Origin of the sequence: Allofrancisella inopinata (assembly GCF_012222965.1) — a bacterium.
Lineage (GTDB): Bacteria > Pseudomonadota > Gammaproteobacteria > Francisellales > Francisellaceae > Francisella > Francisella inopinata.
This window is the reverse complement of sequence record NZ_CP038241.1, coordinates 922,742-1,384,114: the sequence shown is the minus strand read 5'-3', so window position 1 is coordinate 1,384,114 and position 461,373 is coordinate 922,742. Positions and strand designations below refer to the sequence as shown.

The window sequence follows — 461,373 nt, the reverse complement described above, 5'->3', positions numbered from 1 at the left end:
TGCTCATCCTAATTGGAATATGGGAAAAAAAATTTCAGTTGATTCTTCAACTATGGTTAACAAAGCTTTGGAAGTGATAGAAGCATATTGGCTTTTTCGTGTTCCAGCTGATAGAATTAGCGTTTTAATTCATCCTCAAAGTGTTATTCACTCGATGGTTAAATATGTAGATGGTAGTTTTCTGGCTCAATTGGGTGTTCCTGATATGAAAACTCCCATTGCAAATGCTTTGTATTATCCAGCTAGAGGGTATGCCAATGTTGCAGAGTTGGATTTTACAAAAATAAAGCTGACATTTAGAAAAGCATGCTTTAGTAGGTTTGAAGCTTTAAAATTAGTGTTTGAAAATTTAAAAAATAAAGATTACGCAGCAAATATAGTATTTAATGCTGCTAATGAAAAATTGGTAGAAGCATTTTTAGATGGTAAAATTAAATATTTAGATATTATAAAAATCAATAAAAAAATATTAAAAAAATTAAAGTTTGAGAATCCTAAACAAATAGAAGAAGTTTTTGAGATTGATAAAAAAGCTCGATGTTTAGTTGATTCTATTTTGAGGTAGAATTAAGTGTTTTTTTTAAGAAAGAAGTTTGTATTAACCTCTATTCTTATGGGTATTGCGTGTGCTGGCTGGGCAGAAACAGGTAGCTTTATACTAGACAAAGTATCTATAGTTGGTTTAGAAGGATTACAGAGTGATGTAGTTAAAAGCCGTATAGGTTTTAAGAGGGGTAGTTATATCACACCAGAAGATACAAACCAAATTATTAATAATCTCTATGGTACAGGTTTTTTTAATAGTGTAGACCTATATCGTAAGGGTAGCAACCTTTTTGTAAACGTAAAAGAAAGACCAGTTATTGCAGATTTTAGTTTCAGTGGTAATAAAAAAATCAAAAAAGAGGATCTTGAAAAAGTTTTTACTGACGCTGGGGTGTATGTAGGTAATATCTATAATCCTAATACAATGTTTTTAATTAAACAATCATTGCTTTCTCAGTATTCAATGATGGGATTATATGGTGCCAAAATTGATGAAAACATCAGAAAACTACCGAACAACAGAATAAACATTAATTTAACAATTAAAGAGGGAAAGCCTGCAACAATTGGAGACATAAATTTTGTCGGTAATAAAAATTTTGACGATAGTGATCTAAAAAGTGGCTTAGCTTTTCAAACACCATCTATTTGGAATTTGTGGGGTTTTTTAGCTCAGTTTGATAGTTACTCTCCTAACGGTATGGAGAAATCAGTTCAAGATGTGACAAATTATTATCTTGATAGAGGTTTTCTTGATTTTAAGGTTACTTCTAAACAAGCCTCTATGTCAAAAGATCGTGAACATTCTTATATAACTCTTGGTATCCAGGAGGGTGAAGTTTATAAGGTTGGTGATATATCTCTAGATGGTAAATTTATAATACCTAAATCAGAAGTTGAATCCTTGATTCAGCTAAAAGAAGGTGAAATTTTTTCAAAAAAGAAGCTTGTAGATACTGTAGAGTCAATAAAAACTTTATTAGGAAGTAAGGGTTATGCTTTCGCAACAGTCAACCCTATTCCAGATGTTGATAAGGAAAATCGAGTAGTTTCTTTTAAATTTATTGTGGATGCAGGTAAAAAAGTTTATGTAAATAGGGTAAATTTCTTTGGTAATAATGTCACAAATGATTACGTATTTCGTAGGCAGCTTCAATATTATGAACAATCCACTTATGATAAAGAGGCTATAGATAAGTCACAAAGAAGGCTTGATCAGTTACCTTACGTTAGTTCTGCTGACATGCAACTTGTTCCTGTAGAAGGCTCTGATGATTTGGTAGATATAAACTACAATATTAAGGAGCGTAACGCTAACTCAATAAGTGGTAGCTTAGGTTATTCAGATTTATATGGTTTTATGATAGGCGGTAGGCTTAATATGCCTAACGTGTTTGGTACAGGTAATACTTTTAATATTAATGCTCAGCTTTCCATACCGTTCCAACAATTAGATATAAGTTATATTGATCCTTTTTTTACTACTTCAGGGATCAGCCAAAGTGTTTCAGCATATGTTAACCGCTCAAACTTTGCTAAAACAGACGCCATAGCTGCATACCAATTAGATACGCTCGGTGCTAGGTTGATGTATGGTTTGCCTATATCAACATTTAGTAATGTATCTTGGGGATTGACATTTGCTAACAACACCCTTAAGCAGTCAGAAGGTTATAAATCTTCTATAGTTGAATGGTTTATTCAGCAGCAAGGAGGTAGAAATGTATTTAATGAGCCTGCTATAACAGGTGGTTGGAGCTATAATAACTCTAATAAATATATGTTCCCAACTCAGGGAGGGTCATTTAATTTAAATGGCTCAATAAATATACCTGGAATAAGTAATATTAATTCTTATAAAGTTGAAGTTGGGGGGACTTATAATATTGCTGTACCAAATACAGATTTATCAGCGCTCTCAATTAGGGCAGGAGTGCAGTATGGTGGAGGTTATGGAAAAACTAAAGAACTACCTTTTTATGAGAACTTCTATGGAGGTGGTTGGGGATCAGTGCGTGGTTTCTTACAAGGTTCATTAGGCCCTAGAGATCTTAACTTAATAGACCCTAATAATCCTCAGCCAGGTAATTCAATTGGTGGTAACCTTAATATATATAACAACTGGGATTTATTGTTTCCAGTACCTTTTATTAAGGATAGTTCTAATATGAGAATTGGTGCGTTTTTAGATATAGGTAACACATACATAACATACGATCTAAATGGAGTGTTATCTCCAACTCCACCTAGCCCTACATCGCCATCTTTGGGTAACCTTAAATATTCAGTTGGAGTTGAATTTAGATGGGCTTCACCAATGGGGCCACTAGCAGTATCTTTTGCTCAACCATTTAATGTTCAAAAGGGTGATGTTACTCAGGTATTCCAGTTTTCACTTGGACAAAATTTCTAAAAATCAAAGGAGAAAAATATGAAAAAAATAATTAAGAAAACTTTAATTATGTTGATGCTTTTTACAGTGGCTACTACTATCTCGTATGCGGATACTAAAATAGCTATAGTTAATCCGGTAGAGATATTTAATGACACGGACCTTGGTTCAGTAAGTGTTAAAAAATTAGAAAATGACCTTAAACCAGAGGCTTCAAAGCTACAGCAACAACAAAATGACATTATGGCAAAGGTTAAAGAATTACAGCAAAAATCTACTACTATGACAAAAGCTGAGTTAGAAAAACAACAACAGCAAATACAACAAGAACAACAAACTTTTGCAGAAAAAGCTAGAGTTTTACAACAAAAAGAATACTCAAGAAAAGATGAATTATCTAAAAAGTTCCAAGCTGCATTTGATAAATCAGTGGAGACAATAGCAAAACAGAAAGGTTATAATGTTATACTAACTACTCAGGCTCTTGCTTACGTAAATGGTGTTGATGACATATCTGGCGATGTTGTAGTCATGATGAACAAGAACTCTTAGAAAAACCAAAAACTTTAATTGGTGGGTAAAATAATGTATAGCTTAAATTTATTAGCAGAAAAATTAGATGGTGTGATTAAGGGTGATAGTAGTATTGAAATAACTAAAATAGCTACTTTATCTCAAGCAAAAGAGGGAGATATATCCTTTTGCACTAATCCTAAGTACTTAAAAGATTTATCTAATACAAAAGCTTCTGCTGTTTTAATTACAGAAGAAGCTTTAGATTACTGTAATACGAACGCTATTGTATTATCTAACCCATATATGGCATTAGCGAAAGTAATGGAGATTTTTGATAAATCTCCAAAACCTAGTGGTAAGATACATAGTAAGGCTGTTATAGCAGCTAGTGCGGTTATCGGGGATAATGTAACTATTGAAGCAAATGCAGTTATCGGTGAAAATGTTGTTTTAGGCGATAATGTTGTAATAGGTGCTTGCGCTACTGTTGAGGACGGAACGAAAATAGGGAATTCCACAATTATTAAGAGTAATGTATCTATAGCACATGATGTTATTATCGGGGCAAAATGTATTATTCACCAGAATGCAGTTATAGGCTGTGACGGGTTTGGAAATGCACGTGACGATGATGGTTCGTGGACTAAAATACCGCAGCTAGGTAGAGTAGTTATTGAAGATGATGTTGAGATTGGTGCTAATACTACGGTTGATAGAGGTGCTATTGATGACACTATCATTAAAAAAGGGGCACGTATTGATAATTTAGTACAGATAGCTCATAATGTGGTTATCGGCGAAAACACAGCTTTGGCAGGTGTGACAGCAGTAGCAGGTAGTACTAAGATAGGTAGTAACTGTCTTATAGGCGGCCAATCTGCTATTACTGGTCATATTAGTATTTGCGATAATGCTGTAATAGGGGGCGCCTCTAATGTAGGTAAATCCGTGACAAAACCGGGTATGTATTACGCCGCTTTTGAAGCAAAACCAAGAATCGAATGGGGTAGGTTTGTAGCTAGATTATCAAAAATAGATAAATTAATAGCTAGAGTTAAAGATTTAGAAAATAAATTAATTAAGTAAGTAATGAGGATTTGTAATGAGTCAATTTGATGAAAATAATAAGCAAATAGATGTGATGGGAATTAGGAAGATTTTGCCACATAGGTATCCTTTTGCTCTTTTAGATAAAATTGTTGACTGGAATATTGAAGAAAGAAGTATAATAGCTCAGAAAAACGTTACAATTAATGAAGATTTTTTTAATGGACATTTTCCTGAATTCCCAGTAATGCCAGGAGTTTTAATTGTTGAAGCGATGGCTCAAGCTACAGCTATATTAGGTGAACTAATGGCTGAGACACTATTTGCACATGTAGTTGCTAAAGCTGGTGGTGGTAGAAGAACTTTTATGCTTGCAGGTATAGATAAGGTTAGAGTAAAAAGGCCAGTTGTCCCTGGTGATGTACTGATTATTGAATCACGAATGGTTAAACAAAAGAATATTATATGTACAGCTGAGTCTGTAGCAAAAGTTGATGGACAAATTGTTTGTTCAGCAGAATTAATGGCAGCTTATAAGGATTATTAATAGTGATACATAGCCTAGCGGTAGTTCACGAAAGTGCTAAGATAGCAGATAGTGCTATAATTGGTCCATTTTGTGTTGTTGGTGAAAATGTAGTTATTGGTGAAGGCACTGAGCTTAAAAGCCATGTTACTATAGGTGATAATGCAGTTATTGGTAAAAATAATCGTATTTTTCAGTATGCATCTATTGGAGATGATCCTATTGATTATACTTATAAAAAAGGAGATTTTTCTCAAGTTGTTATAGGTGACAATAATATTATTAGAGAATGTGCGACGATACATGGTGGTACGCTAAAGGAATCTGGAATAACTTCGATCGGCAATAATAATCTAATTATGTGTTATGTGCATATTGGTCATGACTGTAAGATAGGAAATAACATTAACCTAGTAAATGGTGTTGGTCTAGCTGGTCATGTTCATATCGAGGATTATGCTATTTTGAGCTCTAACACTGGGGTCCACCAGTTCTGTACTGTAGGTAAGCATGCATTTATCGCTCATGCTGCATTAATAGGCAAAGACGTGCCACCATATCTAATGGTGACAGCAGTTACTGCTGGCGCGTCTCCTTGCGGTATAAATTCTGAAGGGCTTAAAAGACGGGGTTTTACAGCAGAACAGATAAAGAAGATAAAAGATGTTTATAAAATACTTTATCGTCGTGGTTTAATGATAAATGAAGCCTTTGAAATTATAAAAAATATGGCTACAGAAGAGCCTGTTTTAGAGCCTTTTGTTGAGCTGATGAGTACTTCTAGAAGAGGTATATTAAGATAATGCGAATAGGTATAGTAGCTGGTGAACTATCAGGAGATCAGTTAGGTGGTACTTTAGTTGCAAAGCTTAAAGAAAGGTATCCTGACGCTATTATAGAGGGTATAGGTGGTCCAAAGATGGAGGCTTCTGGCTTTAAAAGTCTTTATCCTATGGACGCTCTTTCTTTAATAGGTTTTTTGGAAATAATTTCAAAAGGTTGGCGGATTTTAAATATACGCAGGAAAGTTATTAACTACTTCAAGCAGAATAAACCAGATATTTTTATAGGAATAGATGCTCCAGATTTTAATCTTACTGTTGAAAGAAAACTTAGAGCAGCTGGTATAAAAACTATACATTATGTGAGTCCTAAAATATGGGTATGGCGTGAGTATAGAATCAAAAAAATTAGAAAAGCTACAGATAAAATATTGGCAATATTGCCTTTTGAAGTTGATTATTATAAAAAAAGACATGATTTTGAAGCAATATTTGTTGGCCATCCTTTGGCAAAAAATATCCCAATAAACATAGATAGAGCTAGCTATAGAAAAGAGTTGGGTTTAGGAGATACAAGTTTACCAATATTGTCAGTTTTACCTGGCAGTAGGAGTAATGAGGTATCTAGACTTTTACCTCTATTTCTTGAAGCTTTACAGAAACTAGTTGACTCAGGATATAAGTTTCAAGCCGTGATGCCTTTAGCAAAACCATCTTTACAGTCAATTTTTGACCAGTATAAAGAGCAAATACAAAAGCTAAACATAAAAGTGTTCAATGCTAAATCACATGACATTTTAAAAGCGTCTGACTATAGTTTACTAGCTTCTGGTACAGCTACTCTAGAGGCTATGTTATGCAAATTACCAATGGTGGTTGGATACAAAGTCTCAGCATTATCGGCTTTTTTAGGAAGATTGTTGATAGGTAATCATAGCTTTTGGGCTTTTCCCAATATTTTACATAAAAGTGAAATAATAAAAGAGTTAATACAAGAAGACTGTACAGTAGATAATTTATATCAAGAATTAAGAAGACTATTTGATGATAAGCAAAGAAATGACTATATAATGCAGGAGTTTACAAGTATTCATGAAAACATGATAGTAGATACTGATCAAAAAATAGTTGATATATTAGACTCTATAATTGTTCAAAAATCTTAATTTTTATAGCCTTTATATATATAATATTAGTTTAATAAAAGATAGTGGTGTGGGTGGTTATATGTCGTTGATTTTAGTTTTGGTTTTAATTTTAGTTGTATTAATAATTATTGATCTTTTTCGTAAAAGTTTGCGTTTAAAACAAAAACTGACACTAGAAAATATAGAGAGAACAAGTAGTGAACTTTTAACAAGCCAACTAAAAAATGATTTTTCTGAAGAAGTTGTAGAGATACAGCTTGAGTACCCTTTATTAAGAGATGGGTATCTTTTACTGTACTTTGAAAGCATAGAACCTATTGAAATAAAAAATTTAGCTATGCAGTTGAAACACCATGATCTTAGGTATACTGATGAGAAAGTTTTTCAAAAAATTAATTATAGAGATGTTATATTTAGTATATTGCCAGATAATGATAAGCAAGAGTTTGAAAGCACTAATAATGGTAGTATAAATGGCATAATAGCAGTTATGAATTTTAGAAAGCTTTCAGCTTTAGGATATGATGTAAAAACATGTTATGAATTATTGATGGATATTTTAGAAACTCTAAACAAATCCTATCATGGCACTTTAATGAATGAGCATAGAGTCAGATTAACAAAGAAAGATAAGCAAAAATTTCTTGAAGCAATTGTCTAAAAAGCAACTACTTTATACTTTACAGTTAATACACTTAAAAGTAGTATGTTATTGTCTCAGGCTGACCATACAGTCTCTTAAATAGCTTGTATAAAATTATTTAAGCAAATATTATTTTTATACCTAGTAGTGGGCTATGTCACAAACTTGTATGGGCTATTAAAAATTCCTAAGTCTTATTAAAAACCCCTTATATAAACCATATATTTAAGTGATATATTTGAGTTCAGCATAAGAGAGGGACTGTTGCAAACTAAAATTATATGTTTCTAACTGTGTTAAAAATATTTTCAAAATGCTCATTTACTACGTGTAAACTGCGCTTTTTCGAATATTTTTGCCTTGTTACCACCCATCTAATTCCAGCTTGCAACAGCCCCAGAGAGTCTGGTTGGTATTAAGTTTTTAATTATTACAACCGACAAGCTCGTTTAATTTTTTACATCTTAATTTTGTTAAGTTGTTTAAGTGTATTAAAAAGGAGAAATTATAATGAATGAAATATTAGCCCAACAAATAGTCACCTCAATAAGGCAATCTGTCCCTTACTCAAGTAATCTTCCTATTTTTCAGCAGAATAAAAAGCTTCGTGGTTTATTAAAATTATCATTAGCCGCTCCAACTAGTAATGATGAAGAAATTTCTTGTGAAAGGATTGCTTTATCATCTTTAATTGGGAAAATAGGAGATTGTACAGAGCAATCTAAGATCTGTTACGTTGCTTTAAAGTTTTTGAATACAAAAATAGAGTCATTAAGAGGTTATACTGTATGTATAGTAAGATTAAATATAAATACTCACCATTTTGTAATTCTTTATAGAACTTCTGATAGAGAGAGAATTAATAGTTATATAAACCAAAAACTTACTCCCACTTTTGAGGACTTTCTTACTTATATAAGAACATCTAACCTTGATGTTTGGCTACTAGATACATACCTTAATTTAGGAACAAAAATCAAGTTTAATACGTACACTGAAATATATAAAGTACGTAAAAGCCTTCATCAACAAGATGATATGATAATAGAAGAATTTCGTCAAAAAATGTATATGGGTTTAACATATGACTGTATTGAAGATCTAGGAAGTGATATAGTTGCAGACACTAAGTATAAAAGTTCTTATAACAAGCTTTTTAGTAAGTTATGTAATAAAATTTATTGTGCTTATTCTTCAGAAGAAATAGGGCCTTTTAATTACAGTGAATTTAATTACAGTGAATACTATAAAACAACATTTTATGAAAATGAGAATAGAATGGCGACTCAAGCTATGTATGAGGAGATTAACTGTAAATCGACTTTTCTTGATCAGTCAAACATCATACCAACCTCTCTTATAATTGATTTTTTAAAGAAATTGAAAAGTAAAACGAGTACTTGGTCGAATCTTACTTCTAATTTTTCGAAAAAAGACTATTTTAATGAACTTTTGGAATCGTTGAATGAAATTAGTTCCGATTATTTACCATTTGCTATAGCTCATTCGATTCTAGCATATATAATTGCTATATGTTTAGTTAAAAGAAGTAGAAATACTGAGAGATTTAATTTTCAGGTAGGTGAAGAAACCAAAACTGGTAACGGAGCGTTAGAGCTCCTTCAAAAACCAAAATTTGCTGATTTAAGGAGGCTTATCGTTAAGAATAATAATTATATAAGTTATAATGATTTAAGAAATTTTGTTATCTTTAATATTGAAGGTGCTGACATCAAAGAAGATAGAACATTAAATGTTAATGAGTTTTTTAGTGCGTATAATCAGAACACCCCATCATATAAAGCGCCTAATTGGTTTAAGTTGGAATAGTCTAGAATCATATAATATTTTTTATAAAACTAAGAAAAAAATTTTTGTCAGCTTGAGTTATTTTAATTAAATTTTTTTGATATTTAAATATATGTTAGGTAATGATGGTGGGCCCAGTAGGACTCGAACCTACGACCTACGGATTATGAGTCCGGCGCTCTAACCAACTGAGCTATAGGCCCAAACATAGCGACAATTATATTTTAAAGCTTATTGTTAGTCAATACGTATTTCTCATTTTTTCACAATTAAAATGCAAGTTAAAGGACTATTTGTATATTTTTGAAGAAGAACCAACAATTAAAGGATCTGGAGGTATAGCAACCTCTAGTGACTTATTGTCATAATCAATAGCATTAAGAATGTATCTAATAGCATTTAATCGTGCTCTTTTTTTGTCATCTGACTTTACTATGACCCATGGCGCATATGGTTTGTCAGTATACATAAACATTCTTTCCTTAGCTTCTGTATAGTCATCCCATTTATCTAAAGATGCTTTATCAATTGGACTAAGTTTCCATTGCTTTAGAGGATGTGCTTCTCTAGCAATAAACCTATTCTTCTGCTCTTGTTGACTCACGGAGAACCAAAATTTAATAATAATAGTGCCGCTATCAACTAACATTTTCTCAAGCATAGGAACTTGTTCTAAAAAAGAGAAATATTCTCTTTCTGTACAAAAACCCATAACCCTTTCTACGCCAGCACGATTGTACCATGATCTATCAAATAGAATTATCTCACCTCCAGATGGCAGATATTTGATGTATCTTTGGAAATACCATTGGTTTCGCTCTTTCTCCGTAGGCTTTTCAAGAGCTACAACTTTAGCACCGCGCGGATTTAGATGTTCCATAACTCTTTTAATAGTTCCACCTTTGCCTGCAGCATCTCTGCCCTCGAAAATAATTAAAACTTTTTTGTTGTTTTCTTTTACCCACCTTTGGAGTTTTAGTAGTTCTATTTGTAAATGGTATTTTTGCTTTTCGTAAATTTTACGAGGTATTTTGTGCTTATATGGAAAAATATTCTCCAGAAAAAGCTTCTGGCGTTCTGTTTGGCTTAAAACTTCCATACTGAAATCTTTCTAATAAACAACTGTTTGAATATCTTAACATAAACCGTTTATTTTTAGTAAAGCTAGTTAACCTTTGGGGTTTTAAAGTTTAACTTAAGGCTAAAAGCTATATAAAAAATGCTAAAAATAATTATTATAGCAATTAGTGAATTTGGTGTCTTTATTGGGTACATTAGTACAGCAATAAAAGTTGCTATAGAGGCAAGCATAGTAAATAAAAACGTAAACGTTTTGACTGCTTTACTATCACTAATATACTCTGTTCTTGATAAATAAATATATTTTATAGGCACAAAAGAGAAAATTGCTAGAATTAATATAGTTATTTCATTAAGCCACTGTGATGACTGAAAACATAGCATATATATAACTATGACATTCCAATAACTAGGAAACCCGACAAAGAAGCAATCTTTAGTTTTAGCATTGGGTTGGCAAAATTGATATGATGAAGAGATGGTTATGAGGACTATAGCAACTAGTAACCATTCATGACTTACAATGTTTGAAACATATATCCAAACACATGGCACTATAGAGTAAGTACTAAAGTCAATTATGTTGTCTAAAAGTCCGCCATCTAAAGGAGCAAGTTTTTTTATATCAACAAGGCGTGCAAAGCTTCCATCAACAGAATCAATGAATACGGAAGCTATGATACTGAATAAAGATAGTCTCATATTATAATAATATAAATCTGCATCTCCTAAAACATTTGCTTTCGCCGCTTCTATTGAGAATATAATTGCAAATATTCCAAACACAGCACCTAGTGAAGTAAAAAGATGTACTAACCAAGCGTATATTTTTTGTAAATTTTGCATCGATTTAAGTTTGGCTCTGATAAATTTTTGAAATTTTAACAGAAATGACTAATAGTTTCTATCTATAACTAGGTTTATAAGTTTTTCTATATTGTAACAATTTATATTTTTAGCTTTAAGCTGGCTTATTAGAGAAGCCAGCAAAGTCTTTTTTTCATCTAAATAGTTTATAGCCTCTTCTAAACCCAATAACGAAACATAGGTTGATTTATTAGCATCTATATCTTTTGCAGGAGTTTTTCCTAATTCTTTAGTGGTTTTTGTTACATCAAGGATGTCATCTTTGATTTGAAAACATAGTCCTATAAGTAAAGATAAATCATTAAGTATATGTTCTGTAGAACCTTCTACATTCGTTGAGAGGTAGTATGGTAACAAAATGCTAGCGCTAAACATTTTTGCTGTTTTATGGATATGGACGCATTCTAACTGATCTAGGGTTAGGAGTTTATTTTCACCTTCTATATCAAGTTGTTGACCAGCTACCATGCCACCTAAGCCACAAAATTGTGCTAACTGGGAATTTATTTTTTTTAAGGTAAATAAATCTTTAACATTAACTGTTTGGATTATTTGGAAAGCTAAAGCTTGTAAAGCGTCTCCAGCTAGAATTGCAGTGGCTTCATTAAACTTGATGTGGCATGTTGGTTTACCTCTACGAACCGTGTCATTATCCATAGCAGGTAGGTCATCATGGATTAGAGAGTATGTATGTATAGCTTCGACGGCAAAAGCTAATTTATGACAGTCTTGAGTATTGACATTAAAAGCTTCTCCAATTGCATAAACAAATTGAGCACGTATTCTTTTGCCTCCAGCTAAGAAGCTATATTTTATTGCTTCAAGCAGGGTTTTAGAGCTACATGTAAGATTGGCAAATGTTTCTAGAATAAATTTATCAAAATCTTCTAGTTTATCTTTTTCTTTCATAAAAATTTGGTTATTAGATTGTATTGCTTTTCTAAAACATTACTATGAGCTTTAAAAGTGTAGTAAGAATTTTTTGACATAGTGTTTAAAATTTGGTTATTATCAAAAAGTTCAATTACTTTATTAGCAAGTTCGTCAGGGCTATTAATAATAATCAAAGCATCGTTTTTAATCAAATCTTTTGATATTTGACTAAAATTAAAAAGACTACTACCGCTAATAATAGGCTTTGCTAAGGCTGCTGGCTCAAGTAGATTATGTCCACCTGTGTTGTTTAAACTACCTCCAACGAATGTAATATCAGAAACATAATAAAGGTGCATAAGTTCCCCCATGGTATCTCCAAGGTAAACTTGAGTTTGCTTTTGTATAGAGTCTTTTGATACGCTTCTTTTTTGACATGAAAGTTTATGTTTAGCTATAAGTTTTTCAACTTTTGAAAATCTTTCTTTATGTCTTGGCACTATTATAAGTAAACATTCTGGTTTTAGTTTTAAAATCTCTAAATGGGCTTTAAGTATGATCTCTTCTTCACCTTGATGAGTGCTACCTGCAACCCAAATTGGACGATTAGCTATACTTTCCTTTAAACCCATCATGTCTTTTTGTAGACTCTCTGGGGTTATTAGATTATATTTAAGATTACCAGTTATAGTAAGTTTTTCTTTAGGGACACCCAGAGAGATAAAGCGTTTTGCATCTTTTTCAGTTTGGGCATTAATATGAGAGAGCTTACTAAATAAAAATTCTTTGCCAAATGGAATTTTTGTGTAGTTACGCATAGACCTTTTAGACAGTCTAGCGTTTGTTATGACTACAGGTATATTTTCATCAAAACACTTGTGTAGGATGTTTGGCCATATTTCTGTTTCGATGATTATAAAAAATTTAGGGTTAAGTTTTGCAAAGAAGCTATTTATAAAAGGCTGTACATCATACGGTATATACATATGGTATACATTATCGCAATTACCATATAATTGTTTTACTACATCACTACCAGTAGGGGTAGTAGTTGTAATGACAAATTTTTCATTAGGATATTCTAGAATTAGTTTTCTTACTAGAGGTTCTGCAGATAATGTTTCGCCAACAGAAACAGAATGTATCCAAATACAATTATTTAGTCGAGTTTTTGTTACAGCAAATCTTTCAGCCCAACGTTGCCTATAATGAACGTTTTTGAAACTTCGTTTTAGTTTTTTGAGATATAGAATAGGAATATAGACTATAAATAAGCTAGAATATACATAAGCTAAAAATCTGTATGTAATTTTTTTTAAGTAGTCCAACTTAATCTTACCGGCGTAATAATTTATTTACTCTTTTAAGGATTATAGCATATATTTTTTTTCAATGAGGTTAGAAATTATTAAGTGTTATTACCATCTTTAAAATTATTTAGAAGATTATTCAAAGCTTTTGCTCTATGACTACAGAGGTTTTTTTCTTGTATAGTTATTTGAGCTAGAGTTTTATTTAATTGTGGTAATAAAAAAACAGGGTCGTATCCAAATCCATAATTTCCTATAGGTTGATTAATGATTTTACCATGTAATGTGCCTGATGCGATAACTGGAGTAGGATCATTTTCATGTTTTAAATAGGCAATAGTACATACAAATCTTGCGTCAGTGTTATTTGATTTTCTTAACCTTTCTAGTAATTTTTCAATATTTGCTAAATCATTACCATGCGGACCGGCATATCTAGCAGAATATATCCCAGGTTCACCATTAAGTGTGAAAACCTCTAAACCAGAATCATCAGCGATCGCTGGGAGCCCGGTATGTTTACAGCAATTGCGAGCTTTAAGTATAGCGTTTTCAATAAAGCTTAATCCTGTCTCTTCAATTTCTGGTACGTTAAACTCAGATTGGGGTAATACATTTATGTTTAATTTTGAAAAACTTTCTTTGAACTCTTTTATTTTTCCTTTATTGTTTGACGCAAGTACTATTTCTTTCATAGTTTTTATAAAAATAACTTATATGCATAAGTGATATATTAGCAATATTTATATGAAATGTTATCATCTTATTTAATACAAAATGTTTGAGGAATTAATTTATGAATACTAAGATATGTTTTCTTGGTGGTGGTAATATGGCTAAAGCGATGATTTCTGGTTTAGTTAAAAGCAGTCTTAATCCGACAAACATAACTGTCATTGACAGAAATCTTGATAAGCTTAAGGTTTTATCTAATAAATATGGGGTAGAAGTATCAAAGCCATTAAGTGATGCTGTAGCTGAAAGTGATATTATCGTTTTAGCTATTAAGCCACAGCAAATGGGTGAGCTTATTAAAAGTATTAAAGAATATGTAAGTGATACCCATCTAATAATTAGCGTTGCTGCAGGTATTCAGATAAGTGTTTATACTAAACTGTTTGGTAAAAAGGTTGCTTTGGCAAGAGTAATACCTAATACACCAAGTAGCCTAGGCTATGGCGCTACAGGTATATACTTTAATGAAAACGTCGACACTAAGCAAAAAAATATAGTGATAAATGTAATGTCAACTATGGGTATAACAGTTGTAGTAGACAATGAAGATAAGATAGATGTTGTAGCAGCATGTGCTAGCTCTGCTCCAGCTTATTATTTGCAATTTATGGAGCATATGGTTAAAGCTGCTGTTAAAAATGGTTTGGCGGAAGACCAGGCGAGTATGCTAGTTATACAAAGCTGTTTAGGGGCTGCACAGATGGCATTAAATAGTGGTGATAGTATAGAAACATTGAGAAAAAATGTAACATCTAAGAAAGGTATTACAGCAGAAGCTTTAAAGGTTTTTGAAGATTTTGGTTTGGAGGCTATAGTAGATAAGGCGATTAAAGCTAACATAAGAAGGTCGCAAGAATTAACAAAAGAGTTTGGCGAAGCTTTATGAAAAAGTATTTTGTTGTTTTGAAGGCTTAAATTTAATTGTGGATATATTTTGGAATAGAGGGTTTCGAATAATATTAATTTATAGTAACATAATGTAAAGGTGGTAATTTAAAATGAATGTTTACTTTATGTATCTTGTAATGTATACTTTCACAGAAAAATATGCCAATTTGATTTTATTAAGTTTTTAAATAGGAGTAGAGGGAGATTCATGAGATTATTATTAGCAGAAGATGATTTAAACTTGGGGGAAGGCTTGCTGGAAGCTTTACAGAAAGAAGGTTTTAATGTGAACTTGGTTTCTGATGGCGAGGCTGCTCAGACTTTTATAGAATCTGGTTTATACGATATAACTATCCTGGATATTGGTTTACCAATTAAAACTGGTCTAGAAGTTCTAAAAAGCGTAAGAAGTAGAGGTATTAAAACGCCTATACTTTTACTTACAGCTAGAGATGGTTTAGAAGATAGAGTTAAAGGCTTAGATTTTGGGGCTGATGATTATATGACTAAACCTTTTGAACTTAAAGAGTTAGTCGCTAGAGTTAAAGCTATCTCCCGTAGGATAGATGTTAGATCTGGCAAAAGTGTTAACGAAGAAATCATGTTTGGTGATTATAGTTTTAACCCTAGTTCTGAGACAGTTACAAAGGATGGTGTAATTATTCCAGTTTCTAAGAAAGAATTAGCATTGCTATCTATATTGGTGCAAAACGCTGGTCGAGTTGTTCCAAAAACACAACTTTTAGAAGAAGTTTACTCAACTGATAAAGAGATGGATACTAACACTTTAGAAGTGCATATGCACAATCTGAGAAAGAAAATTAATATCTCTAATTTTATCCAAACAATAAGAGGCGTTGGTTATTTTGTACAAAAGGACAAAGTAATTAAATAACTTTTATGGAATATTTCTTAAGTCTAGGGTTTACTTTTTGGTTACTATTTTTGACTTTTGCAAGCGGTATTATTTATTTAATAGATTATCTTTTTTTTCAAAAAAATAGATTAGCTTCCTATAGAGAGCAACTTAAAGCTCTTAATAAAAAGCAAAAACGCCAATTTTATAAAGATCATGGTTTAAAAGCTCCTTTTATAGCAGATCAAGCTAGATCTTTATTTAGCGTGTTTTTTGTGGTTTTTATATTAAGAACATTTTTGGTGGGAAATTTTCTAATTCCTACAGCATCCATGACTCCTACGTTACCTGTAGGAGACTTTATCTTTGTAGACAAGACAGCATATGGTATTAGAGCACCATTTACTAATAAAATACTGGTCAATACAGGTTACCCTAAAAGAGGTGATATCGTGGTTTTTCACTTTCCAGTTAACCCTAATGTGGATTATGTAAAACGAGTTGTGGGCTTGCCTGGAGATATTATATCTTATAAAAATAAGACTTTAACCATAAATGGTAAACAGCTTGACTATACTGATTGTGATAAAAGTGTTATGAATTATAATAATAAATCGTTGTCAGATAATAGTGGGGATATCGTTTGTCTGGAGCATCTAGGAGATGTTACTCATGAGGTAGATTGGATAAAATCAGTTAAATCTCAAGACTTTGAAAGTTTGAAAGTTCCAGAAGGTCATTATTTTGTTATGGGAGATAATAGAGATAATAGTCAGGACAGTCGATATTGGGGATTTGTGCCAGAACAAGATTTAGTTGGTAAAGCTAAGCTTGTTTGGATGAGTTGGGATAATGTTGATAAAAAAATCCGTTGGAATGAAATTGGAAAGGTTTTTTAGGTAGATGATTCCAGATTACTCCAGACTTTACCGAATACTAGGCTATTCTTTTAAAGATCATACAATTTTAACTAGAGCATTAACACATAGAAGTAAAGCCAAAAAAAATTACGAGCGTTTAGAATTTTTAGGTGATTCAATATTAGGTTTTATTATAGCAGAGTCGTTATATCAGAAATTTCCCAAATTCACTGAAGGTGAGCTTTCCCAAATTCGCTCAAAACTTGTTAAGGGCGTTACATTATCAAAATTAGCTTTAGATTATAAAATAGATGAATTTGTGATATTGGGAGGTAGTGAGACAGGTTCACAAAAACGAGAGAAAATCTTAGAAGATGTTTTTGAAGCTGTAATCGGTGCAATTTATTTAGATAGTGATTTTGCTAATGTCAAAAAGATTATACTTAGTTGGTACGCTGACATTTTTTCTAAATTAGATGTAGATATTGTGAAGGTTAAAGATAATAAGTCCAGGCTACAAGAGATATTGCTACAAAATTCCATGAGCCTTCCAACATATAACATTATAGCTATTTCCGGTAAAGATCATGAACAAATATTTGAAGTTGCTGCAATTGTAAAAGAATTAGGTTTTGAGACTAAGGCACAAGATACCTCTAGGAAAAAAGCCGAGCAAAGAGCAGCTAAAGAAATGATAAAGTTGCTAGAAAGTCAGGGTTTACATGAAAAAAAATAAGCTAAATTTAAATGGTATAATAGTAATAAATAAAGCTAAAGGTATTAGTTCAAATAAAATTCTACAGCAATTAAAATATTTATATAACGCTAAAAAGGCTGGCCACACTGGCACATTAGACCCTATGGCAACAGGTGTTTTGCCAATATGTTTTGGTAGAGCAACCAAGATAGCTCAATATTTACTTGATGCTGACAAAGAGTATATGGCAACAATTAAGCTTGGTGTACAAACCACTACTGGTGATGCAGAAGGTGAGATAGTTACAATTTTGAATGTTCCTACACTATCAAATACACTTATAGAAAACATATTTGATAAATTTCGAGGCCAAATTAATCAGACTCCACCAATATATTCAGCTTTGAAATATAATGGGCAACCACTCTATAAGCTGGCGAGAGAGGGTAAACAAGTTGAAATAAGGCCACGAAAAATAACCATATATGAACTTAAATTGCTAAATAGTAAAGATGATACACTAGAGATTAAGGTTAGATGCTCTAAAGGAACATATATCCGTAGTTTAGCTATGGATATAGGTACGGAACTTGGTTGTGGAGGTCATTTAATAGCATTACAACGGACTCAAAGTGGTCCATTTTCTCTAGATAAAGCATACGAAATTGATGATTTGAAAGATTTAAGTTTTGAAGAAAAACTTGATACTATAGAACACATAGAAAGTGTATTTAAAGACAAACCAATATACACTTTAGATATAAATCAAAAGCATGATTTATACAACAAAGGTATCCTAATAACTCAAGCAGATATCAATGGAGTTTTTAGAATATATGATGAGAATAAATTTATTGCAGTAGCTGAATTTGATAAAGGTAATTTAGTTAGCAAAAAATTTTTTGAGCAGGAAAAATTAATAAGTGAGTAAGTACAGTATAAATAATGATCCTAATAGGGATCTAGAAGCACAAAAGTATGAAAACCCCATAGCGAGTCGCCAGATGATATTGTGCTATATCAAGGATATGCAGCTGCCAGTAAGCGTAGAAAATATCGCTTTGGCTTTAGAGATTAACAAAAAATCTTCATTTGAAGGGTTGGTTAATAGACTAGGAGCTATGGTTAGAGACGGTCAATTAGTTAAAGATAAATCATATTATAGCCTTCCGGAAATGAAAAATGTTTATGTAACATCAAAAGTTTCAGTTGATAGAGATGGTAGATTAGAAATATTTAGCCATACATTAAATACTAAAGTTAGTATTCTTTCATCCCAAGCAAAAATGTTAATGGTAGGTGATGAAGTTACAGCTAGGGTATTAGGAATAAATAAAAAAGGTAAAATTGAAGCAGAGATAAAATCAGTAGTTTCAAGAGGCCAAAAAACCATAACAGGTTATTATTATAAAATTTTTGATGGACACTTTCTCAAGCCAATAAGTAAGAATATAACTAGTGATATAGTCTTACTACCTCCTAGGCAAAAGATTGAACAAGATTCACTAATAGAAGCTGAAATAATAGTTCAACCAAGTATTAATAGTGTTGCAGTTGCTAAGTTCAAGCAAGAAGTTGAAGCTATATCTCCAGTTAAACAAGCTATGATGGTAGCTACTAAAAAATTTGATTTAATAGAGCAATGGAGTAAAAAAACTCTTGAATACTTAGATACTCTTTCAGATGATATAGTAACTAAAGAAAGAGTAGACCTGCGAAAGTTTAATTTTGTTACTATTGATGGTGAAGATGCAAAAGATTTTGATGATGCCGTGTTTGCTAGTAGAACTAAAGCTGAAGGTTGGAAACTATATGTTGCAATAGCAGATGTTTCAAATTATGTTCAGAAAGATTCTGCTTTAGATTTAGATGCTAAACGCCGTTCAACCTCAGTTTATTTTCCTGGATATGTAATACCTATGCTTCCAGAAAAATTATCAAATGGTTTATGTTCTTTACAGCCAAATGTTGATAGGTATTCTTTAGTTTGTGAGATGAATATAAGTAGCACTGGTAAGTTAACTAGGTATAAGTTTTATTCAGCTGTTATAAATTCTAAAGCACGTTTAACTTATACTGAAGTAGCAAAACTATTAGATAAGAAACAAAACTCTATAGTAGAAAATACCCCAGAGTTAGTGCCTGATATATTTGTTTTATATGATTTGTATAAAGTCTTGCATACTGCCAGAGATCAAAGAGGAGCTATAGATTTTGATACTGTAGAAACTCAAATCATCCTTGATGAGCATAACCATATACAATCAATAATACCAAGACAACGTAATGATGCACATAAGCTAATAGAAGAATGCATGTTAGTAGCAAATGTTGCAGCAGCTAAGTTTGTAATAAAGCATAAAAAAACTTCTCCGTTTAGAGTGCATAGTGAGCCTAAAGAAGATAAGATGGATGCTTTAAAAAAATATCTATCTCGTCATGGTATCCATCTATCTTATGGTAAAGATGGTAAAGTGACACCAAAAGCCTTGGCACAAATGTTAGAAAGTATTAAAAGTCGCCCTGATTATGAAGATATTCAAATGATGACTTTGCGTAGCATGAATCAAGCTATTTATAGTATCGATAATGTTGGACATTTTGGTCTTGCTTATGATGAATATACTCATTTCACTTCACCTATCCGTAGATACCCTGATTTAGTGGTTCATAGGATTATTAAATCTATTATTAATGAATATAACCATGGCGGTTGTGACTATAAATCTAGCGAGTTAGCTAATATTTGTGATAACGCCTCTTTCCAAGAGAGAAATGCAGATGGAGCCTCTAAACAAGTAGAAGATTGGTTAAAATGTTACTTTATGCAAGACTATATCGGACATATTTTAGAAGCAAAAATTATCCATATAAATGGTTTAGGTTTATTTGCTGAGCTTAAAGATATGTTTATAGAAGGTCTGATTCATGTTTCAACAATCCCTGGTGATTATTATATCTTTGATGAAACTAAAGATATTTTGATTGGCAGAAGAAATCATAAAGTTTTTAAAATAGGTCAAGATGTAACAATAAGAGTAGTAAGAGCAGATTTGGAAAGCATTCATATAGACTTTGAATTATATACTCCAGACCAATCAGCAAAAGATTATGACAGTCCTAAAAAATATGGTAAAAAGAAAAAGAAGTCTAAAAAAAGAAAACCAAAATACAATAAGAGAAAAAAGAAAGCTAAACAGCCCTTAGTTGAATAGTTTGTTTTTTAAATTTACATTAAAAAAATTGCGAACAATATTTTTAAAAAATGGTAAATTAGTTGCAATCTATATCACTAGACTCTATTAGTTAGAAAAACCCTTTAAGCTATTATTTTACTTTATTTTCAAAAATTCTTTTAACTTTTTATAGCATGGTCTAGAATTAAGTTATACCAACTATGGAGAAAGGTTATGTTTGAAGAAGAGTATTTATCAGAGAAGCTGCAAAAATTTACACTAGTAGATTTAGCTCTAGTCAAAATAGTGTATCTTTTAGTAGGATTGCTTGTAGCAACTAGTTATTTTGCACTTAATGCAATTAGCTGGGTTTTTTATTTAGTAATGTTCTTAATTGCTGTAATGCCACTTATATTACATTTATTTTCATTTGAAGGTTCTTATTTAGAAAAAGCAAAACAATATCTAAAAACAAATAAGCCAGCATATCAAGTATTATTATTTTTTACCCAATTCTTCTTTGGGTGTATGCTAGTAACTTTAATACCAGTCTTAAGTTTAGTGCCGTGGTATATTTATCTGCTATTAATAATAGTATTTGCAATAAAGCCAATGCGTTCAAATATGTTTTGGTAATATTCATTAGTTATCTATCATTTTCAATTATTATAAGTAACTAGCCCACTATCAGAAGTTTTAACAATGCAATATTACTTAGATGTTTTAAATGCTAGATTTGGATTTATTTTTTGAGAAATATCATGTTACTATCTACGCAAGGTGAATCTAGCTTTATTACTAAATACAGGCTTGATATGGGTGTAAATAGGAATGTGGTTTTTATCTGGGGGACTTAATGAAAAAAGTTGAAGCGGTAGGTGTTGCTATTGGTAACGCTGGTAGAAGGGTGGGTTGTGGTAGAGCACCGTATGTTTTTTTAAACGCTATAAAAGATAGAAGGTTAGATTCTCAGGTAATTAATTATATCGGTGGTCGTACAGAAGTTAAAACAATGGCAAAATACTTTACGAAAGTTGCTGAAGTAATATCACAAAAGCTTAATGAAGGTGTCTTTCCGTTAGCTTTAGGAGGCGATCATTCTTGTGCAATAGCAACCTGGAGTGGAGTATACGATCACTTGAAAAAGTGTGGTAATGAACTAGGGTTGATATGGGTTGATGCTCATATGGATAGTCATAGACCAGATACCTCAGAAACTGGTAATATTCACGGTATGCCAGTTGCACATTTGTTAGGTTATGGTTATCAAGAATTTAAAAATATTTTGAATAAGCAACCAAAGTTAAAACCAGAAAATATAGTTTTTTTTGGTATAAGATCATATGAGCCAGCAGAAGAGGAATTTTTAAACTCATTAGGTGTTAAGATTTATTACCAAAAAGATTTAAATAACCAAAATTTTGAGCAGCTTTTTTTAAGTGAATTTGATCGCCTAGCAAAAGCTACAAATGGAAATGTGGGAATTAGCTTTGACTTGGATGGATTAGACCCAGTTAAGATGGATGCTGTAGGAACTCCTGTGGAAAATGGTATACAACCTGAAGTCTTTTACGAAACTCTTGCTAAGCTAGATTACAGTCAATTAATTTGTTTTGAAGTGGCCGAATATAACCCTATGTTAGATAAGACGGGACTTTCTTTGGAATATCTGGAGAAAATTTTAAGGCTTGTGGAGGGTAGGATCAAAAATCTAAAAGTGTAATAAGACATAATAACTTTGAGTTCCGTTTTTTATAATTATATAATTACCGCACCAACTCTTTATTAGTGTTTTATTTTAGATAATGACTCATAACAATATTCTTCTAATGACAGATAGCTATAAGCATTCCCATCCTTTTCAATATCCAAAAGATACTAGCTACTTGCACTTTTATCTAGAAAGTAGAGGTACTAATAATACTGATTTAGGTCATCAAACTAAATTCTTTGGGTTGCAATATTATATTAAGAAATATTTGTCTCAACCAATCACTGAGAATATGCTTGATGAAGCTGAAAGCGTTTTGAAAGTTCATGGACTACCATTTCAAAGACACGGGTTTGAAAAAATAATCAAAAAATATAATGGCTTTTTACCTGTACGTATTAGAGCTGTTAAAGAAGGAAGTGTAGTTCCAGTACATAATGTTTTAATGACTATAGAAAGCACAGATGATGAGCTTTTTTGGTTACCTGGATTTTTAGAAACTTTATTGTTAAAAGTTTGGTATCCAACTACTGTTGCTACTATTAGCTTTAATATAAAAAATCTTATAAAGAAATATTTGTTAGAAACGGCAGACAGCTTAGATAAGCTTGGATTTATGCTACATGATTTTGGTTATAGGGGAGTTTCATCAGAAGAATCTGCGGGTATTGGGTCAGCAGCACATTTAACTAACTTTTTAGGTACAGATACACTAGCGGCGTTGCCATTTTGTAAACAGTACTATTATGAGAATATAGCAGGGTTTTCAATACCAGCAAGTGAACATTCAACCATGACTAGTTGGGGTGAGGGTGACCAGTGTGAATACCATGCTTTTGAAAATATGATAGAGCAGTTTGGAGATAGTAGTATGCTATACGCTTGCGTTTCAGACAGTTGGGATTTTAAACAAGCAATAAAAAGCTGGGTAGATTTAAAAGATAAAGTAAAAGCTAAAAAAGCAAACCTTGTAATACGCCCTGATTCAGGTGATGCAGTTAAAAATATTATTTATGCTTTAGAAGAGCTAGAAAAAGGCTATGGTAGCACTGTTAACTCCAAAGGTTATAAAGTAATAAATAAGGTAAGCCTAATACAGGGAGATGGAGTTAATATCAAATTGATAGAGGAGGTATTAAGCTCAATGAAAGAAAAAGGATATTCAGCTGAAAATATTGCTTTTGGCATGGGTGGAGCTTTGTTACAAGGTAATTTTGAGTCATCTGTAAATCGTGATAGTTTTAAATTTGCAATAAAATGTTCAGCTATAAAGCGTGGAGATAAAGTTATTGGAGTACTAAAAAATCCTAGTACAGATCCTGCTAAAAAATCAAAAAAAGGTAGGTTAGACCTTATTAAAAATACTGATGGAAAGTATGAGACTATACACCTTGATGAAAATTATCAACTTGGGCAGTATCATCCTGATAGTCAGCTACTAACTTATTATGAAAATGGTCGTATTACTCTTGAACAAACCTTAGCTGAAATACGTGTACAAGATAAATTTTAAACATTTGTTAGTATTTTGGTAACGATAAACCTAAAAAATGTTTAAATTACTTAACTCCTAATGAGATATATTTTGGAATCAGTATAAATATTGAGACTACAATCTAGCATTATAGAGACTGTTGCACGCTGGAATTAGATGGGTGGTAACAAGACTTCGCTAATAATCATGACGTTGTGAAACTTTACAGACACAAAATATTTCTAAGTTTACATTAAAAATAATTTTACTGCTTGTATTTTTATTTAACTTTATGTATAAATAATTTATAACTAATAAGATTAGTGGAAGAGTTTAATGTACTTTCACCCACATGAGAATAATAATGATATAACTATAGAGCATTATGAAAATAAGATATTAACAAATTTGCCAGATAAAGATGCGAGCGTGCTTTGTGAGTTGGTGTATGAGAGCTCCGTGTTAGAAATTATAGCTGGTTCCGGTGATACTTCTTTAGCTGATTCAATTTATCAAATACCGACAAAATTAATTCCAAAGATTGAAACTTATTTATCCCCAGACGTAAAAGATGCCTTAGAACAATACCCTCATCATTACTATCCAGTATTAGCAAAATATAAGTTAGTAGCTACAAGTTTAGATTTTGTATCAAAGACCCAATCAAGTTTTTTTGGCACAGCACCAAGTTATTATGCAATTGTAGTGGCTAATGTTAATGACAAAGAGAATAAAGGTATTTACGTTATTAATAGAGGTACTGATAAAGGTTGGGATTATTGGTCTGATCTGAAAATGGGTCGCGGTAAATTAATACCAAGTGCTGAAATCATCCCGCATATGATAGCAGGTATAAATTTTACACAAGAAGTATTAGCTAAATACCAAGTAAGAAGTATCGGTTTTAGTGGTCATAGTTTAGGTGGCTCAATAGCACAAATCCAAAGTATAAGATTTTTTGATTATAAAAAAGGCTTAAGCTTAGCGCCTACTAAGTGTTTTGAGCCTTTTGGAACTAAGTCAGAGGTTGATCCAAGTTTTGGTTTTAGGTTTAAAAATAAATATTATTATTCTGATATTAACTTTTGGAAGGGTTTTCGTTCTCAAGTATGTAATGTGGGTATAGATTGGAAATGTAATAGTTGGCAAGAACTAAGTGATAGATTAATCCAAAAGTATCAAAGAAATGCTAAACTTATAGCAAACAATATTAAGAATTTTATAAGGCAAGGCGATATAATAGCTGAGTTGTCAGCGCAAATAGGTGATTCAATAAAATTAACAACAAACATTAATAATAATTACTATAACTATATACCGCAGCAAACTAGTGGATTAATAGCTGTACCACAGTTTTTATTTGAGTTGTTAAGAAGATTAACTATACATAAGATAAGTTGGTATAGGTATAATGCATATGCTGAGAATGGTGACTTAATTCCTAATCGGATCGATAAGAAAAATGTAAAAATATTTAAGTTTTCAGCAAGTTATAAAGATATACAAAGTTTTAGAGAGGCATTTGAGGATGATAACTAAGATTTCAAAAAAGTTTTTTATTTTAACTTTGTTGTTAAGTATTATGTTGCTCACATCATGTGCTAAATCATTATGGCTAGGTAGTAAGCTCAGCGATAAAGCAACAAAACAGCAACAAGAACAAGTTAAGCAAGAAGTTATGGAACTTCTTGAGAAAGAATATAATCAGCCATTTAAATTATTAAATTATAAGTATGAATATAAAAGACATTATGATTTAGGTGGTAATTGCCACTATTGTGATGTTGTGAAATATGGTACATATTATTTCAAAGTACAAGCTCTAGACAATCCAATTATTGTTATGGATTTTAGAATTGATGATATTAATAAATCATCAACCAGTGAATTGATAGAGGGTTTTAAAAAGGACCTGTTAGCTAACCTGTATTGTGGAATAGGAGTAGCTGATTATTATATAAAAGTTAGAAAAGAAAAAATTGTAGTAGACCATGAAAACTTAGAAAAAGCAGAAAAGTATTGCCAATCTAGAAATCAACAGGAGCAATATACTTTTTTCAAAAAAACATATGAAAAAGCAAAATAATATGCTTTAGTGATCTTAGTTTATGAGTCCTAGTAGTGTGAATTCAAATGATAAAATTTTTGTGTAAAAATAACTTAAACTTAGCGCCTAATGTGCTTAATGAGTTGCTTTTAGAATCAACCTAAACATTGAGAGGAACAATTTAGCAAACATTAAACTTAAATAGCCCCTCTCTTCATAGTCTCAAAGAACTCTTCATTTGTTAGTGTGCCTTTCATTTTTTCAGTTAAGAATTCCATAGCTTGAACATCTTCCATCCCGCCAAGAATCTTACGTAAAATCCAAAGTTTCTGTAATTCTTCTGGAGTAGTAAGTAGCTCTTCTCTACGCGTACCAGACCTATCAAAACTAATTGCAGGGTACACACGGCGCTCAGCAATCTTACGATCAAGGTGTAGCTCCATGTTACCAGTACCTTTGAACTCCTCGAAAATAACCTCGTCCATTTTAGAGCCTGTTTCTACAAGGGCTGTAGCAATGATTGTTAGGCTACCACCTTCAGCAGTGTTCCTAGCAGCCCCAAAGAACCTTTTTGGTTTTTGTAAAGCATTTGCTTCAACACCACCAGATAGCACACGGCCAGATGCTGGTGATACAGTGTTATAAGCTCGTGCAAGCCTTGTAATAGAGTCTAGTAGGATTACAACATCTTGTTTATGCTCAACTAGTCTTTTAGCTTTTTCTATCACAATTTCAGCTAATTGAACGTGGCGTGCAGCAGGTTCATCGAAAGTACTAGCTACAACTTCACCACGTACTGAACGTTGCATTTCAGTTACTTCTTCAGGACGTTCATCAATTAAAAGCATAATTAAGTTACATTCAGGATGGTTTTTAGCAATTGAGGTTGCGATATTTTGCATCATAATTGTTTTACCAGTTTTAGGTGGTGCTACAATCAAACCACGTTGACCTTTACCAAATGGGGCTGCTAAATCTATAACTCTGGCTGTGAGATCTTCACTAGAACCGTTGCCGATCTCCATGGTTAGCCTTTCTTTAGCATACTCTGGCGTTAAGTTTTCAAAAAGAATCTTTTTTCTAGCAAGCTCAGGAGAATCAAAATTAACGCTATCGATGTGTTTAACAGCAAAGTATTTTTCGCTATCACGAGGAGGGCGAATTTTACCAACAATACTATCACCAGTGCGTAGGTTTAGTTTTCTAATAAAAGCAGGTGATACATAAATATCATCTGGACTAGCAAAGTATGAGCTATCAGAAGATCTTAAAAAACCATAACCGTCTTGTAAAACTTCAAGAATACCTTCACCATAAATATCCTCGCCATTATCAGCATGGTATTTTAAGATAGAGAAAATAAGTTCTTGTTTTCTTGCACGTAGTGATTCAAGATCTAAGCTTTGAGCTATATCCATTAGCTCGTTTACAGATTTATACTTTAATTCATTTAAATTCATTCGTGATTCTCTGTTTGTATATATTGTAAATAATAATAGGTTGAACGAAGCTATGACTTATAGATACTTATCTAAGATTGATACAAGTTGACTTTTTTGTACTACACCAACTTTAGTTTCTTTGTGTCCACCATCTTTAAAAACCATAAGAGTAGGAACACCACGAACGGCAAATTTTGTTGCAGTTTCTTCATTATCATCAATATTTATCTTACAAACTTTGATTTTATCACCGTAGTGTTCAACTACTTGATCAAGTATAGGAGACAGCATTTTGCATGGCCCACACCAAGGAGCCCAAAAATCTAATAAAACTGGGATATTGCTGTTTAACACTTCATCTTGAAATTGGCTGTCTGTTATATTGATGCATTTTGACATAATTTTGTTTTTCCTTTATTTTAATACATTGATTTTATAAAAAGCTGATTTTTGTAGGATTACTTTAAACTAGTTATGAATTTGTTTTTTATATAAAGACTAGTCTAGTTGTTAAATTTATAATGTTCATTATAAACAAAAAAACTCTTCAAACAAATTTTTTTAGCTATTTTGCTGATATTTTTTTATAATGAGTAATAGTAACAAAAGTAGGTTTTAAAAATGTCTAAGATAGTGGCTACCATAGATTTAGGTTCAAATAGTTTTCACATGCTTATAAGTGAGATCAAAACTAATGGTGAGGTAGTTACACTCTCTAAACAAAAACAAAAGGTACAACTAAGAGCAGGATTAAATAATAATCTTACAATAAGTAAAGAGGCGCAAGACCGTGCTATTGAATGTCTAGAGTTTTTCGCAAAGGAAATAAAAGCTTATAATGTAGAGTACATTAGGGCTGTAGGAACTTATACTCTAAGGAAAGCCAAGAATAACATTAAAGGATTTAAAAAAAGGCTTGATAAGGCATTAGGCACAAAAATAAAAATTATTTCAGGTGCAGAAGAGGCAAGATTAGTTTATGTTGGTGCTAGAGATAACCAAGATATCCGCCAGAAGACTTTAGTTATAGACATCGGAGGTGGCTCAACTGAGCTTGTAATTGGTAGAGGTAATAAAATACTCATAGCGCGTAGCTTGGATATGGGTTGTGTGGGGATGCAGAAAGATTTTTTTGGCAATGATAAGTTGGATTTTAGTAATTTTTACGCAACAGTTGCTAGAGCTAAAAAGATATTAGGACCGATTATTCTTAAATATAAAAAAGTGGGTTGGGATGTGGTATTAGGATCTTCTGGAACAATTACATCAGTAACGAATATTTGCCAGCAAATGACAGGGTCATCAGCTATTACTAAAGACTTTCTGAACAATTTGATCACCATGATGATGGATAAAAAGGAAGTTGAAAATATCAGCTTTGAAGGTTTGCGTGAAGACAGAGAAAGTGTATTAGCTGGTGGTGTGGCTATTCTATATGCGATATTTGATTGTTTGGGAGTTTCTCAAATGAATTTATCAAATGGTGCAGTACGAGAAGGTATGCTTTATGAGTTAGTTAAGAGTAAGTATAAGATTGTTATAAACTAAATTGAAAATAGTAAGTAAATTATAATGAAAAATTGTCATTCCCACGAAAGTGGGAATCTTTTAAATCATAGCCAATAGTAAAGAGATTCCGGTACAAGCCCGGGATTGTAAGTTAAATTCTTAGTATAATGTTTACTAAGGAGTTAAATCAGAGCTGTTTAATAGTTTTGATTATAACCCAAGCGACCGTCCCGGAATAGATTTAAACAATCGTCGTCATCAAGGTACTTGGGTTATCTCCTTAATACGTTTGGATAGTTGCTTGGTTTTAACGACCGTTTACAATCGCAAACATTTATAAACATACTAAGGAGATACTTGAAATGTATCATAATTTTATCGGTATTGATATATCAAAGAATGATTTTGTAGTAGCAATTCATGCTAAGAAAAAGACTTTTAAATATCTTAATAACTTAACTGGTTTTGATGAGCTTTTATCAGATCATCCTATACTCAAGGATAATTCTTTTGTAGTTCTTGAAACTACTGGAGGCTATGAAAAAGCTTTACTTGAGTATTTAATAGCTAAGAATATAGTTGTTCACAGAGCTAATACTAGAGTAGTTAAACATTTTATTCGTTCTACAGGTCAATTAGGTAAATCAGATAATATTGATGCTATTGGACTAGCTAAATATGGGTATGAAAGACACCGTGATCTAGAATGTTATCAACCTAATGATGATAAAATGCAGAAGCTTATAAAATATATTCTTAGAAAACAAGATATTAAAAAACAGTTAGTAGCTGAAAAAAATAGATATCAAGCACCAGACCAAAAATGTACAAAAGACTCTCACCAAAGAATGATAGGATTCTATAAACAAGAGATTATGATTATAGAAAGTTATATAAATAAGTTAGTCGATGATTGCCAATACTTAGTAAAAGCTAGAGATCTATTAGTTAAAGAGGTTACTGGTTTAGGAAATGCTACAGCCACATCTTTACTTGCTTTGATGCCTGAGTTAGGAAACTTAAACCGTAAACAAATAGCTTCTTTAGCAGGAGTAGCTCCATATCCGTATGAAAGTGGTAAGAAGGTTGGTTATAGAAAGACTTATGGTGGTAGAGCTGATTTAAAACCTATATTATTTATGTCAGCATTAACTGCTGCTAGAAGTAATGGTAAGCTTGGAATATTTTATAGAGATCTTGTTGAAAGGGGTAAAAAGAAGATGGTAGCACTTGTAGCTGTTATGAGAAAAATTATAGTCATTGCTAATGCTAAAATTAGAGATCTAAAAAGAGATTTGAAGGTCTTATAAAGAAATTAGCAACATAGTTGATGACACAACATTTTAGATTCATTACATGTTTTTATAGGGCTTAAAATATGAAACACATTCCACTAGCTGCTAGATTGCGACCACAAAATATTGATGAAGTAGCTGGGCAAGAGCATTTACTTACTGAAAATGGTGTTTTAACCAAGATATTTAGTAAAGCTGATAGTGTTTGTTCTCTAATCTTATGCGGCAAAACAGGTGTTGGTAAAACTACTGTTGCAAGGATTATAGCTAAATCAAAAGACTTGGAATTTTTTGAATTATCAGCTGTAGACTCAGGAGTGAAAGAGGTTAAAAAAATAATAGCTGATAACGAGCATTTAGATAGTTTTGTTTTATTCTTAGATGAAATTCATCGCTTTAATAAATCTCAACAAGATTTGCTTTTGCCGTATGTGGAGTCAGGAAAAATAATTTTAATAGGAGCTACTACTGAGAATCCAACTTATTACTTAAATGATGCTTTAATCTCCCGAGTGTTTATACTACGATTAAAAAGACTAGATCAATTAGGTACGCAAAACTTAATTCAAAGGGCACTAAAACAAGATGCTATACTTTCAAAATATAATATTTCTTTAGAAAACGATCTTACTGGCGCGATATATAATTATAGCGAAGGCGATTGTCGTAAGATTCTAAACTTAATAGAAAGGATGTTTTTGATTAGTGAGCATTCAGATACTATTGTTTTCAACAAAGAGTTGTTTGATAAGGCTATTGGTGAAACAACTAGAGATTTTCACCGTGATGGTAAAGAATTTTACGAGCAATTATCAGCTTTTCATAAGTCTATAAGAGGAACAGACCCAGATGCAGCTATATTTTGGTTAGGATTGATGTTAGAAAATGGAGTAGATCCTTTAGTTATAGCTAGAAGAATGCTTTGTATATCTTCTGAAGATATTGGTAATGCTGATCCACAAGCTTTAAGAGTCGCGCTAGATGCTTGGAACGCTTATGAGAAACTAGGTATGCCTGAAGGTGGGTTAGTTTTATCTCAAGCAGCTATATACCTAGCAGTAGCACCTAAAAGTAATGCTTGCTATAAGGCATATAAGAAAGCTCTAGAGGTAATTAAGAGTAAAGGAAATATAGATGTTCCTCAACATCTTAAAAATTATAAAGACAGCAAATACTTATACCCTCATGATTACCCAAACTCGTATGTGAAGCAACAATATTTACCTGTAGATATAGATCAGCATTTTTATACACCTACAGCAAATGGTTTTGAAAGTAAGATTAAAACAAAGCTTGATAGTATAAATAAAATAAGGCTCAATTAATCTATTAAAAAATTGAATTTATGTGTTATAATCTTTGGAATTGAAAATATCTCTACATAAATATACTTGGTTTCTCAACAACTATGGCTATAGAAAATTTACTACACCCTACTAATATTAAGATAAATGACTACGGTAAAAATGCAACTAAATTCTCTTTTGAAGCGTTAGATAGAGGTGCTGGTTATACTCTCGGTTTTGCCTTAAAGCAGACTATGCTTTACTCTATTGGCGGGGCGTGTATTACTAGTATCAAAATTAACGATGGTAAAGTTACTTCTTTGGAAGATATAATTCCATGTGAAGAAACTGTTGCTGATATTATCCTAAATGTTAAAGCTCTTGCTGTAACATTAGCTGATAATGTAGATACAGGAACTATTATTTTTGATTTATCAGGTTCTGCTGAAGAGATTTTTTCTCAAGAAGCTAAATTAACTGAAGGTTTGACTATAAATGAAGATGTGTTTATTTGTAGCTACATAGGTGGTAAAAAACTTAAAATAGAAGCTAAAGTTGAAAAGGGCGTTGGCTATAGACCAGCATTAGAAAGTTTCAAAGATGGTGAATTTTTGCTAGATGCTACTTTTTCACCAGTCACTTTTTGTGAGTTTGAAGTTAAAAACGCCCGCGTTGGCAGACGTACAGATCTTGATAGTTTAGGTTTTGATATTAAAACTAATGGTAATATAACTTCTCAAGATGCTTTAAGACTAGCAGCTGCTAAGATTCAAAGCCAATTAGTTAATGTGGTTAATGTTGATGAAATAAACCAAGGTGTTTTTGTAGAAGACCCTACTAAAAATATTGATCCTTTATTGTTAAAGCACGTTGAAGAGTTGAATCTAACAGCAAGATCCTCAAACTGTTTAAAAGCAGTAAATATTAGATATATAGGTGAACTTGTACAAAAAACAGAAACAGAGTTACTAAAAGCACCAAATTTTGGTAAAAAATCTTTAAATGAAATCAAAGATAAATTGGTAGAATTGGATTTATCTTTAGGTACTATCATAAATAATTGGCCAGAAGGTTTATAATAGTTTATAATAAAACAACCATTCATTGCCGGAGTGGTGAAATTGGTAGACGCGCCGGATTCAAAATCCGGTTCTGGCAACAGAGTGCCGGTTCGAGTCCGGCCTCCGGCACCATCTTATATCTCTAACATTTCTCGACACTAATTGAGCTACGTCAAAAATTTATATTTAAAGTAGTATATCTAAAACGTTATTAAAATTAAAAAATAACTAGTTGTATAAGCTTCATAACACCAGTTATAAAAGGATCCATAATATAAAATAAAAGATTTGAGCCAGCAAAAGGGATGATAATTAGTACCAATAGGATAATAAACCCATAGCGTTGGTAGCTATTATATTTATAGGCTGCGTTAGGTGATAAAAATGCTGAAATAACTTTACTACCATCTAATGGTGGAATTGGTAGCAAGTTTAACACCATTAAAACTACATTTATCATCACACCATATAAAGCCATGCTCTGAAAATAAGGATGTAAAGTTACGTATTTGGCAACTAAAGCCCAGAGTGAAGCCATTAGAAAATTTGTCATAGGACCAGCTAGAGCAACTAAAGCCATATCTGAACGAGGATTTTTAAGCTTACTGTAATCAACAGGTACAGGTTTTGCCCAACCAAAGATAAAAGGAAAGCCAGCAGTAAGTGATGATAATAACATAAGCCCAGGAACTAGAATTGTGCCTATTGGATCTATATGAGGTACAGGATTAAGCGTTACACGACCAAGCATATAAGCTGTATTATCTCCACGTAATTTTGCTACAAGCCCATGAGCAGCTTCATGCATAGTTATAGCAAATATTAGAGGAATACCAGCCATTAAGATAGTTAAAAGTAGTTGATTTATATCCATGATTAATAATTATTTTTTAAATGTTAAAAGAATTATAGTACTTGTTAGGGTAAATATGAAGCTGTAAGATATTTAAAGAAACATAAGTAGGGACAATCTTATTGATGCAACCATTAGATATAAAGGAAATGCCTTTAACCGGTCGCCATATTATAGAAGCTAGTGCTGGTACTGGTAAAACTTATAATATTACAGAACTATACGTTCGCTTATTATTGGAGAAAAACCTTTTACCTAAGAATATCCTTGTGATGACATTTACGAAAGATGCTACTCAAGAAATTATTGGTAGAGTAGAAAGTAAAATTAGAGAAAAGTTAACAACTTATGATAATAATCCTTCAGAGCGTAAGCACCTAAAAAAAGCACTTTTAGAAATAGATGAAGCCGCTATTTTTACTATTCATGGATTTTGTAAAAAAGTGCTTAGTGAGCAAGCTTTTGCAAGTGGTATGGACATGGATGTGTCTATGGAAGTTGATACATCCGAGCTATTATTAGAAGCCACAAGGGAATATTTTCGTAAATATATCAATTCTAATGAAGAAAAGTTTAATCTGCTTAGGTCTACAAATTGGCACACTCCTGAAAGTTTTATAAATGGATCTGGTCAAAACTCTAAAGGTTTCAGGGAGGTTATACTTTCTAGTAATGAAATTGAAGCTTTATCTTTTGAGGTTGTTGAAAAACAATTATATGAAGAGAGATTAAAAGTTTTTAAAGGAGTTTCTATTCATAGTGATTTTATATTTGAGAGATTAGTAAATAACCACAGTAAGAAGAATGAAAGAGAACAAGAATGGAACATTATAAAAGAATGGTGTTTAAGTTATAAATTAACTAGTGTTCCTAAAGAGCTTTCGTCTTTCATACATGGTAATCGTTATAGAGGTTTAAAAGAAGAGTTTGAACCAATTTTTTGTGGTTTAAAGGTACTTAAAGATAAATATACTAGAGAAATCAAGGATATTGACGCTTACAAGCAGGTTTTCAAAGCATATGTTTTGGCAAAACAAATGTGTTTAGATATTAGAGAAAGTTTTAAAAAACTTAAAGCTAAAAATGCTGTGTTAGACTTTGATGATTTGATTATAAAGTTACGAGATGCTCTAAGAACTTCGCAAGAGTTAGCATTATTTTTACAAAAAGAATACCCTGTAGCACTAATTGATGAATTTCAAGATACTGATAATGAGCAATATGAAATATTAGATACTATTTATCCCCTTGAAAATGAAAGAGTACTTTTAGTGATGATAGGTGATCCTAAACAGGCTATTTATAGATTTAGAGGTGGAGATATCTACACCTATCTAAAAGCTAAGCAAAGTGCAAAATACATTTGGACAATGGACACAAACAGGCGTTCTACTACTCAGATGGTAGCAGCTTATAATAGATTATTTTATAAGAGTGATATTTTACCAACATCTAAAGATTATAAAGAAGATGTTTTTAGTCAAGGTATTGGTTATCAAGTAATCAAAGCTGTTAAAACTTCAAGTGATAGATGTTTTGACGATAACTTAGCAGCAATTAACTATTTTCTTTATGACCCAAAGCTTGAGGATGCTGAAAAAAAACTAACGATAGATAATTTAAGATTACAACTTGCTAAGTGGACAGCAAGTGAGATAGTTAAATTATTAAAAACTCAAAAAGTCCAAGAGCAAGATATAGCCATATTGGTACAAAACTTAAATCAAGCTAAACTTATTACAGAAAACTTAAAGGAAGTTGGTCTTAGTTCGGTATATTTAAGTGAAAGAAGTAATATTTATGCTACTGATGAGGCTTATCAATTATACGCTTTACTAAAAGGTCTTAACAATTATCAGGACCAAAAACTTCTAAAGCAAGCTTTGGCTACGGCATTTTTTGGTAAAACGGCAGATGATTTTATAGATTATAGAAACCTTGATACAAGTTTGAAATGGCAACAAACGATTCAAAGAGTCAGACAGTTAAGACAAATATGGTTTACTCAAGGTGTTATGGCTTTAATTATGGAGCTTTTGCATAATGATTTCATTAATCGAGAGTTTAAAAAGGAGAGAGTGCTCACAAATATTTTACATTTAGCAGAATTAGTAAAGATTGCTGAAAATAAATATAAATCTAAAGATCAGCTTATTAACTGGCTAGAAAGACAGATAAATAATCAAAGTTCATCAAGTCAAACTGAGCTTAGGTTAGAAAGTGATGAAAAGCTAATAAAAATAGTTACTATTCATGGCTCTAAAGGCCTTGAATATCCTGTAGTTTTTGTACCATTTGCTAGTGATGCTAAACTAGAAAAAAATTCTCCTATAAATAAAATTAGTATGCTTGAGAAAACTTACTATCAGATTGGTGAAGCCCAGTTAGTCACGGAAAACATTCGATTACAAGTCTTAGAAGAGGCTATGAGGCTTTTATATGTAGCAGTTACTAGAGCAGTTGATAGATGCTATATTGGAGTTGCTAATTTTAATAAGTCACAATATAGTCCATTAGCATTATTTTTGGAGTATACAGAAACCGCTGGCTGGAAAGATAAGATTCAAAAAGTGACGAATAATCCAAATAATTATAGTGAGTTAATAACCTTTGATGAGATCGATTTTATTGAATATAAATCTAGAAATAGCTCTATAGATTTAGATGAGCTTGTAGCAAAAAGATTTACAAAAAAGGTTGAAAAAGATTGGCAGTTAATGTCATTTTCAAGTATTACTAGATCAATACATACCCAATATGAACAGCCTTTAGATTTTAAAATTGATGAAGCAAAGGAAGATGATAAAGGTACTAATACTAGTTTAGAACTAAGATTTAGAGCGACCAAAGGAGCTGATACAGGTAATTTACTACATAATGTACTTGAGTTAAGTGACTTTAGTAAGCCTTTAGATGATCAGATAATAAAAGAACAAATGATGACTTATAGGGTCATAGAGGAAGCTGATTTTGTCCATTTAAAGGCTTGGATAGAAGAGATTGTACAAGCTGATATTCCAAACTTATATAAAAGAGATAATTATTTCAAGTTACAAAATTTAACTATGGAAAGAACCTTAAGAGAGGCTGAGTTTTATTTGCCTGTAACGAATGTATCACTATTTAAAAAAGATATTTACCAAGTTTTAGCTAAGTATAGAAATTCAAATAGTTTAGAGTGTGATTACCAAAGATTATTTGGGATGTTACATGGCTTTATAGATCTTATATTTGAGTATGAAGGTCGTTTTTATGTGGCTGATTATAAAACTAATTACCTAGGTGATAAAATAAGTGACTATAATCAAGAAGCTATGAAAATAAAAAATCAGCAAAGCATGTATGATTTACAATATTTAATATATGGTGTAGCACTACACCGCTTTTTACGACAAAATCTAGAAAATTATGATTTTGATAAAAACTTTGGTGGAGTGTATTATTTTTATTTAAGAGGTTTCAAAGATGGATACGGTGTTTATAGTGTTATTTTAGAAAAGCAAATTGTTTTAACCTTAGACAGTTTGTTTGGGGAGAATAATGGTTTATAAAAGTTTAAAAGACTGTCAAAGCTATTTATCAGACATACAGGCTATAGATTATTTTCTTGCAAAAGAAATTTCTGATTTTTTAAACAATGATGACGCTGATATTTTTCATCTTTTAATCGCTTTAAGCGAAAGTTATAGACAAGGTCATAGCTGTTTAGATTTGGCTGAGATAGCAGATCAAACTTTATGGTCTGAGCCTCAACAAGATACCTTCAAAGTTGGTTATAAATTTGAAAGCTTGGCTAAGTTACAGCAAAAAATTGAAAGCTTGAATCTTGCTAGTAAAGAATATCCAATAGTTTATAAATTTGATTGCTTATATTTTAGAAGGCTATGGTTATATGAAAAAGAAATTGCAGAAGTTGTATCCAGTAAATTAAAACTAGACCTTAAAAATTTAGATTTTGAAAAAGCTAAAAAAATATTAAAAGAGTTATTTGATAAGTCTGAGGCTATTAACTACCAAAAGGTAGCAGTAGCAAATACCCTTGTTAGAGGTTTTAGTATTATCTCTGGAGGCCCTGGTACAGGTAAAACTACTACTATTATGAAACTTCTAAGTGTTTTAGAATATATAAATTTAAATTCTAAGTTAAACGTTCGAATACTAGCTCCAACAGGCAAGGCAACTAATAGACTGATAGAATCATTAGAACTAGATCAACTTAATGTCAAAACTGATATAGAAATTATGACGGTACATCGGTTTTTGGGTGTGCGAAATAATTCTTTTAAACTTAAATACCATAAAAACAATCTAGCTGATTGCGATGCTTTGATTATAGATGAGGCATCTATGCTTGATATAGGCTTGTTTGTGAAAATTCTTCAAGCGATTAAGCCTAATTGCAAACTTATATTGGTTGGAGACGTTAATCAACTACCTGCAGTAGAAGTTGGTAATTTATTAGTAGAATTCACTAAAATAAAAGGTGTTAGAGATAATCTTAATGAGACTAAGAAAGTTATTAGCCAACTAACTGGCTACTGTGATTTTGAGTTGATTAATGAGTGTATCATATATTTACAAAAAAATTACCGTTCAAACAAAGCAATATCCGAATTTGCTAACAGTATAATTAATGAAAATTATCAAAATTTGTATCCCAGAAGTAATATTTATGGTTCAATAAACTTCTATTCACTTAGTAAGCTAGACATTGTTTTATCTGATTTTGTTCATAAATATTATATCAAACTTTCGAAACTTCAAGACGTTAAAAAATCTTTTGAAATTTTAAAATCTTTCAGGATATTGTTGGCTAATAAAAATACTCAGATAGGAGTAGATAACTTTAATAAGAAAATAGTAAAACTTTTAGGTAAAAAAGGTGCTGATTATTATGATGGTAAGCCGATTATGATAACAGAAAATAATTATACTCTAGGCGTTTTTAACGGAGATATTGGTTTGGTTTATAATCAAGAGGTTTATTTTGAAAATTCAAGTACTGATTTTAAAAAAATAAATATATCTCTGCTACCAAAGCACGAAATAGCATACGCGATGACAATACATAAAACTCAAGGTTCTGAGTTTGATGAAGTAATGCTAGTTTTGCCTCAAAAAGCAAATAAAATTCTTTCAAATAAGCTAGTTTATACTGGCGTAACTAGAGCTAAGCTAACTGTTACTATAGTTTCAGATAAAGAAATATGGGAATATGCTACCACAAACAATCCAAGCAGGTTTTCTAATATCTCTAAATTAATAGATTTAAATATGCTCAAAAAATAATGTAAAATATTGAGTATATATAAGTTATGTGTTATAAATAAACATATGTGAGAGGCTTTTTGTTAAGTACCTACTCAAAATTGAATAAACTATGAGGAGATGTATCATGAAAAAAATTACATTAATCGTTCTAATATCTAGCATATTAGCTTCATGTGTATCAACATACCAGCCGTTACCTACTGATAACAAACCTACTGAGCAACAAACAGCTAAGTAGAGGAGAGTATTTATGAAAAAAATCGCAATAATTATTTTATGTTCTATAGTCTTAACCTCATGTGTAACAAGTAATCAATGTCCAACTAAAACTGATTCAAATGGTGCAAAATACCTAGATAAAAATGACTGTATACAAAAAACTTACTTAGCTGGACTTATTCCTATTGGCTAGAGTTCACCTAAATAAAATTTTTTAATTACTCTTTCCAATTATTTCAAAAACGTGCTAAAACTTTTTATTACCTAAAAATTATCTATTTAATTTTGCCGTTTAAAAATAACCTAAATAACAATTTGTTTTTTATTAACGTAAAGTATCTTAGCTTGACTAATATAGGTAAAAAACCTTTGTAATTTAAAGGCTTGGGCTGCAGTTTAGGTTTACAGACATATAAAGCTACTTATAAGTTAGGATAAACCAATCTGGTCAGCTGTGGCATAATTTTTGTTAACTTGAAAGTTAAATAATTTTTCCCTTAAAATTAAACTCTAAAATTTGCTGTATAAAAAGTTGTAGCCATTTCTTGATAGCTTGTAATATCAAAGTGAGGGCTCACACTATACTACTCTATAATATCGATATTTATAATGGGTTGTAACAGTAATAAAACCTAAGTTTAAGGGGGACTTATTTATGGCAAATCAATACACAGGTAATTTTGAACTAATAATTCAGGATAGGTTTAATTGTTCAGCTGAAGAGGTGTTATTAAAATGTCAAAGACAAGGACTTAGTTACCAAGATGCTGAAAAAGTACTTGGATTTAAACATGTAACTATTAGAAAATGGGCAAAAAGGTTTGGTATTAAATTGCCTGCTAGGTTTAGAACTCAAGAGAATCAGTTCAGAGAAAACCAAAATGAAGAAGCTTATATTAATGAATGTAGGTCAAAAAGAGTAAGTAATTCAAATATCTTTAGCCGTTGTTGGGTTAACGTAAAACTTTATTCAGTAATAAAGGCTAAGTTTTGATTAACATGAATAGGGGTATTGTTGTTTTTAAGTGTGAAGGTCATATTATCGTTTGGCAATAATAGTATGATGGTTGAACCAAAATTAAACCATCCTAGGATATCTCCCTTTTTAAACTCAAGATTATATTTGCTATCGTTATAAAACCAAGTTTGTATTTCACTGTAGTAATTAGGAGCTATCTTACCATGCCAAATAGTTTCAATTCCAGCGACTAATAATGCCCCAACAAATATTACAGCAACTTCTCCAATTTTTGTATCAAAGTAGCAAATTAATCTTTCATTTTTAGCGAAAATATTATCTACTTTCTCAGTAGTAAGTTTATTAACCGAAAATAATTTGCCAGGTATATAAACCATTTTAGTGAGTTTTCCATCAATAGGCATATGCACACGATGATAGTCACGAGGCGATAAATATATAGTTGCAAATTTAGTAAAGTGAGTTTTAGAACTATTTGCGATTAGCTTATCAAGAGAAAATAATTTTCCTTTAGCTTGTATGAGTGTTCTATTATCTATTTGTCCAAACTGGCTTAGTACACCCTCAGCCGGGGAGCTGATTACTTTAGGATCATCTTCTAGTGGTCTAAAGCCATCTGCCAATTCTCTGGTAAAAAAGTCATTAAAAGAATTATATTTGCTAATTTCAGAGTATTTTGCTTCCGCTAAGTTTATCTTAAATTTTTTAACAGCAGCATTTATTAGGAAATTTTTTATAAACTTGTTTTTTGAGTTAGCTAATTTGCTTACCAGGCGTGATACAAAACCATGAGGTAGAATATACTGTATAAATATAAATAAAAAATCTTGCATAACCTTCCTATGTTGTCTATATCCTAAGCTTTTTATTATATTTAAGTATAGCACTGTGTTATAATATTTAGCTAACAAATTTTGTTAAGTTAATTAGTGTTAAACAATGAAAAAAATAGCCAAAATAGTAGTTTTGGTAAGTTTTGTTACTTTACTACAAGCTTGCTCGATGAATCAGGTTGAGAACGATTTTTCTTACGAAAGTTTATCAGATACTGTTGAAGGTTCTCCATTTAGAAATAGAAAGCTTGATTACGCCCGAGCAGAAGTAGTTGAAAACCCATCTTTAAAAATACCCACTGGCTTAAACGGTGAACTAATAGATCCTAAGTTTACCTTACCAGATGGTGATAATACTTTTGCCAAGTCTCAAGTAGAAGAAGCAGAAAAAGGAATGCTGCCCCCAAATTACAATGATAAATTTGATATGAATAAGATAGTAGCTGATCAAATATCTAAAATATCTATAAGTGTGGTTTATGATGATAAAGGAGCGCTTAAGCTAGTATTTCGTGAACCGTTGCTAGTAACTATTAATTTGTTAGAAAGCTATTTTAAAAACTATTCAGACCGTTATGAAATTTTATTGTTAGAAGATAAGGTATTAACTGGACATATCATAACAGTTAAAGATAATACAAAAAATTTAGTTTTTGTTATAAAAATACGCAAAATAGATGATTTATCAAGTCTAGTAACTGTACCGGCGGTATTTAATGCTGATGGTAAAACTTTGGCAGATAACTATATAGATCAGGAAGTTGGATTATTAAATCAAATTCGTAAAGCCTTGGACGGACAAGTACTAAAAAGTCAGGATAATATCAATTTAGCAAAAGCTGCCCAAGCTAGTGTTACTTCAAGTTCATTAAAGCCTTCAAGTTTATCAGACACATCTAATAGTAAGTCTGGTTTAGGTGGTTTGGCAGGAGCAATAAGCTCTATAGGTTTTGGATCGTATGATAGAACTATTCAAAAAAGTAAACAACAAGATACAGATAGTAATATTGAAACCCAAGATAACTACACTAATATAACAGCACCGTCTGGTAGTCAGGTATATAATAGCGATGTTACACCACAAGTTTTAAGCACATAGGCAAAAAAATGTATGATGTATCAGTGTTTATAGGGCGTTTTCAACCTTTTCACAAGGGGCATTTGCATAATATTCTAAAGGCTTTAACTCTTAGTAAAAGAATAATTATAAACATAGGAAGTTCTTATTGCGCTTCTAATATAAAAAACCCGTTTTCTTTTGAGCAAAGAAAGCAGATGATAGAAGCTGATTTAGATATTTTAGGTATAGATCTAAGTTTGGTAGAGATAGAACCTTTGGCTGATTATTACTACCAAGAGCAAAAATGGGAAGATGATTTACGTGCTAATGTAAATAAACATACCGAATTTAATGATAGCATAGTAGTAGTAGGACATGAAAAGGATGCATCAAGTTACTATCTAAAAAGCTTCAGTGAGTGGGACTATTTATCCGTTGATAATTATAAGAAGTTCAATGCAACAACTTTTAGAAAGCAGTATTATAAAGGCACCATCTTAGCAGAATACATGTGTTGTGAAGATCCAACAGCTGGTACCTACAAAATGCTACAGGAATTTATGCTTACCGATCAGTACCATCTTTTAAAAGAAGAGAATCAGCTAGTAGTAGACTATAAAACTAAGTGGGCATTTGCACCACATAAACCAATATTTGTAACTGTAGATGCTTTAGTTGTGGTAAATAATCATGTTTTACTTATTCAAAGAAAGCAAGCTCCAGGTAAAAATTTATGGGCATTGCCAGGTGGATTCTTGGATCATGGGGAATTTATCGCACAAGCAATAGTTAGAGAGCTATATGAAGAGACAAATATAGATATATCTACAGAACAGCTGGCTTTAGCTAATAGAGGCAATTTTGTTTTTGATTATCCATCACGTTCTATAAGAGGACAAACTATTACACACGTTGGTTTATTTGTATTAGATGGTTATAATAGTCTACCAAATATAGCGCCAGCAGATGATGCTAAAGGTGCAAAATGGATTGATATAAAGTCTATAGTAGAAAACATGTATGATAAAATGTTTGATGATCATTACCAGATAATCACTATTTTGTTAGAACAATGTGGCAAAGTATTATAAGGAGATTTTTATGAGCTTATCAGTAGTGATCTTAGCAGCAGGCAAAGGATCTAGAATGAATTCAAATAAACCTAAAGTTTTACAGACTTTAGCTTCTAAACCATTGATAAAACATGTTATTGAGTCAGTGGAGAAATTAAATCCTACTAATATTGTAGTAGTAAATGGACATCTAAAAGAGCAACTTGAGCAAACACTTTCCAATAGAAACATTACTTTTGTACATCAGGCTGAGCAGTTAGGTACAGGTCATGCCGTGTTACAAGCCTTGCCGTATCTGCAGGAGCAAAAAGTACTTATACTTTACGGGGATGTACCACTTATTTCAACTGAGGTTTTAGATAACTTAGTAAGTACTACCCATAATCATGATTTAGGAGTTTTGACAGCATTTGTTGATAATCCCTCTGGGTTGGGACGTATAGTAAGGGATAAATTTGGAGCTGTAACTGGTATAGTCGAAGAAAAAGATGCTAATGATGTCCAGCGTCAAATAAAAGAGATTAATACAGGCATATACTGTGTTCATAAAAACTTATTGCAAAAATGGTTACCTAAGCTACAAGCAAATAATGTCCAAGGAGAATATTATTTAACAGATATAGTTACGTTTGCAAAAAATGACTCAGTTTCTATAAATGTAACTCATCCGATAGAAGAGTTCGAAATCTTAGGTGTCAACGATAGAGCCCAATTAGCAAATTTAGAAAGAGTATGGCAGAGAAATGTAGCAGAAAAAATTATGGCACAAGGTGTGAGTATTGCTGACCCAAATAGATTTGATGTTAGAGGTAATCTAGAAGTTGGTAAAGACTGTTGGATAGATATAAATGTAATAATTAAAGGAAATGTAAAATTAGGCAATAATGTTGTTATTGGTGCAAACTGCATACTTAAAAATTGTACTATTGAAGATAATGTTAAGATAAAGGCAAATAGCATGATAGATGGTTCTATTGTTAGAAATGGTGCTATAGTTGGACCTTTTGCACGAGTGCGTCCTGAGTGTGATATTAAAGAAGAAGCAGTTATTGGTAATTTTGTTGAGGCTAAAAAAGTCACTCTTGGTAAGGGGTCAAAAGCTTCACATCTTACGTATCTTGGAGATAGTGAGATAGGGCAAAATTGCAATATTGGTGCAGGGGTAATTACTTGTAACTATGATGGAGCAAATAAACATAAAACAATAATAGGGGATTATGTTTTCGTAGGTTCAGATTCACAACTTATAGCACCTGTCAATATTGGTCAAGGAGCTACAATAGGGGCAGGATCAACGATAGCTAAAGATGTACCTGCTGATAATTTAGCTATTTCACGAGCTAGACAGCGTCATATAGATACATGGGAAAGGCCTGTTAAAAAAGTTACTAAGTAAGACAAATAAGAAATCATAAGGTATATTAATTTATGTGTGGGATAGTCGGAGCAAACTCAACGAGAAATGTAACAAATATTTTGATTGAAGGGCTTAAAAAGCTAGAATATCGTGGTTATGACTCAGCAGGGCTTGCTGTAATAAGTGATAAAATAGAAGTGTGTAAAGAAGTCGGTAAAGTTGTAGAGCTTGAAAAATCTGTTCATGCATTAGATGACTTTAAGGGTAATATAGGTATTGCTCATACTCGATGGGCGACTCATGGTAAGCCATCTAAAGCTAACTCTCATCCTCACGCATCAAATAATTTTTGTATAGTTCATAATGGTGTAATAGAGAATTTCTCAGAATTGAAAAAGTCTCTAATTGCTGAAGGTTACGCCTTTAAATCAGATACTGATACAGAAGTGGTAGCACACTTACTAGATAGAGAGTGGAGTGATGATAAGACGATAATAGAAAACATAAAACATACTGTTTCAATGTTAAAAGGGGCTTATGCTCTAGCTATAATCTCACAGAAATTCTTTGATAAAATTGTAGCAGTTCGTTCAGGGTCTCCATTGGTTATAGGTGTTGGGATTGAGGAGAATTTTATTTCATCAGATGCTTTGTCATTGCTTCCAGTTACAAATAAATTTTCTTACCTTGATGAGGGCGATATTGCGATAATTTCCCAGGATAATATAGAGGTGTTTGATAGTCAAGGGGCGCCTAAAAACCTTGAAGTAGAAGAGTATAATTACTCTTCTATGAGTACCTCAAAGGATGGTTATAAGCATTATATGCTTAAAGAAATATATGAGCAGCCAGAGGCAATATCAAATACGATTACATCAAGTCTTAGTGAGGATGGTGAAATTTATTTAGAACATTTCAATAAACAGACACAAGAGCTGTTTGAGAAAACACAGCATATCTGTATAGTTGCTTGTGGTACCAGTTACAATGCTGGTTTAACAGCAAAATATTGGATAGAGAAATACGCTAAAATTCCATGTAGTGTAGAGATTGCTAGTGAGCTTAGATATCGAGATAATGTTGTAGTAGATGGATCTTTGTTTGTGAGTATTTCTCAATCTGGGGAGACAGCTGACACTTTAGAGTCACTAAGAAAAAGTAAAAAACAAAATTACATAGGGAGTATGTGTATATGTAATGTGCCAAATAGCTCTCTTGTGCGTGAGTCAGATGTTGTTTTTATGACTAAAGCAGGAGTGGAAATTGGTGTAGCATCTACAAAAGCTTTTACTACACAACTGGTGGCTTTAGCTTTATTTACATTAGTTATGGCAAAACTAAAAGGAAAACTTTCAGATACCGAACTATCGCGTTATACACAAGAGTTAAAAAACATTAGAGCTTTAGCTTTAGGAGCCCTTAAGCTAGATGCTGAAATTGATGGAATAAGTAAGTATTTTTCTGATAAGGAACATACGATATTTTTAGGTAGAGGATTGTATTTTCCAATAGCTATAGAAGGAGCACTTAAACTAAAAGAAATATCTTATATACATGCGGAAGCTTACCCATCAGGAGAGTTAAAGCATGGTCCTTTAGCTTTAGTGGATAAAAATATGCCAATTGTGGCAGTAGTGCCTAATGATGAGTTATTGGATAAAACTTTATCTAACCTCCAAGAAGTTCATGCTAGAGGAGGCAAGCTTGTTCTTTTCGTTGACAAAGCAATAAAAGATAAAGTTAGCTTTAATAATAGTATAGTGTTAGAGCTAGATGCAGGTAGTGAATTTAGTGCTCCGATCGTGTTTACTATACCATTACAGCTTCTTTCATATCATGTAGCTATAATCAAGGGTACAGATGTTGACCAACCTAGAAACTTAGCTAAATCTGTGACTGTTGAATAGTTTTAGTTTTCAACAGTTCTAGGCATGAAGGGTTAAAACTTTGGCCATTATGTAAGAACAAATAAATTTGGTAACTATTATTATATTGGTTTTTTTATTCTGCAACGGTTTTCTTCTGTCCTGGGTTACTTATTGTTACTTTACCAGTCATGCTTGTATAAATACAATAAGAACAACTATTAGCTCTAACAACAGGCAAACCTTTAACTTGAGATTTTTGAGCTAACTGTAACCAAGGTGAAACAATAGGTATACAAGGCTGTGGCATACCTGTTGCCATCACAACTGGGTGCATAGGGTTTTTGCATGTACCAAATGATGGGATATTAAGGTAAGGAATAAAGTTAATAGGTAATGTGGGAGCCAATTTTTCTATAAAAACACCTGTAGGGAGTACATTCAAAGGCATTTCAGAAGACCCAAAAGAACATTTAACTTTAGCACCAGAAACTACGTATAATTCTTTTGACCCAGAAGTAGTACTACGATTTTTACCAAGTAAACCAATCACACACGCAGGCATAGCAACTGAAGAAACCATTAAGTTAGGTATATCTAACGTAGGTATATCTAATGTAGGCGTATCTAATGTAGGTGAAGCTAATGACAAATCCATAACACTTGTATTAAGAGAGAGTAAATTAACAGCTAGCTTAGCTGTACCAAATTGGCTATCTATGGATGGTATAGGCGTATCCAATTGATTTAACCAGTCTGAAAGTTTGGGTGATAAGTTAGGACATGAACCAAAATCATTAAGTAGTGAAGCTAATTTAAATTTTGAGTCTAAAAGTAAGTCTGGCAAATCTAAAGATGGTAAATCTAAGGTTGGTTGATCTAAAACAGGTAAATCATAAGGAAGTTCTGGTAATAAATCTTGTATGTCTGGAATTAGAAACGATGGTAGAGCTGGTGTCACTCCTAAGTCTAAATTCATATTTGGATAATCTAAGTCACAAAAAGAATTGTGAATGTCCTCACTTAAGGCGTCCATTTGATTTAACACATTAGCATTTATATCTATATCATTTACATCAATATTCTGTAGATTTTGAGTATCGAGTAGTTGCTGCAAATCAGAAACTTTACTATTTAAATCGATTAACTCTTCTCCTAATGGGTTGATTTCAGAAAGTTGATTTATGTTATCTAAGCTTGAAGAAAATTCTTCAAAACTTGTATCAATAGTTGCTATTTCAAGCTGGAATTCTGGTTTTTCAAAATCAGAACAGCAATTTGCAGTACTTAAAAAATCTAATTTTTGATTGATATTGTTTAGACTAGTTAAAGATGTAAGAGAATTTTGTAATAAATCAGGATTGATGCTATTGGTTTGGTTAAGTAATAAACTATTATTTATTTTTAGATTCTTAACATCTGTAACTTGGGAGTTTAATGTATTAATTAAAGTACTTACTTTGTCAACATTAACCTCGTCATTAATGTTACCTTTAAAATTATTTTTAAAATTTGATATAGTATAGTAAGCTTCTACATTTTTATCTGCATATCCTTGTATATTAGGGTTATTTTTTATCTGTTCAAAATGCTGTAAGGAAGTAAGTATACTATTTTTTATTTTTTCTACATCAGGGATAGCTGAGTTTTTGGCTAAATAAGAGCCTAGTTTATTAATTTCAATGTTGTATGAGGTAGCCGGCTGAAACAATTCGTTGTCTAGAAAAATGTGAGGTGCGGTAATATTAAATAATGCGTTTGAATTATTAACTATATTTTGTAATATGGCAATTCCAGGAGCTACAACATCGACACTATGAGCTTGGATGGCTCTACCTAAAGCTTTATAATTAATTTTATATAACTCTTCTTTGGATATTTGTTGAAAATCTATCTCGTTAAATATTCCTTTTAGCTCTATATTGGGAGAACGGTTTAAGTTTTCATCTGCTAACGTTAGTAACTTGTGTAGATCTGTCTCTATAGATCCCATTAAGCCATCAGTATATTCATCATCTAAAAAAGTAAGTTTCTGGTCAGATAATTTTTGGTAGATATCCTCCAGGTTATCCATTGGAATTTTGCTAAGAAAATTATCATACTCAACGAAAGTTTTTTCTTTTTCCAGTATTTTATTTAAATCAATAGTTTTAGCAACCTCTGAAGGTAACTTATTATAAACTTCTTCAAGTTTAGCTATAGTAGCTTTAGACTTATTAATGTCAAACATAAAATAATCCTGTATTAAATTGTTATAGAATAAAAATTACTTGTAACGTTGGTGAAAACTAGCCTGTATTTACTTTAGGTGATTTTATATCAACATTCTTACTAGCTTTAATTTCGGTTTTTTTCGAGTTAATTGCAAAGCTATCACAGTCTATTTCAAACGTAGATGCCTTGCATATAATTTTATTTTTTTCTATTTTAATGCTAGATTCGCCATTATGGAGGGTAATGTATTCTTCTTCTGAATCGATACAAACCTTTAATTCTTTATTTTCTAAAGTTAATTTCTTTGACTTAAAATCCAAAGTTATCTTTTGAGTGTGGCTGTGTGCTTCTCCAGAAATTTCAATTCTATCTTTATCTGCGTCAATTGTATGGTTAAAAGTATCTGACATAGGTTACATCCTCATATGGGTTATTAAATGTACTGTGTAACAAAGAAAGTTACTATCAACACTATGAATGAAGAAAACGCAAAAATATTCTTTGGTACTTTTGCCCAGAGCAGATTTTTTTTTGTATCTTGATTAAAAGCAAACTTTGTTACCTTTATTGTTGGTTTTATGTAAAAAGCCAACTGCCTAATATACATTAACCTTTTAGGGTTATTAAGATCATAACGTCCTCTATATCCATGCTCTAATAAAAAATAGTAAATTAGGTATATAAAGTCTAAATTTTTCTTTCTTTGCAAAATAGAATCAACATATTCGTAAAATACATCACCAGCATTAGCAACATTAAATAACTCAACTTGCATTGGTTTATAATTAAAGTTATGTTCAATAGCTTTCAAGCTTAATAATTCGTCGCAATAAGCTACAGTAGCAAAAATTATTAAATGGCAAAAGCTATTATCAGTAGTATCATTTTCCGATAAGAATATTGATTCTAATTTGTTGATTTTTGATAATATAGTATTTCTACATATATCAAACGTACCTTGTGTTTCTGGCACAAAATCATCAACCGCATTAATAATGTTAAAAAAACAAGTCTTCCACATAATTTTCTTCCTTTTGTTTATTTAAGGTTATTTTATTATTGTCTAGGGTGAATTTATAAAATTTATCAATAGGATCTTTTATATAATAGTTCCAATTATTTACTTTGGTACCAGCATCTTGTAGCATGAAAAATATACTAAAGTCACCTCTTTGGTCTTTAAGTGTAATATTTTTCTTAACACCTGGTGTTACTAAATATGATAGATATAAAGAAGCATCTTCGAGAATTTGGTTTTGTAGCTTGTCAGGAGTAATTTTTTTGAAGTCAGCAATATTATCGTTTTTATTGATAAGAACAAAAAAAGGAGCTCCTTTATTTACTTTTTTATTTGTTGCAATTTCCACTGTAATGTCTTTTGCACACGAACATAACAAAATTATTGTTAACAATAGTAGGCATTTTTTCTTAAAAATCATATTATTCTCTCCAAATATTTACCACCATCCAAATAGCAATTCTGTAATTTACTATTAATGCTACATTGTAATGGTCCATAGTCTATTAAGCACATTAAATTATTAAACTTTAATCCAGAAAATTGGGACATTTCAATTAATTTCTCTTTTAACAACTTTATATCATTTTTATAGTCATCCTCTTGGTCTTTCAAATAAAAAGTAATTACTCCACAAACATACAAATTAGGCTCTATATCCATAGCTAGGCGGACATTTTCTATAATGCTTGCTTTGGTTAGTAAAGAAGTCTTATTAAGGGTTGCTTTTTCGTAATTGATATCAACAGATACTAATATTTTAGGAAATAGTTGAATAATTTGATGTTCTATCAAGCTTAATAAGTTTTTCTTATAATCTAGAGAAGAAAAAAATAGTGATGAATCTAAATAATACTTATTAAGATCTGTTAAACACGGATACATGTAGTAATTAAAACATTCAAACCACATAGTCCAAAGCTTTTTTTCAAACTCCTTGTCATGACTAGCTATATATTCGATATTGTTATATAAATCATACATATCTGTAGTTTGGTGGATAAAAAATGACGCATTTATATAAACTATTATTTCATTATCTAACAACTCTACTTTACAGATTATGTATTTGCTAGTAACCATATCCCAATTTATCTTATAATCCAAGCGATAGTCAGGATAAGTTTCTTGCAAAAATTTTATACAACTACGGTAGCTAAGTGGTATCTCTTTTATTTCCATTCTAAAAGCCCACCTCTAATTTAGTATCTAAATATGGTACATTATGACTAATAAAAAGCTTAAGCTGATGTATATAAAATATTATCCACTTTTGTATAACCGCGTCATCAGTTATAAAATTCAATACTATTTCCTTTCCTTTTATTTCAACTTTATTTAATAAGTAGTTTATTTTAATGTAGGCAAATTTGTCAAAAAATGCCAATAAGTGTTTCCACATATCAACCGTCCACTTAGTTAGCTCGGAGATACTCAGTAATGAGATAAGAGCCCGTATTTTTATTTCATCCACGCTAGTAGAATGATTGTAAATAGAGCTAATAGCATTAATTTTATAGCGATTAATGTTATGCCCGTACCATCTTAAATTTGTGTCTGTTGCATACAAAGAATCATCTAGGTTATAATCGATATACATTGAGCCTGTTATATTAGTGTTAAAATATTCCTCTATCTGGTTAAACTCAACTCCAATCTGGTTATCGTTATACACAATACGATATGCACTGGGGTTTATTAAATAATTATTTGAGTATAAACCTCGTAACTCACAAGCTTGATACTTTAACTCAGAGTCAGTTTTTAGCCAATATATATCATCATTACCATCTAGCTTAAAAGGTTCAATATTAACTACAGCTTGGTTCATCATAGGAATTAAATTAGTATGAAAACATTTTGTTAATTCATATTCAGGAATACTTAGTGTATTAAACTTTAGTTCTAAGTCTAATTTCTCAAAAGATATTTCTTTTATTGCGCTAAAATCAATACTAACTATAAATTGGAGCCTAGGATCATAGATATTATTTTTAATAGCCATGTTCACTTTTTGTTTATAGGGGTGACCAAGTTCTAAATTAACTTCCAGGCAAGATTCAACTGAACCACTGTAGTATGTTAGCTTGGCTTTTTCCTTTAGATTATTAAATATTTGCAGGCTCCGCTTAATATTACTAGTATCTGAGTGAATCCAAAAAACTAAGCGCTGGTTAGCTAAAGTGAATGTTTTATCATTATTACTAAAAGTTAGGTTTATAGAGTTATCAGAAAGTTTTCGAACCCGGTGGACACCAAATGGCATCAAGCTAGTATCTAACATAGAAAACAAAGAACCCTGACAGTTGGGACGATTAACCTGAAGCTCTTGGTAAAGGTCAATATATTCAGAATCGTTATTATATTCGATATCTGTAATCTTAAGAAAGATCCCCTTAGGGCAGGGTGTTAGTAAACTACTATATTTGTTTTGTATCTTAGAAGCATATATTTGGTGTGCATATTTAACAAAGTTTGCGTTAGCATTCTCTTTCCATTCTGATAGTTTTGTTAATATACTATTTGCAACTTTATCAACTTCAATATTATTATTCATATGTTTTTCTATTTCCTTTTTTACAAAAATACTGGTTCCTATTTTATTGATTAAACATGAAACTATTTAAAGGAATATAAAAGCTGACATTTCCTTCTTTAAATTTCCACGTAAATACATCATTATTGTTTGAAGCTTGCTTTAGTAGTTTAAAACAAGACCAACTCCCAGAGTTTGTTTTAAAATTTAACATGTTATTGTTTGTATCTACTATCTCAATACTACATACACCTGTTTCCCACCAGTTGATTTTAAACGTTTTCTTTATATTATTTATTCCCATATTATAGATATCTTCATTGTCATAAGAAAATAAGCCAATATAAGCTAGAGGTTTTGCTGGGTTTATATCTAGACTATTTACGACCAATCCATTAACAGAGGTAACTGTTAAGCTTAAAGGTTTTATAACACCTGATTTATCCCATAATGTATTTTTGATTTCTTCTAGTGCTAAAAGTTGGTTTTTATTGCTTGGATACAAATAGCTAATAATATCCTCATTTAATGCAAACTGAGTTTTCAATAAGTGGGTTTCTCCATCATAAGCGCCGCCTTTAGCTAATACTTCTGTCAGATATGTTGTCGTTGCTTCGTCAGTTGAGTTCACATTGAAAGGAAATTTAGAGTAAACATGGTTGTATATAGGAGATATATGTATCGTCCAGTATTCATTTATGTATAAAGATATAAGTGAATTAGCCACCTCTCGAAGCTGTTTAATCGGCAACCTGACTATCGTAGATATTTTAGGATCTATATTAAGACTAGAAATGTATTTATCAAATTTTATGTCAATTTCTTTTTCTAATTCATCACGTTTTTCTATATATGATTTAGGATCTGAGAAAAGTTTAGATAACATATCGCCCATTTGTTCCAAGATCCCTTTATATTTATTTAAAGTTTTTTCAAAGGCGTTCAAACTAATTATATAAGAGCTTATAGTTTTATTATTCTTAGCAAAGAAGGATAAATTATTATTTACTTCTTCAAGCAAATTGTTTAAAAGCTGTGTTTTAGCTAAACTATATAATTTATCTATACTTTCCTTATTTGATGAAGAAGCTATATCCAGTTGGTCTCTTATACGATTTAAGTTGTAAACTAAATACTTTAACTCATATGCACTTTTTGATCTAACAAAAAAAGCTTCTAGAGTTTCCTTAAACTTGTTACCTTCGTAAAGTTGTATTGTATCTGTGTAATCGTTATAAAAAGGAAGAATCACGTTTAAGTAGTACCTTTTAGAATACATCTTTGAAGGGTCATTATAGGGCACTATATCAAGTGTACCTAAGTTATCCATAGCTATTAAAATTTGTTCTATCAAGTATTCTTTATCTTCTTCACCCAAAAATTTAGTCTGGTTCGCAAATTCTTTTAATATGTAATTAAATGTATATAGATCTTGTGAATTATGTAACTCTTGTAACAGTATCATCGAGTTTAAGATAGCTAACTTGTTACTCAAGGCTATTATCTGTTGAGAAGTTAAAACAAGGTTAGAATTTAGCAATAATGTTTTTGCAAAACTTCTAATATCTTTTTTTACCAGAGAATCGTTGACCACGTAGTTACTACCTAAAATATTTAAAAATAGTAATTCTGATATATCTGTATATAGTTTACTTACAACTGCATCATTGGTCTGGGCAATATTAGTTATACTTTTTTCAGCTTCATCAAGTATTTGAGCTTTATTTAAAGCTATTTTATTACTATTAATCATGTCAACACTTAATAAGAGACCTTGGCCAGTTTTTACTCCGAATCTTTCGTTTAAAATATTAGAAGATATTATAACTGACAAAGGAAGATCTGTTAGGTCTGCCCAAAAATTACTACTTATAGGAATATTCTTACTTAAGAAAGATAATGTTCTATAATCCTTAATACTTGCTAATGCTAGCATATTGATAGCAGAAACTTTTGTATACTCTTGTTGTTTAAAGAAATTCTCATAAAGACTATTATCAAAAATTTCGTCGTAATCTTTTTGATGATTTCTGAAATAAAGGGTCGGTTTTGCAGCTACAGAGAAACTCTCATTGAGAATATGAAAATATAAATCAGAAGTAAATTTATTCAATTTTAAACTGCGAGTTTCAAAACCATACTGTATCTTGTTTTTAAGCTCTTGTTTCTCTAACTGATAAGCCATAGGTAAGGATATTGCTATCCCTAAACTTAGAGCCGTTAACCCACCATACTTAATAATTTTAGAAGTCATATAAATTTCATCAAGATTATTATTTGATTCTACAAACCTGTTAATATTTTCTTGTTCAATCAAATAAAAACCTTTAATTTTAGGCGCTGTTTTTTCCTCAAGACCAGAGTATAATTTTTGTAAATAAGGAGTAACTTTTGTACAGCTCATTAAGAATTTGTATAATTCTGTAATTTCTTGGGTATTAGATCCTTCATCCATTACCAAAGTCTTTAACTGATCTTGAGTTAGCAGCGATTCTGCCCATCCTTCATCCGGTAAAAATTTTTGCCAAAATGGAAAGCTAGAAAGACCTTTTTGTAATTTATCCCAAGCTACTGCACCAGGAATTTTTTTACTATATGTTAGAGCTATTTGTAAAGAAATTTTATTCCTAAAGAGATTAGCTAAAATAGTTAATACTCGTACAATATTATTAATTTTTTTCTCGTTTATACTAGTATCACTAAGATGTTTAGATAAATTAACTTCATATATGATACTATTTAACACACCTTTTGAAAAAAACTTAAAAAATGCTTTAATCTTTTTTATATCAAGATTATTACCTAAAAACTGGTCAGGGTTCATTGATAGTACAATATTATTTGATATCAAGGTGAGTTCAAACCCTCTCTCAGAGGTTATAGCTTCAGTTACAATAACCTTTTTTTTAAGCCTAAAAGAACTAAATACTCTATACTTTATAGGTAGTGTTCTTCGAAATTCTGAATATATAGCGGTTAATTCATTCACTTTAAATATATATAATATAAGTTTTCTATATTTACCTAGGGTGTATTTTTTAAATACTTTCATTAACCAAATTCTTACTAATTTATAACTAACGATAATTATTATTGCTAGAGTAATCAAACAGAGTAGCGCTTTCATATTATCCTCTTTACTTATTTTTTTCTGTGCTAGAAACAGTTATATTAAAACTTTTAGCGTCAAAATTTAGGTTCGTTTTGATTTTGTTGTTTTTTGATTCGATAGAAAATTTAGATTTATCTTTTTCTTCATAGGATAAATGTTCCATTTTCGTATAACTTTTATCATCCATACCCATAAATATAGTATTTTTGCTTTCTTTATCGGTGGTTTCAAAGTTTTTATTTTCTGTCATAGGCATCCAAACTACACTCTCTATATTTGAGTGTTCTTGGAATATGTTAAGTCTAACAGGGGTTTTATTTTTCAGTGGCATAAATCCATAACCGTTACTAAAAGAAAACGGCACAGAAATTTTGCGTTGTTTTTCTTTTGTCCCTGGACTTAGGTTTTCAGGTATAGATACTAGATAATATAAGCTTGTTACCGTTAATGGAGACATTGTATTCATACCAAAACTTTTTACTAAAGAATCATTGACCTTACTTCCTTTAATTTCATCTTTACTTTCTACGCCTAAAAAATAATCTAATTTCTTATCGCCATCAGCACCAAAAATTTCGCCGTAACTTTTTATTGCTGGATTTTCCTTTTTAAATACGGGATAGTATCTAGAGATATCTTTTTTATTTTGTGCTTCTACGTTTATAGAAAAGTCGCCTTTTAGCTGAAAGTAATCTTTATGAAGGTTTTTATCATCTTTACCTAAACTCTTATTATGATTTTCGATATAAACGTTTTTATTTTTTATCTGCAAATTAACATATTTAAGATGTGTTATCGTGATAAAGTAATCAGGGTACTGATATTCATCTATAACTTTGATTTCATCTTTACTGCCATCTTTTAAACTTAAGGTGTTCATGGGCAAAAAATTAATTTCTGCTAGATGAGACTTGAAATAAAGTTCATACGACTTCCCATTTTTTGAATCCAGCTCAATGTTTTTCTCATATTTTTTGACAAATGCATCAAAATCTTTTCCATTTCCATACTGGTAACTTTCTTGAGCTTTTATTGGAGAATCTTTTGTTTTTTCTAATTTTAACTCTTTCGAATTTGTAGATTGGTTATTTTTATCCCAAAAAGAATTATTGATAGTGTAACAAGCTAGATTGCTAGAATTTTTATTAAAATAGATATTATCAATATAAAATCTATCTATCTCGTAAGCATCTTTATTATCAAAATCTTGTTTAAACTCATCTAGGCTTTTAACCTTGTATTCTTCGTTGTCCTCATTGTTATAAACATAATACGGCTGTAAATGATAATATTGGAAAGTGTTCATCATATATTTATAAAATGACCATTGACAACTTTTATCACAATTTACTGCTAACCATGGCCTGTTTTCTTTTATTTCAGGTGGCAGTTGGCCTTCAAGTTTTAGTTCAAAAATCTTAGAAAAATCTTTTAATGTATCTTTAAAAATTTGCTGATAGCTTTTTTGAAAAAAAATTTTTTGTATATAATGGTTATTAAGAAAAGCTTTGATAGAATCTGTGAATTTTACAGAGATTTCTAAATAACTTGAATTTGCTTCGAATTTTTCAACTAGTTGACAGTGACCACGTTTTGAGGTGTCAATATAACCCAGTATTTGCCATTGGAATTTTTCATCTATTTCGTATTTATTATCTTTTATTATTTCCTGATAATATTTAAGCTTAATAGCAAAAAAATCTTCCTCTATAAGCTTATCCCATAAAGGTTCTTTACTTCTGTTATATGGTAACTGGAACGTTATTTCACCACGAAAACCATACATGTCAAAACTGATATCAAAAGATTTTATATCTGAAGCAATTATCTTTTTCTCGCTATCATTATCTATAGATCTATCATCTTGTAGACTGAATATAGAGGCTTCTAAATATTTAGGTATTGCTGTACTCATATATGCCTTTAAAAGTTAAAAATCATCGTTATTAAAATCATCATCATCATGCTGGCTCATACCACGATTGTAGCGGTGTTCAGCATTATCTAACCTATCGTGTTCATCCTCTGGATAACTACTAGTAGTATTTTCTTTCATCATAATATTTATATATTGCTCGAAGTCTAAATTAGAGAAACTTATTCTATCTACCTCATATAGATTATCTAATAAACTCCAAAGGTAATGGTTTTGTAGAGTGGATGTTTCTACAATTTTTTCAAAACCTTTTAATTTAGAATTTAAATAAGAATTAAAGAAGTTAGGGAAGTATACCAAAGGATCAAATTTTTCTATTTTAGACTGTATTTTTTTCTGTAATATAGCAGCAGGAAGGAAATTATTGTTAATAATGAAATTATCAAATTGTTTAATTTCATTTAAAAGCTTATTCCATTCATAGCTACCTTGAAGTTCATTTTGAACATCTGAGTTTGTCAAATTTACTAATTGATCAGTAGTTAAAGTTGGTTTGACTTGAACATCGCGTTGTTGATTTTGGTTACTAGAGATGTCTATATCATTAAGATCATCATTTAGTTGTTTTGTTTTTATTTCCTGCCACTTTTGCATAAACTTATTCAATAAGGCAAAATGTTCTTCCTCATCTAACTCTAATTTACTAGTCTGATCAATAAATACTTTTATTGCAGCTATTATAGACGCTTTATCTTCGGGTAAAAAAGTTTCTTTAGATTTTAGAAAATCTGCATGCATGCACAACATGTTATATAGCCATTTTGTAGCAGACTTACAATATCTCGGTTTTATTTTTTTTTGGTCGATGAGTTCTGTTAAAAATAAATAAATTTGGTACAGTTCTTCTAAGATTAAACTGTATTCATTAACATCTTGACTATTAAACCACATACAAAAAACTAGATAACAAATTACCTTTGCATCTATACAGCCTTTATTTATGATATTTATACATATATCTTGCGCAGCTAAATAGTCCTCTTCATTGATACAAATATATGCTTGTTCAAACTCATCTGGTAGAGCAATATAGGCTACTTCTTCAGCCTCACTGGCTTTTGATAATAAGTTTAATATGTTTATAGTTAATTCTTTTCTAATCATACGCTATATATACCCTATCAAAAGTATTATTTTTTTCTTGAAAGCTTTTTATGCATATTAACTTGTCATGGAGTATTGCATTCCACCTATCTCCATAAGGCTTTATAAGTAAAGTTTTCTTTGCTTCAGGGAATATTTTTTGTGAAATGTTGTCTTCAACACTATCTACTTCAACACCGTTTATAGAGTTTATAACAATATCTCTAATTTCAGAAGGCGCGAAAACTTTCATTAGAGAGAGGTCTAAGGAATCTAGATTTTGGCTACTTTCAATGACTATATATTTATTATTAGATTCAAAGAAGTTAGCTGGCAAAATTTTACTTCTATATATACCTTCTCTATATTCAAGAGGACAAATTTTATGCTCTATTAGATTAAGTTTCCTTATTTGAAATTCTAATTCTTTAAGAGCTTCAAGTGTATTATAAATATCTAAACCGTTAGGAATAAACAAGTTAGGGTTTTGCCCTTTAAGAATAAATGCTATCGAAGATAACCCTTGAATATGTTTTATTATATCTTTAAATAAAATAGGGGGTTGATCTTCTATATTAATACTAGACTTAAGCCAATTATCTACCTCTGAAAGCTTTAGATATAAATGAGCATAGCGCCAAAAATTATTAGTTTTGGAAACCTCTATATTAATAAAAGAATTAATTTCATTAATACAAACGCTCATACGGGTTAATATCTCTTTACTGTACATGTATGGTAAAGCTATAAGCCTAGGGAAAAAACCTGGTTTTACTTCCCACTTATGTGTATCCTCAGCAAACTCCAGGTCCATTATTTTAAACGAAAATTTAGCCTCGTTATCGAATGATTCTGAAAAATAGATGCTTAAATGTTCTAATTTAATATTGGTACCATTAACTTTTACATTTTCAATAATTTTTTCTGTGCTAATGTTTAAATGTAGTGATACGTGATTATTGTTACTTTTTTTTATTAGATTATATTTTTCTACTTTAGCGTTATGTCCTAGTACTACCGGCTTAAACTCAGGAAGTACCAGGATAAGGCTTTTTAAATCCACGATATTATAAATGAATTGTTCCATATCTAAAGCTATATCAAACAACCCATCACTATAATTAAGAAGTTTTAAAGAAATGTCAGTGTTTAAACCTAACACTCCATCTTGTTGACAAGAGAAATGTTCAGGTGATAAATACTGACCTACTTGCCAGTGTATTAATGACATGTTATTTACCTGCTGTTGGATCACCCATTTCTATAACTTGAAGAGAGTTTTTTTCATTTGTTGCTGGGATACTCATCTGAGTGATACCTTTTATAAGTCCATGGTGAATATGAAGAATTTGTAACCCAGGGTGGGAGCCACTATGAACTTCATAGGCATCAGCTGGTACTGATATCTCAAGTTCGGTCTTTACTTCAAACACACTTAACCATATAGTTTTATCTTTATCTTTAAATGCTATTTGCTCTTTATTTAATTTTCCTGGCTTTAGTTTAACAATTAAAGAGTCCGAATTACCTTGTTTTTTTTCAATCTTAGTTTTTGATGATAAGCATATTTTAAAATCATAAACTTCACCAGGATTAGACCTTGCATGAAACCCTAAGATAGCACCGCTAATAGCTGTTGTTGTACCATCATCTTTTTTTCTATCATATACACCTGCTATATTTTCTATAGTTACTTTTTCGCTGCCAGATTTTACTTCAAGTCCTCCTTTTTCAATCAATAGTAAAGGGGCTTCAGTTTTAATAAACATCTCACTTTCTGCACACCCAAAATAATGGTCTATTTCTAAACCTCTTCTATCGTATTTTACACATTCTGTAGGTCTCATTTTTTTTCCTCTAAAGTTTTATTTAGTTAATTACATTTTTACGAGTCTAAACGCGTATCTATTTTCATTGTTACGTCCATACCTTCAAATTTGATATGTGGTAAAATTTCAATATGACACTTGTAGTGACCCGCCATACCTCTATTCTTTTCTACTCCTACACCCACGTTTTTAAAAGGGTAGTAAGATTTAGTTAAAGAATTGGGGTTTGGTGCTGTGGTTACATACTGATTTAACCATGATGTTATAGCGTTGCTAACCACGGTTTCATCAGCTTCTGACCCTATAACATCCCTTGTCATACATTTAACATAGTGTGCTATTTTTGACATAGAGAATGTATAAGGTAACTTGGTTACCATTTGGCTATTTTCTGAATCATTATCATTTTCAAACTCTTCTGCCAACTTAAGTGATTGAGCACTAAAAAAGCAAGCATTAGCAGTCTTTTTCTCATAAACCAAAGGTATAAATCCTGCTTTAGCTAAACCATACTCTTTATGATCTGGAATCAAATAATTAGTAGGTAAAACATAAGCATTAGCATCATGACTGTTATAGTTATATATAGGTAGACCTTCTACTAATCCACCACTAGTAGGCCCACAAATAGATTGGCACCACCCAGTTACTGTAAATGATCTATATAAGTTCTTAGCGAATAAAACAGCTGCGTTACCCCATAGACAGCTTTCATAAGGTTTAGAAATATCTACACTTTCTTTAAAGTTAGAGATGACTCCTTTACCCACTGGGTTTGTATCCGGATGGTATGGGGCTCTTAGCATAAAATTAGGTAGTGTCAGGCCAATGTAACCTGCTGACTTAGTCTTTCTAAAAGCGTTCCATCTGCCAAAGCGTGGATGAGCCATCATACTATCTATATCTTTTATTTCAGAAAGAGAGCTATAATCTTTACCACCAAAGAAATTAGGAGAGATTGCAGCTATAAAAGGAGCATGGGAAGCCTCAGCTATTTTACCCATGGTCATAAGCCATTCAATATCCTCTTGAGTCTTATCGAACTCGTAAAGACCTATTATAGAACCAAAAGGCTCTCCACCATATTGGTCATACTCGTGAACATATGTTTTTTGGAAAAGATCACTACTTAATATATCAGCTGCGTTCATTTCAAAATCTTCAGCTAATTCTTCTTTATCCACATCTAGAATAGCTAACTTAGTTTTATTATTATCTATAGAACTTGCTAATTCATAAACACTGCGCCAACTTTCTTCTAACTTTCTGAAAGTATCATCTTGTAAGACTTCCTGGACTTGAGAGCATATAACGTTATCTATTTTATCCATTAACTCTTGAGCAGATACCTTATTTATAGAGTCTTTTGAATTAGATAGCAAAAAAGCTAATGCCGATAGCATTCTGCCTTCATAATTTGTTGGTTCAATAGTATCAATGCTTCCGTAATTGACTATTTCAAAATTTTCTTTAGGCTCCAAATTTGCCGCTTGCAAAATATCACTACAAGATGCTAGTTTCTCTTTTATTTCACTCATATAATATTTACACCTCTTTGTTTTCTGGAGAATTTTCTATACGATAGCCACTATTATCGTCTAGCTTTAACTGTTGTATTAAGCTTTCTAGGGATTCTGGGCTAGCTGATAAATTATTCACTAGATTTCTAAATTTTCTGTTGTTATCAATTAGGGAAATATATTCTTTTAGAAGTTCTTTTACTTTCAGTAATTTTGAAAGTTCAGGTATGTTTTGAGCTATACTGTTTGGGTTAAAAGATTTCATAGACTTTAGAGGGATCTTTACATTTAGTACACCACTAGCAGGTTCGACATGATTTTCAACATTAATATCAAGTTGTATACCCATTTCTTGCATAACAGAATCTAGATTATTACTTTCTATTTCATATACTTTACGATTTGCTAGCTCTAGAGATTTCTCTTTTGAAGAGCCTTGAGAAAAATCCCCAATAACTAATTGCTTAAGTGGCAACTCTTTAGCCTGCTTTGTACCACTAACGTCCATATCATACGTGATATTGACACGAGATTTAGGTATAGTTTCATTAACTGACATGATTTATATTACACTCCTTTTGGTTTGCTTAAACTGATAGCTAAATTAAAGCTAACTTTATAATTATATAATTCTATACTCATTTACATTTTTGTTCAAGCATGTTTTGTAATTAATTATAATTTTTAATTATTTTCAATAAAAAGCTTTGAAGATTAAGTCTTGGTTTAAATATTAAGTGGTGGAATTAGTTGGAAAGGGTTGTTGATTTAAAGATGGTTATAGGAGATGTTTATGGCTGGCCTTTTATGACAAGATTTGAATAATAAAGATAAGGGTGATCATAAGGAATTATTACTACACAAAAATCCTATCAGTCCAAAAAATTGTATAATTAAGCTAACTTTATATAAAACTAATACACTTTGTCATCTTGGACTCATTTGACGGATCTCAATAAAATTAATGCTTATCGTAAAATCAACCATGTTACTAACTTTTTAGGGGATTTGTGTTTCTAATCTTAGAGCTCTAACTTTAGCTTGCAGCAGCTCTTGGTAATGAGGACATTAATCATATTAAACAACATGGTAAAAAAAACAGGTTACAATGAGTTGAAAAGATTAGAGTAGCTATAGACCTAACATCTTCTAGCTTGCATGAAGAGATTGATTTTTAGATTATACTACCAAACATATAAGTAGTGGAGGTGATTTCTATAATTTAATAACTAAAAGCTTTTCTAGTAGCGATTCTAGCTCTTTTAATAGCTAAGCGCTTAGCTATTTTTCTTTTCTCTGTTGGTTTGGTGTAGTGTTGTCTGTCGCGTAGCTCTTGCTTTATACCCGCTTTTTCACAAGCACGTTTAAAGTTTCTTAGACTTATATCAAATGGCTTACGTTCATCTACTCTAATACTAGGCATTATAGCACCTCAATATTTATAGCTTCAGGACCCTTCCTACCTTCTTGTGTTTCAAAAGCAACTTGTTGACCCTCAGAAAGAGTTGAGCCATTTAGTTTAGTAATATGTACAAAAACGTCTTTACTTCCGTTTTCAGGAGTTATAAATCCAAAACCTTTTTGTTCATTAAAAAATTTAACTGTACCTTGTAATTTATTGTTCATTTTATTCTCTTTAATTTTTATTGGTTTATTATATCCAGATATTAAATCTGACTAGTTGTATGGACGAAGTAATAATAATTTCAGGTTCAAACAAAAACTAAAATCACACATGAAAAATCAAATTAATGATGTTTCTTTTATCCTTACAAAGACGATGATATTATAAAATTGCTATAAAAGATAGTAAGAATAGTGTTTTTTCTTTGTTTATAATGTTTTTTTACGTATCACACACGTCACATTGTTATTTAAAAAACAATCTCTTGTTAAATTTACTACCTATAAAGAATTTCTCATATTTGTATACTCTTACTTTAGTAGGATGGAGGCTATAGGTATGGAGATGATAAATTTTGTAACTAATCGAGTTAGTTTATAATAACAATTAATAGGTGGTCAGATTGTATAGATGATTTAGTATCCGTTAGATTGCTGACTGGGGTTTAAAATAGTAATTAACATAGGAAGGAAAATGAATATTTTATTGGCAACATTTAAGGAAAGAAAAATATGTGTTATAGAGGGGTATATTTTTTATCTGTCAAGTGGTAAAAATTCTGCTAAAGCTGGGTTTACTAATACTTGGGTTCCGATAAGAGGTTTAGAGGAATCAGGGATTGGTTCGTTTGTCAAACCATATGTTCCTAGACGAAGTTCTTCTAATAGCGAAATAATTAAATTAGTGATGGGTGATGATTTTTTTGGTTATTATGAGAATAAAATAGGAGCTGAGTATGAAGATTTTCCTGATGAGTTATTAAAAGAACAGTTTTGTAGGCTAGGAAATATAAAAACAGCTTGTATTTCACTTAAAATCGGAGGAGGTTTTTGGAACTATAAGGATTTCTCAGAGTGTTCTTCAAGTACAGCTGAGATTATAAGAGCATACCTAGAGACTTCAAAATACTATGATTTAAATGACTTAGGCTATAATTTTGTTAATACTGGGAAGATATTTAAATCATATAAAGAAGCTCTTGATTGGCTTATAGTTGAACAGAATGCAATATTCTACGGTAATAAATTTCCTTCGTCCGAGGAGATTTTAGAGAATGAAAAAAAACAAAAGCAAGGATTTATAAATACGAGACGAGATAACTTTTATAATGAGGAATTTTATAATGAGGATAATGAAAAAAAACAAAAGCAAGGATTTATAAATACACGACGAGGTAACTTTTATAACGAGGGTGATTATAACGATGAATGCCTAACCCCAACATTTCCGGGGCTAAATGAACAGTGGTATAAAGAACAGCAAACACGGACAAAAGCAGCTACAAAAATTCAATCTATATATAGAGGGCAAGCTACTAGAAGCGCTATGCAAATGGAAAAAATGCGTATTTCTAAAGGGGTAAAAGCTATAGAAAAATCTGACGCTAAATTTTATTTAAATAAGCAAAAAGGAGGAATAACTGTAGGTAGAGAACATAATGCTAAACTCCATCCTATTTGTGTTTATTGTAAAGGAGCTGGTTTTATTGGACAAAATATTAAATGCACTTGCTGTAATGGATCTGGATATATATAAGTGTTAACTTAAGAATTCTAAAGCTCTGTAAAAGTAAAACTAGATATACTATAATGTAGCTAATTTATTTCCAGATAAAAATTGTATGTTAATCTATCTTTTTAAATGGCTTAGTCAGTATTTCTCGGCTTTTGACGTATTTAGTAGTTATGTTTCTGTGAGAATACTTATGATTACTATTACATCATTACTTATAACTTTATTACTCGGCTCTCCCATGATACGTTGGCTTCAAAAAATGCAAATTGGCCAAGTAGTTCGTGATGAAGGTCCAGAAAGTCATTTTTCTAAAAAAAATACCCCTACAATGGGCGGTGTCTTAATCTTATCGTCTATAGTTATATCGTCACTACTATGGGGGGATCTAAGTAGTATCTATCTTTGGATTTTAATTTTTGTAGTTTTATTTTTTGGAGCTATTGGATTTTTCGATGATTTTTTGAAACTTGTACTTAAGCACCCGAAGGGGCTGAGAGCAAAACATAAGTTTGCTTTACAATCTGTTTTCTCTATTATCTTAGCGATAGTTTTATTTGTTCTATTAGAAAAAAATGGTCAAATGAATTTATCTATACCATTTTCTAAAGACTTATACATCCCTATGGGAATAGTGCTTTTTACTGTATTAACTTTTTTTATTATAAACGGTAGTAGTAATGCTGTTAACCTAACAGATGGTTTAGATGGGTTAGCAATTTTGCCAGTTGTGCTTGTTGCTGCTGGGTTAGGAATATACGCGTATATTGAAACTAATTATAATTTATCAAGCTATTTGTTATTTAACTACCTTGGTAAACAAGGTCTGGCAGAAGTGACTGTATTTTGCGCGGCTATTTGTGGTTCTGGCTTGGCCTTTTTATGGTTTAATTCTCATCCAGCGGAAGTGTTTATGGGAGATGTTGGGTCACTCACGCTAGGAGCTGTACTTGGTGTAATAGCTATTATGATTCGTCAAGAGTTAATATTCTTTATCATGGGGTTATTATTTGTAGTAGAGGCTATTTCAGTAATCCTTCAAGTAGGATCATATAAGCTGAGAAATGGCAAAAGAATTTTTAAAATGGCTCCAATCCACCACCATTTTGAACTAAAAGGCTGGCCAGAAACAAAAGTAGTAGTACGCTTTTGGATAATTTCAGTGGTATTATTTCTAATAGGCTTGATCGCTATTAAGGTTAGATAGTGTCTGACTTTTATTTTAATGGATATAAAATCAATAAAATTTTACTAGTGGGGTTTGGTACTACTGGAAAAGCTATATATGATTTTTTGCAACAGTTTAATAACTTAAAGATAGATATTTCCCATAGTGATCAAGAGTTTCTAAATTATGATTTGGACAGTTATGATCTAATAGCATTAAGCCCTGGCATCCCAACGAATAAACACCCATATAACCCGCTTAAGGACTATAAGGATAAATTAACTAACGATATAGATATCTTCTATAAACAAATACAACATACAGATGTAAAAACTATAGCAATTACTGGCTCTAATGGTAAAAGTACAATAGTAACACTACTTAACTATGTCTTAAACCAATTAGGTCATAAAAGTATCCTTACTGGTAATATTGGTATATCGCCACTTTCTAAGTTAGCAGATGAGTTTGATTTTTGTGTAATAGAATTGTCAAGCTTTCAAATTGATTTATTACAAAAAGCAAATTTCACAATCGGGTGCGTGATTAATATTTCCCCAGATCATCTAGATAGATACAAAGATTTAGCCGAGTACACTCAATCGAAGCTAAATTTAGCGAATTTTAGCAAAGATTTTATTATGTATGATATTGAGGGTAAAGGCTTAAAGTATACTGGAAAATATACTTTAGTAGATAATAATATCTACAACGGCTCTTCAAAACTACTGAATATAACACAAACAAAATTGTATGGTCTACATAATTTAGAAAATATAGTAGTGGCGCTCAACATCCTAGAAAAACTAAGTGTAGATACCAATAAATCTATTGAGATAATAAAAACTTTTAATGGTCTTGATCACCGCTGTAAATTTGTCGATAAGATTAATCATGTTAGCTATATTAATGACTCTAAGGGAACAAATGTTGGTGCTACAATAGCAGCACTAAAGAGTATTACAGTTAGTAAAAATATTATTCTCCTATTGGGTGGTATCGCTAAGGGAGGTGATTTTACCTTGATGGAAGAGGTTTTACGAAAATTTGTGAAATTTGTAGTCATATACGGTAGGGATAAACATTATATTAAACAGCAAATTAGTAACTACTGTGAGTATCAGCTTTGTGATAACATGAAAGATGCTTTTGTTCTAGCACAACAAAAGTCTCAAAGTGGTGATATAGTATTGTTATCCCCAGCATGTGCTAGTTTTGATGAGTTTAGTGGTTATGCTGAACGTGGCAAAGTATTTGAAAAATTAGTTCTACAATTGAAACAGTAATTAGGAAATTAACTTAATGCTCTATAGATTAAAGCTTTTATTAACAAAACAGAACGCAAAGAGAGAAAGAGTCAGAGCAAAACTTGAGATAGATATTTCCTTAGTTTTTATAATGCTAGGGTTACTTGCATTTGGGTGGATTATGGTAACTTCTGCATCAATGGTTGTTGCATTAGATGATTATAATAATCCCTTTTTCTATTCGATCCGACAAGGTTTCTTTGCTATTGTGTCGATATTTTTATTTTTATTAGCTTTACTCGTTCCGACAAAAAATTATGAGAAAAATTTTAACGCTTTCTTTTTTATAATGCTTATAGTGCTAGTAGCTGTATTAGTGCCTGGAGTTGGTAAAAGCGTTAATGGAGCAAGACGCTGGATTCCTTTGGTAATTATTAATATTCAAGTTGCAGAATTAGCTAAACTTTTAGCAATAATATTTTTCTCTGGGTATGTTGCTACAAACCTTGAGAAAATGAGGAATTTTAAAGAAGGTATCTTAGTACCTATAACTCTATTAGGTTGTATAGCGATGCTCTTACTCATGCAACCTGATTTTGGTTCAACAGTGGTTATATCAATTTGTGTTTTAGGAATGCTTTTTGTTGCAGGTAGTAAAGTACGATGGTATGGTTTACTTTTAGCAGCTATGGTAATTATGGCTGCTATGTTAGTGATTATCTCACCTTATCGTATGCATAGAATCACAGGTTTTTTAGATCCTTGGGAAAATGCCAACGGCTCAGGTTATCAGTTAGTTCAAGCACTTATTGGATTTGGTAGAGGAAGTTGGTTTGGTGATGGGCTAGGAAATGGTGTTCAAAAGCAGTTTTTTTTACCAGAAGCTCATACAGACTTTATTACATCAGTTATAGCTGAAGAGATAGGCATAGTTGGTTTAATGATATTATTGGTGGTGTATTTGTTTATAGTTTTAAAAGCTATTAACATTGCTAAATTAGCATTTGAATTAAAGAGATATTATCAAGCATTTTTAGCATATGGTATAGGCTTTTGGATGGGGTTTCAGGTATTTGTAAATGTGGGAGTTAATACAGGAATATTGCCCACAAAAGGCTTAACATTACCGTTTATAAGTTATGGTGGTAGTAGCTTATTGATTATGTGTTACACAATAGGTATTTTGCTTAGAATTGACTTTGAAAACAAGCTTTTAGCAGATACTATCAACCCAAAGTATGTTTATAAAAAAAGTAAAGTCTAGTTCTTATTGGTTTGAGTATATATGATATTGCTTATTAAAATAATTACGGCAATCTGAACTATTAAGCAATAAAAGTGGGAAATTAGAAGCAAGGTGTCTTGAGATTTGATTATGATAATTAACATCTGTGCATCCTAATATTTTTAAATTTTTTAATTTTGGAATAAGATTTGTTATTTCATGATCGATAAAACCACTCTCTATATTATATTTACAATGTGAAATATTTAGTGACTTTAAATGTTTTAGGTTTATAGCTATAACGTTGAGCCTTTGGTCGTTAATGTAACAACTTGAAAGATCTAGTACTCTTAAATATTTTAAATTAGTAGAGATATCTTTTATTGCTTGGTTTCCAATGTTACAAGTTGAAAGATTTAGTTCGGTTATGGTGCTCTTCTCAGCTTCACCTTTAAGATTTTCTAAAATTCCTTTACCTGATAAGCTGTTATAATCTAATATTATAGATTGACTAATGCTTCCATCATTACTATCTTCTTTATCTGTACGCATTACTTAATAACATTTCCTTAGTTATGTTTTATCTCATAACAGTTTATTCATAATTTAAAAATAATTAAAATTTTTAATAAATATAAATAAAACTAAAAATAAATTTAAAAACTTAAGCATATACCACCATTTAACTTGAAAATAATTTTTTTTAATTTAAAATATATTAATAATTTTTATAAAAATAAATTTGCTGATTACAATAAGGAGGGCTGTGTTATGAATAAAAAATTAATAGGAGCGATGGCTATTATGCTGGCATTAGCTTCATTGTTAAATAGCTGCACACAGGAGGAGCACAGTGAGCAGCAGATATTAACAGATTGTCAAGGTATAATTTGCAGTATAGAATTAGATAATGTTGACCTGCTTAGATATACAAATGTAGTAGGCAAATCTGTGGATAAGGTACTAAAGCAAGAGGCTGTATCTGAGCCAGAATATAACATAACTTGGGTTATGTCAGATGGTCAGTTTGCTACAGACCAACAGTTAAGTGATAATGATTTAGCAACATGTAATGGTGATTGTACATATGACTCTAATCCAACCAGCTGGATATTTAATTCAGTAGGTTCACATCAGATTGGTATTTCTGGGACACTAACAAATCCAGATGGTTCTATTGAAAAAATTGATTTAGTAAAAACAGTAAATATTAATTATGGTAAAGCTAAAATAGAATCTGAGGTTATGGGGGGCTCTGTATTAGACTATAAATTTATAGCTAATATAACAGATACAGGTATCCCAGATGATGCAACCTTTACTTGGAAAGTAGATGGTACTGAAATCGGTACAGGTCAAGAGATAGATTATCTTTTTCCAAACGTAAATACAGCCTATAATGTAACTTTGGAGGTTTCTGTAAATGGAGAAGTAGTAACGACATCTACAAAAAATATAACTACTGGTACAGTTGTAGCACCACGATTAAGTAGTTCTCGATTTGGATTTTTAGATTATTCCTTATCGGTAGATTTAGCAGGTACTGGGATAACTGATGCTTGGACACTACAGTGGAGTTCAAATCCATCATCGGCAGCATTTTCTGCACCTACATCAGCTTATACAAATGTAACATTTGATAATTATAATACAACTTATACTGTAACATTAACAGCTACACCGCCAGGTGGTTCTGGAGCTGTAGCAGCTGCTATTCCTATCAATACAGGAGACGCTTTCGTACCAACAATGACTATGGTAGGCGGTAATTATTCTCAGATAGCACCAAGTGGAGTCGGTGAGGTTACAGGTATTACTTGGGTAAATACTGGAAGTGCAATTACTTTTACGTGTCCAAGTGGTTATGGGATTTTAGCTTCAATCCTTTCTCCAACTCCGGGTAATAAGGTAGAGGATAGTTATCCTGGTCGGGATGCGGCATTTTTTCTAAGACAAGATGGCGGAGTATATATTGATGATTTTCATGATATGGACTGGTTAGGATACACTAATAGTTATAGTGAGAGTGGAACGTCAACTCCTATAACTGGTGTCACATGTAACGAAGTGTTTGAAACTTAATACAGTCTAGAATTTAAGGAATAGGAATAAAAGAATGATATTTACTATTCTACTTACATTTTTTAGTTCCTTATAAATTTTTTGTTCGTCAAAATATAATAAACTACTTCTGGAACTCTCTTTCAACATACATGGACTCGCTTGATTAATCAATACTTTTTTGAATTTAGATAACCATTTTTTCTTCCTTTTTTTATTTCATTAATAAATTTATTTAAAAAGTATAATCACTGACATACATCTGGCATCTTAAGTGCCTTAATTAAATTTGTTGCCTAAAATAACTTATCAGTCTTAAGTATTCTAAACGATACATGTTGAAACAAAGTTTTATCCTAGGCAAGTTTTACACTTTTAAATAATCATTTTACTTATGTGATTAAGCGACTTGATTTAAATTGTAATCAATATCATACTTTGTCTTATTTGCTAATATGGACCAGGCAACTCTTGCATTTTTATTTGCAACCGCAATTAGGGTTTTACAATAGCCTGATCTTCTTAATTTCTCTTGTATCCATAAACTTTTTGTAGAGTTAGCAACAACAGATCTTGCCCCATGAATCAATAATGTTCTTAAATAAGTATTACCTCTTTTACTTATACCGAGCAATTTTGTTTTTTGGCCACTCGAGCTTTGTCTAGGGATTAAGCCTAGAAAAGCAGCAAAATGTCTACCATTTCTAAAGTTCTTAGGATCACCTAATATCGCAGTAATAGCTGTGCCAGATAATTCACCAATTCCTTCAATATCTAATAACCTTTGACATGGCTCTTGGGATTTAGCTAGCTGCTTAACTTTAACATTATATAATTCTACTTTTTTACCCAAATATAAAAACTCATCATATAAATCTCGTACGAAATCTTTTGTTAAAGCTGTTAGCTGACTATTTGTATCTGCTAGTATTTCAAGTATAGCTTTACTTAAACAACAATGGCCTTGATTTATAGCAATACCATACTCTAATAATAAACATCTTATGTAGAGATTGGTTATCTTGTTGATCAATACTCTTAGCATCAACGTATCTCATACTTGGTCTACTAGCTGCCTCTGCTATAGCTTGTGCATCATTAGCGTCATTTTTATTTGTTTTCACAAATGGTTTTACGTATTGTGGGGATATTAATTTGACAGTGTGACCGATTTTAGTAAATTCTCTATACCAATAATTTGAGCCACTACATGATTCCATAACAATTGTGCATTTTGGGATATTAGCGATTGTTTGAAGCAAACTATCTCTTTTTATGCGTCTTTTATAAACACATTTACCAAACTTATCGTTGCCGTGTAATTGGAAAATATTTTTTGCAATATCTATAGCTAATATTGTAATATTCATTATAGACTCCTGTGGACTGTTTAGGTTTGTTATTTAAGTATAACAACTTGCTCTTTGAAGCATCACTGCTCCAGCAAGCGAGTCCATTTAATCAGTTCCATTTTATAACTTTGAGACTACAATTTAAGAAATTACAATATAACTTTCTAAATCGAATAAAACAATAAAGCCAAAGGACTAAAGGCTATAGCTTCCTTAAAAGGATTATTAACTTTTTTGAGATGTTTTTTGAGCATTGTGTAGTGAATTTTATTTATCTTTTCTAGAGGTTTATATTTTTTATCTAGTTTAACTGGTTTGTAATTATTTAACCATTGTAGAGCAATTTGATCAAATTCGGTTTTAGATATATTAGGTATTATCCTTTCATCAAAAATTATATGATTATAAAAATGTTTAGGTATACAAAAAATATGTCTAATTATTTCATTATTAGCATTTAATTGTTTTATATCATCAATATTTACATCATTAAAATCATTTAAAAAAAGAGCTTTAAGAGTTTCTATACCTAAGAAATTATTGTAAATATGAGAATAAAAGTCCCTCTCAGTTTTGCTGCTATTTTCTAGCGAATAGCTGATATCTACTATTAAGTGTTTATACAAAGTGTTTTTATCAAAGATTTCAGCTAATTTTTTTAATTGTGGTGAAAATATGGTTTTATCATTTTTTAAGCTATTTATTTCTTTTAGCCACCAGTTCATTTTTTCATTAGCAACTTCAATATTATTATATAGCTCTGTACAAGATATAATTTGCGATTTTATTTGATCCAATAAGTAAAGTTTTTCTTTTTTATCATCACTAAGTTTACGATAAGCAAAATATACAACGCTTCCGTAGTTAGGTAGTTTATCGGTTGGATAATGAAAATAGTTATATTGCATTTTACACCTTTTCAAAAGCTACTATATAGTTAACATCAGTATTCTTACCTAATTTAAAAGAGTTAGTAATAGGATTATAATGAATGCCAATTATTTCTAAAGGTTTAAAACCATATTTTTCCGCTACTTTTATTAGCTCATATGGTTTTATAAATTTGCTGTATTGGTGAGTGCCTTTAGGAACCATTTTTAAAATATGTTCAGCAGCTACTATTGATAGTAGATAAGATTTGAGATTTCTATTTAACGTTGAAGCAAAAAATAAACTTCCTTGCCTTGCAAGTTTGGATATTGAGGCTACCACACTCTCAGGATCTGGAACGTGTTCTAACATTTCCATACATGTAATAAGGTCAAACTGATCCTTTGTAACTGCAGCAAACTCTTCTATAGTCGAGTTTATATAGTTTATGTCCAGATTATTACTTTTAGCATGCCCTTTGGCCACATTTATGGCTTCACCTGAGGCATCTAGACCATAAACTTTATTGTTTTTTGTGACAAGTGATTCTGTAAGAATCCCACCACCACAGCCTATATCAAAAACTTTTTTATTATCAAGAGTAGTATGTTGTTTTATAAATTCTAAACGTAAAGGATTAACTTGGTGTAAGGTCTTTAGCTCACCATTTGGATCCCACCAACCGTTTGCTAAGCGTGAAAATTTATCCACTTCATTGTTATCTAAGTTATTCATGACCACTAAAGCTATAGATTTTTTTAAAATACTTGAACCAATGATATCAAAGATCAGCTGTTAAGAAAATTTTTATTAGAGTTTTGGGACTTAATTTACTATAATTGGTAGGTTGTGTTTTTACTAACTATAAAAAGAGATAAGCTTAATGAAGTTGACAAATTTTATACTATTGCTTTCAGCAGTTGGAATAACAGTCAGTGGTTGTTCTAATATGAAAACTACAAAGGATAAGCGAGACCCTTTTGAAAACTATAACAGAGGCATGTATTCTTTTAATGATAAAGCTTATGATGCTCTCACTCCAGTTGCGAAAGGCTATGATTATGTGATGCCAGATTCTGTACAAACAGGAATTTTTAATATGTTTCAGAACCTACTTGAACCTGCAAGAGTAGTCAATGATATGTTTCAGGGACAGTTAAGCTATGCTGGTGATGATAGTATTAGGTTTTTAACAAATACAACTTTTGGGATTTTAGGTTTCTTTGATGTAGCAGATGACTGGTTTGGTAAGCAGATGAGATACCATCAAAGCTTTGCTGTAACCTTACATAAGTGGGGTGCCTATGATGAGAATGAAGCATCTCCTTATGTTGTTTGGCCACTTTTGGGTCCAGGCACTTTAGAGGATGTAGCAAATGGTGTGGATGCTCTGTTTAATCCTCTTACATATGTATTTTTCTTCGCACCCATTGGTCCGGCAGCTTCGTATATAGTAAGCTGGGGTATCTATGGGACGTATCAAATTAACCAAGGGGTGGCTTACTTACCAGCATATTCTAATTTAAAAGAAGTTTCAATAGACCCTTATATAGCTATGCGTAATGCGTATTTACAAAACTATGACTATGGCATGGCAAAGATTCTTAAACAAGAACTAAAAGCAGATAGTGATGCTCTAGAGACAGATAAGGCTGTACTTGGGGTTTTAGGCTATGAAGGTACTGATGTGGAGTCACAAATGGCATCAAGTGGGAATGTGTCTATAAATAAATCTGTAGAACCGCCTATGATGCTTAAGAGTAAGTTAGATAAGATAAATGAAGCTTCTCAGGTTGATGAGGCTTTTGATCAGAGTTACTCTAATGATAGCAAAGTTATTGACTTGGCTAACTTAGATGGTGACACTAAAGCAAATGATATTGATGAGTCTAAAGCAAATGATATTGATGAGTCTAAAGATATAGGTATCCAGCTTCGTAATGCAAAAGCTGAGCTACCTGGTAATGCTGATGATCCACAAACCCTAATCCAAACAATAAAAGAGCAAGACTAAGACGGTTGTCGTCTAGTGTATCCACCAGGCACTGTTTCAACAAGAGATTTCATTTCTAGTTCAAATAGTAATTCACTAATTTTATGGTAAGGTAAACAAGTGTTGTTAATGATTTGATCAATAGTGGTTAGACTGTTATTGATACTATTAAGAACCGCTTTTTGCTCATCATTAATTTCTATAGTATCCAACGTATTAATAATTCTAGGGCTATTATTGATATTTAGTTCTTCTAGGATGTCAGAAGCATTACTAACTAATTTTGCTCCTTGTTTTATTAGTTCATTACAACCACTACTTGAGGTATTAAAAATGCTTCCAGGAATTGCAAATACTTCTTTATTTTGCTCAAGTGCTAGCTCAGCAGTAATTAAAGAGCCACTTTTTTGTGCTGCTTCAACTACCAAAACACCTTTAGACAAAGCGCTAATTATTCTATTTCTCTGTGGAAAATTGTGTCTAAGAGGCTCTACTCCAAGGTTAAATTCGGAAATAATAAGACCTTGGTTAGATAAAATATTTTGGTATAAGGTGGTATTAGATTTAGGATAAATAACATCAATACCTGTGCCTATAACTGCTATGGTTTTAAGATTATTCTCCAAAGCGTACTGGTGTGCCAGAGTGTCAATACCATAGGCTAAGCCACTGGTTATAGTTATATTGTGATAAGCTAGTTCACTAATAATTTTCTGTGTAACATTTTTTCCATAACTAGTGTGATTACGAGCCCCGACAATAGCTAGTTGGTAAGTATCAAGTAAATCAACGTTACCCAAACAATATAATATTATAGGCAGATTAGAAATTTGCTTTAGTTCACAAGGATATTTTTTATCAAAATATGTTATCAGTGAGTTGCTTGATTTGCTTAGCCACTTATTAACTTTGTCCAAATATGGTAAATATTTTTTCTCTACTAAGTAATCTAAAGTTTCTTTACGAAGAGATAATTGTTTTTGATAGTGTGAAGGGCTATTTACCAAATCATCCAAATCAATATTGCTACTAATAGCTGCATTAAAGCGACTATTACTAAAGTAAGGAGATATAGCTAGTATTAGACAATTTTTTGTTGTAGTTTTCATTACAAAACTGTAGTAGCCATAGAGTTTTTTGTGATCTCTTGGAGAGAATTTACTATCAAAACAAGGGCATAATGGTCCGATTGACGATATGCAAAGCCATGACCAATGTACTTTGGAGGCACTGGATAGCCATCAGCTCTTGATTCTGGTTCATAAAGTATCATTTCAGCACCAAGTTTTAGACCATCAGTGGCTCCTTTGTTGATTAAGATACTATTGTAGCTAAACGAGAATGTACCCGTATTCATAATATCTTGCATTACATTAGCAGTTATTTTACTGTCCATTTTAAAGCTCTCTGCTGGTAGTGGATTGGAAAAAACGATGTCGTTTGGAATTACGTAGTCACCTACAGAAGCTTCCTGTTTAAGATCGGTGATAGTAAGAGCAGTTATACCTTTATAGGTATAGTTGTATTGAGCTGACCCTATTTTATACACTTTTTTATCAGGGTTATACGCGTTTATAGGTTTTGGTTCAGAGATGATACTAAAGTTTTTATTGTCTTCTCTAGTAGGATACTGTTTATTTGCAAAGATTTTGAAATTAATACCCAAAACAGGTCTTTTCTCACGACTGTCATATATCTTAGCCATTTCATCTACTTGATTATCGTTAAGTAGATAAATGTTTGAGAAAAATTTTGTATAATTACTAATTTTAACGTGTTTGATACGGTCATTAATGTTGTCAACTTGATCTACAAGTTTACTCTTAAGGGTTATCTCTACTCTTTGATTTATTTCTCTATTGGCATTAGAGTCATTAGGGGCTATAGGATCTTGGTATCCTAAAGCTTGGATTTCGATACCATCAGGCTTTATACCTTTGTTTATTAGGTATTCTCTGACGCTAGAAGCTCTATCTTTAGAAAGGCGAAGGTCGTGTTTTGTCAGCAGGTCATTATGTTTTATTAGTTTAGAGTCTATTTTTCCAGCGTACCCTTTGATTACAAAGTTAGTATCACCAGTTAGTTTTAGGTACGCATATAATTTATTAAGAGTTTCTTTAGCTTGGTCGTTTAAAGTAAAGCTATCTGCACTAAATTTAATATTTGTCTCTATGAAGTCAGGTCCTTTTACTCTTTTTAGGCATATGAAGGATTGTTGAGATTGAAGTAAGTCTGGAGTACATGAGTCAAGAGTGGGATAAGTTATAGGTTTTTGATCTTTATCCATAGAAGCGCAGCTTATTAGGAGTGTTGATAGAAGTGCTATAGATAAAATGTGTATATAGTTTTTCATACTGATAAAACTTAAAATTATTTCTTAACTAATAATTCTACTATAAACGTTCGCCTTAAAATAGTCTTTATAAAAATTGTTGAATAAAACAGTGAAAGTTTATTGTGTACTATATATCCCGTCATCAACTATGTTACTGACAGTATGAAGTAAGAATGATAAAGAGATGGTCATACATGTGAAGGTAGGTATTGTAAGTTTAAACCTTTGTCATAATATTCACTTAAATATTAGAATTAAAGTTCTTAATTATATTTTTTTCACTTATAAAAGCTTTAAGTGCTATTGGGTTAGAGAGAAATTTAAACCTGTATCTAGTAGAATTTGAGCTATAAATAGTGATATCTCCATAATCTAAAAGTCTACCAAAAAGGCTTTGAGACAGTTTTACACTTTCAATCTGATTAAACCTTAAATTTAAAAATTTAGCATGTAGAAAACCAACTCTTCCTACAATCCTCTCATTAGTTATAGCAAGCTCAGTAGATGTTTTGATAACATAAGGGTATAAAATGTAGCAAAGAGCTATAAAATACATCATTCCTGCAGTTCTTGGTTCTGCTGTACCTGCCAAAATGAAAAATAAAGCCATGATAGCTGGGATAAGGAAAAGCCAATTGCTAACTTCGGCATTGTATTCTAAAATTTCATGCTTTTCTAAATGCTGTTCTATGTATTTATTCATTACCTTTCCCCTTTTTTATAATTACTGTATTTTAAGAAAACTAAAGGTGTGTGATATAAGATAATATTAAGAGTAGAGAAAGAAGTCAGTGTTGTCAAACTATGTGACACCAGTATTTTGTACTATAACACTTATTTTGGAGTCCGGTGGTTTCTATCAGCATAAACTTAATTTATATATCAATAAGATGACTAAACTACATAAATATGGTATCTTGTTGAAAAAAGTTTTAATGTGGTTTTTGTAATGAAAGTAACTACAGATTGTTTTGTTAAAATGCATTTTAAATTTAGACTAAAAGATGGCTCTATAGCTGAAGATACAGAAAATTATAATCGTGCTTTTGTTTTTCAAATGGGGCAAGGATGTTTTACTGAAAAGGTTGAAAATGAGCTTATAGGAGCAGAAGTAGGTACTAGTAAAAGGGTGGTTTTAATGCCAGAAGAAGCATTCGGTGAGAAGCATCCAGCGAGTATTTACTCAGTTCCAAAAACTAGGTTTCCTAAAAGTATAGAGTTAGAGGAGGGGCTTATAGTTTCTTTTAGCCAAAAGGATGGTACAAAGTTGCCAGGTCTGATAACTGAAATTGGCGATGATGATGTGACGGTTGATTTTAACCATCCACTATCTGGCCAGATAATAGTGTTTGAGGCAAAAATCCTTGGTATTGCAAAAAATGAGGAAGATCTAAATGAAGATACTGTTGGCTAATCCTCGTGGTTTTTGTGCTGGTGTAAGTAGAGCAGTAGAAACCGTAGAGAAAGTTTTAGAAGTAGAAAAATCACCAGTATACGTACGACATGAGGTAGTACATAATAAAGTTGTCGTAGACTCGCTTAAGAAAAAAGGAGTTATTTTTGTTAAAGAGATAGATGAAGTTCCAGATAATTCAGTGTGTATATTTAGTGCTCATGGTGTTTCACTTAAAGTTGAGCAAGCAGCAGCTACAAAAAATCTAATATTGTATGATGCAACTTGCCCACTTGTTACAAAAGTTCATAGAGGAGTTAGGTCAGCTAGCAATAATGATGCTGAATGTATACTAGTTGGTCACAAGGGGCATCCGGAGGTTCAAGGAACTATGGGACAATATCGTAGCAAAAAAGGAGCGATATACTTGGTTGAGAGTGAGAGCGATGTTGCCAAACTAGAGGTTAAAGACCCAAATAACTTATATTATGCTACACAAACAACTTTATCTGTAGATGAAACAAAAAATATTATAGAAGCTTTAAACAAAAAATTCCCTAACATCAAAGGTCCTAAAAAAGAGGATATTTGCTATGCTACTCAAAATAGACAAGCAGCAATTAAAGCAATGTTAGGATATATAGATATACTTGTTGTGGTTGGCTCTCATAATAGTTCAAACTCAAACAGATTACGAGAGCTTGCTAAATTAGAGGGTGTTGATTCCTATTTAGTTGATAATCCTTTAGATATAGATAGATCATGGTTTAATAACAAAAACACTTGTGGAGTCAGTGCTGGAGCGTCAGCACCAGAGTATCTGGTACAGGAAATAGTAGCTAAAATATCAGATATTTGTGATAAAGATGTTGATGTTGAAGACTTTGAAGGCATAAAAGAGGAAGTTTATTTTCCATTACCTAGATTGTTAAAACAAAAATTTACTAAGGTATAGATTATGCAAAGATCTATCAGAGGTGCTACAACTATAAACAAAGACACAAAAGAAGATGTACTGGTTGCTACCAAAGAGTTGCTTGAAAAAATGCTTGAAGATAATGTTGTAGCACATAAGGATATAGTAAATATTATATTTACAGTAACATCTGACATAAGTTCAGAATTTCCTGCTGTAGCTGCAAGGGAGTTAGGCTTAGTAGATGTACCATTATTAGATTGTCAACAAATGAAAGTTAAAGATGCTTTAGATCTTTGTATCAGGATAATGTTGACTTATAATACTAACAAAGATCAAAAAGAAATTAGCCACATATATTTACATGGTGCTAAAATCTTAAGACCAGATTTGACGAAGAAATAAGAGGTTATACTTATGTGGTTATTAGAAAATATCGATATGAAAAAATCAAAGTACATACTACCTAGCTTATTTACTAGTGCTAGTTTGTTATTTGCCTTTTTAGCAATCATTGCAGCTTTCCAAGGCAAATTTATATCAAGTGCTGGTTATATGCTTTTGTCGGGATTTGCAGATGCTTTTGATGGGAGGATTGCACGTTATACACAAACTCAAACAGCGTTTGGCGCAGCATTGGATAGCCTAGCTGATGTTGTTTCTTTTGGAGCGACTCCAGCATTAGTGATATATTTTTGGAGTTTGCATAATATTGGTCCTTTAGGTGCGGCGATTTCATTTTTGTATTTGTTGGCGGTAGCTCTTAGGTTGGCTAAGTTTGATACCCAGCAAGAGCCAAAAGAGCTTACAGAAGAAGGCTTAATAGAAAAGAGGCTATATTTTTATGGTATGCCATGTCCAGCTGGGGCTGTTACTATTTCTGGACTTATCTGGCTAGGCCAAGAAACATTTGTAGGTGACTACGCTTTTGTTACAGTGTTATTAACTTCATTTACAGCTTTGTACTTAGCTTTTATGATGATAAGTGATATTAAGTTTAGAAGCTTTAAGGATAGTGATGGCAAAGGTAATATCAGTAAATTATATGTAATCTGTTTTATACTTATAATCTTGATGTTGTTTACTATGCCTGAGAAACTCCTTTATTTAATAATGATAGGTTATGCACTCTCAGGACCAGTTTCTCACTATAAATATAAGAAAAAAACAGAAAATGATTACCTAAATGAATCTTCAAATGTAGATGGTAAAAAAATAATTGATGCAGAATCTTAGTATCTTACTGTAAAGTCTGAATCATCCATAGGATTTCCTTGCTCACTTTCTATTTCAGCAGCTACACCACCTGGTTGTTGTAAGGGTCCTGCTTCGTTAGAGTACATATCTCTTTGAGTAGGTGGAGGTGAAGCATAGCCAAATGAGTCGCCTTGAGAGTTTGAGCATGATATTAAAGCAAAGCTTGCTAAACAAAATATAAGAGATTTATTGGATTTTTTTATATTTAACATTTTTTAATACAATAATTTTTGTTGGGTAACTAAAATAATAGCAGAATTATTTATTAATATTAAACTATAATTTGATAAGTAAATTAAAGTATTTATAATTTATATCAGTTTACGTATAATGTTGTTAGCATTTATAAAAATTATAAACATAAAGTTTTTAGGGTAAATTTATGCAAGATAACTCGTTATCATTGATTCAGTTAATATGGCACGCAAATTTTATTGTACAATTGATAATGTTAGCTTTGGTGGCTATGTCTGTTTATTCATGGGCTATAATGTTAGAAGTTAACAGTCGTGTAAAGAAGTATAAACACGAACAAGCCAGGTTTGATAAGCTTTTTTGGGCAGGGCACCATATTCAAAAGCTATATGAATATTACTTACAACATAAAGAAAACATTTTTGGTAAATCTATAATTTTTTGTTCTGCTTTGAGAGAGTATAATAACCTTAAAGATACTGGGGTTTTAAAAGGAGAAACAATTTTAGAAGGCATGGAAAGAACTGTAAGTATAGCTATATCTCAAGAAGCTAAAGAGTTAGAAAAAAAACTTCCAGCTTTAGGAACTATGGCTGCTGTGGCTCCATATATAGGATTAGTTGGAACAGTCTGGGGGATTATGTCGTCTTTTAATACTTTAGGCGGTATGGAGCAGGCTACTATATCAGTAGTGGCTCCGCATATTGCTGAGGCCTTGATAGCTACAGCACTGGGCTTATTTGTCGCAATTCCTGCTGTTATTGGTCATAGTAGACTTTCAAATCAAGTTGATGACATTTTGTCTACTTATGAATCATTCCAAGATGATTTATGTATCTTATTGTTGAAAGAAGCACATAATAATAATTTGGTTAAAGAGCAGCACCAACACTGCGGTCAAGAGAGCTACTAAAGGCTTTTATTATGAAAAGAAGAAATAAAAAGTTCTTTAGAAAAAAAAGACCAATGATAGACATCAACGTAGTTCCATATATAGATGTTATGTTGGTACTATTGGTTATTTTTATGATTACTACACCTATTTTAACTCAAGGGGTTAAAGTAGACTTGCCTAAGACTAAGTCAGAAAAAATTCCCTCTACAGATAGTAAGCCAATAGTTGTAACTGTAAATAATCAAGGAGCGTATTTTGTTAATCAGGGGGTTAGTAACCCTAAAGCGCCATTAAAATCTAGAGAGCTTGCGAGCGTGGTAATTAATTTATCTAAACAAAATCCAGGAAAGCCTGTGTATGTAAGAGGTGATAGTAATGCAAACTATGGTCAGGTAGTAAAAGCTATGGCTCTTATTCAAAAAGCTGGAGTTGATAAAGTGGGGTTAGTCACAGAAGATGGCAAATCTTAATTATCGTAAAATTTTAGAATACTTTAGAAAACAGATAGATAACAATCCTTTTTTAATTAAGGCAGTAATTATACATATAGTTATAGTAGTGATGTTATATGTATTATCTTATATAAGTTTGCTTAAATTTGATTCTACTGTGAGATTACAAGCACAGAGTGTAGAGGCTTCTAAGCAGATGCAAGTTATACAAGCTACTTCTATAACAAGTGGTGAACTTAACAATCAGATTCAAACATACGAACAACAGCAGCAAAAGCTACGTAAAATTAGAGAAGCTGTAGATAAAGCTAGAGAGCAAGCAATTATAAAAGCCAAAGAAGAAGCCAAACGTAAGGCGCGTGAAGAAAGATTAGCAAAAGCTAAAGCTGAAGCTGAAAAGCTTAGATTAGAGCAAGAGAAAAAAGCCCAAATTGAAGCCCAAAAGAAGATTAAAGAAGAAGCTAAACGTAAAGCTGAAGCTGAAAAACTTAGGCTAGAGCAAGAGAAAAAAGCTAAGCTTGAAGTTCAAGAAAAAGCAAAAAAAGCAGCTAAAGAAGAAGCCAAACGTAAAGCCCGTGAAGAGAGACTGGCAAAAGCTAAAACACAGGCAGAAGCTGCAGCAAAAGAGAAAGAAGAACAAACGCAAGCACAATTAGCGGTAGGTAGCTATGTTTCTGAATACAAAGATAGAATCGGTGCAAATTGGATTAAAGATCCATGTAGAGGCATTGATAATTTGCCAGATGCTATTATTAGAAATGGTCAATTTATTAAACTAACTGGAGCATCAGGTGATTACAGATGTGACCGATCAATGATTGATGCTATTAAGAACACTACACCCCCAGAGGTTTCAAACAGCAGAGCTAAGCAAATAATACAGAGTGAAAATCTAAAATTAAGGTTTAGTTACTAGAATTAAAAATAAGGGTTATGAGCACTATGAGAAAAATAATTGTAATTTTTTTGATATTAACTTCATTAATATCTAATTTATATGCTGATTTAGTCGCAGAAGTTACAACTGGAGTAATCCAAAAACCTCTAGTGTCACTGATCAGTAATAATGTAATAGACCAGTTTCCTCAAGATGTGAACTCAGTTGTATTATCAGATTTTAACCATAATGGCAAGCTAAAAGGTAATGCCAGTATACAGTATGAAATAAAAGATAAACATGAAATTCCTTGGAAAAATATTAATGCTGATTATGTTGTATTTACTAAGTATACAAAAAATTCTTATAATAACTACACTGTAGAAGTACAGATTCTTAAAAGAAATAACACAAGTTACATACAGTCTGTAACTTATAGCAATATAAACGTTTCTTTGATGAGAACTTTAGCTCATAAGATTTCAAATTATGTATATCAAAAGATTACTGGAGAACAAGGATTCTTTTTAACTAAGTTGGCATATGTTAAGGTAACAAACCCTTATGCAAGATATGGTAGAGTTTATGAACTTATTATTTCTGATTATGATGGTTATAATAAACATACTGTACTAAAACAAACCGATAACCCTATAGCAACACCATCTTGGTCAAATGATGGTAAGTTTATAATATACTCTAGTTATAGCGGTGGTAGCATGGGTGTATATAGACTTGAGATTGGAACTGGTAAGGTTACAAAAGTGACTAATTATAAAGGAATAAATAGCTCTCCAGCATATTCACCAGATGACAGTAAGATTGTTCTAGCGTTATCAAAAGGTTACTCAGAGCAGACGAACATATATATATTGAATTTAGTAACAAAAGCTTTAAAGCAATTAACTATAAATGGTATAAATACTGCACCTAAGTTTTCGCCAAATGGTAAGAGTGTAATATTTACATCAGATAGGGGTACAAGACCAAACCTATATATTGCGCCTGTTGATTCTAAATATCCGCAGTCTTCTATATTAAGTAGTAAGATATATCAAGCTTATGAGCCTAACTATACTCCAGATGGTAAAAATATAGTGTTTATGTATCAACAAGCTAGATCAACAGGTACCCAAATAGCCGGCTTTAATTTAGCTAGTGGTGATATTACTACACTTACTAATGGTAAAGCAGATGCCTCACCAACAGTTTCCCCATTCGGTGATATGATAGCTTATATTACTACTAATTCAAAAGGACATAACTCTTTGGATATGGTATCATTAGACGGAGAAAACCAATTTAGTGTTGAAAGTATTGGAGATACACAAACTCTTGTTCAGTCTCCGAGTTGGTCACCTAAAAATTTTTAAGGCTAATAAATGAAAATGAGAGTGTTTTTATTATTTACATTTGTTTTACTTGGCGGGTGTGCTTGGTATCAAGGACCAGAATTGATGCCAAATGCAAATGCTGACCTAAGTGGTTCTGAGCTTACTGAAACTGATGGGCCAGGCTTTATTAGCACCCTTGAATCTGCAGATAACCACGGTGGTGAATATGTAGATGATAGTGGGAATTATAATGTTACAAATTTTGATAATGTTACTTAAATATGGGAGTATAACTAATGAGAGATAAAATTTTAGGATTAGCAGCTATAAGCTCAGTTTTATTATTAGCTAGCTGTTCTAGTACTAGACCAGATAATAGCAGTCTTATAAAAGATAAGTATGCTGGCGTTGATAGCTCACAGGCTTTAGAAATGTCTTCACAGATATTTGGTTCTGAGAATATGAGTTCAGAGCAGGTAGAAAAGATGAAGCAAGAGTTGATGGAAATTAATTGTAGATCAGTATATTTTGGCTTTGATAGTTATGATATAACAGACGATGCAAAAGCATGTTTAGACAAAACAGCAGATTATTTAGTTGCTCACCCAGACCAGCCGCTTAAATTATCTGGTAACACTGACCCTAGAGGAAGCGAGAAGTACAACTTTAATCTTGGTCAAAAGCGTGCTGATGCTGTATATAAGTATTTGTTGTCAAGAAATGTAAATCAAGATCAAATGTGTGTAGTAAGTTATGGTAAATTAAAACCAGCTGCTGAGCCAACTCAGTTTTATGATGAATTCTGTACAGGTGGGTTAAACGATGCATGTATGTATAAAGCATCTGAAAAGGCTTATTACTTAGATAGAAGAACAGACCTTGATTTTGGGGTTAAATGTGATGAATCTGACTCTTCTCAACCAATAGCTCAAATGTAATTTAATCTTCAACTATTTTTTTCTATCAAATTGATCTAAAATAACCCTCATAATTTTTTTATTTAAATAAGTAGTATGATTAAAATTCCTAAAATTGGTTTTGTAAGTCTTGGGTGCCCTAAAAATTTAGTAGATTCTGAGCGTATAATAACTAAATTAAAAGCTGAAGGTTATGATTTGGTTGAAAGCTATGAAATGGCCGACATGGTTATAGTTAACACTTGTGGTTTCCTAAATTCAGCTATAGATGAGTCTCTAGAGGTAATTGGTGAAGCAATTGCTGAGAATGGTAAAGTTTTAGTAACAGGTTGTTTGGGTAATAAGGCTGAACTTATCAAAGAAAAACATCCAGAAGTTTTAAGTATTACGGGTCCACAAGATTATGAGAATCTGATTGAAGCTGTGCATACTCATGCACCTATTTTCGCTAATGACTTTGTATCTTTAGTGCCTCCACAAGGGATAAAATTGACTCCAAGACACTATTCATACCTAAAAATATCAGAAGGATGTAACAATACTTGTACTTTTTGTATTATCCCAGATATACGTGGTAAGCTAAAAAGCCGTTCTATCGATAATATAATGAAAGAAGCTGAGAAGCTTAAAAATGCTGGAGTTAAAGAGTTACTTGTGATATCCCAAGATACTTCTGCGTATGGTGTGGATATCAAATATAAATCTGGTATTTGGAGGGATAAAGAGTATCAAAGTAATATTTTAGATCTCGCTACAGCTTTAGGTGATTTAGATATGTGGACAAGATTACATTATGTTTACCCATATCCGCATGTTGATAAAATAGTGCCTTTGATGGCTCAAGGGAAAATACTACCTTATTTGGATGTACCACTACAACATTCATCACCAGAAGTTTTAAAGAGAATGAAGCGACCAGCACATACACAGAAAACTTTAGACAGAATAAATAAATGGCGTGATGTTTGCCCAGATATAACTATTCGTAGTACATTTATAGTTGGTTTTCCAGGTGAGACAGAAGAAGATTTTGAGCATTTATTAGATTTTGCAGAAAAGGCACAACTTGATAGAGTAGGTTGTTTTAAATATTCAGAAGTTGAAGGAGCTAAGGCAAATAGTTTTGACAATCTTATTTCCGAAGAAGTTAAACAACAACGTTTAGATGAGTTTATGGGTTTACAAGCTCAAATAAGTGCTAATAAGCTACAAAGTTTCGTAGGTACAGAACAGCAGATAATTATAGATTCTATTAATAAAGATGAAAATTACGCTATTGGAAGAACTAAATATGACGCTCCAGAAGTTGATGGTCAGGTAATCGTTGGCGATGCAATTGAGAGAGGTTTAAAAGTAGGTGAGTTTGCTACTGTTGAAATTACAGAGTCAACAGAGTATGATCTAATAGGGGATTAGGGTCCTGTTGCAACCTAAAATTATATGTCTTTAACTGTATCAAAAATGCTCTCAAAATGCTTTGTTTAGGCTGGCAAAGAGATGTTACCTCAATATTATTATTTTGCTTCTGCAAGTTTTTTATTAATTTTATTAAGTATAATAGTTGCATTAGCCTTGCTATCATCTTTAATATAAATAGCTGATTGATCTTTATTATCTTTAGCTGATTGGACTACAATATTAATAGAGTCACCACTAGGAGAAACAGCTTTAATTTCAGATTTTTTCTGATCAACTGTTTGCTCTGTAGTGGTATAGTTATTTTCTTTTAATACTTCTTGAACAGCCAAAAAGACAGTATCTCTACTTTTTGCATATGCGTTATAAGCATCTGGGTTTTCCATCCACTCATATGCTAAAGCTCCAACTGCAACACTGGCTAAAACTAAACCTGTGACAGCAACAGCTTCAGCTGTACATGATGTAAGTGCTACAGAAGCTGCTAATAGTGTAGTTATCGTAAGTAATTTTTTCTTCATCATAATTTTTCCTCACTATATATTGTTTATATAAATTAAAAGTTTAATAGATTCATTATAGCAAGCTGTTGTTATATTCTAAACTATTTTTATTTATTTATATTGACAATAATGTCTAAATTAGAATATATTGTTTAAATAGTTGTTTTGAGTATGAAGAAATGCGTGTTGAATTAAGATCTTATAGTGATATTGCACAAGCGATAAGTAAGCTTCTTTATCCTTTTGCTGAGGTTGTTATTCATGACCTAAGTAAAAATAGAATAGAAGCAATATTTAATTCTATATCTAGAAGAGAAGTCGGTGATCCATCATATTTAGATCATATAGATTTTAAAGCTTATGACAAATTATTATCTGTAATTGGCCCTTATGAGAAGCTAAATTATGATGGACGGAAGATGAAATGTATTATTACTGTTATTCGAGATGATAAAGATATTGTAGTAGGGGCATTATGTATAAATTTAGATGTTTCTGTTTTTGATAAGTATCAAGCTTTAATAAATATGTTTTTGCCAGAGGGTGGTAATCAAATAGCAAAAGGTGAACAAAATCTATTTAAGGATACTTTATATGAAAAGGTAAATGGTTTTGTACAAAAATATTGTATAGATAAAAACTTGTTGTTAGATAATTTAAATCGTGCACAAAAAAAAGATTTAATTTTAGAGCTTAAAAATCAAGGAGCGTTAGATGGTAAAAATGCTAGTTATTATATTGCTAGGGCATTAGGTATTAGTCGAGCAACGGTTTACAACTATCTCAAATAAAACTTTAAAGGTAAAAAAATGTTGATTATATTAGGAGCTGTAGTGGGTTTTGTGGCTAGTTTTATATCTACACTGCTTGGTGGCGGAGCTGGATTGATAGCAACACCAGCTTTTTATTATATTATTGTTCATATATATGGTCCAAGTTCTGCAATGCAAATAGCATTGGCTACGTGTTGCGGGATGTCTATATGCTTGAGTTTGATAGCTACTTATAAGCATCAACGTAAAGGAAATATTCAGTTTGGGGAGCTAAGATATTATTTAATAGCTTTGGCCATAGGTGCTGTGATAGGAGGATTAATTGTTAAGCATATAGATACGAGCTTATTAAAGCATATTTTTTCTGTGATACTTGTATTAAGTGGTATCTGGATGATTTTACATAATGATAGTAAAGTTGTGAAACTACCATCAAAAATTGCCTACCCAATCTGTGGGGTGTGTGGTGTATTAAGTATACTTGCTACTTCCACAACCTTTGTAACTATGTTTTTTATAAAGATAGGTGTGGATATAAAAAAAGCCATCTCGATTGCAAGCGTGTGTGTAGTTATTAGCTCAAGCATCGCTACTGTTACGTTGGTGTATGGAGTTAATGTCGATGTGCCTGATACCTTTGGTTATTTAAGTATACCTTTGCTTTTATCGGCTATTCCATTTTCTGTAGTTGGTAGTTTATTAGCAGTTAAATACTTAGGGATAATATCTCCAGGGTTATTAAAAGTGCTATTTATTGCATTGATGTTTATATCTGCGGTAGTTATGGCTCTATAAAGGTTTGAAAATAAAAAATTTTATTGTATACTTTGTATTTCTTTGGAGAGGTGTCCGAGTGGTTGAAGGAGCACGCCTGGAAAGCGTGTATAGCTTAACAGCTATCGAGAGTTCGAATCTCTTCCTCTCCGCCAGTGTAGAACTGGAATAACTTATGGTGTGATATTTATGTCACAGCATTTAAATATTTTTTCTCATAAGAATTTTATTACACTTTTATGGATAAAAACAGGTTAGTGTATTTAGTAGTGAAAAAAATTAAAGAAGTGATTAATAGATAGAAGCCTATGATTTCTTTAGAAACTGAGACCAAATATTATAATATAACTATACTGAGAGACCTTTTTAATGATTTGCTAGTCGTATGCGATTATGGTTCAAAGCTTACTAAATTCTCTCATAGAAAAAGTATACATGTAGCTTCTATAGCTGAGGCTAATTCGATTATTAATAAAATTGTAAATATAAGAATAAAACACGGGTATAGTGTAATATGAATCTATACCACTTCCAACACATATTATTACTTTCTAACTTTGTATTTCATACCTAGTCATAAACTCCTTTGTGATAAATGCACCAATTTATATTGGAATTGGTATTAGATATTAATTTTCAATACTTTTTAAAAATCGCAAAAAGGTAAACATACCAATAGTGGCAATAAGTTAAGATTATCTATAGAAACTTGTCCATCTTGCCTGTTCCTATCCATCTAATTTCAGCTTGCAACAGCCTCCTTACATATGGTAATTTTGGTAGCTAAGTATGATATTTAAATTAAATCATTATAGTTTTGGTTGTGAGTGGGAGATTAAGTCATTAATATTATAACTAGCTATATCTTTGTGCTTTGCAAGCTGCTCTTCTAAAAGGGCAAAATCTGCATCAGCATAGGTACATAAATCACCTTTTTCATTGTAAATATCAACTTTTGCCCATACTGTGGTACGACCTTTACGGATAATAGTAGTTTTAAAGATATGTGTTGCTTTGCTATATGTGGGTTTTAGATACTTTATATTTAGGTTACGTGTCATACAAAATGATTTACTAACTTCTAACACGTGTTTACCAAGGATATCATCACATAGTAATGCTATCACGCCACCGTGAATAACATTATCCCAACCTACATGGTGAGGTAAGCACTTAAACTTAGTATAAAAGTGCTCTCCAATATGGTATAAGGGTAGTTGAATCCCAATAGGGTTTTTATCTATTGAGCTAAAGCAGGTATAATCCCACGGGAATTCTATAGGTTTATAATCATCTAAATTTATCATCTGTTTTCTCTAATTATTTTCTAAAATATATTAATGTAGTGACAGATCATTGATCTGTCATTTATTTCTATTTTAATTATTAGACAGCACAGTGTGCTGTCACTACACTACACACACATGAAATTTTGAAATATCTAACAAGCTTCAATAATACCTGCAGCCCCCATACCTGTACCAATACACATTGTAATCATAGCATATTTTTTGCCAGTACGACGTAAACCGTGAAGGGCTTTTACAGTTAAAATAGTGCCAGTTGCACCAAGAGGATGCCCAAGAGCGATAGCACCACCACAGGGGTTAACTTTCTCTTGCTCAAGTTTTAAATCATTGATCACAGCTATTGATTGTGCAGCAAAAGCTTCGTTTAGTTCAATCCAGTCTATATCTTGGATTGTTAAACCAGTTTGCTTAAGTACCTTAGGGATAGCTTTAATTGGTCCAATCCCCATAATACGTGGATCAACTCCTGCTACGGCAAATCCTAAGAATTTACCTAGAGGTTTTAGGTTGTGTCCTTTGAGATATTTCTCGCTAACTAAAACTACTGCAGCAGAACCATCAGATACTTGCGAGCTATTTCCAGCTGTTACAGAACCACCTGCTGCAAAAGCTGGTTTTAATTTAGCTAGAGCTTCAAGTGAGGTATCTTTACGGGCACCTTCATCTACGGATATAGTTTCTTTCTGGTTTATGATTTCGCTAGTTTCTTCATTTGGTTTACGATGATCTACATCTATCGGTAAAATCTCATCTTTAAAATAACCATTTTCGATAGCATAGATTGCTTTTTGGTGACTTTGAAGGGCAAAAGCATCTTGTTCTTGGCGAGAAACGTTCCAATCTTTAGCGACATTCTCAGCAGTAATTCCCATACCATATGCAATACCTACATTCTCATCTTTGGCAAAAATTTCTTTACTAAAAGACATTTTATTACCACCAAATGGAATCATACTCATGCTTTCTATACCAGCACCAATAGCAACATCCATATTGCCTTGAGCAATTTCGTTAGCTGCAATAGCAATAGATTGTAAGCCAGAGCTGCAATAGCGGTTAATTGTAAAAGCAGGGACTGTATCAGGTAACCCTGCTAAAAGTGAAGAAATTCTAGCAACATTTAGCCCTTGCTCAGCTTCAGGCATAGCACAACCAACCACTATATCGCCGATATCTTTAGGATTAATACCAGATTCAGCAACAGTTTTTTGTAGAACATCAGCTAATAATTCATCAGGGCGTTTTTTTGCAAAACCACCTTTTTTGCCTTTTGTAACAGCAGAGCGTTTTGCAGCAACTATATATACATTTTCACTCATGCGAGTACTCCTTAAAGTTAGTTTCTTAATGGCTTACCAGTTTCTAACATGTGTTGCATGCGTGCAGCACTTTTTTCTGAAGAAGCTAACTCAATAAAGTTAATTAACTCTCTTTCTAATAACCAGTCTTCTGAAACCATAGTATCTTTTTCAATTTCTCCACCACACATTGCATCAGCAAGGTTTACAGCAATTTTACAATCATGTTCAGAGATTTGATTACCATCACGCATATTTACAAGTAAAGCCTTAATTGTAGCAACCCCCGTTTCACCAAAGACTTTAATTTTTTGTTTTAAAGGAGGTTGGTAGCCAACAAATGCCATTAATTGAGCTTTTTTGATAGCTACTGATAGAATTTCTTTAGTATTCATTACCACCATATCATCTTCGCGTAAAAAGCCCATTTCTTTAGCTTCACAGGCACTTTTAGCAACTTGTGCCATAGCCAAATTTTTATAGCGTCGTTCGAAATCTTTCCACGGGTCTTGAGCTTGGCTAGCACGTTGCGCCATTTCTTTTGACCCGCCCCAGCCAGGGATAATTCCAACACCAGCTTCAACTAGCCCGATATAGCTTTCATATGCAGCAACAGCAGCATCACTATGTAAAATAGTTTCACACCCGCCACCAAATGCAAAACCTTTAACTGCAGTAACAACTGGAATTTTACTATAACGTAATTTTTGTGTGATTATTTGATGACCTTTACGAATGATTGCTTCTATAGCTTCTTTACCATTCATCATAAATTTCATGCCAAACTCTTCTAGGTTTGCTCCAACGGAAAAAACATCTTGTTCTTGCCAGATAACCATTGCTTGACATTTTTCTTCAGCAATATCGATTGCTTGAGATATCCCATCAAGAACATCATCACCAATTGCACACATTTTACTTTTGAATGATAAAATACCAACTCCTTTGTAGTCAGTAATTTGCCATAATTTGACACCCTCATTTTCAAATAAGCTTTCAATATCAAGTGTGCTATGCTCACCAACAACCATCTCTGGAAATAATTGGCGTTGATATACAGGTAATTTATCACGCAGCACTAACTCATTATCAGTAAAGCTAAATTCTTTATTATCGGCGTAAACTCCAGTTTCTAGTTTATCGACCCACCTTGGTAATGGTTGATTAGATAAAGTTTTACCAGCAGATATTTCTTCTTTTAACCAGCCACTAACTTTTTGCCATCCAGCTAGCTGCCAAATTTCAAATATCCCTTGTTTCCATCCAAAGCCCCAACGGATAGCAAAATCCATATCTTTGGGATAGTTGCATATATCACCAACCAGGACAGCAGCATAGTGAAACATTTCTCTAAAACATGCCCATACAAATTGAGCTTGAGTGTTTTTACTGTTTCTTAATGCTTCTAGCTTTTTACCCCAATCTTTTTCTGCAAGGATTTCAGATACTTCCTTATCGGCTTTTTTCTCAGAAGTTCGATACTGTTGTGTTTCTAAATCTAGGACTTTTATACCGTCATTTTCTTTGATATATAGACCTTTTTTGGTTTTTTGTCCTAGTGAGCCCTTATCAATCAGTGATTTGATCCAACTAGGAGTTTGGTATAGCTGTTCCCAACCATCTTCTAAGTTGTCTTTCATAGTTTCAATAACATGCGAAAGTACATCTAGTCCTACTAAGTCTGCTGTACGGTAAGTAGCACTTTTTGCACGACCTAGCTTCTTACCAGTTAGGTCATCTACAACTTCAAGAGGGATATTCATTTTTTCTGTGTAATGACATGTTACTAGCATTGAAAATACGCCTAAACGGTTAGCTATAAAGTTAGGTGTATCTTTAGCACGAATTATGTTTTTACCAAGTTTTGTTGTTAAAAATGTTTCTAATTTATCTAATACATCTGTATTTGTATTAGAATGAGGAATTAATTCTACTAAAGGCATGTATCTAGGAGGATTAAAGAAATGCACTCCACAGAAATTTACTTTTATATTTTCTGGAAGAAAGTTTGCTAAGGTGGTAATGCTTAGCCCAGAAGTGTTACTTGCTAAAACAGTATCATGGCTAATATGAGCAGCAATTTTGTCATATAAACTTTCTTTAATATCTAAACGCTCTGCAACAGCTTCGATTATTAAATCACAGCCTTCTAAAAGAGACAGATTATCATCGTAGTTTGCTGGGGTTATATATTTAATAGAGTCTTCTGAGCCAAAAGGAGCTGGATTAAGCTTAGTTAGTTTTTGCAATGCTTCATTGACTATAGAATTTGGCTCATCATCTTTTGATTTTAAATCAAATAACACTACTGGAAATCTAGCATTAGCAAAATGGGCTGCAATTTGTGAGCCCATAACACCAGCTCCAAGTACAGCAATTTTGTCAATAGCTTTACGTTGAGACTCTCTAGAGACAGGCTCTGGTTTTACTGTAGTAGTTGGTTCAGAACTACCTTCTTGAATTGAGGCATCTTCTTCGGGTAAATATTCAGAGCCAAAAACTTTTAGATACTCACGCATAGCATTTTCTTTACTCATTCCTTTAACTGAATTCCATGCCATCCATTTTGCACGTTCTACCATCCTAAACGCAGATGGAGCTTTGCTTTGGATGTCTCCTTCAGTTGCTTGTTTGTAAAAAGCATAGAGTTTTAGCTTTTGATTGTTATCTGGTTTAAAATCAATAGTCGCGTCACGCACTGCTTGAACTATTTCATTGAATTTTTGCTCTAAATTTGACATATTCTTCTCCTTGTTAGGAAATCATAATTAAATTAACTATAATTAATTTACCATAAAACTACTATGTCATTCCATAGCTTGACCATGGAATCCAATTGCTAACATTTTCCACTTATTTAGGAGATTCCGGATCAGGGTCCGGAATGACCAGTTCTTGTCTATGTGTTTTATGACCATACTTTGATATAAATCCCGCATTTTCAAGTATTTTATGTATAACTACGTGGTTGCCTTTATTTATCTTCAGTTCCTACTTTTTCTTTCTGCCATTCAGGATGTGCGTTTTTAGGTCCTAAAACATAATCGTCAAACTCATCGGTTTGGATGACGTTATTAACCTTAGCTAACATTTCTTTAATTTTATTTAACTCATCAGAAGTGATAATTTTTTGCGCATAAGCCTCTTCAGTCACTGCTGTCCAAGTTATTTTTGGTAATTTATCCGCTTTGATAGCTTGGATAACCTTATGTTTAATAGGTATAGTCTCTAGTATTGTTAGATAAGCATTTTCAACTCTGCCAGTTGGATCTTGATCATCATTCGGGATATAACATCTAGTTTTCATCCAGTTACGTGTTGCACTATTTGTAGAAAGTTCTTTACAGATTTCAGCTTCAAGTTTATCAGAAGGCTTTTTGAATTTTTTACCATATGGAAATACAAAAAATTTCATTTTTAAAGCTAAAATCTTAATAGGAAAATTTCTAAATAAATCCAACATAGCTTGTTGTGCTTGGTACAAACAATATTGTAAACTCCAATGGACAAAAGCGTCATCACTTTCAGGTTCACCTGTATCTTTGTAAAATTTTAATACAGCACAAGCCATATAGAAATAACTCATTATGTCGCCTAGACGCGCGGATAATCTTTCTTTTCTTTTTAATCCGCCACCTAATACAATAAGTGATAAATCATTAATATATGCATACGCTGTACTCATGTGGGTAATATACTTGTAATAGTGTTTAAACTTACTTTGATATCCTGTAGCAGTAATTCCTCCTGTTAAACCATACCAAAGAGTTCTAGAGCTATTACCAAGCGTATAACAAATATGCTTTTTCATAAGGCTACTAAACTCTTTTTGTCCAATCTCTTTATCTGAATTCATCAAGCTTCCAGCTTCAGCACGTATGTATGGGTGACAACGCATAGCTCCTTGACCAAAAATCATTAAGTTACGTGTCATGATATTTGCACCCTCAACAGTAATGCCTATTGGTGTTGCCATATATGGAATAGCTAGATAGTTATTTTTACCCATAATAATCGCTCGTCCACCATGAATATCCATAGCGTTATTAATGGTTGTACGACCCATTTCAGTTAAATGATATTTAGCAATAGCCGAGGCAACTGATGGTGAGATACCAGCATCAACAGCAGATACGGTAAATTCGCGCGTTGCATTTGCCAAATATGCCAGACCACCAATCTCAGCTAATTTCTCTTGGACACCATCAAAGTGTGCAATAGGCACTTTAAATTGCTCTCTTACGTTACTATATGCGGATGTGATTATGGCCGACATAAGTGTGTTAGCTGCACCACACGCAGGTAAAGAAATTGATCTGCCAATAGATAAACATTCCACTAGCATTCGCCAACCTTCACCAGCCATTTTCTGCCCACCAATAATCCAGTCTATAGGAATAAAAGCTTCTTTAGCTTTGATATAACCATTCATAAAAGCTTGACCTAATGGGAATCCACGCTTACCAATTTCTAATCCTTGGTGATCATGGGGTAATAGCGCGCAAGTGATACCTTCTTCACCAACACCGTCTAATAAACCTTCAGGGTCTTGTAATTGAAATGCTAAGCCAACTAAAGTTGCAACAGGTGCTAATGTGATATAACGTTTATTAATATTTTCTAGTCTAATACCTAGGACTTTTTTTCCATCATGTTTACCATAGCAAACAACTCCTTTATCAGGTAGAGATGTTGCATCAGAACCAGCAGTTGGTCCTGTTAGAGCAAAGCAAGGGATTTCTTGACCAGCAGCTAAACGAGGTAAGTAATATTTTTTTTGTGCATCTGTACCGTAATGATGCAGAAGCTCTCCAGGACCTAGAGAATTAGGTACCATGACAGTGATTGCTGCAGTAACACTTTTTGTCGCAATTCTCATTACTATTTCTGAATGTGCTGCTGCTGAAAAGCCTTTGCCTCCGTACTCTTTGCTAGTAACTAGACCAAAAAAACCTTTTTCTCTTATAAATTTCCAAGTTTCTTTTGTTAGATCTTTATCTACATAATTGATTTTCCAGTCATCTAACATATCACAGAGTTGTGTGGTTTCATTTTCTAAGAAAGATTTTTCTTCTTCTGATAAGCTGAATTTCTGTAAGTTATGGAGTTTCTCAAAATCAGGTTTACCTTGAAAAATATCCTGTTCAAACCAGCTATCACCAGCATTTAATGCAGTTTGCTCAGTTTTAGAAATTGTAGGCATTGATTTTCTAGCCTTTTTGTACATTATATTAAATATACTATTTAACATCTTTTAACTCCTTAAACAAAACTTTAAAAACCTTCTACTGATACTTCCGAGCTTCTTCCTGTAACAATTTAATATCTATTTTTCCAACAGGATTCTTAGGAAGTTCATCCTTAAAAATGATTTTTCTGGGTAGTTTATAATGTGCAAGCTTAGTAGTACAGTAAGAGATAATTTCTTTTTCTGTTAATTTTTGGTGCGGTTTTAGTACTACAAATGCCAAGGGCATTTCACCAGTCTCTACCGAAGGTATACCTACAACAGCAGCATCTTGTATTTCCTGTTTATCAATAAGAGCTAACTCAATTTCTTTAGGGAAAACATTAAATCCTGAAACAATAATCATATGTTTTATCCTTCCTGAGATAACCAAGCGTCCTACTTCATCAATGTATCCCATATCTCCGGTCTTTAACCAGCCATCATCAGTAAAGTGCTCTTTGTTGATTTCTGGCAAACTCCAAAATCCAGGAGATTTTTGAGGCCCTGTAACCCAGATTTCACCAGTTTCTCCCTGAGGAAGTTCATTACCTTTTTCATCATATATTCTGATATCTGTATTTGGTAGGTGATATCCAACTGTACCATTAAACTCAGAATCTTCGAGTGAGTTTACAGTGACAACAGGTGACATTTCAGATAAGCCATAGCCTTCTTTGATATTCACACCTGTAACTTTTTTCCATTCATCTGCTACTGCTTTGACGGTTGACATCCCACCACTTATAGAAAGCTTGAAATTAGGGAAGTTACTTTTTCTAAACTTTTTATTATTTAGTAACGCAACATAAAGGGTGTTAACCCCAAAAATAGTTGAGAAGTTGCTTTTTCTCATTTGGTTTACTAGACCATTAATATCTCTTGGATTTGGGATTAGAATCTGTAGGGCACCAGAAAAATAGAAAAGGAATAAATTAGCTGTGAGACTAAAAATATGATAAATAGGTAGGGCAGTTAATACAGTTTGTTCACTAAGTTTAATATTAAAGCCTTCTGTCCATGCTTTGATTTGATATATATTAGCAACGATATTCTTATGTAAAAGAATAGTTCCTTTGGGTGTACCTGTTGTACCACTAGAGTATTGTAAGGCTACCATATCATCGGGAGCCACTTCTATTTTAGAGTAGTCAGGTTTATAATCTGCTTTTATGGCATTAGAGAACGAGTCAAACTTATCTTTTGAGTATTTATCTTTCATACCTTTAATATATTTAGCTACAAAAGAAATTATTTGTTTTCTTGGGGTTGAATATAGATCTGCGATATGTGTAACCATCATATGCTTAAGGTCTTCACATTCAGCAGCAATTGCTTGCACAGTATGTGCTAACGATGAAAGTACAATAACTCCTTTTGCTTTTGAATCCTTAAGAATTCCCTTGACTTCTTTACTTGTATAAAGCGGGTTGATGTTTACGAAAACGCAGCCTAATTTTATTAATGCAAAAATAATAATAGGAAACTGTAGTAAATTTGGTAACATAATGGCGATATGTTGACCTTTTTTTACTTCCCATTTATGTTGTAAGTATCCTGCAAACATATCAGAATATTCATCAACTTGTTTAAAGCTTAGTTTTTGACCTTGGCATATAAAAGCTTCACGAGAAGAGAAGTTTTCAACTACTATTTTAAGCATATCACTTAAAGTGATCTCAGGGATTTTGATATGGCTTGGAACTTCTTTAGGGTAATTCTTATAATTTGACTTAGATATCATAAAACTCCTATCTTTTTTAACAAGTAAATGATCATTTTTTATATCGTTGAGCTTAATCTTTGCAGAGCAGCTCTAACTACATATTAAAGTATTGAATAATGTTTGTCATTAAAATGTTTGTATACTTTTAGATGCTTCATAAACCTGAGAATTATTCTTTATAAGTTTTATTTTCGTGTAAAGGGATTGGTTTCGCTATTTAGTTGCTAATGAAAAAGCCAATTCTATTTATATTCATCTTGATGTTTTAAGTAGTAATTTCTTGGACTATGAAAGCTCGTTTGATTTCTACTATCACAAAATTTTTCTGTCTGCTTAGTATATGGTTGCAATACCTTCGTTTTATTTGCTATAGACTGTCGATAATATGCTGGAAAAGCAGCACAATAAACGCTTTTTAATTGCCTCTTTTTAAAATCCTCTATCAATTCATTAGTTGATGATTTATTAATATCATCAATTCTAAAATCCATAACTATAATTGGGTTGTCTGGAGCTTGTACTTTAAAGTAGTATGAACCATATTGGGAAAAATCAAAAGACCCAGGGCGGTTATGAGTTTGGTATTTATATTCAAAACTTTCTAATTTAAATGGTTGCTTATATTCTTTCTCAAGAAGTTGCATAACTTCTTGTTTAACTTGCTGCTGTTGTTCTTTAGTTGCTTTTGGACTTATGCTTCTTTGTGAATATCCAATAATTGGTGCTGACATTAATGCAACAGATGAACAACCAGACAAAAAAATAGCTAAATATAATGGTGTTATTGTCTTAAGCAGTCTTATCATACTAAACCTCTATTTGGTTACTAAAAACATCAGTATTAAAACATACTTTATACTTAGCCTTTTGCTCTAAATTATCGCTTGATTTTAAAATATCTGAGTTAAGTTTATTAATTTGTGTTTCTACTAAACTACCATCTGGTCGATATTCTTGATAACGATAGTTAGCTATCTCATGAAGATCCTTAAAATCCTTATAACTACCAGCACTCTCTATCAACACTTTTTTACCAATATTTTCTGCAAGGTTAGCAACAATATCTCCGTTTCTAGCAAAAGATGTAAAACCAATATCTGACTTAAAGCTTGTATAATTAATTATTAACTTATCTGCTATACCCTGCCAACTACTACAATTACTAGCTGCTAACTTACACTGCCATGACTTAAAAGCTTTGATTGGATTTAAAGTCAAATAGTAAAGTGCACCGTCCTCATTATTATATTTTATAAATGGGTCTGCTTCATTCTTAATACCAAAGGGTTCAAATCCTTTTGATGGTGATAGCCTAATCCCTCTCAATCTCTTATCTATAAAGTATACTGCTTGCATTTGTGCTATTGAGCCACCCAGGCTATGTCCTGCAAAGCCTATATGCTTAACATTATAGCTTTTAAGGAGGTATTTAACAAATTCTATACCTGATTTTGTATGGTTTGAAACTATTGTAACAGGTAAGGTTTTACCTAAAATAGCCATATCTCTAATATCTGTTTTAAGGAAGTTATGATATATACCATCAAAACTATTTAATCTTGTACCTCTGTTTATTACATATATACCTTTATTTTGCTTATCTCCAGCAGCTGCTACTGCAATACCATAGTAACCAACATCGTTACCTAATTGGCTACTTGTAGTTACTAACTTATATTTTGCTAATACCGGATAGTAATGATGAGAGTATAATTCTAAGGCATCTTGAGTATCTTTTGATAAATTAAGTTCTTTATCCTCTCTAACCTTACGTTTGTTGTCATAAAAAATATTAGCAAGTGAGAAATCTTTCAAATCTGGTGAGTTAAGGGCAAAATCTAAAGCTCTACTTTCATAAACCAATTCACAAAGCACGCTCGCATCTTTATCTGGTAAGCTTGTTAATATTTTATTTTCATAATGATCTATAGTCATACCATTATTATTCTCATGTGGGTGAAAGCTCATTAAACACCGCCAACACATTCATTAGTTTAAATTATTTATACTTAAAATTAAATAAAAATACAAGAAATATTTTTAATTTATTTGCTCTAGTTATTTTATATTTAAGTTTCTCCGAAATTATTGAATGAACGTAACTGTTAAGTTATAAGCTAATGAACTAATTTTATTAAGCTTTGTGAAACTATTATAATACCACTTCCAACACATATTATTACTTTCTAACTTTGTATTTGATACCTAATTTAATCCTTTAATATTTGCCAATAGCCACTGCTATTGGCTGCACATCAAAAACTTAAATTAGTCATAAACTCCTTTGTGATAAAGGCACCAATTTATGTTGGAATTGGTATAAGGTTGTAGTTTGCAACAACCGTGCTATTGTACTTAATATGAGGTTCTCTTAGATCAAAGATTATATTTGGAATTTTCCACCTGCGCGGTAATTATGTAAGGGTTTTATGATCGATTGGCCTATATAATTATTAGATAGCAAAGACTTTAGAAGCATTGTTTATGTTAAAATAACTCTAAGAAAGGGTTTAAAACCAAATAGTGAATATATATGCAATTTGCATTTTTAAACAGTAATAAGTATGCGGCAATTAATGCTATGAAAGCTACATTAGGTGTAGTGATAGCTTATTTAGTAGGTTTCTACTTAGGTGATTTTTTTGAAGTTAAACAAATGTATTTATGGATGGTAATAACTGTATTAGTAGTCATGTCGACTCAGCCAAACTTAGGAGGTGCTTTGGATAAAGCACTTATGAGGTTTTTAGGTACTGTAGCTGGTGCGATAATAGCTATGATAATAACGGTATTTCTCGCTAATAAGTCTTTGCAAATAATTATGATTTTACCCTTTTTGATGTTATCTGTATATTTTGCAGGAGCTTCATCAAAATATAGTTATGCTGGTACTCTTGCTGGTATAACAATAATAATTATTATTCTAAACGCTCGTCCAAGTGTTGAAATTGCAATCCAAAGAGCAGAGGAGATATCCCTAGGGATAGCTATAGCTTTGATGGTTAACCGTTTTGTTTTCCCTATAAGAGCTGAAACAAGAATAAAACAAAGCTATGTGAAAACTGTTTCACAAATTAGAGACTTTTTTGAAATTTTATTTATAGAGCGTAATCAGTCCCATCAAAAACTTAGAGAAAGTATTTTTCTTGAATTTACAAAACAGTTATCTTTATTAAAAGAGCTTAAGTATGAAGGCTCTGCAAAAAGGGTTAGAGAATATGAGAAAATGGGCCTATATATACGCAGAATTTATAGATATATGATAGTTATGTATGAATATATTGAAGCTTCACTAGATCCTACACTAGTGGCTAAACTAGACCAAGAATCAGTATTTATAGAATTTAAAGACTATATTATGAAATCTTTATCAGATATTGTATATGATATTAAAAAACACAAAAGGATAAGTTATAAAGAACTATTAAAATTTGAAAAGCACATACAGCCATTAATAAAAGATGTAGAATTATTGAATGAAACAGATGCAAATTTTACCTTCTGTATCAAGATGTTTCTTAGCTCGGTGAAAAAGCTAGCAATTGAGCATAACTATATTTTGCAGATGTCTAAGCATTGATATCTTTACTATTTTTAAGTAGTATTTACTCGATTTTTCTTTTTTCTAAAAAAATATAATAGAGAGTCTTTTATGAACTTACATTCAAAAAACGTAGTAATAGTAATACTTATCACTACGATTATAGTTGATATAATGGGTATAGGTCTAGTTTTCCCTATTATGCCTTCATTATTTTTTGATAATACTTGTATTACATTTGGTGACCCTAGTGGTAATTTTCAAAACTGGTATTATTCAATAGCGTTAGCGTGTTGGCCTTTGGGTCTAATGATAGGTTGTCCCGTTATTGGTGAATTATCTGACAAGTATGGGAGAAAAATTATCTTGATGGTAGCTCTTTTTGTAACTTGCTTGTCATATGCGTTATCTGCTTATGCTATTTATTCACATAACTATATTTTGTTTATAGCTAGTAGATTTATTAGTGGTTTGGCAGGTGGAGCATTTGAAATAGCTCAAGCTGCTGTTATAGATATTTCTACTGAAGAAGAAAAATCTAAAAACCTTGGATTTATAGCGATGGCAGGCTCTTTAGGTTTTGTAATAGGGCCGGTGATTACAAGCTTAGTTTCGACCCTAAATATAAGTCATACTTTGCCATTTTTTTTCGCTGGTGTTTTATCTTTTATAAATATGTTATTTATATATATAGCGATGCAGCGAGATTTACCAAAAAACCCTGGTTTAGTTATAGAACTTGGTACTATTTATACGACTATATCTTTTTTGCTTTCAGATAAGCGTATAAGAGCTATCGGAGTAGTTTATCTTTTGGTGCAATGTGGTTGGGGATTTTATGGTCAAGGGGTAGCATTATTTTTAACACAAGCTTATAGTTATAGCGTATCAAAAGTCGGTATATTTTATGCTGTAATAGGTTTAGCAACAGCAATTGCAAGCTTAACCTTACAACCTAAAGTTTTTGCTAAGTTTTCTAACAACAATGCTTTTATATTAGCTGCTGTAGTATGCGGAGCATCTCTTATAAGTGTAGGCTTATTTCTAGGGGTAGAAAAATTACAGTGGTTAATAGGAATTATCTCATCAATGGCACAGCTAATTTGTTATACTGCATTATTGTCAATTATATCTTTTGCTGTTTCTGATAAAGAGCAAGGCAAAGCCATGGGTGCAGCGGGAGCTGGTTTTGGTCTAGCTTGGTTTTTAAATGATATTATGATGGGACATTTGGCGTCAGTTTCACCAACCTCACCTATTTCTTTTGGCGGAGGAATGTATTTTGTTGCTATTATAATATTTATATTAGCTACCAAAGTTTTGTATGAAAAGGTAAAATAGCTATCTACAACTTTATTATAACAAGTACACAAATGCAGTTAGTTTCGCTTAAAAATATTAGTTTAAATTTTGGTACACAGATAGTTCTTGACAATGTTAATCTAGAAATCACAAAAGGCCAAAGAATATGTCTTATTGGACGTAACGGCACAGGTAAATCGTCGTTGCTCAAAATTATTGAGAATAAAATTCAGCCTGATGGCGGGGAGGTTATTATTCACAATAATGCTGTAGTTTCAAGTATGATCCAGGAGGTTCCTGCAAGTATCCAAGGAAGTATAGCAGATGTTATATTATCTAGCTTAGATGAGGTTGGGGAGAAGCTCATAGCATATCAGCAAACTTTAGCTAACAATCCTAATTCACCAAAGTTGGAGAAGTTACATAAATATGTAGATGAAAATCATGCTTGGAATTACTTAAATGATGTGGAGATTTTAGCATCCAAGTTAAAGCTAGACCCTAAAGCTATATTTAAAGATCTTTCTGGTGGGATGAAAAGAAGAGTTATATTAGCTAGAGCTTTAATTAAAAAACCAGACCTACTATTATTAGATGAGCCAACAAACCACTTAGATATAGACTCGATAAAATGGTTAGAGGAATTTCTAGCTAATTTTAATGGAGCTATACTATTTATTACACATGATAGAAAGTTTTTAAATAATGTTGCTAAAAGTATAGTTGAGCTAGATAGAGGCCGTCTTTTTTCTTTTGAGGGGAACTATATTAAATTTTTGGAAAAAAAAGAGCATATTTTACATGCTGAAGAAAAAGCTAATAGTGAATTTGATAAAAAATTAGCTCAAGAAGAAGCGTGGATACGTCAAGGTATAAAAGCTCGTCGTACAAGAAATGAGGGTAGAGTAAGAGCTTTAGAACAAATGCGTAAGGAGCTAAGCCAACGTAAACACAAAGTTGGTAAGGTTGATATTGGCACATCTCATGTTAAAACTTCATCAAAAAAGATAATACAAGCTGATAATATAGGCTTTAAATACCATTCTGAATATTTATTTAAAAATTTTTCTACAGAAATTCATCGTGGTGATAAAATAGCAATCCTTGGGCAAAATGGTTGTGGTAAAAGTACGCTTTTAAACTGCTTGTTAGGAACTTTACCACCAACTGAGGGTATTATTTCTCATGCGGATAATTTAAAAGTTGCTTATTTTGATCAGCTAAGAGACCAGCTAGACGAGAAACTAAGTATAGTAGATAATGTAAAAGAAGGATCTGATTTTATCAACATTGGAGGTAAAGAGGTCCATATTATTACATATTTACAAAAGTTTTTATTTACCCCTGATAGGTTGCATGCACCAATAACACATCTATCAGGAGGTGAGAAAAACCGTCTTTTATTAGCCAAAATATTGTCAAAGCCTAGTAATGTTATTGTGCTAGATGAGCCAACAAATGATTTAGATATTGAAACTTTGGAGATATTGGAAGAATTACTTATAAACTACCAAGGTACAATACTTTTAGTAAGTCATGATCGAGAGTTTATAAACAATGTTGCTACTAGCACAATAGTTTTTGAGAACGGTAAGCTTAAGGAGTATGTTGGTGGGTATGATGATTGGTTATCTCAATGTAAAACCACCATCAATAAAACAAATAATAATCAGGCAAAAGATAATAAAGACGCTAATCTTTCAAATAAACTTAGTTACGAGCAGAGAAAGCTTTTACGTAACTTGCCTACCCAAATAGAAAAACTAGAAGCTAATATTTCAGAGATAGAAAGCCAAATGGGTGAAATGGAGTTTTATCAAAAAAGCCAGTCTGAAATCAAAGAAATACAACAAAGACTTGATAAGCTCAATACTGAGTTAGAACAAAAGTATACTCTTTGGGAAGAGCTTTTAGAGTTAGAAAAGTGTTAAGTATGAACGAGTATAAATATTGTATAGGCCTAATGTCAGGCACATCTTTGGACGGTATAGATGTAGCTTTATGTAAAGTTAAAGGTTATGGTTTAGATACAAAGATTAAACTAGTTACGTTTGAAACTTATAATTACTCTAATGATGTTTTACAAGATATAAAGAAAGCTCTCGACTTAAGCACTAGTAATGCTCAATTGTTATGTAGTTTGAATTTTAAGCTTGGCAGAGAGTATGCAGACGCTACTAAAGCATTGTTAAAAAAAGCTAATGTGGCTCTAGAACAAATTAAATTTATAGCAAGCCATGGGCAGACAATTTATCATCAAGCAAAAGATGAAGCTGGTTTTGTTAAGTCTTCTTTGCAATTAGGTGACGCTGCTACTATAGCTTATGAATGTAAAACTACAGTTGTTTCAAATTTTAGAGCAGCAGATATCGCAGCAGGTGGTGGTGGTGCACCATTGGTACCATATGTGGATTATCTACTATATCGTGATAAAAATAAATCAAGAGCTTTACACAATATTGGCGGGATTGCTAATACGACAGTTATCCCAAAAGGAGCCAGTATTGATCAAATAATAGCATTTGATACAGGTGCTGGTAACATGATGATTAATAGGGCGATGGAGACGCTATTTGCTAAGGATTATGATAAAGATGGCAATGTAGCATCAAAAGGAAAGGTTATAGTAAAAATGTTAGAAGAACTTTTGGCGAATCCATACCTAAACCAACAACCTCCTAAATCAACAGGCAGAGAGCTTTTTGGAATTAGTTATACAGATAAGATTATAAAAAAATATAATAATGAGCAACCAGAAGATATTGTGCATACATTAACTATATTTACAGCTGAAAGTATAGCTAGATCATACCAAAATTTTGTATTTGATAAATATGATTTAGATGAAATTATTTTCACAGGTGGAGGAGCCTACAATAAGTTTTTAATTACGCAAATTAAAAAAATACTTAATCAGACAACTATACTGACTTTTGAGGATATTGGGGAAAATAGTGACGCAAAAGAGGCTATAGCTTTTGCTGTGCTTGGTAATGAAACTCTCCATAGACAATATAATAATGTTCCAGCTGCTACAGGAGCTAACCAAAAAGTTATACTAGGGCAAGTAAACTATTTTTAAAAACTAATTTGTCAAAGAAACGTCCGTAATATGTTAAAATCTTAAGAATAATAGAGAATTTTAAATTTAATTTTTAATATGAAAGTAGTCGAAATAAAACATCCAATGGTTAGACATAAGTTAGGACTTATGCGAGTTAAAGATATTAGTACCCAAGAGTTTAGGCGCTTGACAAAAGAAGTTGCTAGTTTATTGACACATGAAGTAACGGCAAGTTTTGAATTAGAAGAAATAGAGATTATTAGTTGGGAAGGTAGAAAAATTACAGTTGAGCAAATTAAAGGTAAAAAATTAACAGTAGTACCTATTTTACGAGCAGGTTTAGGTATGTTAGATGGCGTGTTTGAGCATATACCAGCAGCTAAAGTAAGTATGGTGGGTATGTACCGTGATGAAAAAACAGCTAAACCAGTACCATATTTTGCAAAGCTTTGCGATAAGTTAGATGAAAGAATTGCACTAATAGTTGATCCTATGTTAGCAACCGGTGGTTCGATGATAGAAACCGTCTCATTACTTAAAAAAGCAGGTTCTAAAGATATTAAAATCATTACACTTGTAGCAGCCCCAGAAGGCATAGCAGCATTAAAAAAAGCCCATCCAGATGTTGAGTTATATACAGCAGCTATAGACAGCCATTTGAACGAGGAAAAATATATCATCCCCGGCTTAGGAGATGCAGGAGATAAAATTTTTGGTACAAGATAGGTTTTTTCCTATAGCCCTTTCCTAAGGATGAGTCAGTATTCAAATTTTATTTTGGCTGTAGAAAATTTGATAAAAATTCATCTATGGCTTATTTATTTATAAAATTTGGAAAGAGCCTAAGTGAGCTACAGTTATTCTATACCTTCAGCTGCAATAGTCTCTTTGAGCCATTGTTTATGATGCCTTTCATCTTTTAAGCCTTTTTCCAGCACTTCAATACTATCTGACCATTTGTCCTGGCGGTCTAACATTCTTTCATAAGCAGTATTAGTATCTTCTTCATTTGTAATCATTGCTTGAAGTATGCTTATATCATCACCTGTTATATTAGAAATAACTACCTTACCTTTAGTTAGCCATTGTTTCATACTAGGGCCTGTTACTCTTTCATGATCATGAAGAAGTAAAATTTCGTTTAGATCGCGTACATGTTTTTCATGGTCCTCTTTGAAACGCTGTAATTGTTTCTTATAGTTTATATTCTCTAGTCTGTTAATAGCAGCTTCATAAGCTTCTATTGCATCGAAATCTAATTCTGCCAATTCAGTAAGCGCTTTAGCAAAATTTGATTGTGTACCAACTAAAGTAGCCATAATATTTCCCCTTTTTACTTTTACTTTAAACTAGTAAGCCTAATTCTAGCAAATAAACATTCATGACTAATAATTTTATACAGCAAATCTTCTTTAGTGTGTCTTCTTTAATGTTATTATGGATACATAGTTAATTATTTTTAACTAATAGTATTAAAATTTTAAAAACTATTTTAAAATAATTTAACTTGTTTTAAAATATGGTTGCAAAACAAATAAAGGAGCAGTCCAGTGGGAAAGTTTAGAAAAGCAGTATATATATCGTTTAGTGGTGAGACTCGTTATATACATCAAAATGAAAAATCATTTTTCTATCAAAAAGATAGATCAGTTGATCGAACTTATGAAGTAAATATGCATACACAAGATTATAAGCGCCGTCAACTTTTTAATACAAAAATTCCATTTGTAAGAATAAATTTTCCGTTTATAGAAAAAGGTTATAGATTTGAAGAGGAAAAATATAATCTCGACAAAGTTAAAAGTAATAACCAGATTGCAAGAGAGATGATTGGTGTTCACTTATCACAATTAGAACCTAATTCTATAATTTATGTAGAAGGCCATGGAAATAAAGAAGACAATTTTCTTACCCAGGAGATAAAGGTGCCAAAAAAAGGTTTGGGACAAGCATATGTTGAATATAAAGAATTAGCTGACATTCTAGAGAGCACAATACCAGTACACGCACGCCATCATTTACAAATAAGATTATACGTCTGTAACGCAACTTTGTTTGCTAAGAACTTAATGAGTGAATTACATGAAAAAGGCTTTAAATCATGTTCAGTAGTAGCATATAATGAAACTCTTTTAACAGGATTTAATCTTACTAAACCATCAAAAAATGTATTTAATTTAGGAGTAGCTATGGGAGAAAGTAGACGTAAGTATGTCCTTCAAAGAAATTGGCAGATCCTTCGAAAAAGACTTCCTGATAATAAAATAGCTTACCATAACTATGGTGGTGAACTTGGCGAACAACCATATCGTGAGTTTAAAAAGCAATATATGAGTGATAACGAGCGAATTAAATATGGATTTGAAGGATTAAGTTCAGCTCAAGAAGAAGTGATTTTGCTTCAGAACACATTATTTCAATCTGTCGCCCCCTATATAGATAACTATGAGAAGTCTTTTTATCATGGTGTTAAACATAGGCATGGAAGTAATGGACACAAAAGAATTAGGTGTTTTTGTGAGCGCATTAATTCAATATCAACAGAATCTATTGTAGAAAATAAGATAACGCCAGAAATTGTTATTGAAAAAATATTCACTGAAATAAAGTCGTTTGCTAATAAAACAGGGGATTATAGCCGTTATTCAGGAAATATTAATATTAATGATAGTTCAGGTATGACTTTCATCCTGAAAGGACTTAATGAATTTTGCAAGTTACACAGAAATATTGTATCAGAAAAATTAAAGCTATACTTGTGTAATATTATTAAACCTAATAACTTTAAAAAGCGACTTGAGTATGAATTTGGGCAACCTTCTTTTGTTTTCTTAGATTTACAAGACAAAGCTAATCGCCAGTATTATTTGAATAACATCCAAAATCTTGATTTATAGCAATTTTTATGGGATATATTATAAGTTTTTTGTTCCTTAGAGAGGTCTTTATAGTTTGAATAAGTGATCTAGCCTTGTTCTCTGTATTGCTTTAACAGTGTCTTAGAGTTTGTATTGCTTTTCTGAGAGGAAGAATTTTCCTCTTGGGCCTTTTGTATATTAGCTTGCATAAGCTGTAAATTTTTCGCGTATATAGTAGTAAAAGATAAAAAGGCTAAGAATGTAAAACCTATAATTTTTTTCATAATGTATTTTTTTTTCTTGTTTTCTTATTATTATACCTTGAATCTAATCTATGTACCATATAACTTTTTCCAAAAAATATTTATGGTAAAAATATTTTTAATTTAATCACTAAAAAGAAACTAAGGTTACAATTATAGTTATTGCTCAATTGTTTAGGTGATTTAAAAAAGAGCCAAATAGTATAAAATGTTAGCCAATGAAATTTTAAATACGAATATTTAAATTAGCTTATGACACCAAGAACGTTTTTTTATACAGATTATGATAGTTTAGCTTTTGCTGAGTTAAAATCAACTATAGATAAGCTTGCTGATTATCTTAGCCAACAAAGCTATTTATATCACACATTAGACAAACCGATAATAACAGATAGTGATTATGATAAACTTTTTCAGCTTTTACAAAATTTAGTCGCTAAACATCCCGAATTAACCCCAGTAAATTCAGTTTTAGATAAAGTAGGCGGAAAAGTTTTAGAAGGCTTTGAGACTGTTAAGCATAAGAAAAAAATGCTTTCACTATCTAACGTATTTAGCTTGGAAGAACTTAAAAGTTTTTATGAAAAACTCGATTTTTCAAATGTTGAATTAGAGTGTGAGCCAAAAATGGATGGGCTTGCCATAAGCATTTTTTATAAAAATGGTAGATTTGATTATGCTGTAACTAGAGGTGATGGAGTTCAAGGTGAAAAGGTTTCAGAAAATGTTAAGACTATCCGAAACGTGCCCTTACGATTAAATACGAATAGTCCACCTAAGGAGCTAGAAGTAAGAGGAGAAATTATTTTAGATAAAGCTAGTTTTTTAGCACTTAATAACTATATGCAAGAGCAAGGTCAAAAGAGCTTTGCAAACCCTCGTAATGCAGCTGCTGGAAGTATACGTATGTTGGATTCTAAAATTGTAGCTAAGCGTCCATTGAAATTATATTGTTATGGAGTAGGATATTATTCTAAAGACTTTGAACACCCTCCCACTCAATATCAGCTTATGAACTACCTTAAAAGCTTAGGTTTTACTATAAGTAATTATATGAGTTTAGCAACTGATTTTAATGCTATTGAAGAATATTATCACCAAATGAGCCATAGTAGAGCAGATTTGGATTATGACATTGATGGTTTAGTTTTTAAAGTTAATGATATTAAGCTACAAGACGCTATTGGTTATGTTTCAAGAGCACCAAAGTGGGCTGTAGCATATAAGTTTCCTGCCGAAGAAGTAGAATCAGAAGTTATTAATATTGAGTTTCAAGTAGGCAGAACAGGTGCTATAACACCTGTAGCTAGACTTAAGCCTGTTGCAGTTGGTGGAGTTATAGTCTCAAACGCTACATTACATAACATCCATGAGATAAGGCGAAAAGATATCCGTGTGGGTGATAGAGTAATCGTACGCAGAGCTGGAGATGTAATACCAGAAGTCGTTAGAAGTCTACCAAAGTATCGTAAAACGTCAGTTAAGCTTATAGAAATGCCAAGCAACTGCCCAGTTTGTAACTCACCGGTTGAGAATGTCAATGATCAAGCAATATATCGTTGTACAGGGGCTTGGCATTGTCAGGCTCAAACTACTGAACGCCTAAAACATTTTGTTTCTCGTAAGGCTATGGATATTGATAAAATTGGAGCTAAACTTATTGAACAATTAGTTAGAGATGCTTTGATTAAATATCCAGCAGATATCTATAAGCTTACTTTTGAGCAGTTGGCTAACCTTGAGAGGATGGGAGCAAAATCCTCTCAAAATGTTTTAGATTCAATTGCTAAAAGTAAAAACCCTAGCTTAGCGAGGTTTATTTTTTCTATAGGGATTAAAGACATTGGAGAAGTATCATCAGAATCGCTAGCAAATTATTTTGGTTGTTTAGAAAAGTTTCGTCAAGCTAATTTTGATGAGCTAATATCTATAAATGATATCGGTGAAATTATGGCTAATAATGTAATTTCTTTCTGGCAAGACCCTTTGAATATAAGGATAGTGGAAGATTTACTAAACGTTGGTATAGAAATATCTAATCCAAGAAAGATAGAAAAAGTTACTAACAGTAATTTTGATAATAAAACAATAGTTATCACAGGTACGTTTGAAGATTATAGCCGTACAGACTTAACGCAACTACTGAAATCTATGGGAGCTAAAGTTACCTCAAGTGTTTCTAAAAAAACGGATATGGTTATCTGTGGTGACAATGCAGGTAGCAAATTTACAAAAGCACAAGAGCTAGGTGTTAATGTAGTTACAGAAGATAAATTAAAAGGGTTGTTAAGTTGAGTATTAGTCAGTGCTTAAGAAAAGGAGATGTGTTATTTATAGTAGATGGTTATGAAAAAAATATTTCTAACTTATCTGTTGGCTACGGAGATTATAGTTATTACCATTGTAGCTTATATATTGGTGACAGTAGAATTATAGAGTCAGTAAAAACTGTAGGAGTCATAATCGCTGATTTAGCTAAGTACTCTAATAATAAAATATTAGTTGGACGCACAGCCCAAAAAGATGATTTTCTTAATAATGTTATCAAGTATGCACACAAGTTAATTGGTTGTCAGTATAATGATTTATTTTTACCAAACCAATCAGGAAAGTTTTATTGTTCTGAGCTTATCCATGAAGTATTTGCCTTAGCTAATAAAAATATTTTTTTTAAAATGCATACCCTCAACTACATTTCACCAGGTGATTTAGAAGTTTGTAAATATTGGTCAGATTTTTATAGCCAATATGGTTTGAAAGTTCCACAAGGAGAAATTGGATCTCACCCAAACAACTTATCTTTAGATGAAAAGTTTAAGTATAGATTTTGGAACTGTTGAAAACTAAAATTATACAACGCTAATTGCGTTAAAAATATTCTCAAAGTGCTCATTTACTACATGTAAACTGCGCTTTTTCAAATATTTTTGCCTTATTATTATTTGCCTAATTTCAGCTTTCAACAGTTCCATTTTGGCTATAAAGCTAAGACGTATGGTTTTTTTAAAAAACCTTTAAAAAAGAAAGATAATAATAAGAGAGATTATGGCAATGTCAGTTTACTTGTTATTTAATATAATGTCCTTGAAGGCTTTTGTATAGTACTTATTTAAGTTTTCTGTGTTAAATCTATTATCGTTTAATAATTTATAATAAAGATTTTTAGCTAAAGGACGAGGACCTTTATATAAAACCTCATTGATTTTATTGTTATTTTCTTGAAATGCAGGTTCAAGTAGGCTGATATGAGCAAGAGTAGGCTGTTTTAGAAAATTTATTGCTTGAATTAAATAATGAGATAATTCGTCTTCGACATTTTCTATTTTAAAAGTATTAATTTTAAAGGACTCTACTTTTTTATCATTGATATATAAATATTCTCCAGTTATTTTTTCATTATAGATGTGGTTGTACAATATACACTTTAGATAAAGTTGTAACTTATCTTTTGGTTTTAAGCTAGAAACCTTATATAAGGTTAAAGTATTATCACTAGATAATTTAATATTAGAATATATTTTTATATTTTGTATATTTGCTTCTAAAGCTAAGCTTTGTAGATTTAAGTGGTCAATTTTATCGTAAAAACTACTTACTAAGTCTAGGTTCTGGTGCAATAATTCATCAGTAAGTGGTGATTGAGGCAACCTACCAGAAAATCTAAGGTGTTTGACACTTAAATCAATATCTTTGTGATTTTCATGACAATTTAAAAAATGTTCTTTTATTTTATAAGTTTGTAAAGCATCTATTTCAAAAGGTTCTGTATCTGAAAGTCCTGGTTCATTTTCTTGTAGAGTTAAGTCTAGAGTATATTGTGAATAAGCTTTGAAAGGATCATCAAAGATGTTAACTATTTCTTGTAAACTAAATTTAGTAGGCAACTCTATATTTATATTTTGTTGGGAATTAAAATTTTGTTTTTCTGCTTTTATAAGCTTTAACCACTTATCATCGTAGCTTTGATAGTTTTTGCTATAGCATTTTGGACTAAAAGGATGTAAAGGGTATTTTTTAAGGTTATATTTAAGCTCCCAGTTATAGTGGGTTTCTAAATAACTTATAAACTCTTTGATTATAAGGCTTGGTTCTTGTTCAGAATTATTTTTGTAACTATTTCCTTGAAAGCTTAGGTACAACACTGATCTAGCAGAAATTATTGTTTCTAAGAAGAGATATTTATCATCATCACGTTTGGTTCTGTCACCTTTTTGAGCTGAAAAATGGTTTGTCAGATCAAAGCTAATTTTTGTATCTTTACGGGGATAAGTTGTACTATTAAGCCCAAGCATAGCAATTACTTTAAACGGTATACTTCTCATAGGAGTCATTGAACAGAAGGTGATTTTACCACGTAAGAAATGGTTATTTATAATAGGCTCAGAAAGAGCTGTGGTTAAAATATTTCGAATAATGGCTAGATCAATTAGCCCTGTAAAGTTAGCTTGGTGGGTATGTTGTACAATTTTTGCAATATTTTGTTTAATAATATTTGCTATGTATTCATCAGCGTCGTCTATATTAAATAAAGTATCAAGTATTTTTAATAAGAATTCTTGCCAGTCATGAGCTGAGCGTTTTTGTTTAAGTTCTTCAGAAAATGATTGGAGAAGTTCAATAAGTTCATATAGTTTTCCAAGTTCTTGTATATCGTTTGTTTGGATATTTGGTAGAGTTTGCAATGAATCTTCTATAATCATAGGTTCATCAGCTAAGCAAAAGCCTAACAATAGTCGTTTAAGTCCCCAATTCCAACTAAAAGTTTGATTATTTAATCCTCTATATATACAGGCCTCAGTTAACCAGTATTTAATAGTTTCAAGTTGGTCAAGTGTAATGTCAAATTTTCGTTGTAAAGCTGGTACAGATAAATAATCTATAATTTTGGTAACTTCAAAGTTACTATCAGGAAGCTTAAGAATCTCAATAAAACTAGCCGCTAAACTTTCTGAATCTATAATGGTTCTATCAGCTATTGAACAAGGGAGTTTGTTAGGCGAATCACTAGGAGATTTAGTAAAAACTGATTCTATATAAGGAGCATAATCCTCAATATTTGGACACATTACTAAAACATCTTGTGGTTGTAGGGTAGAGTCTTGTTCAAAAAGCTCTAGAAGGTTATCATGTAAAACTTGTATTTCTCTAAGTGGGCTATGACAAGAATTTATTATTATAGAGTTATCAATACTATTCGTATACTTTTCAGTATTTAATTCAAGTATATTTCGTTGGATATTTGTTAGTAGAGAACTAGCTTCAGAAGGAGTTATTTTTATATCCTCACATACATGCTCAAAACTAGTGAATTCTTGCTGGTTTTGTTCTAAAAGTTGGTTGAAAAAATCTTTTCCTTGTTGCCCGAAGCTAGCTAATAAAGGTTGTATTGTAAAATCTTCTTCGGTATTAAGCCAACTAGCTACTTTAGCTTTTTTTAAATCGTACCAATATTCACTACAAGGGTTTAAATACAGAAGATGTATATTTGTGTACTTTGCCACTTCTAGCAGAAATTCTAAATTATTAGGTGAAATTGCACTAACTCCAAAGATGTAAATATCTTTAGGTAAAGTTTCAGAACTAAGTTTTCCTATGCCTTGTTTTTGTATTTGAATAGGTGTTTTAGGGTTTTCGCTTATAAGAAGCTGCCAAAGTTTAGCTTGCCATAGTTCATCCTCAGAAGGTGAGGTGCTAATAAATTGAAGATTTTGCCATTTTTCTAACCAAGCAGGACGATACTTTATATATTTGCTAAAAACATTAGCTATTTGTGCGCTTAATTGATATTTTCTTTGGCTACTATCCTTGTAGTAGTTTTTTAGTTTGTCAACGCCAATGTCATCTAGTAATTTGAATATACGCCAGCTAAGAACTTCTTTAGAATAAGCTTTCTTATGAGATTGATTGTTAGTTATTTCGTAACTAGTGTTAATTATAAAACTATTCACCATATCAAATTTTGTGTTCATGGAAATGCTGTTTTGCTTAGCAAGTTCCATGCTTAACCAGTGTTGCATGCCACGGCTACCAACTAGTATATAAGTTGGCTTAAAAATTTTGTTTTTATTAATCTGCAGTAATTTAGAAAATATCTTTACTAGATATTCAAGTTTATTAGAAGGATAGGTGTACAAAGCCATAATACTTTTTATAAAAAGAAATTACTTAAGATATTAGCAAAAGCTAGTTTGAGTATAAATATTAGTAGATAAAAAGAAAGCAATTTTTCTGCTGGTGTGCTAGTTATTTCCAATTAGCTCAATTTTTTTGTTGATGGTATAGCTTGTTTGCTATAATTATTTTAAATTATGATATTTATATTTAAAGAAAATGATTATCGATTCACATTGTCATCTTAACTATTTAAAGCTTCAAGACATTGATTTAGAGCAAGTTATAAAAAATGCAAAAAGTGTTGGAGTTGAGAAAATTATATCAATTGCAGTAGCATGGCATGAAATAGACGAAATCCAACAAATAGCAGAAAACTTTGAAAGCGTGTATTTTTCTGTGGGAGTGCATCCAAGTGAATTAGACACTTATCAGCCAAATGTAGATGAACTAATTATTAAATCTAACCATCCTAAATGTGTAGCTATGGGAGAGACTGGTTTAGACTATTATTACAATAATCAAGACACTAGAGCTAGACAAATTGAAAAGTTTGTAAATCATATCCAAGCAGCGATAGAAGTTGCTAAACCAGTAATTATCCACACAAGAGCAGCTAAGCAAGATACTTTAGATATTCTAAAATCAGAAAGTATAGAAAAGTGTGGAGGGATTCTACATTGCTTTACAGAAGATTATGATATGGCAAAAAAAGCTGTAGATATGGGTATGTATATTTCATTTTCTGGGATTTTGACTTTTAAAAACGCCAAGGATATCCAAGAAACAGCTAAAAAACTACCATTAGATAGAATCCTTATTGAGACAGATGCTCCTTATTTAACACCAGTACCATTTAGAGGTAAGCCAAATTATCCAGAGTATGTAAAGTACGTGGCAGAATTTTTAGCTTGCTTAAGAGGAGAGAGTCTTAATAAACTTTTCCAACAAACATATAAAAATACGTGTGAAGTTTTTAAGTTGTAGATAAATATGGAAGATAATTTATTTGATGTAATTCCTAACTTTTCTAAAGATGAAAAGTTTATCGATTTATTAAACGCTAAAAACATTAAAATTGAAAAGATAATTTCATATGGTCAAGTAACTTCTACAGATACACCTTATATTCAACAACATGATGAATGGGTGCTAGTATTAAAAGGTAATGCAAAGCTTAAATTAGAAGATAAAGAGTATACGTTAAAGCAAGGAGAGTATCTGTTTATTCCTAAAAATAGCAAGCATTGGGTAACTTATACAGATGATCCAACTATTTGGCTTGCTATCCATATTAAGGAGTAAGTATGCAAGAGTTTTTAGCAGATCACTTTTTCTTGTTATGTATATTTATAGTTTCAATGGGTTTTTTAGCAAGCTTTATAGATGCTATAGCTGGTGGAGGTGGACTCATAAGTATTCCTGCTTTGAGTATGGTTGGTTTACCTATTACAGTTACACTTGGCACTAATAAGCTACAAGCTAGCATTGGTACAGCAATGGCTACTTTCAAATACTATAAAAGTGGGCTTATAGACTTCAAAACTGTTATTAGGGGATTAATAGCTGGATTTATAGGAGCATGTTTCGGTACCATGATGGCACTAGTTATTAACAATGAGTTTATGAGCTATATTGTACCAGTGCTTTTGGTTGTAGTTTTCTTGTTTAGTATTTTTAATAAAAACTTAGGGGTGAATGTTGGTAAAAAAAGGATGTCAGAAGTAGCATTTTTTACTATTTTTGGCTTTTTACTAAGTGCTTATGACGGTTTTTTTGGCCCCGGGACGGGTAACTTTTGGATTATCGCTATAGTTTATTTTTTAGGGTATACATTTTTACAAGCCTCAGGATACGCTAAAGTACTTAATTTAAAAAGTAATTTATTCTCACTAGTTATATTTACAATATCTGGTCATGTAAATATATTTTATGGTTTGATGATGGCTTTGGGAAGTTTTTTTGGTGGCTGGACAGGCTCAAAAATGGTTATATTAAGAGGGTCAAATTTAGTCAGACCAATATTTATAATAGTTGTTGGTGTTATGATATTTACATCTATTTTTAGCAAAATTAGTTGACTAGACTAAAAAATACTTTGATATAAGTCCCGCATTTTTAAGTATTTTATGTATAACATATACTGAAATGGTATAATTTGCTTAATATTTATCAAATAATGCGACTTGGATTATATGTCAAAAGAAAAAGCCCTTGAAATAATAAATCTGAGCAAAGTTTACAAGAGCGGATTAAAAGCAGTTGATGAAATTAGCTTTAACGTCGAAAAAGGAGATTTTTTTGCTTTGTTAGGTCCAAATGGGGCAGGTAAATCTACTACTTTAGGGATGATATCTTCACTTGTAAATAAAACGTCTGGAAAAATTAAAATATTTGGCTATGACATAGATACTAATTTTAATCAGGCTCGTAAGCACTTAGGTTTTATGGCACAAGAGATTAACTTAAATATCTTTGAGACACCTATTAGTATTTTAATAACTCAAGCCGGATTTTTTGGCATTTCAAAAAAACAAGCTAAGCCATATGCGGAAGAATTACTAAAAAAAGTAGATTTATACGATAAACGTAATACACAAGTGAGATTTTTATCTGGAGGGATGAAAAGAAGGCTTATGGTTATTAGAGCTTTAATTCATAAGCCTAAACTACTGATATTAGATGAACCGACAGCAGGTGTTGATGTTGAGCTTAGGAATTCCCTTTGGGAAATGATTTCGCAGTTTCATAAAGAAGGTTTAACTGTGATTTTAACTACACATTACTTAGAAGAGGCTGAGTCTATGTGTAACCATATTGCTTTGATTCATAAAGGAAAACTACATATAAACACAGATATGAAAACCTTTCTAAAATCAGCGGATAAACATACGTATATTTTTGATTTAAAGTCTAAATGTAGTGATGATATACAGCTTGAATCTGGAACAGCTAAACCAATAGATGATTACACTTTAGAGGTGGAGGTAAGCAGGGGGGCTATTTTAAATAATATTTTCTCTGAGTTGAGTACAAAATATAATTTAGAAGTTTTAGATGTTAGAACAAAATCAGCTAAACTAGAACAGCTATTTATAGACGTAGCAAGAAATAAGTAGGTGGGTAAAATGAGCATTCGAGATTATTGGATAATGTATGTAACAATTTTTAATCGTGAGAGCAAAAGGATTTTTAGAATTTGGCCACAAACTCTTTTACCGTCCGTGATAACAATTGTTTTATATTTTTTGATATTTGGTAAAGTTGTAGGAGCACGTATAGGTGATATGCATGATGGTATTACTTATATGCAATACATTACCCCTGGTTTAATAATAATGGCTGTGATCCAGAACTCTTATGGCAATGTGGTTAGCTCATTCTTTGGTATACGTTTTAGCAGAGCTATAGAGGAGCTTTTAGTTTCTCCAGTTAACAATCATATAATTGTACTAGGGTATATTTCTGGAGGAATATTTAGAGGATTTTTAGTTGGAGTTTTTGTAAGTATAGCGGCTTTTATTTTAGGTGGTTTTACTACCGTTCATAGCTTTATTTTAGTGTTGGCTGGTTTTATATTTTGTGGAGCATTATTTTCTCTGGGCGGATTACTAAATGCTATATTTTCACAAAAGTTTGATGACACTACTATTTTCCCAACATTTGTACTTACTCCTCTTATTTACTTAGGTGGTGTTTTTTACGATATAAACAATTTATCAGGATTTTGGCACTTTTTATCAGCATGTAATCCACTATTTTATATAGTTGATTTTGTTAGATATGGCTTTATAGGTATTTCTACGGTAAATCCATATATAGCATTTTCTGCAATAGTGTTTTTTACTTTTGTTTTATATTATCTATCTTGGTATTTGTTAAATAAAGGTATTCGTTTGAAGCCTTAAATTATGGGAGTGTTGCAAACTAAAATTATATGTTTCTAACTGTGTTAAAAACATTCTCAAAATGCTCATTTACTACATGTAAACTGCGCTTTTTCGAATATTTTTGCCTTGTTACCACCCATCTAATTCCGGCTTGCAGCAGTCCCATTATTTAGCTTATTTTTTGATTAGCTATAAGAGTATTTTTTGGGGTTTGGTCTATTATGAAGAATCTATCTTTTTTAACCCTAGATTTGAATGAATCTAAGGATTTATTGCGAATTACGGTAAAGGATAATATATCTGTAGAATTCCATTTTATATAGAAATCATCAGTCGAAATTATATGATTGTTAGCTCCAGAATGCGGAAAATTTAAGACAGGAGCGAGTTGCCCTCCATCCCCTATAGTCCAAGTTGTTTGGTTTGTGTAAAATGGTATTTCATAGAAATAATCAAAGTTATAAATTTCTATTTTTTCATTATATGACGATTGTATACTATTTATTTTTTCTGCAAAGACTTTTACATTTTTTCTTGAGATATATTCGCCAGCAGCAAACCCTAAATTTGCTAATACTATACTACCAATAGAAAATAGGATTATAAGTTTTTTTATATTTTGTTTTTTTAATGCTTTGAAACTTAAGTATGCAATAGCTAAACATACTATACTGGTTAAACCTAAATATCCTACTTGCTGATATAGAAAAGGTCGTGATAGTGGTAAGAATATAATGATTAAACCTGTAATAGCCAGGAAAACAAAAAGTACTATTGAAGATAGAAAGGTAAATTTGTCTAGTCTATCTAAAACGTTAGTGCTTAAGGTCCTTAATAAATGTATACCTATTAATATAGAAAAAGGCATTATGAGGTTTGTAAAATAAAGAGGCATAAAAGATTTTGATGTTAAAAAAAATAACAATATGAATCCGCCCCAGATTAAAAGAAAATATTCTTTTTTATATAGTTTTCTATTTTTAAAGAACTTTCTTGAGAATAGGTCCTTAAATATTTTTATTAATAAGCCAAACCAAGGAAAGAAGCTAATAGTAAATATAAAAAGACAGATAATTATTGAGACTTCGCGGTTTTGTTCATTTGTAGCAAACCTTAATATTTGTTCTACAACTATATAGTAGTAAGCAAACCCAGGATATTGCGAATTTACAGCTAAAATCCATGGAACAGAAATTAAAATACTAATTAGGATTCCTATATATAGTCTATAGTCAAAAAGTCTCTTAAAATCAAGCATCACTATATTATATAAGTAAATTATAGCTATTGGAAAAACTATACCAATTAAGCCTTTAGACATTACAGCTAGACCAGAGAATGAAAAAGTCATAAATAGCCATAAACTACTTTTTTTATAGTTCGATTCATACTTTAAGCTCAGCATGTATGAAAGTATACTCATATTTAAAAACACACTAACAGCTAGATCCATACTTAAGTATCTACCAGAAAAAAGTGTTAGTAAGCTAGTAGTAAATATTACTATAGAGAGGATAGCTAATTTTCTGTTTTGGAAAATAGTTTTAATAGTAAAATATGAAAATATTAAACAACAACAAACAAGTAAAGGATTACCAAGCCTTACGGCCCAAGTGTTCTCGCCAAATATGCTAACAAATAAAGCCGTAAACCAATAGACTAATGGTGGTTTATGAAAAAATATTATACCATTGATGTATGGAACTATATAGTTATGGTTAGTGTACATTTCTCTGGCGACCTCTGCGTATCGTGATTCATCTGGTGAGTAAAGAGCAGGTAAGCCATATAGACAAAAAGCGAAGAGTGTAAGCCCTATTATAAAAATTATGTCAAAGAAAGTCTTTTTATTCATAATTGATTACTTTAAGTTTTGTTAAATAGATAAATTATTTGAAGTGGATTATTTCAATTTCATGATTTATCGTCAAAATACACTTTTCTAACTATATATAAAGGTCGTTGTTTTGTTTCTATAAATATCCTACCTATATAGCTTCCAAGCATGCCTATACCAATCATTTGTAGACCACTAAAAAATAGTATAAAAGTAACTAACGATGGATAACCTGGTACGCTTATACCAAAAATCAACGATTTTAATATGATGAAAGAGCCATATATAAAGCTCATGAATGCAATAAATACACCTAAATAAGACCATATTTCTAGAGGTGCTTTACTAAAGCTAGTAATTCCATCTATAGAAAATTTGAATAGTTTCCAATAATTCCATTTAGTTTGCCCAGCAGCACGTCCTTCCCTAGTATGGTAGACAAGCTTTTCATGAAAGCCTATCCAACTAAGTAAACCTTTATTAAAACGTACTTTTTCTTTAAGCTCTAAGAAAGCATTAATAGCTGCTCTGTTTAATAATCGATAATCACCAGCATTTGGCGTTAGTTTAGTTTCACTTATTCTATTCATTAACTTATAAAAAAGCCCCGCAGAACCTTTTTTTGCAGCAGTATCTGTATCTCGATTTTCTCTGACAGCTGTAACAACTTCATAGCCTTTTAACCAATAGTCTACCATTTCTAATATTAATTCAGGTGGGTCTTGTAGGTCAGCGTCTATAGAGATAGCAGCATCTCCGCTACAGTTCGCAAAACCTGCATAAAGGGCTGATTCTTTGCCAAAGTTACGTGATAAGTCTATGACTTTTACCTCGTTATGATTTTTTTGTTTCTCTAAAAGTAGCTCTAGTGTGCTATCTGTACTACCATCATTGACAAATATTAATTCATATTTGGTTGGTAATTGCTCAGCTATAGGTATAAGCCTTGAAAAAAGTTGCTCTAAACCTTCTGACTCATCTTTGACAGGTATTATTATACTAGTTAGTAAATTTTTCTTATCCATTATAAGTACTTGATTTATATTTGTAGCTAATACTTTAGCTTGTATCTTTCTAAAAATCCATAAAAGTTTAGTTGATAAAAGCCCTTTTTGTTATAATCTTAATAGTAGTTTTTAAAGATACTTAAAGATGTCATTTGTATATAAAAAAATAGCTATTATTGGAAAGCATCATAAAAAAGAGGTTGGTGAAACGATACAGGGATTATGCTCTCAACTAAATGATTTGGGTTTAGATGTGATAATCGAGCGTGAATCTAGTCATAACCTAGCTCTAAAAGACACCCCAAAAATGTGCCTGAAAGATATAGCTTTAAACTGTGATGTTGCCATAATAATAGGTGGGGATGGAAATTTTCTACAAGTATCTAGAGTCTTGGCATTATATAGCAATATACCAGTTATAGGCGTTAACAAGGGGAAGCTTGGGTTTTTAACAACTATTACGTCTGATAGTAGAGGTTTACAAGGTGATCTAATAGATATTTTAAAAGGCAAAAGTACACTTTCTAAGATGGCTATGTTAAAGTGTCGAGTCGATAATGTTGAGGCTCCATTAGAAGCTTCAATAGCCTTAAACGAAATAGCTATAACAGCTAGTAGAGGTCGAATGTTTGGGTTGAAAGTTTTTATTGATGGTGGCTATGCTTTTGACCAAAGAGGGGATGGGTTAATAGTAGCTACACCAACAGGTTCTACAGCCCATGCAATGTCAGCAGGTGGACCAATACTTAATCCTAATCAAAACAGTATGGTTTTAGTACCAGTATGTTCACATTCATTAAATAGCAGACCACTAGTAATTTCAGATGATAGTATTATAGATATTTATATAACTGATTATAATGATCCTGAACCTGTACTAAGTATAGATGGGCGTCATGATATTATTTTAAAGTCTGAGCAAAAGGTTACTATTAGAAAAGCTAGTAAAAAGGTTTCAGTGCTTCATACAGAAAACTATAATTATTATGATACTTTACGTGAAAAACTCGGTTGGGGTAAGGTGTTGTTTTAGATGTAAAAGCTTAGACTTAAGTGAGTCTAAGCTTTTTTAGTTATCTGAAATTAAAACTTTTTATAGAAAGGTTTTTCTGCATATCTTTAGCATCTTTGTTTGGATATGCTGTATAGTTTTCTCTAGCTAAATGTAGCTTACTAATATCAAAATCTTCAATAAGCATCTGCTCATAATTAAACTTACCTTTAGCGATTTCTCCCGTGGGAAATTCTTTTTGCTGAGGGCTCGTAAATAGTATTTGAGCAACACCATCAGCATTTTCTAGATTGTTTTTATCAAGGTTAGAAACCATGCCAACAGCTACGCCGTAAGAGTAGTTTTGTATGGATAACATTTTTATAGCTGTTTGAATACGGTTTAAACCATAAATATCATCTGTATATGATGGCACAATTATAATGTCTGGTTCAATTTGACTCAGAGCTAAAGAAATATTAGCAAATTCGCTAGTGTAACAAATTAAAATAGCGACTCGTCCAAATTTTGTATTTAGTACTAATATATCGTTACCACTACCAGTATAACCAACTTTTCGCTCACTCGGCGTTAGGTATATTTTATCTTGTTCTATGACGTAACCACTAGGCAAACCAACCAAAGCTGTATTGTAAAGTTTTTGATCTTTTTGCTTAACAGTAGATCCAGCTACGATATATACATCTAGCTTTCTAGATAGGTCTGAGACAAAATCTTTAATTTGGACATAAAACTTTGATAGTTTGACCAAACTATCTTTGCTCCAAGGCTCGTTGTAAATAAGATTTAGCATATCGTCTTCGGGGAAAACTATAATATTAGCTCCTTGCTTTTTAGCTTTGGTTGCATAGTTAGTTATACTTTGCTTTAGCTCTTCAAATGATTGTTGTTTTGCGGTAAGTTGTATTGCTGCAATTTTAGCATTATTAGCTAATACTATTTGTATACAAAATACTAAGATTAAAATTGTTATGATTCTTTTCACATCTACCTACCTTTTTTAGATTTTGAGAAAACATTTTTATATGAATAATAGACATACAGTATTTAATTGTAAACTAAATGTTTTTAGCTCTAATTGCAAACTCAATATCTTGTCTATAAGATACGGAACTCTATTTATCTATATCAACAGTTTAACCAGTGTTATAATTAAAGCATAAGAATTTTTACTGAGAAATTAATTTGATTACTTTAGGAAACTATCATAATTTAAGAGTTATAGATGTTCATGAGTATATATTACATCTTGATGCTGTAGAATTAGGCGTTGCAACTTTACTTAAAAAAGAGTTAGAAAATGATTTGAGTGTAGGAGATACTATAAATGTACTTTTATACGAAAATTCTAAGTCTGAGCTTATGGCTACTACAAAAAAAGTAGCTGTTGTTGGTGAAATTGCTTTTTTACCAGTCAAATCAATTATTAATATAGGAGCGTTTCTAGATTGGGGTTTAGAAAAAGATTTGCTTGTACCTTTAGCTGAGCAACATAGACCTTTTGAGGTTGGGAAATCATATTTAGTATATATCTACCGTGATAAAGTAAATGGTAAGCTTATAGCTTCTTCTAAGATAAACAAATTTATATCAGATTTTGATGATGGTGATTTTAAGCTTAATCAAGAGGTTAACCTGATTATAGGGAACTCAACTGATATCGGTTATAAAGCAATCATAAATAATACTCATTGGGGTATACTATACAAAAATGAGGTATTTCAAAGGTTAAGCTTTGGACAGTCTACGAAGGGCTATATTAAATCTATCCGGAAAGATGGTCGAATAGATTTAAATTTGCAACAATTAGTATATAAAGACCTTGCTAAAAATGCTCAAAAAATATACGACTATTTAGTTTCTAAAGGCGGTTTTGTAGCATTTCATGATAAGTTAGACCCTGCTCTTATAAAAAAAGAATTTGGTATTAGTAAATCATCATTTAAAAAAGCTATAGGTAGCTTATTTAAGAGTAAAAAAATCCTGATAAAAGCAGATGGAATTTATTTGTCTTCATAAGCTAAAAAAGTTCTACTAAAATTATTATTATAAAAGTTGTAATAAAAATAGCAGAAACAAGTTCTATTTTTTTTATGGCTCTGAAAAACGTTTCTCTTAATTTACTATTGCCAAAAAATATAGCTACTGTACAAAACCAAAGCGCGGTAGTTAAAGTTATACATAACCAGACAGCTATTTTTTCAAAGCTTGTTAGCTCATCAACTAAGCTTAGCATAGAGCTGAAAAATACAACCACTTTAGCATTAGCAAGATTGGTAAAAGCTCCATTTAAAAAGAACTTGAAAGCTGGACGCTTTTCAAGTTGATATAAGTTTTTTATGTATTGCTCAGCATTGGAGTTTTGTGGACTTTTTGTAAAAACGTTTTTATAGAGATTAAAAGCTAAATAAGCGAGATACGCTACACCAACAAGTATGATAAATTTAAATAAAATAGGTTCTTTGTAGAGTAAAAATGAGCCAAACCAGTATACAAAGAAAGTATTTAGGAATATTCCAGAAGCTACTCCCAAGGCAGTATAAATACCATATTTTTGCCCAAATTTGATAGAGTTGCTAATAGTTACAAAAAAATCTGGACCTGGTAGAATAAGGCAACTTATTTGTAAAGCTATAATAGTTAAGAATATTAGCATTGTTAGACTCTTATTTTTAATTTACTTAATATAGAATAGTATTAACAAAATTGTTATAAATCTAGAAAAATGTTTGATAAACATAAAGAAAATTTGCGTCAAATAAAAAGCTATGTTCAAAGAGCGGGGAGAGTCACAAAAAAACAGCAGTTAGCATTAGAAATATATTCTGAAAAATACTTGATAGAATATAGAAAAGAACAAAAGTTAAACTTTGCTAATATTTTTAATAACCATCATCCAGTGATTTTGGAAATAGGTTTTGGTATGGGGACTTCTCTTGTACAAATGGCATTAGAAAATCCAGATAAAAATTACCTTGGAATTGAAGTCCATAAGGCAGGTGTGGGTAATATTTTATATGAGATAGAACATAAAGGTATTTCAAATTTACAAGTTATAAGCTACGATGCTTTAGTGGTATTACAAGATATGATTGAAGATAATTCTTTAAAAGCAATTCAGATATATTTTCCTGATCCATGGCATAAGAAAAAGCATAATAAACGTAGGTTAGTCAATCAATCTAACCTTAACCTTTTCGCTAGAAAATTAGATAAAGGTGGAGTGTTGCATTTTGCTAGTGATTGGTTACCTTATGCTGAAGATGTTTTAGGGTTGCTAGAAAACCACGGTCAGTACAAAAACTTATATTCTGGTTTTGCTCCTAGACCAGACTGGCGTCCTTTGACAAAGTTTGAAAAAAGAGGACAAAGCCTAGAACATCCCATATCAGATATACTTTTTGAAAGGGTTTGAAATAAATAAAGATTGAATAATATAAATAATTTATAATAAAAAAGTCATGCTGAATTCAATATAAATATTGGACTTATTGAGATCCTGAAACAAGTTCAGGATGACTAATATATTAAAGGAAAAATAGTGAAAGTAGCCAGATATAAAAAAGGCTTTATAAAAGCAAGTGAATATAACAGTAAATTACATTTTGATAATATTTATTGTCCTGATTGTGGTGTTGCTAAAGTTAAATTAGTACGTAAAGCTAATCAAGAATCATATTTTGAATTTATTACAGAAGATAATCGCCATGATGAGCTATGTCCTAGAATAAGTAAGCCCATTGATGACAATAAAATCAAAGAGCTTATAGCTAGTGATTCAAAAAAGGATATGAGTAAGGTTAATTTTATAGTTAATAAAAACCTTGAACGTTGCATAAATTTACTTACTAAAATAGAGAATGATGGTAGATTAAATCACGAAGATGCTTTAAGTCTGATGCCGAAGAAAAAGCAACAAATGGCAGAAAAACGTATTAGAGAGTATTCTAAACAAGATATTTATACTATAAATACTTTTGAGTTAGCAGATATAGATTTGGAAAAAGTAAAAGGTAAATATGCTGTGTTATACGGAGTGGCGGGAATTACCTCTTCAAATATAGGTGAAAGCTTAAAGCTGTTATTTAAGATAAATGAAGGTTCTAGGTTTTCAGTATTTATCGCACCAAACCAAACTAAATATTTAAATTTTGATAAAAGTATTAGAGCTAAATTTGCTATTTTTGGTAAATTGAAAGTAGTAGATAAATTTATAAATGTCGAGATACGTTCAACTAGAGATTTAGTTATAAGGGGCTAAGTTTTGTATGAATATAAAAATTAGGCATGAGCAACTTGCAGATCAAGAGCTTATATATAAGCTTATTTCTAACTGTTTTGAAAGTGGTGATGAGGAAAAACTAGTTAGATTATTACACACAGACCACCAAAGTTTGATATCTTTAGTTGCAGAATTGGATAACCAGATTATCGGACAGATAATCCTTTCAAAAATGTCACAAGATGTTGTTCCGAACATAAATATATATGGACTAGCTCCAATGTGTGTGTCTCCAAATTACCAAAATTTAGGAATTGGGGCAAAGCTAGTTGAACAAGTTATACAAGAAGCAAAAAAGTGTAACATTGATGCTATATTTGTTCTAGGACATCCAAACTATTACCCGCGATTTGGTTTTAAACCTGCTACAGAATACAACATACAATGTGAATATGATGTTCCAGCAGATGTATTTATGGTTCTTGATTTGTCTGGTAAATTAAAGAAGTTACATGGCAAAACAGTTTACTATGCCGAAGAATTTAAAGAAATATTCTAAATTTACTGAAAAATAATAGTTAATTTTACTCTTTTGAGATAGGGTGTATTGTCATCCATAGCTAAAATACTAAAAAGTAGTATGTCATTCTGTCAGGCTTGAACACGTCAAAAGAGGATAATAACTATGAAAACAATATATCGTGCTAGTATTTTCACTTTCAATAAAAATACGACTCTCCAATCAATATTAAGCTATAAGGTTGATAGTTTATTTGTAAACGCTAATGTTTTTTTATTTTTAAGAGATGGGGCAATTGTAGTTGAAAATGGCATAATAACTGAAGTCGATGATTTTTATAAAGTTCAACTACATACTTCTGAAAGTGATAAATTGGTAGATTATTCAGGCAAAATAATAATGCCAGGTTTTATTGACACTCATATGCATACAACACAGACGAAAGCTGTAGGAGCTTATGGTGAGAAATTGCTAGAATGGCTAGATAATTATATTTTTCCAAGCGAGGCTAGTTTTAATAGTAACTCATTGGCTTATAAAGAATCTGATATGCTGTTTAAAGAGTTGTTTAAACATGGGACAACTACTGTTTGCGGTTATGCTCCATGTGCTTACGATGGTACTGATATAGCATTTGAGTTAGCGTATAGTTATAACATGAGAGTTATACTTGGTAACACTATTATGACTAATGGTAATAAAGATTTGATTACAGATCCTAAGACAAGTATGAAAATTTCAGAAAAGCTTTGTGAAAAGTGGCATAATAAAAGACGCTTAAGCTATGCTTTGACACCAAGGTTTGCTTTAAGTTGTACTGGTGAGACCCTCAATCTTTGTAAAGAGTTTTTACAAACATACAAAGACATCTACATACAAACGCATCTAAGTGAAAACTTAAATGAAATAAAAGATACTTTAGCTACGTATCCAGATGCTAGTGACTATCTAAATGTTTATGAAAAGTATTCATTAATAACAGATAAAACAATTTTAGGCCATTGTCTACATTTATCAGGTAGTGAGTGGGATAGAATTCAGAAGCAAGGAGCGATAATAGCTAATTGTCCAACAAGTAATAATTATCTTGGAAATGGTCATTTTGACTATAAAACAGCAATTAAAAAAAATATTAAACTTACACTAGCTACTGATTGGGCTGCGGGTAACACTTTAAGCTTACTTCGAGTAATGGATGATGCTTATAAGGCTGCTTTATTTAATTCATATAAACTTGAGACGTTAGTACTTCTATTTTGTAGCACACTAGGTAGTGCAAAAGCTCTTGGCTTAGATGACAAAATTGGTAGCTTAGAAAAGAATAAAGAAGCTGATTTTATTGTTTTAGACCCTCAAAAGAATTCTTTACTTAGTTATAGACTCGAATATACCTACAACATTCAAGATCACTTATTTTCAATTATTTCATTAGGGGACGATCGTTTGATCGATGCTACTTATATCTATGGTAGACAAGTTTACTAATAATGGGGCTGTTGCAAACTAAAATTATATGTTTCTAACTGTGTTAAAATATTCTCAAAATGCTCATTTACTACGTGTAAACTGCGCTTTTTCGAATATTTTTGCCTTGTTACCACCCATCTAATTCCAGCTTGCAACAGCCCCTTAATTGAGCTATTATATTGTTGATTTCTAAATTAGTATTTGCTAATATAACCACATGTTTAGTAATTGGAGCTTGAAATGGATTTAGTACAAATGCAAAAAAATGCTAGTAAAGCTGCTGATATGCTCAAAGCAATTTCTCATAAATCAAGGTTACTTATTTTATGCTTACTTACAAAAGGTGAGATGTCTGTAGGTGAATTAGCTAAATATTCTGATTTAAGTCAATCAGCTTTTTCACAACATTTATCAGTACTTAGAAAAAAAGGCTTAGTTAAAGTAAGAAAAGAAGCACAAGTTTGTTTTTATAGTATAAAAGACAAAAGTGTAGCAAGAATATTAGAAGCTTTGCATTCAGTTTACTGTGAAGAGAAGTAAAAAAATTTAATACAAATATTAGAGTTACCTAAATTAGAAAAAACTAAAAGGAGAAAAAGATGCATAAAGTAGAAAAAATATCAGTAAGAGAATTTTTGGATTTACAAAAAAAAGAAAAGGTCAAACTAATAGATATTCGAACACCTCATGAGCATAAAAGAGAATGTATTGATTGTGCTGAAAACATTATGATTGATGATATTTATGATGCTGACATTAAGTCTGATGAAGTCGTAGTATTCCATTGCCAGTCTGGCAACAGAACTAACCAAGCAGCAGATAAAGTTTCTGGACTTAAAGCAAAGAAAGTTTACCTTTTAGATGGTGGTATAAACTCATGGAAACAACATAAGCAACCAACTCAAAAAAATGTAAAAGAGCCTTTCCCAATTATGCGTCAAGTGCAAATAGTGGTTGGTTTTATGGTGCTATTAGGAGTTGTACTATCGTTTACAGTGTCACAATATTTTGCAATTTTAAGCGGTTTTTTTGGGGCTGGCCTTTTGTTTGCAGGTTTGTCTGGTACTTGTGCTTTAGCAAATATTTTACAGCTGCTACCGTACAATAAGAAAGTTAAATAGGAGAGAAGGTATGATTTTTAGACAATTATTTGATATAGATACTTTTACGTATACTTACCTTATTGCATCAGGAGAAGGTAGAGAAGCTATTATAATAGATCCAGTTGATACGCAGTTAAGTAAGTATCATAAACTTTTTGATGAATTAGATCTTAAACTAGTTGCCGCAATTGATACACATGTACATGCTGATCATATTACAGCACTTGGTTTACTAAGAGAATCAACAGCTTGCAAATCAGTAATGGGTGCACATACAAAGGCAGAGTGTGTTTCTGTGAAGATAAGAGAGGGTGAAACTGTAGACTTTGATGGTATGAAGCTAAAAGCTATATACACTCCAGGTCACACAGATGACTCTTATAGTTTTATTCTTGGAGATAAACTTTTTACAGGTGACACTCTATTTGTAAGAGGTACTGGTAGAACAGATTTTCAACAAGGAGACTCTTTTGCTCAATACGATAGCATAAAGAACAAACTTTTCAAGCTTCCAGATGAAACTATAGTTTATCCTGGGCATGATTATAATGGCTTTACATCTAGTACTATTGGTGAGGAGAAGAGGTTTAATCCGAGGTTACAAGTTAAATCAGCACAAGAGTATGCAGAGCTTATGGCAAATTTAAATCTACCAAACCCTAAATATATGGATGTTGCTGTTCCAGCTAATTTAAAATGTGGGTTGGTGAAATAAATGATTTCATTAATAATCTTTGGGCTTATTTGTGGCATAGCTCTTGGTTTAACAGGTGGAGGAGGTTCTATACTAGCAGTGCCTCTTTTGGCTTACGGTGTGGGGTTAGATTTTCATAGCGCTGTAACCATATCATTATTAGTTGTTGGGTTTACAGCTGTTTTCGGGCTGGTTATAAATTTAAAAAATCATGACTTAAATTATTTAGCGGCATTCATCATGATAGTTACAGGTGTAATGTTTGCACCTGTGGGTAGTTACCTTTCTCAAGTCTTAACTGATCAAACTCTAATGCTTAGTTTCTCTATACTTATGGTAGTTATAGGTATTTGGAGCTTAGTAAAATCAAAAATTATCTCTGATACATACTCTATATGTAAGAGTATAGGTATTAAGTGTATTATGGCATTACTTTTAAGTGGAGCTATTGTTGGGATTTTAACAGGATTTTTTGGAGTTGGGGGAGGATTTTTAATTGTTCCAGCTTTGATGTTTATAACAGGTATGCCAATTAAGAGAGCTATTAATACATCGTTACTTGTTATTTTTGTAGTTTCAATATCAGGGTTTATTTCGCACTATGATTTAGATAGTATGAACTGGTACGTAGCAATACTATTTATAGCTGGTAGCGTTACTGGTATGCTTTTGGCAACTAAGTTTAAGAAAAAACTAAATGATAAAATTTTACAAAAAATATTTGCTATTATGCTGATTGTATTAGGTTTAGTGATTTATTTTATAAAATAGTTGAGCTTTTCCATTTAAGTGTGAGATTCACGATATAGTTTTAACCTTTCGAGTAAGTTTTTAGTTGGCTGATTTGTTAAGCCCTTTTTTTAAGTGAAGAAGAATTAGCTATACATACACTTTATTTACTGTTTTATATAAATCATAGAAACCAGGATCAATTTTTGCTGTTTTAGAGTTTGTCATTCCCCAGAACTGTACTCCTGCATAACCTTCTTTATTTAAAATATTAGTTACTTCTATTAATCTATCTGTGTCAGCTGCTTTACTCTCACCAGTTGCTTCTTCTATAGCAAAACCTTCCTCTAATGTTCTTTTATAGTTAAACAACGCAGTTATTTTATTTTTATCTAGATAATTAAATTGTTCGTAGATATTGTTCATCTGCTTGGTAGGTTCAGAAGGATCTTTTTTTGAGGCCGTAATTCCTTGTCCTAACATAAACGTAACATCATCTATAATATCCTGGTTATTATCAATAAAGAGCTTTAAACCTTGATTAAAACCTTTTGCCCAATATCCACCTCTGACGTATTGAGGCAATATAATAGACGTTTCTATTCCGTATATTGATTTTACTTTTTGTAAGGCAAGAGCTATCCCTTTATAATGATCACTCACCTTACGCATTTTAGTTATGAATTTCTAATTTCATATAACTCCTTAAGAGCAATAGCGTTAGATCTAACTAATAGCTTATATTTCAGAGCGAAGTGGTTTAGTGAAGTTTTTATCTTAAGCATTTCTAGTTTACAAAAAGCTACTAATGAGCAAAAAATATGATTTCTTTGAGTTTTCTCAACTTTAGTTGGTGAGGCTGATAAAGAAGTATTTTGCTTAATTGATTTATGATAAACCTCTATTTGCCATCTTTTTTGATAGTCATGGTATAACTGATTAGAATCTATTTCTAAATCATTTGTTACAAGATATAAAATTCCTTTTGTACCGTTCTCGTTTATGAAAATCTTTTTTGTTAAAAGCACAGGGAAATTCATATCTTTAAGCCATATCTTTAAAGATTCTCCATCAGCAATATCAAGTTCAGAGAGCTTAATAAAATCCTTACTCTTTCTAGCATAATCACTCAAGGCAACAACTCTATTTGACTTCATACCAAGTATAAATTTCTTCGATAATCTATGATGTATGAAATTCATATTATCTTTAGAGCAAAACCAGCTATCTGCCAAAATATATTTAAACTTAACATGATTAATAACTGCTCGATTTATCATGTTTTGAAACATTTGGTTTTTAGTAACTTTAGATCTTCTTTTATACCGCTTATCTTTTTCATCATAATATCGCTCATCCTTTTTCACTATCTCATAGTCTATAGGAATAGATAAGTTTGATGTACTAAGCATACATGAGACTATATTAATACCCTTTACATGAACACTTTTAGCATGAGAGTGATGCCAACAGACTATATCATTTTCATCTGTGCTTGGCTTTTCACTAATTGTATCATCCAAACAAAGAACATCGTATTCGCTGTTATGTTTTCTAACTAAAGGCTTTATATATTTCCAAAATTCTAAGCTTGTTAAATCTGACTTGTTTAAAAACCTTGTTATTTTGTCATGTGATACTTCTTGATCTAATATATCTGATAATTTTGTGGCTGTAGCATACTTAGTTTGGCTTATAAGATAGTCTGTGTATATATCTAGTAAATCCTTGTCCATTTCTTAAAAAACAGAATTTTTTCCTATGTCCAGTATTCTAAATATCTTTTTAAAACTTACAATCTTTTACGTAAGGTGAGTGATCAGTAGTATATTCACCTTTTCTAAACTTTTCACTTTCTATATCCAAGGCTATTCGTTGAATATGCACCCCATTGTTATTTAAATATTCTATAGTGTCATTAATAAGGTTAGTAAATTCTGAAGCAGTACAAACATTAGGGTCTATTGGATCAACAACTCTACCGCCAGTCTGACCTCCAAATACAAGACCTATAATATTTCCTTCTCTTTGGTATTCTTTTAAAATATCAACGGTTGTTTTATGCTTACCGTCAATCCATATATCCCTTTCTATAGGATTTTCATTACCAGTCCCTCCAACATTACCATCAAGGTTCTTAAAAGAACAAATCGTTTTACCTTGTGAGTCTTTATTGTTCCCATTTAGGAATAACATTCCAAAATTAATGTTTGGAATATCATTTCTTATACTTTTTAAACAGTCTAAATCATGAGCTGGGCATGATGTAGTTATATAAGCTATCTCTGAACTTGTTTTATTTCCAGCTCCTATTGCGAAACCTGCAAATAGTAGCATGAATATTAATAATAATTTTTTCATGTTTTTTATTCCTTAATGTAAAACGTTTTTTTAAACGCGATAATAGTACAAGTCAAGGAAAACTTTTTATATACTCTAATTTTGATAAGGTGAAAGACTTTTTGATAAATAACTGATTCTAAGCGTAGTGAAAAAGCACAGTTTACATGTAGTAAATGAGCATTTTGAGAAGATTTTAACACAATTAATAGAAGATTTTTGCCAAGATTCATTTCAAGTATCCATTTTTTTATATAGTATAATATACGCTTGTTTTCTTAGTCTTATTTCTTGACTCTCGTTTAAGATGTCTACTTGTTCATCACTAATCTTATAAAAGCTAGGGTAGTTTTTAAGTGAAACTAAATAGTAATGTCCTTCTGTAAGATCGCTTCCTTCATGAACGATATAGGCTAATAATTTATATGGTTTTCCGTTAATAGATAAATTCATATCTACTTCAACATCGCTTGTATCTTTTGAGTAAGTTTTATTACTATTCCACTTAAACCTTTTCAATCTTATAATAAAAAAATTAGGGGAGTTAATAATTCTAGTAGAGTGTTTTCCTGGAGACTTGCAGTCGCCTTCTTCTGCTAGTGTATAAGTATATTTTTGTCCATACTTGCCAGTCAGGCAGCTAGAACAAATCAGCTGATCAGGGCTTGTTTGTAGGCTTTGTTGGAACGCTAATAATTGTAATATTTGAGTGGATTTCAAGTTATTTTTAACAAAGTCTAGGTCATAGATATAAACTTCATCATCTGTTATTCTATTTTCTTCTATATCTTTATGTTTTGTACAATCAAGTTTCTTTGTTATAGTAAACTTTATATTAAAATACTCTAGACAAATATTTCTATACTTAGAGCTTCTCATAATTGAATTTAAAAAATCACAAGCATCCTGTTGTGAATAATTTTTATTTAACAATTGGCCGTCAGGTTGCCAAAAATCTGATACTAAAAGATCTAACCTATCTCTTGAAGCAAAAGATGGAAACTCGAAAATATTGTTAGGAGGTTCATTTATATGATCTAATAGTTGTAAAGATGAGTTTATGTAACAAGTATTTCCAACGTTTCGTAACCCTACGAAAAGTCTACTATTTGTATTAAAGTGAGAATGATAATTATTAAATGAAACTTGAAGTGGATTGTGCCTATGAATAGTTTGTGAATTACTAGCATTAAAAGTATCTGAAGGTTGATGGCGTTTTAGATGTAATGTGTTATATTCAATGGGGGGACTTTCCAAATAAATGTGTAAATTCTTAATTAACCTGCTAGATTATATCTAGCAAAATATTAAGGATAGAAACGATGTCTAAGAATAAGAAGTCAGAAGATATTTACTCAGTTATTGCAGATCAAATAATAGATTCAGGTGTTGATGTTAATCAAATGTTTGAGAAAGATGGTTTGCTAAAGCAACTAACAAAACGATTATTAGAAAAAGCACTAGATACAGAAATGAATAGTCATCTTGGCTACTCAAAGCATCAACGCAGTAACTCTTCAAATGCTAGAAATGGCTATAGTAATAAAAGTTTATCTACGGATACTGGTAATATAGATATATCAATTCCTAGAGATAGAGATAGTAACTTTGAGCCTCAAATAGTTCCCAAAAGAGTAACAAAGATAAATGGATTAGACCAAAAAATAATATCTTTGTATGCTAAAGGTATGAGTACTACAGATATCCAACAACAGTTATTTGAGTTATATGATACAAAGATAAGTACAAGCTTTATAAGTGATGTTACAGAAGCTATTATTGATGATGTTAAAGCATGGCAAAATAGACCTTTAGAGTCAGTTTATCCAATAGTGTTTTTTGACTGTATAGTCGTTAAAGTTAGAGAAGACAAGCATATTATTAATAAAGCTGTGTATGTGGCTCTTGGCATATCGTTAACTGGTCATAAGGATGTATTAGGTCTTTGGATCAGTCAAAATGAAGGTGCTAAATATTGGCTAGGAGTATTTACTGAATTAAAGAATAGAGGCTTACAGGATATATTTATAGCATGTACTGATAATTTAAAAGGTATGTCTGATGCTATACAAGCTATATACCCTGAGACAAAGCATCAGCTTTGTATGGTTCATCAAATTCGTAATAGTCTTAAGTATGTGCCATATAAAGACAAAAAAGAGGTAGCTAGAGAGTTAAAGAAAATATATGATGCTGATACCATTGAAATAGCTCAATCTGAACTTGATAACTTTGCAAATAAGTATGACGCTAAATATCCTTTAATTTCAAAATCATGGACAAATAACTGGGATAATTTAACCGTATTCTTGCAATACCCACCAAAAATTCGTAAAGTTATTTATACTACTAATGCGATAGAATCGCTTAATAGTCAGTTTAGGAAAGTTATTAAAAATAAAAAGCTGTTTCCTAAGGATGACTCTGTTTTCAAATCTTTGTACTTGGCTATAGATTATTTGACTAAAAAATGGTCTATGCCTGTCAGATATTGGAATGAGGCTATGCCTTATTTCGCTATTGAGTTTGAGGATAGAATCCAGAGATTCATGTAACTGAATTTACACAGTTAAGTGGAAAGGCTCTCAATGGGACTTTCTTGGAATTTTCTTTTTCCTAGGATATTTTTTTGATCATTTATTTTGAACCTCATTTTTGACTGTTTAATCTGCGATACATATTTGTCTCCCCAATATCTACTAACTTTTGAATTTTTATCGAGAGTATGTAAATATACTTCTTTAGTTTCTATACTACTATTAAGCCTAGATAATCTACCTACCATTTGAACAGCATTTCTTTCTTTTTTTGGTAACTTTCTGGCAAAGATTATAAAACCTATCTGGTTATTGTCATATCCTCTAGTTAACATTTTAACTGCTATAATTAGAGTATTGGCATTTTTTTCTTCCTTTGTATCTTTAATCTGTGCTAATTTTTTATCTAAATCTTCAACAGCATTATTAATCATTATAATATTTCTATTTTGGTCTACTTTCTTTTCTTGTAAAAAACGTAATATCTCTATAGAAGCACTAACATTTTTCGTATAAATTATCCCTTTTTTTGTTAAATTATTTTGATCATTAATGGTTTCTAGTATCATTTTTTCATACAGTTGATTGTCTGTTAAGTCTTTACTTGATGTTTTAAATTCATTAATTTTGATGTTAGATACTACTCTATGCTTGTTAATAAGATCTTTGATTTTTGCTTCGTAAGTGTATTTACTCATTCCTTCATATTTATATGGTGTAGCTGATAGCAGTATAGATTTGGTTTTATGATCTAATAATAAATTATTATGTTCAGTTGGTTTCTTGGGATTAAACATTACATCACATTCGTCAAAAATTCTTAACGTATTTACAACGTATTCTTTATTTTTATTCCTTTTACAAAAAATTAGAAATGACTCATAGCAGAAAATATATATCAATTGTTTATTTTGAGCATGTTTTTCTTCAAAAAAATTATCATTTAAAAATGTCTCAGATATGGCATTATCCTCGCTCATTATCTTTAAAAGGTTAGTTTTTATTCCAAAATCATTACAATATGCATGGAAATTATCAAAAATTTGGCTTGTTAATGCAACAGAGGAAGTTATTACAAAAACATCTTTATTTTTAGAATATTCTTTGATAGCTAAAAAGAATTCTATAATAGTTTTACCTGCTCCTGTTGGTAATTTAAGTATGTCTATACGATTTGTACTTTGATCCACAGCGCTTATTGCTTCTTTCTGGTAATCCCTCATTTTTTGTTTTATTAATTGCAATTTATTACTGTTTTGCTGAGGAGATGACGTATTTAATTGGTTACTTATATTATTTAGTTTATTAAATTTTGCTAAAATAAAATCTAAGTTTGTATAATAATCGTGGTTACTCAGTGCCTCTTCTATAGTTTTTTTCATTAGTATTATAATGTTATTATTAAGTAAATCAGCTTTTGAAAATGGTCCTGACTTATTAATTACTTTATCTTTCCAGCTTAATGCCCTTTTATAGTTGAGACTCTTAATTACAGAATTTTTTATAGTTTTATTTTCTCTTTTGTAACCAGCATCTTTCTTATTAAGTATCAATCTATAATCTAGAAAATTATCTTTATTTTGGTACATTTGTTGATAAATTAGCATTAAAGCAAAATGTGTATAATAATCTTCTAAAGGCAAGTCTTTATCTTCATCTCTAGGAAGTAGTATTTCTATATTAGAATTATATTCTTGAGTTATATAATCAAATATAGATTTTGTTTTAAAGAATAATAGTTTAGACGGATACATTAAGGATTTACCATAAATATTGTTCATTCCTACAACAAATTGCTTATCACATTGTTTATATAAGAACCCATATAAACTTTCCCATGAATTTACCTCTTTTGATTTATTAACCATTACAGAATTTATATTATCATCTAACATTATGAAATGTTGAAGCTCATTTTTGTAAGCGAAATTCCAAACAGCTAATCTTCTTTCTCTAATACTCTCTCCATCACAATATAAAAACGCTTCATCGCAAACATTCCTAATTTTTTCTTTTTCGTCTTTAGTAATTACTAATAAAACTGAAATGTTATCGTCATTTAATTGAGGGAAAAAGCCATCAGTAACTCTACCTAACAATACAAAAATATATCTTTTCTTATTTGGTGGTAGATTATTAGTAAGCTTAATATTATTTTCTTTAACCCGAAGACATTTAATAGCAGAATAGTTAGAAGGGTCTATATTACTTTTAATATTTTGATTAACAAAAGAATCTGAACTACCATCCATATATTTACTTGAAACTGGAGGAAAGTAATATGGTTGTTGTAATATTTTATTAATAACTTTTTTTTGGATATTTAAATTCGATTCTTCAGCTTTTTCAGGATGCATCCTCGCGATATGATTTTTTAAATAAGCTTTTTGGGATATCTCTTTACTACAGTGAGGACATGAAAAATTTTTTTTTGTTAAACCTCGTTTTGCAGCTTCTTCAGGGTGAAAATTTGTGATATGACGCTTTAAAGAATTATTATCTGCGAATGAGTTATCTTTACTTTTACAGTAAGGGACAGGACATATAAATTTTTTTTTTGTTAAACCTTGTTTTGCAGCTTCTTCAGGATGTTGACTTGTGATATGATTTTTTAAATAAGTTTTTTGTGTTAGCTCTTTACCACATTGAGGACATGAAAAATTTTTTTTTGTTAGACCTCGTTTTGCAGCTTCTTCAGGATGTTGACTTATGATATGACGCTTTAAAGCCTGATTAGTCGCGTACTCTTTCTTTTCACAGCCAAGGGCAAGACATGTAAAAGTTTTTTTCATTTTTTGGTTCCATCATAAGTTTAACCAGGCTACATGGATAAAAAACCTCAAATCATAAAGTTGTAATTGTACATTTTGATGTTTTTTATTTTCTCCTGATACTGGTATACATTCAACTGACACTGAAAATATATTCTCCAAAGTGTCTAATTTAAATTTATCTGTTAAATATAATTATTATACAGCACAAAATAAACTTTCTTTTAGATTTTTTTTGTACTTATTAATTAATTATTTTAATAAAAAATTTGACTTTATAGAAAAATATAATAATTTTTGTTAAATATAAACGCCACGATTTTTATATAATTACTATATGGATAAAATTGAATTGATTAGTCTTGGTAAGTTGTGATTTGTTATTATAATGTAATCTGGCGTTTATCTGGTCACCATTAGTGGTACAGGTTTACTTAGCTAGTCTTCAACCAACCAGTGATACTGAGTCTTTTAACTTCTGACAAAATAGTCTTAACTTCGTGTTCTATTTTTTTACTATTGAATATCACTATCTTTCCACAAGCTGGATAAACGTTTAAACCTCCATCTGGAAGATATAATTTAAGCTCGCCACCATAAGATTCTTGCCAAGTATCATTTAAATAACACACTATAGATATAGTGCGACGATCATCATTTTGAAACGTATCAATATGCCTTTTATAAAAAGCACCTTTTGGGTAAATTGCGTAGTGAAATTCTTTCGTGACTATGCCAGCAAAGCAAGTTTTATTTATTTTTATTTATATATTCTATAAAGCTATTTACTTTTTGAAAAAATGATTGAGCATGTTTTGTTTCATCTAGCCAGTAAATAAAATCGCTGCGGATAGATCTTTTAACTGTCTCGTTTAGCTTATTACCTATTGCTGATTTTCTAAAACAATCCTCTTGGTGGAGTTGAGCCAATTCAGCTGTTAACAGAGAAGCCTCACTTTTAGAAAGCCAATTATCTATGACACAATAACCTTCGTTAAAAAAGTCTGTAATAATTTTTTCAAAAAGAGGATTTATAGGTAGTAAATTAGACATGAGCATGCCCAATAAAGAGTTAGTAAGCGAAGTATATACTAAATTTGGGAATTAGTTATCTAACTTTATTATAAAATCATCTAAATACTCATCCACATCTAGTTCATATTCTGAAATAGCAAAATGTTTAGCGGATTTTTTTTGTTTATGCATCTGTTCGGTTGAGCCAGTATTTAGATGGTGCCATTCTGGTAGATCTTTGCCTTCTAAAAGTAATTTATAGCTGCAAGTGTTTGGTAACCACTTATAAGCATGGTTTTTTAGTTGTTTATAGGTTAGGTTTATACATTCAGGTACTAGACGTTTTCTTTTTTCATACATACTACATTGACACTTTGATATATCTAAAAGCTTACAGCTAACCTTAGTATAGTAAACCTCGTCAGAGTCATGATCTTGTAGTTTATTCAAACAACATAATCCACATCTATCACATACAGATTCCCACTGCTCATTAGTCATATCTTTTAGTTTAATTTCTTGCCACCATTTATGCATATTTTATTTTTGTTAGGTATAATAGTTATTTGCAAAAGCCATGATATCTCAAATCATTTAAAAAAACACTAAAGGTCACCATGAAAACTACAGCAAGAGCTAGAAATAATGCTCGTTTATATACTGTGCAAGCTTTATATCAAAAAAAGGTTGCAGATAATACATTCGATGAATTAAAAGTCCAATACTACACTGATAATGCCGAAAGACATCAGACAGATTGGGATCTTTTCTATAGGCTTATAGATTCAGTCCAGTCAAATGAAGGAATTATACAAGAGCATATAAAACAAAATTCCAAAGACGGTATAGATTCAATAAACTATGTTGATTTGGCTGTATTGCAATCTGCTGTTGCAGAACTTATAGAGTGTTTGGAAAACCCATATCAGGTAATTATTAAAGAATACGTTGAGATAGCTTATAGTATGGGTACAGAAGAGGGATATAAGTTTGTTAATGCTATGTTACAGAAGTTAGCTAAAACTATTAGAGGTGAAGAGTAAAGTTGTCTTGGGAAGCTAAGAAATTAAATTTTTCCCTATGTTGAATCTGATTGTTTTTATTTAATTCAGCAATAAGTACAGTTTCTTCATACTCATTCTGAGCTAGTATTTTACCATTATAATCGATAATCATACTATCTCCAGCATAACTAAAACTTGGATCCTTACCAACTCTGTTACAAGCTACCACATATGCTTGGTTTTCTATGGCACGGGCTTTAAGTAAGGCTTGCCAATGTTCACGTCGTGATTCAGGCCAGCAAGCTACATTTAGCAAAATATCATATTCATTATTATTACAGTTAAAAACTGGAAAACGCAAGTCAAAGCAAACTGTAAGAAGTATCTGAAAACCTTTATATTGGATGATTTTTCGCTGATTTCCTTTAGTGTATTTTTTGTCTTCACCAGCATGTATAAAAAGATGATTCTTATCATATGTATATACTTCTTTTTCAGATGTTACAAAATATAACCTGTTAGCGATTTTATTATCTGTAAATGTTGCTGCACTTCCAACGATAGCAGAGTTTCTATTTTTTACTTGATTATACATCCAGTTAACGACACCTTCTTGGAAACTAGCTTCATTAATTGGGTCCATAATAAAACCAGTATTAAACATCTCTGGTAGGACAATTAGATCAATTTCTCGGTCTAGAGTAGCTATTTTTTGCTCTAGCTTTGTATAGTTTAAATCTTTATTACCCCAAATTATATCACTTTGTATTATTGCAACTTTTAGTTTATTCATACTTTATTATTTCCCTACGTGATGTAGTTGTTTTTAGATTTTTGAGAGGATTTTTGCTCCTTTTATAATAGCGTTGTCTTTTTTAGCAAAGCATAATCTAAGTAAACCATTTCTAGGTTTTTCAAAAAGTGATGATACTGGTATTAGCCCAACCCCATATTCCGTAATAAGTCTTGTAGCAAACTCATCGTCATTTTCATTACTGATATTGGTATAATCCAACATCTGAAAAGGCGAGCCATGCCATTCTAAAAGCTTAAGGCGAGAACCTTTTAAATGCTGGCGTAACAAAGAGTTTTGTTTTTTATAAAGTTTATGAAGGTTTTGGTGGTATTCAGGGTGTTCCAAAATTCCTTCAGCTAACGCTAGTTGCATAGGGTGGACTGCTGAAAAAGTCGAAAATTGTTTTACAGCTAAGATATTTTTTATAATTTCACTAGGGGCTATTGCAATTCCTAAACGCCATCCTGTTAGATTATAAGTTTTACCAAGAGATTGTAGCACTATAAGTTTATCTCTAAATTCAGCGATTTCTAAAGCACTAGTAAAAACTTCACCAGCGTAAATATGCTCATAAACCTCATCAGCTATAACTAAGATATTCTTATCTTTAATGATTTTAGCAAACTCTAAATATTCTTCTTTTGAGATAACACTTCCCATAGGATTATGAGGAGAGTTAAGGATAATAATTTTAGTTTTATCGGTAATTGCATTTGCTAGAGCTTGTAAATCAATTTCGCCATTGGACATTAGGCTTAATCTTATTGGTTTGCCTTGGTTGAGTTTCGTTAACCCAACGTAAGCATCAAATACAGGATCAAACATTATCACTTCATCGCCTTTTTCTACATAAGCTGTAATAGCTGCAAATAGCCCCTCTATAGCCCCAACTGTAATAGCGACATTATCGATGCTTATATTTACGTCATAGCAATTTTTAGTTTTTTGAACTATAGCTTTGCGTAATGCTAATGCACCTGGGATTGGTGAATATTGGTTTTTACCTTGTTGCATGTAAAAGTTTGTACGGTCAATTAACCATTCTGGAGTATCAAAATCAGGTGCTCCTTGGGTGAAACTAATCGCATTATACTCAGCTGCCATTACAGCAAATTTTCCATATACAGAAGGTGATGTGTCAATGTATGATTTTGGCTGAATCATAATTAGTAAAAATAGGGTTAGGTCTATTAGAAGTATACTGGTATTTTAAGTTTGGTCAAATAGTAGTAGAACTTTAGACTTTTAAGATTTCTTTTAATTGCTCAATAGTGATTTCTTGTTTTTCTTGAGTTTTACGATTTTTATATTCAATTAAACCTTGCTCGAGAAGTCTATCGCCAATTATTACATGGTGAGAGCAACCAATCAAATCAGCGTCAGCAAACATTACCCCTGGGCGATTACCGCGATCATCTAAGAGTACATCGACCCCATTGGTGATTAGGTCTTGATAAAGTTTGTCAGCTACTTCTTTTACATTTTTTGACTTGTTGTAATTGATTGGCAATATGGCTACTTGAAACGGTGCAATAGCTTCTGGCCATATAATTCCATTATCATCATGTGATTGTTCTATTGCTGCAGCCATAACACGGGATACACCAAAACCATAGCAACCCATCAGCATAGGCTTAGATTTACCATCTTGCCCAATAATATTAGCATTCATCGGTTTAGAATAAACATTCTCAAGCTCAAAAATATGACCAACTTCTATACCATTAGTTAATTCTAAAATACCTTTACCATCTGGTGAGATATCGCCAGCAACTACATTTCTAATATCAGCAACCTGATAGTTTGTTACATCTCTATCCCAATTTACATTTATAAGATGATAATCATCCTCATTAGCACCACAACATAGATCTGTAACTGCTACAGCGCTATAATCAGCAATTATTGGAATAGGGCAATCATGTATACCAAGTGAGCCAGGATTAGCATTAAAAATTGAAAAAATCTCTTCCTTTGTGGCTAAAGTATACGGTGCTGCTATTTGCTCTAGTTTATTTATTTTAGTTTCGTTAAGCTCATGATCACCACGTATTACTAGCGCAAAAAAATTATTTTCAGCATCTTTGATAACCATGGTTTTCACGGTTTGTTTAATATTAAAATCAATCTTGTTACAAAGGCTTTCAATAGTCTTGATATTTGGAGTATGAATTTTTTCTATATGGTTTTTAGAAACTTCTTTTTTACTAAAATCTGGCTTTGCATAAGTCGCTAGCTCAATATTTGCTGCATAATCACTACTATTACTGTAGCAAATAATATCTTCACCAGCGTTTGCTAGAACTTGAAACTCATGACTATTATTACCACCTATAGCACCTGTATCTGCTTTTACAGGACGATATTCTAAACCGATTTTGTCCAAAATATTACAGTAAGTTTGGTACATTTGTTGGTAAGTAGTATGTAAGCATTGGCTGTTTTCATGAAAAGAGTAAGCATCTTTCATAATAAATTCACGAGCACGCATCACACCAAAACGAGGACGAATTTCATCTCTGAACTTCGTTTGGATTTGATATAGGTTTAAAGGTAACTGCTTATAACTTTTGATAGTATCTCTAGCCATATCTACAATAGGCTCCTCATGGGTTGGACCATAACAGAAATCTCTATCATGCCTATCTTTTAGTTTTAGAAGCTCAGGACCAAATTTACTCCAGCGATGAGTTTCTTGTAAAAGCTCAGAAGGCAGAATACTTGGTAATAGTAATTCACTAGCTCCTGATTTATTCATTTCTTGGCGGACAATATCTTGGATTTTTTGTAGTACTTTTAGCCCAACTGGTAGCCAAGTATATATTCCAGAAGCTAGTTTTTTGATTAAGCCAGCTTTTAGCATGTATTGGTGACTAATAAGGACAGCTTCTTTAGGTAGCTCTTTTGTAGTAGCAATGAGAGTTTGAGATGCTTTCATACACTTTGAATTTTTGAAAATAAAAGTAAGTAAATTATAACAAAAAACAACTATAAAACATAAGGAAAAAAGACTTATGATAGATGCAAGTCAGGAGATATGAGAATTGAGGGGAAACTTACATCTATCAAGAGTCAGTATAAAATTAAACCTTATTTAAGTTAAGTGTGTAAGTGTAATAAATCAAGGTTTAATTTATTTAATTAATTATACATATAAAAATTTGTAAATCAATATTTAAAAAAATAAAATTTATATTTTTTTACACCTGCATTGTCATAAATTTAGTTCAAATCTAAAATTGTATCCTCAAAGCCCTAAAAATAGTTAAAGAAACTATTTGAAGCTTGGAATTAGACAGATGGTAACAGGACAACAATATTTTCAAAAAGCAAAGTTTACATAGAAACCTATAATTTTAGTTTGCAGCAGTCCTATAATACCAATTCCAACACATATTAGTACTTTCTAACTTTGTATTTCATACCTAATTTAATTCTTTAATATTTGCCAATAGCTACTGCTATTGTCTGCACATCAAAAACTTAAATTAGTCATAAACTCCTTTGTGATAAATGCACCAATTTATGTTGGAATTGGTATAAAAGAGAGTTCCAATTGTGTTTATTAGGTTTGTGAAATTTAAATAAATCAATAAATCAAAAGGAACTAAAATTAGATATAGATGTTTAACTTTACTTGGAGAAAATTTAGGGTCATCTGGCATTCATAGCTTAAAAAAAGGAGGAGATAAATATAAAGACCAGAAGACTCTAAATGTAAACTTGTTTATAAGAAAGTGAAATTTCTGGCTCCCCGAGACGGACTTGAACCGCCGACCAATTGATTAACAGTCAACTGCTCTACCGACTGAGCTATCGGGGAACAACATGGAGTATTCTATAGCCATTTACTTGTACTGTCAATATATATTTTATTTTTTTAAACATTTTTATTTTTTGGGTACCTCTCTATAACCGTAGTGAACTCTTTTCATAATACTTTACCAACTATAGTATCATATTCAAAATGATATAAAGCTTCTCTATCATTAGCTGCTTTATGTCTTTGTGATATACTGACTCTATCCTTTATTTTACCTGGGTTTGAAGATCATGCTTTTTGGTAATTATAGCGCCTACCTTTGTAAAATAATAAGTTCTTAAGCTTATGGCTTTGTATAAAGTTATATACTGCTTTAAAACACGTCTTAGCTATATCCTCATGCACAAATTAATTCTGGTGATATTTTCTTTTTAAGTAAAGCTATTATAAGTTTTTTAACTTCATCAGTGAGTTTACAGTTATTTGATTTTCTACGACTACAATACAACTTATGTGCTATTTCTGGTGAATAACTTTTACTTGGCTTATTTCTTCTTAGATTGTATTCTCAATCTTTATTTTGTTCATTAAAACCTAATAAACTATATTTGGAACTCTCTTCCAACTAGTTTCAAACTTTTAGAATATAATCAAGCCTTTAAAAATAATTTAACACACATATTTTCAACTACTTTAAATTTATTAAGTTTAATAAAAATATTGAAAAAATATTAAAAGTAAAGTATTTTATTTATTATATAAATAATAAATATTTTAACAATAAGTAAAATTTATTTTCGATAAAACAATATAAACAACAAGGATAACTAATATGAAAAAAGCTCTTTTATACGTTGTAACCACCTTAATGATGTCCTCTTCATTATTTGCTTCGGTTAGCATTTATGATGGTAATAGTTTAATTTGGTCTCAATTACCTAGTGGAAATTCGATTTCTGCTGTTTCTCAAATGTCAGCAAATTGGCAAGATGATAGTAATCTACAGATAGTCGTGGGTTTAAAAAATAGTGCAGTTGAATATTATGATGGTTTAAAATGGACTGAGTTACATAATGATGGTTGGGTCCTCCCAGTGGAGCAAATGTCAGTGAGTTGGCAAGGTGATGGTAAACCACAGATAGTTGTAGGTTTAGGTACTAGGCCAGACAATATGTTTACTAGTAAAGATGGTGGAGCAATTGAATATTATAATGGTTCAAAGTGGACAGAGTTACATGATAATGGTTGGAAATCTCCAGTTATTCAAATGTCAGTGAGTTGGCAAGGTGATGGTAAGCCGCAGATAGTTGTAGGTTTAGGCAATGGGGCGGTTGAATATTATAATGGCTCAAAGTGGATTGAGTTACATGATAATGGTTGGAAATCTCCAGTTATTCAAATGTCAGTGAGTTGGCAAGGTGATGGTAAGCCGCAGATAGTTGTAGGTTTAGGTAATGGAGCAGTTGAGTATTACAATGGTTTATTTTGGTCTGAGTTACATGATAATGGTTGGAAATCTCCAGTTACTCAAATGTCAGTGAGTTGGCAAGGGGTTAATAGTGGTAATATTGGGACTGGTAAGCATCAAAGGATAATTGATATTAGTGAGCCGCTACAGCCAATTGAGGTTGTTAATCCAAAGATAGTTGTAGGTTTAGATAATGGAGCAGTTGAATATTATAATGGTTCATTTTGGTCTGAGTTACATGATAATGGTAGGAAATCTCCAGTTAAGCAAATGTTAGTAAATTGGCAAGGTGTTAATAGTTTTGATATTGAAACTGGTAATAATCAAAGGATAATTGATATTAGTGAGCCGCTACAGCCAATTGAGGTTGTTAATCCAAAGATAGTTGTAGGTTTAGGTAATGGAACAGTTAAATATTATAATGGTTCATGGTGGACTGAGTTTGACAATACTGGTTCATCAGTTATACAAATGTCAGTGAATTGGCCAGAGGACAATAATCTACATCATCTAGCTATAGTTGTTGGTTTATATAGCGGAGCAGTTAAACGTTTGGAACAATTTTATTGGAATACGTTACGTGATTCTATCGATCAGCGTCATTTAACCCAAATGTTAGTAAATTGGCAAAATGGTGCAATAAAGAAGATAGTTGCATCTGATTCAGCTAATAAAAAAGCAGTTTTATAATGGAGTAGTTAAACACTATAGAGGTTCAAACTAGATTGAGTTACGTAACTGGAGTTACGGACTTTTAAATTTAAGCAGTCATTTTGAGTATTTTTTTCATTTTTATAATTTCCCTATGACTCGCTTGATTGGCGGCGATTAACATTTTCCTTTTCAACGCATAGTGATTTTTATTTGAAGCAAGTTTTAGTTTTTCAAGTTCAATAAATGCACCTATAGATAAACCTATATGGTTAAGCTGAGTAGTAATTACAGATGTAGGTGATTTAGCAAGACTAGCGTTTTGTTTTATACTTCGATGATAAACTTCTATATTCCATCTTTTTTGATAGATATCTTCTATGTGGTTACTCTCTAGGTTTAGATCATTAGTAATTAAATAAATCTCACCTGTTGAATTGTCCCCGTTTTTGAAGACTTGGCGAGTAACCACAAGACTATATTTTATATCTTTTAAATAAATTTTCATAGCCTCATTTTCTAGCAATCCTAATTCATCTAACCTACAGTAGTTACCAGCAAGAGCATTAGCTTTACTCTTAGCAACTAAACGATTATTTGCTATACCTATTACATACGAGAGTTTATGTTTGTTAAAGAATTTCAAATTAGTTTTAGAAGCAAAATATCTATCAGCTACTATATAATCAAAACTAGAGAAATTCTTAATAATTTTCAATATCAGTTTTCTTGCCAGTTCATTAATTGTGTAGCGTGCTTTACGCTTTAAGCGCTCCATACCTGCTTTATCTTTTTCTACTACAAAGTTTTCCTTAGTTTGTACTTCAAAGCCTACAGGAATATTAGCATCTCCAACGTGGATTAAAGCACTAATAAGATTGATGCCTTTAACTGCTCTACCTACAGAATGATCATAAAACCAGTTTACTACCTCATTGACCATACTATCAGATTTAGGACTTATTGTATTGTCTATAGATAATATCTTTGGCTTATCTTTGTAGGCGTTTAAAATACTTTTACCTTTTAACCAGACATATTTACTTTCATAACTACCAACTTTTAACATCCGAGAAAAACTATCATGCTTTACTAGTTCATCTAACATACTTGAACACATTGTCGCACTTGCTTGGGAGTTTTGACATAATAAATATTCAGTATATAGATTGGCTAATTCACGTTGTTTCATTTTTAGAACATAACATAGTTGATGTAATTATAAATTAACACATAGAAAACTTTTTCGCTTTAACTTTTTCCCAAAAGTCCGTAACTCCAGTTACGTAAGCCAATTTCTTCTAATTTTAGAGGCAAGTTTCTAAGCCAAATGTTAGTAGAGTGGAAACCAGAGGGTATAGAGAGAATGCTTGCGGTGAAACTTAAATCTCTTAGGGTATTATTCCCCGCCCCTTGGCGCGTATAATGGTATGCATGAGTAGATATATAAAAATTAATAGAAGTAACAGAGTTTAACCAAGGCTATCTACAACTGTACCGTGTGCGGAGCTTAGCAAATTTAGAAAGTTTATAAGCCCTGCTATTTATGGTAATATGACACTATTATAAATATTAAGGTTTTAAAAAACCACTCATACAAATGCAAAATCAAGTTATTCAAAGACAAAAAGATTTAGTTGAAGAATTATCTTTTTTTGAAGACTGGGAAGATAAATACGACTATATAATATCTTTAGGTAAGCAATTACCACCTTTTCCAGAAGACAAAAAAGTAGCACAAAACCTTGTTAAAGGATGCCAGTCACAAGTTTGGTTTGAGAGTAATATAGAAAATGGCAAGTTACACCTCATAGCTACAAGTGATGCTTTGATAGTATCAGGTTTAATAGGGCTGCTCCTTAGGGTTTATAATGATTCAAAACCTAGTGATATATTACAATCAACCACAGACTTTATAAAAGAAATAGGCTTTGGTAGTAATTTGAGCGCTACTAGAGTAAATGGACTAAAGTCTATGCTAGACTATATATATTCACAGGCATTTAAACACCAGTAAATGGATATACTGATTGCTCGTCCCTATGATGATGCCAAGCAACTTGCTGAATTATTTAAGTCTAGTGGTTTATCAGTTGGTATATTGCCATCTATAAAAATAGTGCATAAAAAAATAAATTTTAAAATTGAAAATTTCACTGACTTTGTATTTACAAGTAAATATGCGGTAGAAAGCTTATTTAGTCAGTATTTGCCATCTAATTTTATGAATAAGTCTATATATAGTGTTGGTGCTACAACAGCAAATCATCTAGCACACTTTAATCTTAATGCAAAGTATCCAAAAGAATATAATTCTAAAGAGCTGTTTAAACTCATTTCAAAGCAGGGTTTATCTGATAGGAAGTTTGCTATTTTTTCAGGTGTTGATGGTAATGAGTATTTAGAAAAGGAAATAAATAAACACACGACTTGCCAAAAGTTTGAAATTTATCAACGCGCTTTTGAGAGTAAAGAAACTTTATATACTAAATATTTAAGGCTGTGGGGAGACAAACAGCCTAGGTTCATAATAACAACAAGTATAGATGTATTTAAATCTTTAAATGCAATTTTTGAAAAAATACCTATACCGAAAGATAGTATAGTTACCATAACAAGCACAAAAATGTTAAAATTTGTTAATTCACAAGGGTTCAGTAATACGTTAAAACTTGAAAAATTAAGTAATTATTGTATTTATGTAAAAATACTACAACATATAGAGGCTAATGATTATGTCAGTAGAGAAAAGTAATCAAAATAGTGATCCAAAAGAGAATAAAAAAACAGTGTCAAATATTACGTCAAATACAATGATATCAAAGCTTAGTTTAGTGGGGTCTTTGATTGCTATAGGTCTAACTGGATATATGCTTGTTAATTCAACTATAGAATCTAAAAAATCCCAGCAAATAGACCAATTTTACGAAAAACTACAATCACAAGTTGACCAGTTAAAAGCTACACAAGCTGGCCAAATAAAATCTATAGAGCAAGAAGGCTTTCTAGCACAGGCTCAGCAAAGTAGTTTAAGAGCTGTTCAAGGTCAGTTAGAAGCGTTAAATAACCAAATTGCTACTCCAACTAAAGATATATATATGCAAATGAGTGTTATTAATATCCAATCAGCTATTGATTATTTGACCTTGGCAAAAGATGTAGCTTTATTTAATGGAAATACAGCTAAAGCTAAAGAGTTGGTAAGTATCGCTTTTAGTAAGATAGAAGCAAGTAAGGTTGCTAATTTAAGTGCAAACGATATGCAAAATATTAAAAAAGCTTTGGATCAATATGATTCTAGGAGTGATATCGTTAATGTTTTTATTAATATACAACAACAATTAGACAAACTTATTTATATAACACCGGAAAATTTAGACCAAACTAAAATTGATACTACAAAATCTAACAAGTATTTAAGTTTTTTAAGCTCAATTATCGAGATACAAGATATTCCAAAAAACCAAAAATTAGTATCGACTAACGAAGCTAAACATGTGGTGGCAAGTAATCTTTATAATGCTTTAATAGCTTTACAAAATGCTGTGTATGCTAATGATCAAGCTATTATAGATAAAACTAAAGCAAACTTGCTAGAAATTTTGCAACAAAGATTTATTCAAAACCAGGTTGCTAAAAATTTAGAGAAAACTATTACAAATTTAAATGCTCAAGATAGACAAAATTTGACTGATAGTTTAGAGAATACTGTTGAAGCTTTGGTTAAACAACAAAACCAGCTTTTAGCAGGTAAACAAAGTAGTTTAGTAGAGTATAAGCAAAAGGAAGTAGAAGATGATAAAAATTTTTAAGCTTATATTTGTAGTTGCTGCAGCTACACTGATAGGTATTTGGGCGACTAAATACCATGGGTTTGTAATGCTTGTTTTAGCAGATAAGTCTCTAAAAATAAATTTAGTTGCTTTTATTTTTATACTTGCAATTATACTTTTTCTTACTATTTTTGGCTATAGGTTCTTTAGATTATTGCTTAGCTTGCCTTATCTTATATTTAGTTGGTTTATAGGTTTGTTTGTGATTAATAAGAGGGAAAAATTTGCTGATCTTATGGCAGATATTTTATTAGAACATGACGAGCTTATATCTAAATTAGGTTTAACCAAGCTTATTAAATTTACGCCTAAATATTTACAAGATTATGTGATGTTTAAAAAGCTAAGTATTTTCGTTAAAAAAAATGATATAAAAGCCCTCGAGCTTGCAGTTAAGCAGCTTGATAACCACAGTTTTGTCTACAAGTTTTTTGAAGCATATTTACAGTATTTAATAAATAAAATTTCAGACGCTCAAGCTAGCGTGAAAGAACTTTTAACTGCTCGTAATAGTAAATTTTTACCAAATATGGTTAATTTGGCAGCAAAAACAGCTTTAGCTAATAGTGATAAAGATTTTGCATTATATATCTTAGAGAAATACAATCCTTATTTAGAAACGCAAAATGAAGAAGCTTTAATAATATTGGCATTAAAAGAAGCAAAAGATGCTAGTCAATTGACAAATATATACAACAAGTGTGATGCTACTGCAATGCTAAGTAGGGTATATGTTGAGCAACTTTTAAAATTTAACGACACTTCTACAGCTCAGAGATTTATGAAAAAGCAATTGGGCAAAGTAGAGATTGATTCAAAGATGCTTTATATGTACGTTAATGCTTTTAATATAGAAATTCCTAAGCTATATTCAAGAGTTTGCAATGAAACTAATAAAAATTATGATAGCGTCCTTACTTTGTTAAGTTTAGCTATGATAAAGTCAGATACTCAAAGTTTCAAGATGATTTACCAATATATTGAGACCAATATTAAAGCATTTTTATCACAGTATGAGCTAGAAAAATACCAGCATATACTATGTAGATTTTATATAAAAAATGGTAGTGTAGCTGGAATTGATTTATCGGAAGCTAGACTTGTTTATAGTAAATATTAGGGAAATCTATGTTAATCAAAAGATGGTTTCTAAATAATAGTCTACGGAATTATCAATATTTGTTGTATGACCAACAAAATGCTATAGTAATTGATCCTTTAAAGTCAGATATTTTTAGGGATTTCATTATTGGTAAACAACTTAGCCTAAAAGCAATCTTGGTAACTCATAAACATGGTGATCATATTGCAGGTGTCAAAAAACTTAAGCAAGACTATCCAACTGCTAAAATATATGCTTATACAAATAATGATTTGTTTGAGCCAGATGTTTATGTCAAGGATGATGAGCGTATAGATTTTGGGTTTACTAAGTTTAGGGTATTATATACGCCAGGACACATATCCGACCATGTGAGTTTTTTATTTGACGGAGAAAAAGCTCTTTTTTGTGGTGATACGTTATTTAATGCAGGGGTTGGTGGTGTACACGCTCAAACAGCAGATGTTAATCAGTTGTATGATTCTATTGTAAAAATAACCAATTTAAATAGTAATATAAAATTATATCCAGCTCATGATTATTGGAAAAATAATTTAGACTTTGCACTAAGTATTCTTCCAGATGATAAATATTTTAATTACTATAGAAATCATGTTGCAGAGTTAGAAGCAGAAGATAAACCAATTGTGGACTTGGCAGAAGAGAGTAAGCTTAATATCTTTATTAGGTCTATAAGTGATAAAGCGCTTTTAAAAGCACTACCAGAGTATAAATTAGGTAAAGAGATGTTTGTGAAGTTAAGAGAATTCAAAAATCATTTTTAGGCCTGTTCCGTAGTTTCTTTAGGTTTGCTATCGTTATCTTCTTTTGGCTCAATTTTTGTTTTACTGATCTCTCTAGTGAAGCCACCGTTTAAACCAATCCTTTGGAGTTTAATAATATCTGGTGCCATAGCTCTAGTACTGTCATAAGGCCCAATGTACATCCTGATCCAATTTCCTACATGCTCGAATTTAGGTTCAAGACCAGCTTCTTTTATTCTCTTAACGTAATAAGTAGTTTCATTCATGTTTCTAAATGAAGCAATTTGATATACATAGGTGTATTTGTATTGAGCTCTTTGTGCTTGAGGTTTAGCATCTACAATAACACTCTCATTTTTTAGATTATCGTAAAATGTAAAAACCATTTTGTTATCGTTGTCTTTCGAGTCAGTTTTTTGCTTACTATCTGTTTGCTTGCTGGAGCTTTTTTCCATATTAGATATATTGTTAGTCTCAATCTGAACTTTTTCTTGAGCTTTCTGCTTTTTTAAGTGTTTGTTTATAATCTTAGATGCAACAGCAATACTTAGTAAACCAACAATAAACAGGATAATAATTTTTTTTCTTCTTGTGTTAGAAGTAATAGGTTTTTGCGTTTGCTCTGAAGAGTCTTTTGGTTTTTTGGGAATATTTAGTCTAGAGAGATCTTTCATAAGCTATAAAATTTTATCAAACTAACTTTGCGTTTAAGCTATTAATGTTATACTAAAAATGATTATAATTAATAGTTGCATAAAAATATATAGAGTTTTGTATGAGTTTTAAGAAAAATGATAAGCTTATAGTTTGTGGATTTAGTGATGATTGTCCGAAAGCATTTAGAGATAAGATAATAGCAATGGGTGTGATAGAAGGCCAACAAATGAAAGTTATAAATAAATCGATCCTGGGTGGCCCTATAGCTTTTGAAACAAGTTGTGGTACATTCTCATTGCGAAAAAAAGATTTAGAATTTTTGAAGTTGGAAAAACTAAGTTAAAAAAACAAAAAAAGGAAAAGTATGAAGTTAAAGAAAATATTTTTATTAACATCAGTTTGTATAATAACGTTAGGCGCAGTTGGTTTGTATGCAACAGATGTTAATAATGGTACACAAATTCAGTATTCTAGCAGTGAATATAAAAATATCGAAAAAATAGTAATAGATAATATAGATTCATTATTTCCATACCAAACCCAAATAACAGTAGGCGATATTAAGCGTGGAAGTGATGGTCAGATTATAATAGAAGATGTCTTAGTTATTAGCGGGGATAAAAACCCAAATCTTTCTATCAATGAAATAATCACAAAGGATATAGATTTTGGGAAAAATGTAACGCATGATTATGTTATAAAAGTTAAAGGACTTAGTATAACTAATTTGGCTACTTCAGTTGCAAATAGTAATGTTGTTAGCGCTCAGACAGATCCAAAAAACCTGGCAGAAAATAAAGGTCTATTTAGTGTTATAATGAATAATCTTGGTCAGAGCATATATGATCTAGAAATGGTTTATAATAACTACGAGAAAACTTTAGATCTTAAACTTGATTCTACAAATAATAAGGAAGAATTTATACAAAGTGAGGTTGAGCTAGATGACATCGATTTGTCAAATATAGTTGTAGATTCAGATTTCTTAGCTAGCGTAGAGGATGCTGTGCAACAGGCAAGCTTAAAAGAGCTTGAGTTTGATATGAATCTCTCAGAGCTTATAAGAGCAGTTTCAGTTCAATATCTAGGTAAAGATCATGAGAAAAAAGTAACCTTTGAAACTAAAGGAGCTTTGTCAGAGAAAAAAGGACAATTTAGTTTGAATGTAAATGGTAAGTTAGATTCAAGTAACTATATAAATTTTGGTTTGGTTATAGATGGTATTAATCTAGCAGATATTAAGTTAAAAGATTTCGCTACAAATTACGAACATCTATTAGAAAATGCTTATATTACCTCAATAAATGATAACACCAAAATAGCTTTGAAGTTTGACAGTAATTTATTTGACAAAAATTCACCTTTTCAAGCTATTTTTAAAACCTTAGGAAGAAAGAGTATTTATTTAGATGTAGCTTCTAAGAAAAACTATAGTACTGGCTTAACTTATAATTCAAGCTTAAATTTAGTAAGTAAAGATTTGGCTGAGTTAAACACTAGCTACCAAGGAATAGTAAACGGTAAGCTTAACATATTGCCATATATAGGGGCATCTGGTTCTCAGGACATGAATAGCCTTTATAAATGTAAGAGTCAGCTGTGCATTTCTAATATAGATGTTAGTTTTGCTAATCATGGATTACTAGAAATACTTGCTAGATACACCAATAAAGATCCTAATACCACGCCTCAGCAAATATTAGCTTCTTATGGTGCTTTGTTACAGCTTATGGCGTCTCAACAGAAAGATGTATTTTCGCAGAAAGTATTATCATCTCTTGCTATGTTCTTACAGAATCCACAAAGTATTACTATGCATGCAAAAGCAAATAAGCCATTGAACCAAAATGTATTATTAGTAAGTTTGACAGAAGATCTAGAAAACATAAGTAGTAATAATTCGGTGAAAAATGGAAAAGTAAATTTAAGTAATAACACTAATTTAAAAATTCTTGATAATATTCAAAACCTATTTAAGATTAGTTTTGAGGTTAATAAGTAAGTGTAAGTAATATTTTCTTTTAATTAAAGACCATACGGTATTGACAATGTTTCAAAATAAGGTAATATATGACTTTATAAAGCGGGAATAGCTCAGTGGTAGAGCACAACCTTGCCAAGGTTGGGGTCGCGAGTTCGAGCCTCGTTTCCCGCTCCACACTCTTCTTTGTATGTGTGGTCGAGTAGCAAAATGGTTATGCAGAGGCCTGCAAAGCCTTGGACGCCGGTTCGATTCCGGCCTCGACCTCCAAACATTGCCCGGGTGGTGAAATTGGTAGACACAAGGGACTTAAAATCCCTCGGAGCTTAACCTCCGTGCCGGTTCGAGTCCGGCCCCGGGCACCATGTACTGTATTAAGTCTAATAGGGTAAGCAAACAATCTCTCTAAATAAACAAACGGGTGAATCCTTGACTATCTATTGGATTAAAGCTATTTAAATTAGAACTATTTCTATAACTAGTGGGCTATAATTGTATACTAATATAGTCATTGTATTTTTTTTAACTGAAATTCAGCATCTAGTCCTTCATATTTAATGGGACCTGGTGGAAAAACATCAAAATATTTATTATTATCATCACAACTGTCCGTGTAACATAAAGCTACTCTTTTGCCACTTACCTTAAAAAATAAGTAGCTATATCCAATCGCAGGGTCAAAAACATCTATCTCTGCTTCTTTTTCTTGGGTTGTTTTGTTTAATATTGAAAACTGAACTTCCTCATCAGTAAAAAGTGTATTACATTGCACTACAAGGTGAATGTTATCTGAGTCACCAGTTCTGCAATTTCCACTTCCTCCATGAGGCTGAAATGCCTTACCTATATAATACTGTTGCTGTAATACAGGAGATAAGTATACCACATATGCTACTGTTGCATTACATAAGTAAGGAACTAAAATTAAAGGCAATACTAATAGAATTTTTTTAAACATAATGAAGATACCAATTGTTGATACATTTTAATATAAAAATAATCTGTTAAAAAAGTATAAACAAGGGTTTTATAGCAAACTGGTTGTATAGTTATAATATTTAGACCAATTTCATAAAAGAAATATTTTAGAACGTTTTTGGAAGTATAAGATAAATCCTAGCTTTAAATCATAGATCCAAAGCTAGTTAAGCTTAGTTATAAGCTACATCTTTAACACCATCAACCCAAGTCCAGTTTTGATAAGAGTCTGAATTTAGGATCCAAGTCATAACACCACCGTACTGATTGTATTGTTTAAGATTTCCATCTGTTATATCTTTAGTGATATCAGCAGGGTTATACAAACCTACACCAGAGCATTTTGCCGTTGCCAAACATGAGCCTACTTGATATTCTGATTCAGAAACTGAAGGATCTTTAAAATCAGGAACACCAAGGACTATTTTTGTTTCTTTTGGTACATAGAAAGCATCTTCTGTGATACCAGGCATTTTATCACGAGTTTCTGGACTTAGTAAATTAAAAGTCATACTTAAGAAACCAACATCATATCCTTTTTTACCACCAAAGTTTGCACCACCATATTGATTATATGTTTGTATAAACACAGCATCAAATTGAGCATCGTCCATGAATTGTTGAGTATACATGGCTTCAGCAAAACTTGCACTACCACTTGCCCATTGGCCAGTACCGTACCATCCGTTAATTTGGGGTGCAGCAGTTAAAAATGGCATTTTACCTGTTATAGACATATATTCAGCTTTCATAGCGTTAATATACGCTATAAAGTTATCCTCTTTTTCAGCCCCATTTGTAGGATGTTCAACATCGACATCAAGACCGTCAAAACCATTATCTGCCAAGAATTTACCCATAGCTTTACCAGTTCCTTCAGCATCATTATTCATATCAGGTGTAAAGTAATTTATTCCACCGCCAATAGAAAGTAAAGAGATGCCCCCATTGTCATGAATAATTTTTTGCTGCTCAGGAACTCTAGCTTTCATATTATCAGAGAATTGTACATAGCCAACACCATCAATATCAATTTGTTCTCCGTCAACGTTGCCATGAAAATCTTGTCCTGCAAAAGCATAAACTATAACATTATATCCACGTTTCATTGCTTCTGTAATCATTTCATTTGTTGTATCTGGTTGACTATACCATGGTGCGTCATAACCTCTAACATAACCAACAACAGCTCTATCTGGCCATCCTGATGATGGAGCGACTTGTTCAAAAGTTAAATTAACATTTTGCTCGTTTTGATCAGCGACAAAGGAGCTAGGAGTTATACTAGCCTTATATCCAGAGATTTTATCTGCTGTCACAGTCCAAGTATCACCATTTTTTGGTAATTCTTCTGTATATACACCATTATCTGATACTTCTAATAACTGACTAGAGCCACTATTGCTTGTAAAATGTAAAGTTGTTTGTTTGCCTGTTGGCATACCTGCTATAGTTACATTTACTTTTGCACTAGCTACTTTTTCAGTAGTAAAGTTAAGTTGAGCATCTGTACGGCTACCTGTAGTAACTGTTACAACTATTGGCTTAGCTGTATAGCTATAGCCACCATATGTAAAGCTTTTAGCAGAAATAGTATATTTTAAGCCCTCTTCTGAGGCTGGTAAATTATCTATTATTGTAGCTGATGTGAAGTTAACTTCTCCTTGTGTTACTATATCTCCAGAGCTGTTATTAATTGTGTAGGTAGTTGACTTGATTGCGTTACTATCTGCACTAGCTGTTAGGTTTATAGATCCTACTTGTGCTTGCTCGTAATTTACAGTAATGTTTTTAGTTTCATCTTTAGCTATAGAGAAACTACTAGGTGTTGCTGTACCTTGACTTGTTCCAATTGTTGATACATTAACTTTTAACTTACCAGCTGGTACATCTATTTTAGTTTTAGAACCCCATGCAACATTTTTAACCTCTGCTACCTTAATATCATTTTCATTGAAAATACTTATACTAGGCTTCTCATCTGATGTTATAAAGCTAGGTTTAGTAGGTATTGTAAAGTCTAGAGTAGCTTTTTCTTCTGCTTGACATAATGTCCAAGCATTTGTTTCTTTAGGAGACTTGCTTGTCCACCAGTCTCCTAATAATTGATAAATAGATCCATCGTATTTAACAAAAGCTTTTTTACTATAGCCTGCCCAATATCCTTGATCTGTAGATTTAAACTCTGCTACGTTACTTGGTATAGTATCGCAGTCACCAGGGGCTGGAGCAGGTTTTGCTGTATAGGTTAATGCAATAATTGTAGTAGCAGCAGAAACTGTTACTGTAGAAGGAGAAATTGTTCCTTCATCGCCTTTAAGTTTAACAGTATAAGTTTCTGAGTCATCTTTTGGATATTCTAAAGTAACTTTACCATTTGAAACAGTAGAAGTGCCTTTTGAGCTTACAAAATCAATTTGTGCTGTAGTAGGAAGATCACCTTGAATAGAAACACTTGCTGTAATCTTTTCAGATGGAGTTGGACTTGGACCAGGGCCTGTCTTTTCCCAAGCATCAGCTCCATAAGGACCTGTAGGCTCATATGCAGCTATTGTACACCAAGCACCTTCTGGCCAATCTTTACACTTATAAGTATTACCACCTTGTGTAACTAAAGTTCCTGGGGTGTAGCTACTAACATCAGAAGCTGACCAAGCTTCAGTAGCGAAAGCTGAAGATCCCATTAGAGATAGGGTTACTACTGAGATTAATTTTCTTTTTATATTCATATTTTTCTCCTTAGTTTTAACATAAACCATTATGTTTACTAACTACAATTATAATCTTAAGTCAACAAGTTTGGTAGGGGTATAATTAATAGATATTAGTTAAAATTAATTAGTAATATTTGAGTTATTAGAAAATAATATAACAAAATAGTACGAGCTAAAAAAATTTAAAACCAAAGTAAGAAAACATTTATAACTGGAGTTACGGACTTTTAAATTTAAGCAGTCATTTTGAGTATTTTTTTCATTTTTATAATTTCCCTATGACTCGCTTGATTGGCGGCGATTAACATTTTCCTTTTCAACGCATAGTGATTTTTATTTGAAGCAAGTTTTAGTTTTTCAAGTTCAATAAATGCACCTATAGATAAACCTATATGGTTAAGCTGAGTAGTAATTACAGATGTAGGTGATTTAGCAAGACTAGCGTTTTGTTTTATACTTCGATGATAAACTTCTATATTCCATCTTTTTTGATAGATATCTTCTATGTGGTTACTCTCTAGGTTTAGATCATTAGTAATTAAATAAATCTCACCTGTTGAATTGTCCCCGTTTTTGAAGACTTGGCGAGTAACCACAAGACTATATTTTATATCTTTTAAATAAATTTTCATAGCCTCATTTTCTAGCAATCCTAATTCATCTAACCTACAGTAGTTACCAGCAAGAGCATTAGCTTTACTCTTAGCAACTAAACGATTATTTGCTATACCTATTACATACGAGAGTTTATGTTTGTTAAAGAATTTCAAATTAGTTTTAGAAGCAAAATATCTATCAGCTACTATATAATCAAAACTAGAGAAATTCTTAATAATTTTCAATATCAGTTTTCTTGCCAGTTCATTAATTGTGTAGCGTGCTTTACGCTTTAAGCGCTCCATACCTGCTTTATCTTTTTCTACTACAAAGTTTTCCTTAGTTTGTACTTCAAAGCCTACAGGAATATTAGCATCTCCAACGTGGATTAAAGCACTAATAAGATTGATGCCTTTAACTGCTCTACCTACAGAATGATCATAAAACCAGTTTACTACCTCATTGACCATACTATCAGATTTAGGACTTATTGTATTGTCTATAGATAATATCTTTGGCTTATCTTTGTAGGCGTTTAAAATACTTTTACCTTTTAACCAGACATATTTACTTTCATAACTACCAACTTTTAACATCCGAGAAAAACTATCATGCTTTACTAGTTCATCTAACATACTTGAACACATTGTCGCACTTGCTTGGGAGTTTTGACATAATAAATATTCAGTATATAGATTGGCTAATTCACGTTGTTTCATTTTTAGAACATAACATAGTTGATGTAATTATAAATTAACACATAGAAAACTTTTTCGCTTTAACTTTTTCCCAAAAGTCCGTAACTCCAGTTATAAAGGAGTTTAGGTGTATGCCACATATAATAGTAGAAGTTTCGCAAAAATTTGATAAACAAATCGTTAATAACATTATTCAAAAAGCACAAGAATATTTGATAAATAGCTTACCTACTAAACTAGAAACTTTTAAAAATAGAGTTTATGTTTATGATAGTTGTATGGTTGGTGGTTTGACCTCCGAAGAACTAATACATTTGACCATAAAGGTTCTATCTGGACGTAAACAAGAGCATTTAGTCAATATAGCAAATCAATTAAGGTTATTGTTAGCTAAGTACTTAGACGCAATAAGTCTAGGAACTAAAAATTATACTCTGACCATTGAAATTTTAGAACTTCCTCCAGCCTACGTTAATTAACTTGAACAATTTAGGTTATTTAGGAGTTCCTTTATACTCTCTAATGGATTAATATGCTTCCTTAATGCTAGGTTTTTAGTTTACTATGAATAAATATAAAAAATTACTTTTTTCAAGTCTTGGTTCTGCTTTTGAGTATTATGATTTAGCTATATATTCTGTATTTGCAGTCGCTATAGGGGAGAAATTTTTTGATAAAAATAACACTATCAGCAGCACATTAATGGTGTTTTTAGTTTACGTAGTAGGCTATTTAGTAAGACCAGTTGGTGCTTGGTTATTTGGCTATATAGCAGATAAAAAAGGTAGAGCTTTAATTTTAAAGTTAAATATGGTTTTGCTATTTTTTTCAACTTTCCTATTAGCTATTTTACCAGGAGTTCAAAATATAGGAATTTGGGCGACATTATTTTTTGTTGGGTTACGATGTATCCAAGCTATGGCTATAGGTGCAGAAATCCCAGTAGCTATAATATTTAGTATAGAGAACTATCCTAGAAGACAAGGTTTGGTAACAGGGATTATTTTTTCTTGTCTAAGCTTAGGTATTATGATGACAACAGTAGTTCTTTTTATAGTAACTAACTACACAAGTGAATATTTCGCAAAAGAATATGGCTGGCGTATAGGGTTTTTAATAGGAGCAATCTTTACGTTTACTTTGTTCTTTCTAAGAAGAGGCATAGTTGATGATCTACCAAAATCAGCTGTAAACTTAAATAACCAAAATACTAGCTTAATGTCATTTATTGCAAAGGTTGTAGTAGGTATGATGTTAGTATCTTGTATTGCAATGCTAACAACGCAGCTTTATATGTTTTTACCATCATTTTACCAAATGTATTTAACTTCTAAAGTAGAGCTAGCAAACTTACTTCTAGTAGGTTCTATCATAATGACTATTAGCTGTATAGTAGGCGGTTTTATAAGTGATTATGTGTCAAAAGAAAAACTAATGGGTATATTGATTATTATAAGCATAGCCTTTGCTCCTATTTTTTACAAAAATATACTTGAAGGAAAGAGTATATATTCATGTTTTATAATTTTATCAATTGTTATGGGATTTTTTGCCTCTACGTATAATGTGATAATTGTTAATTATTTTAATTTTGATCATAGGGGTAGAGGTCTTGGTTTAGCTTATAACCTTGGGTATTTGGTGTTTTCTGCTGGGGTCCCAGCTTTTACGATATTTCTAATCTCCGAGACAAAGTTATTATTAATACCAGCGTACTTAATAGTTTTTGCAGGTGTAGTTTCGATTATAGGTTTAGTAGCTTCAAGTAGGTTTATGAAAAAGGTTTAAATATCATCGCAGAAGGGTCAGATTTGAACTGGTTATAAAGTTCTATAATATATCTATCTGTCATAGATGATATATAGTCGCTTATAATTCTAGCCTTTTGGTGAGTGCTTTTTGCATTGTAGAAAATAGCTCCGATATCGTCAGGCAATAGACTATCGTTAGGAGTTGACTCAATCAGAATATCAAAAATTTCTGAAATTATTTCTCTACCTCTATAGCGCAAGATATTTAGCTTTGGTGATTTTATTATTTTAAATAGAATGTATTTTTTAAGTACTTCAACTTGTTTTCTAACTTGATCATCCAAATAAACTCTTGAAATAATAGGAATATTTTCATTTAAATCTAGTTTGATATTTTGAATGCAGTTATTCACTAGTTTTGATGTTAATTTTGTTCTTAGAAGACTATTGGTTGCTATATTTTTAGAAATTCTGTAGATATCTCTACTATCTGCTTTAAAGTCAATATAATTTGAAAAAATATCTTTTAGTATTTCCTTAATTTCACTAGCTGTAATTTCTAAATCATCAGGCATTGCATCTAGGATTTTTTGTAGAAGTTTATCATCAATGCTAGCCATAGATAGGGGATCAATAAAGCCACCTTTAAGTGCATCTTCAACATCATAAGTTGAGTAAGCAATATCATCGGCAACGTCCATTATATAGCATTCTATGGTTTTAAAAGGTTGGTCTAGTTCAGTAGTATATGGTTCTAGGAGTTTTTGCTTTATATCATCAACTAACTTAACTTCTTCGTTATAGTATCCTTTAGTTAAGTTGCCTAATTCACTAATAGAAGGTATTAAACAGTCATATTTTATAGTAGCAGCTAGAGTTCTATATGTTAGATTTAAACCAAAGCTTTGGTTTTGGTCAATATCTTTTTTTGCTGTATGGGAGATTAGTCTAAGTGTTTGGGCATTGCTTTCAAAGCCACCGAAATTCTGCATTTTTTTATTTAGGGCTATTTCTCCATTATGACCAAATGGTGGATGACCTATATCATGGCAAAGAGCAGCTGTCTCTATAAGGTCGTAGTCTAAATTCAGACCATGCTCAGCATTTAGTTTAACTGCTATAGATTTTGCTATCTGGGCAACCTCTAGAGAGTGAGTTAATCTATTTCTAAAAAAATCATTTTCAAAGTTTGGAAAAATTTGCGTTTTCGCTTGTAGTCTTCTAAATGATGATGAATGCACGACTCTAGCATAATCTCTTCTAAATGGGGAGAAATGTTCTTTATAAGATACATTATTATCTTGTCTTAGATAATCATTTTTATGATATAGATTTACAGCTACCATATTTTTTGAGAATTAGCTAAATTATATAGTAATTATATACCTTTTGAACTTTTATCGCTATTAATTGCAAATATTAGCTACCAAGTGTTTATTGGTTGTATTATAATCTAACCCTTGTAATAAATTACGCAAATGGCAAATAACTTTATTTTGAAATATAAGTTAATATGATACTAAAGTATCTATTTGTAGAGTGTGTTACAAAACCTAATTATGCATTTGGGAGTAAGTATGCAATTAAAAATTTTTGAAATATACCGAAGTGATAATTTTTCATTAAAACATGAAATAATAGGAGGGATGACTACTTTTTTGTCTATGTTGTACATAGTAGTAGTTAACCCAATTATATTATCACACGCGGGTATACCTTTTAGTGGAGCACTTACAGCAACAGTACTAGTGTCCTTTGTAAGTTGTTTACTGATGGGGATTTTTAGTAATAGTCCTATAGCTGTCGCACCAGGTATGGGGATAAATGCTTTTTTTACATATGCAATCGTGCAAAACATGCAGGTTAGCTGGCAGATTGCTTTAGGTATTGTATTTTGGTCAGGAATAATTTTTACATTTTTATCAATGATAAACTTAAGAACTTTGATCGTTAAAGCAATTCCTTATCAAGTTCGCTATGCTGTGATTTGTGGTATTGGTTTGTTGATAGCTGTAGTGGGGTTAAAAGCTGCAAACGTTTTAGCACCTAATCCTGAAAATCTTATAGAAATGGCGGACCTAAATGTTTCTTTTATACTATTTTTAGTAGGACTGTTAGTTACAGGTGTATTGATTTATTATGGTTATACAGGAGCCCTTATTATTGGGATAGTCGGAATAACAGTAATTTATTTTAGCTTAAGTTTTTTATTCCCTAGCTTAAATTTACAAGCTAAATTCAATGGTTTTATAGCTATGCCAGATTTTTCAACGTTTGGTCAGTTAGATTTAGTAAATTCACTTTCTATTGCTTTTTGGCCAGCAATATTTGCCTTTTTATTTACTACTATGTTTGATAGTTTAGCCGGTGTAATCGGGGTATGTGAAGTTGGTAACTTATTAGATGAAAAGGGCGACCCTAAAAATTTAAAAGAAATATTAACAGTTGATGGATTAGCAGGAGTGTTTTCCGGTATACTTGGTACAAGTTCAGCTATTTCATATATTGAATCAGCAACAGGAATAAAAAGTGGGGCGAGAACAGGTGTCAGTGCAATAATAATAGGTTTTTTATTTTTACCTTTTTTATTTCTTTCACCTTTATTATCACTAGTTCCTTCAGTAGCAACAGCACCAGTATTATTTATCGTTGGTATTTATATGATGAAACTTATTGGAAATATTAAATGGCAACAAATTGAAGAGGCTATCCCTGCACTTATAACTATACTGATTATTCCTCTTACTAGCTCAATTACCCATGGGATGATTTTAGGTTTATTACTATGGAGTTTGTTTAGAGTATTTGTAGGTAAAATCAAAGATATTAGTAATACTCTAATTGTGTTAAATATTCTTTCTATAGGTTTATTAATTATAGAAACCATTTTTTAGAAAAATCCTAAAAATTCATTTCCAAACGGTTTTTTAGCAACTATCCAAACGTATTAAGGAGATAACCCAAGTACCTTGATGACGACGATTATTTAAATCTATTGCGTGACTGTCGCTTGGGTTATAATCAAAACTATTAAACAGCTCTGATTTAACTCGAAATAGCTTGGTTTTAATCTATTTCAGTTAGTACTACTTTTATGCCTAGTAGGCTATATTTGCCAATAGCCACTGCTATTGCCTGCACATCAAAAACTTAAATTAGTCATAAACTCTTTTATGATAAAAGCAACAATTTATGTTGGAATTGATATTATGGAATTTCCTAATTTTTATAACAAAAATACCACAACCTTAGTAATATTTTTTGCTGTATAAATTTGAAATTATTTTTTGACACGTTAATATGAAGTTACCTTTTGACAACAAAAGGTAAGCAATATAAATAAAAAGGAAGGAGATAAATAATGGGAAACTTAACATTATCAGCAAGTACACTTATAGGTGATAAAGTAGTTAATTATGATGGAGAAAATTTAGGTGAGGTAAAAGAAATCATGCTAAATACCGAAACAGGAGAAGTAGCTTATATAGTCGTATCATTTGGTGGGTTTTTAGGAATAGGAGATAAATTGTTTGCTATTCCTCTAACAGCTTTTGAAATAGATACAGCTAACAAGCAGTTTAAGCTTGATAAGTCAAAAGAAGATTTAGAAAAAGCTCCTGGCTTTGACAAAAATAACTGGCCAAAAGCTGATTCTTCTTATTGGACAGGAGATACTTTAGCAGAATTTTATAATGTCTAATACCCTAGGAAACGTATTAAATTATCTAAGGTATTTTCTACAGAACTAAAAAGTTTTATTAAAAAAAGGGGAATAAAAATGAAACAATCTGAAGAAAATATTCAAAAAGAGCAACCTGGGTTAACTTCTGAGATGGTTATTAAGCCTATTCATATTTACCAAGAGTATATTCCTGCAGACAAACTTAATGGTAAAGTTGCTCTTATAACAGGTGGGGATAGCGGGATAGGTAAAGCTGTGGCATTACATTTTGTAAAAGAAGGAGCAAAAGTTGCTTTTACTTACCACGCTAGAGAAAAAGAAGATGCTAAAGAAACTTTAGAAGAACTAAGAAAATTATCTAATAATAAAGATAATGTATTAGCGGTAGAAATTGATGTTAAAGATAGTAGACAGTGCTATGAGTTTGTTGAAAAATCTTATAAACATTTTGGAAGTATCGATGTGCTAGTGAATAACGCAGCTGTGCAATTTCCTCAAAACGATTTTCTTGACATATCACAAGAGCAATTAAAAGAAACTTTTGAGACTAACTTTTATCACTATGTGTATATGATAAAAGCAGCCTTAAAGCATATGCAAAAAGGAGCTAGCATAATAAATACTACTTCTGTCACAGCTTATAAGGGTAGGCCTGACTTGATTGATTATTCTTCCACAAAGGGTGCTATTGTAGCACTTACACGTTCTTTAGCAAAGAATATAATCAAGGATGGTATAAGAGTGAATGCTGTAGCTCCAGGACCGGTATGGACACCTTTAATACCCTCAAGTTTTAGTAAAGAAAAAGTCAAAAATTTTGGAGAAAGCACTTTGCTAGATGAGCCAGCACAACCTGCGGATATAGCTCCTGCTTACGTATTTCTTGCTAATGAGGTAGAGAGTAAATATTTCATCGGTCAAGTGCTTCATCCTAATGGTGGAGAGATCGTAAACGGTTAAGGGAGGAGTTAGATGCCTTATAATGCATTAAGTGAATTACCAAAAGGGGTACAGAATGTCCTTCCAAAGCATGCTCAAGAAATTTATAAAGAAGCTTTTAATAACGCTTGGGATGAGTATAAGGATGAATCAAAAAGAAGAACCGATGAAGATAGAGAAACAATATCCCATCAGGTAGCATGGTCAGCAGTTAAACAAAAATATTATAAAGACCAGCAAACTGGAAATTGGTATAAAAAGTAACTTATTATCTAGGTCTTATACCAATTCCAACATAAGTTTATGGTTGTTTTAAGTTTTTGATGTGCAGGCAATAGCAGTGGCTATTGGCAAATATAAAGTTAGAAAGTACTAATATGTGTTGGAATTGGTATTAAATAGTCGTTTTATATAAAACCAATTTTTAGCATACACAATGATAACAAATATAGCCTACTAGTTATTATAAAAGTAGTATTAACTGGAATGTCTTAAAATTAAACTATTCCCATGGATTACGTGGTCTATCCTAACTGAATGGCGTACTATTTTTTAGCGTAGTCAATCATAGGGTTTTTGGTTTTGCAATAAACGTTCTTAATTGAAAAAATTTTTAGGAGTTTCAATTACATGATATAGGGAATATAAATCATATTTATTTTTTTTAATATCAAAAAAGTTTGTTTTTAAGTCTTTTAAATCTTTTTCAATGTCATCAAGCAAATAAAGACCATGATTAGAATTTAAATATAATAACTTATTATCTCTTGTTATGAAAAAAGCAACAGCATGACTAGAATTATCTCCTGTTAGTTCTAAAAGATATCCTCCTACATGTGAATTTGAGTATCTAGAATAAATTTCATTTAAAAATTTGGAAGGTTTATATACTTGATCTTCACTTATTTTGATTCTTTGTAGAAACTGTTCTTCTAAAATCGCGTCAACATCAAAGTTTTTTTTCTGGTATTTCATTTGTAGAGTTTCTGATCTACCTAAGCTAATATGTATATCATCGCTTTTTAAAAAATAATTATTATTTACGATTGTCTCATGAAAGAAAGTAACAACTGACCCGAAGCAGACACCTTTATTATCGGCACCCAAGAAGGCATAACCTAAGTTAGATTTTATACGCCCATGTATATTTTTTGCCATAGTACACCCCAAAAGTAATTTTGTTTTTATTAAAAAATATTACAATTGACAATTTTATATTATTTTATTCGTTAATGTTAATATTTGTATTAGAAATTAGCTGTCAAAATTTAACAAGCAGAATGAATTAAAGAAAGATTTTAACAAGGGATACGTATACGAAAGTTCTATAAGTATAAAAAGTAAAACAGCCCATTTTTTCGAAAAACAAACTTAAGGTATGATTTAAGCTACGAGAAATAATGTTTTATACCTCTGCTAATTTTTTTGTTTTCTTAGCAGCATCATCAACCACAGATCCAGCTTTTTCAGCTGGGCCTCTTGGGTCTAATGCCTCTTTAACGTTTTTAGCCCCTTTTTTAGTAGCTTCCCAAGCATCACTAGATTTATCACTAATAAATTCACCAGTATTTTTAGCTCCATGTTTAGTAGCTTCCCAAGCATCGCTAGATTTATCACTAATAAATTCACCAGTATTTTTAGCTCCTTTTTTAGTAGCTTCCCAAGCATCGCTAGATTTATCACTGATAAATCCACCAGTATTTTTAGCCCCTTTTTTAGTAGTTTCCCAGGCGTCTCCAGCTTTTTCAGCTACATAATTGCCTGCATTATCTAATTTTTCACCTACGTTTGCTGCTGGACCAGCTGAAGAAGTGGATATTAGTAATGTGGTTAATAGTAGTAGGGGTATACTTTTTTTGCTCATAATTCATCTCCTTTGCTTTTGTTTGACAGTATATACTGTAAATATTATGAAAGTATGTGTCAAATATTGTACGGCAAAAAATGGCCCTAAAGTTTTATAAATATTTGGATAACAACATATGTCTTATAATTATGTTTTTTTGAAGAGATAAGTTAATTAATAAGTAGATTAGGTTAAATATATTAGCATTTTAGTGTTTGTTATCACTACTTAAATTCCAGCAAATACTTAAAAGTATAGTCGCCAGTATACAAGAGCTTATTAAAAAAATAAATACAGCGTTCCAGCCAAGATACGTTGCTATAATTCCTATAACAGCTTGAGCTCCTACTGTTCCTAAAAAATATCCAAATAGCCCTGTAAAACCAGCAGCTGTTCCGCCAGCTTTTTTAGGTACTAAGTCTAGAGCTAATATACCTATTAAAGCAACAGGTCCGTAGATAAGTACACCCATAGCAGATAGTGATAATAATAATATCCAAGCTGTATCACTATACCAGTAGACAAATAATACAGCTATAAATAAAATCATACAAATAACGCTTACTGGAGCCCTGCGGCTATTAAAGAATCTATCTGTAATCCAACCAATAACTATAGTCCCGGGAATTGCAGGTAACTCAAACATTGCAAAACCTAGTAAACCAGTGGTTGCGGACATGTGTTTAACTTGTACTAGATAGTAAGTGGACCAGCTGAGTAAACCGTATCTTGCACAATATACAAAGGCATTTGCTATAGCGATTAACCATACCCATTTATTATTTAGTACATATTTAAAGAAAATCTCTTTGGCAGTGAATTCTTTTTCCTCATAGCTAGATTGGTTAACATAGCCTTTATAGACCTCTATAGCTGGTAGGCCTACAGATTGCGGAGTGTCTGCACCAAATATTAGTATTAAAACTGCTACAGATATACATAAAATACCAGCAACATAAAAAAGTCCATGCCAGTCATTATTAAATAAATACAGCCCTATAGGTACAACTGCAATTGCTAAAAAACCAGCTCCAACGTTATGAGCAGTATTCCAAATTCCCATTTTAGTACCACGTTCATGTGCACAAAACCAATGTGTCATGATTCTAGCACAAGCTGGCCAGCCCATACCTTGAGCCCAGCCATTTACAAACATGATTACAAACATTAGCAAAACACCTAAAGAAAGTACACTCGGAATTATTAGGTTCAATAGACCACTTATTAATAATCCTAGTGCAAGAAAGACTTTGGCATTACTTCTATCTGCTATGTTTCCCATAAGAAACTTACTTACTCCATAAGCTATACCAAGGCCAGCTCCAATTAAGCCTAGCTCATCTGGGGAAAGGGTGGTTATATATTGTTTAGAGACATCAAAACTACTACGTCCAAAATAATATGTAAAATAGCCTATATAAGCTACAAGAAACATCCTTAAACGCCAATGAGGGTATTTAATAGCAACTTTTTTATCGTTTAATAAAGGCAGTGTCTTAGCAGGTTTTAAAAAATTCATTTTCTATTTTTTAACTCTAAAGTATCTTCTTAGTTTAGGGTAAATTTATAGCTTAGACAATTATTTTCTTAACATGTCAATAAAAAAATATTATATATTTTGCTAACAAAGTTTAGCTATTTAGTGTTTTAGTACATAATATCTTTATAAGGATAAGTGGAGAATAAACTTATGCAAAAACATAAAATTAATACGGTTAACGCTCCGCAAGCAATAGGAGCTTATGAACAAGCAATTGTTGCAGGAGATTTTATTTATACTTCAGGACAGATAGGTTTAAAACCAGATGGTAATTTAATTGGTGAAAGTATAAAAGAGCAAACAATCCAAGTTATGGAAAACTTAAAAGCTGTATTAGAAGCAGCTGGATCATGCTTAGACAAATTAGTTAAAGTTACTATTTTTATAAAAGATATGGATGAATTTAGTGTTATTAATGAGATTTATAGCTCATTTTTTGGTGATAACTATCCAGCTCGATCATGTGTGGAAGTATCAAGGCTACCAAAGGATGTAAGAATTGAGATCGAGGCAGTAGCTATGCTTTGATTTTTATGTAGGTATTTAACTTGTAAAAGTATAATACTTGAAGGAGGCCTACCAAAATGAAAATATTTCGTCATTTATATACACAGGTTTTAATTGGTATTTTTATAGGAGTTATACTAGGAATTTTTGCACCAAGCATAGCTGTTACTCTTAAGCCATTGGCTGATGTTTTTATCAAGCTTATTAAGCTTATGATCGCGCCTATCATATTTCTAACTTTGGTTTCTGGTATTGCTGCTATGAAAGATTTAAAAGCAGTTGGTAAGATAGGTGGAGTGGCACTATTATATTTCTTTACAACTACCGTGGTTGCTTTAACAATAGGTATGGTTGTAGCGAATATATTTAAACCTGGGGTTGGTTTAAATATAAATCCTAACTCTCTAGATATAAATAATGCTAAAGCTTATATGGGCAATGTTGAACATGTTGAAGGTCTGAAAGGTTTCCTTATGAATATTATACCTAACTCTTTTGTTGGAGCGTTTAGTAATGGAGATATTCTTCAGGTATTATTTGTATCTATATTGTTTGCATCTGGTCTGATACTTTATGGAGATAAAGGACAACCAATCTTAGAGAGTATCCAGTCATTATCAAAAGTGTTTTTTAAAATGATCCATATAGTAATGTATTATTCACCATTAGCAGCTTTTGCAGCTATGGGTTATACAGTGGGAATGTATGGAGCTAGTGCATTGCTTGGGCTATTAGGGTTACTGCTTTGTTTTTACCTCACTTGTTTATTGTTTTTATTGGTGTTTTTAGGTTTAGTATTACGACTTTATTGTAAAATTAGCATATTTAGATTATTAAATTATATAAAGACAGAAATTTTCATAGTACTCGGCACATCGTCATCTGAAAGTGTCCTACCTAATCTAATGGAGAAATTAGAACAGGTAGGTTGTGATAGATCGATAGTAAGTTTAGTTGTCCCTACTGGATATTCGTTTAACCTTGATGGTACAGCTATATATTTGTCATTAGCAGCTATTTTCATAGCACAAGCTTTAGGTGTGGATCTTACATTACAGCAACAGATATTTATGTTAATGATTATGATTATTAGCTCTAAAGGAGCAGCAGGTGTGACCGGTAGTGGTTTTATAATACTAGCAACAACTTTAAGCGCTTTAGGAGTTGTTCCTGTAGCTGGTATAGTGATTATATTAGGTATAGATAGATTTATGTCAGAAGGTCGATCTATTACCAATATGATAGGTAATGCTGTGGGTACGATCATTATATCAAAAAGCCAAGGCAAGCTTGATGTTAATCAAGCAAGATTAGCTTTAAAGTATTAGTGGCTTTATATTAAACAAAGTTAACTGGTGTTTTGTTTACTTTTCATTTATTAGGGAGATACCTCATCTTTCAGTAAAGGGACAATTATAGCAAAGTCATGTAAACGACAGATTCCATTAGTTCAGGAATACAGCTAACTAACCTCACACATGGACTCGCATATTTAATCAATTCATTTTTGAATTTAGATCAGCATTTTTTTTTAATTTTTTCTTTCATTAATAAATTTATTTAAAAAGTATAATCACAGACATACATATATCTGGCATTTTAAAAGTATAGTGCCTTAATTAAATTTGTTGCCCCTAAAATATAACTAACTCTTCATATAGCTAACTTTGTATTTCATACCTAATTTAATCCTTTAATATTTGCCAATAGCTACTGCTATTGCCTGCACATCAAAAACTTAAATTAGTCATAAACTCCTTTGTGATAAATGCACCAATTTATGTTGGAATTGGTATAATGATTGAATCTCAATATATATATTATAGCATAAATATGAAAGTGTCTTTGTATTGGTATTAGAGAATATATTGATACTTATAATAAGGAAAGATTGCATTCAAGTATTGGATATATAACTCTTGATGAAGCATATAATAGTATTTTGGATGCTGTATAAAAAAGCAGGGAATAAAAATAGCTTATAAATTGACTAGAATGGAAGTTCAATATGAATAATTGGCCTCGTTTCCTGAAGTGAAATATGTGCCAGATACCTAAGATTTTTAATTGATTTGATCTGTATAATTTTTTCACGACTTAAATTATTTTCAGCTTCATCTTTAGTATAATCTATTTCGGTTAAAACCATTGGCCACCAATTTTCAAAAATATAATTACAAATATCTGGTGACTTTGTTACTTCATTTAATAAAAAGGATATAAATGAAGTTTTGTTGTATCTAACAGGAGATCTAACTGGATTAAATTTATTATTTTTATCTTTTTCTTCTAAATTGTCGTAAAAAAACTTCCTTAGAAATCTTTGAAGTTCATTAATAGAATCAACATCAGAATTTATAATTGTTCTTAGTAATCCGACTTTTTTTCTACCCGCGCTTCCATGATGTTCAAAAAAACCTCTAGATTCAGTATGATGCAATAAATAATTGTTGCAAGCATTTAAAACATGGCTTTTAAATTCATTATATGACATCTCATATAATCGTTTAAAATCTATTTTTACAGCTCTTCTGCAACATGGGCAATTTTTTCGCTTGTCGGTTAATAACCAATGAGATATGCAAGTTTTACAAAAAACATGATTGCATTCGGTTTTGAAATAATTATTGGCTTCTATTTCACTTAAGCATATTGCACATTCTGACATTGTTTATTTAAAAAAATATGAATATAATTCTTTGGATAATACTATATTTTTAAATTTTATACAATATAGCAAAATGCTGTTTCAGGGCAATTGCATTAAAAAAGAGTTGAAATTGTGAGAAAATAGGCTATCGGAAAAAAACTAAATTCTCTAAACCCATGAGTACAAAAGCTACTGCAAGCATATTTCATCACTTCGAACAAGTCAGTGATCCAAGAATAAACCGCAAAAAGAGACATAAACTCATAGATATATTTTTTATGACTATTACAGCGGTAATATGTGGTGCAAATAACTGGGTAATGATAGAAGAATTCTGTAAATCAAAGGAAGAGTGGTTAAATAATATTCTAGACCTGGAAAATGGTATCCCATCTCATGATACTTTTGGCAGAGTTTTTGCTGCTTTAAATACACAAGAGTTTATAGAATGCTTCAATCAGTGGATGAAAGATATCTAAACTATTACTAATACGGAGATAATAGCTATTGATGGAAAGTGTTTAAGAGGTACAAAAACAGGCTTAACTCTTTTAAATGCATGGGCTTGCGAAAATGACTGCGTATTAGGTCAAGAAGTAGTCGATAGCAAGTCAAATGAAATCACAGCCATGCCAAAATTGCTTAGTAAATTAGATTTAGCTGGAACTATTATTACTAGTGATGCTATGGGAACACAGCGTAAGACTGCTCAACAAATTATCGAGCAAAAAGGTGATTATGTTTTGAGTTTAAAGGGTAATCAATCTTCACTTCATGAAGATGTCGCTTTATGGTTTAGCTCAAAAAAGTAGGCTAAACTAGATAGCTTTGATAGTTTAGACTGTGACCACGGAAGGATTGAGCATAGACTAGTTACAGCTACTAGTGATATTGACTGGTTAACAAAGCGACATAACTGGGAAGGCTTAAAAACAATAGTTGCTGTCAAATCAATTAGACAAATTAAGTCTACTGGGGAAAGTTCTTGTGAGACCAGATATTTCATATCTTATGTAGATGCCGATAATATTGAAACAATAGCAAAAGCTATTCGCTCTCATTGGTCTGTAGAAAATAAACTGCACTGGTTGTTAGATGTTAGTTTTGATGAAGATAGAAATAGGACTAGAGTTGACAATAGTGCTTCAAACTTAGCAATTATACCAATTCCAACATAAATTGGTGCATTTATCACAAAGGAGTTTATGACTAATTTAAGTTTTTGATGTGCAGCCAATAGCAGTGGCTATTGGCAAATATTAAAGGATTAAATTAGGTATGAAATACAAAGTTAGAAAGTAATAATATGTGTTGGAATTGGTATTATAAGGCAGATAGCTCTTAATCTCATAAAAAAAGAAAATACTGCTAAAGTCGGAATCCTGACAAAAAGAATGAAGGCTGGGTGGGATAATAAATATTTGCTGAAAATTATGGGTTTATTTTAATGCAATTGCCATGATGCTGGAGCCTTTCCACTTAACTGTGTAAATTCAGTTACATGAATCTCTGGATTCTATCCTCAAACTCAATAGCGAAATAAGGCATAGCCTCATTCCAATATCTGACAGGCATAGACCATTTTTTAGTCAAATAATCTATAGCCAAGTACAAAGATTTGAAAACAGAGTCATCCTTAGGAAACAGCTTTTTATTTTTAATAACTTTCCTAAACTGACTATTAAGCGATTCTATCGCATTAGTAGTATAAATTACTTTACGAATTTTTGGTGGTTTGTACTTTGTTGTTTTAATATACAAACCAGATAAACCATTTTTTCTAAAATTCTGCAACCATGTTTGTATTGTTTTCCATGGGGTTTTTAAAACTTTAGCAGTATCTTGCAAGCTCATCCCGTCCTTTATACATATTTGGCAAAATCAGCTGGTAATTTAATCGGTCTTGGCATTATTTATGTAATAATTGAGTCTCAATATATATTATAGCATAAATATGAAAGTGTCTTTGGATTAATATAACTTATATTTTAAGTACATTTCGAAACCACTTGTTGGATGGTGGTGGTTATATGATAAACAAAATCACCCAGATCCTTTAAATACTCTTTCTCCATTAACAGATACTGCAACACTACAAACACTGACCTATAATCAGATGCAAAATTTAGCTACATACCATTTAATGGACCTAAATTTAAACTAACCACCTTATCAAAACTTTCTAATAGTTTAATATTGTGAGTGATAAAAATAACAGTTTTATTTTCCATTAGTTTACATAGGTTATTAAAAATAACTTTTTCAGTTTCTTTATCTAAGCCTTCAGTTGGCTCATCTAGAATTAATATAGGTTTATCTTGTAAAAAAGCTCGTGCTAGAGCGAGACGCTTTTGTTGTCCACCTGAAAGATGTTTTCCCAGTTCACCTGTCCAAGTATCTAAACCTTTTGGTAAAGATTTTACATAATCAGCTAATAAAACGTCTTCCAAAGCTTGATAAAGTTCATCATCTGTAGCTTTATCTTTTGCTAGTAATAAGTTTTCTCTAATCGTCGTGTTAAAGATATGCGGAGATTGGTTTATAACAGTCATTAGGTTTCTTAGCTGATCTTCGCTAAAGTTTCTAATGTTTGCTTCACCTATAGATACACTACCTTGTTTGACATCCCAAAATCTTGCTAAAAGATTTATAAGGGTAGATTTACCACTGCCTGTTGGGGCAAATAAAGCTATCTTTTCACCAGTTTTTATCTCAAGTGAAAAATTTTTAAATACTAGCTGGTTATCACTATAGCCGAATGACACCTGATCAAATTTTATATCATAGTTGCTTATAGGCTTGTATTCCTCTAAGTAGTTAATATCTGGTTTTGAATTTGTAATATTTAAAATCCTTTTAGCTGCAGAGAGAGTTTTACCAAGGTATTGATATGCAAGTGGTAGAGGTATAATTGATTCAAACATTGCCATAATGGCTAAAAATATCAAAGCAATAAAAGCTCCGTTTATTGAACCTTCATTTGTTAGCTTAACTGCGAATATTGTTACCATGATTATAATTAAACCAAGAGCTAAGGTCATAAGAGCGCTACCAAAACCGCTAATAATACTTAGTTTAGCTTCTTGTTGTAATAGCTGAAGGTTATATTGCTTTATTCTCCCAAAATGTTTATTTTCTAAGTCAAATATTTTTAGTTCAGCAAGAGAGTTAATATGCTCAACTATATCAGTTTTTAACTCGCTACTTTTTTTATTTAAAGAAAGTGATTTTTTAAAAGCCAAAACGCTATTAAATAAAGGTATTATAAAACCAGTGAATAATAAAGCTAAGGCTGTAAAAATGGCTAATGTAAAGCTAAAAAAGCTAAACAATAAAGCTATAACAAAAGTTGCTAATACAAAAACAATAGTTGGTGAAAGTATGCGGATATATAAGTTGTCTAAAGCTGCAATATCATTTACTAATCTAGTTAGTAAATCACCACTTTTATATTTGTACAAGTGTGATGGTGCAAGAGGTTCAAGCTTTTGGTAAAACCATACGCGTATGTCTGTGATAATCTTAAAGGTAGCCTCATGAGTAAGTATCCTTTCGCCATATCTACTAACAATTCTACCTAAAGAAAATGTTCTCACCCCAGCAGAAGGGTAAAAATAATTAAACGAAGTTGCTATAGCATAAGTAGTTGTAGCTAGGTACCCTGCATATGATATAAACCAGCCTGATAACGACATAAGTCCAACACCCATTAGTATAGCTGACCATGCTAATAAGGTTCCTAAAAGCATCCATTTGGATTGATTTTTAAAGAGTTTTATAAAAGGTATTAGGTCTCTCATATAGTTACCTCATTTTTATAAAAGTTGCAGAACTCTTCACTTTCTTTTTCAATTAATTCTTTAAAGCTACCTTGCTGAACAAGTTTGCCATTATCTAATACGTAAATTTGGTCTACACACTCAAGAAAGCTTAATTTATGAGTTAGCATAATAACTGTTTTATCTTGCCAGTTAGATTTTAATGACTCTATAACTTTAGTTTCAGTCTCTTTATCTAAGCTGGCTGTTGGCTCATCAAGTATCAGTAAATTATGTGGTTTTAGGTAAGCTCTTGCTAGTGCTAATCTCTGAGCTTGTCCGCCTGATATGCCAAGGTTTTGTTCACCTATTTGGGTGTCAAGTCCATTAGGTAGAGATAGTATAAAATTATCTAAATTTGCTTGCTCTATAGTTTTGGCTAACTCTTTATCCGAAGCGGCGATATTTGCAAGAGTTAGATTATCTTTGATTGAGCCTTTAAATAAAGAAGCATTTTGACCTAGCCAAGAAATATTTCTAAGCCAAGATTTTTCTTGTATGTCTTTAAGCTCTAAAGAATTATTAATAGTTATATTCCCTTGATATCCTATAAAGCCAAGAATTGTGTTGATAAGTGTGGTCTTACCAGCGCCACTAGCTCCCACGATAGCAATTTTTTGTTTGTGTTGTACCTTTAAAGATATATTATCAATAGTGATTCTATTGCCGTATTTTACTGTCAAGTTTTGTATATCGATAGTTTTTATAGTGTCTACTAGTTCTATATTTTTAGTTTGAGAGTGTGGCTGTATGTCAAATATTTTTGCTATCTCTATAGCTGCTCCCACAGCTTCAGCTTTTGCATGATAATGAGTGCTTAGTTCACGCAATGGCATAAAAAATTCAGGAGCAAGCAAAAGTATAAATAAAGCACCTTGAAGGTTTAAATTATGTAAAGACCACCAGATATTATTACCAGCGCCAGCATTTATAAATCCCATACCTAAATATATTGCTACCAGTGCTATTGAAGCAGCTGCAAATAGTTCTAAAACAGCAGATGATAAAAAAGCAATTTTTAAGACTTTCATAGTGCGGATTCTATAATTATCCGAAGCTTGGAAGATCTTGTCACTTTGAGATTTACTTTTATTAAAAAGTTTTAAAGTTGTTAAGCCTTTTAAAGTATCTAGAAATGTTAGACTCATGCGGGTCAAACTTTTAAAGTGCTTTTGGCTTTCAGACTCAGCTCCTAGTCCAACAATTATCATAAATAAAGGTACCAACGGGGCACAAATTAGTAAGATAACTCCAGCTACAAGACTTTGGGGAAATACAGAAACTAAAATAGCTAATGGTAATAGACCAGATAAAGTTACCTGAGGTAAAAATTTGGTTAAAAAGCCTGTTAATCCTTCGACTTGCTCCATAGCACTACTGATAATATTAGCATTTGATGTTTGACTGATACCAATAGGTCCAAGTTTATTAATATGGGCTATTATATCTTCACGAAGCTGTTTTTTTACGATAATGGCAGCTTTGTAGCTTATTATTTCACGTAACCAACTTAAACTAGCTCTAAAAATCACTATCATAACGATAGCAAAAAAATATATTTTTAACTGGTCAAAAGACTGTTTTTGTAAATAAGCATCATATGAAATATGGGCTAATAGATAGAGTTGTCCAATAAGTAGTAAACCACTAACAAAACTAACTATTATAGTTAGTTTTATCCATAATTTTGCAGGTAAAGATATTTCATTTAACCATTTGCGAGCGGATTTCTTATATTGTTTTGATACTTCTGAGCTTTGCATAAAATTTTAAGAATACTAGTAGTAAAAAAGATATGAGTAATATTATATAGTATTTAAGTTTTATGAACCCTAGAAAGTATTTATTTTTTATTGTGTAGAGTGATTGGTTTCGCTACTTACTACGTAAGTTATAGCGACATACTTTTTTCATTGCAAAAAAAGTATGCAAAAATGCTAGCACATGCTATCGCTTAGTTGTACGCCATTGGCAACTACAAAACTCGCGATGCTCAAACAGTTGTAGTTGCTATTTCAATGGCTTAACAACTGCTAAACGCAAATGTGCTTTAAAAAATACAAGTGTAAATGCAAAAGTTTGTAACTTGTTTATTATGTACAGGGGTTTGTACTAATTAGTATACTTTTCATTTTTAAGAATTCCTTTGATTACAAATATCAACTATATTAGTATAGCTATTAGTTAGTTAACTACATAAAAAAGGAAAAAAAGATGAAAAAACTATTATGTCTTATGGTGGCATTTATATATCTAGGATACGCTTTACCGGCACTAGCGGATACTAAGGCAACACCTGAAGCCCAAGTATCATCCGATGAGAGTTTTTTAGATAGTTCAAAACAAGTTTTACAAACTACTGTTAGCGCTACTGGGCATGGTATTATAAATATTGTTAAATTTCTTGGTAATGGTATTTATAACGTCATAAAAGCTATAGGAGATGGAACATATAATATTATGGCTGCTACTGCAAATAAACTTGATGATATCCAAATAGCAATGGCAGAAAGTTTAGGTAATATGGCGGATGGATCTGCAAATTGTGTTAGTAAGCTAACAGCAAATAATGATTGCTAAATAATACTAAAACCTAATTATTTAAAGCGTTATACTAGCCATAGTATCCTTTTATTCTAAACGTGAGAGGTTTAGGTTTATAATGAAAAATAAATTTAAAAAACTAAGGAACAAACGAATTATTTCTTTTATTATTTCTATAGTGTTAATTTTAGTACTGCTTTTTATTCCTAATATTGAAAGTAAATCAGTTGATCAAGCTAAAGATGTAGTTAATAAAGCAGTTAATGATGTTTCTAAAAAGCTTAATGAAGCTGCTCAAGATAGTAATAATAAGCTTCAACCTGATAAGTAAGCTTTTTATTTATTATGTTTATATTTTTATGAAGATAGTAGGGTTAATTTTGAGTTTTGTAACCACTTGATAGAGTAGATGTATATTCCAATATGTCATAGATAAACTAGAAGCTACTGCTAGGCCGTATACCCCCCAGATTTCTGTAAATATAATTCCTAAAACTATATTTATAAGTAAAGCGATATAAAAAGCTATACAAGTTTTTTTCTCATATCCTGCCATATTTAAAATAGTCGCGACACAACCAGATAAGACATTTATTATTTGTCCAACCATCAAGATAGAGAAGATATAATAAGAAACAGTGTATTGTTCTCCATATAATAATGTAATAGGATAACCACATACTAAAAGCCCTATAATAGCAAAAATTGATAAAAAGAAAATAATCTTTGTGTAAGATGTCACACGTTTTTGAAATTCTAGAAGTGAGCAGTTTTTATAATCATCAGCAATTTGTGAGAGTACATTTGAGTTTACAGCATTTAGCACAAAACTTACCAAAGCACTTAGCTGTAAAGCCACACCGTACAAAGCTATACTTTTTGTGTCAGATATTCCTTTTAATATCAAAATATCTATTTGAGATAGAAGTAAAAGCCCCCACTGCATAAGTGCAAATGATAAGTTACTACCGCTAGGTTTAGAGCTTTTAAAGGAGTATTTTTTAAGCTGCCTTAACCATATTAGAGTTATGTATATAAGCATAACAGTAACCATACTAGCTACTAAGGTTACAGTACCGCTTACATACCAAACAATAAAAAAAATAGTTATAAATAGCATTATAAGACGCAAACCAAGCTGTAGTAGGTTTGCTAAAACTACAATCCTCTTTGCAACAAAAAAAGATTGCAAAATATTAGCTACAAAAAATGGAATAGCAAAAAGTAATGCAAATATCTCAATATAGTTAATCGAACCTTTAAAGTGACTATAAGAAAATATTAGTAAAAGAGTAGTAAGGATGATTGATATACCTCTTTTAAAATACCAGTTTTGTACTAGAAAAGTTTCTTTATCTCTTTGATAGTCAAATAGATCAGATTTACCCCATGTACGTGCTAGTATTCCGCCAGCCCCCATAGTTGCTATTACAGCTAAAATTGTTGCGACTGTTACGCCAAATATATAGTATCCATATTCATTAATATTAAGATGTCTAGCTAAAAGTATAGCAGTAATAAAAGCACACCCTTGCCCAAGTGCTTGGACAAACATAGTTAATAAGGATTTTGATAGTATATGGTTAGAAAAAATTCGTTTTAGCAAGGCGCGTCTAAAATTCGATTAGCGTGGTCAAGATTTTAGCAGTAAAGTACAAATAATATAAGTCAGTGGTTACTAATTTTGATTAAGTTTTTTATAGGCTTGTAAAGCTAAAGCAAGAGAGCCCTTAACTCCAGTATTATCACCAAACGATGCTGGTATAACAAACTCAGCCATATTTTTTAAGGCAGGGTAGTCAAGGTAGTTATTTAGATATCTAACAACATTCTCACGTATCATATCGAACAAGATAGTTTTATGCATTACGCCACCACCTAAGATAACCTTCTCAGGGGAAAAAGCATAAATATAGTTTACAATAGCTTTTGCTAAGTATTCAGCTTCAAATATCCAAGCTTCATGACTATCTGGTAATACTCCAGCTGAAGCGACATTATATCTTTGTTTTAGTGCTGTCCCAGATGCTAGGCCTTCTAGGCAATTACCATGAAAGGGACAAGAACCTTCAAAATTATCATTACAGTTTTGAGATATAAATATATGACCAATTTCAGGATGCATGGCACCTTGTACAAGCTTGTTATTACAAATAATACCACCACCAATGCCAGTACCAATTGTTAGATACAAAAGGTTGTTGACTTCCTTGCCAGCTCCCCAAATTTGCTCACAAATTGCTGCAGCATTAACATCTGTGTTAAATCCAATAGAGCCACTGTAGTTAGATTTAATTGAACTAAGGATATCAAAATTTTTCCATGAGGTTTTTGGTGTGTTTGTTATATAACCATAAGTTTTTGACTCGGTATTGATATCAATTGGACCAAAACAAGCTAGCCCTACAGCTTTTATATTATATTTAGTTTGGTAACTTCTAAAAACTTCCAAAACCTCAGCCATGGTCTGCTCAGGAGTTGTAGTGTTGGTGCGGTGACGTTCTATAACATTACCTTGTATATCACCTATAGTGGTAAAAAACTTAGTTCCACCAGCTTCAATTCCTAATAAATACATACAATGACTCGCCTTTTTTAGAAAAATTTATGCTAATAATTTTAACTCTCTGTAGAGCTTAGTTTTTGTAGAAGGTTTATCCTTTTAGATTTTTCTACTGTTATAAGCTTTAATACCTTTTTCTAGAAGTTCTAAAGCTCTTTTTAGTGCTTTTTCTTCAAGAATATATGCTATTCTGATTTCATCTTTACCAAGACCTTTAGTGGCATAAAAATCAGCAGCTGGAGAAAACATAACTGTTTCTTTGTTATCTTCAAAATCAGTTAGCATCCATAGAGCAAATTTTTCAGTATCATCAATAGGAAGTTTTGCAATCACATAAAAAGCACCTGTAGGCTTTTCACAGATTACCCCTTCCATTTTTGATAAAGCAGTATATGTTATGTCTCTTCTTTTCATATACTCTTGATTTACTTCTTTTAGATACTGCTCATCCACTTCATAAAGAGCAGCTGCACCAATTTGCTCTAAGGTTGCCACGCATAATCTGGATTGACATAGTTTGATGGTTTGTTTTATAAACTCTTTGTTTTTGGAGCAGATTGAGCCAATTCTAGCGCCACAAGCGCTGTAGCGTTTGGATACTGAGTCCACTATAATTACTCTATCTTCAACACCTTTGATATTACCAAATGAAGTACAAGTTAAACCGTCATAAGTAAACTCACGGTATACTTCGTCACTTATTATAAATAAGTCTTTTTCTTTAGCAACTTCAGCAAGTAGCTCTAATTCTTCCTTAGAGTATACAACGCCTGTAGGGTTACCTGGATTAGATATCATAATAGCTTTTGTTTTGTTAGTTACACAAGCTAAAACCTCTTCTTTATTAGGTAGATGAAAACCTTCTTCGGCTTTGGTAGTAATAGGCTTTATAACTACATCAACAGCCATAGTAAAACCGTTATAGTTTGTATAAAATGGTTCTGGTACTAGTATTTCATCACCAGCATTACAAGTAGCAATAGCTGCAAATATAAGAGCTTCAGATCCACCATTAGTAATCAAGATTTCATCTTCAGCGAAGTCTATATCAAACCTTTTATAGTATTTTGAAATTGCTTTTATCAAACTCGGCTCACCTGTTGATACTGAGTATGCTATAGTTTCTTGATTAAAGTTTCTAATTGCATCCATAAACTCATTAGGAGTTTTTATATCAGGTTGACCAATATTTAGATGGTAAACTTTCTTCCCAGCTTTCTCTGCTTGTTGGGCATACGGCACTAATTTACGCACAGGAGAAGCTTGCATAGCTTGTACTCTTCTTGATAATTGCATTTTAAAATTCCTTTTAATTTTGTATCATACATATTATTAGTCGGGGAGATTATAATATATTTTCTATAAGTAAAAAATACTTAATTACCTGAATGTAAGTGGGTAAATACTTGTAATCTTCTATAAAAAAGTGTATAAAATAAAAACAAGCAATTATTTATTTAGCATCCTTTGTTTATATAGTTTATATAAATTTTGTAAACTAACCAGTTTTTAACATAATGATTTTTGATAAACAATTAGAGAAAAAAACCTTAGAAACAAATTTTATTATAGCGATTGGCTACGCTTTTTTTAGTATAATAATAGTCTATTTTGCACAATCATTAACAGTTTTATTAGATACAAGCTACTCAGTTATTTCTATTCTAATTTATGCTATTTCGATATATGTTTTAAGAAAACTTAACCAACCAGCAAATAAGCGTTATAACTATGGGTACTATCGTTTAGAACCAGTATTTATAATTCTAGAATCTTGGTTTGTATTATTAGTGGCATTTAGTGTGATTTTGATGGCTATATTTAATATGTTTACTCACACGATTAAGCCAAACTATGGTGTAGCACTGCTGTCAGAAATGGTAGGTACAGCGTTATGCGTTTATATGTTTTTCTTTGTTAATAAAAGGGCTAACCAAACAGGGTCAAAGATTTTGCTTACTGATGCCCAAATGTGGAAAGCTGATGCTTTATTAGGCTTGGGAGTTATCGTTAATATAACGATTGGGTTTGTTTTGGAAAAATCAGGATTTGATAGACTAGCAGTTTATGTTGATCCAGTAGTAGCGATTCTAATTGGACTGTATATCGTTATCAATCCTATTAGGCTTATCAAGGAAGCATACCAACATTTGTTGGATGCTGCACCATCTTCTGAGCTTAGAAAACAGATTTTTAGAGTTGCAAGGGTAGTAGCGAGTGATGGTTATAATCTACCAATAAACAATATTAAAATAACACAGTCAGGACGTTTTATATTTGTGGATTTGTATTTGGATCTACCTAAGATTGTTGAGACTCAAAATATATTGCAATTTAAAACAAAGTTGCAACGTGAGTATGAAAGAGCCTTTCCACAAAATAAGCTAAAGGTTTCTATAAGTCTTTAGTTGAGTTTGATAGTTTTATAGATGTAGCTGTATTGTATAAATCTACAAGAACAGATATATTTATCTAGGTTAGAACTAACTTAATTAAATTCTATGTTATTACATTTATCAATAAAAAATTTTGCGATTATAAAGTCTACTGATATTGATTTTAGAAAGGGTATGACGGTGCTAACAGGTGAAACAGGCGCTGGTAAATCAATCCTACTTGATGCACTTAGTTTTGTATTAGGAGCAAGGTTAGAAAAGAGTTTTTTGCAGGATAATAAAATCACAGAAGTCTCTGCTACTTTCTGCATCAAGGAGAACCAAAAAGTAAAAAAAATGTTTGAAGAGCTATTTATTGAAAATGAAAATGATGAGTGTACATTTCGTAGAGTTGTCAATAAATCTAAGCAAAGCCGACTTTTTATCAATGGAAGCGTTGCAAAAGCTAGTGATGTAAAGAAAATATCGGATAAGCTGATAAACATATATAGCCAAAATTCTCATCAAGATCTACTTGATCCAAAATTTCAACTAAATCTGTTAGATAGCTTCGCTAACAATGATGAACTTGTTGCTAAGGTTTCAAAAGCTTTTTACGATATACAAAAAATTGATTTACAGATTAGAGAATTAAAAGAGCTTGTAAATAATCAAAATAGTCAAAGAGAATTATTAGAATATAAGCTTAGAGAACTTATTTCTTTAGAGTTGTCAGAAAATGAATTTGAAGAGCTAGCCCAACGCCAAAAAAACCTTTCTAATGTAGATCAAATAAGCTATAGTTTAAGCTATATCAATAGTGCTTTGTATGATAATGACCAAAATATTATAGCAATGTTAGTAGAGCTTGAAAAAGAAGTCAGTAAGCTAGAAGGCGAGGGCTTTTTAAATCTGCAGGAATTAATAGTACAAACAAAAGTATATGCCCAAGAAAGTTATGAGGAAGCACAAAATAAACTAGAATCTTTAGAGCAAGATCCAGAAGAGCTAGCCAAAGTAGAGCAAAGAATGAGTGAGATCTATGATCTTGCACGTAAGCAGAAGGTAGAACCTAGTTATCTCTATGAGTACATCGTAGAATTACAAACAGAACTAGATAGTTTTTCAAAAGAAAATAATAAACTAGAAACACTAGTTATAGAAAAGCAGAAACTAGAGAAAATATATGAGGAGTATGCAAAAACTTTAACCCAAGCTCGCCGTCAAGCAGCCAAAATTTTCTCAATACAAGTTGAGAAAAATATTCGTTCTTTAAACATTCCTAAGGGTAGTTTTGTAGCTGAATTATCCTCTAGTGAAAATAAAACTTCAAAGGGACTAGATACATGTGAGTTTAAAATCAATTTTAACCTTGGTGAGCAGCTTGCTGCTGTCAAAAAAGTAGCATCAGGTGGTGAGTTAAGCCGTATTGGACTATCAATACAAGCAGTATCGGCTGCAAAAAGATCATATCCAACCTTAGTGTTTGATGAAGTGGACGTTGGTATTTCAGGAGCTACAGCTGAAATAGTCGGCAGACTCCTTAAAAAAATATCAGAAAAATTACAGGTTTTGTGTATAACACATCAAGCCCAAGTAGCAGCTCAAGGTGATACACATTTACATGTTAATAAAAAGTATCTTAAAGACACTACAGAATCGAAAATTATAGAGCTAACGGCAGAGCAAAGGATACGAGAAATAGCAAAAATAGTTGGTGGTGTAGATATATCAGAGAATACTTTAAAGCATGCTAAAGAGTTGTTAGGTTTTTAAAATATTTCGAGCCTTTCCACTTAACTGTGTAAATTCACTTACATGAATCTCTGGGTTCTATCCTCAAACTCAATAGCGAAATAAGGCATAGCCTCATTCCAATATCTGACAGGCATAGACCATTTTTTAGTCAAATAATCTATAGCTAAGTATAAAGATTTGAAAACAGAGTCAACTATTGTTTCAAGCTTCTTACAAAATCATCAATCATATTTTTACCCTGCCTAGAAAAAATGAAATTATTTGATAACATATCTACATTTAAATCAGCCTCATTTTCGTTATTAAGCTTGAGGTTGGTTATCCATTCATTAAAAGGGTATACTCCATCGAGTTTTAAAAATTTGAATAATAATATTTTTTGATTTCTTTTCCCATTTTGACCGACCCTCCATTTAATTTTATTATCATGTAATTCTGTATTCGTAAAAATGTAAAACATCAGTTCTCTAAAAAAGTACCTTATCCAAGACAAATTATGGTTATGAAAACTTGAACTATTCAGATAGTCTTTAATAATCCCTCTCATCTTTTCTACGGTAATTTCTCTGCCTGATAAAGACTGCAGGAGGTTTTCAACACTCTTTATGGACCTATCTCCATAATCCATTGCATATTTTACTGGGTGTGTGTTTTTATATACCTGCATGCTGGTTCTGTAAGCATTTAATGCGTCATTAACGATACTGATGAGCATTTCTCCTAAGGTTTTATTTATTATTCGAGTAATATTATTTTGAGCGGTTTCTTGTGCAATGAAGTCTCCGGACCCTATATCACCCCACGAATATAATGTAAATGTTTCCTGTTTTAAAACAATCATTTTTGATATGGTATTTCTATACCATTTTGCGTATTCTAAACGTTCCTTATTATCATGATATGAATCTTTATGCAGATTTACTAATCTATTAAAAATTAGCTTTTCAAATGCAAAATCTGAGATCGTACATAAATCTGCATTAAGAGCATCTTGGCTAACCTTATATCCAATTTTATTTTTTTCTTTAAATGCGTTATACAGATCTTTGTATTTCGGTGTATTCGATATAGTTTTTAGACTATTGTTTTTAATAAAAAGTGCCTCGTCAAGATTTAAGCGGGCATTAAATCTCTCTATTTCTACGTTCCATTTATTTTCTCCTTCTTTCATTCCTATAAGTGAAAAATTCTTGACTTCTAAGTCGGTATCTTCCAAAAATTTATTTAACGTTCCAGGCTCAAAATTTAGTAGAGCCCCATTTTCAAAGGAACCGTTGGTATTCATAGCATGACAGAAGATATGATTGGTACTTTTAACTTTGGCTGCAAGTGACTTTCTTAATGCGTCCAAAGATTTAATTTGATATCTACCTTCTGTGTTCGGCATTATGTCACTATCTATATATAAGCCTGGTATAGTATTTAATATAAACAATCTAGCAATATCTGAAGCAAATGGTAGTAGTGATCCAATACCTGACTCACAAAGTCTGTAAAAAAGGTCTTTGAGATTAATATAACTTTTTTGGGAAATGCTAAATAAATCACTTATTCTGGCAACATAAACTTTCTCATAAAAGGTAGCCCGACCGTTCAAATAATATAACTGACAATGATTACCTTTATCTATATATCTACGATTTGAAACGTTATCATTAGAGATAATGCCTAATACTTTATTTAGCCTTTCATTTACCTTTATAGCACTATTTACATTTGAGTAATTAGTCAAAAAATATATAAATTTACCAAGTCTAGCTTGATGAGTAAGTGCTTCCTTTTCATAACCATTTAAAATATTGCAAAGAGCTTCTTGGAGAACAAAATTTTTATTGAACAAGTTAAACAAAGGTAGATTATTTTGTTTATCGTTAATAAGATTGGTTATAATCCAGTCAGAAATCTGGACATTTCCATCGGAAATTAATAATGCTTTTAAGGCTGGTGATACTATTATGTTAAGTAGAGGCTGTAAATGATTATATCTACCCTGATTACTCTGTTTTAAGTTTTCAACTTTAGTGTTATATTGATTAATGTATTTTTGGTGAGATAAAGTATCTCTTTCTAAACCGTTATAAGGTTGTGGTAAGCGAGTAGGTATATTAGGTTTTCTAGCGATATCAGCCCCTTGATTGTAAAGGCTCCAATTTCGTATTTCTTTAGTATTTAGATGTCCCTGTTGTCGAGGTAGTTCAGTTATAGACTGAGCTATGTTAACTCTTTGAGGGGCTAACATGTTTTTCGTGTAGTCGATGTTTTGATTATTTATAAGCTTTGCAGGATATAATACCGTACCATTTAGGGGGTTCAAATAAGATTCTAAAACAGAGTCAGTACACCACAACACAACTTCTACTTCATGGTTAGGTTTTAAATACCTACCCCAAGCTTGGAGGTTTCTACGAACGTTGAGATTTGGCATTTTTCCTGCCCAAAATAGATGAATGTAAAACATAAAACTATACTCCTGGTTCTTTACTAACAATTTCGCACAAACCATCTACTCAAAATTAACAAGGTGTATTAAAAAATTCGAGTAGTTGTGACCCTTGTAACTAATTTTATCAACGTTTTCGCACAAAATCTTTACTTAAAATTAACAAGAGATGTCAAAAAAATGAGAGTGTTGACCTAAACCAACTAAGATCATAGGAAACCGAGTGAACAAAAATTTACGATTTCGAGCTAATTTCTAGGGAATTGTCACGTTCAAACTGTAACTTTTTTAAGGGTGTTATTAATAAGGTTAGATATAAAACCAGGCCTGCTATCGAAAGGTTTTATGCTCATATTAAGGGCTAGATTGTAGTCTGAAAGTTTTAAAATAGTTGAAAGAGAGTTCCAGATGTGGTTTATTAGGTTTGAGAAGAACTTAAATAAACGAACAGGAACTAAAAAGCACATAGACAATAGACCTCTTGCATAACCCATCTAGAGCTAGAAATTATAAATTCCGGCAATCAAATTAAACCTCAAACCAAATCTTTTTCTTCTGTTTCTATAACGATCGGCAATAATTTTAAATCGCTTAACCATGCCGATCACATTTTCATTCACCACTCTTTGACTAGCAAGTTCTTGGTTTTTCTTTTTATCTTCTTTTGTCAAAGGATTTTTCCTTCTTTTTTGGTAACTGAGATTTGTTATGCAACTTTTGTATGCCTTGATATCCAGTATCAGTAAAGGCTTTTATATCAGCATGTATTTTGGTTTTGGATTCTTTAAACAGCATAAAATCATGACGCTTGCCATTTGAAAACGCTGTGCATATCACTGCTTTAGTTTTCTGATCAACTACAACCTGAGTCTTTAAAGTATGCCTTCTCTTTTTGCCAGAGTAAAACTGCTTTTGTTTGTTGTTGCGGTTCTTATTCTTTACTCTTTTTTTGGGCGCTGGCAAGGTGTTTCTGTCGCATCTATCAGAACAACCTCATAGTCAACACCACTTTTTAATAATGCCTTACGTCCAGGCAATGAGAATTGCCCATCTTTAATCAGAGTATCTTCAATCCAACGTATATTACGGTAACAAGCACTTTCACTTAGACCATAGTTACGTGAAATATGAAAATATGTTCTATATTCGCGTAAATATTCCAGCGCCATAAGCAGCCTATCTTCTATAGACAATTTATTCGGCTTGCCTCCTTGTGCTTTTAGTTGGGATTGCGCTTCATTTAATATCTTTGTCATGACAGTAAAAGTAGTGCGTTTAACACCTGTAAGTATACGAAATCCTTCTGGTGACTCATCTTTAATCTGCTCAAATTTCATCAACATCATTCCAATAAAAATAAAAAGTTTAAACAATTCAGAAAGTTATGCAAGAGGTCTAATGTTAGATGATATTGTAAAGGCTAGACATATCGTTGAGTTTTTACCTGCTTATTCACCTGACTTAAATCCTATAGAAAATAAATGGGCTGAGAAAAAGGCTTTTATCAGAAAATATAAATGCTCCGTAACTCAATGCTATTCGTAATAGTTTTATATGGAGTTAACTATAAAAATAAAAATTATTTATGGAGATTGGTTAAAATAATTTTAGTTTTAAACGGTTCAAGATTGGGATTTATGAGCATGAGTGATAATATATTACAGATTAGAAATTATAAAATTAAGTTTGGCGATGATTGCGTTTTATATTGAATAACTTAGTTATCTCTTACGAATTATTTAATAACTGATATTCCACCCATATAACTAATCAAAGCTTCTGGAACCATGATAGAGCCATCTTCTTGTTGATTGTTTTCAATAATTGCTAGTAATGTTCTGCCAACAGCAAGTCCAGAACCGTTTAAAGTATGGACTAGTTCGGGCTTTTTCATAGAAGGGTTTTTATGCCTAGCTTTCATTCTACGAGCTTGAAAATCTCCACACCAACTACATGATGAAATTTCCCTATATGTGTTTTGCGAAGGCAACCATACTTCAAGATCATAAGTTTTTTTTGCGCTAAAGCTCATATCGCCAGTACATAGTTTCATAACTCGGTATGGTAAATTAAGTTTTTGTAGTATCTTTTCAGCGTGTGAAGTTAGTAACTCTAAAGATTCTTCACCTTTTTCTGCTGTGGTGATGTGTACAAGCTCAACTTTTTCAAACTGATGTTGGCGTATCATACCTTTAGTATCTTTACCATAAGATCCCGCTTCACTTCTAAAGCAAGGAGTATGAGCTGTGTAGTATCTTGGCAATGAGTTTGTTTCGACTATTTCATCTCTTACTAGGTTTGTAAGAGGTACTTCAGCAGTAGGTATTAAGCTATATTTGAAGTCACCTTCTAGCTTAAACAAATCCTCACTAAACTTTGGTAGTTGACCTGTACCATATAGACTATCCTCATTAACCATATAAGGGACATACACTTCTTCATAGCCATGATTTTCGGTGTGCGTATCTAGCATAAATTGGATTAAAGCTCTATGTAGTCTAGCAATTTTGTTCTTTAGGATTACAAAGCGACTGCCTGTTATTTTAGCAGCAGCTTCAAAATCTATCATCTTTAGCGTTTCACCTATGTCGGCATGATCTTTAGGTTGTGCTTCTGGGTGAAAATTACGAGGCGTTCCCCATTTTCTAATTTCAACATTTTGGTTTTCATCTTTACCAATAGGAACATCATCAGCTGGTATGTTTGGCATTGACAACAAAGTTTGGTTGATAGAATCCAGTATAGCTTTTAATTCTTTTTCAACTGTTTTTAACTCTTCGTTGATATTGTTAACTTCAGCAAAAATGTCACTAGCATCTTCACCTTTAGCTTTTCTTTTACCAATTTCTTTTGAGATGGAATTACGCTTAGCTTGTAAGTCTTGAGTTTTTTCTTGTAATTGTTTTCTTTTAGCTTCTTGGGTTTCAAAATAATTTATATCTAAAAGGTATCCTCTAGTAGCTAATTTTTGGGCAGCTTCTTGTAAATTATCCTTTATATATTTAGCGTCAAGCATCAGTTAATTAATCCTTATTTTTTGAATTTGAAAATCGCTTTACCTGTCATTTCAGAGGGTTGTGGTATTCCCATTGCTTCTAAAATAGTTGGAGCAATATCAGAGAGCTTTCCATTCTCTATATCCAAAGTAGCTTCTTTGTGCCCCACATAAACAAATGGTACAAGATTTGTAGTATGAGCAGTATGTGGTTTATGCGTTTCTGGGTTTACCATCATATCGGCATTACCATGGTCTGCTGTTATAAACATATTACCATTTGTGTCTAAGATCACATCTTTAAGTCTAGTTAAGCATTTATCAAGGTATTCGATAGCTTGTATTGTTGCTTCATAATTACCTGTATGACCAACCATATCAGAGTTTGCATAGTTACATACTATACAGTCATACTTGCCACTGTTAATAGCATCCACTAGTTTATTTGTAACTTCTGGAGCTGACATTTCTGGCTGTAAATCATAGGTGGGAATTTTAGGTGATGGTATTAAAATTCTATTTTCACCTTCAAATTCATCTTCTTTACCACCATTAAAAAAGAAAGTTACATGTGGGTATTTTTCAGTCTCAGCTATCCTTAGCTGGGTTCTGTGATTTTTAGCTAATACTTCACCTAGAGTATTTACAGGTTGCTCAGGAGGAAATGCAACGTTACACTTTAATTTAGAGTCATATTCTGTAAGCGTAGTAAAGTTTATTTTCAAAAGTCTATCTCTTTCAAAACTAGTAAATTCATTATCTACAAAAGCATGGCTAAGTTCTCTAGCTCTATCAGCTCTAAAATTCATAAATATAACACTATCGTTCTCTTCAATAGTTACTAGCTCATCATTTTTTTTGATACTGGTTGGAATTACAAACTCATCAGACTGATCACGCATATATGATTGCTCTAAAGCTTCGATAGCAGAATCGCATATATACTCAGAATCAGCATTTACTATAGTATTATAAGCTTTTTCTACTCTATCCCAGCGGTTATCTCTATCCATAGCATAATATCTACCAGAAACACTAGCTATATAGCCAAGCCCCAAGCTACTTAGTAATTTATCAGCTTTTTCTATAGATTCCTTAGCAGAGCGTGGCGGAGTATCCCTGCCATCTAAAAACGCATGTAAGAAAACTCTTTTAACACCTTTTTGCTTTGCTATTTTTATCATTTCAAAGATATGTTCTTGATGAGAGTGTACTCCACCTTCAGAAAGTAAGCCTAATATATGTAAGTTTGAGCTATTCTTAAGAACATTTTCTATAGCTTCACAAATTGCTTGGTTTTTACCAAAAGTATTTTCTTCTATAGCTTTATCTATTTTTGTAAGCTCTTGATAAACAATTCTACCGGAACCAATATTAACATGACCAACTTCTGAGTTGCCCATTTGACCTCTTGGCAGGCCAACATCTAAACTAGAAGCGTTAATTAAGGTTTTTGGGAAATTTTGCCAAATACTGTCCCAAGTAGGAGTGTTAGCGTTTCTTATAGCGTTAAAATAATCATTTTCGCTATATCCCCATCCATCTAATATGACTAAAAGAGTAGTCTGTTTCATATTAATCCTTAAAATGGTTTTTTCAAAATATCAGTTTATTGCGATAATTATAGCTTTATATTTGGGGTTTGTCTTGTTTTGTTTGTTATGCAAAAATTATTTTTATAACACTTACGGCTGGAAAAATAAAAAAACATTAAAAAATAAACATGTTTATGCTCTTGTGTTTTTCTTATATAATTTCTGCAAATCTTTACAATTTACGGTGCTATAGATGAAGCAACCAGAACTCCCAACACTCGATAAAACAAATAAATTAAATACTCTTATCAACAAATTTATACAAGAGTTAAAAAAACTCCATTTTTTGGGAGATATACACTCAGATTATGCTTCTAGGATATCTACTTCTATGGATAATAGCGTATATTTTGTAGTTCCAGAGTTGGTAGTTTTTCCGAAAGATAAACAAGATATAGCGAAGATTTTTAGCTTGGCAAGTAAACCTGAATATCGTGACCTTAAGTTTTCTCCTCGTGGGGGTGGCACGGCTACAGCAGGACATTCTTTGTGTGCTGGTGTTATTATAGACGCTAGTCGTTACATGAATAATATTCTAGAAATAAATATACAAAAGGGTTATGTTAAAGTACAGCCAGGTGTGGTGCTTGATCAGTTAAACAATACTCTAGCAGATACTGAATATTTTTTTGCTCCTAATCTTTCACCTAGCAATAGAGCAACACTTGGTGGCATGGTAAATACTGATGCATGCGGTAAAGGTTCTAGGATTTATGGGCGAACAAGCCAGCATATTTTAGAGCTGGAATGCGCATTAATTAATGGTGAAAATTTAACTACTAAGAAAATAACTTTAGCTGATGTAAAAGAAGAACACTTAAGTGATAGTGAGAAAAAGATATATAGTTGCGTAGTTACGCATATTATTGACAAGTATCAATTAATAGAGGAAAAATTACCAAAATTAAGTAGATTTTTAACAGGTTATAATCTAGCTAAAACATATGATAAGCAAAATAATACTGTTAATCTTAGCTACTTGATATCAGGGTCAGAAGGAACACTAGCATTTGTTACAGAATTAACTCTTAAGCTCACTAAAAAACCCAAATTTAAAGCTTTGTTTGCTATATCCTATGATAATTTCGATAAAGCACTTCGAGCAGCAAGAGAATTATTATCTTATGATCCATCAGCTATAGAAACAGTTGACAATAATATAGTAGAGATAGCCAAAGATGATGAGGTTTATCATAAGATTAAACATATGCTGGAGAAAGAAACTTCATTCAATCTAGCAGCTGTAAATTTTGTCGAGTTTATAGCAGATTCAAGACATGATTTAGATGCTAAAACAGCAAAACTAGAAAAATTATTATTAGAAAAAATGGTCGTTTTTCACCTTACAGAAGATCCAAATGAGATCGATAGCCTATGGGAGTTACGTAAAAAAGGTGTGGGGCTACTCGGGGCGATGAAAGGTGATCGCAAACCAATACCATTTATAGAGGATACAGCTGTAGCACCTGAAAGATTAGCAGACTATATTAAAGAATTAACTAAGCTTTTAGATTCTTATGGTGTGAAATACGGTATGTTCGGTCACGTTGATGTTGGTTGCTTACATGTAAGACCAGCCTTAGATATGAGCTCTACAGAAGATTCTCAAAAGCTTGCAGAAATAACTAAAAAAGTTAGTCAATTAGTCCAAAAATATGGTGGGATACTTTGTGCTGAACATGGTCATGGTTTTAGAAGTGAATACTTAAAAGACTATTTTGGTGATGAGCTTTACCATTCATTAGGATGTATCAAAAAAGTATTTGATCCACATAATCAGCTTAATCCTGGTAAAATTACCGTACCAGATGGTAGTAAAGATAAATTAGTGCCAGTAGACGGGCCATTTAGAGGGTATTTAGATACCCAAGTGCCTAAGCAAATGAGACAGCAATTTTCAGGAGCATATAATTGTAATGGCAATTCTCAATGTTTGAATTACAATTTGGATACTGTTATTTGCCCCTCTGCTAAAGTTAGTAGAAACTGGCTTTATTCACCTAAAGGTAGATCAGCGGTTTTAAGAGAGTGGTTACATCAACTATCTGCAGAAGGTTATACAACTGTTGGAAATGTAGAAAAAATGGGTTTAGATAATCCAAAAGATTTTCCTGATGATTTCTCTCATCAAGTTTATGACTCTTTAGAAAAATGTCTTGGTTGTAAGGCTTGTGTTACAGGATGTCCTATAAAGGTAAATATCCCAGCGATGAAATCACAATTTTTAGCAAACTATCACTCAAGATATCGTCGACCAGCTTTAGACTATTTTGTTAAATATAGTGAGGCTATGCTAAGCTTTAATTTACATATGCCAAAAATATTTAATGATATTTTCAATATTCAGTTTGTAAGAGCAAGTTTGGGTAGTATAGTTGGATTTGCTGATACTCCCTTGGTAAGCTCTTTAAATTTAAAATCAGAGCTTAGAAAGCGAAACGCACTAGAGTTTAGTTTAGAAAAGTTAGCCAAACTTACAAATGAACAAAAATCAAAGACAGTCTGTATTGTTCAAGATATCTTTACTTCACTATATGAGACTCATGTGGTTTTAGCTCTTTATGATTTTCTTACAGGGATGGGTTTTGATGTTTATGTAGCACCATTTAGAATCAATGGAAAGCCAGCTCATGTGAAGGGATTTTTAAAGTATTTTAAAAAACAAGCTTTAAAAGCAACTCAACTGTATAATGAGGTAGCTAGCATGGGTGTTGATATGGTTGGTGTTGATCCTGCGATGACTTTAGTTTACAGGGACGAGTATCCTAAAGCTCTTGAAAGTGAGATAAAATTTGAAATAAAGATGATACAAGAGTGGTTAGTAACGAAACTGGATGCTCTGCCAAAGATGCAAGGACAGCTTACTAAGGAATTCAGTTTATTCGTACACTGTACAGAAAAATCATTGGTAGTAGTTTCTGCTACTTATTGGCGGAAAATATTTGAACATTTTGGTGTTGATATTAAGCTTGTTGAAACAGGTTGTTGCGGTATGTCTGGTGATTTTGGTCATGCAGTTAAAAATTTAAAAACCTCTAAGCAAATCTATGATTTGAGTTGGAAAAGCAAAATTAAAGAAGTGGGAATCAGAAATTCCATAGCAACAGGTTTTTCTTGTCGCTGTCAAGTTAAGAGGTTAGAGGGCCATACGATTAAGCATCCTATAGAAATTTTAGAATTAAATAGAAAAAAATCACAGAAAGCGTTGACATAATAATTTTGATAAGTATAATAGTCCTCATTGTTGGGTTGTTAGCTCAGTCGGTAGAGCAGCTGGCTTTTAACCAGTTGGTCACAGGTTCGAATCCTGTACAACCCACCACTTAATTTTTTCTCAAGTCAGATAATAAAAGTCTAATTTATTATATAATAAGATTAACTTTAACAACTTCTATTACAAAACAAACATATATGGTAGAAGTTCTTGGATATTAGTTTCTTTGATATCAGTTTTAGCCTTATTTGCTAATACGATAGGGCAATCTATATCTAATAGTTCTGACATAACTTGGCGACATGCACCACAAGGGGAGACGGCACTTTTAGTATCTGCGATAACAACTATTTTAGCGATGTCAGTTTTACGGTAGCCTTGGCTATATACATAAAACAAAGCTGACCTTTCAGCACAATTAGTTAAGCTAAAAGAAGCATTTTCGATATTAGTACCTGTTATTACTTTACCATTTTTAAGCAAGACAGCAGCTCCAACTTTAAACTTTGAGTAAGGGGCATAAGCCTTTTCAGATGCTTGAATTGCTATATCAATTAGCTTTGTATTTTCCATATTTTATATCTATATCTCTACTGAAAGTTATTTTTAATAGATTCTTTTATTATATCCATTATATCAGTCATTCCTTGTAGATATTTGATTTTATCTACAGTTTCAGTCTTTGTCCTTTTTGCTATAACTGTACATATACAACTAGCATCTAGACCAAAAGTTGCGCATACGGTTAATATAGCAGAAGATTCCATTTCTAAGTTTAAAACATTTAGCTTGCGCCATTCTTCTACAGAGCCTTGGAAGCTTTTTCGCACATAGCCACTATAACTATCCTTTCTCTCTTGTCCAGGATAAAATGTATCAGATGAGCCAGTTATTCCACTATGTAGCTTTAAGTTTAGTTTTTTGGCAGAGTTATATAGTGATTGGTTTAGAAAAAAGCTAGCAACAGCAGGGTATTCTATAGGAGCATAATGATAAGATGTACCATCTAACCTTACAGATGCAGTAGTTAAGATTAAATCACCAATCTCTATATTTTCTTGGATTGTACCACAAGTTCCAACTCTAATAAATTTTTTGACGCCGAGCATAGCTAATTCTTCTATACCTATTGCAGCAGAAGGTCCACCTATCCCTGTAGAGATTACAAGGACGTTTTTATTATCAACTTTAGCTAACCAGGAAGTATATTCTCTATTTGATGTTAAATAATAAGCATTTTGATCAAGCATTTTAGCTAGCATTTCAACACGGTTTGGGTCACCTGGTAATATAGCGATTTCAGCACTTTTTATGACGTTTTCACTTAAATTTGTGTGGTATAGTACTTCATTAGCATCTACTCTATTATTTTTTATGGTAACGTTAGACATATATTTCTAAACCTTTTTTTAAAAGTTATTTTTTTATTAAAGTATATATCTAGGCTACTGTAAACAAAAGATTTTCTTGCATTTTTTTGTGGCTATTATATTTTATAATATAAGTTTATTGTTTTGGGTATTTTATTTAACTTGATGAGCAAGCAATCATATGCAAATTACGATACTATAGAAAAATTTCTTCTATGTGAAACTCCTGACGCTTGGGTGAATGTGGCCCTAGAGAATGTAAAGCTTATGCTATTAGATCATGCTCACTGCGAGATGAAAGCAGCTTCCTCAGCAATGACATATATTTACAGATATCCAGATAAGCATGATTTAGTTATTAGAATGTCTAAAATTGCAAGAGAAGAGCTTGTTCATTTTGAGCAAGTTATGAGAATTTTAAAAAAACGTGATATCAAGTACAAGCCAATATCAGCATCTAGGTATGCTAGTCAGTTGATAAAAACAGCACGTACTGATAAAGAAGGTCGTTTTATAGACGCTTTAATAATAGGTGCATATATTGAGGCTCGATCTTGTGAGAGATTTGCCAAAATAGCTCCTTTTTTAGATAATGAGCTACAAAAATTTTATAATGGTTTACTAGAGTCTGAAAAGCGACATTTTACTATCTATTTAGAATTTGCTCAAAAGTATTCATCTAGCGATATCTATAATGAAATTAAAAGAATAGGCGAAGTTGAGAGGGATTTGATATTATCTCCAGACACAGAATTTCGTTTTCATAGTGGAATTTTATAAGCTTAAATAATAGGCAATTTCCATTTATAAAGTATCGTCATAATTCTGATAGTTAGTCCTGTACTAATAATAACTACAGTACTAACATATAAATCTACATGAAAGTAGATAAAAGCAGCGTTTAAAAAGCCAACAATAGCTGCAACAGAGGCGTATAGCTCTGATTTAAAAGCTACAGGAATGTCATTACAAATCATATCTCGCATTATTCCACCAGCAACCCCATTAACTATAGCTATGACTGTGCTAACTACTAGCACACTTACAAAGCTCATTTCAAAAACTTCATAACAAATTTGGTAAGCAATACTGCTACCAATGTATGCAAAAGCTATTAAACCGATAGAGTCAAGAATTAGAAAGATATTATAAAATTTATTTATATATTTTTGGGTAAAGATAGCTATAACTGAAAAAACTAGACATATGACTATATAATAAGGATGCAATATAATTGTTACAGGTAAGTTTCCTAATAGTAAATCTCTGACTACACCACCACCTAAAGCTGTGATTAGAGCGATAGCAACTACACCAAAAGCATCCATGTTGCGTCTTGAAGAAGATATAACACCAGTCATACTCTCAGCAATTATTCCAAACATAAACATAATGCTAAAAATAAAAGGGCCCGTTATTCCTATATGATAATTGTGCATATTTTTCCTTGATTTTGAGCAAGCTGGATTTGGATATATTGTAGAGATTATTTTAAGAATTTAAATTATTTTTTATTATTAATTTAGCTTTGATGTTAGAGGTATCTTTTTCTTTTAATATCTCAAAGCCTTCAAGGCCAAAATTAGCCTGTTTTTCAGTTTCTACATAGATGATAGTTCCTTGAGGGATAAAGCTATTTTCAAGTATAATATTAAGTGTTTTAGGAATAATGTTTTTATTAAAAGGTGGATCTAGAAAAATAATTAGGCGAGAATTAGGCATATTAAGTGTGCTAAGAGCTTTTACACTATCGGTTTTATATAATTCAAAATTTGAAATTTCTAGGTTTTGTAAGTTTTGTTTCAATTGGTTTATAGCTTTGGCATTAAGTTCATAGAATATAGCTTTTGTAGCACCTCGTGATAAGCTCTCTATTCCTAAGCTACCACTTCCTGCAAAAGCATCTATACAGATACTGTTATGTATATATGGAGCTAACCAATTAAAAATAGTTTCTTTTAATTGGTCTGAAGTGGGACGAAGACCACTGATATCAGGAAATTTAAGTCTACGGTTTTTATATTTACCAGCTATCACACGAACAGTGTTAGTTTTCACTATTTGACATCTCCAACTATTACTGTTACAACAGCATTTTTTTGGATCTTCTGGAAAGCTTGACTAATTTGTGCTGGCGTGACAGAGTTTATATTTTTAACATATTTATCAAAAAAATCTAAAGGTAATTTTTTGTTTGCAATGGATGACAACATATTAAGTTTTGAGCTATTTTTTACTGAAGTTAATAAATGTGTACCTTCTATATTCTTCTTTGTGTTTTCAACTATCTCAGCATCTATTTTTTTATAAATAAACTCTTCATACACTTCTTTTATGGTATTTAAAGCTAAATTTGGATTACTTGTCTGAGCTGATATCATAAAGCTACCATAATCAGGGTTAATATTTACATCACTTCCAATGTTGTAAACTAATCCAAGCTCTTCTCTAACTTTGTTAAATAATAGAGAATTTAGACCGCTACCACCAAGTATCTCATTACCAAGTTTTAATGGGAAATATAAAGGATCTAATATATCCAGCAGAAGTTGATGACCCACTAAAATTGAAGTTTGATTACTATTAAATTGTTTTTTTATAATTGCAGGCTCAGCTAGTAACTGGATAAAATTTTGCGTGTTTGTTTGACCTTTGGGTAAAGAGTTTATAATTTCTTTAGCTAAATTTTGAGTATCAGATTCACTTATATCACCAACTATACAAATATTAGCATTATTAGCACATATATATTTATCATAGAAGTTGGTAATATCTTTGATAGTTATTTTTTGTATACTGCTCTTATAACCTATAGTGGGATGACTGTAAGGGTTTTCAGCAAAAAGTTGTTTAGAAAATTCTAATGATGCGAGGTAGTTAGGTTGCTTATGCAAGTAGTCGATGTGAGTAAGTGTTTGTACTTTTTCTCTTTCGAGAATACTTTTATCAAAATCTGGATCTGTAAAGATTTCTCTAAGAATAGCTACTACCTGTTTTAATATTTGGGATTCACTTAAAACTCTAATTTTAATACAAAAAAATTCTTTACTAGTTTCAGCATGAATTGATGCACCTATATCTGTAATTTTGTTTATAAGCTCTTGTTCGGTAGAAAGCTTTGTTTTTGTGGCAAACAAGCCTACTGCTAAGTCAGCTAAACCATTTAGTTTACCGTCAAATGCAGATCCAGCTCTAAAATTCAACTGAATATCTACCATAGGTAAGTTAGTATCTCTTTGGAAGTATATGTTTGTGTCATTAATATTAAATTTTTGGATCATTTTTTTAATCCTTTAGTAAATGTACAGATGTAAGATTTTGTTTGTCAAAGTATTCGTTAAGCACTCTATTTACATCTTCAACGGTTACATCATAAAGTTTGTTAAGGTACTTATAGTAATCAACATCCAGATTGATACTAGCTAATGAACCAATAAGGTTTGCTTGTGTTTCTAATGAATCCATAGCAAATATTTTGTCTGCTTTGATAGTAACCTTAGCACGTGTAAGCTGCTCTTGTGTTATACCATTAGTTTTTAAATCATTAATGATATTCTCAATTTTATTTTGAATGTTTTCTAAGCTTTGGTCATGATTTGCTATTGCTGTAATAATAAATATATCTTCACCCTTTATAAAAGGTGAATATTCACTGTCTATATGACAGCACAAAGTTTCATCTCTAACTAATTTTTGCTGGAGGATAGAAGCATCAGAACTACCTAAAATGTTATTTAAAATCATTAGAGCAAAAGGATCATTTTTTTGGTGTTCAGTAGTTAAAGAAGGGGTTATATAACCCATTATTACAGCAGATGTGTCATTAGGTGGTTTTTTAACCTCTAATTGTCTGTAACCAAAATTGATTAAACTATATTCTTCTTTAGGCTTTGAAATAGTGGAGCAAGGTATACTATCAAAATAATCTCTTATCATAGAATGTGCTGAATCTTTATCAACGTCTCCAACTATCACTATACTGGCATTATTTGGAGCATAGTGCTTCTGGTACCATTTCTTTAGACTGTTTAAAGTATAATTTTCAATATCTTCACGCCAACCTATTATTGGTGTATGACGAGAATTTGTTTGGTATGCTAGTTTCATAAATTGTTCAAAAGCATAGCTAAAAGGTTTATCATCAACCCTAAGGTTACGTTCCTCTAAGACTACTTTTCTTTCTGGAATAAACTCATTTTCATCAAAAATAAGGTTACTCATACGAGAAGATTCTAATGATAAACTTAATTCTAAGTTTCTCTTATGCCAAAACTGGTAATAAGCAGTATAGTCAAAGCTAGTAAAGGCATTTTGTATACCTCCGTTATTTTCCACTAAGCTGTTCATATCTTTTTTAGAATACTTATCTGTGCCTTTGAACATTATATGCTCGAGCATATGGGAAATACCAGTTAACTTTTGAGGCTCATAAGTTGACCCAACTTTATACCAAATTTGGGATAAAACAACAGGTGCTCGTTGATTGGGCTTTATATATATATTTAGACCGTTATTAAGAGAGTATGTATATATTTGCATATTTTAAGTTTCTTTTGATTTGATAAATAAGTATATTAGCAGAGCTAATGCAAGTAGGGTTGGTCCAGCGGCACCGAAAATAGGTGGTATACGTAGTATAAGTGCTATAGGTCCAAAAATTTGATTAATTATAAAAAATGAAAAGCCAAAAAGCGCGCCTAGAATAAGTTTAATAATAAGGGTGGATGATCTGTTAGAACCGATACTAAGGGGTACGGAAATTAGTATTAAGACCATTAAAGATATTGGTTGAAACACTTCTTGCCAGAATTTTAAAGACAAAGTATTATCATTAGCCTGAGTGTTGGAAACCATAAATTTTGTTAATTGCGTTAAGCTTAAATAATCATTGTCATTAATTGTTATAATTCTAGCTACAGATAAAGGTAGAGGATTTGCCCATTTGTCTTGACTTATATTTTTTACAATTTCAAGCTGTTTTTGCTTATCTGAGGTTGGGTAAGTAATTTTGTTAATATTGTAAGCATTTGCTACAGTATCCGTAGCGTATTTTGCTGTAGCTGCAAAACGAACTTCTTTTAGTTGGTTGTCATCTATTATGAATTTACTAATTGCAGTAGCAGACCTTTTTTCTGGATTGATATGTTTTATATGAGTGATCCCATCAGATGTTTTTAGCCATATATTACTACTGTTGTATTGTACGGTGTTAGTATCAGCAAGTTTTTGTAATACAGGAGCTACGTAACCTCCAAATACTACAGCAATAAAAGCACCAATTAATCCAACGATAATAACCCCTTTAGCAATTTGAAAAGTTGAACGTCCTGAAGATCTAAGAACAATAATCTCAGAGTTATTTGCTAGTAAACTAAGGCCCATAAGTGCACCTACCATAGCACAAGCAGGTAGTAAAGTATATAAGATTCCTGGTAATTGGTATAAAGTATTTACAATAAGCTCCCAGTTACTAGCGTTGTTATGACTATTACTAACTTGTGCTAAATATGTAAAAATAAAGAATAAAATACAAAAAATAGTAGTAACAATCAAAAAACTGTTTAATACTGTTTTAAAGACATAGCGATCAATGCGATTTAAAAACATATCTTTTTACCTTTTATTGGATGCCCCATTTTGTTTTTTGATAGTTCTTATTGCAAACACTGCAAAGAAAATGTGTGGTAGCCAAATTCCTATCCAAGCTGGGATATTACCTTTTGCCATCAGTGTGTTAGTAAACATTACCGAACACAAATATAAAGCTAAAACTATCACAGACGGAAGAAGCTTGGCGTATTTGTTCTGGCGTGGATGTAACCTACATAGTGAAAGTGCAAGTAAGCTAGCAATTATTATACTGATACAGTTGTTAACTCTTGAGAAAAGTTCAGCAGTAAATCTATTTTCTCCTTTTAAAGAGTTTGCAACTAATTCTCCAAAATATAATCTATCCATCCTATAGTGATTATAATCACGAATAGAGTTATCATAAATGGTATATATTGCTTTATCAGCGGTACCATAAGTAGCTTTAAATGAGTTTAACTCCCGTGTGTATATGTTTACATCTGTGAAATTTAAAAAAGCAGCTGTTTTATCTGTTTTAACTGTAGCTTGCGGCGCGGTAATAATTTTATAATCTTTATCCCTTAGAGTTTGCTGGTATAAAAACAAGTCATTTAGTCTGTTTCCAGATTTGTTATTGATATATAACACTCTACCGTTTGGTATATTAAGTACTTTTCCGTCTGTTATTGAGGATATTAGGGCACGTGCAGATAATGAGGTTTGAAATACATCAGTCGTTTGGTTAGCTAAAGGTATCAGATACATAGATGAAAAAAAAGCCGCTATTGTTAGAACAATAGTAGGTTTTAAAGTATTTAAAACTATTTGTAGCCATGTAACTCCACCAGCTAAGGTCACAAACATTTCATTGTTTGAGAAATATTTACCAAAACACAGAATTATGGCTAAGAACATAGCTACTGGGATAACAAAAGTTACGTTCTGAGGTAAGGTTAGAATTACAAACTTTATAATAGTATCCATACCCAAGCCTTGTGAATAAGCTTTTTGGAAAAGCCTAATAAGTAAGTTAGCAGATACTATAGAGATGATAAATAAGGTTATGGAAGTAAAAGTGTTTACAATGTCTCTGTTATAGTATTTTTCTAGAATCAAAATTTATCACAGGTAATTTTTATTAAGCTATTTATAATTCTATAATTTTTATCAATAAAAGTCAGCAACTAATAATAAGCTTCATTTTAAATTGGATGCGTTAATAAGCATTTTTTGGTATTATATTCGAATAACTAGTAAAGTAAAGATAAAAACATATGAAATTGACTATAACTGATAACGTTAGCTTAAGTTCAGAAGTGATAATTGTTGCTCAAGAAAATTTACAAAAATTAGTAGCTGAAACTAAAAATTTAAGCTCAAAAAAACTTCTAGAAAAAAAAGTTTTTAAAGCCAAGTTTGGAGAGCTTCTTCCGTTGTTACATGACGAAAAAACAGTCATACTTTTGGGAATTGGTTTAAGACAAGATTTTTTAAGTTCAGAGTATGATAAAGCTATTGTTAAAGCATGTGATTTTTTGAAAAAACTAAGTATAGAAGAAGTAGCAATCAATATAAATTATATATTTGAAAGCTGTGATATAAAGCAGTTTGCATCTGAAACTATTAGAGCTTTAGTATCAGAAAGTTATGTTTTTGATGAGTTAAAAACAGTAAAAGAAAACTATAGCTTAAACCATATAGAGTTAGTTTATTCAGGTAATCAAGACCTTAAGCAAGCAGCTCAAGTAGGTTCTGCTATAGCTTGCGGACAGAACTATGCTAAGGATTTGCAAAACTTACCGGCTAATATTTGCAATACTGATTATATGCTTAATGAAGCTAGGGAGCTTACCTCTAAATATGACAAATTTGATTTGGAATATTTGGATCAAAATGCAATGGCAGAGCTGGGCATGGGTTGTGCTTTAGCTGTTGGTAGAGGTTCAGATATGCCAAATTATACTGTATCTATGAAATACAATGGTGGCGCTGCTGATCAAGCTCCTATAGTGTTAGTAGGTAAGGGTTTAGTGTTTGATAATGGTGGGGTATGTATAAAGCCAGCTGCGGGTATGGATACTATGAAAATGGATATGGGTGGCGCTGCTGTTGTTATGGGGACTATGAAAACCCTAGCAATGCTTAATCTTTCTATCAATGTAGTAGGTGTGATGGCCTTAGCAGAGAATGCCGTTGATTCTAGATCTTATCGTCCAGGTGACGTACTTAAGAGTATGAAAGGTATAACAGTAGAAGTTAGTAATACAGATGCAGAAGGTAGACTTGTGTTATGTGATACATTAACTTACATTGGTAAATACAAACCAAAAGCAGTTATAGACATGGCGACTTTAACGGGAGCTATGATTGTATCTTTAGGCGATGCTTTTTCTGGGTTGTTTGCCAATAGTGATAAGCTGGCAAATAGCTTACAGCAAGCAGCGCAGGCTTCTAATGATTTGGTATGGAGGTTGCCTTTACATAAGCCTTATCTAGATAAAATCAAAAGCAAGGTAGCAGATATAGATAACTGTAATAGAGATAGATCAGCAGGGTCTATTGTAGCGGCTTTATTTTTGTCTAAGTTTACAGAAGATTATGAATGGGCACATCTGGATATAGCAGGCTCAGCAATGGGAGACTTTACAAATTGTAAAGCAAGTGGACGTCCTGTACCACTTTTGACTCATTATTTATTATCTCAAGCAAAATAACTTCTTGTCCTTTTAAATTAAATTTTTTAACATCTATAGCAAATTTTTTATTCTGTGATACAATATTGATGTAATTAAATTCAAAACCTTTAGATTTTAATTACGGAGATTATTAATGTTAAGAATTACTCAACAAGCAATTACTTTTGATGATGTATTGCTTTCACCTAGATACTCAAATGTACTTCCTCACCAAGTAGATTTAAGAACAAACATAACTAGAGACATTCAGTTAAATATTCCACTGGTATCAGCTGCTATGGATACTGTTACAGAATCTCGATTAGCTATAGCGATAGCTCAAGAAGGTGGTATTGGTATAGTACATAAAAATATGTCTATAGAGGCACAAGCCCAAGAAGTTAAAAAGGTAAAAAGGTTTGAAAATGGTATGGTGATTGACCCTATCACGATAAAATCACAAGACTCAATCAAGCAAATCATGCAGCTAGCAAAAGAATACAACTTTTCTGGGTTTCCTGTAGTTGATGAGAATAACCAGACGGTCGGTATAGTCACTAAGCGTGATTTTAGATTCGCTAAGGATCTTGATGAACCAGTTAGTTCAATAATGACACCTAAAGAAAAGTTAGTAACAGTGCCTGAAAACTCATCACAAGGATCAATCAAGAAAAAACTCCATGAGCACAAAATAGAAAAACTCCTTGTAGTTAATGATGATGGTGTATTAGTAGGTTTAATAACAACTAAGGATATTGAAAGATCACAAAATAAACCAAATGCATGTAAAGACTCTTTAGGACGCCTTAGAGTTGGCGCTGCAGTTGGTACAGCGGCTGATACTAAACAAAGAATAGCAGCTTTAGCTAAAGAAGACGTTGATATTATAGTGGTAGATACTGCTCATGGGCATTCTCAAGGTGTACTTGATATGGTTAAGTGGATTAAAGACACATATCCACACATACAAGTAATAGGTGGTAATATTGCTACAGCAGAAGCTGCTAAAGATTTAGTTAAAGCAGGAGCTGATGCTGTAAAAGTAGGTATTGGTCCTGGTTCAATTTGCACTACTAGGATTGTAGCAGGTGTTGGTGTCCCGCAAATAACAGCTATTGCAAATGTGGCAGAAGCATTGAAAGATACAGGTGTTCCTGTGATAGCAGATGGAGGTATTAGGTATTCAGGAGATATTGCTAAGGCAATAGTTGCAGGTGCCTCAGTAGTCATGATAGGAGGCTTATTTGCAGGAACAGAAGAGTCTCCTGGAGAGGTTGAGTTGTTTCAAGGTCGCTCTTATAAATCTTATCGTGGTATGGGCTCTCTTGGGGCTATGGAAAAAGGTTCATCTGATAGATATTTTCAAGGAAATACAGAAGCTAAAAAATTTGTTCCAGAAGGGGTTGAGGGGCGTGTACCATACAAAGGGCTACTTTCAGCTGTTATTCATCAGTTGATAGGTGGTTTAAGGTCAAGTATGGGATATACCGGTTCAAAAGATATAATTACAATGCGTACAGAGCCAAAGTTTGTGCAAATAACAGGTGCTGGATTTAATGAGTCTCATGTGCATAATGTAACTATTACAAAAGAACCCCCTAATTACCAGTCTTAATTCTATATTGATCTAGCAAAAAAAGTTATAATTACGGCACACCTGAATAAATGGAGAAACTCCTAATGTCAAATGCTATTTTATTTTTAGATGGTAAAATTGATTTATCTTTTTGTCAGAAGTATATTGCTGATAATGAGCTTAATTTGCCTATATTTTGTGCTGATGGAGCGTATCTTAAAGTTAAAGATGCTTATAATATAAATAAAAAAATAGAAAAAGTTATAGGAGATTTTGACTCATACAATGTAATGGATAATGATTTGTTCTTAATCAAGGACGATCAATATTCTACAGATTTTGAGAAATGTCTAGATTTTTTATTAGAGAATCATTTTATTAAAGTTTACGTTTTTGGTGCTTCAGAGGGAGAAATGGATCATTTTTTAGGTAACATTTCTACAGCTAAAAGTTATAAGAAAAAAATAGAGATTGAATTTATTGATATTTACTCGCGTTACTTTTTTATACCAAAAGAATTTAGTATCAGTGGAGTTTTGGGCAGGATGTTTTCAGTTATGCCTTTTGGTTATGCAGATAATATATACTATAATGGTTTAAAATATCCTCTTAATGGCGAAAGTTTATCATTAGGTGGGATGATGGGTACAAGAAATTACGCTGTGGAAGATACTGTAAAGATATCTTACTCTAAAGGAGATATTTTATTGTTTATATCGCATGGGGAATATAAGGGCAAAGTAGATGTTTTGTGATAATTTAAAAAAAAATACTAGTGAGAATATTAATTTAAAATCAGAATTTGAGAAAGACTCTAAAAGAGTGGAAAAATTTTCTCTAGCTTATGAAGGGATATATTTTGATTATTCTAAAAACCTCATAAATAAAATTATCTTTGATAAACTAGTAAAGTTGGCGAATGACTCAAATCTTAAGCAAAAGATCGATCAAATGTTTGCTGGTGAAAAAATAAATATTACAGAAAATAGAGCTGTGTTACACACTGCTTTACGTGATTTATCAAATGACCAGCTAATAGTTGATGGCCAAGACATACGTCTAGAGATTTCGCAAGAAAAACAACGTGTTAAATTGCTTGTAGAAAAAGTTGTTTCTGGTGAATGGAAAGGTTACTCTGGTAAAAAAATAACAGATGTGGTTAATATAGGTATTGGTGGTTCAGATCTTGGTCCAAAGATGGTGGTTCGTGCACTTACTCCATATCATTGTACTGGATTAAAGGTACATTTTGTTTCTAATGTTGATGCTGATTCGTTATTACAAGCTTTGAGCTGCGTTAGTCCAGAAACAACTTTATTTATCATAGCTTCAAAATCTTTTTCAACAGAAGAGACTCTATTAAATTCTATTTCAGCTAGAGAATGGCTTTTAAACTATTATAAAGAAACACAGGCTGTAGCTAATCACTTTGTAGCTATTTCTAGTCAGCTTGATAAGGTTAAAGAGTTTGGTATTGATTTAGAGCATTGTTATAAAATGTGGGATTGGGTAGGTGGTCGCTATTCATTATGGTCATCTATTGGTATGCCGATAGCATTTGCAGTAGGTTATGATAATTTTGAAAAGCTTTTAGCAGGAGCTTACTCTGTAGATAAGCATTTTAAAGAAACAGATTTTGATAAAAATATCCCTGTAATTATGGCGTTACTTGCTAGCTACTATTCATGTGTATATAATAGTCAATCTCAAGCCTTATTGCCTTATGATGATAGGCTTAGTTTCTTTGTTGATTACCTTCAGCAAGCGGATATGGAAAGTAACGGTAAATCTGTTGATTTAGCTGGTAACACAGTTAATTATCAAACGGGATCTATACTTTGGGGTGGAGTTGGCACAAATGGTCAACATGCTTTTCACCAACTTTTGCATCAAGGTAATATTTTTATTCCAGTTGACTTTATAGCAGTTGCTAAAAGCTATCATAATTACTCTAATCATCAGGAGTCTTTATTAGCAAACTGTTTTGCCCAGTCTCAAGCACTAATGTTTGGACAATCTTATGATATGGTTTATAATGAGCTTTTAGAAAATGGTGTTGATGAGTATAAGTCAAAGAAATTAGCCTATCATCAAGCAATACCTGGCAATAGACCAAGTACTACAATACTTCTAGAAGAATTAAGTCCATATAACCTTGGTGCTTTGGTAGCTTTATACGAGCATAAGATATTTGTTCAAGGTGTATTGTGGGACATTAATAGTTATGACCAATGGGGTGTTGAACTTGGAAAAAAACTTGGAAAAAATATCTTAAAAGCTATGAGAAATTTTAATTCTACAGAGTATTCTCAACTTGACGAATCAACTAAAAATCTAATACAAAAAAGCAAATTCTAAGATGCCTAAGCAATATATAAAAAAAAGAGGTTTTTCATTAGTAGAGGTTATGGTCGTAATAGCTATTATGACTATACTTATGATGGCTGCTATTAGTTCCTTTACTTTTTATTACAAAACTTTTGCAGAAACAAGGCTTACGAATCTACAGAAGATGATTGAGTTTGCTGTTATAAAAGCTAGAGTTGATGGTAAAACTGTGGTTATATGTGCAGCTAACGCTGATAGTTTTGATGCTACAGGAAAGTTAGATGAAACAACCTTTAACTGTGCTAATACTGATAGTTGGGGAGACAACCCTATAGTTGCATTTGAAAGCTCTGATGCTACAGATACATACGTAGCTAATGAGGATAGGATAATAGCAAATTTACCTAAAGGTAATAGAGAATCTCTCTATATCAACTTATCAGGTAATCCCTCCTATTTAAAAATTAGTCCTAATGGTTTTATGGCTACAGGCAATGGAAATATAGTATATTGTGATAAAACTAACACGTACAGGGCAGCGTTGATTTTAAACTTAGTAGGTAGGGTAGTATATACTGATAGACCGACTAAAAAAAATAGTAATGAATTATATGAATGTGATTAAAGTAATTAAAGTTTGATTTTGTATTAAGGAGAATAAATAATGGCTAGTGATAGAATACCAATGACACCAACCGGTGAAGCAGCACTTAGAGCTGAGCTTAATCAACTTAAAAAAGTTGAAAGACCAGAGATTATAGCAGCTATAGCTGAAGCACGTGAGCATGGTGATCTAAAAGAAAACGCAGAGTATCATGCAGCTAGAGAGAGACAAGGTATGATTGAGGGCAGGATAAAAGATATTGAGGCAAAACTGGCAAATGCACAAGTTATAGATGTTACAAAATTACTAGCAAATGGTATGGTAGTATTTGGTTGTACAGTTACTCTTGTGAACATAGATACTGAAGAAGAGTTTACATATAAAATAGTTGGTGAAGATGAAGCTGATATAGATAATCAAAAAATATCAATACAAGCGCCATTAGCACGCGCGCTTATCAAAAAAGAAGAAGGGGATGAGGTTATTTTAGAAACACCAAAAGGAAAAGTTACTTACGAAATTGTGGAAGTCTTGTATCAATAGCTTTACTTTTTAGTTTTATTCTTAAAACAGATTCTATATGAAAAAAATTATAATTAAGGGCGCAAAAACCCATAATCTAAAAAATATCGACGTTGAAATACCTAGAGATAAGCTAACAGTTATAACTGGCTTAAGTGGTTCTGGTAAATCCTCCCTTGCATTTGATACTTTATATGCTGAAGGACAAAGAAGATACGTCGAATCTTTATCTTCTTATGCAAGGCAATTTTTATCTATGATGGACAAGCCAGAAGTTGAACACATAGAGGGTTTGTCACCAGCTATTTCCATAGACCAGAAAACAACTTCACATAATCCACGCTCTACGGTAGGAACTGTTACAGAAATTTATGATTATTTAAGGGTTTTTTTTGCTAGAGTGGGCCAACCGAAATGTCCTACTCATAATATTGAGCTTAAAGCTCAAACTGTAAGTCAAATGGTTGATAGGGTTTTAGAGTTTGATGATAATGATAGGTTAATGATATTAGCACCAATTATTTCTGAGAAAAAAGGAACTCATCACACACTTTTAGATAAAATACAAGCACAAGGTTATATTAGAGTTAGAATAAATGGCGAGTTTTACAATCTTGATGAAGACTACCCAGAATTGGATCGATACAAAAAACATAATATAGATGTCGTAGTAGACAGATTTAAACCAAAACAAGATAATCAGCAACGCATTGCCGAATCACTTGAAACAGCCTTAGATTTAGGAAATGGCATAGTCAAGTTGGCTAATATGAATGATGAAAGTGCTAAAGATGTACTATTTTCATCAAAGCATGCTTGTCCTTTATGTAGTTTTGCATTAAAAGAACTTTCACCAAGAATATTTTCTTTTAATAGTCCGTTAGGAGCTTGTAGCAGCTGTGATGGGTTAGGTGTTAAAGAGTTTTTTGATGAGAAAAAAGTTATTGTTGATGAAACTTTATCTCTGAGAGTTGGAGCTATCTCTAAGTGGAATAAAAATAATCAATACTATTTTTCGCAGCTAGAATCATTAGCTCAGCATTATAAATTTTCATTAGACAAGCCTTTTACAGAATTGCCTAAAGAAATACAGAATATAATCTTATATGGCTCAGATGAAGAGATAATAAAAATGACGATAGACTCTATTCGTGGAGGTAAGCAAGTACGTCAAAAAGCTTTCGAAGGGGTAATCCCTCATTTTGAACGTAGGTATTATGAGTCAGATTCTGATATGGTCAAAAAAGACTTATATGAGTTGATGAGTAATTTAACTTGTAAATCATGCGGCGGTGCTAGAATCAATGAGTACGCACGCAACATTTTTATAGCTGACAAAAATATAGCAGATGTTTGCCAGTTATCTACTCAAGATCTGTTAGTTTGGTTAGGTAACTTACAGTTTGCTGGACAACAACAGGTGATAGCTGAGAGTCTGCTTAAAGAAATAAAATTAAGAGTACAATTTTTAGCAGATGTTGGTTTAGAATATCTTAGTTTAGCAAGACAAGCAGATACTTTATCAGGTGGTGAGGCTCAGCGTATTCGTCTGGCTAGTCAAATAGGTGCTGGTTTAGTTGGTGTGATGTATATTTTAGATGAGCCCTCTATAGGCCTTCACCAACGAGATAACCAACGTTTGCTTGATGCTTTACACAACCTTAAAAATATTGGCAATACTGTTATAGTTGTAGAGCATGATGAAGATGCTATACGCCAGGCGGATTATATAATCGATATGGGTCCTATGGCTGGGGTTCATGGTGGTCAAGTTGTTGCTGCAGGTGATTATAGCACTATCATAAAGTGTCAAAACTCACTGACTGCTGATTACCTAAGTGGTCGTAAAAAAATAGCAGTACCAGAAATTAGAATTAAAGCTGATAAAAACAAATTCTTAGAGATAACGGGAGCTACTGGTAATAATCTTCAAGGTGATGATTTAAGAATTCCTATGGGAGTGCTTACTTGTATCACAGGAGTTTCAGGATCAGGTAAATCAACTCTTATAAATAGAACACTTTATCCACTAGCATCACGATTGTTAAATAGAAGCACATTAGTTCCTATGCAATATAAATCTCATAAGGGATTTAATCATTTGGATAAAGTTATTGATATTGATCAGTCACCAATTGGTAGGACTCCACGCTCAAACCCAGCCACTTACACCGGAGTATTTACACCAATCCGTGAGTTATTTGCAGCAACCTCAGAAGCTAGATCAAGAGGTTATGCTGCTGGTAGATTTAGTTTTAATGTTCGTGGTGGAAGGTGTGAAGCTTGCCAAGGTGATGGTGTAATAAAAGTAGAAATGCACTTTTTGGCAGACGTATACGTTGCTTGTGATGTTTGTGAAGGTAAGCGTTATAACCGAGAAACATTAGCAGTCCAATATAAAGGGAAAAACATTTATGAAGTTTTAGAAATGACTGTCGAAGAAGCACTTGAATTCTATCAAGCTGTCCCCACTATTAAAACTAAGCTAGAAGCTTTGATGAGTGTGGGACTATCTTACATTAAGCTAGGACAAAGTGCTACAACATTATCAGGTGGAGAAGCTCAGCGTGTGAAATTAGCTAAAGAGCTATCTAAAAGATCTACAGGTAAGACTTTATATATATTAGATGAACCAACAACAGGATTACATTTTTATGATATTCATCAGTTATTAAAGGTTATCATGGATCTGCGTGATAAAGGAAATACTATAGTTGTTATTGAGCATAACCTAGAGGTGATAAAAACAGCTGATTGGATAATAGATTTAGGTCCAGAAGGTGGTAACAAGGGTGGACAAATAATATTTGAAGGTACGCCTGAAGAAATAATTCGCTGTAAAGAATCTTATACAGGTAAATATTTAAAAGAGCTACTATAAAAATTATTAGAAGTTTTGTTTAGTAAACTAATATTTCAGCTTTAGATTAGTAATTGAATAGACTAAAATGTAGGTATAGGAGTTACGTATTTAGCTGTGGTTGGGCTTTTTAGTTAAAACAACTAGCCAATAGTAAAAATTTTTACTATAGTATACTAGGATTTTATTTTTAAAATTTAAAAAAGGAATTAAGGGCTTAAATAAAAATATGGCACAAAATAATGACAATAAAAGTAATATGCTAAAAAATATTATTTTTTGGGTATTAATAATTGGTGGAATGTTATTGTTGTTTAATGGTATTAATGATACGAATAGTTCTTCTCGAAATATTGATTATTCAACATTTGTATCTAAGCTAAAAGATAATCAGATAAGTTCAGTAGATGTCGATGGCAGAACAATTTCAGGGAAAACTAGTTCTGGTGAAAGCTTTGTCACATACGCACCTTTGTTAGATAGTAGTCTAGTTGGTAAGCTAGAAACTAGTAAAGCTGTAGTTAAGGCAAAAGCTCCAGAAAAACCTAATTTACTTTTAGCGTTTTTACTTAACTGGTTACCAATGCTTTTAATCTTTGGATTTTTTATTTATATGATGGCCAAAGCTGGTGGTGGAGGTAAAGGTGGTCCTTTTTCTTATGGTAGAAGTAGGGCTAAACTTTTAGGTGAAGACCAGATAAAAGTTACTTTAGATGACGTTGCTGGGGTGGATGAAGCTAAAGAAGATGTGGCAGAAATAGTTGATTTTTTAAGAGAACCTAAAAAGTATGAAAAAATTGGTGGTAAAATACCAAAAGGCGTTTTAATGGTTGGACCTCCTGGTACAGGTAAAACTTTGTTAGCTAGAGCTATTGCTGGTGAGGCTAAAGTTCCATTTTTTTCTATCTCGGGTTCTGATTTTGTTGAAATGTTTGTAGGTGTTGGTGCCTCACGTGTGCGTGATATGTTTGAGCAAGCTAAGAAAAAAGCACCTTGTTTAGTATTTATTGACGAAATAGATGCTGTAGGTCGCCATCGTGGTGCTGGTATGGGTGGCGGTAATGACGAAAGGGAACAAACTCTAAACCAATTGTTAGTTGAGATGGATGGCTTTGCTGATAATGAGGGTGTTATCATAATAGCAGCAACCAATAGACCAGATGTGCTTGATAAAGCATTACTAAGACCAGGTAGGTTTGACAGACAAGTTACTGTAGGCTTACCAACAGTCAAAGGTCGTGAAGCTATATTAAAAGTACATATGAAAAAAATAAATATGGGTGATGATGTACGAGCTGACTGGATTGCTCGCGGTACTCCAGGTTTTTCTGGCGCAGAGTTAGCAAATTTAGTCAACGAAGCTGCACTATTTGCTGCAAAAGAGTCTAAAGAAAAAGTTACAATGGCTGATTTTGAAAAAGCTAAAGATAAGATCCTTATGGGAGCTGAAAGAAGGTCAATGGCAATGACTGAAAAAGAAAAGAAACTTACAGCTTATCATGAAGCTGGACATGCTATCATTGGTAGACTTATGCCTGAACATGATCCTGTCTATAAGGTTAGTATCATACCACGAGGTCGTGCTCTTGGTGTAACTATGTATATGCCAGATGGTGATAAGGTTAGCCAAAGTAGATTAGTGCTCCAAGGGCGCTTATGTAGTATTTTTGGTGGTAGATTGGCAGAGGAGCTAATATTTGGTTATGAGCACGTTACTACAGGAGCATCTAATGATATTCAAGTAGCAACAGATATAGCACGTAATTACGTTGCTCGTTGGGGCTTATCTGATTCTATGGGCACTATACTTTATGAGGTAGAAGATGATGGTCCATTTGGAGGCTCTGGTGGTAGAACTTCTAAGATTTCTGATGTCACGATACGTGAGGTAGATACTGAAGTACGTAAACTTATAGACTCTAGTTATGCGAAAGCTAAAAAACTGTTAGAAGAAAATATAGATATTTTACATGCTATGGCGGAAGCTTTAATGAAGTATGAAACTATAGATGCAATGCAAGTTGATGATCTAATGGCTAGAAGAGAAGTGCGTGAACCTGGAGACTACGGTGATAGTTATAAGCCAAAAGATATGCATAATGAAGCAGCTAGTTTAGGATCTTCTAATCTCGATCAGAATGTTATAAAGTCTGAGCCTAAGGCGGGAGAGGACAAAGTTATGGATAAAGATAAAAAGAAGGATTAAATTAATCCTTCTAATTCCAGCTTGTAACAGTCCTATAATTTGTAGTAATTATCTTAGTAATAATGAAGTGACAATGAGTTTAGCTTAAAGAATTACATTAAAAACGTAACTTTAATATAAATTGTGATAATATAAAACAACCACTCATATAAATAATATAATAATAATAAGGAAAAATATATGTTACCAACTCCTCATATAGAAGCAGATAGCAAAGATAAGTTTGCAAAGACAGTAATAATGCCAGGCGATCCTTTAAGAGCGAGATATATTGCAGAAAATTATTTAGAAGATGTTATCAGAGTAAACACTGTTAGAAACATGCTTGGTTACACAGGTACTTACAAAGGACAAAAAGTTAGTGTTATGGGTTCTGGTATGGGTGTTCCTAGTATGGGTATATATTCATACGAGTTATTTAAGTATTATGATGTTGATAATATTATTCGAGTAGGGTCTTGTGGCTCATATACGGAAGATTATAAAATCTATGATGTTGTGCTTATTGAAGAAAGTTATGGCGAGTCAATGTTTATTGAGCTTGTGACAGGTGAGAAAACTAATATGATTAAGCCTAGTACGAAGTTAAATTCAGAGCTTGTTAAGTCAGCTAAAAACTTAGATGTAGAATTAAAAAAAGTAAAGGCGCATTGTACAGATATTTTTTATAGAAAAAATTTCAATGATTATAAGGATATCAGTAAAAAATTTGGTTGTGGGGTTGTAGAGATGGAAACAGCAGCTCTATTTGCAAATGCAAAAGTATTAGGTAAAAAAGCAGCTGCGATTATGACAGTATCAGATTGTTTTGTAACAGGTGCATCAACTACTTCTGCTGAGAGACAAGATTCTTTCACTAATATGATGGAAGTTGCTTTAGGTACTCTAGAAAATAATTAACCTTTAAATCTTTAAATCTTTTCTAATTTGTTGCAGGGCTTGTTTTGCTTTTGGGTTTAAAGGAATTTTCTTAGTAGTTTTATTATTTGAGTAATCAATTAAAACTTCTATTTTTTTTAATTTGGAAAAAAGCTTACTTTTTTTTAGTATCTCTATAAATTGTGATTGTAATTCTTTTATTTTAAATTTTAGAATTTCCTTTTGGCTTTTACATATTATTTTTTCAGGCTCATAATACACAATTTCGGCATCATTTAAATAAGGGATATCGAGCTTTTTCAATTCTTTATTTGCTACCTCGATAGATAAGATCAAATTTTTAGTTTTATTTATTAGTTCTTTGTTTGCTTGGGTTGAGTTAGTTATTTTACTGCGAGTTTTATATTTATCTATATTAGAAATCTTTTCAGGGATAATAGATATAGTCATTTTTAATAACCTTTGTAGATGCCAAAATAGAACTTTACGTATGGATTAGGATAAAATATTTCAATAGAAGTGTCTATGGATATTCTTAATTAACTGCATTATAAAATCACATATCCTTTACCTTAATACACAAGTCTTTAACTAAAAACTAGTTATCTTAATTTAAATTTTCTACAAACTCTATATAATGTAGATTCAGAATAGTATATTTAAAATATTAATTTTATAAAAAACAGTTTAGGTTCAAAGCATGTTGGGTTTAGTTCAAAAAATTATTGGTAGTCGTAATGACAGATTTATAAAAAAAATTTCGAAGATAGTAAATAAAATTAACTCCCTTGAGGTAGAGCTTGAAAAACTTTCAGATGAGCAACTAAAAGCTAAGACGATAGAGTTTAAAGAGAGATTAACTAAAGCAGAGAATTTGGATAATCTTTTACCAGAAGCTTTTGCAACTGTAAGAGAGGCAGCTAAACGTACCAAAAATATGCGACACTATGATGTGCAGCTTATAGGTGGTATTGTTTTACATATGGGTAAAGTCGCTGAGATGAGAACAGGTGAGGGTAAAACTTTAGTTGCGACACTTCCAGCGTATTTAAATGCTCTAACTGGTCAAGGTGTTCATGTAATTACAGTGAATGATTATTTGGCTAAACGTGATGCTGAATTAATGAGCGAAATTTACAATTTCTTAGGAATGTCAGTTGGTGTAATAATAGCTGATTTAAATTCTGAACAACGTAAAAAAGCTTATGCTTGTGATATTACTTATGGGACAAATAATGAGTTTGGTTTTGATTACCTTAGAGATAATATGGCTTATGAAAAAGAACACCAAGTTCAAAGAAGTCGTAATTTTGTGATTATAGATGAAGTAGATTCAATCTTAATTGATGAGGCAAGAACTCCTTTGATAATTTCAGGGGCCTCTGATGATAGTTCAGAAATGTATAATCTATTCAATAGATTAGTACCGTATTTAGAAAAGCAAGATAAAGAGAAGCTTGACGAAGGACAAGAGCAAAAAGATTTTTATGTTGATGAAAAGTCTAAAAATGCTTACTTAACTGAAAAAGGTTATGCAAAGATTGAGAATATGCTTAAGAAGGAAGGTATTTTAGAAGAAGATGATAATCTATACAGTCCTCATAATATAACCAAAATGCATTATCTAAATGCATGTCTAAGAGCACATTCTTTATATCAGCTAAATGTTGATTATATTATACGTGACCAAGAAGTGATAATTATTGATGAAAGCACTGGTAGAGCAATGCCTGGACGTAGATGGTCAGACGGTTTACATCAGGCTATAGAAGCTAAAGAAGGTGTTAAGATTAATGCGGAAAACCAGACTATGGCGTCTATTACTTTCCAAAACTTCTTTAAGCTCTATAATAAAATAGCTGGAATGACAGGTACAGCTGATACAGAAGCTTTTGAATTACATTCAATTTATGGTTTGGAAGTAATAATTATTCCTACTAACAAACCAATGATAAGAAAAGATCATCATGATGTCATACATGGCGATGTTAGAGAAAAGTTTAATGCTATTGTAGAAGATATTAAGCAAAGAATAGCAAATGGTCAGCCAGTATTAGTAGGTACAGCATCGATTGAAGCTTCAGAAGTTTTATCTACGCTACTTAAAAAGAAAAAAATTAAACATAATGTCTTAAATGCTAAACAACATGAAAAAGAAGCTGGAATTATTGCAATGGCAGGTTTCCCAGGTGCTGTAACTATCGCTACTAACATGGCAGGTCGAGGCACAGATATTATTTTAGGTGGTAATTGGGAGGTTGAGATAGCTCAATTAGAAGACCCTACCGAAGAACAAATTGCAAAAATTAAAGAAGAATGGCAGAAAAGAAATGAAGCTGTGAAAAAGGCTGGAGGCTTATGCATCATAGGTTCAGAGCGACATGATTCACGTAGGATCGATAATCAGCTTAGAGGACGTGCTGCTCGTCAGGGGGATCCTGGAGAGAGTAAATTCTATTTATCAATGGATGATAACTTATTAAGAATTTTTGCTTCACCTACAATGGCTGAGCGAGTTAAAAAAGGCTTAAAAGGTGGTGAATCGTTAGCTTTTGGTTTTATGTCAAAAGTCATATCTAAAGCACAAAGTAAAGTAGAGAGTTATCATTTTGATATTCGTAAAAATCTTCTTGAATATGATAATGTTGTAAACACTCAACGTAAAGTTATCTATGAGCAAAGACAAGCATTCTTAGATTCTGAAGATGTTAGTGATATTTTAAATGATATCCGTATGGATGTGGCTGAGCAGGTCTTCCACAATTATATTCCAGCAGGATCTATGCATGAGTTATGGGATTTGAAAGGTCTTGAAAAAGCCCTTAAATCTGATTTTATGATAAAAATAGATCTACAAAAGCTTTATCGAGAAAATGAAAACTTAGGTGAAGAAAATCTTAAGAAAATGGTTGTAGATGCTATAACGCTTGAATTTAGTGAGAAAACTAAGGACTTAGAACCGACAGTTGTTAAGCAGTTTGAGAAATTTTCTTTATTGCAATCATTAGATACACACTGGCGTGAGCATTTAAGTGCGATAGATCATTTACGTAATAGTATTAATTTACGAGGCTATGCACAAAAAGACCCTAAGAATGAGTACAAAAAAGAAGCTTTTGAATTGTTTTCTAGTATGCTTGATAACTTTAAGTATGATGTGATCAGTTCTTTGGCTAAAATTAGGATAGGAACTGAAGAAGAGACTCAAAGAGCCCAACAAGAGTGGCAGGAGTCTATGAGTGACATTAAAGCTGAGCATGAGAGTGTGATTGATAATAATCAAAAATCTTCAGAAGCACAAGATCAGCAAGAAGAGCCAAGAGTTCAACAAGTTAAAAGACAAGGACCAAAAATTAAGAGAAATGATCCTTGTCCTTGTGGTTCTGGTAAAAAATATAAACAGTGTCATGGTAAGGTTGAATAACATTTAAATAATTGTTTGTGAAACAAATATTTTTTGCTATAATTTGGTGTCTAGTTTTATAACTAGATTGATGGTAATAATAACAAAAAGTCAGAAGTTTATAATAAATTTATAAATAGTTCTGAGAAGTTTAAAATCTAATAAATGGAGTTTTATACATGTACGCGATAATTAAAAGTGGCGGTAAACAATACAAGGTAAAGCAAGGTGAAGTTGTCAAACTTGAAAAATTAGACCTTGGTATTGGTGAAACAGTTGAGTTCGATACAGTTTTGATGGGACAAACTGAAGAAGGTGAAGTTAAAGTTGGTGCTCCAGTTATAGAGGGCGCTAAAGTAGTAGCTGAGGTTGTAGAACAAGGACGTAACAAAAAAGTTAAAATCATGAAGTTCCGTCGTCGCAAGCATAGTATGAAGCAGCAAGGTCATCGCCAGTATTTCACAGCTGTGAAAGTTTCATCTATTAGTTTATAAATTTATAAAGATTATTAAGGAGTATACAAATGGCTCATAAGAAAGCTGGTGGTAGTACTAGAAATGGTAGAGATTCTAACCCTAAATATTTAGGTGTTAAAAGATATGGTGGTGAATTTGTAAAAGCAGGAACTATCATAATTCGTCAAAGAGGTACAAAAGTACATCCAGGTGTTAACGTTGGTTGTGGTAAAGATCACACTTTATTTGCATTACAAGATGGTCATGTAAAATTTCACACTGGTGGTGCTTTAAACCGTAAATTTGTTTCTATTGAAGAGTAAGTTTTAGTTTTTAACTACTTTTTTCCTAATAGCTAAGCTATTACAGCTGTATTATATAATTTCTTATAAACTAAAAATAAACTTTTGAATTTATACTAAATTTATTGCCAATGAAGTATGTTGTTAAGAGCTTTCATTGATTTTGTAGTATTTTTGTTTATAAACCCTCTGTTAAAAGAAAGAAGAGTAACAAGTAATTTATAGCTATCTTTGTCCTTTTTCATTTCTGGTTTGTAGTTACCTGCCCATGCTAATAGTTGGTTTTTTAAAGATTTGTGATTAGTTTTATACTCTTGCATTATATAATCTGCATAACTATTATCATTGTCATTAATCTTTAAATAGACAGCAATAGTATCTGCATGGCCATTTTGTAAAGCCATAAAGAGTCCAGGACCTCCATTTGAATTTTTAGCGGCTAATAATTCTTGTTTATTAACGCCATTAATATTTATTACAGCTTCGATATAACTTTTAACAGCTTCTGTATTACCTTTATACAAAACTGCATAAAATCCAGGAGCTCCATTTGAATTTTTAGCGGCTAATAATTCTTGTTTATTAACGCCATTAATATTTATTACAGCTTCGATATAACTTTTAACAGCTTCTGTATTACCGTTATACAAAGCTACATAAAGTCCAGGAACCCCTTCTGAATTTTTAGCGGCTAATAATTCTTGTTTATTAATGCCATTAATATTTATGGCAGCTTCGATATAACTTTTAACAGCTTCTGTATTACCATTATATAAAGCTGCATAAAGTCCAGGACCTCCATTTGAATTTTTAGCGGCTAATAATTCTTGTTTATTAACGCCATTAATATTTATTACAGCTTCGATATAACTTTTAACAGCTTCTGTATTACCGTTATACAAAACTGCATAAAATCCAGGAACCCCTTCTGAATTTTTAGCGGCTAATAATTCTTGTTTATTAATGCCATTAATATTTGCTATAGCTTTAATATAGTTTTCAACAGCTGCTGCATGGCCCTTTTGCAAAGCCATAAAGAGACCAGGAGCCCCATTTGGATTTTTAGCAGCTAATAATTCTTGTTTATTAATATCATTAATATTTGCTATAGCTTTAATATAGTTTTCAACAGCTTCTGCATGGCCATCTTGCAAAGCCATAAAAAGTCCAGGACCTCCGTTTGAATTTTTAGCGGCTAATAATTCTTGTTTATTAATGCCATTAATATTTGCTATAGCTTTAATATAGTTTTCAACAGCTGCTGCATGGCCCTTTTGCAAAGCCATAAAAAATCCAGGAGCTCCATTTGAATTTTTAGCAGCTAATAATTCTTGTTTATTAATGCCATTAATATTTATTACAGCTTCGATATAACTTTTAACAGCTGCTGCATGGCCCTTTTGCAAAGCCATAAAAAGTCCAGAAACCCCTGCTGGATCTTTAGCGGCTAATAATTTTTGCTTATCAGTGTTATTTATATTAACCTTTTCTATAGCTTTAATATAGTTTTCAACAGCTTCTGCATGGCCATCTTGCAAGGCTAAATGTAATAATCCAGCATCACTACTCATATTTGTATTTGACATTAAAAACTTCCAGTACTCTCCTTCTGTAAGGCCAAAAGTATTTTTTGGAACTAGGTTACCTTGAGGTTTTTCTGCTCCAAATACTAAAATAGAAATTGCATATTCTCGCTTAGGGTCATAACTTTCTTCTCTAAATAAGTGCTTCATTACATCTTGATGGAGAGAATCTAAGTTAATAGATTTCTTATATCTATCATGATCGATTAAATGATAGCCCATTTTTTTAGAGTTACCAATTGCAATAGTATGACCGCTTCTAGAAAGTGAACATGCAATCGGAGTAGAAGGATTATTATTAAGAAAATTTATAATTTCACCTATATTTTTTTTATTATAAATCCCTACATGTTTTTGAAGTAAATAAATAGAATTATCCTTTTGTTTTTTTGCATCCTTATTAGGGTCAAAATTTAATTCGCTATTATTATATTTTAGATTTGCTTTATTTTGTTGTGAATCAATAAAACTAACTTGAGATTTATTATTTAGGTTTTTGAATAATTTGACACCACGATTATAGTCTTGGTGTGTGAATGGTTTATTATCTCCATCCCAGGTATTAAAGTTTTTATTCCATACTGCCTCTTCTTCTACGCTAAGATCTTTTGGGCTTTTTAAGCCATGATATACAGTTACTCCGTCAAGCCAAGGTTTTATGTTTAATAACTTATGCTGCTCAGGGGAGGTAATGTTTTTGGCTCTGGAGACCTCAGCTTTTTCGATATGTTTGGCTAATAGTTCGATAGCAAAAAAAGCTTTTAACTTTTTTAATTCTTCTTTATTAGGTATTATTAAAGGTAGTGAAATTGAATTAATTTCATTTGCAATTTCAGCTGGTATTGTGCCTGATATAAATTCATTAATACCTTCTTTATTATAGCGAAAACTATACTTTTTATTTGTGGGGTTTATATATATAGTGTCTAATTCATGATGTTTAGGCAGTGGATTCAGATTTATAACTTGATAATTTCTTAATTTATCGTCATATCCATTAATAAACCTTAATCTATTAACATACGTATTAATATCGTTTCTAATAATAGCTTGTATTGCCATAAAAGCTATACCATAACACATTCCGCCTTCGTTGATAGTGTATCCAAGACGTTTCATTAATGGTAAAATTTTCATGTTTATAATCTGTGCATAAAAATAAAATAATTTTAATATTATACATTTTTTAAAGACAAATAAAACAGCATGCAACTCATTAGTTTAAAATTTATAAGTTTTTTAATATAAACATATTATTGTTATATTTTATATAGTTACTTTAAAATTAAGAGCTCTGATTAAGTATAAAAGTACGTTACAATATTATTTATTTAATAAACGGTATACAAAAGTTTAGCTATAGTTATAAGAATATTTAGTTACTTATTCCTTCTATTTTGAAATTTTGCAGATACAAACATACCTGCTAATACTCCAGTTATAATAATTGCTATCATAATAGTTGCTAGAGCGTTAATTTCAGGTGTAGGACCATTTTTAACAGTAGAATAAATATACATAGGTAGAGTAGGGTTATCACTTCCAGCGACAAATTCAGTTACAACTAAATCATCTATGGATAATGTAAATGTTAGTAAAGCTGAAGTAATAAGAGCAGGAAGTAATTGAGGTAGCATTATGTAGAAAAAAGTTTTAGTAGGTCCAGCACCAAGGTCTAAAGCAGCTTCTTCTAGTGAAATATCAACACTAGCTATTCTTGATTGCATAACTATAGTTACATATGCTGTACACATCGTTACATGAGCTATTACCACAGTTGTAGTTCCTCTTTCATGTGGCCAACCTATCAATTGCTGTAGTGTTGAGAACATTAAAAGTAAAGCAACACCAAGTATGATGTCAGGTAAAACTAGAGGTGTTGCTACTAGTCCATATAGAAAACTACGTGACCTAAAAAATCTAAATCTAGTCATGGCATAGGCAACTATAGTTCCTAGTATTGTAGAAATTATAGAAGTTATAGTTGCTATTTTTAAGCTAGTAAAGGTTGCATTGATGATATCCTCATCGTGGATAACTTCATGGTACCAGTCAAATGTAAACCCCCCCCATAAATTTATAATTTCAGAGTTGCTAAAAGAAAATATAATTAATATGAATAGAGGAATATATAAAAATATTAGGCCTAAAATAAGCATGATATTACTGAATGAAAGTTTTTTCATGGTTATATCCTCTTATACAAAAGTTTTTTTAGTTTGGATGCGCTGCATCCATAAAATAGGTAATACTAATATTATTATTAATACTACTGAGATAGTCGCAGCCATGCCCCAGTTGTTTGAAGTAAAAAATTCTTCCCAAATTATATTACCTATCATTAAGGAGTTCATGCCGCCCATTATCTGAGGTACTACAACCTCACCAACAGCTGGAATAAATATAAGTAAACTTCCAGCTATCAAACCAGGCATAGATAGTGGCAATGTAATTTTAAAAAATGAATTAACTGGCTTAGAGCCTAAATCTTCAGCTGCATCATAAAGAATTGGGTCTATTTTAATTAAAGTGCTGTACAAAGGTAATACCAGGAATGGTAGATAACAGTAAACCATACCTAAATACATTGAAAAATCATTATATAAAAGCGCCATACTTGGTAGACCTAAGTCCATTAAGAATTTGTTTAAAGTATGGTTTCCTAATAAGGTCACCCAAGCATAAGTTCTTAATAAAAAAGAAGTCCAATATGGTATGACAATAAGTATTAAAAATACAATTTGGGTATTTTTTTTAGCCCGTGATAAAGCTAAAGCCATTGGGTAGCCTATTAAAATACATAAAAGAGTCGTAATAAAAGCGACTTTTAATGAATTAAACAAAGAAACAAAAATTAGATTGTAATGTACTAGCTCGATATAATTTTTCAGATAAAAAGTAAAATACAAAGTTTGATCTGTATAGTTTAATAGGGCTGTAACAGGAGGAGTGCCATCCGCAGGTAATGTAAAACTAATGCCAACTACAAATAAAAAAGGTACCAGTAAAAATATAACAAACCACAGAAAAGGTATTAGATAAACTACGGTATGTCTAATATTTTGTTGTAAGTTTTGCATTATGAATATAACACCATTATATTTTGTGATTCCCAAGTAAGATATACTTCATCATCCCAAGAAGGATGGTCTGCATTTCTTTCAACGTTAAAATCAGTAGATTTTACAATCCTACCATTTTCTGTCCTGACATGATATGTAGATAATCCACCTAGGTATGCAATATCCTCAACTTTTCCTTTAATACAGTTTTCTGGTTTTTTAGGGTTGTAATCTTCAGGCTTATCTTTACTTATGAAAATTTTTTCTGGTCTTATACCAACCCAAATCTCTTGGTCTTCTATAGCTTCTATATTTCTTTGTAGTATAAAAGACGTGCCTGCCTCCTGAGAAGTTATAACACTTTTATGTCTACCAACTTTTTCAACACGGCCTTCAAATATTGTACTTTTCCCTATAAAGTTAGCTATAAATCTACTTTTTGGAAACTCATAAATTTCTGAGGGAGTGCTTACTTGTTCTAACCAACCTTCTGACATTATTCCTATTCTTGTAGACATTGTCATAGCTTCTTCTTGGTCATGAGTGACCATGATAAATGTACTACCAGTTTGTTCTTGGATATCTACTAGCTCAAACTGCATCTGATCACGTAAGTTTTTATCTAATGCTGAAAGAGGTTCATCAAGAAGAATGAGTTTTGGTCTTTTTGCCAAGCATCTTGCTAAAGCCACACGTTGACGTTGTCCACCAGATAGCTGATGTGGTTTTCTTTTTGCGAGATGTTCCATTTTAATAATTCTAAGGGCCGCATCAGTAGCTTTTTCTATATCTTCTTTTTGAAGAGCTTTCTCTTGTTTTAATCCAAACATGATATTTTGTTTTATATTCATATGAGGAAACAAAGCATATGACTGGAACATCATGTTTACAGGTCTTTTGTACGGTGGAGTATTAGACATATCTACCCCATCAATAATAATCTTGCCATCGGTAGGTTTTTCAAACCCAGCTAGCATTCTTAGTAGTGTACTTTTACCACTGCCAGAGCCACCTAGTAAGGAGAAAAATTCCTTAGGATAAACGTCTAAATTAACAGAATCAACGGCTAGATGACCGTCTTCAAATTGTTTGGAAAGGTTCTTTATAGAAACCAAAGGTTTTTTAGAGGTTTTATTCATCTTTAGAATCTATACTGCTGTTAAGTTGAGATGCTTAATGATAAGCAATTTTATGAGAGAAAAAAAGTAAATAATAATTATTATAAAGAAAACTTATGATTGATGTTTGTTATTATGAGCAATTTTGATTGCTAGATTGTGCTTTGAGCATTTATGGTTCGAACTTGCAACAGCCCCTACAGCTTGCTTGGACTACGATATAATTCTCATAGGTATTTTTCCATTTAGTCTAGCATTTACTTCCGGAAAAAGTTTTTGTTTAATTAAAGAAATAAGCCTGTTGTGGCATTTTTTATAGTTGAGGCCATAATATTCATGGGCAAACGCTTATCGCATTAAAAAGAGTATCAGCAACAGAAACAGGCAAAGAGACCTATAAGTTTTGATGGTACCATTACAGTCAATTTTAGGTGTCGTTATTCACCAGCAGTCCTCGTCACCTCATTTTTTAAAATGTCTAGAAAAATCGAATATATCTTTATACTTCATATAATTTTCCGTATGTTTATATGTATGTTGTAACTGCCCTTTTCTATAAATTGTCTTTAAATTAGTCATGTTCAATCCGTCGTTAAAGTGATCACGATTAACTACAGAACTAGATCTTTTTTTTGTTGTGTGCTTTTCTAATATGCTATCATCAAAAAATAGTTTATTATCATTGTGTATCATTCTAAAATTTTCAATTAAAAGTTTAACACGAATAAAATCAACGCTATTGGCGGCCACGCCATGCTGCATTTCATTTAACGTTTCCCTTAATACATGGTCCGTTTCATCAATGAACTGACTGCTAAAAGAAAAATCTATAATAACAACATCCTTTGTTTCTTCATTCACTATAATATTAGAGGCATTTAAATCTGCATGCATAAAAAAGTGATTTGGTGTTTTCTTTTGCATCTTACTTTCTATTAAAAGGACTCTCTTTATCTCACTTAAAATCGCATGACATATACCTGCAGTCATTCTTTTTTTAAGACAAATTTGATGAACTGTTTCACCTTCAAAAAAAGGGATTGGTATATATTTGTCTTCAATTTTTAATCTCTCCTTGATTAACGGCCCGTACTTATGGTGTTGACCATACAAATGAACCAGTTGTTGTTCGATGTTATTAGAGTAATTACATAAAATCACCTTTAATCCATATATACTATCTTCGTTGTAAATTAGACGCACATGTTTTAAAGTTTCCAAAAAATGCGGGTAAAATGAGTCAAATACAAGCTTTATATGTTTGTAATTTATAATCTCACGATGGGCTAATTTACAACATCTATTATAAAATAATATAAACATCTCAAAACTATTTAAGCTAACTTCATCAGAATCTGAGTCTAAAAGGAATGACTCTTTTTTGCCCATAGTTAATCTTATTTGGGTAAGGGATGCTTCTAAGTCTTGATACTTTGCCGCCTCAGAAAATGAAATGAACTTCATGCTTATTTTTTCATCATTCATATGGTTATTGTATACTGTTATAAAATTCTTTAGGTACACATTGTAAAAATGTGTAGTTGTTATAAAGGCAGTTTTTATATCATAAAAATGAATCAATACAGTATCTTTTTTAGAGATTTGGGTTTGTTTATTTTCTGTGTACAATTTATTCATCACATAGGTATTTGTGGGTAGTTGATTATACAGGTTCAGAATAGTGAAGTATAGAGGTGAATTTTTTCAGACAGAATTTATAATGTTTTTGACTTTCTGGTAATTAAATTACTTTTAGGGGGGCGCAATAAAAGACTGGTGAAACCATAATATTTTTATGTTTTTTTAATTGAGAATATTCCTTAATTATAATTAAGATGACAAAAAGTAGGTTGGGAAATTGCAAATTGGCTTGAATAATAGATCAAAGAAATGTTTAAATTATTTTGTACCTGAGGCACACTTTGAAACTAACAATAAATATTGAGAGTATAGTCTAGCTCTATAACCAAGTTTAACTGTATTTTATAAAAATAGTAGGGAATACTAATGCAAATTAGAAAAAAGAATGTGATTTTTGACTTTGACTCAACGTTAATAAAAAAAGAATCGTTAGAGCTTATTTTAGAGCCTATATTAAAAGAATGTCCTAATAAACTAAAAGAGATTGAGAATATAACCAACCTTGGTATGCAAGGAGAAATAAATTTTAGAGAGTCACTGGAAAAAAGACTTGCTATAGCTAGTCCAACTAAGGCAAGAATAGAGGATTTTGTGATTACACATTGCCCTAATTTACTTACATCAGGAATATTGGAGTTAATCGTAGAATTAAAACAAGCAGGTTTTAATATCTGGATATTTAGTGGGGGGCTAACTGATAGTATTATTCCCTTTGCTGAATATGTAGGTATTGCTAAGAATAATATTTTTGCTGTTGATGTGGTTTGGGGTGAAAATGGAAGCTTCTACTCTTTAGATAACACTAATGGAGCTTGTGACTCCAAACTTAGTGCTTTTGAAAAAGCTAGAAATTTATTTACTGGTGAAGTGATAGCAGTAGGGGATGGTTACACAGATTACCAACTCTATGAATCTGGGTTTGTAGATAAATTTATCGCATACGCTGAACATGTGGCTAGGGAAAATGTTACCAGTAAAGCAAAACATATTGCCAAAAGTGTACATGAGCTTAGAGACCTTTTACTCTAGTAGAGATTTATTGGTTACTATAGAATGTACAAATGAAACTACTAGTATTAATACCCCTACAGATCCGCTAAACCATTCTGGTATATGCATAAACACTTTTAGTAATAGCATAGTAGCCAAAAATCCTATAGCGTAATGAGCGCCATGCTCTACATATATGTATTTAGATAAGGTTTTTCCTTCAACAAATAAAATAGTTAATGATCTAACAAACATAGCACCAATACCTAAACCTATCATAATAACTATAATATTGGTAGAAATGGCAAAAGCCCCAACTACACCATCAAAACTAAATGAAGCATCGATAATTTCTAGATAAATAAAACCCATTAGACCATTACGAGCAACCGTTGTAGCATCAATGTTTGGGCTCCCAAAAAAGGAGTTTATTAAACCTATACTTTCATGCACAATTATACCAAGCAGGTAGGCTATAGCTATTTCTCCCTGCATACCATTATTTGTGAAATAAATTACTAGAAAGCCAATAACTACAGCAAGTAGTATATATCCGCCATTATATTGCCTGATTTTTCTTATTAAGATGTTATTTTCTAAAATGGGTAGCCAATGGTGGCCTTGGTTTTCACTAAGGAAAAAATTAAAAAAAACCATAAGTAAAAAACTACCACCAAAACTGCAAATATATGGCATAGAGTTTTCTAAAATAGCTTGGTATTGTGTAGAGTCATGCAAAGCTAGGTCAATTACCTGAACAAAGCTAACGTTGCTGGATACACTAACTAATAATATTGGAAAAACTAACCTCATACCAAATACAGCTATAGGTAAACCAATAAAAATAAAAGCTTTTTGCCAAATTTCTGGCATTTGCCCCAGTATTTTTGCATTAATAACAGCGTTATCAAAGCTTAAAGAAATTTCTAAGATTGCTAATATCGAAATCGCATAAATAATCTCAGAAGGATTATTTGGATAAGAAAATACTCCAATAGCTACACCTAAAACAGTTACAAAGAATGAGCCGTAAAAATACTTCAAAGTTTTCAAAATAATTATGTGGTTGTATTTTATAACTACTAGATTTTAACATATAATAAGATGGTAACTTATAAGTTTTTGAAAAGGATTAAGGTATGTCGGTAGCTTTGTACACTCTAATGTTTTTGGGTGTTTGCTTTTTTACATGGCGAAATTTTATGAAAAACAAAGAACTAGCAATTAGTGTTGCTGAACGATCAGCAAATAAGTATAACTTGGACTTGTTAGATGATACAGTATGCTTACGTAAAATAAATATTAAATTAAAAAATTATAAGATAGCGATATATAGGATTTATTCGTTTGATTATAATACCTTAACTTCAAGTGAGAGGTTTAGGGCTTATATAGTTCTTAGAAATGGCAAGTTAGATGATATAGTTATTTCTGAGTATGAAAAGGCTGATATTGTCAAAGAAAATATAGGTTCAGAACAAGTCTCCCCAAAGCAGGCTATAAATAATATTATAAAATTTGACGAGTAAAAATTTATTATGATTCATTTACACCAATTACCTAAGCTACAAGATAAAAGTTATAGTATGAGTCCATTTTGTATAAAGATGGAACTATACTTAAAAGTTGCTAGTTTGGCTTATCAAAACCATTTTGGCTTAGAGTTTAATAACTCTCCTACAGGTAAAATGCCATATATTGAATTCCAAGGTAAGAAATATGCAGATAGTAATCTTATAATTTCCCGATTAGAGCAAGAGAATAATTTTTCTATAGATGAACATTTAAATAGCCAGCAAAAAGCTATAGCTTTTAGTTTTATTCGATTGTGTGAAGACAGTTTATACTGGGCTGGACTTTATAGTCGCTGGGTAGATGCTGATAACAAGCAATGGAAAGTAAATTTTGTAGAGGCTTCTGGGTTACCAAAAACTATGGCAAACATTATATATCCTGTAGCAAAGAGAAATATCTTAAGGCAACTTAAATCTATTGGACTTATGGGTCTAACAAGAAACGAAATATACTCAAAAGCCCAACAAGATATTAGTGCTATAGCTAACTTTTTAGAAGCTAGGATGTATTTTTTTAATGATAAAATATCTTTGGTTGATTTAACAGTTTTCAGTTTTTTGATAACAGTAGCTGATGGTAATTGTGGCAAGAGATTACAAAATTTTGTTTACGATAAAAATATAGGAAGTTTTATAGAAAATATACAAAACAAGTATTTAGCTGCCTAAGGAGATAATATGAATGTTAATATTCTTGAGGTGAATATAAACACTTTAAGAAATAATATCCTAGCTATTAAAGAATATACAGGAACTAAATTTTGTTTACCTGTTAAAGCAAATGCTTATGGTCATGGACTAGAGATAGTTGTAAAAAATACTAAAGATATCGTAGATTTTTACGCTACTGCTTGTGCTAGTGAAGCTTTGGAAGTATATAAAAATAGTGCTGATGTACCTATATTGATCTTTGGAGCTGTTGAAGAGGAAAATATACAAGAGCTGGTAGATAAAAACGTTCGGTTTAGTATTCATGACCTAGATGATATTCAGAAGCTTGAAAGATATGCCAAGAAAGGTTCTACACAACTTAAAGCACATTTGTTTGTAAATACAGGCATGAATATGTTAGGTGTTGATTACGAGGAAGCCTTAGAAGTTATACTAAAGGTATTTGAGTCAGAGTATATATTTTTAGAGGGAGTATATAGCCACCTTGCTTGTGCTGATATAAAGGATCATTTTTTCAATAAACTACAAAGTGAAAAATTTAAAGTTATAGCTAATTATGTAAAGAATTTGGATCCAAACATTATATGCCATTTTGCTAACTCTTATGGCAGTGCGGGTCAGGAGGGTGTATTTTATGACATGGTGAGACCAGGTATTTTAAGCTATGGCTTTTTGCCAGAGTTTGAGGTTGCTGATTTCCTTAAAGTTATTAAACCCATTGCAAAACTTTACACTCAAGTTATAAAAGTTATCAAATTATCAGAAGCTTCATATGTTGGTTATTCAATAAGCTACAAAGGCAGAAGTGATGAGTTTATAGCTATATTACCTATAGGATATGGTGATGGTTTTTCTCGGCAATTTGGAGGTAAAGGGTATGTGTATATAAACCAAAAAAAATATCCAATAGTTGGTAGGGTAAATATGGATGCTTTAGCAGTGTCGTTGGGGCGAAATAATTATGATGTAAAAGTTGGTGAAAAAGTGGAGTTAATTTCTGATCTCCCAGAGAAAGAAAATAGCGTTAAAGAATTGGCTAAGTTGCTACATACAATAGAATATGTGGTAATTACAAATCTCAATCAAAGAGTGATAAGACATGAGCGTTTGTAATTATTTTACCTTTGCTTTTTCATTTTTTAATAAAAAACTGACAAATTGTATCATAGTCTGTGTTAAATAGACATCAAGTATTATAATATTTAATCTTTACTTTTTCATTTTTTAACCATAAACTGATAAGCTTAATTAGATATTGTAGTAAAGATAAAATTTTTATGATAAAAGACAAATTAACTATAGGTAGTCTTATAGCGATAGGTATAGGGACTATTATGGGTTCAGGCTGGATGTTTTCAGCCCAATATACTTCAGAATACGCAGGCCCGGCTTCAATAATTTCTTGGATTATCGGAGCCTTACTAATGATTTTTATAGCTTTAACTTTTGCTGAAAGTTGTACTATCGTACCAGTGCAAGGCTCAACTTCAAGAATTCCTCACATTACACATGGAACCTTAATAAGCTATATTTTTGCTTGGATCACGTGGATTTCATATTTAGTATTAGCTCCGATTGAAGTCCAAGCAGTATTACAATACATTGCGGTTTTTTATCCTGGTTTAATAGACCCACAGAACAGTGGCGCTTTAACAATGCAAGGCATTCCAATAGCTGTTGTTTTATTACTAGTTTTTTGCGCATTTAATTTTTATTCTTTACGTTGGTTGGTAAAAATAAATAATGTAATTACTTTGTTTAAAATTTTGGTTCCGACGACGATAGCATTGGCTTTTATAGTTTTTTGTTTCTCATTGCCAGAACTTAAAGGTAGGGCGATAGAGTCTAATTTAGAGTTTATGCCATTTGGTATAAATGGGATTTTATCAGCAATTTCGCTAGGAGGTATTGGTTATGCTTTTATTGGGTTTAAGGCTATAGTTGAATTGGCAGGAAATACTAACAACCCTAAGAAAGCTATTCCTGTTGCTACTTTAAGTACGATATTTATCTGTTTGATTGTATTTTTACTTTTGCAAGTAGCATATTTACTGGTTATATCTAAGTATGTCCATAATAACGTGTGGGACTTGGACACTATTTCAAAAGGTTACAGTTCAAGCTTTGGAGCTTTTGCCTTACTAGCAAGGCAGTTTGGTCAAGTTTGGGTTATGTATTTATTATATTTTGGAGCAATATTATTTCCACTGGTTGCAGGGCTTTTATATTTCTGTGTTGCTCTGAATTCATTAAATGCTATGGTGGCAAATGGTTATATGCCAAGAATACTTAACAAAATTAATCCAACTGTAAATAAACCAGTTTATGCTATAGGTTTAAATTTCTTGGTTGCTATGATTATGTTTGCACCTTTTCCAGGCTGGAAAACGATGACAGCTTTCCTTACATCATTAATATCATTGACTTATCTAACAGGTGCTACCTCAACTCTCGCAATGAGATATCGCTTGCCAGACATGGAAAGGCCATTTAGACTAAGAGCAGCTTTCTTAATATCAGTTTTAGGAGTTTTTGCATCTACATTGGTATTTTTATGGAGTGGCTGGTCAATTGTCTCAAAATCTGGGTTTGCGATTTTTATAGCTATTTTCTTATTAGCGTTGTATAGAAATTTTGGGGCAGACAAGTCAGCTAGAATTTTTTGGAATTTTAAAGAATCTATTTGGTTTTGGTTTTATATCATAGCAGTAACAGTGGTTTCGTATTTTAGTGAATTTGGTGGCACAGGAGCATTAGACTTTTACTCAGCAGCTTTAATATTGTTATTAGTAAGCTTTATTACAGCATTATTAGCTAAATACTACTGTTTATCTTCTGTGGAAATGAAAAATGGTATCAAACAAGCTTTGCATCACCAGAGAGAATATTTAGATTAATTGTTTTCTATCTCCGGATACAATAAAAACTTTTCAAGTTCTATACTTGTATTTTTTTAAAAGCACATTTACGGTTAGGAAATTGTTGAACACTAGAGTATGTATGTAGTTTGCAGCAGTCTTTGTATTGATTTTTGTGAAATCTAGCTACACCACTACCTTTTTTTAGAAATTATAGTCTAAAAAAAAGCCACAGCGTTATTTTAAATTAAAATATTGTAAATATCTTTCTTTTGGTACTTTGTAGTATGCTTGATCTCTACTGTCACAGTATTTTTCTGCTTCGTTAGCGTAAGGTTGAGATATTTCGGTTTCTAAATTTAGATAATAGCTTTCTAAGCTACCACAATATAAATCTTTTAATTTTTTATTTTTAAAACCCTCTATCAATTCATTGGTTGATGATTTCTTCATATCATCAATTCTAAAATTCATAACTATAACTGGATTATCCACAGCTTCGATCTTGAAATAATATGTACCATATTCAGCAAAATCAAAAGACCCAGGACGGTTATGAGTTTGGTATTTATATTCAAAACTTTCTAATTTAAATGGTTGCTTATATTCTTTCTCAAGAAGTTGCATAACTTGTTGTTTAACTTGCTGCTGTTGTTCTTTAGTTGCTTTTGGGCTTATGCTTCTTTCTAAATATCCATATGTCGCAGCAGTTGTCATGCAACTAGTTAAAAAGCAACATAAAAAAAATAGTGTTATTATTTGAATTTGTTTCATTATAGCTAAACCTCTACTCGGTTACTAAAAGTACTAGTATTAAAACATACTCTATACTTAGCCTTTTGCTCTAAATTATCGCTTGATTTTAAAATATCTGAGTTAAGTTTATTTACTTGTGTTTCTATTAAACTACCATCTGGTCGATATTCTTGATAACGATAGTTAGCTATCTCATGAAGAGTTTTAAAGTCCTTATAACTACCAGCACTCTCTATCAACACTTTTTCACCTACGCTTACAGCTATGTTAGCTATAATATCACCTTTCCTACTAAAAGATGTAAAATCAATATTTGACTTAAAGCTTGCATAATTAATTATTAATTTATCTGCTATACCCTGCCAACTATCACAATTGCTAGCTGCTAACTTACACTGCCATGACTTAAAAGCTTTAATTGGATTTAAAGTCAAATAGTAAAGTGCTCCGTCCTCATTATTATATTTTATAAATGGGTCTGCTTCATTCTTAATACCAAAAGGTTCAAATCCTTTTGATGGTGATAGCCTAATCCCTCTCAATCTCTTATCTACAAAGTATACTGCTTGCATTTGTGCTATTGAGCCACCCAGGCTATGTCCTGCAAAGCCTATATGCTTAACATTATAATTTTTAAGAAGGGAATTAACAAATTCTATACCTGATTTTGTATGATTTGATACCATTGTAATTGGTGTACCTTTACCTAAAATTGTCATGTTTAACAAATCTGTTTTGATTAAATCATTATAGATACCATCCAAACTATTTAATCTTGTACCTCTGTTTATTACATATATACCTTTATTTTGCTTATCTCCAGTAGCTGCTACTGCGATACCATAGTAACCAATGTCGTTACCTAATTGGCTACTTGTAGCTACTAACTTATATTTTGCTAATACTGGATAGTAATGATGAGGATAGTTTTTTAAAGCATATTGTACGTCTGATGACAGCAGGTTTTCATAATCTTCTACAAGTGATTTTTTGTCAAGTCTATAAATAATACTAGCGAATGAAGAGTTATATAACTTCCTATCTGATACAATGTTTTCAAAAACTTTACTTTCATACACTAGCTCACATAATATAGCAGCGTCTTTATCTGGTAGGTGCATAAGTATTTCATTTCCGTAATTGTATCTAGCTGTACCATCATTATCATTTCTGTATGAGTACGAAATCATAAAATACCAAAAACCTTTTTTTAATCTATAAATTACTTATAACACAAAATAATAAAAAATTAAAATAAATAACAAATTTAATATTTGTAATTTATTTATTGTGTTTGCTGGGAATTTCTAAAAATATTAGAGATCTAGCTTATAAAAATCATTTTTTTTTTCTCTAAAAAGCGGTATTATTCAGCTAAAAGAATTTTTTTTATAACTAAATGCTTAAAGTATCTTTTCAGGGTGAACATGGAGCTTATTCTGAACAAGCAATATCAAGCTTTCTAAAGTTACAAGGAATAGAGGAATTTCAAGCTATTCCTTGCTTATCTTTTTTTGATGCTATAGAAGAGACTGTGAGTAGTAGGTCAAATTTTGTTATTTTGCCAGTAGAAAATTCTTTGGCAGGTGCTGTAATTCCTGCGTATGATGAGCTTATAAAAAGTAATTTGAAGGTTAAAGCCGAAATAGTTTTTAAAATACAGCATTGTTTAATGGGTTTGAAAGACGTGAAATTTTCTGAAATTGACGCTGTAATATCACATCCGCAGGCTTTAGCTCAATGCTCAAAGAGTCTTAAGAAACTTAAGCTTACTCCCCAAGCATTTGCTGATACCGCAGGGGCAGCTAAATATATCTTTGAAAAACAGAAAGGTAATTATCTAGCAATAGCAAGTAAACTTGCTGCAGAAACTTATGGTCTTGAGATTTTCCAAAGCGAATTTGAAGATGAGCATTTCAACTATACACGTTTTTTATTAATGGGTTATGATAACCTTGAGTTAGGTGCGCAAGTTAACACTAAACTTAAAACTTCAATCATTTTCTCCGTTGAAGATAAAACGAATGCGTTAGTAAATATTCTTAACATTTTTGGCAAGCATAACATTAACCTTACAAAAATTGAGTCTCGTCCATCTAGAGATAGAGCTTGGAATTATTTGTTTTTTATCGATTTTGAAGGTTCAGAAGATGATAATCATATTCAGTTGGCATTGTTAGAAGTGTTAAAAAAAAGCACTTTTTTGAAAGTATTAGGATCTTACAAAACATTTCAATTTAACTAGGATGGATCTATGAAAAGATTTTTATTAAGTATATTTTTACCGCTATTTGTTTTATGTGCTTACGCATATGATGATATGACAGTTTTATCATTAAACGACTTTCATGGCCAAGTTGAGCCAAATAAAAATATGGTAGGAGCTGCTAAAATAGCTAGTTTCATTAAAAGCTACAAAAAAGACCATCCTAATTTAGTAGTTGTGTCAGCTGGTGATAACTATCAAGGAACAGCAATTTCTAATATATCTCATGGCGCTGTAGTAAACGCTTTTTTTGATTATATAGGGCTTAAATACTCCGCTGTTGGTAATCACGATTTTGATTATGGTCAGCGTTGGTTTAGGAACTGGTATAATGATAGTGGTGTAAGATATTTATCTGCAAATATTGATTATAATAGTTCTTCGATTTTAAGTTATTTTAGAGATTTATATAATGGTGATGTATCACTAGACTATATTAAGCCTTTTGGCTACCATACATTTACTAACGGTAAAACTGTGTATTTTATTGGTTTGTCAACCCTTGAAACACCTGAAACTACAGCTAAAAAAAATGTTTCTAACCTTGAATTTACAAATCCTGTTATTAGCGCAAATCAGTGGGTATCCTTTATTAAGGATTATAAGAAGAATAACTTACCAAAACCAGATACGATTGTCTTACTTACTCATATACCAAGTCAGCAAAAGGGGAAAGATATTTACTCTTCAAAAAGACACGATTTAAATGAACAGTCGGAGATATATTCGGTTACTAAAAATGTTGCAGGTATTTCTGCTGTCTTATCGGGCCACAGCCATATGCTTGTTTCTGGCTACTTAAATAATGTGGCGGTTGTCCAAGGAGCAAGCCAAGGTAAAAATATTAGTGTACTTCATTATGATTGTCATACTACTGCTAATGAGTGTAAGGTTACACCAGAGGTTATAAATTTATCAAAAGCGACTAAAAACTTACCTAGTGATAAAGGGATAAAGAAGATATTAGATAGTTATACTACTACTATTAAAGGTGAGTTGGAGAAAGTTATCACTAAAGCACCATCTTCACTCTCTAACCAAGCTCAAGATGGATATTATAATATTCCATTAACTTATACTTTGGCTGATATAATCAAAACAGCAACAGTTAGTAATGTAGCTTTACTTAATTCGCATGGTATTAGAAGATCATTACCATCGGGTGACATCACTTATAGTATGCTTTATGAAATGCTACCATTTGATAATACGATTGTGACATTGAATATTAGAGGAGATGATCTTTTAGAGCTTATTAAACATAGTTTATCTCCAAAAGAAGGCGAGCAGCTGGGAGTTTTTGCTGGAATTAATATAGATTTAGATAAAGCAGGCAATATATCCAAGGTGCTTGTTGGAGACCAACCGTTAGATTTAGATAGAGTTTATAAAATTGCAACAATAGATTTTTTAATAACAGGCGGTGACGGGTTTGTATTTAAAGGTGTAAAAAACTATAAAGATAGTAGTGTCCCTGCTCGCGATTTAATAATAAAATACTGGAGTTCACATCCTGCAGAGATTACTAAAGGTTGGCAAAATATAAATGTCAAAGATTAGATGGAAAATGTAAAGATAGTCTATAAAAATATTAAAAGCCTTAAATTGGCTCTAGATGCAATAGGAAATGTAGTAGTAACTTCACCTCAAAGTTTCTCAAAGAAAGAGATTTTTGATCTTTTAGATACAAGAAAAGCTTGGATAGAAAAACATCGCAATAGGATTACTGCTAATAAGAAATACCTTTACAGTTTGTATACTTTAGATCAAGCAAGCCAGGCGTTTTTTCTTGGTAAAGGGTATAAGGTAGAACTTGTAGAATCAAAGCAAAATCTGCTTGTTGAGAAAGAAAATTCTTTAGTATTTTATTTGAATCCAAGTGTTATAGATAATAGAAAATTTAAATTAGAATTATTAGAAGAATTTTACAAAGATAGGGCAGATATTATTTTAAATAACTTAGTAGCTAAGTATCTAAAAATAACTAATCAAGAGGTACAAAGAGTCGTAATCAAAAAGGTTAAAACCAGGTGGGGATCTTGTAATCATACTAAAAAAATTATAAATCTTAATATTGATCTTATACTTAGGGACATTAAAGCTATTGAGTATGTTATACTTCATGAGGTAGCTCATCTAACACATCCAAATCATTCGAAAGATTTTTACTCTTATATAGCAAACTATATGCCAGACTGGAAAGTTAGGGAAAAAAGTCTAAAATAGGTTATAATCACTTAGTGTAATATTTTTGTATCCTTGGGTCAGGGGGGATATTATGGAAAGTACTTTTGAGCTTTTTTCTATCGGTGTGGGGCCATCTTCTTCTCATACTATAGGGCCAATGAGAGCAGGCTATGACTTTGTAAACATTTATAAAGAACATCTACCAAAAACAAGCCGTATGCAGATAGATTTATATGGCTCTCTTGCTTTGACAGGAAAAGGTCATAAGACTGATTATGCGGTTATTTTAGGTGTTATGGGTTTTTTACCAGAATCAGTAGATATTGAGCTAGCTAAAAAATTGTACAGCAATTGCTTGACTAGCGAAAAGTTAGAACTAAATCAACAATTCACTATCGATTTTAATTATAACAAAGATCTAATTTTCCATTATGATGAATTTTTACCTGAGCATGCTAACGGTATGCGTTTTTCGTTGTTTGCTGAGGATAAACTTCTTTGCGAAAAAGAATATTTCTCTATAGGGGGAGGCTTTATAGTAGATAAAAAACAAATTAAAAAAGATGCAGTACCTACAGAAAAACCTTGTGATAAGCCATATAAGTTTGCAAGTATGGCAGAGCTTCGTCAGCTGTGTGAAAAGGAGCAAAAAAGCATTGATCAAATAATGTTTGAAAATGAAAAAGTAGCCTATGGTGAAGAGCTCTCACGTATTAAATTAAAAGAAATCTGGCAAGCTATGAACAATTCAATTGAGAGAGGGCTAAACTGTCCAGAGATGGTGTTACCTGGTGGATTAAAAGTGCGAAAAAGAGCTCCTAGCATGATCAAAAAACTTAGAGAAAAAAATGTTGTTAATACAGATTTTAATTATTTAAACGCATATGCTATAGCTGTAAATGAGCAAAATGCATGTGGTGAGCGTATAGTTACAGCACCTACAAATGGAGCTGCAGGAGTTGTACCAGCAGTATTAAAATATTATATTGAGACACACAAAGAATTAACAGAAGCTGAGCTTGAAGAAAATATCGATAAATATTTACTTATTTGTGCAGCGATAGGGATTTTATATAAGTCAGGAGCATCTATTTCAGCAGCAGAAGTAGGTTGCCAAGGTGAGATAGGTGTAGCTTGTTCAATGGCTGCAGCTGGATATTGTGCTTTACTGGGTGGCGATATAGAGTCTATAGAATCAGCCGCTGAGATAGCTATGGAGCATAATCTAGGGCTTACTTGTGATCCTATAGGAGGATTGGTGCAGATTCCATGTATTGAGCGTAACGCTATGGGGGCTGTACAGGCGATAAATGCTGCTAAACTTGCTTATCTTGATACGGGTGAGAAACGTTTTGTTGGCTTAGATTATGTCATAAAAGTTATGTATCAAACAGGTTTGGATATGTCTAGCAAATATAAAGAAACATCTTTAGGTGGTTTAGCTATTAACGTTCCAGTATGTTAGCTAACTAAGCTCTAGTAAAATTATACTAATTTAGTATAATTGTTTTTGTTTTTATTACGAATTTAAATTTGACACAAAAAAATGATCGATATTGATAACATCAGAAAAGATTTCCCTTTTCTAGCTCAAAGTGTAAATAATAAGCCGGTAGTTTTTTTTGATACAGGAGCTTCAGCACAAAAGCCTCAAGTGGTGATTGATGCAGTAGCTAATGCTTATGCTTTTAGTTATGCAAATGTGCATAGAGGAGTCTACTTTTTAAGTCAAGAAGCTAGTGATAGATATGAGAATGTTCGTTCTATAGTTAAAGAATTTATTAACGCAAAATCTCAGAATGAAATAGTAATGACAAAAGGTTCTACAGAAGCTATTAATTTGGTAGCTAATTCATTGGGTAATGCTGTTTTACACGAAGAAGATGAGATAGTAGTAACTGAAATGGAGCATCATGCAAATTTTGTACCTTGGCAGATGTTATGCAAGAACAAAAACTTTAGCTTTAAAGTTGCTAAAATTACTGATAATGGCGAGCTTGATGTAGATAATTTGTTATCTTTAATTACTGCTAAAACTAAGGTTTTGGCTATCACGCTTTGCTCGAATGTATTAGGTACGATTAATCCTGTAAAAGAGATTATTCGTAAGGTTAAGAACATTAATCCTAATATCCTTGTATTGGTTGACGGAGCCCAGGCTGTAATCCATACTAAAGTAGATGTTCAAGACTTAGGTTGCGATTTTTTTGTTTTCTCTAGCCATAAACTTTATGGTCCTACAGGGGTTGGTGTTTTATATGGAAAATATGATTTATTAAAACAATTGCCTCCTTATAACTATGGTGGTGATATGGTTGAAGATGTAACTATTGAGAAAACTACATTTGCATTACCTCCATACAAATTTGAGGCTGGCACACCAGATATTGTTGGAGTTATTGGTTTTGGTCGAGCAATTGAGTATGTGAACTCTATAGGTATGGAAAATGTTGCTAATTATGAACAAAAGCTTTTAAATTATGCGACTTTTGAGCTGGAAAATATAGAAGGCTTACATATTATTGGAAAAGCAAAGCATAAGGCAGCGGTGATTACTTTTACTGTAGAAGGATGTAATGCTGGCGATATTGGAGAATTACTTGCTATAAAAGGAATTTGTGTACGTACAGGTAAACATTGCGCGCATCCATTGTTGTACAGGTTTGGGGTTACTTCAACAGTTAGAATATCATTTGGTATGTATAATACATTCCAAGAGATAGACCTGGGTATAACTGCTCTGAAAAAAGTAATATCTCAATTAAAATAGTCATAGAGAATAAGAGGTTAATACTATGGTAGAAATTTTTAATCCCACAAATAATATATTAGAAGTTACAGAATCAGCTGCGAAGCATTTTAAGAAACACCTAGAAAAACACCCGCAAAGTATAGGAGTTTACATTGGCACAAAAGTTATGGGATGTTCGGGCCTATCTTATGATATAGATTTTGTTGATAGTAAGCCATTAGAGACTACAGAATTAGTACAACATGGTTTAAAGTTTTTTGTATCTGATAAATCTAAAGATTTTCTTGATGGATTAAAGATAGATTATGTTAAACATGAGTTTGGCTTATATAAATTAGAATACACTAATCCAAACGAGTCAGCTCGTTGTGGTTGCGGTGAAAGCTTTACAGTTTAGGAATAATAATGAAACCCACAGATGTAACAATAATAAGAAGACAAGTAAAAGCAATAGCAGTACCGTTTGGTAATGAGGTTGAGCTAATGCCAGGACAAGAGGTACTTGTAACTCAAGATAAAGGTGGAAGTTTTACTTTAAACGTTAATGGTAATCTACTTCACTTAGATGGAAAAGATGCTGATGCAATTGGTAAGCAAATAGTAAGATACCCTGTTGAAGATTATGATATAAAAGCAGGTGACCCTATTAATATGGATGCCATTTGGGATCAGATGAAGACTGTCTATGATCCAGAAATTCCAGTAAATATAGTGGACTTAGGTTTGATCTATAACGTTGTAACTAGGAAGTTAGAAAGTAGTAATTATCATGTAATAATAGATATGACTCTTACAGCACCAGGATGTGGTATGGGTCCTGTGTTAATGACAGATGTTGAAAAAAGAGTAGCAATGTTACCAAATGTAGATAAGGTTGATGTCGTAATGGTTTTCGATCCTCCTTGGAATTCTGAAATGATGACAGAAGAGGCAAAACTAGAGTTAGGTTTGTTTTAAAGTTATGAATAATAAAATAGCTATTTACCCTGGGACTTTCGATCCAATTACAAATGGACATGTTGATTTAGTTGATAGAGCTTTAAACATTTTTGATGAAATAGTAATAGCTGTATCAACAGCTTATGGTAAAAAAACTTTATTTGATATAGATCATCGTGAGAAAATTGTCAAAACAGTGTTTAAAGATAACCCAAAAGTTAAAGTTATAAGCTTCCAGGGGCTATTAGTGGACACAGCAGCTAAGTATCAAGCATGCTCTATTGTTAGGGGGTTAAGAGCCGTTTCAGATTTTGATTATGAATATCAGTTGGCTAGTATTAATAACAAATTAAATGCAAATATCCAAACCATATTTTTAACACCTAGTGAAAAATTTTCTTGTATTTCTTCAACAATGGTAAGAGCTGTAGCAATACATGATTATAGACGTCTAGGGGAGTTTGTGCCAGAGTTTGTATTTCAAGAAATAGAAAAAAAATATAAAGGTGTGATAAATGGCTTTGTTGATAACAGATGACTGCATTAATTGTGATATTTGTGAGCCAGAGTGTCCTAATCAGGCTATATCTCAGGGAGAGGAGTATTATGAAATTGATCCTGCAAAATGTACAGAATGTGTAGGACATTTTCTTGAGTCTCAGTGTACAAAAGTTTGTCCTATAAGATGCATAATTATTGATCCAAATTATATGGAAACGAAAGAACAACTCTTGGAAAAATATAAAAATTTGGCTCGGTAAGTTGCATGCTTCTTTAAACCCTATATTATTTTTTATTTTATTTTAAAAAAATGTTGAAATTTTATTATAATTGTAATAATTTATTTAAGTATTTAATTAATATTTATTAAACTAACGCATGTTTGGCATGTGAAAAGGAGTTTTTATGAAATTAAAGAGTATTATTGTAGCTACATCAGTGCTACTTGGTACAACTACTATGTCTTTTGCAGATGTAACTTCAGATACTACAGTTAATGATAGTTCTTCAGTAGATACAAGTCTTTCAAGTACTATTATGAAACCTTTTGCAAACACTTGGAGTTCTATAACTAATGAAAATAACACTTGGGGTCCACAAGATAGAACAGGCCAGTGGTATTTAGGCATAGGTGTTAGTGGTTTTGCTAATAATATAAATTCTAAAGGCTCTAATTCAGGCTGGAATGGTATAGTAGGTTATAATTTTAATAAATACTTAGCTATTCAATATAATCAGTTTGCTACATATAATGGTATGTTTGGTGGTTTAGGTGAAGGTGTAATTAACTTGTCAAATGATACTATGTTTACTCCATATGCGGTAGGTGGTGCTGGATGGGCGAACCTTGCTGGACGTGCTACAGGGGCATGGGATGTAGGAGGAGGACTTAAGTTTGAATTATCTAGAGATGTTCAAGCTAGTGTTGATTACAGGTATATTCAAACAATGGCACCAAACCCAATTGCTGGTGGTGGTCAACAGATCAACGCAGCGGCAGGAACTAATATGATAGGTGCAAGCCTTACTTGGTTCTTTGGTGGAGATTCTGCTGGTACAAGTACTGCAAAGATACAAGATAATGGCGCTAAAACAGCTGCAGAAACAGACGCAACAATATTTAATTTCCGTTAGATAAAAAGGTTGAAAAATAGTTTTACATAGTATACTTTAGTTATGGTTATGGAAAATTATTTATTAAACTAACGCATGTTTGGCATGTGAAAAGGAGTTTTTATGAAATTAAAGAGTATTATTGTAGCTACATCAGTGCTACTTGGTACAACTACTATGTCTTTTGCAGATGTAACTTCAGATACTACAGTTAATGATAGTTCTTCAGTAGATACAAGTCTTTCAAGTACTATTATGAAACCTTTTGCAAACACTTGGAGTTCTATAACTAATGAAAATAACACTTGGGGTCCACAAGATAGAACAGGCCAGTGGTATTTAGGCATAGGTGTTAGTGGTTTTGCTAATAATATAAATTCTAAAGGCTCTAATTCAGGCTGGAATGGTATAGTAGGTTATAATTTTAATAAATACTTAGCTATTCAATATAATCAGTTTGCTACATATAATGGTATGTTTGGTGGTTTAGGTGAAGGTGTAATTAACTTGTCAAATGATACTATGTTTACTCCATATGCGGTAGGTGGTGCTGGATGGGCGAACCTTGCTGGACGTGCTACAGGGGCATGGGATGTAGGAGGAGGACTTAAGTTTGAATTATCTAGAGATGTTCAAGCTAGTGTTGATTACAGATATATTCAAACAATGGCACCAAACCCAATTGCTGGTGGTGGTCAACAGATCAACGCAGCAGCAGGAACTAATATGATAGGTGCAGGCCTTACTTGGTTCTTTGGTGGAGATTCTGCTGGTACAAGTACTGCAAAGATACAAGATAATGGCGTTAAAACAGCTGCAGAAACAGGAGCTGTTGCAGCTATACCATCAATAGATGAAGCTAAATATATGCTACCAGAAGGCATAAAACAGTGTGAAGGTAACTTTAACTTAACTAAAGAGGGAGTTGCTTGCTACACGGTAGATGGGGATGATGTAACTGTTTATTTAGACACTAAATTTGCTTATGATAGTGCTGAATTAAATAAAAAAGGTAAAGAAGCGATATCTTCTTTTGTGAATTTTGTTAAAGATAGTAACATCGCATCTGTAACAGTCAAAGGTTACGCATCCCAAGGTCAAACTGGTGGTGAGTTTGAGGTTTACAATCAAAAGCTTTCTGAAAAGAGAGCACAAGCAGTTGCTAATTATATGAAATCTCTAGGTTTAGATAGTGAGAAAATAATAACAAAAGGGTTTGGTTATTATGATACTCTATCAGGTGTTGCTAAGAGTGATGCAAGTAACCAACGTGTACAAGCTAGTGCTTCAGCTCCTTTAAAATAAGCTAAATAACAAACAATATAAACTGCTTAGATTTTTATGGATCTCTTCCATAAAAATGTCTGTTTTTTATTAACATATTTTACCTCTCTTTTTCTTGTGGGTTTAGCATTTTGAATACTAACACTTTTATTGAAAACCCTTTCCTTACATAATTTTTGTAAATTACTTTCTATACTTTTATTATAATCTACGTTACCTTTGGAATTATGGGTTTGATACCATTCTAGAGCGCGTCTATTTTCAGAAATTATGCCGTTCTTCAAATTATCCTTATAGTTATCAAAAAGCCATCTAATACTTCTATTATCCATAAAATAACATCCTAGCATTAAAGGAGTGAATGGTGTTGTAACCCCATTCTCTTGTGGCATATGCCATGGGATATTAATATCATGCTGCTGAAAATAACTTTTTAACAATGCCAAGACTTGATTGTTTGAATCTTTATAACACCCAGCCGCAAAATAACTGGCAATAGAATTATTATCTTTAGCTAATGAAACTTGACTTAGTAATAACTTAACTATTTCTATATGACCTTTATTACAGGCAATGAATAAAGGGGTATATCCACCATCTATGGATTTGTTTATAACAGCATTCTTAGCTAGTAACAACTTAACTATTTCTGTATGACCATTTTCACAGGAAATATATAAAGGGGTGGAGCCTGTAGATATAGGTCTGTTTATATCAAGGTTGGCTTTAGCTAATAATAACTTAACTATTTCTGTATGACCGTTTTCACAGGAAATATATAATAAATTAGTATTCTCGTGATACCTTTTTTTAAAAATATTTTCAAGTAATATCTCTTTATAGTATTTATCATCGCCTACTATCCTTTTAGTGTAAAGTTTCTCAATCTCGGTTAGTGATTCTGTAATAACCATTCTGTATCCTGAACCATTTAAATTATTATCTAATGGCAACCAGTTATTTTTGCAAAGTTCTCCAGTTAAATTATCATTTGCTTCATTTCGTAAGAAGCAATTTTCTTTTTCAATGAATGCATGAAGGCTATCTACATTTATCGTGGCTATTTTATTTTTAGTACGTTTCGCGCGGGCTATGTGAACTCCATATTTCCACTTACTTGTATACTCATCTAACCTAGTACATATTTGATCTTTAATGGTTTCAAGCTTTTTTTTAAAATCAGGCTCATAATAATCTCTATAAACACTAAATTGATTAACCCCAATTGTTGGACTTATATAAACTGATATATTTAGAGTTAAAAGATTATTGTCTTCTTTATTAAAAGAAAAAGCCTCAAAAATACCATCTACTAACTCTCTAATATTATGAAATTTGGTGGCCCTAATATTGTTACTTAACGTTAACATATTATTAGCATTGTACAACTCTAACTTACTATTAAATGCAATAGAATGATTAATACTCCCCACGCTGATGTAAGTACGAAATTGACATTTAGTAAACTTATCAACTAATGGTTCTAAGAAACCGCAATAATCCCGTTTGTCTCCAATGAAAGGGTAATTGTATATTTTTATAAAAGGAGAAACTCTTTGATAAGTAACATTAGACCCTTGATCACCAAATATCCCTTGATTAACCACAGTTAATTTTTTATTTATAACAAACGGAGAAGTTTTTAATACGCTTTGAGAATATATCTTATTATTTTTAAGCTCGGTTAAGAATGTGTTTTCAGGGGAGTGATATGCAAGCAATCCATCTAAAAAAGCTCTTATTGATATAACTAGGGAATATAGTTTTTTTTGCTCTTGGTTTCTACCTAGATCTAGGCTATTAATACGATGCTTGACTTTTTCTTTTCCAAGATTACAGAGTGTCTTTTCAAAGGTACATACAGCATTAATAAGTTCGCTTAAATTATTGTATGGCTTGCCATTAAAATACCCTGTTATGTTATTCCTTGTAAGTAACTCTAATCTTTTATAAAAAGTTTCAACATCATTGGCCAAATATGCTTGACCCCACATAGCACTTAGACCAAAGCATAAACCTTCTTGTGGACTTAAAGCATAATAATAATCACCCCAATCAGACTCACGTGATATATTTTGTATATTCTCATTTAAATTATCATAATAGCTCATGGTGTTTTATCCCAAGTTAACATTTTTCAGAACTCCTAATAGGCTTAAACTTTGAGTTAGCCTTTAATAACTTATAGTAATAATCGTTCTAGCTCATTAATTATAATTGGCTGCATTATATCAAAGTCAAGATATTATTTTATAAGTAAACTATATATAAAATAAATATAAAAAAATATAAAAAATATTATTTTTTAATATCCTATACTTAGAAATGCTACACTTGGTACAATCTTTAAATTATTTGTAAACTTAGAGAGAGCGATTTAAAAGTTGAATAATTAACGCTTATTATCTTTTTCTCTTTTCAAAAAACTTCATAAAAAAAGAAATTACTATCAAGATTGGCTATTGCTATTAATCTTACAGTTTTATGCAATTAATAATCTTTAATTATAATTATCAAAAAAGGTATAAATGCAATACTCAGTATAGTAAAAAAACATAATAAAAAAGAAGCATAAGTGTTTGTTGATACGATCTTAAATACCTTGTCACTAGCTAATGTTAATCCTATATATGATAAGAACGTTATGTACGTTGCTAGGTTAGATATTGTTATGAAAAACTCTAATGTTTTAAAACCAGGTTGATTTTTTATGTTTTTTGACGAGCTTATATTCATAACAGTGCGTAGATTGAATCCAGAAGTAATTGATACTGCTGTGAGTAAATTGCCTAAATTTTCTTTTGTAAAGCTTAGCCCCATAAGTTTAATAAATAAGGTTACTATAGAAGATGCTGTTAAAGTGAGTATGAAAAATGATATTGCTCTAGATTTTAAGCTCATAACACACTTTTTAGGTATTTTATGGAAAGTATCATAGCCAAGTATAAAAGTTTTTAGTAGTGTGTTTAGCATATATATGTACTCAATAACCTTTCTTTTTCTTCAGAAACTTATGAAAAGCAGTGCTTTTCTGGGTTTTAACACTTTATACCAATTCCAACATAAATTGTTGCATTTATCCCAAAGGAGTTTATGACTAATTTAAGTTTTTGATGTGCAGGCAATAGCAGTGGCTATTGGCAAATATGGTATTAGATAGTATTTATAAATTTTGTTGAGTTAAAATTTTGCACATATAGTTTATAAAAATTTACATAATCATACCTATATAATATAATTAATTTTCATGTTTGATTGGTGACCATTTTTATAAAAATAAGAAGAAAACAATTATGATAAAAATTACATTTCCTGATAACTCGATTAGAGAATTTGAAAAAGGGGTTAATTCATTACAAATAGCTAAATCTATATCCCCAAGTTTAGCAAAAGTCACAGTTGCTGCTTATGTTGATGAGCAGTTAAGAGATGCTAAGGATGGTATAACTACAGATAGTAAAGTAAAGCTCGTTACTCTAACAGACACTCAAGGATTAGAGATATTACGCCACTCTTGTGCTCATTTGCTAGCTCATGCTGTTAAACAACTATATCCTGAAACGCAGGTAACTATAGGTCCAGTAGTAGAGAACGGTTTTTATTACGACTTTTCTTTCAAAGAATCTCTTGGTGAGTCTGATCTTGAAAAAATAGAAAACAAAATGAAAGAGCTTGTTAAGAGATCTATACCAATTGATTATAGGGTGGTTTCAAAACAAGAAGCTATAGATTTTTTCAATTCACAAAATGAAAGTTATAAGGTTGAGATAATTAATAACATTGTTGACGAGAATTTAAAGATTTATACTCAAGGTGACTTTAGTGATTTGTGTAGAGGTCCACATATTCCAAATACTTCCATGCTAAAAGCTTTTAAATTAACTAAAATAGCAGGAGCATATTGGCGTGGTGACGCTAATAATGAAATGCTAACAAGAATTTATGGTACATGTTGGGCAACTAAAGAAGAGCTAGACCAATATTTACACATGCTTGAAGAAGCAGAAAAGCGTGATCATCGTAAAATTGGTAAAGCTTTAGATTTATTTCATTTTCAAGAAGAGTCCCCTGGGATTGCATTCTGGCATGATAATGGTGTTAGGATTTGGCGTGAAGTAGAAGACTATATGAGGAAATCTAACAACAAATATGGTTGTAAAGAGATACGTACACCGTTGATAGCGGATTTTAGTTTGTGGGAAAAATCGGGGCACGCTTCTAAATATGCTGAAAACATGTTTGCAACAAAATCAGAGAATAAAGATTTTGCAATTAGACCTATGAATTGTCCTATGTGCGTGCAAGTTTATAATACCAAGTTACACAGCTATAGGGATTTACCTGTAAGAATGGCAGAGTTTGGTGTGGTACATAGAAATGAGCCATCTGGATCTTTACATGGGCTACTTAGAGTCAGAAGCTTTACTCAGGATGATGGACATGTTTTTTGTACAGCTGAACAGGTTGAAAGCGAAGTTAGTTTAATGGTAAAACAATGCTTTGAAGTTTATAAAGATTTTGGTTTTGATGATTTTGAAGTAAAAATAGCTTTAAGACCTGATAATAGAATTGGTAGTGATGAAATATGGGATAAATCCGAGCAGATTTTAAAAAATGCTTTACAAGGAAATGATGTTAAATATACATTATTGCCAGGAGAAGGTGCTTTTTATGGTCCTAAAATAGAATTTCACTTAAAAGATGCTATTGGTAGAAGTTGGCAGTGTGGAACAATACAAGTGGATTTCTCAATGCCGCAAAGATTAGGGTCAACCTATATTGATAACAATGGTGATAAACAAACTCCGATAATGTTACATAGAGCAATAGTTGGCTCTCTAGAAAGGTTTATAGGTATGTTAATAGAGCATTATGCTGGTAATTTACCGTTATGGTTAGCTCCAGCTCAGGTTGTTGTGATGGGAATTAGTAATCAGCAAGATGAATATTGTAGTCATGTGTTTGAAGCTCTTGAAAAAAGAGGCTTTAGGGTGAAAATAGACTTGAGAAATGAGAAAATAGGGTTTAAAATACGTGAGCATACTCTGTTGCGTGTTCCTTACCTGGTAGTTCTTGGTAAAAACGAGTTAGAGCAAAATATTGTAACTGTGAGAAAACATAATGGTGAAACTCTAGGACAAATGTCAATGGAGGATTTTTGTGTTTTCTTAAAAGAACAGGTAGAAATAAAAAAATAATTTTCTTGGAGGAAAATAGTTATTAAAGCGGAAAAAAAAGCACCTATAAATGAGCAAATAAAAGCTAAAGAGGTGCGTTTAATAGGAGTTGATGGCCAGCAAATTGGAGTTGTATCTATCAATGAAGCTTTAGCATTGGCTGAAGCGGCTAATGTTGATTTGGTTGAAATGGTAGCAAATGCTAAGCCACCAGTTTGTCGTTTGATGGACTATGGTAAACACTTATTTGAACAGAGTAAGAAAAAAGCACAAGCTAAAAAGAACCAAAAGCAGATGCAGATCAAGGAAATAAAACTTAGACCTGTAACTGATGTAGGAGACTATCAGGTAAAACTACGCAACCTGATTAAGTTCCTAGAAAAAGGCGATAAAGTAAAAGTTACGCTTAGATTTAGAGGTAGAGAGATGTCACATAAAGAGTTAGGTGTTGAAATGCTTAACCGTATGGCAAATGATGCAGCTGAACATAGCGTAGTGGAACACCAACCTAAAGTGGAAGGTCGCCAGATGATAATGGTTTTAGGACCAAAGAAAAAACAGATGTAATAAAAATAACTTAACAATGCGGAGTATTTAAATATGCCAAAGTTAAAAACAAAAAGTGGTGCAGCTAAACGCTTTAAAAAGACAGGTAAAGGTGGTTTTAAACACCGTTGTGCAAATCGTGCTCATATCAATACCAAGATGACAACTAAAAGAAAACGTCATTTAAGAGGTATGAATCAAGTAGCTAAAGTTGATACTGCTAGTTTAGTTCAACAGATGCCTTATGCTTAGGTTTGTGTATAAAATTTTTAAAGTGGAGAATTAGATTATGTCAAGAGTAAAAAGAGGCGTAACAGCGCGTGCACGTCATAAGAAAGTTTTAAAGCAAGCAAAAGGTTACTATGGAGCTCGCTCAAGAGTATATAGAGTAGCTAAACAGGCTGTAATTAAAGCAGGTCAATATGCTTATAGAGATCGTAAAGTTAAGAAAAGAACATTTAGATCTTTATGGATTGTTCGTATCAATGCCGCAGCAAGACAGTACGATATGAGCTATAGCCAATTAATAAATGGCTTAAATAAAGCTGGTGTTGAGCTAGATAGAAAAGCACTAGCTGAACTAGCAGTATACAACAAAGATGCTTTTGCTGTTGTAGTTGAAAAAGCAAAAGCCGCGTTAGCTTAGTTCTGAGTTTATATTTTTATTATCTGAATTAACTTTTTTCTATAGTAATCCTATTTTGTGAATTCTCATTATTTAACTTTTTTTAAAAGGTTTCTTTTACTACTATTTCTTGTAGGAGGGTTAGTTTTATTTTTTTTATTTAATGGGTCTAAATATTCTTCTTTTGATGAGCTTGTAGGTATATATAAAAATTTTAAAAGTTATGTAGATCTTCACTTCACAAAAGCTATTTTCATGTTTGGGTGTATTTATGTATTAACAGTTTTTTTCTCTATACCAATAAAACCAGCTTTAAAAATATTAGCCGGTTTGTTTTTTGGTTTGTGGTTTGGTTTTATTATATCTTTAGTATCTGCTACAACTGGTGGTATGTTAGCTTTTATGTTTATAAAATATAGTTGGGGAGAAGTCTCTAAAAACCCTAGATATAAGCTAATATCTAAGTTTAAAGGTATAGTAGAGAGCCATCCTATTACAGTACTATTTTTAGCAAGATTGCTACCTATACCGTTTTTTGTACCAAATATTTTAGCTGGAATTTTAAAAGTTAAAAATAGTATTTTCTTTTTTACCACTTTGATTGGCATTATTCCAATTACATTTATATATGTATGGATTGGTACCTATGTTAGTCAGAAACTAAGTACTCATGATGGAAGTTTTTTAGACAAAGAACTTATAGTGGCTTTAAGTATTTTAGGAATATTAGCGACGGTGCCTTTGTTAATTAAAAAAGTTGTTAGCAAATAACAACTCAACTCTAGAGGCAGAATACTAAAAAAATTATCATATATTTTTTTTAATAAAAATTAGCACTCAATAAACTTTTAGTTATTAAACCAATGCCACGGTTTCATTAAAATAAAAATTATACTTTACTTAAGTTATTTTAAATGTTAGAATTTTTTAAAAGTTAGCCTAATTTGAAATTTTTAATATGATAAAATCATTGCGTATGCAACCTATATTGAACCCTGGTTTTAACTATAAAACCGCTGCTATAGCTTGTATTGATAATTATTTTGTTGAGCAAAACAAGTGGACTGAGATCATCCCTCTCCATAAAGATAAAAAGTTTCCTTTATCAATACGAGAAATCTCTAGAAAATATTTAGGTTCTATCCAAGGTGAACTGTTAGAAAGGAGGCAAATACTTGAAATAGGACGCTTACTTGGATATGATACTCAGGAGCATGATTGTCAAAATTTTTATGATTTCCTAAGAGTAGTAGAAGAGAATATTAATGAAAGTATACCTTTACTTTTATGTGGTGGGGTCGAAAGAAACTCTTTTTATGGTGAAAGTGGTGATAAAGCTATAATTATTTGCGGGTATGATTTATCTAAAGAGACAGCAATAATATTAGAAGATAATCAACCACCTTCAGACGTCTTCTTCGCATCATTACATGAGAGATTAATAAATCTTCCTAACGAAAGAAAACATGAATTTTATTATAAAGAACAATGGTGGTGGAATAGCACCGGTCAGCTCCGAATGAGGGAATGTAAAGAGACAATAAAACCAAGCCTAGGCTCTGGTTTTAAAGGAAAAGCTTTTACATTTAAACCAAATGAGGATACTAGAAAACAAAGGCGCTCAATAATAGAAAAATCTCCAATGTTACAACACAATGAGTTACTTATGTTGCTTAGACAAGACTTGGTGGATTCCTACAAAGAAAATTCCAGCACAAACCAAGAAAAAATAACTCTAATCGACACAAATACTAAATTTGATTCATCTCAAGAACTTTCTAGATTATGCAAAATTGCTTGTATAAAACAAAAAAGCGGTTTTTTCCATCCCAAACATACTACTTCAATGGGTGAGAAACTACTTAAGTTATTAAATTCTGATAAGTATAGAGAACTTCGTTATTTAATGTTTAAAGATAATCGCCTCCTATCTTATAGAGACTTAAGAGCAAAAGCATTTAATATAGAAAGAAATTATGTAAATCCTAATATAAGAGAAATTGGGCCACTTTATCCAAAAAAATCTATAATTAAATGTCATATGGATATTGAAGATTTTTTTTGTGTTGAAAAGATGCAAATGACAGTTACCGAATTATTTAAGTATTTTGATACCCCTGAGTTTAAAGAGCGTTTGTTTAAGATTCTCCCTCAGAAGCGTGCTACAGATAATGCTATATTTAAAAAAGACGATTCTTATTTGGAATGGCTCTTGGAGACTTAAATACTTTAAAAAATCCCGATCCCACCATCTTTTTTAGCCATAATAACAGTATCAGCTGGTTTTAATGCAAAAATACCATTAGTGACAATTCCTGTTATTTGGTTAAGCTTAGTTTCTAGCTCTATAGGGTTATCAATTTTTAAGTTATGTACATCTAAGATTATATTGCCATTATCTGTGATAGTCTGTTCTCTGTAGACTGGCTGACCACCAAGTTTTACTATTTCTCTAGCCACATAGCTTCTAGACATAGGTATTACTTCTATTGGTAAAGGAAAGTTACCTAAAATTTCAACCTTTTTTGACTCATCTATAATACATACGAATTTTTTTGCAGCAGCGACGCATATTTTTTCACGTGTCAAAGCAGCTCCCCCGCCTTTAATAAGCTCTTTATAAGCATTACATTCATCCGCACCATCTATATATAAATCAATTTCCCCAGCGTAGTTAAGATCTACTACATCAAAGCCTAGTTTCTTTAATTTTTCAGTAGTATCTTCGGAGCTAGACACTATGTGTGCAATTTTATTTTTATAGTTAACAAGCTCTTCTATAAGAAACTTAACTGTACTACCTGTGCCAATACCTAGGGTTATATTTGGAGTAATTAATTTAGCAGCTTCAATAGCTACAAGCTTTTTTAACTCGTCTTGATTATTTTTTTTATTAAAGAACATATTAAAACTTTCTCTTATTAAAAACTTTGTTGAATATTATACCTGTTGTTATGTAGATAATCATGAAAATTACAGCTATTAACGTTTGTAATATCACTGATTTACACACAAAGATATAGCCAGCTACTGTGTATAAACAAACGAAAGGAATAATGATCCTTAGCATAATATTAAACATAGGGGATAGTTTTGTGTTTGTATGTTTTAGGATCTCGTAACTAAGTTTTTGTGCATCATAAATCCAGCCTACTATAAAAACATCAAAAAAGAAAATAAATGCTATAAGAAGGTGAAGAGTAAACATTTTTGAAAAACTAACATGTGCGACGCCTTGAAGGATCAAGCTTGTAGTAATTAGTAGAGCAATTATACTAATTGCTAACTTAATATAAAATTTGTTAGTTATTTTCGTAATGTAGACTAGAATCGAAATCATTACAATTAAATTAAATAGAATAAAAGTAGTCTCAAGCAAGATATAAACTATAAAAGAATTTTGCTTTATTAAGTTAAAAGAGTGATTAGACATACCTCATCCATGGGTTGTAGAAAAATACCATAGTTTCCTAAAGTAGCATATATAAACATACAAATTAGTAAAGAAAATATTACATTATAAAAGGTACTGCTAAAAGAAATAGTTTTTAAATTATTAAAATTGATATTAATAGTATTTAGCACATTTTTATAAAGTGCTAGAGAAATAAAGTTACTTAATATGGCGTAAATTAAAGCCATTACTAGCATGTTGTTTAAGGTGTTTATTTGGCTATCTGCGGTATTGAAGTTTTTAAATTCAATTAAACTATGTGGTGAGGTGTATATAATTATTAAAACAGTAGTTATAACTAGAATTAAGCCCGCAAAAGCTAAGGCTTTGAAAAACCTTTTAATATAGTTTTTTGTCTTTAAAGCTGGGACGAAGAGTATTGTTATACAGATAAATGTAATACTTAACGCTGTCAAGTTTAAGTTTGTACTAACATCTAAAGTATTTGTGTAAACACTGCTGATAAGATCTGATAGGTATGTAGCAGTATTGAAAAGTATTAGTGTCAGCAATATAACTATAGTACCTGTAAATAAAATACTAATAGACCTAAACTTTGAGCTACCAATGATATATTTTACTAGACTAGAGTATGTATTAATTTCTGGGTGAAATTTGCCTATATAAAAAGCAACCAAATTCATTGGATAAGATAAAAGTATAGAAAATATAATATAAGCATAAAAAAATTCAAGCCCATTATATTTAAAAACAGTTGTAAAAAAGCCAAAGCTAAAGCAAGTTGCTGTTGAAATGAATCCTACTAGAAGGGAAGCGTATGTTTGTTTTATGTTCATTTACCTAACCTATAAATTAGTTTCTAGTTGCACAGTAGTTACCGCGAAATGTAATATTTTTTATGAGTTTGGTATCTTTATCAATAGAAACCCAAGTAGTACACTTAAGAGCACCAAACTGTACAAATTGAGGATCTCTATTAGCCATAACTAAACTGTTAACAGCTGAGCCAGCTAGAGCTGGAGTTTCTGGGTTAACAGCTGTGCGTATGTAGACATACGTTTGGATATTTGGGTTAGGAGAAACGCTTATTACATTTTCAGGGTAACCAAATACTTTCATATATTGATCAATATTTTTGCCAATCCAGGCTTTTTGCTGGTCTATGTATTTTTGTCTAGTAGCACAAGAAAAAAGGCTTATAATAAATAACAATAGGAGGATTATTTTAAAAGTATGTTTAAACATCTAAACTCCTTATTTTATAAAACCAGTTTTTTTCATATATATTGTTAGTAACGATATCGCTGCAGGAGTGATCCCTGGAATACGTGAAGCTTCTCCTAACGTGGTTGGCTTTTGTTCAGTAAGTTTTTGTAAGACTTCATTTGATAATCCTTTAACTTGAGAATAATCAAACTCTACTGGAATGTTCTTTTGTTCAAAAATCGATAATTTAGCAATATCTTTATTTTGACGTTCTATATAGCCAGAGTATTTAGCAGATATTTCGATTTGTTCTATAACGGCTTCATCGTTTAGATTTAAATTTAATTCAGGTATTTGTTGTAACTTTTTATAATCCAACTCAGGGCGTTTTAAAAGATCAAAAAGCGTACTTTCTCTGGTCATTTTTTTCTCTAGAAATTTCTCTAAATCACGTGCTTTTTGTGTTTGTGGACCTATCCATGTATTTTGCATAAAATTTATCTGCTCATTGATAGTAGTTTTCTTATCAATAAAAGTTTTTTGATCTTCATTATTTAGTAAACCTAATTGGCAAGCTATATCTGATAAACGTAGATCAGCATTGTCTTCACGCAATATTAGTCTATATTCAGCACGTGAAGTAAACATTCTATAAGGCTCTTTAGTACCTTTAGTTATAAGATCATCAATAAGTACACCAATATAACTATTAGCACGGGTAGGGTACCATGCTTTATCATTATCAATACTTATGGCAGCATTTATACCAGCAACTAAACCTTGAGCGCCGGCTTCTTCGTATCCAGTAGTACCATTTATTTGACCAGCAAAATATAAGTTTTTAATAAACTTTGTCTCTAATGTTGGTTTAAGGTCGCGAGGATCAAAAAAATCATATTCTATAGCATACCCTGGACGCATAATAAAAGCATTTTCAAAACCTTTTATAGAGCGGATATATTCACATTGCACCTCAAACGGTAAGCTAGTAGATAAACCATTTGGATATAGTTCAATACTTTCTAAACCTTCAGGTTCTACAAATATTTGATGTCTTTCTTTTTCTGCAAATCTGACTACCTTATCTTCGATAGAGGGACAGTATCTAGGCCCTATGCCTTCTATCATCCCACCATACATGGCTGATTTATCAAGGTTATTTGTGATTATTTCATGAGTCTTATGGTTTGTATAAGTTATATAGCATGGTATTTGCTGTGGGTGTTGTATTTTTCCTTTAGAAAAAAAAGAAAAATAAGGAGTAGGAGTATCACCATGCTGAACATCCATAACACTAAAATCAACACTTCTTTTGTCAATACGCGGAGGAGTACCAGTTTTAAGTCTATCTACCCTAAATGGTAGTGCTCTAAGACGAGCAGCTAAAGCGTTAGCCGGTTGGTCGCCTGCACGCCCCCCTGATTTTGATACTTTACCAATATGAATTTTCCCGCCTAAGAATGTACCAACCGTTAAAACCACTTTTTTAGACTTAAATGTGATGCCAGTTTTAGTTATAACTCCAGAGATAATGTCATTATTTACCACAACGTCATCTACAGAATCTTGAAATATATCAAGATTTTCTTGATTTGTAACAAGGGTATTTATAGCTTGTTTATAGAGAACTCTATCTGCTTGGGCGCGTGTTGCTCTAACAGCAGGACCTTTACGCGAGTTAAGAATTCTAAACTGAATCCCTGCCATATCAATAGCTTTTGCCATGACACCACCCATAGCATCTATTTCTTTAACCAAGTGACCCTTACCAATTCCACCGATAGCGGGGTTACAAGACATCTGTCCTATAGTGTCTATATTATGGGTTAGAAGTAGTGTTTTTGCTCCTATACGGGCAGAGGCTGTAGCAGCTTCGACACCTGCATGACCGCCACCAACAACTATTACATCATAAGTATTTTTATAAATCATTTTATAAGAAAAATAGTAATATCCATATCGTCTAAATTCTACTACATTTTTATGTGAAAATAACCATTCTAGTAATATTAATTAAAATGCTTTTGCAATATAATCTATAGCATAGTAATAAGGGTCGTAGTTTGAGGTTTAAACCATTAAATGTTAAAGGTTAGTGAGATTTACCATAAATATATTGATCAAGACCCTATAAAAATTTTTCAAGATGGAGCTATCAAGTCGGCAATTATATTTTTTACGTTTTTGATAATAGCTGCAACTTTTAATTTTGACAAAAATTTGATCGTTATCACAATTTTATTTATAGCAAATTTAGCAGCTAGCGTACTAATTGGTAATATAGAAGTAAAAAGAAAAGCATTTTTCTGGTACATAGTAAGTGCAATTCTTATTTTAAACATATCACCATATGTGCATAATGTTTTTGAAGATAACTTTATGCTGATTATAATTGTAGTCTTTTTGGGGTTTTGGGTGCGTGGATTAGGGGATACATTTACTATTTTCCCAATCATGATTGCAGTAATGGCATGTATCTGTTTTATTAGGTTTCCTCTGGCTAGTTACAATCATTTAAGTTTTACTCTAGCGGCATTATTAGTGGGATTTGCTTTTTATATTTTACTTATTAGTCGTTATAAGCTTATTAATTCAGGTGGTATTGAAAAAATTGTTAGGGAGTTTTTTAATATTTTCGTAAAAAGCTATCTAGACACATTTGAGAAAGCAAAGTATAGAAGATTCACTCAAACTAGAGTTTTAGAGGTAAGCCATAGTAAGTTGAATAATATAATTTCATTACAGTCTCATGGGCTTATGTTTATGCGTAAGAACACTCAAGATAACTGGCGTTATTTTTGTCATAATTTAATACTATTTAATAGATTAGCAGCTAAATTTATACTGACTTATAAAAAAATAAGTTTAGGCTATATACGGCTAGGTTTTAAGGACGCTTCTGAAGCACAGGTTTTAGCAGAAAGTTTGGAAAAAATTTTTAAACAAACTCTAGCTTTATTGCTCCAATTCCAACAAGAACCTAATACTTTAGAAGAGAAGAAAAAAGAAATTGATTACCTAAAGTATAAACTTGAGATTGCTTACATTGAAAAGTATCAAAAAGACCGTCAAAAAAAGAAATTGCTTTTTGATAGTATATTGCTTTTAGATGATATATTTACTAGTTTAGAAAATATCAAAGAGGCTTATTATGATCTTATTTAAAAATAGGTTTATAGATAAGCTTTCTGATACAACTTTATTGGCATATAGGGTTTTAATAGCAGCCTCATTGGGTTTGGTTGTGAGCTATGGGGTTTTTAATTTTACTGGAGAGCATGGGTTTAAGGATAGAATATATTGGGTTGTAATTGCAGTTATAAGTGTTGCAGCAAGTACTAGCACTAGCGTTATATACACCAGGGCGAAAGCTATTATTATATTTTCTATCCTTGGAACGTCATTAGGATCAGTTTTACTCTTAGTTACCCAGAAGATTATGATAAATAACAGTATGGCTAGTTTTATAACTATAGCTGTATTTTGTGGCTTGGCTTTGACATTGTATATTTATACTATGTTTTTAAATTATGCTACAAGCGTATTTTTTATACATATATATTTGGTAATGTTCTTTGGCTTATTTGTGGGTTGGGATCATGAGCTTTTTATTGTAAGAATAGTAAGTGTGGCTATCGGTACAATTTGTATTGTGCTTGTTACGTTTTTGACTAGAGGTAAAAAGTTTTTGAATATTTTTACCAAAGAAATGTATATAACTTATGGGGAATTTAAGAAAATACTCAATAATGTTGACAGAAATGTTCCCAACCGAAAATTAATTTTTTTAGTTGAAAAAAACATACAACTCAGTGAAATGCTTGTCAATGCTAAATATGAATTTTCCTCTAATAAAAAATACTACGAATATAAAAAAATGATATTGCTTATGGATGAACTTTTAATAAATTTGAAAACTTATAGAGCTTTATTTATCGAGCAAAAAAAGCATAATAACGAGCTATATACCGACCTGGTAGAGTACACAAACAGTCAGCTCAAAAAAAACTTTGAAAAACTAACAATTAGGTATGATAGAATTTTAATACAGAAAGATTAATTAAATTTGTATTTGAATCTTAACATGTATAATAATCAAACATTTCTATTTTATGACTTAGAAACCAGTGGAATTAATAACTCTTTTGATCAGATTTTGCAGTTTGCAGCTGTTAGAACTGACCTTAACTTTAATGAAATTGAGAGGTTTAACTTTTTTGTAAAATTAAATCCTGACACTACACCATCTCCAACAGCTACGATAACACATCATATATCTATAGCTCAAGCTAACTCACAGGGTGTATCAGAGTATCAGGCTGTTAGAAAAATCCATAAAATAATTAATACTCCAGAAACCATTAGCATAGGTTATAATACACTTGGGTTTGATGATGAGTTTTTAAGGTTCGCTTTTTTTAAGAATATGTTGCCCCCATATACTCATCAGTATAAAAATGGCTGCTTTAGAGCGGATTTATTTCCAATAGTTGCTTGTTATCATTTGTTTTTTAACCAGACTTTAGAGTGGCCTAAAATAGTAGATGAAGAAGGCAATGATAAAGTTTCTTTAAAACTTGAAAACTTAAATGTAGTAAATAATCTGTATAGTGAAGGTCGAGCTCACGATGCTATTACAGATGTTCTAGTAACGGTTGAATTAGCAAAAAAACTCAAAAAAGCTAATCCTAAAATGTGGCAGTTTTTACTAGATAGATTTAATAAGCAAAACGACGAGCAAGTTTTGAATCAGCTTGATATTGGTGTTAGTATAAATAATACGCATTACAAGCAGGCTATAGCTATAAGTGGCACTTTTGGCTATAGCAGTAATTTCATGTCAGCTATTTTAGATTTAGGTCAACATCGTCACTACAAAAACCAAGAAATTTTTCTACGTTTAGATAGTTATTTGTTTAGTGATTTTATAGAGGAGTTTGGTAGTTTAGAGGCTGAACATTGGAGATTAACTATTGCTAAAAAGTGGGGAGATATACCAGTTATTCTCCCAGCTAAAACTCGCTTTGTTGGCAAGTTACCGCAGCAAAGGCTAGATCTTATAAAAGCAAATAAAGAATTTATAAAGGATAATCCTGAGATTTTAGCTAGTTTTGTTGAGTATGTTTTAGAGTATAAGTATCCGGAAATAGAAAATATTGATTCAGACGCTGCTATTTACCAAAGTGATTTTATGACTACTGCTGATGAGAAGGGTTGTGATAAGTTTCATAGTTTAGCTGTTACACAAAAAGCACAAATGCTATCACAATTACCAAAAAGTTATTATGATAGAGCTGTGCGAATAATTGGTAGGTTGGATTTTTCTAAGTTACCAGAGAAAGCTCAATATGAATTTCAAAAGTATTTAAATAAAATAGTCAGTTTAGAAGAAGAGGACCTTTTAGTAGATCATAAAGCTCGTAAAAGAGTAACTTTAGAAGAGATTTATAAAGAAATAGAACATTTAAGAGAAACACAAGAGCTGACAGAAGAACAACATTCTTTACTATATGAGTTAGAGGAGTATCTTTTTTAAATGGCCAAATTTAATTTAGTTACTAAATATAGCCCTAGTGGTGATCAGCCAGAGGCAATAAAGTCTTTGGTCAATGGCATAAACAATGGTTTGCAACATCAAGTACTAGTTGGGGTAACAGGCTCTGGTAAAACTTATACTATGGCAAATGTAATCAATCAAACACAGAAACCATGTTTAATTTTAGCTCATAATAAAACTCTAGCTGCACAACTATATTCAGAAATGAAACAATATTTTCCAGATAATGCTGTTGAGTATTTTGTCTCATACTATGATTATTACCAGCCAGAAGCATATGTTGCTGCATCAGATACATATATTGAAAAAGACTCTTCTGTAAATGAGCATATTGAACAAATGCGCTTATCCGCAACTAAAGCTATACTAGAGCGTAATGATGTAATTATAGTTGCTACTGTATCTGCAATTTATGGTTTAGGTGATCCTGAACAATACATGCAAATGCTTTTGCATTTAAAGGTTAGTGAAACTCTGGATATAAAAAAGGCACAAAGCAAATTAGTAGAAATGCAATATTCGCGTAATGATATGGATTTTAGTCGCGGTAGTTTTCGTGTGCGTGGTGAGATACTAGATATTTTTCCAGCAGATTCTGAAAAAGACGCTATTAGAGTTGAGTTTTTTGATGATGAGATAGAAGCAATAAGTATAATAGATTCTTTAACCTCAAAAAAAATTAAACCTTTACATAGAGCAACAATATTTCCAAGTACTCATTATGTAGCTTCAAAAGAGCGTAAAGATATAGTTATAGAGGAAATTAAAAAAGAATTAAAAGAAAGAGTTAAATATTTTGAACAAGAGGGTAAATTACTTGAAGCTCAAAGGATAGAGCAAAGAACAAAATATGATGTCGAGATGATTCAAGAGCTAGGCTACTGTACTGGTATTGAAAATTATTCTAGGTTGCTATCTGGACGTCATCCAGGAGACCCACCACCGACGCTTTTGGACTATTTACCAGAAAATGCTCTTGTAATAGTTGATGAGTCTCACGTGACATTACCACAGTTTGGAGGTATGCAAAAAGGTGATTTTTCACGTAAATCAAATTTAGTAAACTATGGTTTTAGACTTCCTTCTGCTCTAGATAATAGACCTCTTAAATTTAAAGAATTTGAGAGGTTGTTACCTCAAACGATATATGTATCAGCAACTCCAGCAACTTATGAATTAGAGCGATCTCAAAATACAGTTGAGCAAGTGATTCGTCCAACAGGACTGTTAGATCCAGAAGTATTTGTGCGACCAGTAGTAATTCAAGTTGAAGATGCTTTATCTGAGATAAATAAGGCTGTAGCTAGTAATGAAAGAGTTTTGATAACTACACTGACTAAAAAAATGGCAGAGAATTTAACAGAATATTTGTCAGAACATAATGTTAATGTAAGGTATTTGCATTCAGATATTGATACTGTGGAGCGTGTGCAAATTATCCATGATTTACGTCAAGGGGTATTTGATGTGCTAGTAGGTATTAATCTCTTAAGGGAAGGATTAGATATGCCTGAAGTGGGTATATTACTTATTTTTGATGCTGATAAAGAAGGATTTCTACGTTCAGAAAAATCTCTTATACAAACCATAGGTAGAGTCGCAAGAAATGAAAATGGTCGAGCAATACTCTATGCAGACGTTGTAACTAAGTCTATGAAAAAGGCTATGGATGAAACGTTACGTAGACGTAAGCTACAAGATGAGTATAATAAGAAGAACAATATTATTCCTAGAACAATTGTAAAAAATATAGATGATATGTTAGACAGCTCTCCAGAAATGCAAAAACGAGAATACAAAAATAACAGCAGGATAAGTGTTGATGATGTTGATGTTTCGGCTATACTAGGTATAACTGAAGCTAGTAAAATTATAAAAGCTCTAGAAAAACGTATGAAAGCTCATGCAAAAGAGCTTGAGTTTGAGCAGGCTACTTTAGTTAGAGACAAGATACTTAAGATAAAGCAGAGATTTATAGAGTTGTGAAAACATATTATTGATGGATTATGGCAATAGAGAATAAATTAAAAAAGGACCGGCTTTTTTTACGCTTTACTTGGGTAAGATTTAAAAATTATTGGTTTAGAGCACGCAAAAGTTTATATGCCTCCATTATATTGTGTGGTTTTATTGTAGGAGTTAATTTATATCTTGGCAATATAGATTTTGTAAACCAATCATTACAGATAGCAGTAACACTTGCTTTTATAGTATTTATATTTTTTTTCTTAATAACAAAAGATAATAATCCTGTAGATATCATAATATCAGGTGCCAAAGGGGAATCGGTCGTATTAAATGAGTTAAAAAAATTAGATAATAACTATGTACTTTTTAATAGAATAGTTTTACCGGACGATAAATCTACGATAGGCAATAGAGAGTTAGATTTTCTCGTTATATCTAGAAAAGCGATATATATAGTAGAGGTTAAAAATAATCGAGGTTATATTAAGGTTGAAAATATGGCAGAGAGATGGCAAGTGGAAAAAATTTCGCAAAATAACAAAACTTATGCAAAAACTATTAAAAACCCGATTAGGCAAACTTTTGCACAGAAAAAAGTTCTACAAACCTACCTTTATAATCAAAGAATTTATATAAAAGGTATCCCTGTAGTTACTGTTGTAATATTTGCTAATCCAGAAGTGCAGTTAAGTGATAATTTTATCGCAGAAGATGCTAACCAAGCAGTTTTATCTTTAGAAAATTTATTACCTTTTATTAACGCAAAAGAACAATATCTTGAAAAAATGCCAACTCGCTCACGTAGAAAAATTATCAAAAAGCTTGAGAAAAAATAAATGATTAACAATAGACCCATAGGAGTTTTTGATTCCGGGATAGGTGGTTTAACAGTTGTTAAAAACCTTATGGATATATTACCACATGAAAATATAATCTATTTTGGAGATATTGCAAGGATCCCTTATGGTACAAAGTCTCGGGCGACTATTCAAAGATTTGCAGCTCAAACAGCTAAGTTTTTAATTGATCAAGAAGTTAAGGCTATTGTTATTGCTTGTAATACTATTTCTGCTATCGCTAAAGATACTGTAAAACAAATAGCTGGTGATATACCAGTTATAGATGTAATAAGTGCAGGTGTAAGTTTAGTAGCAGACTTAAGTAATGTTGGTGTGATAGCTACACCAGCTACGATAAATAGCAATGCTTATGCGTTAGAGATTCATAAGCTAAATCCTAAAGCAGAAGTTTACTCTAAAGCTTGTGGTCTATTTGTGCCAATGATTGAAGAGGGTTTTATAAATGGTGAAATCGTAACTTTAGTAGCTAAACAGTATCTAGAGTATTTTCATGATAAATCTCTAGAGGCTTTGATACTTGGTTGCACACATTATCCTATTATCAAAAATAATATTGCTATTGAATTGGGTTCTGTAAAACTTATAGATCCTTCACTACAGGCTAGCAGAATGCTTGAAAATTTATTAAAACTAAACAATTTACTAAACCACAAGCAATCTAAACGAGATCATAAATTTTATGTGACTGATATCCCCATAAAGTTTAAAGCTATAGGTGAAATGTTTTTACAAACCCAAATGGAGCATTTAGAGATAGTTAACTTTGATGGCTATTAACAACTTTGCTAAATTTGTAGTCGCTTTTTCACTTGCTGAACAGTCCCATTTATGTTGGAATTGGTATTAATGTCTAAAACTTCACGTTTACTGTTTTTGTCTTTTTTCTATTTGTGGTAATATTTCTATTGAATATATAAGTTCTTTTTATAGGTAAGTAATGAAAAATAATAAATTTTATCAAAATGTTCGTTTAGCTATCTTTGATGTTGATGGTGTTATGACTGATGGAAAAATAATATTGTCAAATGATGGTAATGAAACAAAATTATTTGATGTTAAAGATGGTTTAGGTCTAGTTTTATTACAAAAAGTTGGTATAAAAATAGCGATAATTACTGGTAAGGAATCACAAATAGTTATTAATAGGTTTACAAGCTTGGGTGTTGATATAGAGGATATATTTCAAGGGCAAAAAAACAAAGTTAGTGCTTACCAGGCTTTAAAGGAAAAGTATCAGCTAGATGACTGTAACATAGCTTATATGGGTGATGATCTTCCTGATATAGTTCTTATGAAGCAAGCTGGTATTTCCGCAGCCCCATCAAACTGTATAGACTTAGTTAAAAACTACTCTGATTATATTTGTCAGAGTAAAGGTGGTGCTGGCGCTGTTAGAGAGTTTTGTGAATATTTATTAAAGAATCTTGGTTGTTATAATAAGGTTATTGAAAATTACATTGAAAATGGTGGCATGAAATAGAAATATGAAGTTTTTTACTAAATATTCGCTGCTTGTTAATGTGTTTGCGATAGTGATTGTGGTTTTTAGTACAATATTCATTTATTCTGAAGCAGTTCAGGGCGGTAGCGATCCTAAAGAATTTTCACCTTCAAGTAGCGTTGAGCTAACAGCATTTAACTTTCATTATAATAATTATAATGATGATGGTAAACTAACTACAAATTTTATTACTGAAAAACTAGAACAATATGTCAATCAAGATATTAAAATGACCAATTTAATAGAAACTAGTTATGATGAGAAAACAGGCGATGAGACTTGGAGAGTAAAAGCGCCTAAAGGTTTTTCACAGAAAAAAGATAATAATGAGTTGATACATTTATTTGACGGAGTTAATGCTATTTTGTTTACAAAAAATCAGCAAGCAGATTCAGGGGAAAATTCTACTAAACAGACATCAGATGCAGATGGTAAATATCTACCAAAGAAAATATATATAAAATCATCAGAAATGTACTATGATACAGAAACACATGATTATTATAATGATAAATTTGTCAAAGTGTATGATCCTGACACGGAAAATAATACCACAGGTATAGGAATAGTTGGAAACTCAGATACTAAGGTTATTAATTTTAAGAAAGACGTAAGGAGTTACTATGCGTCAAGCTAGGATCGTACTAGTAGCTCTAGGAGTTTTAGGTATTTTCTTGTCTGGTTATAGTGATTCTTCTAGCCTAGCAGATAATAGTTTACATTCAATTTCTAATCAAAATATACCTCTTCAAGAAGGTAGCGCAGCAGTAGCAGATGAAAAAGAAGATACAGGTGCTGATAATATTCTCAAAGAATACGGTCCTCTTACAATATGTGCTGATAAAGCTACCTACGATAGCAATAAAGAAACTCTTACATATTATGGAGATGTTTTTGTAATGCAGATTCATAATAAGCACATTTTATGTAAGAAGCCTAAAACTACCAAAGCTACCAAAACAAATATCGTTTATTTTACTAGGAATAAAGCAATTCCTTTTAAAGAATTACAACAACAATGGTTTGAGCAAGCAAAAGAGCTATGTGCAGATGAGCAGGAGTGTAATTTCATATCAGGTCAAAAACTTGTTATGGAACTAGATAAAGACCGTAAAGTTCAAACTCTTACTATGGAATCAATGGATGGTGAATTATCTCAATTTTATACCTTCCCAACTAATTCAGATCAAGCTTACCAAAAAAGTAAAAAGCTAACCAAAGGACCACTAAACGGGGTAGCTAGAAAGATTATTTACAACGTCGTTAAAAAGAGTCTTGAGCTTTTTGAAGATGCTGTAATTAACCAGAATGAAAACCACTATAAGGGTCGAGAAATTAATTATGATATGGATCATGATCTTGTAGCTATTCCTGGTAGTAAAGATAGACGTTCTAAAATAATCTTAGATGGTGTTCAGAGTGAAACTAAGATTGATACAGGGTTAAAACCTATTAGTGAGTATAACAAGAATAAAAAAGTCAGTAGTGGTAGTACAGTTAAAACTTCTAGTTTTGACGATTCAGAAAATATTCTGTCATAAGCAGAAGGATATGAGATTAGGAATGGAAAAATATACTTTAGAAGCTAAAAGATTAGGTAAAAAATATGGCTCAAGGTGGGTTGTAAATAACGTCTCAATGAAAGTTTCAACAGGTGAAATTGTAGGTTTGTTGGGACCAAATGGTGCTGGTAAAACGACATCTTTTTATATGATAGTTGGCCTTGTAGCTGCAACTCGCGGCAAAGTTCGTATGGGTAAAGAAGATGTCACTAAGATGCCTATCCATCTACGTGCAAGAAGAGGACTGGGCTACTTACCACAAGAAGCATCTGTTTTTAGGAAACTTAGTGTTGAGGATAATATAGTAGCTATCCTTGAAACAAGAAAAGAGCTGACAAGAGACCAGATTAATGAAAATTTGAATTCTCTTTTGGATGAATTCAGTATTCAGCATATTCGTAAAAGTTTAGGTATGAGTCTCTCTGGAGGTGAAAGAAGACGTGTTGAGATAGCTAGAGCTTTAGCTATGGATCCAAAATTTATTCTGTTGGATGAACCATTTGCTGGTGTTGATCCTGTTTCAGTGATTGAAATTAAGGAAGTTGTCAGACATCTAAAAGATAGAGGTATAGGAGTACTTATAACAGATCATAACGTACGAGAGACATTAGATATTTGTGAACGGGCTTATATTGTAAATGCTGGGAATATGTTAGCATCAGGTACGCCAGAGGAAGTACTAGCAGATGAAACTGTAAGAAAAGTATATTTAGGAGAAGATTTTAAACTATAGATAAAAATGGTAAAAAAAATAGATACTTCTAAATCAAAAGTGATTTGTGTCGGTAGAAATTATGTAGAACATATCCAAGAATTAAATAATGAGATTCCAGATAATCCTGTTATTTTTATAAAGCCAAATTCTAGCGTAGCTAGATCATTAAAACTACTTTCTGGTAGAGAGTTACATTACGAATGTGAAATAGTGTTTGCTTTTGATGGTAAATCTCAAATTAAAGCAGTAGGGCTAGGATTAGATATAACTGATAGAAATTTGCAGTCAAAACTTAAATCAAAAGGTCTACCTTGGGAGTTGGCTAAAAGTTTTAATGGTAGTGCAGTGATTAGTGATTTTGTGGAAATTGGAACGCTAGATATTCCTTTTTTAAGTTTTAAGGCATACAAAAATAACCAACTAATCCAAGAGGGCAGTTATGATTTAATGATTTATAAGCCAAATCAGATAATTAACTTTCTAAAGAATAATAACATTTCTATATGTGAGAATGATTTACTTATGACTGGTACACCTAAAGGTGTTGGAGTTATAAATTATAACGATAAATTTAAGTTAGAACTATTTTGTAAAGATAGCATTATTCTAGAGGCATTTTTTAAATAAAAATACGGTGGTAAAATGTGGGCAATTGTTGGTAGTAGTGGATTTGAATATTTCGATAGTTTTGAGATTATAGAAGAGTTATCTAGAGAAACTCCTTTTGGTTTATGCTCAAATGGATTATTTAAAGTAAAAATAGACAAGCAAGAAGCGTTATTTTTAAACAGAACAGGTCTTGAGCAAAATATCTTACCACATCAAATTAACTACAAAGCTAATATCTATGCGTTAAAAAAATATGGTGCAACTTCTATAATAGCGCTTTCTTCGGTGAGAAGTTTAAGAGATGAGTTAAAGCCAGGAGATATGGTAATTCCATACCAATTTATAGATAGAACAAAATCTTTACGTGACTTTACATTTTGCGAGCAAGGTTTACTTAACTACGTTTCTCTTTCAAGGCCAATAACTGAAAGCATAGCTGAAGAAATTAGAGAAAGAAAAGCAGATTTTGATTTTACTATACATTTCAAGCAAAGCTATGTTTGTATTGAAGGGCCACAGTTTCCAACAATTATAGACGCTAAATGTTTTCAAAGTATGGGTGGTGGTGTAATAGGCATGACAGCTTATCCAGAATTTGCATTAGCAAGAGAAGCTGGTTTAAATTATATTTGTTGTAATTTCATAGTTGATTATGTTCCCTGGTCTTATGACGTTAGGAATGAATATAATGTTTTAGAAATAAGACAAACAAATAACATAAAAGCTGAAAGTATAGTTAAATGGTTGGTTAAAAACTTATCTTTTTATTCTGAGAATGATTGTCATGAGCTTGGAATAGCTAGATATTTATCTACTCCTTTAGATACACTGCCTCCAAACAAAAGGGCTTGGCTAAAAGTTATTGCTAAAGATAACTCTAAACATGAAAAAGCACTTGAAGCCGAAATTTTTAAGAAAGTTCCTGATTTGTATGGTGGAATCAAAACAATACCTGCCAAAATGCAAGATCTACTAACTTTCATAAGTAAATACGATAGAGATGGAAATCGTAGAGACATTGAATCAACGAGAAAGGCAGCAGCTTCACTTAACTTATATAGTTACCAAAAGCTAGAAATTAAGAAAGTAGAGGATCTACAAATTACTCATAACGATGGACATAATATACCAGTTAGGCTCTATAACCCGGATCCTAGTAAAAAACTTCAGGTAATAGTGTTTTCACATGGAGGCGGGTTTGTTTCAGGAACTTTGGACTCTTTTGATGCATTTTGTAGAAAAGTTGCAATAACTACAAATAGGGTAGTTTTTTCTATAGATTATAGACTTGCTCCTGAACATAAGTTTCCAGCAGGGTTAAATGATGTAGAATTTATTGCTGAGTATGTTTACAACCATGCAAAAAGTTTTGGAGTTTCTAAAAAAGAATTTACACTAATGGGTGATAGTGCAGGAGCTAATTTATCTATTCTTGCAACTTATAACTTATTAAAAGGTAATAGAATCAAAATTGCTAATAATATTATTTTATATCCATCTGTTGATTTATCACATATGCCAACTAAATCGTTAGAAGATTTCGCTAGTGGTTATATACTAACTAAAGCCAAAACTATGTGGTATTCAGAATTATATGTACCAGATAATGTTGATAAACAATCTCCTGAAATATCGCCATTTTATATCAAAAAATTAGAAGGTATGCCACGCACTTTAGTTATAACAGCTGGGTTTGATCCACTAAAAGATGAAGGTCTACTTTTTGCAGAGAGACTTATACGACACAATGTGGAAGTACAGCATTACCATTTTGATAGTTTGGTACATGGGTTTATTAACTTTTCAAAGCTTATTCCAAATGAGATGGATATTTTACATACAAGAATAACTAAATTTCTTAAATAGAAAATGAAGAATTACGTTTTACAAATCGAGTATTTTGGGAAAAAGTATTGTGGTTGGCAACGACAATCGCATTCATCAAGTATACAAGAGGAACTAGAAAAAGCCTTATCAAAGATAGCTGACCACAATATAGAAACTATATGTGCTGGTCGGACTGATACTGGGGTGCATGCAAGCTCACAAGTTGTTAATTTTTTATCTGATGCAGACAGATCTCTACAGGCATGGCAACGAGGAGTAAATGCATTGTTACCTCAAAATATAAAAGTTTTGCAAGTAAAAGAAGCTGAATTAGATTTTAATGCAAGATTTTCAGCTGTAAATAGAACTTATAATTATGTAATTTATAATGCTCCAGTGAGTTCACCTTTGTTTGCGGAACATACGTTATGGGAAAATAGACCTTTAGATATACAAAAAATGAATCAAGCTTGTAAATATTTACTTGGTGAGCAAGATTTTAGTTCATTTAGGTCTTCTCAGTGTCAATCAAATACAGCTTTTAGAAATATTAAAAAGGCAGAATTTGTAAAATTTGGTAATTTTATAATTTTTGAAGTAATAGGAAATGCTTTTTTGCATCATATGATTAGAAATTTAGTAGGATCTTTGATTAAAGTGGGATTAGGTTTTAAAAATCCAAATTGGATAAATGATTTATTAATAGCTAAAGATCGTACTCAAGCAGGGCAAACAGCTAAAGCTCAAGGACTTTATTTTGTTGGGGTTGAGTATCCGGAATTTAGCTTTAATCGTTCTGTTTTAGATATGTTTTGTATATAGACTTTTACAATTTATAGAATATACTTGCTGAGATCCTTATCTTTAACTAACTTACCTAATTTTTCATTAACGTACTCAGTAGTTATACTGATGGTCTTATCAGTTAATTCTGGCGCGTCAAAGGAAATTTCTTCAAGTAGTTTTTCCATTACAGTATGTAAACGTCTAGCTCCAATATTCTCAATTTCTTCGTTGACTCTGTATGAAATCTCAGCAATTTTTTGAATAGCATTGTCATCAAAAGTTAGCTCAACGCCTTCTGTTTTCATTAAAGCAATATATTGCTTAAGTATCGAACAATCTGGCTCTTTAAGAATTCTAACAAAGTCATTTATTTCAAGAGATTTCAACTCTACTCTTATAGGTAATCTACCTTGAAGCTCAGGAATTAAATCAGAAGGTTTTGCTACATGAAATGCTCCTGAAGCGATAAATAAAATATGATCTGTTTTTATCATTCCATATTTCGTTGATACAGTAGAGCCTTCAACAAGTGGTAAAAGGTCACGTTGTACACCTTCGCGAGATACATCAGCACCAGCAGTATTAGATTTTTTACAAACCTTATCTATCTCATCAAGAAAAACAATACCATTTTGTTCTACAGATTCCAAAGCACGAGCTTTTATATCTTCTTCATTAATTAGCTTAGCAGCTTCTTCATCCTTTACTAGTTTGATAGCGTCTTTTATTTTCATTTTTTTATTTTTCTTCTTGTCACTACTTAAGCTAGAAAATAAATCTTGAATTTGACTTGTCATATCTTCCATACCTGGAGGTCCCATTACTCCAATAGCTTTTGGAGCAGCCGCTACTTCTATTTCAATTTCTTTATCATCAAGTTCACCATTTTGAATTTTTTTTCTAAAAATTTCACGGGTTTTGTTCTCTTTTTCTTTCTTAGAAGTTGAGTCTTCAGCAGGCTCATTAGCAAAGCCAATCTTTGATTCAATTGGTCTAGCTGGTGGGATTAGTACATCAAGAATTCTATCTTCCGCTAATTTAGAAGCTTTTTCAATAACTTTATTTTTAGCTTCTTCACGCTTCATTTTTACAGCCATTTCTACTAAATCACGGATTATAGATTCAACGTCTTTACCAACATAACCAACTTCAGTAAATTTAGTAGCTTCAACTTTAATAAATGGAGCATCAGCTAATTTAGCGAGTCTACGAGCTATCTCTGTTTTACCTACACCGGTAGGTCCGATCATTAAAATATTTTTTGGGGTTACTTCTTGACGCATTTCACTATCTAGTTGCATTCTACGCCATCTATTACGTAAAGCTAAAGCAACGGCTTTTTTTGCATCATTTTGACCAATTATGTGTCTTTCTAATTCTTGTACGATTGTCTTTGGAGTCATTATTTGCGTCATAATGTATTAACTATCCTTTTTGTTATCTAAGCTTTCTATCGTGAAATTATGGTTTGTGTAAATACAAGTATCTGCTGCAATAGTTAAGCTTTTTTTGACTATTTCTTCAGCTGATAAATTTGTGTTTTCAACAAGAGCAGTTGCCGCAGAACGAGCGTAAGTTGATCCTGATCCGATAGATATAATATCATTTTTATCTGCTGCCATCACATCCCCAACTCCAGATATTAGTAGTGATAATTTTTCATCTGCTACGATAATCATAGCTTCTAGCTTACTAAGCATTCTATCTAGACGCCATTCACGTACCATTTCTACCGCGGCACGCTCCAGATTTCCTTGATAAAATTCTAATTTTTGTTCAAATTTTTCAAATAATGTAAATGCATCAGCAGTAGAGCCAGCAAAACCTGTAAGAACTTTACCACCATTTAGTTTTCTTACTTTTACAATATTATCTTTTGCTATAGAGTTGCCTAAAGTTGCTTGACCATCTCCTCCTATAACTACCTTATCTCCTTTTCTAACACATAAGATAGTAGTTCCTTTCATTTTTTCCATAATTGACACACCTTATTTAGTGGTTTATAAATTTAAAAATATGTATTAATTTAATATAACTAGATTGGGACCAGTTATGTTTTTTACAAGCTTTTTTAATATTATTTTTTTATATTTGTTCGAAAGTAATACAACGGGTGTATTTTTATGATATATTTTAGCTGGTTTTTGTTTATTTTTGTTTAACTTTACAGAGAGTGTTGATATGAGAAGTGATTTAAACTTTAAAGAGACGATTAGCTTGGCTACGAATATTTATAAGAGATCATTTAAACTCACATTCGTGTTAGCATTTATGCTGTCATTTATATCTGAATATTGCTTTGTGTATATGATGCAGCATGGTATGGCTGAGTATATAGAAAGTGGTGGAAAAACTATACCAGTAGACTTTCCGTCAGCAAATGTACTAGGTTTTATGGTACTAGTAATTATGGTAGCTACAATTTTTGTCTATGCTATGATAATTTTGTTACAAGGAATTTTTATTAAAAATCAGCTAAAAGCATCTGAAGCTATAAAACTTTCTTTACAGATCTTTTCTAAACGAATATTTTCTTTTTTAGGAGCTTTTTTATTGTCTATCATCGTATTAACGTTATTGTCAATGTTTTTACAGTATATAGGCATCTTTCTTGCAATCTTGTTATTTTTAACGGTTATGCCAGCTGTACTTTTGGGTAAGAGTGGCATTTTTGAAGCTATCAAAGATAATCTTAAGGTAATCAAATTAAACTTTTTTTATATGTTTAAGTTGGTGTTTGTGGTACTAATTCTTATGGTGGTTAAGCCGCTACTTACTTTTGGTTTAATATATTTGTTAAAAAATGTAGGTATGGAGATAAGCCCTTTAGAAAATAGTATTCAAAATATTATTGTGACAATAGTAGATTCATTAGTGGTGCCATTTATATTTGCTATTACAGTAGCTACTTTTTTAGTAACTCGTGGGAAAAATGCTATTGATCAAAATATTTGATTAAATCTTTAAACTTATGATTTTGGCTAAATTTAATACCTTTTTTAGAAATATCTTTTTGTTTACTTTGATAATCTAGCTCACTAATTATACCAAATTCGACTTTTATTTTTAATTCTTCTTGGTTTTCAGAATATGTTTTTGTAAACGGTAAAGTTTTGCCAAAGCACCAATTCCAACTTTTTAATACGTTGATTTCTTGTTCGATAAGCTCTTTATTTGCAAGAGGAGTTTGTTCATTTATTAAGCTCAGTTCGACACTTTTAAAACTACTTAAAAAAGCTTTTGTAATATCTTGGGTTTGTAAATCATGTTTTAATTCATTTAGATTGATTACTTTAGATCTATATGATTTTACTCCTTTAGTATCCAAAGATGTATCAATTGGTTGGTGTAAGTAGTTATAAAGCTTGCTAGTGTTTGCATTTATTAATAGTGTTCCATGGTGAAATGCTCTGTCTTTTTTTTCTCTAAAAGCACTCCCGGAAATTTTATATGTGAAATTGTTATGATCAACTACAATATCATTTCTTTGGTTTGGATAGGCATTTATTTCCAATTTTCGGATAACACTACAAACAAGTTCAAGATTAGCTTTAATATTGTGATCATTTTTTGGAGAAATGATCGTATAGTTTAGATTACCAAAATCATGATAAACAGTACCACCGCCACTTTGACGTCTAATGATAGGTACATTGTCTTTTTCCATAGCCAATAGATTACATTCTAGCCACGGGTTTTGAGCCCTACCTATTACAACGCATGGCGAGTTTTGCCATAAAAATAATATTTTTTGATCTTTCAAATCTTCCAAGAATAACCAATTTTCTAAAGCTAAATTAAAATAAACATCGTTGCTTTGTGATATATATATGTTCATTAGGTAGTAGTTATTTATAGTTTACTGTAAGTATAAGGTTTTATTGGTTCTATAAAAGTGTTTTGTGATATAATTTTGCTTTATTGAGTAAAATTAAAGTTAAATAATCTGATGTCATCCATACAGCAAACCCTAGATATTATTAAAAGAGGGGTGGACGAAATTCTTTTAGAAGAAGAGTTGGTTAAAAAGCTTCAAAAGAGTAAACCTTTAATTATAAAATTTGGTTGTGATCCAACTGCTCCAGATATTCATTTAGGACATACAGTCGTTATTAATAAACTTAAGCAGTTACAAGATTTAGGTCATGAGATTCATTTTCTGATAGGGGATTTTACAGCTCAGATTGGCGATCCAACTGGCAAAAATGCTACTAGACCACCATTGACAGCACAAGAGGTTGCTAAAAATGCAGAAACTTACACAAGTCAGGTTTTTAAAATCTTAGATAAAGAAAAAACTATTGTGTGTAGAAATAGTGATTGGTTTAACAATATGTCAGCGGCTGATATGATTAAACTAGCTTCTAAATCAACAGTTGCTAGAATGCTTGAAAGAGATGATTTCTCTAAGAGATATAAAAATAACCAGTCTATTTCTATACATGAATTTTTGTACCCACTTGTACAAGGTTATGATTCTGTGGTAATGAAGGCTGATATAGAGCTAGGTGGTACTGATCAGAAATTTAACCTGCTAATGGGTAGGGAGCTTCAAAAACAAAATAACCAAGAGCCACAAGTTATTATAACTATGCCATTACTTGAAGGTTTAGATGGTGTTAAAAAGATGTCAAAATCTAGCCAGAATTATATAGGTATAGAAGAATCAGCAATTGATATTTTTGGCAAAATTATGTCAATCTCTGATGAACTTATGTGGCGTTATTATGAGTTGCTTAGTTTTAAATCTTTAGAAGCTATCACTAGTTTAAAGCAAAATGTGCTTAATGGTGCAAATCCTCGTGATATCAAGATAGAGTTAGCAAAAGAGCTTATACAAAGATTTCATTGTATAGAAGCTGCTGAAAATGCCCATCAAGATTTTATACAAAGATTTCAAAAAAACCAGATACCTGAAGATATAAATGTTGTAGAATTAGATATAAAAGAAAGTTTACCTATAACTAATTTACTAAAAGAAGCAGGTTTGGTTGCTAGCACATCTGAAGCTAACAGAATGATTAAGCAAGGAGCTGTAAAAGTTGATGGTGAGAAAGTTGATGATAACAAATTAGTTTTCAAAATTGGTACAGAGAATGTATTCCAAGTGGGTAAGCGTAAATTTGCCAAAGTTATTATAAAATAAGGAGTTTATAAAATGGATAAGTTTTTATCGATATTTGTAGGTGTTTTAATTATTGTAACAATAGTTACAGTATTTATTAGTCTGTTTCCGCTAGCTTTAAAAGTTTGTATAATTTCAGCTATTATTAGTGCCATAATCTATGTTGCCCTTAGACTAATTGAGAAATTTAGTAACTAATTATTATTGGTAAAGGTGTCCATAAAGTTAGTATCCCCTTTTATACCTTTCAGCTTATTAGCTGAAATCTTCTAAATTCTAACTATAACGAGTCATTTTACGTAATATTATATAGCCTACTAGGCATAAAGTAGTACTAACTAAAAATAGCTTAAAACTAAGCTATTTTAGTAGATTCTGTGGTCAAGCCTGACGGAGTTGTAAGTTAAATTCTTAGTTTCGTTAGCTATATTTTGTTATAATTCCAGTTTAACAGTCCAAGAAGAGTTTATTCATAGCTGATATGAGTAAAAAGTTTTAACCTATTTCCAAATTTTGGTATGCTAAGAGATAATTTGAGCGAGATTAATTTCAAAAATGCAAAAGATTTTAAATTTACATAAGTTAAAAACATCTCTAGATAAAAATAATACAGCTATATATCAACTTGATGATATTTGTTTAAATGATTATATCGGTAGTAACCTTAAAATAGAGTATTTAAACGAAATAAACTGTATTACATGTGGAGCTAAGACTAATAAAAGCTATTCTCAAGGTTACTGTTTTATGTGTATGAGAAGGTTACCGGAATGTGATATCTGTATAGTGAAACCTGAATTATGTCATTTTGCACAAGGTACATGTAGAGACTCGGCATGGGGTGAGGATAACTGCATGAAGACACACATAGTTTATTTAGCAAATACAGGAGATGTGAAAGTAGGTATTACAAAATTAAAAAATATACCTTCACGTTGGATTGATCAAGGAGCTAGCCAAGCTATACCTATCTTTGCAGTAGAGAGTAGATTAATTTCTGGGTTAGTTGAAATACTAGTAAAAAAATATATTGCTGATAAAACTAACTGGCGTAAAATGCTTCAGGGTGAGCCAGATACCTCTATAGTTTTATTTGAACTACGAAATAAAATATTAGAAGTAATAAACTCAGAAATTAGTAGTATACGTTTAAAACACGGCGAAAATAGTGTTGAGCCAGTAGAAGGAAGACTTCAGATAATAAATTATCCTGTTATCCAGTATCCTATAAAAATTAAATCGCTTAATTTAGATAAAGATCCTATAATCAGCGAAAAACTTATGGGTATAAAAGGACAGTACTTAATCTTTGATACAGGAGTCATAAATATACGTAAATTCAGTGGATACAAGTGTAATATAATAATCTAGAATGTATCATTGGTTAAATTTTTAATTTAATTTTACTGTATTATGGTTTAAAATTTTATTGGTGCTTCGACTTAGCAATCCCACTTTAAATATAAGGCTTTGATGTGAGTTTAAATAAAGGTCAGAATTGTTAAATATAATTAATATGGTGCCCGGGGCCGGACTCATCTAATATAAACAAGAAATATTACATGTTAGTTTCAGTACCTTGTATATACATTAAGACTGGCATTAAAATAAAACCTAGGTAAATTATAAAATAAATCTAAGGTTTTGGATTTTTATATATTAAAAATCGCAATTAATCGCAAAATGCTGTATAATCAACTCATTAACATTTAATAAGGGCTAAAAATATGGCTTTGTCAGTTAGATTATCAGATGATTTAGTAATTAAAGCAAAAACAATAGCTAAGGTTATGCACCGATCTTGTGCAAGCCAAATAGAACATTGGGCTATGATTGGTAGAATTGTAGAAGAAAACCCGGACCTGCCTTATGATTTTGTTATTGGAAGTTTAGTAGCAAAAGCTGAGATGGATAATGGACTGGTAGAAGATTATGAGTTTGAAAATTAAACAAACCAATACGTTCAAAAAATATATAAAAAAACTATCTATCAAAGATAAAAAAGAAGTAGATAACGCTGTAAAACTTATCGCTAGCAATCCCAGTATAGGAGAGCAAAAGAAAGGAGATTTAGACTTTCTAAGAGTGTACAAGTTCAAAATAAATAATCAGCTTATATTGCTTGGCTATAACTATAATGACGAAACTATTACATTAACATTATTAAAAATTGGCTCACATGAAAATTTCTATAGAGACATAAGAAAGGTTTCTTTCTAAGAATTAATTCCACCTAAGAGGTCAGCCTATACTTTGTAATATCTCGATTCTTGCATTTAGATTGTGTTTCATCAATCTAATTCCATTTTTTTAAAAGTCACGTTAATCAAAAGTTTTATTGTTTCAAAATATTAAACTTCTTTCATTTACCTATACAAATATGAATATAAATTTGTTTTAAATTATTTTAAATTACAAAAATTATAAAAATATCAAAAATTAATATTTATTCATAAAATATATTTACTTAAATTAAATTTTACTATATTTTATATTTTGTATTTAACTTAACTGGAGATTTAATATGTTAAATAAATATGTATATGGTATTAGTTCAGTCTTAGGGTTGGCAGTGCTTTTAAGTAGTTGCTCTCAAGAGGAGCTAACAGAATATCAAATAGGGACAAATTGTGATGGTGCAGTTTGTAGTATAGAATTAGACCAAGCTGATTTGCTTAGATATACAAACGTAGTAGGTAAAACAGTAGATAAGGTCCTAAAACAAGAAGCTGTACCAGAACCACAATATAACATAACCTGGGTTCTGTCAGATGGTCAGTTTGCTACAGATCAGCAACTTAGTGATAAGAATTTACCATTATGTAATGGTGATTGTACATCTGAGTCTAATCCGACCGGTTGGATATTTAGTACAGCAGGAGCACATCAGATAGGTGTTTCTGGAACGATAACATATCCAGATGGTACTGTTCAAAAAATTGACTTAGCTAAAACAGTAAGTACAGAGTACGGTGCAGTTAAGATTGATGCAGAGGTTGTAGGAGGTTCAGGATTGGACTATAAATTTACAGCTAATACAACAGATACTGGAATACCAGATGATGCAACTTTTACTTGGAAAGTAGATGGTACAGAGATTGGTACAGGCCAAGAGATAGAGTATCTTTTCCCAGCACCAAATACAACTTACACAGTAACTTTAGAAGTCTCTGTAGATGGAGAGATAATCTCAACAGATACAAAAGATATACTTACAGGTGAAATAGTAGAGCCGACATTAATACCTGTAGTAGATAGTAGTGATCCGCTTACTTATACAATAACAGCAGATACTACAGGTACAATTATAGATAGTAGCTGGACAAAGCAGTGGAAGATAAATGGTGATGTAGTACCAAACGCTACAACAGATACGCTAAACCATACATTTACCCAATCTGATACAACATATCAAGTTGAGTATATTGCTACAAAAGGTGAACTTACAAGAAGTGCTACTAAAACTATACAGGTAGGAGAAGTCATTCAACCGACATTAATAACTACTCCAGATAGTAGTGATCCACTTATTTACACGATAACAGCAGATACTACAAATACAAGTATAGATAGTAGTTGGACAAAACAGTGGAAGATAGATGGTAGTGTAGTATCGGGAGCAACAACAGATACGCTGAACCATACATTTCCTTCCGAGTCCAATAAAACATATAACATAACGTATACTGCTACAAAAGGTCAAAGTATCAGAACTGCTACTGATACTATACATATAGGTGAAGTCAATCAACCATCATTATCATATAGCCAAGATGGTAGTGATCCACTTAAATTGACAATCACAGCGAATACTACAGGTACAATTATAGATAGTAGTTGGACAAAAGAGTGGAGGATAAATGGTGATGTAGTACCAGGATCTACAGATACGCTAACTCAAACATTCCCACTTACTAGCACAACATATCAAGTAGAGTATATTGCTAAAAAAGGTAATAGTACCAGAAGTGTTACTGAACCTGTACTCACAGGCCCAGCTACAGCACCTGAATTGGATAGTTATAGAACAGGGTTATTAGAATATACTTTAAACGCAGATCTAACAAATACAGGTATAACAAGTGCTTGGACGTTATCTTGGAGCTCAGATCCAGAAGCAATAGATATTTATCCAACTTCACATGGGGCTGGATATGTAGAATTTGGAGACTATGAAACTAATTACACCGTAACTCTAACAGCTACTCCACCAAATGACTCAGGTCTTAGTCCTGTAACAGCTAATATAAGCATTGACACAGGAGAAGGTTTTAAAACCTCAATGGAGCTGGAAGGTGGCGATTACTCTAACATAAAAAATAGTGGTGATGGATCTACAAGTGGTATCACTTGGACTAAGTCATCTAATAGCAAGATTACTTTCACTTGTCCAAGTGGTTATGCATATCCATCTTCTGTAACTGCTCCAACATTCGGTAATTATGTAGACTATTCTATGGGAAAAACTGTACTTAGAGCTTATTTATCAGTTGATAATACTGATGGAAAGATTTTTTCAGACCAAAAAAGATCTGAAACCAAGCTACATTATAGAAACCAAAATGACTCCGAATTAGTTTCTATCAGTTGCTATGAAGTTATACAATAATATTAATAAATAGGGGTAGGAATTATCAACTGCCGCATTCTAAAATTTACGATCAAGACTAGTTATACATTTTTTTAAATTAATTCAATTTGAGTTTTTTTCAGATATTTTTTTAAAATTAGAACTAACTGTATTAGCTTATTATAAGCTTTATTAATGTTGTGATTTTTTTCAGGTATTCAGAAGATACGGATTCTATTTTTTCAGCGTTTCTGACTTTAAAATCTAGTGTTCTAGCTTGATAAGTTAAAACATATCCTTCTGTTTTATTATTTGCTGGCGTTGGTATAGTAAATTTATTTTTTCTTTCTGTATTTGTTATGGGAGCAACCATGGCAAAACCAGTATGCTCATTAAATATCTTTCTTGAAAGTACCAGTGCCGGGCGTCTTTTCATTATTTCACTGCCAGCTGAAGGGTCAAAATCTAGCCAGATGATATCTCCTTGCAGAGGTACATATTTCATATTTCCATACCTTTAGGATTTAACCATTCTTCATCTTCTGGCGTTACTCTAAAGCTATCTTTATCACTCTCAGCTAATAGCTGCTCTAAAGTTAATTCTTCATGGTGGGGCTTTAAAATGATTTGCTCATCTTTTATATTTAAATCAAGCTCATCACCTATGTGTAGATTTAAAAGCTTTAGTATTTTCTTTGGGATATTAATCCCAGCAGCATTACCAGTCTTTCTAATTGTAAGTGTTGTCATGCTATTCTCATTTTTATTGTGAGAATTATATTATACCATATGTAATACAAATGTAATATGTGCTTTAACAAAGAAGGTTTAAGATTGTGGATATTTAAGGTAGTTAAAGATGCTAAGCTAATTAATGCTTATTTATAAACAGGAAACTTATTACAAAGTTCTAAGATTTGCTTAGCGACATCTTTTTCTATTTGCTCGTTACCACAGTTAAAAACCACATCAGCTAGTAAGTTTGCTACAAGTTCACACTCAGTTTCTTTAAATCCACGAGTTGTAATAGCAGGGCTACCAATCCTTAAACCACTAGTTATAAATGGTGAGCGAGGATCATTTGGAATAGAGTTTTTATTTACGGTGATATTTGCTCTACCTAAAGCAGCTTCAGCCTCTTTACCAGAGAATCCAGAGTTTGTAATATCTAAAAGTAGTAGGTGATTATGAGTTCCACCAGATATGATATTAATATTACGTTGTTTAAGTACTTTTTCCATCGCTTTAGCATTTTTTAGTACTTGTTTTTGGTACTCTATAAAGCTTGGTTCTAAAGCTTCTTTAAAAGCGACTGCTTTAGCTGCAATTACATGCATTAAAGGACCACCTTGGATACCTGGAAAGATAGCAGATTGAAACTTTTTAGCTAGCTCTGGATTATTGTTGCAAAGGATCAAACCACCACGAGGTCCCCTAAGGGTTTTATGGGTAGTAGTAGTTGCAACGTCTACATATGGAAATGGGCTAGGGTAAAGTCCAGTTGCTACTAAACCAGCTACGTGGGCAATATCTGCCATAAGTACAGCACCTACAGAGTCAGCAATTTCTCTGAATTTTTCCCAATTTAAGATTCCAGAAAAAGCAGAAAACCCAGCGATTATCATTTTTGGTTTGTGCTCTTTTGCTAGTGCTGCTACTTGCTCATAATCGATATCACCAGCTTCATTGAGACCATATTGTATAGAATTGTAAATCTTTCCTGAAAAATTAACTTTACTTCCATGAGTTAGATGTCCACCAGCGCTTAAATCCATACCAAGTACAGTATCACCTGGTTTTAGTACAGCGTTATAGACAGCCGCATTTGCTTGAGAACCAGAGTGTGGTTGTACATTAGCATAATCAACGTTAAAAAGTTTTTGTGCTCTTTCAATAGCTAACTTCTCAGCTATATCAACATATTCACAACCGCCATAATATCTTTTGCCATGATAACCTTCGGCATATTTATTTGTTAGCTGGGAGCCCTGAGCTTCCATCACAGCAGGGCTAGCATAGTTTTCTGATGCGATAAGCTCTACATGTTCGTGTTGTCTTTTAATTTCAAGTTCTATAGCGTCAAATATTTCTTTATCAGTATTTTTTAGACTATTTTTATCACGGTTGAACATATCTTAATTGTCTCCTGATCTTCTAAAATGAATAAAATAAGTTGAATGTTTTAGATTATATCTTATATCCTTATATATAGTAAATAAATAACAGATACTAAATTATGGGCAAAGTAATAGATCTAGATGAAGTTGAACGTCTTGAGCGAGAAGAGGAGAATTCGCACTACCGACTGTCAAGAAGTAAAACTAGCGTAAAAAAAGATATGCTTGAAATTACAGATTTTGGTAAAGCACTTATTGATCTTAGTAATCAGCAGTTAGGCAAGCTTCCGATTTCTGATAACCTTCGAGATAATATTTTAGCTGCTAAGTCTATGCAAAAGATAGCTTTAAAAAGACAAATTCAATTTATAGGTAAACTATTGCGAAAGGTTGATAACCTTGATGAAATTCAAAAAGCTTACGATATAATTATAAATAAAGATAAGCAAGCCAATCTTTTATTTCATCGTTTAGAAAATATCCGTGATAATCTTTTAGATTCTGATAAAGACAAGAGTAACCAAACTTTAGATAATCTAATTGTGGAATTTCCAGATATGGATATCCAAAAATTAAGACAATTAATTAGATCTCATTATAAAGAAGCAGAAAAAAATAAACCAAAAAAATCATATAGAGAAATATTTCAATTAATTAAAGAATTACATACATCAAATAACTAATATTTGTGATCTATGATTAAGACTAGCGAATTTATATTTTTTGAAATATTTATAATCAATCAGCTATAATAGAACCAAGGATAGCTATAGTATTTTAAAATGGGTTAAAAGTATAATTATGCAGCAACTAAAAGACATCCAATCTCTTATAGAAAAAGATATTCAAGACAATAATCAATTTATAAAAGATTCATTATCTTCAGATGTGGTACTTATTAACCAAATTAGCCACTATATAATAAATAGTGGCGGTAAAAGATTACGTCCTCTTTTAGTGATGTTATTTGCTAAAGCTTTAGGTTACCAAGGACAAAAGCATTTAGCATGTGCTGCTATTATCGAGTTTATCCATACAGCTACTTTATTACATGATGATGTTGTTGATAATTCACAGCTACGTAGAGGCAAGCAAACTGCTAATAACGTTTTTGGTAACGCTGCTAGCGTTTTGACAGGTGATTTTCTCTATTCTAGAGCTTTTCAGATGATGGTTGAGTTAGATAGTATGCAGATTATGCAGATACTCGCTGATGCTACAAATAAGATTTCAGAAGGTGAAGTTTTACAGCTTTTAAACGCGCGGAATTCTGAACTTACAGAAAAAGGTTATATTAATGTAATTTATTGTAAAACAGCTAAGCTTTTTGAGGCAGCATGTGAATTAGCTGGAGTTATTAGTTTAGATAAGCTTGAATACGAAAAACATAGTCAAGATATTAAAAATTTTGGTGTTTACCTTGGTAATGCCTTTCAAATAGCAGATGACGTTTTGGATTATATTTCTAATGCCGAAAGTTTAGGTAAAAACATTGGTGATGATTTAGATGAAGGTAAAATGACTTTGCCTACTATTTACGCATTAACAAATATTTCTGTTGAAAAGCAAACTATTTTAAAAACAGCAATAGAGCAAGGGCAATACCAAATAAATGAAATAATAAATATAGTTAAAACTAGTGGGGCAATAGAGTATTCCTATAATGTAGCATGTAAATACGCCGAGCTTGCTAAACAGGCAATACAGTTTTTACCAAATAGTGATTATAAAAAAGCCATGTGTTTATTGTGTGATTTAGTGGTTAAAAGAGAAAGTTAAATACTATGGGAGTTTTTTAATATAATCATAATTAATTTAATGTAAAAATAAAAAATATTTTTTTAAAATCGTGATAAAATATATAATTCTTATTTAGAACATATTTTTAATGATTGATAGTGATGAGTTATTAGCTATTGGAGCTGCTTTGGTTCAGACGGTTAGATCCAAGATTAAATATTCTGAAAACATTGATAACTTATATAGGGGCTATAAAAAAAGTGACTTTTACAAGCATAAGTGGAAAAAGATAGAACAAATACGAACACTTGATCTACCATATACTCCTCAAAGAAGTCAGGTTTATTTAAAAAATGGTGTAGGTTTTTGTGATACTTTATCGTTAGCTATTTTACATATTGCCCAAGGTTTAGAAGAAATAAAAATAGGCACTTTTTATTTGTCTTTAATGGCAATATATAAAAAGCATACATTTCTTATAGCACATAATAGCTTAAGCTTAGCTAATAATGCTGCAAGAGAATGGACTAAATATAAAAAAAGTCTTCGTGAACTTAAACAAGATGATGAGCTAAAAAATGCTGTTATTATTGATCCATGGATATATAAAGCTACAAAATTGTCAAACTTAAGAGGACACTTAGAACATGCTGTGTTATATGATGTACTAGATTATTATAGGGGTAATGTTATGTATATAGGTCAACAATTAGAAATAAATACTTCCTCAAGTATCATTAAAATAGATAAACAGTATATAGATACATTTCAAGAGTGCTATAAAATACAAAAAGAAAAATTAGAAAATAAACGAGATTCTTTTGCACAAGGTCGTAGATTTAGTAGTGTTAGAAGAAGCTTAGAATGTAATATTCAGAAATACCAGCAACTGATTAGTTTAAGAGATTTTTTTGTTAGGTTGAAAAAAAAGTCATCGGGTTGGTATACTAAAAATCATAGTAATCGGAAAGGTCAAGCTATAAATTCTGTGATTAATTATTTACAGACTTGTATAGATAACTATTGCTTCCCTAGTCAATATGACTTGGAGCATATTTTTAGAAGTACATTAACTATTTGTGCTATAGTTAGAGGAAAAGACCTGCCTAATCAATTATCCAAGAATAATATCAAGATGACTAAAACAGCGAAAGGTATTTTCTCTATTGATGTAGTACCAAATAATAAATTGGCATTTGAGAGCGGCGGATTAAGCTTAGACTGGGTAAGAGAGGCTAGGAAGATTGGGAGCGACAGAAGTAAGTACATGGTTTTTTTAAATAAACTAGAGGGTTGGAATCCTGACTTTAACGTTAGCAAATTATATACAAATAAAGAGAATTATTATAAATTAGTTGAAGAAGCCATAGCTCCTAGTCAGTAAGTAAAAGTTTCAGCAAGATATAAATAAGGCTTATTTATTATCTGGTTTATCAATTATTAGTAAGTATTAAAACCTATTTAAAATCTTTAAGTGTTATTTCAAAAGATAGTGCCTGGTTAGGACCTATTGCCGCAGGAGCTCTACTGCCATAAGCTGCTTTGGGAGCACAGTATAATATAATAGTAGATCCAACTGGTATTTCTGGTATAGCATCTTTCCAGCATTGAATTAGGTTTGCTAGTGGAAAAGTAGCATTATCACTTGAATCAAAAGTAGGACCTATTAGCTTAGCTTGTTTAACTGAGTCTAACTTAGAGTTGTCTTTCCGGTAAGCTACAACAGGAGTAGTCCCTTTGTATGCTATTGTTACTTGACTATCACTGTTTGGTTTTTTACCATTTCCTTGTTTTACAATTTGATAATAAACATCACCATTAACTTTTATTATATTTTCCATTTTAGAGATTTGTTCTATAAAAGCGGATGAATTAGTTTGATTTTCTTTAGCAACACCAAGTTGTCTTTTTATTATTTTGTCTTTCATAGAGTCTATATTTTCTTGTATTTGCTCTTCAGACAATTTGGGTTTTTTATTCGCCATAGCATCTTTAAATCCAGCTATAGTTTGCTCATCGTTTAAAATAAAGTCTTGCTTAGCAATACCAGATCCGATCTGGTATCCTACTGTATAGCTAGCATTTTCAGGCATTTCAAGTGTAATAGGCTTAACCTGTTTTACTGTAACTTTAGCAGTAGGTAGTGTAGTATCTTTGGTGGAAACTGTCACTGATGGTACCGTTTTATCAGTTTGTTCTACAGAGCTTGTGTCGTTACTACTAGTGGTAGAACATGAGCTAATAGTTAGCCCTATCAGTGAGTAGGATATAATAGTAACAATTTTTTTGAGTTTCATTTGGTACTCCTTATCTTTGTAGGTCATTTTTTGTTATATTAAGAAAATCAAAAAGCTCTTTATCTAGCATTTGTGATGGTGAAATGTTAGACAAAGCTTTAAATATCACATTTTTTCTTTCCGGGTTATTTTTTTCCCACTTATTAAGCATATCTTTAATAAAAACTCTTTGCAAATTATCTTGCGAACCACAGAGGTTACATGGAATGATAGGGAAGTTTTTTAGTTTTGAGTATTCTGCTGTTTCTTGTTCAGATACAAAAGTTAATGGACGAATTACAATATTACGCTCATCATCACTAAGTAGCTTTGGCGGCATAGCTTTGATAGAGCCATTATAAAAAAGATTTAGAAAAAAAGTTTCTATTATATCATCCCGATGGTGACCTAGAGCTATTTTAGTAATTCCATGCTCTTGTGCAAAGTCATATAGAATTCCTCTACGCATTCTAGAGCATAATCCACAAGTAGTTTTACCTTCTGGAATTACTTTTTTTACAACGCTATAAGTATCTCGCTCTATAATATGAAAGTCTATGTTTTTCTCTTTAAGATAATTGGGTAAAACATCTTCAGGGAAATTAGGCTGCTTTTGATCCAAGTTTACTGCGATAATATCAAACTTGATAGGAGCTTTTTGTTGTAGTAGCAAGAGCATCTCTAGTAAGCAATAGGAATCTTTGCCTCCAGATAAACAGGCCATAATTTTATCACCATCTTCAATCATATTATACTGATTAATAGCCTGGGCAGTTTTTCGTAATATTTGTTTTTCTAGCTTTTTAAGGCTTTGCTTATCATTATTCATAATAGTTTTCTAAAGTGGCTTGTTTTATATCATTAGGTATTTTTTCTAATCTAGTTGTTTTTAAGTTATAACATGCTAGTTTGGAGTGTGCTGTTGTGATAATTTTGTCACTTCCTAGTATTCTTATTTCATATTTAAACTCTATACTTGCTGCTCCAATTCTAGATACATACTGCGTTACCTCAATTGTATTGGGGTGTAATAGGGGATACATATATTTGCAGCTTTGTTCAGCTACAACAAATTGAATAGAGTTTTCTATGCCCCAATTAATAAGTTTTTTAAAGGCATAAACCCATTGTGTACGAGCTTCTTCAAAATAATCAAAATATTTTCCATTATTTACATGGCCGTTTTTATCCGTATCTGACCAACGTATATTTATTATTTTTTTGAAAGGCTGTTTATTCATAAATTTCCTAGAATAAGTAAGATAATAGTGGCTTACCAGGGATCTTACAATTTTGTAATTGAGTAGAGTATTTTTGTGCTATATCAGCTGTTTTTCTAGCATAGTTCTTTAAGAAAGAGTTGTTTTTGTGGGTACCATTTTTATACCCACCAATACCTTCATGGTAGGCTAAATACAAGTGATAGGCATCAGTTTTACTAATACCTGTTTTATTATGCACATTATTTAAATACCAGCCTATAAAATCCACCGCATCAGAAAAGTTTGACCTTGAGACAAAAGATTGCTGAGTTTCTTTTTTATAATGATCCCAAGTACCATCAAGAGCTTGGGCATACCCATATGCTGTTGAAGCTCTACCTACTGGTATAAAACCAAAATAGTAATTCATAGAAGGTTTAACATCTGCTCTAAAAGATGATTCTTGGCGAAGAAAAGCCATTTGAATATTAAGAGGTACTCCCCATCTATTGTATGAGTCAATCATATCGTAATACCAATTAGGATATTGATGGATTATACTACAAGCATTATTTATATTTTTAGGTTGTTCAGTCGCACAAGAGTTAAGTATACCTAATACAGTAGTTATTGCTGTGATCTTAAATATTTTTTTCATTTATAAATGCCTATAAAAAACATCAACTACTTTATCTTGAAACCTGCGAGCATTATACCTATCAGAAGCTTTAAGATCATTAAGCATAATAGAAAAGCTTATACGATGATTTTTCGCTGTAAGAACATAGCCTGCAAGAGTAGAAACTCCAGCTAGAGTGCCTGTTTTAGCATGTACTTTACCTAGTAATTTGTCCCCCATTCTATATGATATAGTTCCGCTTATCCCAGATGCTGGTAAGTAACTGTAGAATTTTTGACCAATAGAGCTATTGTATGTTTTGGTTAAAAAATTAACCATAAACTGGGCTGTAACTCTATCAAGGTGTGATAGTCCTGAGCCATCATACATGGTTAATGCCGAAGTATCTAGATTAAGCTTATCATAAAGAATTTCTTGAACTGCAGCTGTTCCTGCATTAGTTGAGCCTATACCTTTTTGCTTTAGACCAATAGTGTTTAACACTGTTTCAGCGTACAAATTATCAGAATGCTTAAGTGTCTGATCGATAAAACTACCTATAGTTGTAGAATTTATGCTTAATTGTTCAGTATTTCCAGGTGGTATTGAAGTTGTTATAGCTACTTTGTTATGTTTAATCCCATTAGTGTTTAAAAAATCATCGACGGTATTTAATGTTTTTAAAGCAGGATTTTTAATAGCTAATTTGAACATTTTTTCTGCAGCACGAGATAAGTAGCCTCTAATATATAAAACGTTATCATCGTTCATGGAAATAATAGTAGGTTCTGCTGAATTAGTATATTTAGCGGTATTTTTGACTGTGATATTGCTAGCATTGCTAAGCGTGATAACACGAGTTGTTAAACTATTTGGATTCTTAGCTAGTTTTATTACTGTACAATTTCTGTTTATAGTAAAACTTGAAGCAGGTGCTCCATAACAAAAAGTACTATCCTCTTTTGTCCATCCTTCTGGGATATATGGTCCTGAAAAATTGCCAACAAGATATACATCTCCAGTTATTTGTGTTATTCCCTTAGTGGTTTTTATTTGTTTTATCAAAGATGATAGTTGTCCTCCAGTTAAAGCAGGGTTGCCTGAGAACTTTATATATAGATCGCCATGTAAAATATGACCTTTTACTTTGTTGTTAGAGTAGTTAACTGTAGTTGTAAATGTAAAATTATCAGGTATAGCAAATAATGCAGCTACCATAGTAAAAACTTTATTATTACTAGCAGGTTTCATTGATCTATTTTGACCATAAACATATAAGTTTGCACCAGAAATTGTATCTTGGGCAGCTATACTTATTTTTGTATCAGTAAGGCCATATTCTTTTACTAAATATCGTATTTCACTACGAGCTGTTGCTGCATAAGTGCTGCAGAAACTTGCAAAAGTTAAAAATGTAAGAAAAAGTAGTCTAAATTGTTTATTTAAAATCAAAGTTATAAACCATACAGTTTTTTAGATTTATAGTTTCAAATAATATCATTTTAAAGACTGTAAATACAGATTTATTGTTATATGTTAAGTCTATTTTAAAAGGTCTTGCTAATACTAGTAATTGCAAAGTTTAGCTGGTAAATGAGTAATTATGTCTAATGATGTTTAATTATAATAGTAGCTAATTGTTTAAAAATCTTACTATATACAGAATTTTTCCTCATTACTAAAAATATTTCTCTTTTAAAATTCGGATCATTTATCGCTAAATAACTTATATTATTCATTTGAGTGCAAGCTATTTCTGGTACAAGTGTTATTCCTTCATCGATAGACACCATTTGACGTAAAGTTTCTAAGCTACTTCCTTTAAAATTACTATTGTTATATTTATTTAATGAGCATAATTTTAGAGTCTGATCTCTAAGACAATGTCCTTCATCAAGAATCATAAGATTTTGTTTTATAATCTCGGTTGTAGATAGGCTATTTTTTTTAGAAAGTTTATTTGTACTGGCTACAGCTACAAAGAACTTATCATCAAATAGTTTTTTGGATATAAATTGATTATGATCTATAGGATCAGCAAGTAAGGCAAAATCTAATTTTCCTTGTTCAAGCATATTTATGAGAATATCGGTTTTTTCCTCAACCACGGAGATACTTAAATTAGGTATTTGCTGTTTTATGATTGGTAATATCTTCGGCATGATATAAGGGCATATGGTGGGAAAAGCTCCTATAGAGACACCAATTTTGCTGCCCTTTAAATACATGCTAGCTATTTTATTTAAGTTTTTTACTTCATCAATTATTTTATAAGCTTGAATAATTATTTTTTCTCCAGCTTTTGTAGTAAATACTTGTTTTTTACTTCGTTCGAATATTTGTATATTCAAGTGCTCTTCAAATTTTTTAATTTGCATACTCAATGCTGGTTGGCTTACAAAACATTTTTCAGATGCTGTAATAAAGCTTTTAGTTTCATATACTGCTATTATGTATTCTAAGGTTCTAGTATTCATATAAGCAAATCTTATTACAAACATAACTTTTATATATTTTACAACTAGCGTATTTGTAATACAATAAACCTTGTATCTAACAACATTAGGAGAAGGAAAATGATAAAACAAGTACCTAACGTAACATTTAAAACAAGAGTTAGAGATGAAAGTGTAGGTGGTTCAAACCCATTTAGATGGCAAGATTTAACTACTTCAGAGATTTTTAATAACAAAAGAGTGATTGTGTTTTCGCTTCCTGGAGCATTCACACCAACTTGTTCTACATATCAATTACCAGGTTTTGAAAACAACTTTGATAAATTTAAACAGCTTGGAATCGATGAAATTTATGTTTTATCTGTAAATGATTCTTTCGTAATGAATAAATGGGTTGAGTTCCAAAAGATTAAAAATATTAAACCAATTCCTGATGGAAATGGTGAGTTCACTGCAGCTTTAGATATGCTTGTAGATAAAGAAAACCTTGGTTTTGGTAAAAGATCATGGAGGTATGCTATGGTAGTAAATAATGGTGAAATTGAGAAATTTTTTGTAGAACCGGGGAAATGCAATAATTCAGAAGATGATCCATATGGTGAGACTTCTCCAGAGAATTTACTAAAATATTTAGAGTCTAAGTAATTTATGGCTAAAAAAGTTGTACTAATCGGTGCTACAGGAGTGATAGGCTCAGCAACGTATAAAACTTTGGTTGAAGCTGGCTTTGATGTTATTTCTGTCAGTTTCTCTGGAAAGGGTACTGACTACAAAGTTGATATACAAGATACAAACTCCATTTGCACATTATTTGAGCAGATAGGAAGCTTTGATGCGCTTGTATCAACTACAGGCAAAGTTGCGTTTAAGGACGTACGTCATATAGAGCAAGAAGATTGGGATTTGAGTCTATCTAACAAGCTTTTAGGCCAGATAAATTTAGTCCAAATTAGTGCAAGATATATTTCAAAAGGAGGATCTTTTACACTTACCTCAGGAATATTAAACGTGCAACCAATAGCTAAAGGTACTATAGCTGCAACTATAAATTCTGCTCTAGAAGGGTTTATTAAGGCAGCTTCATTTGAGTATACAGATTTCCGTATAAACATTGTTAGTCCTACTGTTGTTGAGGAAGCTTTAGAAAAATATGCACCATTTTTTGTTGGGTTTAAACCTGTTAAAGCTAGTGATGTAGCAAATGCTTATCTAAAATCTGTTGCTGGTATTGCTAATGGTGAAGTTATAAAAGTCGGTTTTTAATTATTTTCTACCTTATCTAAGACTTTATTAAAAACTTTCTCAATAGATAAATTAGAAGTGTCAATAATTATAGCATCAGTAGCTGGTTTTAGAGGAGCAATTTTGCGATTTCTATCTTGAAAGTCTCTTTTTTCAATATCTGCTAAGATAGTTTCAAAATTAGGATGTTGATTTTTTTCTTCTAACTCAGTAAATCTTCTTGTAGCTCTTACTTGTGAGTCAGCATCTAGAAAAAATTTGTATTTTGCACTAGGAAAGACTACTGTTCCCATGTCTCTGCCGTCAGCTACTAATCCTTGTTCAGTAGCAAAATCACGCTGTTTATTTAATAAAACCTTTCTTACACTTGGGTATGCAGCTATCTTTGAAGCAAACATACCTATTTGCTCTGTACGGATTTCTTTAGAAACATCATCACCAGCTAGAATAATTTTTATCGAGTTAGAATCGTTGTCTATTTCAAATCTAATATCTAAATTGTCAAGAGTCTTACAAACGTTTGCTTCACTAGTTGAATCTGTATTGTTATTAAAACAATGCAACGCTGCTAGTCTATAAATTGCACCACTATCTAAAAGTTTATAGTTTAAATGTTTCGCTAAAGCTTTAGCTAAAGTGCCTTTGCCAACTCCACTAGGACCATCGATGGTGATAATTTTAGAGTTGTTCATTTTCAAACTCCTGCATAAATTTAGCCAATGCTTTTACATCTTCTAAAGATACTGCATTATATAAGCTAGCTCTACAACCACCTACAAGACGATGACCTTCTAAACCATAAAATCCTTTATTACTTGCATCTAGAAGGAATTTTTTAGTCAATTCCTGTGTTGGTAACTGGAATATTATGTTCATGTTTGATCTATATATTGGTTTTATGTCATTTTTATAGATCTTAGAGTTATCAATTGTTGAATATAAAATTTTTGCTTTGGTATGATTGAATTTCTCTACTTCATTCAAATCTTGAAATTTATCTATCAAATACTCTAACATTAGCTCAAAAGTAACCCATGAAATTACAGAAGGGGTGTTATAGAGGGAGTTAGATTTTTTAGTAGTATCATAGTCAAATACTATAGGTATATTTTCTTTCTTTTTAATTAAAGAATTTTGTACTATAACTATAGTAAGGCCAGGAATTCCAGCGTTTTTTTGTGCTCCAGCATAAATTAATCCATAGTCTCTAATATTAATAGGTTTTGATAAAAAACTTGAAGACATGTCACATACTAGCTCAGTGTTACAAGATTTAGCTAGTTGGTTTATTTGAAAGCCATCTACGGTTTCGTTGTCTGTATAATAAACATAATCATACATATTAGAAACGAAAGTTTCAGCTATGCTATCACCATATGTGACAGATTCCACATTTATAAATTTTTTAGCTTCTTTAGCTGCTTTTTCTGACCACTGACCACTACAGACATAAAGGGCTTTATTGTACTTATCTGACAGATTCATAGGTATAGCAGCAAATTGAGCTGTTGCTCCTGCTTGCATAAGTAATATAGAGTAATCATCTGGGATATTTAATAAATACTTAAGTTTAGTTTGTATTGAATCGTGAACCTCTTCAAAAGCTTTATCACGATGGGAAATAGATAATAATGAGACACCAGTATTTTTATAATTAGTCATCATTTTTTGTAATTTTTCAATGATACAAGTTGGTATCACAGCAGGGCCTGCACAAAAATTTATTTTCATAAAGATACATAAAAGTTTTTTAAAACTAATGATTATTTTAGCACATGAATTATTCTTATAAATAGATGGATATAAATTGAATTTATTAAGATTCTATTTTATCCAATCTCTTGGTTTAATATACTCGTAAATTTTAGCCTCTTCAGAGTCTTCTTCTGGATGCCAATTGTATTTCCAGGATGCCATTGGAGGCAGAGATGATAGTATAGATTCTGTTCTACCACCACTTTGTAAACCAAAAATAGTTCCTCTATCCAAAACTAGGTTAAATTCTACGTATCTACCACGGCGGTAGAGTTGAAAATCTTTGTGTTGCTGTGAATACGGTATATTTTTCCTTTTTTCTACAATAGGGATATATGCTTTTATATAAGCATTTGCACACTCAGTAACAAAATCATAACATTTTTCAAAAGATTTTTCATTTAAGTCATCAAAAAATAAACCACCCACACCGCGGCACTCATCACGGTGCTTTAGGTAAAAGTATTCGTCACACCATTTTTTAAATTTGGGATAATAGTTTTTATTGTGTTTGTCGCAAACATCTTTAGCAGTTTGATGCCAGTAGATAGCATCTTCTTCAAATGGATAATACGGTGTAAGGTCAAATCCACCACCAAACCACCAAATTGGATTATTTGTATCAGCTCCAGCAATAAATAGTCTAAAGTTAGCGTGAGAGGTTGGCACAAAAGGATTGCGTGGATGGATTACTAAAGATACTCCTGTAGCAATAAAAGATTTACCTGCTAAATCTTTACGTTTCTCTGTTGCAGAGGAGGGTAGAGCTTCACCATGTACTTTTGAAAAAGCAACAACTCCTTTTTCAAGAATCTCACCACCTTCGATAATCATAGAGTTACCATAACCTTTAAGTTTTTGTTCAGGAGTATCTGGTTTTTGCCATTTATCACTAATAAACTTTTGATTATTAGTTTCACAGCTTTCTAAAGCACTAGTAATGTTTTTTTGAAGTTGTATTAGAAAGTTTTCAAATTTTGTGATTTTATCTTGCATAAGGGCACCTCTTGTGATGAAACTTTTATTCGCTACCAAATAAAAGTAAAGCTAAATTTGATGTGTTTAATTTTACCATTAGGAAATAAAATTGCTTACAAAAATAGCCTTTTATTTTAGCTAGGTTTTTTTATGATTAAAACAAGTTGATATCAGCACCTATAATTAGTACAATATGGTTTGCTCTTTGCTACATTAAATTAATTTGTGTAGCTTATCAGTGTAGAAAAAATTAATGATAAACCGTAAGGAGTTTATAAAAATGAAACATTATGAAATCGTATTAATGATACACCCTGATCAATCTGATCAGTTACAAACTATGCTTGATAAGTACCGTAGTATCATCGAAGAAAAAGGCGGTAAAATTCATAGATTTGAAGACTGGGGACGTCGTCAATTAGCTTACCCTATAGAGAAACTTCATAAAGCACATTACATACTATTTAATATAGAGTGTGGAACTGAATCTCTAGATAAGCTTCAAGAAAATTTAAGATACAACGATGCTATATTACGCCGTCTAGTTATATCAAAAAAAGAAGCTGTTACAGAGTCATCAGTTATGATGCAAACTAGTGAAAAAGAAGTAATTTAAATAAGTTTATAGAGGTATTTAAAAATGAGTCGTCGTAAAGTTTGCCGTTTCAAAGTAGATGGCGTTAAAGAAATTGACTATAAAGATGTAAATAAGCTAAAAGCTTATATAACAGAAACTGGAAAAATAGTTCCAAGTCGTGTGACTGGTACATCAGCTAAGTATCAAAGACAATTATCTACAGCTATAAAGAGAGCTAGATTTTTAGCTTTGTTACCATACTGTGATCGTCATTTTAACTAGTACTGGGGATTGATACAATGCAAGTTATTTTAAAAGAAAAAGTGGAAAACCTAGGTGTATTAGGTGATATCGTAAATGTAAAGCCAGGTTATGCAAGAAACTTTCTTATCCCTTTTGGGAAAGCTGTGCAAGCAACTAAAGCTAATATAGAAACGTTTGAGGCTCAAAAGGCTGAACTTGAGAAAGCAGAAAAAGCTAGATATGAAGCAGCGGTAGTTACTGCTGAAGCTATAAAGGATAAAAAATTCACTATAGCAGCTAAAGCAGGTGAAGGTGGTAAACTATTTGGTTCAGTTGGTACTGCTGAAGTTGCAAAAGCAGTGTCTCAAGCAACTGGTAAAGAGATTGAAAAAAGCCAAGTTCGTATGCCTGAAGGGGTTATTAGAGCTATTGGTGAATTTGACCTTACAATTCATGTGTATACAGATGTTGATGCTGATATAAAAGTAAATGTTGTAGCTTCTGAAAGTTAGTTTTATAATATTAGCTAATTAACACATTTTTAAATCTGGTTATAAATATGAAACCATGTGTTAAGCATGGTTTTTTTGTATTTATGAAAAAGGTTTTTTATTATGCCTATGACTAATCAATTTAAGCCAGCAGAGACAACATATTCCTTAGAAGCTGAGCGAGCTATATTGGGAAATATATTGTTATATAACCAAAATATTGAACTAGTAGAAGATTTACTTTTAATAGAAGATTTTTTTGATAGAAGACATAAAATTATCTATAGTCAGTTAAACACTCTTAATCAATCAAACATACCTTTTGACGTGTTGATAGTAAGTGAATACTTAGCAACAGCAGGATTACTTGATGAAGCAGGTGGTGAAAGCTATATTATTGATTTGGCAACAAATACACCTTCTATTTCTAATATCAAAACCTATGCTAATATCGTTAAAGATAAAGCTAAATTGAGAAGTTTACAAAATAGTGTTAATGATATTATTCAAAAAATATATTCTGCAGAGTCAAAAAATCCTGACGAAGTGATTGATTATGCTGAAAGTAGAATTTTAGATGTTGCAAAAGAAAGAGACATCTTAACAAAAGGCCCTGAATCTATCAAAGATGTGATACCAAAGCTTGTTGATAGAATGAGTGCAATAGTTGATTCTGGCACGGGTTTAACAGGAGCTTCTACAGGGTTTATAGATTTAGATAAAATGACTTCAGGGTTGCAACGAGCTAATTTAGGAATTATAGCTGCTCGACCATCTATGGGTAAAACAGTTTTAGGTATAAATATAGCTCAAAACATTGCTAAAGCTGCCCAAAAACCAGTTTTAGTATTTAGTTTAGAAATGCCAGCAGAAGATATAGTTACAAGAATGTTAGCTAGTCAAGCTCGTGTTGAGATGAATTTACTTAAAGAATGCAATAGGTTAAATGACGCTCATTGGGTTAAGATTACTACAGCTATGAAAAATCTAAGTGAAATGCCCTTGTACATAGATGACACTTCAACATTGACTCCAGCAGAAATGCGTTCACGAGCTCGTAGATTGTATAATGAGCACGGCGGTCTATCTATGATTTTGATAGACTATTTACAGTTAATGAAAATTCCTGGTTATGAAACAAATAGAACTTTAGAAGTATCTGAGATTTCTCGTTCATTAAAGGCTTTAGCTAAAGAGTTAGATATCCCAGTGGTGGCGTTATCACAGCTAAATAGAGGGGTGGATGATCGTAAAGATAAGCGGCCAATGATGTCGGATTTAAGAGAGTCTGGAGCTATTGAGCAAGATGCTGATTTGATAATGTTTATTTATCGTGATGAAGTTTATAATAAAGATAAAGAAGAGAATAAAAATATCGGTGAAATAATAATAGGTAAGCAACGTAATGGTCCTATAGGAACTGTACATGTACGTTTTGATGGGCAGTATGCTAGTTTTACAAATTTAACCAATGAAAATGACTATATTGTGCCGGGTGATATGGGATATAGTGAATAGATTCATATTATAAGAAATTATCCAAAGAGAACTTTTATGCAACAAGATACTAAAATTAATTTACTGGGTTTAAATCAAAAGTCTATTGAGGATTTTTTCATATCAATAGGCGAAAAAAAGTTTCATGCTAGACAAGTTTTTAAATGGATGCATAAAAAAGGAGTCATAGATTTTGATGCTATGACAGATTTAGGTAAAGGCTTACGAAGTAAGCTAAAAGATTTATCACATGTGACAGTACCTAAAGTGGTTTTTAGTAAAGCTTCCAAAGATGGTACACATAAGTGGTTAATAGATGTTGGTGGTAGTGCAATCGAAACTGTATTTATACCAGAAGAAGGCAGGGGGACTCTTTGCGTATCATCACAAGTTGGTTGTACTTTAAATTGTAGTTTTTGTTCTACTGGTAAGCAAGGCTTTAACAGAAACTTGACAGTAGCGGAAATAATAGCTCAACTTTGGATAGCTGCTAGAACTTTATCCAAAAACAATGGTGAACATGATTTTACAGTTACAAACATTGTAATGATGGGTATGGGTGAGCCATTGATGAATTTTGAGAACGTCGTACCAGCTATGGATATTATGATGGACGACTTAGCTTATGGTTTATCGAAACGAAAAGTTACTCTTAGTACTTCAGGGGTTGTTCCTAGGATATATGATTTACTAGAGCAATCAGGGGTGTCATTGGCAGTTTCTTTACATGCTTCAAATAATAATTTACGTAATGAAATTGTACCTATAAATAAAAAATATGATATCGATGAATTATTGCAAGCTTGTAAATTATATGCTGAAAAAGGTCCTCATAAGCAAATAACTTTTGAATATACCTTAATGAATGAAATCAATGATAATTTAGATGATGCCCAAGAGCTGGTGGAACTATTAAAATCTCGAGAAGTTCCAGCTAAAATAAATTTAATCCCATTTAATCCATATCCAGGAACTATTTATAAAAAGCCTAGTAATAATAGAATTCATAAGTTTAAAGAATTTTTACAGCAAAATGGTTTTGTAACTACAATCCGTAAAACACGAGGTGATGATATAGATGCTGCATGTGGCCAACTTGCTGGGGATGTTATAGATAAAACTAGAAGAAAAGAGCGATATTTAAAAAAAAATAGGAGATAGCAATGCAAGCTAATTTAAAGAAAATTAGCCTATTAATAGGTCTCTTAGGTACTTTAGAAGCATGTTCTACACAAGCACAGCCTAATAACCCTAGTTATCAGCAAAATACTGTTCAGGGTAACTTCAAAGAAGAGCCTCAGGTAGTAGAAGGCAATGTTGCAAAATATACTATATCTACTAAAACGACAGAGCAAAAAGCTGATTATAAAAAAGCTACTAGTTTAAACGCTGAACTAGTTATCATCTACTCACACGACGGGTATTTAGATAGAGCTAAAGATAAGTTGGTTAAAGCTCAACAGCTAGCAAAGCAGCATGGTTATAAATTAGCGATAGTAGATTATGCAGCAGGTTACTATTATCAAATAATAGGTTCTAAGTCTATAGCTGAAAAATACTATAAAGAGGCTATCAGTAATGAACCTAAAAATTTTGAAGCAATGAATTTCTATGCTCAATTTTTATGTCAAATAAAGGATAATTTTTCACAAGCAGAAAAGTTATTTGAGAAATCATTATACATGTCGGACAATAATGATATGGCACAGACATTTTTCCTTTATTCTGAATGCTTATATAAACAGGATAAGAAAAAAGATGCTCTAAGTTTCATGGAAAAAGCTGACAAATTTAAAGCAAACTATTTAGGTGCTAAATTACGTTTGGCAGAGATGTACTTTGAACAGGGACAGTATAAAGAATGTTACAAAGTAATCTACGAAATGAGGAATAATGAAGAATTTTTTAATAATAAGCGTGTATTAGAGCTAAGATTGAAGTTAGCAGAATACGCAAATAATAAAAATGAAGCTGCTACAGTGAGATTAATATTTTCATCAAAAGATTTTAATGATGATGATATAGATCAATTTTTCTCAGCTTCTGATGGTGGTATAGAGTAATGATTAAAAGTAATAATTTTGATGATAATAACCAAGAAAGACTGCAAAAAATACTTGCTAAATATGGTATAGCTTCTAGAAGAAAAATAGAGGAATTTATAGAGCAAGGTAGAGTTAAAGTAAATGGTAAAGTTGCTAAACTAGGTGATAAAGCATTAAGTACAGACAAAATAAGTTTTGATGGTAAGGCTTTGCATTTGTACGGTCAACCGATGACAAGACCTAGAGTAATAATCTATCATAAACGTGAAGGAGAAGTTTGTACTAATAAAGATGAAAAAGATAGGAAAACAGTTTTTGATTCATTACCAAAATTAGCTAAATCACGTTGGATAATGATAGGAAGATTAGATATAAACACTACAGGTCTGCTGTTATTTACGACAGATGGAGATTTAGCAAATCGTTTAATGCATCCTTCTTATGAAATAGAGAGGGAGTATGCTGTAAGAGTGTTTGGACAGCAGCTATCTGACGATGTATTAAATAAGCTTAAAGAAGGTGTACAACTAGAAGATGGTCTAGCTAAATTTAATAGCATTAGATTCTCAGGTGGAGAAGGAGCTAACCTATGGTATTATGTAACTTTATCTGAAGGAAGAAACAGAGAAGTCAGACGTATGTTTGAAGCTGTCGGTGTTACAGTAAGTAGATTAACACGAGTTAGATTTGGTGATGTAATATTGCCGAAATATGTGTCTCGTGGAAAAACATTAGAACTTTCACCTACAGAAGTAAACAACCTACGTAAATCCGTCAAACTTAAACCGTATAGCTATCCAAAAAAACTAGTTGAAAGATTAGAGAGATAATATGGATTTCGAAAAGGAGCTAAAAGAAGTCTTTGATATAGATATATGGAATTTAAAGGATAAATACAGCTCTAATAGTCAAAAGTCAAAACAAGAATTATCTTCAGTAACTACTGTAGTAACAAAAAAACGCTTTTTTGTAGATGCCAAACTAGATAATAAGCCTATATATTCTAATAACATCGATAGTGACAGGGTAATAAATATCTATATTTCAGAAGAATTGAGTATTAACTTTTTAAAAAATGTGATTGAAAGTCTATTTTTTAAATCAAAGGTTAATATGTATAAGGTATCTAAAAGTTTAGATCAACAAGCAGCAATTAATATTTGTCAAAAAGATTTTATTTTAAATGAGTTTGAACTATTAAGTGTAGAGAGCAAAAAATATATTTTACAGAAACTATATCAGTATGCAGATTTTAGTCCTAGATGAAAGCTATTGTAATCAAGTTATTAACTTAATTCGTAAAACTGATAATTATATAAACTGGTCAGATAAACAAATATTTGAAAGTTTTAATAATAATGGTCTGGTTTTTGGGGTTTTGCAAGGTGATTATCTAAGGGCTGTAGCTATATTTAACTATATTCTTGATGTAGCAGAACTTTTGTATGTTTGTGTAGATAAAAATAACCAGTCAGCTGGCTTAGGAAGTCGGTTGTTAACAGCTAGTATCCAAGAGTTAAAAGCAAAAGGGATAAAAGAGTTTTTTTTAGAGGTCGATGTAAAAAATCTTAAAGCTATAAAGCTATATGAAAAAACAGGTTTTAAGTATATTTCTAGACGTAAAAACTATTATACCTATAAAGATGGAAATATTAGTGACGCTTTGATATATCAACTATGATATCCATGATCATTATATATGGTAACTAGCTGTGACGCGTCTAGTTTCGGTTTGTAACAATTCCAGAATGAAATATAGGTTAAAACAATATTTTATTGGGGTTGAAGAACAAAGTCGCGCCAGAACGCTTTTATGTGTTCTCTAGAATTTTTACTATCGACATTTAGGTTAGTTTCAACAAATTTTCTATTAAAAGCCTTTAAATCTGACGATAACATTTCCTGGTTAATATTCACATGTAATCTATTAAAGTCTACGAATCCTAACATAATATAAGTTAATAGAGAACTATCATTAACGTTTATTGAACCACTAAACTTAGTATATTGAGATTTCTTGTTTATAAGGTCTATGACCTCTTTAATAAACCTTTTTTCTAAACCTTCTATCTGCCATTCACGATCGATAGAATCTTTAAGTTCTTCTAGCATTATTCTAAAATGTATAGCTCTTTTAATCCCTGAGTCAGAGTGTCGATGATGAAGATGGAATATGCTATGATGCTTATTATTGTTTATATAATCACAGACTCTTTGAAATATATACCAAATAAGTAATCTAAATTGTTCTTGCCGTGATACATATAATTCATGTTCATTTAGTAGCTGATTTAAAAAAGTTTTTAATTTTTCTGAGGCTATTTTGTTCGAATGAAGATTGCGAAAATTGCGCATGCTATTAATAACACTATAAATAATATTTTTATCAGTTTGCATGACCATTAATGTTTTAATATTATTGGTTATTTTTTCAACTACATTATCAGGGAGGTTTTGCTCTATGTTATTTATTACGTGTATGAAGTTATCTAAATAATTTTTTAGCATTTCAACGTTATTAGAGTCATAAGGTTTAAGAGCTTTTCTTATGCTACTAAGTAGCAAGAACAATTGGTATTTAGATTTGCGTTGTACATGAAAGGAAAATGTTTTATTTATCTTTATTTGTCCAACTTTTTTACTCAAGAATTCTATTATTTCATCATTAATGTCTTTGTCGGTTCGTAATAACCTAAGCTTTGGTCCCCCAATCAGAAATTCACTTATATTTTTTAATCCCAGCCTTTTGCAGATTACATCTTTAATGCAAGATAAAAAAACTGATGAGGATTGTGGTTCTTTTATTAAGTTAGCTAAATTCTCTTCTGCAAAATCCTTGTTCCAAAAACACAAACACATAATTAAGTAGTGATAGTCATCGTCACTCCATAGCTTATAGTGTTCTAATGTTTCTTTTAAATTAATAAGGAGTTTCTCGAAGTCTAATTCTACCCATTTTTCCTTATACATTGTAGAATGTTCTTGTTTATATTTTTCAAGCCATTTTTTAAACTCATTTGTGTCTAGAGTATTTTTGATGCTGGCTACATCTTTGACTTGCTCATTTAATTGGTCATAAACTAAAGCTGAGTAAAAAGATTTGATACGTATCTCGTTAAAATTATCGGGACAAATTAAATATTTATCTTCTTTTGATAATGGATCGTTATGAGAAATTTTTTCCTCTTTATTTTTATTAAATTGTAGACTATCCCAAATTTTTTGCATATTAGTCATCGTAGTTCTTAGATCAGAAATACTTTTAGGAGATTCTAAATGACGTGCTTCAAATACAATTTCTGTTAATCGTGTATTTTCTCTTATTTCTTTTGTTTCTACAAGTTTTAGATTTTGAATAATTGAAGAATTACCTTTTTTTAGACCTAGTTTGTTATCATTTATGTAAGCCTGTGGTTTTATTGGTTTTCCGCAAAGATTCATAAGAGCTATATCTTGGTTATAACGTTGTGCTAACTCTTTATCTAGGGTATTGATATCATTATGCTTCATCTTAAGGTCAACAATATCATTAATCGTAGACCATTTCCATAATTGTTCAGGTGTGTGACCACCAACCTTTGTAGTTGGTTTAATTCCTATTGCAGCGCAACAATTATTCACTATTTTATTACTGCTGTTAACAACCCTTAATAATTCTCTATCGCTATCTGACAGCATAAAACTGTACACATATCTTATTGGTGTTTTAAGCAATAAAGAAAAATAATTTTTTATAGTAGTTGCTTTTGATTCTGAATCTAATCCTGTTATTATGCTATAAGCCCCTCTTATGGTTTCATGAACCATAATATTAATATGGTACAGATATAAAAAAATAAATCCTTTTATTCTACTAACGCTCTTGGTTTTTATACTTGGTTTATCGATATTCTCTATGGCAATTGACTGCCCAAGTTTATAATCTATAATTTCATTACAGATATCATTAGCATGTAATATAGTGTTTCTTATTAACTGTAGATTATATGTGTCAAGATATAAAAGCTCACTATCATAAAATTTTTCAAGTTCCTCATAGAACCTATAATTAACAATATTGTATAGAGGAATCGTCCCGTTGCTTTGAAAATAGAATATAGAATCTTCAATATTGCTACGTTGCTCTTTACTACTGATAAATACATCATGGAAAATCCAGTTAGGGTACTCTAGAGACTTACTTTGAGGATTAGGTAAAACAAGCTTTATGTTACCATTTTTTATTTTATCTATACATTTTAATAAATTATTTTCTTTTAAGTCTCTCCAGAGCTTATTTAGAAGAAAATCATCAAAACAACCATATTTTTTTATAGATAGATTATAATCATTTTCAAGCTTAGTGATATCATTAAATAATGTTTGAATATTATTTATATAATAACTAATACTGTTTTGCGCTAAGATTGAATGTGCAGCATAGATGTATTTAGTGTGTAATTTATTGTTGTTTTTATCAGGGATTAAGTTTAACCACTCTTGTGGGATAACTTGTTTATCAATTTCATCTAGCCGGTTTGTTATTTTTATGATGGTCATCATTCTCATCATAGTCAAGACCGTAATAGCTATCTCGGCAAGTTCATGTTGCCAAGTAATTCCTTCAGTTTTACGTGCCATAATAGGTGTAGAAACTAACTCTACAACAGCACCGCTAAAAAGCTTTCGAGAAGGACTATAGAGTAAAGGAGAATTATGGTTAAGTCCATGATCAATAGTGACATCAAGCCGATCTTTCCCACAAATAATAGAAAATAATCTTTTATTATATTCTTGTAATTTATTACGATCATTATCCCACGGATAGTTATAACCTAATGGAGATTTTATGTTTTTATACATCTCTGGATCAAATGGAATACCTAAGTTCATTCCATGCATTTCTATTTCTACACCAATACTCATAAAAGCTTGTCTCTAATTTATCTAATTCCAGTTTGCCACAGGGCTATAACCAGCCATTTTCAGTGATCCCTTAACTTTTTTTAAAATCATCGCTCGTTTTGCAATACACCAACAGCATTTTATTAAAATTAACAAGTAAATCAACCTAAACATATGGTGAATAATAGATAGGCCTCATCAAATATTAACAGATAATTTTTCTTTATTTGCTATCTGTTATGTTTTGACACTCTTTACAATTGTCATCTAGGTTTATCAATTTCTGAAAAATGGGGACATAAATTGTATTAGTATGTGGGCAGTTACAGTATTTTAATGACAACGATAGTTATTGCTTTAAAATAGAATAAAAACTAAAATCTATACGTTTAGATTTAAAAATAAACTATAAGGAAATATAATGGCTACTCTAAACAAAAAGATTCAGAATGTTTCAGCTTCTCCAACAACTGCCATGGCAGCATTAGCAAAGCAAATTAAAGACCAAGGTCATGATGTTGTTTCTTTAGCTATAGGCGAGCCTGGATTTAGCACCCCAGATACTATTAAAAAAGCTGGAATAGATGCTATAAATGCGAACATTACTAAGTATACTAATGTTGATGGATTAAAAGAGTTAAGAGAGGCAGTAGTTAAGCACTATAAAAGACAATACGGCATCGATTTTAATGCTGAGCAGGTATGTATAACATCTGGTGCTAAACATAGTTTGCATAATATTTTCAACTGTATCTTAGAAGAGGGAGATGAGGCGATATTTTTTGCTCCATATTGGGTTTCTTATCCAGATATGATTACATTAACTGGTGCAAAGCCAGTAGTTGTAAAAACTAAGTTTGAGGATAATTTTGAAATAGATGTTGATGAATTGGAAAAGCATATAACAAGTAAAACTAAAGCCGTTATTATTAATTCACCAAATAACCCTACAGGATTAATTTATACAAAAAAATGTATACAGGATCTAGCTAACTTGTTAAGAAAACACCCGGATATTTGGATCATTGGTGATGATATCTATGATCAACTATATTTTACTCAAAGAATAACTTTGATTACAGAGGTTGCACCAGATTTGGCAGATAGATATGTGATTGCTAGTGGTGTTTCTAAAAACTTTGCTATGACAGGTTGGCGTGTTGGTTTCACTATAGCTCCAAAATTGCTAAATGATGCTATGAAAAAGTTCCAATCGCAATCAACTACATGTGCTTGTTCTATATCTCAATATGCAGCTATAGCAGCAATGAATATGTCAGTAGAAGATTTACAATATTTTGTTGAATCATATAAGCAAAAAGAGCAATTTATAACTAAATGTTTAAAAGAGATGCCTTATATTGATGTAAAAAGTGCAGATGGTACTTTTTATTTATTTCCTGATATCCGGGATTTAATTAGACATACTAAGTTTAGTAATGATATTGAGCTATGTAATGCTTTACTGGCAGAGGAGTATGTTGCGATGATGCCAGGTGTAGCTTTTGGTTTGGAAGGTTTTGCTAGAATTAGTTGTGCTAACGAAATGCCAGAGCTGGAGAAAGCTATGGATAGGCTTAAGAAATTTATTATTAGACACGCATGTAGCTAGTGGGACTGTTGCGAACTAAAAATTATATGTTTCTAACTGTGTTGAAAATATTCTCAAAATGCTAATTCACCACGTGTAAATTGTGCTTTTTCGAATATTTTTGCCTTGTTACCACCCATCTAATTCCAGCTTGCAATAGCCCCCTAGTAGCTATTCCATAGTGTTTCATAACAAACTTACCGATATTTTTTATGAATAACAGTTTTTCTAAGTAAAAAGTGTCTTCAAGATGGCGGAGAAAGAGGGATTCGAACCCCCGGACCTGTTACAGTCAACGGTTTTCAAGACCGCCGCTTTCGACCACTCAGCCATTTCTCCGAATTGATGTGATCTATTATACAAAATTTTTTAAGCTTTGCAATACTATTTGTTAAAAATAGACTAGCCCGACAAAAATGCTATGAAACTTCAGGGACTGTTGCAAGCTGGAATTAGATGGGTGGTAACAAGGCAAAAATATTCGAAAAAGCGCAATTTACACGTGGTGAATTAGCATTTTGAGAATATTTTCAACACAGTTAGAAACATATAATTTTAGTTTGCAACAGTCCCCTTCAGGTTGTTACTCAATATTTGTAACAGAGTTTAAAATAGAAACGTAAATTAACTGGTACTAGATTATTACACATTGGTATAGTAATTATATCTGTCTACTTTGAGTTTGGTTTGTAAAAATTGACTTTTTTTAACCTCTTGATAATGTGCATCGGCTTTTTTTGAAAAATTATCCTTGAACTTTATTAGCGTTTGATATAGTTCTTTGGATAGTGCTATATTTTCTAAACTTAGATAATAAGGAGATTTAGGCACTATATTAATACTTGAATAATACTTTTTTTTAGAATCATGCACTTCAGCATATTCTATCGCATCCATTAGCTTAGAACATACAACATCAATAGTTTTTGTGGTTATCCTTCCTTTTTGGGAGTTTATTGCTTCATTATACATATGCAATAAAAATGGTAGTTTTGAAGCGTTAGCGTTTATTATTTTATCTAGTTCTTTTTTAAAACTTTGTCTATAGATTATTCTTCCCTCATATTCATTAGAATAAAAAGTAGAAAACTTTTGTATATTTCCATCATGACTCATATTTAATGCATTGCACATATTAATTTTGTTATCATATCCAACGACAGAAAAAGGAAATGGTAAAGATAACTTTAACATTTCATCATATAAAAATTTAGGAGTACCAATTTTATTAGCACTACATGCTATGAGACATAACTTTAAATAGGATATATTTGCATAATATCCATTTATTAAAAATGCTATTGTATCAACAATTTCTTTTATTGTTACATATCCGGAATTTAACTTATCATTTCCTGTCCCTAAAGAATTTATAGATTGTCCGTGTCCAGATATAAGTATTTTGACAAATTTATTAAAATGGCTTTTCAGTTCAGTTTTCACGCAATTTAAATATTTTGCAGTAAATTCCTTTGAGTTTAAGGGGTTAAAACTTAGATTTATAATTGGGATGCTATTAGATTTATCTAGTTTATGGTTACTTAGTATACTACCAGGCTTTGCAATACCACTTGAGATATCAATATGAGAAATGTAAGGATTAATTCCATATAATCCATTATATTTATATTCAAATAAACTGACACTTTCTTCATCCTCATCAAGACTGATTCCTTTATACATTACATTTAAATCATCAAAATAACCAAAATTTAATCCGAATATAAAATCATATACTTTACTCATTTCAAAATGTCTACCAATAGTATTTACTATTTTAACTTGTATAATTAATGATAAAATACTTTATCAAAAAAACATAGTACGTATCAAATAAAGATAGTTGGCTGTAAGATTATTTATTTAAGTAGGTTTAGTTTTCTATAGTCGCATACATATTATTGTTTAAGCAAGTTATAGATAGAGATTAAATTTGAAACTTAGGAATATCTTAAAATAATGGTCTTAAGGCCATATTCTAATAGACATTAGCTTTACTAAAAGTTATTATTTGCTCTGGAAAACTCTTTCATTTTAAACTAAAAAGGTTATAGAAATGTCGGATAATAGATATCAGATTACCAAAAAGGTTACCCTTATTGGTATGTTTATAAATGCATTATTAGCGATTGTCAAAGTTATAGCGGGGGTGGTGGGTCGCTCACCTGCGTTATTTGCTGATGGTATACATTCTTTTTCTGATTTATTAAGTGATGCGATGGTTTTATTTGCTGCAAAATATGCAAATAAAGAAGAAGATCACAACCACCCATATGGTCACGAAAGAATAGAAACCTTAGCAACTTTAATTTTATCAGGATTGCTAATTGCGATTGGTTTTATGATTGTTTATCACTCATTAGGTAGCTTAATAACTGGTGACTATAGTGAACCTGATAGTTATACAGTTTTTGCTGCTATCTTTTCAATTGTGGGTAATGAGTTTATTTATCAATACACTATGGCAGCAGCAAATAAGATTAACTCGGATCTGCTTAGAGCTAACGCATGGCATAGTCGTTCAGATATGTGGTCATCAGTAGTAGTATTGATTGGTCTACTTGGAGCATTTGCAGGTTTTGTATGGATGGATGCTCTAGCAGCTTTTGTAGTTTGCTACATGATTGTTAAGATGGGTATTAAATGGGGGTATTCAGCTGTTGCAGAACTTATAGATGAAGGTGTAGACGAGCAAACGTATAAAGCGATTAAAGAAATTATAGCTAGTATAGAAGATGTTAGAGATTTCCACTATCTTAGAACTAGAAAGATGGCTGGAAAAATAGTTTTAGATGTACATATTTTAGTTGATAAATATTGTACAGCATCTGAAGGTCACTATATAGCTGAAGTTGTTAAAAGTAACATTTATCATAAAGTAGGTGACATTAAAGACATCACTGTTCATGTTGACGTTTCAGACCATGAAAGCGGCGTGATTAAGTTAGAAAATTTTGAGCCTTCACGTGCTCAAATATATAGTCTAATTCTAAATTTTTTTGTTACTAATGGGCTTAGCAAAAATTTAATTTTAGATAAGCAAATATCTATCTACTATTTTGATGAGGAGATAATAGTAGATTTATATGTTAAACGGTCAAATGATCTTAGAAAATATATTGACCAGTTAAAGAATTTAGCTTATGAAAATTATAAGATAAGAGTAAACTTATACTGTCAGTTGTAAAATGTATCTACTGTAATAAAATGTTAAGAATTTAAGGTAGTGTCAAAATTATGAAAATTAGAAAAGTTGTTTTTCCTGTTGCTGGCTGGGGTACTAGGTTTTTGCCAGCAACTAAGTCTTGTCCTAAAGAAATGTTAACGGTGGTTGATAAACCATTAATTCAGTATGCTGTAGAAGAGGCAATAGAAGCTGGTTGTAAAGAGTTAATATTTGTGACAAGTTCAAATAAGAAATCATTAGAAGATCATTTTGATAGAAATTTTGAACTTGAATATTCTTTAGAAAAAAAGAAAAAATATGAATTATTGGAAACCGTAAAAAATATTATCCCTACAGATGTTAGCTTTTTCTTTGTGCGCCAGCCAGAAGCTTTAGGATTGGGCCATGCTATATTGTGTGCAAAACCCTTGGTGGGGATAGAGGATTTTGCTGTAATTTTACCTGATGACCTTATTTACAATCATGATTGTCGAACAGGAGCACTTAAACAGATGATAAAAACTGTTGAGGGTACTGATCTTAGAGGTTGTATAGCCACTCAACAAATTTCAAAAGATAAAACACAATCTTATGGCATAATAGCTAAAAATGATGAAAATATCATAAAAGCAATTGTTGAAAAGCCAATACCTGATAAAGCTCCATCAACAAATGCGGTAGTTGGTAGATATCTTTTGCCGAATAAAATTTTCAGATGTTTAGAAATAACTTCTGAAGGCGCTGGTGGAGAGATTCAGCTTACAGATGCTATAGCGAAACTAATTGATCAAGAAGAAAAATTATTAGCTTACGAGTTTAAAGGAACTCGCTACGATTGTGGGAGTAAGTTAGGGTTTTTAATAGCTAATTATGAGATTGCTTTACGCCACCCAGAGCTAGGGGAAAAGTTTAAAAGCTACCTATCTAATAGATAAATAAAAGTAACGATGTTTAATTTATGTGTGATAACATAGGATTAAATATTAACTCGTAGGTTGTTATTTATGTCATATTCTAAATTCCAGGTTTCACAGAAATTTATTGAAAATTCTCATGTTAACTCAATAGTTTACGAGCAACAATATAAAGAATCTTTAAGTAACCCAGAGGAGTTTTGGTCTAAGCAAGCCAATCGTATTTATTGGCATAAGTCATTTGACAAAGCATATAGTAGTAGCTTTGATCCAGTAGATATAAAATGGTTTGAAACAGGTAAATTAAACGTTTGTTATAACTGTGTCGATAGGCATTTAAAAGATAAGGCTGATAAAGTGGCTTTTATATGGCAGGCTGACAACCCAGATAAATCCAAAAAAATCACCTATAAAGAGCTGTATCACAGTGTATGTGAAATGACAAATGTTCTAGAGGCAAATAAAGTTAAAAAAGGCGATATAGTTACGATTTATATGCCTTTAGTACCAGAAGCTATATATGCAATGCTAGCTTGTGCTCGTATAGGAGCTATTCATTCAGTTGTGTTTGGAGGTTTTTCATCAGAAGCATTAAAGCAGCGTATAATCAATGCCAAAAGTAGTTTTGTTATAACGGCTGATGAAGGAGTCAGATCCGGTAAAAGAATAGCCATGAAAGCAAGTGTTGATAAAGCTATCATAGGGTTAGATTTTATAAAAAATGTTTTAGTTGTACGTAATACTAATACAGCAAATATTATTTGGAATGATAAAATAGATTTATGTTATAATGATGAGTGTAAAAAGGTGTCAAAAGAGCATGAAATACAAGCTTTTGACTCAGAAACACCATTATTTATGCTTTATACTTCAGGATCAACAGGTGCACCTAAAGGTTTAGTACATACTTCAGGTGGTTACTTAGTATATGCAAGTTTTACACATAAAATAGTATTTGACCATAAAGATGATGATGTATATTGGTGTACAGCAGATATAGGTTGGATAACAGGACATACTTATGTAGTATATGGCCCTCTTGCAAATGGAGCTACTTCGGTTATTTTTGAAGGCGTTCCAACTTATCCAGATGCTTCAAGATTATGGCAAGAAGTAGACCAACACAAAGTTAGTATATTATATACAGCTCCAACTTTAATTAGATCTTTAATTAAAGTAGGTGATGACTATTTGAAAGGGACTTCTAGAGAGTCTTTGAGAGTTCTTGGCTCAGTTGGTGAACCGATTAATCCAGAAGCATGGGAATGGTTTGTTGAGAAAGCAGGCAATAATCAAGCTCCTTTGGTTGATACTTGGTGGCAGACAGAAACAGGTGGTATCATGATTACTCCTTTACCAGGTACACATAAATTAAAAGCAGGTTCAGCAACAAAACCTTTTTTTGGAGTTGAGATAGCTCTTATTGATAGTGATGGTAAAGAAATACTAGGCGAAGGTAAGGGAGCTTTATGTATTAAAAGAGCAACACCTGGTATGGCAAGAACTATTTATAATGACCATGACAGATATATAAAATCGTATTTTAGTAGTTTTAAAGGGTATTATTTCTCAGGTGATGCTGCAAGATGTGATAAAGATGGTTATATTTGGATAGAAGGGCGTATGGATGATGTTATTAACGTCTCTGGTCATAGAATGGCAACGGCAGAAATCGAAGCGGCTTTAGATACGCATAAAGATGTTGCAGAAAGTGCGGTTGTCGGTATGCCTCATGAAATCAAAGGTGAGGCTATATATGTTTACTGTATTTTAAAAGATGGTATAGCAGACGATGAGCAAACTTTAGCTGATATAAGGAAATCTCTAGTAACGTGTGTAAGACAAGAAATAGGTCCAATAGCTACTCCTGAAGTTATACAATTTACTCCAGAGTTGCCAAAAACTAGATCGGGTAAAATTATGCGTAGAATCTTAAGAAAAATAGCAGCTGGAGATTATGAAGACTTTGGTGATACATCTACCTTAGTAAACCCGAATATAGTAGAATATTTAATCAATAATAAATAAACTGCTATACGTTATTATGGATACCTCCACTAAAAGTTACGTTAAAATATTGCTGGCTGTTACATTTTGGGCTAGCTTATATCATATAGCACCATTACCTTTAAAGTATGTAGATATATATTTGGTGGGATTTATTCGTTATGTATTTGCCTCATTAGTATTTTTACTTGTTCATTATTATTATACTAAAACACTGTTACCAAAATTAAATATAAAACAGTGGCTTTATATAATTGCTATAGGCTTCTTTGGTGTATTTTTATATAACATCGCATTCTTATGGGCTGAAAAATTAATATCAGGAAATATCATAGCTATTATATACGCATTTTCTCCTTGTTTCATAACAGTTTTATGTAGTTACATTTTTAAAATGAAGGTAAATTTGCAAGCTAAGCTAGGCATTTTAGTAGCACTCTTGGGGACAGTAGGAGTTGTATCATTTTCAGGTTATGGAACAGATGCAGAATGCACGGTGGGTCTATCAATTAATTTAGGTGAAGTACTAAGTATTTTAGCAGTTCTATGCTTTAGTGCTTATGCTATCTTAGGCAAAAGTTGTGTCAGACAAGGTATAAATATGATAACTATAAATACCTACGGTGCTATTGTCGGTATGGTTATGTTTGCTATTGTTAGCTTATTTAAATCTGATTTTGGCGAGCTTGTAGATACAGATTTGTCTTTTTGGATAAGTATGATGTATATATCAGTTTTTGCTACAGTAACATCTTATGTGTGGTATTTACAATCGTTAGAAGAAATAGGTGTTTATAAGACAGCAGTGTTTCAAAATATTATGCCGTTTTTAGTTATAATTATAGGATTTATATTTTATGGTGAAACACTATCACCATTATCTTTACTCTTTGGTGCGGTAATATTTTTAGGTGTTTATATGACAAATGTTGCCATTAATAAAAAAGGTTCTGTCACAAACTAGTTTTAGTTATAATCAAAGTCCAAGATTTTTGCCGGTTAGGATTAGAATATATAGGGTTTGCTGTAGCATATAGAGCACATAAGTAGGTTGATGCTATAATGAAAACGAAAAATATCTTGAATGGGACTGTTGCAAACTAAAATTATATGTTTCTAACTGTGTTAAAAATATTCTCAAAATGCTCATTTACTACATGTAAACTGCGCTTTTTCGAATATTTTTGCCTTGTTACCACCCATCTAATTCCAGCTTGCAACAGCCCCTGAATTGATAAATCAGTTTTTTCTAAAAAAGGAGTAATTTAACACAGGAGACATTTATGACTGATCATGATTTTGATGTTTACTGGTATAAAACTATATCAACACTTGTGACGATGTTATTAGACTATGCACCCAGGCCTTCAAGTATAATGAACAAAGCCTATAAAGAAAAAACTATTACGGCAATAGAAAGCTTATTGTATAGAGAGCCTGCTTATGATGATATGTCTAACCCTACGACTACTATAACTAAAGTAGGATCTCTTTTAAAGGTAATACGCTATATAAAAAACAATGGCATAAGTGACCAAGAGTTAGAAAGGATACATAACAAAATAAAGTTTGAGCTTAAGAGGTTATATGTTTTATACGCGCAGCATTTAAATATGAGTAAACTTATATATGGCGCTGGAGTAACACCATCTGCTTTGGTATATGAAGTTAGTAGCAATAAAAAATTAATTATAAATAAGCATACAATAGGTTTGATATGTGAATATTTAGATGGTTCAAGTTATAAATCCTTTAGGAGAGTATGTAAATTAAATTCTCAAGGGCTGCCTCCTTTACCACTATTACCAATAAATGATCAAAACCCTATTACATTAATAGGCCATCAAGGCGCTGTTAAAGCTCTAGCTGTTTTAGATGGAAGAATAGTCAGCGGCTCAGTAGATCATACTATAAGAGTATGGGATTTAGACCACCCTACAAACCCTATCATATTAGCTGGGCATCAAGACAGAGTTACGACGTTAAAATTATTGCCTGATGGAAGAATAGTAAGTTGCTCAGAAGACTGTACTATAAGAGTATGGGATTTAAATAATCCTACAAACCCTATCATGCTAATGGGCCATCAAGCTGGGATTCTAGCATTAAAGTTATTGCCTGATGGAAGACTAGTAAGTTGCTCAGGAGACCGTACTGTAAGAGTATGGGATTTAGATAATCCTACAAACCCTATCGTACTAAAGTGTCAAGCCTGGGTTGGAGATGTGATATCATTGCCTGATGGCAGAATAGTTAATACATCAGGGGATGGTACCATAAGGGTATGGGATTTAGATAATCGTACAAACACTATTACGCTAGGAGGAAATGAATATTGGCTTGGAAAGTTAATGCTATTATCAGATACAAGAGTAGCCAGCGTTTCAGCAGACTGGACTATAAGGATATGGGATTTAAACAATCGTACAAATCCTATCATACTAACAGGACATCAAAATGAAATTACAGAGCTAATATTATTGCCTGACGGAAGAATAGTCAGCGGCTCAGCAGACAGGACTATAAGGATATGGGATTTAAACAATCCTGCAAATCCTATCATACTAATGGGACATCAAAATGAAATTACAAAGCTAATATTATTGCCTGACGGAAGAATAGTCAGCGGCTCAGCAGATCATACTATAAGAGTATGGGATTTAAATGATTTTACAAATGTTATTACGCTAAGAGGTACAAATTGGGTTACCGCGTTGGAGTTGTTGCCAAATGGGAGAATAGTCGGCGGGTTAGGCAATGGAGTTATAATGGTATGGTGACATGGAGGTTATAAAAAGAACTTATAATGTTAAATAACTGGAGTTACGGACTTTTGGGAAAAAGTTAAAGCGAAAAAGTTTTCTATGTGTTAATTTATAATTACATCAACTATGTTATGTTCTAAAAATGAAACAACGTGAATTAGCCAATCTATATACTGAATATTTATTATGTCAAAACTCCCAAGCAAGTGCGACAATGTGTTCAAGTATGTTAGATGAACTAGTAAAGCATGATAGTTTTTCTCGGATGTTAAAAGTTGGTAGTTATGAAAGTAAATATGTCTGGTTAAAAGGTAAAAGTATTTTAAACGCCTACAAAGATAAGCCAAAGATATTATCTATAGACAATACAATAAGTCCTAAATCTGATAGTATGGTCAATGAGGTAGTAAACTGGTTTTATGATCATTCTGTAGGTAGAGCAGTTAAAGGCATCAATCTTATTAGTGCTTTAATCCACGTTGGAGATGCTAATATTCCTGTAGGCTTTGAAGTACAAACTAAGGAAAACTTTGTAGTAGAAAAAGATAAAGCAGGTATGGAGCGCTTAAAGCGTAAAGCACGCTACACAATTAATGAACTGGCAAGAAAACTGATATTGAAAATTATTAAGAATTTCTCTAGTTTTGATTATATAGTAGCTGATAGATATTTTGCTTCTAAAACTAATTTGAAATTCTTTAACAAACATAAACTCTCGTATGTAATAGGTATAGCAAATAATCGTTTAGTTGCTAAGAGTAAAGCTAATGCTCTTGCTGGTAACTACTGTAGGTTAGATGAATTAGGATTGCTAGAAAATGAGGCTATGAAAATTTATTTAAAAGATATAAAATATAGTCTTGTGGTTACTCGCCAAGTCTTCAAAAACGGGGACAATTCAACAGGTGAGATTTATTTAATTACTAATGATCTAAACCTAGAGAGTAACCACATAGAAGATATCTATCAAAAAAGATGGAATATAGAAGTTTATCATCGAAGTATAAAACAAAACGCTAGTCTTGCTAAATCACCTACATCTGTAATTACTACTCAGCTTAACCATATAGGTTTATCTATAGGTGCATTTATTGAACTTGAAAAACTAAAACTTGCTTCAAATAAAAATCACTATGCGTTGAAAAGGAAAATGTTAATCGCCGCCAATCAAGCGAGTCATAGGGAAATTATAAAAATGAAAAAAATACTCAAAATGACTGCTTAAATTTAAAAGTCCGTAACTCCAGTAAATAAAGAAATATAAACGAAGTCTTTTTTTGAAGATTGCGCAAAACACTCAAGAGAAAACCTAATAAATTCATCGCTAATAATTAATGGTTCTAAACCATAATATGTATGCATATGGAGCAAGCTGTCAATACTGGAACTGTTGAAAACTGAAATTATACAACACTAATTGTGTTAAAAATATTCTCAAAATGCTCATTTACTACATGTAAACTGTGCTTTTTCAAATATTTTTGCCTTATTATTTTTTGCCTAATTTCAGCTTTCAACAGTCCCATACTATCATGGATGTGTTAAAATCGTCACAAATAATTTAAATTTTAAAATGTTTATATTCAATTTATCATGATGGAAAAACAAATAAAAGCAGTTTCACTAATATCTGGCGGACTTGATTCTATGTTAGCTACAAAGTTAATCCAAGAGCAAGGTATCCACGTTGAAGGGATTAATTTTTTTACGGGATTTTGTGTTGAAGGACATACTCATGCTATCCGTAAGCGTGACAAAGAAAAACAAAAAAGAAATAATGCTCTATGGGTTGCCGAGCAGTTAGGAATAAAACTGCATATCATAGATGTGATAGAAGAATATAAAGATGTCCTTTTGAATCCAAAATATGGCTATGGTGCCAATATGAATCCATGTCTAGATTGTAAAATATTTATGGTAAGAAAGGCAAAACAATGGGCTATTGAAAATGGTTTTGATTTTATAATAACTGGAGAGGTTATTGGTCAAAGACCAATGTCACAAAGAAAAGATACAATGCCAGTAGTACAAAAGCAATCTGGTATAGATGATCTTTTATTGCGCCCATTAAGTGCTAAGAATTTACCGGAAACCAAACCTGAGAGAGAAGGTTGGGTTGATAGATCTAAATTGCTTGGCATTACAGGTAGGGGTAGAAAAGATCAGATACGTTTAGCAAAAGAATATGCTATAGAGGATTACGCCTCCCCAGCAGGAGGATGCTGTTTTCTTACAGATAAACAATATTCTGATAAGCTCGTGGATTTATGGCAAGCTAGAGATACACGAGAATATGAGTTTGATGATATTATGCTTCTAAAAGTAGGTAGGCATATTCGTTTTAAGCCGGAGTTTAAACTTATAGTTGGGCGAGAAGAAGGGGAAAATAATTACTTAAATGGTTATAAAAATCAGTTTATAAGTGTTTATTGCTCATCTCATGCAGGTCCTTTGACTTTGATAGATGGTAAGTTTAATAAGTCTGATGAAAAATTTACAGCAGAAGTTTTAGGAAGATTTACGCAAGGTAAAACTGAGGATTCTGTAACAATGGTATTTAATTACTTAGACGGTACTAGCAAAGAGATTAAAGTTAAGCCTATCTCTGCTGATGAAATTAAAAAAGAATGGTATATATGAAAATGAAAGAATTAAGTTTAGAAAGGTTACTTTGTCCCATGCCGGTGATTAAAACTCAGAATATGCTTAAAACTATGAGTTCAGGAGAGCTATTAAAAGTTACTTGTACTGATCCTGGCACAATGCATGATATACCAGCTTGGTGTAAGGTTAATGATTATAAGCTTATAGAAGCTAAAGAAGTAAATGCTAAATTTGAATTTATAATAGAGGTGAAGTAAATGGATCAATCTGTTTTGAACGTATTAGTTTGTCCGGTTTGTAAGTCTAACTTGCACTATGATAAACAAAAGCAAATTTTAGTGTGTAAAGCAGATAAGTTAGCATATCCTATACGTGATAACATACCAGTTATGCTTGTTGAAGAAGCTACTAAGCTAAATATTGAAGAGATAAAAAAATATGGCTAAAATTCATATTATTATTCCAGCTAGATTAAACTCTACACGTCTACCAAATAAAATGCTTGCTGATATAGCAGGTAAACCAATGATTCAAAGAGTATTTGAGCAAGTCTCTAAATCTAAATTTGAAAGCATAGTTATAGCTACAGATTCGCATAAAATAAAAGATATAGCACAAAACTTTGGTGCACATGTGATTTTGACTAAGCCTGAACATGAGTCTGGTACAGATAGGATAGCTGAAGCAGTCTTACAACTTGCTTATAACGATGAAGATATAGTTATTAATGTACAAGGTGATGAGCCATTAATACCTATTGAAAACATAGAGCAAGTAGCAGAGTTGTTAGTAAATAAGCCTAAAGCTGTAGTGTCAACTTTGTGTGAAAAAATAACTTCTCCAGAAGATATATATAATGCAAATAATGTAAAAGTAGTATTTGATAAAGACAATTATGCTCTCTATTTTAGTAGAGCTTCGATCCCTTTTGAAAGAGGTTTTTCAGAGAATAAACAAGTTCAACAAGCTGAGTACTTTAGGCATATTGGAATGTATGCTTATAGAGTAGAGTTTTTAAAAAAATACTCAAGTTTAAGCAAAGCACCTATTGAAAATTATGAATCTTTAGAGCAACTACGAGTTTTATATAATGGTTATAAAATTGCAGTTGCCAAAGCTATAAAAAGTACTCCAGCAGGAGTTGATACATTAGAAGATTTAGAAAAAATTAGGAAGTATTTTAATGTTTAAATTAGATGAACGTTTAGGAAAAGACACTTTTGAAGTCTGTCAAACTTTAGACTGTAAAGTTCTTGTTATGAATAATGCTATATTACCATGGTTTATTATTGTCCCATTTACAGATAAAACAGAGTGGTATGAATTAGATGATTCTGTTCAATATAACATAAACACTATTATAAATAAGCTATCTGTATTTTTAAAAAATGAGTATAAAGTTGATAAGTTAAATATAGCTACTTTAGGTAACGTTGTAAAACAAATGCATATTCATGTGATAGGAAGATTCACTACAGATCCAGCTTGGCCTAATCCAGTATGGGGCAATATTCAAGCACAAGCCTACTCCAAAGAGCAAAAAGTGGACTTGAAAGAAAGGTTAAAAAAATCTCTCGCAATAAATATTTAACTTTCTCTCAAAAACTTGGTTTGGAGTAAACTTTAATTGTCAAGTACAATTTTTGGTAATTTTTCGACCCAAAGGCGACGTAATTCAAGCCATACTCCATGTTTATATAATTTTGTGACTTCATCATCCCTAGAGGTAAATAGTTTTGTTTTTTTAATGGTACCATTTGTAGTTTTAACTTGAGAGTCTATTTCTTGAACAAATTTCTCAAAAAATGAGTGTGGCAACAGAGCAAAAGCATCGGGATTATTTTGGATATTTACTATTGCTTTTGCTAAATTGTCAGGTAATATTTTGTTATTGACTCTTTTCCCTGCTATGCCTAGAGATATTTTTCTATTTTTAACTTTGTCTTTATATTCATCTATAACAACGTTTATAAATTGCCGGTTTATTTTAATATTTTCTTCTTTATTTAGACAACCCCAGACTCTTATACTGCAATCGTTTGAGCTGTTTACTATTTCTCCATCAGGTAATATCTGTAATTCATTAACAGCCCCTAAATGACCTTCTAGCACGATAGGGCTTTCAGGCTCAGTTATATCCCAGACTCTTATAGTATAATCTGCTGAGCCGCTGACTATTCTTCCATCTGGTAATAGCTTTAAGCTATGAATATCTGCTTTATGGCCTTTTAGCACATGAGTAGGAACTCTAGGATTGTTTAAATGCCAAACATCTATAGTGTGATTTGCCCCTTGACTTACTATTCTTCCATCTGGTAACATCTCGAACGCCCAAGTACCTGTTTGTTTTCTTAGTACGGTACTTGTTTGTGTGTTTAAATTCCAAAGCTGTATAGTTCCATCCCGCGACGAGGATATTATCCTTTCTCCATCTGGTAATAACTTTAATGCTAAAACACCTTTTTGATGGCCCGGTAACAGAAGAGGAGGATTTGTAGGGTTGTCTAAATCCCAGACTCTTATATTGTCATTACGTGACGATGCGCTTAGCAACTTTTTTCTATCGGGCAATATTTGTAATATTGTCATATAATCTCGAACGTCTCTTAACACGATAGGATTTGTAAGATCTGTAGGCCTATTTAAATCCCATATTCGTATAGTTCCATCACCTGATCCACTTATTATTTTTTCATCTGATAATACCTCTAACGCTGAAATAGGATATTGATTAGTTCTTAACTCAAGAATATTTGTGGGATTATCTAAATCCCATATTTTTATAATACCATGTTTATGTCCAGTTACTATTTTTCCATTCGCCAATACCTTTAATGCGGAGATTGGTTGTGTATCAACTATCCGTGTAATATAGTTTTGGTAATTTAGTGGTAATAATGGTAAAGGAGGCAGCTCTATATAACTGATCATAGCTGTTTTTCTAAAATTTCTATAACTTGATTTATTTAAATAGTCACCGATCATACTTAGTAATGCTCTGGATATTGTTATTCTTTCTCCGTTGCTGACTACACGAATTTTAGATGGATCTTTAGGTTGTTCTATAAACAAATTCATATTGCTCTTGCTAAATATAAGCTGACTTATGCTTAAACGATTAGCATATCTGATATATAGCATTCTAAGTTGAGATTTTATTTTCTTATGTATTTCATCTAAACTGGCATCACTTGCTTGATTGTTTGCCATATAACGTATTGATTCTAAAAGTTGGCCTAATTTATTATAAGCTACCATAGGATTAGATACCTCTCTATTAGATGCATCTGTATAATTCTTTTCTGGAGAAACCAGAGGTTCTATAGCGTTTTGATTTATATCACTTAAACCATGTTTTAATAATATGGTTGCAATTGCTGATAAGGTTTTATACCAATATATATCAAACTCTTCGTTAGTCATAAATACTCCTGGTTGTTCTAGCTACCACATGAATTAAATATTTGTTCACATTTTCTATTATTTATTATATACTTAAAATAAAAATAAATAAAAGTAAATAAACATATATTATTATTTAGTTTGAAGTTAATAATGAAATTTTTTAATATACATTAAATATTTATTTGAATTATGATTGCATGCTAGCTTTTAACATAACATTTAAATTTGGCGTGTATCTTGAGGATACAATCTTGCACCTAAAGTTCATAAATATTGCAAGGTAGTATCTGAATTTATAAAAGTTGTAAATTTTAAGTAAATAATGTATCCTTTGGGGTGTAATTTGCAATAGTAAATAATAAAAATAAGGAACTTAATTATGAAAGCTTCAGCAAGACATTTGCTAGTACAGTCAGAATCTGAATGTGAACAAATAAAAAAAGATATTAATGAAGGTAAAATAACTTTTGAAGAAGCTGCAAAAAAACATTCTCTGTGTCCATCTGGAGCTAGAGGTGGTGATCTAGGTACTTTTTCCCAAGGTCAAATGGTTCCTGAATTTGATAAAGTAGTCTTTAATGACGAGTTAAACACTGTTCATGGACCAGTGAAAACGCAATTTGGCTACCATCTACTAGAAATTACATCACGTGGATAATTTTAAATTTTCATAATTTTCAAATTATTATTTCTCAAAATATTTAATTTACGGTTACAAAATGAATTCAGAAACAAAAAAAGATTTTAGCTCTTTAGGCTTAGATCAAAATATTGTAGATACTGTTATAAATTTAGGGTATGAGAACCCAACGCCAATTCAACAGTATGCTATTCCATATATATTATCGGGTAGAGATGTGCTAGGTCAAGCACAAACAGGTACGGGTAAAACAGCAGCTTTTGCATTACCATTAATTAATAATTTAGATCTGAATGATAAAAGCAGATCTCCACAGATCTTAGTATTAGCGCCAACTCGAGAATTAGCTATACAAGTAGCAGAACAATTTGAAGCTTTTGCAAAAAGTGTCACAAGTTTATCTGTTGCTTGTATCTATGGTGGACAAGAATATGGTTCACAAATAAGAGCACTTAAAAATGGTGTTCAAGTAGTAGTAGGTACTACTGGTAGAGTTATGGACCATATTGAAAAAGGAACACTAAAGCTAGATAATCTAAGAGCGTTAGTATTAGATGAAGCAGATGAAATGCTTAGAATGGGTTTTATTGACGATGTTAGATGGGTTTTAAGTCACATATCTGATGATTGCCAGAGACTACTTTTTTCAGCAACTATACCGGAAGATATAGCTGATATTATAAAAGAGTATTTAAGAAATCCATGTAAAATACAGGTTAAAGCAAAAACCAAAACAGCTAATACAATTACACAAAAATTTATAGTAGTTAAAGGTTTTAGAAAAATAGATGCTTTAGACAGACTATTAGAAATAGAAGAAACTGATGGTGTAGTAATATTTGTTAAAACTAAGACAAGTACAATAGAAGTAGCAGATAATTTAAAAGCTCTTGGTTATAAAGTAGCTGCTATAAATGGTGATATGCAGCAATCTCAAAGAGAATATATTGTTGAGCAATTTAAAAGTGCTAGATCTAACATTTTAGTTGCTACTGATGTTGTAGCTAGAGGTATAGACCTTGAGCGTATTAGTCATGTGATTAACTATGATATGCCAAATGATGAAGACACTTATGTTCACAGAATTGGCCGTACTGGTAGAGCAGGGCGTGAAGGAGTTTCTATTTCTTTAGTAACGTTAAAAGAAATGAGATTTTTACGTTCGCTTGAGCGATTTACTAATTCAAAACTAGAAGAAGTATTTATGCCAAGTGCTAAAGAACTTGCTGATAGTAGGATTAATGACTTTAAAAATAGAATAACATCTGCTCTAGAAAAAAATAAATCCCTAGATAAGTATAAAGAAATAATAATCGATATACGGGATCAGTTAGAGCTGGATTCAGAAGATTTATTAGCAGTACTTACACTTTTAGCACAAGATAAGAAAGGCTTTTTCCCAAGGGAAATCCAGGCTAAAGAAGAAAAGAGAGCTACTAAAAGAGATGATAGATCATCCAGATCTAGTGATAGGTTTAATGATAGAGACAGAAATAATAATTCTAGGTTTGACAAAAAACGACCAAAGAGAGTAGATATAGATCTAACTACCTATAGAATAGATGTGGGTCGTGAAAATGATGTACAACCAAGAAATATAGTTGGTGCTATAGCAAATGAAGGTGGCATAGATAGTAAACATATCTGTAATATATCTATAGAAAAAGACTATACTCTAGTTGATTTACCAGCTAATTTGAGTGCAAAAGTTATAAATCATCTTAAAAAAGTTTGGGTAGCAGGTAAAAAATTAAATCTTACTGAGCATAGGTAGATTAGAGCCTCTTCATTAAACTGTATTTAGCTCTTAGGGAGTGGTGAATATCTCTGAGGAGCCAAAATTAGAGCCTACTTTCTGGCGTTTTTGCATAATGTTTTCTCTTTTCTTTACTTTTTTTTGTAGTATTAAGTTGTTGAATTTTTTTAATAAAAAATTCTATGTTATGACTGGGATTTCTAAATTCGATAACAACTTCGGGAATATTATTTTGCATCATTCTAATAGGCAAATAGGTTTCATTTCTTGCACCTGTAAGTCCTGCGATATCATAAGCTTCAATTAACTCGCTTATATTTTTAGATTTTTCTATATATTGTTTAAAATCAGATTTATATTTTTCATCCATTTTTTTAAAAGCTAAATTATTATATTTGCTTATATCAGTTATGATTTTTTCTGGACTACTATATAAATTTTTACCTATGTCTAAGTTATTAAATGTAAAAATGTCATTGGCTACAGTACTTATTCTTAGCTCAATAGCTGATTTTAAGGTATTGTTTATTTCATATATTATTTCTTCTTCTTTATGGGAGTTTATAGTTAGTCCTTTTATTCTTCCTATATTGGATAACATTCTATTCATTATGCAAGATATATATTTATCCAATGGAAAAAACAGTTTGGAGCATTTATTAATATGGGAGGAAGATTTATCTATATTATACGTTTTACAAATTTGTTCCATTAAATACTCTAATATATTGTCTTTATGAGATTCAATTGTTGTTTGTATCTCCGTACATAAACGAGATCTATAGTTGGCAGGAACATACAAGCATATACATGCGATTATGCCTTCTAGACCAGTTTTAATCCAGAATTTATCAAAAGAGTTACTTTTAATGCTCGTTAATCTACGATGTGATTTCTTATATATCTCCTGTAAATTTGAATCTCTTTCAATATGATGGAGATAATTGTATAAAAGTTTTTCTATGTAACTAGTTATTTCTATTATTTTCAGTGTCAGTAGAGCAGAGCAAATTGTAGTATTAATATTTACCCCTTTTAAATATTTATTTAATATAAATCTTAAACTAGTGTATATGATGGATAATTTTTGTGATATTAGATTACTATTTATATAGAACCAGTCTTTTGTATTTGGAGTTGTATTTTGTCCATTTTTTTTACAAATAGTGATGAAAAAAGAAAAATTACTATCTTTTTCCAGAAGGTTATTAATTAAATAATCAAAAGTAATACCTATATTAAGGTGTGAACCGCGAATTTTATTGTTTATTTGTCCTTGATATTTGTGCTCGATCTGATAATTAGTGTTTATTAAATTTAGTAGTCCTGTTTCATTATGTTCACTTTCTATCTTTTCAATATTAATATTATACTTTTTATTGATCTCTTTAGAAAATATATTTAGGTTTTTAGAATCTTTGGCTATATCCAATATTTCTTTAGTGTAAAATTCGAGAAATGTAAATGCTGCTATGATCTTTTGTGTAAAATCATATTTATTAGAAGTATAAAGACATAAAATAGGTGAAACTAGTTCTAATTCTTTCTGTGCATCTGTTTCAATTTTCCACTCATTTATAAAATTAGTTGAATCTTTCATGATTTCATTGTGTCCAGTGGCACAGAGATATTGGGCTTCTTTATTCATTGAAAGAAACTGCTGTTTATTAAAACCTGCAAATTCATATTCAAAACCAAATGTTATAAGATTTTCATTTTTAAATAATGTATTAATTTCTGATTTTAAGCTTTTGTTATAATATAAAAGCGTCTGCAAATTAAAAGGGTTGTTTTTAAAAATTTTATGGTTTGAGTATAATTGCAGAGGGTTTGTGTTGAAATTGTTAACTCTTATAATATTTAGTATTTTTTCAGAATATTGAATAAACTTATTTAATAAAATATTTCCCTTATATCTAGGAGTTATTGATTTAGTTTTTAGATTATGGATTATCGGTTCAATATAATTGTTTTTGGGTGTATGTACTATAGATTTATCTCTTATGATAAATTCTCTAGGAGTTCTATTAACTGATTTTGTTTCTACTCTATTGATAGTGCTATAGTTATTAATAGTATCTTTAACATCAAAGTTGTGAGCATGGTTCCTTTTATGTTTGTTTTTTATATTAGAAGTATTCTTTGGTAATTGTATTATTGGTTTCGGGCCTATTATTAAGCTATTGTTAGGTATGGGTTTAAGTTTAGTATGATTCTGTGAATTAATAAAAAGGTTTACAAGGCGATCTTTGTTGGCGAAATTGTGTTTAATATTAATAATTTTTTTCTTAATATGGCAAGAGCAAAGATCATTTTTGCAAACATCACATTTCATATATTATTATAGTTCCTTCTTTATAGACTATACAAACAAGTTTTATATAACAATTATATCATGTTTAAATAAAATAAAATTATTTTAAAAATTTTTTTATAACTAAAAAAATTTTTTATTGATCTTTATTTTAACAAAACACAAATTTTAAGCATACACTGTAAGATTGTATACTCAAGTGTCAATCTCGATAAGAAAGACCCTGTAAATTCAAAAGCAAAACAAGCCCCGCTGCAGATTAGAAAAGGTTTAAAAACTTAAAATCTAACGACTCTACTTACTTTATGATTTTAAAAATATACTACAATTAATTAAGTAATTTATAAAAAATTAACTAAACCAGTATAATTGCAAAATAAAATATTTTTTAAAAATTAAATAAGTTTTTAGTATAATATAAATTAAGAACAGCCAAACTAATAGAAGGAAAACCATGTACCATTTAAAATTACCAAAAGACTTTATAAATCTTTTATATATATTAAATATAGACATTTATGCAGTCCCATGGGATAAAAAATTTACTAAAAATATTTATCGACATCCATCATTCCAAATACCTTTTGACTACGTCCAATATGAAGTTTTTAACTTTGTTAAGGGTAAGGCAAAAGCTGAAGTGATACCTAAAGAACAAGCTAAACAAATTAGTCAAACCCTATTAAATGGCTCTAAATCACTATCAGATTTATTGAGAGTTAACGAAGATAATTCATTATCTAAAGTAGCTTTATTTGATAAAAAAATACCCTAGTACCCGATCCTACACTACCGACTCCTACAGGCGCATTATTATTTGTGTGTAAGACAACTCACATGATCTTATCTGGGTTAGTGTATTTAAATTTAAAAAAGTTAGCAAGCTTCATTCACAACGTTTCGTCTTGTAAAAAAAAACTTAAAAAAGTTCATATTTATCTTCTGTATTCTTCTCATTCATTGTATAAAACATATAGACAATCTCGAGCATCCATAAGTCAACTAAAAAACAATCAAAAAGAGGGAGAAAAAATAGGAGGCTTTGCTAGTGGGTATGCAGGATTATTATTAGCTGTTTTACTTGAAAATTTTCATGCTAAATTAGAAGCTACTAAAGAAGCTTTAAGAGGTTACGGGGGTATGTTTGGTGATCAAGAAAAATATATAGGTTTAAAAGTGAATGCTCAGGATATGTATGATATAAGTTTTGAATGTGAAGATGGATTAAAAATTTTTTATAATTTTTATATCAAATTTCTCCAAAAGCAAAATATTGAATGGCTATACAAAAGTACAATAATTAGGTTAAATGCAAATGTTAAGGCTAAAAAAAAACAAATTGATAAATATAAGAAGCATTATGAAAAGGTTAAAAAAAAGAATACTCCAGAAATAGGTAAATTAGAAACTGAACTAAAGCAGTACATTTTTGATATCGATAAATTAAATAATGATAACCTTGAATCAATATTTTCTGACAACAGATTATTTAACATGATCTCGAAAACCATCCATAGAGTGATAATACTTCAAAGACTCTTTCTTCTACATGAGTTAAGTGCTAATAATCTTAAAGAAGTTTATCCTAATGGAAATAAAGATATACATAAAGAAATACGCAAAGCCAAGGCTGTAGAAATAAAAAATTATAAAGGAAAGCCGACTCCTCCCAAAATTGAACTACCGAAAAATAATCTTAAAAGCGAGATCATTAAGCGTAATCACAGTTATGAAGATCAAAAATTAATTGACCAGTTTATCCAAGAATTAGGTAAATTTTTCATTAAAAAAAATGGACCACAAAAAGGAAAAAGTAGAGAATTACAGCGTAATAACATTAAAGATAATGGTGAGATAGCACGTGATGGCAACTGTTTTTATAATGCTGTAGTTAAACAAGTTCATCGTTTAGGAAGAGCCCATGATATTGTTGGCTTTCCTGACTCTGGTGAGAATTTAAGGGCTATATTAGCCTCATATATTCTAAATGACATGGTACAGCAGTATCTAAGGCCTTTTGTTCCTGCTAGTGATTTTAATAAAGTTTACTATGATATAGCAAATCCAGGATTATGGAACAACGAAGCTGGCGATTTAGTTATGTTTTTATTAGTAAATTTATACCCCAATATTAGACTTAATATACACAGGATAATGGTAGAGTCAAGACAAACACCTATTGAGCAAATAACAGCTATAGCTCCGTCAAATAATTTAATCGATATTGATGTAGGCTATGATAATACAATACCTGGCCAAGAACACTATTTTTTAATAGCTGATAGACAAAAAGCCAACAATAGTATACAAAATTCTTTGGGTATAGACCAATTAGGCAATAAAAATCAAGATCAATCCTACATTGCAGTAAATAACAGTGCTATTAGCATATCACAACAAATAAAAAAAGCTGTTAAACAGTTAGAAAAGTCAAAAATAACAGATAAAATTTTAGGTAAAAGACAAAATAAACCTCAGCCAGTAGATATTCTTTTGGAAGAAACATTAAATGTTGATAATGAAAATTCAACAGGGAATTTAGAAATACATACTAGAGAGAGAAAACATAAGTGTAAAGTCTGTGGTCAAGGTTTCAACAAAACATCAAACTTGAAACAACATATGCTCATACATACAGGAGAGAGACCATTTGAGTGTAAAGACTGTGGTCAATGTTTCACCCAACAATCAAACTTGAAACAACATATGCTCATACATACAGGAGAAAAACCATGTCAGTGTGAATTCTGTGGTCGAGGTTTCACCGACCCATCAAACTTGAAAAGACACATACTTATACATACAGGAGAGAAACCATTTCAGTGTGAATTCTGTGATCAACGTTTCAACCGTGCATCAAGCTTGAAAAACCATATGCGCATACATACGGTAGAGGGTATATAAGTGTAAGGTTGAAGGCTGTAGCGTAAGCTTTTCTCAATTATCGAATTTGAAAACACAACACATAAGTGATAAACAATAAGGGGTAATATTATTCTAGTAAATAAAGTCACTTTAACGGATACAGTTTATTTGGAAGCTGTGTTCTATTTACAGTTTTAAAATTGTATAATCTTGTGAATTAATATTTATTTTAGTTAATTACTATGAGTAACTATATTTTTATAGTTTCAGCTCCATCTGGTGCTGGCAAAAGTTCTCTTTTAAAAGCTTTTTTGGGAACTCAAATCGGTAAAAGTAGTTTTTCAGTAGCAGTATCACATACAACTAGATTACCTAGAGTTGGTGAGACTAATGGTAAAGAGTATTATTTTGTAGATACATTGGAGTTTGAAAATATAATAAAAAAAGATGGCTTCTTAGAATATGCTAAAGTATTTAAAAACTATTATGGAACATCAAAAGCTGAACTAGACAGATTATTAAAAGAAGGTAAAAATATAATCTTAGAAATTGACTGGCAGGGAGCACAACAGACAAGAATAATCTATAAAGATAAAGTCAAAAGTTTGTTTATATTACCACCTTCTTTAAATGAGCTTAGAAATAGGTTAGAAGCTAGAAATACAGATACTAAAGAAACTATAGATTACCGTATGAAACAAGCTGAAAGCGAAATTGCTCATGCTAATGAATATGATTACCAGCTTGTGAATGATGAGTTTGATAAGGCTTTAGTAGACTTATGTAAATATTTTAAAGAGAATACTAAAAGTTAAATATGAACAAAACTCAACAGCAAATCTTTAATTTCTTAAGTGACAAAAAATATGTAAGTGGGGAAGAGATAGGAAATAAGCTTGGAATTACAAGAGCAGCTGTATCTAAGAATATAAAAAAATTAAAAGACAAATATAAAATAAATATTTTTTCTAATCCCAAAATAGGCTATTTATTAGAAGAAAAATTAGATTTAATTGATGTAAATAAAATAGAAAAAGTTTTTGATAAAGTTATATATTTTTATTCGATAGATTCAACATCTAAATATGCTATAGAAAACCAAGGTAATTTTAGCAAAAATACTATCTTTATAGCAGAGCATCAGAGTAATGGTTTTGGTAGGTTTAATAGAAGTTGGAGTTCTCCTTTTGGTAAAAACATATATTGCACTTTGCTTGAGTTTGTTGAATTAGACGTGTCAAAATTGACAGGTCTATCTTTAGTTATATCGATAAGCATTGCTAAAACGTTAGCCAGATTTGGGCTAGAAACTAAATTAAAGTGGCCTAATGATATTTTTATTAACAATAAAAAAGTTAGTGGAATTATTATAAATATTTTTGCTGAAATTAATAACAAAGCAAAACTATTTATTGGTTTTGGCTTAAATGTAAACATGCAGAAAAATGAAGATATAGCAAACCAATGGACTTCTTTAAAGTTAGAATCAAAGAAACATATTGATAGAACAGAACTGCTAATTACACTTATTACAGAAATTCGTAAAGATCTAGACACCTTTGTTAAACAGGGATTCACTTATTTTAAAGTAGATTATGAAAAGATGAATTACTTAAAAGATAAAACTTTTTTACTGAAAATAGGAGATAAGCTTTTTTCAAATTGTAGCTATAAAGATTTATCTGATATTGGTGAAATACATATTGAATCTAATGGTAATACTTATACTTTTTCATCTGGAGAGATTAGTATTTTAGATAATTCGATAAAATCTTGATAATTGCTATTTTTAGCTATTTTTGCTAAACATTCTTGGCCAGATAGCTGTTCTATTGTTTGTATTTGTTCATCAATATAGAAAGTTTTTTCACTATTACAATTAGCTACCCAACCTTTTAATTTAATATTATGGCGTTGTAACTCGTTAATCGTCAGTAATGTATGGTTTATACAGCCAACTTTTATACTAGAAACTAATAAAACTGGTATTTGTAAAGATTTTATTAGATCTAGTTGTGTAAGATTATTAGAATAAGGTGTAAGTAATCCTCCAGCACCTTCTATAAGTAAAATATCATAGTTGTGTTTATATTTATCTGTAATAAACTGATAGAGTTCCATTAGATTAATATTTTTGTTTAAATTCATGGCAGCTATATGTGGTGCTATAGCCTGATCAAATGAAATTAAGTTTATTTGCTCAGCAGTGAATTTATAATTATAAGCGTTTAGGATACTTTCAACATCCTCTGCTAAATCAGAAGTTTCACTTTTCCCTGAAGCTACAGGTTTTAAACAGAGTGAGTTTATACCCTGTGATTCGTAAGCTTTTATTAGATTTGTGGTAGTATATGTTTTACCTACTTCTGTATCTATCCCTATTATAAAAAATTTTTTCATTAATTACTCCTTATGGCATATAAATAAACCAATATGATAAGTTAATTTACAGTCATTAGATTGTTTGTAGAGATTTTTTATGGTACTAAAACTTACCTTATTTAATGAGCCTGTATATGTATTTACTCCTGTATTTCTAAGGTGTGCAGTTAATTGTTTAAAATTATCAAATCTAAGAGTTAAATAGTATGATCTGTTATATAAGCATGTTAATTTATTATCTTTAATTGTTTTAAGAATAGTATTTTTTGGAAGCATTTTGTTTGTTCTTAAGGTGTTTGTAATTTCATAAAAATTACCCGAAAGTAAAGTGCTAAAAGCTAGCAAAGATTTACTATTTAGCTTTCTTTTTAAATTAGATATTAAATTATTTAGGTTATTACTCCATTGGAAAGACATATTAGAAAAAATAAGATCATAGCTTTTAGTTAATAAATGTAAATCTTGATCAAAATTTAGTTCAAAAAAGCTTATATTTTTAACATTATATATTTGTGAATTAGATAAATTTGGCAAAGCTAAATCAACAATATCAAGTGTATTTGGTTGAAACGTATTATTTAGTTCTAAGAGTTCTGAAGTATTTCTCACACCAAGACATAAGAGATTATTTACAGGTGTATTTACAAATTCTAAACTTATATTTAGAAGCTGTTTTCTTACTAGATTTTGTACAGTTGCATTATTCGAGTATTCATTAGCATAAAAGAAATTTTGCTTAATCTTATTGTATTTATTCATTGATAGATACCTTTAGATAAAATAGTTAGAGCTTTTTGTATCTCTTCAAATGTATTATTTGCATGTATTGAGAACCTAAGTAATGATTGGTTTTTTGGTACCGTTGGATATCTAAAGCATGATACAGCTATATTATTTTTGTCTAAATCAACTTTTAGTTTTATAGCTAAGCTAGAATCTCCTATTAAAATGCTTCTAATAGGAGAGACGTCATCAGATACTAGTTTTAAGTTTTTTTCTTGACACAAGCTATTAAAAAAATAAATGTTATTTTTTAAATCCTCTCTTTGAATATTTGCATTTTTTAGGTTTTCTAATTGAGTTATCGATGCTTCTAAAATTAAAGCAGGTAATGCGGTAGTATAGATATAATGTCTAGCAAATTGTATTAGATAATTTGCTATTTTGTCGGTAGTGCATACAACAGCACCAACTCCACCAAAAGCTTTGCCTAGAGGAAAAACGGCTATTGGACATTCTTTATGACTTAAATTATGATGGTTAATAGAGCCAGAACCTTGATTACCAATAACTCCAAAACTATGTGCTTCATCTACAATAAGTTTATTATTATCTATAAACTTAGATATTTTATTTAAATCAGTAACACTGCCAGTAGTACTAAATACTCCTTCTGTGATTACAAAACTCTTATGGTCGTAGATGGTTTTTAAATGTTCTGTGCTTTGGTGTTTATATCTTTTGAGTTTTGCCTCTGAAAGTTTAATACCATCGATAATAGAAGCGTGAATGTTCTTGTCTGTAAAAATAATATCTTGTTTAGTAAATAGAGTTGAATAAATAGCTAGATTAGCCATAAAACCAGAATTAAAGAATATAGCTTGAGGGTAGCCTACAAATTTAGAAAATCTTCGTTCAAACTCTTTAATGCTATCGTTATATCCACAGACTATAGCTGATCCTTTACTTCCGAAACCGTACTTTTTAAATCCTTGGATAATAGCTTTTTCGAGATTTTGTGAGTTAGATAAATTTAAATAATCACTAGTAGTAAAGTCTATAATATCGTTACTATTATTATAAGTTTTTAGCTCCCTTAGTAAATTAGCTTGCTGATATTCAAGATATTTTTTTTCTAAATGTTCCATAATTACCTATAATTAAGCAACAGCATTAGAGTGTAAGCCAAGTTTTGATATTAGGTATTTATCAGAGTTTATGGAAGCATTATTTTCAGTAAGTAACTTATTGCCATAAAATATAGAATTTATTCCAGCTAGGAAACAAAGAGTTTGAGTTTCAAGAGACATATGCTCCCTACCTGCTGAAAGCCTTAATCTAGCTTGTGGAAATAAGATTCGGGTAGTTGCTATAAATCTAACCAAGTCAAGATTATCAACTTGAGCTTGTGAATATTTATCACCTAAAGGAGTTCCTTTAACAGGTATTAATGTATTAATAGGTATACTTTTAGGAACTGCTGGTAAATTTAAAAGTTCTAATAGTAGATTTAGTCTATCATCTAAAGACTCTCCCATACCCAGAATGCCGCCACAGCAAACATTGATATTAGCATTAGCTACATTTCTAATAGTTTCTATTCTTTCTTCAAATTTACGCGTTGATATTATGTTTGGATAAAACTCTTTTGACGTATCTAAGTTGTGGTTATAGTAATCAAGCCCGGCTTCTTTTAATAAATTTGCTTCATCACTACTTATGCTTCCTAATGTGACACATGTTTCTAAACCTAATCCTTTAACTTCAGATATGATTTCAGCTACTTTATCTAAGTCTTTTTTAGGTATACTTTTCCAAGCAGCACCCATACAAAATCTTTTTGAACCATTAGATTTTGCTTTTTGAGCTTCTTTTAAGATCTCATCTTTATCTAAAAGCTTATGTTTTTCTATATTAGTATTATAATGTCCGCTTTGTGGGCAATATTTACAATCTTCTGGACAAGCTCCAGTTTTAATACTCTTTAGAGAACATAACTCAATATCATTAGTAAAATGCTTTTTATGTGTTTCTAAAGCAAGGAAAATTAGTTCCGTCAACGGTTTATTATAAATCTCTTGTATTTGTTCTAACGTCATGTTTTTTTCAGTGTAATTTGTAATTGTGAACAATTCTATCTTGCGTGTATAATATTTGTCAACTTTAATATTTAATAACGGTTTACAAATGACTTATAGTACAAATATATGGCATCCATGCACCCAAATGAAAGATTTTGAAAGAAACCCACCTTTAGAAGTCATAAAAACACAAGGTAGATATATCTATACAAAAGATAATAGAAAACTTTTTGATGCTACCTCTAGTTGGTGGTGTAAATCATTAGGTCATAGGCATCCAAGTATAATTAGTAAATTAAAAGCTCAGCTAGATAAGTATGAGCATACCATATTTGCAAATACTACAAATGATGAAATAAATACTTTTAGTCAAAAAATATGTAAGCTAACTAATATGGATAAAACCCTGTATGCCAGTGATGGTTCTTGTGCAGTTGAAATAGCTTTAAAAATGACCACGCATATCAGGAAATTTAATAACCAAAGTAATAAGTTTAAGTTCTTATGCTTAGAAAATTCATACCATGGTGAAACATTAGCTACAATGAGCGTCAGTGATTGTAGTTTATATTCAGAACCTTATAAAGCATTATTATTTGAAAGCTTTATTTTAAAGGATATCCCTTATGTAACAGGAAAAAATGATCCATTATGGGAGAATGCGGAACCCCACTGGTTAGAATCAAAGAAGTATCTTGAGCAGCATAAAGATAACATAAACGCCTTAATAGTAGAACCAATATGTCAAGGTGCTGGAGGGATGTTAATATATAGCAAAGATTATCTCAACAGACTCTGTAAATGGTGCAAAGAAAATGATATTTTTATAATTTTTGATGAAATTATGACAGGAATAGGGCGTCTTGGTAAGATGTTTGCCTTTGAATATTTAGACGTCCAGCCTGATTTCTTATGTTTATCAAAAGGCTTAACTTCAGGCAATTTTCCATTTAGCGTTGTTTTGACAAAGGATGAATATTATCAACTGTTTTATAGCGATGATTTAACCAAAGCATTTTTGCATTCACATACCCATAGTGGTAATGTTTTAGGTGCTGTTTGTGCAAACGCAGTTTTAGATATTTTTGAACAAGAGAAGGTTTTAGAAAATGTATTAAAACTTGAAGAGTTATTTTTAGAATCATTTTTAGAAATACAGAAAGAGGTACCTATTTTAAAAAATATTAGAAATATTGGGTCAGTAATAGCAGCTGATTTAGATGTGAGCAAACATAGATTTGGCTTAGATGTTTATCGTGAAGCTATAAAACTCGGTGCTTTACTGAGGCCATTAGGAAATACTATATATTGGTTACCGCCTTTAAACTCTACAAAAGAGGAAATACATCAGCTAAAGGTAATAACAAAAGACGCTATATTAAAAGCTTTAAAAAATTAATATGATAAATGAATTATTATAGAGTAATTTAGACTCTATAATCACAAATAAAAAAAGGGTATACAGCAATTATCTTATTATCTGATAGGATAATTTTTGCTTTATGTCTATCATTGGCAGGTATTTTAAGCTCTTGAAAAAGGACTTTTAAATTATTAGTTTTATGTCTGCCTGGATATTTACATTTATCCGAACTTTTTCTGTCTCTAATAACTACTTTAGAGAAATCTTTCTTCTCAGCAAAATGTTGTTCTAACCAGTTTATGATAGTTTGTTTGTCTATAGAAAGCTCTTTTAGAGCGTTTTGTTTTATTTTTAATAAACCATATTCTACAACTAGCTTGTAATCGTAATTTATGTCAAATTGCCATCCAGTAGTTACTTGATTATTAAGCGTTGAAATAATAGTATCAAGTTGATTAGATTTTAGACTTAAATGGGTATTGTTTTTAAACCATAAATGCAATAAATTAGTTTGAACATCTCTATCAAGTTTTATTAGTAAGTCTAAGTTGATATGTTTATTATCTGATATCTCTGTTAACTTTTCTGCAAGCAATTTATGCAAAAGGTTATTGCTCTGAGCACAAATACCCGCACTGCGAGAAAGAGTTTTATTTACACTTGGATTAAAGCTTTTTAATATAGGTATAATTTGGTTACGTATTAGGTTGCGACGGTATTTATTATCTTGATTACTGTCGTCATATATATAGGTGATATTATTATCTATAGCGAATTTCTCTATTTCAGCTTTAGGATAGTTAAGTAAGGGTCTTAAAACTGCTCCATATTTTAATTTTTTATAACGCGGCATAGCTGAAAGTCCAGCAAGCCCAGCACCCCTAATAGCTTGTAATAAAAAAGTTTCTGCTTGGTCGTCTAGATGATGCCCTAATAGTAGTAGAGGGTTAGGGTAGTTAGACATTATCTTTTGAAAAAATATCATTCTTTGCTTACTAGCCCATGCTTCAAAGCTTTCTGACTTAGGAGCTTTATCAAGAGTATGAGCTATAAATTCAGCTTTGTAGTGCTTGCATGTCTGTTGACAATGTTTTTGCCAATTATCAGCTTGTGGATGGATACCATGATTAATATAGATTGCTATTATAGGTATATTGGTTGGAACAGATATATTTAAAAGTACACTAGAGTCAACTCCACCACTATATCCTATAATGATGTGAGAAGGCTTTAAAGAAGTTATTTCCTTTACAATTTTAGCCTTATTAATTGCAATTGTCATCTATTTCAAATAACGTGCGCGAATGGTTGCTTTTACTTTTTTAAATTCTTCAACAAGATCTTTTGCTTGAGTATCAGTTGAGCGGATGTCCATTACAACATAACCAATACTTTCTAGTGTTCTAAGATATTGCCCTTCAACGTTTATATTTTTCTCAGCTAAAATTTTGTTTAGCTCATTTATTATACCAGGGATATTTTGATGTATATGCAAAATTCTATGACTGTTAGTATGAGTTGGTAGAGATAATTCTGGGAAATTTACAGCATTTAAAGTAGAGCCATTATCAGAATATTTAATAAGTTTAGCACTAACTTCATTTGCTATGTTTTCTTGAGCTTCTATAGTGCTGCCACCAATGTGTGGAGTTAAAAACACGTTATCAAAATTTCTTAAAGGACTATCAAAAATCTCATCTTTAGAAGAAGGCTCTTTAGGGAAAACATCTATAGCAGCTCCTTTAAGCTTTTTAGTTTTTAAAGCTTTAACTAAAGCATCGATATCTATAACGTTACCACGTGAGGCATTTATAATCACGGAGTTATCTTTCATTAGATTAAATTCTTCATACGAAATCATATTTCTAGTAGTAGATAATTGAGGTACATGTAAAGAGACTATATCAGACTGTTTGAGTAAACCTTCTAGATTAGAAACTTGAGTAGCATTACCTAGTGGAAGCTTTTCTTCAACATCATAAAATATAACATTTAGACCAATACTCTCAGCAAGTATTCCAAGTTGCATACCGATATGCCCATATCCAATTATTCCTAGTGTTTTACCTCTGATCTCATTTGCATTTTCTGCTGATTTTAACCACTCACCACGGTGAGCTTTAGCATTTTTGTCTATAACATTTCTTATTAATAAGATAGCTTCAGCTAAAACTAATTCAGCAACACTTCGTGTATTTGAAAAAGGAGCATTAAAAACAGGTATACCTAACTGTTGAGCAGCTTTTAGATCTACTTGATTAGTTCCAATACAAAAACAGCCTATAGCTGTAAGATGCTTAGAATTTTCTAAAACTTCCTTAGTTAATTGGGTTCGTGAGCGTAAGCCAACTATTTTAAAGTCTTTTAATTTTTCTATTAACAGTTGTCCTTCTAAAGCGGTATTTAAAAGTTCAACGTTCTCATAACCAGCAGCTTTAAAAGATTCTATAGCATTACTGTGTATTCCTTCTAATAATAATATAGGAATTTTCTTTTTACTAAGTGAAAGTTGGCTCATTGGGAAATGGCTCCTTTATATAGATATTTTTGCTTTAATAGCAGGATGGTAATTATAATTTACAAACTCGAAATCATCATATTTATAATCAAAAATGGAGTCTGGTCTTCTTAAAATTTTTAAGGCTGGTAGTTCTAAAGGTGTACGATTAAGTTGCTCATTAACTTGATCTATATGGTTATTATAGATATGGCAATCTCCACCAGACCATATAAACTCACCAACATCTAAATCACATTGTTGTGCTACCATATGTGTAAGTAGTGAATAGCTAGCAATATTAAAGGGTACACCTAAAAATGCATCTGCACTACGCTGGGTAAGCATACAAGAGAGTTTATTATCAGCTACATAAAACTGAAACATAGCATGACATGGTGGCAGGGCAGAATTACCGATTTCTACGTTCTCTTGAGGAGAAAGTTTTTCAGTGGGTACTACACATGGATTCCACGCTGACACTAATATTCTACGCGAATTAGGATTAGTTTTTAAAAGCTCTATAACTTCAGCAATTTGGTCAACTCCTTGACCATTAAAATCACGCCATTGCTTACCATATATTGGACCTAGCTCACCATTTTCAGTTGCCCATTCATTCCATATTCTTACTTTGTTTTCATTAAGGTATTTAACGTTTGTATCACCACTTATAAACCATAATAATTCATGAATAACACTTGGTAGATGAATCTTTTTAGTAGTTACAAGGGGAAAACCTTTTTGTAAATCAAAGCGCATCTGAAACCCGAAAATGCTTTTTGTACCAGTACCAGTTCTATCTCCCTTATCTGTACCATTTTCTTTGATATGCTTAAGGAAATTTAGATATTCACGCATGTTTTTTACCTTTAGTTTTAACAAACACAGCGATTAAGATTATTGCTCCTAATAAAACCATAGGTGCAGATAATATTTGCCCCATAGTTACCCAATTAAAGAAGATATAACCATACTGTGGGTCTGGTTGTCTGAAAAATTCACAAATAAACCTAGCAGATCCATATAAAAACATAAATAAACCTAGTACCAAATATCTAGGACGTTTTTTTATAGTTACAATCCAAAGGATACTAAAAAGAACCACACCTTCTAACAAAAACTCAAAAAGTTGAGAAGGGTATCTTGGTAGAGGACCCCCGGTTGGGAAAATCATGCCTATAGAAGAATCAGTAACTCTTCCCCAAAGCTCACCATTGATAAAATTACCTATTCTACCGGCACCTAGACCTATTGGTATAACTGGAGCAACAAATTCACCAAGGTCAAAAAAATTGATGTTATACTTTTTTGCATATATACCAAAAACAATTAATACACCAATAAAGCCACCATGGAATGACATACCACCATCCCATAAAGAAAACATGTTTAGAGGGTTATGTATATAAAATAAGAGATTATAGAAAACTATATAACCAATTCTCCCACCTAAAATAACACCAAGAGCTATATAGAAGGTTAAATCTCCAACTTGCTCAGGTTTAACTGGAGACCAAGGTTTTCTTTTAGCTCTATACTTAAGTAGAAACCAACCAGCAAGAATGCCAATTAGGTACATCAACCCATACCAATGAATTTTAATTGGTCCTAACTGTAGGGCGACAGGGTCTATATGTGGGTATTGTAACATCCTTAACCCTTATATTAGTTTTTGAGATTCAAAGTCCACAGCAGCAGAATAATTTATAAATTCATCAGCTGGTTCTTGCTTTACTTTTTTATCTTCAGCTTTTTCTTTAGCAGGCTTTGCGGCTTTTATGGTTTTTTTAGAAGAATCCGTTTTTGGCTTCGTAGTTTTTTTAGAGTCTTTTCCTTCTAAGTTTGTATCTACTTTTTCTTCACTGGTTGCTAGAGTAGTTTTTTTAACTTCTGTTTTCTTTGTATCTTTAGGTCTTTCAGTAGTTTCAATAAAAGTTTGCTCTTTAGAACTTGTTTCAAGTTCAATACTGACTTGAGTTTCTTTTTCATTTACATCTTTAGCAATATTAGCTAATTCTGCATCAACAGAAACAGTATCAAACTTTAGGTATTTTTGAGTTTCAACCTTTTCTTCTGTTTTTACTTTCTTAGCGCCATCACATTTTAAACTATCATAGTTATCTAAAATATCTTTAACCATCACAGAGATAAATTCATTTGGGTTTTTTGAGATAACTTTTTTAACCAGGTCTGTCTTATTGTCAATAGATTGTGCTTCATACTTTAATTGTGTTATATTAACCACTTCTTCAGCGTCGTTAATGTTTATGTTGCTAGACCTGTTATTATTTTTGTTAGTTGAGCGTTTATCAGTATCATCATTTTTCTTAGTTTTATTACTACGATCATTACGCTCATTGTTGTAACTATTTTTTTTGTGACGTTGGTTATCACGCTCATAGCGGTTTTTGTTATTATTACCGTTACTATTGTTATCTTTAGTTGAATTACTTAGAGGTTTGGTGAGCTCAATTTTCTCAACGGCTTTATTTTCTTTATTTTTATTAGGTTTGTCGTTTCTTTGCTGGCGATTTTTATCATCTTTTTTCTTATCTAGCACAGTTTCAGAAGTTTTTGCACTATCTTTAGTACCAAAGATGACATTTGCTAATTTAGCAAATAAGCTTTTTTTCTTAATATTATTGGTATTAGATTCTTTGGGCTGATAGCTTTGATCTTCTTGTTTTTGTTCTTTCTTTTCAGAAACTTTGGTTTCAACAGCTTTAGTTAAATCAACAGCTGCAACTTTTTTCTTACCAGCTTTTGGTATTTCAAGATTATATACGTCTTCGATAAGCTCTGGGCTTGTACGATTTGATTTGTAGCTTGCACCCCAAATTCTTTGCATTTGGAACTTAGGTGATTCCATATTAAAGTTAGGAATAATCATGACTTTAACATTAGATATCCTTTCGATATCAACTATATTTTCTCTTTTTTCATTTAGTATATATGCAGCTATATCTACAGGAACTTGTACGCGGATTTCATTAGTATCATCCTTCATGGCTTCAGCTCTAATTTTACGTAATATTGTAAGAGCCGTAGCTTGAGTGGTCTTGATAAAACCATGACCTTCACAACGTGGGCACTTTTGCATAACACTTTCATTTATAGACGAGCTTAGACGTTGTCTTGATATTTCAATAAGTCCAAGCTTAGAAATACGAGACATTTGAATACGAGCTCTATCTTGCTGTAAAACTTCCATAAGTTTTTCTTCAACTTGCTTTCTATTTGGATAGAAAGACATGTCAATAAAATCGACAATTACAAGCCCGCCAAGATCCCTGATTCTAAGTTGCCTAGCAACTTCCTCAGCAGCTTCTAAGTTTGTTTTAAAGGCTGTGGTTTCAACATCTTCAGCTTTATTAGATCTGGAAGAGTTTACATCTATAGCTACTAAAGCTTCAGTTGTATCTATTACTATAGAGCCACCTGAAGGTAGACGTATTTCTCTTTTGTAAGCATTTTCTATTTGCTGATCAATACCATGTTGAGTAAACAAAGGTAGCTCTTCATTGTATAATTTAACCTTGTTGGTGTCAAAGCTTTGTCTTAGTAAGCTAAGTTGCCTTTTGACATCATCAAAGCATTCTTTACTATCTACTATGATCTCTTTTACATCTTCTTTTAAGTGATCTCTAACAGTTCTAACAATAATGTCGCTTTCTTTATGAAGTAGAGCGGGTTTTTTTATCTTATGGTAAGCTTGTGTGATAGATTGCCATAATTCAACTAGCGTATCAAAATCATATTTTAACTCCTCAAAAGAGCACTCCACACATGCTGTTCTAGCAATTACGCTCATGTTTTTAGGGATATTTAAATCTTTGAGATATTTTTTTAACCTTTCTCTTTCTTCACCTTCAACACGACGTGAAATACCACCACCTTCAGGGTTATTTGGTAAAAGCACCATATATGAGCCAGCTAGTGTAATAAAAGTAGTCAAAGCAGCTCCTTTATCACCACGCTCTTCTTTGTCTATTTGTACTATTAGCTCTTGACCCTCAGATAAAAGATGAGCAATATTTTCACCTGTGGGAGTATCTTTTAAATAGTATTCAGACACCTCTTTGAATGGTAAAAAACCATTTTTTTCTTCACCATAATTTACAAAAATAGCATTCAAACTTGGTTCTATTCTTGAGATATAACCTTTGTAGATATTAGCTTTTTTTTGTTCTCTATCAACGTTTTCAATGTCTAGATCAATTAGTTTGCCGTTATCTAAAGTAGCAATTCTAATTTCTTCGCTATTTTTACTGTTAATTAGTATTTTCTTCATTTTTTAAATTCCTTAAGTAATATTCATAGCTGACTTTTTAACGAACCAGCTTGTTTTTTGTTGACCTCTATGGTCTTCTTAATTTAACCACTATTCTTTTATGGGCTAAGCAGATTCCAAACTTGTGAAATTAATCAGATTTACCATCTCTGATTTAGAGCTTAGACGTGTTAGTGATTTTGTTAAAGTACTATGTACGCAATTATTTGATATAATAACAATATTAGCTATTAATTGAAAGAAATATCGGATTAAATGAGCTTTATCTATCTGGATTATGCTGCTACTACACCACTAAGTGAAACGGTTAAAAATAAACTTATAAACTATATAAATAACGATAATAATTATTTTTTTAACTCAGGGTCATCTACTTATGAAGACGCTGAAAAAATAAAAGATCAAATTGAAACAGCAAGGGAGGATATTGCTAAAACTTTAGGGGTTTTAAATAGAGAAATAATGTTTACCTCAGGAGCTACTGAATCTAATAATTTAGCTATAAAAGGCATCGCTCAAGCTTATAGTGATAAAGGGAAACATATAATTGCATCAAAAGCTGAGCATAAGGCTGTCTTAGATGTTTGTAGATATCTAGAAACACAAGGGTATGATGTGACTTATCTAGATGTGAATAGTAAAGGTAAAGTGAGTATTTTAGATCTTGAAAAGGCTATTACTAAACGAACTATATTAGTGAGTTTAATGGCTGTAAATAATGAGCTAGGCACTATGAATGATCTAGTTAAGATAGGCGAGATTACTAAACGTAATAAAGTTTTTTTTCATGTTGATGCAGCTCAAGGCTATGGTAAGGTGAACTTAGATATTAAAGCTATGAATATTGACTTGTTATCAGTATCTGGACATAAGATATATGCACCTAAAGGAATAGGCTTTTTATATGTCAGATCGAAGGCTCCTAGGGTTAAGTTAGTAAAACAAATCCATGGCGGTGTGCAGGAATTTGGAATGCGAGCTGGAACATTACCTAATTATCAGATTTTTGCGTTAGCTGAAGCTTGCAAAGATATATTTAGTAATAAAGATGTAAATTATAAGCGTATTAATAAGTTACGCGATATATTTTTAGAGCAACTCAAAATAATCAAGAACATAAAGATTAATACAGACTTACAACATAGTTATCCAGGTATTTTAAATGTAACTATTAAAGGTGTAAAAGCAGAAACTTTACTAGCTATGCTTGATGGAGTTTGTTTATCAATGGGGTCAGCTTGTAACTCTCAAGCAATAGAACCATCTCATGTCTTAAGGACAATAGGTTTAAGTGCAGACGATGCTGATAGTACAATTCGGGTCTCTTTTGGATTACCAACAACTCAAGAGGAAGTAATCAAAGCAGCAGAGCTCATTAAAGAAAAGGTGAATATTTTAAGAGTAGTATCACCTTTTGGTGATACAGATACTATTTAAATACTGAGGTTAAAATAAGTGTACAATAGTCTAGTAAAAGAAATGTTGTCAAAGATATCAGTAGATGATGCTGAGATTTTACCTACTCAAGTAAAATATAAAACTAATGATAATTTTTCAACAGTAGAAATTTACGTAAGTAAAGAAAAAATTTCTTTTAAAGTTTTTGGTGATGCTTACATAACAGCTATGGCAAAATGGTTACAGCTAAAATTGCAGGCTAATGAAAGTGTAAAAGTATCACTAGAAAATTTAATAGACATATTTGGGTTACCTGAAATAAAATATAGAAATGCTGTCCAGCTTATAGAATTAATAGAGAAATTAAATGAAAGATAGATTCTATGAGTTTTATATCTTGCATCAGCGTAAATACAAGGAAAATTCTCTATTAGTTTCTATATTTACGAGTGAGTTTGGTAAGCTCACTGGAATTATTAGAACTAGTAAAAAACAGCAAAATTTGTATCAACCATTAGTTAAACTTTGTGGACAGATAAGCCTAGCTAAGCGAGACTCAGGATTAAATAAGATTTATAATATAGAGTTTATAGAGTCTTTTTATAAAAAATCATACATTAATCTTTTAGCTTTACAGTATATAAATGAACTCATTTTTTTGCTTTTAAGCTACTCTCATGAGGATGATAGACTTTTTAAAAAATATGATTTTGTTATGAGTAATATGAGTGAGGATAATTATAAGTATTTGTTGAGATTTTTTGAGTTAGAACTTTTAGAGAGTTTAGGGCAAGGTGTGTATGTTGAGCATGACCTTGATGGTTACAATATAGAGCCAGCTAAAAATTACAATATTTTATTTGCTGGATTTAGAGAGGCTGCGGTAGCTGGTGCTAGCTCGGTTAAAGGATTAAGCCTCATGAAGATAAGGGAACCACTCTATAAATGGACAGAACAAGATTTAAAGGTTATAGCTAGAGTTACAAGATTAAAGTTAGACAATATTTTGGTAGGTAAGCAGCTTCAAAGTAGGAAACTTTTATTAGATTATTTAAGTTTAAAGAGATGAGTTGTTATTTGTTGAAAATTTAGTTCTATAAGCTTTAATGAAAGATATGGTTGGTGGTATTAAAGAGACAACGACTATCAAAATTATAAATAAGCCAAAGTATTTTCTTACAAAAGCATTATTGCTAAACCAGAACGCTATATAGATGATAGAATATACCCAAATAAAAGCTCCCACTGCGCCTAATACTACAAATTTGATGTAACTCATCCTACTCATACCAGCAGTGAAAGGTAGCAAGGTTCTAATTAATGGTGTAAATCTAGCAATAATTATCGCTCTACCTCCATATTTATTAAAGAAGTTTTGGGCTTTAATAAGGTGAGCTGTTTTAAGTATTTTAGCGTCATCCTTAAAAATCCTTTTACCAATAAATCTACCCAAAAAGTAGTTACAAGAGTCTCCACAAATAGCAGCTAAAACTAAAATAGGGGCAACTAGGTGAACATTTAGTGTAGTGACAGCACCTGTTAAGCCAATTGCAAAAAGTAGTGAATCACCAGGTAAAAATGGTGTAACTACTAATCCTGTTTCACAAAATATGACTATAAAGAGTAATAGATAGGTCCAGTCGCCCAATATATTAATATAAGTACTTACAAACTCATCTAAGTGTAAGATAATATGCAACAGTGCTGTTATAGTGTCCATTAATAAACTTTTCCAAATGATTTAGATTTATACATAAAATGCTTGAAAATACAGGTTTCTATTTTTGTCTTTATTGATGATTTTAGTACTTTAAATTTTGATAATAGCTAGCTATTATCTGCAATCCATAGCACTAAACTCATACAAAGATACTTTGATATAAATCCCGCATTTTCAAGTATTTTATGTAAGATTATAGAAAAATAATTATCAAAGGTTAAGATCTTTTTGTTTTTATTTTATTAAGGATGTACTTTAATATCACTTGTCCTATGACTGCGACTATCACCAGAATAATTATCAAGCTTAAATTTTCTTTTATAAATTTATTTTCACTGAAAAAATAAACAGTATAAGTAATAGAAAAAGACCAAATAATAGCTGAAAGCGAGCCTAAAATAACAAACTTAGGATAGTTCATCCTACTAATCCCTGCTACAAAAGGTGTTAATGTTCTTACAAAAGCAATAAAGCGTGAAAATATAATTGCTTTAGTTCCATTTTTTTCTAAAAATAATTTGGTCTTTTCTAAATATACAGATTTAAGTATAGGCGCATGAGGGCGGAACATCTTTTCACCTATAAACTTACCTGTAATATAGTTGCAAGAATCCCCTATTATAGCAGCTATGCATATTGTAAAAACAGCTACATGTATATTAATACTAGTAGCAGCTGCTGTTAAGCCAATTGTAAAAAGTAAAGAGTCTCCGGGGAAAAATATTCCTAACACGATTCCAGTCTCACAGAATATAATTATAAAAAGTAAAACGTAAAACCACATTCCTAGAGTGTCAACAAAATAGTTTATATAAGAGTTAAAATGTATTATAAAATCAAACATCGACTTGCTCCGGTTTAATTTTAATAGATAATGCATGTATATATGCCATTAAATCACCAATTGCTATATATACTTGTTTATGTGAGGATAATTTAGGTATAGAGTTAAGTTTATTGGACTCTATTTCTAGCAGTAGATGGTATTTTCCTTCAGTGTAGCCTTTGTGCTTAATATGTTTATAAGTCTCATCTGTTAGTTTAATATTTGCTTTAGGATCAAGTTTAGATAATATACGTTGCTTTATTTGATCTACTAAAGTCGAAATGTCCATTTACAGAATCCTTGTTGGAGTAATAATTATATCAAGTTGTATATCATGTATATCTATGATAATACCATTATTTTGTTGTTCATCAAAGGCTATACCTATAATTAATGGATACTTAAAGTTTTTTTTAAAGTGTAATGAATAGTCATAGTATCCACCACCCATACCCATACGGTATTTTTGTTTGTTGAATCCTACTAATGGGATTATTATTATATCAAGCTCCCAAGGTGCTGTAACGCTAGTTATTGAATACACCGGCTCGTTGATTTTGTATTTGTTTGTGTAATAGGACTTAGTGTCTTTTGCAAACCAGAGTCCATGCTTAATACAAGGGTGTATTATTGGTAGGTAAACTTCAAAATAGTTATTTATAGTTTTTGTGTTAACTTCATTTTTTAAGGAGAGAAAACTAGCAATTTTAGGAGTTGTAAAATTCTGGTTTATGTAGTTAATAACCTTATTAGCAATATCTTCAGATAATAGATCTTTATTTGGAAGATCATTACGAATTTGTAATAATTGTTTACGTATTTGTGATTTATTCATAAATAAATTAGCTATCCAGGTTACCGTTTTGGTCCAATGTTCTTGATCCCTGTGGTATCAAGTGGGTGTCATAGTTCCACCGTTGGGCTTCTTTGCTAATATCTAAAAGATACCAAAGCTTGCTCTCTAGGTGAAACACCAAAACTCCCTTTAGTAAAACTATCGGCTCAAGATTGTAACCAAATTACGAATAACCCAGACAGCTAAACTTATGTATCTATTATAAGATAAGTTGATTTTAGTGTGCAAGAGGATAATTAGTAAATATATAAAAATATTTATACTAAATTGGTTGATATTTTTAGTTTTCAACAGTTCCATTTTCTAAACTTGTTGGTTTAATCATAAAAGCCTATTTAACACTACCTAACTCGTCGTCATCGTGCTTGACACGGGGATCCTTCAAATACTGGATAAAAGCTAAAAGCTAAAAGCTTACCGTCTTTACGGCAATGATTAATTAATATAGGCTTCTATTCTTTGATCCTTATAATATGATTATCTTGTTCGATGAAATCTAAAATTTTACTTTCTTCTGTAGTAGTTATAAAAACTTGTGAGCTTAGTTTCTTTAGATAGTTAAATAACATTTGAGTATGGTTATTATCTAGCTCAGAAGTTATATCATCTATTAAATAGATACATTTATTTTCATTTTCAAGGTTATGGATTTCTCCTTGAGCTAATTTTATAGCGCAAATAAGCAATTTTTGCTGCCCTCTTGAAAATATATCTTGTATAGGTTTGTTATTTATAGTCAAGACGATATCAGCCTTATGTGGACCATGATTAGTGATCTTATATTTATTGTCATAATCAAAAGATTCTGTTAAAACTTCCATTAGACTTTTATCACTATTCCAACCACGGTAATATTCTATATTTAATTGCAAGTCTGGGTTAAATTTGGTAAGTATTTCGTAGATTTTAGGTTTTAGTTTTGTAAAGTAACTTTGCCTTTTTAAGTCAAGGATATTGCCAAATTCATTAAGTTTTTTATCTATACCTACTATGTAAGTATGAGGGTAGTTTTGCTTTAGAGCGGAATTTCTTTGTTTTACAAGAAATTTAGTTTGTTGCCATATTTTTAGAAAAGTTTTATCAAGGTAAAATGCTCCCCAATCAAGGATTTTGCACCGTTGTTGAGCTCCAGAATTAATTAGATTAAAAGCTTCAGGATTGATTAACTGTATGGGCAGATTTCTAGTAATTTCAGTATAGTTTTTTTGTATTTCTAAATTAAGCTTAGAGATACTACTACCATTTTTTTTACGAGATATAGCCATTGTTATTTCATCAGAATTATAAGCTTTTGCAAATATGATAAACTCATCAGCATCATGGTTGACTATTCGGTTAAGCTGAGAGCTACGAAATGATCTACTATGAGATAAAAAATATATAGCCTCAAGTATAGAAGTCTTTCCAGAGCCATTTTTGCCAATAATAAAGTTAATACTAGAGTTAAAATCAAAACTTTTAGATTGTATATTTCTAAAGTTTTGAAGTCGTAAATTAGATATATACATTTTTAGATAAACTCTAGACTAGTATTATAAATTTGTTGTTTTAGTATATCAGGGTTTAATTCATAAATATTGCTTACAAGCTCAAAAATTTTAGGTATGTTTTTGGGCGTATTAGTACTTTGTTGTTCTGTATAAAGTTGCATATCTGGAGAATCAGTTTCTAAAACAATATTTTTTGAGTCTATATTTTTCAAGGTTTGCTTTAGCTTTGAGTGTGGGTGTGAAATAATACTACCTATGCCTAGCTTAAAGCCAAGATCAATATACGTTTTAGCTATATCAGTGTTAGCATTAAAAGCATGAATTATACCACCACTTGTAAAGTTGGTAGTTTTGATAATTTTTATAATTTCATTATGAGATCTAACGGAGTGAATAATAACTTTTTTATTAAGGTTTTTTGCAATATTGATTTGGCTTTTAAAAAACTTAATCTGCTTATCAAAGTTTTGTAGACGTTTATCTAAACCAATTTCACCTATAAGTTTAGTTTTAGTGTTTTGAGTATATTCTTCTAATTTAAAAATGTCAGAATCTTGATGTAAGTCTATAAAAATAGGATGTAAACCAAAACATATATGGATATTATTAAATTGCTTATTTATAGTTAGTAGTTTGTCCCAACTGGAGCTTTGAGTTGCTGGATTTATAAACCTTTTAACACCAAGTTTATCACACTCAAAAATCAAGTTTTGGCGGTTTTTATCAAAAATAGTAAAATCCAAATGGCAATGTGTATCGATAAACATAGTAGTTTTATTAAAATCTTATCTGGATTGAGATATAATACATCAAGTTATTTATACATAAAATCGTCAATAAAGACAAAAATAGAAACCTGTATTTTTCAGGTATTTTATGTATAAACGTTGTAGTTAAACTAATTAGGTTTGGTGGGGTTTGATTTAGGTGTTTTATTGCACTTCAGCAAGCTCAGGGTACCTAGGTTTAATTGTAGAATAGAAATTTTATTAAAGGTTTTATAATGAATAATGATAATGTTACAAAAGATTTTTTATTTGAATTAGGTACAGAAGAGCTACCACCAAAAGCTTTAAAAAGTTTAGCTCAATCATTGCTAATAAGTGTTGAGGATCAGCTAAAACAAGCAGGGGTTGAATTTGCTCAAACTAAATGGATTGCATCACCGCGACGTTTAGCATTTATAATAAATGGTTTAGCAGAATCACAAAACGATCTAATAGTTGAAAAACAAGGACCTTTAGTAAGTATCGCATATAAAGACAATCAGCCAACACAAGTTGGTTTAGGGTTTGCAAAATCTTGTGGAGTTGAATTTGAGCAATTACAAAAAATAGATACTCCAAAAGGTGAAAAGCTTTTTTATAAAAGCATCCAAAAAGGACAGAAAACTGTAGTCTTACTTCAAGAGATTATAACAAAAGCCCTAAAGCAGTTGCCAATTCCAAAGATGATGCGGTGGGGCACTTCTGACGCTGAGTTTGTAAGACCTGTACATTGGGTTTTAGCTTTGTATGGTGATGATATCGTAGATATGGAGATTTTAGGTCATAAAGCTACTAATGTTACTTATGGTCATAGGTTTCATAATCCAGCTGGTATCACAATAACCTCAGTAGCTAGTTATATAGATGCCTTAGAGAATGCTATGGTTATAGTAGATTGGGATAAGCGTAGACAAATGATTATAGAACAAGCTCAAAATCTAGCAAAACAACATGGCTATAAAGTTGTCCTTGATAGTGATCTTGTTGATGAAGTCTGTGCTATAGTAGAATATCCAAATGCTATGCTATGTGGTTTTAATAAAGACTTTTTAAGGGTGCCACAAGAAGCATTAATTTCATCGATGCAAGAGCATCAAAAATGCTTTGCACTTTTAGATAATCAAAATAAATTAGTTGCTAACTTTATTACAATTTCAAATATTAAAAGCACTAAACCAGAGCTTGTAATTACTGGTAATCAAAAGGTTATGAATGCTAGACTTGCAGATGCAGCATTTTTTTATGATACAGATCTTAAGCGTCCTCTAGATAGTTTACTGCCTAGACTAGAAAATGTTACGTTTCACAATAAGCTTGGTAATATGTACCAAAAAGCGCAAAGAATAGCTAAAACTTCCAAAGAGCTTGCTAAGCTTAATGATATAGATATACAAGCGGCATATAGAGCTGGTTTGCTTGCTAAAGCAGATTTAATATCTGATATGGTTTTTGAGTTTACAGATTTGCAGGGTATTATTGGTAAATACTACGCTAAAGTGCATGGTGAACCTGATGTTATAGCTAATGCTATAGAACAACAATACTGGCCAAAATATTCTGGAGCTGAATTGCCAACAACTACGGTGGCAAGCTGTGTAGCTTTAGCAGAGAAGTTAGATACTTTAGTAGGTATCTTCGGTATTGGACAAAAACCAACTGGTAATAAAGATCCTTTTGCACTACGCAGATCTGCAATAGGTATACTACGCATTTTGCGAGACACAGATTTACATACGTCTTTAGATAAAGTTATAGAGCTTGCTTTAACCAGTTATAAAGAGGTGAATAATTTGTATTTAAATTCTAATACTAAAGAAGAAGTAAAATCTTTTTGTTTAGACAGGTTAAAAAATCTTTATAAAGAGGAGGGTGTATCGGCAGATATATTTGAGTCAATTAGTAGTACTGGTTATCAATCTATAAAAGACTTTGATAGACGTGTCAAAGCTGTTATAGAGTTTGGAGGTTCTGAAAAATCACAAAGCTTGATTGCTTCAAATAAACGAGTTGCTAACATATTAAGTAAAAACTCACAAGATGCTATTTCAAGTTACGATATTGATTTAGCTAAAACTGTAGATAATGATTATGAGCTAAATTTAGCTAACCAGATAGATAAGGTGGCTAGTAAAATAAAAGAGTTAGTATCTAAAAGAGAGTACTCACAAGCATTAGAATTATTAGCAACTCTGGATGAAACAATTAGTAAGTTTTTTGATAATGTAATGGTGATGGATGAAAATTTACAAATCAGAGCTAATAGAGTAGCTTTATTAAGTAAGCTACGTCTACTATTTACTAGCGTGGCAGATATTTCTAGATTACAGTAAAAATTCCTCAATCATTGATTTTTGAGTCTATATTCATTTTATAAATAATAAACAATATTAAAATAGTAATACCAATGAAGCCTAATTGTACAATAGTAGAGGTTAATATTAAATCTCTACCATGGTAATAGCTGACTATAAAACTACCTGATGCTGCTATCATATTTTTAATAAAGTTTGAGATTGAATTAGCTGTACCAAAGTTATGATCAATCTGATTTATAGAAAAAGAGTAAAGTATAGTGCAAATAAAAGCTACAGCAGCACATAGTATAAACATTACTATAGTATAAACAAAAGCATTATCTATGTTTAAGTAGTTAAATATCGTTAATATCATGCAGCTAATTGCTAGTACAATAATACTATAATAAGTGTATTTAATGTCTTTGATCTTATGAGAATGTTTTTTGATAAAAAGGTTAGCAAGTATTGAGGCTATAGCACATATTCCATAATATATACAATATAAAATTGAACCCGTTGAATACTGTTCTAGATATATAATTGCAGATGAAGATATATAAATTAGTAAAGCTGCAAATGTAGAACCTCCAGCAATAGTGGCTAACATAAAACCTGGATTTGTCAGATGTTGGAAGTAGCTAGGAGCGATTTTTAAAATACTTGTTTGCCTATTTTTGGGCTCTAGAGTTTCTTCTATAAGTAGTGCTGCTATTAATATAACTACACCATAAAAAGTTAGAAAATGGAAAGTACTTTGCCAAGTGCCTGTAAGATCTGTAAATATAGTTCCAATGATAGGCGCTACAATTGGAGCTATCAGCATAATAATAACTATACTAGCTACCATATTTGTTAGTTTAGTGCCTTTGTAGCAGTCTCTAGCTATAGAAAAAGCTATAACCCCACCAACAGAGTCAGATAATCCTTGCACAAACCTTAGAGTTTCAAGCATGCTAAAACTAGTGCTATAAGAACATAGTATAGTACTTAAAATATAAATTAAACTTCCTATAATTATAACCCTTTTACGTCCATATTTATCTGAAATCGCCCCCCAAAAAAGCATCCCAAATGAAAATCCGACAAAATAAGTAGCAAAAGTTGTTAGTACTTGGCTATCTGGGACACCGAAATCTTGAGCTATCAATGAAATAGCAGGAGCATAAGTATTGACAGCTAATGGAGGCAATGCAGCAAAAAGCGCTAAGATTATAGGGAAAAATTTAGACTCACGTGTTATATAGTTCATAATTATAAAATTTTTATGTAGTTTTTATTTAATATTGTTAAGTATATACTCTTTTAAATTTTTACCAACTATTTTGTAACGCCAACCATTAAGTAATTTATTATTAATAATCTGATTGTCTAATTTAAGGTTGTAGACTAACGAGCGAATGTCTTTTTTTGAAGCAATAATATTACTATCAAAGTTAAAATCTATAACTTGGGAGTTAAAAAAGTCTATAATTTGTTCAGTTAACTCGTTTGATAATTTACTTGTAGATTTTTTCTCAGTTATTAGATTCTGAACGCATTTATTTGAATTTATTGTGCTAATTATACCTTTTTTGATCCAAGGTTTAAACTTTTTTAATTCTATATGCTCAAAATCATTTAGAGATGTAGGAGATATATGAGCTATTAGATAGAGCAACTTATTATCAAAAATATATCTTAATGGAATGTTTTTTTCTTGGGCGATCTTTTCACGCCATTGAGCTAATAAGATAATATTTCTTTGAGTTTGTTCATTAAATTTTTGAATATTACCTATTCTATTATGCACATTTTCTACTGAATTAAATTCCATAGTCGCTATCTGAGATAAATCTTCTAAAAATAGTTTATGGTAACCTACATCAGTGAGTTTTTTTTCTAAGAGTTGCGCTAGAGTTATAAGGTGTTTAACATCGTTTATGGCGTAAATTATTTGACTGTCAGAGAGAGGTCTTTTTCGCCAATCAGAAAATTGAGATTCTTTTTCCATTTCTATATCTAATATTTCTTTAAGAAGGTTTTTTAAAGAAATCTGAGGTTGCAATCCCAAAAAACCTGCTGCTAGCTGAGTATCAAAGATATGATTGATATTACACTCCAAAAAATTTCTAATAATAGGGACATCATTAGCTGCTGAATGAATAATTTTTTGTATATTCTTATTTTCAAAAATGGCTTTTAAGGCTGAAAAATCTAAATTTTCTAATGTATCTATTAAGAAAATATCATCTTCTGTAGCTATCTGGATTAAGCAAAGTTCAGGGTAATAAGTTCGCATCCAATAAAACTCAGTATCTACAGCTATTTGAGGATATTGTGATATCTTTGCAGTGGCCTTGTTAAGTTCATCTTGAGATTGAATCAGCATTAGTATTTAAACAATGTATTAAAAGCTTTAATATGCTAACATCTTTACATATTTATTAGTATTTAAAATAAGAAATTATCGATATAAATGATTCTTAGTGAGACAAAAAGCTTTGATTTGAAAAGTTTTTTAGCAAATCTAACAACACATTCTGGTGTTTATCGTATGATTGATAAACATGACCAAATAATTTATGTTGGAAAAGCAAAAAACCTTAAAAATCGTGTAAACAGCTATTTTGCAAAAGGTGCTAAGGATAGTAAAACTCTAATGATGGTTTCACAAATAGCAAAAATAGAGATAACTATAACACCAAGCGATTATGAAGCTTATTTATTAGAAAATAATCTAATCAAACAACACCGACCAAAGTATAATATTTTGTTTAAAGATGATAAAAGCTATCCATACTTAGTTATTTCTAGAGATAAGTTCCCAAGGATAGCATTTTATAGAGGAAAATCTGCCTATAAAAAAGGGCAATGTTTTGGACCGTTTGTATCAATATCGTCTGTGAAAAATACTCTTAATATTATTCAAAAAATTTTTCCAATCAGACAATGTGAGAATTCATATTATAAATCACGAACTAGACCATGTTTACAATATCAAATAAAGCGTTGCCTTGGACCATGTGTGGGATTAGTTTCTAAAGAGCAATACGATGAACAGTTAGCTATCTTAAAAAAATTTTTAGCTGGTAAGTTTAGTAGTGTTTTAGAGGAGATATCTCAAAAAATGCATCAAGCTTCTGAAAATATGCAATATGAAAAAGCACAAGTTTACAGAGATCAATTAGTAGTACTTAGAAAGCTACAGCAACAGCAAATAGTAGATATTCAGTTAGATAAAACTTTTGATGTTGTCGGTATATATTTACAAGATAATTATGCAAGCATAGCTTTATTGCAGATTCAAAATGGTGATGTGGTTGCAGATAAACATTGGAGTATAGATGCAAAAGGTCAAGATAAAACATCTATTATGCATGCTTTTTTATCGCATTTTTACCTAGGCGATGAGATACGTAATATTTGGCCAAAGAATATAATTTTGTCTAAAGTTGATTTTAGTGAGATCCAGGATTTGTTAGTAAGTATTTCACAAAAAATTGGCCAATCTATAAATTGGATAATAGCTCCAGCTGCTGATAACTTAAAATGGCTAAAGCTAGCAGAAGTAAATGCTAGACAAAAGCTAAATATTTATACTACATCAAAAACACAGTATCAAAAGAGACTAGCTTCTTTAAAAGAATTTTTAGAGCTAGATGAAGATATTAAGCGTATAGAATGTTTTGATATTTCACATTTCCAAGGTGAAGCTACCGTTGCCTCTTGTGTAGTGTATACAGATGAGGGTGAAGACCGAAAGTCACATCGGCGATACAATATTAAAGATATTAAAGCAGGTGATGACTATGCAGCAATCTACCAGACAGTATACCGCCGTGTAAGTTCAGGATTAGAAGTAAACAACCTTCCAGGTGTTATGATAATAGACGGTGGAAAAGGGCAAATCCATCAAGCTGAAAAGGTTATCCAAGAATTTGGCTTACAAGGTAAAATTCAACTGGTAAGTTTAGGTAAGGGTGTAGAGCGTATAAGCGGTAAAGAAAAAATCTACAAAGGTTTTGATGATACTGAATATATTCTAGACGAGCATGATTTAGGATTTTTGTTGCTACGTCAAATAAGAGATTCTGCTCATGACCATGCAATAAAAGGCCAGCGTAAAAAGATTACCTCTAATAGGCAATCGTCAATTATTGAGGAAATAGAAGGCGTAGGACCAAAACGTCGTAAAGCTTTAATAATGCACTTTGGTGGCTGGCAAGAGCTAAGCAAAGCTTCTGTAGATGAGATAGCAAAAGTGAAAGGAATAAGTAAAAAATTAGCTCAAGAAATTTGGGAGAGTTTTCATTAGAGAGTTTTAAGATTTTAATTTTAAAAAACAAAAATAAGGTAGATTTGTTATACTGGCACCTAAAGTTAGGATTTTTAGGTTAAAGGTTAGATTAATGGCATTGATAATGGGATTAGCTTTATTTACTATTGTTTTGGGCATAGTGCTTCTTTTTTCGTGTGGTAAGAAAGCTAAAGAAGTTAAAAATATCAAACAAGTTTTTGAGGAATATAAAAGCTCGGCACAATCTCAAATATTAGCTTTGGAAAGTGAAAAATCGACATTTGACATCTTGCTAGCTAGTGAAAGGCAAAAAAATACTGAGCTAAAGGAAGATAGCGTTCAAAGGTTTGAAGAACTAAAACAAGATTTAAGAGCAGAAAGAATTAAGGTTGATAAATATATTGAAGAGATAAAAGAGTATAAATCGCAAATCTCAATGTTACAAACTCAGTTAAAGGAAAAATTAGAGCAATTACAAAACAATGAGGTAAAACTAAAAACTGAATTTGAGAATTTGGCAAATAGAATTTTTGAAGATAATTCTAAAAAGCTAAATGAGCGTAATCATGAAAGCCTAAATAACGTTTTAAACCCTGTAAGAGAGCAGTTAAAAGATTTTAAACAAAAAGTAGAAGACGTTTACGATAAAGAATCTAATGCTAGAAGTGCATTACAAAATGAGCTAAAAACTCTCAAAGAATTAAATCAAAAGATGACTATAGAAGCTCATAACCTTACAAATGCTCTAAGAAGTAGCACTAAGCAACAAGGTATCTGGGGTGAGATGGTGCTTGAGAATGTCCTTGAAAAATCTGGTCTTAGAGAAGGGTTTGAATACTTTAGAGAAAAGCACACAACTGATCATGAGGGTAAAGCTTTTCGCCCTGATGTGGTTGTAAAACTACCTGATGATAGAGATATTATAATCGATGCGAAAACTTCATTAGTTGCTTATAATGACTATATAGCTGTTGATGATGAATATAAACAAGCACAATTAAAAGCTCATATAAAATCCATAAAAGACCATATAAAAGGTTTAGCTGATAAAAAATATGAAAATCTTAAAGGTATAAATTCATTAGATTTTATATTTATGTTTATTCCGATAGAAGGAGCATTACTTTTAGCGTTAGATAATGATGTAAACCTATATGATGAAGCATTCAAGCAGAAGATAATTTTGGTAAGTCCAACTACTTTATTAGTAGCTTTACGAGCAGTTGAAAATACTTGGCGATATGAAAAACAAGCTCAGAGCATCGCTGATGTATACAGCAGAGCAGAAGAGTTATATAAAAAATTTGTAGGTTTTATTGAAGACTTAGAAAAAGTAGGTAAGTCTATAAACGATGCTAATAAATCTTATGAAAATGCTTTTAGTAAACTAAAAACTGGGCGCGGTAATTTAATAGGTCAAGTTGAAAAACTTAAACAAGTTTCAAGTATAAAACCTAAAAAAGAAATTGATAAAAATTTAATAGAGAATGCTGTAGTTGATTTTGAGTAAATTAGGTATGAAATACAAAGTTAGAAAGTACTAATATGTGTTGGAATTGGTATTAGTTTCCAGCTTGCAACAGTCCCTTTATACTTAGTAGACTATATTAGTAAAAGCGCTCCTTTATGATTTTAAATATTGTTACAAAAACTATACTAATTCCAATAACCAAAAATATTAAAGACATACCAATTTTTAACCAAATTGTTTCAAAATCATTAAGATAAATTTCTGATTCTAAAGTAGCTTGAGTATCTTTAGGAAGCTCTTTAACAATAACACCACTAGGGTCAATGATGGCGGTTATACCATTACTAGTAGTAGCTAATACATATTTGGATGTTTCTATTGCTCTGACTTGAGATATTTGTAATTGCTGGTCTCGAGCTATAGAGTCGCCAAACCATGAGTCATCACTTATTACGGATATTAGTCTAGCACCTTGTAGTTGGTCACGAACTTGTTCAGGGTAACCGATTTCATAGCAGATAAAGTTAGCCAAAGGATAGTCAAAAGCTTGCATTATAGGTTGAATCCTTGTACCAGCATTAAAATTGCTAAGACCAACACTATCTATGTAACCAAAAAACTTAATCGGAAAATATTCTCCAAATGGTACTAAGTGGTGTTTATTATATATACCTTTGCCTTTACCTAATATTGTAGAACTATTATAGATTTTCGAGTTTTCAATACTTAGTGAACCTATTAATATAGCGTTATTATTTTGGTTTGCTATTTTTGTTAATTCCTCAAAATATAAGTGTTGATATTGACGATAATCAGGCAGGGCATTTTCTGACAGTATAATTAAAGAATTTTGATATTTACTTGCAATGCTTTTATAGTAAGCTTGCATTTTAATAAAGTTATCTTGATTCCACTTAAATCCTTGAATGAAATCACCTTGAACTAGAACTACTTTTTGGACTTTATTAGTTTGGATGTTAGGTTGGCTTTTAGAAATAATATAACCACCTATGTATATTAAAGCTATAGCACTAAAAATAAGACTAGTTTTTCTTATATCTTTAGTTTTGTTAAATAGGTATAAAACTATAAGTGCCGAAATTAAAGCAATAATATATGTAACAAAATACACACCACCAACATTAGCATACCATATTAAAGGTGATTCTGTTTGTGAATAACCAAGAGATACCCAAGGAAAACCTCCCCATAGTAAGTTAGCTTTTACTACTTCAAATAATGTCCATAAAGCTGGATAGATTAATAATTTTATAAAGTTGTTCGATTTTTTTGTTAAAAGATAGCTACCTATGCCAAATGGAATAGTATGTAAAAAACTTAATAAAATAACCAAAGCTATAGCTGCAACTATGCCAGCTGCAACTGAGTTGGTAAATAAATGTATACTTATATAAACCCAAGAAATACTTGTGCCAAAAAAACCGAAACCAAAGAAAGCTGATATCAAAAAGCTGCTCGTGAGTTTAGAGCATTTATTCAATAAGTAGAAGAAAATACATAATGCTACTATCGCAATAATATCTATGCGAAAAGGAGCAAACGCAAGAGTAAGTAGGCTACCGCTTAAGGTAGCTAATATTAAGTTAAGGATATTTTTTTTCATTATTTTTTAGATTTTTCTACTAGAATTTTTATTATTTTACGGTTATCAGCTTCTTGTATAGTAAATTTGAAGTCTTCAACAACTATGCTTTCGCCTTTTTTAGGAAGGTATTCAAGAGTTTGGATGATCATCCCAGCAATAGTATCAAAGTCATTCTCATCATCTATAGAGGTATTGAAATACTCATTAAAATCCTCAATTGCAGTGGTAGCTTCAACTAAGAATGAATTGTCTGCTATTTTAGTTATATTTTCATTGATAGTATCAAACTCATCCTCAATATCACCGACTATTTCTTCTAAAATATCTTCTATAGTTATCAATCCTGAGATTGCTCCGTATTCATCGACTACTATAGCTATATGGTTTTGACTATTTTTAAAATCTTTTAACATAGAGTTAAGTTTTTTTGTTTCAGGAATGAAAATAGCAGGTCGAAGTATATTTTTTATGTCTTCAGACTCAAGGTGTGTTTTAGTATATCCTTGTATTTCCACGTCAAAAATTAGTTTTAATAAGTCTTTAGCATGTAATACACCTAATACCTCTGTTTTATTTTCGCAATAAACAGGCAAACGTGTATGGCTTGAGAGGATAGTCTTTTCTAAAATCTCATTTATACTCATAGACATATCTACCGCCACTATTTTAGTATGAGATACCATGATATCTCCCACATCAAGAGAAGAAATTTTTATAGCGCCTAATAGCATATTTTGTGAGGTTTTATCTATAACCTCATTATTTGTAGCTTTAGTAATTGCGTTAATTAGGTCTTCTTCATCTTTAATAGTAAAGATACTTGAAGTAAGCTTTTTGATGAAAGGGCTTTTATCTTTTTTAAGCTGATCGTGACTATTATTATCCGTCATATTTACTCTCTTATAAGATATGGGTTTGGTATATTCAATTTATCTAGTAGCTCAATTTCCAAGTTTTCCATTATATTAGCATCGGTGTCATTTTGGTGATCGTATCCTAGTAAATGTAATAAACCATGAATAAAAATATGACACCAATGATTTTCCAAATTTTTGTGTTGTTCTTTAGCTTCTTTATCTAATACATTTGGAGCTATAACTATATCTCCTAGAAAATTTTCTATAACGCCATCTGGTAGCCCTTGGGGTTTCTCAAATTCAAATGATATTATATTTGTTGGTTTATCTTTATTACGAAATTGCTTATTTATACTTTTTATTTCTTCATCTGAGACAACGTTTAGATTAACGCTAGCAGCTTTGACATTATGACGTTGTGCAACAAGCTCAAAGCAGTTTAATAAGATCTGATTGGTTGGTATGGGGTATTCATCGTCATTGATAATATTTAGATCTAAACTATCCATGGTTTGTATTCTCTTCATACTTATCATAGGCGTTGACAATTTTTTGTACTATTTGATGTCTAACTATATCAACAGATTTTAAGTAGCTAATAGCGACACCCTCTATATCTGTAAGAATTGAAAGAGCATGTTTTAAACCTGAAGTAACACTTTTTGGTAAATCTATTTGTGTAATGTCTCCTGTAATTACAGCAGTAGTGTTAAAGCCTATTCTAGTTAAAAACATTTTCATTTGTTCTTTGGTAGTGTTTTGACTTTCATCTAACACTATAAAAGAATCATTAATAGTTCGTCCACGCATATAGGCTAAAGGAGCTATTTCAATAGCTTGTTTCTCGATAAGTTTAGTAACTTTTTCAACGCCCATAAAGTCAAATAAAGCGTCATACATAGGACGTAAGTAAGGGTCTATTTTTTGAGCTAAATCGCCAGGAAGAAACCCTAGTTTCTCACCAGCTTCTACAGCAGGGCGGACTAGCACTATTCTTCGTACTTCACCACGTTCATAAGCAGCAACTGCACATGCTATAGCTAAATAAGTTTTACCTGTACCAGCAGGACCTACTCCAAATGTTACAAAGTTGGTTTTAATATTATCTAGGTATGTAGCTTGGTTAGAAGTTCTCGCTTTTAGTTTTTTACTTCTAAGTTGCACTTCAGCTTCATCTGAAGATCTTCTTGCCTTAACTTGAGAAGGTTTTTCTTTAGCTGTAGCATTTAAGATAGTAGTTATTTGCTCTAAATCTAACTCTGTATTTCCAGCTAATATTTCAGCATAGCATGATTTGATAAACCTTTTAGCTTGAGTATTATTTGCACTAGATTCACTAGAAATCTCAAACTCATCGGCACGGTGTTTTATTTCAACATGAAAATAATTTTCAATAGCTCGGATATTTTCATCAAGATCGCCACAGAGTAGCATCATGGAATCATAGTTGTATGGTTCTAAAACAAACTGAGTTTTATTCATATGTTAGATAAGTTCTCCTCTAAGAGAGTGTGGTAAGCTTTCTGTTATTTTAACTTCAGTAAACTGACCAATCAAAGACTTATCACCTTTGAAATTAACAATTCTGTTATTTTCTGTTCTACCAGCTAATACGTTATCATCTTTTTTAGATGTTCCTTCTACTAGTATACGCTGCTTAGTTCCTACCATTTGTCTAGAGATGATTTGGGCATTACTATCTAGTAGATCTTGTAACCTTTTTAATCTATCTTTTTTGACTTCTATAGGTGTATCATCTGGTAAATCCGCAGCAGGAGTACCTGGGCGTTTACTATATATAAAGCTAAATGACTGGTCAAAGTGAACATCTTTAACAAGATTTAATAGCTTTTGAAAATCTTCTTCTGTTTCACCTGGAAAGCCAACTATAAAGTCAGATGATATTGTAATATCTGGACGTATAGCACGTAGTTTTCTGATTTTTTGTTTAAACTCTAATATAGTGTGGTTTCTTTTCATATTTGTAAGAATCCTATCAGAACCATGTTGAACTGGTAAATGTAAGTGATTTGCCAGCTTTGGTACAGTTGCATAAGCATCTATTAGGTTTTGAGAAAACTCAACTGGATGAGAGGTTGTAAACCTAATTCTTTCAATACCATCAATTTCAGCTATAAAGTGTATAAGTAAAGCAAGATCTGCTACCTGACCATTCTCCATTGGACCTAAGTAGTGATTAACATTTTGACCAAGTAAAGTAATCTCTTTAACTCCTTGTTCAGCCAAAATAGCACATTCTGCTAGTACGTCTTCAAATGGTCTATTTACTTCAGGACCACGTGTGTATGGAACTACACAATAAGAGCAATATTTATCACAACCTTCCATGATAGACACAAAAGCTTTAGCTCCTTCAGCTTTTGGTTCAGGAAGATAATCAAATTTTTCAACTTCTGGAAATGATATATCAACTTGTGATTGCTGAGTTTGGTTTTTTTGTTTGATCATCTCAGGTAATCTATGGATAGTTTGAGGACCAAATACTAAATCCACAAATGGAGCTCTTTTAATAATATTTTCACCTTCTTGAGATGCAACACACCCACCGACACCTATGACTAGATCTTCTTTTGTTTTTTTTAGATTTTTCCATCTACCAAGTTCATGAAAAACTTTTTCTTGAGCCTTTTCTCTAATAGAGCAAGTGTTGATTAATATAATGTCAGCATCTCTATAATCTTCTGTTTTAACTGTATTAAAATGCTCATTTAGAACTTCATGCATTCTAGATGAGTCATACTCATTCATTTGGCAACCCAAAGTTTTAATAAAAACTTTTTTTACTTCTTTCATTTAATAAAAACCTTTAAATGTTATTTTATTTTTATAGTTTGAAATTCTGGATCTAGTTTGGAATTATATAATAACTACCATTTAGAACTTGATTCAGAAACTTATCAATTTATTAACAACTCAACAAGCTTATCGAGAGTTTTTTATAATAAAATTCATCGAAATTCTAACATAAAAAATACTTAAAAGCACTTTCATTATCTAAATTGGTAATGCAAAATACTAAGAGTTTTAGTTAAATCCTTTTAAATGTCAATGAAACAAAACCAGTTCACAGAAGATAGTATTTGGCAATATTGCATTGAGCATACTAGTAATTTATCTGATAACTTAAACCAACTTGTATCCTCTACCAAAGAAAATGTCTATGGTGCTCAGATGCTATCTGAAAAAATTGTTACAAAGCTTTTACAGTTTTTTGTATTTAGTAGCCAAGCTAAAATATGTGTTGATGTTGGTACATTTACAGGGATGTCAGCAATAGCAATGGCTGAAGTTTCTCCAGATTTAAAAGTTTATACTATTGATAAACCAAGCCAAGCTGGGGAGAGGGTAGCTAAAGAGTTTATCGCTAAATATCCAAATATTGAATACTTAGAAGGAGACGCTAGTGAAATATTGTCAAGTATGCCAAATTGTATTGATGTTGCATTTATAGATGCAGATAAAAAGCAAACTCAAAAGTATTTTGATATTTTAATAGATAAGCTTTCTGATAGAGGGGTCATAATTGTAGATGATATTTTATGGCGGGCAGAAGTTTTAGATCCACAAGATAAAAGAGCAAAAGCTTTAGATGATTTTAATAAGTATGTGAATCAGCGAAGAGATATTGAGACATTAGTTTTGCCTATTCGTCATGGAATTAATATAATAAGAAAGGTTTAGAGTGTAGGAAAAGACTAATGGCAAAGTTATATTTTAGATATTCATCTATGGATGCTGGTAAGACATTGGATCTACTAAAAGTCGCTTATAATTATGAAGATAGAGGTAGGCATCCTCTTGTTTTAACATCTGCTATAGATAAAAGAGCTGGTCTGAATAAGGTTAAATCTCGTATTGGCATAAATCAAGATGCGTACTCTCTTACACATAAGGATGATATCTATAAGTTTGTAAAAGAGTATAATTTTAAAACAAAAATTGATTGCATACTAATAGATGAAATACATTTTTTTACAGTTAAACAAGTATGGCAATTATCGGAAATCGTAGATGATTTAGAGATCCCTGTAATTTGTTATGGTTTGCGTACCAATTATTTAGGACAACCTTTCGACACAGCAGCTTTACTTTTGTCTATAGCTGATACCTTAGAGGAAGTTAAGACAATTTGTCACTGTGGGAAAAAGGCAAGTTTTAATATGATAGTTCAAAATGGCAAAGCAATAAAAGAAGGTAATCCTATAATTATTGATGATGATTCTCTAAAAGAAATTGATACCAAATATTTTTCTGTATGTAGAAAGCATTGGAAAGAAGGCGTTTATGAAGAGAATAGTTTAAGATGTAGAAGCAGTTAGAAAGTATTGAATTAGTCCAATTTATTGTATTTTATAAATATGTTACTTTGGAAATTAAATTATAGCTTTGAGTGGCTACTGCGTCAAAAATATGTTATATAACAAAGTCTTTGATAGAAAATTTTTTTCTAATTTCTATATCCATAGACGGTACATTAAATATATTATACTTCATTTTTGTTTTGAACTCTTTTAATGTAAATATCTGATTCAACCATGGGTCTATGATTATTGAATTATCACCATACTCATTATGTCCAACAATTACAAAAATGTGATCTATCTCTTCTGGTTTAAGACTTGTGTTGTAATAATTTTCCGATACTTTGAAGAAAGCTAGACATACATCGTTATAAATTTCTGAGTAATTAATGCACCACATGAAAAATGCTTGTGTTGCCAGTTCTTCACAGTTCCCTAAACCATATTTTTCTGATAAAAACCTTATTTTGTTACGTAGGAAGAATCTTTTATGTTCGGTGTTCATTCCTTGAAAATTTTGTTCATTCATGTAATTTCTAATTATATTTCTCATTAAAGAGAGTTTTTCTGTCTTTATTTCATTTATATTTTCGTACGTTAAAGCATCTATGGTATAATTTCTTTTTTTTGAGATGATCCCCTCATTTACAATGTATTTATCTAAATGTGGAGAATAAAAAGTATTTTTTATATTTGTAGAACCTAAATTATTATTTATTTTTTCCAAAATATTTAAGCAGATTAATTTTAATTGATTATAGTCGCTCATAAGTATAAATTACTCTTTTTGTTATACATCATCTCTGATAGTTGTGGGGCTAAACAAATATACAAATTAAGTACATGATTTTATATATGGCGTATTTAATATGGTGTATGAACTTTTAATAGTACTAATCATTAAAAGATTCCTATAATTAGTTTGTAACTGTCCTATTCACTATACTTTGATTGTAGTTTGGAGATAATACAAAATTTAAAAATCTTCCAATTCCTGATATATAAGAATAACTATGATAAACGCCAGCAGGGATATATACAGAAGCAGGACTTTCAATAACTTTTGTAGTAGTTTGATTTTCTTGTCCAAATGTAACACTTACTTTTAGTCCAGTGCCATCAGTATTGTTCCCCATAAATACAAATGTACTATCACAATTATGAGCATGTGAATCAACATGAGATTCATAGGAGGTAGAGTAATCTTTGTCAAATATTCTTTCTATAATGTATATCTGGCTTCTAGGATCGATACGATTATCCATAAATACCCACCTAGCACCGACGCCATCACGGTGATGAAGTAGTTCAGATGCTCCTTTGACAAAAGGAGTTTTTACTTCTAAGTCATTTTTTATTCTTTGGATTTCTGCTCTGTTTAGCTCATTTACTATAATCTTTCTTTGCTCACCAAACTCACTAGGATCTATTATTTCATATGCTTTTGGATTATTTTTTGTAGCTTTCGCGTGATATTTAGAAGTATGTGTAAATACGTTTCTGCCAACTAGAGGGTGGTGTGGCTCAATATTAAAACAGCTAATCCTTGATATCATATCTGCTAACTCTTGACTAAGTTTAAAATTAAATTTTTTCACTTCATAAAACTTATCTAAAGATTTAGCTAAAGGTATTAAGTCACATATACCAGCTCTTTCACCAATACCTAGTATAGAGGTATCGATCACTGTTGCACCAGCTTGTATAGCCGATATAGCATTTGCCTGAGCTAAGCCAAGATCATTATGAAGATGTACTTCTATTTCACAGTTAAGTTTTGACTTTACAGACTTGACTATATCGTAACATTCTTGTGGATGCCAAGCACCAACACTATCTGTTAGGCTGATTCTATCTGCACCGGCTTGTATAGCAGTAGTAGCTAAATTAAGAATTTGTTCTAAAGGCGTTCTAGAAGCATCTTCTATACTAAACCTTATTTTAAAGCCTAAATCTTTCGCTAATTTAACTGTTTTTTGAACTTGGTCCTTAATCCAGTCTCTAGACTTATTATTAAACTTACTTGAAAGAGATATATCATTAAATGATGTCCAGATACCAATCCATTGAGCATTGGTTTTAGCAGCAGCCTCTACATCTTCTATTAATGCTCGAGAGTGGACTAATATTTCTATATCTTTGACACTGTCAACTACTTTGGCACAGCTTAGTTCTTCTTTTTTTGATATTCCAGGATGCCCAATTTCTATAACATCTACACCAAAATCTTTAAGCTTGTTAGCTATAGTTATCTTCTCTATTATAGAAAAACAAGTGTTTTGTGATTGCTCTCCCTCACGTAACGTACAGTCAAGTATTTTAAGTTGGCTCATAACTATTTCTTACCTAAAAAGTTTAATACATTTTGTATAAATTGGTCACGAGTTTTTTCATAAATTAGCCAGTGTGTGGCGTGTTTTATTTCTACTTTTTGTTTAATTTTCACATTAACTAGCTTCTCATACAACTCTCTATCAGCAAACAAATCCTGGTCACCATAAATGACTAATGTAGGAGTTGTTAGTTTTGAAATATCATATACTGGTATACCATTCCATATAGAATATAAATCTTTCATAGGTCCCATAGGGCGACGTAAACTATCTGGAATATATGGGGCAGGATCTATATTAATATACGCTTTTCCAATTTGATTAATAGTTTGATCACTAACAATAGATTTATCATCTTTTAGCATCATTTGCCAGTGTTGTTTAATCATTTCCCAAGTTATGTTTTGATAGTCTGGCAACTCTTCATTAAACTCATCATTTTTACCAGCAAATGGTCTGATAAACATTGGTTCTATAGTTTTTTCTAGACGAGAGCAATACATTGACCCGTATAAAACCAGATGGCTCACTTTATATGGATTTTCAGTTGCATACATAGCTGCGACTACTGATCCCCAAGACCAGCCTAATATAGCCATATTCTTTTGATGGGTTTTGTTAAGTACAAAATCTATAGCTTTATCTAGTTGTTTTATAGCTTGGGTTGCTTGTAGTGGGTAAGTACCTTTTGGAGCTGGATCTATTTGCATTACTTTAGGGTAAGAGGATTTACCTTCACCGATAAAATCTATAGCCCAAACATCATAGCCATTTTTAGCTAGTGAATCCATAAGAGAATAATTTGGAATATCGAAAGCAACTATAGATGGTATACTTAAAGGGTTTATAAGCATAATCACACCTTTAGTATCTCCAGTAGAGAATTTCTTCTCTGTTAAATGAATTTTTTTATTGTTATAGTTAATATAGTAATCTGATGACATCACATTAGAAGCTTTACTGTGTTTACTTATAGATGCAATTATTATTACAAATATTAAGCAAACCAATGCAAAGACAAGTATTTTATAGGATTTTTTAAAGTTCAGCATTATCCCAAGTTCCATTTTCTGGAGTTACCTCTTCTATCATAACTGGTTTAGACATATCTATTTTAAGTAGGTTTGGAGCGTAAGTTGGTTTTAGAGTTTTACGGTTTAGGATTATTTTAAAGGCTTCAAAACTAGCACAAATACCAACAATATTTGCAATAGGACAGATAACAGCCCATGGCGCATTACCATTTATATATGAATCTGCCCAGCCAACAAGAGCCCCATGCTCTACAGAAATTTTTGCACGTCTATCTTTAATAGCAGATATTTCTTTTTTTACTTCTTCTGTTAGCTTTTTGCTATATGATGGATGACTTAATACAAGCTCATATGCAGGAGTCCTATCAGAAAAAACCATTACCCCTCCTCTAAATGGGGGAGTTACAGCTATCCAAATAGAATGTGTTTTTAGCTTTTGAGCAGCTCTGTGAATAATTACTCTACTAACAAGATTATCGGTAGCATCTATTACCAGATCAGAACCAGTTATAATTTCCTCTATATTACCCTCAGTCATCATTTCTTGGCGAACGGTAACATTTATGTTTGGGTTGATATCTAGTATCGTTTCTTTGGCACATTGAGCTTTATTTTTGCCGATACGTGATACACCTGATAACATTTGTCGATTAATATTTGAGTACTCAAACTCATCGCCGTCTATTACTTGGATATTTCCAAAACCCATTCTAGCTAAGCTAATTAATGTAATACCACCAACTCCGCCAGCACCTATTACAGTAACCTTAGAATTTTTTAACCTGGTTTGTTCTTGATCAGTAATTATACCTATGTTCCTTGCGTAGATCTGTTTTTCAATATTTTCCATGAATTAATCCCTTTATCTATATTTTATATGCTTCCCAAAATCCATCCTCTGGATTTATTACCTGAACAGGTTTTGTTAGGTTATCCATGTCTATATATATACCTTTAGGAGCGGCAGCTAGCGGTTTTTGTCCTATTAATATCTGTATAGCTTCATGACAGCTAAAAGAGGCAATAAGGCTAGCTCTTATTGGTGTTATTATCCAACCAGCTTTACCGTTACAGAAATCATCCGCCCATTGTTGGGGAGCACCTTTTGTAACAGAATATAAAGCTCTTTTCTTTTTTATATCATAAACAAAATTTGCCACTTCTGGGTCAGACATGGGTTTACCTTTAGTAGGTATATTAAGTGCGTCTTCATATGATACCCCATCTGGGAAAAATGAGGATACAAACCCACGATGTGGTGGACTTCCTGACATTGAGATACTAGGTATTTTAAATTTTTTAGCAGCACGATGGACAACTATTCTTGATGGCATATCATCAAGAGCTTCTAGTACAAGATCATGACCTTGTATTAGTTCATCAACATTTTCCTCTGTAACTTTTATATTATGAAAATTTGTACTAAGGAAAGGATTAATATCTTTGAGGTATTGCTCTGTTGATTGGCTTTTATACTTACCCATGGTTGATGACATGGCTATCATTTGGCGATTGATGTTAGATAGTTCAAAAGTATCAGGGTCGACTCCACTTATATGCCCTATACCACTTCTAGCACATAGTATTGCTTGCATACCGCCAACTCCACCTAAACCAAATATTATTATTTTACTATTTTGTAGTTTAGTCTGTTCTTGTTTAGTATATACACCAATGTTTTTTTTGGTAATTTCGTTATAAAACTCGTCTGGGGTTAAATCCAGCATCTAACATCCTTTTAGGCTTTCAAATTAATTTTTAGAATCTTACTACTTAAGCTGATTTTATTCAATGTCTTAAATAGCATATTAATGCTGTGTATAATAACCAAGAAATTTGATATAAGAATATTATTTATTTGATTCAATTAGCATCAGTATACTTTTAGCGTTACGTATCCCTAATTCAGCAGCTTTTTGGTAGTATTTAATAGCTTTTTCTTCATTATATGGGACGCTATTTTGCTCTTCATTATAGTAGAGGTTAGCTAATTCGTAATATGCTTTACCGTATCCAGCGTCAGCAGCTTTATTAAAATATTTTAAAGCTTCAGTATATTCTTTTTCTTCATAATAATATTTACCAAGGTAATAAATAGCGTATACATCTCCAGCATCAGCAGCTTCTTCTAATTTATTAAATTCTTTGTAATCTCCTTTTTGAGCAAATATCGCTATTCTTTGGATCTTTTCTTCATGTGATAGTTCTATTGGCTTTTTGATATCTTCAGAATTTAAGGTAGGAGCAGACGTTATTAGATCAGGTATGGGTCTATTATTTAACGCAAAAGTACCAATATTAGGTATTAGTGAAGACGGTTTGGGCTTTTGCATAATTATCATATTAAGTAAGTCTTGGGAGTATTGATTTTTATCATTATAGAGGTAATAAACTAAACCTTCATATTTGTTATCATCAGTTTGGCTTTCGAAGTTAAACCATAGAGAAGACTTATTATGTTTAAGCTTTGCTAATTCTAAGAGTTTATTTGTGTAACTTATATCCAAATTAGTTGGGCTGGGTAGAAGACTATTATTAAAATATATATCAGCAATCTCTTTATGAAAGTTTACTAAGAAATCTTTGTTTATATTAGATAAATTTAAGTACATTAAACCGGTTAGGTTTTCAATTTGTCTTTTTGGTATAGATAAACCAATTTGTCTTTTGTATTTTATGTGTTTCTGAATGGCTCTTTTTTTTAATAAGTCTTCTATAAATTGTTTTTTTTGTAAAGACCTTTTTATAAGAGCTTCCTCTTTATTATGCTTTTGAATTACATTTTGGAGTTCTGGTATTTTTGACTTTGCTAACGCAGAGATTTTAGGATTAGAGCTGTAAAGTAAAGTTTTCCATAGTGTTAAAGCTTGGTTACTATCTCCATTTTTAGCAAGATCTTCAGCTTGAATAACTAAAGCTGGTTCATAGCCTTTAGAAATAGCAGCAAGTAAGAATTTGTCTTTTAGGTTGCTACTGTTAGTCTTTAGAATTTTACCATCTTTATATGCTAAGTATAACTCAAATAAAAGCTTAGGTTCTACCTCAGGAATAAGCTTTTGATTGGATTCGAGCAATTTATCTAAAGGTATTAAGACTTTTGTATTACCTAAGTTATACGCTTTTGTAAAATAGCTAATAGCTTTTTCATCGTTTTTATTAACACCTTGCCCATCTTTATATAAGATGGCTAGCTGATAGTAAACTTCAGGGTTCTTATCATCAATGGCTTTTTGATAATACTTATACGCTTGGAAATAATCTTTTTTCGTAGCTAAGCCATACTGATATATATAGCCTAAGTAATAATAATCTTTTTTTGTTGCTTTATCTGAATCAGCTATTTTTTTTAAAATTTTATATGCTTGGTTATATCCTTGTTCATTTTTGTTTTGTATATCAGCTATAGCTGTAGAATATTGTTCTAAGAAAACTTGATGCTTATAGCTAAAGTACTTGTTAAGCCCACTAATAAAAACTAATATAAGCCCTATAGCAATAAAAGCTCTGAGGATATTTTTTTTTGTTAATATTATAGGACCTATCTTTTTTGGCACCTTAGTAGAGTTACCTTTGTCAAACATAAATACAAGTTACAAATAAGTATACTTATTAGATTATATAATAGCTTGATATCACATTTAAGAGTTAATTTATAATATCTTGTTGTTTTAGTTGTAGCTGCTCTTTTTCAAGTATAGCTGTTTCAGGGTCTTCAAGAGATAATCTACCAAAATATCCGTTTCTATAGTCATGAACTATATTTTTAGCAGCTTGCTTAATATTGAGGTTAGTTTTAGTATTAGCTATTTCTTTTAGTATTTCTTGAGGGTGTTTTTGATCAATGTTGATGCCATCATAACGGTAGAGAAAAGCTTTAGGATTATGTTTAAGCAAAAAATCTATTAAAAAACAAGCTGTTGACTCATAGTCCATAGCTGTATCTCTAATCGACCCTATACTAGCGATTCTAAAGCCGCTAGCTTCACTTTTAGGACTTGGAAACATAATTCCAGGCGTGTCAAATATTGTAAAGCCTTTGTGGATATCTATACGTTGCTGAAGCTTTGTGACAGCTGGCTCGTTACCAGTTTTTGCAACTTTTCTGCCAGCAAATTTGTTTATCATGGTCGATTTACCTACATTGGGTAAGCCAAATATTATTGCACGTATAGGTTTTAATACAGTTCCTCTATTAGGTAGTTTCTTTTGGGCAAGGTCAAGGATTTTTTTTACTATATTTTTATCCGTTAGAGTATTAACAGCTATAGCATTACCTTTATAGTAATTTAACCATAATTTAGTTACATTAGGATCTGCTAAATCATTTTTAGAAAGTATTTTTATGATAGGTTTATCACCAACTATTTGCTCTAAAACGTGGTTGCTACTTGAATCTGGAATACGTGCATCAACTATTTCTATAGCTATATCTATAGATGGCATTTTTTTGCGAAACTCTTTGGTCGCTTTGTGCATATGACCAGGAAACCAATGTAACATTGTAGATAAAAGCTGTAAATTTGGTTAATATAAGTAAAGATTTTACCTATTAGTGTTTTTTTATGCAAAGTTATATTCTCAAAGGAGCTAAGATTTATAATGATAGAGCATTTGAGTATAAGGATATAGTTGTTCGAAATAATGTTATTGAAACTATTGCAGAAGATATAAAACAAAGTAACTACAATTTGCCTGTGTTACAACTTTTAGCTAGTGATTTTGTGATACCGGGATTTATAGATATTCATATCCATGGCTCAAAAGGAGCTGATGTTATGGACGCTAGTGTTGAGGCACTAGAAACTATTTCAAAATCTATATATACCCAAGGTGTTACAAGCTATCTTGCAACTACGATGACAGCATCAGATGAGCATATTACAAAAGCTATGCAAGTTATAGCTCAATATAATAAGCTTGAGCATACAGATACAGCAAAAATGTTAGGAGTGCATTTAGAGGGACCATTTATTTCAGCTGGCAAAATTGGTGCTCAAAACCCTAATTACCTGCAAGGGGCAGATATCGATAAGTTGGCTAAATGGCATAAAGCATCTAATAATTTAATAAAAAAAATAACTATTGCTCCAGAAATTGAAAATGCTAATGCGGTTATAGAATACTGTAATAGTCAAAAAATAATTAGTTCAATAGGGCATACTAATTGTACGATGGCGCAAGCCTTGAAAGCTATAGATCAAGGTTGTAGTCATGCAACACATCTTTTTAATGCAATGAGCTCTATAGATCACCGAAATCCAGGTGCAGCTACAGCACTTTTAATGTCTAAAAAAGTCTTAGTTGAGCTTATAGTTGATGGTATTCATCTTCACCCAGATACAGTCAAATTTGCATATGAGATTAAAGGAAGCGATAATATAGCATTAATTACAGATGCTATGTCAGCTCAAGCAGCAGGAGAGGGTATATTTGAGCTTGGTGGGCAAAAAGTTATTGTTAAACATAATCAAGCAAGGTTAGAAAATGGTGTTTTAGCAGGTAGTGTACTAACTATGAATAAAGCATTAGCTAATATGCTAAAATTTTCAGGTTGTGAGCTTTTTGAAGCTGTGAAAATGACTAGTACAAATCAGGCAAAATCTTTAGGTTTAAAGAAAGGACAACTTAAAGTAGGTTTTGATGCTGAATTTGTTATTTTAGATAAAAATTATCAAGTTAAACAAGTTATTGGCTGAATACACTGTTGTTTTGCAACAGTCCCTTTCTTTATAAGAATGCAAAAGTTTCTTATACCTTCTAAACATAGATAATACCAATTTAATCCTTTAATATTTGCCAATATCCACTGCTATTGCCTGCACATCAAAAACTTAAATTAGTCATAAACTCCTTTGGGATAAATGCAACAATTTATGTTGGAATTGGTATAAAACGTGATTTCATCATTGGGTTTGACAAGTTAAAGTTTTCTGGGTTTTATATTTAGTTTTGCAAAAATTTATAATTAAAATCTACTGATTTTGCTGTAAATATGTAAAAACCTTCAGCAAGTTGGAGATATAATGGAAATATTAAAATCAAAAGCCACCTTTGATAGGAGTAAGCAGGTATTTTCTTAAAAGGAGGAGATATTTATGACTGACGAAGAGTTTGATATTTACTGGTATAGAACTATATCTATAGTTGTAACAATGTTATCTAATTATGAGCCAAGCCAGCCAATTGATGAAGCTTATAAGGAAAAAACTACTACTGAAATATACAGTCTGTTATATAAAGATCCAGCTTATGAAGGAGTATCTAATCCTTCAATTGCTATAACTAAAGTTAGTGATCTTTTAAAAACAATAAAAAATCTCAAAAATAATGAAATAGTTGATCAAGAATTAGAAGAAATACATAGTAAAATAAAATCTGAACTTAAAAGGCTATATACTGTATACGTACATCGTTTAAATAGAACTCAGCTTATAAATTGTGCTGGAGTACCATCCTCCGATTTAGTAGATGAAATTAATAGTAAAAAAAGTTTATTTATACCAAAACAATTATTACCTTTGATATGTGAATATTTAGATAGTTCAAGTTATAGAACCTTTAGAATAATATGTAAGTTAAGTTCTAAAGTACTACCTCCTTTACCACTATTACCAATAAATGAGCAAAATCCTATCATATTGACAGGACATTACAATAGTATAACTTCATTATTGGCGTTACCAGATGGGAGAATAGTAAGTGGATCAGTAGATGGTACTATAAGAGTATGGAATTTAAATGACCCCACAAACCCTATCATATTAACAGGGCATAATAATAGGATTATAACTTCATTATTAGCGTTACCAGATGGGAGAATAGTAAGCGGGTCAGCAGACGGAACTATAAGAATATGGAATTTAAATAGTCCCACCAATCCTACCATATTAACAGGACATGAAGATTGGCTTAGGAAGTTAATCTTATTACCAGATGGAATGATAGGCAGTTTATCAGAGGCTAGTACTATAAGAATATGGGATTTAAATAGTCCAATAAGACCTACAAACTCTATCATGTTAATGGAACATAAACCTTGGGTTTGGGTTTCAGAAATAATATTGTTACCAGATGGGAGAATAGGCGGCGTATCAGGCAGTAAAACTATAAGAGTATGGAATTTAAATGATCCAACAAACCCTATTATATTAAGTGGTCATGGACATTGGATTACAGCGTTAACATCGTTACCAGATGGGAGAGTTGTAAGCGGGTCAGAGGAGAGTAATATAGGAGTATGGGATTTAAACGACCCAACAAACCCTGTCATACTGGGCAGACAAGGAGGCCGTGTTACAGTATTAACATCGTTACTAGATGAGAGAATAGTAAGTGGATCAGTAGATGGTACTATAAGAGTATGGGATTTAAATGATCCAACAAACCCTATTATATTAAGTGGTCATGGACATTGGATTACAGCATTAACATCGTTACCAGATGGGAGAATAATTAGTGGTTCAAGGGATAGAACTATAAGGATATGGTAACTCCCACAGCAAGCTCTAAAATATTAGATAAAAGAGTCTTACACAAATAAGGATTGAGTTATAGTAATTCAAACAAGTTAGCTAACCCATCTCAGAAGGGAGTAAAAAAGAAAGTTAGTTTATTAAATAATATTGCAATATTTTAAATTTAGTGAGACCATTCAATATTCTGTATCATATTTACCAGTTTTTTAATATGTGCTTCAAATTATTAAGAAAAAGGTTGCTCAGCCGAGGTTGAATTTATATGAATTTTTTAATTTTGGACACTGCAAGTGCTTATTGTTCGGTAGCACTTAGAGTTAAAAATAGGAATTATTCTAATACAAAATATATTCCTCGTCAGCATAATAAATTTCTTTTAGAGATGATAAAAGAAGTTTTTGAAAGTGCAGGTATTGATAAAAAAAACCTAGATTTTATAGCGTACGGTGTAGGACCTGGAAGTTTTGTAGGAGTACGTTTAGCAGCTGCTGTGGCTCAGGCTTTTGCAGTTGGGTTGGATATTCCTATAGTAGGTTTCTCAAGTATGTTTGCTATTGCAAAAAGTATGTCTACTAATTCAGATAAAGTAGCAGTAGTTTTAGATGCTAAAATGGGAGATTTTTATTTAGGCTTGTACAATAAAAAAACTGATGATGTGTTTTTAGAGAATGTTTATAAGCTACAAGAGTATTCAGCTGAATTGTATCAAGGATTTAGTTTGGTGGGTGAGACTATCGAACAAATAAAACTGGTACCGGAGATAACAGATTTTAAGCTTGATGTTAGTAATTTAATTGACTATGTTTACAGGCAATATCTTTTACAAAAACAAAACAGTAAGCTAACACAAGAAACGTTTCCAGTTTATCTTAGAGGAAATGCTCATTGGAGTAAGTAAATTTATACTTCAAATCTTATAATCTCAAGCAACAGCCACTTTCTGGATGTAAATACTTTTTTATTTATGTTATATTAGTGCTTACAACAGGGGTGCTATTTATAAATTTATTAGTAATAGCTGAGATATACCCTTTGTACCTGATCTAATTAGTATTAGCGTAGGGAGTTTGTTTGGTACCCTTTGGTAGAAAGGCTAAGATCATGCAAATTCCTATTAAATAATAATAGGAGAATCTTAGTGCAGAACATAGGCTTTATAACTTTAAATATTTCTCTAATAATATATTTTGTGCATTTCTTGCCTCAGATGGTTCATAATCAGTTTAAACATAAAACTTTTGAGATAAGCTTGTGGACACATTCTTTAATGATTTTAGCAAACTCTTTTGATTTGATATATGCTGTAGGTTTTAGTTTACAATGGCAATATGTATTAGTAGATATTATTTTATTAAGTTTTTTAGTTATTCAACAATTTCAAATTTTAAATGATAGAAAAAACAAATATATAGCTGCACATACAGTATTTATAATAACATTTTTATTGTTAGTAATATCTGTAGCTTTATATAAAAACCTCGATTCTAAGTATTTGCTAGTATTAGGGTCGATAAGTGGAGTTATCTATAACATATATTGGTTACCACAAATATATAAAAATTATCGTCAAAAACAAGCTGAAGGATTTAGTATAATTTTTTTAACACTATCTTTAGTAAGCGTAGTTTGTGATATAAGTAGCGCTATATTTTTGGGCTGGCCAACTCTATCAGTAATAGTATCTTGTAGTTTAGCTATACTGCTTTTGTTCCAAATCTTGCAGTATTTTTACTATAAAAACTGGGTCCAAATTTGTATCATATAAATTAGACAGGAGCAAATAATAGAAAAAACTCAATAAAAATATTTCATTAAAATTTGAGGTTTTAGCTTTTAATGTTTTTAAAAAGCATTAAAATTAGTTTTGTGGTGTGTAAGTATATTGAGGTTTTTTATAAATGTCTGATGATTTGATGATTTTTAGTGGTAATGCGTCAAGAAAGCTTGCCAATGAGGTTGCAAAAGAATTAGGAGCAACTCTTGGTAATGCAACAGTTGATAGGTTTAAAGATGGTGAAATACACGTTGTGTTAAATGAAAATGTTCGTGGTAAAGACATATTCGTAATACAGTCAACTTGTCCACCAGCAGATAATTTAATGGAACTTATTTTATTGGTTGATGCATTAAAAAGATCATCAGCTGAAAGGGTAACAGCAGTTTTACCATATTTTGGTTATGCTAGACAAGATAGAAGGTCAAAATCTGCTAGGGTTCCAATTTCAGCAAAAGTAGTTGCAAATATGCTTCAAGCAGTTGGTCTTGATAGAATACTGTCAGTGGATATTCACGCTGAGCAAATTCAGGGTTTTTTTGACATACCTTTTGATAATGCTTTTGCTACAAAAATATTTTTAGAATATGTGCGTAAAAACCCGTCAAAATATGAAAACATTAAAATAGTCTCTCCTGATATGGGTGGTGTGGTTAGAGCCAGATCAGTAGCTAAAAATTTAGGAGTGGAGATAGCAGTAGTAGATAAAAGAAGACCCAAACCGAATGTTGCTGAAGTTATGAATATAATAGGAGAGGTGGATGGGAAACATTGCATTTTAGTCGATGACATAATGGATACAGGTGGTACCATATGCCAAGCAGCTCAGGCTTTGGTTGATAAAGGTGGTGCAGCTAAGGTAACAGCTTTCTGTGTTCATCCTTTGCTCTCTGGTGATGCGATTAAAAATATCGAAAACTCAGCTATAGATGAGCTTATAGTTACTGATTCAATCCCACTTAAGATAAATGCTCAAGACTGTAATAAAATAAAGGTTATTTCATTAGCTCCTTTACTAGCTCAGATAATAGAGAAAACGAATGGTGAAGAATCTGTAAGCGATATCTTCCGTACGGATGGCTTGGTAGATTAAGCTTTTAAACTTGAATTATAGTTCTTAATTTAATACAATAGCTCAGCTAATCTAGGGTCGCATAGGTTAGCATTTAATTGTTTGTTTAAAAAATAAGGAATAAAAAATGACAAATTTTGTTTTAAAAGCACAAAAAAGAGAAGATTTAGGAACAGGTGCGAGCCGCCGTCTAAGAAGTGCTGGTAAAATTCCAGCAGTTATATATGGTGGTGAAAAAGAAGCAATATCTATAGTTATGGATCATGATAAACTTTTACATGCTACTGAAGATAAAATATTTTTTTCAAGCGAAGTGGTTTTAGATATAGATGGTAAAGAAGAAAAAGTTATTATCAAAGCTTTACAAAGACACCCGTACAAAGTTAAGCTTATTCATGCTGATTTTATGAGAATTTAATCTATAAAAATCTTTTATAGTAGAGCTAATAAATTATCAAGGCTCAATAAGCCATACCTTGCAGCTAAAGATTCAAGCTTCTGGCCCGTTTTTCCGTTTTTTAGGATACACTTATCTTTTTCATCCAATTTAAAAATACTAGAACTAGTGTCATAATTATAATTAGTTTGTTTTTTTCCGATTAGTGTATATAATTTGTTTAAAGCAGAAAATTTTTCTTGTTGAGAGTAGCCGATCCCGAAAATATTGTTATACTCATATTTTTTTTTCGTTTCTGCATAATGATTTACAAGTTCTCCAATTTCTTCTTTTAATTCTGGTAATCTTGTTCTAATATATTCTGTCGTTGTCATTGGATTCAGAAGTAGATTAGAGCTATCTTGGGATATTGTTTTAAGTACTTCTATATCATTGTGTAAAACTAAGGTGGTGTAAAAAGATAATATTTTGAATAATTCTAAATTTTGGTAAACATCTAGATATTTTTCTTTATTTTCTAATAACGCGTCCAATAAGAACACAAAACTACGATCAATAGTTTCTAAGGCTTGATAATAATTAATGTGACTTGATTGAGGTTGTTTAATGTTTGCATTTTTTGTGTTATAGTAAGTTTCTGCAGTACTTACGTAATGTTGTGTCAAGCCACTTAGAGTGTTAAGTTTACTTGCTGGAGCAGGCAGAGAAGGGTTTGAAGTAATATCTGATATTGATAAAACTAAGCTTCGAAGTCCTACATTATCTTTAAATAATTTATAATCAATACTGCTTGTGTAAGCATCAAGCTGGGTAACATAGTGTCGGCAGGGTGCGAGGTTTAAACTACTCTCGTGTTCTGAATCATAATCACTGCTAGATTTTATTCGTTTATTTATTTGTTTATTTAAATCAAGTATCGCATCTCGGATAGTGCGTAAAGTTACAATATTATTACTGTTTCTAGATTTATCAGTTTCTATATTTTTCCACTTTAGTTCTTATATTCCACTGATAATTTTAATTAAATTCATGAATTTTCCTTGCTTATTTTCATCATACTTATAAATGGGGCAAGTGTACGACAATGTTTTTAAACAACATATCAGTAGTTTTTAATAGCTATTATTTATTTTTAATAAGTAAAATGTGGATAAATTGGTTATTGAATATCAGTACTTACAAATTCTTGTATGTTTTCTAATAATTTTACAAATTCTTGATAATATTGTTCCTGTACTTTTTCAACAAAAATTGCATCGTCAAAGTCTGCTATCTGGCACATTTGTAAACCATTATAGCCACATGGATTGATATAACTAAAAGGGGTTAAATCCATATTTGTATTGATAGCTATACCATGATAAGTTTTACCTTGCTTAATCCTAAGTCCTAAGGAGGCTACTTTTTTATTGCTAATGTAGATTCCATGAGCATTTTCAATTGTATGAGCTTGCAAGTTATAATATTTAGCTAACATGTTTATGCAAGCCTCTTCTACTATAGAGACTAGTTTTTTGGCTCCAAATTTACTTCTTTTTATATCAAGTAAAAAATAAATCACAGCTTGCCCAGGTCCATGATATGTAACTTGACCACCTCTATCTGTGTTAACTATAGGTATATTATGTAGGTTTAAGATATGCTCAGGTTTACCATGTTTTCCTTGTGTAAAAACAGCAGGGTGTTCAACCAACCAAATCTCATCAGTGGTTTCATTGGTACGGTTTTCGGTAAAAGTGATCATATCCTCAAAAACTTTCGAGTATTCTTGTAATTGAAGATTTTTTTTAGTTATTTTCATATATATAAATTACTTAAAAAGATGCCTACCTTCGCGAGCACGACAATATTAGTTTAATATTCCTAGTTACCCTTGTTTATAAAGGGGTCATAATGGATCAGACTTTATATTAATGTGGGTGTCTTTATAAAACCATATGTACTTCAGGGTAAGCAGATATTTCTTTGTATATATTATCTAACTGCTCTTTACTATTAGCCTCAAAGATGGCTGTGATAGATATATACTTTCCTGTTTTACTTTCTTTTGTTTTAAAGTCAATTTTGTCATGATTGGGTACATACTTCTCAAAAACACCCAATACAAATTCAACAGTTTCTTTTTGAGGATTTGCCATGATTTTTATAGGAAATTGACAAGGAAATTCAAAGAAAGTTTCTTTTTGCTCTTGTTCAGACATTTAAAAAAATCCTTATTTTTATTTATAGATTACCACCAACCTTTTTTTGCAATATCATTTTGCGCTATAACAGGTATACTGGCTATTTTTTCTTTAGTATCACCTACCGTGATCACTAGATTACCAACTACTTGACCTTTATTGATAGGAGCTTTTATACTTGAATCAAATGCCACCCCTTGTTTTAAATAAGGAACATAGTTTTTCGGTACGGTTTTGTATATGTTTTGGTCAGATGCTACAGTTATCTTTTGGCCTGATTTAGCATTTAGTATATTATCAGCATTTATTGTTATAGGTGTGTTAGCTTTGTATAATAGAACATTTTCAAATTTAGTTAGAGCATATCTAAGTAATTTAGTAGACTCTAGCTCACGGGTAGTCGAGCTAGGAGCCCCTAACACCACACCTATGTATCTTTCGCTGTCTTGTACTGCAGAAGACACCAGACAATATCCTGCATCGCCAGTGTGGCCTGTTTTCATACCGTCTACCCCATCAAATGTAAATAGTAGTCTGTTTCTATTATTTTGTAATACAAATTTGTCACCAGTAGGAAAAAGTTTAGAGCATTTATTTTTGGTAGCATCATCTAGATTGGTTGCTGTATAGCTAGTGATTACACCACCGTCAGTACGATCAAATTTGGGTAAGCACTGTTTACGATCTGCTATACTTACAGATTTTTGTTCAGTTGCATTCCAAACTAGACCCTTTTCTCCATATATTTCATACGCTTCTGGGAAGTTATATATATATGATCTTGCTAATAAAGCCATGTCATGGGCAGTGGTATATTGCTCACCTCCTGGTAAACCATCTGGATTAGCAAACTGGGTGTTGTCCATGCCAATAGCTTTAGCAGTTTGATTCATAAGTTCAGTAAAGGCTTTAGGAGAACCAGCAATATACTCAGCTAAAGCTACTGTTGCATCATTACCAGATACTACATCCATACCTTTTACTAGATCTCTTACTGAAACTTTTGCGCCAGCTTTAACATACATTTTTGACCCACCAGTAGCAGCAGCTGTATGGCTTATAGGGATCATAGTGTCCCAAGTTAAATTACCAGCTTTGATTTCACTAGCTACTATATATGATGACATAATTTTAGTTAAACTTGCGGGTGCTCTTCTTACATCCATATTTTTTTGGCTAACAATATCTCCTGTACGGTAATTCATAGCTACCCAGGCAGGGACATTTAACTCTAAATCTATAGGTTTAACGATAATATCTTTTTGTTTAACGCTATTACCATTATCATTAAAATATGGATCGCTAGCAGATATATTTGGCGCTGATATAGCAATACTTGTACTCAAACCAGCTATAGTTAGCAAAGAGATTTTTTTTAGTTTTATCATTTGTTATTCCTTCCTTTACCGCTTAAAGTATAGTGTCTAAATTTAAAAGTTCTTTTAGTATTTTAATATTTATGTATTCTAAATACAAAGGTTTTTGTGGTAGACTGAGGTTTATGAAATATTTATGTCAAAATCGGTGAAAATATATAGGAGTAATTCACGATGATTAAAAATATACCTTGTGGGAAAGATGTCCCGAATGATTTTAATGTTGTTATTGAGATACCTCAAGATAGCGACCCTATCAAATATGAATTTTGCAAAGATACTAATATGATAGTAGTAGATAGATTTATGTCTTCTACTATGAGGTACCCTTGTAACTATGGTTTTGTACCAAACACATTGTATGATGACGGCGATCCAATAGATGTGCTTGTTTTAGCGCCTTATCCGTTAGCAGTAGGTTGCGTGATTAACTGTAGAGCAGTAGGTGTCTTTAAAATGGAAGATGATGGTGGAGTAGATGCTAAAATAGTCGCTGTGCCAAGCTCTAAGTTAACTAAAGAGTATGATCATATCAATGATGTAGATGATCTACCTGGAACATTAAAGCAAAGAATAGAGCATTTCTTTACTCATTATAAAGATTTAGATTCTGGTAAATGGGTAAAAGTAGAAGGTTGGGATAACGCAGCCTTTGCTAAAAAAGAAATCGAAAAATCTGTCAAAAACTATAAGTAAATAAAAATAATATTATATTTTTTAGTAAAGTTTTCTTTACTTAGCATGTTTTCTGCAGCATTAGATAAAACACTTCAAACTTTCTTGTTTATTTATTATAGAAGTGTAAAAATCTAGATAGTTTAAAAAACCTAGTTAGTCGGAAATGCAAGAGTCTCTAAAACTAAGTGAGTTCTTAGAACTGATAAAAAGCACTATAGAAATAAGTTTCGGCTATGATGGTTTTTGGGTAGTGGCTGAATTATCAGAGTGGCGAGCATCTGGTAAGCACTATTATGGTGAACTTATTGAGCATGACGGTGTAAGTAAATATCCAGTAGCTAAAATTAGGTGTAACTGTTGGGCAAATATAGCCGGCTATGTTAATAACAAATTTAGTGCTGTAACTGGTGAACTATTAAAACCGGATATGAAAGTACTGCTGAAAGTTGCTGTTAGCTACCATATAAGTTTTGGGCTTAGTTTAAATATTATAGATATAGACCCAAGTTACACTTTAGGAGATAGACAGGCTCGTAAATTAGAAATTCTGGAGCAACTAGCAAAAAAAGGTATTCTAGATAAAAATAAAAATCTCCAATTACCAAAAGATTTTACAAATATTGCTGTTATAACTAGTCTTACGGCGGCAGGTAAGGGCGACTTTTTTGAAGAAGCCGACAAGTTACAAAGTTTAGGATTATGTAAGTTTGATATTTATGAAGCAAAAATGCAAGGTAAGGATTGTGTTATTAGCGTATCTAAAGCTTTTGATAAAATAGTAAATAGTTCCAATAAATATGATGCTGCAGTACTTATCCGTGGCGGTGGTTCTCAAGCAGATCTAGATTGGTTTAATAACATTTTATTAGCAGAAAATGTATGTAATAGCACATTACCTGTAATGGTCGGTATAGGACACGAACGAGATAGCACAGTTTTAGATGATATTTGTACTAAAAGGTTTGATACACCATCAAAGGTTATCAATTTTATTACTAGATCTATACTTGATAATGCAACTCAAGCAAAATACAACTATGATTCTATAGTCGGGATTACAAGAACCTTGGCAAAACAAAAAAATAGTGAACTAGACGCCTTATATGCTAATCTAAGGTCCAAGCTAGATCATTACTTACAACATATAGAACAAATAGTACATCATAACTATAAAAATACTTTAGCTATGTCGAAAGGAGTGATTAAACTATATAGTCAGTCACTTGATACTCAATACAAAACATTAGTTTCAAGTACTAAAAATTCTATTAAATACTGTAGCTATAAAGTAGATGAGTACTATAGTCAGTCTGTACAAAATTCCAAGCATAATTTAAGTTTTTATAATAAATCTAGTGAATATTTGTATAAGCAAATATTATCCTTGTCAATACAGCCAACGTTAAAACGAGGATTTAGCCTTACAAAGGCTATAGATGGCAAATATATAACAACTAAAAAGCAAGCTCAAAGCCAAATAGGCTTTGAGGTTATTTACCATGACGGCAAAGTTAATGTAGAGGTAAAAAAAGATGGCAACACAGAGTAAAAAATTTGCAAAGAACTATGAAATATTAGAACAAATAAATGAAAAATTACAGGATAGTCAAGATAGTCCAGCCTTACTTGACGAATTAGCATCCATACTTGAGCAAGCATCAAAAAGTTATAAATTATGCAAGGAAAGAATAGATGCAGCTCAAAAGTTTATAGATGAGTTTGAGAGTTAATTTCCTACTGAGATTTTAAACTATTTCAAAAAAGAAAAACATCGGCTTTTGTAGAAAGGCTAAATAATAAAATTAAAGTTATGAAAAGAAAGTGCTATGAGCCTTTCCATTTAATTGTGTGATTCATAGAGATAGTTCCATAATAAGTGTTAAAATTAGCTGGTTCTTTAGCTATGTTAATTATTTTAACAAAATTTGCACTTGGCAGTATTGGATTTCAACACGCCCAATCTGGGATTTTAGATACTAGCGTATGGCCCATAATATAACTACTCCATTAAAATGATCATACCCTCCTATTTGGGACACTTAAGTGTTAAGAAAAGGAGACAAGATGAAGTATCAAAGATATACAAAAGAATTTAAAGATAATGCTGTTAAATTATGTTTACAACCAGATACAAATAGGCGAGAAATAGCAGATAATTTAGGAGTTAAATATAAAACCATTTGCAACTGGATATCCAAAGCTATGTCGAATCCTCCTAAAGAGATAAAGATAGATTATAAAACGCAGTATCAGCAATTATCTTCTGAAAATGCTGATTTAAAGAAAAAGCTTAAACAAGTAGAAACAGAGCGTGAAATACTAAAAAAGGCAGCAGCGTACTTTGCAAAGCAAGGACTGTAAGGTACGCTTTTATTAAGGAGCATTGCAAAGTCATGCCAGTAACAACATTATGTAAATATTTGAATGTAAGTACATCCTCATATTACAGATGGATACATGAGCCTATAGGTAAAAGACAATCTAATGATGCTGAGCTAGATAATGCTATTACTGCTATATTTAACGAACATAAATCTAGATATGGGAGTGTTAGGATATACAAACAACTTAAAGATATGGGTTGGAAAGTTACTCAACCTAGAGTATCTAAACGTATGAAATTACTTGATTTGCAGGCAAAAGCTGCTCGTAAACATAAAGCAATGACAGACTCTAACCATAACAAACATGTTTCTGAGAACTTATTAGAACAGAACTTCACAGCGTTGTCTATGAACCATAGGTGGGTTACAGATATAACTTACATACCTACACAAGAAGGATGGCTGTATCTTTTTGTGATTATAGATTTATTCTCAAGGGCAGTTTTAGGTTGGGCAATGGATTCTAGAATGAAAGCAGACTTAATCTGTAGTGCTTTAAATATGGCATTATTTAGAAGAAATTTTCCTAGTGGTGTTATTATACATTCTGACAAAGGGTCACAATATTGTAGTAAACAGTATCAGGATGTTATTAAAAATAACTGGCTATTATCAAGTATGAGTTCTAAAGGATGTTGTTATGATAATGCTGCTTGTGAGAGTTTCTTTGGTACTTTAAAAGTTGAGTTAGTTCATGATGAAAACTATAAAACTAGAGAAGAAGCTAAGCTATCTATATTTGAGTATATTGAGGCTTACTATAATACAAAAAGGAAACATTCTACAATAAATTATATGACTCCAAATCAGTTTGAATATATAATGGAAAATAAAAAGGTAAACTGTCCCAAATTGACGGGGTAGATCAAAATGAAAATGCTCTACAAAAAGGGATAGTTACCCATTGCGGGGCTTTGAATCACTATGATCAGAATGGACATTTATCTAAAGTAGGAACTTATACAGTCAAAGATCCATATACAACTAAGTACCAAGACTTAAGATCTACTGAATTTACGGAGGAATTTAAAGGAAAGTGTGGCGGTATGAGCGGCACAGTAAAAGTCTTAATTTGTAATAAGTTTATTTTTTATAAGAAACATTCAGATAATATGTCACACGTTGATTTATGGAACAAAATATATAAAGGAACTGGTTATGATGTTGCGTTTTATTTACCTTATGCAGCATACTATCCACAGGTACATGGAATTACGATTAATGTTCTTACCCATATCAATCTTGAACTAGATTTGAAGTCTGAACTATTACGGGCTTCTCACACATGGCTTATAAAAAAAATGGGATTATTCCAACAAGATTTTTGCTCACCGGATGGTACTATTTTTAATTCCCAGAATGTTTTGTATGAAGTATGCAATTTAAATAAAACTATAACATTTTATCCAATAGATGTTGCAACAATTTGTGAGTATGGTGAAATTTGTAAAAAAGACCAGGCACCAAAATGGCTTAGAGATCTTTAAGCACCCTTGAGATAGAATGACATTATTTTGTCATAGAACAAACTTTCTTAAACTAAAGTTACAAGCTCCTCGGAACTAGTAGGATGGATAGCTATAGTATCATCAAAATCACGTTTAGTAGCACCCATGTTGATAGCTACTGCAAACCCTTGTAGCATTTCATCGACATTTAAACCAATCATATGGCAACCAACAACTTTCTCATTTTCACCTGTTACAACTAGTTTCATCACTGTAGGCATTCTATGACCAGATATTGCACAATACAAAGCTGTAAAACGACTCTTATAGACTTTTACATTTTTTTCACCATATTTTTCTTTAGCATCTTTTTCAGATAACCCAACTGTACCAATAGCAGGGTGTGAGAAAATAACCGTAGGTATATACTCAAGTTTAGGCTTAAGTCCTTCTTCACCGTTAAAAAGTCTACGTGCTAATCTACGACCGCAAGCAATTGCTACAGGAGTTAGTTGAGCGCCACCAGAAGCATCTCCTAAGGAGTAGACACCTTTAACGTTTGTTTCTTGCCATTGGTTAGCTGGAATTACGCCTTTATCTGTAATTTTAATATTAGTATTTTCAATGCCCATATTATGAGTATTTGGCGCGCGTCCTGTCGCCCATATTAAAGTATCAACATTTTCTAAAATACCACTTTTATCTGTAGTTATTTTCAGGGTATCACCAGTTTTTTCAACTTTAGTGATATTTGTATGGTTCATAAGTTTTAAACCAGTCATTTCCATACATTCAACTAGAGTATTACTAATATCATCATCAAAATCCATTAAGGGTTTCTCTCTGCGTACTATCACCGTTGTATCTGTTCCATGGGCATTTAGAACTCCAGCAATTTCAACTCCAATATAGCCTCCACCAACAATTACAGCTTTTTTAGGAGTATCTTCTAGTTCAAAAAACTCATCAGAAGTAATACCTAATTCAGAGCCCGGAATATTTTTAGGTACAATAGGATAAGCACCTGGTGAGATGAAGATATTATCAGCTGTTAGTTCCGTACCATCATCTAGGATGATTGTTTTATTATCTTTAAATTTACCCCAATTATTAAAATGGGTGATATTCCATTTATCTAAAAGTCTGTCGTAAAAGCCATGAATATTACCGATATATTTAGCTCTTTTTTCTTTCAAAGTAGCCCAATTGAAGCTTTTAACTTCAACATCAAAACCATAGCCAGCAACATCATGCTTTAATTGCTCAGCAAGCATGCCGCCATACCACATAGCTTTTTTAGGTACACATCCTCTATTTACACAAGTGCCACCAAGTTCACGCTTCTCTATAATAGCAACTTTTTTACCAAATTTAGCAGCTTGTACAGCAGAAGCTATCCCACCTGAGCCACCGCCTAAACTTATTACGTCAAAGTGATTGTTTTTCATTTTTTCATTTCCTTAGTTATTTAAATATTTTATTTTAAATAGGCTGTGTGTCCAGCTAAAAGTAGCAAAATCATACCAATCATTTTATCTTTATCTTTTGGTTGTGATTCTGCAATTAATATTGTTAATGTTGCCAAAGTTTCTGGTGTTATTCTATGGTTATACTCAAATTTTTGTAAAAGCCAAATAAAAGCAAAAGCTCCACTTCTTTTATTTCCATCATTAAAAGGGTGGTTTTTAATTATAAAATACAGTAAATGTGCACATTTTTCTTCTACACTAGGATAAAGCTCTTGTCCAAACACGTTTTGAAAGACATTATTAACTATACTTTCTAAACTGGCTTTCGTTTTTTCTTGAGCAAAAAGGGCAGTAGCTTCTTTTTTGGTAATTAAGTCTATTTTTAATTGTGCTAGATCTTTGTAAAGATTGTCTACTGATATGCTAATATCGTTAGTTGTATTTGTTTTGGGGAATTTTTGTTCATCATAGCTTTGTAGAGAAAACCATGTATAAGAAAAAGTTTTTATTAGTTCTAACGTATCGTTATTATTGATTTGTTTCTGCGCTAATACTTTTATTTTTGACATTACTTCAATAAGAAAATTTGGATCATTTTCTACTTTTGATTCATTAACTGTATATCCTTGTATAATGTGTTGTTTTAAAGTTTGGGTTGCCCATTTTCTAAATTGTATTGCCTTAGAGGAGTTTGTGGAGTTTGTTCTATAACCAACAGCTAAGATAATATCTAAAGAATAAAACTTTATCTCTCTTGTTTGAGTTTTATTGTCTAAAGCTCCGTGCTTAGTGGTATGTGCAAAATTTGCACTTACCAGACTTTCATCTAGTTCAGCATCTTTAAAAATATTATTAATATGTCTATTAACAACGGTTCTATCTATACTAAAAATATTAGCTATATCTTTTTGACTAGCCCATATGGTATCTGTTTCAAAATCTGCTTTTAACTCTAAAGCCCCATTTTCTAGTTGATAGATTATTAAATCTTTTTGCTTACTCATCTTTTCCATTTTTAACTCTATTGAAATTTCTGCAGAAGCGGAAACCTCTATAAAACCTCATAATCATAACAAATACTGATTGGAGCATGATCAGAAAACCAATTTTCTTTGTAGATATAATCTGATTGAGGTATTACTTTATCTTTTAAAGCAGGTGTTGAAATATGGTAATCAATTCTCCAACCGACATTTTTTGCTCTAGCTTGCCCACGATTTGACCACCAAGTATATTGTAGCGGCTCTTGATTAATTACCCTAAAAGTATCTACCCAACCTAAATCATAAAAGATATGATCTAACCATGCTTGTTCTTCTGGTAATACTCCTGAAGTTTTACCATAGTTAGATTTCCAGTTTTTTATATCTATTTCTTTATGCACTATATTAAAGTCACCACAAACTATAAAATCCCTTCCAGATTGTATCTGCTGTTTTAATACTTGTGTGTATTTTTCTAAAAATTGCATTTTATATCCTTGGCGCACATCACCACTAGAGCCAGATGGTAGATATAAGCTTGCGATACTAAAATTTTCATAGTCAAACTGGATGTATCTTCCTTCCTCATCTGCCCAATCAATGCCGATTTCTTTAATTACTCGTATAGGTTTCTTTTTAGCATAAATAGCTACACCACTATAGCCTTTTTTTATAGCATCTTTATAATCGTAAAAATACCCTTCCGGAAAGTATGTAGGGTCAGATTCTAATTGATGAAATTGAGCTTTCGTTTCTTGGATACATAAAAAATCTATATTTTGGGTTTTAAACCAGCCCCAAAAGCCTTTTTTAGTTGCAGCACGAATTCCATTAGCGTTAAAGCTCGTTATTTTCATAAAACCAATAAAAATTATTATTAATGTTTATTATTCTAACATATTAAATGACACTTGTGGTTTTAAATGGTTTAGTCAGAATACCATTCCAGGCATTTGCCATAGTCCAGCAGTCCGTAGAGTATCTTTGATAATTAGAATTTTTTCTTGCATATTTGCTGGTTTATCTGAAGCATAATTTTTAGTTATAGATGCAAGATTATAAATTTTCAAAGACATTTTATTATTAGCTATTTCTTGCTCAAATATATAATTAGCTCTACGAATATGAGGATCAGAAGTAACTAGTAGAATATCCTGAATAGGTCTGTTTAGTCTTTTGATAAGACCAATAGTATTAATAGCATTTGTAACTGTACTAATAGATTGATCTTCTAAAATTATTTTATCAGTTGAAATCTTATGTTTTATTAGCCATTGTTTCATTTGATAAGATTCTGTAACTCCACCACATGCAGCTCCACCACTTACTATAATCATAGCATTTGGATACTTATGATAAGCTACAAGAGCAACTTTGAGTCTATCAGCTAAGGTATCTTTTATACTGCCGTCGTCATTTAAACCATAACCAAGAACAACTATAGCTAAATTATTATCTTTTAAATCTGTTAGTTGATCCAATTTGGTATTTACTTTTAGATCAAAGTTGCTTTTCGCTAGATTGATTGCAGAAATATAATGAGTCATTTCTGGCCACTTTGATTGTTTTATAGTAGCTATATTTTTAGAAAAATCTTGTGGCGTCCATATCAATGAATAAGCTGCTAAATAGACCTGTAACATAGGATTATTAAAGGAGTCTATATTGCCAAGTGCTTTAAAAGTTTGTTGAGCTTCTTCTACATGGTTATTTGAAACTTGTAATAATCCTAATGATATAACAAATTGGTTATATAAGTATGGGTTACTCTTAGCTTTATTGATTACCTGTTCCAAAGAAAGCATTGCTTGCTCGTAGTTTCCTCTTTGGGTTATAGCCGGACTTCCTTTATCGTTGCTTGATATATTTGTATCATATTGGATATTAGCAATAGCATTTTGCTGGTTTTCAAGTATATCAAGGTTAATAGTATGGTTAGCAAATAAGAATATAGGAAGTAATGTAAATATTATAATCAAGAAAAATTTATTTTTAATTTCTGACATATTTCTTCTCTTTAGTGACTTGAAACATAGAAATAATATAGAAGGTCCTTGAGAAATTAAATAGGTTTTTTTTGCAAATTAAATTACTATTTTATAATATAAGCAAAATAAATTTAATTTTTTAACCAAATGCAAAAAAAAATATCTTTAAAAAATATAGCATGTGCGGGCTTTGCAACTACAGTTGAATATTTTGACTTTGCTCTATTTGCGTATGTGACTGTGTTCATTTCAGCAACTTTTTTCCCAAATAATGACCCTACTGTAGCAATTATTAAAACGTTTGGTATGTTTGCTGCAGGATATTTAATGAGACCAATAGGAGGTATATTTTTTGGTAATTTAGGAGATAAAAAGGGGCGTAAATATGTTTTAATTGTTACAGTTAGTTTGATGCTTCTTTCAACTGCTGTGATAGCATTTACACCAGGCTATGAAAGCATAGGTATTATTTCAGTAGTATTTATAATTCTAGCTAGGATGATACAAGGTTTTTCTATTGGTGGTGAGTATAATGGTGTTTTAGCAATACTTAGCGAACAAGCACCAGATAATAAAAGAGGATTTATTACAGCATTTGGAACGTTCTTTTCTGGATTTGGAGTATTTTTAGGAACTTTGATCGTATTTTTATTTTCAAAGATGTTTTCAGAGCACCAAATGCATACTTTTGGCTGGAGGTTATGCTTTGTTATAGGAATGATCTTGGCTGTTATAGTTCTTATAATGCAGTTTTTTCAGGATGAATCACCAGAGTATTTAAAAGCTAAAGAAGATAATGTCTTAGAAGATACTCCTGTTATATCAGCCCTTAAAGAGTATCCGTACCAAATATCTATAGTATTTGCATTAGCAGGGTATTTGGGTATTGTTTATTATATGGTAGCAGCTTTTATACCATCGTTTTTAGAGTCTACTCTACATTATACTACCGATGCTGCAATGCTAGTTACTATGATAGCGTCTTTTATGTATTTTTTTACAGCTCCATTATGGGGTAAAGTGTCTGACATTCTAGGACGTAAAAAAGTTTTATTAGTCTCTTGTACAATGATAGGCATTTTAATGTATCCTAGCTTTTTGATAATAAATTTGGGAAGCTCTTCACAGTTTTTAGTTGCTATATTTATGATATTACTAATGTTGTTTATCTCAGCAGCTACAGCTACTTTTGTTGTAACTATTAATGAGTTATTTCCAACCCACCTTAGATTTAGTGGTGTAGCTACAGGCTATAATACCAGTAATGCTTTATTAGGAGGGACAGTGCCTTTAGTTTCGGGACTTCTAGTGCTATATTTTGGCAATATTGCTCCAAGTGTTTATGCAATTATCGCATCAATCATTATTGTGGTTATCATCTACAAAATGCCAGAAACAAAAGGAATTAAGTTGGAAAGGTGATTTTTTATTATTACTTTCATTTACTTAATAAATCTTTATCCATCAAATGACTTGGTAATACATTTGAAAGAGAATTTAAAATGTTACTTGGTACTTTAGGATTTTCATGTGCTAAGTCTTGGATAAGTTTTTTGACTTTCTTTCTCTTTAGATTTTCTTGCGAACCACAAAGGTTACATGGAATTATTGGGAAGTTTTCTTCTTTTGCAAATTCTATAAGATCGCGTTCTTGAACTAACACCATTGGGCGAATAACAGTATTTTCACCATCTTGAGTAATAAATTTAGGTGGCATAGATTTGATTTGCCCTTGATATAAGATAGACATTAGCAAAGACTCAATCAAATCATCACGATGATGTCCAAGAATTATTTTATCCATTTTATTCTCTTTTGCGTATCTGTAGATATTACCACGACGCAACCTAGAGCAGAGCGAACAATAAGTTTTACCTTCTGGTACTTTATCAACAACTACACCGTAAGTGTTTTTTGTCTCGATTTCATAAGATACACCTAAATCATCAAGATATTTTCTAAGTTGATTATCGTCCCACCCTGGCTGAGATTGATCTAGTGTATACACGTGAAGATCTATATCATAGGTTTTATCTTCAATTAATCCATGTAAAACTTTCAAAAGCCCAAAAGAATCTTTACCTCCAGACAGACAAAGCATAACTTTATCGCCTTTTTGTAAAAGATCAAAATCAGCGACAGCTTTAGTAATATAATGACGTAATTTTTTTTCAGTCTTTGTCATTTAGCGGTGTACCTTTTTAAATAGCCTATCTTTTTCACGTGCCCAATCTTTATCCTTTTGAGCTTGACGCTTATCATGAACTTTTTTACCTTGGGCTAGGGCAATCTCTACTTTTACTCTAGGACCTTTCCAATACATCGCCAGTGGCACACAAGTAAAACCTTTTTGCTCAATTCTACTCATGATTTTGTCTATCTCACGACGGTTAAGTAAAAGCTTACGTGTTGCTGCAGCATCCGCTACTATGTGTGTTGAGGCTGATAGTAAAGGAGTGATTAAACAATTAAAAAGCCAAGCTTCACCATGTTTTACATGCACATGACTATCTACCATCTGTACTTTACCAGCTCTTATACTTTTAACTTCCCAACCTTTAAGTACAATTCCAGCTTCAAATTTTTCTAGAATAGTGTAGTCATGGAAGGCTTTTTTATTTTTAGCAATAGTTGCTGGAGAAACCTTATGTTTACTCATAACTTTATTATTTTTTGTAAAAGATATACAATGTAATGCTATATATTATCAGCAAAATGTAAAAGATTAAATAAATGAATAAAGTTAATAAATTTGCCGTTGTAAACTACAGTGCTGCTCAAATGTATGATTTGGTGAATGATATCAAAAGCTATCCGCAATTTTTGCCAATGTGCTATGACGTTGAAATCTTTGAACAAACTGAAACACAAGCAAAAGCTTCTTTGAAAATAAAGTCTGGATTTGCAAAATTAGATCTAGCAACTCATAATACTATGGTAAAAAACCAACGTATTCATTTAAACCTAATAAGTGGTCCTTTTAAAACTTTAACAGGTGACTGGAATTTTGAGCCACAAGATGAAAATTCGTGTAAAGTTTCTTTAGATATGGAATTTACATTTGAAAATAAATTTGTAGAAATAGCTCTTGGTCCAGTATTCCGCGGTTTAGCAAATAAGATGCTAGATGCATTTTGTAAGCGTGCAGAAGAGGTTTATAAGTAAGTGAAAGTAGAGGTTATTTATCCACTTTTTAATGAGCAAAGGTCATTTTTTGTGGAGTTTGTAGGCAATCTTAGTGTTAGGCAAGCTATACAGAAATCTAAAATTTTACATACGTATCCTGAATTAGAAAAAATAGAAGATTTTAAAATAGGTATATATGGAGAAATTATTGATTTAGATGCTCCTATAAATGATAACGATAGGATAGAAATATATAGAGAATTGACTATTGACCCTAAAAAAGCTCGGATGCTAAGAGCTGAACAAAAGCGCAAAAAAGAAGGTATTAAGCTTTTCGGTGCATGATTTATGCAAACTTTTGTTAAAAGAAAATCTACTAGAATCAAAGGGTATGATTATTCCCAAAATGGCTACTACTTTATAACTATCTGCACCAAAAATAGAGTAAATTATTTTGGTAGTGTATCTAATAATGGTCAGATGGTGTTGAATAGTTATGGTAGTATTGTGTATGATTGCTGGAAGAGTATTCCGCAACATTATAATAAAGCTTATTTAGATGAGTTTGTCATAATGCCAAACCATATCCATGGTATTTTAATTATAAATAATAATGTAGAGACAGAACAGTGTTCTGTCTTATCAAAAGGTAATTCATTATCAATGACAGCACAATGTGCTGTCACTACAAATAGAAATATAGGTTTATCTCAAATCATAAAATCTTATAAAGAGATGTGTACAAAAAACATCAGAAATAATCTAGGGGATAATAACTTCCAATGGCAACGTTCATTCTATGATCATGTAATTAGGGATGAAAAATCACTTTTAAAAATCAGAGAATATATTCAAAATAACCCCACTAAATGGCATCTAGATAAATATAATTGTGAGAAGCAAGATGGGCACTAGAAAAATAGCTATTATTGGGGCAGGGCTTGCTGGGTGCTCAGTAGCGTACGAGCTTAGTAAAATAGGTGATTTTGATATAACTATCTTTGATAAAAATTGTCAAATAGCTGATGATGCTTCAGGTAACTTTGCTGGGATTTTAGCACCATATTTGACTTCTGATAATAACTATTCAGACCAATTTCACACTTTAGGTTATAAACTCTTATTAGGCTTTATAGATGAATATAAAGACAATTTAGAAATTTGTAATAAAGGCATGTTACAAATTTTAAATGATGAAAAAGAACAGGGCAGGCATACAAAAATTTTTAGAATTAGGGATATCCCAAAAGATTTAGCTAGTTTATTGGACAGGCAACAAACCTTCAAACTTCTAAATAAAGAACTTAATGTACCAGCAGCAGTTTATTACCCAAATGCCTTATCATTAGTGCCTAAAAGTATTTGTCAATTGTGGTTAAAATTATCAAATGCTAAATTGATTTTAGACACTGAGCTAGTAGATATTAAAAAATTAGATTCTAATGGTTGGCTTCTTGAGTTTGACAATTTTAATGAAAGGTTTGATATTGTTATTTTTACAGGAGGATATGAGCTTTTTAAAAAAATCTCCTACCTTCAAAAAATTCCAGTTTACCCCTCCCAGGGGCAGCTAACTGTTATTAATAAAACATTTGATATAAAAGACACTGTTATCGGTAAAGGGTATATAATTCCAAACTATAAAGATAATCTACAAGTTATAGGAGCAACTTTTCGAGAAAATAATGACACAACAGGGGAGATTAGAGACTCTGATAATGAATATAACTTATTTCAAATTAAACAAATGCTGCCAGGTTTATCCAAAGCCGACATAAATATAGTAGATTCAAGAGTAGCAACAAGATGTGTTACTTCAGATCATTTACCATTAGTAGGCAGACTTGTAGATTTCGATAAATTTGAACAAGATTTTTATAAACCTCTCTCAAAAGGTTATCCAAAGTCAAAAATGCCACAAGTAGAATATGAAAATGGCTTATATTTATCTTCTGGGTTTGGTTCAAAAGGTCTATGTTCATCTTTATTAGCTGCAAAGATTATTACCTGCCAAATTATAAATCAACCAGACATAGTTTCTGAAAAATTACTAGAAGCTTTATCACCACAAAGGTTTTGGGTTAGAAGTTTTAAAAAAAAGCTTTAGGTAGCATACTAACCCTAGTAGACCCACTTGGATTTTATAACTGGAGTTACGGACTTTTAAATTTAAGCAGTCATTTTGAGTATTTTTTTCATTTTTATAATTTCCCTATGACTCGCTTGATTGGCGGCGATTAACATTTTCCTTTTCAACGCATAGTGATTTTTATTTGAAGCAAGTTTTAGTTTTTCAAGTTCAATAAATGCACCTATAGATAAACCTATATGGTTAAGCTGAGTAGTAATTACAGATGTAGGTGATTTAGCAAGACTAGCGTTTTGTTTTATACTTCGATGATAAACTTCTATATTCCATCTTTTTTGATAGATATCTTCTATGTGGTTACTCTCTAGGTTTAGATCATTAGTAATTAAATAAATCTCACCTGTTGAATTGTCCCCGTTTTTGAAGACTTGGCGAGTAACCACAAGACTATATTTTATATCTTTTAAATAAATTTTCATAGCCTCATTTTCTAGCAATCCTAATTCATCTAACCTACAGTAGTTACCAGCAAGAGCATTAGCTTTACTCTTAGCAACTAAACGATTATTTGCTATACCTATTACATACGAGAGTTTATGTTTGTTAAAGAATTTCAAATTAGTTTTAGAAGCAAAATATCTATCAGCTACTATATAATCAAAACTAGAGAAATTCTTAATAATTTTCAATATCAGTTTTCTTGCCAGTTCATTAATTGTGTAGCGTGCTTTACGCTTTAAGCGCTCCATACCTGCTTTATCTTTTTCTACTACAAAGTTTTCCTTAGTTTGTACTTCAAAGCCTACAGGAATATTAGCATCTCCAACGTGGATTAAAGCACTAATAAGATTGATGCCTTTAACTGCTCTACCTACAGAATGATCATAAAACCAGTTTACTACCTCATTGACCATACTATCAGATTTAGGACTTATTGTATTGTCTATAGATAATATCTTTGGCTTATCTTTGTAGGCGTTTAAAATACTTTTACCTTTTAACCAGACATATTTACTTTCATAACTACCAACTTTTAACATCCGAGAAAAACTATCATGCTTTACTAGTTCATCTAACATACTTGAACACATTGTCGCACTTGCTTGGGAGTTTTGACATAATAAATATTCAGTATATAGATTGGCTAATTCACGTTGTTTCATTTTTAGAACATAACATAGTTGATGTAATTATAAATTAACACATAGAAAACTTTTTCGCTTTAACTTTTTCCCAAAAGTCCGTAACTCCAGTTTATAACCTTTTGTGAGGTACCAATCTGTTTTTCATTAACCTGACATTGAATCTTATACGAAATGTGTAAGATTAAGTATAAGTTTATTACAAATGAGTTACATTTAAGTATCAAAATAAACGTTGAGAATACAATCTAGGAAACTAAAATAATTTATTTATTATACCAGGCATTAATCCAACCTTTGACCCGGCTTTCTAATGTAGCCAAACTCGCTTTAGTATCTTTCTCTGTCAGATTAGCTTTATAGATACTTTTAGGCAATTTTCCGTAATATATTTGTTTTCCTCCAAATTGGTCCGCAGTAATATCAATACATAAATTATCCATTTGTAACCACGAATGGTCATGCCAAATATGGTTACTATCTTTATAACCATATCTATCTTTAACATTAAATGGGCGTCCAGAACTTATTTCCCATTTTTCTTCAAAGTCATTTACTAATATTTGCTTTAAAAAAATACAGCTATATCTACACATATGTGAAGATAAGCAAGAAGGAATTTTGCCCCAACTTGCATGAGCTTTTAACCATAATGGCTCAAGAAATCGACGTGCTTCTACAAGGAATAACCCTTTTTCAGATATCATTTATAAAATTTAGATAAGGAAAATAGAGATATTACATATTATAGCATACCTCTAGAGGCTTTTTTACGATCGCTTTCTGTAAGGTGTTTCTTTCTAAGTCTGATTGATTGTGGAGTTATTTCTACAAGCTCATCATCTTCGATAAACTCTAAAGCATATTCTAAAGTTAGTTTTATAGGTGTAACTAAAATAACAGCGTCATCTTTACCAGAAGCACGTACGTTAGTTAACTGTTTACCTTTACAAGGGTTTACAGCCAAATCATTATCTCTACTATGAATACCTATAATCATTCCCTCATAAACCTCTGTACCATGCCCTATAAACATTTTTCCACGTTCTTGCAGGTTAAATAAAGCAAAAGCCAAAGCTTTACCAGCACACATAGATACTAAAGTCCCATTTTGACGAGTTTCTAAAGCTTGCTTTTTCATTGGTCCATAGTGGTCAAATACTTTATTTAATATACCTGAACCAGACGTAATAGTTAAAAACTCTGTATAGAACCCTATCAAACCTCTAGAAGGTATTATAAACTCAAGTTTCACACGACCTTTTCCATCTGGTTCCATATTTTTAAGCTCACCTTGACGTAAGCCCATTTTTTCCATGACAGTACCTTGATGCTCTTCATCTATATTTATAATCGCATGCTCATATGGTTCATGCTTTTCACCATTAACTTCTTTAAAAATCACATGTGGACGAGATACCGCTATTTCAAAGCCTTCACGACGCATATTTTCTAATAAAATAGATAAATGCAATTCACCACGTCCAGAAACTTTAAATTTATCAGGATCATCTAGCTGCTCAACACGTAAAGCAACGTTATGAATCAATTCTTTCTCAAGTCTTTCTTTAATTTGGCGGGAAGTTACAAATTTACCTTCCTTGCCAGCAAAAGGGGAGTTATTAACTTGAAATGTCATACTAATTGTTGGCTCATCCACAGATAGTGGTGGCAGGGCTTCAACGTGCTCAGGGTTACATAGAGTATCAGATATTTTTAAACCATCCATACCTGTTACACATACAATATCCCCCGCACTAGCTTCAGGAACTTCATTTCTGTCTAATCCTAAATATCCTAATATTTGTAAAACTCTACCATTTCTTTTTTCTCCAGCAGCGTTGATTATAGTTACAGGAGTGTTAGTTTTTACAGAGCCTCTTTGAATACGACCAATACCTATAGTCCCTAAAAAGCTTGAATAATCTAAAGATGATATTTGCATCTGAAAAGGGCCAGTTTCATCAACTTTTGGTGGTTCAACTTTATCAATAATAGCATTAAAAAGATCACTCATATCAGTAGTTTGTTTTTCTAGATCGTCAGTGGCAAAACCATTTATGGCAGAAGCATAAATTATAGGAAAATCTAATTGGTCATCAGTAGCACCAAGTCTATCAAATAAATCAAATACTTGATCAACAACCCAGTCAGGACGAGCACCATCTCTGTCAATCTTGTTAATAACTACAATGGGTTTTAACCCTTTTGCAAAAGCTTTTTCAGTTACAAACCGTGTTTGTGGCATAGGACCATCTACAGCATCTACTAACAAAAGTACAGAATCCACCATTGATAATACACGCTCAACTTCGCCTCCAAAATCAGCGTGTCCTGGAGTATCAACAATGTTGATACGGTAGTCTTTATAATTAAGAGCTGTATTTTTAGCTAAAATTGTAATACCTCTTTCTTTTTCGATATCATTGGAGTCCATAACTCTTTCAACTTCTGGACCACGATTTTTTAAAGTCCCTGACTGTTGTAGTAGTTTATCAACAAGAGTTGTTTTTCCATGGTCTACATGGGCAATGATAGCGATATTTCTCAAATTTTTAAGCATGTAATTTACCTATTTTTATAAAATCAAGGATAATTATAGACTAATAAGGAAAAAAAGTACCTAAAAATAGTTTATAAACTTTAGGTTTTGCATATTTTAAAAATATACGGGTATGACGAAATTTTTTATAACAAAGAAAATTGAGACTCTTCTTTAACTTCTTTTTTTTCTTGAGAAATTCTTCTTTGTTGTACAGCTTTTGATAACATTTCTAACATTTCTAGTGTTTCATCAAAATTTACACAAGCATCTGTAACACTTTTACCATATTCAAGTGGTTTTTTATTAATGTCTTGATTTCCTGCTACAAGGTTACTTTCTATCATAACACCAAACACATCATCACTTTGAGCTATTTGCTTGCAAATATCAGTAAGCACAGTTTTTTGTTTGGAGTGATCTTTTTGACTATTACCGTGACTACAATCAATCATTACTTTAGTATCTAAGCCTGCTTTTTTGAGTTTTGCGATGCATTCATCAACATGTTCTTTGCTAAAATTAGGCCCAGATGCACCACCACGTAGGATTATATGGCCATTTTTATTACCTTTTGTTGCAAATATTGCCGTTGACCCTGATTTGGTAGTGCTTAGAAAATGGTGTGGGTAAGTAGCAGACTTAATAGCGTCTACAGCTACTTGAATATCACCATTAGTAGCATTTTTAAAGCCTATAGGTGCAGATAAACCTGATGCAAGTTCTCTATGGATTTGGCTTTCTACAGTTCTAGCTCCAATAGCACCCCAAGAAATTAACTCAGCAAAATATTGGGGTGTTATTACATCCAAAAATTCAGTAGCACATGGCAAACCCATATTAGTAATATCTGATAATAATTGACGTGCTATCTGTAACCCTTTATTTATACGATATGAATTATCAAGGTCAGGATCATTTACAAGTCCTTTCCAGCCAATAGTTGTACGTGGTTTTTCAAAATACACTCTCATTACAATAATGATATTTTTTTCAAATTTTTTGACTTGTTCTTTGAGCTTAGTCGCATATTCAAGCGCAGCTTTAGGATCGTGTATAGAGCAAGGTCCAACAACAACAACAACTCTATCATCATTACCATGAATTACATTAGCTACTTCTTTACGGGATTTTTTAACTGTTTCATACGAACCTTTTAAAAGAGGTATTTCTTGAATCAGTACTTCAGCAGGGATCAACACTTTTTCTTTTTCTATATTTATATTAGAAACTTTATCAAATCTTTTATCACCTATCATTAAATAATTTCCTATACTTATTATTTTTTACCTAGTAGATTTGCCATACCACCCACACGTTGCATAGCAGACATACGCTTCATTATATTTGCCATACCACCTTTTTTGCCAACTACACTTTTCATCATTTTTTTCATTTGAGTATGCTGTTGTAATAATTTATTAAGGTCTTGAACAGTGGTACCAGAACCTCTAATAATTCTTTGTTTTCTGCTATGTTTAATAAGTTCTGGCTTTTTACGTTCAAGTGGTGTCATTGAATCTATCATAGCCTCTATTTTTTTAAACATTTCATCACCAACGTTGCCAGGCATGTTTGGTATATTTGGTAAATTTGACATTATAGAGCCAACACCGCCCATTTTTTTCATTTGTAGAATTTGGTTCTTAAAATCTTCTAGATCAAAATTTTTACCACTTTTTAGTTTTTTAGTAAGTTTTTCGGCAGTATCTTTTTCTGTTTTTTGCTCTATGCTTTCTATTAAGCTAAGCATATCACCCATACCGAGGATTTTAGAAGCTACTCTATCTGGATGGAAAGGTTCTAAAGCATCAGTTTTTTCACCAGTACCTAAGAATTTAATAGGCTTACCAGTTATTTCCCTAATCGATAGAGCCGCACCGCCTCTAGCATCACCATCAGTTTTAGTTAATACTATACCAGTTAGTTCAAGAGCGTCATTAAAAGCTTTAGCAGTTACAGCAGCATCTTGACCGGTCATACTATCTACAGTAAATAGTGTTTCTATTGGTTTTGCAATTTTGTGAATTTGTTTGATTTCATCCATCATGGATTCATCTATATGTAATCTACCAGCAGTATCTATTATGAGCACATCAGCTAGTTTAGTTCTGGCTGTTTTGATAGCTTGAGTAACTATAAAGTCAGGCTTTTGGTTAATATCAGATTCAAAAAAATCAATATCTAAGCTATTTGCTAAAGTTCTTAGTTGATCAATAGCAGCAGGGCGGTAAACGTCTGCACTTACTACCATTACTTTTTTCTTATACTTTTCTTTAAGATATTTAGCAAGTTTTGCTGTAGATGTCGTTTTACCAGCACCTTGTAAACCAGCCATTAAGATAATAGCAGGTGGCTGAGTTTTTAAATTTATAGGTACAGCTTCTTCACCAAGAGCTTTTTCTAACTCTTTTTTTACAAAAGATACAAAAGTCTGATCTGGTGTAAGGCTTTTTTTAACTGTCTCACCAATAGCTTTTTCTTTGATATTTTCAATAAATTTCTTTACAACAGGTAAAGCTACATCGGCTTCTAATAGTGATACCCTGATATCACGTAAAGCTGATTGAATATTCTCTTCTGTAAGAGAAGTCTGTCCTTTTAATTTATTAAAAGAAGATTGTAATTTTTCCGATAAACTAGTAAACATAAGTCTATAAGTATTCCAACCCTTGGGGTGAATTAGTTATTAGTTAGGAAAATGTTAACATTTTTAGAGAAAATATACTATCTTAAGAGATTATACTTATGCCAATAACAACAAATAATAATAAACAAACTATAATGTATGTATAGTTTTTTTCTTTTATAAAGAAACAAAATTCTAAAAATATTCTCAAAACTGGGAAAATAATTATTAAGAATAGCCCAAAATTTATAATTTTTATCGCTACAGTCTCTTGATAATTTATTATATATTGACTACTACAATTAATGACTTCATAGCTCCTATAGAAAAAACCTATAATTAGGATTACTATAGAAATGATTAAGTTAGATTTTAAAACTTTATATATAATTTGACTTTTTGTCATAAAAGTAGCCCTTTACTGATCATTTGGATAGCTGCTATTAAGATGATGATAAAAAATGTTAACCTTAAGACTCTTACTGAGACAAAAGGCATAATTTTAGAACCTATTGTAGCTCCTAGTAAAGTTCCTAATGCAACTGGTAAAGTAATCACACTGTCAATATAGCCAGCAAAGTAATAAGTAGAAGTAGCAGCAAAAGCAGTTATTCCCATGATAAAATTACTCGTCGAAGCACTTACTTTAAACGGAATTTTCATTATTTTATCCATAGCAATAACTTTAAACGCTCCAGCGCCTATGCCTAGTAATCCACCAATAAATCCAGCTCCTAGCATACTTAAAAAACCTAAGCCAGGTTTATCAACGTTATAGTGTATTTCTTGATTATCAACCATGAATTTATCATTAAGTTGTAGTTTTTCTGCTAGTTTTGAAGAAAACTGCTGCTGAGAAGTTTGTCGTTTCGAGAAACTTAAAAATGCTATCACCACAAGTACTCCTCCAAAAATTAAGAACAAAGTAGCTGGTTTTATAGATATTGCTAGCTTTGCTCCAAGTGTTCCTCCGATTCCTGCTGCTAATGCTAAGAAGACACCAAGTTTTTCTTTTGTGAACCCGTGGGATTTTAAAGATACTATGGAAGTTGCTGAAGATGTACATATTACAGCAACTAAAGATGCTCCAATAGTATAGTGTAAAGGAACTCCTAAAACAGTTGATAGTAGAGGGGTAATAACTAAAGCTCCCCCTAATCCAACAACAGATCCTACAGTTCCACCTAACACTGCTACTAGAAAAATGATTACTTCAAATAAAAGGTTATTTTCCAAAATAAAAGAATTTTAAGTAACATTTTAAGTGAGAAAAGTATATCATTTCTAAAAAAGTTTGTTTTGGAAATATTGTGTTTTTATTGAAATGCTTTAGAATATAAAGCTGTTTTATATTTAATTATATAAGTTTAAAAATAATAATATAGGAGAATTAGCCACTATGGCAAAAGAAGATTGTATAGAAATGGAAGGGGTGGTTTTAGAAGCTCTTCCTAACACAATGTTCAGAGTTGAGTTAGAAAATGGCCACATTGTAACAGCTCACATTTCTGGGAAAATGAGAAAAAATTATATTCGTATCTTAACGGGTGATAAGGTTGTTGTTGAAATAACTCCTTATGATTTGACAAAAGGACGTATTAAGTTCCGTAGTAAATAAACTTGTTTCCTAAGCTAGTCACTTAATCACAATATTTTCTGGTTTGAATATTTTAAATAGGTTAGAAATTTACTTAAGAACTAAACCCTTTTAGTTTTTAGTCTAACATAATCACTTCTTTTGTCGATCTACAGAATGTTTCTTTAATAAAAAATATACTGATAACTATACCCATAGCTGTAAAAATAAGTAAAATGCTTAGACTTATTTTGTAATCACATATCGATACTTTATTTCCATTAGAGAGCATACCTAATGTACTACTAATAATCGGCGAACCAATTGCTACAGACAGTGTTATTAGAAAATTATTTACTCCTAATCCAGTAGCTCTATGTTTAGGTTTACACTGTTCAGCAATAATTGCAAATCCAATACTTTGGCCACTTGCACCAAACCCTAAACAAATAAACGATATATATAATACAAGTTTATTTATAGGAAAAAATATTATTGTGACTAAAGAAATAAATGTTAAGCAAATAGCAAAGGTCATTATAGGTTTCCTTCGTTTTAAGGTATCTGATATAAACCCTAAACCTGGACAACCTAATCCATAGCCAAGCCAAGCTATTGTAATTAAATAAGATCCTAATTGTGAGCTATAGCCATTTAACTCTAAGAAACTTTTTGTAGTATTTTCAGATAAATACTCTATAGCTAGATATGTTGTAGCAGAAAAGATAGCAATTAACCATATTTGTGTATTAGAAAATAAGCCTTTTATTTCACTAACAATAGATGATGGGCTACTTAATATAATAACTTTGTTTAATTCTTGATTATTATTTTTTACTACTATTATAGTTACAGCTGCTAATATTAGTCCTATAGTAGCTAGTGTTATAGATATAAAGCGCCAACCTATACCACCAGCTTGTGATAATGAATCCAAAGGCCCAGCAGCTAACATTGGCCCCATTACTCCTATGAATTGTGATAATCCTATATATAAACCAATATGCTTATGTGGTAGCCAATCATAAACAGCTATTAGTAGACATAAAAAACCAAAAGAAGCACCAAAACCTATTGTCATTCTATAAATAAGTGCTGCAGTAAAACTATTACATAAACTAAATAACCCGACACCTAATACACAGATTAAAATAGCTAAGCTAAGAGTTTTTTTTAAACCTAACTTATCAGTAATTACACCGACTGGAATTTGCATTAACCCATATGTTATTTGGTATGCGGTTGAACTAAGGATACTAAAGGTAAACAAGCTTAGATTTAAATCAGTAATTATTTGACGTTCAAATGTTCCGAGGATAGTTCTAAGTAAAAACTCATACATAAAAAAACTAGCACAAGTTAACCAAACTATTATTGCAATCAAGGAGATCCTGTTATTCATCACTAAAATTTTCTTTTGCTATTTCTTCCCAATTTTCTATTTTTGCTTCAGCTTTCTCGTCATCCTGAAAAGATGCTACCTTAAAAACTAAATCCCCTTCTTTTATTAGAGGGTAGTTATTGATACCTAAAATTATTCCATCGATAGGTGATTTAAGTGATACACTTCCATCATTACCAAAAGGATCTATCAGTTTACCAATTTTTTGATTTTCCTTTATTCTAGTGCCAAGCCCTATTTCTGTTCTTAGAATCCCAGGTTTATCGGATATAGTCCATTCAGTATCATTAGATACTACAGGTTTTATTTGTTGTACAAAATCTTGATCTTTTAAAATATCCAGTTTTCTCATGACATTTTTAATGCCAGAAACCCCTACATTTATAGCTTCTTCATTAAATTTATTAGCTTCACCAGCTTCATAACATATAAAAGGTATCTCTAAATCTTGATGAATTCGACGGATGCTAGATTGATCCATATTTACAGCAGTTATAACGGGAGCTTGAAATGCTCTAGCCATCTTTATAGAATCTTGATCTTTAGCATTAAAATAAACTTGAGGTAATATTTCATGATCTAAAGCACCAGTTTTTAGTTGTATTGAATAATCAGCTTTTTTGACTATTTCTTGAGTTACCCTATAGGCATAACGCTGCATGAAAGAGCCATTTTCATCACCTGGAAAAGCTTGTTCTAATGGTAAGCTATGTCTGGTTGAATGCACTAGTCCAAAAATATTTAATACAGGTATAGCTATTATTGTGCCATTTAACTGCTTGGGATTAATATCTTCCAACAGAGAATTTATTATTTCAATACTGTTAAATTCATCACCATTGACCATTCCAAATATTAAAAAACAAGGTCCTTGATATAAGCCATTTAGTATTTTTATAGGTAAATACATGGGGGCACATGAGTATTGACTTGGTAATGGCATGGCAAGCGTAGCCGTCTCTCCTGCTTGAAAAATTTTATTAAAAATTTTAAATTTCATAGATTTTTTTATAAGCTTAAAAGTGTTTAAGCTCTTTTATATATTAATCAGAGGTTTTATTAGTATAACAAAGCTAAGTTTACAATTCAAAAAATCGGCTTTTTGATATAAGCAATACTACGTTAAGCTAAGTGGAGATTGTAAATTCAGTTATGGATCAGGAGCAAATTTCAGAGAAAAAGCTATATAATAAGTATTGTTATTAGCAAATATTTCATTAATATTTTTTATTTAGTATTATTGATTATAACGTAAAGGTCAAAAAGAACATCATGAAAAAACTTTCAACTTTAGCTATTGTTTTTATTTCAACTGGTGGGATGATAGGTAGTGGCTGGTTATTTTCTCCATATTATGGTTATCAAACTGCTGGAGTAGGCGTGATACTTTCATGGTTTTTAACTGCTCTTTTAACTTTACTAGTAGCTTTATGCTTTGCTGAAGTTGCTTCGATGCTACCGATTGTTTCTGGTGCTATGCGTTTTTTAAGAATTACACATTCACGTGCTTTAGGTTTTTTATTTGTAGTGTTAGGTTGGATTAGTTATATTGTTTACTTGCCATTAGAAGCACAATCTGTTGTTCAGTATTTGGGTTTTTGGTTTCCTAACTTAGTTGATAGTAACTCTAGTGGAATATTTTTATCACACTATGGTGTGGTTATAGCTTTCTTTATTATGTTAGGAGTTACGTATCTTAATACTTATCAGCTTAAAAATGTTGCTAAAATTAACTCTATAGTAAGTATGTGGAAGATATTTTTGCCAATAGCAATAGCTGTAGGCATGCTAGCTGTATATGGATCTTTTGATAACTATCATGCTAATAGTGCTAAAATAAGTGTAAGCTTTGAGCATATACTTTTAGCAGTAACAGGATCTGGTCTTGCTTTTGCTTTTTCTGGATTTCAAAACGGTCTGATTATCGCAAATTCCGCTAGAAACCCTAAGCTAGCAATTCCATTGTCTTTATTTGCTCCTGTAGTTGTTGGATTGACAATGTATTTGTCTTTATCTTTATTGTTCATATTTTGTGTACCAGCGCAAGTAGATAATTTCAATGCTAGTGTTGCTCCTTTATTAGGACTTCTAAGTTTGTTTGGTTTGCATTTTGTATATACTATTTTATTTATAGATGCTATGGTAGCTCCTTTAGGAACAGCTAATGTATTTACAGCTGTAACAGGAAGAATACTTCAAGCTTTTGGTTTAGAGTTTTTCAAAGAGTCTATTTTAACTAAATTAAATAAAAGTTCAGTTCCTGTTTTTTGTATCTGGATTAATTTCTTTGTAGGGTTGGTATTTTTATTTCAATTTCCAACCTGGACTCAATTAGTTACATTTTTATCATCATTAGTTTTATTTAGCTGTTTATCAGGTCCAGTGGTTTTAATTATTTTTAGGGATAATTTCCCAGACTTAGAAAGAAAGTTTAAACTGCCATTTTACAAACTATTTGGTTATTTAGGTTTCATATCATGCTCTTACTTTATCTATTGGTCAGGTACCTCTAATCTTATGTATTTGGCAATACTTATAGTTTTAGTATGCATATTTTACTGGTTAGTTTTTATACCAAATGACTTCTTACGGTTATTAAAACAAACTTGGTTTGTTTGCTTGTATATAGTTATATTATGGCTAATTTCATATTTTCGCGAATTAAATATTATAGATTTTCCTTACGACAATTTATTGGTAGCTATAGATGGCGTTATCTTTTTAAAAATGTTTGTGATGACTCAGGCATCATCTGACTCTATTAAAAAAAACATCAAAAGTATTATGTTTGAAATTGAAAATTTACAAAGTAATTAATCACTCATTTTTATCGGCAAAAGCTAATTACAATTTTGGTTCTTTTAAGCTAGAATATGCATTAACATTTCTTTTTCATATAATATAATGACAGATATACATAAACATAAAATTCTTATTTTAGATTTTGGTTCACAATATACGCAACTTATAGCTCGTAGAGTTAGAGAAGTAGGAGTTTTTTGTGAAATTTTCCCTTATGATATAGATGCTGAGTTTATTAAATCGTATGGTGCTAAGGGTATTATCTTATCTGGAGGGCCAGAATCAGTATATGATTCTGATGCTAGAGCTTCGGATATGGTTTTTGAGTTAGGGGTTCCTGTCCTTGGTATATGCTATGGTATGCAAACTATGGTTATGCAACATGGTGGTGAAGTTAAAGGAGCTGATCAAAGCGAGTTTGGGAAAGCCATTATAAATATTTTAAATTCTGATAATAATATTTTTTCTAACTTACATAATGAGCAACTAGTTTGGATGAGCCATAGTGATAAAGTTACTAATACAGGTGAGTATTTTGAGATTATTGCTTCATCTATTAATGCTCCTGTAGCTGCTATTGCCCATAAATCAAAGCCTTTTTATGGGGTGCAATTTCATCCTGAAACTACCCACACAGAAAGTGGCAAACAAATAATAGAAAATTTTGTAGTTAATATTTGTAAATGTGACACCCTTTGGAACATCGAAAACATTATTGAAAATGATATTGAACAAATCAAAGAAAAAGTAGGTTCTGATAAGGTAATATTAGGTTTATCTGGAGGGGTTGATTCATCTGTAGTTGCAGCGATATTACATAAAGCTATTGGTGATCAACTTACATGTATATTTGTAGATACTGGGTTACTTCGTCTTAATGAAGGCGACCAGGTAATGAAAGTGTTTGCTGATAACATGGATATTAACGTTATCCGTGTTAATGCAAAGGATAGGTTTTTAGATGAGCTTAAAGGGATTTCTGATCCTGAGCAAAAACGTAAAATTATAGGTAAGCTTTTTATTGATATCTTTGATGAAGAAGCAGCAAAGATTGAAAATGCTAAATGGCTTGCACAAGGTACAATTTATAGTGATGTTATCGAATCAGCTGGAAATAATAAATCTAAAGCTCATGTTATTAAATCTCATCATAATGTTGGTGGATTGCCTAAAGAAATGAAGCTAAAACTTTTAGAGCCGCTAAGAGAGCTATTTAAAGATGAAGTTCGTAAATTGGGGTTAGGTTTAGGGCTACCTTATGATATGTTATACAGACATCCTTTTCCTGGACCTGGTTTAGGAGTGCGTATATTAGGTGAAGTCAAAAAAGAATATGTAGAGATTCTACAAAAAGCAGATGCTATATTTACAGCAGAATTATACAATCATGGTTTGTATCATGATATTTCTCAAGCTTTTGGAGTGTTTTTACCTGTAAAATCAGTTGGTGTGGTTGGCGACCAACGAAGGTATGAGTATGTTATAGCTCTAAGAGCTGTTGTAAGTATTGATTTTATGACTGCTACATGGGCAAACTTACCATATGATTTTTTATCATTAGTTTCTAACAGAATAGTAAATGAGGTAAAGCAAGTATCTCGCGTAGTATATGATGTTACAGGTAAACCACCAGGAACGATAGAGTGGGAATAATAACGTTAACTCTAAAAGGTTAACGGGATTTAAATACATATTTTCTAACTAAACAAAAGATTTTTAAAGTTATGTCAAAATACAATTTGTTAGATAAGATAAACACTCCTGCTGATCTTAAACTTCTTTCAGAAAATCAGCTTAAAGATTTATCGTCAGAATTAAGAAGTTTTCTTATTAACACATTAGATGTAAGTGGCGGACATTTCGCTAGTAGTTTAGGTGCTACTGAGCTTACAGTTGCCTTGCATTATGTTTATAACGCACCGCATGATAACATAGTTTGGGATGTTGGTCATCAGACCTATATTCATAAGATTCTAACAGGTAGAAAAAATCAGTTAGTAACTATCAAAAAAGATGGTGGCATATCTGGTTTTCCAAAGCGTTCAGAGAGTGAGTATGATGCTTTTGGGGTAGGGCACTCAAGTACATCGATTAGTGCAGCTCTTGGTATGGCTATAGCTGATAGGCTTAAAAACAAACCTTCAAAAACAGTAGCAATAATCGGTGATGGAGCTATAACAGGAGGTATGGCTTTTGAAGCTTTAAATCATGCTGGAGGAATTAAAGAAGATATTCTAGTAGTATTAAATGATAATGAGATGTCGATATCTGATAACGTAGGAGGCTTATCTGCTCATTTTAGCAAGATAATTTCTGGAGGGTTTTATAACTCTATACGTGAGAAAGGTAAAGAAGTTTTAAAAAATATTCCACCAGTATTTGAGTTAGTTAAAAAGATAGAAACTCAAACTAAGGGAATGTTTGTACCAGCGAATTTTTTTGAAGATTTAGGATTTTATTATGTGGGTCCGATAGATGGGCATGATGTACATGAGCTGATTAAGACTTTAAAGATTTTAAACAACCATAAAGGACCTAAACTTCTACATGTTGTAACTAAAAAAGGCAAAGGATATACAAAAGCAGAGTTTGACCCTATTAAGTTTCACCACGTTGCTCCAAGTTTTCATACAGGTGATAGCATCACTAAAGTGCCAAAACCAACTTTTTCAAATATTTTTGGTTCCTGGATATGTCAAAAAGCTGCTAAAGATAATCGTTTAGTTGGTATTACTCCAGCTATGAAAGAGGGTTCTGACTTAATAGCATTTTCACAGCAATATCCTGATAGATATTTTGATGTTGCCATAGCTGAGCAACATGCAGTTACTTTTGCTGGTGGTCTTGCTTGCCAAGGTTTAAAGCCAGTAGTTGCTATTTACTCAACCTTTCTTCAAAGGGCATATGATCAAGTTATTCATGATGTGGCATTACAAAACCTAGATGTCTTATATGCTGTAGATAGAGCAGGACTGGTAGGAGCTGATGGCGCTACACATGATGGTAGTTTTGATCTTAGTTTTATGCGTTGTATACCGAATCATATAATTATGACTCCAAGTGATGAAAATGAAGCTTTCCATATGTTAGAACTTGGATATCAGTATACTGGTCCTGCTATGGTTCGTTACCCTAGAGGCACTGGGATAGGAGCAGAAATCACAGAAAAACTAGACTTAGAAATTGGTAAAGCAAAAATTATAAAACAAGGATCAAAAGTAGCAATTTTGAATTTTGGTACTTTATTACCGATAGCTATGGAAGTAGCAAATAAATGTGATGCTACAATCGTAGATATGCGTTTTGTTAAACCTTTAGATGAAAGAGTGATTACTGAAATTTGTAAGTCTCACCAAGTAGTTATAACTTTGGAAGAAAACTCTATTGCTGGTGGAGCTGGTTCGGCTGTAAATGAATATATTTTTGCTAATGATTTGCATAAAAATCTAATAGTTAGAAACTTTGGTTTAAAAGATAAATTTTTAAGCCATGGAATCAAAGATCTGCTTTTAGAAGATAGTGATATCTCTGGTGTAAAAATTTCTGATGAAATAGTAAGAATGCTAAATAGTTGCTAGAAATCCCCAGAGAATTTTTCTTGCAAACTTAAGTTCGCAAAATAAATCTTCCGCAATTCTATATATGGGTTGTTGTACAATTTTTTAACTTCCGGGTCTCTCGAAGTAAAGAATTTTGTTTTCTTGATTGATTGAGCGTTATTTCTTCTAGTTTGTGATGATATTTCCCTGGCAAATTCTTCTATAAAAGAACTTGGTAATAGACTTAGTTTCTTAGTATCGTTTAGAAGTGTTCTTATTACTTTTGCAAGACGGTCAGGTAAGATTGCATTATTAATTTCTAAGTTTGGATGATTAATTTTTTTACCTGCAATACCTAAGGATATTATTCTATTTTTAACCTTGCCGCTATACTTATCTATAACCTTACTTATAAAAGTTACGTTGTTTGTAATAAACTTACGAGCGTGGGGAATATATGAGTCATTTGGAACAATGTGATTAGCATATTCATCTGTGTCTTCGATTAATGACTTTACTTTTTTCCTTATTAAATTATAATCATCATTATGTGGTAGTTTTTTCTTATAGCACATATTTCCGTAACTGATATGTTTGATTAATGGAGTAGGAATTTTTTGTCGGGATTTTAGTTTCTCAAAGTGAAGATTCTTGTAAAACTCAACTTCATTAATTGTTGATTGGAGGTAAAGTTCCTGAATATTTTCGTGTTTAATAAGATAATTTTCAAATACTTGTAACATTTTAGTGCCGATCGGTTGTCTCTGGGAATCAGGAAGAGCATGTACGTTTAAAACTACAGCTCTTTTTATTTCTATTTCTATGCTGGCAACTATTGCATAGTCATAAAATCGGCGGATTTCTTTACCGAAAACTTTTTCTAACAAGCTAAAAATTTTAATTCTTTCCTTAGCTTTAAATTTTGCATCTGAGCAGAGGTCATAGTAAGGACTACTTCTATGGCTGGCGATGGTATAAGAGATTTGGTCTGAAATAAAAGAATCATATCTAGGTTTTCTGTTAGGTTTATTTGGTTTTAAACAAATTGTTTCTATATCTGTCATAAACTTATTTACTCCTTATTATATACACTTTATTATATTTAACTTATTAACATTAAAATTAAGTAAACATAAAACAAGCATGTAGTACTACTTTTATGTCTAGTAGGCTATACACAATCACAAGGCTAATTCTGTAACTCAAGTTTAATGTTTATTGTTATTTTAATATTTATATTATTTGGTTTAATATATTAATAAAAATTATACAATATATTATTATTTTAGGTAAATTGTGGTTTTAAGATTAAAGGTGTTGCACTATATATGATTTTTTAGCTAGATATTTCACTTTAGCAAAACTTTTGGTTGTTATAAATTTCCTTCCAAGATAGTAAAACATTAAGGAATATTACTTTCTTATGGGAGTTGTTGATATTGTTAGGTTTTTTTTGCTATTAAGTACAAAATTTATTAAGAAATCTTGGCTTGAATGGAATATGGCTTTACCTATTGTAAATTCAGTATTCATATGAAACGTATAAATACCAGATCCAGCAAGACCACAATTAACGCTAAGAATGGCATTATCAAAACCTTCTTTATAAAGGAAAGTTGTACCTGTTGTTGTATCATTAGGTAAAATTTCCCAATCTCCATTAACGTTTGTAAATGAGATTATACATAAAGGATTGTTGATAGCATCTCCGGATAGACTAAATTTAATAGCTGTTGGAGTTAAAGTAGAAGATGGCTGAGCATAGATTACTCCTTCAGGTATCCAAGTATAGGCTGGATAAGCTACATACGGTTGGGTATCAGCTGTATCATTATACATAAGTAGAGAAACATTATTATTATTTTCTAAACAACTGGATAAAAAAGAAACAAAGAATATGACAATTAAAGAAATACAGGTTTGTTTAAGCATGATAAAGCTTGCTATTTTTTATTACACCTGATATTAAATAATGATTAAATCAAAGTCAACATTAATAATAGTACAACGTTATGAAAAAGAAAATATTAAAAAAGGGATGTCTCTTAAGTTTGGGGCTATTGAGTTTTAACTCGTTAGAAGCTGCAGATTATCCATTAAAAATTATTAATAACGCTAATGTGGTCGATGATACTTATATAACGGTTGTAGATGGAGCAAACATTTATACAGTAAATAATGATGGATCTTTGACAAAAGGACCTTTACTAGGTAAGGCATATTTGCAAGACTATAGTAAAAGTATCGGAACAGCTGGAGACTTTACAATAAAACTTCCAGATCCATTTGTATCCGGACGAATATATGTATCTATAGGACATCCTTTAGGAGGTGTTGCTTCATCCATACCTTTTTATAGCACTAGCTCTTCAGATAGTAATTATTATATGTCTCAAGTAGTTTATGATAAATTTGAACTAACATGGCAGAACGGTGTGCTATATATAGATCCTACAAGTGTTGATTTTTTTGGTATACCAATTACTATACAAAATCCTTCTCCTATTGTTGTTAGTGATCTGACTGAATCTGGATACCCTTTAGGAATGAGTTGGAGTCAGATTATGAATAAAGCAGTACCTGAAATGCCAACAGGAGTTTATTCAGAAAACCAAACTACTTGGAGCTCTCTGGTATTTAATGATTCTGGATTAAATCCAATACGTATTATCAGTCCTTCCGGAATAGCTACTTCTTCTGGAGCTACAAATTCTTTAGGATCTCAAAAAAATATTGCAAATGATCCTCCAGCTACTGGTACAAGTTATTTACTACAAACTATATCTTCGACTTCTTATTTGAATAATCTAATAAGTTACTATACAGATACATCTCATCAGCTTGCTTTTGATGTAAGTCAGCTAAACCAGCCAGCTTATCCTCAAACAATTATTTTTAAAGACGTTGTTTATTTTGCAAATGGAATATCAGCTAATAGCCAATGTAGCCAAAAAATAAATGGGTATGATTCACAAGGTAGGCCGATATATGGAGCTTATGCTAATAGTAGTAGTTGTTGGGAGTTTATTCCGAAGGTATGTACAGATACTACAGATCTAAGCACATGTACAACACCGACAGGTAACCAAAGTATTTTACAAAAGGAATATATACCTATGGATTATGTAAGTTCATTTGATTTTTTTAGTCCAGGTCAATGGCCTTTTGATAACAATAACATATTACCAAAAGTGTATACAACAGTAGCTACTATTCAAACTAATCATCCAGCAAAAGGGCTTATAGCTGAATCATTGACAGCTCTTTTTTCAGCAGGATTGCTTCCTGTTTCAAATAGTCAAATATACAATATTGCTATAGATAAAGATTCTTTGAAAAATATCATAAATAGTAATGAAGATATTTTATATAAAAATAATTCTGCAAATGGAAGTTTAACAGATAAAGGTCCATGGTTTAGTCAATATTCAAAGGTTATTCATTCGCTATGTTATGATAAATCTTCTGGAGATCTTTGTACTAATGCGACAGTAACTTCTGACAAGCAATACCCAACGGTATATACGTTTGCATTTGACGATTTTTTAGCTCAAGATGGTACCCTTACCAGTAATAATATAAGTAATCCAATCACAGTCACTATAAATGATATGTCAGGTTATCCTCAGACTACTCCTGGAACGCCTCCTAGACCAAATATTAGTGTCGATACCCCAACTGTAGTTTCAGGTACTCTTTTAAACTGTCAAGATGAGCGTCCAAGCCAGACTTGCTCTGTAGCAGCTGTTTTTACAACTAAAAACACTCCGGAAGAGATATTAGGCAGCTACATTGTTCAAGCTTCTCCTATAACCTCTACAACAAATGGTTCTAACTGCCATCGAATCGGCCAGAGTAGTTGGGCTCAATGTGGAGGTATAGCACCAACTAATATTAACACAACCTCAGTAACAAAAGTCTCAGGACCAGACTCTAGTGCTAATTATACCTATAAAGTTACTTCAGAGGTTCCTAGAGACCAAATTGAGCAAATTGTAACAGGAGCTGTATGGAAAAATTGTCCAAACTCTACAACACAAAACAAATTTAAGTATTATGTTTCAGTTTCAGATGGTACAACCACTATTGCAGCTGAATCTCCAAACACATCTATATATCATAATATCCCTGGTTGCGCAGCTCCAAATTAGGAAATATTAGACAACTCTCAACTTCGGGTTGGGAGTGGTTTATGTATTTAGTTTTATCTTAAGTAAATAACTAGCAAAGTTCTGTTATATCCATTGTCATTTACTTTAATTACTATATCATTTAAGCCATATAACATAGTTTACATTTTTTATGCAAAATTTTACTTTTTTTATCAGTTGCGCTAAAGGTTTAGAAATTCTTTTAAAAGAGGAACTAGTAGGCCTAAAAATATCAGCTCAAGAAAAACTTGCCGGAGTAGAATTTGAGGGCCCTCTAGAGGATGCATATAAAGTTTGTATTCATTCACGTTTAGCTAGTCAAGTGATGCTTAAAATAGCTACCCAAAAGGTTGAAACTCAGCAAGAACTATATGATTTTATATCTTCAATAAACTGGAATGACTATTTTGATGTTGATAAAACTTTTAAAATTATAGTATCAGGAAATCATTATGATTTTAATAATACTATGTTTGTCTCACAAAAGACAAAAGACGCGATAGTTGACCAATTTAGAAATAATTTTAAAGAACGCCCGGATGTTGATACGGAAAATCCGGATAATGTTATTAAGCTACATTTACATAAAAATTTTGTGAATGTGTATTTGTGTATTAATTTAGAAAGTTTACATAGGCGTTCATATAGACAAAACCAAGGTCAAGCACCATTAAAAGAAAATCTAGCTGCAGCTATACTTATAAAAGCAGGGTGGCTAGAAGAGTTAAAAAGAGATACACCAATTTTAGTAGACCCAATGTGCGGTTCTGGCACAATTTTAATAGAAGCTGCATTAATGGCTAAAAATATTGCTCCAGCAATACTAAACGATGATTTCAAGGTTTTTAACTCAAGATTACATAATCAAGAACTATGGCAAGATTTACTAACTAAAGCTAAAGAAAGTGTAAAAATTTCAAAAGCCATTATCCAGGGCTATGATATCGATAATAGTATTTTAGATAAAGCTAGTAAAAATATTTCTTTAGCAGGATTGAGTGATATTATCACGATTAAACAACAAGATATTAGAGATCTTAAAAATGTATTTCTAAATACTGGTTTAATAGTTACAAACCCGCCATATGGTGAGAGATTATTCGGTGATAGAATAGCTGATTTATTAGATGCATTTAATGGCTTTGATGAAAGGCTTTACGCTGATTTTCAAAATTGGAAAGTTGCAATATTAACTAATTTCTATGATTCTATAAAAGAGTTACAGTTTCGCACGACTAAGCGCAATAAATTTTATAACGGTGCTATAGAAACTATCCTATATCAGTTTGAAATAAATGAGCAATCAAGATTTAAACATGAATCTCAATTAGAAAAAAATATTCGCCTTGCTGAAGCTTCTGCAGCTAAATCTGATGAGCATATGGATTTTGCTAATAAGCTACAAAAGAACCTTAAAAATTTAAAACCTTGGTTAAAGCAAGCAGCAGTAGAGTGTTATCGTCTATACGATGCTGATATACCAACATTTGCAGTAGCTGTTGATATCTATGGTGAGAATGTTTTTTTACAAGAATATAAAGCAGATGCAACTATAGACCCTAGTATTGCCAAGCAAAGGTTTTACCAAGCTATCTATCAGGTACATAAAACTTTGAATATTCCATATAGTAATATTTACACAAGAGTACGTCAACGCCAAAAAGGTAAAGATCAATACCAAAAATCAGATAGCAAAAATAAATTTCATATAATAAAAGAATTTGATGCAAAGTTTTATGTTAATTTCGATGATTATCTAGATACAGGTATTTTCTTAGATCACCGTAAAATTAGACAATTAGTTGCAAAAAAAGCTAAAAATAAAAGTTTATTGAACCTTTTTAGCTATACTTGTACAGCCAGTGTTCATGCAGCTTTGTTAGGTGCTAAAACCACAAGCGTTGATATGTCAAATACTTATCTAGAATGGGGTAGGCAAAATTTTAAGCTAAATAATCTTGATGTTTCAAAACATAGTTTTATTCAATCGGACTGTATTAGTTGGTTAAAGTCAAATACACAAAAATTTGACGTCATATTTCTAGATCCACCAACTTTTTCTAATTCTAAGCGTATGGATGACGTGCTTGATATTCAAAGAGATCATGAGTTACTAGTAAATTTAGCGATGGATTCTTTGAAAAAAGATGGGGTTTTATATTTTTCTAATAACTACAGACGTTTTAAAATTTCTGAAACTATATTAAACAAATATAACTGTGAAAACATTGATAAACAGTGTTTATCTAGGGATTTTTTATCTAATAAAAATATTCACAATTGTTGGCAGGTAAGGTATAAATAGTTGATGATATCTTTTACTATATTGAAAATTATTAAGATTTAAAAGTCCGTAACTTCAGTTATTAATAAAATTTATAATTAAAATAACCTTAATTACTATTTTGTTTCATTTATTATTGGTTTGTGTATAATTATTAATTTATTTTTCTTTTATATAAAAATTAAAAATATGTATATTTTATCATTAATGAAGCGCCTTGGATACACTATCAACGAAGACGGAATGTGTTATGGTGTAGCTTTTATGGCAATACAAGCTATTATTAGAAACGATATTAATACGTATGTTAACAGGTTAAGGTTTATTAATGGATATGAAGATAAGTTAAGAAATTATAAAGTTATAAATCTGAATCCACTGCCTGAACATCATGACTTAGATACTATATATATAAACCCCTCAAATAAAAAATATAGTTTTCACTATAATAAAGAAGGTACCCTTGAACTTATAACAGGTAAATTGCCTGCTGAAATTGCAAATGAAACTAATTCAATTTCACCACCTTTAATAATACCTAGCAAAGAAGGATTAAAAAAGTTAAAAGAGTTTTTTGCCATCGAGCTATTAGTTCGTGATATTAACAAAGCAGAGATAATCAGAAGAGCTAATAAAGACAAACTACAACCTCAACAGAGCCTTATTGCAATAGATAAATTATTAAGCATAAAACCTTGGCTTGAGGGGATAGCAATATATTTTGGCTTAGAAAGCCCACAAAATCTTAGTACAGAAGAAGAGGCGGTATGGAATAAAAACTTTAACACCTGGGATGGAGATAATAAACCATTTACACACCAAGGCTATAATCGTGGTAGGGAGTTGTTTAAACGACCAAAACACTCGCAAGAAAACAGGCCAAATCTTCGTCGTACTATATCAAACATAGGTAACCGTGGAAGTATACAAGAAAATAAAGTGCTAAAGCGTAGTAATAGTACAACATACTTTAACTTAACTTTATTTGGAGAGCAAGAAAAAGAAAGACAGAAAGATAATTCTATTTATTTACTAAAGAAACACTTAGGTCTCTATACTAAAAATAATACATGGGATCTAATAAAAAATTTATTAATTAATGAAAAACCTACTGCATGTTTACTTTCCAGAGCTAGTCATGTTATTGCAATTGGCGGTTCAAATGAAATGGGTTACCATTTAATTGACCATGACAGATATAAGCGGCTTGCCTTTTCTGACGTTCATTCGCAAAATGGAGGTAATATATTAGAGTCCTTATTTAGGGAAACAATTTCAGACGCTAATCAAGAGTATGCAATTTCTATTTTAGTATTTGGAGTAGAACAATCTGGTGATAACCTGGTTGTTCCAGAGGAGGGTTTTGACGAACCTAAAAGAGATTATTGGAAAAATTTATTACCAATCCCCAAAAGTGACAATGCTGGATTATTATATTTAGCCTTGGGAAATGGTCATGCATCAGCTGTTACAGCTTATATTAACTCTATAAATGGTATTAGCCTTGATAAGAAAATAGAATTATTGGCTGCTAAAAACAAAAATGGGACCCCTGGACTTTTTATGGCTTTACAAGAAGGTCATGCATTAGCTGTTACAGCTTATACTAACGCCATAAATGGTATTAGTGGTATTAACACTGCTAAAAAAATAGAGTTATTGGCTGCTAAAAACAAAGATAAGTCCCCTGGGCTTTACGTAGCTTTACAAGAAGGTCATACATCAGCTGTTATAGCTTATATTAACGCTATAAATAGTATTAGTGGTATTAACACTGCTAAGAAAATAGAGTTGTTGGCTGCTAAAAACAAAGATGGGTTCCCTGGACTTTACGTGGCTTTACTAGAGGGCCATACATTAGCTGTTACAGCTTATATCAACGCCATAAATAGTATTAATGATATTAGCATTTATAAGAAAATAGAAGAGTTGTTGGCTGCTAAAAACAAAGATGGGTTCCCTGGACTTTACGTGGCTTTACTAGAGGGCCATACATTAGCTGTTACAGCTTATATCAACGCCATAAATAGTATTAATGATATTAGCATTTATAAGAAAATAGAATTATTGGCTGCTAAAAACAAAAACGGGCCCCCTGGGCTTTTTATGGCACTGATGAGAGGTGATAATAACGATGAAGTTATTTTAGAATATTTTAAAATAAATAATGATCAGTTAGCAAACTTTATTGTACAAACCTGTAGTAAAGAAGGTTGCCTCGAAGGTTTCATAGGATTATTGAATGATTTTAAAAATAAAAATAAAATTACTATAGGTGACTACCTCCCACTATTACAAAGAATTGAAAAACTTATACTGTCAAGAAGAAATACAAGCGCTAATACTTATTGTAATATTTTTTAAGTTTTAGTTTTATTATGAAAATAGTAGCGATGTAGATTTTTTTTTTTAAACAAAGTATAATTTTTAAAAAAACTTCTACCTAGTGTAACATATGTTAAAATCTAATAAAATTTTAAAAGATAGTTTTTAGGTATGAGTAGATTTAATCAAAATGTTATGTATATAGTCGTAATAATAGCAGTATTTGTTACGTGTATTTATTTTTTTACCTCTAACAATGACTATGAAACCAAAGGTGTTTTTTTACCAGAATATAGTGTTAAACTACCCAAAGTTGCTCCTGATAGTGTAAAAATCTATAACCTACGTTACCAAAATGAAGCAGAAGGTGCAGTTGGTCTAATTAGGGTATCTACTCATACGACTAATCGGGATGATTTTACGAAACTATGTGATAGAAACTTAAAAAAAGCTGTAGAATTAGCTGCCGAAAATGGCGCAGATGAGATTAAATATATTTGTTTGTATCCAGAAGGCCAGCTAGATGAATTAAGCAACGTTTCTTTACAGGCGTATGCTTTTAGGAATTGATAAATGAAAAAGTTAGATGTTGTCTTTGCAGGAACGCCAGAGATTTCAGCTTACGTTTTAAAAGATTTATATGCAAGTGGTCAAAATATCAAGGCAGTATTAACGCAACCAGATAGAGCAAAAGGTAGAGGTAAGAAAGTCCAATATTCTGCTGTTAAAGAAGTTGCTTTAGCTAATAACACTTTGATACTTCAACCACAATCTTTTAAAAAAGATCCAGAAGTTTTAGAGCAATTAAAAGAACTAAAACCAGATGTTATCGTCGTTATAGCTTACGGTATAATCGTACCAAAAGAGTTTTTGGAAATTCCCAAGCATGGTTGTTTGAATATTCATGTATCTTTGCTACCTAAATGGCGAGGAGCTGCCCCAATTCAAAGAGCAATCCAAGCTGGTGATAAAAAAACAGGTATCTGTATAATGCAAATGGATGAAGGGCTTGATACTGGTGATATCCTTAATACTTTAGAAATAGATATAAAAGACACAGATACATCAGCAAGTTTACATGATAGTTTTGCTAAGCTAGCAATTAAACCTCTACTAGAAACTTTAGAAAATATTGATAATGTACAAGCTAAGCCTCAAATCGGTACACCCACTTATGCTCATAAGATAACAAAACAAGAAGGTTTAATAAATTTTAGTAATACAGCAGAACAAATTAGCTGTCATATTAGAGCCTTTACTCCTTGGCCATCAGCTTTTTTTATTCTTGAAAATCAAACTATAAAAGTAGGGCAATTTGAAATTTTAGAACAAAATTCACAACAAGCGTCTGGAACTATAGTAGACGTTTCAAAAATAGGCATAGATATTGCTACTTTAGATAAAGTTATTAGATTTAAACAGTTACAATTTCCAAATAAAAAAATGCTTCAAATAGCAGATATTTTAAATGGCAATGATTTAACTAAATATATTGGGTATAGAATAGGATAAACATAATGAAAATAGGCTTTATAATAGATAACCTAAACTCTTTTAACATCTCTAAAGATAGTACTTTTATGATGTTGTTAGCAGCTCAAGATAAAGATTGGGATATCTATACATTTTACTTAAATGATTTGTATATAGACAATGGCAAACCAAAAGGAGATGCCCTTGAGGTAAAAATTCATAAGGATAAAAGTCTTTGGTATGAAATTATTTCACAGCATAGGAACTTTTCATTATTGGACCTAGATTGCATCTTTATGCGTAAAGATCCACCATTTGATATGGAATATATTTATGTAACTTATATGTTAGATTTAGCTAAAAAAGCTGATGTTTTAATAGTAAACAATCCTCAGGCTCTAAGAGATTTTAATGAAAAAGTAGCAATTTCAAATTACCCTAAATATTCTCCCAATACGCTTATTACTAGAAGTTATGAGCAAATAAATAAATTCTATGATGAGCATAAAGATATTATAGTTAAGCCTTTAGATGGTATGGGGGGAAGTTCTATATTTAGGATAAAAGAGGGTGATAAAAATAAAAATGTAATTTTAGAGACACTAACACATCACCAGACTAAGTACATAATGGTGCAAGATTACCAACAAGCTATATCTAAGGGTGATAAAAGAATACTTATAGTTAATGGTGAGCCTATCAAATATTTGCTTGCACGTATACCTAGTGACAAAGACAATCGTGGTAATCTAGCAGCTGGAGCAACAGCAGAAGTTAGACCACTGGAAGATAATGATTATACAATAGCAAAAAAAGTTGCTAAGAAACTTAAAAAACATGGAGTAATGTTTGCAGGTATTGATGTAATAGGTGATAAATTAACGGAGATAAATATCACTAGTCCTACAGGTATACAAGAAATTTATAAAGCTACTAAAATTAATGCTGCAAGCTTACTGATGCAAGCAGTAGAACATAAAATACATAAAATCAGGCAGGAGCAATTAGATGGATAATAACACCAGCTCAGTTAATCTTTTTGAAGAAGCTAAGCAATATATACCTGGTGGAGTAAACTCACCAGTTAGGGCTTTTAAAAGTGTTAAACAAGATTTTCCAAGGTTTATAAAATCTGCTAAAGGAGCTTATATCTATGACGTTGACTGGAATAAATATATAGATTATATAGGCTCTTGGGGACCAATGATTTTAGGCCATGGTGATGATGATGTTTTAGAAGCTATCAAATGCCAACTAGATAACGGTTTAAGCTATGGGGCTCCTTGTAAGCTAGAAGTTGAATTAGCTAAAAAAATTATCCAATTAATGCCAAATATTGAACAAGTTAGGTTTGTAAACTCTGGTACAGAAGCTACTATGAGTGCTATTAGGTTAGCTAGAGCATATACAGGTAAAAATAAGATTATTAAATTTGAAGGTTGTTATCATGGGCATGCTGATGAATTTCTAGTAGCAGCTGGTTCAGGTGCTTTATCATTAGGACAACCGAATTCTCCTGGCGTACCAGAGGATGTTGTTAAAGACACTTTAATAGCTGATTTTAATGATGTTGAATCAGTAAAATCTTTATTTGAAAAATATAAAAACGAAATAGCATGTATCATAGTAGAACCTGTAGCAGGTAATATGAATATGATTTTGCCACAAAATGATTTTTTACATAGCCTAAGAATATTATGTGATGAAAATCAAAGTTTACTAATTTTTGATGAAGTAATGACTGGATTTAGAGTAGCACTAGGTGGAGCACAACAAGTATTTAACGTTAAGCCGGATCTGACAACTTTAGGTAAAGTAATAGGTGGAGGTATGCCAGTAGGTGCTTTTGGTGGAGCTAAGGATATTATGCAAATGGTATCTCCAGCTGGTCCAGTTTATCAAGCAGGTACACTTTCTGGAAACCCTATAGCGATGATAGCAGGCTTAACGACTCTTGAGAAAGTTAGCAAAGAAGGATTTTACGAGGAATTAAGTGTCAAAACTGCTAAACTTGTAGATGGTTTAAATACTGCAGCAGAGAATTATGATTTTGCTTTTCATGCTAAAAGCGTAGGTGGTATGTTTGGTTTATTTTTCTGCCACGAAAAAGTACAAATTCAAACATTTAAAGATTTAGGTAAAACAAATCTAAATATGTTTAATAAGTTTTTCGCATATATGTTGGAAAAAGGCGTTTATTTAGCGCCATCTGCTTACGAAGCTGGTTTTGTATCTATAGCTCATAGTGATCAAGATATAGAAAAAACAATAGCTTTAGCGAAAACTTTTTTTCAAGAAAATTAGGCTATTTATCTAAAAACTTGTCATAGTCATTTTTATCTAGTTTGAATAAACTTTATCGCTTTGTCTAAAGCGATTTTAGCGTTATTTAATGGGCTAATGCCAACGGTGCTTATAAAACCGTGAAACATTTCTTCATCATAGTGAGTTTCAACTAAAACTTCTTGAGCTTTAAGTTTTGCTTCATAAGCATATATACTATCTACAAGTATATCGTGAGTTGCGGCTATTATTAAAGTATCAGGCTGTTTAGTATTTTCATAGAATATAGGTGAAAGTTGCGGGTCTTTTAATTTATGGAAATTTTTACTAATATCATCAATATAAGCTATTAGAAACATCTCACACCACTGACTAGTTAGGTGGTATTTGTGAGCATTAAACTTTTTGATACTTTTATATTTAGTATACATATCTACAGCTGGATAAGCTAAAATTTGAGCTTTAGGCATATTTTCTTGACGCTCATGACAAATGATAGTAGAAAGATTACCGCCAGCACTATCTCCCATTACAAAAATATTTTTAGGATCTATAGCAAATTGCGTAGCATTTTCATATAACCAATCATATGCGTACAGGGAGTGTTCAACAGCTTTAGGATATTTTTCTTCTGGAGCTAATCCATACTCTAAAGAAAATACATGAAAATCACCATTATCACACAAATACCTACAAACATTATCATATGTATCAATGGAGCCTAAACACCAGCCACCACCATGGATAAATAATACGGCTTTATCACTGTCCATTTTAGGTTGATAATGCCTTAAAATAGTTTGATTACCTAATTTAATATCTTTTTCAACTATATTTGGCTTAGGAATTTGGTTGATAAGTTGAATTACATTTTCATTAAAAATTTTACGCTGAATGCGTAAGTCTTGTTTTTTTAACTCTCTAATTTCTGGAGTATCTAGTATTTTCTCCAACATAGGATGATATGGCATTTAAGATTTTCCTTTTAAACTTTATGTACTCTGATAATTTCAATGTTTTGTTGTTCTAGTTTTTGGGATAATTCCTTTGTTGCTAGATCCAATTCGTTAATGCTAGTATTTTTATTTAAACCTAAAACAGAAGGCTTACGTGAATGTCCAACCAAAGTTTTGAGGTTTAATTTATCTCTTATAACGTTTATATTCTCAAGCAGGTATCTAGCAGTTTCAGGATTTTTACTAAAGCCAAAACCAATATCAAAGTAAATGTTATCTTTACTTAAGCCTTCACTTACTAAAATATTCTTTTTTCCTTGTATATAGTTATAAATCTCTTCTATAGAGTCTTTTTTTTCTAGATACCGGTTTCTATATATAATACCTAGATTGTGAGTTATAACATATTTTTTGTCATATTTAGCAAGTAGCTTAGATTTCTGTTGAATATCATTACACTCAACATCATTTATCATCCAGATAATATCATGGTGTTTTGCTAAAATTTCTTGCATAACTTCTACTTTACGTGTGTCTACACTAATTAAAGGACGGTATTTTAAAGTGTGTAACTGAGATTCTAGGTAGTCTAAAAAACTATCTAATTTGGTTATTTCTTCATTTACAGATATAGGTTTAGCATCAGGTCTTGTTGATTCAGCACCGATATCTATAATTTCCGCACCATCTTCTATAAGTTGTTCTAAGTTATTTCTACGTTCATTATCAGTTAGAAATCCATCAGAAAAAGATTGCTCTGACAAGTTAACTATACCCATACGCATAGTGTTAGATAACCTTTGATTTAATATATCAATATTTTTTAGCTCCTTTAATCGAATATTTAGGTCAATATCTATATGTCTAGGATGATGCCAATTTTTATTGAGTTCTAATAATGGAGCTAAAGCAAAGTTTCTATTTAAAAGTTCTTTGTGGGGTATTATGAGCTGTTCAGTGTCTAAGATTAAATCTTCTGCTGCAAGGATATCTAAGTCGATAACTCTAGGTGACCATACTGGAGCGTTTAAATCTCGTCCAATATTTTTTTCAATATCTTTAAGGGTCTCTAATAGCTCTAGTGGCTTTAGTGAACTTTCTATTTTTATAGCAGTATTTAAATATACGATATCCCAGTCTTTAGGAGCATTTTCTTTTAATAAAGCTTTGCTACTGTAAAGGCTTGCTTTTGTTAGTAATTTTACATTCTCAGTGGAAGCTATAGCCTGTATAGCTTTATTAATATTTTCTAATGTAAAACCAACATTAGCACCTATACCAATGATATATTGCATTTTTAATTCCTAGATTTTATACTCAAAATTTATTGTTTTATTTAAAAAGAGCTAAACGGTTGTTATTTATAAATTGAAAGATAACAGTAACTAACAAGGGTTTAGCGAATTGATTATCCTATAAAAAGGTCGTTCTGGTCAAGTATTTTACTTTGAGAATACAATCTAGCGTTTCTATTATTTATTATTGGCATCATGAATTCAATATTTTTTAACGATTTAAGGATATTTATATTTACTATATCACTAGAAAGGTAATGTATATTTTTGTTTTAAATTATGTTTAAATAAATATAGGGTTTTAGATAAAGCAGGTAATTTTATTTAAGATTTTAGAATGAGTAATAAAGTTTATGATTATATGTTACTTAGAATTGGCCCAAGTAATTTAGGGCTAGCGGCCTTACTCTATAAGACTAGTATAGATTTTTTAGTCATAGATAAAAAAGAAAGATTTTATATTAAGTGAATATATTGAACTGGTTGAAGGTTGCTATTCAATCACTAAAAATAAAGATTATATATTTAATCCCAAAGCTTTCTATCCTAGAGAGTTTTTTGGTATTTATCTTATACATAGATTTAAAGAAGCTATTGATATGGCAAAAGACAATGGGGTGAGTGTTAAAGTCTATAGTTATTGTAATGTTGTAGATATGGATTTAAATATTTACAATAAAGTCAACATTTCTTATATAGTTAAAAAGAATAATTCTAAGCAATTACTAGATGATATTGATAAAGTATTATTAGTTACAGGGCATTGGAATAAAAATATATTAGAAGGAATAGATAATATTATTAATACGCCCTATCCGCCTGAAGTAGTTACTAATAGAATAATAAATTTACAGAGAGAAAATAAAAGCAAAGATATCACTATATATATTGAGGGTATGGGTCCTTCTGGAGTGGATTCGATTTTAAATATCTGTCAACATGGTAAATTTGTTTATAATAAAGGTATTCCTATAGATTATCTCCCTAATTGGAGTAAATATAACGTTAACAAAATTAATATTATTGCTATTTCAAGATCTGGAATCTTTCCAGGGGTTAGAACTGAAAAAGTTTCATATGAACCATATTATCTTTCAGAAAAAAAATTATTTAATTCATTTGTTGATGGTTATCTACCTCTAGAATCTATAATTAATCTTATTGATTTAGAGCTAAAGTATCAGTCTCAAGGTCAGTTAACAGTAGATGACTTTGTCAATGCTTCAGATGTTACAGCAAAAGATAAGTTGATGTTTGATCTAAAGGAATATGAAAATAGCAAATTACTATATACAATCATTCTTCATATTCGAAGATTTAAATTTTATAGGTATTTGAGTCCTAAGGATAAGAAAAAATATGATCAATGTTGGAATAGGCATTTTATTAGAGTTGCTGTTCCAATTCCTAGAATTAATGCTATAAAACTATCAATATTGTTTGATAAGGGGATATTGAAAGCACTAAAATCAGATAAGATGCACGATACAGGTTTTTATTTAAATCAAATGCCAAGCATGGTTATGATTTTTTATATAGTAAATATATTAATATAAATAATATAAATAATATAAATAATATAAATAATATAAATAATATAAATAAGCCATTAAAAGATTCTATAAGCATAAATGGGAGAATAATAGACGTTGAAGGGAAAACTGATATCTCTCTATGGATTACCTTTAGTGATTTATGCGAAACAAATAGAAGTTATTTAGACTATATTGAGATAGTTAATAAATTTAAGGTAGTACTGTTGCAGGATATACCAAAGTTTGATTTAAGAGGTACAAATAATAACAGAGAGAAAGATAGTCTAAGAAGATTTATTAGTTTTGTAGATGAAGCTTATGAAAAATCTATTATTTTGTATGCTAACTTTCAAACTTGTTTAGAAGATCTTGTTTATACCGATAATAGTAAAATAAAAAATGTTTTTATGAGAACTCAGAGTAGGTTATATGGAATGATGAAAAACGCAGAGGTTTAACTAATATGATAAGTAATATAACATTTAGTATGATAATTATAGTTTTTTTTACTGTATTCTTGGCATATATTGTATTTGGAATGATAAGTTTTGGAACATCTTTAATTGCTAGTCCAATATTAATATATTTTTTACCATTAAGCGTGATCATTCCTATATTAGCACTGTTAGATCTTACTGCATCATATAGACTAATAAAAGGAAATATACAAAAAGCAGATAGAAAAATTCTTGCTAGATTATTGCCCATGATTCTTATAGGTTCTATTTTGGGAGGAATAGCTTTATTAACTATAGATGTTTCTATTTTGATGTTACTATTGGCTATATTTATAGTTTTATATTCTTTATATTCACTTTTTAAAATAAACGTAAAATATAAATCTAGTAACAAAAGTATAGCATATACGTTCGGTTTAGTAGGAGGAGCATTAGGAACTTTATTTGGTTCAGGAGGTTTTATATATGCTATTTTTCTATCTAATAATTTGAGTGATAAAACGCAGATAAGAACAAACCAATCTTGTTTAATAGCATTTAGCACTCTTACTAGAGTTACGCTTTTTTTATTATCGGGGGCATATTTTAATTTATTTATATTAATCATCGCATTATTACTAGTGCCAGTTATGTTAATAGGAGTGCTTATAGGTAATAAATTACATTTATTAATACCTATTAAATTATTTAAAATATTAATTAATATTTTGGTTTTGATTTCAGGAATTACATTATTAATTCATTGTTTATATCTACTTTATTGATATATCTTATACCAATTCCAACACATATTATTACTTTCTAACTTTGTATTTCATACCTAATTTAATCCTTTAATATTTGCCAATAGCCACTGCTATTGCCTGCACATCAAAAACTTAAATTAGTCATAAACTCCTTTGTTATAAATGCAAAAATTTATGTTGGAATTGGTATTATTTATGATCTACCACCCTAATTTGGGAGATTTTTGAGAGTATATAAAATGGTAGTCTAAAAAAAGTTTCAAAAACTATAATTTTTTGAATATTTTCGAAAATGATTATAGGGTAATATATGTTGGATGTAGAGTTATTATTGTGCACAGAACCTAATTACAAAAGCTGCTGACTCTATTTGGGAAACAGGAGGTGATTTTATAAGTTTGAGATACTTAATACTAATAGTAGGGTGCTTATCACAGATAAATTGATAAATCTGTTTTGCTAAATACTCAATAAGATTACAACTAATATTATCACAAAATTTTTGGATATCATTTCTTAAGGTGTAGTAGCAAATTGTTTGTTCTAAATTATCAGTGTCACTTGCAGTAAAATTTTTACCAAAAACTAGTTCTAAATCTATTTTAACCATTTGTTTCTGGGCTTTTTCTTCTTCGGAACATCCAAGACTAACATATATTTCTAAGCCTTTTAAAAATAAAGATTGTTGCATATTTATAAATATAAACGAATGTAAGTTTAGATAACTTAATATATCATATTTAGAAATTAGATAATATATTGAAATACTAAGTAGAAAATGTCATTAGTTGAAAACTTTTTGCAAAGGGTAAGTAGTTACTCATCACAACATAAAGTTTATTTTGAAGACCAAGAATATAGCTATAATCAGATTGTTGCTAAAAGTTATGATTTAGCTAGGCTACTTGAATCTTATAAATATAAAAAGGCTTTCTTCAATCTTAAAAATTCACCTCTAACAATTTGTTTATATCTAGCTAGCTGGATTGCAGAAATTGAGTTAGTTGTACCAATCAACCCTAGGCTTATAGATAAAGAACTTGAAGGAATTTTAGAATCTAATTCTTTATTTTTGACGGATAAGAAGAGTTTTGAGCTGACAGAGTTTTATCAAAAGAATAATATCGAAGTTCTTATAATAGATGATGAAATCATGTTTTTGGAGAATATTCCTAAAACTACAGATTTTGAAATATTTAATAAAGCTGTTATAGCTCATGTAAGCTCTGGTACTACAGGGTCTTATAAAAAACATTTACATACTATAGATCAAATTATAAAGTATGCTAACAATAGAGCTAATGATTTAGGTTTAATAAAAGTTAATGATCATTTACTCATAGCTTTATCTATGAATCATGCGTTTGCTTTTTCGTATCAATTATTACCAGCTTTAGCAATGGGGTTAGATATTACAATCATTAGAGAATTTAATCCTCAAAAGGTGGCAAAAGTAGTATCAGAATGTAAAGCAACAGCTTTAGCCTTGCTACCAACTATGTATTATTTTTTAATAAAAGAGAATATTACTAAGCATAAGTTGAGGTCTTTAAGTGTTGCAGGAGATTTAGCTTCCGAAAAGTTACACAAAGCTGTAAAACAAAAGTTAGGGTTACCATTATTAAATGGTATAGGTATGACAGAGATTTTTGGTTATGGGCAAAATTTTTGTGAAAATATTAGGATAAACGTAGTTAAAATTTTTGAGGATACAGCAGTTAAAATAGAAAAATTTGAAGGTTATACGTATGGCAAGATCTTTATTAAGAGTTTTATGCTACCAATTAATAATAAAGAAGAATGGCTTAAAACTGGAGACATAGGTAGCTTTGATGAACAAACTAAAGAACTTACATTCTATGGTAGATATAAAGATATCATCATAAAAGGTGGTTCAAACATTTCTCCAGTAGAGCTAGAAAATATTATTTTAAAGTTAGCTAGTATAAAATCGTGTGTAGTTGTTGGCAAAAAAGATAAAATTTGGGGAGAGCTTGTTTGTGCTATTATCGTTAGCGAAAGTAAAATCTCTTTAGAAGAGTTAAACAAACATTTGTTAAAATATTTAGCTGAATATAAAAAAGTGGATATGTTATTAAATTTTGACCAAATACCTTTGACAAATACTGGTAAAGTGGATAGAAAAAAAATAAGGCAGATTATAGAAAATGACTGAAATTTTACCAGCATATGCCTTGTTTGAGGATTCTTTAACAAGGCAATTAAGCTATTGTTTTACCCACCCAGTAAAAGAGCTTGTCGCAACTAATGAGCCATCTCTATTAGAAGCTTTTAAAGAAATGTTAAAGTTACAAAAACAAGGTTTGTATTTAGCAGGTTTTGTTAGCTACGAAGCAAGCTATTATTTAAATAAAAATTTAGCACATCTAAGGTCAGATAACGACGGAATACTCCTTTATTTTGTAGCGTTTAAAAAATTTGATAATAATAACCTTACAAAAGAAAGTAACAAAAGTATCGACTTACTCATAGATAATCTTAGCTTTGATGACTATCAAAAAGGTTTCTTAAAAGTCCAAGACGCTTTACAAAATGGTGAAAGTTATCAAATTAATTATACAAAAAGCATTAGGGGAACTACTTCATTAACTGGTTTAGAGCTATATACTTTATTAAAGAAGCAACAGCCAGTTAGGTATGGTGCGTATTTACCATTTTGGGGTATTGAAATAATATCAATATCTCCGGAGCTATTTTTTAAAAAACAAGCTACAAAACTAATTGTAAGACCTATGAAAGGCACAGCAAAGCTTACTGGCGATGTTAACGAAGATGAAAAAACTTATAATCAACTACTTAGATGTCCTAAAAATAGAGCTGAAAATCTTATAATTGTAGATTTATTAAGAAATGATTTGTCAGGTATTGCCAAAACTCATACAGTAAAAGTTGATGAGGCATTTAATATAGAAAAATATAATAAGCTTTTACAAATGACTTCTGAAATTTCAGCAGAGGTAGATCAGGAGATATCTTTAAAAGAGGTTCTAGATAGTCTTTTTCCATGTGGATCGATAACGGGAGCGCCAAAGAAACGTACCCTAGAACTTATAAAAAATATTGAAAAAGATAATAGAGGCGTTTACACAGGAGCTGTTGGCTATATATTACCAAATAATGATATGTGCTTTAACGTTGCTATTAGAACTATTCAAAAAAAGGGTCAAAACTTACAACTAGGAGTAGGTGGAGGAGTTACAATATATTCTGAATGTGCTTCAGAATGGCAAGAAATGGCTACCAAAATAAACTTTATAAAACAAATCTATAAGCCTGATTTCTCATTAGTAGAGAGCATATATTTTTGTAATGGGTTTAGAAATCTAGAACTACACCTGCAACGTTTACAAAATACTGCTGAGAGATTATTTTTTGATTTTTGTATTGATAATATAGCTAAAAGTTTAAACGAATACTCTAAAAAATTAGAGGCAGATAAGGAATATAAAGTCCGTTTAGAATATTTTTATGATCAAAGTTTCAGTATTGAGGATACTGAAATTAGCAATTCTAAAATCATACCGGTAAAACTTAAGGTTTGTCCTGAAAAGATAGACTCTAAAAATAAATTATTTAACTATAAAACTACCCACTCATCTACTAGAGGTTTTTATTCAGCTATGCATGAAAAGTATGTTGGCAACTGCTCAAATACGGAAATTGTATTCTTAAATGAGTTTAACAACATTACAGAAACAAGGTTTCACAATATAATCGTAGAAATTAATGGTAAAAAATATACCCCCGAACTTAGTGATGGTGTATTAGCAGGTATAGCTAGAAAAACATTAGTAGGTAAAAAAGAAATTGAAGTTAAGAGTATTAGCTTAGAAGAGTTTAAACTCGTTGATAAAATATACCTTATCAATAGTGTCAGAGGCTTAATACCAGCATTTTTAGAGATTTGATTATGGTACTTTTTATTGATCATTATGATTCTTTTACTAATACTATAGTTGACTATATTACTTACCTTGGGCATAAAGTTTTAGTGATTAAAACAGATGATGACATACCAAGATTAGGTAGCTTTAGTCATATTGTAATAGGCCCAGGTCCAGGGCATCCAAATGAGTTAAAAAAACAATACCAAGTTATTAAATACTGTGAGCAAAATAATACTTCTTTATTAGGTATATGTTTAGGTCATCAGTTAATAGCTCAATATTATGGTTCTAAAATTGTCAATGCTAAGCAAGTTTATCATGGTAAAAATTCACTAATTTGGCAACAAAACCAATCACCACTTTATTTTAATCACCCAGAAAGTTTTGAGGTTACACGTTATCACTCTCTAATAGTGGATGATATTAAAGAACCTCTTATTACTACTGCTGTAACTGAAAATAATGAAATTATGGCTTTTCAACATAAGAATTTAAAAATCTTTGGCGTTCAATACCACCCAGAAGCTTATTTGACAGGGTATGGATTAAGTACATTAGGTAATTTTTTAAAGTTATAAGTCTACTTATTTTTCTAATAAGGTTCTTTTTTCTCCTCAAAAGCAGAAACAGAAGGAGAGCTATCTCTTAGAGGAGATGTGTATATGTCCTCTTCAATAATATCAGCCTTCTGGAATGGATTAGAGTCATTACTTTTGTAACTGTAACTGTTATTTCTATACCTGAGAGGAGTATATATAGATTTAGGTAATATTTTATCCACATAACACTTGAAAATTAAATATACTTGATTTTTTAAACTAGCTGAAAGTCTAAAGTAATCGTCATAGCTTTCTGCTTGTTCAGTGCATGATAGGATTTCTTTATAGACCTTTATAACTAATTCTTTAGGGTAGTTTTCTAAGAAATGAGAAAAATAACCTTGATGGATCAAGGTTATATCTCCGCCCATAGAGTGATAGAAAAATAAAGGCGACTTAATTTCATTCTCATTAAAAATACTATTTATTATGGTTCCTCTATTGTCTATTGTTTTAAGTATAGCTATTAAACTTCTAAGAAATGGAAGGAGAATATAATTTTTCAAATCCTTAAAGGTACTTCGTTCATCAGTAGATGAGTAGAAACCATAAGCTCCATTTATGAATTGATCATCAAAGCATCTCTCTAGAGCTAGATTACTATCGTTAATCCCACATACTTGTGGTATTTTACCTATAGCGTTACCAAATGTTAACTCTTGTATATAGCGTTTGTATTCTATGTAGCCATCCTCATCAGGATTTTTCTTAAAAGCTGCATTAAATTTGTTTCTTTTATGTTCTCTTTTAATAGGAGATGGAATTTCATTAGCTCTACTTAAGGTACTAGTAAGGAGTTCTAATAGCAAATAGAACTTTCCGTTTTTTTTCTTATATTTCTGACCTGGCGGTAATACAAATTGTTGGAACTGAGAAGGTTCGTTATATATCGCGAATGTTTCTCTATTTACATATTTATCAGGTGATTTAGGGCTATAAGCATTTTTACAAGATTCTAAAGCGTATTTTACTTCTGATACAGTTTTAGAGCTATTTATTGTATTTAGTAACTTTTTTGCCTCTGTTGTGTGGTGGCGTTGTTTAAATATCTTATTACCATTTATATAGCTATTTAGTTCCCGGTCAGCAATCTGTTTAAATTCTTCTAATGTCATTGTTTAAGCAAAAAGTAATCAATTTAAATATATTTTACATTATTTTTTTATTTATTAAAATTTTAAGTTTTAATAAAATAATATTTATTTGATGGTCCCAAACTGTTATATTGATCAAATATCTAAAACGCTAGATAGAATGAAGATTTTAAAAAGGTACGGGATATTTTCTTCTAACCTTCTCAATATCTACTAATACTTCTGCTGATAAATTTAAATTTATAGCGTCAATGTTATTTTTAAGTTGCTCCATAGAAGTAGCCCCTATAATACTACAACTCATGTATGGCTTTCTTATGGTAAAAGCTATAGCCATTTGACAAATATCAAGATTATGTTTTTTTGCTATATCTATATATGCAGCTACTGCTTCATCATTTGTTATCAGTCTAAATTTATAACGGTCTTCTTGACCATCTAGAATCTCTGGTGACATTCTAGTACCTTTAGGCCTAGCACCATTAAGGTATTTGCCTGTTATAATTCCTTGTTCAAGAGGGGACCATGCAAGGTAAGAAATATCCTCAAGAGCACAGCTTTCCATAACATCAGTTTCATCTCTTCTTCTATTTAGATTGTACTCATGTTGGATACTTTGAAGGCGTGGTAAATTATGTTTTTCAGCTAATTTAATAAACTGGTTAATACCCCAAGAAGAATCATTAGATAAACCAAGATACCTTATTTTACCTGCTTTTATTAGTTCGTCACATGTTTGTAAAATTTCTAAAATATTATCAATAATTTGGTTTTTATTTTCACTACCAATTGAAGGCTCAAATTCCCACCAATTACCAAAATGGTAATGAGCTCTATTAGTTGGCCAGTGGAATTGGTAAAGATCAATATAGTCTGTAGATAAACGTTTTAAGCTATTATCGACAGCTGTAATTATGTTTTGTTTGTCAGTTTTTGGATTTTTTTCATTTCTTGCCCACTGCATGGGTGAAAATTTAGTTGCTAGAATTACTTCTTGACGTTTTTTTGTAGCTTTAAACCAATTTCCTATAATAGTTTCTGTATCACCATACCTGTCAGCTGTAGGCGGGATAGGGTACATCTCTGCTGTATCCCAGAAATTAACTCCTTGAGAAAGTGCATAGTCCATTTGCTCAAAACCTTCAGCTTGGGTATTTTGTCTACCCCATGTCATTGTTCCAAGGCAAATTCTACTGATATCTATGTTTGTTGATCCTAGTTTCGTATATTTCATTTCTAAATTATGCAAGTTTTTTGAAAATTATAGCAAGTCTACGGTCTTATGACTATATGTATTAATATTCCCTATTTCAGGTAGAAATTTATAAAGACTGGTGTATCATTATTAAAAAGTAAAATAAATTAACAGAAGGTAATTAATGAAGAAAGCAATACTAAAAAAGGTCATGGCAACTAATGTAACCCACACTAGAACTAAAATGTCTATTATATTTTTAGTCTTAGTGGGGTGTACTCAGACTGTATTAGCAACTGACAATATACAGAAAATTACTAATAATGATCCTCTATCTAAATGTAAAATGAAAGGAAACGTTGTGATTAAATCTGACTCGGCAACTGTATATACAGATGAAAATAATGAGACTGTTGTTCTTTTACCTAAGTCTGATAAAAAACATCCAGTCTTATTAGAATCAGATTCTCAAGAATGCACTACAGCTAGTTCTTAAAATAAACACGACTCACACTAAAAGAATTTTCCTTTTTAATAAGTATCCTTAATTTCTCATCATATAACCTTTTATAATACCCATATATTCATGAATAATCCTTTGTGTGATATAAAAATTATAAGCATTAGGTAGTATTTTAAGTTGAGTGGTAGGATTAGATGAGGCTAGACTAATAGTTTTAATATCAAATTGATTAAAATATATCTTGGCACGTTTTAAATGTGTTGAACCAGTAATTAGGCAGTAGTTATTTTGGCTATTACCAATTATTTCTTTCACAAACTTAGCATTTTGATAAGTATTTTTTGCTTGTTTTTCCAATAATAGCTCTGGTTTTGGTACTCCTAGATTATATAAATCGTCTGCATAAACTTCAGCTTCTGAAAGTTTATTATCATTAGTAATTCCACCTGTTATTATTATCGTTTGAGGGTATTTGGTATAAACCTCAGCAGTCTTTAAAATCCTATCATAAGCAGCAAGACTTGGCTCTAAGTTGCCATTTAAGGGTTTCAATACTCCAGCACCTAGTAAAATTATACCTTTAGTATTTGAGCACATATTTATATCTGTAAGTTTGGTTTCTAGTGAACTAGCTAAAAGTTTTCCTAGTAAACCACTACCTGTTAGATAATAAACTATAACTATAAATATAAAAAAAATTCTCACGTATTTTCTTGTAAAAATACAGCTAATTATTAGCACGAAAAAGAAAATACAACCTAGATCAAGTAAATCACTTATTTTTAAAGTAACCGCCAGTAATTTGTGTAAAGGTTTCAGAATCTTTATTGTTTTTCCCTCGAAATGAAACACAAGTATGTTGGGCTGTTATTTTTACAGATACATCTTCTGTTTTGAGTATAAATTTAAGCGTTTCAAATATTTGAGCAGTCATCCTTTCTTGAATTTGTGGGCGTCTTGCAAAAAAATCACAGATACTATTTATGCGACATAAGCCAATTATATTATTATCTTTTGGGATAAATGAAACTTCTGCTGTTCCTTCAAAGGGTATAAAGTGATGTTCACAAAAAGACATTATATTAATGTTTTTTTGGGTAAGTACGCCATCATATCTAAACTTATTTTCATATAAAGCGCAAGCAGGAAAATTGTCATAGTCTAAACCATAAAAAATTTCTTGAGTAAACATTCGAGCAACTCTATGTGGAGTTTTTTCAAATTCAGTAGTAGTTAGTCCTAAAACTGTTAGAATTTCTTGATAAGCATTTGAAATAGTTTTTATTTGTTTAGATTTTTCTATTTCTAAGCTTCTATAGGCTTCTAGTCCCTTTGAAACTAGGTACTCTTGTATTTGTAAACCTAGCTCTTTATCGTATATTGTTTTCATTAAATTCGAGCAAAATAAAAGTTCTTAAAACAATTATATTATGTAATAGCTTGTAAATAAATCTAACTAATACTTTTATAAATGATAATATAGTATGACTAAATATTAAAAGGATACAAATGTCTACTAATTTTACTAAATTAGGGCTTTCAACACAGATATGTAAAGCTCTAGAAACTAAAGGTTATACAAATCCAACACCAATTCAAGAGAAATCTATTCCTCTTATATTAAAAGATAATGACTTAATGGCAAGTGCACAGACTGGTACAGGCAAAACTGCAGCATTTACATTACCAGTTATTGAAAAACTAATAAACCAGCCTAAAGCTAGATCAAATACAACTAAAGTTCTTGTCCTAACGCCAACAAGGGAGCTAGCAGCTCAAATAGAAGACCAAGTTAGCATATATGCTGCAAATACGCATATCCGTTCTACAGTAGTATTTGGTGGAGTAAGCATAAACCCTCAAATGATGAAATTAAGAAAAGGAGTAGAAATCCTAATAGCGACACCTGGTAGGTTACTAGACTTATATAGTCAAAATTCTATTAAATTTACTGACTTAAACACCTTAGTTTTGGATGAAGCTGATAGAATGCTTGATATGGGCTTTATTCATGACTTAAAAAGAATCCATAAGCTATTGCCTAAGAAGATACAAACACTAATGTTTTCAGCTACTTTTTCCCCGGAGATAAAAGATTTAGCCCAAAATTTTTTAAATAACCCTAAATCTGTTTCTGCTGATGTTGCTAATACAACTGTAGAAAAAATAACTCAAAGTATTATAACTGTAGATAAATCACAAAAAGTTAATGCTTTGATATCCCTAATCAAAAGAGATAATTGGAATCAAGTATTAGTATTTTCACGTACAAAGCATGGAGCTAATAAGATAGCTGAGAAGCTTAATGATGCAGATATAAAAGCTAGTGCTATTCATGGCAATAAAAGTCAAACTGCCAGAACAAAAGCCTTAGCGGATTTTAAATCTAATCTGATAACTGTTTTAGTGGCTACAGATATAGCTGCTAGAGGAATAGATATTCAGCAGTTGCCGTACGTTATAAATCTAGATTTACCGAGCGTTGCCGAAGACTACGTGCATCGTATAGGTAGAACAGCAAGGGCAGGCCAAACTGGAATAGCTGTATCATTAGTAAGTGCTGATGAAGTTGAGATGCTATCAAATATCGAACATCTAATAGGACATTTGTTACCTCGTGAAGAACTTGAAGGCTTTGAAGCTCAACATAATGTACCTGTTACAAGTATGAGTAGAAAAACAAAAGCTAAAAAAATAGATGAAGTAAAAATTATTGCAGCAAAAAGAGCAAACAAAAGTAAAAAATCATCAGGACATAATAAAGATTTTTCTAAATTAATTAGACAGAAAATCCATGCTAATAAAAGTGTAAAGGCTAGGGCAAAGTAGAGATTAAAGGAGCCTCTTCATTAAACTGTGTAAATAGTTTTATAGATACGCCTGCAACCTATCCTCGAAATGGATAATAAAGTAAGGCATAGCCTCCTTCCAAGTTCTAGCTGGCATAGTCCACTTTTTCTCCAAATTTCTGATAGCAAGGTACAATATTTTGTATACAGAATCATCACTTGGAAAAACTTTCTTATTTTTAATGACTTTCCTAAACTGACTATTAAGCGACTCAATCGCATTAGTAGTATAAATAACTGTACGTATTTGTTTAGGATATTTCAAGAAATTAATCAAATTATCCCAGTGCTTATCCCATGATTTTGATATCTGAGGATAAATACAATCGTATTTTCCTTTAAATACTTCTAACGCATCCATAGCGGTATCTTCATTAACAGCAGTATAAATAGTCTTAAGATCAGCAGCCACTTGTTTCTTGTTTTTATATGATACATATTTTAAAGAATTTCTAATCTGATGAACAATGCAAAGCTGATGCTCAGCCTGAGGATATACAGCTAATATAGACTCATTCATACCTTTTAGATTGTCTGTGCATACAATAAGAATATCTTGTAAGCCTCTGTTTTTAAGTTCAGTAAAAACACTAAGCCAATATTTAGCTCCTTCATTTTTACTCATCCATAAGCCCAATACTTCTTTCTTACCGTCCATATTAAGACCTAGAGCTACATATACAGCTTTATTGATTATCTGCTTATCTTGCCTTACTTTTGTAACAATACAGTCAAAATAGACAATAGGATAGATATTTTCTAAAGCTCTATTTTGCCAAGCATAAACCTCCTCAAGGACACTATTAGTGACTTCTGATATAAAGCCACTACTAACCTCTGTTTCATATAAATCATATAGTTGAGATTGTATATCTGAAACACTTAAGCCTCTAGCATACATTGATATAATCTTATCATCTAAACCTTTTATCTTTGTTACTCGCTTAGGAATTATTTGAGGTTCAAAGGCACTATTTCTATCTCTAGGTACTGATATATCTAACTTACCTGTATCGGTGGTTAGTGTTTTTAAACTACTTCCATTTCGAGAGTTAACTTGATTGCTTCTTTGATTTCTTGGATAGCCTAGGTGATGATTCATTTCTCCTTCTAAGGCTTTTTCTAATAAGCTTTTTGTTAATTGCTTAAGTACTCCATCTTTTTCAAATAATTGACTTAAATCTGCACCAGAATCTATAAGTTGATCCGCTATTGAATCGTATATGGTTTTTTCTTTCTTACTCATGTATAAATTCCTCTTAATTCGCTAAATTATAATTTAGCAGGTTAATTCGAATTTACACAGTTATTTGAAGACCCTCGATTAAAGAAGAGGCTTTATAAGTCTCATATTCTTTGGAGTCTAGTGTTTTCAGCGTACCTAATAGATCTTCTCGCACTCTTTTTTCTGATAAATTGGTCAAGTCAGTATCCAAATCCAAAGTTTCTTGAAACTTTTGTAGGGATTCATTTACAAGTTTATTATCATTAACACCGGCCATTTGTTTATAAAAATTTTGTAAACCTTCTAATATTTTAGTCATACCTGAATTATCATTGACATTTATTTTTCTAGAAAATAAAGAGTTACCTGCAAATTTTGAATATTCATCTTTTTGCTTAGCAAAATTTATTATTTCGACAATTATACGGTTTGCTATCTTATTTAATGTATCTTTATCGTTAGCATCTCTTATATCGTTTTTACTTATAGCTGCGATTCTATCGTGAAAACACATTATTCTATTAAAACCTGTCTTTCCATGGTGATGTTTTATTCCATGGTATGATTTTTGTTGATAGTTATCAAAATACCCGCTTAATGAAAAATCAAGTAAAAAATCTTTCAAAGTTTGAACTTCAAATTTTGATTGCATTAGTTCCATTTGTGGTAGATGGTCTTGGTTATATTTTTTATATTTTTTACATTTTTCTTCACCTTCACCGACTTTTTTATAGACTTCTTTATATTTGAAATTTTTAAAACTTTTTAAAACCTTGTTTAAACTCCTTTTGTACTCGTCATTAAAGCCACTCATATATTTTTCCTTAAAGTCTCGATATCCGATTTCTTCCACTTTACCCGTATAGCTGTAGTTATGGAAGACAATTTTATTATCGGATTGCTTATTACCATGTTTAAAATGTAATTCATCTGCTGTTTTTTTGAAAGCATATTTTCTATCTACTGTTGATATATCGTTTAATTTAAACTTATTTTTTGAACTCTTAGTTAGTTCAATAGCCTTACATGCATTATTATATGCAACGACAGAAGTCCGATTGAAATCATTTCTGTGTAATTCTTCCATCAATGATTGAGCAAAAAATTTAGGTGGAACTTCTTGCTCAATTTTACTTACCATAAGGAAAATTTGAAGGTTTTTTTTAGATAGATTAGGAATATGTTTCGATAGAATACTTACTATATCTGAAGCTTGAATAGAAACATTCTCTAAGTTGTCATGACCTGGAAGTTTTATAAGTTGTTGAATACTACGTTTACTTACGCTATATGCAGAGATATAGATCCTAGAATATGGTTGAATATTTTTTAATTCTTTTGCCATTAATTTTTCTGCAATCTCATAATTGCGGCAGTCCGAACTGATAGCTAGTTTTTTATTAAAGTAATCCTCGTCATAAGGAAAATTTATCCTAACAAATGGAATTTCATGATTCAGTAGAGCTTTACGTTTGTGATCGCTATGCATTTTAATCGTATACTCACGCTCTAGGTTTTTATCTTTTTGATAAAAATAGGATTTCTTAGTTTCACTACCTGTTCCATTCATATCTCCATGGAATGATATGTATATAGCATGTCTAAATTTCATAATATCACCTAATGTTTAATTTTTTAATTTTAAACATTGTACATTAAATAAATAATATTTTAAATATATTATAAAAATAATTAACAGTAATATTATAAACTATGTAATTATTTTAATATTATAATTAGTTTATAATACTTGTTAAATTTTTAACTTCTAGGTAATATCAGAAGACTATTTTATTTCATGTAATTATTTAATCATAAATTAATTAATATAATACTTGAGTTAATTAAAATTAAAATATAAAATAATTTTTAGTAATCATTTTACTTAAGCTTAGAAAACGCATTTAAAGTAAATTTAACTAATTTTAAAAATTTTTGTTTAATCGTACTAATGTTAGGAGAACCTATGGAATATAAAAAAACAAAATTACTTGGTGTACTCTTTATGAGTCTATTTTTTTCAAAATTATATGCTGGAAGTAAAGGTTCCGAATTATGCATTATTAATCAATATTCACAACCTATAACTATCAAACGAGTAGATTTTAACCCCAGTGACTGGGAAAATAAAAATACTCAAATTAGAGATAATTTTCAAGGCAAGATTGTTTTAGAGGGAGAAAGAGTTTGTTCTCACTTAGAACTAAATAAGTCGTTTTGGTCTAATGATGTCTCGGGGCCATATACAATGTATATCGAAACAGGAAATGATGATTTATTAAAATTTTCGACAAACCAAAATTTGGCTTTCAACTCAGGACCGTTTACAAAAAACATTTCATTAAACCAAGCTAGTGCTCCTGGTGATTCTGTTTTCTTAGTAGGATCTGAAGAAAGGCTTTCTATATATATAAGAGCAGCTAAGCCTGATAATACTAATTGGATGGAGCAGTTAATTAACCAAAACCCTAATCTACTTTTAAACCAATTAGTTATGCCTGCAACTCATGATTCTGGAGTATATCAAAGCTCTATTAGATTTAGTGATAATCCAAGTATTAGTGAGGTTGTTGTTAGCTCTATAGCACGTAAACATCCTGAATGGTACTTCACAAATGATTTAAATATAACAGAGCAGCTTCGTGCAGGGATTCGCTTTTTTGATGTTAGAGTGGGTATGTTTAATGGTAAAGAGATGGCACTTTTTCACCAAAATTATGACTGGGGTCATGGTTATGGTGTTTCCTTTAACCAATTTTTAGAAGAGATGGAAAGTTTTATAACAACTGAGGGAAAAAATGAAGTTATATTTTTATATTTAACTCACGTTGAAACGAATGAAAGTAGTTCTTCTACAATAAAGGCTATCGATAAGAAAGAAATGATATCAACTTTAAAAAGTAAACTAGATCCATATTTCTATAAACAAGAAGATGGAGATTCTCTACGTAAAGTTACTTTATCTGAATTAAAAGGTAAAATTGTGCCTTTACTAAATAAAAGGGAGCTTGGTACGTATATAGATTCGAAAGAAGGTTTATGGGGGTATGTTGGTTATCCAAATATTAGTCCAGAAAATTACACCATATATGATAAATACTCAGAAACTGCATCACCTAAAACTTTAGTTACAGACCAGAATAATAAGCTAGAAAATTTCGGGGGACTAGATAATTATTATTGGTTCTTATACAGCTTTACATTAACTGGAGAAACAGGGATTCTTGATATAAGATCATTAGCTGCTAGAGCAAGTTATATATTACCTGAGCAAATTCATAAAATGAGTCAATCACAGATGAAAAAAGCTAATATTGTATCTTATGACTTTGTTAATGCTTGGCAAAATAAGCAAATAATAGATTTGAATTTTGACTAATATAACCTGAGTTAGATATTAAAAGTTTAAGAGTTTAAATAATACAAAATTTTTTAATAGTATCTTTAAAAGTATGTAAAACTGCCTAGCACTATGCTATTGCGTAGCTGTAAGCCAAGGGCAGCTACAAAACTCACAAAGCTCAAACAGTTGTAGCTGCTTATTCCTTGTCTTTACAGCCGCTAACCGCAATGTGCCAATTGGCAAATATTAAAGGATTAAATTAGGTATCAAATACAAAGTTAGAAAGTAATAATATGTGTTGGAATTGGTATTAATATAAGGTAATAGGTAAAACTGATTCTAGTTTTAAATTAATATCAAAGATATTTTCCAGAGCTGACATGATGTTTATTTTTAAAGAGACTTTTGTATAGTTCGTCTGATCAATAGAGGTAGCTCCATAGATACAGACGTAATTTTCAATATTATCTATATAATTTATATCGTAAGGTTTTATTGCAGCTATGTTTATAGTTTTTTTAGATGCTAAAGATGTTAGGTAACTATATTTTTGGTTATACTGTTTTAAATTCTCCGAAACTAAAATAACTATATCTACTAAATTTATATCTTCTGGTAAATTATCATCATTTATATTTTTAGTCATGATTTTAGCTTGTAGATTTTTTTGTTTTAATAGCTGACTTAAACACTCAAGAAAATCTTTTAATCTCTCACTATCAAAATCTATAATTAAAATAGTATCTTGATCTTTCAAATTATATGGAATTAAACCATTATTTTTACTATAGTAGTGCTTTGTTTAGAAATTTCATAAGCTATATTTTGATGTTCGATGGAACTTACAACCTTATTAGCAAGTTTAAGTTGTTGCTCAAAAGACATGGTTAGAACAGGATTTTGACTTATTTTGGCATCTTTAAATTTAATTATTTTGTCATATGCTATATCTATAGCTTTAGTAAAGCTCTTATTGGAAACGTATTCATTTTCTAACTCGATAAAGAGTTTTTCTAGTTTATAAATATCCTGCTCACACCAAATTCGTGTAGGCATTAGCACTATATCTACGCCAGCTAGTATAGCAAGTTTAGTAGCTTGTATTGGGTCAAAATGAGTTGTTATAGCTTTCATATCCATAGCATCAGTAATCACTAGCCCAGTAAATCCAATCTCTTCTTTTAGAAGTTTTGTGATTACCTTATGCGATAATGTAGCTGGTATGTAAATTTCTTGATTATTGGATATAGAAATATGCCTTGTATCATCAATACTTGGAACACTAATATGTGCTGACATTACCATATCATATTCTTTAACAAGTTCTCTAAAGGGATATAATTCTATTTTTTCTAATTCATCTAGATTTTTATTTAATATTACATTACCAACATGGCTATCTACAGCAGTATCTCCATGTCCTGGGAAGTGTTTCACACAGTTAATAATATCAGCATTAGTCAAGCCTTTTATACTTTCTCTGGCGTATTTTGTAACTGTTTTGGGATCATCAGAATATGACCTAACTCCTATAACAGGGTTATTTTTATTTGAATTAACATCTATTACAGGAGCAAAATTAATATTAATACCCAAACTGTGTAACTCATCCCCAAGTATTTTAGACATTTGGTAAGAGTTTTTAGGATTGTTTGTTGCAGCTATAGCCATATTGCCACAGCCACTAGTTCCTTGAATTAGTCTATGAACCCTACCACCTTCTTGATCTGTTGCAAAAAATAGTGGGGTTTTATTACCCCCTTGCAAATCTCTAAGTAAAGAAATAGTTTGATGATTATTTTGTATATTTTCTTTAAAAAGAATAAAACCACCTAGGTTATACTCTTTAAAAAGGTTACAAACAGTTTTGTTTGCTTCAGTAAAAGCAATTGGAGTTTTATTTGGATCTTCACCCCAGTAGCGAAAATCCATCATAAAAAGCTGACCTAGCTTAGTTCTAATAGACATAAGAAAATACCTTATTTTTTACACCTTTGGTTTCCATCTGCTATAAATTCAAATTTTCATTATTACCGATTAGATTATAATAGAAAAATTTAAGAATCAGCATAAATAGTTAGGATATTTTGAAATAGAGAGTATAAAAAATCTGGTAAAAAGTATCCATATAATTTAACTATCAAAGACATAGAAAATAAATTTTACTGTAAGTAAGGTTTTAATTTTAGTAATATTGTAAATACACAATGTATAGCTAATTTCATACAATGAACCAAGATAAAATATTTTCGATCCCAAAAGTAATCTTACACGACCATTTAGATGGCGGTTTAAGAGCTGATACAATTATTGATATTGCTAATGAGCAAAATATAAACTTACCACAGCAAAATCCTCAAGATTTGTCCAAGTGGTTTTATGAAGAATTTTCCTCAAGGGATTTTGAAAGATGTTTTAAAGCATTTGATTTATCTTGTGCAGTGATGCAAACAGAAGATGCTATTGAAAGAGTAGCTTTTGAGTTTGCAGAAGACCATGCTTTAGAAAATGTTATATATGTAGAAGCTAGATTTTGTCCTTATTTTCATAGAGCTAAAAAGTTATCTTATAACCAAATTATAGAAAGTGTAATCAAGGGGTTTGAAAAAGCTAAAAAGAAATATTCTATCGAAACAGGAATATTAGTTTGTGGGATGTATCATTTAGATGATAAAACTAACCTTGAATTAGCGAAACTTTGTACAGAGTATAGCGAAGTAGTGGGCTTTGATTTTGCTGGCATGGATATAAATGGTAGTTTATCTGAGACTCAAATACAGACTCTAGAATTTTTAAATAAAAATAATATCAAACTTACAGCACATAGTGGTGAGTTTTCGACTATTGAAAATATAATAGATGTTGTAAAAAGTGGGGCTAGTAGGATAGGTCATGCATGTAATTTATTTGTTACGCAGGATCAGCAATTACTTGAAGACACTGTTAAATTACTAATAGAAAAACAAATCCACATTGAATCAAATGTTACTAGTAATATTGTTTTGGGTTTTATAGAAAGCTTTGAAGTTCATCCATTCAAAAAGATGTTTGATAAGGGTATAAGTATAGCTTTAAATACTGATGATCGTTTAATGATGCAAAATCTAACAATAACAGATGAATATACAAAGGCATACCAAAAAACTAATCTTTCGTTAGATAATATTGTCACTATGAATATAAATGCAGCTAAAGCAGCTTTTACAAATAAGCAAACTAAAGAAGAGCTTATTAAAAAAATACAAAATTATAATCTTAGATTGTATTCTGAAAGTTTATAAATACTTGAAAGAGAATTCTAGAGGATACTATTCAAAGTTACTGTGGAGAATTTTAAAAAAACTACTGTGAAAGAACCATGTTTTTATTATTTTTCTATCAAAAGGCAAGTTCTTTTAGTTTTAAATAATTTGGAGGGTAAATTATATACCCTTAGAAATATTTGCCACACCATCTTTTTGATATGAGTGGTAAATTTCTAGTCCAAGCTTCCTTCTAATGTGGCTAAAAGAAAAATATCCACGGATATATTGCTCATTTTTAGAATCCTCATCATATACAACTATATGATGATAGCTAGTATTCATTAAAGTATTCAGTATATGTCCTATTTTTGCATCTTTTATCATTGAGTGAGGGATAGCATTTACGTTAGATATGCGAAGCTTTATATCATCTGCAGTTAATTCAGTTATTTTCACACCTGTTTCTTGAGCAGTTTTTTGTAATGCTGTACTTTCAAGATAGTGAAGACCGATAGTTCCAGTTACTTGATTATCAGCGTTTACAACTAATATAAAATCTTTATGGTTATCAAAAAGTTTCTGTTTTACTTCCTGTAAGGATGCATCTTCAGATATAATTAAAGCTTTATGTTCTTTAAAGTCTCTAAATACATTTACAGCAGGGCTCTCTAAGTATAACAGTTTGCTAGCCTCATCATTAAAGTAACTAACAGCTTTTGTGTCAAAATGAAATAATTCAATAATTTTAAAATCCTTTAGGTCCACTAGTTTCTCCTAGTATAAAATAAGTTAAGATGTGTACTTGGAATTTTAGACAAAATGTTTATATTTTTCAAAGTATATCCGATATTATTTATATTACGATAGATTTTAATTTGCAACATATGCGGAATTATTTAGTTACAGGCGGATCAAAAGGCGTTGGTAAGGCTGTAGTGGATTTATTGCTACAGCAAGAAGAAAACTATATTATTAATTTAGATATTTTAGAACCAGAATTGAACCTACCAAATCTTAACTACATAAAAATAGATTTAACTAATCACTCACAAATCAAAACGGCTATAGAAAGTCTTCCTCCAGAAATTAGCTTTGATGGAATATTTTTAAACGCAGGAATGTTGATAAAAGGTTCTATATTTGATTTAGAAATAGAAGAAATCCAGAAAGTTCTAAATCTAAACGTGTGGGCAAATATTTATATAATAAAAGCTTTAAAAGGTAAATTAAAGAAAGAAGCTTCGATCGTTTTTAATGGTTCTGATCAGTGTTTTATAGCCAAACCTAATAGTTTTGCCTATACTCTAAGTAAAGGAGCCATAGCTCAGATGACAAAATCCTTGGCTTTAGATTTAGCTAAAGACTATATTCGTGTCAATACTGTTTGTCCAGGAACAGTCGATACTCAGCTATATAGATCAATTATTAAAAGATACGCTGATAATCAAGGTATTGAAATGAAGGTGGCACATAGTGCCGAAGAGCAAGAATTTCCATTAGGACGTATTGCACAACCTCAGGAAATAGCAGAACTTGTATATTTTTTATTATGTGATAAAAGTAAATTTATGACAGGTGGTTTAATACCTATAGATGGAGGTTATACAGCTAAGTAGATGTATTAATCTAAATTAAAAGCCAAATAAAAGTGTTATAATAAAATTATATTTTTATAACATTTTTAAAACATGATTGAAACAGATAGGATAATTTCTGCAAACTCTATCCAAAGTAATGATGAAAAGGTTATTGACAGAGCCATAAGACCAAAAACTTTAGCAGATTATGAAGGTCAGCCTAATGTCCGTGAGCAGATGGAAATTTTTATCCAAGCCGCTAAAAGTCGTAATGATGCACTTGATCATACCCTTATATTTGGACCACCAGGATTGGGTAAAACAACTCTTTCAAATATTATTGCAAATGAGATGGGGGTTGAGCTTAAGCAAACTAGTGGTCCTGTATTAGAGAAGGCTGGTGATCTGGCAGCTTTACTTACAAATCTAGAAGAAAACGATGTTTTATTTATAGATGAAATACATCGCTTAAGCCCTGTAATAGAAGAAATCTTATATCCAGCAATGGAAGATTATCAACTTGACATTATGATAGGTGAGGGTCCTGCTGCTAGATCTATAAAAATTGATTTGCCTGCCTTTACTTTAGTCGGGGCTACAACAAGAGCGGGGCTTTTGACTTCACCACTTAGAGATAGATTTGGCATTATTCAACGATTAGAGTTTTATTCGATAGAAGATCTTTCTAAGATAGTTTATCGTTCCGCTAAGCTTTTAAATTTGGACATTACAGATGATGGTGCCAAAGAGATTGCAAAGCGTTCACGTGGTACTCCAAGAATAGCAAATAGACTGTTACGACGAGTAAGAGATTACGCTCAAGTAAAAGCTTCTGGTAAGATAAGCTTGGACGTAGCTGATAAAGCATTAACTATGTTAAAAGTTGATCCAGTAGGTTTTGATCATATGGATCATAAGTATTTGCTTACATTAATGGAGAAATTTGGAGGAGGGCCTGTAGGTTTAGATACTATAGCAGCAGCTTTAAGTGAAGAAAAAGGAACTATAGAAGATGTTATAGAACCGTATTTAATTCAACAAGGTTACATAATGAGAACAGCAAGAGGTAGGATAGCAACACTCTTAGCTTATAACCACTTTAAATTAAAAATACCAGATAATTTAAACTCAGGACAGCAGCCTGATTTGTCTATTTGATTATAGTTGAGGGTGTTTAGCCAGTAGTGTTGCATTATATATAAATTATGCTTTAAATAATTAACTCACCTTACGTAAAAGATTGTAAGTTTTAAAAAGATATTTAGAATACTGGACATAGGAAAAAATTCTGTTTTTTAAGAAATGGACAAGGATTTACTAGATATATACACAGACTATCTTATAAGCCAAACTAAGTATGCTACAGCCACAAAATTATCAGATATATTAGATCAAGAAGTATCACATGACAAAATAACAAGGTTTTTAAACAAGTCAGATTTAACAAGCTTAGAATTTTGGAAATATATAAAGCCTTTAGTTAGAAAACATAACAGCGAATACGATGTTCTTTGTTTGGATGATACAATTAGTGAAAAGCCAAGCACAGATGAAAATGATATAGTCTGTTGGCATCACTCTCATGCTAAAAGTGTTCATGTAAAGGGTATTAATATAGTCTCATGTATGCTTAGTACATCAAACTTATCTATTCCTATAGACTATGAGATAGTGAAAAAGGATGAGCGATATTATGATGAAAAAGATAAGCGGTATAAAAGAAGATCTAAAGTTACTAAAAACCAAATGTTTCAAAACATGATAAATCGAGCAGTTATTAATCATGTTAAGTTTAAATATATTTTGGCAGATAGCTGGTTTTGCTCTAAAGATAATATGAATTTCATACATCATAGATTATCGAAGAAATTTATACTTGGTATGAAGTCAAATAGAGTTGTTGCCTTGAGTGATTATGCTAGAAAGAGTAAGGATTTTATTAAGCTCTCTGAACTTGATATTGCTGATGGAGAATCTTTAAAGATATGGCTTAAAGATATGAATTTCCCTGTGCTTTTAACAAAAAAGATTTTCATAAACGAGAACGGTACAAAAGGAATTTTATATCTTGTAACAAATGATTTAGAAATAGATTCTAATCAGTTATACCATGACTATCAAAAAAGATGGCAAATAGAGGTTTATCATAAATCAATTAAGCAAAATACTTCTTTATCAGCCTCACCAACTAAAGTTGAGAAAACTCAAAGAAATCATATTTTTTGCTCATTAGTAGCTTTTTGTAAACTAGAAATGCTTAAGATAAAAACTTCACTAAACCACTTCGCTCTGAAATATAAGCTATTAGTTAGATCTAACGCTATTGCTCTTAAGGAGTTATATGAAATTAGAAATTCATAACTAAAATGCGTAAGGTGAGTAATTAAAAATAAAAACATTTAAGCGCTTTTTAACTTGTATTATCATTAATTATAGGTTAAATTTTACTACAATATTAATGTAGATATTATTTATTGGTATGAATTGTCTAAATTGTGGTAAGTATTCTGCTGAAAATAACAAATTTTGTTTTAAATGTAATACACTGTATCCCAAAGTAGATAAACACCATAAAGACTGGATTTAAGATAATGAGGCCCCTAAATGCCAGTTATGTAGAGTAAGATTTACTCTTATTCAAAGACATCATCACTGTAGAAATTGTGGTGCTAATGTATGCAATGGCTGTTCATCTAATCGTATATTTCTTCCAGCAAGAGAAAATAAGCAAAGTAGAGTCTGTAAAGAGTGCTATCCAAAACTTTCAAAAATACAAAGTTCAGTAAAAAACGTTTATAAAGGGTTTTATTATATAACTAGCCAGCCAAAAGAAGATTCTCAAGGGTTTCTACATTTAATATATTACGATAAATTAAATAAAACAGCATCAGACACAAAACCTTTAGATAAAGACTGGTATTATAATAAAGGGCGATACGAACTACTATATGGCTATAGAAAAGATGGTTCTAATTATGTGTATGACATTTTAGAAAGGAAACTCTATAGAAAAACATCAGACATTGTCGCATATGATTTTTATATGTTTCAAGATAAACCAGTACAAAAACAACCTCTTTCTACAAGAATTATAAAAGGAACACTACTTGAACTAAACAACACTGATTTATGGCTTGTGAAAGGCCTTAAAGCTTCATATTATTACTCACAATTATGTTATAAGAGTGGTTTGGAAAGAGATCGAATAATTAGTTTATTGTTAAAAGACAAAGGCAATAGATACAAGCTATTTGATAATTTTTTTCTAAAGAACGATAAAGATCAAAATTTCTCTTTTAACTATATCATTGATTTCTCAGATATTAATATACACCTATCCTCAGAGGTAATAGAATATAAATTACTAAACGAATTAGAATTAAGAGAAGAAATAGAAAATCTTAAAGCACAAGCTTTAAAGTGTAAGCATTTCAAAAAACAAAGAATTATAAATGAAAATTTCAATCAAAAACTTATATGCTTAGATTGTGGTCAGGATATGTAGACTTTTACGAACTAAAATTATATCAGTATCTGATTTTTTACCAGTTAATTTTTTTCTTAGTAACCCATTTATCTAAAAGAGCTTTATACTTTGCTTCTAAAATCTCCTTAGGTGGTAATTCTGGTAGTTTTGAGTATAAATCAGCTTTTTGAAAAGCTTTTAATAAAGGTAATAATAACCAGTCTTTTTCCCTAGCTAACTCTTGGTAAGCTACACCACCGGTTTATGGTGTATGCCAAGGGTAAAAAGAATGGTATCGTAGAATATATAAACCTTCATAAGGTATGTTATTACTACCTTGTTCAAAGGTTATATTATTGATGAACTTCCTATAGCTATAACATTCTCTTGATTAAGATATTTATCTTTATTGGTTGTATTAATTCCGCCAGTAGCATAAAATTTAACTTGAGGGAAAACAGCTTGGTAACTCTTTAGTAGATTTATTCCACCAACCATCTCTGCGGGAAATAATTTTATTATACTAAATCTATATTCTAAGATAGTCATTATTTCAAAAGTTGTAACGCCTCCGGGTAAATAAGGAAGATTATGGTCCCTAGCGAATTTTAGCATTTCTATAGTTGTCCCAGGAGAAACTAAGAAATCTGCGCCTAAAAATGTACATTTTCTCAATTGCTCTAAAGTTGTAATAGTTCCAACACCTATGGTTAAATCTTGATTATTCTCAATAACTTCCTTAAGAATTTCTAATGCGTTAGGCGTTCTAAGAGTAAATTCAACGATTTTTATATTTTTATTACGAAGTTTATATAAAATGTTATTTGCTTGATCTATTGTATCAGCAGCGACAACGGGTATTAGAGGGTTCTTTTTTAAAATGTTTTCTAATGACATTTAAAGCTCCTTTAGAGTTTGAGTGTAAGCAATCGTTATACTTCTTATCTATTATAGCACCATGATGCTGTATGATTTCAACAGCAGTCACTATTTTGTATATCTATATTATGGTAGCGATATTTTCAATTGTTTGTTCAGTTACAGCATCTCTCATTATTACATTAGAAAATTACAAATTAACTTGAATAATAAAACTAAAAAATGTTTAATTTATTTAACACCTAATGAGGTTCTATTTTGGAATCGATATAAACATTGAGAGTACAATCTAGCTAGTAAAACCAGGCATAGGAGTAGAATCTAACAAATTAACGCTGTAAGTTACAACAAAAAAGGATGAAATGGTTTTATATGAAATTAGTATTTATGGTATATCCATGTGATGTGAAACAAGCTTCTAACAAACCAGATTTCGATTTAGAAAATGAAAAATCTAAAAGAGATTTTAATTTGCAAGTTAAAACTTTAGGAAATTACGAATATAAGGTAAATAAACAAACTAGTGAAAATCGGTTAGGAATGTGGTTTAGTGCTAATAGCCTAGATATGTGTAAAAAGAAAATCAATGAATTTGTAGAGATAAACAAAGCTAAACTTTTTGAGAAAAATGGGCTTATATACTCTCTAAAAAAAGTAGATATAAGTGTGATATTTGTGGGTCATGGTTTGCCTACTAAACGCACTATGTCCTTTTTTAATGAAATAATAGACTGGGACGTTATAGGTAGTATGTTAAGATACATATTATCATTAGGCGGCCATAGAATTGCCTCACTTGATGATGGAAAGAATAGTGTGAAGTTTTTGCATTGTTTTGGTGCAGCTCCTAGAATGACAGAAAGTCTGTTTAACAAAACAGACAGTAAAATGAAAAAATATGTTAAAAATGATTTTCCTGGTGAAGTACCTATTTATGAATTTATATTTCCATATATTGATGGAATCAAGATTAAAATAACAAGTTTTTTTTCAGTAGTCTTTATTAACTTAAATACGAGTAAGCTTTCAGCTCAAGGAAGTTATGGCATTTACGAAGAAAAAAATATTAAACCTTTAATTTGTAATGTAGATGAAAATGGAAATATTACTTTCTTATATGGAAAAAAACAAATATCTAAGCTAGATACAGAAGACATTAATAATCTTTCTATAATGATGCGACCGCTAGAAAAATATTTCGAAGTTAATTTCGAAGCGATATATAATAACAAAAATCATAGTGACTTAGTAAAAATGTGGGAAAAAATAATTAACTATATTTCCTTAGGAGAATTTAGACTGGCTATGACTCTTGTTAAAAATCTCAATGACATGATTGATACAAGGCAAATTTAGAATCAGTATAGTTTAATTGCTCTTTCACTACAAAAAAGAAGGATCTTCAAACCAAGGTAGAATAAAGGGATAGAGTAAACATATTAAAAATACCTAAAGCAACTAATGGTAAAAAGAATTACCAAAAACTCGACAATAAAATGTTATAATAAATAATCACTTAAAATTAGATATACAAAAGTTATGATAAATATTAAAAAACAAAATCCTTTTTTCCTTTTATGTTTTTTCGAATTTTTTGAAAGATTTGGGTATTATGGTTTTAGCTACACAGCTATATTATTTTTTATGAGTAAGTATGGGTTTAATTTTACGGAGAAAAATGCTGTTTTATTATTTGGAGGCTTTGCCTCGTTAACATACGTCTTTAACGCTATAGGCGGTTATGTTGCAGATAAAATTTTTGGCATAAAAAAGACTATGTTTTTAGGAGCTATATTTCTTTTAATTGGATACTTTAGCTTAGCTCTTAGTCCCTTTATACAAGGCATAAGCAGTTATATATATTTTAGTTTGGCATGTATCATAGTTGGTTCATCTTTATTTAAACCAGCACCTACAAACTTAATATCTAAAATATATACAGATAAAAGAAAACTAGATTCTGTATACACATACTTTTATATGTCTATAAATATGGGCTCACTCTCAGCTTCTTTATTGATTCCTATTTTGGCTACAAACTACGGGTATACGGTTGCTTATGGTGTTTGTTCAATTGGTTTTGGTATCGGAATTTTAAATAGCGTGGTTAGCTACTCAAGTATTAAAGATATTGATAATGAAATTGGTCTACTAGGCGTAAGTATGCTCAAAACAGTACTTATTGTATTTACTTTTATACTTGCTATTGTGGGACTTAGTGTTATTTTACAAACAAATGACACCATAAATTATATACTATGGTTTGGCGCTGGACTTATTTTTGGGATCTTTGCATTTCAAATATATGTGGAAAAAGACCCGCAATCTAAAAAGAAAATTCTAGCTGCTATTATACTTTTGATTTATGCTGTACTTTTCTTTGTAATTTATCAGCAAAAAGCAACTTCTTTCTTTTTGTTTAACGTTCACCATGTTAATTTAAACCTTTTTGGTTACACAGTGAATCCACAAACAATACCTGGAGTTTTAAATACAGCAGGTATTATAATTTTATCTCCAATATTGGCTCTTGTTTACACTAGGTTAGGAAGTAGAGATTTAACTTTACCATTTAAGTTTGCTTTAGGTATTTTATTTTGCGGATTTGCTTATGGAAGTATGTTTTTAGCCTGTTTGCTTAATGATCCAACTGCGAAAGTAAGTATGCTTTGGGAAGTTCTAGCAATAACAATATTTTTCTCATCTGGCGAACTATTAATATCTGCTTTGGGTTTATCTTTAATGGCTAAGTTATTACCGGAAAGAATTACAGGATTTGCGATGGGAACTTGGTTTATAACTTCAGCTATAGGTATAAAGATAGGTACAACTATAGCTCAAGCTGTTACAACTGGTATAAAATACGATGCTAACACGGGGTTTTCAACGCAAGTAACTATAGAGAGTTTCCATAAATATCAAACATTATTTGGATGTGTGTCATTAGTGGCTATAATTTTTTCAGTAATTGCCTTTTTGATTGGTAAAAAACTCAATAGAATGATTCAAAATTAGATTTTTACAAATTTTTCTCAAAAAATATAAATTTTTATGATTTGTTAATATTTATCTATACATGAGAAAACTAGTTAAAAGCTTAATTTTATAAGTTTTAGAATTTTAATAAAAATGTTTTTTGTCTATAATATCGATAAGTTTTTAAATGGAAATAAGTATGCAACTAGTAGAGCAAATGAAAGAAAAAGCTCTTGATGAGCTTAACCTTGTCACAGATAGAAAATCTGTTGATGATATACGTGTTAAATACCTTGGTAAAAAAGGTAAGTTGACTGATATGATGAAAATGATAGGCTCCTTACCAAATGAAGAAAAGCCTAAACTTGGTCAAGCTGTAAACGTTGCTAAACAATCTTTACAAGATGCTATAAATACAAAACTAGCTTTTTTTGAAGAACAAGAGATTAACCAAAAACTAGTACAAGAAAAAATAGATGTGACTTTAAAAGGAGTAGGACAAAGCCAAGGCTCTCTCCATCCTGTTACAAAAACATTAAATAGAGTAGAATCTTTTTTCAAACAGAATGGCTTTGATATAGAGTTTGGACCCGAAATAGAAAGTGATTATTATAATTTTGAAACACTAAATATTCCCTCACATCATCCAGCTCGTGCTATGCACGATACTTTTTATATAGATCAAACCCATGTTCTTAGGACTCATACATCTGGTGTACAAATTCGTACTATGGAAAAGCAGGAACCACCAATCAGAATTATAGCTCCAGGCAGGGTGTATCGCTGTGATTCGGATGTTACTCATACACCAATGTTTCATCAAGTAGAAGGTCTACTAGTTGAAAAAGATGTATCTTTTGCAGACTTAAAAGGCTTATTGAATGCTTTTTTAAGTTCATTTTTCGAGAAAGATCTAAAAGTAAGGTTTAGGCCATCTTATTTTCCATTTACTGAACCCTCAGCAGAAGCTGATATAGAATGTGTTATATGTGGAGGCTCTGGTTGTAGAGTTTGTAAAAACACGGGGTGGCTAGAAGTTTTAGGTTGTGGCATGGTCCATCCTAAAGTTTTGAAATCAGGTTCTATAGATGCTACTAAATTCCAAGGTTTTGCCTTTGGTATGGGAGTTGAAAGGCTTTCTATGCTTAGATATGGAATAGATGATCTAAGAATGTTCTTTGAAAATGATCTAAGATTTTTAAAGCAGTTTTAAGAATTAGCTATAGATAGACTATTTAATTGGGTAATTGGGTAGAAAATACTGAAAAAAAACCAGTAAAAGATTATTACTGGTATATTTCAGGTTTTGTAATTTATGGCACTGTTGCAAACTAAAATTATATGTTTCTAACTGTGTTAAAAAGATTCTCAAAATGCTCATTTACTACATGTAAACTGCGCTTTTTCGAATATTTTTGCCTTGTTACCGCCCATTTATTTAATTCCAGCTTGCAACAGCCCCTTTATTTATTGCCTTTGTTTTTGTTATCTTCATCTTGGTTTTGGTTGGTACCACCACCTTTGTTACTACCGACAGAAGATGTTTCAGAATCATGCTCTTTTCTAGTTTGAGCAGCTTTTTTAGCTATTTCACTTTCTTCTTCTGGTGATTTATTATGTCTTTCCTGGGCTCCTTTTTTACCCATTTCAGAGAAAGCGTCAGGATCATGCTCTTTTCTAGTTTGAGCAGCTTTTTCGGCTATTTCGCTTTCTTCTTCTGGTGATTTATTGTGCCTTTCCTGGGCTCCTTTTTTACCCATTTCAGAGAAAGCGTCAGGATCATGCTCTTTTCTAGTTTGAGCAGCTTTTTTAGCTATTTCACTTTCTTCTTCTGGTGATTTATTGTGCCTTTCTTGAGCTCCTTTTTTACCCATTTCAGAGAAAGCATTAGAATCATGCTCTTTTCTAGTTTGAGCAGCTTTTTCACTTATTTCTGATCTACTTTTTTTTGCGTTATTATTATTATTATTATTATTATTATTATCGTAAGTCATAACTAGTCCCCCTTAGCTTGTTAGTTGACTACTTGAAAATATTAGCCTTATAGTATTATTAAAGTTAATATTTCCAGATGAAAGCCTAACACAAAGCAAATTTGCATACATATTTTTTATAGCAAATGCTTATACTTTTCGCTAGAATTTACTGTTCATGTAACAATAGAAGAGGTTTTAAACTGAAGCTTAAGTAAAAAAATAAACAAACTTGTTATTTTATTTTTATAATGGTTCATCAACTTCAACTATAACATAAAGGTCTTCTTCATATGTCCCATCATTTTCATCTTGCGCTTCATATTCGCCTAACGCATTTTTAGCTTCTTCGTAAGTATCAAATATCTCTATTTGATTACCAGTTTCTCTATCTTGTACTTTGTATTTCTTCATCTTACATCTCTTTAGTGTTGATTGTTAACACAATATAAATAACATGAAGTTAGTTAGTTTACAAAAAAATAAGCACCAATTTAAGACCAAATCTGATTACTTTAGTTAAATTTGTTAATCGAAATTTACACACGATTATATATTGTTATAATAGCATGAGTTATTATTTTAAATTTAAAAGTTTACATTAGTAGATTTGAAATATTATTTTATATATAGAATAATACCCTGTAATTAAGTTATTTATTTTGCAGATGTTTTAA

Annotated in this window: 415 protein-coding genes, 9 tRNA genes, 1 other RNA gene, 16 pseudogenes and 1 riboswitch (1 of these 442 running past the window's edge); of the genes and pseudogenes, 250 read left to right on the top strand and 191 right to left on the bottom strand. The window is 31.5% G+C overall.

Features of this window, described 5'->3' with window-relative positions:
* The 9 genes from dxr to E4K63_RS06305 form a co-directional block, all read left to right on the top strand.
* Window positions 1-565: the 3' end of a 1-deoxy-D-xylulose-5-phosphate reductoisomerase gene (gene dxr / locus E4K63_RS06345; RefSeq protein ID WP_133942321.1), read on the top strand. Its footprint begins 596 nt before the window's first position; the window shows 565 of its 1,161 coding nt (coding positions 597-1,161); its start codon lies off the left edge, out of view; it ends in the stop codon at window positions 563-565.
* A 6-nt stretch (window positions 566-571) separates the two neighbouring features.
* The gene (gene bamA, locus E4K63_RS06340; RefSeq protein ID WP_133942320.1) at window positions 572-2,959 is read left to right on the top strand and encodes an outer membrane protein assembly factor BamA; all 2,388 of its coding nucleotides are present in this window, start codon (window positions 572-574) and stop codon (window positions 2,957-2,959) included.
* 48 nt (window positions 2,960-3,007) lie between these two features.
* On the top strand, window positions 3,008-3,490 hold the full coding sequence (locus tag E4K63_RS06335; RefSeq protein WP_243830506.1) for an OmpH/Skp family outer membrane protein: 483 nt from the start codon (window positions 3,008-3,010) through the stop codon (window positions 3,488-3,490).
* A 33-nt stretch (window positions 3,491-3,523) separates the two neighbouring features.
* On the top strand, window positions 3,524-4,540 hold the full coding sequence (gene lpxD, locus E4K63_RS06330; RefSeq protein ID WP_133942318.1) for a UDP-3-O-(3-hydroxymyristoyl)glucosamine N-acyltransferase: 1,017 nt from the start codon (window positions 3,524-3,526) through the stop codon (window positions 4,538-4,540).
* A gap of 16 nt (window positions 4,541-4,556) precedes the next feature.
* On the top strand, window positions 4,557-5,048 hold the full coding sequence (gene fabZ / locus E4K63_RS06325) for a 3-hydroxyacyl-ACP dehydratase FabZ (protein ID WP_035721154.1): 492 nt from the start codon (window positions 4,557-4,559) through the stop codon (window positions 5,046-5,048).
* A 2-nt stretch (window positions 5,049-5,050) separates the two neighbouring features.
* Window positions 5,051-5,830: an acyl-ACP--UDP-N-acetylglucosamine O-acyltransferase gene (gene lpxA / locus E4K63_RS06320; protein ID WP_133942317.1), complete on the top strand. Its 780-nt coding sequence runs from the start codon at window positions 5,051-5,053 to the stop codon at window positions 5,828-5,830.
* Window positions 5,830-6,975, top strand: a complete 1,146-nt coding sequence (gene lpxB, locus E4K63_RS06315; RefSeq protein ID WP_133942316.1) for a lipid-A-disaccharide synthase — start codon at window positions 5,830-5,832, stop codon at window positions 6,973-6,975. The genes lpxA and lpxB overlap by 1 nt, the downstream gene beginning before the upstream one ends.
* Before the next feature lie 61 nt (window positions 6,976-7,036).
* Complete coding sequence (locus E4K63_RS06310) at window positions 7,037-7,618, top strand: cell division protein ZipA C-terminal FtsZ-binding domain-containing protein (protein ID WP_133942315.1); 582 nt, start codon at window positions 7,037-7,039, stop codon at window positions 7,616-7,618.
* A gap of 492 nt (window positions 7,619-8,110) precedes the next feature.
* A complete protein-coding gene (locus E4K63_RS06305; protein ID WP_133942314.1) occupies window positions 8,111-9,430 on the top strand; it encodes a hypothetical protein in 1,320 nt (439 codons plus the stop codon).
* Window positions 9,431-9,535: 105 nt separating this feature from the next.
* Here the strand turns inward: E4K63_RS06305 and E4K63_RS06300 are convergent.
* The 6 genes from E4K63_RS06300 to rdgB form a co-directional block, all read right to left on the bottom strand.
* Window positions 9,536-9,612, bottom strand: a tRNA-Ile gene (locus E4K63_RS06300).
* A gap of 86 nt (window positions 9,613-9,698) precedes the next feature.
* Window positions 9,699-10,508: a polyphosphate kinase 2 gene (gene ppk2 / locus E4K63_RS06295; protein ID WP_133942313.1), complete on the bottom strand. Its 810-nt coding sequence runs from the start codon at window positions 10,506-10,508 to the stop codon at window positions 9,699-9,701.
* A 65-nt stretch (window positions 10,509-10,573) separates the two neighbouring features.
* The gene (locus tag E4K63_RS06290; RefSeq protein WP_133942312.1) at window positions 10,574-11,335 is read right to left on the bottom strand and encodes a CDP-alcohol phosphatidyltransferase family protein; all 762 of its coding nucleotides are present in this window, start codon (window positions 11,333-11,335) and stop codon (window positions 10,574-10,576) included.
* 48 nt (window positions 11,336-11,383) lie between these two features.
* Complete coding sequence (locus E4K63_RS06285) at window positions 11,384-12,265, bottom strand: polyprenyl synthetase family protein (RefSeq protein ID WP_133942311.1); 882 nt, start codon at window positions 12,263-12,265, stop codon at window positions 11,384-11,386.
* Window positions 12,262-13,557: a lipid IV(A) 3-deoxy-D-manno-octulosonic acid transferase gene (gene waaA, locus E4K63_RS06280; RefSeq protein ID WP_133942310.1), complete on the bottom strand. Its 1,296-nt coding sequence runs from the start codon at window positions 13,555-13,557 to the stop codon at window positions 12,262-12,264. Before waaA ends, E4K63_RS06285 begins: the two co-directional genes overlap by 4 nt.
* 80 nt (window positions 13,558-13,637) lie before the next feature.
* The gene (gene rdgB, locus E4K63_RS06275; protein ID WP_133942309.1) at window positions 13,638-14,234 is read right to left on the bottom strand and encodes an RdgB/HAM1 family non-canonical purine NTP pyrophosphatase; all 597 of its coding nucleotides are present in this window, start codon (window positions 14,232-14,234) and stop codon (window positions 13,638-13,640) included.
* A gap of 101 nt (window positions 14,235-14,335) precedes the next feature.
* Between rdgB and proC the strand changes: the two genes are divergently transcribed.
* The 11 genes from proC to E4K63_RS06220 all read left to right on the top strand — a co-directional run bounded on the left by proC (window position 14,336) and on the right by E4K63_RS06220 (window position 26,022).
* On the top strand, window positions 14,336-15,160 hold the full coding sequence (proC, locus tag E4K63_RS06270; RefSeq protein WP_133942308.1) for a pyrroline-5-carboxylate reductase: 825 nt from the start codon (window positions 14,336-14,338) through the stop codon (window positions 15,158-15,160).
* A gap of 210 nt (window positions 15,161-15,370) precedes the next feature.
* The gene (locus E4K63_RS06265) at window positions 15,371-16,057 is read left to right on the top strand and encodes a response regulator (RefSeq protein ID WP_035721187.1); all 687 of its coding nucleotides are present in this window, start codon (window positions 15,371-15,373) and stop codon (window positions 16,055-16,057) included.
* Between the two features lie 5 nt (window positions 16,058-16,062).
* Window positions 16,063-16,917, top strand: coding sequence for a signal peptidase I (gene lepB, locus E4K63_RS06260; protein ID WP_133942307.1), 855 nt, complete (start codon window positions 16,063-16,065; stop codon window positions 16,915-16,917).
* A 4-nt stretch (window positions 16,918-16,921) separates the two neighbouring features.
* Window positions 16,922-17,614 (top strand): ribonuclease III, encoded by a 693-nt coding sequence (gene rnc / locus E4K63_RS06255; protein WP_133942306.1) that lies wholly within the window; start codon window positions 16,922-16,924, stop codon window positions 17,612-17,614.
* Window positions 17,601-18,506 carry a tRNA pseudouridine(55) synthase TruB gene (truB, locus tag E4K63_RS06250; protein WP_133942305.1) on the top strand — a complete coding sequence of 302 codons (906 nt, stop codon included), beginning with the start codon at window positions 17,601-17,603 and terminating at the stop codon, window positions 18,504-18,506. The genes rnc and truB overlap by 14 nt, the downstream gene beginning before the upstream one ends.
* Window positions 18,499-20,790 (top strand): ribonuclease R, encoded by a 2,292-nt coding sequence (gene rnr / locus E4K63_RS06245; RefSeq protein ID WP_133942304.1) that lies wholly within the window; start codon window positions 18,499-18,501, stop codon window positions 20,788-20,790. The genes truB and rnr overlap by 8 nt, the downstream gene beginning before the upstream one ends.
* 195 nt (window positions 20,791-20,985) lie before the next feature.
* Window positions 20,986-21,387: a hypothetical protein gene (locus E4K63_RS06240; protein ID WP_133942303.1), complete on the top strand. Its 402-nt coding sequence runs from the start codon at window positions 20,986-20,988 to the stop codon at window positions 21,385-21,387.
* 220 nt (window positions 21,388-21,607) lie between these two features.
* Entirely contained in the window at window positions 21,608-22,474 is an 867-nt protein-coding gene (locus E4K63_RS06235; protein ID WP_133942302.1) for an arginase, read from the top strand.
* Window positions 22,475-22,556: 82 nt separating this feature from the next.
* Window positions 22,557-23,975, top strand: a complete 1,419-nt coding sequence (locus E4K63_RS06230) for a nicotinate phosphoribosyltransferase (RefSeq protein ID WP_133942301.1) — start codon at window positions 22,557-22,559, stop codon at window positions 23,973-23,975.
* Between the two features lie 297 nt (window positions 23,976-24,272).
* Window positions 24,273-25,475: a lipase family protein gene (locus E4K63_RS06225; RefSeq protein WP_179965697.1), complete on the top strand. Its 1,203-nt coding sequence runs from the start codon at window positions 24,273-24,275 to the stop codon at window positions 25,473-25,475.
* Window positions 25,465-26,022 carry a hypothetical protein gene (locus E4K63_RS06220; RefSeq protein WP_179965696.1) on the top strand — a complete coding sequence of 186 codons (558 nt, stop codon included), beginning with the start codon at window positions 25,465-25,467 and terminating at the stop codon, window positions 26,020-26,022. The genes E4K63_RS06225 and E4K63_RS06220 overlap by 11 nt, the downstream gene beginning before the upstream one ends.
* A 158-nt stretch (window positions 26,023-26,180) precedes the next feature.
* On the opposite strand, the gene rho is transcribed toward E4K63_RS06220, so the two are convergent.
* Both rho and trxA read right to left on the bottom strand, forming a co-directional pair.
* Window positions 26,181-27,443 carry a transcription termination factor Rho gene (gene rho / locus E4K63_RS06215; RefSeq protein WP_133942554.1) on the bottom strand — a complete coding sequence of 421 codons (1,263 nt, stop codon included), beginning with the start codon at window positions 27,441-27,443 and terminating at the stop codon, window positions 26,181-26,183.
* 57 nt (window positions 27,444-27,500) lie between these two features.
* The gene (trxA, locus tag E4K63_RS06210; RefSeq protein ID WP_035721249.1) at window positions 27,501-27,824 is read right to left on the bottom strand and encodes a thioredoxin; all 324 of its coding nucleotides are present in this window, start codon (window positions 27,822-27,824) and stop codon (window positions 27,501-27,503) included.
* Between the two features lie 222 nt (window positions 27,825-28,046).
* Here trxA and E4K63_RS06205 point away from each other — a divergent pair, with 222 nt between their 5' ends.
* The 5 genes from E4K63_RS06205 (at window position 28,047) to E4K63_RS06185 (ending at window position 32,708) form a co-directional block, all read left to right on the top strand.
* A complete protein-coding gene (locus E4K63_RS06205) occupies window positions 28,047-28,973 on the top strand; it encodes a Ppx/GppA family phosphatase (protein ID WP_133942553.1) in 927 nt (308 codons plus the stop codon).
* A gap of 323 nt (window positions 28,974-29,296) precedes the next feature.
* Window positions 29,297-30,244: an IS110 family RNA-guided transposase gene (locus E4K63_RS06200; RefSeq protein ID WP_179965679.1), complete on the top strand. Its 948-nt coding sequence runs from the start codon at window positions 29,297-29,299 to the stop codon at window positions 30,242-30,244.
* Between the two features lie 68 nt (window positions 30,245-30,312).
* Window positions 30,313-31,554 carry a replication-associated recombination protein A gene (locus tag E4K63_RS06195; protein WP_133941129.1) on the top strand — a complete coding sequence of 414 codons (1,242 nt, stop codon included), beginning with the start codon at window positions 30,313-30,315 and terminating at the stop codon, window positions 31,552-31,554.
* Between the two features lie 83 nt (window positions 31,555-31,637).
* A complete protein-coding gene (locus E4K63_RS06190; protein WP_133941127.1) occupies window positions 31,638-32,594 on the top strand; it encodes a DNA-directed RNA polymerase subunit alpha in 957 nt (318 codons plus the stop codon).
* 27 nt (window positions 32,595-32,621) lie between these two features.
* Window positions 32,622-32,708: transfer RNA gene (locus tag E4K63_RS06185), tRNA-Leu, on the top strand.
* 85 nt (window positions 32,709-32,793) lie between these two features.
* On the opposite strand, the gene E4K63_RS06180 is transcribed toward E4K63_RS06185, so the two are convergent.
* Window positions 32,794-33,450 (bottom strand): site-2 protease family protein, encoded by a 657-nt coding sequence (locus tag E4K63_RS06180; RefSeq protein WP_133941125.1) that lies wholly within the window; start codon window positions 33,448-33,450, stop codon window positions 32,794-32,796.
* A gap of 104 nt (window positions 33,451-33,554) precedes the next feature.
* On the opposite strand from E4K63_RS06180, the gene recB reads away from it, so the two are divergent.
* From recB to fevR, 4 genes are all read left to right on the top strand, one after another.
* The gene (gene recB, locus E4K63_RS06175) at window positions 33,555-36,980 is read left to right on the top strand and encodes an exodeoxyribonuclease V subunit beta (protein WP_133941123.1); all 3,426 of its coding nucleotides are present in this window, start codon (window positions 33,555-33,557) and stop codon (window positions 36,978-36,980) included.
* On the top strand, window positions 36,970-38,718 hold the full coding sequence (gene recD, locus E4K63_RS06170; RefSeq protein ID WP_133941121.1) for an exodeoxyribonuclease V subunit alpha: 1,749 nt from the start codon (window positions 36,970-36,972) through the stop codon (window positions 38,716-38,718). Before recB ends, recD begins: the two co-directional genes overlap by 11 nt.
* A 232-nt stretch (window positions 38,719-38,950) precedes the next feature.
* Window positions 38,951-39,112 carry a hypothetical protein gene (locus E4K63_RS06165; protein ID WP_166666884.1) on the top strand — a complete coding sequence of 54 codons (162 nt, stop codon included), beginning with the start codon at window positions 38,951-38,953 and terminating at the stop codon, window positions 39,110-39,112.
* 462 nt (window positions 39,113-39,574) lie between these two features.
* A complete protein-coding gene (gene fevR / locus E4K63_RS06160) occupies window positions 39,575-39,913 on the top strand; it encodes a transcriptional regulator FevR (RefSeq protein WP_133941119.1) in 339 nt (112 codons plus the stop codon).
* On the opposite strand, the gene asd is transcribed toward fevR, so the two are convergent.
* Window positions 39,886-40,731: an archaetidylserine decarboxylase gene (gene asd / locus E4K63_RS06155; protein ID WP_133941117.1), complete on the bottom strand. Its 846-nt coding sequence runs from the start codon at window positions 40,729-40,731 to the stop codon at window positions 39,886-39,888. The genes fevR and asd overlap by 28 nt on opposite strands.
* A gap of 106 nt (window positions 40,732-40,837) precedes the next feature.
* On the opposite strand from asd, the gene E4K63_RS06150 reads away from it, so the two are divergent.
* Genes E4K63_RS06150 through glmS form a run of 4 tightly spaced genes read left to right on the top strand, consistent with a single transcriptional unit; the run spans window position 40,838 to window position 46,128 of the window.
* A complete protein-coding gene (locus E4K63_RS06150; protein ID WP_133941115.1) occupies window positions 40,838-41,830 on the top strand; it encodes a hypothetical protein in 993 nt (330 codons plus the stop codon).
* 8 nt (window positions 41,831-41,838) lie between these two features.
* The gene (locus E4K63_RS06145) at window positions 41,839-42,882 is read left to right on the top strand and encodes a bifunctional nicotinamide-nucleotide adenylyltransferase/Nudix hydroxylase (protein ID WP_133941113.1); all 1,044 of its coding nucleotides are present in this window, start codon (window positions 41,839-41,841) and stop codon (window positions 42,880-42,882) included.
* A 10-nt stretch (window positions 42,883-42,892) separates the two neighbouring features.
* The gene (gene glmU / locus E4K63_RS06140; RefSeq protein ID WP_133941111.1) at window positions 42,893-44,260 is read left to right on the top strand and encodes a bifunctional UDP-N-acetylglucosamine diphosphorylase/glucosamine-1-phosphate N-acetyltransferase GlmU; all 1,368 of its coding nucleotides are present in this window, start codon (window positions 42,893-42,895) and stop codon (window positions 44,258-44,260) included.
* A gap of 32 nt (window positions 44,261-44,292) precedes the next feature.
* Window positions 44,293-46,128 carry a glutamine--fructose-6-phosphate transaminase (isomerizing) gene (glmS, locus tag E4K63_RS06135; protein ID WP_133941109.1) on the top strand — a complete coding sequence of 612 codons (1,836 nt, stop codon included), beginning with the start codon at window positions 44,293-44,295 and terminating at the stop codon, window positions 46,126-46,128.
* A 94-nt stretch (window positions 46,129-46,222) separates the two neighbouring features.
* Here glmS and E4K63_RS06130 read toward each other — a convergent pair whose 3' ends face one another.
* The 15 genes from E4K63_RS06130 to E4K63_RS06060 form a co-directional block, all read right to left on the bottom strand.
* The gene (locus tag E4K63_RS06130) at window positions 46,223-48,316 is read right to left on the bottom strand and encodes a DUF4280 domain-containing protein (protein WP_133941107.1); all 2,094 of its coding nucleotides are present in this window, start codon (window positions 48,314-48,316) and stop codon (window positions 46,223-46,225) included.
* 58 nt (window positions 48,317-48,374) lie between these two features.
* On the bottom strand, window positions 48,375-48,710 hold the full coding sequence (locus E4K63_RS06125; protein ID WP_133941105.1) for a hypothetical protein: 336 nt from the start codon (window positions 48,708-48,710) through the stop codon (window positions 48,375-48,377).
* 23 nt (window positions 48,711-48,733) lie between these two features.
* Window positions 48,734-49,321: a DotU family type IV/VI secretion system protein gene (locus E4K63_RS06120; RefSeq protein WP_133941103.1), complete on the bottom strand. Its 588-nt coding sequence runs from the start codon at window positions 49,319-49,321 to the stop codon at window positions 48,734-48,736.
* The gene (iglE, locus tag E4K63_RS06115; RefSeq protein ID WP_133941101.1) at window positions 49,299-49,739 is read right to left on the bottom strand and encodes a type VI secretion system lipoprotein IglE; all 441 of its coding nucleotides are present in this window, start codon (window positions 49,737-49,739) and stop codon (window positions 49,299-49,301) included. The genes E4K63_RS06120 and iglE overlap by 23 nt, the downstream gene beginning before the upstream one ends.
* Window positions 49,736-50,500, bottom strand: coding sequence for a hypothetical protein (locus E4K63_RS06110; protein WP_133941099.1), 765 nt, complete (start codon window positions 50,498-50,500; stop codon window positions 49,736-49,738). The genes iglE and E4K63_RS06110 overlap by 4 nt, the downstream gene beginning before the upstream one ends.
* A gap of 1 nt (window position 50,501) precedes the next feature.
* Window positions 50,502-51,875, bottom strand: coding sequence for a type VI secretion system baseplate subunit TssF/IglH (gene iglH / locus E4K63_RS06105; protein ID WP_133941097.1), 1,374 nt, complete (start codon window positions 51,873-51,875; stop codon window positions 50,502-50,504).
* Between the two features lie 43 nt (window positions 51,876-51,918).
* Entirely contained in the window at window positions 51,919-54,981 is a 3,063-nt protein-coding gene (locus tag E4K63_RS06100; RefSeq protein WP_133941095.1) for a hypothetical protein, read from the bottom strand.
* A 10-nt stretch (window positions 54,982-54,991) separates the two neighbouring features.
* Window positions 54,992-56,881: a hypothetical protein gene (locus E4K63_RS06095; RefSeq protein WP_133941093.1), complete on the bottom strand. Its 1,890-nt coding sequence runs from the start codon at window positions 56,879-56,881 to the stop codon at window positions 54,992-54,994.
* A 15-nt stretch (window positions 56,882-56,896) separates the two neighbouring features.
* Window positions 56,897-58,006: a type VI secretion system protein IglI family protein gene (locus E4K63_RS06090; protein WP_133941091.1), complete on the bottom strand. Its 1,110-nt coding sequence runs from the start codon at window positions 58,004-58,006 to the stop codon at window positions 56,897-56,899.
* Complete coding sequence (gene tssK / locus E4K63_RS06085; protein WP_133941089.1) at window positions 57,999-59,216, bottom strand: type VI secretion system baseplate subunit TssK; 1,218 nt, start codon at window positions 59,214-59,216, stop codon at window positions 57,999-58,001. Before tssK ends, E4K63_RS06090 begins: the two co-directional genes overlap by 8 nt.
* Before the next feature lies 1 nt (window position 59,217).
* Window positions 59,218-59,832 carry a hypothetical protein gene (locus E4K63_RS06080; protein WP_133941087.1) on the bottom strand — a complete coding sequence of 205 codons (615 nt, stop codon included), beginning with the start codon at window positions 59,830-59,832 and terminating at the stop codon, window positions 59,218-59,220.
* A gap of 38 nt (window positions 59,833-59,870) precedes the next feature.
* A complete protein-coding gene (gene tssC / locus E4K63_RS06075; protein WP_133941085.1) occupies window positions 59,871-61,352 on the bottom strand; it encodes a type VI secretion system contractile sheath large subunit in 1,482 nt (493 codons plus the stop codon).
* A gap of 7 nt (window positions 61,353-61,359) precedes the next feature.
* Window positions 61,360-61,893: a type VI secretion system contractile sheath small subunit gene (gene tssB, locus E4K63_RS06070; protein WP_133941084.1), complete on the bottom strand. Its 534-nt coding sequence runs from the start codon at window positions 61,891-61,893 to the stop codon at window positions 61,360-61,362.
* 663 nt (window positions 61,894-62,556) lie between these two features.
* Window positions 62,557-62,757, bottom strand: coding sequence for a 30S ribosomal protein S21 (gene rpsU, locus E4K63_RS06065; protein ID WP_133941082.1), 201 nt, complete (start codon window positions 62,755-62,757; stop codon window positions 62,557-62,559).
* Complete coding sequence (locus tag E4K63_RS06060) at window positions 62,757-62,960, bottom strand: cold-shock protein (RefSeq protein WP_039125473.1); 204 nt, start codon at window positions 62,958-62,960, stop codon at window positions 62,757-62,759. Before E4K63_RS06060 ends, rpsU begins: the two co-directional genes overlap by 1 nt.
* A 472-nt stretch (window positions 62,961-63,432) precedes the next feature.
* Between E4K63_RS06060 and E4K63_RS06055 the strand changes: the two genes are divergently transcribed.
* The 4 genes from E4K63_RS06055 (at window position 63,433) to ftsW (ending at window position 68,149) form a co-directional block, all read left to right on the top strand.
* Window positions 63,433-64,494 (top strand): IQ calmodulin-binding motif-containing protein, encoded by a 1,062-nt coding sequence (locus tag E4K63_RS06055; protein WP_133941080.1) that lies wholly within the window; start codon window positions 63,433-63,435, stop codon window positions 64,492-64,494.
* An 85-nt stretch (window positions 64,495-64,579) separates the two neighbouring features.
* A complete protein-coding gene (gene mraY / locus E4K63_RS06050) occupies window positions 64,580-65,677 on the top strand; it encodes a phospho-N-acetylmuramoyl-pentapeptide-transferase (protein ID WP_133941078.1) in 1,098 nt (365 codons plus the stop codon).
* Window positions 65,677-66,924, top strand: a complete 1,248-nt coding sequence (murD, locus tag E4K63_RS06045; protein ID WP_133941076.1) for a UDP-N-acetylmuramoyl-L-alanine--D-glutamate ligase — start codon at window positions 65,677-65,679, stop codon at window positions 66,922-66,924. Before mraY ends, murD begins: the two co-directional genes overlap by 1 nt.
* 16 nt (window positions 66,925-66,940) lie before the next feature.
* Window positions 66,941-68,149: a putative lipid II flippase FtsW gene (gene ftsW, locus E4K63_RS06040; RefSeq protein WP_133941074.1), complete on the top strand. Its 1,209-nt coding sequence runs from the start codon at window positions 66,941-66,943 to the stop codon at window positions 68,147-68,149.
* 3 nt (window positions 68,150-68,152) lie between these two features.
* Here ftsW and E4K63_RS06035 read toward each other — a convergent pair whose 3' ends face one another.
* Window positions 68,153-68,662: a leucine-rich repeat domain-containing protein gene (locus tag E4K63_RS06035; protein ID WP_133941072.1), complete on the bottom strand. Its 510-nt coding sequence runs from the start codon at window positions 68,660-68,662 to the stop codon at window positions 68,153-68,155.
* A gap of 219 nt (window positions 68,663-68,881) precedes the next feature.
* Here E4K63_RS06035 and E4K63_RS06030 point away from each other — a divergent pair, with 219 nt between their 5' ends.
* On the top strand, window positions 68,882-70,192 hold the full coding sequence (locus E4K63_RS06030; protein ID WP_133941070.1) for a DUF3281 family protein: 1,311 nt from the start codon (window positions 68,882-68,884) through the stop codon (window positions 70,190-70,192).
* 379 nt (window positions 70,193-70,571) lie between these two features.
* Here the strand turns inward: E4K63_RS06030 and E4K63_RS06025 are convergent.
* The 3 genes and pseudogenes from E4K63_RS06025 to ubiG form a co-directional block, all read right to left on the bottom strand.
* Window positions 70,572-71,541: pseudogene (locus E4K63_RS06025) on the bottom strand (IS110 family RNA-guided transposase).
* A 146-nt stretch (window positions 71,542-71,687) separates the two neighbouring features.
* Window positions 71,688-72,431, bottom strand: a complete 744-nt coding sequence (locus E4K63_RS06020; protein WP_133941068.1) for a hypothetical protein — start codon at window positions 72,429-72,431, stop codon at window positions 71,688-71,690.
* A gap of 1 nt (window position 72,432) precedes the next feature.
* A complete protein-coding gene (gene ubiG / locus E4K63_RS06015; RefSeq protein WP_133941066.1) occupies window positions 72,433-73,128 on the bottom strand; it encodes a bifunctional 2-polyprenyl-6-hydroxyphenol methylase/3-demethylubiquinol 3-O-methyltransferase UbiG in 696 nt (231 codons plus the stop codon).
* A gap of 148 nt (window positions 73,129-73,276) precedes the next feature.
* On the opposite strand from ubiG, the gene E4K63_RS06010 reads away from it, so the two are divergent.
* Complete coding sequence (locus E4K63_RS06010; protein ID WP_133941064.1) at window positions 73,277-74,407, top strand: MlaA family lipoprotein; 1,131 nt, start codon at window positions 73,277-73,279, stop codon at window positions 74,405-74,407.
* On the opposite strand, the gene dprA is transcribed toward E4K63_RS06010, so the two are convergent.
* From dprA to E4K63_RS05995, 3 genes are all read right to left on the bottom strand, one after another.
* Window positions 74,404-75,495 (bottom strand): DNA-processing protein DprA, encoded by a 1,092-nt coding sequence (gene dprA, locus E4K63_RS06005; protein ID WP_133941062.1) that lies wholly within the window; start codon window positions 75,493-75,495, stop codon window positions 74,404-74,406. The genes E4K63_RS06010 and dprA overlap by 4 nt on opposite strands.
* The gene (locus E4K63_RS06000; protein WP_133941060.1) at window positions 75,495-76,739 is read right to left on the bottom strand and encodes an OmpA family protein; all 1,245 of its coding nucleotides are present in this window, start codon (window positions 76,737-76,739) and stop codon (window positions 75,495-75,497) included. Before E4K63_RS06000 ends, dprA begins: the two co-directional genes overlap by 1 nt.
* Before the next feature lie 223 nt (window positions 76,740-76,962).
* Complete coding sequence (locus E4K63_RS05995; protein WP_133941058.1) at window positions 76,963-77,424, bottom strand: PH domain-containing protein; 462 nt, start codon at window positions 77,422-77,424, stop codon at window positions 76,963-76,965.
* A 246-nt stretch (window positions 77,425-77,670) separates the two neighbouring features.
* On the opposite strand from E4K63_RS05995, the gene E4K63_RS05990 reads away from it, so the two are divergent.
* Genes E4K63_RS05990 through E4K63_RS05975 form a run of 4 tightly spaced genes read left to right on the top strand, consistent with a single transcriptional unit; the run spans window position 77,671 to window position 80,266 of the window.
* Window positions 77,671-78,135 carry an FKBP-type peptidyl-prolyl cis-trans isomerase gene (locus E4K63_RS05990; RefSeq protein ID WP_133941056.1) on the top strand — a complete coding sequence of 155 codons (465 nt, stop codon included), beginning with the start codon at window positions 77,671-77,673 and terminating at the stop codon, window positions 78,133-78,135.
* Window positions 78,116-79,069: a 4-hydroxy-3-methylbut-2-enyl diphosphate reductase gene (gene ispH, locus E4K63_RS05985; RefSeq protein ID WP_133941054.1), complete on the top strand. Its 954-nt coding sequence runs from the start codon at window positions 78,116-78,118 to the stop codon at window positions 79,067-79,069. The genes E4K63_RS05990 and ispH overlap by 20 nt, the downstream gene beginning before the upstream one ends.
* Before the next feature lie 3 nt (window positions 79,070-79,072).
* A complete protein-coding gene (gene aroH, locus E4K63_RS05980; protein WP_133941052.1) occupies window positions 79,073-79,435 on the top strand; it encodes a chorismate mutase in 363 nt (120 codons plus the stop codon).
* 12 nt (window positions 79,436-79,447) lie between these two features.
* Window positions 79,448-80,266 carry a CDP-alcohol phosphatidyltransferase family protein gene (locus tag E4K63_RS05975; protein ID WP_166666883.1) on the top strand — a complete coding sequence of 273 codons (819 nt, stop codon included), beginning with the start codon at window positions 79,448-79,450 and terminating at the stop codon, window positions 80,264-80,266.
* On the opposite strand, the gene E4K63_RS05970 is transcribed toward E4K63_RS05975, so the two are convergent.
* On the bottom strand, window positions 80,263-80,499 hold the full coding sequence (locus tag E4K63_RS05970) for a hypothetical protein (RefSeq protein ID WP_133941048.1): 237 nt from the start codon (window positions 80,497-80,499) through the stop codon (window positions 80,263-80,265). The two genes, E4K63_RS05975 and E4K63_RS05970, sit on opposite strands and share 4 nt — an antisense overlap.
* Window positions 80,500-80,669: 170 nt before the next feature.
* Between E4K63_RS05970 and tolQ the strand changes: the two genes are divergently transcribed.
* The 7 genes from tolQ (at window position 80,670) to rimO (ending at window position 86,373) form a co-directional block, all read left to right on the top strand.
* Window positions 80,670-81,395 (top strand): protein TolQ, encoded by a 726-nt coding sequence (gene tolQ, locus E4K63_RS05965; protein WP_133941046.1) that lies wholly within the window; start codon window positions 80,670-80,672, stop codon window positions 81,393-81,395.
* A gap of 11 nt (window positions 81,396-81,406) precedes the next feature.
* Entirely contained in the window at window positions 81,407-81,847 is a 441-nt protein-coding gene (gene tolR, locus E4K63_RS05960) for a protein TolR (protein WP_035721355.1), read from the top strand.
* Complete coding sequence (gene tolA / locus E4K63_RS05955) at window positions 81,834-82,745, top strand: cell envelope integrity protein TolA (RefSeq protein WP_133941045.1); 912 nt, start codon at window positions 81,834-81,836, stop codon at window positions 82,743-82,745. The genes tolR and tolA overlap by 14 nt, the downstream gene beginning before the upstream one ends.
* 26 nt (window positions 82,746-82,771) lie before the next feature.
* Window positions 82,772-84,079 (top strand): PD40 domain-containing protein, encoded by a 1,308-nt coding sequence (locus tag E4K63_RS05950; protein WP_166666882.1) that lies wholly within the window; start codon window positions 82,772-82,774, stop codon window positions 84,077-84,079.
* Between the two features lie 9 nt (window positions 84,080-84,088).
* Window positions 84,089-84,319 carry a hypothetical protein gene (locus E4K63_RS05945; RefSeq protein WP_133941041.1) on the top strand — a complete coding sequence of 77 codons (231 nt, stop codon included), beginning with the start codon at window positions 84,089-84,091 and terminating at the stop codon, window positions 84,317-84,319.
* Between the two features lie 17 nt (window positions 84,320-84,336).
* Window positions 84,337-84,978 carry an OmpA family protein gene (locus E4K63_RS05940; protein ID WP_133941039.1) on the top strand — a complete coding sequence of 214 codons (642 nt, stop codon included), beginning with the start codon at window positions 84,337-84,339 and terminating at the stop codon, window positions 84,976-84,978.
* Window positions 84,979-85,053: 75 nt separating this feature from the next.
* On the top strand, window positions 85,054-86,373 hold the full coding sequence (gene rimO / locus E4K63_RS05935) for a 30S ribosomal protein S12 methylthiotransferase RimO (RefSeq protein ID WP_133941037.1): 1,320 nt from the start codon (window positions 85,054-85,056) through the stop codon (window positions 86,371-86,373).
* 98 nt (window positions 86,374-86,471) lie between these two features.
* On the opposite strand, the gene E4K63_RS05930 is transcribed toward rimO, so the two are convergent.
* On the bottom strand, window positions 86,472-86,897 hold the full coding sequence (locus E4K63_RS05930) for a DUF3568 family protein (protein ID WP_133941035.1): 426 nt from the start codon (window positions 86,895-86,897) through the stop codon (window positions 86,472-86,474).
* Window positions 86,898-87,055: 158 nt separating this feature from the next.
* Between E4K63_RS05930 and E4K63_RS05925 the strand changes: the two genes are divergently transcribed.
* The 3 genes from E4K63_RS05925 to E4K63_RS05915 all read left to right on the top strand — a co-directional run bounded on the left by E4K63_RS05925 (window position 87,056) and on the right by E4K63_RS05915 (window position 88,578).
* Window positions 87,056-87,667 carry a helix-turn-helix transcriptional regulator gene (locus E4K63_RS05925; RefSeq protein ID WP_133941033.1) on the top strand — a complete coding sequence of 204 codons (612 nt, stop codon included), beginning with the start codon at window positions 87,056-87,058 and terminating at the stop codon, window positions 87,665-87,667.
* Window positions 87,668-87,685: 18 nt separating this feature from the next.
* Window positions 87,686-88,444 (top strand): sulfite exporter TauE/SafE family protein, encoded by a 759-nt coding sequence (locus E4K63_RS05920; RefSeq protein WP_133941031.1) that lies wholly within the window; start codon window positions 87,686-87,688, stop codon window positions 88,442-88,444.
* A 44-nt stretch (window positions 88,445-88,488) separates the two neighbouring features.
* Window positions 88,489-88,578, top strand: a tRNA-Ser gene (locus E4K63_RS05915).
* Between the two features lie 654 nt (window positions 88,579-89,232).
* On the opposite strand, the gene E4K63_RS05910 is transcribed toward E4K63_RS05915, so the two are convergent.
* The 7 genes from E4K63_RS05910 to E4K63_RS05880 all read right to left on the bottom strand — a co-directional run bounded on the left by E4K63_RS05910 (window position 89,233) and on the right by E4K63_RS05880 (window position 99,952).
* Window positions 89,233-89,730: a PaaI family thioesterase gene (locus E4K63_RS05910; protein WP_133941029.1), complete on the bottom strand. Its 498-nt coding sequence runs from the start codon at window positions 89,728-89,730 to the stop codon at window positions 89,233-89,235.
* A 134-nt stretch (window positions 89,731-89,864) separates the two neighbouring features.
* Complete coding sequence (locus E4K63_RS05905; RefSeq protein WP_133941027.1) at window positions 89,865-91,052, bottom strand: acetyl-CoA C-acyltransferase; 1,188 nt, start codon at window positions 91,050-91,052, stop codon at window positions 89,865-89,867.
* A gap of 17 nt (window positions 91,053-91,069) precedes the next feature.
* Window positions 91,070-93,772 (bottom strand): acyl-CoA-binding protein, encoded by a 2,703-nt coding sequence (locus E4K63_RS05900; RefSeq protein WP_133941025.1) that lies wholly within the window; start codon window positions 93,770-93,772, stop codon window positions 91,070-91,072.
* Between the two features lie 233 nt (window positions 93,773-94,005).
* Window positions 94,006-96,270 (bottom strand): acyl-CoA dehydrogenase, encoded by a 2,265-nt coding sequence (locus E4K63_RS05895; RefSeq protein WP_166666885.1) that lies wholly within the window; start codon window positions 96,268-96,270, stop codon window positions 94,006-94,008.
* Window positions 96,271-96,316: 46 nt separating this feature from the next.
* Complete coding sequence (locus E4K63_RS05890) at window positions 96,317-98,002, bottom strand: long-chain-fatty-acid--CoA ligase (RefSeq protein WP_133941021.1); 1,686 nt, start codon at window positions 98,000-98,002, stop codon at window positions 96,317-96,319.
* 224 nt (window positions 98,003-98,226) lie between these two features.
* The gene (locus E4K63_RS05885) at window positions 98,227-98,790 is read right to left on the bottom strand and encodes a hypothetical protein (RefSeq protein WP_133941019.1); all 564 of its coding nucleotides are present in this window, start codon (window positions 98,788-98,790) and stop codon (window positions 98,227-98,229) included.
* Window position 98,791: 1 nt separating this feature from the next.
* A complete protein-coding gene (locus E4K63_RS05880; RefSeq protein ID WP_133941017.1) occupies window positions 98,792-99,952 on the bottom strand; it encodes a lipase family protein in 1,161 nt (386 codons plus the stop codon).
* Between the two features lie 565 nt (window positions 99,953-100,517).
* Between E4K63_RS05880 and E4K63_RS05875 the strand changes: the two genes are divergently transcribed.
* From E4K63_RS05875 to upp, 5 genes are all read left to right on the top strand, one after another.
* On the top strand, window positions 100,518-101,564 hold the full coding sequence (locus E4K63_RS05875; RefSeq protein ID WP_133941015.1) for an FUSC family protein: 1,047 nt from the start codon (window positions 100,518-100,520) through the stop codon (window positions 101,562-101,564).
* Window positions 101,565-101,636: 72 nt separating this feature from the next.
* Window positions 101,637-102,866: an MFS transporter gene (locus E4K63_RS05870; protein WP_133941013.1), complete on the top strand. Its 1,230-nt coding sequence runs from the start codon at window positions 101,637-101,639 to the stop codon at window positions 102,864-102,866.
* 32 nt (window positions 102,867-102,898) lie between these two features.
* Window positions 102,899-104,758 (top strand): ribosomal protection-like ABC-F family protein, encoded by a 1,860-nt coding sequence (gene abc-f, locus E4K63_RS05865; RefSeq protein ID WP_133941011.1) that lies wholly within the window; start codon window positions 102,899-102,901, stop codon window positions 104,756-104,758.
* 2 nt (window positions 104,759-104,760) lie between these two features.
* Window positions 104,761-105,909 carry an anhydro-N-acetylmuramic acid kinase AnmK gene (gene anmK, locus E4K63_RS05860; RefSeq protein WP_133941009.1) on the top strand — a complete coding sequence of 383 codons (1,149 nt, stop codon included), beginning with the start codon at window positions 104,761-104,763 and terminating at the stop codon, window positions 105,907-105,909.
* A 78-nt stretch (window positions 105,910-105,987) separates the two neighbouring features.
* On the top strand, window positions 105,988-106,617 hold the full coding sequence (gene upp / locus E4K63_RS05855; protein ID WP_133941007.1) for a uracil phosphoribosyltransferase: 630 nt from the start codon (window positions 105,988-105,990) through the stop codon (window positions 106,615-106,617).
* A 131-nt stretch (window positions 106,618-106,748) separates the two neighbouring features.
* On the opposite strand, the gene E4K63_RS05850 is transcribed toward upp, so the two are convergent.
* Entirely contained in the window at window positions 106,749-107,210 is a 462-nt protein-coding gene (locus tag E4K63_RS05850) for a DUF2383 domain-containing protein (RefSeq protein WP_133941005.1), read from the bottom strand.
* A gap of 231 nt (window positions 107,211-107,441) precedes the next feature.
* Here E4K63_RS05850 and E4K63_RS05845 point away from each other — a divergent pair, with 231 nt between their 5' ends.
* Complete coding sequence (locus tag E4K63_RS05845) at window positions 107,442-108,788, top strand: hypothetical protein (protein WP_133941003.1); 1,347 nt, start codon at window positions 107,442-107,444, stop codon at window positions 108,786-108,788.
* A gap of 68 nt (window positions 108,789-108,856) precedes the next feature.
* On the opposite strand, the gene E4K63_RS05840 is transcribed toward E4K63_RS05845, so the two are convergent.
* A complete protein-coding gene (locus E4K63_RS05840) occupies window positions 108,857-109,033 on the bottom strand; it encodes an endoglucanase (RefSeq protein WP_133941001.1) in 177 nt (58 codons plus the stop codon).
* Between the two features lie 231 nt (window positions 109,034-109,264).
* Between E4K63_RS05840 and ligA the strand changes: the two genes are divergently transcribed.
* Complete coding sequence (ligA, locus tag E4K63_RS05835; RefSeq protein ID WP_133940999.1) at window positions 109,265-111,307, top strand: NAD-dependent DNA ligase LigA; 2,043 nt, start codon at window positions 109,265-109,267, stop codon at window positions 111,305-111,307.
* Window positions 111,304-111,852 carry a YiiX/YebB-like N1pC/P60 family cysteine hydrolase gene (locus tag E4K63_RS05830; protein WP_133940997.1) on the top strand — a complete coding sequence of 183 codons (549 nt, stop codon included), beginning with the start codon at window positions 111,304-111,306 and terminating at the stop codon, window positions 111,850-111,852. Before ligA ends, E4K63_RS05830 begins: the two co-directional genes overlap by 4 nt.
* A 219-nt stretch (window positions 111,853-112,071) precedes the next feature.
* Here E4K63_RS05830 and recC read toward each other — a convergent pair whose 3' ends face one another.
* The gene (gene recC, locus E4K63_RS05825) at window positions 112,072-115,152 is read right to left on the bottom strand and encodes an exodeoxyribonuclease V subunit gamma (protein WP_133940995.1); all 3,081 of its coding nucleotides are present in this window, start codon (window positions 115,150-115,152) and stop codon (window positions 112,072-112,074) included.
* Window positions 115,153-115,342: 190 nt separating this feature from the next.
* Between recC and E4K63_RS05820 the strand changes: the two genes are divergently transcribed.
* From E4K63_RS05820 to E4K63_RS05800, 5 genes are all read left to right on the top strand, one after another.
* Entirely contained in the window at window positions 115,343-116,110 is a 768-nt protein-coding gene (locus tag E4K63_RS05820; protein ID WP_133940994.1) for a TatD family hydrolase, read from the top strand.
* A 6-nt stretch (window positions 116,111-116,116) separates the two neighbouring features.
* Window positions 116,117-116,428, top strand: a complete 312-nt coding sequence (locus E4K63_RS05815; protein ID WP_133940992.1) for a cupin domain-containing protein — start codon at window positions 116,117-116,119, stop codon at window positions 116,426-116,428.
* A 2-nt stretch (window positions 116,429-116,430) separates the two neighbouring features.
* The gene (locus E4K63_RS05810; protein WP_133940990.1) at window positions 116,431-117,204 is read left to right on the top strand and encodes a TSUP family transporter; all 774 of its coding nucleotides are present in this window, start codon (window positions 116,431-116,433) and stop codon (window positions 117,202-117,204) included.
* Window positions 117,205-117,318: 114 nt separating this feature from the next.
* Complete coding sequence (locus tag E4K63_RS05805; protein ID WP_133940988.1) at window positions 117,319-118,242, top strand: ABC transporter ATP-binding protein; 924 nt, start codon at window positions 117,319-117,321, stop codon at window positions 118,240-118,242.
* 9 nt (window positions 118,243-118,251) lie between these two features.
* The gene (locus E4K63_RS05800; RefSeq protein ID WP_133940986.1) at window positions 118,252-119,031 is read left to right on the top strand and encodes an ABC transporter permease; all 780 of its coding nucleotides are present in this window, start codon (window positions 118,252-118,254) and stop codon (window positions 119,029-119,031) included.
* A 151-nt stretch (window positions 119,032-119,182) separates the two neighbouring features.
* On the opposite strand, the gene E4K63_RS05795 is transcribed toward E4K63_RS05800, so the two are convergent.
* Window positions 119,183-120,868: a phospholipid carrier-dependent glycosyltransferase gene (locus tag E4K63_RS05795; RefSeq protein ID WP_133940984.1), complete on the bottom strand. Its 1,686-nt coding sequence runs from the start codon at window positions 120,866-120,868 to the stop codon at window positions 119,183-119,185.
* Window positions 120,869-120,927: 59 nt separating this feature from the next.
* A complete protein-coding gene (locus E4K63_RS05790; RefSeq protein ID WP_133940982.1) occupies window positions 120,928-121,875 on the bottom strand; it encodes a glycosyltransferase family 2 protein in 948 nt (315 codons plus the stop codon).
* Window positions 121,876-122,002: 127 nt separating this feature from the next.
* On the opposite strand from E4K63_RS05790, the gene E4K63_RS05785 reads away from it, so the two are divergent.
* Window positions 122,003-122,890, top strand: coding sequence for an NAD(+)/NADH kinase (locus E4K63_RS05785; RefSeq protein WP_133940980.1), 888 nt, complete (start codon window positions 122,003-122,005; stop codon window positions 122,888-122,890).
* A gap of 40 nt (window positions 122,891-122,930) precedes the next feature.
* On the opposite strand, the gene E4K63_RS05780 is transcribed toward E4K63_RS05785, so the two are convergent.
* Window positions 122,931-123,854, bottom strand: coding sequence for a nitrilase-related carbon-nitrogen hydrolase (locus E4K63_RS05780; RefSeq protein WP_243830475.1), 924 nt, complete (start codon window positions 123,852-123,854; stop codon window positions 122,931-122,933).
* A gap of 200 nt (window positions 123,855-124,054) precedes the next feature.
* Between E4K63_RS05780 and E4K63_RS05775 the strand changes: the two genes are divergently transcribed.
* Entirely contained in the window at window positions 124,055-124,888 is an 834-nt protein-coding gene (locus E4K63_RS05775; RefSeq protein WP_133940978.1) for a CvfB family protein, read from the top strand.
* 1 nt (window position 124,889) lies between these two features.
* On the opposite strand, the gene E4K63_RS05770 is transcribed toward E4K63_RS05775, so the two are convergent.
* A complete protein-coding gene (locus tag E4K63_RS05770; protein ID WP_133940977.1) occupies window positions 124,890-125,525 on the bottom strand; it encodes a LysE family translocator in 636 nt (211 codons plus the stop codon).
* A gap of 69 nt (window positions 125,526-125,594) precedes the next feature.
* Here E4K63_RS05770 and trmB point away from each other — a divergent pair, with 69 nt between their 5' ends.
* The 8 genes from trmB (at window position 125,595) to E4K63_RS05730 (ending at window position 131,646) form a co-directional block, all read left to right on the top strand.
* Window positions 125,595-126,284, top strand: coding sequence for a tRNA (guanosine(46)-N7)-methyltransferase TrmB (gene trmB, locus E4K63_RS05765; RefSeq protein WP_133940975.1), 690 nt, complete (start codon window positions 125,595-125,597; stop codon window positions 126,282-126,284).
* A 126-nt stretch (window positions 126,285-126,410) separates the two neighbouring features.
* The gene (locus tag E4K63_RS05760) at window positions 126,411-127,130 is read left to right on the top strand and encodes a hypothetical protein (protein ID WP_133940973.1); all 720 of its coding nucleotides are present in this window, start codon (window positions 126,411-126,413) and stop codon (window positions 127,128-127,130) included.
* Window positions 127,131-127,137: 7 nt separating this feature from the next.
* Window positions 127,138-127,650, top strand: coding sequence for a GNAT family N-acetyltransferase (locus tag E4K63_RS05755; protein ID WP_133940971.1), 513 nt, complete (start codon window positions 127,138-127,140; stop codon window positions 127,648-127,650).
* A gap of 126 nt (window positions 127,651-127,776) precedes the next feature.
* Window positions 127,777-129,096 (top strand): guanine deaminase, encoded by a 1,320-nt coding sequence (guaD, locus tag E4K63_RS05750; protein ID WP_133940970.1) that lies wholly within the window; start codon window positions 127,777-127,779, stop codon window positions 129,094-129,096.
* A 222-nt stretch (window positions 129,097-129,318) separates the two neighbouring features.
* Window positions 129,319-129,618, top strand: a complete 300-nt coding sequence (locus tag E4K63_RS05745) for an ArsR/SmtB family transcription factor (RefSeq protein WP_133940968.1) — start codon at window positions 129,319-129,321, stop codon at window positions 129,616-129,618.
* A gap of 59 nt (window positions 129,619-129,677) precedes the next feature.
* Window positions 129,678-130,199, top strand: coding sequence for a rhodanese-like domain-containing protein (locus tag E4K63_RS05740; protein ID WP_133940966.1), 522 nt, complete (start codon window positions 129,678-129,680; stop codon window positions 130,197-130,199).
* Window positions 130,200-130,209: 10 nt separating this feature from the next.
* Window positions 130,210-130,896: an MBL fold metallo-hydrolase gene (locus E4K63_RS05735; RefSeq protein WP_133940964.1), complete on the top strand. Its 687-nt coding sequence runs from the start codon at window positions 130,210-130,212 to the stop codon at window positions 130,894-130,896.
* A 3-nt stretch (window positions 130,897-130,899) separates the two neighbouring features.
* Window positions 130,900-131,646 (top strand): sulfite exporter TauE/SafE family protein, encoded by a 747-nt coding sequence (locus E4K63_RS05730; RefSeq protein ID WP_133941131.1) that lies wholly within the window; start codon window positions 130,900-130,902, stop codon window positions 131,644-131,646.
* Window positions 131,647-131,754: 108 nt separating this feature from the next.
* Here the strand turns inward: E4K63_RS05730 and E4K63_RS05725 are convergent, their stop codons facing one another.
* The 4 genes from E4K63_RS05725 to E4K63_RS05710 form a co-directional block, all read right to left on the bottom strand.
* Window positions 131,755-132,276, bottom strand: coding sequence for a hypothetical protein (locus E4K63_RS05725; RefSeq protein ID WP_179965695.1), 522 nt, complete (start codon window positions 132,274-132,276; stop codon window positions 131,755-131,757).
* Window positions 132,277-132,281: 5 nt separating this feature from the next.
* Window positions 132,282-133,340 carry an IS701 family transposase gene (locus E4K63_RS05720; RefSeq protein ID WP_179965674.1) on the bottom strand — a complete coding sequence of 353 codons (1,059 nt, stop codon included), beginning with the start codon at window positions 133,338-133,340 and terminating at the stop codon, window positions 132,282-132,284.
* A 49-nt stretch (window positions 133,341-133,389) separates the two neighbouring features.
* Window positions 133,390-133,965 (bottom strand): hypothetical protein, encoded by a 576-nt coding sequence (locus E4K63_RS05715; protein ID WP_133942564.1) that lies wholly within the window; start codon window positions 133,963-133,965, stop codon window positions 133,390-133,392.
* Window positions 133,966-134,178: 213 nt separating this feature from the next.
* Entirely contained in the window at window positions 134,179-135,201 is a 1,023-nt protein-coding gene (locus E4K63_RS05710) for a ubiquitin carboxyl-terminal hydrolase (protein ID WP_133942565.1), read from the bottom strand.
* A gap of 65 nt (window positions 135,202-135,266) precedes the next feature.
* On the opposite strand from E4K63_RS05710, the gene E4K63_RS05705 reads away from it, so the two are divergent.
* Window positions 135,267-136,499, top strand: coding sequence for an IS256 family transposase (locus E4K63_RS05705; RefSeq protein WP_179965676.1), 1,233 nt, complete (start codon window positions 135,267-135,269; stop codon window positions 136,497-136,499).
* A gap of 14 nt (window positions 136,500-136,513) precedes the next feature.
* Here E4K63_RS05705 and E4K63_RS05700 read toward each other — a convergent pair whose 3' ends face one another.
* The 3 genes and pseudogenes from E4K63_RS05700 to E4K63_RS05690 form a co-directional block, all read right to left on the bottom strand.
* A complete protein-coding gene (locus E4K63_RS05700; RefSeq protein WP_133942478.1) occupies window positions 136,514-139,273 on the bottom strand; it encodes a DEAD/DEAH box helicase in 2,760 nt (919 codons plus the stop codon).
* A gap of 413 nt (window positions 139,274-139,686) precedes the next feature.
* Window positions 139,687-140,305: pseudogene (locus tag E4K63_RS08340) on the bottom strand (2OG-Fe(II) oxygenase).
* 51 nt (window positions 140,306-140,356) lie between these two features.
* A complete protein-coding gene (locus tag E4K63_RS05690) occupies window positions 140,357-140,803 on the bottom strand; it encodes a YcgN family cysteine cluster protein (RefSeq protein ID WP_133942477.1) in 447 nt (148 codons plus the stop codon).
* Between the two features lie 80 nt (window positions 140,804-140,883).
* On the opposite strand from E4K63_RS05690, the gene nusB reads away from it, so the two are divergent.
* Window positions 140,884-141,309 carry a transcription antitermination factor NusB gene (nusB, locus tag E4K63_RS05685; RefSeq protein WP_133942476.1) on the top strand — a complete coding sequence of 142 codons (426 nt, stop codon included), beginning with the start codon at window positions 140,884-140,886 and terminating at the stop codon, window positions 141,307-141,309.
* Here the strand turns inward: nusB and E4K63_RS05680 are convergent.
* The 5 genes and pseudogenes from E4K63_RS05680 to E4K63_RS08400 form a co-directional block, all read right to left on the bottom strand.
* Window positions 141,293-142,063 (bottom strand): amidohydrolase, encoded by a 771-nt coding sequence (locus tag E4K63_RS05680; RefSeq protein ID WP_133942475.1) that lies wholly within the window; start codon window positions 142,061-142,063, stop codon window positions 141,293-141,295. The genes nusB and E4K63_RS05680 overlap by 17 nt on opposite strands.
* Before the next feature lie 33 nt (window positions 142,064-142,096).
* Window positions 142,097-143,230 (bottom strand): aminotransferase class I/II-fold pyridoxal phosphate-dependent enzyme, encoded by a 1,134-nt coding sequence (locus E4K63_RS05675; protein ID WP_133942474.1) that lies wholly within the window; start codon window positions 143,228-143,230, stop codon window positions 142,097-142,099.
* 73 nt (window positions 143,231-143,303) lie between these two features.
* Window positions 143,304-145,004: a proline--tRNA ligase gene (locus E4K63_RS05670; RefSeq protein WP_133942473.1), complete on the bottom strand. Its 1,701-nt coding sequence runs from the start codon at window positions 145,002-145,004 to the stop codon at window positions 143,304-143,306.
* An 809-nt stretch (window positions 145,005-145,813) separates the two neighbouring features.
* Window positions 145,814-145,889 (bottom strand) — tRNA-Asn (locus E4K63_RS05665).
* A 117-nt stretch (window positions 145,890-146,006) separates the two neighbouring features.
* Window positions 146,007-146,388: pseudogene (locus tag E4K63_RS08400) on the bottom strand (transposase); the annotation flags it as partial.
* A gap of 273 nt (window positions 146,389-146,661) precedes the next feature.
* Here E4K63_RS08400 and E4K63_RS05660 point away from each other — a divergent pair.
* On the top strand, window positions 146,662-147,987 hold the full coding sequence (locus E4K63_RS05660) for a hypothetical protein (RefSeq protein WP_133942472.1): 1,326 nt from the start codon (window positions 146,662-146,664) through the stop codon (window positions 147,985-147,987).
* A gap of 70 nt (window positions 147,988-148,057) precedes the next feature.
* Here E4K63_RS05660 and E4K63_RS05655 read toward each other — a convergent pair whose 3' ends face one another.
* Window positions 148,058-149,140 carry an IS701 family transposase gene (locus E4K63_RS05655; protein WP_179965672.1) on the bottom strand — a complete coding sequence of 361 codons (1,083 nt, stop codon included), beginning with the start codon at window positions 149,138-149,140 and terminating at the stop codon, window positions 148,058-148,060.
* 408 nt (window positions 149,141-149,548) lie between these two features.
* On the opposite strand from E4K63_RS05655, the gene E4K63_RS05650 reads away from it, so the two are divergent.
* Genes E4K63_RS05650 through E4K63_RS05630 form a run of 5 tightly spaced genes read left to right on the top strand, consistent with a single transcriptional unit; the run spans window position 149,549 to window position 153,668 of the window.
* Window positions 149,549-149,965: a SufE family protein gene (locus E4K63_RS05650; RefSeq protein ID WP_133942540.1), complete on the top strand. Its 417-nt coding sequence runs from the start codon at window positions 149,549-149,551 to the stop codon at window positions 149,963-149,965.
* Complete coding sequence (locus E4K63_RS05645; RefSeq protein ID WP_133942539.1) at window positions 149,966-150,703, top strand: uroporphyrinogen-III synthase; 738 nt, start codon at window positions 149,966-149,968, stop codon at window positions 150,701-150,703. It begins immediately after the preceding gene.
* On the top strand, window positions 150,684-151,760 hold the full coding sequence (locus tag E4K63_RS05640; RefSeq protein ID WP_133942538.1) for a hypothetical protein: 1,077 nt from the start codon (window positions 150,684-150,686) through the stop codon (window positions 151,758-151,760). Before E4K63_RS05645 ends, E4K63_RS05640 begins: the two co-directional genes overlap by 20 nt.
* Entirely contained in the window at window positions 151,744-152,901 is a 1,158-nt protein-coding gene (locus E4K63_RS05635) for a heme biosynthesis protein HemY (protein ID WP_133942537.1), read from the top strand. Before E4K63_RS05640 ends, E4K63_RS05635 begins: the two co-directional genes overlap by 17 nt.
* Before the next feature lie 8 nt (window positions 152,902-152,909).
* Window positions 152,910-153,668, top strand: coding sequence for an MBL fold metallo-hydrolase (locus E4K63_RS05630; RefSeq protein ID WP_133942536.1), 759 nt, complete (start codon window positions 152,910-152,912; stop codon window positions 153,666-153,668).
* Here the strand turns inward: E4K63_RS05630 and E4K63_RS05625 are convergent.
* Window positions 153,665-154,321, bottom strand: coding sequence for an SPOR domain-containing protein (locus E4K63_RS05625; protein ID WP_133942535.1), 657 nt, complete (start codon window positions 154,319-154,321; stop codon window positions 153,665-153,667). The genes E4K63_RS05630 and E4K63_RS05625 overlap by 4 nt on opposite strands.
* A gap of 101 nt (window positions 154,322-154,422) precedes the next feature.
* Between E4K63_RS05625 and E4K63_RS05620 the strand changes: the two genes are divergently transcribed.
* From E4K63_RS05620 to E4K63_RS05600, 5 genes are all read left to right on the top strand, one after another.
* Window positions 154,423-154,647, top strand: coding sequence for a FeoA domain-containing protein (locus tag E4K63_RS05620; protein ID WP_133942534.1), 225 nt, complete (start codon window positions 154,423-154,425; stop codon window positions 154,645-154,647).
* A 21-nt stretch (window positions 154,648-154,668) separates the two neighbouring features.
* The gene (locus tag E4K63_RS05615; RefSeq protein ID WP_133942533.1) at window positions 154,669-156,306 is read left to right on the top strand and encodes a hypothetical protein; all 1,638 of its coding nucleotides are present in this window, start codon (window positions 154,669-154,671) and stop codon (window positions 156,304-156,306) included.
* An 81-nt stretch (window positions 156,307-156,387) separates the two neighbouring features.
* Window positions 156,388-156,462: transfer RNA gene (locus E4K63_RS05610), tRNA-Gly, on the top strand.
* 19 nt (window positions 156,463-156,481) lie between these two features.
* Window positions 156,482-156,555 (top strand) — tRNA-Cys (locus tag E4K63_RS05605).
* Window positions 156,556-156,561: 6 nt separating this feature from the next.
* Window positions 156,562-156,650 (top strand) — tRNA-Leu (locus E4K63_RS05600).
* Between the two features lie 143 nt (window positions 156,651-156,793).
* Here E4K63_RS05600 and E4K63_RS05595 read toward each other — a convergent pair.
* The 3 genes from E4K63_RS05595 to E4K63_RS05585 all read right to left on the bottom strand — a co-directional run bounded on the left by E4K63_RS05595 (window position 156,794) and on the right by E4K63_RS05585 (window position 161,293).
* Window positions 156,794-157,243: a hypothetical protein gene (locus E4K63_RS05595; protein ID WP_133942532.1), complete on the bottom strand. Its 450-nt coding sequence runs from the start codon at window positions 157,241-157,243 to the stop codon at window positions 156,794-156,796.
* 193 nt (window positions 157,244-157,436) lie between these two features.
* Entirely contained in the window at window positions 157,437-159,992 is a 2,556-nt protein-coding gene (locus E4K63_RS05590) for a glycosyl hydrolase family 18 protein (RefSeq protein WP_179965694.1), read from the bottom strand.
* A gap of 218 nt (window positions 159,993-160,210) precedes the next feature.
* Complete coding sequence (locus tag E4K63_RS05585) at window positions 160,211-161,293, bottom strand: IS701 family transposase (protein ID WP_179965672.1); 1,083 nt, start codon at window positions 161,291-161,293, stop codon at window positions 160,211-160,213.
* A 110-nt stretch (window positions 161,294-161,403) separates the two neighbouring features.
* Between E4K63_RS05585 and E4K63_RS05580 the strand changes: the two genes are divergently transcribed.
* Together E4K63_RS05580 and E4K63_RS05575 are read left to right on the top strand one after the other, a co-directional pair.
* Window positions 161,404-161,751 carry a 5-carboxymethyl-2-hydroxymuconate Delta-isomerase gene (locus E4K63_RS05580; protein WP_133940526.1) on the top strand — a complete coding sequence of 116 codons (348 nt, stop codon included), beginning with the start codon at window positions 161,404-161,406 and terminating at the stop codon, window positions 161,749-161,751.
* Between the two features lie 85 nt (window positions 161,752-161,836).
* On the top strand, window positions 161,837-163,060 hold the full coding sequence (locus E4K63_RS05575) for an MFS transporter (protein WP_133940524.1): 1,224 nt from the start codon (window positions 161,837-161,839) through the stop codon (window positions 163,058-163,060).
* Here the strand turns inward: E4K63_RS05575 and dgt are convergent.
* Window positions 163,044-164,369, bottom strand: coding sequence for a dGTP triphosphohydrolase (gene dgt, locus E4K63_RS05570; RefSeq protein ID WP_133940522.1), 1,326 nt, complete (start codon window positions 164,367-164,369; stop codon window positions 163,044-163,046). The two genes, E4K63_RS05575 and dgt, sit on opposite strands and share 17 nt — an antisense overlap.
* A 231-nt stretch (window positions 164,370-164,600) precedes the next feature.
* On the opposite strand from dgt, the gene E4K63_RS05565 reads away from it, so the two are divergent.
* From E4K63_RS05565 to E4K63_RS05550, 4 genes are all read left to right on the top strand, one after another.
* Complete coding sequence (locus E4K63_RS05565) at window positions 164,601-165,917, top strand: NCS2 family permease (RefSeq protein ID WP_133940520.1); 1,317 nt, start codon at window positions 164,601-164,603, stop codon at window positions 165,915-165,917.
* Window positions 165,918-166,384: 467 nt separating this feature from the next.
* Complete coding sequence (locus tag E4K63_RS05560; protein ID WP_133940518.1) at window positions 166,385-166,723, top strand: PRC-barrel domain-containing protein; 339 nt, start codon at window positions 166,385-166,387, stop codon at window positions 166,721-166,723.
* Between the two features lie 78 nt (window positions 166,724-166,801).
* Entirely contained in the window at window positions 166,802-167,665 is an 864-nt protein-coding gene (locus tag E4K63_RS05555; RefSeq protein WP_133940516.1) for an SDR family oxidoreductase, read from the top strand.
* 12 nt (window positions 167,666-167,677) lie between these two features.
* Window positions 167,678-167,908 (top strand): ChaB family protein, encoded by a 231-nt coding sequence (locus tag E4K63_RS05550; RefSeq protein WP_133940514.1) that lies wholly within the window; start codon window positions 167,678-167,680, stop codon window positions 167,906-167,908.
* A 333-nt stretch (window positions 167,909-168,241) separates the two neighbouring features.
* Here E4K63_RS05550 and E4K63_RS05545 read toward each other — a convergent pair whose 3' ends face one another.
* The 3 genes from E4K63_RS05545 to E4K63_RS05535 all read right to left on the bottom strand — a co-directional run bounded on the left by E4K63_RS05545 (window position 168,242) and on the right by E4K63_RS05535 (window position 171,009).
* Window positions 168,242-168,802 carry a hypothetical protein gene (locus E4K63_RS05545; protein WP_133940512.1) on the bottom strand — a complete coding sequence of 187 codons (561 nt, stop codon included), beginning with the start codon at window positions 168,800-168,802 and terminating at the stop codon, window positions 168,242-168,244.
* 247 nt (window positions 168,803-169,049) lie between these two features.
* Entirely contained in the window at window positions 169,050-169,508 is a 459-nt protein-coding gene (locus E4K63_RS05540) for a hypothetical protein (RefSeq protein WP_133940510.1), read from the bottom strand.
* Between the two features lie 190 nt (window positions 169,509-169,698).
* On the bottom strand, window positions 169,699-171,009 hold the full coding sequence (locus tag E4K63_RS05535; RefSeq protein WP_133940508.1) for an MFS transporter: 1,311 nt from the start codon (window positions 171,007-171,009) through the stop codon (window positions 169,699-169,701).
* A 171-nt stretch (window positions 171,010-171,180) separates the two neighbouring features.
* On the opposite strand from E4K63_RS05535, the gene E4K63_RS05530 reads away from it, so the two are divergent.
* Both E4K63_RS05530 and dctA read left to right on the top strand, forming a co-directional pair.
* Window positions 171,181-171,558 (top strand): RidA family protein, encoded by a 378-nt coding sequence (locus tag E4K63_RS05530; RefSeq protein WP_133940506.1) that lies wholly within the window; start codon window positions 171,181-171,183, stop codon window positions 171,556-171,558.
* A gap of 56 nt (window positions 171,559-171,614) precedes the next feature.
* Window positions 171,615-172,865 carry a C4-dicarboxylate transporter DctA gene (gene dctA, locus E4K63_RS05525; RefSeq protein ID WP_133940504.1) on the top strand — a complete coding sequence of 417 codons (1,251 nt, stop codon included), beginning with the start codon at window positions 171,615-171,617 and terminating at the stop codon, window positions 172,863-172,865.
* Between the two features lie 662 nt (window positions 172,866-173,527).
* Here the strand turns inward: dctA and E4K63_RS05520 are convergent.
* Window positions 173,528-174,031, bottom strand: a complete 504-nt coding sequence (locus tag E4K63_RS05520) for a hypothetical protein (protein ID WP_244947442.1) — start codon at window positions 174,029-174,031, stop codon at window positions 173,528-173,530.
* A gap of 36 nt (window positions 174,032-174,067) precedes the next feature.
* Window positions 174,068-174,205: pseudogene (locus E4K63_RS08395) on the bottom strand (RING finger domain-containing protein); the annotation flags it as partial.
* A gap of 158 nt (window positions 174,206-174,363) precedes the next feature.
* Between E4K63_RS08395 and E4K63_RS08260 the strand changes: the two are divergent.
* Window positions 174,364-175,365, top strand: a pseudogene (locus E4K63_RS08260) (ISAs1 family transposase).
* A 319-nt stretch (window positions 175,366-175,684) separates the two neighbouring features.
* Here the strand turns inward: E4K63_RS08260 and E4K63_RS05500 are convergent.
* From E4K63_RS05500 to cydD, 4 genes and pseudogenes are all read right to left on the bottom strand, one after another.
* Window positions 175,685-175,921, bottom strand: a pseudogene (locus E4K63_RS05500) (transposase); the annotation flags it as partial.
* A 33-nt stretch (window positions 175,922-175,954) separates the two neighbouring features.
* Window positions 175,955-176,053: pseudogene (locus E4K63_RS08310) on the bottom strand (helix-turn-helix domain-containing protein); the annotation flags it as partial.
* Window positions 176,054-176,316: 263 nt separating this feature from the next.
* On the bottom strand, window positions 176,317-177,987 hold the full coding sequence (cydC, locus tag E4K63_RS05495) for a heme ABC transporter ATP-binding protein/permease CydC (protein ID WP_133940496.1): 1,671 nt from the start codon (window positions 177,985-177,987) through the stop codon (window positions 176,317-176,319).
* Window positions 177,984-179,768: a heme ABC transporter permease/ATP-binding protein CydD gene (gene cydD / locus E4K63_RS05490; protein WP_133940494.1), complete on the bottom strand. Its 1,785-nt coding sequence runs from the start codon at window positions 179,766-179,768 to the stop codon at window positions 177,984-177,986. The genes cydC and cydD overlap by 4 nt, the downstream gene beginning before the upstream one ends.
* Window positions 179,769-180,219: 451 nt before the next feature.
* Here cydD and E4K63_RS05485 point away from each other — a divergent pair, with 451 nt between their 5' ends.
* Together E4K63_RS05485 and E4K63_RS05480 are read left to right on the top strand one after the other, a co-directional pair.
* Entirely contained in the window at window positions 180,220-180,585 is a 366-nt protein-coding gene (locus E4K63_RS05485; RefSeq protein WP_133940492.1) for a hypothetical protein, read from the top strand.
* 82 nt (window positions 180,586-180,667) lie between these two features.
* Window positions 180,668-180,880: a hypothetical protein gene (locus tag E4K63_RS05480; RefSeq protein ID WP_133940491.1), complete on the top strand. Its 213-nt coding sequence runs from the start codon at window positions 180,668-180,670 to the stop codon at window positions 180,878-180,880.
* Window positions 180,881-180,898: 18 nt separating this feature from the next.
* Here E4K63_RS05480 and E4K63_RS05475 read toward each other — a convergent pair whose 3' ends face one another.
* The 3 genes from E4K63_RS05475 to E4K63_RS05465 form a co-directional block, all read right to left on the bottom strand.
* Window positions 180,899-182,155: a lipopolysaccharide biosynthesis protein gene (locus tag E4K63_RS05475; RefSeq protein WP_133940489.1), complete on the bottom strand. Its 1,257-nt coding sequence runs from the start codon at window positions 182,153-182,155 to the stop codon at window positions 180,899-180,901.
* Window positions 182,156-182,227: 72 nt separating this feature from the next.
* A complete protein-coding gene (locus E4K63_RS05470; RefSeq protein ID WP_133940488.1) occupies window positions 182,228-183,127 on the bottom strand; it encodes an ROK family protein in 900 nt (299 codons plus the stop codon).
* A gap of 84 nt (window positions 183,128-183,211) precedes the next feature.
* The gene (locus E4K63_RS05465) at window positions 183,212-184,408 is read right to left on the bottom strand and encodes a pyridoxal phosphate-dependent aminotransferase (RefSeq protein ID WP_133940486.1); all 1,197 of its coding nucleotides are present in this window, start codon (window positions 184,406-184,408) and stop codon (window positions 183,212-183,214) included.
* A 221-nt stretch (window positions 184,409-184,629) separates the two neighbouring features.
* Here E4K63_RS05465 and E4K63_RS05460 point away from each other — a divergent pair, with 221 nt between their 5' ends.
* A complete protein-coding gene (locus tag E4K63_RS05460) occupies window positions 184,630-185,520 on the top strand; it encodes a cation diffusion facilitator family transporter (RefSeq protein ID WP_133940484.1) in 891 nt (296 codons plus the stop codon).
* A gap of 93 nt (window positions 185,521-185,613) precedes the next feature.
* The gene (gene recN / locus E4K63_RS05455) at window positions 185,614-187,263 is read left to right on the top strand and encodes a DNA repair protein RecN (RefSeq protein WP_133940482.1); all 1,650 of its coding nucleotides are present in this window, start codon (window positions 185,614-185,616) and stop codon (window positions 187,261-187,263) included.
* A gap of 38 nt (window positions 187,264-187,301) precedes the next feature.
* Here recN and E4K63_RS08390 read toward each other — a convergent pair.
* The 3 genes and pseudogenes from E4K63_RS08390 to E4K63_RS08305 form a co-directional block, all read right to left on the bottom strand.
* A pseudogene (locus E4K63_RS08390) lies at window positions 187,302-187,439 on the bottom strand (IS256 family transposase); the annotation flags it as partial.
* On the bottom strand, window positions 187,439-189,703 hold the full coding sequence (locus tag E4K63_RS05445; protein ID WP_133940480.1) for a hypothetical protein: 2,265 nt from the start codon (window positions 189,701-189,703) through the stop codon (window positions 187,439-187,441). The pseudogene E4K63_RS08390 and the gene E4K63_RS05445, both read right to left, overlap by 1 nt.
* Before the next feature lie 482 nt (window positions 189,704-190,185).
* Window positions 190,186-191,022 (bottom strand): annotated as a pseudogene (locus tag E4K63_RS08305) (IS5 family transposase).
* A 61-nt stretch (window positions 191,023-191,083) separates the two neighbouring features.
* Between E4K63_RS08305 and E4K63_RS05435 the strand changes: the two are divergent.
* Window positions 191,084-191,230: a transposase gene (locus tag E4K63_RS05435; RefSeq protein WP_166666871.1), complete on the top strand. Its 147-nt coding sequence runs from the start codon at window positions 191,084-191,086 to the stop codon at window positions 191,228-191,230.
* A 190-nt stretch (window positions 191,231-191,420) separates the two neighbouring features.
* Here E4K63_RS05435 and serS read toward each other — a convergent pair whose 3' ends face one another.
* Together serS and gpmI are read right to left on the bottom strand one after the other, a co-directional pair.
* On the bottom strand, window positions 191,421-192,701 hold the full coding sequence (serS, locus tag E4K63_RS05430) for a serine--tRNA ligase (RefSeq protein ID WP_133940476.1): 1,281 nt from the start codon (window positions 192,699-192,701) through the stop codon (window positions 191,421-191,423).
* 14 nt (window positions 192,702-192,715) lie between these two features.
* On the bottom strand, window positions 192,716-194,254 hold the full coding sequence (gpmI, locus tag E4K63_RS05425; RefSeq protein WP_133940474.1) for a 2,3-bisphosphoglycerate-independent phosphoglycerate mutase: 1,539 nt from the start codon (window positions 194,252-194,254) through the stop codon (window positions 192,716-192,718).
* 214 nt (window positions 194,255-194,468) lie between these two features.
* Here gpmI and E4K63_RS05420 point away from each other — a divergent pair, with 214 nt between their 5' ends.
* On the top strand, window positions 194,469-197,489 hold the full coding sequence (locus E4K63_RS05420; RefSeq protein ID WP_133940472.1) for an FAD-binding and (Fe-S)-binding domain-containing protein: 3,021 nt from the start codon (window positions 194,469-194,471) through the stop codon (window positions 197,487-197,489).
* A 32-nt stretch (window positions 197,490-197,521) separates the two neighbouring features.
* Window positions 197,522-197,597 (top strand) — tRNA-Lys (locus E4K63_RS05415).
* Between the two features lie 72 nt (window positions 197,598-197,669).
* Here E4K63_RS05415 and cdd read toward each other — a convergent pair.
* Window positions 197,670-198,062 carry a cytidine deaminase gene (gene cdd, locus E4K63_RS05410; RefSeq protein ID WP_166666870.1) on the bottom strand — a complete coding sequence of 131 codons (393 nt, stop codon included), beginning with the start codon at window positions 198,060-198,062 and terminating at the stop codon, window positions 197,670-197,672.
* Window positions 198,063-198,079: 17 nt separating this feature from the next.
* Entirely contained in the window at window positions 198,080-198,880 is an 801-nt protein-coding gene (gene udp / locus E4K63_RS05405; RefSeq protein WP_133940470.1) for a uridine phosphorylase, read from the bottom strand.
* Between the two features lie 144 nt (window positions 198,881-199,024).
* On the opposite strand from udp, the gene E4K63_RS05400 reads away from it, so the two are divergent.
* Window positions 199,025-199,639: a MiaE family protein gene (locus tag E4K63_RS05400; protein ID WP_133940468.1), complete on the top strand. Its 615-nt coding sequence runs from the start codon at window positions 199,025-199,027 to the stop codon at window positions 199,637-199,639.
* Window positions 199,640-199,641: 2 nt separating this feature from the next.
* Here E4K63_RS05400 and E4K63_RS05395 read toward each other — a convergent pair whose 3' ends face one another.
* Genes E4K63_RS05395 through lptF form a run of 6 tightly spaced genes read right to left on the bottom strand, consistent with a single transcriptional unit; the run spans window position 199,642 to window position 205,546 of the window.
* On the bottom strand, window positions 199,642-200,298 hold the full coding sequence (locus E4K63_RS05395) for a trimeric intracellular cation channel family protein (RefSeq protein WP_133940466.1): 657 nt from the start codon (window positions 200,296-200,298) through the stop codon (window positions 199,642-199,644).
* 52 nt (window positions 200,299-200,350) lie between these two features.
* Entirely contained in the window at window positions 200,351-200,917 is a 567-nt protein-coding gene (gene rsmD, locus E4K63_RS05390) for a 16S rRNA (guanine(966)-N(2))-methyltransferase RsmD (protein WP_133940464.1), read from the bottom strand.
* Complete coding sequence (locus E4K63_RS05385; RefSeq protein WP_133940462.1) at window positions 200,917-202,140, bottom strand: M16 family metallopeptidase; 1,224 nt, start codon at window positions 202,138-202,140, stop codon at window positions 200,917-200,919. Before E4K63_RS05385 ends, rsmD begins: the two co-directional genes overlap by 1 nt.
* Before the next feature lie 4 nt (window positions 202,141-202,144).
* Entirely contained in the window at window positions 202,145-203,398 is a 1,254-nt protein-coding gene (locus tag E4K63_RS05380; RefSeq protein ID WP_133940460.1) for a M16 family metallopeptidase, read from the bottom strand.
* Window positions 203,399-203,401: 3 nt separating this feature from the next.
* On the bottom strand, window positions 203,402-204,466 hold the full coding sequence (lptG, locus tag E4K63_RS05375) for an LPS export ABC transporter permease LptG (protein ID WP_133940459.1): 1,065 nt from the start codon (window positions 204,464-204,466) through the stop codon (window positions 203,402-203,404).
* 6 nt (window positions 204,467-204,472) lie between these two features.
* Window positions 204,473-205,546 carry an LPS export ABC transporter permease LptF gene (gene lptF / locus E4K63_RS05370; protein WP_133940457.1) on the bottom strand — a complete coding sequence of 358 codons (1,074 nt, stop codon included), beginning with the start codon at window positions 205,544-205,546 and terminating at the stop codon, window positions 204,473-204,475.
* A gap of 158 nt (window positions 205,547-205,704) precedes the next feature.
* On the opposite strand from lptF, the gene E4K63_RS05365 reads away from it, so the two are divergent.
* From E4K63_RS05365 to deoD, 9 genes are all read left to right on the top strand, one after another.
* On the top strand, window positions 205,705-207,144 hold the full coding sequence (locus tag E4K63_RS05365; RefSeq protein WP_133940455.1) for a leucyl aminopeptidase: 1,440 nt from the start codon (window positions 205,705-205,707) through the stop codon (window positions 207,142-207,144).
* 115 nt (window positions 207,145-207,259) lie between these two features.
* The gene (gene guaB, locus E4K63_RS05360) at window positions 207,260-208,720 is read left to right on the top strand and encodes an IMP dehydrogenase (RefSeq protein WP_133940453.1); all 1,461 of its coding nucleotides are present in this window, start codon (window positions 207,260-207,262) and stop codon (window positions 208,718-208,720) included.
* 65 nt (window positions 208,721-208,785) lie between these two features.
* Complete coding sequence (locus E4K63_RS05355) at window positions 208,786-209,436, top strand: thiamine diphosphokinase (protein ID WP_133940451.1); 651 nt, start codon at window positions 208,786-208,788, stop codon at window positions 209,434-209,436.
* The gene (gene pgi / locus E4K63_RS05350) at window positions 209,426-211,039 is read left to right on the top strand and encodes a glucose-6-phosphate isomerase (protein WP_133940449.1); all 1,614 of its coding nucleotides are present in this window, start codon (window positions 209,426-209,428) and stop codon (window positions 211,037-211,039) included. The genes E4K63_RS05355 and pgi overlap by 11 nt, the downstream gene beginning before the upstream one ends.
* A 1-nt stretch (window position 211,040) precedes the next feature.
* Window positions 211,041-211,634 carry a pilus assembly FimT family protein gene (locus tag E4K63_RS05345; protein ID WP_133940447.1) on the top strand — a complete coding sequence of 198 codons (594 nt, stop codon included), beginning with the start codon at window positions 211,041-211,043 and terminating at the stop codon, window positions 211,632-211,634.
* 39 nt (window positions 211,635-211,673) lie between these two features.
* Window positions 211,674-212,156 (top strand): transcription elongation factor GreA, encoded by a 483-nt coding sequence (gene greA, locus E4K63_RS05340; RefSeq protein ID WP_133940445.1) that lies wholly within the window; start codon window positions 211,674-211,676, stop codon window positions 212,154-212,156.
* 37 nt (window positions 212,157-212,193) lie between these two features.
* The gene (gene uvrA / locus E4K63_RS05335; protein ID WP_133940443.1) at window positions 212,194-215,016 is read left to right on the top strand and encodes an excinuclease ABC subunit UvrA; all 2,823 of its coding nucleotides are present in this window, start codon (window positions 212,194-212,196) and stop codon (window positions 215,014-215,016) included.
* 208 nt (window positions 215,017-215,224) lie between these two features.
* Complete coding sequence (gene ftsH / locus E4K63_RS05330) at window positions 215,225-217,201, top strand: ATP-dependent zinc metalloprotease FtsH (protein ID WP_243830464.1); 1,977 nt, start codon at window positions 215,225-215,227, stop codon at window positions 217,199-217,201.
* A 180-nt stretch (window positions 217,202-217,381) separates the two neighbouring features.
* On the top strand, window positions 217,382-218,101 hold the full coding sequence (deoD, locus tag E4K63_RS05325) for a purine-nucleoside phosphorylase (RefSeq protein ID WP_133940442.1): 720 nt from the start codon (window positions 217,382-217,384) through the stop codon (window positions 218,099-218,101).
* A 3-nt stretch (window positions 218,102-218,104) separates the two neighbouring features.
* Here deoD and E4K63_RS05320 read toward each other — a convergent pair whose 3' ends face one another.
* Window positions 218,105-218,530, bottom strand: a complete 426-nt coding sequence (locus E4K63_RS05320) for a hypothetical protein (protein WP_133940440.1) — start codon at window positions 218,528-218,530, stop codon at window positions 218,105-218,107.
* A 250-nt stretch (window positions 218,531-218,780) separates the two neighbouring features.
* Between E4K63_RS05320 and secA the strand changes: the two genes are divergently transcribed.
* From secA to rpmA, 3 genes are all read left to right on the top strand, one after another.
* Window positions 218,781-221,504 (top strand): preprotein translocase subunit SecA, encoded by a 2,724-nt coding sequence (gene secA, locus E4K63_RS05315; RefSeq protein ID WP_133940438.1) that lies wholly within the window; start codon window positions 218,781-218,783, stop codon window positions 221,502-221,504.
* Window positions 221,505-221,662: 158 nt separating this feature from the next.
* Complete coding sequence (gene rplU, locus E4K63_RS05310) at window positions 221,663-221,977, top strand: 50S ribosomal protein L21 (RefSeq protein WP_133940437.1); 315 nt, start codon at window positions 221,663-221,665, stop codon at window positions 221,975-221,977.
* Between the two features lie 29 nt (window positions 221,978-222,006).
* Window positions 222,007-222,261: a 50S ribosomal protein L27 gene (gene rpmA, locus E4K63_RS05305; RefSeq protein WP_035719377.1), complete on the top strand. Its 255-nt coding sequence runs from the start codon at window positions 222,007-222,009 to the stop codon at window positions 222,259-222,261.
* Window positions 222,262-222,362: 101 nt separating this feature from the next.
* Here rpmA and E4K63_RS05300 read toward each other — a convergent pair whose 3' ends face one another.
* From E4K63_RS05300 to E4K63_RS05280, 5 genes are all read right to left on the bottom strand, one after another.
* A complete protein-coding gene (locus E4K63_RS05300; RefSeq protein ID WP_179965693.1) occupies window positions 222,363-224,960 on the bottom strand; it encodes an ankyrin repeat domain-containing protein in 2,598 nt (865 codons plus the stop codon).
* A 242-nt stretch (window positions 224,961-225,202) separates the two neighbouring features.
* Window positions 225,203-226,009: an ABC transporter permease gene (locus E4K63_RS05295; RefSeq protein ID WP_133940433.1), complete on the bottom strand. Its 807-nt coding sequence runs from the start codon at window positions 226,007-226,009 to the stop codon at window positions 225,203-225,205.
* Window positions 226,010-226,021: 12 nt separating this feature from the next.
* Window positions 226,022-226,903, bottom strand: a complete 882-nt coding sequence (locus E4K63_RS05290; protein WP_166666869.1) for an ABC transporter permease — start codon at window positions 226,901-226,903, stop codon at window positions 226,022-226,024.
* A complete protein-coding gene (locus E4K63_RS05285) occupies window positions 226,903-228,024 on the bottom strand; it encodes an ABC transporter ATP-binding protein (RefSeq protein ID WP_133940429.1) in 1,122 nt (373 codons plus the stop codon). The genes E4K63_RS05290 and E4K63_RS05285 overlap by 1 nt, the downstream gene beginning before the upstream one ends.
* 441 nt (window positions 228,025-228,465) lie before the next feature.
* A complete protein-coding gene (locus tag E4K63_RS05280) occupies window positions 228,466-229,644 on the bottom strand; it encodes a protein kinase family protein (RefSeq protein ID WP_179965692.1) in 1,179 nt (392 codons plus the stop codon).
* Between the two features lie 366 nt (window positions 229,645-230,010).
* On the opposite strand from E4K63_RS05280, the gene E4K63_RS05275 reads away from it, so the two are divergent.
* The gene (locus E4K63_RS05275; RefSeq protein WP_133940425.1) at window positions 230,011-230,673 is read left to right on the top strand and encodes an HAD-IB family phosphatase; all 663 of its coding nucleotides are present in this window, start codon (window positions 230,011-230,013) and stop codon (window positions 230,671-230,673) included.
* Here the strand turns inward: E4K63_RS05275 and E4K63_RS05270 are convergent.
* Complete coding sequence (locus tag E4K63_RS05270; RefSeq protein ID WP_133940423.1) at window positions 230,665-231,687, bottom strand: DUF475 domain-containing protein; 1,023 nt, start codon at window positions 231,685-231,687, stop codon at window positions 230,665-230,667. The genes E4K63_RS05275 and E4K63_RS05270 overlap by 9 nt on opposite strands.
* 86 nt (window positions 231,688-231,773) lie before the next feature.
* Between E4K63_RS05270 and E4K63_RS05265 the strand changes: the two genes are divergently transcribed.
* The 4 genes from E4K63_RS05265 (at window position 231,774) to E4K63_RS05250 (ending at window position 235,777) form a co-directional block, all read left to right on the top strand.
* On the top strand, window positions 231,774-232,163 hold the full coding sequence (locus E4K63_RS05265) for a DUF3301 domain-containing protein (RefSeq protein ID WP_133940421.1): 390 nt from the start codon (window positions 231,774-231,776) through the stop codon (window positions 232,161-232,163).
* Between the two features lie 9 nt (window positions 232,164-232,172).
* Window positions 232,173-232,877, top strand: a complete 705-nt coding sequence (locus tag E4K63_RS05260) for a glutathione S-transferase family protein (protein ID WP_133940419.1) — start codon at window positions 232,173-232,175, stop codon at window positions 232,875-232,877.
* A gap of 9 nt (window positions 232,878-232,886) precedes the next feature.
* Window positions 232,887-233,993, top strand: a complete 1,107-nt coding sequence (gene alr, locus E4K63_RS05255) for an alanine racemase (protein WP_133940418.1) — start codon at window positions 232,887-232,889, stop codon at window positions 233,991-233,993.
* 164 nt (window positions 233,994-234,157) lie between these two features.
* Complete coding sequence (locus E4K63_RS05250; RefSeq protein ID WP_133940416.1) at window positions 234,158-235,777, top strand: APC family permease; 1,620 nt, start codon at window positions 234,158-234,160, stop codon at window positions 235,775-235,777.
* A gap of 198 nt (window positions 235,778-235,975) precedes the next feature.
* Here E4K63_RS05250 and E4K63_RS05245 read toward each other — a convergent pair whose 3' ends face one another.
* Complete coding sequence (locus E4K63_RS05245; RefSeq protein WP_133940414.1) at window positions 235,976-236,512, bottom strand: hypothetical protein; 537 nt, start codon at window positions 236,510-236,512, stop codon at window positions 235,976-235,978.
* A gap of 5 nt (window positions 236,513-236,517) precedes the next feature.
* Window positions 236,518-237,684 (bottom strand): lipase family protein, encoded by a 1,167-nt coding sequence (locus E4K63_RS05240; RefSeq protein WP_133940412.1) that lies wholly within the window; start codon window positions 237,682-237,684, stop codon window positions 236,518-236,520.
* A 209-nt stretch (window positions 237,685-237,893) separates the two neighbouring features.
* Between E4K63_RS05240 and pheA the strand changes: the two genes are divergently transcribed.
* The 11 genes and pseudogenes from pheA to E4K63_RS05185 all read left to right on the top strand — a co-directional run bounded on the left by pheA (window position 237,894) and on the right by E4K63_RS05185 (window position 247,557).
* On the top strand, window positions 237,894-238,739 hold the full coding sequence (gene pheA, locus E4K63_RS05235) for a prephenate dehydratase (protein WP_035718615.1): 846 nt from the start codon (window positions 237,894-237,896) through the stop codon (window positions 238,737-238,739).
* A gap of 9 nt (window positions 238,740-238,748) precedes the next feature.
* Window positions 238,749-240,320, top strand: coding sequence for a bifunctional metallophosphatase/5'-nucleotidase (locus tag E4K63_RS05230; RefSeq protein ID WP_133940410.1), 1,572 nt, complete (start codon window positions 238,749-238,751; stop codon window positions 240,318-240,320).
* Entirely contained in the window at window positions 240,321-240,986 is a 666-nt protein-coding gene (locus E4K63_RS05225) for a M48 family metallopeptidase (protein ID WP_133940408.1), read from the top strand. It abuts the gene before it with no gap.
* Between the two features lie 52 nt (window positions 240,987-241,038).
* Window positions 241,039-242,412 (top strand): L-serine ammonia-lyase, encoded by a 1,374-nt coding sequence (locus E4K63_RS05220; RefSeq protein ID WP_133940406.1) that lies wholly within the window; start codon window positions 241,039-241,041, stop codon window positions 242,410-242,412.
* A gap of 81 nt (window positions 242,413-242,493) precedes the next feature.
* Complete coding sequence (locus E4K63_RS05215) at window positions 242,494-243,717, top strand: aminotransferase class V-fold PLP-dependent enzyme (RefSeq protein WP_133940404.1); 1,224 nt, start codon at window positions 242,494-242,496, stop codon at window positions 243,715-243,717.
* 25 nt (window positions 243,718-243,742) lie between these two features.
* Window positions 243,743-244,096 (top strand): HesB/IscA family protein, encoded by a 354-nt coding sequence (locus E4K63_RS05210; RefSeq protein WP_133940403.1) that lies wholly within the window; start codon window positions 243,743-243,745, stop codon window positions 244,094-244,096.
* 8 nt (window positions 244,097-244,104) lie between these two features.
* On the top strand, window positions 244,105-244,656 hold the full coding sequence (gene sufT, locus E4K63_RS05205) for a putative Fe-S cluster assembly protein SufT (protein ID WP_133940401.1): 552 nt from the start codon (window positions 244,105-244,107) through the stop codon (window positions 244,654-244,656).
* A gap of 4 nt (window positions 244,657-244,660) precedes the next feature.
* A complete protein-coding gene (coaD, locus tag E4K63_RS05200) occupies window positions 244,661-245,176 on the top strand; it encodes a pantetheine-phosphate adenylyltransferase (protein WP_133940399.1) in 516 nt (171 codons plus the stop codon).
* Complete coding sequence (locus E4K63_RS05195; RefSeq protein ID WP_133940397.1) at window positions 245,154-245,399, top strand: YfhL family 4Fe-4S dicluster ferredoxin; 246 nt, start codon at window positions 245,154-245,156, stop codon at window positions 245,397-245,399. Before coaD ends, E4K63_RS05195 begins: the two co-directional genes overlap by 23 nt.
* A 145-nt stretch (window positions 245,400-245,544) precedes the next feature.
* Window positions 245,545-246,252, top strand: a pseudogene (locus E4K63_RS05190) (porin family protein); the annotation flags it as partial.
* 123 nt (window positions 246,253-246,375) lie between these two features.
* Complete coding sequence (locus tag E4K63_RS05185) at window positions 246,376-247,557, top strand: OmpA family protein (protein ID WP_133940393.1); 1,182 nt, start codon at window positions 246,376-246,378, stop codon at window positions 247,555-247,557.
* A gap of 26 nt (window positions 247,558-247,583) precedes the next feature.
* On the opposite strand, the gene E4K63_RS05180 is transcribed toward E4K63_RS05185, so the two are convergent.
* Window positions 247,584-249,647 carry an ankyrin repeat domain-containing protein gene (locus E4K63_RS05180; RefSeq protein WP_133940391.1) on the bottom strand — a complete coding sequence of 688 codons (2,064 nt, stop codon included), beginning with the start codon at window positions 249,645-249,647 and terminating at the stop codon, window positions 247,584-247,586.
* Between the two features lie 464 nt (window positions 249,648-250,111).
* Here E4K63_RS05180 and E4K63_RS08300 point away from each other — a divergent pair, with 464 nt between their 5' ends.
* From E4K63_RS08300 to E4K63_RS05145, 8 genes are all read left to right on the top strand, one after another.
* Window positions 250,112-250,240, top strand: coding sequence for a hypothetical protein (locus tag E4K63_RS08300; RefSeq protein WP_279586411.1), 129 nt, complete (start codon window positions 250,112-250,114; stop codon window positions 250,238-250,240).
* 6 nt (window positions 250,241-250,246) lie between these two features.
* Window positions 250,247-250,474 (top strand): hypothetical protein, encoded by a 228-nt coding sequence (locus tag E4K63_RS05175; protein WP_133940389.1) that lies wholly within the window; start codon window positions 250,247-250,249, stop codon window positions 250,472-250,474.
* 355 nt (window positions 250,475-250,829) lie between these two features.
* On the top strand, window positions 250,830-252,734 hold the full coding sequence (gene thrS / locus E4K63_RS05170; RefSeq protein WP_133940387.1) for a threonine--tRNA ligase: 1,905 nt from the start codon (window positions 250,830-250,832) through the stop codon (window positions 252,732-252,734).
* 21 nt (window positions 252,735-252,755) lie between these two features.
* Entirely contained in the window at window positions 252,756-253,280 is a 525-nt protein-coding gene (infC, locus tag E4K63_RS05165; RefSeq protein ID WP_279586412.1) for a translation initiation factor IF-3, read from the top strand.
* Window positions 253,281-253,313: 33 nt separating this feature from the next.
* Window positions 253,314-253,511 (top strand): 50S ribosomal protein L35, encoded by a 198-nt coding sequence (gene rpmI / locus E4K63_RS05160; protein WP_003034330.1) that lies wholly within the window; start codon window positions 253,314-253,316, stop codon window positions 253,509-253,511.
* Between the two features lie 37 nt (window positions 253,512-253,548).
* Window positions 253,549-253,905, top strand: coding sequence for a 50S ribosomal protein L20 (rplT, locus tag E4K63_RS05155; protein WP_133940382.1), 357 nt, complete (start codon window positions 253,549-253,551; stop codon window positions 253,903-253,905).
* 57 nt (window positions 253,906-253,962) lie between these two features.
* The gene (locus E4K63_RS05150; RefSeq protein WP_133940380.1) at window positions 253,963-254,655 is read left to right on the top strand and encodes a TVP38/TMEM64 family protein; all 693 of its coding nucleotides are present in this window, start codon (window positions 253,963-253,965) and stop codon (window positions 254,653-254,655) included.
* 187 nt (window positions 254,656-254,842) lie between these two features.
* The gene (locus tag E4K63_RS05145) at window positions 254,843-256,108 is read left to right on the top strand and encodes a hypothetical protein (protein ID WP_133940378.1); all 1,266 of its coding nucleotides are present in this window, start codon (window positions 254,843-254,845) and stop codon (window positions 256,106-256,108) included.
* Window positions 256,109-256,113: 5 nt separating this feature from the next.
* On the opposite strand, the gene rpiA is transcribed toward E4K63_RS05145, so the two are convergent.
* The 4 genes from rpiA to mnmG form a co-directional block, all read right to left on the bottom strand.
* Window positions 256,114-256,788, bottom strand: a complete 675-nt coding sequence (gene rpiA / locus E4K63_RS05140; RefSeq protein WP_133940376.1) for a ribose-5-phosphate isomerase RpiA — start codon at window positions 256,786-256,788, stop codon at window positions 256,114-256,116.
* A 504-nt stretch (window positions 256,789-257,292) separates the two neighbouring features.
* A complete protein-coding gene (locus E4K63_RS08235; RefSeq protein WP_244947440.1) occupies window positions 257,293-258,135 on the bottom strand; it encodes a hypothetical protein in 843 nt (280 codons plus the stop codon).
* Between the two features lie 16 nt (window positions 258,136-258,151).
* A complete protein-coding gene (locus E4K63_RS05130) occupies window positions 258,152-258,544 on the bottom strand; it encodes a hypothetical protein (RefSeq protein WP_133940373.1) in 393 nt (130 codons plus the stop codon).
* A gap of 9 nt (window positions 258,545-258,553) precedes the next feature.
* Window positions 258,554-260,437: a tRNA uridine-5-carboxymethylaminomethyl(34) synthesis enzyme MnmG gene (gene mnmG / locus E4K63_RS05125; RefSeq protein WP_133940371.1), complete on the bottom strand. Its 1,884-nt coding sequence runs from the start codon at window positions 260,435-260,437 to the stop codon at window positions 258,554-258,556.
* Window positions 260,438-260,587: 150 nt separating this feature from the next.
* On the opposite strand from mnmG, the gene E4K63_RS05120 reads away from it, so the two are divergent.
* From E4K63_RS05120 to truA, 13 genes are all read left to right on the top strand, one after another.
* Window positions 260,588-261,670 (top strand): hypothetical protein, encoded by a 1,083-nt coding sequence (locus E4K63_RS05120; RefSeq protein ID WP_133940369.1) that lies wholly within the window; start codon window positions 260,588-260,590, stop codon window positions 261,668-261,670.
* Complete coding sequence (locus tag E4K63_RS05115; RefSeq protein WP_133940367.1) at window positions 261,657-262,565, top strand: FUSC family protein; 909 nt, start codon at window positions 261,657-261,659, stop codon at window positions 262,563-262,565. The genes E4K63_RS05120 and E4K63_RS05115 overlap by 14 nt, the downstream gene beginning before the upstream one ends.
* Window positions 262,566-262,589: 24 nt before the next feature.
* Window positions 262,590-264,041 carry an exodeoxyribonuclease I gene (locus E4K63_RS05110; protein ID WP_133940365.1) on the top strand — a complete coding sequence of 484 codons (1,452 nt, stop codon included), beginning with the start codon at window positions 262,590-262,592 and terminating at the stop codon, window positions 264,039-264,041.
* Window positions 264,042-266,048, top strand: coding sequence for an excinuclease ABC subunit UvrB (uvrB, locus tag E4K63_RS05105; RefSeq protein ID WP_133940363.1), 2,007 nt, complete (start codon window positions 264,042-264,044; stop codon window positions 266,046-266,048).
* A 20-nt stretch (window positions 266,049-266,068) separates the two neighbouring features.
* Complete coding sequence (locus E4K63_RS05100) at window positions 266,069-266,866, top strand: nuclease-related domain-containing protein (protein WP_133940361.1); 798 nt, start codon at window positions 266,069-266,071, stop codon at window positions 266,864-266,866.
* A complete protein-coding gene (gene murI, locus E4K63_RS05095; protein ID WP_133940359.1) occupies window positions 266,867-267,667 on the top strand; it encodes a glutamate racemase in 801 nt (266 codons plus the stop codon).
* A gap of 160 nt (window positions 267,668-267,827) precedes the next feature.
* Window positions 267,828-268,370, top strand: coding sequence for a KdsC family phosphatase (locus E4K63_RS05090; RefSeq protein WP_133940357.1), 543 nt, complete (start codon window positions 267,828-267,830; stop codon window positions 268,368-268,370).
* Window positions 268,371-268,374: 4 nt separating this feature from the next.
* Window positions 268,375-269,028, top strand: coding sequence for an LPS export ABC transporter periplasmic protein LptC (lptC, locus tag E4K63_RS05085; protein ID WP_133940355.1), 654 nt, complete (start codon window positions 268,375-268,377; stop codon window positions 269,026-269,028).
* Window positions 269,015-269,932 carry an LptA/OstA family protein gene (locus E4K63_RS05080; RefSeq protein WP_133940353.1) on the top strand — a complete coding sequence of 306 codons (918 nt, stop codon included), beginning with the start codon at window positions 269,015-269,017 and terminating at the stop codon, window positions 269,930-269,932. The genes lptC and E4K63_RS05080 overlap by 14 nt, the downstream gene beginning before the upstream one ends.
* A gap of 22 nt (window positions 269,933-269,954) precedes the next feature.
* Window positions 269,955-270,686, top strand: a complete 732-nt coding sequence (lptB, locus tag E4K63_RS05075; protein ID WP_133940530.1) for an LPS export ABC transporter ATP-binding protein — start codon at window positions 269,955-269,957, stop codon at window positions 270,684-270,686.
* A 6-nt stretch (window positions 270,687-270,692) separates the two neighbouring features.
* Window positions 270,693-271,295 carry a fumarylacetoacetate hydrolase family protein gene (locus tag E4K63_RS05070; protein WP_133940351.1) on the top strand — a complete coding sequence of 201 codons (603 nt, stop codon included), beginning with the start codon at window positions 270,693-270,695 and terminating at the stop codon, window positions 271,293-271,295.
* A gap of 15 nt (window positions 271,296-271,310) precedes the next feature.
* Window positions 271,311-273,143, top strand: a complete 1,833-nt coding sequence (locus E4K63_RS05065; protein WP_133940349.1) for an alpha/beta hydrolase fold domain-containing protein — start codon at window positions 271,311-271,313, stop codon at window positions 273,141-273,143.
* A 3-nt stretch (window positions 273,144-273,146) separates the two neighbouring features.
* A complete protein-coding gene (truA, locus tag E4K63_RS05060) occupies window positions 273,147-273,926 on the top strand; it encodes a tRNA pseudouridine(38-40) synthase TruA (RefSeq protein WP_133940347.1) in 780 nt (259 codons plus the stop codon).
* 11 nt (window positions 273,927-273,937) lie between these two features.
* Here truA and hslU read toward each other — a convergent pair whose 3' ends face one another.
* Entirely contained in the window at window positions 273,938-275,305 is a 1,368-nt protein-coding gene (gene hslU / locus E4K63_RS05055; protein WP_133940345.1) for an ATP-dependent protease ATPase subunit HslU, read from the bottom strand.
* 6 nt (window positions 275,306-275,311) lie between these two features.
* Complete coding sequence (gene hslV / locus E4K63_RS05050; protein WP_133940343.1) at window positions 275,312-275,866, bottom strand: ATP-dependent protease subunit HslV; 555 nt, start codon at window positions 275,864-275,866, stop codon at window positions 275,312-275,314.
* Between the two features lie 205 nt (window positions 275,867-276,071).
* Here hslV and E4K63_RS05045 point away from each other — a divergent pair, with 205 nt between their 5' ends.
* Entirely contained in the window at window positions 276,072-276,845 is a 774-nt protein-coding gene (locus tag E4K63_RS05045; protein ID WP_133940341.1) for a hypothetical protein, read from the top strand.
* On the opposite strand, the gene E4K63_RS05040 is transcribed toward E4K63_RS05045, so the two are convergent.
* A complete protein-coding gene (locus E4K63_RS05040) occupies window positions 276,826-277,728 on the bottom strand; it encodes a lipoyl protein ligase domain-containing protein (RefSeq protein WP_133940339.1) in 903 nt (300 codons plus the stop codon). The two genes, E4K63_RS05045 and E4K63_RS05040, sit on opposite strands and share 20 nt — an antisense overlap.
* A 111-nt stretch (window positions 277,729-277,839) precedes the next feature.
* Between E4K63_RS05040 and tyrS the strand changes: the two genes are divergently transcribed.
* The 6 genes from tyrS to E4K63_RS05010 all read left to right on the top strand — a co-directional run bounded on the left by tyrS (window position 277,840) and on the right by E4K63_RS05010 (window position 283,624).
* Entirely contained in the window at window positions 277,840-279,036 is a 1,197-nt protein-coding gene (tyrS, locus tag E4K63_RS05035; protein WP_133940337.1) for a tyrosine--tRNA ligase, read from the top strand.
* A 12-nt stretch (window positions 279,037-279,048) separates the two neighbouring features.
* The gene (locus E4K63_RS05030; protein ID WP_166666868.1) at window positions 279,049-279,213 is read left to right on the top strand and encodes a hypothetical protein; all 165 of its coding nucleotides are present in this window, start codon (window positions 279,049-279,051) and stop codon (window positions 279,211-279,213) included.
* A gap of 357 nt (window positions 279,214-279,570) precedes the next feature.
* Entirely contained in the window at window positions 279,571-280,386 is an 816-nt protein-coding gene (locus E4K63_RS05025) for a DUF2797 domain-containing protein (protein ID WP_133940335.1), read from the top strand.
* Window positions 280,387-280,742: 356 nt separating this feature from the next.
* Entirely contained in the window at window positions 280,743-280,964 is a 222-nt protein-coding gene (locus tag E4K63_RS05020; RefSeq protein WP_035718705.1) for a TA system antitoxin ParD family protein, read from the top strand.
* The gene (locus E4K63_RS05015) at window positions 280,948-281,235 is read left to right on the top strand and encodes a type II toxin-antitoxin system RelE/ParE family toxin (RefSeq protein WP_035718702.1); all 288 of its coding nucleotides are present in this window, start codon (window positions 280,948-280,950) and stop codon (window positions 281,233-281,235) included. Before E4K63_RS05020 ends, E4K63_RS05015 begins: the two co-directional genes overlap by 17 nt.
* A gap of 304 nt (window positions 281,236-281,539) precedes the next feature.
* A complete protein-coding gene (locus E4K63_RS05010) occupies window positions 281,540-283,624 on the top strand; it encodes a DUF3281 family protein (RefSeq protein ID WP_133940333.1) in 2,085 nt (694 codons plus the stop codon).
* Window positions 283,625-283,757: 133 nt separating this feature from the next.
* On the opposite strand, the gene E4K63_RS05005 is transcribed toward E4K63_RS05010, so the two are convergent.
* The 3 genes from E4K63_RS05005 to glyA form a co-directional block, all read right to left on the bottom strand.
* Window positions 283,758-284,090 (bottom strand): type II toxin-antitoxin system PemK/MazF family toxin, encoded by a 333-nt coding sequence (locus E4K63_RS05005; protein ID WP_133940331.1) that lies wholly within the window; start codon window positions 284,088-284,090, stop codon window positions 283,758-283,760.
* Window positions 284,087-284,335, bottom strand: a complete 249-nt coding sequence (locus E4K63_RS05000) for an AbrB/MazE/SpoVT family DNA-binding domain-containing protein (RefSeq protein WP_133940329.1) — start codon at window positions 284,333-284,335, stop codon at window positions 284,087-284,089. The genes E4K63_RS05005 and E4K63_RS05000 overlap by 4 nt, the downstream gene beginning before the upstream one ends.
* Window positions 284,336-284,463: 128 nt before the next feature.
* Window positions 284,464-285,717: a serine hydroxymethyltransferase gene (glyA, locus tag E4K63_RS04995; RefSeq protein ID WP_133940327.1), complete on the bottom strand. Its 1,254-nt coding sequence runs from the start codon at window positions 285,715-285,717 to the stop codon at window positions 284,464-284,466.
* A gap of 104 nt (window positions 285,718-285,821) precedes the next feature.
* Between glyA and yjgA the strand changes: the two genes are divergently transcribed.
* The 3 genes from yjgA (at window position 285,822) to E4K63_RS04980 (ending at window position 288,826) form a co-directional block, all read left to right on the top strand.
* Window positions 285,822-286,385, top strand: a complete 564-nt coding sequence (gene yjgA / locus E4K63_RS04990; protein ID WP_133940325.1) for a ribosome biogenesis factor YjgA — start codon at window positions 285,822-285,824, stop codon at window positions 286,383-286,385.
* Between the two features lie 118 nt (window positions 286,386-286,503).
* A complete protein-coding gene (locus tag E4K63_RS04985; RefSeq protein ID WP_133940323.1) occupies window positions 286,504-287,481 on the top strand; it encodes a polyprenyl synthetase family protein in 978 nt (325 codons plus the stop codon).
* Between the two features lie 109 nt (window positions 287,482-287,590).
* A complete protein-coding gene (locus E4K63_RS04980) occupies window positions 287,591-288,826 on the top strand; it encodes a hypothetical protein (protein WP_133940321.1) in 1,236 nt (411 codons plus the stop codon).
* Window positions 288,827-288,899: 73 nt separating this feature from the next.
* Here E4K63_RS04980 and E4K63_RS04975 read toward each other — a convergent pair whose 3' ends face one another.
* The 6 genes from E4K63_RS04975 to oxyR form a co-directional block, all read right to left on the bottom strand.
* On the bottom strand, window positions 288,900-289,739 hold the full coding sequence (locus E4K63_RS04975) for an FKBP-type peptidyl-prolyl cis-trans isomerase N-terminal domain-containing protein (RefSeq protein WP_133940319.1): 840 nt from the start codon (window positions 289,737-289,739) through the stop codon (window positions 288,900-288,902).
* A 10-nt stretch (window positions 289,740-289,749) separates the two neighbouring features.
* Window positions 289,750-290,547, bottom strand: a complete 798-nt coding sequence (gene ttcA / locus E4K63_RS04970; RefSeq protein WP_133940317.1) for a tRNA 2-thiocytidine(32) synthetase TtcA — start codon at window positions 290,545-290,547, stop codon at window positions 289,750-289,752.
* Window positions 290,540-290,959 (bottom strand): acyl-CoA thioesterase, encoded by a 420-nt coding sequence (locus E4K63_RS04965; RefSeq protein WP_133940315.1) that lies wholly within the window; start codon window positions 290,957-290,959, stop codon window positions 290,540-290,542. The genes ttcA (E4K63_RS04970) and E4K63_RS04965 overlap by 8 nt, the downstream gene beginning before the upstream one ends.
* 7 nt (window positions 290,960-290,966) lie before the next feature.
* Window positions 290,967-291,578 carry a transglycosylase SLT domain-containing protein gene (locus tag E4K63_RS04960; RefSeq protein WP_133940313.1) on the bottom strand — a complete coding sequence of 204 codons (612 nt, stop codon included), beginning with the start codon at window positions 291,576-291,578 and terminating at the stop codon, window positions 290,967-290,969.
* Window positions 291,579-292,991: a D-alanyl-D-alanine carboxypeptidase/D-alanyl-D-alanine endopeptidase gene (gene dacB, locus E4K63_RS04955; RefSeq protein ID WP_424922883.1), complete on the bottom strand. Its 1,413-nt coding sequence runs from the start codon at window positions 292,989-292,991 to the stop codon at window positions 291,579-291,581.
* A gap of 155 nt (window positions 292,992-293,146) precedes the next feature.
* Entirely contained in the window at window positions 293,147-294,016 is an 870-nt protein-coding gene (oxyR, locus tag E4K63_RS04950) for an oxidative stress transcriptional regulator OxyR (RefSeq protein ID WP_133940311.1), read from the bottom strand.
* Window positions 294,017-294,115: 99 nt separating this feature from the next.
* Between oxyR and E4K63_RS04945 the strand changes: the two genes are divergently transcribed.
* Together E4K63_RS04945 and E4K63_RS04940 are read left to right on the top strand one after the other, a co-directional pair.
* Complete coding sequence (locus tag E4K63_RS04945; protein ID WP_133940309.1) at window positions 294,116-294,640, top strand: peroxiredoxin; 525 nt, start codon at window positions 294,116-294,118, stop codon at window positions 294,638-294,640.
* Window positions 294,641-294,643: 3 nt separating this feature from the next.
* Complete coding sequence (locus E4K63_RS04940; protein WP_133940308.1) at window positions 294,644-295,258, top strand: short chain dehydrogenase; 615 nt, start codon at window positions 294,644-294,646, stop codon at window positions 295,256-295,258.
* Here E4K63_RS04940 and cmk read toward each other — a convergent pair.
* The 3 genes from cmk to hemF all read right to left on the bottom strand — a co-directional run bounded on the left by cmk (window position 295,255) and on the right by hemF (window position 297,988).
* Window positions 295,255-295,929 (bottom strand): (d)CMP kinase, encoded by a 675-nt coding sequence (gene cmk / locus E4K63_RS04935; protein WP_133940306.1) that lies wholly within the window; start codon window positions 295,927-295,929, stop codon window positions 295,255-295,257. The two genes, E4K63_RS04940 and cmk, sit on opposite strands and share 4 nt — an antisense overlap.
* Window positions 295,916-296,968 (bottom strand): 3-phosphoserine/phosphohydroxythreonine transaminase, encoded by a 1,053-nt coding sequence (gene serC / locus E4K63_RS04930; RefSeq protein WP_133940304.1) that lies wholly within the window; start codon window positions 296,966-296,968, stop codon window positions 295,916-295,918. The genes cmk and serC overlap by 14 nt, the downstream gene beginning before the upstream one ends.
* A gap of 93 nt (window positions 296,969-297,061) precedes the next feature.
* The gene (hemF, locus tag E4K63_RS04925) at window positions 297,062-297,988 is read right to left on the bottom strand and encodes an oxygen-dependent coproporphyrinogen oxidase (RefSeq protein WP_133940302.1); all 927 of its coding nucleotides are present in this window, start codon (window positions 297,986-297,988) and stop codon (window positions 297,062-297,064) included.
* Window positions 297,989-298,250: 262 nt separating this feature from the next.
* Between hemF and rpsF the strand changes: the two genes are divergently transcribed.
* The 9 genes and pseudogenes from rpsF (at window position 298,251) to E4K63_RS04880 (ending at window position 304,504) form a co-directional block, all read left to right on the top strand.
* Window positions 298,251-298,586, top strand: a complete 336-nt coding sequence (gene rpsF / locus E4K63_RS04920) for a 30S ribosomal protein S6 (protein ID WP_133940300.1) — start codon at window positions 298,251-298,253, stop codon at window positions 298,584-298,586.
* 24 nt (window positions 298,587-298,610) lie between these two features.
* Window positions 298,611-298,829, top strand: coding sequence for a 30S ribosomal protein S18 (gene rpsR / locus E4K63_RS04915; RefSeq protein ID WP_035719428.1), 219 nt, complete (start codon window positions 298,611-298,613; stop codon window positions 298,827-298,829).
* A gap of 17 nt (window positions 298,830-298,846) precedes the next feature.
* The gene (gene rplI, locus E4K63_RS04910) at window positions 298,847-299,302 is read left to right on the top strand and encodes a 50S ribosomal protein L9 (RefSeq protein ID WP_133940297.1); all 456 of its coding nucleotides are present in this window, start codon (window positions 298,847-298,849) and stop codon (window positions 299,300-299,302) included.
* A 102-nt stretch (window positions 299,303-299,404) separates the two neighbouring features.
* Window positions 299,405-300,799, top strand: a complete 1,395-nt coding sequence (gene dnaB, locus E4K63_RS04905) for a replicative DNA helicase (protein ID WP_166666867.1) — start codon at window positions 299,405-299,407, stop codon at window positions 300,797-300,799.
* A 36-nt stretch (window positions 300,800-300,835) separates the two neighbouring features.
* Window positions 300,836-301,952, top strand: a pseudogene (rlmN, locus tag E4K63_RS04900) (dual-specificity RNA methyltransferase RlmN).
* Window positions 301,942-302,841: a CDC27 family protein gene (locus tag E4K63_RS04895; RefSeq protein WP_133940291.1), complete on the top strand. Its 900-nt coding sequence runs from the start codon at window positions 301,942-301,944 to the stop codon at window positions 302,839-302,841. Before rlmN ends, E4K63_RS04895 begins: the two are co-directional and overlap by 11 nt.
* A complete protein-coding gene (gene rluB, locus E4K63_RS04890) occupies window positions 302,841-303,653 on the top strand; it encodes a 23S rRNA pseudouridine(2605) synthase RluB (protein WP_133940289.1) in 813 nt (270 codons plus the stop codon). Before E4K63_RS04895 ends, rluB begins: the two co-directional genes overlap by 1 nt.
* A gap of 1 nt (window position 303,654) precedes the next feature.
* The gene (locus E4K63_RS04885) at window positions 303,655-304,089 is read left to right on the top strand and encodes a chloroquine resistance protein (protein ID WP_133940287.1); all 435 of its coding nucleotides are present in this window, start codon (window positions 303,655-303,657) and stop codon (window positions 304,087-304,089) included.
* Window positions 304,067-304,504, top strand: a complete 438-nt coding sequence (locus E4K63_RS04880) for a GNAT family N-acetyltransferase (RefSeq protein ID WP_133940285.1) — start codon at window positions 304,067-304,069, stop codon at window positions 304,502-304,504. Before E4K63_RS04885 ends, E4K63_RS04880 begins: the two co-directional genes overlap by 23 nt.
* A 92-nt stretch (window positions 304,505-304,596) precedes the next feature.
* Here the strand turns inward: E4K63_RS04880 and E4K63_RS04875 are convergent, their stop codons facing one another.
* Complete coding sequence (locus E4K63_RS04875) at window positions 304,597-307,728, bottom strand: hypothetical protein (RefSeq protein WP_133940283.1); 3,132 nt, start codon at window positions 307,726-307,728, stop codon at window positions 304,597-304,599.
* A gap of 400 nt (window positions 307,729-308,128) precedes the next feature.
* Between E4K63_RS04875 and E4K63_RS04870 the strand changes: the two genes are divergently transcribed.
* Window positions 308,129-309,319, top strand: a complete 1,191-nt coding sequence (locus tag E4K63_RS04870; protein ID WP_133940281.1) for a pyridoxal phosphate-dependent aminotransferase — start codon at window positions 308,129-308,131, stop codon at window positions 309,317-309,319.
* A gap of 230 nt (window positions 309,320-309,549) precedes the next feature.
* On the opposite strand, the gene E4K63_RS04865 is transcribed toward E4K63_RS04870, so the two are convergent.
* A tRNA-Ser gene (locus E4K63_RS04865) sits at window positions 309,550-309,637 on the bottom strand.
* A gap of 303 nt (window positions 309,638-309,940) precedes the next feature.
* Window positions 309,941-311,044, bottom strand: a complete 1,104-nt coding sequence (locus E4K63_RS04860; protein WP_133940279.1) for a hypothetical protein — start codon at window positions 311,042-311,044, stop codon at window positions 309,941-309,943.
* 310 nt (window positions 311,045-311,354) lie between these two features.
* Here E4K63_RS04860 and E4K63_RS04855 point away from each other — a divergent pair, with 310 nt between their 5' ends.
* The 11 genes from E4K63_RS04855 to E4K63_RS04805 all read left to right on the top strand — a co-directional run bounded on the left by E4K63_RS04855 (window position 311,355) and on the right by E4K63_RS04805 (window position 322,345).
* Complete coding sequence (locus E4K63_RS04855; RefSeq protein ID WP_133940276.1) at window positions 311,355-312,485, top strand: cation diffusion facilitator family transporter; 1,131 nt, start codon at window positions 311,355-311,357, stop codon at window positions 312,483-312,485.
* A 50-nt stretch (window positions 312,486-312,535) separates the two neighbouring features.
* Window positions 312,536-313,399: a UTP--glucose-1-phosphate uridylyltransferase GalU gene (gene galU, locus E4K63_RS04850; protein ID WP_133940274.1), complete on the top strand. Its 864-nt coding sequence runs from the start codon at window positions 312,536-312,538 to the stop codon at window positions 313,397-313,399.
* 69 nt (window positions 313,400-313,468) lie between these two features.
* On the top strand, window positions 313,469-315,406 hold the full coding sequence (acs, locus tag E4K63_RS04845) for an acetate--CoA ligase (RefSeq protein WP_133940272.1): 1,938 nt from the start codon (window positions 313,469-313,471) through the stop codon (window positions 315,404-315,406).
* Window positions 315,407-315,422: 16 nt separating this feature from the next.
* Window positions 315,423-316,349 (top strand): DMT family transporter, encoded by a 927-nt coding sequence (locus E4K63_RS04840; protein ID WP_133940270.1) that lies wholly within the window; start codon window positions 315,423-315,425, stop codon window positions 316,347-316,349.
* 319 nt (window positions 316,350-316,668) lie between these two features.
* Complete coding sequence (locus tag E4K63_RS04835) at window positions 316,669-318,165, top strand: WD40 repeat domain-containing protein (protein WP_133940268.1); 1,497 nt, start codon at window positions 316,669-316,671, stop codon at window positions 318,163-318,165.
* A 127-nt stretch (window positions 318,166-318,292) separates the two neighbouring features.
* Window positions 318,293-319,375 (top strand): IS701 family transposase, encoded by a 1,083-nt coding sequence (locus E4K63_RS04830; RefSeq protein WP_179965672.1) that lies wholly within the window; start codon window positions 318,293-318,295, stop codon window positions 319,373-319,375.
* Between the two features lie 368 nt (window positions 319,376-319,743).
* Window positions 319,744-320,790 carry a tRNA (5-methylaminomethyl-2-thiouridylate)-methyltransferase gene (locus E4K63_RS04825; RefSeq protein ID WP_133941733.1) on the top strand — a complete coding sequence of 349 codons (1,047 nt, stop codon included), beginning with the start codon at window positions 319,744-319,746 and terminating at the stop codon, window positions 320,788-320,790.
* Window positions 320,787-321,011 (top strand): sulfurtransferase TusA family protein, encoded by a 225-nt coding sequence (locus E4K63_RS04820; protein ID WP_133941731.1) that lies wholly within the window; start codon window positions 320,787-320,789, stop codon window positions 321,009-321,011. Before E4K63_RS04825 ends, E4K63_RS04820 begins: the two co-directional genes overlap by 4 nt.
* Window positions 321,012-321,200, top strand: a complete 189-nt coding sequence (locus E4K63_RS04815) for a Trm112 family protein (RefSeq protein WP_133941729.1) — start codon at window positions 321,012-321,014, stop codon at window positions 321,198-321,200. It begins immediately after the preceding gene.
* The gene (kdsB, locus tag E4K63_RS04810; protein ID WP_133941728.1) at window positions 321,193-321,945 is read left to right on the top strand and encodes a 3-deoxy-manno-octulosonate cytidylyltransferase; all 753 of its coding nucleotides are present in this window, start codon (window positions 321,193-321,195) and stop codon (window positions 321,943-321,945) included. Before E4K63_RS04815 ends, kdsB begins: the two co-directional genes overlap by 8 nt.
* A complete protein-coding gene (locus E4K63_RS04805) occupies window positions 321,938-322,345 on the top strand; it encodes an HIT domain-containing protein (protein WP_133941727.1) in 408 nt (135 codons plus the stop codon). Before kdsB ends, E4K63_RS04805 begins: the two co-directional genes overlap by 8 nt.
* A 32-nt stretch (window positions 322,346-322,377) precedes the next feature.
* Here E4K63_RS04805 and E4K63_RS04800 read toward each other — a convergent pair whose 3' ends face one another.
* On the bottom strand, window positions 322,378-324,177 hold the full coding sequence (locus E4K63_RS04800; protein WP_133941726.1) for a WD40 repeat domain-containing protein: 1,800 nt from the start codon (window positions 324,175-324,177) through the stop codon (window positions 322,378-322,380).
* Window positions 324,178-324,538: 361 nt separating this feature from the next.
* Here E4K63_RS04800 and E4K63_RS04795 point away from each other — a divergent pair, with 361 nt between their 5' ends.
* Together E4K63_RS04795 and E4K63_RS04790 are read left to right on the top strand one after the other, a co-directional pair.
* Window positions 324,539-324,817, top strand: a complete 279-nt coding sequence (locus E4K63_RS04795) for a peptidylprolyl isomerase (protein ID WP_039124542.1) — start codon at window positions 324,539-324,541, stop codon at window positions 324,815-324,817.
* Window positions 324,818-324,878: 61 nt separating this feature from the next.
* Entirely contained in the window at window positions 324,879-326,573 is a 1,695-nt protein-coding gene (locus E4K63_RS04790; protein ID WP_133941725.1) for a DEAD/DEAH box helicase, read from the top strand.
* 67 nt (window positions 326,574-326,640) lie between these two features.
* Here the strand turns inward: E4K63_RS04790 and E4K63_RS04785 are convergent, their stop codons facing one another.
* The gene (locus E4K63_RS04785; protein WP_133941724.1) at window positions 326,641-328,890 is read right to left on the bottom strand and encodes a hypothetical protein; all 2,250 of its coding nucleotides are present in this window, start codon (window positions 328,888-328,890) and stop codon (window positions 326,641-326,643) included.
* Window positions 328,891-329,323: 433 nt separating this feature from the next.
* On the opposite strand from E4K63_RS04785, the gene E4K63_RS04780 reads away from it, so the two are divergent.
* The 4 genes from E4K63_RS04780 (at window position 329,324) to E4K63_RS04765 (ending at window position 333,511) form a co-directional block, all read left to right on the top strand.
* Window positions 329,324-329,644, top strand: coding sequence for a hypothetical protein (locus E4K63_RS04780; protein WP_133941723.1), 321 nt, complete (start codon window positions 329,324-329,326; stop codon window positions 329,642-329,644).
* Between the two features lie 185 nt (window positions 329,645-329,829).
* Window positions 329,830-331,773, top strand: a complete 1,944-nt coding sequence (locus E4K63_RS04775) for a C2H2-type zinc finger protein (RefSeq protein WP_166666896.1) — start codon at window positions 329,830-329,832, stop codon at window positions 331,771-331,773.
* A gap of 203 nt (window positions 331,774-331,976) precedes the next feature.
* Window positions 331,977-332,549, top strand: a complete 573-nt coding sequence (gene gmk, locus E4K63_RS04770) for a guanylate kinase (RefSeq protein ID WP_133941721.1) — start codon at window positions 331,977-331,979, stop codon at window positions 332,547-332,549.
* A gap of 2 nt (window positions 332,550-332,551) precedes the next feature.
* Window positions 332,552-333,511 carry a biotin--[acetyl-CoA-carboxylase] ligase gene (locus tag E4K63_RS04765; RefSeq protein WP_133941720.1) on the top strand — a complete coding sequence of 320 codons (960 nt, stop codon included), beginning with the start codon at window positions 332,552-332,554 and terminating at the stop codon, window positions 333,509-333,511.
* Here the strand turns inward: E4K63_RS04765 and bioD are convergent.
* From bioD to bioB, 4 genes are read right to left on the bottom strand one after another with little or no spacing between them, the layout of a single operon-like run.
* Window positions 333,457-334,134: a dethiobiotin synthase gene (bioD, locus tag E4K63_RS04760; RefSeq protein WP_133941718.1), complete on the bottom strand. Its 678-nt coding sequence runs from the start codon at window positions 334,132-334,134 to the stop codon at window positions 333,457-333,459. The two genes, E4K63_RS04765 and bioD, sit on opposite strands and share 55 nt — an antisense overlap.
* A gap of 3 nt (window positions 334,135-334,137) precedes the next feature.
* Complete coding sequence (locus E4K63_RS04755) at window positions 334,138-334,875, bottom strand: methyltransferase domain-containing protein (protein ID WP_133941716.1); 738 nt, start codon at window positions 334,873-334,875, stop codon at window positions 334,138-334,140.
* Window positions 334,872-335,984, bottom strand: a complete 1,113-nt coding sequence (locus E4K63_RS04750) for an aminotransferase class I/II-fold pyridoxal phosphate-dependent enzyme (protein ID WP_133941714.1) — start codon at window positions 335,982-335,984, stop codon at window positions 334,872-334,874. Before E4K63_RS04750 ends, E4K63_RS04755 begins: the two co-directional genes overlap by 4 nt.
* 12 nt (window positions 335,985-335,996) lie before the next feature.
* The gene (gene bioB, locus E4K63_RS04745) at window positions 335,997-336,935 is read right to left on the bottom strand and encodes a biotin synthase BioB (RefSeq protein ID WP_133941712.1); all 939 of its coding nucleotides are present in this window, start codon (window positions 336,933-336,935) and stop codon (window positions 335,997-335,999) included.
* An 88-nt stretch (window positions 336,936-337,023) separates the two neighbouring features.
* Between bioB and bioA the strand changes: the two genes are divergently transcribed.
* Window positions 337,024-338,316 carry an adenosylmethionine--8-amino-7-oxononanoate transaminase gene (gene bioA, locus E4K63_RS04740; RefSeq protein WP_133941710.1) on the top strand — a complete coding sequence of 431 codons (1,293 nt, stop codon included), beginning with the start codon at window positions 337,024-337,026 and terminating at the stop codon, window positions 338,314-338,316.
* 28 nt (window positions 338,317-338,344) lie between these two features.
* Here the strand turns inward: bioA and tilS are convergent, their stop codons facing one another.
* The 5 genes and pseudogenes from tilS to E4K63_RS04715 all read right to left on the bottom strand — a co-directional run.
* Window positions 338,345-339,556 carry a tRNA lysidine(34) synthetase TilS gene (gene tilS, locus E4K63_RS04735; protein ID WP_133941741.1) on the bottom strand — a complete coding sequence of 404 codons (1,212 nt, stop codon included), beginning with the start codon at window positions 339,554-339,556 and terminating at the stop codon, window positions 338,345-338,347.
* Window positions 339,557-339,562: 6 nt separating this feature from the next.
* On the bottom strand, window positions 339,563-340,798 hold the full coding sequence (gene serA / locus E4K63_RS04730) for a phosphoglycerate dehydrogenase (RefSeq protein WP_133941709.1): 1,236 nt from the start codon (window positions 340,796-340,798) through the stop codon (window positions 339,563-339,565).
* 15 nt (window positions 340,799-340,813) lie between these two features.
* Window positions 340,814-341,638 carry a thymidylate synthase gene (locus tag E4K63_RS04725; protein WP_133941707.1) on the bottom strand — a complete coding sequence of 275 codons (825 nt, stop codon included), beginning with the start codon at window positions 341,636-341,638 and terminating at the stop codon, window positions 340,814-340,816.
* Window positions 341,631-342,431, bottom strand: coding sequence for a prolipoprotein diacylglyceryl transferase (lgt, locus tag E4K63_RS04720; protein WP_133941705.1), 801 nt, complete (start codon window positions 342,429-342,431; stop codon window positions 341,631-341,633). The genes E4K63_RS04725 and lgt overlap by 8 nt, the downstream gene beginning before the upstream one ends.
* Before the next feature lie 363 nt (window positions 342,432-342,794).
* Window positions 342,795-345,071 (bottom strand): annotated as a pseudogene (locus E4K63_RS04715) (Rne/Rng family ribonuclease); the annotation flags it as partial.
* 255 nt (window positions 345,072-345,326) lie between these two features.
* Here E4K63_RS04715 and E4K63_RS04710 point away from each other — a divergent pair.
* The 3 genes from E4K63_RS04710 to recO are packed head-to-tail and all read left to right on the top strand — an operon-like array spanning window position 345,327 to window position 347,538.
* Window positions 345,327-346,508: a cysteine desulfurase family protein gene (locus E4K63_RS04710; protein ID WP_133941702.1), complete on the top strand. Its 1,182-nt coding sequence runs from the start codon at window positions 345,327-345,329 to the stop codon at window positions 346,506-346,508.
* A gap of 18 nt (window positions 346,509-346,526) precedes the next feature.
* The gene (locus tag E4K63_RS04705) at window positions 346,527-346,847 is read left to right on the top strand and encodes a hypothetical protein (protein WP_133941700.1); all 321 of its coding nucleotides are present in this window, start codon (window positions 346,527-346,529) and stop codon (window positions 346,845-346,847) included.
* On the top strand, window positions 346,837-347,538 hold the full coding sequence (gene recO, locus E4K63_RS04700; protein WP_133941698.1) for a DNA repair protein RecO: 702 nt from the start codon (window positions 346,837-346,839) through the stop codon (window positions 347,536-347,538). The genes E4K63_RS04705 and recO overlap by 11 nt, the downstream gene beginning before the upstream one ends.
* On the opposite strand, the gene E4K63_RS04695 is transcribed toward recO, so the two are convergent.
* The 7 genes from E4K63_RS04695 to E4K63_RS04665 all read right to left on the bottom strand — a co-directional run bounded on the left by E4K63_RS04695 (window position 347,527) and on the right by E4K63_RS04665 (window position 352,128).
* Window positions 347,527-348,189, bottom strand: coding sequence for a VTT domain-containing protein (locus E4K63_RS04695; protein WP_133941696.1), 663 nt, complete (start codon window positions 348,187-348,189; stop codon window positions 347,527-347,529). The genes recO and E4K63_RS04695 overlap by 12 nt on opposite strands.
* Before the next feature lie 217 nt (window positions 348,190-348,406).
* Complete coding sequence (locus tag E4K63_RS04690; protein WP_133941694.1) at window positions 348,407-349,033, bottom strand: VTT domain-containing protein; 627 nt, start codon at window positions 349,031-349,033, stop codon at window positions 348,407-348,409.
* Window positions 349,026-349,304 (bottom strand): BolA family protein, encoded by a 279-nt coding sequence (locus E4K63_RS04685; RefSeq protein WP_133941692.1) that lies wholly within the window; start codon window positions 349,302-349,304, stop codon window positions 349,026-349,028. The genes E4K63_RS04690 and E4K63_RS04685 overlap by 8 nt, the downstream gene beginning before the upstream one ends.
* Window positions 349,305-349,850 (bottom strand): 5-formyltetrahydrofolate cyclo-ligase, encoded by a 546-nt coding sequence (locus E4K63_RS04680; RefSeq protein WP_133941690.1) that lies wholly within the window; start codon window positions 349,848-349,850, stop codon window positions 349,305-349,307.
* An 8-nt stretch (window positions 349,851-349,858) separates the two neighbouring features.
* Window positions 349,859-350,055, bottom strand: a non-coding RNA gene (ssrS, locus tag E4K63_RS04675) — 6S RNA.
* Between the two features lie 268 nt (window positions 350,056-350,323).
* Window positions 350,324-351,379 carry a DNA replication/repair protein RecF gene (gene recF / locus E4K63_RS04670; RefSeq protein WP_133941688.1) on the bottom strand — a complete coding sequence of 352 codons (1,056 nt, stop codon included), beginning with the start codon at window positions 351,377-351,379 and terminating at the stop codon, window positions 350,324-350,326.
* Between the two features lie 2 nt (window positions 351,380-351,381).
* Complete coding sequence (locus E4K63_RS04665) at window positions 351,382-352,128, bottom strand: TatD family hydrolase (protein WP_133941686.1); 747 nt, start codon at window positions 352,126-352,128, stop codon at window positions 351,382-351,384.
* Between the two features lie 236 nt (window positions 352,129-352,364).
* Between E4K63_RS04665 and glyS the strand changes: the two genes are divergently transcribed.
* Complete coding sequence (gene glyS, locus E4K63_RS04660; protein WP_133941684.1) at window positions 352,365-354,458, top strand: glycine--tRNA ligase subunit beta; 2,094 nt, start codon at window positions 352,365-352,367, stop codon at window positions 354,456-354,458.
* A gap of 7 nt (window positions 354,459-354,465) precedes the next feature.
* Here glyS and E4K63_RS04655 read toward each other — a convergent pair whose 3' ends face one another.
* Complete coding sequence (locus E4K63_RS04655) at window positions 354,466-355,674, bottom strand: multidrug effflux MFS transporter (protein WP_133941683.1); 1,209 nt, start codon at window positions 355,672-355,674, stop codon at window positions 354,466-354,468.
* A 24-nt stretch (window positions 355,675-355,698) separates the two neighbouring features.
* The gene (locus tag E4K63_RS04650) at window positions 355,699-356,793 is read right to left on the bottom strand and encodes a ribonuclease D (protein ID WP_133941681.1); all 1,095 of its coding nucleotides are present in this window, start codon (window positions 356,791-356,793) and stop codon (window positions 355,699-355,701) included.
* Between the two features lie 87 nt (window positions 356,794-356,880).
* Between E4K63_RS04650 and uvrC the strand changes: the two genes are divergently transcribed.
* Window positions 356,881-358,719 carry an excinuclease ABC subunit UvrC gene (gene uvrC, locus E4K63_RS04645; protein WP_133941679.1) on the top strand — a complete coding sequence of 613 codons (1,839 nt, stop codon included), beginning with the start codon at window positions 356,881-356,883 and terminating at the stop codon, window positions 358,717-358,719.
* A 94-nt stretch (window positions 358,720-358,813) separates the two neighbouring features.
* Window positions 358,814-360,211 (top strand): DNA recombination protein RmuC, encoded by a 1,398-nt coding sequence (locus E4K63_RS04640; protein WP_133941677.1) that lies wholly within the window; start codon window positions 358,814-358,816, stop codon window positions 360,209-360,211.
* A gap of 97 nt (window positions 360,212-360,308) precedes the next feature.
* On the opposite strand, the gene lnt is transcribed toward E4K63_RS04640, so the two are convergent.
* Genes lnt through miaB form a run of 5 tightly spaced genes read right to left on the bottom strand, consistent with a single transcriptional unit; the run spans window position 360,309 to window position 365,449 of the window.
* Window positions 360,309-361,796, bottom strand: coding sequence for an apolipoprotein N-acyltransferase (lnt, locus tag E4K63_RS04635; protein ID WP_133941675.1), 1,488 nt, complete (start codon window positions 361,794-361,796; stop codon window positions 360,309-360,311).
* Entirely contained in the window at window positions 361,796-362,668 is an 873-nt protein-coding gene (locus E4K63_RS04630; RefSeq protein ID WP_133941673.1) for a CorC family transporter, read from the bottom strand. The genes lnt and E4K63_RS04630 overlap by 1 nt, the downstream gene beginning before the upstream one ends.
* A 2-nt stretch (window positions 362,669-362,670) precedes the next feature.
* Window positions 362,671-363,144: an rRNA maturation RNase YbeY gene (ybeY, locus tag E4K63_RS04625; RefSeq protein ID WP_133941739.1), complete on the bottom strand. Its 474-nt coding sequence runs from the start codon at window positions 363,142-363,144 to the stop codon at window positions 362,671-362,673.
* Entirely contained in the window at window positions 363,137-364,117 is a 981-nt protein-coding gene (locus E4K63_RS04620; RefSeq protein ID WP_133941671.1) for a PhoH family protein, read from the bottom strand. The genes ybeY and E4K63_RS04620 overlap by 8 nt, the downstream gene beginning before the upstream one ends.
* Before the next feature lie 3 nt (window positions 364,118-364,120).
* Window positions 364,121-365,449, bottom strand: a complete 1,329-nt coding sequence (miaB, locus tag E4K63_RS04615; RefSeq protein WP_133941669.1) for a tRNA (N6-isopentenyl adenosine(37)-C2)-methylthiotransferase MiaB — start codon at window positions 365,447-365,449, stop codon at window positions 364,121-364,123.
* Between the two features lie 255 nt (window positions 365,450-365,704).
* On the opposite strand from miaB, the gene E4K63_RS04610 reads away from it, so the two are divergent.
* Window positions 365,705-366,337 (top strand): O-methyltransferase, encoded by a 633-nt coding sequence (locus E4K63_RS04610; protein ID WP_133941737.1) that lies wholly within the window; start codon window positions 365,705-365,707, stop codon window positions 366,335-366,337.
* 17 nt (window positions 366,338-366,354) lie between these two features.
* Window positions 366,355-366,975 (top strand): thymidine kinase, encoded by a 621-nt coding sequence (locus E4K63_RS04605; RefSeq protein WP_133941667.1) that lies wholly within the window; start codon window positions 366,355-366,357, stop codon window positions 366,973-366,975.
* A 94-nt stretch (window positions 366,976-367,069) separates the two neighbouring features.
* On the opposite strand, the gene E4K63_RS04600 is transcribed toward E4K63_RS04605, so the two are convergent.
* The 7 genes from E4K63_RS04600 to ylqF all read right to left on the bottom strand — a co-directional run bounded on the left by E4K63_RS04600 (window position 367,070) and on the right by ylqF (window position 374,824).
* On the bottom strand, window positions 367,070-367,726 hold the full coding sequence (locus tag E4K63_RS04600; RefSeq protein WP_133941665.1) for a hypothetical protein: 657 nt from the start codon (window positions 367,724-367,726) through the stop codon (window positions 367,070-367,072).
* A gap of 148 nt (window positions 367,727-367,874) precedes the next feature.
* Entirely contained in the window at window positions 367,875-369,290 is a 1,416-nt protein-coding gene (locus E4K63_RS04595; protein ID WP_133941663.1) for a LeuA family protein, read from the bottom strand.
* A gap of 2 nt (window positions 369,291-369,292) precedes the next feature.
* Complete coding sequence (locus E4K63_RS04590; protein ID WP_166666895.1) at window positions 369,293-370,342, bottom strand: alpha/beta hydrolase; 1,050 nt, start codon at window positions 370,340-370,342, stop codon at window positions 369,293-369,295.
* Window positions 370,329-371,174: a HesA/MoeB/ThiF family protein gene (locus E4K63_RS04585; RefSeq protein ID WP_133941659.1), complete on the bottom strand. Its 846-nt coding sequence runs from the start codon at window positions 371,172-371,174 to the stop codon at window positions 370,329-370,331. Before E4K63_RS04585 ends, E4K63_RS04590 begins: the two co-directional genes overlap by 14 nt.
* Before the next feature lie 16 nt (window positions 371,175-371,190).
* Window positions 371,191-372,051 (bottom strand): HesA/MoeB/ThiF family protein, encoded by an 861-nt coding sequence (locus E4K63_RS04580; protein ID WP_133941657.1) that lies wholly within the window; start codon window positions 372,049-372,051, stop codon window positions 371,191-371,193.
* Window positions 372,052-372,174: 123 nt separating this feature from the next.
* Window positions 372,175-373,905: a tetratricopeptide repeat protein gene (locus tag E4K63_RS04575; RefSeq protein WP_133941655.1), complete on the bottom strand. Its 1,731-nt coding sequence runs from the start codon at window positions 373,903-373,905 to the stop codon at window positions 372,175-372,177.
* Window positions 373,906-373,969: 64 nt separating this feature from the next.
* Window positions 373,970-374,824: a ribosome biogenesis GTPase YlqF gene (gene ylqF, locus E4K63_RS04570; protein ID WP_133941653.1), complete on the bottom strand. Its 855-nt coding sequence runs from the start codon at window positions 374,822-374,824 to the stop codon at window positions 373,970-373,972.
* Between the two features lie 62 nt (window positions 374,825-374,886).
* Between ylqF and nagA the strand changes: the two genes are divergently transcribed.
* From nagA to rplY, 6 genes are all read left to right on the top strand, one after another.
* Complete coding sequence (nagA, locus tag E4K63_RS04565) at window positions 374,887-376,020, top strand: N-acetylglucosamine-6-phosphate deacetylase (protein ID WP_133941651.1); 1,134 nt, start codon at window positions 374,887-374,889, stop codon at window positions 376,018-376,020.
* A 399-nt stretch (window positions 376,021-376,419) separates the two neighbouring features.
* Window positions 376,420-377,814, top strand: coding sequence for a WD40 repeat domain-containing protein (locus tag E4K63_RS04560; protein WP_133941649.1), 1,395 nt, complete (start codon window positions 376,420-376,422; stop codon window positions 377,812-377,814).
* 247 nt (window positions 377,815-378,061) lie between these two features.
* Entirely contained in the window at window positions 378,062-378,697 is a 636-nt protein-coding gene (gene tsaB, locus E4K63_RS04555; RefSeq protein WP_133941648.1) for a tRNA (adenosine(37)-N6)-threonylcarbamoyltransferase complex dimerization subunit type 1 TsaB, read from the top strand.
* Between the two features lie 78 nt (window positions 378,698-378,775).
* Window positions 378,776-378,882, top strand: a riboswitch (TPP riboswitch).
* 55 nt (window positions 378,883-378,937) lie between these two features.
* The gene (locus E4K63_RS04550) at window positions 378,938-379,564 is read left to right on the top strand and encodes a PQ-loop repeat-containing protein (protein ID WP_133941646.1); all 627 of its coding nucleotides are present in this window, start codon (window positions 378,938-378,940) and stop codon (window positions 379,562-379,564) included.
* A 133-nt stretch (window positions 379,565-379,697) separates the two neighbouring features.
* Complete coding sequence (locus tag E4K63_RS04545; RefSeq protein WP_133941644.1) at window positions 379,698-380,666, top strand: ribose-phosphate pyrophosphokinase; 969 nt, start codon at window positions 379,698-379,700, stop codon at window positions 380,664-380,666.
* A gap of 106 nt (window positions 380,667-380,772) precedes the next feature.
* The gene (gene rplY / locus E4K63_RS04540; RefSeq protein ID WP_133941642.1) at window positions 380,773-381,063 is read left to right on the top strand and encodes a 50S ribosomal protein L25; all 291 of its coding nucleotides are present in this window, start codon (window positions 380,773-380,775) and stop codon (window positions 381,061-381,063) included.
* Window positions 381,064-381,077: 14 nt separating this feature from the next.
* On the opposite strand, the gene E4K63_RS04535 is transcribed toward rplY, so the two are convergent.
* From E4K63_RS04535 to E4K63_RS04520, 4 genes are all read right to left on the bottom strand, one after another.
* The gene (locus E4K63_RS04535) at window positions 381,078-381,707 is read right to left on the bottom strand and encodes a hypothetical protein (RefSeq protein WP_179965691.1); all 630 of its coding nucleotides are present in this window, start codon (window positions 381,705-381,707) and stop codon (window positions 381,078-381,080) included.
* Between the two features lie 494 nt (window positions 381,708-382,201).
* A complete protein-coding gene (gene lipB / locus E4K63_RS04530; RefSeq protein ID WP_133941638.1) occupies window positions 382,202-382,843 on the bottom strand; it encodes a lipoyl(octanoyl) transferase LipB in 642 nt (213 codons plus the stop codon).
* A 124-nt stretch (window positions 382,844-382,967) separates the two neighbouring features.
* Window positions 382,968-383,243: a YbeD family protein gene (locus E4K63_RS04525; RefSeq protein WP_133941636.1), complete on the bottom strand. Its 276-nt coding sequence runs from the start codon at window positions 383,241-383,243 to the stop codon at window positions 382,968-382,970.
* 29 nt (window positions 383,244-383,272) lie between these two features.
* Window positions 383,273-384,610 carry a D-alanyl-D-alanine carboxypeptidase family protein gene (locus E4K63_RS04520; protein ID WP_133941735.1) on the bottom strand — a complete coding sequence of 446 codons (1,338 nt, stop codon included), beginning with the start codon at window positions 384,608-384,610 and terminating at the stop codon, window positions 383,273-383,275.
* A gap of 165 nt (window positions 384,611-384,775) precedes the next feature.
* Between E4K63_RS04520 and ppa the strand changes: the two genes are divergently transcribed.
* The 6 genes from ppa (at window position 384,776) to E4K63_RS04490 (ending at window position 389,150) form a co-directional block, all read left to right on the top strand.
* Entirely contained in the window at window positions 384,776-385,297 is a 522-nt protein-coding gene (ppa, locus tag E4K63_RS04515; RefSeq protein ID WP_035719261.1) for an inorganic diphosphatase, read from the top strand.
* A 145-nt stretch (window positions 385,298-385,442) separates the two neighbouring features.
* Window positions 385,443-386,828: an exodeoxyribonuclease VII large subunit gene (gene xseA, locus E4K63_RS04510; protein ID WP_133941634.1), complete on the top strand. Its 1,386-nt coding sequence runs from the start codon at window positions 385,443-385,445 to the stop codon at window positions 386,826-386,828.
* A complete protein-coding gene (xseB, locus tag E4K63_RS04505) occupies window positions 386,812-387,009 on the top strand; it encodes an exodeoxyribonuclease VII small subunit (RefSeq protein ID WP_133941632.1) in 198 nt (65 codons plus the stop codon). Before xseA ends, xseB begins: the two co-directional genes overlap by 17 nt.
* Before the next feature lie 334 nt (window positions 387,010-387,343).
* Window positions 387,344-387,640 carry a transposase gene (locus E4K63_RS04500; RefSeq protein ID WP_179965690.1) on the top strand — a complete coding sequence of 99 codons (297 nt, stop codon included), beginning with the start codon at window positions 387,344-387,346 and terminating at the stop codon, window positions 387,638-387,640.
* A gap of 11 nt (window positions 387,641-387,651) precedes the next feature.
* Window positions 387,652-388,527, top strand: coding sequence for an IS3 family transposase (locus E4K63_RS04495; protein WP_244947459.1), 876 nt, complete (start codon window positions 387,652-387,654; stop codon window positions 388,525-388,527).
* A 50-nt stretch (window positions 388,528-388,577) separates the two neighbouring features.
* Window positions 388,578-389,150, top strand: coding sequence for a hypothetical protein (locus E4K63_RS04490; protein ID WP_133942489.1), 573 nt, complete (start codon window positions 388,578-388,580; stop codon window positions 389,148-389,150).
* 47 nt (window positions 389,151-389,197) lie between these two features.
* Here the strand turns inward: E4K63_RS04490 and gorA are convergent, their stop codons facing one another.
* The 4 genes from gorA to E4K63_RS04470 form a co-directional block, all read right to left on the bottom strand.
* Window positions 389,198-390,559, bottom strand: a complete 1,362-nt coding sequence (gorA, locus tag E4K63_RS04485) for a glutathione-disulfide reductase (RefSeq protein ID WP_133942490.1) — start codon at window positions 390,557-390,559, stop codon at window positions 389,198-389,200.
* A gap of 29 nt (window positions 390,560-390,588) precedes the next feature.
* Window positions 390,589-391,584 carry a type II toxin-antitoxin system death-on-curing family toxin gene (locus E4K63_RS04480; RefSeq protein WP_133942500.1) on the bottom strand — a complete coding sequence of 332 codons (996 nt, stop codon included), beginning with the start codon at window positions 391,582-391,584 and terminating at the stop codon, window positions 390,589-390,591.
* Window positions 391,585-391,631: 47 nt separating this feature from the next.
* Window positions 391,632-392,420 (bottom strand): exodeoxyribonuclease III, encoded by a 789-nt coding sequence (locus E4K63_RS04475; protein WP_133942491.1) that lies wholly within the window; start codon window positions 392,418-392,420, stop codon window positions 391,632-391,634.
* Between the two features lie 75 nt (window positions 392,421-392,495).
* On the bottom strand, window positions 392,496-393,569 hold the full coding sequence (locus E4K63_RS04470) for a YdcF family protein (RefSeq protein WP_133942492.1): 1,074 nt from the start codon (window positions 393,567-393,569) through the stop codon (window positions 392,496-392,498).
* Window positions 393,570-393,698: 129 nt separating this feature from the next.
* Here E4K63_RS04470 and E4K63_RS04465 point away from each other — a divergent pair, with 129 nt between their 5' ends.
* Complete coding sequence (locus E4K63_RS04465; protein ID WP_133942493.1) at window positions 393,699-394,973, top strand: MFS transporter; 1,275 nt, start codon at window positions 393,699-393,701, stop codon at window positions 394,971-394,973.
* Window positions 394,974-394,989: 16 nt separating this feature from the next.
* Here the strand turns inward: E4K63_RS04465 and ttcA (E4K63_RS04460) are convergent, their stop codons facing one another.
* Together ttcA (E4K63_RS04460) and smpB are read right to left on the bottom strand one after the other, a co-directional pair.
* Window positions 394,990-395,736 carry a tRNA 2-thiocytidine(32) synthetase TtcA gene (ttcA, locus tag E4K63_RS04460; protein WP_133942494.1) on the bottom strand — a complete coding sequence of 249 codons (747 nt, stop codon included), beginning with the start codon at window positions 395,734-395,736 and terminating at the stop codon, window positions 394,990-394,992.
* Window positions 395,737-396,210, bottom strand: a complete 474-nt coding sequence (gene smpB / locus E4K63_RS04455; RefSeq protein WP_133942495.1) for an SsrA-binding protein SmpB — start codon at window positions 396,208-396,210, stop codon at window positions 395,737-395,739. It lies immediately after the preceding gene.
* Between the two features lie 74 nt (window positions 396,211-396,284).
* Here smpB and E4K63_RS04450 point away from each other — a divergent pair, with 74 nt between their 5' ends.
* Genes E4K63_RS04450 through mnmC1 form a run of 4 tightly spaced genes read left to right on the top strand, consistent with a single transcriptional unit; the run spans window position 396,285 to window position 398,784 of the window.
* A complete protein-coding gene (locus tag E4K63_RS04450; protein WP_133942496.1) occupies window positions 396,285-396,716 on the top strand; it encodes a type II toxin-antitoxin system RatA family toxin in 432 nt (143 codons plus the stop codon).
* On the top strand, window positions 396,717-397,022 hold the full coding sequence (locus tag E4K63_RS04445; protein WP_133942497.1) for an RnfH family protein: 306 nt from the start codon (window positions 396,717-396,719) through the stop codon (window positions 397,020-397,022).
* A 3-nt stretch (window positions 397,023-397,025) separates the two neighbouring features.
* Window positions 397,026-397,592, top strand: coding sequence for a transposase (locus E4K63_RS04440; protein ID WP_133942498.1), 567 nt, complete (start codon window positions 397,026-397,028; stop codon window positions 397,590-397,592).
* Entirely contained in the window at window positions 397,582-398,784 is a 1,203-nt protein-coding gene (gene mnmC1, locus E4K63_RS04435; RefSeq protein WP_133942499.1) for an FAD-dependent 5-carboxymethylaminomethyl-2-thiouridine(34) oxidoreductase MnmC1, read from the top strand. The genes E4K63_RS04440 and mnmC1 overlap by 11 nt, the downstream gene beginning before the upstream one ends.
* Before the next feature lie 62 nt (window positions 398,785-398,846).
* On the opposite strand, the gene E4K63_RS04430 is transcribed toward mnmC1, so the two are convergent.
* The 7 genes from E4K63_RS04430 to E4K63_RS04400 form a co-directional block, all read right to left on the bottom strand.
* Entirely contained in the window at window positions 398,847-399,929 is a 1,083-nt protein-coding gene (locus E4K63_RS04430; RefSeq protein ID WP_179965672.1) for an IS701 family transposase, read from the bottom strand.
* A gap of 245 nt (window positions 399,930-400,174) precedes the next feature.
* Window positions 400,175-400,615 (bottom strand): hypothetical protein, encoded by a 441-nt coding sequence (locus E4K63_RS04425; RefSeq protein ID WP_133942235.1) that lies wholly within the window; start codon window positions 400,613-400,615, stop codon window positions 400,175-400,177.
* 38 nt (window positions 400,616-400,653) lie between these two features.
* Window positions 400,654-402,471 (bottom strand): translational GTPase TypA, encoded by a 1,818-nt coding sequence (gene typA, locus E4K63_RS04420; RefSeq protein ID WP_133942234.1) that lies wholly within the window; start codon window positions 402,469-402,471, stop codon window positions 400,654-400,656.
* A 125-nt stretch (window positions 402,472-402,596) separates the two neighbouring features.
* Window positions 402,597-403,709: a 3-deoxy-7-phosphoheptulonate synthase gene (locus E4K63_RS04415; protein WP_133942233.1), complete on the bottom strand. Its 1,113-nt coding sequence runs from the start codon at window positions 403,707-403,709 to the stop codon at window positions 402,597-402,599.
* Between the two features lie 20 nt (window positions 403,710-403,729).
* Window positions 403,730-405,100 (bottom strand): signal recognition particle protein, encoded by a 1,371-nt coding sequence (gene ffh, locus E4K63_RS04410; protein ID WP_133942232.1) that lies wholly within the window; start codon window positions 405,098-405,100, stop codon window positions 403,730-403,732.
* An 82-nt stretch (window positions 405,101-405,182) separates the two neighbouring features.
* Complete coding sequence (locus E4K63_RS04405) at window positions 405,183-405,485, bottom strand: DUF1634 domain-containing protein (RefSeq protein ID WP_133942231.1); 303 nt, start codon at window positions 405,483-405,485, stop codon at window positions 405,183-405,185.
* Complete coding sequence (locus E4K63_RS04400; protein ID WP_133942230.1) at window positions 405,482-406,315, bottom strand: sulfite exporter TauE/SafE family protein; 834 nt, start codon at window positions 406,313-406,315, stop codon at window positions 405,482-405,484. The genes E4K63_RS04405 and E4K63_RS04400 overlap by 4 nt, the downstream gene beginning before the upstream one ends.
* Window positions 406,316-406,478: 163 nt before the next feature.
* Here E4K63_RS04400 and infA point away from each other — a divergent pair, with 163 nt between their 5' ends.
* Window positions 406,479-406,697, top strand: coding sequence for a translation initiation factor IF-1 (gene infA / locus E4K63_RS04395; RefSeq protein ID WP_003033733.1), 219 nt, complete (start codon window positions 406,479-406,481; stop codon window positions 406,695-406,697).
* A gap of 97 nt (window positions 406,698-406,794) precedes the next feature.
* Here infA and E4K63_RS04390 read toward each other — a convergent pair whose 3' ends face one another.
* Together E4K63_RS04390 and E4K63_RS04385 are read right to left on the bottom strand one after the other, a co-directional pair.
* A complete protein-coding gene (locus tag E4K63_RS04390; RefSeq protein ID WP_243830498.1) occupies window positions 406,795-407,997 on the bottom strand; it encodes an MFS transporter in 1,203 nt (400 codons plus the stop codon).
* 52 nt (window positions 407,998-408,049) lie between these two features.
* On the bottom strand, window positions 408,050-409,057 hold the full coding sequence (locus E4K63_RS04385) for a succinylglutamate desuccinylase/aspartoacylase family protein (protein WP_133942228.1): 1,008 nt from the start codon (window positions 409,055-409,057) through the stop codon (window positions 408,050-408,052).
* A gap of 272 nt (window positions 409,058-409,329) precedes the next feature.
* On the opposite strand from E4K63_RS04385, the gene E4K63_RS04380 reads away from it, so the two are divergent.
* From E4K63_RS04380 to dxs, 3 genes are all read left to right on the top strand, one after another.
* Window positions 409,330-410,874: an APC family permease gene (locus E4K63_RS04380; RefSeq protein ID WP_166666908.1), complete on the top strand. Its 1,545-nt coding sequence runs from the start codon at window positions 409,330-409,332 to the stop codon at window positions 410,872-410,874.
* An 87-nt stretch (window positions 410,875-410,961) separates the two neighbouring features.
* Window positions 410,962-412,512, top strand: a complete 1,551-nt coding sequence (gene guaA / locus E4K63_RS04375) for a glutamine-hydrolyzing GMP synthase (RefSeq protein WP_133942226.1) — start codon at window positions 410,962-410,964, stop codon at window positions 412,510-412,512.
* 71 nt (window positions 412,513-412,583) lie between these two features.
* On the top strand, window positions 412,584-414,437 hold the full coding sequence (gene dxs / locus E4K63_RS04370; RefSeq protein WP_133942225.1) for a 1-deoxy-D-xylulose-5-phosphate synthase: 1,854 nt from the start codon (window positions 412,584-412,586) through the stop codon (window positions 414,435-414,437).
* On the opposite strand, the gene E4K63_RS04365 is transcribed toward dxs, so the two are convergent.
* Together E4K63_RS04365 and E4K63_RS04360 are read right to left on the bottom strand one after the other, a co-directional pair.
* Window positions 414,434-415,462 (bottom strand): GNAT family N-acetyltransferase, encoded by a 1,029-nt coding sequence (locus E4K63_RS04365; RefSeq protein WP_133942224.1) that lies wholly within the window; start codon window positions 415,460-415,462, stop codon window positions 414,434-414,436. The two genes, dxs and E4K63_RS04365, sit on opposite strands and share 4 nt — an antisense overlap.
* 349 nt (window positions 415,463-415,811) lie before the next feature.
* Entirely contained in the window at window positions 415,812-416,330 is a 519-nt protein-coding gene (locus tag E4K63_RS04360; RefSeq protein WP_133942223.1) for a hypothetical protein, read from the bottom strand.
* Between the two features lie 80 nt (window positions 416,331-416,410).
* Here E4K63_RS04360 and E4K63_RS04355 point away from each other — a divergent pair, with 80 nt between their 5' ends.
* The 7 genes from E4K63_RS04355 (at window position 416,411) to hemL (ending at window position 426,935) form a co-directional block, all read left to right on the top strand.
* Window positions 416,411-418,549 (top strand): beta-1,3-glucanase family protein, encoded by a 2,139-nt coding sequence (locus E4K63_RS04355; protein WP_133942222.1) that lies wholly within the window; start codon window positions 416,411-416,413, stop codon window positions 418,547-418,549.
* A gap of 151 nt (window positions 418,550-418,700) precedes the next feature.
* Entirely contained in the window at window positions 418,701-420,854 is a 2,154-nt protein-coding gene (gene rlmKL / locus E4K63_RS04350) for a bifunctional 23S rRNA (guanine(2069)-N(7))-methyltransferase RlmK/23S rRNA (guanine(2445)-N(2))-methyltransferase RlmL (RefSeq protein WP_133942221.1), read from the top strand.
* 186 nt (window positions 420,855-421,040) lie between these two features.
* Window positions 421,041-423,197, top strand: a complete 2,157-nt coding sequence (locus tag E4K63_RS04345) for a hypothetical protein (RefSeq protein ID WP_179965689.1) — start codon at window positions 421,041-421,043, stop codon at window positions 423,195-423,197.
* 132 nt (window positions 423,198-423,329) lie between these two features.
* On the top strand, window positions 423,330-423,728 hold the full coding sequence (gene fvfA / locus E4K63_RS04340; RefSeq protein WP_133942219.1) for a Francisella virulence factor A: 399 nt from the start codon (window positions 423,330-423,332) through the stop codon (window positions 423,726-423,728).
* 3 nt (window positions 423,729-423,731) lie between these two features.
* Complete coding sequence (gene fmt, locus E4K63_RS04335; protein ID WP_133942218.1) at window positions 423,732-424,670, top strand: methionyl-tRNA formyltransferase; 939 nt, start codon at window positions 423,732-423,734, stop codon at window positions 424,668-424,670.
* A gap of 5 nt (window positions 424,671-424,675) precedes the next feature.
* Complete coding sequence (gshB, locus tag E4K63_RS04330; protein ID WP_133942217.1) at window positions 424,676-425,647, top strand: glutathione synthase; 972 nt, start codon at window positions 424,676-424,678, stop codon at window positions 425,645-425,647.
* Complete coding sequence (gene hemL, locus E4K63_RS04325; RefSeq protein ID WP_133942216.1) at window positions 425,640-426,935, top strand: glutamate-1-semialdehyde 2,1-aminomutase; 1,296 nt, start codon at window positions 425,640-425,642, stop codon at window positions 426,933-426,935. The genes gshB and hemL overlap by 8 nt, the downstream gene beginning before the upstream one ends.
* A gap of 32 nt (window positions 426,936-426,967) precedes the next feature.
* Here hemL and bioJ read toward each other — a convergent pair whose 3' ends face one another.
* A complete protein-coding gene (bioJ, locus tag E4K63_RS04320; protein WP_133942215.1) occupies window positions 426,968-427,885 on the bottom strand; it encodes a pimeloyl-ACP methyl ester esterase BioJ in 918 nt (305 codons plus the stop codon).
* A gap of 14 nt (window positions 427,886-427,899) precedes the next feature.
* Window positions 427,900-429,165: a dihydropteroate synthase gene (gene folP, locus E4K63_RS04315; protein ID WP_133942214.1), complete on the bottom strand. Its 1,266-nt coding sequence runs from the start codon at window positions 429,163-429,165 to the stop codon at window positions 427,900-427,902.
* Window positions 429,166-429,764: 599 nt separating this feature from the next.
* Here folP and E4K63_RS04310 point away from each other — a divergent pair.
* The 3 genes from E4K63_RS04310 to E4K63_RS04300 are packed head-to-tail and all read left to right on the top strand — an operon-like array spanning window position 429,765 to window position 431,922.
* Entirely contained in the window at window positions 429,765-430,721 is a 957-nt protein-coding gene (locus tag E4K63_RS04310; RefSeq protein WP_341770267.1) for a hypothetical protein, read from the top strand.
* Window positions 430,712-431,158: an AFG1/ZapE family ATPase gene (zapE, locus tag E4K63_RS04305; protein ID WP_133942212.1), complete on the top strand. Its 447-nt coding sequence runs from the start codon at window positions 430,712-430,714 to the stop codon at window positions 431,156-431,158. Before E4K63_RS04310 ends, zapE begins: the two co-directional genes overlap by 10 nt.
* Window positions 431,159-431,163: 5 nt before the next feature.
* Entirely contained in the window at window positions 431,164-431,922 is a 759-nt protein-coding gene (locus E4K63_RS04300) for a sulfite exporter TauE/SafE family protein (RefSeq protein WP_133942211.1), read from the top strand.
* A 310-nt stretch (window positions 431,923-432,232) separates the two neighbouring features.
* Here the strand turns inward: E4K63_RS04300 and E4K63_RS04295 are convergent, their stop codons facing one another.
* Window positions 432,233-432,595, bottom strand: a complete 363-nt coding sequence (locus E4K63_RS04295; protein ID WP_133942210.1) for a dihydroneopterin aldolase — start codon at window positions 432,593-432,595, stop codon at window positions 432,233-432,235.
* 87 nt (window positions 432,596-432,682) lie between these two features.
* Between E4K63_RS04295 and E4K63_RS04290 the strand changes: the two genes are divergently transcribed.
* The 3 genes from E4K63_RS04290 to E4K63_RS04280 are packed head-to-tail and all read left to right on the top strand — an operon-like array spanning window position 432,683 to window position 436,390.
* Window positions 432,683-434,080 carry a class I adenylate-forming enzyme family protein gene (locus tag E4K63_RS04290; protein WP_133942209.1) on the top strand — a complete coding sequence of 466 codons (1,398 nt, stop codon included), beginning with the start codon at window positions 432,683-432,685 and terminating at the stop codon, window positions 434,078-434,080.
* Window positions 434,073-435,833 carry a chorismate-binding protein gene (locus E4K63_RS04285; protein WP_133942208.1) on the top strand — a complete coding sequence of 587 codons (1,761 nt, stop codon included), beginning with the start codon at window positions 434,073-434,075 and terminating at the stop codon, window positions 435,831-435,833. The genes E4K63_RS04290 and E4K63_RS04285 overlap by 8 nt, the downstream gene beginning before the upstream one ends.
* A 2-nt stretch (window positions 435,834-435,835) precedes the next feature.
* The gene (locus E4K63_RS04280; RefSeq protein WP_133942207.1) at window positions 435,836-436,390 is read left to right on the top strand and encodes an anthranilate synthase component II; all 555 of its coding nucleotides are present in this window, start codon (window positions 435,836-435,838) and stop codon (window positions 436,388-436,390) included.
* A gap of 14 nt (window positions 436,391-436,404) precedes the next feature.
* On the opposite strand, the gene E4K63_RS04275 is transcribed toward E4K63_RS04280, so the two are convergent.
* Together E4K63_RS04275 and E4K63_RS04270 are read right to left on the bottom strand one after the other, a co-directional pair.
* Entirely contained in the window at window positions 436,405-437,526 is a 1,122-nt protein-coding gene (locus E4K63_RS04275; RefSeq protein WP_133942206.1) for a hypothetical protein, read from the bottom strand.
* A gap of 148 nt (window positions 437,527-437,674) precedes the next feature.
* Window positions 437,675-438,739 (bottom strand): aldo/keto reductase, encoded by a 1,065-nt coding sequence (locus E4K63_RS04270; protein WP_133942205.1) that lies wholly within the window; start codon window positions 438,737-438,739, stop codon window positions 437,675-437,677.
* Window positions 438,740-438,884: 145 nt separating this feature from the next.
* On the opposite strand from E4K63_RS04270, the gene E4K63_RS04265 reads away from it, so the two are divergent.
* Window positions 438,885-439,196, top strand: coding sequence for a hypothetical protein (locus E4K63_RS04265; RefSeq protein ID WP_133942204.1), 312 nt, complete (start codon window positions 438,885-438,887; stop codon window positions 439,194-439,196).
* A gap of 48 nt (window positions 439,197-439,244) precedes the next feature.
* On the opposite strand, the gene E4K63_RS04260 is transcribed toward E4K63_RS04265, so the two are convergent.
* Together E4K63_RS04260 and folE are read right to left on the bottom strand one after the other, a co-directional pair.
* Window positions 439,245-439,868 carry a YdcF family protein gene (locus E4K63_RS04260; protein ID WP_341770266.1) on the bottom strand — a complete coding sequence of 208 codons (624 nt, stop codon included), beginning with the start codon at window positions 439,866-439,868 and terminating at the stop codon, window positions 439,245-439,247.
* Window positions 439,869-439,935: 67 nt separating this feature from the next.
* Window positions 439,936-440,553 (bottom strand): GTP cyclohydrolase I FolE, encoded by a 618-nt coding sequence (folE, locus tag E4K63_RS04255; RefSeq protein ID WP_133942203.1) that lies wholly within the window; start codon window positions 440,551-440,553, stop codon window positions 439,936-439,938.
* Window positions 440,554-440,672: 119 nt separating this feature from the next.
* On the opposite strand from folE, the gene E4K63_RS04250 reads away from it, so the two are divergent.
* The gene (locus tag E4K63_RS04250) at window positions 440,673-441,992 is read left to right on the top strand and encodes a DEAD/DEAH box helicase (RefSeq protein WP_133942202.1); all 1,320 of its coding nucleotides are present in this window, start codon (window positions 440,673-440,675) and stop codon (window positions 441,990-441,992) included.
* Window positions 441,993-442,031: 39 nt separating this feature from the next.
* Here E4K63_RS04250 and E4K63_RS04245 read toward each other — a convergent pair whose 3' ends face one another.
* On the bottom strand, window positions 442,032-443,258 hold the full coding sequence (locus E4K63_RS04245; protein WP_133942201.1) for an IS256 family transposase: 1,227 nt from the start codon (window positions 443,256-443,258) through the stop codon (window positions 442,032-442,034).
* A gap of 52 nt (window positions 443,259-443,310) precedes the next feature.
* Window positions 443,311-444,849 carry a hypothetical protein gene (locus E4K63_RS04240; RefSeq protein ID WP_133942200.1) on the bottom strand — a complete coding sequence of 513 codons (1,539 nt, stop codon included), beginning with the start codon at window positions 444,847-444,849 and terminating at the stop codon, window positions 443,311-443,313.
* Window positions 444,850-445,203: 354 nt separating this feature from the next.
* On the opposite strand from E4K63_RS04240, the gene E4K63_RS04235 reads away from it, so the two are divergent.
* Window positions 445,204-446,616 (top strand): PI-PLC domain-containing protein, encoded by a 1,413-nt coding sequence (locus tag E4K63_RS04235; protein WP_133942199.1) that lies wholly within the window; start codon window positions 445,204-445,206, stop codon window positions 446,614-446,616.
* A gap of 274 nt (window positions 446,617-446,890) precedes the next feature.
* Here E4K63_RS04235 and E4K63_RS04230 read toward each other — a convergent pair.
* Window positions 446,891-448,548, bottom strand: a pseudogene (locus E4K63_RS04230) (glycoside hydrolase family 3 protein).
* A gap of 260 nt (window positions 448,549-448,808) precedes the next feature.
* On the opposite strand from E4K63_RS04230, the gene add reads away from it, so the two are divergent.
* Window positions 448,809-449,861, top strand: a complete 1,053-nt coding sequence (add, locus tag E4K63_RS04225; RefSeq protein ID WP_133942197.1) for an adenosine deaminase — start codon at window positions 448,809-448,811, stop codon at window positions 449,859-449,861.
* 141 nt (window positions 449,862-450,002) lie between these two features.
* Here the strand turns inward: add and E4K63_RS04220 are convergent, their stop codons facing one another.
* A complete protein-coding gene (locus E4K63_RS04220; protein WP_133942196.1) occupies window positions 450,003-450,590 on the bottom strand; it encodes a CBS domain-containing protein in 588 nt (195 codons plus the stop codon).
* Window positions 450,591-450,709: 119 nt separating this feature from the next.
* Between E4K63_RS04220 and E4K63_RS04215 the strand changes: the two genes are divergently transcribed.
* From E4K63_RS04215 to E4K63_RS08225, 5 genes and pseudogenes are all read left to right on the top strand, one after another.
* Window positions 450,710-451,441 carry an SDR family NAD(P)-dependent oxidoreductase gene (locus E4K63_RS04215; RefSeq protein ID WP_133942195.1) on the top strand — a complete coding sequence of 244 codons (732 nt, stop codon included), beginning with the start codon at window positions 450,710-450,712 and terminating at the stop codon, window positions 451,439-451,441.
* 72 nt (window positions 451,442-451,513) lie between these two features.
* Window positions 451,514-452,560, top strand: a complete 1,047-nt coding sequence (gene ruvB, locus E4K63_RS04210) for a Holliday junction branch migration DNA helicase RuvB (protein ID WP_133942194.1) — start codon at window positions 451,514-451,516, stop codon at window positions 452,558-452,560.
* 144 nt (window positions 452,561-452,704) lie between these two features.
* Window positions 452,705-453,763 carry an IS701 family transposase gene (locus tag E4K63_RS04205; protein WP_179965674.1) on the top strand — a complete coding sequence of 353 codons (1,059 nt, stop codon included), beginning with the start codon at window positions 452,705-452,707 and terminating at the stop codon, window positions 453,761-453,763.
* A 274-nt stretch (window positions 453,764-454,037) separates the two neighbouring features.
* Window positions 454,038-454,109: pseudogene (locus E4K63_RS08385) on the top strand (FYVE zinc finger domain-containing protein); the annotation flags it as partial.
* A 270-nt stretch (window positions 454,110-454,379) separates the two neighbouring features.
* Window positions 454,380-454,907 carry a hypothetical protein gene (locus tag E4K63_RS08225; protein WP_243830486.1) on the top strand — a complete coding sequence of 176 codons (528 nt, stop codon included), beginning with the start codon at window positions 454,380-454,382 and terminating at the stop codon, window positions 454,905-454,907.
* Between the two features lie 37 nt (window positions 454,908-454,944).
* Here the strand turns inward: E4K63_RS08225 and E4K63_RS04195 are convergent.
* Both E4K63_RS04195 and E4K63_RS04190 read right to left on the bottom strand, forming a co-directional pair.
* Window positions 454,945-455,193, bottom strand: a pseudogene (locus E4K63_RS04195) (inositol oxygenase family protein).
* Window positions 455,194-455,216: 23 nt separating this feature from the next.
* Window positions 455,217-455,765: a bifunctional 4-hydroxy-2-oxoglutarate aldolase/2-dehydro-3-deoxy-phosphogluconate aldolase gene (locus E4K63_RS04190; protein ID WP_133941856.1), complete on the bottom strand. Its 549-nt coding sequence runs from the start codon at window positions 455,763-455,765 to the stop codon at window positions 455,217-455,219.
* 145 nt (window positions 455,766-455,910) lie between these two features.
* Between E4K63_RS04190 and E4K63_RS08380 the strand changes: the two are divergent.
* From E4K63_RS08380 to pheS, 4 genes and pseudogenes are all read left to right on the top strand, one after another.
* Window positions 455,911-456,040 (top strand): annotated as a pseudogene (locus E4K63_RS08380) (IS30 family transposase); the annotation flags it as partial.
* 79 nt (window positions 456,041-456,119) lie between these two features.
* Window positions 456,120-457,103: a hypothetical protein gene (locus E4K63_RS04185; protein WP_133941852.1), complete on the top strand. Its 984-nt coding sequence runs from the start codon at window positions 456,120-456,122 to the stop codon at window positions 457,101-457,103.
* Window positions 457,104-457,286: 183 nt separating this feature from the next.
* Complete coding sequence (locus E4K63_RS04180) at window positions 457,287-458,762, top strand: peptide MFS transporter (protein ID WP_133941850.1); 1,476 nt, start codon at window positions 457,287-457,289, stop codon at window positions 458,760-458,762.
* A 160-nt stretch (window positions 458,763-458,922) separates the two neighbouring features.
* Window positions 458,923-459,936 carry a phenylalanine--tRNA ligase subunit alpha gene (gene pheS, locus E4K63_RS04175; protein ID WP_133941848.1) on the top strand — a complete coding sequence of 338 codons (1,014 nt, stop codon included), beginning with the start codon at window positions 458,923-458,925 and terminating at the stop codon, window positions 459,934-459,936.
* A gap of 250 nt (window positions 459,937-460,186) precedes the next feature.
* Here the strand turns inward: pheS and E4K63_RS04170 are convergent, their stop codons facing one another.
* Complete coding sequence (locus E4K63_RS04170) at window positions 460,187-460,717, bottom strand: hypothetical protein (protein ID WP_133941846.1); 531 nt, start codon at window positions 460,715-460,717, stop codon at window positions 460,187-460,189.
* A 225-nt stretch (window positions 460,718-460,942) separates the two neighbouring features.
* Window positions 460,943-461,110, bottom strand: a complete 168-nt coding sequence (locus E4K63_RS04165; protein WP_166666897.1) for a hypothetical protein — start codon at window positions 461,108-461,110, stop codon at window positions 460,943-460,945.
* Window positions 461,111-461,373: the final 263 nt, after the last annotated feature.

What these genes read in the sequence shown, in the direction of transcription:
- E4K63_RS06335 (WP_243830506.1), top strand. Translation starts at nt 3,008, where the DNA reads ATGTTGATGCTTTTTACAGTGGCTACTACTATCTCGTATGCGGATACT.
- lpxD (WP_133942318.1), top strand. Translation starts at nt 3,524, where the DNA reads ATGTATAGCTTAAATTTATTAGCAGAAAAATTAGATGGTGTGATTAAG.
- fabZ (WP_035721154.1), top strand. Translation starts at nt 4,557, where the DNA reads ATGAGTCAATTTGATGAAAATAATAAGCAAATAGATGTGATGGGAATT.
- lpxB (WP_133942316.1), top strand. Translation starts at nt 5,830, where the DNA reads ATGCGAATAGGTATAGTAGCTGGTGAACTATCAGGAGATCAGTTAGGT.
- E4K63_RS06310 (WP_133942315.1), top strand. Translation starts at nt 7,037, where the DNA reads ATGTCGTTGATTTTAGTTTTGGTTTTAATTTTAGTTGTATTAATAATT.
- E4K63_RS06305 (WP_133942314.1), top strand. Translation starts at nt 8,111, where the DNA reads ATGAATGAAATATTAGCCCAACAAATAGTCACCTCAATAAGGCAATCT.
- ppk2 (WP_133942313.1), bottom strand. Translation starts at nt 10,508, where the DNA reads ATGGAAGTTTTAAGCCAAACAGAACGCCAGAAGCTTTTTCTGGAGAAT.
- E4K63_RS06290 (WP_133942312.1), bottom strand. Translation starts at nt 11,335, where the DNA reads ATGCAAAATTTACAAAAAATATACGCTTGGTTAGTACATCTTTTTACT.
- E4K63_RS06285 (WP_133942311.1), bottom strand. Translation starts at nt 12,265, where the DNA reads ATGAAAGAAAAAGATAAACTAGAAGATTTTGATAAATTTATTCTAGAA.
- rdgB (WP_133942309.1), bottom strand. Translation starts at nt 14,234, where the DNA reads ATGAAAGAAATAGTACTTGCGTCAAACAATAAAGGAAAAATAAAAGAG.
- proC (WP_133942308.1), top strand. Translation starts at nt 14,336, where the DNA reads ATGAATACTAAGATATGTTTTCTTGGTGGTGGTAATATGGCTAAAGCG.
- E4K63_RS06265 (WP_035721187.1), top strand. Translation starts at nt 15,371, where the DNA reads ATGAGATTATTATTAGCAGAAGATGATTTAAACTTGGGGGAAGGCTTG.
- lepB (WP_133942307.1), top strand. Translation starts at nt 16,063, where the DNA reads ATGGAATATTTCTTAAGTCTAGGGTTTACTTTTTGGTTACTATTTTTG.
- rnc (WP_133942306.1), top strand. Translation starts at nt 16,922, where the DNA reads ATGATTCCAGATTACTCCAGACTTTACCGAATACTAGGCTATTCTTTT.
- truB (WP_133942305.1), top strand. Translation starts at nt 17,601, where the DNA reads ATGAAAAAAAATAAGCTAAATTTAAATGGTATAATAGTAATAAATAAA.
- E4K63_RS06240 (WP_133942303.1), top strand. Translation starts at nt 20,986, where the DNA reads ATGTTTGAAGAAGAGTATTTATCAGAGAAGCTGCAAAAATTTACACTA.
- E4K63_RS06235 (WP_133942302.1), top strand. Translation starts at nt 21,608, where the DNA reads ATGAAAAAAGTTGAAGCGGTAGGTGTTGCTATTGGTAACGCTGGTAGA.
- E4K63_RS06230 (WP_133942301.1), top strand. Translation starts at nt 22,557, where the DNA reads ATGACTCATAACAATATTCTTCTAATGACAGATAGCTATAAGCATTCC.
- E4K63_RS06225 (WP_179965697.1), top strand. Translation starts at nt 24,273, where the DNA reads ATGTACTTTCACCCACATGAGAATAATAATGATATAACTATAGAGCAT.
- E4K63_RS06220 (WP_179965696.1), top strand. Translation starts at nt 25,465, where the DNA reads ATGATAACTAAGATTTCAAAAAAGTTTTTTATTTTAACTTTGTTGTTA.
- rho (WP_133942554.1), bottom strand. Translation starts at nt 27,443, where the DNA reads ATGAATTTAAATGAATTAAAGTATAAATCTGTAAACGAGCTAATGGAT.
- trxA (WP_035721249.1), bottom strand. Translation starts at nt 27,824, where the DNA reads ATGTCAAAATGCATCAATATAACAGACAGCCAATTTCAAGATGAAGTG.
- E4K63_RS06205 (WP_133942553.1), top strand. Translation starts at nt 28,047, where the DNA reads ATGTCTAAGATAGTGGCTACCATAGATTTAGGTTCAAATAGTTTTCAC.
- E4K63_RS06200 (WP_179965679.1), top strand. Translation starts at nt 29,297, where the DNA reads ATGTATCATAATTTTATCGGTATTGATATATCAAAGAATGATTTTGTA.
- E4K63_RS06195 (WP_133941129.1), top strand. Translation starts at nt 30,313, where the DNA reads ATGAAACACATTCCACTAGCTGCTAGATTGCGACCACAAAATATTGAT.
- E4K63_RS06190 (WP_133941127.1), top strand. Translation starts at nt 31,638, where the DNA reads ATGGCTATAGAAAATTTACTACACCCTACTAATATTAAGATAAATGAC.
- E4K63_RS06180 (WP_133941125.1), bottom strand. Translation starts at nt 33,450, where the DNA reads ATGGATATAAATCAACTACTTTTAACTATCTTAATGGCTGGTATTCCT.
- recB (WP_133941123.1), top strand. Translation starts at nt 33,555, where the DNA reads ATGCAACCATTAGATATAAAGGAAATGCCTTTAACCGGTCGCCATATT.
- recD (WP_133941121.1), top strand. Translation starts at nt 36,970, where the DNA reads ATGGTTTATAAAAGTTTAAAAGACTGTCAAAGCTATTTATCAGACATA.
- E4K63_RS06165 (WP_166666884.1), top strand. Translation starts at nt 38,951, where the DNA reads ATGAAAAAAATCGCAATAATTATTTTATGTTCTATAGTCTTAACCTCA.
- fevR (WP_133941119.1), top strand. Translation starts at nt 39,575, where the DNA reads ATGGCAAATCAATACACAGGTAATTTTGAACTAATAATTCAGGATAGG.
- asd (WP_133941117.1), bottom strand. Translation starts at nt 40,731, where the DNA reads ATGCAAGATTTTTTATTTATATTTATACAGTATATTCTACCTCATGGT.
- E4K63_RS06150 (WP_133941115.1), top strand. Translation starts at nt 40,838, where the DNA reads ATGAAAAAAATAGCCAAAATAGTAGTTTTGGTAAGTTTTGTTACTTTA.
- E4K63_RS06145 (WP_133941113.1), top strand. Translation starts at nt 41,839, where the DNA reads ATGTATGATGTATCAGTGTTTATAGGGCGTTTTCAACCTTTTCACAAG.
- glmU (WP_133941111.1), top strand. Translation starts at nt 42,893, where the DNA reads ATGAGCTTATCAGTAGTGATCTTAGCAGCAGGCAAAGGATCTAGAATG.
- glmS (WP_133941109.1), top strand. Translation starts at nt 44,293, where the DNA reads ATGTGTGGGATAGTCGGAGCAAACTCAACGAGAAATGTAACAAATATT.
- E4K63_RS06130 (WP_133941107.1), bottom strand. Translation starts at nt 48,316, where the DNA reads ATGTTTGACATTAATAAGTCTAAAGCTACTATAGCTAAACTTGAAGAA.
- E4K63_RS06125 (WP_133941105.1), bottom strand. Translation starts at nt 48,710, where the DNA reads ATGTCAGATACTTTTAACCATACAATTGACGCAGATAAAGATAGAATT.
- E4K63_RS06120 (WP_133941103.1), bottom strand. Translation starts at nt 49,321, where the DNA reads ATGTGGAAGACTTGTTTTTTTAACATTATTAATGCGGTTGATGATTTT.
- iglE (WP_133941101.1), bottom strand. Translation starts at nt 49,739, where the DNA reads ATGATTTTTAAGAAAAAATGCCTACTATTGTTAACAATAATTTTGTTA.
- E4K63_RS06110 (WP_133941099.1), bottom strand. Translation starts at nt 50,500, where the DNA reads ATGGAAATAAAAGAGATACCACTTAGCTACCGTAGTTGTATAAAATTT.
- iglH (WP_133941097.1), bottom strand. Translation starts at nt 51,875, where the DNA reads ATGAATAATAATATTGAAGTTGATAAAGTTGCAAATAGTATATTAACA.
- E4K63_RS06100 (WP_133941095.1), bottom strand. Translation starts at nt 54,981, where the DNA reads ATGAAAGCGCTACTCTGTTTGATTACTCTAGCAATAATAATTATCGTT.
- E4K63_RS06095 (WP_133941093.1), bottom strand. Translation starts at nt 56,881, where the DNA reads ATGAGTACAGCAATACCTAAATATTTAGAAGCCTCTATATTCAGTCTA.
- E4K63_RS06090 (WP_133941091.1), bottom strand. Translation starts at nt 58,006, where the DNA reads ATGATTAGAAAAGAATTAACTATAAACATATTAAACTTATTATCAAAA.
- tssK (WP_133941089.1), bottom strand. Translation starts at nt 59,216, where the DNA reads ATGTCATTAATACACTGGCAAGTAGGTCAGTATTTATCACCTGAACAT.
- E4K63_RS06080 (WP_133941087.1), bottom strand. Translation starts at nt 59,832, where the DNA reads ATGAGACCTACAGAATGTGTAAAATACGATAGAAGAGGTTTAGAAATA.
- tssC (WP_133941085.1), bottom strand. Translation starts at nt 61,352, where the DNA reads ATGAGTGAAATAAAAGAGAAACTAGCATCTTGTAGTGATATTTTGCAA.
- tssB (WP_133941084.1), bottom strand. Translation starts at nt 61,893, where the DNA reads ATGTCAGTTAATGAAACTATACCTAAATCTCGTGTCAATATCACGTAT.
- rpsU (WP_133941082.1), bottom strand. Translation starts at nt 62,757, where the DNA reads ATGCCTAGTATTAGAGTAGATGAACGTAAGCCATTTGATATAAGTCTA.
- E4K63_RS06060 (WP_039125473.1), bottom strand. Translation starts at nt 62,960, where the DNA reads ATGAACAATAAATTACAAGGTACAGTTAAATTTTTTAATGAACAAAAA.
- E4K63_RS06055 (WP_133941080.1), top strand. Translation starts at nt 63,433, where the DNA reads ATGAATATTTTATTGGCAACATTTAAGGAAAGAAAAATATGTGTTATA.
- mraY (WP_133941078.1), top strand. Translation starts at nt 64,580, where the DNA reads ATGTTAATCTATCTTTTTAAATGGCTTAGTCAGTATTTCTCGGCTTTT.
- ftsW (WP_133941074.1), top strand. Translation starts at nt 66,941, where the DNA reads ATGCTCTATAGATTAAAGCTTTTATTAACAAAACAGAACGCAAAGAGA.
- E4K63_RS06035 (WP_133941072.1), bottom strand. Translation starts at nt 68,662, where the DNA reads ATGCGTACAGATAAAGAAGATAGTAATGATGGAAGCATTAGTCAATCT.
- E4K63_RS06030 (WP_133941070.1), top strand. Translation starts at nt 68,882, where the DNA reads ATGAATAAAAAATTAATAGGAGCGATGGCTATTATGCTGGCATTAGCT.
- E4K63_RS06020 (WP_133941068.1), bottom strand. Translation starts at nt 72,431, where the DNA reads ATGCAATATAACTATTTTCATTATCCAACCGATAAACTACCTAACTAC.
- ubiG (WP_133941066.1), bottom strand. Translation starts at nt 73,128, where the DNA reads ATGAATAACTTAGATAACAATGAAGTGGATAAATTTTCACGCTTAGCA.
- E4K63_RS06010 (WP_133941064.1), top strand. Translation starts at nt 73,277, where the DNA reads ATGAAGTTGACAAATTTTATACTATTGCTTTCAGCAGTTGGAATAACA.
- dprA (WP_133941062.1), bottom strand. Translation starts at nt 75,495, where the DNA reads ATGAAAACTACAACAAAAAATTGTCTAATACTAGCTATATCTCCTTAC.
- E4K63_RS06000 (WP_133941060.1), bottom strand. Translation starts at nt 76,739, where the DNA reads ATGAAAAACTATATACACATTTTATCTATAGCACTTCTATCAACACTC.
- E4K63_RS05995 (WP_133941058.1), bottom strand. Translation starts at nt 77,424, where the DNA reads ATGAATAAATACATAGAACAGCATTTAGAAAAGCATGAAATTTTAGAA.
- E4K63_RS05990 (WP_133941056.1), top strand. Translation starts at nt 77,671, where the DNA reads ATGAAAGTAACTACAGATTGTTTTGTTAAAATGCATTTTAAATTTAGA.
- ispH (WP_133941054.1), top strand. Translation starts at nt 78,116, where the DNA reads ATGAAGATACTGTTGGCTAATCCTCGTGGTTTTTGTGCTGGTGTAAGT.
- aroH (WP_133941052.1), top strand. Translation starts at nt 79,073, where the DNA reads ATGCAAAGATCTATCAGAGGTGCTACAACTATAAACAAAGACACAAAA.
- E4K63_RS05975 (WP_166666883.1), top strand. Translation starts at nt 79,448, where the DNA reads ATGTGGTTATTAGAAAATATCGATATGAAAAAATCAAAGTACATACTA.
- E4K63_RS05970 (WP_133941048.1), bottom strand. Translation starts at nt 80,499, where the DNA reads ATGTTAAATATAAAAAAATCCAATAAATCTCTTATATTTTGTTTAGCA.
- tolQ (WP_133941046.1), top strand. Translation starts at nt 80,670, where the DNA reads ATGCAAGATAACTCGTTATCATTGATTCAGTTAATATGGCACGCAAAT.
- tolR (WP_035721355.1), top strand. Translation starts at nt 81,407, where the DNA reads ATGAAAAGAAGAAATAAAAAGTTCTTTAGAAAAAAAAGACCAATGATA.
- tolA (WP_133941045.1), top strand. Translation starts at nt 81,834, where the DNA reads ATGGCAAATCTTAATTATCGTAAAATTTTAGAATACTTTAGAAAACAG.
- E4K63_RS05950 (WP_166666882.1), top strand. Translation starts at nt 82,772, where the DNA reads ATGAGAAAAATAATTGTAATTTTTTTGATATTAACTTCATTAATATCT.
- E4K63_RS05945 (WP_133941041.1), top strand. Translation starts at nt 84,089, where the DNA reads ATGAAAATGAGAGTGTTTTTATTATTTACATTTGTTTTACTTGGCGGG.
- E4K63_RS05940 (WP_133941039.1), top strand. Translation starts at nt 84,337, where the DNA reads ATGAGAGATAAAATTTTAGGATTAGCAGCTATAAGCTCAGTTTTATTA.
- rimO (WP_133941037.1), top strand. Translation starts at nt 85,054, where the DNA reads ATGATTAAAATTCCTAAAATTGGTTTTGTAAGTCTTGGGTGCCCTAAA.
- E4K63_RS05930 (WP_133941035.1), bottom strand. Translation starts at nt 86,897, where the DNA reads ATGATGAAGAAAAAATTACTTACGATAACTACACTATTAGCAGCTTCT.
- E4K63_RS05925 (WP_133941033.1), top strand. Translation starts at nt 87,056, where the DNA reads ATGCGTGTTGAATTAAGATCTTATAGTGATATTGCACAAGCGATAAGT.
- E4K63_RS05920 (WP_133941031.1), top strand. Translation starts at nt 87,686, where the DNA reads ATGTTGATTATATTAGGAGCTGTAGTGGGTTTTGTGGCTAGTTTTATA.
- E4K63_RS05910 (WP_133941029.1), bottom strand. Translation starts at nt 89,730, where the DNA reads ATGATAAATTTAGATGATTATAAACCTATAGAATTCCCGTGGGATTAT.
- E4K63_RS05905 (WP_133941027.1), bottom strand. Translation starts at nt 91,052, where the DNA reads ATGAGTGAAAATGTATATATAGTTGCTGCAAAACGCTCTGCTGTTACA.
- E4K63_RS05900 (WP_133941025.1), bottom strand. Translation starts at nt 93,772, where the DNA reads ATGTCAAATTTAGAGCAAAAATTCAATGAAATAGTTCAAGCAGTGCGT.
- E4K63_RS05890 (WP_133941021.1), bottom strand. Translation starts at nt 98,002, where the DNA reads ATGATATCTAAGTCAAATTATAAGAATTACCCTAAAGAAGTTCCAAGC.
- E4K63_RS05885 (WP_133941019.1), bottom strand. Translation starts at nt 98,790, where the DNA reads ATGATAAGACTGCTTAAGACAATAACACCATTATATTTAGCTATTTTT.
- E4K63_RS05880 (WP_133941017.1), bottom strand. Translation starts at nt 99,952, where the DNA reads ATGAGCTTTCACCCACATGAGAATAATAATGGTATGACTATAGATCAT.
- E4K63_RS05875 (WP_133941015.1), top strand. Translation starts at nt 100,518, where the DNA reads ATGCAATTTGCATTTTTAAACAGTAATAAGTATGCGGCAATTAATGCT.
- E4K63_RS05870 (WP_133941013.1), top strand. Translation starts at nt 101,637, where the DNA reads ATGAACTTACATTCAAAAAACGTAGTAATAGTAATACTTATCACTACG.
- abc-f (WP_133941011.1), top strand. Translation starts at nt 102,899, where the DNA reads ATGCAGTTAGTTTCGCTTAAAAATATTAGTTTAAATTTTGGTACACAG.
- anmK (WP_133941009.1), top strand. Translation starts at nt 104,761, where the DNA reads ATGAACGAGTATAAATATTGTATAGGCCTAATGTCAGGCACATCTTTG.
- upp (WP_133941007.1), top strand. Translation starts at nt 105,988, where the DNA reads ATGAAAGTAGTCGAAATAAAACATCCAATGGTTAGACATAAGTTAGGA.
- E4K63_RS05850 (WP_133941005.1), bottom strand. Translation starts at nt 107,210, where the DNA reads ATGGCTACTTTAGTTGGTACACAATCAAATTTTGCTAAAGCGCTTACT.
- E4K63_RS05840 (WP_133941001.1), bottom strand. Translation starts at nt 109,033, where the DNA reads ATGAAAAAAATTATAGGTTTTACATTCTTAGCCTTTTTATCTTTTACT.
- ligA (WP_133940999.1), top strand. Translation starts at nt 109,265, where the DNA reads ATGACACCAAGAACGTTTTTTTATACAGATTATGATAGTTTAGCTTTT.
- recC (WP_133940995.1), bottom strand. Translation starts at nt 115,152, where the DNA reads ATGGCTTTGTACACCTATCCTTCTAATAAACTTGAATATCTAGTAAAG.
- E4K63_RS05820 (WP_133940994.1), top strand. Translation starts at nt 115,343, where the DNA reads ATGATTATCGATTCACATTGTCATCTTAACTATTTAAAGCTTCAAGAC.
- E4K63_RS05815 (WP_133940992.1), top strand. Translation starts at nt 116,117, where the DNA reads ATGGAAGATAATTTATTTGATGTAATTCCTAACTTTTCTAAAGATGAA.
- E4K63_RS05810 (WP_133940990.1), top strand. Translation starts at nt 116,431, where the DNA reads ATGCAAGAGTTTTTAGCAGATCACTTTTTCTTGTTATGTATATTTATA.
- E4K63_RS05805 (WP_133940988.1), top strand. Translation starts at nt 117,319, where the DNA reads ATGTCAAAAGAAAAAGCCCTTGAAATAATAAATCTGAGCAAAGTTTAC.
- E4K63_RS05800 (WP_133940986.1), top strand. Translation starts at nt 118,252, where the DNA reads ATGAGCATTCGAGATTATTGGATAATGTATGTAACAATTTTTAATCGT.
- E4K63_RS05795 (WP_133940984.1), bottom strand. Translation starts at nt 120,868, where the DNA reads ATGAATAAAAAGACTTTCTTTGACATAATTTTTATAATAGGGCTTACA.
- E4K63_RS05790 (WP_133940982.1), bottom strand. Translation starts at nt 121,875, where the DNA reads ATGGATAAGAAAAATTTACTAACTAGTATAATAATACCTGTCAAAGAT.
- E4K63_RS05785 (WP_133940980.1), top strand. Translation starts at nt 122,003, where the DNA reads ATGTCATTTGTATATAAAAAAATAGCTATTATTGGAAAGCATCATAAA.
- E4K63_RS05770 (WP_133940977.1), bottom strand. Translation starts at nt 125,525, where the DNA reads ATGCTAATATTCTTAACTATTATAGCTTTACAAATAAGTTGCCTTATT.
- trmB (WP_133940975.1), top strand. Translation starts at nt 125,595, where the DNA reads ATGTTTGATAAACATAAAGAAAATTTGCGTCAAATAAAAAGCTATGTT.
- E4K63_RS05755 (WP_133940971.1), top strand. Translation starts at nt 127,138, where the DNA reads ATGAATATAAAAATTAGGCATGAGCAACTTGCAGATCAAGAGCTTATA.
- guaD (WP_133940970.1), top strand. Translation starts at nt 127,777, where the DNA reads ATGAAAACAATATATCGTGCTAGTATTTTCACTTTCAATAAAAATACG.
- E4K63_RS05745 (WP_133940968.1), top strand. Translation starts at nt 129,319, where the DNA reads ATGGATTTAGTACAAATGCAAAAAAATGCTAGTAAAGCTGCTGATATG.
- E4K63_RS05740 (WP_133940966.1), top strand. Translation starts at nt 129,678, where the DNA reads ATGCATAAAGTAGAAAAAATATCAGTAAGAGAATTTTTGGATTTACAA.
- E4K63_RS05735 (WP_133940964.1), top strand. Translation starts at nt 130,210, where the DNA reads ATGATTTTTAGACAATTATTTGATATAGATACTTTTACGTATACTTAC.
- E4K63_RS05725 (WP_179965695.1), bottom strand. Translation starts at nt 132,276, where the DNA reads ATGCGTAAGGTGAGTGATCATTATAAAGGGATAGCTCTTGCCTTACAA.
- E4K63_RS05720 (WP_179965674.1), bottom strand. Translation starts at nt 133,340, where the DNA reads ATGGACAAGGATTTACTAGATATATACACAGACTATCTTATAAGCCAA.
- E4K63_RS05715 (WP_133942564.1), bottom strand. Translation starts at nt 133,965, where the DNA reads ATGAAAAAATTATTATTAATATTCATGCTACTATTTGCAGGTTTCGCA.
- E4K63_RS05705 (WP_179965676.1), top strand. Translation starts at nt 135,267, where the DNA reads ATGTCTAAGAATAAGAAGTCAGAAGATATTTACTCAGTTATTGCAGAT.
- E4K63_RS05700 (WP_133942478.1), bottom strand. Translation starts at nt 139,273, where the DNA reads ATGAAAAAAACTTTTACATGTCTTGCCCTTGGCTGTGAAAAGAAAGAG.
- E4K63_RS05690 (WP_133942477.1), bottom strand. Translation starts at nt 140,803, where the DNA reads ATGCATAAATGGTGGCAAGAAATTAAACTAAAAGATATGACTAATGAG.
- nusB (WP_133942476.1), top strand. Translation starts at nt 140,884, where the DNA reads ATGAAAACTACAGCAAGAGCTAGAAATAATGCTCGTTTATATACTGTG.
- E4K63_RS05680 (WP_133942475.1), bottom strand. Translation starts at nt 142,063, where the DNA reads ATGAATAAACTAAAAGTTGCAATAATACAAAGTGATATAATTTGGGGT.
- E4K63_RS05675 (WP_133942474.1), bottom strand. Translation starts at nt 143,230, where the DNA reads ATGATTCAGCCAAAATCATACATTGACACATCACCTTCTGTATATGGA.
- E4K63_RS05670 (WP_133942473.1), bottom strand. Translation starts at nt 145,004, where the DNA reads ATGAAAGCATCTCAAACTCTCATTGCTACTACAAAAGAGCTACCTAAA.
- E4K63_RS05660 (WP_133942472.1), top strand. Translation starts at nt 146,662, where the DNA reads ATGAAAAAAGCTCTTTTATACGTTGTAACCACCTTAATGATGTCCTCT.
- E4K63_RS05655 (WP_179965672.1), bottom strand. Translation starts at nt 149,140, where the DNA reads ATGAAACAACGTGAATTAGCCAATCTATATACTGAATATTTATTATGT.
- E4K63_RS05650 (WP_133942540.1), top strand. Translation starts at nt 149,549, where the DNA reads ATGCAAAATCAAGTTATTCAAAGACAAAAAGATTTAGTTGAAGAATTA.
- E4K63_RS05645 (WP_133942539.1), top strand. Translation starts at nt 149,966, where the DNA reads ATGGATATACTGATTGCTCGTCCCTATGATGATGCCAAGCAACTTGCT.
- E4K63_RS05640 (WP_133942538.1), top strand. Translation starts at nt 150,684, where the DNA reads ATGTCAGTAGAGAAAAGTAATCAAAATAGTGATCCAAAAGAGAATAAA.
- E4K63_RS05635 (WP_133942537.1), top strand. Translation starts at nt 151,744, where the DNA reads ATGATAAAAATTTTTAAGCTTATATTTGTAGTTGCTGCAGCTACACTG.
- E4K63_RS05630 (WP_133942536.1), top strand. Translation starts at nt 152,910, where the DNA reads ATGTTAATCAAAAGATGGTTTCTAAATAATAGTCTACGGAATTATCAA.
- E4K63_RS05625 (WP_133942535.1), bottom strand. Translation starts at nt 154,321, where the DNA reads ATGAAAGATCTCTCTAGACTAAATATTCCCAAAAAACCAAAAGACTCT.
- E4K63_RS05620 (WP_133942534.1), top strand. Translation starts at nt 154,423, where the DNA reads ATGAGTTTTAAGAAAAATGATAAGCTTATAGTTTGTGGATTTAGTGAT.
- E4K63_RS05615 (WP_133942533.1), top strand. Translation starts at nt 154,669, where the DNA reads ATGAAGTTAAAGAAAATATTTTTATTAACATCAGTTTGTATAATAACG.
- E4K63_RS05595 (WP_133942532.1), bottom strand. Translation starts at nt 157,243, where the DNA reads ATGTTTAAAAAAATTCTATTAGTATTGCCTTTAATTTTAGTTCCTTAC.
- E4K63_RS05590 (WP_179965694.1), bottom strand. Translation starts at nt 159,992, where the DNA reads ATGAATATAAAAAGAAAATTAATCTCAGTAGTAACCCTATCTCTAATG.
- E4K63_RS05585 (WP_179965672.1), bottom strand. Translation starts at nt 161,293, where the DNA reads ATGAAACAACGTGAATTAGCCAATCTATATACTGAATATTTATTATGT.
- E4K63_RS05580 (WP_133940526.1), top strand. Translation starts at nt 161,404, where the DNA reads ATGCCACATATAATAGTAGAAGTTTCGCAAAAATTTGATAAACAAATC.
- E4K63_RS05575 (WP_133940524.1), top strand. Translation starts at nt 161,837, where the DNA reads ATGAATAAATATAAAAAATTACTTTTTTCAAGTCTTGGTTCTGCTTTT.
- dgt (WP_133940522.1), bottom strand. Translation starts at nt 164,369, where the DNA reads ATGGTAGCTGTAAATCTATATCATAAAAATGATTATCTAAGACAAGAT.
- E4K63_RS05565 (WP_133940520.1), top strand. Translation starts at nt 164,601, where the DNA reads ATGCAATTAAAAATTTTTGAAATATACCGAAGTGATAATTTTTCATTA.
- E4K63_RS05560 (WP_133940518.1), top strand. Translation starts at nt 166,385, where the DNA reads ATGGGAAACTTAACATTATCAGCAAGTACACTTATAGGTGATAAAGTA.
- E4K63_RS05555 (WP_133940516.1), top strand. Translation starts at nt 166,802, where the DNA reads ATGAAACAATCTGAAGAAAATATTCAAAAAGAGCAACCTGGGTTAACT.
- E4K63_RS05550 (WP_133940514.1), top strand. Translation starts at nt 167,678, where the DNA reads ATGCCTTATAATGCATTAAGTGAATTACCAAAAGGGGTACAGAATGTC.
- E4K63_RS05545 (WP_133940512.1), bottom strand. Translation starts at nt 168,802, where the DNA reads ATGGCAAAAAATATACATGGGCGTATAAAATCTAACTTAGGTTATGCC.
- E4K63_RS05540 (WP_133940510.1), bottom strand. Translation starts at nt 169,508, where the DNA reads ATGAGCAAAAAAAGTATACCCCTACTACTATTAACCACATTACTAATA.
- E4K63_RS05535 (WP_133940508.1), bottom strand. Translation starts at nt 171,009, where the DNA reads ATGAATTTTTTAAAACCTGCTAAGACACTGCCTTTATTAAACGATAAA.
- E4K63_RS05530 (WP_133940506.1), top strand. Translation starts at nt 171,181, where the DNA reads ATGCAAAAACATAAAATTAATACGGTTAACGCTCCGCAAGCAATAGGA.
- dctA (WP_133940504.1), top strand. Translation starts at nt 171,615, where the DNA reads ATGAAAATATTTCGTCATTTATATACACAGGTTTTAATTGGTATTTTT.
- E4K63_RS05520 (WP_244947442.1), bottom strand. Translation starts at nt 174,031, where the DNA reads ATGTCATATAATGAATTTAAAAGCCATGTTTTAAATGCTTGCAACAAT.
- cydC (WP_133940496.1), bottom strand. Translation starts at nt 177,987, where the DNA reads ATGAGAGACCTAATACCTTTTATAAAACTCTTTAAAAATCAATCCAAA.
- cydD (WP_133940494.1), bottom strand. Translation starts at nt 179,768, where the DNA reads ATGCAAAGCTCAGAAGTATCAAAACAATATAAGAAATCCGCTCGCAAA.
- E4K63_RS05485 (WP_133940492.1), top strand. Translation starts at nt 180,220, where the DNA reads ATGAAAAAACTATTATGTCTTATGGTGGCATTTATATATCTAGGATAC.
- E4K63_RS05480 (WP_133940491.1), top strand. Translation starts at nt 180,668, where the DNA reads ATGAAAAATAAATTTAAAAAACTAAGGAACAAACGAATTATTTCTTTT.
- E4K63_RS05470 (WP_133940488.1), bottom strand. Translation starts at nt 183,127, where the DNA reads ATGTATTTATTAGGAATTGAAGCTGGTGGAACTAAGTTTTTTACCACT.
- E4K63_RS05465 (WP_133940486.1), bottom strand. Translation starts at nt 184,408, where the DNA reads ATGCAATTATCAAGAAGAGTACAAGCTATGCAAGCTTCTCCTGTGCGT.
- E4K63_RS05460 (WP_133940484.1), top strand. Translation starts at nt 184,630, where the DNA reads ATGATTTTTGATAAACAATTAGAGAAAAAAACCTTAGAAACAAATTTT.
- recN (WP_133940482.1), top strand. Translation starts at nt 185,614, where the DNA reads ATGTTATTACATTTATCAATAAAAAATTTTGCGATTATAAAGTCTACT.
- E4K63_RS05445 (WP_133940480.1), bottom strand. Translation starts at nt 189,703, where the DNA reads ATGTTTTACATTCATCTATTTTGGGCAGGAAAAATGCCAAATCTCAAC.
- E4K63_RS05435 (WP_166666871.1), top strand. Translation starts at nt 191,084, where the DNA reads ATGTTAGATGATATTGTAAAGGCTAGACATATCGTTGAGTTTTTACCT.
- serS (WP_133940476.1), bottom strand. Translation starts at nt 192,701, where the DNA reads ATGCTTGACGCTAAATATATAAAGGATAATTTACAAGAAGCTGCCCAA.
- gpmI (WP_133940474.1), bottom strand. Translation starts at nt 194,254, where the DNA reads ATGAAACAGACTACTCTTTTAGTCATATTAGATGGATGGGGATATAGC.
- E4K63_RS05420 (WP_133940472.1), top strand. Translation starts at nt 194,469, where the DNA reads ATGAAGCAACCAGAACTCCCAACACTCGATAAAACAAATAAATTAAAT.
- cdd (WP_166666870.1), bottom strand. Translation starts at nt 198,062, where the DNA reads ATGGAAAATACAAAGCTAATTGATATAGCAATTCAAGCATCTGAAAAG.
- udp (WP_133940470.1), bottom strand. Translation starts at nt 198,880, where the DNA reads ATGTCTAACGTTACCATAAAAAATAATAGAGTAGATGCTAATGAAGTA.
- E4K63_RS05400 (WP_133940468.1), top strand. Translation starts at nt 199,025, where the DNA reads ATGAGCAAGCAATCATATGCAAATTACGATACTATAGAAAAATTTCTT.
- E4K63_RS05395 (WP_133940466.1), bottom strand. Translation starts at nt 200,298, where the DNA reads ATGCACAATTATCATATAGGAATAACGGGCCCTTTTATTTTTAGCATT.
- E4K63_RS05385 (WP_133940462.1), bottom strand. Translation starts at nt 202,140, where the DNA reads ATGATCCAAAAATTTAATATTAATGACACAAACATATACTTCCAAAGA.
- E4K63_RS05380 (WP_133940460.1), bottom strand. Translation starts at nt 203,398, where the DNA reads ATGCAAATATATACATACTCTCTTAATAACGGTCTAAATATATATATA.
- lptG (WP_133940459.1), bottom strand. Translation starts at nt 204,466, where the DNA reads ATGTTTTTAAATCGCATTGATCGCTATGTCTTTAAAACAGTATTAAAC.
- E4K63_RS05365 (WP_133940455.1), top strand. Translation starts at nt 205,705, where the DNA reads ATGAAATTGACTATAACTGATAACGTTAGCTTAAGTTCAGAAGTGATA.
- guaB (WP_133940453.1), top strand. Translation starts at nt 207,260, where the DNA reads ATGTTAAGAATTACTCAACAAGCAATTACTTTTGATGATGTATTGCTT.
- E4K63_RS05355 (WP_133940451.1), top strand. Translation starts at nt 208,786, where the DNA reads ATGTCAAATGCTATTTTATTTTTAGATGGTAAAATTGATTTATCTTTT.
- pgi (WP_133940449.1), top strand. Translation starts at nt 209,426, where the DNA reads ATGTTTTGTGATAATTTAAAAAAAAATACTAGTGAGAATATTAATTTA.
- E4K63_RS05345 (WP_133940447.1), top strand. Translation starts at nt 211,041, where the DNA reads ATGCCTAAGCAATATATAAAAAAAAGAGGTTTTTCATTAGTAGAGGTT.
- greA (WP_133940445.1), top strand. Translation starts at nt 211,674, where the DNA reads ATGGCTAGTGATAGAATACCAATGACACCAACCGGTGAAGCAGCACTT.
- uvrA (WP_133940443.1), top strand. Translation starts at nt 212,194, where the DNA reads ATGAAAAAAATTATAATTAAGGGCGCAAAAACCCATAATCTAAAAAAT.
- ftsH (WP_243830464.1), top strand. Translation starts at nt 215,225, where the DNA reads ATGGCACAAAATAATGACAATAAAAGTAATATGCTAAAAAATATTATT.
- deoD (WP_133940442.1), top strand. Translation starts at nt 217,382, where the DNA reads ATGTTACCAACTCCTCATATAGAAGCAGATAGCAAAGATAAGTTTGCA.
- E4K63_RS05320 (WP_133940440.1), bottom strand. Translation starts at nt 218,530, where the DNA reads ATGACTATATCTATTATCCCTGAAAAGATTTCTAATATAGATAAATAT.
- secA (WP_133940438.1), top strand. Translation starts at nt 218,781, where the DNA reads ATGTTGGGTTTAGTTCAAAAAATTATTGGTAGTCGTAATGACAGATTT.
- rplU (WP_133940437.1), top strand. Translation starts at nt 221,663, where the DNA reads ATGTACGCGATAATTAAAAGTGGCGGTAAACAATACAAGGTAAAGCAA.
- rpmA (WP_035719377.1), top strand. Translation starts at nt 222,007, where the DNA reads ATGGCTCATAAGAAAGCTGGTGGTAGTACTAGAAATGGTAGAGATTCT.
- E4K63_RS05300 (WP_179965693.1), bottom strand. Translation starts at nt 224,960, where the DNA reads ATGAAAATTTTACCATTAATGAAACGTCTTGGATACACTATCAACGAA.
- E4K63_RS05295 (WP_133940433.1), bottom strand. Translation starts at nt 226,009, where the DNA reads ATGAAAAAACTTTCATTCAGTAATATCATGCTTATTTTAGGCCTAATA.
- E4K63_RS05290 (WP_166666869.1), bottom strand. Translation starts at nt 226,903, where the DNA reads ATGCAAAACTTACAACAAAATATTAGACATACCGTAGTTTATCTAATA.
- E4K63_RS05285 (WP_133940429.1), bottom strand. Translation starts at nt 228,024, where the DNA reads ATGAATAAAACCTCTAAAAAACCTTTGGTTTCTATAAAGAACCTTTCC.
- E4K63_RS05275 (WP_133940425.1), top strand. Translation starts at nt 230,011, where the DNA reads ATGCAAATTAGAAAAAAGAATGTGATTTTTGACTTTGACTCAACGTTA.
- E4K63_RS05265 (WP_133940421.1), top strand. Translation starts at nt 231,774, where the DNA reads ATGTCGGTAGCTTTGTACACTCTAATGTTTTTGGGTGTTTGCTTTTTT.
- E4K63_RS05260 (WP_133940419.1), top strand. Translation starts at nt 232,173, where the DNA reads ATGATTCATTTACACCAATTACCTAAGCTACAAGATAAAAGTTATAGT.
- alr (WP_133940418.1), top strand. Translation starts at nt 232,887, where the DNA reads ATGAATGTTAATATTCTTGAGGTGAATATAAACACTTTAAGAAATAAT.
- E4K63_RS05250 (WP_133940416.1), top strand. Translation starts at nt 234,158, where the DNA reads ATGATAAAAGACAAATTAACTATAGGTAGTCTTATAGCGATAGGTATA.
- E4K63_RS05245 (WP_133940414.1), bottom strand. Translation starts at nt 236,512, where the DNA reads ATGAAACAAATTCAAATAATAACACTATTTTTTTTATGTTGCTTTTTA.
- E4K63_RS05240 (WP_133940412.1), bottom strand. Translation starts at nt 237,684, where the DNA reads ATGATTTCGTACTCATACAGAAATGATAATGATGGTACAGCTAGATAC.
- pheA (WP_035718615.1), top strand. Translation starts at nt 237,894, where the DNA reads ATGCTTAAAGTATCTTTTCAGGGTGAACATGGAGCTTATTCTGAACAA.
- E4K63_RS05230 (WP_133940410.1), top strand. Translation starts at nt 238,749, where the DNA reads ATGAAAAGATTTTTATTAAGTATATTTTTACCGCTATTTGTTTTATGT.
- E4K63_RS05225 (WP_133940408.1), top strand. Translation starts at nt 240,321, where the DNA reads ATGGAAAATGTAAAGATAGTCTATAAAAATATTAAAAGCCTTAAATTG.
- E4K63_RS05220 (WP_133940406.1), top strand. Translation starts at nt 241,039, where the DNA reads ATGGAAAGTACTTTTGAGCTTTTTTCTATCGGTGTGGGGCCATCTTCT.
- E4K63_RS05215 (WP_133940404.1), top strand. Translation starts at nt 242,494, where the DNA reads ATGATCGATATTGATAACATCAGAAAAGATTTCCCTTTTCTAGCTCAA.
- E4K63_RS05210 (WP_133940403.1), top strand. Translation starts at nt 243,743, where the DNA reads ATGGTAGAAATTTTTAATCCCACAAATAATATATTAGAAGTTACAGAA.
- sufT (WP_133940401.1), top strand. Translation starts at nt 244,105, where the DNA reads ATGAAACCCACAGATGTAACAATAATAAGAAGACAAGTAAAAGCAATA.
- coaD (WP_133940399.1), top strand. Translation starts at nt 244,661, where the DNA reads ATGAATAATAAAATAGCTATTTACCCTGGGACTTTCGATCCAATTACA.
- E4K63_RS05195 (WP_133940397.1), top strand. Translation starts at nt 245,154, where the DNA reads ATGGCTTTGTTGATAACAGATGACTGCATTAATTGTGATATTTGTGAG.
- E4K63_RS05185 (WP_133940393.1), top strand. Translation starts at nt 246,376, where the DNA reads ATGAAATTAAAGAGTATTATTGTAGCTACATCAGTGCTACTTGGTACA.
- E4K63_RS05180 (WP_133940391.1), bottom strand. Translation starts at nt 249,647, where the DNA reads ATGAGCTATTATGATAATTTAAATGAGAATATACAAAATATATCACGT.
- E4K63_RS05175 (WP_133940389.1), top strand. Translation starts at nt 250,247, where the DNA reads ATGTTTTTTGACGAGCTTATATTCATAACAGTGCGTAGATTGAATCCA.
- thrS (WP_133940387.1), top strand. Translation starts at nt 250,830, where the DNA reads ATGATAAAAATTACATTTCCTGATAACTCGATTAGAGAATTTGAAAAA.
- rpmI (WP_003034330.1), top strand. Translation starts at nt 253,314, where the DNA reads ATGCCAAAGTTAAAAACAAAAAGTGGTGCAGCTAAACGCTTTAAAAAG.
- rplT (WP_133940382.1), top strand. Translation starts at nt 253,549, where the DNA reads ATGTCAAGAGTAAAAAGAGGCGTAACAGCGCGTGCACGTCATAAGAAA.
- E4K63_RS05145 (WP_133940378.1), top strand. Translation starts at nt 254,843, where the DNA reads ATGATAAAATCATTGCGTATGCAACCTATATTGAACCCTGGTTTTAAC.
- rpiA (WP_133940376.1), bottom strand. Translation starts at nt 256,788, where the DNA reads ATGTTCTTTAATAAAAAAAATAATCAAGACGAGTTAAAAAAGCTTGTA.
- E4K63_RS08235 (WP_244947440.1), bottom strand. Translation starts at nt 258,135, where the DNA reads ATGAACATAAAACAAACATACGCTTCCCTTCTAGTAGGATTCATTTCA.
- E4K63_RS05130 (WP_133940373.1), bottom strand. Translation starts at nt 258,544, where the DNA reads ATGTTTAAACATACTTTTAAAATAATCCTCCTATTGTTATTTATTATA.
- mnmG (WP_133940371.1), bottom strand. Translation starts at nt 260,437, where the DNA reads ATGATTTATAAAAATACTTATGATGTAATAGTTGTTGGTGGCGGTCAT.
- E4K63_RS05120 (WP_133940369.1), top strand. Translation starts at nt 260,588, where the DNA reads ATGTTAAAGGTTAGTGAGATTTACCATAAATATATTGATCAAGACCCT.
- E4K63_RS05115 (WP_133940367.1), top strand. Translation starts at nt 261,657, where the DNA reads ATGATCTTATTTAAAAATAGGTTTATAGATAAGCTTTCTGATACAACT.
- E4K63_RS05110 (WP_133940365.1), top strand. Translation starts at nt 262,590, where the DNA reads ATGTATAATAATCAAACATTTCTATTTTATGACTTAGAAACCAGTGGA.
- uvrB (WP_133940363.1), top strand. Translation starts at nt 264,042, where the DNA reads ATGGCCAAATTTAATTTAGTTACTAAATATAGCCCTAGTGGTGATCAG.
- E4K63_RS05100 (WP_133940361.1), top strand. Translation starts at nt 266,069, where the DNA reads ATGGCAATAGAGAATAAATTAAAAAAGGACCGGCTTTTTTTACGCTTT.
- murI (WP_133940359.1), top strand. Translation starts at nt 266,867, where the DNA reads ATGATTAACAATAGACCCATAGGAGTTTTTGATTCCGGGATAGGTGGT.
- E4K63_RS05090 (WP_133940357.1), top strand. Translation starts at nt 267,828, where the DNA reads ATGAAAAATAATAAATTTTATCAAAATGTTCGTTTAGCTATCTTTGAT.
- lptC (WP_133940355.1), top strand. Translation starts at nt 268,375, where the DNA reads ATGAAGTTTTTTACTAAATATTCGCTGCTTGTTAATGTGTTTGCGATA.
- E4K63_RS05080 (WP_133940353.1), top strand. Translation starts at nt 269,015, where the DNA reads ATGCGTCAAGCTAGGATCGTACTAGTAGCTCTAGGAGTTTTAGGTATT.
- lptB (WP_133940530.1), top strand. Translation starts at nt 269,955, where the DNA reads ATGGAAAAATATACTTTAGAAGCTAAAAGATTAGGTAAAAAATATGGC.
- E4K63_RS05070 (WP_133940351.1), top strand. Translation starts at nt 270,693, where the DNA reads ATGGTAAAAAAAATAGATACTTCTAAATCAAAAGTGATTTGTGTCGGT.
- E4K63_RS05065 (WP_133940349.1), top strand. Translation starts at nt 271,311, where the DNA reads ATGTGGGCAATTGTTGGTAGTAGTGGATTTGAATATTTCGATAGTTTT.
- truA (WP_133940347.1), top strand. Translation starts at nt 273,147, where the DNA reads ATGAAGAATTACGTTTTACAAATCGAGTATTTTGGGAAAAAGTATTGT.
- hslU (WP_133940345.1), bottom strand. Translation starts at nt 275,305, where the DNA reads ATGACGCAAATAATGACTCCAAAGACAATCGTACAAGAATTAGAAAGA.
- hslV (WP_133940343.1), bottom strand. Translation starts at nt 275,866, where the DNA reads ATGGAAAAAATGAAAGGAACTACTATCTTATGTGTTAGAAAAGGAGAT.
- E4K63_RS05045 (WP_133940341.1), top strand. Translation starts at nt 276,072, where the DNA reads ATGAGAAGTGATTTAAACTTTAAAGAGACGATTAGCTTGGCTACGAAT.
- E4K63_RS05040 (WP_133940339.1), bottom strand. Translation starts at nt 277,728, where the DNA reads ATGAACATATATATATCACAAAGCAACGATGTTTATTTTAATTTAGCT.
- tyrS (WP_133940337.1), top strand. Translation starts at nt 277,840, where the DNA reads ATGTCATCCATACAGCAAACCCTAGATATTATTAAAAGAGGGGTGGAC.
- E4K63_RS05030 (WP_166666868.1), top strand. Translation starts at nt 279,049, where the DNA reads ATGGATAAGTTTTTATCGATATTTGTAGGTGTTTTAATTATTGTAACA.
- E4K63_RS05025 (WP_133940335.1), top strand. Translation starts at nt 279,571, where the DNA reads ATGCAAAAGATTTTAAATTTACATAAGTTAAAAACATCTCTAGATAAA.
- E4K63_RS05020 (WP_035718705.1), top strand. Translation starts at nt 280,743, where the DNA reads ATGGCTTTGTCAGTTAGATTATCAGATGATTTAGTAATTAAAGCAAAA.
- E4K63_RS05015 (WP_035718702.1), top strand. Translation starts at nt 280,948, where the DNA reads ATGAGTTTGAAAATTAAACAAACCAATACGTTCAAAAAATATATAAAA.
- E4K63_RS05010 (WP_133940333.1), top strand. Translation starts at nt 281,540, where the DNA reads ATGTTAAATAAATATGTATATGGTATTAGTTCAGTCTTAGGGTTGGCA.
- E4K63_RS05005 (WP_133940331.1), bottom strand. Translation starts at nt 284,090, where the DNA reads ATGAAATATGTACCTCTGCAAGGAGATATCATCTGGCTAGATTTTGAC.
- E4K63_RS05000 (WP_133940329.1), bottom strand. Translation starts at nt 284,335, where the DNA reads ATGACAACACTTACAATTAGAAAGACTGGTAATGCTGCTGGGATTAAT.
- glyA (WP_133940327.1), bottom strand. Translation starts at nt 285,717, where the DNA reads ATGTTCAACCGTGATAAAAATAGTCTAAAAAATACTGATAAAGAAATA.
- yjgA (WP_133940325.1), top strand. Translation starts at nt 285,822, where the DNA reads ATGGGCAAAGTAATAGATCTAGATGAAGTTGAACGTCTTGAGCGAGAA.
- E4K63_RS04985 (WP_133940323.1), top strand. Translation starts at nt 286,504, where the DNA reads ATGCAGCAACTAAAAGACATCCAATCTCTTATAGAAAAAGATATTCAA.
- E4K63_RS04980 (WP_133940321.1), top strand. Translation starts at nt 287,591, where the DNA reads ATGATTGATAGTGATGAGTTATTAGCTATTGGAGCTGCTTTGGTTCAG.
- E4K63_RS04975 (WP_133940319.1), bottom strand. Translation starts at nt 289,739, where the DNA reads ATGAAACTCAAAAAAATTGTTACTATTATATCCTACTCACTGATAGGG.
- ttcA (WP_133940317.1), bottom strand. Translation starts at nt 290,547, where the DNA reads ATGAATAATGATAAGCAAAGCCTTAAAAAGCTAGAAAAACAAATATTA.
- E4K63_RS04965 (WP_133940315.1), bottom strand. Translation starts at nt 290,959, where the DNA reads ATGAATAAACAGCCTTTCAAAAAAATAATAAATATACGTTGGTCAGAT.
- E4K63_RS04960 (WP_133940313.1), bottom strand. Translation starts at nt 291,578, where the DNA reads ATGAAAAAAATATTTAAGATCACAGCAATAACTACTGTATTAGGTATA.
- oxyR (WP_133940311.1), bottom strand. Translation starts at nt 294,016, where the DNA reads ATGAATACTAGAACCTTAGAATACATAATAGCAGTATATGAAACTAAA.
- E4K63_RS04945 (WP_133940309.1), top strand. Translation starts at nt 294,116, where the DNA reads ATGATAAAACAAGTACCTAACGTAACATTTAAAACAAGAGTTAGAGAT.
- E4K63_RS04940 (WP_133940308.1), top strand. Translation starts at nt 294,644, where the DNA reads ATGGCTAAAAAAGTTGTACTAATCGGTGCTACAGGAGTGATAGGCTCA.
- cmk (WP_133940306.1), bottom strand. Translation starts at nt 295,929, where the DNA reads ATGAACAACTCTAAAATTATCACCATCGATGGTCCTAGTGGAGTTGGC.
- serC (WP_133940304.1), bottom strand. Translation starts at nt 296,968, where the DNA reads ATGAAAATAAATTTTTGTGCAGGCCCTGCTGTGATACCAACTTGTATC.
- hemF (WP_133940302.1), bottom strand. Translation starts at nt 297,988, where the DNA reads ATGCAAGATAAAATCACAAAATTTGAAAACTTTCTAATACAACTTCAA.
- rpsF (WP_133940300.1), top strand. Translation starts at nt 298,251, where the DNA reads ATGAAACATTATGAAATCGTATTAATGATACACCCTGATCAATCTGAT.
- rpsR (WP_035719428.1), top strand. Translation starts at nt 298,611, where the DNA reads ATGAGTCGTCGTAAAGTTTGCCGTTTCAAAGTAGATGGCGTTAAAGAA.
- rplI (WP_133940297.1), top strand. Translation starts at nt 298,847, where the DNA reads ATGCAAGTTATTTTAAAAGAAAAAGTGGAAAACCTAGGTGTATTAGGT.
- dnaB (WP_166666867.1), top strand. Translation starts at nt 299,405, where the DNA reads ATGCCTATGACTAATCAATTTAAGCCAGCAGAGACAACATATTCCTTA.
- E4K63_RS04895 (WP_133940291.1), top strand. Translation starts at nt 301,942, where the DNA reads ATGCAAGCTAATTTAAAGAAAATTAGCCTATTAATAGGTCTCTTAGGT.
- rluB (WP_133940289.1), top strand. Translation starts at nt 302,841, where the DNA reads ATGATTAAAAGTAATAATTTTGATGATAATAACCAAGAAAGACTGCAA.
- E4K63_RS04885 (WP_133940287.1), top strand. Translation starts at nt 303,655, where the DNA reads ATGGATTTCGAAAAGGAGCTAAAAGAAGTCTTTGATATAGATATATGG.
- E4K63_RS04880 (WP_133940285.1), top strand. Translation starts at nt 304,067, where the DNA reads ATGCAGATTTTAGTCCTAGATGAAAGCTATTGTAATCAAGTTATTAAC.
- E4K63_RS04875 (WP_133940283.1), bottom strand. Translation starts at nt 307,728, where the DNA reads ATGAGTATTGGTGTAGAAATAGAAATGCATGGAATGAACTTAGGTATT.
- E4K63_RS04870 (WP_133940281.1), top strand. Translation starts at nt 308,129, where the DNA reads ATGGCTACTCTAAACAAAAAGATTCAGAATGTTTCAGCTTCTCCAACA.
- E4K63_RS04860 (WP_133940279.1), bottom strand. Translation starts at nt 311,044, where the DNA reads ATGAGTAAAGTATATGATTTTATATTCGGATTAAATTTTGGTTATTTT.
- E4K63_RS04855 (WP_133940276.1), top strand. Translation starts at nt 311,355, where the DNA reads ATGTCGGATAATAGATATCAGATTACCAAAAAGGTTACCCTTATTGGT.
- galU (WP_133940274.1), top strand. Translation starts at nt 312,536, where the DNA reads ATGAAAATTAGAAAAGTTGTTTTTCCTGTTGCTGGCTGGGGTACTAGG.
- acs (WP_133940272.1), top strand. Translation starts at nt 313,469, where the DNA reads ATGTCATATTCTAAATTCCAGGTTTCACAGAAATTTATTGAAAATTCT.
- E4K63_RS04840 (WP_133940270.1), top strand. Translation starts at nt 315,423, where the DNA reads ATGGATACCTCCACTAAAAGTTACGTTAAAATATTGCTGGCTGTTACA.
- E4K63_RS04835 (WP_133940268.1), top strand. Translation starts at nt 316,669, where the DNA reads ATGACTGATCATGATTTTGATGTTTACTGGTATAAAACTATATCAACA.
- E4K63_RS04830 (WP_179965672.1), top strand. Translation starts at nt 318,293, where the DNA reads ATGAAACAACGTGAATTAGCCAATCTATATACTGAATATTTATTATGT.
- E4K63_RS04825 (WP_133941733.1), top strand. Translation starts at nt 319,744, where the DNA reads ATGATGGAAAAACAAATAAAAGCAGTTTCACTAATATCTGGCGGACTT.
- E4K63_RS04820 (WP_133941731.1), top strand. Translation starts at nt 320,787, where the DNA reads ATGAAAATGAAAGAATTAAGTTTAGAAAGGTTACTTTGTCCCATGCCG.
- E4K63_RS04815 (WP_133941729.1), top strand. Translation starts at nt 321,012, where the DNA reads ATGGATCAATCTGTTTTGAACGTATTAGTTTGTCCGGTTTGTAAGTCT.
- kdsB (WP_133941728.1), top strand. Translation starts at nt 321,193, where the DNA reads ATGGCTAAAATTCATATTATTATTCCAGCTAGATTAAACTCTACACGT.
- E4K63_RS04805 (WP_133941727.1), top strand. Translation starts at nt 321,938, where the DNA reads ATGTTTAAATTAGATGAACGTTTAGGAAAAGACACTTTTGAAGTCTGT.
- E4K63_RS04800 (WP_133941726.1), bottom strand. Translation starts at nt 324,177, where the DNA reads ATGACTAACGAAGAGTTTGATATATATTGGTATAAAACCTTATCAGCA.
- E4K63_RS04795 (WP_039124542.1), top strand. Translation starts at nt 324,539, where the DNA reads ATGAAAGCTTCAGCAAGACATTTGCTAGTACAGTCAGAATCTGAATGT.
- E4K63_RS04790 (WP_133941725.1), top strand. Translation starts at nt 324,879, where the DNA reads ATGAATTCAGAAACAAAAAAAGATTTTAGCTCTTTAGGCTTAGATCAA.
- E4K63_RS04785 (WP_133941724.1), bottom strand. Translation starts at nt 328,890, where the DNA reads ATGAAATGTGATGTTTGCAAAAATGATCTTTGCTCTTGCCATATTAAG.
- E4K63_RS04780 (WP_133941723.1), top strand. Translation starts at nt 329,324, where the DNA reads ATGTACCATTTAAAATTACCAAAAGACTTTATAAATCTTTTATATATA.
- gmk (WP_133941721.1), top strand. Translation starts at nt 331,977, where the DNA reads ATGAGTAACTATATTTTTATAGTTTCAGCTCCATCTGGTGCTGGCAAA.
- E4K63_RS04765 (WP_133941720.1), top strand. Translation starts at nt 332,552, where the DNA reads ATGAACAAAACTCAACAGCAAATCTTTAATTTCTTAAGTGACAAAAAA.
- bioD (WP_133941718.1), bottom strand. Translation starts at nt 334,134, where the DNA reads ATGAAAAAATTTTTTATAATAGGGATAGATACAGAAGTAGGTAAAACA.
- E4K63_RS04755 (WP_133941716.1), bottom strand. Translation starts at nt 334,875, where the DNA reads ATGAATAAATACAATAAGATTAAGCAAAATTTCTTTTATGCTAATGAA.
- E4K63_RS04750 (WP_133941714.1), bottom strand. Translation starts at nt 335,984, where the DNA reads ATGGAACATTTAGAAAAAAAATATCTTGAATATCAGCAAGCTAATTTA.
- bioB (WP_133941712.1), bottom strand. Translation starts at nt 336,935, where the DNA reads ATGACGTTAGAACAAATACAAGAGATTTATAATAAACCGTTGACGGAA.
- bioA (WP_133941710.1), top strand. Translation starts at nt 337,024, where the DNA reads ATGACTTATAGTACAAATATATGGCATCCATGCACCCAAATGAAAGAT.
- serA (WP_133941709.1), bottom strand. Translation starts at nt 340,798, where the DNA reads ATGAGCCAACTTTCACTTAGTAAAAAGAAAATTCCTATATTATTATTA.
- E4K63_RS04725 (WP_133941707.1), bottom strand. Translation starts at nt 341,638, where the DNA reads ATGCGTGAATATCTAAATTTCCTTAAGCATATCAAAGAAAATGGTACA.
- lgt (WP_133941705.1), bottom strand. Translation starts at nt 342,431, where the DNA reads ATGTTACAATACCCACATATAGACCCTGTCGCCCTACAGTTAGGACCA.
- E4K63_RS04710 (WP_133941702.1), top strand. Translation starts at nt 345,327, where the DNA reads ATGAGCTTTATCTATCTGGATTATGCTGCTACTACACCACTAAGTGAA.
- recO (WP_133941698.1), top strand. Translation starts at nt 346,837, where the DNA reads ATGAAAGATAGATTCTATGAGTTTTATATCTTGCATCAGCGTAAATAC.
- E4K63_RS04695 (WP_133941696.1), bottom strand. Translation starts at nt 348,189, where the DNA reads ATGGACACTATAACAGCACTGTTGCATATTATCTTACACTTAGATGAG.
- E4K63_RS04690 (WP_133941694.1), bottom strand. Translation starts at nt 349,033, where the DNA reads ATGTTTGATTTTATAATACATTTTAACTCTTATATAAACTATTTTGTT.
- E4K63_RS04685 (WP_133941692.1), bottom strand. Translation starts at nt 349,304, where the DNA reads ATGGACATTTCGACTTTAGTAGATCAAATAAAGCAACGTATATTATCT.
- E4K63_RS04680 (WP_133941690.1), bottom strand. Translation starts at nt 349,850, where the DNA reads ATGAATAAATCACAAATACGTAAACAATTATTACAAATTCGTAATGAT.
- recF (WP_133941688.1), bottom strand. Translation starts at nt 351,379, where the DNA reads ATGTATATATCTAATTTACGACTTCAAAACTTTAGAAATATACAATCT.
- E4K63_RS04665 (WP_133941686.1), bottom strand. Translation starts at nt 352,128, where the DNA reads ATGTTTATCGATACACATTGCCATTTGGATTTTACTATTTTTGATAAA.
- glyS (WP_133941684.1), top strand. Translation starts at nt 352,365, where the DNA reads ATGAATAATGATAATGTTACAAAAGATTTTTTATTTGAATTAGGTACA.
- E4K63_RS04655 (WP_133941683.1), bottom strand. Translation starts at nt 355,674, where the DNA reads ATGAACTATATAACACGTGAGTCTAAATTTTTCCCTATAATCTTAGCG.
- E4K63_RS04650 (WP_133941681.1), bottom strand. Translation starts at nt 356,793, where the DNA reads ATGCTGATTCAATCTCAAGATGAACTTAACAAGGCCACTGCAAAGATA.
- uvrC (WP_133941679.1), top strand. Translation starts at nt 356,881, where the DNA reads ATGATTCTTAGTGAGACAAAAAGCTTTGATTTGAAAAGTTTTTTAGCA.
- E4K63_RS04640 (WP_133941677.1), top strand. Translation starts at nt 358,814, where the DNA reads ATGGCATTGATAATGGGATTAGCTTTATTTACTATTGTTTTGGGCATA.
- lnt (WP_133941675.1), bottom strand. Translation starts at nt 361,796, where the DNA reads ATGAAAAAAAATATCCTTAACTTAATATTAGCTACCTTAAGCGGTAGC.
- E4K63_RS04630 (WP_133941673.1), bottom strand. Translation starts at nt 362,668, where the DNA reads ATGACGGATAATAATAGTCACGATCAGCTTAAAAAAGATAAAAGCCCT.
- ybeY (WP_133941739.1), bottom strand. Translation starts at nt 363,144, where the DNA reads ATGGATAGTTTAGATCTAAATATTATCAATGACGATGAATACCCCATA.
- E4K63_RS04620 (WP_133941671.1), bottom strand. Translation starts at nt 364,117, where the DNA reads ATGAATAAAACTCAGTTTGTTTTAGAACCATACAACTATGATTCCATG.
- miaB (WP_133941669.1), bottom strand. Translation starts at nt 365,449, where the DNA reads ATGAAAGAAGTAAAAAAAGTTTTTATTAAAACTTTGGGTTGCCAAATG.
- E4K63_RS04610 (WP_133941737.1), top strand. Translation starts at nt 365,705, where the DNA reads ATGAAACAAAACCAGTTCACAGAAGATAGTATTTGGCAATATTGCATT.
- E4K63_RS04605 (WP_133941667.1), top strand. Translation starts at nt 366,355, where the DNA reads ATGGCAAAGTTATATTTTAGATATTCATCTATGGATGCTGGTAAGACA.
- E4K63_RS04600 (WP_133941665.1), bottom strand. Translation starts at nt 367,726, where the DNA reads ATGAGCGACTATAATCAATTAAAATTAATCTGCTTAAATATTTTGGAA.
- E4K63_RS04595 (WP_133941663.1), bottom strand. Translation starts at nt 369,290, where the DNA reads ATGAGCCAACTTAAAATACTTGACTGTACGTTACGTGAGGGAGAGCAA.
- E4K63_RS04590 (WP_166666895.1), bottom strand. Translation starts at nt 370,342, where the DNA reads ATGCTGAACTTTAAAAAATCCTATAAAATACTTGTCTTTGCATTGGTT.
- E4K63_RS04585 (WP_133941659.1), bottom strand. Translation starts at nt 371,174, where the DNA reads ATGGAAAATATTGAAAAACAGATCTACGCAAGGAACATAGGTATAATT.
- E4K63_RS04580 (WP_133941657.1), bottom strand. Translation starts at nt 372,051, where the DNA reads ATGCTGGATTTAACCCCAGACGAGTTTTATAACGAAATTACCAAAAAA.
- E4K63_RS04575 (WP_133941655.1), bottom strand. Translation starts at nt 373,905, where the DNA reads ATGTTTGACAAAGGTAACTCTACTAAGGTGCCAAAAAAGATAGGTCCT.
- ylqF (WP_133941653.1), bottom strand. Translation starts at nt 374,824, where the DNA reads ATGTTACATTGGTTTCCTGGTCATATGCACAAAGCGACCAAAGAGTTT.
- nagA (WP_133941651.1), top strand. Translation starts at nt 374,887, where the DNA reads ATGCAAAGTTATATTCTCAAAGGAGCTAAGATTTATAATGATAGAGCA.
- E4K63_RS04560 (WP_133941649.1), top strand. Translation starts at nt 376,420, where the DNA reads ATGACTGACGAAGAGTTTGATATTTACTGGTATAGAACTATATCTATA.
- tsaB (WP_133941648.1), top strand. Translation starts at nt 378,062, where the DNA reads ATGAATTTTTTAATTTTGGACACTGCAAGTGCTTATTGTTCGGTAGCA.
- E4K63_RS04545 (WP_133941644.1), top strand. Translation starts at nt 379,698, where the DNA reads ATGTCTGATGATTTGATGATTTTTAGTGGTAATGCGTCAAGAAAGCTT.
- rplY (WP_133941642.1), top strand. Translation starts at nt 380,773, where the DNA reads ATGACAAATTTTGTTTTAAAAGCACAAAAAAGAGAAGATTTAGGAACA.
- lipB (WP_133941638.1), bottom strand. Translation starts at nt 382,843, where the DNA reads ATGAAAATAACTAAAAAAAATCTTCAATTACAAGAATACTCGAAAGTT.
- E4K63_RS04525 (WP_133941636.1), bottom strand. Translation starts at nt 383,243, where the DNA reads ATGTCTGAACAAGAGCAAAAAGAAACTTTCTTTGAATTTCCTTGTCAA.
- ppa (WP_035719261.1), top strand. Translation starts at nt 384,776, where the DNA reads ATGATTAAAAATATACCTTGTGGGAAAGATGTCCCGAATGATTTTAAT.
- xseA (WP_133941634.1), top strand. Translation starts at nt 385,443, where the DNA reads ATGCAAGAGTCTCTAAAACTAAGTGAGTTCTTAGAACTGATAAAAAGC.
- xseB (WP_133941632.1), top strand. Translation starts at nt 386,812, where the DNA reads ATGGCAACACAGAGTAAAAAATTTGCAAAGAACTATGAAATATTAGAA.
- E4K63_RS04500 (WP_179965690.1), top strand. Translation starts at nt 387,344, where the DNA reads ATGAAGTATCAAAGATATACAAAAGAATTTAAAGATAATGCTGTTAAA.
- gorA (WP_133942490.1), bottom strand. Translation starts at nt 390,559, where the DNA reads ATGAAAAACAATCACTTTGACGTAATAAGTTTAGGCGGTGGCTCAGGT.
- E4K63_RS04480 (WP_133942500.1), bottom strand. Translation starts at nt 391,584, where the DNA reads ATGAGTAAGCAAAAAGATTTAATAATCTATCAACTAGAAAATGGGGCT.
- E4K63_RS04475 (WP_133942491.1), bottom strand. Translation starts at nt 392,420, where the DNA reads ATGAAAATAACGAGCTTTAACGCTAATGGAATTCGTGCTGCAACTAAA.
- E4K63_RS04470 (WP_133942492.1), bottom strand. Translation starts at nt 393,569, where the DNA reads ATGTCAGAAATTAAAAATAAATTTTTCTTGATTATAATATTTACATTA.
- E4K63_RS04465 (WP_133942493.1), top strand. Translation starts at nt 393,699, where the DNA reads ATGCAAAAAAAAATATCTTTAAAAAATATAGCATGTGCGGGCTTTGCA.
- ttcA (WP_133942494.1), bottom strand. Translation starts at nt 395,736, where the DNA reads ATGACAAAGACTGAAAAAAAATTACGTCATTATATTACTAAAGCTGTC.
- smpB (WP_133942495.1), bottom strand. Translation starts at nt 396,210, where the DNA reads ATGAGTAAACATAAGGTTTCTCCAGCAACTATTGCTAAAAATAAAAAA.
- E4K63_RS04450 (WP_133942496.1), top strand. Translation starts at nt 396,285, where the DNA reads ATGAATAAAGTTAATAAATTTGCCGTTGTAAACTACAGTGCTGCTCAA.
- E4K63_RS04440 (WP_133942498.1), top strand. Translation starts at nt 397,026, where the DNA reads ATGCAAACTTTTGTTAAAAGAAAATCTACTAGAATCAAAGGGTATGAT.
- mnmC1 (WP_133942499.1), top strand. Translation starts at nt 397,582, where the DNA reads ATGGGCACTAGAAAAATAGCTATTATTGGGGCAGGGCTTGCTGGGTGC.
- E4K63_RS04430 (WP_179965672.1), bottom strand. Translation starts at nt 399,929, where the DNA reads ATGAAACAACGTGAATTAGCCAATCTATATACTGAATATTTATTATGT.
- E4K63_RS04425 (WP_133942235.1), bottom strand. Translation starts at nt 400,615, where the DNA reads ATGATATCTGAAAAAGGGTTATTCCTTGTAGAAGCACGTCGATTTCTT.
- typA (WP_133942234.1), bottom strand. Translation starts at nt 402,471, where the DNA reads ATGCTTAAAAATTTGAGAAATATCGCTATCATTGCCCATGTAGACCAT.
- E4K63_RS04415 (WP_133942233.1), bottom strand. Translation starts at nt 403,709, where the DNA reads ATGATAGGTGATAAAAGATTTGATAAAGTTTCTAATATAAATATAGAA.
- ffh (WP_133942232.1), bottom strand. Translation starts at nt 405,100, where the DNA reads ATGTTTACTAGTTTATCGGAAAAATTACAATCTTCTTTTAATAAATTA.
- E4K63_RS04405 (WP_133942231.1), bottom strand. Translation starts at nt 405,485, where the DNA reads ATGACAAAAAGTCAAATTATATATAAAGTTTTAAAATCTAACTTAATC.
- infA (WP_003033733.1), top strand. Translation starts at nt 406,479, where the DNA reads ATGGCAAAAGAAGATTGTATAGAAATGGAAGGGGTGGTTTTAGAAGCT.
- E4K63_RS04390 (WP_243830498.1), bottom strand. Translation starts at nt 407,997, where the DNA reads ATGTATGAGTTTTTACTTAGAACTATCCTCGGAACATTTGAACGTCAA.
- E4K63_RS04385 (WP_133942228.1), bottom strand. Translation starts at nt 409,057, where the DNA reads ATGAAATTTAAAATTTTTAATAAAATTTTTCAAGCAGGAGAGACGGCT.
- E4K63_RS04380 (WP_166666908.1), top strand. Translation starts at nt 409,330, where the DNA reads ATGAAAAAACTTTCAACTTTAGCTATTGTTTTTATTTCAACTGGTGGG.
- guaA (WP_133942226.1), top strand. Translation starts at nt 410,962, where the DNA reads ATGACAGATATACATAAACATAAAATTCTTATTTTAGATTTTGGTTCA.
- dxs (WP_133942225.1), top strand. Translation starts at nt 412,584, where the DNA reads ATGTCAAAATACAATTTGTTAGATAAGATAAACACTCCTGCTGATCTT.
- E4K63_RS04365 (WP_133942224.1), bottom strand. Translation starts at nt 415,462, where the DNA reads ATGACAGATATAGAAACAATTTGTTTAAAACCAAATAAACCTAACAGA.
- E4K63_RS04360 (WP_133942223.1), bottom strand. Translation starts at nt 416,330, where the DNA reads ATGCTTAAACAAACCTGTATTTCTTTAATTGTCATATTCTTTGTTTCT.
- E4K63_RS04355 (WP_133942222.1), top strand. Translation starts at nt 416,411, where the DNA reads ATGAAAAAGAAAATATTAAAAAAGGGATGTCTCTTAAGTTTGGGGCTA.
- rlmKL (WP_133942221.1), top strand. Translation starts at nt 418,701, where the DNA reads ATGCAAAATTTTACTTTTTTTATCAGTTGCGCTAAAGGTTTAGAAATT.
- E4K63_RS04345 (WP_179965689.1), top strand. Translation starts at nt 421,041, where the DNA reads ATGAAGCGCCTTGGATACACTATCAACGAAGACGGAATGTGTTATGGT.
- fvfA (WP_133942219.1), top strand. Translation starts at nt 423,330, where the DNA reads ATGAGTAGATTTAATCAAAATGTTATGTATATAGTCGTAATAATAGCA.
- fmt (WP_133942218.1), top strand. Translation starts at nt 423,732, where the DNA reads ATGAAAAAGTTAGATGTTGTCTTTGCAGGAACGCCAGAGATTTCAGCT.
- gshB (WP_133942217.1), top strand. Translation starts at nt 424,676, where the DNA reads ATGAAAATAGGCTTTATAATAGATAACCTAAACTCTTTTAACATCTCT.
- hemL (WP_133942216.1), top strand. Translation starts at nt 425,640, where the DNA reads ATGGATAATAACACCAGCTCAGTTAATCTTTTTGAAGAAGCTAAGCAA.
- bioJ (WP_133942215.1), bottom strand. Translation starts at nt 427,885, where the DNA reads ATGCCATATCATCCTATGTTGGAGAAAATACTAGATACTCCAGAAATT.
- folP (WP_133942214.1), bottom strand. Translation starts at nt 429,165, where the DNA reads ATGCAATATATCATTGGTATAGGTGCTAATGTTGGTTTTACATTAGAA.
- E4K63_RS04310 (WP_341770267.1), top strand. Translation starts at nt 429,765, where the DNA reads ATGGCAAAAGACAATGGGGTGAGTGTTAAAGTCTATAGTTATTGTAAT.
- E4K63_RS04300 (WP_133942211.1), top strand. Translation starts at nt 431,164, where the DNA reads ATGATAAGTAATATAACATTTAGTATGATAATTATAGTTTTTTTTACT.
- E4K63_RS04295 (WP_133942210.1), bottom strand. Translation starts at nt 432,595, where the DNA reads ATGCAACAATCTTTATTTTTAAAAGGCTTAGAAATATATGTTAGTCTT.
- E4K63_RS04290 (WP_133942209.1), top strand. Translation starts at nt 432,683, where the DNA reads ATGTCATTAGTTGAAAACTTTTTGCAAAGGGTAAGTAGTTACTCATCA.
- E4K63_RS04285 (WP_133942208.1), top strand. Translation starts at nt 434,073, where the DNA reads ATGACTGAAATTTTACCAGCATATGCCTTGTTTGAGGATTCTTTAACA.
- E4K63_RS04280 (WP_133942207.1), top strand. Translation starts at nt 435,836, where the DNA reads ATGGTACTTTTTATTGATCATTATGATTCTTTTACTAATACTATAGTT.
- E4K63_RS04275 (WP_133942206.1), bottom strand. Translation starts at nt 437,526, where the DNA reads ATGACATTAGAAGAATTTAAACAGATTGCTGACCGGGAACTAAATAGC.
- E4K63_RS04270 (WP_133942205.1), bottom strand. Translation starts at nt 438,739, where the DNA reads ATGAAATATACGAAACTAGGATCAACAAACATAGATATCAGTAGAATT.
- E4K63_RS04265 (WP_133942204.1), top strand. Translation starts at nt 438,885, where the DNA reads ATGAAGAAAGCAATACTAAAAAAGGTCATGGCAACTAATGTAACCCAC.
- folE (WP_133942203.1), bottom strand. Translation starts at nt 440,553, where the DNA reads ATGAAAACAATATACGATAAAGAGCTAGGTTTACAAATACAAGAGTAC.
- E4K63_RS04250 (WP_133942202.1), top strand. Translation starts at nt 440,673, where the DNA reads ATGTCTACTAATTTTACTAAATTAGGGCTTTCAACACAGATATGTAAA.
- E4K63_RS04245 (WP_133942201.1), bottom strand. Translation starts at nt 443,258, where the DNA reads ATGAGTAAGAAAGAAAAAACCATATACGATTCAATAGCGGATCAACTT.
- E4K63_RS04240 (WP_133942200.1), bottom strand. Translation starts at nt 444,849, where the DNA reads ATGAAATTTAGACATGCTATATACATATCATTCCATGGAGATATGAAT.
- E4K63_RS04235 (WP_133942199.1), top strand. Translation starts at nt 445,204, where the DNA reads ATGGAATATAAAAAAACAAAATTACTTGGTGTACTCTTTATGAGTCTA.
- add (WP_133942197.1), top strand. Translation starts at nt 448,809, where the DNA reads ATGAACCAAGATAAAATATTTTCGATCCCAAAAGTAATCTTACACGAC.
- E4K63_RS04215 (WP_133942195.1), top strand. Translation starts at nt 450,710, where the DNA reads ATGCGGAATTATTTAGTTACAGGCGGATCAAAAGGCGTTGGTAAGGCT.
- ruvB (WP_133942194.1), top strand. Translation starts at nt 451,514, where the DNA reads ATGATTGAAACAGATAGGATAATTTCTGCAAACTCTATCCAAAGTAAT.
- E4K63_RS04205 (WP_179965674.1), top strand. Translation starts at nt 452,705, where the DNA reads ATGGACAAGGATTTACTAGATATATACACAGACTATCTTATAAGCCAA.
- E4K63_RS04190 (WP_133941856.1), bottom strand. Translation starts at nt 455,765, where the DNA reads ATGTCATTAGAAAACATTTTAAAAAAGAACCCTCTAATACCCGTTGTC.
- E4K63_RS04185 (WP_133941852.1), top strand. Translation starts at nt 456,120, where the DNA reads ATGAAATTAGTATTTATGGTATATCCATGTGATGTGAAACAAGCTTCT.
- E4K63_RS04180 (WP_133941850.1), top strand. Translation starts at nt 457,287, where the DNA reads ATGATAAATATTAAAAAACAAAATCCTTTTTTCCTTTTATGTTTTTTC.
- pheS (WP_133941848.1), top strand. Translation starts at nt 458,923, where the DNA reads ATGCAACTAGTAGAGCAAATGAAAGAAAAAGCTCTTGATGAGCTTAAC.
- E4K63_RS04170 (WP_133941846.1), bottom strand. Translation starts at nt 460,717, where the DNA reads ATGACTTACGATAATAATAATAATAATAATAATAATAATAACGCAAAA.
- E4K63_RS04165 (WP_166666897.1), bottom strand. Translation starts at nt 461,110, where the DNA reads ATGAAGAAATACAAAGTACAAGATAGAGAAACTGGTAATCAAATAGAG.